Raw genomic sequence first — 461,373 nt, forward strand, 5'->3', positions numbered from 1 at the left:
ACGCCCTACGCGTCTGTACCGACTGCGCATCGCCCAAGCGTTGAGGGCGCCGAGCTGAACGCTCCCACCGAGAGGAATGCTTTTGAGAGACCCCGAGAATGCGACCGTCGAGGTCGAGCTGCCCGAGGACTTCGACGAGTTCTGGGCGGCCGGCCTGGCGGACTGTGCGTCGTACCCGCTGGACCCGGTCTTCACCGAGATGCCGACGCTCTCCACGGACAAGGTGATTGTCTACGATCTGCGCTACACGAGCTACGGCGGTCTGCGGATCGCCGGTTGGTACACCGTCCCGCGCGACCACCCCACGCCGCTGCCCGCGCTAGTCACCATCCCCGGCTACATCTCCGAGCCGACCATCCCGAAGGAGTGGTCCGAGCTCGGGTACGCCGCGCTCGCGGTCGCGCCCCGCGGAAAACTGCGGTCGAACGAGACCTTCAACCCCGGCTACCCAGGACTGCTGACGCACAACATCGTCGACCACAACACCTATGGGTACCGCGGGTTCTATCTGGATGTCGTTCGTGCGGTTGAAGTGTTGTTGGATCATCCAGATGTCGACAATCTGCGCATCGGACTGCAGGGGTCGAGTCAGGGCGGCGGTCTCGGCATCTCCACGGCCGCACTGCTCCCGGACGTGATCCGCTGCGTGGCGGCTGGTGCGCCGTACCTCTGCGGGATCATGACCGCGCCCACGTTGACCCGCTCGTACCCGTACGAGGAGATCAACGAGTACCTGCGGATCCACCCGAAGGACGTCGACCGCGTGCGCCAGACGGTCGCGTACTACGACGGGCTGAACTTCGCGCCGAAGGTCCAAGCGCCGACCCTCCTGTACGTCGGGCTCGAGGACGACGTCTGCCCGCCGGAGACCGGGTTCGCCCTGCAACGCGCGCTCACCTGCGAGACCACGCTGCGTACCTACCCACATTGCGCGCATCACGCCGGCCTGCCGGACGTGATGCGGGTCGTCGAGGACTTCCTCGCCGAGCACCTCACCCCGGGACGGTGAACGAATGAACTTCGACGACTACTGGACTGCCGTAGACGAGGAGCTCGCGGCGATCCCCGGCCGGCCGGTGCTCGATCTCGTGCCGGCCCGAAGCACCGACGAGGCAACGTTCTACACGTTGCGGATCACCAGCACCGGTCCGTACCGCGTGTACGGCAACCTCAGCATCCCGGCCGGCGCCGGACCGTTCCCCGCGCTGCTCATCACCCCGCGCTACGGCAGCGTCAACAACATCCCGCATCCGAACGACCGCAGCAGGTACGTCGTACTCAGCCTCATGCACCGCGGTCAGCGCCTCGCCGACGAGGGGTTCGCGGCGGCGTACCCAGGATTGTTGACAATGCGCATCGACGACCCCGCGACGTACATCTATCGCGGGATCGCGGCGGACTGTCTGCGGGCGGCCGAGTTCCTCCGGGGACTGGCCGAGGTGGATCCGGAGATGGTCGCTGTGACTGGGGACGATCTGGCTGTGCTGACGGCTGCGCGGCGGGCCGGATTCAGCTCTGTTCGCGTGACGGATCTCTTGTTTTACAGGGCGATGGAGGCGCGGCTGAAGTCGTCGCTCTATCCGCTGGAGGAGCTGAACGATCACCTTCGAGCGGGCTCGTCGGCCGAGACGCTGGCGACCACGTTGTCGTACTTCGATCCGGCGCGGCACGCTCGGGCGATCACCGGGCGCACATTGTTTGCAATCGACAATGCGGACTGGTGCCGATCGCTGATCTCCGCGGCTCCGGATGCCGAGGTCTACAACGTCACGCACCTCGACGGCACCGACAACGACTTTCTCGACGCGTGGTTGGCGGAGCGGTCCGGAGTACCTGCCATGTCAAAGTTCATCGCATGAGCACCTCTGATCGACCGACTACTCCGCTCGGCGTCCGCGCGGTCATCAACGCCAACGCCACCGTCACGGTCCTCGGCGGCTCGCTGATGCCGCCGCCGGTGGTCCAGGCGATGGCCGACGCCGCCACGCGTTTCGTCGACCTTCCGGAGCTGAATGTCCGCGTCGGTGAACGGCTGGCCGAGCTCACGCACAACGAGTCCGCGTACGTGACCTCGGGCGCGGCAGCCGGCATCACGCTCGCGATCGCGTCGTGCATCACCACGGAGTCGCAGGCGTTCCCGACCGACGCCGAGGTGGTGATGTTCGCGAGCCAGCGCAACGGTTACGACTACTCGGCCCGCTTCCTCGGTGTCCGGATCGTTGAAGTGGGCCCGTCCGTCGAGGAACTGCGGGAAGCACTCGTGCGACGGCCGGCCTGCGTGCTCTGGATGGCCGGCGCGCACTATGCGGCCGATGCTCTGCCGATTGAGGAGGTCGTCCGGGTCGCGCAGGAAATGGATGGCGCCGCGACGCCGGTGATCGTCGACGCCGCCGCTCAGATCCCGTCGGTCTCGTCCCTGTGGCGGTTCACGCGGGACGTCGGCGCCGACGCGGTGATCGTCAGCGGCGGCAAGGGTCTGCGCGGGCCGCAGGCGAGCGGCCTCGTGCTGGGGAAGGCGTGGCTGATCGACCGGATCCGGAACCATTCGTCGCCCAATCATGAGATCGGCCGCGGGATGAAGGTGGGCAAGGAGGAGCTGCTCGGGCTGCTCGCCGCGGTCGAGTGGACGCTGCAACAGGACGAGGCGGAAGTCCTCGCGTCCTATGAGCGGATTGTTGACAATTGGATTGCGGACCTGAGCGCAATCCCGGGCCTGATGGTCGAGCGCGGGTATCCGAGCGAGGCCGGCCAGCCCCACAGCCGCGCAGTACTCAGACTCCCTGGCACCCGCGACGAGGTGATCAAGAAACTGTGGGATGGCGACCCGCGGATCGCCGTCGGAACGTTCGGCCTGCCGGACGACGCGATCGCCCTCAACCCCCAAACCCTCCAACCTGGCGAAGCCGACCTCGTCCTCCAAGCCCTCCGCACCATCCTCACCTCCCACTAGCTCCCCACCACCCGCAAGCCCACCCAACCCCAACCCCAGCGCGCTCGATAGCGGCTTTTCGCCCCGCTGACGCATTACAACCCGCCAGCCGACAAACAACCCGCCAGCCGACGGCGGGCGGGTGGGCGACAGGCTTGAGCGGGCAATGCCTTGGCTGGTCGGCAATCCGGCTGGAGGGGCGCAAACGCGCCGGGGGTTGGTGGGCGTGTGCCAGCGGGCGGTTGGGGCCGTGGGCGGGGGCGCCGCAGTCGGCTGGCTGGCGGGTGTTGGCGGGGCGGCAGAGCGATCCCGCACGCGAGGGATGCGGCTCGTGGGGCGGCTGAAGGGGCCGCAAGCGGGGGGAGCGGTGCGTGGGGTGGTTGGTGGGGTTTCGGGGGAGGGGTGGGGCTTTTAAGCTCTGGGGATGGCGAGTAAGCCGGATGAGACGCGGGACGGGGTTGATCTGACGAACTTGGATCAGCCGTTGTTCGACGGGGCCGAGGCGACCAAGCGGGATCTGGTCGACTATCTGGATGCGGTGCACGGGCGGATGCTGCCGGAGTTGCGGGAGCGGCCGTTGTCGGTGATCCGGATCCGGCCGGGGCAGCCCAAGTTCATGCAGAAGAACGTTCCGAAGTACACGCCGGACTGGGTGAAGACCGTGCAGGTCTGGGCCGAGGCGTCCAAGCGGGAGGTGTCGTACGCCCTCTGCGACGACCGGCGGACGCTGCTGTGGTTCGCCAACCAGCGTGCGGTCGAGTACCACCCGACGCTGATGCGCGCCGACCGCTGGGACCGCGTCACGCACCTCGTCCTCGATCTCGACCCGCCCGAGGGCGAGACGTTCACGATGGCGGTCCAGGCGGCGCTGCTCGTACGTCAGGCGCTGACCGACTCGGGGCTGTCCGGCGCGGTGAAGACGAGCGGCGCGAAGGGTGTGCACGTGATCGTGCCGATTGCCGAGACGGTGTCGATCGAGGACGCCGCGGCCGCGACCCGGGCGATCGCGGCGCGGGCCGAGAAGATCGACCCGTCGATCGCGACCACGGCGTACATCAAGGAGGACCGGCACGGGAAGGTGTTCGTCGACTCGACGCGTTCCGGCGGCGCGACGGTCGTTGCGGCGTACAGCCCGCGGGTCCGGCCCGGTACGACGGTCTCGTACCCGGTCGGCTGGGACGACATCGAGAGCGTGACCCCGCGAGATTTCACCGTCCGGAACGCGATCCAGCTGCTGGGCGACGCTGACCCGTGGGCCGATCAACTGCCGGCGCCGCAAGACCTCCCCGAGGACCTCCTGGACGAAGGCCGCGCGATCCCCGTCGCCCGAGTCGTCGCCATGCACGAAGGCAAACGCCGCAAACGCGCCCGCGAAGCCGCGGACAAGGCGGACCAGGCGAACAAGGACCAGGACCAGACGGACAAGGAGAAGAAGCCGGACGAGTAGCTAGACCTCGGCCGCGGTAGTCGGCTCGAGCGCTTCCTGCCGTACGTCGGGATGCGGGTGCCTGCGCAGTTCGACCAGCAGCTCGCGCCAAACCGGCGCCCACCCCGCACGCGGCCCAGCCGCGCCGATCAACGACCGAGCAACCAGGCCTGAGAACAGGGTGTCGCTCTGAAGCATGGTGCGAGTTGCTGGCTCGAGTAGGTCCGGTGACCACTGGGCGGGGACTGTGGCAAGGCGGGTCGCGAGGCGGGACGATGCGTTGTAGGCGGCCACCGGGCGGCCCTCGACGGCGTGCGCGAGGGCAAGCAGGTCGGTCGAGAGATTGTGCAACTCGAGCGAGTCGACGAGCAGCTCCAACCGCATCCGCAACAGGTCCGGGCTGTCGAGTTCCGCCGCAACCGCCTTCAGAATCTCCCGATCAGGCTTCCCGATGAACGCGTGCGAGAGCCGACTAACCAGCACTCCGAGCCGCTGCCTGGCCGGGTGATCGCGGTCGGCCAGGGCATCAGGCAGTCGAGGGTCAGCCTCGAGCCGGACCAGCAGACGTGCGGCCCGGACGATCTCGTCCCCGGCCAGCTCAGGATCGATCGCGACCAGCGCCGTCGTCGCGTCGTTCCACACCGTCGTCGTACCAAGGTCAACGATGAAATCCACGCAGATCGGCGCGACCGCCGGATTCCAGGGCGCCCACCGCGGCAACGACCGTACCGCGCTCTGCACCACCTCCTGCTCAGGCCGGTTCGTCACCGCGACCAGCAGATCGGCGTACCGGCCGCGGTACTTCGCCGCCATCCCGTACGCCGGCCGCTGCGTGAGCACTGTCGCCGTAGCCGCGCTGTCATGAACCGCCTGCTGCAGCAAAGCCCAACTCGCCGGCTCATGCAGCAAGTACTGCGACGCCGCGCTGGCAATCGCAGCCTTCACATCACGATGCGCAGAAGCCCAAGCATCAGCGAGAACAGCGCTCGCACCAGGAGCGCGCAGCTTGCCCAACAACCGCGCCGCCTCCTTGCGCGAGGTGATCTTCACACCCTCGCCAACCAGCACCGGATGCAACAACCCCGGCAACCGGCTGGGCCGCACGAACATCGCCGCGCGGGTCGCCGCATACAGCGCTACCCGCGCGCGATCATCACCCGCGTGCGCGAGCAGGACCGGCAACGCCTCCTGCGGCGCATCCGTCCACGCCAACGCACCGAGCGCAGCCTCCTGCAGCAACACCGATTCGTGCGTGAGGAACGGCTCGAGCGCAGCGCGTCCGGCGACCGGCACGTGACCCAGCATCGAGACCGCGTTCGCGCGAGCCCAGTCCGGCATCCGCTCGTCACCGGCCGCACCGGCAACGAGTTCGGCGTACCGCGTCTGCTGGCGCGGGAGCCAGCGGCGGATCGCTCGGTCCGGGACGTTCCAGGCCGGGTGGTTCCGCTCGAAGCGGCGGATCCGCTCGGGACGTGCGAGTACGGCGTCCAGCAGATCGGTCCGTACTTCGGTCACCGCCTGCCAGACCGGATCCCAGCGCGCCATCCCGACATCACGCCGGATGATCCGCTCGACCCGCTCGCCGCGCGTCGACGACGGCCACAGCCACAACTCGGTCGCCTCGCCGACGGTGTTCTCCTGGTTCGACCAGACCGCCTGTTCGAGCGCGGCCTGCAGGTGCTCGTTCGACCAGCCGCGGTCGTCGAATGCTCGCGAGATCGCGAACGGCAGCCGGAACTCCTTCCGCGCAACCCCGCCGTCGACGTACTTCCGCAGTACGTCGTACACGGCCGCCTCCCGACCGCGCGGCAGCCCCTCGATCAGCCCGTACAGCGGGATCGAGCCCTGGTTGCCGGTCAGCCGTCCGTGTGCCTGCAGCCCCCACTCGAGCAGCGCCGGATCGTTGCGTCGGGCACCTTCCTGGACGGCGGTGGTGGCGAGCGAACTCAGCGCTCGTTGGGTGCCCCAACTGGTGTCGCGAGCCTCCAGCGTGCTGGTCAGCAAACTCTCCAGCGAGCCGGTCAACGCGCCGCTCATCACCGACGGCGGAAGCTTGCTGACAGCCCGCAAAACGCCCTGACGAACGGTGTCGCGATCGTTCCGGGCACGTGTCACCCAGGCGACCGCAGCCTCGACAGCGGACGGTTGCCGCGAGTGCCCGGCGGCCGCGACGACGGCTTGGTATACCAAAGATCGATCGTCCGCGTCCGGCTGCATGATCTCCGGCTCGAGCAACGCGAACGCCTCGTCGTACGGCAGGAACGCAGTGATCTTCCACCGCGAATGATTGCCCTCAGCAACTGCTGGCAGAGTGAGCATTCGCCGGGTCTGCTCGAAGCGCACCTCGCGGGGGAGTAAGGCGAGCAGCTCGGCGGACAGCACGATCTGCCCGAGGTCGACGGTGCTCGTACTGCCGGAGAATACAGCGGCGCGGCGGGACGGAGGCAGCTCAGAGAGCAGGCCGGGCAGGATCGGCCACGACAGCCGGCCGAGCGCGATCAGCTCGTCGTTCGAGTAGCGATACAGCCGCCGGCGTACGGCCGGGGTGAGGGCGTTGGGCAACGACCAGGCCCGCTCCGGCGCCAGCAGGATCCGCAGGACCGCTGCGGCGTCGGCGTCCATCAAGCGGCCGAGCACCGAGGTGAATGCCGAAGGCAACTGATCCGGAACCAGCCCGGTTGTCAGCAGCGCCGCAACCTCCGCCGGGTCGTGCTCGAGCGCCCCGACCACGCCGTACGCCGTGCCCTGCCACCACTCGTCCCGGTCCGGGCCGGAGGGCAGCGTGCTGTGCGCGAAGGCGAGGACGACCTTCGGATGCCGCGCTCCGAGCCTCTCCCACTCGCCCGGGCCGAGGACGTACGCGAGCTCGGGCAACAGACGCTCCACGGTCTCGCCGTCCGTACTGGAGAGCAGGCTCGCGGCGGCGCGGTCGCCCCAGCGTTCGCGATGGTTGTCGATCAGGCGCGCGGCCAAGGCGGATCGGCCGGTCTTGCGGATCACGTGCAGGAGCTTGGTCCGCAGTACGGCGGGCGCGTCGTCGTACAGGATCCGCAGATCGTCGTCCGAGACGGGCATACCTCTTCCGACGGCCGCGAGCGCGCGATGCTGCACCGCCGGCGCCGGGTCGTTCAACAGCTGCGTCACGTAGCCGGCCTCGCCCGTGACCTGCGCGATCGTCACACCCAGAGTCCGCTCGTACGGCGTGCCTCGGCCGAGCTCGCGCAGTAGCTCGGTGAGCTCGGTTGTCCCGCGCAACCGGAGACCTTCGAGCGCGACGTGCCGAAGCCGCTCGCCGTACGAAAGCTGGTCGATCGCCCGCAGCAGGTCCGAAGCTCGCATGCCCCCATCCTGCCGAACGATCGGTCAACTCAGCCGCCGGAGCTCCGCGAACGCCGCGGCCAGCTTCGGCAGCGTGTAGTGGGCGTTGAGGCCGCTCGGGTTCGGGAGGATCCAGACGCGGGTGGCGCCGATTGTGCGGTCCTGCTTGCCGATGGCGGCCGTCCGGTCGGCGAAGGCGTCGCGGTAGGCGGTGACGCCGAGGACGGCGAGCCACTCGGGTTGGACGTCGAGCACTTTCGACACCAGGCTCTCGCCGCCGGCGACCAGCTCTGCGCGGGTGAGTTCGTCGGCCCGCGCGCTCGGCTTGTCGACGACATTGGTGATGCCGAGCCCGTACTCGAGGAGCTCGCGCTGCTCGGAGGGCTTCAGCTGCCGTGGGGTGAATCCGCTCAACTGCAGCGCCGGCCAGAACCGATTGCCGGGCCGCGCGAAGTGATGCCCGGTCTCGGCCGACATCAGCCCTGGATTGATTCCGCAGAACAACACTTTCAGGCCGGGGCCGATCACGTCGGGCAGAGCTTGCATGGATGGAACCGTACCGAAGAACGGGTAGTGGTCAGCCTTCCGGCCGACCGTCCCCCGTAACGGAACCCCGGGGAGGCAACCACGACCCGTTCTTCGGTACACAGCTCACGACTTAGGCGACCGATCGTCAACCCAGGGTTGACGCTGACAGGTTGTCAACCTAGGGTTGACGCATGACTCCTGGACCTGATCTGCAGCAGCTCATCAACACGATCAAGACCGACACCGGCAGCGACGACGAGCTCGCACAGCTCGCGACCGCGGCGGCGACGATCAGCGAACTCACCAGCACGGGCGACGCGGCACTCGGGTTCTTCGTCGACCGGGCGCGCGGTGCGGGGAAGTCGTGGGTCGAGATCAGCGCGGTGCTCGGCGTCAGCAAGCAGGCCGCGCACAAGCGGTTCGCGGACTCCTGGACCGCGCGGCCGGCCTTCGAGCGGTACACCCAGCGCGCGCGTTCGGTGGTGCAGGCCGCCGAGGACATCGCCCGGGCCCGCAATCACAACTTCGTCGGCACCGAGCACCTCCTGCTCGGGATGTACAAGGAGCCGGGTGCGATCGCCGCAAAAGTGCTGGTCAACCACGGCATCACCGAGGAGTCGGTGCTCCAGGCTGTCGACGCCAAGAGCCCGGCGGCTGAGCCGGCGCCATCGACCGAAGCGAAGGATCTGGACGTCGAGGATCCGCCGTGGACCCGGCGCGCGGCGCACGTCCTGCAGGGCGCCGTCGGAGAGGCGCTGACGCTCGGTCACAACTACGTCGGCACCGAGCATCTCCTGCTCGCCTTCTACCGCGACCAGGCCGGCATCGCCACCAAGATCCTGCTGGAGCAGGGCCTGGACGAGTCGGCGGCGTGGACGGATATTCGCGCAGCGCTGGAGGCGTTGAAGAAGTAGGTTGGGCGCATGCCTGACTGGTCTGCGCGATTGAACGAGTTGGCGGTAGCGGCCGAGGTGCCCGGTGCGGTGCTCGGCATCTGGCAGGACGGCGCGTCCACGATCACGCCGTACGGCCTGCTGAACACCGCGACCGGGGTGGAGACCACGGCCGACTCGCTCTTCCAGATCGGGTCGATCAGCAAGCCGTGGACCGCGTCGATGATCGTCCAGCTCGCCGCCGAGGGCCGGCTGCAGCTGGACGACCCGGTGATCAAGCTGTTGCCTGGGGCCCCTATCGACCCGCGGCTCACGGTCCGTCACCTGCTCACCCATACCAGCGGCCTCGACGGTGACCTGTTCACCGACACTGGTCGCGGCGACGACTGCCTAGAGCGGTACGTCGCTCTGCTCGCGGACGTGGAGCAGCTGTTCGAGCCCGGTACGGCGTACTCGTACTGCAACGCCGGATTCGTCGTACTGGGCCGGCTGATCGAGGTCCTCGACGGCCGGACCTGGGACGAGTCGCTGCGGGCGAGGCTGGTCGAGCCGCTCGGCCTCACGCATGCCGTCACCCTGCCCGAGGAGGCGATCCTGTACCGGGCCGCCCGCGGTCACACGGCCGAGGACGGCTCGCCCGTCAAGACGTGGCAGCTGCCGCGCAGCATCGGCCCGGCCGGGCTCGTCGCGGCGAGCGCCGGCGACCTGCTCGAGTTCGCCCGGATGCATCTGGACGACGAGAAGTACGCCGGTATGCAGGAGCCGCAGGTGCCGTTCGCGCGCGGGATCGGCGGCTTCGTCGATCTCGGTCTGACCTGGCGGATCTACGACTGGGACGGTCGCCGGCTCTTCGGTCACGACGGCTCCACGATCTCGCAGACGGCCTTCCTCCGGGTCGACCCCGAGACCCGCTTGATCATGTGCCTGCTCACGAACTCCGGCAACGGGACCAGGCTGTTCGAGCCGCTCGCGTCCGAGGTGTTCGAGCATTACGTCGGAGTCAGCCACCCGTCCGCGCCGCAACCGGCCGACGGTCCGGTTGACGACCGCAATGTCGGGAGATACGAGCGGGCCAGCGTGCGGCTCGACGTCGTACGGCGTGGCGACGGTCTGCTGCTCACCGAGCAGGCGACAGGGGACCGGCTGGCGTTCGCCGAGGAGCCGGTGCACGAGTACGAGATGCTGCCGACGGAGCCGCTCGACGGCGACCATTTCGTCATTCGTTACTCTCCGGAGCACCCGTGGGTGCCGCTGACGTTCACACCGACTCACCTCTTCACATCGGGACGAGTCACGCCCAGGCGCTGAGATAAACAACGTGCAAGTTGGGCCGACCGAGCTAACGTCTTCTGCGTGACTAGTGCACCTGCTGAACTTCCCCGTAAGGCTGGTGACCTCCGGGCCGCCGGCTATCTGCCTCGGTCGATCAAGGCCGAGATCCGTGACAACCTGCTGGAACAACTCCGGGCCGGACGTGATCCGTGGCCCGGCATCGTCGGATTCACCCGCACGGTGATTCCGCAGCTGGAGCGCGCGCTGCTCGCCGGGCACGACGTCGTACTGCTCGGTGAGCGCGGTCAGGGCAAGACCCGGCTACTGCGCACGCTGGTCGGGCTGCTCGACGAGTGGACCCCGGTGATCGAGGGCGCCGAACTGCCCGAGCACCCGCTCGACCCGATCACGCCCGCCTCGCGCCGCCGCGCCGCCGAGCTCGGCGATGACCTGCCGGTCGCCTGGCTGCACCGCGACCTGCGGTACGCCGAGAAGCTGGCGACTCCGGACACCTCCGTCGGCGACCTGATCGGGGACGTGGATCCGGTGAAGGTTGCCGAGGGCCGCAGTCTCGGCGACCCCGAGACCATCCACTTCGGCCTGGTCCCGCGCTCGCACCGCGGCATCGTCGCGATCAACGAGCTGCCCGACCTCGCCGAGCGCATCCAGGTCGCGTTGCTGAACGTGATGGAGGAGCGCGACATCCAGGTCCGGGGGTACACGCTGCGGCTGCCGCTCGACGTGTTGCTGGTGGCAACGGCCAACCCGGAGGACTACACCAACCGCGGCCGGATCATCACGCCGCTGAAGGACCGGTTCGGCGCCGAGGTCCGGACCCACTACCCGCTCGACATCGACGCCGAGGTGGACGTGATCCGGCAGGAGGCCGAGTTCACCGCCGAGGTCGGCGAGCCGCTGCTCGAGGTGCTGGCGCGGTTCGTCCGGCACCTGCGCGAGTCGACCGCGATCGACCAGCGCTCGGGTGTGTCGGCCCGGTTCGCGGTCGCCGCGGCCGAGACGATCGCTGCTGCCGCGTTGCGCCGGAGTGCGATCACCGGCGAGACGCCGGCCGTCGCGCGACCGGTCGACCTGGAGGCGGTGCCCGCAGTACTGCGGGGCAAGCTCGAGTTCGAGCCGGGTGAGGAAGGGCGCGAGATCGAGCTGCTCGAGTACCTGCTGCGCCGGTCGGTGGCCGACACGGCCCGGGAGCGGTTCGCCGGTCTCGACCTGACTCCGCTCGCGCATGCTGTTGCTGATGGCAACCTTGTGACGACCGGTGAGCGGGTGCCCGGCCGGGACGTGCTGGCCGCGTTGCCCGAGCTGCCGGTCCTGCACGACGTCGCGGCCCGGGCCGGTGTCGAGCCGGACGACTCGTCCGGCCGGATCGCTGCCGCCATCGAGCTCGCCCTGGAGATGCTCTACCTGTCGAAACGAGTCGCCAAGGACGCCGACGACGACACCACCGTCTACGGGGCCTGATCATGTCGTCGATTCCAGAAGGCTGGTCGTACGGTCCGTGGCACGACGGGCCCGATCCGCTCAAGGCGCCCGCGGATCTGCGGGACGCGCTGGACGAGATCGGCCGCGACGTGATGAACGGTTCGTCCCCGCGGTCCGCGCTGGAGGAGTTGCTCCGGCGCGGGACGCGGAACACCCAGGGTCTGGACGACCTGAGCCGCCGGCTGTGGGAGCGCCGCCGCGAGATCGAGCGGCGGCACAACCTCGACGGCACGCTGCGCGACGTCCAGCGGTTGCTGAACGAAGCGCTGGAGGCGGAGCGGCACGAGCTGTTCCCGAACCCGTCCGACGACGCCCGGTTCCGGGAGGCTCAGCTGGACGCGCTCCCGTCCGGCACGGCGGCCGCCGTACGGGAGCTGGCCAACTACGACTGGCAGTCGTCGGAGGCGCGGGCGAAGTACGAGGAGATCCGGGAACTGCTCGGACGTGAGCTGCTCGGGTCGCGGTTCGAGGGTATGAAGGAGGCGCTGCAGCAGACCACGCCCGAGGACGTCGAGGCGATCAACGAGATGCTGACCGACCTCAACGCGCTGCTGGCGGCGCATGCGCAGGGCCGGCCCGAGGTGCCGGAGCTGTTCGAGGAGTTCATGGCCAACCACGGCGAGTTCTTCCCGGAGAACCCGCAGAACGTCGAGGAGCTCATCGACGTACTCGCGCAGCGGGCGGCCGCGGCGCAACGGATGATGAACTCGATGACCGCCGAGCAGCGGGCCGAGTTGATGGAGCTGTCGCAGCAGGCGTTCGGCAGTCCGCAGCTCGCGCAGCAGTTGGCCCAGTTGGATGCTCAGCTGCAGTCGCTGCGGCCGGGCGAGGATTGGTACGGATCCGAGCAGATGAGTGGCGAGGATCCGCTCGGTCTCGCCGAGGGCGCACGGGCGATGTCCGATCTCGCGGAGCTGGATGCGCTGGCCGAGCAGCTGGCGCAGTCGTACCCGGGGGCGCGGCTCGAGGACATCGATCTCGACGCGCTCACGCGGCAATTGGGCGACGAGGCAACGGTCGACGCGCGTCGGCTGAGCGAGCTGGAGCGGGAGCTGCGTGATCAGGGTCTGATCGAGCGGGCGCCGGACGGTTCGCTGCGGTTGTCCCCGAAGGCCTTGCGTCAGCTGGGTCAGACGGCCTTGGCCGACGTACTGCGGGCGGCCCGTGGGTCCGGTGAACGGGATGCGGCCAATGCCGGCGCGGCCGGTGAGCTGAGCGGGTCGACGCGGCAGTGGGAGTTCGGCGACACCCAGCCGTGGGACGTGCCGCGGACGGTGCGCAACGCCGTACTGCGGACCGCGCACACCGGCGGCGGTGGCGTGAAGCTCGACGTGGCGGATGTGGAGATCGCGGAGACGGAGCATCGTGCTCGGGCCGCGGTCGCCTTGCTGGTCGACACGTCGTGGTCGATGGTCCAAGAGGGCCGCTGGCTGCCGATGAAACGTACGGCGCTCGCGTTGCACCAGCTCATCTCGACGCGCTACCGCAACGACGCACTCCAGCTGATCACCTTCGGGCGGTACGCCGGGGTGGTCGAGTTGCCGCAGCTGATCGGGATGGAAGGCACCTGGGAGCAGGGCACGAACGCGCACCACGCGCTGCTCCTCGCCGGGCGTCACCTTCGTCGCCACCCGGACGCGCAGCCGGTCGTCCTGATGGTGACCGACGGCGAGCCGACCGCTCATCTCGAGCCCGACGGCACGGCCGAGTTCTCATACCCGCCCGAGCCGGCCACGCTCCGCAAGACGATCTTCGAGGTCGACCGGCTGGCCAAGCTCGGCGCCACCCTGACCGTCTTCCGTCTGGGCGACGACCCACGCCTGAACGCGTTCGTCGACCTCCTCGCCCGCCGCAGCGGCGGCCGAGTCCTCGCCCCCGACCCCGACGGCCTCGGCGCCGCCGTCGTCGGCGACTACCTCAGAACCCGCCGCAAGCTCTAACCGCCACCGCCCCACCGCTCCGTCGCACGGAGCGGTGGGACGCACCAGCCGTCGTCCGGAGCGGCGCCGATGCGCCAGCCGTTGTGCCGAGCGGCGCCGGCGTACCCACCCGCGGTGCGCAGGCGCCGCTCTGCGCATCGGAGGGGTTGACCCCTCGTGTTGCCGATTCACCGGTCCCATGCGCCGTGAGAACGGACAAGTGAAGGGGTGAACCCCTTCGGATGCGGCGTCAGCGCAGCCGGCGAGCGATGGCCGGGTCCGGGGCGTCGTGCCGGAAGACGGCAGCCAGTACGTCGATGCCGTCCACCAGCCGCGGCCCGGGGCGGGCGAAGTATCCGTTCGCATCCACGGCCCATACCGGAACGTCCGCCGGCAGCCGTGGCATCAACTCCGTGGTCAGCCTGGCGGCGCCTTGCAGATCGAACCCACACGGCGCGGACACAATCACCTCAGGCTCCGCGGCCGCCACCTGCTCCCACGTCACCGCAACGGATCGCGCCCCGGCCCGCCCAAGCACATTCGTCCCACCCGCCAACGTGACCATCTCCGGCAACCAATGCCCCGGCGCGAACGGCGGATCGGTCCACTCCAGCAAACCCACCCGCACCCCGTGACCCACCTCAGACCCACGCCGCCCCACACCCACCCGAAGACCCACCTCAGACCCACGCCGCCCCACACCCACCAGCGGCGTAGCCGCCGTTGGAGTGGAAGGTTGGGTCGGTGCCTGGGCACCAACTGTTGGGGTGCTGCTGTCCGGCCGTGGTGCGGGCCAACCCGGTTGCCGCTTCAGCCGCGCCCGTAGAGCGTCCACCAGCAGCGCCGCATCGCGGTCGATCGCCTTCGCGATCGTCTCGATCGAGTCCAGCACCTCGTCCAGAGTGTGCGGATCGGTGGTTACGACCTCCGCCTGGCAGCCCAAGTAGTTGAGCGCCTCCGACACGTCGTCGACATCGATCGCGCAGACCGCGCAGAGGTCTTGCGTGATCACCACGTCCGGCTCGAGCTCTCGCAGAGCGCCGGCGTCGAGGTGGTACAGGTCCTCCCCGGCCGCGACCTTCCGTCGTACGACGGCGTCGATCTCTCCCGGCGTCAGCCCGGCGGGCAGCGCGGTCGTCGACACGATCCGGCGGGTGCGTGCGGCCGCCGGATAGTCGCACTCGAATGTCACGCCGACGACGTCGTCGCCGGCGCCGAGTGCGAAGCAGATCTCGGTCGCGGAGGGCAGGAGAGAGACGATGCGCACCCGCCGACTCTAGCTGGCGGCAACCTCCGTACCCCGACCGAAACGGCCTGACGCGTTCCGCCTGTGATTCATTTTGAGACAGCCTGATTGTCTCGCGTTGTCAACCAGGGAAGGGTTTTCCGTCCTTCGACCTGTGGGGAGGGTCACGTCGGCATCGTGAGACCAGTGTTCAACTGGACTGGTTTTTGGGCTTACCCTGAAAGCACGCCCCCGCCGCCGGAGTCGACGGGCCAGCGGAGCCCCAAAAAATCCAACACGGCCCCGCGTCTGATATATGCACCCACCTGAAACCCAGGGAGTGACCGTGGTGAAACTCGTCTACGACTTCGCCGAAGGCAACAAGGACATGAAAAAGCTGCTCGGCGGCAAGGGGGCGAACCTGGCCGAGATGACCAATCTCGGCCTGCCGGTGCCACCGGGATTCACCATCACCGCCGACGCCTGCCGCGCCTACCTCGAGACCGGCGCGGTGCCGGCCGAGTTGGCCGACGAGATCGACAAGCACGTCGATCTGCTGCAGCAGCGGATGGGCAAGAAGCTCGGCCAGGCCGACGACCCGCTGCTCGTCTCGGTCCGCTCCGGCGCGGCCGTGTCGATGCCCGGCATGATGGAGACCGTCCTCAACGTCGGCCTCAACGACGACTCGGTGAACGGTCTGGCCCACCACTCGGGCAACCCGCGGTTCGCCTGGGACGCGTACCGCCGGCTGATCCAGATGTTCGGCAAGACCGTGCTCGGGATGGACGGCGATGTCTTCGAGGACGCGATCGAGGCGGCGAAACAGGCCAAGGGCACCCGCAACGACCTCGACCTGGACGCCGACGACCTGAAGGCGCTGGTCGAGACGTTCAAGCAGGCCGTCCACGACCACACCGGTCGCGAGTTCCCGCAGGACCCGCGGACCCAGATGGACCTGGCGACCGAGGCCGTCTTCCGCTCGTGGAACTCCGACCGCGCGATCCTCTACCGCCGCCAGGAGCGGATCCCGACCGACCTCGGCACGGCGGTCAACATCTGCTCGATGGTCTTCGGCAACCTCGGCATGGATTCCGGCACCGGCGTCGCCTTCACCCGCGATCCGTCGACCGGCCAGCCGGGTGTGTACGGCGACTACCTGCAGAACGCGCAGGGCGAGGACGTCGTCGCGGGCATCCGCAACACGGTTCCGCTCGCGGATCTCGAGCAGATCGACAAGACGTCGTACGACGACTTGATGGCGATCATGGCGAAGCTCGAGGGGCACTACCGGGACCTGTGCGACATCGAGTTCACCGTCGAGCGCGGCAAGCTGTGGATGCTGCAGACCCGGGTCGGCAAGCGGACCGCGGCGGCGGCGTTCCGGATCGCGACCAGCCTGGTCGACGAGGGCGTGATCGATACCGACGAGGCGCTCAAGCGGGTCAAGGGCGCGCAGCTCGCGCAGCTGATGTTCCCGCGATTCGACGCGGACGCGAAGACGGACCTGATCACGAAGGCGATCGGCGCGTCACCCGGCGCGGCATCGGGCAAGGTCGTGTTCACGTCGGCCGCCGCGGTCGAGGCCGCGGACCGCGGCGAGAAGGTCATCCTGGTACGCCGCGAGACGAACCCGGACGACCTGCACGGCATGATCGCGGCTCAGGGCATCCTGACCAGCCGCGGCGGCAAGACCTCGCATGCGGCCGTGGTCGCGCGCGGGATGGGCAAGACCTGCGTCTGCGGCGCCGAGGACCTGGACGTGAATGTTGCCCAAGGCACTATCAAGGTCAACGGCACCGTCATGGAGGCCGGCGAGCTGATTTCGATCGACGGCACCACCGGTGAGGTCTTCCGCGGCGAGGTCCCGGTCGTCCCGTCACCGGTCGTCCAGTACTTCGAAGGCGCGCTCGCCCCGAACGCCGGCGATGAACTCGTGGCCTCGGTGCACCGGCTGATGACCCACGCGGACGAGGTACGGCGTCTCGGCGTACGGACCAACGCGGACACGGCGGACGACGCGACGCGGGCGCGACGGTTCGGGGCCGAGGGCATCGGTCTGTGCCGGACCGAGCACATGTTCCTGGGGGAGCGGCGCGAGTCGGTCGAGCGACTGATCCTCGCCGAGACCGACACCGATCGCGAGGCGGCGCTGGCCGAGCTGGAGCCCTTGCAGCGCGGAGACTTCCTGGAGCTGCTCGGCGCGATGGACGGGCTGCCGGTGACGATCCGGCTGATCGACCCGCCGCTGCACGAGTTCCTGCCGTCGATGGAGGAGCTCGCGGTGAAGGTCGCCGTTGCCCGTGAGCGCGGCGAGGACCCGGGCCACGACGCGGCCCTGTTCGCGGCGGTCCAGCGGTTGCACGAGCAGAACCCGATGCTCGGGCTGCGCGGTGTGCGGCTCGGGCTGGTCATCCCCGGTCTGTTCGCGATGCAGGTCCGGGCGATCGCGTCGGCGGCGGTCGAACTGCGGGCCGAGGGCAAGGATCCGCGGCCGGAGATCATGATCCCGCTGGTCGGCGCCGTACAGGAACTGCACCTGGCCCGCGACGAGGTGGAACGTGTCCTGGCCGAGGTCGGTGTGGACGGTGGGCTTGGCGAGATCCCGATCGGCACGATGATCGAGCTGCCGCGGGCCGCGGTGATCGCGGACCAGATCGCGGAGGCGGCCGACTTCTTCTCGTTCGGCACCAACGACCTGACCCAGACCACGTGGGGCTTCAGCCGTGACGACGTCGAGAGCGCGTTCTTCTCGCGGTACCTGGAGAAGGGGATCTTCGCGGTGTCGCCGTTCGAGTCGATCGACCGCGAGGGCGTCGGCGCGCTGGTACGGACCGGGGCGGATCGCGGGCGTGCGACCAAGCCCGACCTCAAGCTCGGCATCTGCGGGGAGCACGGCGGCGACCCGGACAGCATCCACTTCTTCCACGACGTCGGTCTCGACTACGTCTCCTGCTCGCCGTTCCGTATTCCGGTGGCGCGGTTGGAAGCCGGCCGGGCAGCATTGGCGAGTGAGTAGACAGAGTCTCCGGCAGACCTTCGGGGAGGACGCGGATCTGTACGACCGCGTCCGCCCCACCTATCCACCCGAACTCTTCGACGCCTTGGCCGGCATCGTCGGCGACCGCCCGCGCGTCCTGGAGATCGGTCCCGGCACCGGCCAGGCAACCTCCGCGATGGTGGAGCGAGCCTGGCCGGTCACCGCTGTCGAGCTCAGCCCCGGGCTCGCAGAGGTTCTCCGGCGGAAGTACCCGACGACCGACGTGATCGTCGCGGACTTCGACACCTTGGAGCTGCCCGCGCAGTCCTTCGACCTGGTGATCTCTGCGACCGCGTTCCACTGGCTCGACCCGGAGACGCGTGTGCAGCGGTGCGTGGACCTGCTCCGGCCGGGTGGCGCGCTGGCAATCGTCTCGACGCATCACGTCGCGGGCGGGAGCGAGCAGTTCTTCGCCGACGTGCAGTCCTGCTACGACCGCTTCACCGATGACGCCGCCACGGACGGACTGCCGGCCGCGGACGACGTACCAGAAGATCCGGAAAGGCTCGAACAATCCGGGCTTTTCGGGTCCGTCGAGTTCCGCAGATATGTCTGGAATGTGGACTATTCGGCCCCGCAGTACCTCGAACTTTTGTCGTCATACTCGGGTCATCGGGCCTTGACAATCGAGCGGCGTGACGGACTGTACGGCTGTATCGGCGCTCTCATCGAGGCAACCGGGGGCTCGATCACGAAGCGTTATTTGAATCAACTGTCTGTAGGAATTTCTCTTAACCAACCCCTTGCGTAGCGGGTCGCGGACTGGTGAGAATAACCGGGCGGGAAGGGAGATCACTCGTCGACTTTCGGGTCTGACCTGAACCAGCCGCTGTGGCGGCTCGTGACTCCCTTTCCCGCACCAAATCCCCTCCTCCTGCACCACATGCCGTTGTTTTCTTGGTGGTTGTAGGGTTTCGGCATGGCCCTTTATGTCGTGCAGCTGCGCTTCGATCTCGCCGACACCGACCGTCGTCTCGAGGTCCGTCCGGCGCACCGTGACTACCTGACCGACCTGAAACAAGCCGGCAAGCTCGTCACCGCCGGCCCGTTCCCCGACCAGACCGGCGCCGTGCTCATCTACGACGTGGCCGACGAGGCCGAGCTTCGCGACATCCTCGCCAAGGACCCGTACACCCCGGCCAACGTCTACGAGATCGCGACCCTCTCGGAGTGGCAACCCCTCTTCCCGATCAACTGAGCGACCCCAGCAACGCGAGCGTCTTCGCCCAGCCCTGACGCAGCGCGGATTCGTCGGCGGCGCGGGTGCCGCCGAAGTTGTACGGACCGACGATCGGGTGGTTGATCTTCGTGCCCCGCGGGAGGTATGGCGCACCGCCGACGCCGTGGCCCGCGCCCGGGACGACCACGGCTTCGTGCGGGTATTTGCTGTGCGCGTCGTCGAGCTCCAGCATGATCAGCTCGGCGGCCTGTTGTGAGGCCCACGCCGCATCGGCGGATCCGGCGACCGCAAGGACCGGTCCGTCGATGCCGTCGACCGGGATCGGATCGAGCCCGACCGGCTGGCCTTGATAGGTCCACGCGGCAGCGCCCGGGTGCGGGAACGAGGTCATCCCTGACGCACCCGGCGCGAACAGCACTGCTCCGTGGATGAGAGACGGGAAGTGATCAGCCACCAGGAGCGCCGCCTCGGTGCCGAACGACGCACTCATGACGACGACGTGCGTCGGATCGGCCCCGGGTTGCCGGCTGAGCCATCGGGCCGCCGTCGCGAAGTACTCGACCGGGATGTTGCGCAGATCCGCCGGCACGCCCGGAGCGTGGAAGTAGGCCACCGCCAGGACCGGGTAGCCGTGTGACGCCAGCAGGTACGGGATCGACATCGGCGGTACGCCGCCTTCGGAGCCGCCGAAGTAGAGGACGGCGGGATGCTTGGAGCCGTCCGCCTTCGGGGCGACGTACGCGCCGGTGAGCTTGTCCTTCGCCATGGTGAGCGGCGTCGCCGTCACCCCGGACGCTATCCACTGCCGCTTCACCGTCGTACTCGCGAGGCGCTTGCCGTCGCGACTCGCGGAGATCTCCAGCTTCTCGACCGGCCGTCCGTTCTCGAGGGGCGTGGCGAACGACTGGTCGTCCGGATCCCCGGCGGCGGGATCCATCGTCCAGAACAGGCCCATCCCGTCGACGTCGTGGTAGCTGCCGCCTGTCGGCTTGGCCTGGTCAAGGTCGATCGATCCGTGGTCGTCGGCGGTGAAGGTCGCGTCGCCGTGCCACTTCTTGCCGTCGCGGTCGACGGCGTCGGCGCCGACGGTCACCGGCTTGTTCGGGCGTAGGCCTGTCACCTTCAAGTGAACCTGCTGGTCCGCCAAAGCCACCGGCTGGTCGACGGTGATGACGGCGTGATCGGACCCGCCCGACGAGCATCCCGCCACCAGCAGGCACGCGGCCGTCGCGGTCAGGAGGAATCGGTTCACCCGTCCAGATTGACACCCGGGGGAGTCACTTCGATCCGCCTCGAAATCAGGTGTCGGCGCCTTCCATGTCCAGGTGGTCGACGTACGCCCAGAGCCAGACGAGCGGAGCGAGGACGAGCTCGGGTTCGTCGTCCTCGTCGGCGATGAACAGCATCGACGCCTCGCCATTGGTGATGTCCTCGATCACGGCCTCGCACATCTCGAGCGCGATCTCGAACGGCAGCAACCGCGGTCCGTTCTCCCAGCGCGGCTCGGGCAGCGGCAGCACCGGCGCCTCGTCGGTCCCGTCCAGCTCGACCGACACCTTCTGCAGCTCTTCGTACAGGTCGTACGAGATCAGTCCCGCACAGGGTCGCCCGTCCAGCCCGATCAGGTACGGGTCGTCGGCGCCTTCGCGGAACGTGTCGCGGATGTCCGGCAGCGCGGCCTTGAGATCGGTCGCCTCCAGGTACGGCGCTTCGTCCAGCTCCTCGCCTTCGTCCGCGTCGACCTCGACGAGCCCGCTGCGCATCTGGTCGAACTGGTGCAGGAGCTGGTTCAACTCGTCGTACGCGCCGGCGCCCGGTGCCTGCTGCGCGCGTGCTTCCAGGTCGCGGAGGTGGTCGATCAGGTCGTCCTCGAAGTGCAGTTCGTACCGCGGCAGGCCCGGCTCGCGACCCGCGTTGATCTGCGCGACCAGTTGCGTCGACACCGGCCCGATCCGCTCGGCCAGCACCTCCAGCGGCGTGGTCGGCTTCTCCTCGTCGTCGTGCGCGCAGGAGTCGTCCTCGCCCTTGCCGTCGCCTTCCATCGCGATCAGCACCTGGAACGCCTGGAACGAGAGCAGCGCGGCGGTCGCCATCGTGCCGTCGCCGATCAGCATCAGCGGATTCCCGCCGGCCTCGGTGCGGCGTACGTGGTCGGACATCAGCGTTGCGGCCTGCTCGACGTTCACCTGGCTGGCCAGCGACGACAGCCCGTGGTCCGTGTCCACGCCGAGCAGCTCGACCAGCCGCTCCGAGCTCATGTCGAAGTTGGAGCGCAGGTAGTACCGCAGCCAGCCGGCGTCGACCGGGTTGCCGAGGAGCTCCGCGATCCGGGCGCGGAAGTCGGCCAGGTCGGCGATCGCCAGCACGACCAGCACCGGCTGGTCGCCGTCGCCGATCACCAGCGGCCGGGTGTCCCCGTTGTGGAAACCTTCGATCACCTGGTGCAGGCTGTCGGCGGCTGCCTCGAGCGGCCACGACTCCGCCTCGAACTCGTTGACCACCGCGGCGGAGGTGTCCTCTGGCATCTGCTGATCCTCTCCGGGTGGCGGCGGGAGTTGGGGGTAACTGTAGGCTGCGGGCGTTTCACCAGGTCACCAGGGTCCTTTCGGGCAGTCGAGTGACATTCGCTACGCTGGCACCGGCGGGTCGGTGCAGAGGTATCTCACATGTGAGATAAGGTCCGGCGCATGACCGATGACTACCTGAGCCGGATCGGAAACCTCATCCGGGACGCCCGCAAGCATCGCGGCTGGACGCAGACGCAGCTCGCGGAAGTACTGAACACCAGCCAGAGTGCGGTGAACAGGATCGAGAAGGGTCATCAGAACCTCACCCTCGAGATGCTCGCCCGGATCGGCGAGGCGCTCGACTCCGAAATTGTCTCTCTCGGTGGCGGTCCGGTCCACCTCCGTGTCGCCGGCGGCCGGCAGCTTTCCGGATCCATCGACGTCAAGTCGAGCAAGAACGCCGGGGTCGCGCTGCTCTGCGCCTCGCTGCTGAACAAGGGCCGGACGACGCTGCGCAAGGTCGCGCGGATCGAAGAGGTCAACCGGCTGCTCGAGGTGCTGAACTCGATCGGCGTCCGGACCACCTGGCTGAACGACGCCGGCGACCTCGAGATCGTCCCGCCGGCCCACCTCGACCTGAGCTCGATGGACGCCGAGGCGGCCCGCCGTACCCGCTCCATCATCATGTTCCTCGGCCCGCTGCTGCACCGCGAGGACGCGTTCGAGCTGCCGTACGCCGGTGGCTGCGACCTCGGCACGCGTACCGTCGAGCCGCACCTGACCGCGCTGCGCCCGTTCGGCCTCGAGGTGAAGGCGACCGGCGGGCAGTACCACGCGCTGGTCAACCGGGCGATCACGCCGGGCAAGCCGATCGTGCTGACCGAGCGCGGCGACACCGTGACCGAGAACGCGATCATGGCCGCGGCGCGGTACGACGGCGTCACCGTGATCCGCAACGCGAGCCCGAACTACATGGTCCAGGACCTGTGCTTCTACCTCGACCTGCTCGGCGTGAAGATCGACGGCATCGGTACGACGACGCTCACCGTGCACGGCCGCGCCGACATCGACGTGGACGTCGACTACGCGCCGTCCGAGGACCCGATCGAGGCGATGAGCCTGCTCACCGCGGCGATCGTGACCAAGTCCGAGATCACCATCCGGCGTGCACCGGTCGAGTTCCTCGAGATCGAGCTCGCGCTGCTCGACGAGATGGGGCTCGACTACGACCGCAGTACGGAGTACCTGGCCGAGAACGGCCGGACCCGGCTGGTCGACCTGACCACCCGGCCGTCCAAGCTGCACGCGCCGATCGACAAGATCCACCCGATGCCGTTCCCGGGGCTGAACATCGACAACCTGCCGTTCTTCGCGGTGATCGCGGCGATCGCGACCGGGCAGACGCTGATCCACGACTGGGTCTACGAGAACCGCGCGATCTACCTGACCGACCTGAACAAGCTCGGCGGCCGGGTCAAGCTGCTCGACCCGCACCGCGTCATGGTCGAGGGCCCGACGCACTTCTCCGGCACCGAGATGATGTGCCCGCCGGCCCTCCGTCCGGCCGTCGTCACGCTGATCGCGATGATGGCCGCGAAGGGTACGTCGGTCCTGCGCAGCGTCTACGTGATCAACCGCGGCTACGAGGACCTCGCCACCCGGCTCAACTCGCTAGGCGCTCAGATCGAGACCTTCAGGGACATCTGAGTCCTGCAGGAAGGCGACTGCTTCGGCGATCACGGCCGGGTCCTGGAGGATCCGGCCGTGGCCGAGGCCGGTCGTCGGATGGAAGTGCGCCTGCTCGCCGTAGTTGAGCAGCAGCACGCGCGCCTGCTCCGGGTCCACGACGTCGTCCTCGTCGTTGTGGACCACCAGCAGCGGCGCCTTGCCGGTCGAGACCGAGAACCGGTCCCAGATCGTGTGGTCGCCGTCGAAGTACGCACGCTCGATCTCGCGCCGCAGCCTCTGGTTGACCTTCGGCCCCAGCCCGAGCGCCCGGCAGAACGTGTCGGCCAGGTAGCCGAAGTCCGCGACGCCGCTGACCATCACCAGTCGCTTCGCGGCGACCCCTTCCTTCACCGAGTACAGCGCGAACGGCACGCCGAGCGAGTGGCCGATGACGCCCTCGAACGGTCCGTGCCGTTCCTCCAGCTGCCGGATGATGCGCTGGTGCCCGAGGATCGACACGATCGGCCCGGGGGAGTCGCCGTGCCCGGGAGCGTCGTACGAGACCGGGCTGTACCCGAGCTCGAGCAGGCGCGTGATGAACCCGGCGTACCGCGAAGCGCGTGAACGCCAGCCGTGGACGAGGAGCACCGGCCGCGCGCCGTCCCCCCACGCGTAGGTGAGTACGCCGTCGAGGTCCTCGACCCGCGCCGCGTCGTGGACCGGACGCTCACCGTCGCGGACCTGGCCGCGGGCGAGCGGGCGGCGCCACAGCCCGAACGCGAGCCGGCCGCCGAGCCGTGGCGATACCGCTCCGACGGCTCGCAGTCCCGTGCCGATCAGTTTCTGTATCAACATCGTCCCCTAACTATACGAACGGTCGTACTATTACTTTTGCACGAGGTCATCGTCAAGGGCAACTAGGATCAGGAGCCGTGGAGAAGGTCGACGGACGGTTGGTGCGGGGTGATCAGACCCGCCGTGCCGTGCTGCGCCGGTCGGTCGACATCGCGTCGGTCGACGGGCTGGAGGGGCTGTCGATCGGACGGCTCGCGACCGAGCTCGGGATCAGCAAGAGCGGCCTGTTCGCACACTTCGGCTCGAAGGAGGAGCTGCAACTGTCGACGATCCGCGCCGCGCGCCGGATCTACGCCGACAACGTGGTGCTCCCGGCGTTCGAGGTCGAGCCCGGTCTCGGGCGGGTGTGGGCGTTGAGCACGCACTGGCTCGACTACTCGCAGAGCCGCGTCTTTCCGGGCGGCTGCTTCTTCCAGAAGGTCTCGCACGAGTACGCCGCCCGAACCGGTGCGGTCCACGACGCGCTCCTCACCGTCCATTGGGAATGGATGGGGCTGCTGGAGGAGGCCGTTCAGGCAGCTGTCGACAACGGTGAACTGCATGCTGACGCCAAACAGCTGGCCTTCGAGCTGAACGCCTACTACGAGGCTGCGAACCTCGCTTCGATCCTGCATGACGACGGCGGCGCGGCGTACGACCTGGCCCGTCAGGCCATCCGTGCGCGGCTGGAATCCTCCGCGACCACGGGCACTGTTCTGCCCCGCTGAGTCGGGAGATCGCGCCGCCTTCTGATGGGTGACGCGAGCAGGACGAGACCCGCCAGCGGTACGCCGGCCGTCGTGATCCAGAGCGCCGGCGTGAGGCCGAGGGTCTGTCCGAGTGTGCCGCCGAGTAGTGCGCCGAGCGGGATCGTGCCGTAGTTGACGAAGGCCGTCGTCGCGGTGAGGCGGCCGAACAGGTCAGGCGGACAGTAGGACTGGAGGAAGGTCGCCTTCACGACGTTTCCGCCGACCACGCCGAGACTCACGCCGAACGCGCCGACCAGGTAGAACGCCGGACTCGCACCGCTCAACGGGATCAACAGCGCCAGCGTCGGCAGGCCCAGTTCGCACAGCAGCAGTGCCCTCGCCGTACCAAACCGTATGGTATGCCGGCCGACGAAGGCGCCCACGACTCCGCCGCTGGACGCGGCCGCGATCAAGGTGCCGACCGTGCCCGCGGTGAGGCCGGCCTCGCGGACCAGGAAGACGACGATGATCGCCTGATAACCCATCAGGGCGAGGTTCGAGACCGCGCCGAAGATCGTCAGGGTGCGCAGCCAGACGTCGTGCGCGACCAGCCTGATGCCGGCTCGGATCGCGCCGGGCTGCCGCGGGTTCGTCGTACGGCGTTCCCGGTAGCGGATCGCGGCGAGGCAACCGAGCGCGATCAGGAAGCTCCCCGCGTCGACGAGCAGAGTGTTGGCGGCGCCAACGAACTGGACCAGCAGGCCGCCGCATCCCAGCCCGGCGATCTGCGCGGCGGACGCGCTGCCGTGCAGCTTCGCGTTGCCCTCGGCGTGATCGCTCGGCTCCAGAAGCGTCGGCAGATAAGCGGTGTACCCCGTCTGGAAGACAACCGATGCAGCGCCTGCGAGCAATGCCACGACGAGCAGCAGCTGGATGCTCAGGCGGTCGCCGGCCAACGGAACTGTCGCGAAGAGGACGGCCGAGACGGCCGATGACGCCAGCATGACCGGCCGGCGACGTACCCGGTCGATCCAGGCGCCGGTCGGCAGGCCGATGACCAGCCACGGTGCCCAAGCGGCCGCGGTGAGCAGGCCGACCTCGAAAGTTGTTGCGTCGAGCATCGAAATCGCGACCAGCGGCAGCGCCACCGACGAGGCCGCGCTGCCGAACCTGTTGACGGTCTCGCCGCTCCAGAACAACCGGAAGTCGCGATGCGTCCGCAACAGACTCATAAGCGGCGTGGGAACGACTGCAGCTGGACGATCACCCGCTCCGAGCCGTCAGCCGCGTTGGGGCCGTCAGCGGTGCCGGCGCCGCTGTATCGGTCGATGACGCCGGCGATCTCCTCGTTGAGGTTGTGCAGCTGCTCCGGCGTGAGGTGCAGGTCGCGCCAGTCGGACAGACCCGCCGCGTGCTGCCACTCACCTGGCCAGTCCTCGTCGAGGTAGGTGCGGACGCGGTCGTAGTACCGCTCGACCAGATCGCGGAGGTAGACGTCGAGCGCGCGCCGGGTCTCGGAATCGTCGAGGAACTCGGACGGGTCCAGAACGGTCTGCCGATCGGGGAGCCGCCACCAGCGCTCGCGCTTCGTGCCGCGGTCGGGATCCTCCTCGAGGTACCCGTGCTCGGCGAGCAGACGCAGATGCCAGCTGATCGTGCCGGTGTTCTCGCCGAGCCGCGTCGCCAGGGTGCTGGACGTGGCGGGACCGTCGAGCTCGATCGCCTCCAGGATGCGCATCCGGAGCGGGTGGGCGAGTCCGCGCAGGCTTCGGGCATCGATCCGTCGCATAGTTGCAGAGTAATCTCTGCAGAGAAATCTCTGCAACTAGGTTTGTCGGTGGGCGTCCCTAGGTTTGGGGTATGCACGTGGTGGCTCAGTTGGCGGTTTCGCTGGACGGGGTGGCGTCGGGTTTCGATGTCGACCTCGCCCGGTTCTATGCGCTGGCGTCGCTCTGGCAGGAGGAGGTCACGCTGATCGGCGCGGACACGATCCTCGCCCAGGAGGCCGACGTACTGGCGGCTCCTCGGCGCGGCCGGCGCGCCGAAGGCCCGCTGCTTGCGGTCGTCGACAGCCGAGCCCGCGTCCACAGCTGGCACGCCTTGCGCGAGCTCGGCTACTGGTCCGACGTCCTCGCCTTGTACGCCGACCAGACTCCACCGCGCCCGCCGGACGCCACGACCCGCGAGCTCGTCACCGGCTACGACCGCGTCGACCTCGTCGAAGTGCTCGAGACGCTGGGCCGTCGGGGTGTGCATACCGTCCGGGTCGACTCGTCCGGGGCGCTGCTCAGAGCGTGTTTGGAGCTGGATCTGATCGACGAACTGGCGCTGCTCGTCCATCCGGTGCTGGTCGGGACGGGCGACCGCTGGTACGACACCCGTCGGCTCAACCTGCACCACGTCGGCACTGAGGTCTTCAAGGACGGCGTGCTCTGGATGCGTTACTGCGTGGCCATCTGATTGTCGGTTGTGGCCGCTACTGTGAGCGGTGATGAGGAAGCAGCATGAGGGGTACGACGAGCACGACGCGGAGCGCTGGGTTGCCGAGCCGGTCAAGCGACCGGGCCGGACGGCGTTCGCGCGTGATCGCGCGCGGGTGCTGCACAGCGCCGCCTTACGACGGCTCGCGGCCAAGACGCAGGTCGTCACGGCCGGCAGCGACGACTTCGTGCGCAACCGGCTGACGCACAGTCTCGAGGTCGCCCAGATCGGCCGCGAGCTCGCGGCGACGCTCGGCTGTGATCCGGACATCGTCGACGCGGCGTGCCTGTCACACGATCTCGGACACCCGCCCTTCGGTCACAACGGCGAGCGCGCGCTCGACCAGGTCGCGTCGGACATCGGCGGCTTCGAGGGCAACGCACAGACACTGCGCTTACTGACCCGGCTGGAGTCGAAGACGTTCGACGCCGACGGCCGCAGCGTCGGGCTGAATCTGAGTCGCGCCACGCTCGACGCCGCGACGAAGTACCCGTGGCCGCGCCGCCCCGGCGAGCGCAAGTTCGGGGTGTACGACGATGATCTCGCCGTCTTCACCTGGTTGCGTCCGGGCGTGGGGGAGCGGCGCTGCCTGGAGGCGCAGGTGATGGACTTCGCCGACGACGTCGCGTACTCCGTGCACGACGTCGAGGACGCGATCGTCGCCCACCATCTCGAGCTCGCCGCGGTCGATGCGGACCGGGCGCCGTACTGGCAGACCGTCCGGCAGATGTACTTGCCGGAGGCAACCGATGCGGAGCTGGACGAGGGCTGGGCCCGGCTGACCTCGCTGAACTATTGGCCCGGTGCGACCTTCGACGACAGCCGGCGTGCGCTCGGCGGTTTGAAGGATCTGACCAGTCAGCTCATCGGCCGCTTCGCCACCGCCGCCGAACAGGCCACCCACGCCGTGTTCGGACGCTCCCGGCTGATCCGCTACGAGGCCGACCTGATCGTCCCCGACGGCATTCGCATCGAGATCGGTCTTTTGAAGGGCGTGGGCATGTTCCATGTCCTCAACTCGTCCGAGCGCCAGGCCCGCCGCGCGACCCAACGCGAGCTGCTCACCGAGCTGGTCGAGGCACTATGGAAGACCGCGCCCCACCACCTGGACGCGCCATTCCGCGCGGACTTCGCCGACGCGGCCGACGACAACGCCCGCCTGCGCGTCGTCGTCGACCAGGTCGCATCCCTCACCGACCCCTCCGCCGCGGCCTGGCACACCCAACTAGCCCGCTGACCCGCCCCGCGCCCGCGCCGCCTACGAGGCAGGTTCGCGCCTCTCGTCCGCCTGCACGCGAATCGGCTGACCACTACCCGTCCGTCGGTACACCCCTAAGCGCAGCTGGCGGTCCGTGCAGCTCCAGTTGGGCAGTGCTCAGTGGATGGAGGTGAAAGGGAGGTCGAGGCCGAGGCGGTTGGTGATTGGTTTGTTGGTCTCGCGGATCTGCTGGAGTTCCGCATCCGACAGCGCACGCCGGTAGACGCGGACCTCGTCGAGCGTGCCCACGAAACGGTTGGCACCGTCAACCCGCTGCCCGACGTGAATGCCCTGTACGCCGAACTCCTTCCCGGCCGTCACCGAACCGGCGGGCGCCGTCGCCGAGCCGACCTCAACGCCGTCGACGAGCAACCGCAGCTTTCCCGTCGCCCGTTGGAGTACGACGTGATGCCACTGATCGTCGTTGTACCCCGACGTGGACTGGACGGTGACGTTGTAGCGGTCCACCGCCAGCAGCGCGCGGATGCGATTGCTCTCCGGCTCCGCCCGCAACCAGACCTGTGGCGTCGTCCCGGAACCGGTGCGATAGGCCCACAGGATCGCGTGCGACCCTGTGGTCGCGCCGTACTTGATCCACGTCATCATCGTGAAGTCGTCCGCGCCGAGATCGATCGACCGGTCGAACGGCACCTCGACGTAGTCGTCGACCCCGTCCATCGCCAGCCCGTTCCCGAACTTGCCCGCGGCAACGGTCGCGCCACCGCGGACGTATGCCGGATTGTGCGCCGGCCCCACATCGGCCGTCGTCGGCCCCGGTGCGGGCGGACCGGGGATGCCCGGCGGCGTACCGTTCGACGTCGACAGGTACGCCTCGTTGAAGCGTGCCCAGCGGATCGTCTCGTACGGACTCGCGACGCCGGCCTCGTACAGCAGCCCGGCCTGATCCCCGTCCAGTCGCACCATGTCGGAGTACGCCGACGGGCCCCAGTAAAAGACCTTGCCCTGTTGCCAGGTGCCGAACGACCGCGCCTCGTCGTACGACGCTCGCACCGTCATCACCTCGCGCGCGGCCGGATGGGCCGGTGCCGAGAACAGGATCCGGTGCTGCCGGCCACCCTCGCTGAACCGGAGCAGTGAGCCTTGGACGTCGGGCATCACCAGCTGCGGGATCGTCTTGAACGGCGCGTCGAACGTCGCGCCGCCGTCGCTGCTGATCGCGTACGCCCGGTTGCCCGGATCGGTACCGCGTTCGCGTGCCAGCGCATAGATCCGGCCGTCGGTCAGCTCGACCACGGTGATCTCGCCGACGATCACCGTGCCGTCGTCGCGGGCCGTCGTCGCGCCGATGTGCCAGGTCTCGCCGGAGTCGTCGCTGTAGATGAGATGGCCGCCGTAGACGTGCTTGCCGACACCGTCGTACGTCTCGTAGGTCGCGCCAACGATCAGCCGGCCGGCGTGCGGTCCGTGCTCGAGCTGGATCCCGTGCATCGGCCCGGTCGCGTACCAGAAGTTCCAGCTCGGCAGCTTCGCGTCGGTCAGCTCACGGGGTGCGGTCCAGGTGGCGCCGAAGTCGTCGCTGGTCTGGACGTACGGGTCGCGGTCGCAGCCGTTCGTGCACGGCTGCGGGCCGTTGTGCGTGGTGACGAGCACGATCCTGCCGGTCTTCTGGTCGACGATCGGCACCGGGTTGCCGTGTGTGCTCCCGTTGCCTTCGGAGACCACCTGCAGCGGACCCCAGGTCTTGCCGCCGTCCGAGGACCGCTTCAGCACGATGTCGATATCGCCGTCGTCGCCGCAGTCCGCGACGCGTCCTTCGGCGAACGCGAGCACTTCACCGTCGGTCGCGTGCACCACGGCGGGGATCCGGAAGCACGAATATCCCTCGGTCTTCTGCTGGAACAGCACGCTGTCGTCGACGAAAGGCGCGTCGCCGGAGGCGTGTGCGGGGGGAGGTGTGAGAGTGCCGAGCATCAGTAGGGCGATGAGTACGCGCATGACTCTCCAGGGAGGACATAGGACGTCTGATGTCCTCGACAAATTAGCCAACCGGTCCTGCTTTTACAAGAGGTCGGCGGGTACTAGGGTCTTCCTATGGCTGATGCAGAGCAGATTGTGATCGTCGGTGCGAGTCTCGCCGGCGCGACCGCGGCCGAGGCCCTCCGGACCGAAGGCTGGACCGGTGGTGTCCTCCTGATCGGCAGTGAGCAGGCCCTGCCGTACGAGCGACCGCCGTTGTCGAAGGACGTGCTGCTCGCGAAGAAGGGCACCGAGTCTGCTCAGCTGCACGACCAGCAGTGGTACGACGACAACAGCATCGACCTACGTCTCGGGACGACGGTCACCGCGATCGATCCGGCCGCGCACACGGTCACGCTCGACGACGGCTCGCAGGTCTCCTACAGCAAGCTTTTGATCGCGACCGGCAGCCGCGTCCGCAAGCTCGACGTCCCTGGTGCGGACCTGCCCGGCGTGCACTACCTGCGGACGGCCGAGGAGTCGCAGGCGCTGACCGACGCGTACGCCGCCAAGCTGCGCGTCGTCGTGGTCGGTGCGGGCTGGATCGGGCTGGAGGCGGCGTCGGCCGCGCGCGAGCGGGGCAGCGAGGTGACGGTGGTCGAGCCGCAGTCCACGGCGCTGGCGTCCGTGATGGGTGAAGAGGTCGGCGAGGTGTTCGCCGACTTCCAGCGGCAGCACGGTGTGGAGTTCCGGTTCGGGACCGGCGTCGAGGGCTTCGAGGGAACCGACAAGGTGACCGGTGTCCGCCTGTCCGGCGGTGAGGTGCTCCCGGCGGACCTGGTGGTCGTCGGCGTCGGCGTACGCCCGAACACCGAGCTCGCCGAGGAGGCCGGGATCGAGGTCGCGACGCCGGACAACGGCGCCGGCATCGTGACGGGCGCGAACCTGCAGACATCGGCCGCGGACGTGTACGCCGCCGGCGACGTGGCCCGCTGGGACCACCCGCAGTACGGCCGCCCGGTCCGCGTCGAGCACTGGCAGAACGCGAAGGACTCCGGCAAGACGGTCGCGAAGGCGATGCTCGGCGAGGACGTGGCGTACGACTCGATCCCGTACTTCTTCACCGACCAGTTCGACCTCGGCATGGAATACGCCGGCGACATCCCGCGCGGTGCGTCGTACCAGGTCGTGTTCCGCGGCGACCCGAAGTCCGGTGCCTACATGGTCTTCTGGCTCGACGACGACCACCGGGTGCTGGCCGGCATGCACGTCAACCTGTGGGACACCGGCCTCGACGCGGTACGCGAGCTGATCCACTCTGGCAAGCAGGTCGACCCGGCCCGCCTGGCCGACACCTCGGTCGAGCTGTCCGACGTTTAGATCGGGTAGGTGACGTACGCGAACTGCGTGCTGTTCGGTGACCAGCTCGGGACATTCATGGTGCCTTGGCCGCCGAACAGCTTCGTCAGCTCGCTGATGCCGTCCTTGGTCAGCAACCGGAGTCGTACGTCGTCGATGTCGGCGGGATGGCCCTCGGTGCCGGGCGGGAAGCTCACGTACGCGATCGCCGAGCCGTCCGGCGCCGGGTGCGGGAACCAGTTGACGCGCTCGTCGTCCGTCAGCTGCTCGACCTCACCACTGCCGACCGCGATCCGGAACAGCTGCGCCTGCCCTGCCCGCTCCGAGTTGAAGTAGATCCACTTGCCGTCGGGCCCGTACTCCGATCCGTCGTCGGCGAACTCGTCATTCGTTACCTGGACGTCCGCGCCGCCGGCGCTGGGAATCGTCCACACGTTCGTGATCCGTCGGCCGTCGCGGTTCTCGAGCCCGATGTACGCCAGCGTCGCACCATCCGGCGAGACCCCGTGCAGGTAGTGGTGGAAACCCGGTCCGCGATCGTTGGTCACCCGGCGCCCGGCTCCGCCTTCGATCGGTACGGCGTACAGGTGGCCGTCGTCCGCGGAGACATAGACCGTCTGCCCGTCCGGGCTGACCAGGTGGTCGTTGTTGATGTCGGGCACTCCGCCGAGCTCGATCTCCTCGAGACCGTCGTTCACCCGGAACAGCCGGCCGTTGCCGTTGACGATCAGCACGCCGTCCGGCGTCCAGTTCGGCGCCTCGAAGAGGATGTCCGACGAGCTGAACACCAGGCGGTGCTCGCCGCTCGTCACATCGACGACGTACAACTCGGACCGCTGACCGGGGCGAAGAGTTCGTGGCATACCCGCAAACCTATGTGATCGGTCCAGCTAGACTCGCGGGGTGGCAGGCCGGATCAAGGAAGAGGACATCGCGCTGGTGCGCGAGCGGGCCCGGATCGACGACGTCGTCGGTTCGTATGTGACCTTGAAGAACGCCGGCGGCGGCAACCTCAAGGGGCTGTGCCCGTTCCACGACGAGAAGTCACCGTCGTTCAACGTCACTCCGGCCCGCGGGTTCTTCTACTGCTTCGGCTGCCAAGAGGGCGGCGACGTCATCGACTTCATCCAGAAGATCGACCAGATCACCTTCAGTGAAGCGGTCGAGACGCTGGCGTCGAAGGTCGGCATCCAGCTGCGGTACGAGGACTCCGGCGCCCCGGTGCAGCGTGGTCCGGGCAACCAGCGGCCGCGGCTCGTCGAGGCGCACAAGGTTGCGGCCGAGTTCTACGTCGACCAGCTGTTCGGTGCGGCCGAGGCGGCGCCGGGCCGCCAGTTCCTCGACAAGCGCGGCTTCGACAAGGACGCCGCTGTGCACTTCGGCGTGGGGTTCTCGCCGCGCGGTGGCGACGTACTGACGAACCATCTGCGCGGTCGCGGCTTCACCAACGCCGAGCTGGTCGCGTCGGGTCTGTCGGCCGACGGGCAGCGCGGGCTGTACGACCGGTTCCGCGGCCGGCTGATGTGGCCGATCCGGGACGCGTCGTCGGATGTGATCGGCTTCGGTGCGCGACGACTCTTCGACGACGACCGGATCGAAGCGAAGTACCTGAACACGCCTGAGACGCCGATCTACAAGAAGTCCAAGGTCCTGTACGGCGTGGATCTGGCCCGGCGCGAGATCGCCAAGGGCCGTCAGGCCGTGGTGGTCGAGGGCTACACCGACGTGATGGCGTGCCACCTCGCCGGAGTACAGACCGCGGTCGCCACCTGCGGCACGGCGTTCGGCGACGACCACGCGCGGGTGCTGCGGCAGCTGCTGCTCGACCACGACCAGTTCCGCGGCGAGGTGATCTTCACCTTCGACGGTGACGAGGCGGGTCAGCGGGCGGCGCTGAAGGCGTTCGCGGGGGACCAGGCGTTCGCCGCGCAGACGTACGTCGCGGTCGAGCCGGACGGCCTCGACCCGTGTGACCTGCGGCTGGAGAAGGGGGATGCGGCGGTCCGTGAGCTGATCGGGCGACGCGTCCCGCTGTACCGGTTCGTGCTCGGGAACGTGTTGTCGAAGTACGACCTGGATCGCGCGGACACGCGGGTCGACGCGCTGCGCGATGCGGCGCGGCTGGTGATCAGCATTCGGGACCGGTCGAAGGTGGATGCCTTCACTCGAGAGCTCGCCGGGCATCTGGGGATGGACGAGGACCAGGTCCGCTCGGAGGTGTACCGCGCCGCGTCCAGGCAGAGCACGACGTCGGCTCCTGGGCAGGCCGGTCGCGCGCAGGGGCAGCCAGGTGGCGCACCGGGGCAGTCCGGCGGCAAGGGGCCAGGACAGTCTGGCGGTCAGGCCTGGGATGCCGCGCAGCAGCCCCGCCGCGCCGAGGTGCCCTCGCCGCGCGACCAGCGGTACGTGATCGAGTGGGACGCGCTGAAGGTCGCGATGCAGCACCCGGCGCTGGTCGGTGTCGCCTTCGACGAGCTCGACGACCACGACTTCACCCACCCTTGGCTGGCCGCGATCCGCACTGCGATGGCGAAGGCCGGCGGCCCCGCTGCGGCGCCTGCGGCGGAGGCGTGGGTGGTCGCCGTACGCGATGCCATCGGCAACGATCCGGCGGCCGCGGTCGTCGGCGCGCTGGCCGTGGACCCGCTCCGGCTCGGCCGCGAACCGGACGAGCAGTATGCGCAGGCCTTGCTGGCCCGGCTGCAGGAGCTGACCTGCGCACGCCGCATCCAGGACCTGAAGTCGAAGCTGCAGCGGACCAACCCGATCGAGCGCGCCGACGAATACAACCGGATGTTCGGCGAACTGATCGCCCTGGAGGCCTACAAGGCCGAGCTCCGCAACCGCGCGATCTCCGGAGCGCTCTAGTCGTCTTTGAGGTGCTCCACCAGTCGCGTCGTCTCCTCGGCGTACTTCGTGGCGAACTCCTCGCTGTCCGGGTCGAGGCCGAGTGCCCTCGCGATCTGCGGGAACACGACTGGCGCCGCAGCCAGGCCGAAGAGTGCGAGACCCGTGTACGCCGCGTCGAGGTTGGCGGCGAGCTCGCCGTCGGTCTGCCGCTGGCGGAAGTCGTCGAGCATGCGCTGGAACCGGGCCCGCTGCCCTTCCGGATCGAGCGCGCTGGTGTCGCGATCGACGGCCTCGCGGACGAGAAGGCGGAGCAGGTCGGGCTGCGCGATCGAGGTCCGGGCGTAGGCGCCGACCACCTCGCCGAGTGATTCCGCGTCCGCGGCGATAGCCGGCTCGTCCGCCCGCCAGCGATCGGCGACCGCGCGGTACAGGCCCTCCTTGCCACCGAAGTAGTACGAGATCAGTTGCTTGTTGACGCCGGCTCGGGCAGCGATCTCGCCCACCCGCGCGCCGGCGAACCCGTGCGCGCCGAACTCGATCACCGCCGCGTCCAGCAACTGCTGCCTGGTGCGCTCGGCGTCCCGTTGCCGCTCGTCGGGTCCCGGTGATCTCCGCACGAAAATCATCCTAGCGCACAGCCATCCGGCGTGCTAACTTAATCAACCACACGGATGAGAAAGTTTGATTCACGGATGATTGGAGACGGCGATGAAGGTCGCGATCATGGGTGCCGGGATCGGTGGACTCGCGCTGGCGCAGGGCCTGCTCAAGGCGGGCGTGGACGTGAAGGTGTTCGAGCGCGATCCCTCGCCGAGGCACCGCAATCAGGGCTACCGGATCCACATCAGCCAGGTAGGGGAGGAGGCGCTGGCCGCGGTGTTGCCCGATGCCGTGCGACATCGCGTGATCGCGACCGCGACTCGGCCGGGCGATCTCGTGGCGGGGTTCGATGCTCAGTTGAATGTGCAGTTCGAGCAGGAGTTCCCGGTCGCCGGTCCGGACGCGGTGACGTCGGTGGACAGGTATGCGTTCCGGCGGGCGTTGATGACCGGCCTCGACGATGTGCTCGAGTTCGGCAAGCAGTTCGAGTCGTATGTCGAGACGCCGGAGGGGGTCGAGATCTCCTGTGCAGACGGGACTTCCGCGGTCGCCGATGTGCTCGTCGGTGCTGACGGGGTCGGTTCGCGGGTGCGGGCGCAGCTGTTGCCGGAGCTCGACGTCCTGGACATCGGCGTGCGCTGCATCTACGGAAAGGTGCCTTTGACAACGGCTGTCCGCTCGGTCGCACCGCCGGCGTTCCTGCGAGGATTCTGCTTCGCGACCGACGGGGCCGGGACGGGTGCGGCGTTCGGTCCGGTCATGTTCCGTGAGCCGCCGGAGGAGTACGGCGACTATCTGATGGCAGTCCTCACCGGGACGAACGAGGTGCTAGGCGCGTCGGACGAGGAGCTGCTCACGATGAGCCCGGCCGAGCTGTGGGGGATTGTGACGCGATCCGTGGCGTCCTGGCATCCCGCGATTCGTTCGTTGATCGCCGCGGGCGAGGTTGATGCGGCGTTCCCGATCACGCTGCGGACCTGCATCGAGGTGCCGTCGTGGTCGTCGGATCGAGTGACTCTGCTCGGCGACGCCGTACATCCGATGACACCTGCCGCTGGTGCCGGCGCCAACACGGCTCTCTGGGATGCCGCCCGCCTGACGAAGGCACTGACCTCCGGCGAAGACCTGGCTTCCTATCAACGTGACCTGATCACCAACGGGCAAGCGGTCGTGACCGAGTCCCTCCACAACGCCGAACGCCTCTTCCGAGTCTCGATCCCGGTCTAGGCGAGTCGGTCGCGCAGGCTGTCATGCACGTCTTCGAGCCGCTCCAGCATCCGCAAAGCTGCTTCATGTCGCGCCCGCCCGTACACCTCGAGCGACGGCGTGACCGCGGCAGGATCGTCGAGCGGTTCGGCCAGCGGGTACGTCGACGCAAGCGTGTAGGCACAACCGGCCGCGACCGTGGACACAAGGTCGTCGACGCGCGCAGTTGGGTGCTCCTGTCTGTATGCGAGGAGCAGTTCGGCCAGGCCGTCGGTCCACTCGTCGCCGAGGACGACAGTGCGTGGGTCGCAGCCGATCCGTGCGATCTCCCAGGCGGTGAAGCGCGGCCTGGGCGGCTGGAAGTCCAGCACCGCGGCCACCTCGTCCCCGTACAACATCAGATTGGGTGACGCCAGGTCACCGTGCACAACTTGAACTGTCAGCTCGGGTAGGTCGGCCAGGATCGCCGCAGCCCGATGGAGCAACCCTCGCCGCTCCTTGGCCGCCTCCCACGCCCACTGCTCGAACCGGCTCAAGCTCTCGCGACGTCCGTACCCGTCGATAATCCGATCGAAGGAATGCCATGCCTGTCCAACATCCCGGACTCCGACGGCCGCGCGCAACGCCGGCGCAGCCGCCGGATGCTCGGCCAGACGTCGATGCAGCCTGCCCAACACGGTCCCGACCGCACGCCACCGCACGCCAGCGATCCGCCCCTCGGCTGTTTCGCCGTCGACGAACTCCCACAACGACATCGGCGCGCGCTCGTCGATCAAGTTCCCGTCGCGCGTCCGCCGTACCTCGGGCACCGGGACGCCGCCTTGCCGGGCGAACTCTGCGAGCTCGATCGCCTTGAGCTCACGGTCGAGTTCCCCGCGGTACACCTTCGCGAACCACCGACATCCTTCGTCGTCGACGACGCGGAAGTTGGTCGTCGCCGTACCCGCCAGGATCTCGCTCACCTCGACAGCGTGCACGCCGTACGAGCGCACCAGGACGTCCGCGATCCTGTCTGCGTCAGTCAGGATCGTTGCCCGTCACGCCGTCGACGGCTTCGCGCAGGACGTCTGCGTGACCCGTGTGCTTCAGGTACTCCTCGAGCAGGTCGATGAGAATCCGCCGCCGGTTCGACGACCACCTTGGGTCCGGGTCCGCGATCACCACGTCGAGGCCGCCGTTCGCGCTGAGCTCCTCCCAGGTGGCGCGAGAGCGTGCGGCAGCGCCGTACCAGAGTTCATAGAGATCGTCGGGGTCGTCCGTGACCGCGGATTCCCAACCCCACCGATCGTTCTCGACCCAGCTCCTGCTGTCCCACGGCGCGGCGAGCGGCTGCTCCGCGGCGCGAGCTGTGAACCCGTCCTCGACGAACGCCATGTGTTTCACCAGTCCGGCGAGCGTCATCGCCGACGGCGCATGCCGCTGACGCAACTGCTCCGCATCAAGCCCACCGGTCTTCCAGGCAAACTGCTTCCGCACCCGGTCCAACGCGAACTGAAGCATCTCCACTTCATCCCCACGCGGGCACTCAACCATCGGCAGCTCTCGCCAGCTCATCGCCCCTCCTCCGCAAGCAAGCCCCCAGAATGCCGCACCCACCGGTCCAGCCCACGCACTCCGCCAACGAGCACCAGCACTGCCCGGAGAGTAGTGAGCTCCGGGCAGTGCTGGTTCTACGGGGTGTTGAGAGCGTCAGCTCTCGAGCGCTGCGTCCAGCGTGATGTCGACGCCGGCCAGCGCCTTGCTGATCGGGCAGTTCGCCTTGGCGGCCTGCGCTGCCTCCGCGAAGCCGGCCTCGTCCAGACCGTCGACCTCAGCGCGAACCGTCAGCTTGATACCGGTGAGCTTGAAGCCGCCGTTCGCCTGGTCCGGGCCGAGGGTGACGTCGGCCTGAACTTCGTGCGACTGCGGCTTACCGCCCCGCTGGGCGATCTCCGCACTCAACGCCATCGCGTAGCAGGCCGTGTGTGCGGCCGCGATCAGCTCTTCCGGGCTGGTCGTGCCGTCTGCGTCGTCAGCGGCGCGCTTCGGGAACGAAACGTCGTACGTCCCGACCTTGGAGCTGCTCAGCTCCACCTGCCCAGAACCCTGCTCCAGAGTGCCGTTCCAAGCGGTCCGCGCGGTACGAGTCGGCATTGCGATCTCCTTCAGAAGTTGTCTTGTGCACAAGATACTTGTACACAAGATATCCTGCCGTCAAGTCCCGACCGGGTGAGACCCCGACCACAGGAGGAAGCCATGACCGAGACTCGGGTCCTCGACGACCTGCTCTGCTTCGACCTGTACTCGCTGTCCCGGATGGTCACCGCCCTCTACCGCCCGGTGCTGGATCCCCACGGCCTCACCTACCCGCAGTACCTAGTCCTCGTCACGCTGACCCGCCTTGGCCCCAGCCCCATCGGCGACATCGCCCGAGCCACCCGCCTGGACCACGGCACGCTGACCCCACTACTCCGCCGCTTGGCCGACCGCGGCGTACTGACCCTCGACCGCTCCGCAACAGATGCCCGCTCGGTGACCGTCGCCCTGACCCCCGAAGGCGAATCCCTCAAGCCCGTCCTCCACGAGGCCCAATGCCACCTCGGCGAGTCCCTGGGCATGACCGAGTCCCAGGTCCGCCGCCTCCAATCCACCCTCCACCACCTGGCCGACCACCTGGACAACCCCACGGCCGACTAGCCTTCCGGCGGGCTTAGTGACCCGGTGGCAGCTGCTTGAGGATGTCCTGCCAGCTTTCGAGCCCGGCCTGGACCTGCGGGCCTGCCTTGTAGGCGACCCAGATGCACGAGATCGCCGTGGTCACCTTCTTCAGGAACCCGGAGCTGCGCGCCTCAGGCTTGTCGTGCAGGGAGATGGTGATCTGACCGAGCAGACGCTCGATGGCTTGCTTGACAGCCCCCGGTCCGCCGATCCGGACATGATCCATCGCCCAGATGATGTCGTGCAGCCGCGCGTTGATCGCGGACCGCAACTCCGCAGGCAGCGAGTCCTCGCCGGCCAGCTGATCGAGAAGGTCAACGACTGCAGCCTTCAGTTCAGCCACTCGCTCGGGATCCGGGACTACGCCCTCAGGCGCGCACGTGGACAGGTACGCCGACAGTCCACCGAGGGCAGCGAGCGCTTTCGGGTCCACGGCATCCGGCCCCCGGCTCGGAGTCTGCCGAGGATGGTCCTCGCTCATCATCGGGACGGCCCACAGTCGCCCGAAGGTGTCGAACAGCTCGATCTGTTCGCACGCTCCGCACTGGACGACGAGGCGATGAATCTCCGGAATGAGCGCGGCCACCTCCGCGAGCGCGACCGGCACCTGCCCTTCGGGTACGCCGAGAACCGTTGCCCAGGTGGCGTGCATCGTCGAGTCGATGTGCGCGGCGGCGCGGTAGGCAGTCAGGACGGTGTGCAACCGGCCTGCGGGGTTGTTCGCGTTGCCCATAGCCTTCTTGGATCCTCTGCGGGTGTTCGACTTGCCGGTTCCGTCCTGCGCACCGGCTTGGTGGTGTTACCAACCTGGGCCGAAGAGCGCTCGCCGCGTCGGCCGGGCTTCGACTTCTGGGTCGGGTGCTGTGTCGCCGCGGCTGCCGTCGAGTACGCCGTCGTCGAACCACGGTTCGCCGACGCCGGCGTCATGTGGTCCACGGTGGTCCCTGGGCAGCGTGCACTGTTGTCCGGTCGAAGAGTTGTTCGCTGTGCAGGCCTCCGACTGCTCGGGCTCGGGGGGTCGCTGCAGGGGCGAGATCCGGACCAGACACCGGGCCAGCGCCATCTGTTCCGCCCGCGTCGTGTCGAGCGCGAGCGCGAGTTGCTGCAGGCGGGCGGCCGTCGGCTTCCGGCGGCCGGCGAACCAACCGTGCAACGTCGACCTCGAGACGCCGCTGAGCTCCTCGATCTGCCGGAGCGATCGGAAGCCTCGCCGGGTGCTGAGGGTGGTCAGTACTCGCCCGAGCTGCTTGAGGCTGACCACCTGCTGGATCTGTTCCAGCGTCGCATCCGGCTGCCGAATCGCCGCCCGCCGAACGTTCCACTCCCGCTCGATCTCGTCCCAGGTACGACGTACCGACTGCTGCGCGCGGCCCGGTGGCTGCGTCGCGCTGACGATCGTCCACAGTCTCAGCCACTTCTGCAGCTGATCACTGCCGACCCCACAGGAGTTGAGCACCGCCCGCACCAGCTTCCAGTTCGGGAAGCGCGCCCCCGTCAAGGAGCGGGCGATGTGCGGATGCGAGTAATTGCTGGTCCTGGCGATCTCGCGAACCGATTGCCCGGCCCGCTTGCGCTCGGATCTCAGCAGGTAGGCGAACTCGTGCCGGTAGTACTCGGCGTACCACTCGTCCGAACCGAACTCGGGAGCTGCCACCCGTCTCCTCCATGCACGTTCAAATGCACGTGCATTTGAACGTGCATCGCGGTTGACGATACCCGTCCGGGAAAGTGAGGTCCAGACCGCTTCCCCGCGAGGCACCAGCCGGTGCACGGCGCCGGTCATGCAGCCGTCTGACCTGCGAAAATGTCGCTCAGGCCGTCCCGCACCTGTCCGACGCAACTCGCCGCAGCCAGTTCTGTGCGCTGCGCAAGAAAAGTCCGGGCCAACCCGTCAAGGCTGACCCGGACTCGCCCACCTCGAGGTGGGCCGTCACAAACGCTTGGTTGTGAGCTCAGATCCGCGGATCGCGGGGATCCTCCAAGCGCTCTTCGCGGATCACGGTCTGGCTGGTTCGGGAGCGGCTGGACAGGAACATGACCAGTACCAGGCCGAGTGCGCCGGCGCCCATCAGGATGTAGCCGATCGCCGTCAGGTCCACTCCGCTGATTCGGTCGGAGACCCCGAATGCCAGGACGCCGCCTATCGCCAGCAGGAAGATTCCCGCGCCGATACCCATCACACGCCTCCTCAAGTGCGCTTCACCCGGACGCATGAGTGCGTCCGAACCACTGCTCGTGCCCCGCTGTGCCCGACCGAACCACCGGCGAAACGCCCGCAGACCAACGTGTATCGGCGGTTTGACGCTGCCCATTGGGTGGTATGAGGCCAAGTGGGGTTGTGGGGCGCTGTGATGGCGCCGGGGGTTGTTTCCGGCTGTTGGCCGGGACAAGGGGGAACGGTGAGCAGGTCTTCGATGGTCCAGTTCAACTGGCCGTACCTCGGCTCCGGGCATCTCGCGCTCGCGCAGTTCCGACGATCAGTCAGCAGGTTTCGCTCGCTGTAGTTGGAAATCCGAGGGAGGGGTCCGATGTTCAGGTACGTCACGCGCGCAGCCGTCGTGGCAGGCAGCGTCGCCGGGTTGCTGTGGGTCGCAGCCAGTCCCGGCACGGCAACCAGCGGCCAGGAGCGGCAGTTTGTCGTCCTCTACGCCCAAGGCGGTTCCGCCGAAGCCGCGCATGCCGCGATCGCCGCCGCCGGCGGCACGCTGCTCAGTGAGAACACGGCGATCGGGGTCGCCACCGTCACCACGAAGGACGCGCGTTTCCAGGCTGCCGCCGGCGCCTCGTCCGCGATCGCGGGCGTCGCGCGCAGCACAGTCATCGGCCGGGCGCCCAACGACGGCGCAGCCATTGGGAAGGTCGACACCGCGCAGACCGACCTTCTCGGTGCAAAGGCAGGCAGCGAGAAGGCGAAGGGCGGAAAGAAGGGGGAGCCGCTCGCCGGGCTGCAGTGGGACATGCAGCAGATCGGCGCCACCGCTGACGGCTCCCAGCGTTACGAGCAGGGCAAGGGTGTCCGCGTCGGCATCATCGACACCGGTGTCGACGGCAGCCATCCCGACATCGCCAAGAACTTCGACAGGGCGCTGAGCCGCAACTTCACGACCGACATCCCGGTCGACGCGAACGGCGCGACGGTCGACGGGCCGTGCGAACACCCGAGCTGCGTCGACCCTGCCGACGAGGACGACAACGGTCACGGTACGCACGTCGCGTCCGAGATCGCGTCGCCGGTCAACAAGCTGGGGATCGCGGGCATCGCGCCCAAGGCGACGATCGTCAACCTGCGGGCCGGACAGGACTCGGGCTTCTTCTTCCTGCAGCCCACGGTCGACGCGCTGACGTACGCCGGCGATCACGGCATCGACGTCGTGAACATGAGCTTCTACGTCGACCCGTGGCTCTTCAACTGCGCCGACAACCCGGCCGACTCGCCCGAGGACCAGGCCGAGCAGCGAACCGTCGTCACGGCGATGCAGCGGGCGCTCGACTACGCCTACAACCACGGCGTCACGCTGGTCGCAGCAGCGGGCAATGGCGCGACTGACTACACCAAGACCATCGTCGACAGCTCGAGCCCGGACTTCGCGGCCGTGCCCGGTGAAGCGCCGTACCAGCGGACAATCCCGCCGTCGTGTACGTCGATGCCGTCAGAGGGCAACCACGTACTCGCGGTGACCAGCACCGGCATCACCAAGCGCAAGGCCTACTACTCGGACTTCGGCAACGGGTACGCCGACCTGTCCGCACCGGGCGGCGACGTGTACGACACCGCCGACAACAAGCGCGACATCACGAAGGCCATCCTCGCCGCATACCCGAAGCACCTCGCCGAGGAGCGCGGCCAGCTCAACCCCGACGGGACACCGAACACGCCCAGCGTGGTCGAGAGCTGCAACAAGAGTGTCTGCGCCTACTACCAGTACCTGCAGGGCACGTCGATGGCGTCACCCCACGCAGCCGGCGTCGCCGCACTCGCAGTCGGCCGCCTCGGCACCCATGACCACACCAACGGCGGTCTGAAGGCTTCGCCGGCCGCCGTAGAGCAGCTACTACGCGGCACGGCAACCGACACCGCCTGCCCAACGCCGGCAACCTTCACCTACACCCGCCTGGTCCTACAACCCGACGGCACCTTCGCAACCGTCACATCCAGCCAAACCTGCGAAGGCACCCCGACAAACAACGGCTTCTTCGGCGACGGCCTGATCAACGCCACAAGAGTCGCCCGAGCCCACTAACCACCCCACCCGGCGCCGGAACCAACCTTCCGGCGCCGGCTCCCACCAGGCCACGGCCACGCAGGCCAGACCTATGGCGACGCAGGGTAGGGCGGACGGGACTCGAACCCGTGACCCAGGGATTATGAGTCCCCTGCTCTAACCAGCTGAGCTACCGCCCCGTGTGCGGGTGATCGTATCGGGTTGGGGGAAACCAGGGTGGGGTCAGGGGTTTGACTGAGGGGTGGGGGCCGGGGAGCGGGCATGATTGAGGCAAGGTCCGGACGAAGGGAATTGCCATGGGCTGGTTCATTTTTCTGGTGATCGTGGTTGGCGCGATCGCGGCGTACAAGTACCGCGTGCCGCTGCTGGCGAAGATCCTCGGTCAGCCTCAAGACCGTATCCAGCGGGCGATCGACCGGAAGAAGGGTAAGTAAGACGTCGAGAGGCCCTGACCGCCCGGAGCGGTCAGGGCCTCTGTGGTCGGACGGGTCAGCCGACGCGTACGGCGGCGACCGAGGCGGAGGCGGTGATCTCGCCGCTGCCGGCGGCGCTGCCGTCGTCGTTGTAGCCGAAGGCGAACACCTCGACCTTGGTCGCCTTGGGGACCGTCACGACCTTCACAGTCGCGCCGGTCAGCTCGCGGTCCTTCGCGGGCGAGATCTCGGCGCCGAGGATGGTGCCGTAGTCGGTGCCGAACGCCGTGTCGGAGGCGCCGACCCGGAGCGCGAGCTGCGGCCGCGTGCCCGGGGCGCCCGCGGTGGTGCGGGCGAAGAAAGCGGTCGAGTTCAGCAGCCAGGTGCCCGGCTCGAGCGTGAACTCACCCACCTTGGTCTTGTTGGTCTTGAACGACCCGCCGATCTTCGCGATCGCCACCGGATCGAAGTCCTTCGCGACACCGGACTTGCCGTACACGTCGGTGTCCTTCAGGAACGCGTTCCGGTCGGCCGGCACGATCTTGCTCGCGGGCAGGCTGTTGTCCACGACCTGCGAGGCAGCGACCGAGCGCGGGCAGAGCGGGTACGACAGGCTCTTGCAGTCCGGCTTCACCGCGCCGTTCGCGGCAACCGTGACACCGACCAGCACGCCGGCCCCGAGCAGGGCCGCGACCAGCAGCCGTCCGCTCTTGGTGTTCAGGAACTTCTTGACGTTCACAGGGTTTCCTTCCCCTCCATCCCGAGGCCCCCTCGGGATCCGGAGAGGAACGTACCGGCAAACGGTTGGTCTAGGCCAGTATCAAACCCTTGATTCAGGTGGGGAACGTCCGGCACCAGGCGGTCAGCGTGACTTTGGCGGTGGTGCCGAGGTCGGTGTCCACCGGCCAGACGACCGGGTGCTCTCCCTTGCCTCGCGCAACGGCCAGGTAGGTGCCGGATGCCTTGTCGTCGCCGGCTTCGACCGTGTTGGACCAGGAGACGGCGGCGAGAGCTGTTTCACCTTTGTGGAGGAGCAGTTTCTTCGGGCCCGGGTCGATCGCCATGTACGACGTACCGCGGGTGATCGTCAGGTTCATCGCTCGGCGGTCGGCGTCCAGCACCGCGATATCTGGGTAGCCGTCGACGGTGATCGGTGTGGAGCGGCAGTTGGTCAGCTTCACCACCACGGCGCGATGGCCGAGGGCGGCGTCGACCGGTCCGACGGTGATCGAGGCGCCGGAGGCCGGGCAGGTGGGCCGCGGCGGTGCCGGCGTCGGATCGGGGTGAACCGTGGTGAAGGGAGTCGGGCCAAGTGATCTAGGAGTTCGCTCCGTGAGTGACGGTCCGCTCGTCACTGCTGCGCTCTGCGTGCCGCATGCGGTGAGGAGTAGCAGTCCGGCGAGCAGCCCCACCCGGGCACGACGATGCATTCGTCGAACCTACCTGCGCCCCGAGGCCACGAAAAAGCCGGGCTCCTGTGAAGAGGAGACCGGCTGATTTGTTGCTCCCGCGACTGGACTCGAACCAGTAACCTGCCGGTTAACAGCCGGCTGCTCTGCCAATTGAGCTACGCGGGATCGTGGTGGTGCATGACCCCGAAACCCTGAGGACTTGAGTAGGTTAGCAGGCGCGCAGCGAACTACAAAAACGGGATTCGGCTGCCTGCGGGGTCAGATTCCGAACTCGTCGCGGACCCGGCGCAGCGCGGCCTCGGCGGCCTCGACGACACCCGGCTGGTCGGGCTCCAATCCCTTGTCCAGAACGAAGTTCCAGGTGACCGGGGCGTCGGTGACAGCCGGATTCCGGCGACCGACGATGCGTACGCCGCGTTTGCCTGCCAGTGGCACGTGGCGCTGGACGATGATGCTCGCGTCGACCCGCTCACGCAGGAGCTGACCGAAGCGCCCGGGGTCCTCGACCTTGAGCTCGGTCGCGCGCAGCGGCGTACCGAAGTCGGTCGTCTCGTAGATGTGCAGCACCGATGCTTCGGAGTCCCAGTTGGCGCGCTCGATCTGCTCCCAGCCGACCCGGCGATCGGCGTCCGCGGAGTCCGACGGCAAGTAGACGGCTGTCCGCGTGCCGGCGGCCCAGCGGCCGTTGGTCAGCTGTACGGCGGCCAGGACGTCTTCCTTGCTCCCGGTCGCTGCGCGGGCGGCTGCCGAGACGGCGTCGGCCAGCTCGCGCGGCCAGGCGGTGCGGAGAAGTCTCACATGTTCATCATCCCAGTCTGAGTAAAGTCGGCGGATCGAGGGTCAGGCGACGTAGTCGCGGAGGTGGGGGAGGGCGCGGCGGCGCAGGTGGCGGAGGGCTTCGCGTTCCAGGGCGCGGACTCTTTCGGTGGTCAGCTCGAGGCGGGTGGCCGTTTCTTCAGGAGTACAAGGGATTCGGCCCTGCAGGCCGTAGCGATGCAGCAGCACGGACTGGTGCAGGTCGTCGAGGAACTGGAGATGGTGAGCGAGGTCACGGCGAAGGGCGGCGCGCAGCACGATCGGGTCGTCGTCGATCACCGAATCGGACTCGTCGACGTCCAGGCTCTCGGGTTGCATCCGCCACGCCTGGGCACGCTCGACCCGGCCGACGGTGAGCCCGGACGCGTGGGCCAGCTCGGGATTGGTCGGCTCGCGCCCCAGCTGCTGCGTCAGGTCGTTGCGGCTCGCGGCCACGCGGGAGGCGTCGGCGTACGCCTGGGCCGGCATCCGGACCAGCCGCGAACGGTCCGAGATCGCGCGTCCGATCGACTGGCGGATCCACCAGATCGCGTACGTCGAGAAGCGGTGCCCGAGCCGGTGGTCGAACCGCTCGACCGCCCGCATCAGCCCGATGTTGCCCTCTTGGATCAGATCGAGCAGCGAGATGCCCTTGCCGGCGTACCTCCGGGCCAAGGACACGACCAGTCGCAGGTTGCCCTCGATCATCCGCTGCCACGAGTCCCGCCCGAGCGCGACCACCCGCCGCAGGTCGACCGCGTCCGGCCGCCCCGGATCGCCGCTCAGCTGGTCGGCCGCGAGCAGCCCGGCCTCGATCCAGTACGAGTGTTCGCTCACCTCTTCCAAGGTCAGTAGTTCGTGCTGCCCGATGTCGCGCAGGTACGCCACCAACGCGGTCACGTCCGCCGGATCACAGTCCAGATCTGCCATCCCGTCCCTCTCGCCGCCGAATCTCCTTACCCAAGAGAGTGCCGCGATTCGACCACCCAGGACGCGGTGACTTTAAGTATGTGGATAACTACGAGAAGTCAGCTCCAGGCCGGATAGGACGCCGCGACCGAGGCGTACCGATCGGACCAGGAGGGGATCTCGGCGTCGTCGAGCCAGGCCTCGAGCCGGTCGAAGAACGCGTGCGTGCCGGGGATGAAGCCGCGGGCGTTCTGCTCGGACAGGCCGGTATGCGTGAAGGTCAGCAACGTCCGCCATCGGCAGGGCGCAGCTCATAGCGAACGACGCTGTCCTCGACGATGCGCTGATGCCATTCGTGCTCGAGCACGTACGGCGGATCCCAGACCAGGATCCGCCCGGTCAGCCGCTTCGCGTCCGGCGCGGCCGGCGGATCGGTCGGCATCATCTCGATCGTGCCGCCGGTACGCCCGTCGATCACGGTCTCCCCGAACCAGGCCTTGCGTTCGAGCGGATCCGTGAGCGCCGCCCATACGCGCTCGATCGGGTAGGGCAGATGGCGGCGGAAGGTCATCGTGGTGCGGTCGCCGTCGACGGCGAGCTCGCCCAAGCGGTCAGGTGCGGTCATGCGGGGGCTCCTCGGGGTTGTCGGCCAGGTGCTGCTCGAGGGCGTCGAGGTGCCGAGGCCAGTACTTGCGGTACCGGCTGATCCAGTTCTCGATCTCGATCAGCCGGTCGGCGCGCAGCGCGTAGATGCGCTTCTGGCCCTCCGGCCGTACGTCGACCAGCCCGACCTCGCGCAGGATCCGCAGATGCCGGGACACGGCCGGCTGCGTCAGCCGGTGCAGGTGCTCGACCAGCTCACCGGCAGGCCGCTCGCGTTCCGCCAGCAGATCGAGCACTTCCCGTCGGCTCGGCTCCGCGATCGCCTCGAACACGTCCATGCCGAGAAGTATTACAACTGGCGTATATAGAGGTCAAGTGATATATCTCAGGCGTACGCCCGAAGCCCGCTGAGCAGGCCCTGGTGGAACGGGTTGGCGTCGACCGCGTCGAACCAGGCCGCCCCGGTGACCAGCGGTTCCGGCGGTGGGACGACGACCGCTTCGGGAGTGGCGCCGGCCGGACCGCGCCGACGGAACTGATCCTCGAGCTCAGGAGCGGGCATGTCGGGCAGGAGCACGAAGGTGTCGGCGGGCAGGGAAGTAGACGCGTTAGGGGAGAAGGCATCAGGAGCGTCAGCTGCGAGGGCGGCGAAGGTGGTCGCGGCACGAGCAGCTGCCCCGGCCGGATCCTGGCAAACCTTCTCGAGATCGGCGAGAACCGTGGCGAAGGTGACCGATGAATCCCCGTAGTCGATGAAGCGTGAGAGCTTGCCGGTCCTGATCCGGGTGGCAGCAGGAGCCAGCCGATTCATCAGCGACGGTACGCCGTACCGAGCGCGCCCGCCGACGACGACCAAGCGGATGTCTGCTTCGCGAGCAACGATCAGCGACCGGTAGAAATCGGGGTCCGTACGGCGGACGACGATCAGGTCGGCCAGCGCGCCGCGTTCCAGCCGGCCGAGCGGCCGCGGCCACACCCCGGACAGCGCGTCGCCGGGGTTCGACGTCAGCATGCGGACCAGTTCCTCGTCCGTGAAGACCGACTGGGTCTTGTTCCACAGGTCCGCGACCTTCAACTCCCACAACACATTCCGCGTCCCCGACGGCCCCCAGTCCGATCCGAGGCACAACCGGACCCCGGCGGCGTGCGCGGCCCGCACGTCCGCGGTCGCGCCGTACAACCACAGATTGGAGAACGGCGACCACACCAGCGTCGAATTCCCCGCGTGCATGACGGCGAAATCATCCGCGTTCAACGCCGCGCCGTGAATCGCCACCAGTTGCGGTTTCACCACGTCGACCGCTTCCAGCAACTGGAACTCCGACCGCAGTTTCGGATCCGTCCCCTCCGCCGAATGCGCGATGAATCCACGCCCGGCCGCCACCGCCGTGGCGTACGGCGCCAGCGCTTCCTTGCTGTCGGCAACAAGGGTGCTGACCCGGATGAAATCGTCGTGGGTGCCGAGTTTCTCCGAGTCGATGTTCCGGATCAGGTCGTTGTCCGGCGGTACGGCGCCACGCGGGTTGCCCTGGATCGACGTCGTACCACCGATGATCGCCCGCGTCTCGACGTACCTGAGCAGCGCTCGCCCGGCGGCCGCGCCGAGCAGTCGCGCCGGCTGACTGATCTGCGCGCTGTACGTGGGCGCGCCGCCCCACTGGTTGTGCGAGGTCCACGGCTTCTTCCGCGCGGGCTCGGTCCACAACGGCAGGCTGTTGTACATCAAGTGATTGTGTAGATCGATCAGCCCGGGAAAGATCAGCCCGCCGGCCGCGAGTTGTACTGCGTTCTCGAATCCGGCCGGTACGGCGTCGATGGGAGTGACCGCCGCAATCAGCCCGTCGTCGCCGACGTACACTGCGCCACCGGGAAGAACCTGCCCGTCCGGTCGCATTGTCACCACGGTTCCACGCAGTACAAACATGCCTCGTCCTCCCGTAGAATTCCCCGTGCCGCCCCGGATCTTGAGCGTAAGGTCATGGATCGCCCAGGGGGAGGTATGGCGATGCTCGATTTCGATCCCGGCCCGCCGGACACAGTGGCGCAGCACTTCGCGAATGTCCCGAGTTATGCGGATGTCCAGCAATTCTTCTGGTACGACTGGGGCCCGGTCTTCTACCGCGGCCGACTCGACGGCTCGGGCCGGTTGCTGGCCGTCGCATCGGATCCCGGACCGACCGAACGCATCGCCGGCCGCACGCTGGTGGGTGACGCGGGACAACGTGTGCAGGGCTTCCTGACGAAGCTCGGCCTGACCGTCAGCTACACGCTCGTCAACGCGTACTCGTACGCGTTGATACCGGCCCGAGCGCAGCAGGCCGCGCCGCTGCTTTCCAGACCTGATCAACTGACCTGGCGCAACACCCTGCTCGAGTTGATCACCGGCCCGCAGTTGCAGGCGATCGTCGCGTTCGGCGTCCAGGCCAAGTCCGCAGTACATCTATGGACCGACAAGCCTGACGTGCCGGTCTTCGAGGTGCCGCACCCGTCCAGCCGCAACGCGAAGGCACTCGTCGACGGCTGGCGCGCGGCGATCACCGAACTGCGCACGATCGTGACGCCCGATCCCGACGGCGACAACACCGGCGCCAACTACGGGCCGAAGTTCCTGGAGACCGACTACGCGCCGGTTCCGGCTCGCGACCTGCCGTTCGGCGTACCGCCGTGGCTCGGCAACGACGCGTGGGGACGTCATGACAAACCACGGCACAACAACAGCGTCGAACGGCCCGACACCGACGTTCTCAACACTCTTGTGTGGCGCGCACCCAAACTCGACTGAAAGTTGTCCCCGCCTGCCGCTACCTTGGTCGGATGCGAGTGGCGACGTGGAATGTGAACTCGGTCAAGCAGCGGATGCCGCGGTTGCTCGACTGGCTCGACGAGCGGCAGCCCGACGTCGTGTGCCTGCAGGAGACCAAGCTCGCGGACGACGCCTTCAACGCCCTGCTCGGTGCCGAGCTGACCGATCGCGGCTACGAGATCGGTCTGTACGGCGAGCTCCAGTGGAACGGCGTCGCCCTGCTGTCGAAGGTGGGGCTCGAGGACGTCGTCACCGGGGTCGCCGGCGCGCCCGGCTTCCCGAATCCTGAGGCGCGGGCCGTCGCCGCGACCTGCGGCGGCATCCGGATCCACTCGCTGTACGTGCCGAACGGGCGGGTCCCGGACTCCGATCACTACCACTACAAGCTCGCCTGGCTCGCAGCCCTCACCGAGGTCGTCGCGAACGGTCCGGCCGACCAGATCGTCTGCGGCGATATGAACATCGCGCCGACCGACGCCGACGTCTTCGACCCCGCGGCGTACGTCGGCCAGACGCATGTGACGCCACCCGAGCGGCAGGCGCTGGCGGAGCTGATGGCCGCGAAGGACCTGCACGACGTCGTCCGCGACCGCTGGCCGAGCGACCGCATCTTCAGCTACTGGGACTACCGCGCCGGCATGTTCCACCAGGATCTCGGCATGCGGATCGACCTGATGCTCGCGACCGATCCGGTGGCGGCGCGGGTCAAGGCCGCGTGGATCGATCGCAAGGCTCGCAAGGGCACCGGGCCGAGCGACCATGCACCGGTCATCATCGATCTCGACACCGCGCCGGACGGCGATATCGGTCCGGTCGTGCCACCGCCGTCCGCGCCGCGGACCGGCCGGAAGAAGACGACCAAGCTTCCGCAGAGCCGCTGATGCGCCGCCTCGCTGCGGTCGCGATCCTCGTACTCGCGACTCTCACCGCCTGCAGTGACAACCAGCCGCCGACGCCGAGCCCGGTCACGTGGACGAAGGTCGACACCCCGGCCGAGCCGGTCACTCTGACCGCGCACGGCGATCAGCTCCTGATCGGTCTGCGCCACCGCGGCGCCAAGGTCGTCCCGGAGCTCCTGCTCCAGGACAGCACCGGCAAGCGCACGCCGATCACCGTCAAGCCCAACGCGGCCAGCCCGTACGCCACCGAAGCCATCTGGTACTCGATCGCATACGACGGCAAGCAGCTCCTCGCGCTCGGCGGAGCAGCCGGTGGCGCGCACTCCAACACCCGCTGGACGGTCTGGACCGGCACGCCTCAGACCGGACTGATCGAGCACCCGCAGAACTTCTGGACGTTCGGTGGGGAGACGGCCGGCGACCTCTACAGCGCCGTCATCACACCGAGCGGCAGTGCCTTGCTCGGCTCATGGGGCGGTGTGGAGACGGGTAACGACGCCATGGTCTGGCTGCCGAAAGGCGACGTGTGGAGCCGACAGGATCCGACCAAGACAGCCCTCCAGAGCACGCCGAGCCTGCTGGTCGGCCCAGGCTTCGGCACGACGCTCGGCGACAGCATCGTCATCGTCGGCTCGCAGGTCCGCCTCGCGCCCAACGTGGTCGCCCAGGAAGCGGCCGTCTGGCGATCCGCGAAACTCAACTCGGGCTGGACGAGGATCGCCCTGCCCGAACCGGGCAACCGCAGCCAGGCCAACACCGCCACGTGCGACAAGGACTGCGTGATCTCCGGGTACGTCGACGGTCAGCTGGCGGTCTGGCAGCTCGACGCGTCAGGTACGGCGAAGCGCCTCCAAGGCGTGCCGTCCGTCCCGGTCGGCGACAAGGACAAACTGCCGCCGCCGGTCGTCGACGGCGGCAAGATCGTCCAGATCGTTGCCCAGGACAACAAGGTCAAGGTGCTCACGTACCAGGACGGCCACTGGACCGTCCAGGACTCACAAGGCCCGACCGGCCAGGTCACCGACGCCGTCCTGCTGCCCGATCACAAGCTCTACCTGATCGCCGGCACCACACTCTGGCAGACGACGCTCAGCTGAGCAGCCCCTTCACGTACGCCGCCTGGCCCGCGTGCTGCGCGCAGTCGTCGATGACGCTGACGAGCCGCACGCCGAGCGAGACCGGCGGGTTCCACCGCTTGTCGACGATCCGGTCCAAACCGTCGTCGGTCACCGTCTCGAGGAACTGCACAGTGCGCGCGTGCACGGCGTCGTAGTACCCGAGCAGTTGATCGGCCGACAGCTGAACCAGCGCCACCTGGTCCGACGTGTGCGCGTATCCGGTGTCGGCCGCCGGCAACGGCAGACCGAGCCGCTCGTGCCACCCGTCCGCCGTGTACACCTGGTCGTAGCCTCCCGCATCCGCGAGATGGTCGTCCTGGACCCGGGTCAGGTGCCAGACGAGCCAGGCGATCGAGTTGGCCGAGTCACCCGGCCGCGCCGCAAGAGTCTTGTCGTCGAGCCCCGTCACGACATCGTGCAGAACCTCCTGGATCCGGCTGTGTGCGTCCAGCAGCAGGTCACTTGTCTTCATACCGGCCACCGTAGTCTTCGACTCGGACAGTTCTGAGAGAGGGAGCAACCGTGGAATATCGCACGCTGGGTACGAGCGGCGCTGTGGTCTCGACCTACACGCTCGGCACCATGACGTTCGGCAGCGAGACCGACGAGGGCGGCTCGCACGAGCAGCTGGATCGATACACCGAGGCCGGCGGCAATCTCATCGACACCGCGGACGTGTACTCCGGCGGTGTGTCCGAGCAGATCGTCGGACGCTGGCTGGCGAAGAGCTCCGCCCGCGACACCGTCGTACTGGCCACGAAGGGCCGGTTCCCGATGGGCGACGGGCCGAACGACGTCGGCACGTCGCGGATCCATCTGCGGAAGGCGCTGGAGGCATCGCTCGGCCGGCTGGGTGTCGACCACATCGACCTGTACCAGTTGCACGCGTGGGACCCGGTCACGCCGCTGGAGGAGACGCTGAGCTTCCTCGAGGACGCCGTACGGGCCGGCAAGATCGCGTACGGCGGTCTGTCGAACTTCACCGGGTGGCAGCTGCAGAAGGCGTGCGACCTGATCGGCTACCGCGGCTGGTCGAAGCTGGTGACGCTGCAGCCGCAGTACAACCTGCTCGTGCGTGAGATCGAGTGGGAGATCGTCCCGGCGGCGCAGGAGAACGGGTTGGGTCTGCTGCCGTGGTCGCCGCTCGGTGGCGGCTGGCTGACCGGGAAGTACTCGTTCGACGAGGAGCCGACCGGTGCGACCCGCCTGGGCGAGAACCCGGACCGCGGCGTCGAGTCCTGGTACCGGCGCAGCCGCAACCAGCGGGTTCGTGACGTGGTCGACGCGGTTCGGGAGATCGCTGAGGCGCGCGGGATCTCGATGGCGCAGGTAGCGCTCGCCTGGCTGGTCGACCGGCCGATGGTCACGTCGGTCATCCTCGGAGCCCGCACGCTCGAGCAGCTCGACGACAACCTCGCCGCGGCGGATCTGCACCTCACCGCCGAGGAGACGGCGAAGCTGGACGAGGCGAGTGATCCGGGCGCAGCGGACTACCCGTACGGCGGTCCCGGCGTTGCACAGCGGGGCCGACCGATCACCGGCGGACGCGCCTAGTCCTCGACGGCAGCGCGGAGAGCGGAGTACGACGCAACGAGCGCACGCCGCTCTGCCGCGAGCAGCGGGTCGGCGCGATCGCATCCTGCCCGGACCCAGCGGTCCGACAGGTCCATCGCCTCGACCCGCTTGCGCGCGGCCTGGCGTACGGCGTCGCGGTCCGCGTCGTACACGTAGGAGTAAAGGTCGATCAGCGCGCTTTCGAGATGCTCCTCGGTGATGTCCTCCGAGTGCTGGCGCTCGCGGTGGACACGCCACCATTCAACCTCGAAGGCGGCGGCGCGGGCCGGTTCGAAGAGCAGTCCGCTCGAGGAGGCCACCAGCTCGTAGAAGCGGCGCATGTAGGCGCGGGCCGCGTCCGGCTGGTTGTCGGGGTACGGCGCCCACACCTGGTTGGCGCGGAGTACATACCAGGCTCCGCTGAGTGTCCGGTGCGGCGCCATGCGGAAGCCGGCGGAGACCATGCCGACCGCGGCGACCAGGAACTGGCGCCACTCGTGCCGGTAGTAGGCGGCCCAGGCATCTGTCTCGCGGTTGCCGACGACTACCGGGTCGAAGGACAGTAGATCTGTTCTGGAACGCATGATCCCTCCCCCTGAGGACATCCGATGAACGATGGTAGTCCGATCGCGGATGTGGTGGCGCGCATGCAGCAGCGCCTCGACGAGCTGCCGGACGAGCTCGCACACCGGCGCTTCTTCCTCAGCACCTACCTGCGGACGACGCAGGCAGTCGGGAAAGCAATCGACGACGCCCGCTTCGAGGACCCCGAGTGGGTGGAGATCTGGGACGTGAAGTTTGCCGAGCTGTACCTCCGGGCCCACGACCTGCAAGCTCACGACGTGAACCTGGCCCCGCGGCCTTGGCGGTTGGCGTTTGAGGCGTCGAGGGAGTTGCCGGCGTTGGGGCATGTGTTGTTGGGGATCAATGCGCATGTGAACTACGACCTGCCGCAGGCGCTGCTCGAGGTGATCAGTGATGACGACTTTCTGGATCCGCCGTTGATGGATCGGCGCCGGCGGGATCACGAGCGGATCGACGGTGTGTTGTCGGAGCGTGTCGCCGCGGAGGATGAGGAACTGGCGGCGACCGGAGTGCGCAGTTTGCTGGACCACGTGCTCACTCCGCTCAACCGGCTCGCCTCACAGCGCTTCCTGCGCGAGTCGAGGCAGAAGGTCTGGCACAACACGTTCGAGCTGCAGCGGGCACGTGTCGGAGGTACGTACGACAAGCGCCTGGCTGAGCTGGAAGTGCTGAGCGCTGCGAAGGTCGCTGACCTCTTGAGGCCCGGTCAGGTGTTGCTGCGGCTAGCGGTGACCGGATTCGGCGTCACGCTGCCACCGGTCTAGCTCGGCAGTACGCCGGACCACAGGAACCCGACAGCCAAGCAGAAGAGCGTCACCAGGCCGAACACGCCAACCCACAGCAACGCCGGCACACCGGTCAGCCGACGCAACTGGTCAGCATCCGAGCTACGCCCCTGCCCACCACGCCGTGAGCGCTGCAACTCCATGACCGCTCGCGGCGCAGCCAACAGCAGGAACCACGTGAGCAGGTGAGCGAAAGCGGTCTGGACCTCAGCCGACCCCCACCACGACACCCCGAACACCACCGCGCCGAACACCAGCACAGACCACAGTCCGAACAGGTTGCGGATCTGCAGCAGCAGAATCACCAGTGCGAGCAAGAGTCCCCACAGCAGCGCCACGGCGTACCCACGACTCAGCACGAACGCCGCAGCCAAGCCGAAGAGCGCGGGCCCCGGATAGCCGGCGAGTAGTACTGCGATCATCCCCGCGCCGGTCGGCTTGCCGCGCGACACCGTCACGCCGGACGTGTCCGAGTGCAGTCTGATCCCGGACAGCTTCCGCCCGACCAGCAACGCGATCAGCCCGTGCGCGCCTTCGTGGGCGATCGTCACCACCTGCCGCGTGTACTTCCACAACGGTCGCCAGGCGATCAGCAGCAGTGCGACCGCACCGGTCCCGATCACCAACTTGAGAGACGGCTCGGGCTGGACCGACGTGATGCTGTTCCAGAACTCACTCACCCGCACATCCTGACAGGCAGGTGGTCAACCGCCCGCCGTTGACATCGTCTGGTGCGCGAACGACCGTGGAGAGATCGCGGGGGAGGGCCGTTTTGCTTTGGGGGAAAGATGTCTCAACCACGCACCATGACACGCACGGGGAAGAAGACCGCGGCGGCTGCGAAGAAGACCGCAGCGAGGCGGCGGACCTCGGCCGCCGTCAAGGAAGCGGCGGCCGTCCCGCTGCCGGACTTCCTCGAGTCCGCGGGAACGCTGACGCTCGACCAGCGCAGACTGCTGGTGGATCAAGCTCTCTTGCTACTCGGTGAGAACTACGTGCACCTGCCGCTCAAGGTCGCGATGCACGCGGTCAACCCGCTGCAGCGCCTGCGGGTCTTGCGCGCCCGGATGGAGCGCCAGACCGACGACACGATGCAGGAGGAGTGGATCTTCCATCGTGAGATGTCGAGCATCTTCCACTCGGTCCGCGATCTGCATACCAACTACCTGCTGCCGGTCCCGTTTGCCGGGAAGATCGCATTCCTGCCGTTCATGATCGAGAAGTGCTACGACCCCGACGGGACCGAGCACTATCTGATCACCCGGACGATCACCGACTACCAGGCGCCGCAGTTCGGTGCCGGCGCCGAGGTGACGCACTGGAACGGTACGCCGATCGCCCGCGCGGTCGCCCTGAACGGAGCACTGTTCGCCGGCAGCAACGACGCCGCGAACCTCGCTCGCGGACTCGAATCGCTCACGCTCCGCCCGCTCGTGATCCAGTCCCCGCCCGACGAGGACTGGGTGACGCTGACCTACATCGGTCTCGACGGCTCGAACCAGGAGCTCCGCGAGCAATGGAAGGTCGCGACCAACCTCCCGCCGATGACGGACCTCGACGCGGTCAGCGAAGCGTCGGCGTTGATGGGCCTCGACCTCGACTCCGACGAGAAGTCGCGCGCGAAGAAGGTCCTGTACGTACGCGACGTGGTCGAACTCGAACGCGGTCAGAGCTCGGCCGAACTCGCCGCACCCGCTGCCGTCACCGGCGCGGACCTGCCGACCACGATGCCCGGCGTCTTCCGCGCCCGCGAGGTGGTCACGTCGTCCGGCAACTTCGGGCACCTGCGGATCTTCACGTTCAGCGTGCAGGACCCGGTCGCGTTCCGGGACGAGTTCGTCCGGCTGGTCGCGATCCTGCCGCAGAACGGGCTGATCGTCGACGTCCGCGACAACGGCGGCGGGCACATCTACGCGAGCGAGTTCACGCTGCAGACGATGACGCCGCGGCGGATCGCGCCGGAACCCGTGCAGTTCATCAGTACGCCGCTCAACCTGAAGATCTGCCGGCGGCACAAGGACAACCCGTCCGGGATCGACCTCGGCCCGTGGTTCGACTCGCTCGACCTGGCGATCGAGACCGGTGCGCAGTACTCCGCGGCGAAGCCGATCACGCCGGAGGACGGCGCGAACGACATCGGGCAGACGTACCACGGGCCCGTCGTGCTGATCACCGATGCCCGGGTCTACTCGGCCACCGACATCTTCACGGCCGGGTTCGCCGACCACGAGATCGGCACCATCCTCGGCGTCGACGACAACACCGGCGCGGGCGGCGCCAACGTGTGGACGCACGGCCTGCTCGCGTCGCTCCTCAACGAACCGCCTCCGCCTGACGAGACCTCGCCGTACATCGCGCTGCCGAACGGGGCGAACCTGCGGGTCGCGATCCGTCGTACCCTGCGCGTCGGCAAGCTCGCCGGTACGCCGGTCGAGGACCTCGGCGTGAAACCGCATGAGACGCACCGGATGACCAAGGCCGACCTGCTCGACGGCAATGTCGACCTGCTGAACAGGGCCGGCGCGCTGCTCGCCGCGCTCCCGGTCCGCCGGCTCGACCTCAAGACGTCGCTCAGCGGTACGACGCTGACCGTCGCGATAGATGCCCAGAGCATCGATCGGGTCGACATCTACCTCGACGACCGCCCGATCAGCTCCGAAGATCTGACCGGCCCGCTGAGCATCGACATCCTCGATGTGACGCCAGGTCAGATGCTCCGCGCCGACGGCTACCAGGCGGGAAGCCTCGTGGCGTCCCGGCGGCAGGTCGTGTAGGTCCGCTACCGTCGGAGCATGCCGACTCTGCATCTGACCGCCGAGGAAGAGGCGATGCTCGGCGGTCGGGACGGGGGCGGCGTCGCGCTGGCGATGCGGGTGATCGTCGGGCAGGCGCGGATCTCGGACGCGCCGCGCCTCGTCGAGATCACGTCGGCGCATGTCGACTCGTGCCTGTACCACGGTCAGGTCAGCCTCGACTTCGCGCACCGCCTCGTCGACCTGGGTGCCCGCGTACGCGTCCCGACCACGCTGAACGTCGGCTCGACGGACCTCGTCCACCCAGGCCTCGTCCGCGATCCGGAGTTGGCAGCCGCAGGGCGTGAGCTGATGGCAGCGTACGTCGACCTCGGTTGTACGCAGACCTTCACGTGCGCGCCGTACCAGCTCCCGAACCGGCCCGGACTCGGCGAGCACATCGCGTGGGCGGAGTCGAACGCGATCGTGTTCGCGAACTCGGTCCTGGGTGCCCGGACGGATCGGTACGGCGACTTCCTCGACGTCTGCGCGGCGATCACCGGCCGGGCGCCGTACGCCGGATTGCAGACCACCGAGGCGCGGCGGGGGACCGTGGTGTTCGACTGCCGGCCGCTGGGGGATTTCCTGCGTTCGGAGCTGGTGTATCCGTTGCTCGGGCACCACATCGGGTCCGTGGTCGGTGCCGGAATCCCTGTGCTGGTGGGGATTCCGGAGGATGTGACCGAGGACGACCTGAAGGCGCTGGGTGCGGCCGCCGCGTCGGCTGGTGGAGTCGCGTTGTTCCACGCGGTCGGCGTCACGCCGGAGGCGCCGCGCGAGTTCGCCGGCCTTCCGGTGCGCGAGGTCGAGCTCGACACGCTGCAGCGGGTCAGGCGGGACCTGTCGACGACCGGCGAGCTCGATGCGGTGAGCGTCGGTACGCCGCACGCGTCGTACGCCGAATGTGTGCGACTCGCGCAGCTGTTGAAAGACGGGCCGCCGTTGAAGGTGCCGTTCTACCTGTCGACCAACCGTCACACGCGAGAGCGGCTCCTGGGCGCCGAGCTGGAGATCCTGGAGAACGCCGGCGTGACCGTGGTCGTCGACACCTGCACGTACGTCACGGCGATCCTCTCGCCCGACTGGAAGAACGTGATGACGAACTCCGGCAAGTGGGCGCACTACGCACCCGGAAACATCAACGTCAACGCGGTCCTCGGCTCGCTGGCCGAGTGCGTCGCGTCGGCCCGCGCCGGTCAGGTCGTCTTCGAGTGATCATCCACGGCCGCACCCTCCACCCCGGTACGGCGACCGGCGAGCCGATCCGGCTCACCGCACCGCTCTCGTTCTGGGGCGGAACCGACGAGCAAGGCCGCATCGTCGACGCCCATCACCCGCAATGCGGCGCCGTCCTCACCGGTCGCATCCTGATGATGGAGTCCGGCCGCGGCTCCAGCTCAGCCAGCAGCGTTCTGGCCGAACAGATCCGCGCCCGTACGGCGCCCGCCGCGATCATCCTGGCCCGCGCCGACCCGATCATCCCGCTCGGCGCCCTCGTCGCCGCCGAGCTCTACAACCTCAACCTGCCTGTCGTCGTCGCACCGTACGACGCCATCCCGGACCACGCGCAGTTGCACGTCTCCGCCACACCGACCGAGGCAACCATCACCTGGACTACATTCACCCCGGTGTAGACGGTCGCCGGTCGCCGGTCGGCTGACGCATGAGTACTGCGGTTGCTGCGAAGAGGACTGCGCAGCCGGCGAGGGCGATCGGGAGCGTGGTGAGGCCGGCGAGTGTCGAGATGGTCACCCCGCAGACGATCTCGCCGAGGTACTCGAGTTGGGCGAGGAACGAGTGGGTGGTCGCGCGGATGTCCGCGGTCGTGCGGGTGTTGATCCAGATCGTGCTGATGACCCGCGTCAGCGGGGTGACGATGCCGTTCAGGAGTACGACGGCGATCGCGCCGACGACCGGGTCCCGGGCGAATCCGAGCAGGAGCATGCTGAGTACGCCGACGAGTGCCGCCAGCGCGTAGTCAGTCGCGGCGTGGCTGCCGTTGATGCGGTTCGTGACGAGCCGGAGTACGAGTGCGCCGACGACCAGCCCGACCACGCCGAGTGCCGTGAACCACAGGATCGACGGCGGCAGACCGAGGTCGATCAGCTGCTTCTGGGTCAGCCGGCCGGCCGCGTCCGAGGCGCCGTTGACGAGGAACGTCGCGGCGAAGATCAGCAGGATCGCGCGACTCCGGCGTACGAGTGTGACTCCGCGGACGAAGGTGGTCCACGACGTCGACCAGCGGGCCGTCCACGTCGGGACCCCCACCACGCCGCCGAGCGGAGCGAGTTCGAAGTTGTGCTCGGTGAAGCGGAAGGCGACGTACAGCGCGAGCGACATCATCGCGACGCCGGCGACCACGATCGTGACGTCGCGGCGAGTCGCCCAGGCGAGTAGACCGAGGGCGATCAGGCCGGTCGCGGCGCCGGTCAGCTGGGCGCGGGCGGCGCGGGTCAGGACGAGGTTGATCCGGTCCGGCCGATCGAGCTCGTCGGTGATCAGCGCGACGTCCGACCCGCTCGCGAACGTCCACGAGATCCCCCACAGCACCTGGGTCGCGAGTAGCGCCGGGAACGACTCGAACAGCCCGGTCGCGAGCATCGCCGTACCCATCAGCACCTGGGAGATGACGAGCGACCACTTGCGGCTGATCGTGTCCGCGATGACACCGGCCGGTACTTCGAACACGAGCGCGAACGCACTCTGCACCGACCCGATCAGCACCAGCTGGGCCGGGGAGAGGCCGGCGTCGACGACCAGGTAGACGCTCGTGACCAGCCACCATCCGTTGTGCAGGACCGCGCGCAGCCAGGTCCAGCGGATGAAGACCGTCTCCATGCCCGGTGATCCTTCCGGGGAACCACGCAGCGGCGCCAGCCAATATCCCAGCGGTGTGAGTCGAGGATCACAGTGCAAAACGAATGACCGTTCTTGATCTCGCGCAGGCCCGAGGCGCAAGGTGGAATTTCAGAGAACGAGCGTTCGGTTTGAGCTGGGGGTCGGCATGGCGCAGATGACTCTGGACCGGGTGGGGCAACCCGCACTCCCGGAGCTGGGGCAGAGTCGTGGTGGTGGGATCTGGCGGGTGGTGCGCGAGGTGGCGCTGCTGGCGATCCTGTTCGGGGTCTACAACCTCGGACGGTTCCTGTCGGCGGAGCATTCGGGGTCGGCCTTCAGGCACGCCCACGAGCTGATCCGCTGGGAGGCATGGCTCGGGCTGCCGAGCGAGGCGACGGTGCAGCATCACGCGCTGCAGATCGACGGACTCGCTAGGGTCGCGAACCTGTTCTACGCGACCGTGCACTTCCCGCTGACCGCGATGGTCCTGCTCTGGTTGATGATCCGCCGCCCGGCCGAGTACGGGAAGGCGCGCTGGGCGCTCGCGTCACTGACCGGGCTGGCGCTGATCGGGCACATGCTCTTCCCGCTCGCTCCGCCGCGGATGATGCCGGGCTGGGTGGACACGGGAGTGCTGCTCGGCCAGTCGGTCTACGGACCGAGCACGCACTCGGGGGTCGCGAACCAGTTCGCGGCGATGCCGAGCCTGCACGTCGGCTGGGCGTTGATGGTCGCGGTGTTCCTGATCCGCGCGACGCGGTCACGGTGGCGTTGGCTGTGGATCGCACATCCGCTGCTCACCTTCACGGTCGTCGTAGTCACCGCGAACCACTACTGGCTGGACGGCCTGGTCGCGATAGCGCTCGCTGTCCCGCTGCTCCTGATCTTCGACAGTTCGTCGTCGGCGCGGACGAGGAAAGGCTCGCGTTCGAGCACCAGCCTGGCCGCGGCGGCGCCGATGTCGAACCAGAGCCCGATCAGTTCGAGCCGGCCCTGAGCCTCGGCTTCCCGGACACACGCGAAACTCCGCAGGTTCTCGAGCTGTACGGCGACGTTCGCGACCGACAGCTTGTCCGCGGGCGAGAGCTTCACGCCGGTGGCCGGATCGATGATGTCGGGCAGCGCGACCGCACGCCGTACCGACGGCTCGAGGTGGCGCAGCCAGCTCTCCAGGCCGGAGCCCTCGGGTATGTCGGCGGCGAGCGCGGCCGCGGCGGCGCCGCAGGACGAATGGCCGCAGACCACGATCGACTTCACGCCGAGTACGTCGACCGCGTACTCGATCGCGGCGTCGACCGAGCTGCTGTTCGAACCCTTCGGCGGCACCAGGTTCCCGATGTTCCGCACGCAGAACTGGTCGCCGGGGCCGCTCGTGGTGATCATCGTCGGCACGATCCGCGAGTCCGCGCAGGTGATGAACAGATGCTCCGGGCGTTGTCCCTCGGCCGCCAGTTTCGCGAGCAGCGGCCGGATCTCGTCGGCCGACGCCTCGAACTCGCGGACGCCGTCCAGCATCGGCCGCCCGGATCGAGCGCGATTCAGCTCGACGACGCCGCCGCGGGCGATGTGCCCCCGCCGCCAGTCCTCGATCGCCTCGTACGCCGCGTGGTCGAGATGATCCACGGTCAGTTCGACCCGCACCGTCGCGCCGACGGGAATCGACCGCAACGTCCGCACGAGTGACGCGACCCCGAGGAACACCAGCGTGCCGCGGATCCGGACGGTCCACACGCCGTTCGACTCGGTCGCCGTGACCGTCGCGCGGGCGAGCCGGTACAGCACGCGTACGACCGCGAGCACCAGGCCGAGCAGGACGCCTTCCGCGAGTCCGAGCGCGGCGACGCCGACCGCTGTCACGACGTACACGAGCAACTCGTCGTGCCTGCGCAGCGTGCGGATGTGAGCGAGCTGCACGAGACGCAACCCGGTGACGAGCAGTACGCCGGCCAACGCGGCCATCGGGATCAGCTCGAGCATCGCTCCGGCCGCGAGCACGAACGCCGCGATCCACAAGCCGTGCATGATCGCGGACGCCCGGGTCCGCGCGCCGGCTGCGACGTTCGTGGACGAGCGGACGATCACGCCGGTGACCGGCATGCCGCCGAGGGCGCCGGACAGTGCGTTCGCCGCGCCCTGGCCGATCAGCTCGCGATCGAGGTTGCTCCGGTTGCCGCGATGAAGCTTGTCAACGGCAACAGCCGACAGCAACGACTCGACACTGGCGACCAAGGCAACGGTCAGCACTGCGGTGACGATCTCGATCGGCGTGCCTTCGGGCATCGCCGGCAGGATCAGGCTCTGCAGCGGATGGTCCGGCAGGTCGACCCGGGTCACGTCGGGCATCCAGACCGCGGCCAGCGCGGTCACCGCGACCACGGCGACCAACGGCGCCGGAATCACCTTGGCTCTGGGGATCCTGGGCCAGGCGAGCACGACCGCGACCGTCAAGATGCCGACGGCAACGGAATGCCCGTGGTGCGTGATCAGCTGCGCGGGGAGCGCGATCACGTTGTCGATCAGCGTGCTCTGCGCCTTGCCGCCGAGCACGACGTGCAGCTGCTGGACAGCGATCGTCACGCCGATCCCGGCGAGCATGCCGTGCACGACAGCGGGGGACAGTGAGAGCGCCAGCCGCCCGATGCGGGTGACGCCCAGCAGGATCTGCAGGGCACCGGCGGCGCAGGTGATCGCGGCGGTCGCGGCCCAGCCGAACTGGGTGACGAGGCCGGCGACGACCACGGTCAGACCGGCGGCCGGACCGCTGACTTGCAAAGGGGATCCGCCGAGCGCACCCGCGACGACTCCGCCGACCACAGCGGCCACCAGGCCGGCGATCAGCGGTGCGCCGGAGGCGGCAGCGATCCCTAACGAGAGGGGTATTGCGATCAGGAAGACCACGAGCGACGCAGGGAGGTCGTGGTGCAGGATGGTCTTCCAGAGCTTGGGAGATGAAGAGGTCGGCACGGGTGGTCCTCCGGCGTCGGTGCTCAGGGCAACTGCTCGGGCATCAGGCGTCGAAACAAAGAGTGTCGATCTGGTTACCCACTGTACTGACCCGATCAAGCCCGCACCAGCGCTGATATTTGCTCAGAGCATCTACTCGGCCGGGAACAGGACGCGGCGCGCGTGGTCGGTGTCGAGGTACTCGCGGACCGCGACGATCAGCCCGTCCCGAACAGTGAAGACTCCTGCACATTTGTTGCTGTAGGCACCGCCCGCCCGAGCGGTCGCGCAAGCGGTCCATTCGGCGAGCACCTGCTCGCCGTCGGCGATCACGTTGACCAGCTCGATCGTCACCGGCGTACCCGGAGCGAAGAGGTTGCCGGCGGCCGCGCCGAGGAAATCGTCGACGACCAGGTCGCGTCCCTTCCAGTCACCGGACAGCGGCAGATCGCCCGGATAGGTCCAGACCACGTCCGGTGCGAAGCTCGCCCGGATCGTCGGCAGATCCCCGGCTGCCACCGCCTCGACGTAGCGGGTGACAACGGTCCTCGGGTCGCGCATCAGCGGTTCCTCCTCGTGCAGGGTGAGTACGGCGTTGCCGCGGATGCGGCGGTTGCGCAGGTCGTCGAGTACGGCGTCGGTCCGGGACCAGTCCTCGACGCGGCCGAGCTCCGGGTGCAGGCGGCCCGCCGAGACCAGCCGGACGAGCGTCGCGAGGTCCTGGTCGTCACGGCCGTGGACGTAGTGGAAGTGCCGGATCCGCGCGGCCTCGGCAGCGGTGAAGAAGTCGAAGAAGTCGAGCGTGACCGGTTGCCGGCTGGCTTCGCCGAACCAGATCAGGTCGCCGCCGGGAGCCAGCTTCGACAACGCGATCGGAAGGCTCTCGCCGCCGACGGACTCGAGGACGAGGTCGAAAGGCCCGCTGGCCGCGGCGACGTCGTACACGAGGTCTTCGGCACCGAGTTCGAGCAGTCGGGCGCCGCGAGCCGGGGACGAGACAACTGCCGTGACGATCGCGCCGGCGCCGGCCGCGAGCTCGGTGAAGTAGTGCCCGACACCGCCGGATGCGCCGGTCAGCAGGATCCGTCGCCCGATCACGCTGCCCGCCGTACGCAGCAACCGCAGCGCCGTCAGCCCCGCGAGCGGAAGCGCGGCGGCCTGCTCGAACGAGATGTCGTCCGGCAGTACTGCGACCTGCGCGGCCGGCGCGACCACGCGCTCGGCCCAGCCGGAGTGCGGCAGATGCGCGACCACCCGGCTGCCGACCGGCGGACCGCCCGGTGCCGCCGCGAGCACCCGACCGGCGACGTCCTTGCCCGGCCGCCAACCGTCGCGCGGCTGCTCGAGCTGGAACGTCTCGCCGCGGTTGATCGAGAACGCGGCTACCTCGATCACCATCTCGCTCCCGCCCGGCCGGACCTCGTCGACCTCCGCGAGCCCGACCTTTCCGGTGTCCACCGCAACAATTGACCGCATCGAAGTTCCGCTCTTTCGACTAGACTTTGGTAGCGACGTTAGGGGCGGGTCGTGGCGGCCCGAAAGACCGCACTTACGACTGCTATAGGCACCCAATGGATACCGACCAGGTCAGAGACAAATGGGATGTCACCAAGGGCGCTTGCCCGACACGTCAGGTGCTGAGCCGGATCGGCGACACGTGGACGATGCTGGTGATCAGCACGCTCGAGAAGGACGGCACGCTGCGCTCCGGACAGCTCAAATCGATCATCGAGGGCATCACCCAGAAGATGCTCACCCAGACGGTGCGCCACCTCGAGCGCGACGGCGTCGTCCGGCGTGACGTTGTTCCTACCGTTCCGGTGACGGTGACCTATACGCTGACGCCGCTCGGCCTGAGTCTGGCTGCGGCCGTCGCGACGATGCGCACGTGGGCCTACGACCACATGGACGAGATCGCCGCGGCCCGCAAGGAGTACGACGCCAATACCTGAGGAGTCACGTGGATCTGCAACTGACCGGGAAGACCGCGGTCGTCACCGGAGCCAGCAAGGGCATCGGCCTTGCCTGCGTCGAACTGCTCGCGCGGGAGGGTGCGACGGTGACAGGCATCTCCCGTGATCCCGCGAATCTGGCCAAGGCGCAGGAGCAGTTCCCGGATCTGACGTTCGCGGTGGAAGCGCTCGACCTGACCGACCCGGACGCGACGAAGGCCGTGTTCGAGCGGATCGGCGTACCGGACATCCTGATCAACTGCGCGGGCGCGGCCCGGCGCACTCCGGTGGACGAGCTGGACAGCACGGCGCTGCATGCGGCGATGGAGGCGAAGTACTTCACCTACATGCACGCGACCGAGGCGGTCATCCGCGGGATGGCCGAGCGCGGTAGCGGCGCGGTCGTGAACGTCGTCGGCCAGGGCGGCCGGGCTGCGAACCCGCTGCACATCGGCGGCGGCGCGGCCAACGCGGCGCTGATGCTGGCGTCGGTCGGCTACGCCAAGGCGTACGCCGCCAACGGCGTGCGAGTGAACGTGATCAACCCGGGCACGACCCGGACCAACCGCGTCGACGAGGGGCTCGAGGCCGCGGTCCGCGCGACCGGCAAGCCGAAGGACGAGCTCCTCGCCGAGATGGTCCGCGACGTACCGATGGGCCGCTTCGGCGAACCCGAAGAGGTCGCGAACGTCGCCGTCTTCCTCGCCTCCCCGCTGGCGAGCTACGTCACCGCCTCGATCGTCACGATGGACGGCGCCACCACGGCAGGCATCTGATCAGCGCACGGCTCCGTCGGTCGGCCGGGCGCCCGGGTTCGAGAACGGGGTGATCGGGCGTTCCTGGAGTACGCCGTCGATCGTGATGTCGACGTTCTCGTTGAAGAAGGCGACATGGCCTGCGATCGGCAGCAGCGGCGCCGTCGGGAAGTCGTAGGACCAGGCGACGTCCGCGACCGAGGGCACGGACCAGTACTCCGAGGTCCGGCCCTTGTACGGGCAGGCGGTGACGGTCTCGGACGGGGTGAGGTGCTCCAGGTGGACCGACGTCTTCGGGAAGTAGTAGCGCGGCGGTAGCCCGGTCTCGAAGACGATGACCGCCGAGCCCGACGCGGCGAGCGTGATGCCGTCCACGGCCACCTCGAACCGGCGGCTGGAGTTGATCGCGTCGACCCGCGAGTACGGGTTGCGAGGATGGACGAAGACTTCCTCGTCTTCCTCGAACCAGCGGTCGAGCGCGTCCCATTGGAACCGGACGCGGTCCTTTGCGACTCCGTCGTCGTACACCCAGGCATGGCCCGATCCGGCGTTGTGCACGCGGGCGACGCCGTGCCCGAAGGTCTTCGTGTCGCCGGTGTCGGCCAGTACGCCGTCGGCGACGTCGCCGAGCGGGATGTAGTACTGCGGGTACGGCGGGAACTCCCACAGGTAGATCGCGTCCGTCGTGTCGAGGACGACGCGGTCGTCGAGCATCGCGCGGATCCGCCGCGGGACCGGTGCGGTACCGCCGGGCGGGATCAGGGGTTCGGGGTAGGCGCTCATGGATCCAGTAAAACGCGGGGCCGGCCCTGGTGGTGCCGGCCCCGCAGTCTTTCGGACGGATCAGCCGGCGACTAGACGGTGATCCAGTCGATGTCGGCGATGTAGCCGTTCGGGTTGCTGACCTTGATCGAGTTTGCCCCGGCGGTCAGCTTCATCGGCAGGTAGGTCACCTGCGGCGTACCCCAGTCGTTGTCGCCGAGACCGCTGTAGTTGGCCCAGTACGTGTCGGCGCCGTTGACCGTGAGCATGCTCTGCCGGCTGGTGTCGCCGTCGGTGTAGGCGATCTTCACCAGGTACGTCCCGGTCGTCGGCACGGTGATGTTGTTGAGTGTCACCGTCGACCCGTAGCCGATGTTGCCGATCTTCGAGCCACCCGAGCACAGGCTGCACCCGGAGACACTCGCATCTCCGGTCAACGTGCTGCTCGACGCCTCGGCCTCGTAGCGCACCGGTCCGCCGTTCTTCGATGTCAACATCGTCAGCGGCGCACTCGGTCCACCCTTGGAACCCTGCACGGTGAAGGTGTACCGCGTCTGCGGCGACAGCCCGCCCACCACGACGCTCGTACCCTGGCTGGTCGCAACCTGCTTGCCATTGGCAAACACCTTGTACGACGCCGCGCCCGGGACCGGCCGCCACGTCAGCGTGGTCGTGGTCGGGCTGACGTCCGTTGCGGTCAGATCGGCCGGCACCGAGCTGTTGCCGTTCGGGCTGATCTTGTACAGCTTCGACCCGTGAGCCGGCAGCTGCGCACTGACGGCGCCGGACACGTTGCGGGTGTTCTGGTCGGCCCAGATATCGCGGACGGTGGCCTTCCCGTCGATCCCGAGCTGGTCGAAATTGCCGGTCACGGTGGCGGGGGAATCGGCCAGGTTGAACAGCGCGACCGTCGTACTGCCGTCCTTGTTGTGCGCGTACCAGACCTGCTGCAGCTGGTCCTGGTTCAACGGGCGGGCCGGGTTGCCGGACTGGTCGATCGCGATGACCTCGCGGTTCGTGAGGAGCTTGAGGCCGTACGCGTCCAGCTTGGTCAGGTCGTCTCCGGCGAACAGCGGCGCCGAGTTGATCGCCCAGAACGTCATGTAGCTCTGCCGTTCGGCGTCTGTCAGCCCGTCCATCGCGCCGACCCCGACGTTCAGGGCGTCCAGGTTGTTCCAATGGCCGGGGCCCGCGTCGTCGATCCACTGCGGGAGGTCCCACCAGCGGGCCTTCACCGAGCTGTCCCACTTGACGATGGTGTCGCAGTAGCACTCGACGTCGGTGTCGATCCGCCAGCCGTTCGAGTTCTGCTTCCAGACGTCGGCGTACCGGTGGCTAAGTGACCAGGACAGCGTGTACTGCATCGGCCGGCCGGCGTTCTGCACGGCGCGCCACCAGGCCTGGATGTCTGGGATGTTGTTGTGGTTCGGATCGTCCGGCGCGCCCTTCCACGAGCCCGGGCCGACACCATCCATCTTGATGAAGTCGACGCCCCAGGACGCGAACAGCTTCGCGATCGAGTCGGCGTACTTCTGCGCGCACGGGCTGTCGTAGTTGATCTTGTACGCCGCGTCCCAGCCGTTGGTCTTGCGCAGGTCGGGGTAGACGATGTCGCGGGTGAAGCAGCCGGGCGCGTCGTAGATCGGCGTGTTGCCGTCGCGGTAGACGTCCGTGCCCAGGCCGACGGTGGTGTAGATGCCGAACTTCAGGCCGAGCTTGTGGATGTCGTCGCCGACCGCCTTCATCCCGCGCGGGAACCGCTTCGCCATCGCGACCGGGCGGCCGTACTCGTCGCCGCCGTCCTGCCAGCCGGCGTCGACATTGATGTACTCGTAGCCGTACGGCTTGAGCTTGGTGGCCAGCGCTTTCGCCTGGGTGAGGATGTTCTTCTCGCTGATGAAGCTGCCGGGGCCGTCGGGGTTGACGCCCGGGTAGTTGGTCGACTGCAGGCTCCAGCTGCTCCAGCCCATGTACGGCGTCGCGGCGACCTGCGGGTAGACGGGTTTGTGGTCCTGGGCGGCATCGGCGGGGGCGGTTGCGGCTGCTGTCGACACCAGGGCGACGGCAGCCAGCACGGTCAGAGTGGGGCGTCTCAAGGACATGCGATGTTCCTCCGGGGGAGGAGTGAGCGGACGCGGCCGAGCCTAGGTCGGGTTAATTTACCCAGTCAAGTATTCAGCGCCGGTGACTTCCTGTGACACGACTGCCATGGAACCTTGATCAACTTCGCCGCACCGCCTCGTCGTCGTACCAGCAACAGGCCGGCTTCGTGAGGACGCCGGCCGGGTGCAAGAGGGGGTTCCATCATCGTGAAGGCAAGGAAACTCGGCCGAGCGGCAGTGGCCGTGGCCGGTGCGGCCGGTCTGGTGGCACTCGCGGCCGCCGGTGCGTCGGCAGCGTCGTCGAGTCCGGCAAGACCTGCTCTGAAACTGGTTGCCGGTAGCACCGATGTGACATTGGAGAACGTCGCGGACTACGGCGTCGATCTGGACCTCGGTACGCACGTGGTGGCCGGCAACGCACCGATCGAGGTGCGGACGACGCGCGCGTCGTACAACTCGCCGGTGGTCGCGACGCAGTACGTCAACGGCAAGCCGGCCCGGCAGTTGCCGAAGGGGCTCGTCACGGACTTCTCCGGGCTGGGGAAGTTCCTGCACATCACGCTCACCGATGCCGCGGGCAAGAAGGTGCTCGACAAGGACCAGGCGCTGTGCCTGAACGGCGAAGGGTCGCGGACCCGGCCGGATGCGCCCGCGACCTCGCCGTACCCGGACGGTTGTACGGCGAACCCGTTCACGCAGGGCGCGGTGTGGGGCGTGCAGACGGGCTGGTCGTCGCGGACCTACGACGGCAGCGATCCGGTGCAGCTTGCCAACGGCAAGTACAAGGCGACCGTCACGGTCAGCAAGGGCTACCGGGACTTCTTCAAGATCCCGGCGGCAGACGCGTCGGTGAAGCTGAACGTGACGATCGAGAAGGGCGACGCGTGCGTCCGCGGCTGTTTCGGCGCGAAGAAGGCGGCAGCAAGCTCGGTGGCGCTGAAGCCTCACGCGGCCCGTCCGACCGGGAAGGCGAGCGTGCCGAAGGGGCCGAAACCTGACCTGCGGCCGGTCCCGGCCTGGGGCATCGTCGCCGCGCCGGGCGACGAGGGTACGCCGGACGCGGCCAAGGACTTCCTGCAGTTCTCGGCGACCGTGTGGAACGCAGGCCCATCGCCGCTGGTGCTGGACGGATTCCGGCGGCAGGGCAAGGACCTGATGGACGCGTACCAGTACTTCTACGACACGCACGGCAAGGAGGTCGGCTACCAGAACACCGGGACGCTCGAGTGGGACGGCCGGCCCGGACACAACCATTGGCACTTCACCGACTTCGCCCGCTACAGCCTGCTGAACTCGAAGCAGAACGAGGTGGTCCGGAGCCAGAAGGAGGCGTTCTGCCTGGCCGCGACGGACGCCATCGACTACACGGTGAAGAACGCCAACTGGCACCCGTACAACACCGATCTGCACACGGCCTGCGGCGACCACGGCTCGCTGTCGGTGCGTGAGGTCCTTGATGTCGGCAACGGTGATACCTACGAGCAGTCGTTGCCCGGGCAGTCCTTCGACATCACGAACCTTGCCAACGGCACGTACTACGTGCAGGTGAGCGCCAACCCGGAGAACCGCCTGTACGAGTCGAACACGAAGAACAACGTTGCCCTGCGCAAGGTGATCCTGGGCGGCACCAAGCATCACCGCACCGTCCAGGTCCCGCCTGTCGGTGTGATCACCGCGCCGTAGCCCGGCTTTGGGCACCCACCAACCACGACGCGCGGTCGGAGGTGGTTGGCGGGTGCTCAAGGTGGCCCGGGGCAGGGGTGAGTGGAGGCAGCATGCTCGCCCCCGCCTCGGAGTTAGTGGTGTTGCGGGCGCCGGCGGGCGCGGCTCGGACGCAGGTGGGAGTCCATCCGGGCGTGCTGACGACGGCCCAGGACGAACGGGCGCGACGTACGGGTGATGGGAGTGGCCGGCGGGGCGGCGAGCATGATCTCGGACTGCTGCAGGTTGAGCCGGAGCGGGACCTGGTGCCACGGGGACCTGGTCCGGACCAGGACCAGCCGGAACTGGCCGTCCCGCCGCAGCCGCAGACCGATCGCGACCGTCGCGACCGCCGGGATCAGCCCGGCGAGCAGCAGCGCCGAGCGCGCCCCGAAGTGCTGTGCGAGGAACCCGACCGTCGGCCCGCCGATCGCGCCGCCCCCGATGAAGACCAGGTTGTAGATCCCGGAGACCCGGCCGCGCAGGCCGTCCGGAGTGGTCAACTGGACCATCGACTGGGCCGCGGTCAGGAACATCAGGGTCGCCATACCCATCGACGCGAGGACCGGGATGAAGGTCCACAGCGACGGCTGGATCGCGGCGAGTACTTCGGTGAGCGTCAGCAGGCACGCGATCCCGATCAGGTTGCGCAGCCGGGTCGGCCGCACGCGCCGGGCCGAGAGCAGCGCACCCGCCAGTGCACCGAACGCGACGACCGAGTTCAGGATGCCGTACCCCGAGGCGCCGATCTGGAAGACCCGGTCGGCGAAGGCGGTCAGCGTGACCGCCAGGCTGATCGTGAACATGCCGTAGATTCCGACGAGCGCGATCGCCCACCGCACGGCCGGCTCGTGGAATGCGTACCGCACGCCGTCGCGCAGGCCGTCCCGGATCCGGACGCCTGCGCTCGCCTTGCGGGCAGCGTGGTACCCCGGCATCTCGCTCTCGCGCATCCGCAGCAGGGCGCTGATCGAGGCGAAGAACGTGCAGGCGTTGATCGCGAAGGCCCACGGCGTACCGAGCACGCCGAGCAGTACGCCGCCGAGCGCCGGCCCGACCATGCTGCCGAGCTGGAACGTCGACGACACCATGCTGATCGCGTTCCGGACCGTGTCGCGGGGGACGATCTCGGTGACGAACGACTGCCGGGTCGGGTTGTCGACCGCGGTCGCCAGGCCCAGGACGAACGCCATCGTGTAGACGTGCCACACCTGGACGTGGCCGGTGAACGCGACCGTCGCGAGGACGGCGGCGCAGGATCCGAAGGTGGTCTGGGTGGCGAGCAGGACCTTCCGCTTCGGGAAGCGGTCCGCGATGACGCCGCCGTACAGGCCGAGCACGAGGGTGGGAGTGAACTGCAGTGCGGTCGTGATGCCGACCGCGGTGGCGCTGCCGGTGAGCGTGAGCACCAGCCAGTCCTGCGCGATGCGCTGGATCCAGCCGCCGGTCGAGACGACCAGCAGTCCGCTGACCAGGAGACGGAAGTTGCGGACGCGCAGCGCGCTGAAGGTGTCCTTGAAACCCGGGCGGCGCTGCGGGGCCCGGAGCTCGGTGCGGTCGGTGGTGCGGTGGAGGTGGAAATCGGTGGACGGGACAGAACCGGAGGTGGCCCGGGTGGTCAAGAGCGATCCCTACGCGTGTGGACTGGTCAGGGGAGGACACCACCATCCTCACGGTTCGGTACTGGATTCCCCCAGCGAATTACTCCTATTAGTCTTATAGCGTCACGTAATGAAGGGGTGAATCGATGTACGACCCGGACCAGCTGCGCACGTTCCTGGCGGTGGCGCAGTCGCTCAGCTTCACGCAGGCGGCGGAGCGGCTGGGTATCCGGCAGCCCACGGTGAGCCAACATGTCCGCAAACTCGAGGTGGCCGTCGGGCGGCCGCTCTTCGTCCGTGACACCCGCACAGTCACCCTGACCGCGGACGGCGAGGCGATGGCCGGGTTCGCCCGGACCATCCTGGCCGCGCACGAAGAGGCCGCCGGGTACTTCACCGGCTCGGAGCTGCGCGGCCGGCTGCGGTTCGGCGTGACCGACGACCTCGCGCTCACCCCGCTGCCGAAGATCCTGCGCGACTTCCGCCAGCTGTACCCGCGGATCGACCTCGAGCTGACCGTTGCCCAGAGCCCGAACCTGCTCCGCCGGGTCGAGTCCGGCCACCTCGACCTCGCCTACGTGAAACACGGCGCCGGCGGCGGCTACGAGCCGAACGGCCGGCTGGTACGGCGTGATCCGCTCGTCTGGGCCGGTATCTCCGGGACCCGGATCGCACCCGACGGTCCGGTGCCGCTCGTCGCGTACCAGGCGCCGTCGCTGAGCCGGTCGCTCGGTGTGCAGTCGCTCGAGCAGGCCGGTCGTACCTGTCGGATCACGTGCATCGTGCGCGGCGTCAACGGCGTACTCGCGGCCGTTCGGGCCGGGCTCGGGATCGCGATCTTCGCCCGGTCGCTGATGCCGGCGGACCTGGTCGAGCCGCCGCCGAGCGCGGGCCTGCCGGAGCTGCCGCCGATCGACCTGGTGCTGATCACGAACCCGCGGGCCGCGAAGGAGCCGGCCGAGGCGCTGACGGCCGCGATCCTCGGCAGCAACGCGCCGCTGAAGCCGGACGCCGTCCTCGACCCGCAGACGCCGGTTAGATCAGCGCGTCACCGCGCAACACCAGCGTGACGACGCTGACCGCGGCGATGGAGATCGTGACCAGGAACGGCGCGTTCCGCCACAGCAGGATGACGACGAGCAGCACCGCGACGATGCCGAGCGCGATCCAGCCGACGACGCCGATCGCGCCGGCGGGCGCGATCACCAACAGGGCGGTCGCGAGCGCGAGCGGCAGCGGAGCGAGCAGGCGCGCGTAGGGCCCGAGCCGCTGCGGCCAGCCCCGTACGCCGGTCGCGAGGTCGTCGGCCAGGTCGGGCACAACGTTTGCCAGATGGGCACCGATACCGAGCAGAGCGCCGGCCGCGGTGGCCCACCACGGCGCCCAGACGTCCGCGGTGCCGAGCGTCACGAACGAGGGCAGTGCGCCGAACGCGACGGCGTACGGGAGCCAGGAGATCGCGGTCGATTTGAGGCCGAGGTTGTACGCCCAGGCGCAGCCGACGAACAGCAGGTGAACCAGGCCGGCCGCGAGTCCGTTGGCAAGGGAGACCGGGATCGTGACCACCAGCATGATGCCGGCACCGATCGTAAGCGTCCGGCGACTCACCAGTCCGCGCACCACGGGCTTGTCCCGGCGGTTCACAATGGTGTCGCGGGCGGCATCAATCGCGTCATTGCTCCAGCCGATCGAGAGGTGGCCGGTGAGGATCGTTGCTGCGACGAGGAGACACCCGGCCGGACTTCGCCCGGCCGACCATGCGAGAGCCGTGACGAGTGCGGTCACGGCCACAGTCGGCCCGGGGTGGCAGGCAAGAGCCAGACCTTTGACTGACCTCACCATCTTCACCGACGTAACGATGCCACGATGACGCGGATCGCAGCGGTCCGGCCCGCGCTCCCGCCGTACCGCTATCCGCAGTCCTCGCTGACCGAGGCGTTCGCCTCGATCTGCCTGCCGGACGGGCGTAGCTCGGCGCTGCTGCGGCGGCTGCACGCGAACGCCGGGGTGTCGTATCGGCATCTCGCGCTGCCGCTGGAGCGGTACGCCGCGTTGAAGGATTTCGGCGAGGCGAACGACGAGTGGATCGCGGCCGCCGTCGAGCTCGGCGCGGAGGCGGTCGCGGGGGCGCTGAAGGACGCGGGGCTGGCGCTGGACGACGTCGACGTACTGATGTTCACGACGGTGACCGGGGTGGCGGCGCCGTCGATCGACGCGCGGGTGGCGATGCGGGTCGGGCTGCGGGAGGACGTGAAGCGGCTGCCGTTGTTCGGACTCGGATGTGTCGGGGGAGCGGCGGGGATCGCGCGGTTGCACGATTACCTGACGGCGTGGCCGACGCATGTCGCCGTACTGCTGTCGGTGGAGTTGTGCTCGCTGACGCTGCAGCGCGACGACGCCTCGTTGCCGAACCTGGTGGGTGGGGCGTTGTTCGGGGACGGCGCGGCCGCGGTGGTGCTGACGGGGTCTGAGCATCCGCTCGCGTCCGGGCCTTCGGTGGTGGCGACACGGTCGCGGCTGTATCCGGACTCGGAGCGGGTGATGGGGTGGGACGTCGGCTCGGGCGGATTCCGGATCGTGCTCGGTGCGGATGTGCCGGAGGTGGTGCGTCAGTACCTGGGCGGCGACGTCCGAGGGTTCCTCGAGGATCACGGGCTGACCGTGCCGGACATCGGAACGTGGGTGAGTCACCCGGGTGGACCGAAGGTGCTGGACGCGGTCTCCGAGACGCTGGGGCTGCGACCGGGTGCGCTGGACCTGACCTGGACGTCGCTGGATGCGGTCGGCAACCTGTCGTCGTCCTCGGTGCTGCACGTGCTCGGTGACACGCTCAAGCTGGATCCTTCTCCTCAGGGCCCGGGCGTGCTGCTGGCGATGGGACCCGGTTTCTGTTCCGAGCTCGTGCTGATGGAGTGGTGATGTACGGCTGGTATCTGGGCCTCGTGATCCTGGTCGCGTGCGAGCGCGTGGCCGAGCTGGTGGTCTCGCTGCGGAACGCGAAGTGGAGCTTCGCGCGGGGCGGGGTCGAGTCCGGGCGCGGACATTACCCGTTCATGGTGGTGCTGCACACCGGGCTGCTGGCCGCGTGCATCGTGGAGGCGCTGTACCGGCCGTTCATCCCGTGGCTGGGGTGGACGATGCTGGTCGTGGTGCTGCTCGCGCAGGGGCTGCGGTGGTGGTGCATCTCGGTCCTCGGACACCAGTGGAACACGCGCGTGATCGTCGTGCCGGGTCTGCATTTGGTTGCCCGCGGCCCGTATCGCTGGATCCGGCATCCGAACTACGTGGCGGTGGTGGCGGAGGGCATCGCGCTGCCGCTCGTCCACACCGCGTGGATCACGGCGCTGGTGTTCACGGTGTTGAACCTCCCGCTGCTCGCCATTCGCATCCGCACCGAGGAGACCGCGCTCAACTCCGCCCTGGTCAAGTGAGCCGACCCGGAGCCGGCGGGGCGGACGTCGACCTGCTTGTGGCCGGGGCCGGGCCGGCCGGCTGCGGTACCGCGATCCGGGCCGCCTTGGCGGGGCTGTCGGTCGTCGTCGTGGAGCCGCGTAGCGGTCCCATCGACAAGGCATGCGGCGAGGGCATCGCCCACAGCGCCGTCGAGTACCTCACCCGCCTCGGCGTGGAACTTTCCGGCCGCCCGTTCCACGGAATTCGCTACGTCGACGCCACCCACCAGGTAGACGCCCGCTTCACCACCGGCCCCGGCCTCGGCGTACGCCGAACCACCCTCCAGGCCGCGCTGCTGAAACGCCTGGCCGAACTGAACGTCCCGGTGATCCACGACCGAGTCGGTGCCATAACCCAAAACTCCACGTCCGTCACCGCCGCAGGCATCACCGCCCACTACCTGGCCGCCGCCGACGGCCTCCACTCACCCATCCGCCGCCAACTAAACCTCGCACAGCCATCCCCAACCAGCTTCCACCCGCGCCCACCTGGCTTCCGTCCGGGCCTGCCCGGCTCCGGTTCTTCTTCCGCGCCGTACGGCGCCGGAGGCGGCGTGCGGCGCGGGCTCCGGCAGCATTTCGCGGTCGCGCCGTGGACCGACCTCGTCGAGGTGTACTGGTCCCGGCTCGGTGAGGTCTACGTGACTCCGGTCGCCGACGACCTGGTCGGCGTGGCGATCCTCACCTCAGCGCGCGGCACCTTCGACTCGCACCTCGACGCGTTCCCCGCGCTCAAGCGACGCCTTCGCGACGCCACGCCGGCGAATGCGGTGATGGGCGCCGGCCCGCTCCGCCAGCGCGTACGCGGGCGGGTCGCCGGTCGCGTCCTGCTGGTAGGTGACGCCGCCGGGTACGTCGACGCGCTGACCGGCGAAGGTATCGCCGTCGCCCTCCGCACCTCCGCCGAGCTCGTCGACTGCGTCCGCGCCGACCGCCCGCAGGACTACGAAGCAGCCTGGCGCCGCGTCTCCTGGGAGTGCCGCCTGCTGACCGCATCGTTGCTCTGGGCCCGCAACCGCCCGCTGCTCGCCCCGCGCATCGTCCCGGCCGCGGCCGCGCTCCCCGGCGTCTACCGCACGATCGTCAACCGGTTGTCCTAGGCAACGGCCGGAAATATCGCAGGCCCGGCGATCGCTCAGACAATCGCCGGGCCTACGTGTGGCCCGAGCTTCCTGGTGAAAAGCTCGGACCCGAGCCGTTCCGGCCTCCTGGTGAAAGGCCGGACCGGCTGACAAGGAAGACTCTGTCAGCCGGATGTTGCCCAACAGTTGCCGGAATATGAAGCCTTGTTACATGGGGCTGTGGCGTACATCTCAGTGTTCGGTTCGTACGGCGGCAATCTGCAGCTGCAACGCCAGCCGCTCCCGCGGATCCGAGAGATCCAGCTCCGCGATCTCCCCGATCCGCTTCATCCGGTGCCGCAACGTGTTCGTGTGCAGGTGCAACTCGCGCGCCGCCCGCTGCGGCTGACCCGGATAGTCGAGCCACGCCTGTAACGTTTCCACATATCCCGTGTCGTGCTCGATGTCGTGCCGCAGCAGCGTCGCGAGCGGACCATCCAGCTTGGTGGTATCAAGCGACGTCACCGCTCGGTGAACAGTCAGCACGTGCCACGCCTCTTCGACCCGCAACGCCGGCCCCGGCGCGAGACCACGCCGTACCAGACCGAGCAACTCGACCGCCTCGGCTCGTGAACTGGGCAGGTCGGCCGGACCGCGCGCCGGACCACCAGCAGCCGCGTACGTGCCCGGTGCCTGCTCCTGCACGAGCTTCTGCAGCCAGTTCCACGACCCTGGGCCGTCCGTGTCCGTCACGACTGCCAGCACGGTCCCGTCCAGATCAGCCAGCTGCGGCTCACTCCACCCGTGCCGGCGCCCGGTCGACTCCCACAGGTCCAGCTGCTGGGGTACGTCGTACCCGTCCGGCGAGCCGAGTGCCACCACCCGCCACGGCTGCCGCGGGAGCCGTACGTCGACCGGGCTGTCCGGTGAGAACTGCCGCAGGATCGTCCGGAGCCGGTCGATCGCACTCCGCCGAGCTACGTCGGCCTGAGCCCGCAGCCGCAACAGGTGCAATGCGAGCACGGATGCGGCGTTGCTGAGCTCCGCAGTGACCGCATCACTCACCGGACCGTCGACTACAGCCCAGATAGACCCCAGCCACTCACCACCAGCCCGGACTGGTACGACGAGACGCGGGCGGATGCCATTCGGCCCGTCCGGCACCAGGAACGGCTCGCTGGACCGCGCCAGCCGCCGGAAGATGCCACGGGCCCGGAAGTGCGCAATGACCTCTGCCGGCACCCGGCGACCGACAATCGTCGACACCCGGGTCGGGTCGGTGAAGTCCTGCCCAGAGGAGTACGCCAGTACCCGCGACTGGTTGTCCTCGATGGTCACAGGCGCGTCGACGATCGCTGCAGCCGCATCTGCCAGTGCGAACAGCTCCTGGTGTACTCCGGCGTCGCCAGCGGCGGGGGAGTCCGGTGCGGCAGCCCTGTCGATCACGCCGCGCATCAGCCAGACCACATGCGCCCACGTGACGCTCGGCTGCAGCGCGACGAGTGTCAGCGCGGTCTTGTCCGCTGCAGAGACCACGGTCGGCTCGTGCGCAAGCGCCGTACGCAGGACCACTCCGGACGCGGCGCTGGCCGCACAGCGCTCCACGAGCTCCACAGCGTCCTCTGCGTCGCGTAGACCGAGTCCGAGCACCAGATCGCCCGGCTGCCCCGTCGCGGCTTCCTGGGGGTCGGCCAGGAACACGTCGCGGACCTCGGTGTCGCCCTTTCCGGTCACCACCATCTCGAACAGGGCGGGGCCGACGGCGGCAATCAGGTCAGGCGCGGTGATCACCAGGTTATTGTGCTCTCAGCACAGTAATTTGTCTCGTCAATGGTGTGATCGCACCATGACAGCCGCTCGACGGGGCCGCACCATCGATACATGACCACAGCTGGTTCCGCAGTTCCGCACATCGTTCCTGACCGCGTGGCCGTCGTCGGCGCGGGCATGGTCGGCCTGGCCACCGCCTGGTTCCTCCAGGAGGCCGGTGTCGAGGTGACCGTGCTCGACCGCGAGGGTGTCGCCGCGGGCGCGTCCTGGGGCAACGCAGGCTGGCTGACGCCCGGCCTGGCCACCCCGCTGCCGGAACCGGCGGTCCTCAAGTACGGCGTCCGTGCGGTGCTGAGCCCCTCCTCACCGGTGTATGTCCCGCCGACCGCGAGCCCGCGGCTCCTCAAGTTCCTCACCCGCTTCGCTCGCAACAGCACCGCCGGACGCTGGAAGACCGCGATGGAGTCGCTGGTCCCGATCAACCGCCAGGCGCTGGACGCGTTCGACTTCCTGGCCAAGGCCGGGGTCGAGGCGCAGACGTACGAGGCGAAGTCGTTCCTGGCGGCGTACCGCACCGTCGAGGAGCGCAGCGTGCTGCTCGAGGAGATCGAGCACATCCACGCTGCCGGCCAGGGCATCGAGTTCGAGGCGATCAGCGGCGACGACGCCCGCGAGATCGAGCCCTCGCTGTCCGACGAGATCGGCGCCGCGATCCGGCTGCACGGGCAGCGGTTCATCAACCCCGGCGCCTACGTGAAGTTGCTGGCCGACTCGGTGGTCGCCCGCGGTGGGCAGATCATCGACGGCGTCGTCGTGAAGGACATCGTCGACGAGATCCGCGGCGTCCGGCTGGTCACCGGCGACGGCGAGACCGACCCGTTCGACGCGGTCGTGATGGCGACCGGCGCGTGGCTGGGCGACCTGGCGCGGCAGTTCGGCGTTCGCACCGTGGTGCAGGCGGGTCGTGGGTACAGCTTCAGCGTCCCGATGGCGCACGTGCCGGCCGGCCCGGTGTACTTCCCGGCGCAGCGGATCGCCTGCACGCCGCTGGGCGACCGGCTCCGCGTGGCCGGGATGATGGAGTTCCGCAAGCCGGAGGCGAAGCTCGACCCGCGCCGGATCAACGCGATCGTCGACGCCGCCCGGCCGCTGCTGCGCGACGCCGACCTGGACGCCCGGACGTTCGAGTGGGTCGGTCCGCGGCCGTGCACTCCGGACGGCTTGCCGCTGATCGGCGCGACCGCGTCGCCGCGGGTCTTCGCGGCCGGTGGGCACGGCATGTGGGGTATCACCCTCGGCCCGATCACCGGCCAACTGCTGGCCGAGACCATCACCACCGGCCGCGCGCCGGAGGAACTGCGGCCGTTCAACCCACTCCGCTGACGACGTTCATGACATGGCGGGACCCCGACGATGTGGTCCCGCCGTCCCGCTGACCGTCTCCTCGAGCAGCCCTCCGGTGACCCTCCTCGGGCAGCACCTCATCTGCCCGCACGACCTCGGCCACCATGTCGCCGCTCCGGTCAGCCCCGAGAGCGGGCCCTGGCGTCTTTCTCCTGCCCAGGGCCCGCTCTTTCTGTTTCGTCGATGTTTCTGTCGGTGGGCTGTGCGAGGGTTCCTGCCATGGTGCTGAGGTGGTACACGGTCGTGATCGATTGCCACGACGTCCGCAAGCAAGCGGCCTGGTGGGCCGAGGCGTTCGGCTGGAAGACGATCATCGAGACCGATGACGAATGCGTGAATGTTCCCGGCTGGGTCGAGCCGGAGACGGTGCACGGCATGGAGTGGGAGCGGATCGGTCCCGGCATGGTGTTCGTCCCGGTGCCCGAGGGCAAGACGGTGAAGAACCGGCTGCATCTGGATTTCGCGCCGCACACGAGCCAGGACCGCGACGCCGAGATCGCCCGCCTCGAAGCGCTCGGCGCCCGCCGCGTCAACGTCGGCCAACCCGAGGGCCCCAGCTGGACCGTCCTGGCAGACCCTGAAGGCAACGAGTTCTGCGTCCTCAGCTCACGCGACTTCTAGATGCCCGCTGACCTGACGATCCAGGCCGAGGTGCCGCCGTCCCGCATCCCGGAGCTGACCGCACTGATGCGTACGGCGTGGTGGATGTCCGACCGCACGCCGGCCGAGGTCGCGCGCCTTCTCGAGCACTCGGACCTCGTGATCAGCGTGACCCTCGCGGACCGCCTGGTCGGCTTCGCACGCGTGCTCACCGACTTCACGCACATCGCCCTGGTGCTGGACGTGATCGTCGACGAATCCCACCGCGGCTCCGGTCTGGGCGCCGCACTGTTGGATGCCGTCGTCAACCACCCTGAGCTGGCCCCGGTTCGCAGCGTCGAGCTCGTCTGCCAGCCGGAGCTCATCCCGTTCTACCGACGCTGGGGATTCACGGACCAGGTCGGGAGCTCCACGCTCATGCGTCGTACGGCCGATGCCCGCTTGACCTCTTGCTGATAGCTGACGACACGGGCACGATCACGGGGACTCGCCAACGACGTACGGAGGCCCTGCCCGATGTCGGACGTGAACCCATCCCCGTCGCCCAGCCAGCCCGGTCCGCCTGCCCATCTCGCGCCACCGGGTCGCCCCGACGGCTCGGGCCGCTCCGCGCCACCCGGTCGTGTTGCGCCTGCCGGACGCCCGGTGGAGCCGCCTGCTTGGACGGTAAGGGCCAGGCCGGTGGTCGATCTGTCGTCGCGGATCCTCTGCCTGCTGATCGGCGGCGCGTTGCTCGTCGCCGGGCTCGTCGGACTGTTCACCGGCGTCGGCCAAGGACCGCTGATCACGGTTCTCGCCGCGGGGCTGTTGCTGGTGATCATGCCGTCGATCGTCGACCGGATCAGGCGGCTGAAGCTGGGGGAGTTCGAAGTACACCTCGTCCGGCAGATCGCAGCGACCGCACGCAGGACCGCCGGCACCCTGCAGGCGCTGGGCATGGAGAAGCAGCTCGACGCCTACGCGACCATCTACACCGAGTTGCGCGGGCCCGAACTGAAGGCGGTCCGCGGCGAGATTCTCGACCGGATCGTCCAGCGCGTCGCGAACGCTTCGGCCGTTGAGAAGTTCGACAAGGACGAGATCAGGGACCTGTTCTTCACCGGCTCGCCGATCGTCCGCGTCCTCGCCCTCGGCCTGATGGAGGGCGACCTGTCCCTCCTCGACAGCGCAGTACTGCACGAGGCGATCAGCAGGTCGCTGACCGGCAACGAGCAGTACCACGCGCTCAAGATCGTCCGGAACGGCTGGGGCCGCCTCGGGGACGACGAACGCACCCGGCTGCTGACCGCGATCGAGACCAACCGTCAGGTCGGCGCCGGTCCGGACCGGAAGGCCGTGGCACAACAAATCCGGGAGCTCGCTGGGAGCTCCCGGATTGGCTGAACTGTTTGATGCAGCTCTGACGCAGCTTTGATGCGTTGGATCAGTGCGTGTGCGGCTCGCTGCCGTGCTCCGCCTCGTGGGCGGCGATCTGCGCCTTGACCTCTTCCATGTCCACCGCGCGCAGCTGACCGATCAGGTCCTCCAGGCTCGCCGCCGGCAGCGCACCGGCCTGCGAGTACAGGACGACGCCGTCGCGGACCGCCATCAGCGTGGGGATCGACGAGATCTGGAAGGCCTGCGCGAGCTCGCCCTGAGCCTCGGTGTCGACCTTGCCGAACGTGATGTCCGCGTGCTGCTCGGACGACTTCTCGTAGACCGGTCCGAACATCTTGCACGGGCCACACCACTCGGCCCAGAAATCCACGAGTACGAGACCGTCGCCACCGACCACCTCGTTGAAGTTGTCCTGGGTCAGCTCGACCGTTGCCACTACGACCTCCGAAAGTAGATGAGTACGACTAGCTCAACACCTGTCGGCCCCCGACTTGTTCCCGGCCCCGGACCGCGCACCCCGGCCGGCGTCGTACGCCGTACGACATGACCGGAATGCGGAGTCTCGTATGTGACCTGGGCCACGTTCTCGGTCGTTGGTCAGATGGGCGAATCCACGAAAGGTGACGCGTAGTCCTGCACCTCACCGAGGATCGACGCCGCCGCCTCGGGGGTCAGGTCGGCACGTTCCCGCTCTGCAACAATCATTTGCTGCAGGAGCCGGGTCTCACCCGCAGTAGCCAGGCCGGTGATCTCCGGGTGGCCGTTGAGCAGCCACGCGGTGGCGGCGGTGATGTAGCGCTGCTCGTCGAACGGCCGGTACCACGTGTCGTACGCCTTCTGCTCGCCGTCCTGCCAGTTGCGGCGGGCAATCATCTTGATCGTCATCAGTGCCGCGTCCGACGCCTTCACGGCCTCGACCAGAGCCGCGTAGTCAGCGGCATACTGCGGATCGGTCGAGAGCTTGTAGTTCAACGGGGTGAGCACGCTGTCGAAATCGAACCGGCGCAGACCCTCGGTGTGCACCGACGGCGCCTGCTCGGTGTGACCGGTGATGCCGATGGCCCGGACCATGCCTTCGTCCTTGGCCCGGATGGCTGCCTCCAGCGAACCGCCCTTGCCAGTGACGAGATCGAGGTTCTCCAGGTCGCAGACCGCGTGCATCTGGATCAGATCCAGGTGGTCGGTCTGCAGCCGCTCCAGCGAGCGGTTGATCTCGCTCCAGGCCTCCTCGAAGGTCCGGCGGCCGGTCTTGGTGGCGAGGAAGATGCGATCGCGGATCTCGGGCATCCGCGGTCCGAGCCGAAGCTCGGCGTCGCCGTAGTCGGCGGCCACGTCGAAGTGGTTGATGCCGGCGTCCAGAGCTTCCTGGATCGAGGCATCCGCGCGGTCCTGGTCGACTCCGCCGAGCGACGCGGCGCCGTAGATCAGTACCGAGCTCTGGTGTCCGAGTCTGCCCAGTCGGCGAGTTTCCATCCTGGTCCTCCAGGGGGTAGCAGGGTCACTCCGACCTTATGCCCGCGAGCGTCTCCGGCAAGCGGTTGTCCACAGGCGAATTTGACCCCCTCGCCACGGGAGAGTTTTCCACAGGCGGATCGTCGGATCGGTTACTATCTGTGATCAGTTGGTGCATTCTTTACCATGTTGTTCGCACGGATATTCGAAACCTGTCCACGGCGTGTGGCATGGTGTGCGCTGCCCAGTCGACCTGAACGGTCATGAGAGAGGAGCTATGACGACGGTGCCGAAGGTGTCACGCTTGGCCGGTAATAGTGACGGTGAGGGTGACACTGCCCGCGACCGGGGTAACAGTATGGCTGCGGGGAGCGATGGACCATCCGGATCCTGGGCTCAGGTCTCCCGGAGGACGGTTGCTTGCCGTATCCTCCCGGCTACTGTCCGCGTAACTGCTGTCTGAGGGGCGGGTAGGGATGAGTTGGTGGCGAACTGTACTGAATCTGCCGCCAAAGGGTGAGCATTGGTCGGACCAGCGCCGGACCAAGAAGGCGGGCAGAGGGCGCCCGCAGAGCACCGCGCCGGAGTGGTGGGACCACCCCGGTGGCCCGGTGTCACCGACCCCTCGGCAAGCGCAGGGCGTAGCAGCGCAGTATTCCGCTCCGCAGCAGCAGGGGCCGCCTCCGCCAGGTGGTGTGATGGCGCCGCCCCGACGGCCGGCACAACGTCCGTCGGGCCCTGCGGAGGTGCCGCAGCAGGACCCGGCGCACCGCACACCCGAACGTTTGAAACAGCGTTCGCCACACGGCGCGCATGGTGCGCACGCCGCACCGGGGCCGGTCCGCGAGGTGCTGGAGCCTGGACAGACGCCGTGGTCGACCGAGCCGGAGTCGTCGTTCTCCACCTGGGCAAGGCGGTTCTTCCGCGGTCTCGTGGTCGTTGTGCTGCTGCTGGCTGCCATCAGCGGCATCCGCTCCTGGATCAGCCCGAACCGGACACCGGAGACCGTTGTCAGCGGGCAGAGCAGTTTCCCGGCCGACGAGTCGCGTGCAGTCGCGACGCGGTACGCCGTTTCGTACCTGACCTGGGACGAGGACAACCCCGACGCCCGTCCGGCGCAGATCGGTCTCGACCTCGCGGCCGGACTGGACAGCCGCGCGGGATGGAACGGTCGCGGCAAACAAACGGCTGACGTTGCCTATCCGGGGCAGGTGACGGCCGACTCCAACGGCCTGACCGCCGTCGTGGACGTCCGGGTCCGCGTGCACACCTTCACCCGGCAGGGCAGGGGCTGGAAGGCCGGACCGGTCGTCTGGGAGCGCATCTCGGTCCCGGTCGTCCGGACCGCGGCCCGGGTCATCGTCAGCGGGCCGCCCACGTTCGTCCCCGACGTGCGGGCCGCGCTGCCGGACAACATGCCGCAGGCAGGCGTGCCGGACGACGACCTGACGGCGGCGACCCAGAAGGACGCCGAGGCGTTCTTCGGCGCGTATGCCGAGTCCGACAACAAGGTGTCGGCGGTGACCGCGCCCGGCTCGACCATCCGCAGCCTGAACGGTGCGGTCAAGTTCGGCGAGCTCAAGGACTGGCAGGTCTACACGGGTAACGACGACGAGCGGCGGGCGACCGCGGCCGTCACCTGGGACGGGGTCGGTGACACCACCTTGGACCAGACGTACACGCTCACGTTGAGGCGTACTGTCGCCACCGACGGAGCACAACGATGGCAAGTGGCTGCCGTCGGATGAATCCAGCGACTGGCCATCGGATGACCGAGGCAACAAGGGAGACACCGCAATGATGACGCACGAACTGGCTGCGAGCGTGGTTCAGCTTGCCGTGCCCATGGCCGACCCCAACGTCCCTACGGGCGCGGACTTCAAGGACTGGGTCCTGGTCATCGCGGGGAACATCTTCATCGCGATCCTCGTGTTGCGTGCCATCGGCCACTACTTCAAGCGCGAGTGGGGCGAGCTGTTCGGCCACATCGCGGCCGGGGTGCTGGTCGGCGGGCTGATCTACGCCAACAACCAGACGATCAACGTGCTCAAGGGCTTCTGGGGATTGCTGTCCGGAGGTAATTGATGCGCGTCGGCCGTACCCTCACCCACCACTTCGAGATCGAGACCCGGCAGTACGACCTGCTCGGTATCGACCTCGGCGAAGGCGCGCGCCGGCGGATGATCATCTTCGGTGCGGTGATCATCGTGCTGTGGATCGCGTTGCTGTTCCCGTTCATCGGCGTACCCAAGAAGCCGACCGTGTCCTTGTACGTGGTGCCGCCGTTCGTGATCACGGCGTTCGGCTGGCGGCCCGGCAAGTTCCACGAACGCCGCCGCCGGGTGACCGAGTGGGCGCTCGCGGTGCGGTACGCGTTGCGTGCGCACCGGCCGATCATCGGTCTCGGTGCGCGGGCCGCCGACAAGACGGAGTACCTGCCGTGGCGTGAGCGCATCTCGACCCGGAAGGTGGCCGACCTGGCGAAGGCCAGAGTGACGCCGGAGTGGGAACGCGAAGCCGTGGTGGAGCTGGATCCGATGGTCCGCGCGGGTGCGGACATCACCGTGAACCAGCGGGCGCGCCTGCTGGGTTCGGATCACGTACAACGGGTGAGTCGCAGGACGTCGTCAGGGAAGGGCCGCGAATGAAGATCGCTGACAAGCTCCTGAACCTGGTGGGGGTCGGCCGCGAGCGCGGCCTACCGCCACCTCGTCTTGTTGCCATCGCCGACGGCCTGCTGGTGACCGAGCGCAGCGCCGAGGCGTGGTTCCTGATCTCGGTGGCGAACACGGACCTGGCCACCGAGTCGGAGCAGGACGCGGCTCTGGACGCGGCGGTCAGCGCTGCGGCGACGATTCTCGGCGACCGGCTCAGTCACCTGAAGGTGGTGTGGGGCCGTTCGACCGGTCAGGACTACATCGACTCGATGGCCGGCCACTACCGGCTGGGCGATCACGACGCGTGGGCGCAGACCCGGGCCGACCGGATCGACGAGATGCGGATGCCTGAGCGGTACGTCGCGCTCGGCGTACATCTGAGTGACCGTGACCCGCGGGCGACCGCGCAGGTGCGGGGTTCGATCAGCGACGCTCTCGGTACGACGTCGTGGCGGGTCAGTGCGCGCGAGCTCGCGCACCTGGACGAGCGGGTGCGCAAGCTCGCTCGTCAGCTCGGCTCGACGGTCTGGCGTGCGCACACCGCGCCGGCCGAGGTGATCTCCTGGCTGATCAGCCGGGAGATGCATCGTGGTGCGGTCGCGGCGCCGCGGCGTGGTCTGATCACCGGTGCTTCGCTGGCCCGGCTGACGTCGGGGCGCGTGGTGCCGTACACCGATCACCTGCGGATCTACGACACGCGTGGGCAGATCGCGGCGTACACGACTGTTCTGGCGATGACCGACTTCCCCGAAGAGCTCGAGACACCCGGCGCGGGGGAGTGGCTGCGGACGCTGTCGGAGATCAAGGCGATCGACGACGACGGCGAGGAAATCGACGTCACGGTCGAGGCATCGGTCCGTTTCCGCGTGCTGACGAAGAAGACTGCGCGGCATCTGGTCGACGAGACCCGCAAGAGCGCGAAGGAACAGCGCCGGTCGGCCGCGAAGGGTACGGCGGAGGAGACTGCCGACGAGATCGTGGAGACCGAGCGTGTGATGCGTGAGGTCAAGCGCGACATCAACCGCAGCGGTTTGACGCTGGTCGAGGACCACCCGCGGTTGCTGGTCAGCGCCGACACGCGTGAAGACCTGGAAGCCTATGTAGACGCGGTTATCGCGCACTATGCGGACCGTGGCATCACTGTGGCCGCAGGTGCTGACGAGCAGCGCGACCTGTGGCTGGAGTCGTTGCCTGGCGATCAGTTGCGCGTGCCGGACCTCGGGCATGTGCGGGAGTCGACTGCGTTCTTCGGGTCGTGGTTCTGGGGCGGTGCGTCGATCGGTGACGCGACTGGTCCTGCCATTGGCTATCTGACTGGGTCTACGCCTGGTCTGGTGCGTTTTGACGCGGCTGCTGGTTCCGCTCTTGGTGACGCGACGACGACGCTGTTCCTGGGCCGGTCTGGTCGAGGTAAGACCACTGCGGCGATGCTGGGCGGTTTGGACTCCGCGTTCGCCGGTGCTTGGGTGCCGCTGCTGGACCTCAAGGGCGACGCTGCGGGTGTGTCGGCGGTTGCTGCGGAGTACGGCGTACCGACTGCTGTCATTGAGATCACCGCGCAGTTCTCCGGTGCTGCGGACCTGCTGCGCGTGCTGCCTGTCGACGACGCGCTGCTGCAGGCGCCTTCGCAGCTCATGCTTCTGCTGCCGCCGCATCTGCGTGGTGCGGCCGAGGCTCCCGTCATGGCAGCGACGCGCGCCGAGATCCAGTCGCCCGATCCCTCGTCGTGGGGCGTCATCCAGCGGTTGTGCGCTTCCGACTCGGAGACCGTGCGTACGGTCGGTTTCGCCCTGCGCGACCTGGTCGAGACCGGACTCGGCTCGGTCGTCGCCGGCCCGCCGTCCGGCCTGTCGTCCCTCACCACGAACCCGGGCCTCTGGGTCGTGCAGATGCCCGGCCTTACGCTCCCGTCGCCCGAGTCGGCGCCCGAGTCCTGGTCCCCGATCGAACGCGTCGGCATGGCCTGCCTCCGCGGCTGCCTCGCCTGGATGGTCCGTACGACGGGCCGCCGCGAGTTCCGCGGCCGCTCCAAGGTCGTCATCGTCCCCGAGGTCCACCTGCTGACGAAGACCCCGGACGGCGCGTCCTTCCTGGACTACATCGCCCGTGTCGGCCGTGCCCTCGGCGCCTCGCTCGTCCTGGACACCCAGGACCCGGCGTCGATCCTGAAGCTCCCCGGTCTGGTCGAGCAGATCACGACCCTGTTCGCGTTCAGCCTGCGTTCCCGCGAACAGGTCGACTCGCTGCTCGAGCTCCTCGGCCGCCCGCAGACCGCGCCGTACCAAACCCTGGTCCGCGGCATCAACACCGCCGCCAACGGCAAGTCGATCCGCCACGGCCACTGCATCATGCGCGACCGCTGGGACGAGGTAGCCACCGTCCAGATCGACATCCCCAGCCAGCGCGTAGCCGCCCTCCTCCGCACCACCCCCGAATCCGAACACGCCAACACCCCCGCCCAACCGGCCCTCCCCACCGCCCCCGAGGACCCCTTCGCCGAAGACGACCTCTTCGAACCAGCCGCCACCGCCACCGCCCAGTACGAGGCCCACCGGTACGACGACACCCCGTCGTACAACCCCACCTCGAACAGCGGCCCGGCCCCCCAGAACGGCGGCCCCGCCTCCCAGAACGGTGGCCCCGCCCTTCAGAACGGTGGCCCCGCGCCCCAGAACGGTGCACCTACGTCGTTGAACGGCGGCACCCCGGCCCGCACCCCCGGCCCCCAACCGCCGGCACCCGCGGGCCCGCAACAAGCCGCCACCCCGTCACCGCAACCGCAATACGGTCCCGCCGCACCCTCACCGGCAGAGGACACCCCCCAACTCCCGGTAGCCCAACAAAACGGCCACCCCCCAACCCCCAACGGCCAGTCCCACGCCCCGGAGAACGGCCAGTCCCACGGCTCGGAGAACGCCGGCCCCAACGCCCAACAGCCCCACCCCAACGGCCAACCCCAGCCCAACGGCCAACCCCAGGGCAACGGCCAACCTCAGGCCAACGGCCAACACCCCCAGCCCAACGGGCAACGGCCCCAGCCCAACGGCCAACAACCCACTCCCCACACCCAAGAACCCCAGCAAGACCGCCGCCCCCTCCGCCACGACTACCCGATCGGCCCCGACGAGGTCTACGACCAAGAAGCCGACGAGGCCGCCTACAACGAAGCCATGTACCCCGCCCACCCCGACGACCCCACCCCCGACCCAGACCACCACACCGACAACAAGGAACACGTCGCATGAGGTGGCCCCGCCGCCTCCGAACCGCGGCCACCGTCCTCTCCATCTCCTTCATCATCACAGCCCAGGTAGCCCTAGCCGCCGACCCCAACCAAGGCCCCACCAACCCCACAGGCTTCGCCGACCTACTCCCCACCCCTGACCTGACCCACGGCGACACTCGAACCTTGTTCGAGCAGTACACGCCGATGGCTTACGGACTCGACTTCGACACGGGCCTGACAGATTCGTTCAACATGATCTTCAACGGCTACGCGTACCTGGTGATGATGTACATCACCGCGATTACGCGAGCCGCGATCTCCGTTGGCTGGTGGCTCTTCTCATTCACCGATGTGAAACCGCTGACTGACGCGACATCCGCCACGATCGGCGCCACTGGCACCCAGTTGGTCGGTTGGCTGCTCCCGTCGGCCCTAGCGTTCGGTGCTGTGGCGGCCTACACCCAACGCCGCGCAACTGGAAGCTCGCTGGGCCAGCTTGCTTGGGTACTGGTCGCGGGAGTCCTGAGTATCAGCTTTGCGCTCGCACCAGCGACGTGGCTACGCGGTGTTGACGGCGCCCGGCAGATGGGTGCGAGTGCCGTGATGACGGCCTCTTCGGATGCGCTCGGGCCCACGATGCAAACCCCTATCCCATGGCCTGAGCCCGGTTTCACCGGAACGTCGAAGGACACCCTGCTCCGGAAGTCGGCGGATGCCAGTTGGCGAGGCTTCGCTGTCACTCCGTGGTGTATCGCAGAGTTCGGGTCGATCGCCGCCTGCGAGCGGTACGGCAAGGGCATGCTCGACGTCGGAGTGAATCCCAAGGATCGAATGGACTATGTGAACAAGGTCGTCGTTCCTGCAGAAGGTGGCGAGGATTCACCGACCGCGAAATGGGTCAAGGGAGACAACCCCTTCGGTCGAACAGCAGTGGTGATGCTCGCAGCCATCGCGGCGACATTGTTCGGATTCCTGAACATCGGCTTGGCGTTCACGGCCCTCATGGCGTTCATCGGCGCGTTGCTCCTCCTCGTTGTCGGGGTGTTCTTTGCCTGTTTGTGGATCATTCCCGGCAGACCCCGGCAGTGGGGGCTGAACTGGTTCGAGGCACTGGTCGGACTCGTGCTTCAGTCCTTCCTTGCGATGCTCGTGTTCGGTACGTCGCTAACGCTTGTCACTGCCGTCTTCACCCTGACGGGCTCCCTTGGGTGGTTGCCGGTGACGGGCCTCGCGATCGCCGTGTTGATCGTCGGATTCCGGTTGCGGCGTTTGCTGGACAGCCTTACGACGATGATGCGTCCCGGTGCCGGCAGCATCATGCTGGGTGGGCTTGCGCGTCGTGGTGCGATGAGTGCGGTCAAGCGGGTTATGGGTGCCCTGAGCAGTCGAGGTGCGGCACCGGCGCCTACTGAGCGCAGTCGCGATCGCATCCGGACTTCGGAGTCGGCTTCCCAACGGGTCTCCTCTGTCCGTGTGTATCGGCAGGCTCCCGTGGTTGGTTCTCTGGCGCGCGGTTCCGGCGGCAGTTCGCCGCACGAGCTCACCGCGGGTCTGGGCGGACGCCGTGTGGACGGTGCCGCAGGAGGCCCGAGCGGCGCTGGTCCCGCTGGTCAGCACGCGGCAGCTGCGGCTGCCGCCGGGGGAGCGGCCGGTCGACTCGCCTCCGCGGCCAGTCCCACGCGCACGACCTCGGGTCTCAACCTCGCCCGGGCGCGTTCGCAGGCGAAGGACGCGGACAAGCGTCCGACGATCACGGTCACCAGTGCCGGCGTCGCAGCACCGACCAATTCGTCGTCGGGTGGCGCCCGTCGAGCCAATGACGCGCAGAAGGCCCGTCACTCACGGCGTCCCATTCCAGTGCCTTCCAATGATGTCCGCTACGAGCCGCGAGCCCACACGCACTCAGCGAGCCTGCGCGAAGGGCCGCCGAAGGGACAACGAGTACGGCGCAAGGCAGCGCAGTCGCAGCCGCGGAGGTTCCGCGAGTACTCGGCTGTCACCAAGGACGGCGTGACGGTGCACGTGCCGACGCGTAGGTGATGCCGGATGGCCCGGAAACCACGATCGCCGCACGACCGCCGCGAAGGCGCCAGTCAGTCGCGGCATCGCGCACCTGACCCCAGCGGTTCGGAATCGGACCGCCGGGAAGGCCGGCCGCGCCCTGACGCTCCCGAGGGCTGGCGCTCGCTGATGAGCAACGACTACGAGTACCCGGAAGAGTTGGACGAGCTGCACGGTCGCGACCGACGTCGTGCGAAGAAGAACTGGCGTCGTGACGATCATGTGCAGCGCATGGCTTGGCTGCGCAATCAGCGCCAAGCCGAACCGACGAGCCCCGCGGCTATTGTCGTCCTGGTCGTCATCCTTGCCGTCATCATCCTCGGTGTCGGCGGCGGACTGCCACGCCTCCTGGGCGGCAAGAGCAAGGACGACGGAGCCCCCATCAGCCTGCTGACACCCGGTCGCTCGGTGGTACTCCCGACTGCGCCGTCGACCCAGTCGAACCAGCCCGTAGGTCCCACCAGCTCTGACCTCACAACTCCGCCTCCGCAGACTCAACGACCGGCGGTCGAGGCGACAGCCATGGCGACCGATGTCGTCGGTGCGTGGGCGCGAGCCTTCTACACCCGTGACCCGGCCACGGAGACGTACGCCGCACTGGTGGCGAAATGCGCGAAGTACATGACCTCCGACGTGGCATCGAGCTTCACCGCGGCGGGAGATCCGACGTACGAAGCGCTCAAGAGCGACGGTGGCAAATCGACGGTTCTCGCAGCTCCGGTGACCGCGCCACCGGCAAATGCGGAGGCACCGGTCAACACTCCGAGCCGCATCACGCGCTTCGTCAAGGTCACCATCGACGTCACCGGCAAACACGCCCAGCGGTTCGACGTACCTCTGCTCATCACGCTGGCAAACCAGAACGGCCAGTGGGTCATCAGCGACGTATCCGGCGGTACGGGACCGTGACGGCAGGGGACTGCGATGTTCGACGAGGGTGATCTCGGTCGGGGACTCCTGTCGGTCGTCGGCCGAGGGTGGTTCGCCAAAGGTGCGGCTGCGCTGGCGATCATCGGAGTCGCAAGTCTGCTGATGCTGGCACCCTTCGGCGGCGGTACGACGAACCAGGCTGCTTGCCCTGTTGGGCTTCCCGGCCAAGGCGGCGATCCGAAGCCCACAGGACCCCTTCGCACGACGCAGATCGCATTCGCCAAACTGATCGACAGCGTCGCGGTGCAGCGGGGCCTACCGGGCAAGGCAACACTGATCGCGTTGATGACGGCGCTGGTCGAGTCGGATCTCCAGAACCTGACGTACGGCGACGCCGACTCGGTCGGTCTGTTCCAGCAGCGACCTGCGGCCGGTTGGGGCTCTCGCCTTCAGATCATGAATCCGCGGTACGCCGCCAACGCATTCTTCGGCGGATCCCAGGCGCCAGATCCGCCTGGCCTCGTGGACATCAACGGCTGGCCCTCGATGGCGCTCGGTGATGCAGCGCAGGCGGTCCAGGTATCCGCGTTCCCCGACAGGTACGCCGTACGCGAGCAAGAGGCCCGCGAGATCGCCTCTGCCGCCGGCATCGACCTGAGCCGAGCCGGGAACCCGTACGCCGGTCGCACCGGCGCGCCAGCGGGCGGGTCAGTCGTCGATGGATTGCAGGACGACGACAACTGCGGTCAGTCGGGCGGATTGACCGCAGGCAAGCCGGTCAACGGCGTCTGGCCGCAGCAGAAGGCGACCGTTACAGACCCGACCGGCACCGGTGGGCTGGTGACGCCGCGTACGGCGGCCTGGGTCGCGCTAGCACGCAAGAATCTCGGCAACCTGAGCATGAGCTGCTGGGACGCACACGCATGGAACCCGACCAGCGACCATCCTCGCGGCCTGGCCTGTGACGTCATGGTCGGCACAGACGCGAGAAAGTCCGCCCCCGCCCGCGCCCGCGGCGACCAGATCGCGAACTGGGCCATAACCACCGCCGGACAGACCGGCGTCCACTACGTCATCTGGTACGGCAAGATCTGGTCCGCCCGCCGAGGCACCTGGATCCCCTACAACGGCGGCGGCGTCTACAACCCAACCGACGCCACCGGCGGCCACTTCGACCACGTCCACGTATCCCTGTACTGATAATGGACGGACCCAAACCGCCAACCTGAGGAGAAAGACATGACCGGCCCCGGCGAGCCGAACGAAGAGAACGGTGGCTGGCCCGGTCCATCTGATCCTGGACCTGCACTACCTCCGAACTACGGCCCTCCTCAGGGCGGCATGCCACCACGGGAATTGCCGCCGAATGCCGGACCGGGGAAGGGCCCTCGTCCGGGAGTTGGGCCTGCTTTCCTGCCAGAACCGTCTGCATGGGTTGCGTTGCTGACCGCTGTCCCGTGGTTCTTCTGGAGTTTGGTTCTCGTAGTTTGGGTGGCGGGTGCGATCGGCTTCGGGTGGGGCTGGATCGTCGTCGTCCTGTGGATTCTCTCCGGCGCAGTGAGCTTTGTGGCGCCGGCCGAGCCGCTGTTTGCGAGATATCTCTTCCGGCTTCGCGAACCGACCCTGGTCGAGCAGGAGCGCCTGGGACCGATCTGGCATCAGTTGTTGGCACGTGCGGATGTGGGTCGTGGGCGGTACACCTTGTGGATTCAGGAGTCGGACGAAGTCAATGCGACTCCGACCCCGGGACATGTCGTCGCAGTGACCCGGTGGGCGCTCTACACCCTGCCGCCAACGCACCTCGAGTCTGTCCTGGCGCATGAGTTGGCGCATCATCTCGGCGGGCGATCATGGCTGAGCATGCTCAGCTTCTGGTACTCGATTCCAGCGCGCTGTGGGCTGATCGTTGTACGAGCTATTGCTCGACTGATGAGGCGAGTCCCGGCACTGGGTTGCCTTATTGGCGGGTTCTTGGCCATGGCCTACGTTGGACTGATCATCGCTGTCTTCGCCCTTGGACACGGCTACATCTGGCCGTTCCTCTTCATCACGCCGTTTATCGCGCCGCCGTTCCTCGCATGGCTTAACCGCTGGCACGTGAGGCAGGCCGATCAGAAGGCCGCCGCCTTGGGGTACGGCAGCACTTTGGTGCAGGTGCTCTATGGCTGGCAGATGCAGCATCAGCAGTCGCTGGGACGTGACGAGAGCCGTCGCGCTCAAGTCATGGCGAACACGCCATCCTTGGTCGAGCGAGTGCGTGTGCTCGAGCGGGTCGGAGGCATTCCGCCGAAAGCCTGGGGCTGACGCGGAGTCGGTTCTGGTCGAGTCTGAGCGGATAATAAGGAGACCGCGGCGCACGGAGTTGGATCCGAAAATGTGTCGCGGTCTCGTTGGTTTCAACGGTGTTGGTGCACTTCTGACTCGATTGATTGCCAGGCTTGGCGGGTGAGGTTGGTGGTGGGGGTTATTTGTAGGGTGGTTTGGGATTTGGATTTGGATTGGGTCCAGAGGGCTTTGGTGTAGCCGTTGTGGAGGATTGTGCCTTTGGGGACGGGGAGGGAAGTGGGGGTCGGGGTGAAGCGGGAGCGGTCTGCGTGGGAGAGGAGGAGGTTGTCGTATTCGGGGAGGAAGCGGGTGGGGGGTTCGATGTCTTCGGGTGGGAGGGGGATGTCGGGGAGGTCGTAGAGGGGGCGGGTGGAGTTGGGGGTGGTGTAGGTGCGGAGGTCCAGGTGGTCGAAGATTTCTGACAGGTGGGTGAGGCCGGACCAGGTTTGCGCGTCGGCTATCGTCGCGGGGCCGTAGGCGGTTAGGTAGCGCAGTACCAGGGCTTCTGCGGAGGGCTTGGTGGTGATGGGGGAGTTGAGCCAGAGGTCGGCGGTGGTCATGGTGGGGTTGCCGCCTTTGTTCCAGATGCCTCGGGGTGGGATCTGAATGGTGGGGAGGAGGCAGCGGACGGCGTGGGCCAGGGCGGCGGGTTCGCGGTCGGGCCAGAGCTTGCCGAGGTACTCGCGGAGTTGGACGGCCGTGGCCGGGCTCTCGGTCATGCGGTCGATGCCGGCGCGGAGTACGGCGTTCACGTCGAGGCCCTTGAGGCGATGCCGGCCGTAGGTGATGTTCTGGTAGATCTCGCGGTCCAGCCGGGGCTGGACGAGGGGCCGGAAGGCGAGGAAGTCGCGGCTCGAAACCAGGTGGATGGTTGCCCTCATCAACGAGCCGCGGACAGCTTGGCGGTCTTCCAGAAGGTTCACGAGTTCCGCCGGCTGGAAGTTGTTCAGCCGGGTCCAGAGGCCGACGTACGGCGCGAGCGGGGCCTGGGCCTGCATGCCGGCCAGGTGCTCGATCGCTTCGAGCGCGGTGGCGTCGTGGCGTTCGAGCAGCCATTGGCGATCGAGCGTGGCACGGTTCAATGCCCACAGGCTCAACGTAGTCATGACAAGATCCTCTCCAGCTCCAACGCTAGGAGAGGTAGCGGTCAGAAACTGGCCGCTTCGAATCCCAGACCGGCCGTGAACGCGGTGAGCAGATCACGCCCCGCGGGCCACAGGTCGAGGTTGCTTGCGGTGTTGATGTGGCCCAGGTCGGGGAGGGCGATGTGGGGTGTTGCCCAGGATCGGGCCAGGCGAGTCGCGGCGGCGGGGCTGCAGTAGGGGTCGTCGGTGCTGGTGACGAGGACGGCGGGAACGGGGAGCCGGGGAGTGGGCAGGGACGTGAAAGTTGGTAGGCGATCCCTCGGGAAGGTAGGGGCCTCCGGATCGGGAGGGGCGACCAAGAAGGCGCCACGGATCCGGGCGGGCGGCGACTGGGTGAGCCAGTGGGCTAGGGCGTGGCAGCCAAGGCTGTGGGTTATGAAGGTGATGTCGTCGGGCACCTGAGCGACGGCTCGGGTGATGGCGTCGGACCAGTCGGTGAGGTCGGGGGAGGTCCAGGACGCGGGCTGGATGCGGATGGTGGGGGTGAGCCATTCGGACTCCCAGCGGGACTGCCAGTGGTGTTCGTCGGAGCCGTCCAGGCCGGGGATGATGATGAAGGTCATGAAGTCTCCAGAAGCGATGTAGGACTGTCATGATGGAGGAGTCATCGCCGTACGGCGTCCTGAGCTGATGAAATGAAGGTCGATGAGCGAGGCAACGACTGGTTCATTGGACCCGATCGACCGCGAGATCCTCGCGATCCTGCAGACCGACGGCAGGCTGAGCGGGGCCGACATCGGACGGAAGGTGAACCTCTCCCAGCCCGCGGTGTCGGCGCGGATCCAGCGGCTGGAGCGTTCCGGCGTGATCACCGGGTACCGCGCGGTCGTCGACCCCGCGAAGGTCGGGCTGAACATCCACGCCGTCGTACGCGTCCGCACCACGCACGCCCGGATCCCCGAGTCACTCGAGTTGTTCGCGACGTTGCGAGAGGTCGTCGCGACGTACCGGCTGACCGGTGAGGACTGCTTCCTGCTCGACGTTCACGCGCCCGACGCGGGCCGGCTCGAGCAGGTGGTCGACGCGATCGGCCGGCTGGGGCCGGTGAGCACCTCGCTGGTACTGCGGGAGTACCCGGGCAAGCCGCTCGCCCTCGGATAACAGGATTTCCCTTGCCGCCGCGAAATCCGCAGAATCCCGCGAAGTTCCGCTTCCCAGCGGACGGTACGCCGAACTAGGGTTCGACGGACCGTAGTGGTTGCGTTACGCAACAGGAACGTGGGAGGGAAGCGTATGTCGAAAAGCCGCAAGGCGCTTGTGGCCGCCACCGCAGGACTGGCGACTGTCGCGCTCGGGTTGTCGTTCACCAGCGCCGCGGGGGCCGCGCCGCAGGCGGCGACAGCCGATCCGAACGGGCTCAAGCTGATCAAGACCAAGACGTCGTTGCTCGGCAAGCACTACTGGTACCAGCAGACCTTCAAGGGCCTGCCGGTCGTCGACGGGTACTACGCCAGGCACGTCGCGAAGGACGGCACGGTCCAGATCGCCGACGGACGGGACGCCGTACCGGCGAACCTCGATGTCAGCGCCAAGGTCGCGCCCGCGTCCGCGACCCAGTCCGCGAATGCCACGGTCACCGCGCAGGCGGCCCGATCGCGCGCGGCCGGGCCGAACAAGAGCTTCGCGAAGCAGCCGGAAGCGACGAGCGGTACGGCGCAGCTCGCGGTCGTCGGCGGACCCGACGCCCGCCTGGTCTGGACCGTCACCAGCCGGTCGACCGAAGGCGTCAGCCGGTCGCTCGTCGACGCGAAGACCGGCAGTGTGGTCGCGTCGAAGGTGATCAGCGACAACGTCGACGGCCGCGGCTCGGTCTTCGACCCGAACCCGGTGGTCAGCACGAAGAACGAGAAGCTGACCGATATGAACGACAAGAACCAGGACGCCCTGTTCCTGGCGCAGAAGAACGTCGTACTGCGCAACCTGGACGGCTCCGGAAACCTGAACGGCGCCTTCGTCAACATCAAGGAGGCGAAGGGCGGTCTTGCGCAGAACAAGAACAACACGTTCGTCTACCAGCGCGCGAACAACAAGTTCGAACAGGTGATGGTGTACTACCACATCAACCAGGCGCAGGAGTACATCCAGTCGCTCGGGTTCAAGGACGCCAACAACGAGTCGCAGGACTTCTCGGTCGACACCGTCCCCGACGACAACTCGTGGTACGACCCATCGACGGACATGATCACCACCGGTGAGGGAGGCGTCGACGACGCCGAGGACGCCGAGGTCATCTGGCACGAGTACGGTCACGCGATGCAGGACGACATCGTTCCCAACTTCGGCGAGTCCGAACAGGGCGGTGCGATCGGTGAGGGCTTCGGCGACTACTGGGCCGTCACCATGTCGGTCCCGGTCAGCAAGGGCTTCAACCTGCCGTGCGTGATGGACTGGGACGCCACGTCGTACACGTCCGACGAGCCGCACTGCCTGCGGCGTACCGACACCGGCAAGACCACAGACGACATCGACGGCGAGGTCCACGACGACGGTGAGATCTGGTCGAACGCGCTGTGGGACATCCACCAGGCGCTCGGCCGGACCAAGGCGAACAAGCTGATCCTCGAGGCCACGTACTTCTACGACCCCGACACCTCGTTCGCCGCCGCGGCCCAGGACACCGTCCAGGCTGCCCGGTTGCTGTACGGCAAGGCCGCCGCGCAAACGGTGACCGACGCCTTCAAGGCCCGCAAGATCCTGTCATAGCGGCTGCAGGTCGTGCGCCCACCACTACTGTGGGCGCATGACCTGGAGTACTGCGGACATCCCTGACCTCAGCGGAAAACTGGCGCTCGTGACGGGCGCTACGAGCGGACTTGGGTACGAGACCGCGCTCGAACTGCTGCGACACGGCGCGGACGTGCTGGTCGCGGCGCGCAATCCGGAGAAGGCGGCACAGGCTGCGGAGACGCTGACGCAGAAGGCCGGGAGAGCGCCGATCGTGCTCGAGTTGGACCTCGCTGATCTCGCGAGTGTCGAGAAGGCGGCCGGCGAGGTCAGTACGTCGTACGAGCGGCTCGATCTGCTGATCAACAATGCCGGCGTGATGGCGCCGCCGTACCGGGAGACCGTCGACGGGTTCGAGCTGCAGATCGGCACCAACCACCTCGGTCACTTCGCGCTGACCGGTCGGTTGATGCCGCTGCTGGTGCAGGGCAGCCGCGTGGTGACGGTCAGCTCGTTCATGCACAAGACCGTTCGCGGTATCAGTGAGGCCGATCTTCGGCGGCCGGCGGGCAGTTACCGGAAGTGGGAGTCGTACGGGAAGTCGAAGCTCGCGAACCTGCTCTTCACGCTCGAGCTCGACCGCCGGGCGCGTGCGGCCGGGGCTGATCTGCTGAGTGTCGGCGCGCATCCCGGGTACGCCTCGACGCACCTGCAGGCTGCAGGGCCTGAGCTCGCGGGCAATCGCCGTCAGGCGCAGCTCTGGGCCGTGGCGACCCGGCTCGTCGCGCAGTCCGCCGCGGCCGGCGCGTGGCCGAGCCTGTACGCCGCGACGTACCCGGATCTGCGGCCTGGATCGTTCGTCGGACCGGGTTTCTTCGAGTACCGCGGTACGCCGAAGGTCGTGCTGCCGACGCGGACCGCGCAGGACGCCGAGCTGGCGAAGGAGCTGTGGGACTGGTCTGTCGAGGCAACGGGGGTCGATCCGACACTCACCGTGCTGAGGTAGTGACACAGCGGCAACTTTCTGGTTACCCTCCGGTAATTCCCGATGCCGGAGGTTCCCAGTGCGCAGACTTACGGTGGCAATTACCGGCGCCTTTGCAGTCGCTCTCGCCGTGGTCACGATCGGTCCGCGCGCTGATGCCAGCCAGACCGCGCCGGGCTTCAGTACGGCATACCAGCGCATCCCCGGTGCCGGCGGGACCGAGCTCGGCGCGGTCGTCCTCACGCCGACCGGGCAGGGCGACGGCCCGTTCCCGCTGGTGGTGATGCCGTCGAGTTGGGGTGTGCCGAATGTGGAGTACGTCGGCCAGGGGACGAAACTGGCCACGGCCGGGTTCCAGGTCATCTCGTACTCGAGCCGGGGCTTCTGGGATTCCGGCGGCGGCATCGACATCGCGGGGCCGCCGACGGTTGCCGACGTCAGCAAGGTGATCGACTGGGCCGGTCAGCACACGCCGGCGGATACCAGTCGGGTCGCTGCAGTTGGGATCTCGTACGGCGCGGGCACGTCGCTGCTTGCGGCCGGGCAGGACTCTCGGATCAAGGCGGTCGGTGCGCTCAGCGGGTGGGCCGATCTGATCCGGTCGCTGGATCCGAACGACACTGTTGCGCTGCAGTCCGTTGCCGGTCTGCTTGCCCTGGGCAACATCACGGGCCGGCCCGGGCCGGAGATGGCCTCGCTGCAGACGAAGTTCGTCACCGGTGACTTCGACGGTGCGATCGCGGAGGCGAGTCAGCTGTCGCCGGTGCGGTCCGCGGCGACGATGGTAGACCAGATCAATGCGAAGAAACCGGCGGTGTTCCTGGCGAACGCGTTCGAGGATTCGATCTTCCCGCCGTCGCAGTACACGGACTTCTTCACGAGCCTGACCGGGCCGAAGCGGCTGCTGCTCGCGCATGGCGATCACGCGACGCCGGAGGTGACCGGAGCGATTGGTCTACCAAATGAGACCTGGGACGAGCTCGTCGGCTGGCTGCTGCATTACCTGACGGGCGCGGACAACGGCGCGGATGCCGAGCCGGCGGTGCAGTTGAAATCGCAGCGTGGCACGTGGCGTGGGTACGCCAGTTGGGCGGCGGTCGGGCGGCCGCGTACGTCGTACCTGACCAAGGCTGGGGCGATGCAGGGTGGTGCGTCGACTGGGTGGAGTCGGTCGATCGGGGCTGGTATACCAACGGTCGCGGATAGTGGGGTGGCGCTCGTATCCGGCGCCCTGCAAGGGCTGTTGTCGATTCCGACCGGTGTGGTGACGCCGTTGGTCGACAGGTCGTTTGCCGGGGTTTGGTCCGGTCCGACGTTCGGCAGCGCGACGGTTGTGAATGGTATGCCGAAGTTGCATGTCACCGTGAAACCGTCCGCGGCGAGTACTTCGCTGTTCGCCTACCTGTACGACGTCGACGCGCTGGGGGTGGGGTCGTTGATGTCGCACAAGCCGTACACGTTGCGCGGTGCTACGCCGGGGCAGGCGGTTCCGCTTGATGTGCGGCTGGAGGCGACGAGCTGGGAGGTGCCGGCCGGGCATCACCTTGTGCTCGTTGTGGACACCGTGGATCCGCGGTATCTCGGGCGGAGTGTCGTCGGGTCGACGGTCACGTTCAGTTCGCCGGCTGGCGATCCGTCCTACGTCAGTGTTCCGGTGGCGGCGTGAGCGTCAGCCGCCGAGGATTCCTCGGCTTCACCGCGGCTGCACTCGCTCCCATCCACCAGGCCGCAACCCGCGAAGCGCCCGAGCCCGGCGCACCCGGTCCGGAGGCCGACAGACCGCAGGATGTGGGTCCGCGGGCGCACGGTCCGGATGGCGCGGACGGTCCGGATGGCGCGGACGGCGCGGACGGCGCGGATCCGGAGGCGCACAGTCGCCCGACCGCCGGTGGTCGGGCGGGGGACAGGACGCTGTATCTCGGGACGTACGGGGACAGCATCGGCATCGCGACGTACGACGACGACGGGAAGATCACCTCGACCGGCAGCATCGCTGGTATACCAAACGCGTCGTTCGTGATCCGGGCCGGCAACTTCCTGTACGCCGTGAACGAGCAGGACGCCGGCGCCGTCACAGCGATCGACATCTCGGGCACCCCGCGAGTGCTGAATCGTCAACCCACCAAGGGATCCGGGCCCTGTCATCTCGCCAAGATCGGCGACTACCTGCTCAGCGCGAACTACGGATCAGGCGACATCGCCGTCCACCCGATCGTCGCGGATGGGAGCCTCGGGCAACAAACTGACCTGGTCAAGCACGAAGGCCCGGCACCGCACGCGCACCAGATCGTGCTGGCCGGTCAGTACGTGCTGGGCGTCGACCTCGGCACCGACTCGATCTACACCTACACGCTCGCGGACGGGAAACTCGCGCTGCAGCACCAGACGAAGGTCAAAACCGGCGCCGGTCCACGTCATTTGGTATTCCATCCGTCCGGCAACTACGCGTACGTCGCCGACGAGCTCGACAGCACCGTCACGATCTGCGGGTACGACGACGGCGTGCTGACCGCGCTCGAGTCGATCCCGGTCGGCGAGGGGGAGAACTATCCCGGAGAGGTGGCGATCTCCGCCGACGGACGGTTCGTCTACGTGACCAACCGCGGGCACAACAGCGTCGCGATCTTCCGCACCGACGGCCCGCACCTCGAGCTGATTGGTATACCAAACTGCGGCGGCGACTGGCCGCGGCACTGCGCGTTCGACCCGGCCGGCCGCCTGCTCTTCGTCGCCAACCAGAAGTCGAACAACATCACCACGTTTTTGGTAGACCAAACCACGGGCGGGTTGACCAAGACGGCCGACTTCACGACCCCGACCCCGGTCTGCGTCAATGTTTGATCATGCGCGAGCTCTTGCGGTTTTGTGGTGAGAGCGTTGTCATGGGACTGCCTTTCTCCGCCCCGAAAGGAGTTCCACCGTGTTCAGACCGCTCGCGGCCGCCGTTGTTCTGTTGTCGGCAACCCTCGTCCCGGCCGCCCTCGTCCCGACCGCCCAAGCGCAACCGGCATGGCACGTCGGCACCCCACCGCTCACGACCCCCTGGACCGCCGACGTCTCGCCGGCGAACGCGCTCCCGGAGTACCCGCGTCCCCAACTGACTCGCCCCGACTGGCGCAACCTGAACGGCCTCTGGGAGTGGGCGCCGGCCGCCATCGGTGAGCAGCCGCCGATCGGCCGCACGCTCAACGAACAGGTGCTCGTCCCGTACCCGATCGAGTCCGCCCTGTCCGGTCTCCAGAAGCACGAGGACCGGATGTGGTACCGCCGTACGTTCACCGTCCCCGACAACTGGAAGGGCAAGCGGCTCCTGCTGCACTTCGGCGCCGTCGACTACGACGCCAAGGTCTGGGTCAACGGGCGCCAGGTCGCCACCCACCGCGGCGGGTACGACGGATTCGATGTCGACGTGACCGATGCGCTGCACGCCAAGGGTCCGCAGGAGCTGATCGTCTGGGCCGAGGACCTGACCGACGAGACGTACCAGCCGATCGGCAAGCAGCGCGAGGTCGGCGATCACGGCATCTTCTACCAGGGCAGCTCCGGCATCTGGCGCACCGTCTGGATGGAACCGGTGAACGTCGCGTCGATCAACCGTCTCCAACTCACGCCCGATCTGCCCGGCCAGACCCTCGAGGTCACGGCCGAGACCTCCGGTCCGACGGGCCTCGAGGTCGAGGTGACGGCGTACGACGGCCGGAAAGCTGTCGGGCAGGTGCGGGGCAAGGCCGGCGCCGAACTCCGGCTGCCGATCCGGAATCCCAGAACCTGGTCCCCGGACAACCCGTTCCTCTACGACCTGAAGGTCCGCCTGCTCGATCGCGGCAAAATGGTAGACCAGGTCGGCTCGTACGCCGGGATGCGATCCGTCGGCCTCCAGAAAGGTGCCGACGGCAAGCTTCGGATGGCGCTCAACGGCAAGATCCTGTTCAACCTGTCCACCCTGGACCAGGGCTTCTGGCCTGACGGGCTGAACACCGCACCGACCGACGCGGCGCTGCGGTTCGATCTCGAGCAGCACAAGCGGCTCGGGTTCAACACCGTTCGCAAGCACATCAAGGTCGAGCCGGATCGCTGGTACTACTGGGCCGACAAACTCGGCCTGATGGTCTGGCAGGACATGCCGGCAACGAAGACCGACGCGATGCCCGACCCGTGGCGGGCGCAGTTCGAGTCCGAGCTGCACGAGATGGTCGACGAGCACAAGAGCTTCACCTCGATCACCGTCTGGGTCCCGTTCAACGAGGGCTGGGGTGAGTGGGACCAGGCCGCGACCGGCCGGATCGCCGCCGACGTCAAGGCGCAGGACCCGTCCCACCTCGTCAACGCCCACAGCGGCGTGAACTGCTGCAATTCCCACGGCGACTCCGGTCGCGGCGACCTGATCGACAACCATGCATACCTCGGCCCGGCGACAACGGCGCCGACGGACACCCGTGCAGCCGTGGACGGCGAGCATGGCGGGTTCGGCCTGAAGGTCCCGGATCACATGTGGTTCGGCGACGGATCGGCGTACGAGATGGAGCCCGACTCGGCGACCCTGACCCGGCGGTACGTCGAGAACCAGACCGACGTACTCAGATCGGCCGAGCAGTGCGGGATCAGCGGATCGGTCTACACCCAGATCACCGATGTCGAAGGCGAGCTGAACGGGTTCTACACCTACGACCGGCGGGTCCCGAAGATGGACTTCGCCCAGGTCCGGACGATCAACCGGCAGATCATCGCCGGCGCCGACGGATCGGGAACTGGTATACCAAACCCGGGACCCGGCTCACCCGGTGCCGACGGCATCCATTTCTACCCGCTCGACGGCACCGCGGAAGATGCTGTGGGCAACAACGATGCAACCCTCCAGGGCGGCGCCACCTTCGCCGCGGGCAAGAACGGTCAAGCGGTCGCACTCAACGGCGCCGGTCAGTACGTCGACACCGGCGCAGCGCTGCTCGACACCGTGAAGAACTACACCGCCAGCGCCTGGGTGAAACTGAACAAGGCTGACGGCGCGTTCCAGACGTTCGTCAGCCAGGACGGCGATCGCGACAGCGCCTTCTTCCTGCAGTACTCCGGCCAGGACCAGCGCTTCGCGATGAGCTTCCCCGGCATCCGCGCACTCTCGCCGACGAAGCCCAACCCGGGGCAGTGGTACCACGTCACCGGCGTACGCGACGTCGTGAAGGGCGAGCTCAGGCTCTACGTGGACGGCGACCTCGTCGCCACCAAGAGCGCCTGCGCCCTGGACTCCAGCTCGACCGGCAACACCGTCATCGGCCGGGCCAAGTTCGGCGGCAACCAGGTCGACTTCCTCGACGGCACGATCGACCAGGTCCACCTCTACGACCGCGCCCTCACCGATGCGGAGGTCCGCGCTCTGTACGAATCCGGCCGCTAATACGAATCCAGCGGCTAACGAGAAGGTTCGGGATGCGAAGTCGGAGCGCAACCCCGATCCTGGTAGTTACCGATCAGGGGAGGTGAGTGCGATGGCCGCACCGAGCCAGGTGCTCGCACCCCGTTCGACGATCCGGTTCCGGCCTCCGCGGTTCGGGCTCGGCGGTTCGCATCTCGGCGAGCCGCCGGGCCCGGACGGCGACGAGACCGCGGCTGGCACGGTCGACGCGGCGTACCTGGCCGGCATCCGGTTCTTCGACACCTCCCCGGCGTACGGCGACTCCGAGCGTCGGCTCGGTACGGCGCTGCAGAAGCGTCCACGCGGTGAGTTCCTGGTGTCGACGAAGGTGGTCGGAGACGACCCGAAGACCTCGATCGACGCGAGCCGCGGGCAACTAGGGCTCGCGATCGATCTCGCATTCGCCCAGGAGGAGTCGGCGTACCCGAAGCTCGACCGGCTGCGGCGGGAAGGGATCATCAAAGCAGTAGGAGCGGCGTCCGACGACTGGCAGGAGCTGGACGGCCTGGTGCGCGACGTCGAGCTCGACTGCGTGTTGCTGACAGCGCACTACTCGCTGCTCGACCGGACCGCCGCACCGCTGCTGGATCGTTGCCTCGCGCGCGGAGTCTCCGTCATCGTGTCCGGCGTACTCACATCGCAGGTCCTGCACGCGGACACCGTCGAGTCCCGGCGCTTCTCGGCCGTCTGCGAACGGTACGGCGTTTCGCTGCCGCAGGCCGCACTCGCCTTTCCCAGCAGGCATTCCGCGGTCACGTCCGTACTGATCGCGGCGTCGTCACCGGCCGAGATCCGCGCCGACGCAGCGCTGGTCCGCCAGCCCGTACCGGACAAGCTCTGGCGGGATCCGGAGTTGCTGCGCTTGCTATCCTGACCACAGGAGTTCGAAGCAAACGGGCTCCCCGGACGAGCGGCGCCGTACCCGGTCTGTCAAGACGACGCCTCACCCTTTGACGGAGGGGGTCGTCCTCATGCACGTACTCGACGTTCTCGAGATCGTTGGCGCGGTCACCATTCTGCTGGCGTTCGCCGCCGCGCAGGCAGGTCGTCTGCGTCAGCGCACGGTCACGTACCAGCTCCTCAACCTGATCGGCTCAGGAGTGCTCGCCGCCATCGCCGCGATCCACCTGTCCTGGGGCTTCCTGCTGCTGGAGGGCAGCTGGGCCGTCATCAGCCTCATCGGCCTGCTGAGCCTCAACCGAAGGCAACAAGCCGACCAGAGCTAGAACTTGTCGCCCGGGTTCGTCGCCGTGCCCGTGCCCGACGGCAGCGTCGTCGGGATGCCGCTCGGGACCGGGCTCGGGCTGACCGAGATCGACGGTGAGGTCGAGCCGGTCCCCGGCGGCGGCGTGGTCGGCGTGATCGTGACCGTGGCGGTGTTGTTCGGCGTCGGGATGACGGGCTCCGGCTCGAGCGGCTGCGCGTGACGGAACAGCAGCCACGCCAGGAAGACCGCCAGTGCCATGATCAGCGCCATCGTCAGCAACGCGAACGCGAGCGCCCACCGCGACGCCGGGCGCAGCGCGTTCGGCCAGGGCAGCGGCCAGATCCGGAACAGACCAGGACGCCGGCGGCTCTCCCAGTAGTGCCGGAACTCGGGCCCGCGCAACTTGCCGATCTGCGGAACGCGATCCATCAGTACTGCGGACAGGATCTCCTCGCCGCGACGCTCCGCGATCAAGCGCTCGTCCGAGGCCGCGCTCGACCCGTCGTCCTCCCGGATCGGCCCGACCGCGACCCAGAGCGCGAGGTCGTCGTCATCGCCGTCGTTGTGGCCCAGTACGGCGTCCTCGGGCAGGTCGTCGACGGCGTACACGAACCGGTCACGGGCGGCCGCGTCGTCGGCGGAGCCCTCGGTCATCATCGCGACGACGACGTTCCGGCCGGCCTCGTCGCTGGCCGTGTACAGGTAGCCGGCCGCGTTCGCGCCGAGCCGGCCGCGCAGCCAGAACTCGCCGACCCGCGGCGGGTCCTCCGGCTCCAGCGGGAGCGCCTCCGGAATCTCCAGCGCAGGGCGCTCCTCCGGCGGGTCCGCCGGCTGCACCTCGGGCTGGGATTCGGTCGCAGTCATCACCCTAATCCCACCACATGCCCGGTAGCAGTGTCGTGGGGAGGCGGGATTTGGCGCGGAGGGGCAGGATGGACGGGGACGCGGTGGGCCTTGCGGCGCTGGCCCCGGTGATCTGATGGAATGACCGGTGTTGCGAAGTGGGGAATGACAGTGTTTGACACGGTCCGCTCGCGGACCCCGGAAGGACGTGCATGACCGAGACGACGGTGCCCACGGGTTCGGTGGCCCAGCAGTCCAGGCTGATCGGCGAGGCCCTCGGTGAGGTCAAGCGGGTGATCGTCGGCCAGGAGCACATGGTCGAGACGCTGATGGTGTCGCTGCTCGCGAAGGGTCACTGTCTGCTCGAGGGCGTGCCCGGTGTCGCCAAGACCCTGGCCGTCCGCACCTTCGCCAGCGTGGTCGGCGGCACGTTCGCCCGGATCCAGTTCACCCCGGACCTGGTCCCGTCCGACATTGTCGGCACCCGGATCTACCGGCAGACCCGCGAGACGTTCGACATCGAGCTCGGCCCGACGTTCGTGAACTTCGTGCTGGCCGACGAGGTCAACCGCGCACCGGCCAAGGTGCAGTCGGCGATGCTCGAGCTGATGGCCGAGCGGCAGGTGTCGATCGGCGGCCAGACCTTCCCGATGCCGAAGCCGTTCATCGTCATCGCCACCCAGAACCCGATCGAGTCCGAGGGCGTCTACCCGCTGCCCGAGGCGCAGCGCGACCGGTTCCTGGTCAAGATCGACGTACCGCACCCGCGCGGGCACGAGGAGTTCGAGATCCTCCGCCGGATGAGCGTCGATCCGCCGGAGCCGCGGCAGGTGCTGAAGCCGGAGACGATCCTCGAGCTGCAGCGGTCCGCCGAGCAGGTGTTCGTCCACAACCTGGTCGCGGAGTACGCCGTCCGCCTGGTGATGGCCACCCGTACGCCGACCGACTTCCACCTGCCCGACCTGGAGCCGATCATCGAGCTGGGCGTCAGCCCGCGCGCGACGCTGGGCCTGATCGCGGCCGGTCGGGGGCTGGCGCTGATCCACGGCCGGGACTACCTGCTGCCGAGCGACATCCAGACCGTCGCACTCGACGTCATGGGCCACCGTCTCGGCCTGACCTTCGACGCGGTCGCGGACAACATCGACCCGCGGGCCGTGATCGAGCGGATCCTGGCCACCGTCCCGCCGCCGCAGCCGGTCTGGCGCGACGGCGCCGACGGCACCGGCCGCCCGGAGTTCGTGTAGTGGCAAACCGCCGAGACCCACGGGCTGCGATGACGATCTCGCAGCTCGCTCCTGAGCGTGCGTTGCGGCGGCTGGAGCTGACCGTCGTACGGCGGCTCGAGGGCTACCTGCACGGGGAACACCTGGGCCTTCTGCCGGGGCCGGGCACCGAGCTGGCCGAGGCGCGTGAGTACCAGGTCGGTGACGACGTGCGGCGGATGGACTGGGCCGTCACCGCGCGGACCACGATCCCGCACGTCCGCGACCTGATCGCGGACCGTGAGCTGGAGACGTGGGCTCTGGTCGACCTGTCCGGCTCGATGGACTTCGGTACGTCGACGCTCGAGAAGCGCGAGCTGGCCGTGGCGGCCGTCGCGACCGTCGGGTTCCTGACCCACCGCCTCGGTGACCGCTTCGGCGGGCTGATGCTGCGCGACTCGGCGCTGCGGCGCTGGCCGGCGCGGTCCGGGCGGCTCGCGCTCTACGGTCTGCTGCGGGCGCTGCTGGCCGAGCAGTTCAGCGGCGACGAAGAGGCGCACCGCAGCGATCTGGCCGCCGCGCTCGAGTCGATGGCCCGGACGCAGCGCAAGCGCGGACTGCGTGTGATCGTGTCCGACTTCCTGACCCCGCAGGACGGCGAGGTCGCGAGCCAGATCGAGCCGTCCTGGGAGCGGGCGATGCGCAAGCTGACCGCTCAGCACCAGGTGCTCGCGGTCGAGATCGTCGACCCGCGCGAACTCGAGCTGCCGAACATCGGCGTGGTCACGATCGGTGACCCGGAGACTGGCGAGGTGCGCGAGATCGACACCCGGCGGCGCAAGGTCCGGGAGGCGTTCGCGGTAGCGGCTCTCGCGCAACGGGAACGAACCAGGGCCGCCCTGCGTAGGGTAGGTGCGGGGCACCTTGTGCTGCGGACCGACCGTGACTGGGTCGCCGACACCGTGCGGTTCGTGCTCGCCTACCGGCGAGTGGCGCCCCGCCTGCACCAACCGCCGAAGGGAGTGGCTCGCTGATGGAGTTCCTGTCTCCGGCCAGATTGTGGTTCCTGCTGCTGATCCCGCTGATCGTCGCGGGCTACATCTTCCTGCAGCACCGGCGCTCGCAGTACGCGCTGCGGTTCACGAACATCGCGCTGCTGGACCGGGTCGCGCCGCGCCGGCCGCAGTGGCGGCGGCACCTCGCCGTCGGGCTCGCGCTGCTGGCCGCGATGACCTGCATCCTGGCGTTCGCGCAGCCCAAGGACAAGGTCAAGGTGCCGCGTGAGCGGGCCACGATCGTGGTCGCGATCGACGTCTCGCTGTCGATGATGGCGACCGACATCGAGCCGAACCGGCTGGAGGCCGCGAAGGAGTCGGCGAAGGAGTTCGTCAACAACCTGCCGACGAAGTTCAACGTGGCACTGGTCAACTTCGCCGGTACGGCGTCGATCATCGTGCCGCCGACCACTGACCGGGCGACCATCGACCGGTCGATCGACGGGCTCGAGCTGGCGGAGTCGACCGCGACCGGTGAGGGCATCTTCACCTCGCTGCAGGCGCTGACCCAGGTGCCGCCGGATCCCGCGCACCCGAACGACCCGGCCCCGGCCCGCATCGTGATGCTGTCGGACGGCAAGCGGACGGTCGGCCGGACGGCGCAGGAAGGCGCGCAGGCGGCGAAGGCGAAGAACACCCCGATCTACACGATCTGCTTCGGCACCGACTCCGGCTTCATCGAGATGGACGGCATCCGGCAGCGGGTACCACCGGACCGCACCGAGCTCCGCAGCATCGCCGAGACCACCGGCGGCGAGGCCTACACCGCGGAGTCCGCGGGCGAGCTGAAGGACGTCTACAAGGACATCGGCTCCTCGGTCGGGTACGACGAGGTCGACAAGGAGATCACCGCCCGGTACGCCGGTATCGCGATGCTCTTCACACTGGCCGCCGCCGGCGCCTGCATCGCCCTCGCCTCGCGCTTCCCGTAATCCGCCGTCAATGCGTAGACAGGCTACGCTTGACGCATGACAGTTCTCGGCACCGCCATGGCCGTTGCGGCCGTTCCGTTCGACGAGGTGCAGGCGTTCCTGACCGAGGAGCGGTGCAAGCGCCTGCTCGGCTTGGACCAGGCGAATCCGGCAGGTGTGTCGGTCGACGCCGACCCGGCCGCGGGGACGGTCGGGATGCAGGGGCAGTACTGGTATCGCGGCGAGTACACCTTCGCCGCACACCCTGACGGCACCGAGATCACCTACCGGATCGTGAACGTGTCCGGGAGCCCTGACGCCGTCATCCGTCTGTGGCAGCGCAAGGTGCTCAACAATCAGCAGCGCGACCTGGACGCGTTCGCGGCGGACTTGCCTAGCAGGTTGCGTGGCTAAGTTCCGTTGATCAGCCGGGTGGCCAGGTCGGGGCTGAACTGGCCGGCCGGGATGGTCGGTGCGATTCCACACTGGCCGTCGGAGTCGCCGGGGACCTTGACCCAGAGCAGCAGTTCGGCGCCGCCGCCCACCTGGCTCGCGGCGCCGAGCTTGCGGCCGGCCGGGTTGCACCACTCGCCGTTCGAGCCGTTGCCGTTGCGGCTGGTGTCGACGACGAACGGCTTCGGCGTGGTCATGTTCGCGCGGACGTCGTTCGCGTAGGTGATCGACGCGGACGTGGTGTAGTAGTTCGACACGTTGACCACGAACCCGTGCGCCGCACTCACCCCGGCGCCGGCCAGGCGCTGCGCCATCGTTGCCGCCGGCACCCATCCGGCGTTGCCCGCGTCCAGGTACGCCCAGGTGTTGGGCGCCCGGTCGCGGAACTGCTGCAGCGCGAACGCGAGCATGTCGTTGCGTTCGGCAATCTGCGCGTCGGTCATGCAGTTGAAGTCACCCAACGCGTCCGGCTCCAGGATCACGATCGCGGGCCGGCTGCGGATCGAGTCCGCGAACGCGGAGATCCAGTCCCGGTACGCCGCCGGCGAACCCGCGCCGCCGCCCGAATGCCCGCCGCAGGCGTCGCGTCCGGGCAGGTTGTACGCGACCAGGATCGGCAGCTTGTCGGCGTTGTCGGCCGCACCGACGAAGCCGCCGACCATGGCTCCGATCGTGGTGCCCGCGGGCGGGTTGGCGAACCAGCGCGCCATCGGCTTGGCGGCGATGTTGCTCTGGATGCTGCTCGCCCTGGAGTCGCCGGGGTTGTCGCGGACCCAGGTCGCAGGGTTCGAGTTCGGATCGACGTAGAAGCCGCTGGTGAGGTCGATCGGGCCGGCTTGGGGACTGGCCTGGGCGGTTGTTGCCGAGGGCGCCTGCTGGGTGTCGGCGTACGCGGTCAGCCAGGCGAGGGCGGAGTTCCAGTTGATCGCGACCTCGTTGGTCGAGTACGAGCCGATCTCGTCGATGTAGCACTTGGCCGGAGCGCAGCCGGGCAGGTTGCGCTGGGCAACGGGGTCCTGCAGGTGCGAGTTCGGGCCGCCGGCCAGGGATCCGGGGTACGGCGAGGGCAGCGCCGGGTTCAGCGAGTGCGCCCAGAAACGGTGGTGCTGGTTGTGGCTGGAGCGCTCGCCGTACCCGGTCACGTAGGACTGGCCGATCGCGTTCCGTCCGAGCAGGTAGTCCAGCGACTCGAGGGCGGCCGAGCGGTAGGCGGCCCGTCCGGTGAGGTCGCCCGCGATGGCGAGGATCATCGCGTTGTTCGCCGTACCGGAGTTGGAGCCCCAGACGTACTGGCCGTCGGCGGGCTTGTACGGGTTTGCGTAGCCCTGCGAACGGAGGTCGGCGAGGTAGGTGTCGGCCGCGGTCGCGATCCGCTGGCGCAGCTTACGCTGGTCGATTGTTGACAATCGCCACGGTGTCCGGGCGAGGGCGAGATCGGCCAGCCCGCCGGTCTCCTGCCACGAGAACCCGTCGGCGGCCTTCAGCGTCGTGGTGATGAACCGCTTGTACGACGCTTTGCCTGTCGTCGCGAACAACTCGGCCGCGGCCCAGGAGAACTCGTCCGTCACCTTCGTGTCGTCGTAGGCACCGCCGCCCTCGCCGCCGGCCGGGGCGTAGATCGCGGGGTGCTGGCGTGCCGCGTTCCAAGCCCTCTCTGCGGCTGACAAGCATCGGGCGGCGAACTTCTTGTCCCACTTCGCATAGACGCGCGCGCAGCGGGCGCCCACGGCCGCGAGGTTGAGGGTGGCCGCGGTCGACACCGGGTAGAGGTAGCGCGGCTGCGGGTCGTCGGCTGGCGCGAGTCCGAGACCGGTCCACTTCTCGTCGTGGATCTTGTGGTGTACCAGGCCGGACGGCGCCTGCATCTCCAGGAGGAAGTCGAGCTCCCATCTCGCCTCGTCCAGCACGTCCGGCGTGCGATTGCCTGCCTCCGGGATCTTCAAGGTGGGGCCGGGGCCGGTCTCCTCGTACAGATCGAGGAGCTGCCAGGCCGCGAGCGCGCCGTTGACGACGTACTTGCCGTGGTCGCCGGCGTCGTACCAGCCGCCGCGGACGTCGAGGCTGTAGTCGCAGGTGCCGGGGTAGCAGGGGACCGACGTGTCGCCCTGATTGGGTGCGAGGCCGAGGTGGCCGGCGGCGCGCGCGTACGAGTCGCCGACGTACTTGGCCTCGATCGGGATGCCGCTGCGGTTGTTGTAGAAGTACGCGAGCGCGTCCCGCCGGAGGCCGGCGTACACGTGGTTGCCGATGTCGAACGGCTCGCTCACGTCGTCGCCGACGGCCAGCCGGAAGCCGGACCCGGTGCCGCGGTACGCGCCGAAGTCGATCAGCTGGACGTCGTCGCCCGACATCGCGTCCATACCGTACGGTTTGGTATGCCCGCTGGAAACAACCTGGTTGCCCGCAGCAAGCAATCGCCAGACCAGCGGCGTGGTCCCGGTCGAGGCGCCGGCGGTCGTCGCGCTGGCGCTCGTCGTGCTGGGTTGTACGACGTAGGTGGCTCGCTTCGGACCGGTGGCGACGTAGCCAAGTTGGTTGACGCGGACCGGTGAGCCGTAGTCGCGTACCCCGCCAGGTGGGACGATCCCGCCGATGACCGAGATGTTGTCCAGGCACAGCGTGTACGGCTCGGTCGCGCCCCCGGCCTGGAACGAGACCTGCCCGTGCGTGTCGGTGACCGGCGAGGTGCCGTTGAACGTGAACGTCTGCGTGGTCGTGCTGGCGCTGACCGCCTGGTTGAGCACGGTCGCGTGCGGCGCGGCGCCCTGCTGGAGGACCGCGCGGAACTGGGCTGGCCGGCTGGTCGACGCGTCGAAGCGCAGCGTGTACGACTGCCCTTGCTCGAGCGGGAGGTCGTCCTGGCCGATCATCGAATCCCAGACGTTGACCGTGCCGGCCGGGATCTGCGCACACAGCCGGCCGTCGGCGACCGCGGACGGTGTGTTGCCGCTCGTCCACCACGGGTCCTTCGTGGTGTCGAAGGTCCCGTTCAGCACCCGCTCGTACTGCGGGTCGGCGGCAACGGCGGCTTCAGCAGCGGGGCTGACGGCCGGGGCGACAGCCAAGGTGAGAACGGTGGCAAGGGCAAGAGTCAGGACTCGCCGTGGGGCGGTAGGCATCGGTCCTCCAGAACGCTTGGGAGCGCTTCCAGTTTCCCGGCATCGTCCCGAGCCCAGAAGGCAGTGTCAAGAGCGTGGCAGAATGCTGAGAGCGCTTCCGGTTTAACCAGGTGAAGGATCAGCCGTATGACCGACGTCCGTAAACGCCAAGTCACGCTCGACGAGGTCGCCGAGCGAGCCGGCGTGTCCAGGTCGGCCGCCTCCCGGGTGCTCAACAACGCTCCGCACGTCAGCAAGGCGAAGCGGGAGGCGGTCCAGCGGGCGGTCGCCGACCTCGGGTACGTGCCGAACGCGTCGGCCCGCGCGCTCGCGACCCAGCAGGTCGGAGCCGTCGTGCTCGCGATCTCCAGCGACAACCCGGAGGTGTTCGCGGACCCGTTCTTCGCCGAGGTCGTGGTCGGGATCAGTTCGGTGCTGGAGGAGACCGAGCTCGAGCTGATGCTGATGATGGCGACCTCGACCCGCGGTCAGACCCGGCTCGAGCGGCTGCTGCGGACTCGGCAGACCGACGGCGTGATGCTGATGTCGACGCACGGCGACGATCCGCTCGCCCGGCTCGCCGAGCAGGCCGACGTACCCGTCGTCTTCGGCGGTGCACCGATTGCGTTCGAGCCGCAGTACTACGTCGACGCGGACAACCGCGGCGGCGCCCGACTGGCGACCGAGCACCTGATCGCGACCGGCCGGCGGCGGATCGCGACGATCACCGGGCGGATGGACGAAGGCGCGGGCGTCGCCCGGTACAAGGGCTATCAGGAGGCGCTTGCCGTTGCCGGGCTGGACCCGGGTCGCGTCGTACACGGCGACTTCTCCGAGGACGGCGGGACCCGCGCGGCACACGAGCTGCTCGCGAAGCATCCGGACCTGGATGCGGTCTTCGTTGCCTCGGACCAGATGGCGATCGGGGCGCTCCGGGTGCTCACCGACGCCGGCCGCGTCGTCCCCGACGATGTCGCGATCGTCGGCTTCAACGACGTCGACGCCGCGCGCCACACCACCCCGCCGCTGACCACGATCAGCCAGCCGATCCAGTCGCTGGGCCGCGAGCTCGCCCGGATGCTGCTGGCAACCATCGCGGGGGAGACCCCGACCCCGCTCATCCTCCCGACCAAGCTGGTCCACCGAGCCTCGACCTGAATCGCGACACGACGGTGATGTAGTTGACACGGCGAGGTTACTGGTGTTGAAGGGGGTCGTGGTGCAAGATGTACCAGTGTTCCGCGGGGTGTCTCGTGATGCCTTGAGGGACTAGTACCGCCGAGATCGACGCAGCTGTTCGAGAACGCTGGGGAAGGCGCCCCTCGAGCACAGGAGGTCCCGGTGGCGACGACTCGTGGCGTTCTGTACGTCCACACGGTGCCGTCAGCGTTGTGCCCGCACGTCGAGTGGGCCGCGGGCGGCATCCTAGGCGTGCCCGTGAAACTGGATTGGACACCGCAGCCGGCGGCCCAGGGCACGTACCGGGCCGAGCTGTCCTGGCAGGCCGAGGCCGGTACCGCGGCCAAGCTGGCATCCGCCCTGCGCGGATGGCAGAAGCTGCGGTTCGAGGTCACCGAGGAGCCGAGCAACGGCGTCGAGGGCGAGCGGTACTCGTTCACGCCCGAGCTCGGGGTCTTCCACGCGACCACCGGCGTCCACGGCGACATCATGGTGCCGGAGGAGCGGCTGAAGGCCGCCATGCTGAAGGCGGCGGCCGGCGAGGCCGACCTGACCGAGGAGGTCGAGCGTTTGCTGGGCCGCCCCTGGGACGACGAACTCGAACCCTTCCGCTACGCCGGCGACGGCGCCCCGGTGCGCTGGCTCCACCAGGTTGTGTAGGTCCTGGCTGGTGATCCATCGCCTACTGCGGGGCACTCGGCACGGCACCTCGCCGCACGGGTGCAAGGGAACGATGCTCCGCATCGACCCCTTCGCCCCCGCACGCCGATGCACCGCACCGAGCACCTCCTCGCTACGGCGCTGGACCACCAGCCAGGACCTAAGGGCTTCCTGAGAACTTCAGAAGAAAGCCGTGAAGGCTGGAGCTTTCCGCGAACTTTTCGATGAGACTGAGCATCAGACGTTGTACAAGGGTGGGAGGGGCCGTGGCCGCTGGGCCACCGGGTGTCGGGACACCCCCGGTGGTTGTCTAACAACAGCGGCCGCACCACGTGAAGGGCACGGATCCTTGATCCGTGCCCTTCCAGCCGTTCAAGGGCAGTCAGCCGTTCAAGGGCTGTCAGCTGTTTACAGCGGGATGTTGCCGTGGTTGCCGCGGATGGGGCCGGCGGTTTCGGCCTTTGCGAGGGCGGTGGCCAGGGCGGTGCGGGTGCGGGTGGGCTCGACGACCTCGTCGACGACGCCGATCTCGCGGGCGCGGTCGATGCCGCCGGCAATCTTCTCGTGTTCGGCGGCCAGCTCGGCCTCGACCTGCGGCCGGAGCTCGGGGTCGACCTCGGCCAGCTTGCGGCGGTGCAACACGCGGACGGCGGCGACCGCGCCCATCACTGCCACCTCGGCCCGTGGCCACGCGAACACCCGCGTCGCCCCCAGCGACCGCGCGTTCATCGCGATGTACGCCCCGCCGTACGTCTTCCGCGTCACCAGCGTCACCCGCGGTACGACGGCCTCGGCAAACGCGTGCAGCAGCTTCGCACCCCGCCGCACGACGCCGTCCCACTCCTGCCCGACCCCCGGCAGATAACCCGGTACGTCGACCAGCACGACCAGCGGTACGCCGAACGCGTCGCACATCCGCACGAACCGCGACGCCTTCTCCGCCGACAGCGCGTCCAGGCAACCACCGAGGCGGAGCGGATTGTTGGCGATGACACCGACCGTCCGCCCACCGAGCCGGCCGAGCGTGGTGACGATGTTCGGTGCCCACCGTTGGTGGAGCTCGACTCCAGAAGACGAGTCGAGCACCCCTCCGACCAGCGGATGGACGTCGTACGCACGCTTGGCCGACTCCGGCAGGAACCCGGACAGATCCGTGTCCGGGATGTCCGTGGACACCGAGCCTTGGTTCGCGAGCAAATCGGTGAGCCGGCGGGCCTGCTCCAGAGCCGCCGCCTCGGAGTCGGTGGTGATGTGGACGACGCCCGAGCGCCGGCCGTGCGGCTCCGGGCCGCCGAGCCGGAGCATGTCGACGTCCTCACCGGTGACCGAGCGGACCACGTCCGGCCCGGTCACGAAGATCCGGCCCTCGGGGCCGAGGACGACGATGTCGGTCAGCGCCGGACCGTACGCCGCACCGCCCGCCGCCGGACCGAGCACGACCGAGATCTGCGGGATCTTCCCGGACGCCTGCGTCATCGCGTAGAAGATCTTGCCGACCGCGTGCAGGCTCAGCACGCCCTCGGCCAGCCGAGCGCCGCCGGAGTGCCACAGGCCGATGATCGGCACCTGCTCCTCGCGGGCGACCTCGTACGCCGTGACCACGACGTCGCAGCCCTCGTCGCCCATCGCGCCGCCCATCACGGTGGCGTCGGAGCAGAACGCGACGACAGGTGCGCCCTCGACGGTGCCGCGGGCCGCGACCATCCCGGACAGGTTGTCCGGGGTGATCAGCTCGAGGCTGCCCGGATCGAGCAGAGCGGTCAGCCTGGTGACGGGATTCCGCGGGTCCTGCTCCCGCGGCAGCTTGGCCGGCTTCGCCGAGGCCGAGGCCGATGCCGAGAGCGGGGAAGAGGTGGGTGGCGGGGTCGGGGCAGCGGCGGGTGCGGTCGTGCTCATGCGGTCCTCCGGGTGTGAAGGAACTTCGGGGAGCCGCCCGGCGGGTCGCGCCGGGCGGCAGACGGCCGGCTAGACCGACTTGAACGCGATGGCGGCGTTGTGGCCGCCGAAGCCGAACGAGTTGTTCAGCGCCGCGATGTCCCCGTCGGGCAGCTTGCGCTGCTCGGTCGCGACGTCAAGGTCGATCTGGTCGTCGAGCTTGTCCACGTTGATGGTCGGCGGCGAGACCCGGTGGTGCAGCGCGAGCACGGTCGCGACCGACTCCACCGCACCGGCGCCGCCGAGCAGGTGGCCGATCATCGACTTCGGCGCGGTGGCGACCGCGTGGTCGGCGTCCTTGCCGAGCGCCTGCCGGATCGCGATCGACTCGGCGATGTCGCCCTGTGGCGTCGACGTCGCGTGCGCGTTGATGTGGAAGATGTCGGCCGGGGTCAGGTCGCCCTCGGACAACGCCCGCTCCATCGCCCGCCGGGCACCGGACCCGGTCGGGTCGGGCTGCGCGATGTCGTGGCCGTCGGCCGAGATCCCCGCGCCGGCGAGTTCGGCGTAGATCTTCGCGCCGCGCGCCTTCGCGTGCTCGTACGACTCCAGGATCAGGACGCCGGCGCCCTCGCCGAGCAGGAAGCCGTCGCGATCGACGTCCCACGGACGCGAGGCGCGCTCCGGGTCGTCGTTGCGCTTGCTCAGCGCCTGCATCATCCCGAACGCGGCCAGCGGCAGCGCCATGATCGCGCCCTCGGAGCCACCGGCGATCACCACGTCCGCACGGCCGAGCCGGATCTGGTCCAGACCCAGCCAGATCGCCTCGTTGCCGGAGGCACAGGCCGAGACCGGGGTGTGGACGCCGGCCTTGGCGCCGAACTCCAGGCTGACGTACGCCGCGGACGAGTTCGGCATCAGCATCGGGATCGCCAGCGGCGACACCCGGCGCGGGTTCTGCTGGAGCGCGTCGTAGTTCGAGAGCGTGGTGTGCAGGCCGCCGATACCGGACGCGACCGCGACACCGAGTCGCTCCTTGTCCATCCCGGAGTCCTCCAGGCCGGAGTCGGCCCAGGCCTCACGGGCGGCGACGACGGCGAGCTGCGCCGTCCGGTCCAGGCGGCGGGCCTTGACCCGCTCGATCACCTCGGTCGGGTCGACCGCGGCCGGTGCGGCGATCTGCACCGCCAGGTTCTGCACCCACTCGTCGGTCAGCCGCCGCGCGCCGGAGCGTCCGGCCAGCAGCCCTTCCCAGGTGCTGGACACGTCGCCCCCGAGCGGGGTCGTGGCTCCGAGCCCAGTGATGACGACTCGGGTCTTCGACATGGTTACCTCATCCTTCACATGAGAGATCTGCGGTTGGGAGCGAGGGGTGTGGTACTGCGTGGTGCTCATCGAGCCGTGACCCGATGAGCACCCGGGCCAGCACGGGTGACGGCGTACGTCAGCCGTTCTGGGCGCGCTCGATGAACGCGACCGCGTCGCCGACGGTCTTCAGGTTCTTGACCTCGTCGTCGGGGATCTTCACGTCGAACTTCTCCTCGGCGGCCACCACGACCTCCACCATGGAGAGCGAGTCGACGTCGAGGTCGTCGGTGAAGGACTTGTCCAGCTGGACGTCCTCGACCGGGATGCCGGCGATCTCGTTCACGATCTCGGCGAGGTTGGAACGGATCTCTTCGGTGCTGGCCATGTTCTCTGGTTCCCTTTCGGATTTCTGGGCTGCAACCAGCTTCGCTGGCTACTACAGCCGGTGCGGCCACCTGAGCCGCCCCGGACAACTATGACGGAATCTATTGAAGAGCTACGGCAAGCGGATGACCTGGGCTGCGTACACGAGCCCGGCTCCGAAGCCGATGATCAGGGCGAGGTCCCCGCTCTTGGCCTCGCCGGTCTCGCGCATCGCGGTGATCGCGAGCGGGATCGACGCCGCCGAGGTGTTGCCCTGGCGCTCGATGTCGCGCGCGACCTTGACGTGCTCGGGCAGCTTCAGCGCCCGCCGCATCGCGTCGGTGATCCGCATGTTCGCCTGGTGCGGCACGAAGATGTCGAGCTGCTCGGCCTTCACGCCGGCCACGTCGAGCGCCTGCTGTGCGGTCTTGGCCATCTCGAACGACGCCCAGCGGAACACCGGGTTGCCGTCCATCGTGAGGTGCGGCCAGTTGTGATTGCCGAACACCTCCTGCCAGGACTCCTTCTGGCTGATCACCTGGTGCTGCGTGCCGTCCGAACCCCACACGACCGGGCCGATCCCCGGTTCGTCGGTCGGGCCGACGATCGCGGCGCCGGCGCCGTCGGCGAAGATGAACGCCGTACTGCGGTCGGTCCGGTCGGTGATGTCGCTGAGCCGCTCGACGCCGATCGCGAGCACGTACTTCGCGCTGCCGCCGCGGACCAGGTCGTTGGCCATCGCGATGCCGTAGCAGAAGCCCGCACACGCGGCGGAGATGTCGAAGGCCGCCGCCGTCGGAGCGCCGACCGCGACCGCGATCTGGGTCGCGATCGCCGGCGTCTGGTACAGGTGGGTGACCGTCGAGACGATCACGCAGCCGATCTCGGACGGGTCGATCCCGGAGTCGGCCAGCGCGTCCTTGGCCGCGTTCACCGACATCAGCAGCACGGTCTCGTCGTCACTGGCCCAGCGCCGCTCCTTGATCCCGGACCGGGTCTGGATCCACTCGTCGCTGGAGTCGATCTGCTCCAGGATCTCCGAGTTCGGTACGACGCGGCGCGGCCGGTACGAGCCGATCCCGAGGACTCCGGCGTACGTCGCACCCGTCGACGCGGTGATCATGCGGGGCTCCCGGCCGGGTGCAGGCGGACCAGCGGCTGCCCCGGGGCGACCGGGTCGCCTTCCTCGGCCAGCCACTCGACCACGATGCCGCCGTGCGGAGCGGTCACCTCGACCTCGTCACGCAGGCTCGCGACCTTCGCCACGACCTCGCCGGCCGCAACCGTGTCACCCGACTCGCGCCGTACGTCCACAGCGCGGGTGAAGGTGCCCTTGATCGGGGCGACCAGCAGGCGCCACGTCGGGGACGCGTCGATCTCGGACGGGCTGCCGTGCTTGTCCACGAACGCGCGGGCGTCGTCGAGCTGGTCCGGAGTCTTCAGCGCGAACGTCTCGACGCCCTTCAGTGCGCGCCGGGCGATGCCGGTCAGCGTGCCTGCCGGCGGCAGTTCGAGGATGCCGGTCACGTCGAGGTCCGACATGGTCTGCATGCACAGGTCCCAGCGGACCGGCGCGTTGACCTGGTTGACGAGCCGCTGCAGCACGTCCCGGCCGTCGTGGACGACGTGGCCGTCGCGGTTCGAGATCAGGCGGGTCCGCGGGTCGTGGGTGCTGATCGCGGTCGCGTACTTCGCCAGCGTCTGGACGGCCGGCTCCATGTGTTTGGTGTGGAACGCGCCGGCGACCGACAGCGGGATCAGCCGGGTCTTGGCCGGCGGGTCGGCGGCCAGCGCGGCCAGCTCCTCAACGGTGCCGGCGGCAACGATCTGGCCGGGGCCGTTGTCGTTGGCCGCGGTCAGGCCGTGCTCGGCGAGCTTGGCCAGGATCTCGTCGCGGTCACCGCCCAGGACGGCGGTCATCGAGGTCGCGGTCTGCGCGGCCGCGGCGGCCATCGCCTTGCCGCGCTCGCGGACCAGGACCATCGCCTGCTCGGCGGTCAGCACACCGGTGCCGGCCGCCGCGGCGAGCTCACCGACACTGTGGCCGGCGACCGCGCCGACCTTGGTGAAGGCGTCGGCCGGGTGCGGGAACACCGCCAGCGCGGCCAGCATGCCGGACGCGACCAGCAGCGGCTGCGCGATCGCCGTGTCGCGGATCGTGTCCGCGTCGGCCTGCGTGCCGTAGTGGGCGAGGTCGAGACCGGCCACCGCGGAGAGCCAGTTCAGCCGGCTCTCGAACACGGGATCCGCCAGCCACGGCTCGAGGAATCCTGGGGTCTGGGCACCCTGACCGGGTGCGACGATGACGAGCACGAGCCAACTCTCCCTCACCAGGGCCCGTCAGGAGCCGCAGGGCGAGCACGAATTCTTCCGGGCCGGTTTGTAGGGATCCTACAAAACGGCGGTTCCGGGCTCCGGATTGAGCAGGCGACCCAAGGTCAGTGCGACACGCAATGTGAAAGCGTCGCGGGGATCGAGCGGGTTGTACGCCGTGATGTCCGCCACACGCTTGAGCCGGTACCGGACGGTATTGGCGTGGATGAACATCGCGCGGGCCGTCGCCTCGATCGATCCGCCGGAGTCCAGGTACGCCGAAACCGTGTCGAGGAGCACCCCGTCCCCGACGGTGAGCGGGCCGTAGACCTCATTGGCGAGCTGACGGCGGGCATGGCCGTCTCCGGAGAGTGACCGTTCGGGGAGCAGTTCGTCGGCCTGGACCGGGCGGGGCGCACCGGGCCAGGCGGCCGCGGCGCGGAGGCCGGCGACGGCGGCGCGGGCCGAGGTGACGGCGGACATCAGGTCCTTCACGACCGGCCCGACGACGATCGGGCCGGGTCCAAACCATTGGGCCAGTTTTTGTACGATCTCGACAGGTTTGCTCGTACCGCCTAGTACTACGACCAGCCGGTCGCCCTGGATCGCGCACAGTGCGTCGGCGCCGGCCTCGCGGGCCGCGTGCCTGACCATGTCGGCGACGTTCGAGGCGGTCTGGGCGTCTTCGGCGCTCTGCGCCCGCCCGACGACGACGGCGACCTCGGCCCTCCCCGTTGAAGCAGAGTCCGTCGTACCGGCGGCTCCCGTCCAGCCGAGGGCGGAGGCGCGGGACCGGACCGATTCGTCGGCCTCGCCGCGGATCACCGAGTCGACCAGGAGGGCTTCCAGGCGGGCGTCCCAGGCGCCGCGCATCTCGGCGGCCTGCGCGTAGACGGTGGCGGCGGCGAAGGCGACCTCGCGGGCGTAGCGCTGGATGGCCTCGTGGACGATCGGTACGTCGTCGGCCGGGAGCAGCGTGCCGATGGTGGTCTCGATGACCTCGATCGTCGTCCGGACCAGGTCCACGGTCTGGTGCAGCGAGATCACCCGGGTGAACTCGCGCGGCGCGGACCCGAAGATCCGGGTCGGCATCGAGGAATGTGCCTCGGGATCGCGGAACCACTCGACGAACGCCGAGATCCCGGACTGCGCCACCAGCCCGATCCAGGACCGGTCCTGCGCCGAGAGCTCCCCGAACCAGGGCAGCTTCTCCTCCATCGCCGTCATCGCCGCGGTGGCGAGCGCCCCGGTCGCGTTCTGCAACCGCTCCGCCCGCGCCACATGCGCACCCTTCGCCACGCACCGACCATAGACCTCCGCTGCCATGATGGGAGCTATGACGGACAAGGCGGGCGTGGAGGACGCGATCGCGGCACTGCGGGCGATCGGGTATTACCTGGAGCGGGACCGGCAGCCGACGCACCGGGTGAAGGCCTACCGGCGGGCCGCCGACACGATCGCCGCGCTGCCGGCCGCCGAGGTGCGGGCCCGCCGCCGGGCCGGGACGCTGACCGAGATCGCCGGTATCGGACCGAAGACCGAGGCCGTCATCGTCGAGGCGATGGACGGCGCCACCCCGTCGTACCTGGTCAAGCTGGAGGAGGCGGCGGGGGAGCTGACCACTGCCGGCAACCAGCTGCGGGCGGACCTGAAGGCCGACCTGCATCTGCACTCCGAGTGGTCCGACGGCGGCAGCCCGATCGAGGAGATGGCGCGTACGGCGCACCACCTCGGGCACTCGTACATCGCGCTGACCGACCACTCGCCGCGCCTCACCGTCGCCAACGGGCTGTCCCGCGAACGCCGGCTCCAGCAGCTCGAGGTCGTTGCCGAGCTCAACAAGAAGCTCGCCGACGAGCTGGACGGCTTCCAGATCCTGAACGGGATCGAGGTCGACATCAACGAGGACGGCACGCTCGACTGCGACACCGAGATCCTGGCCCGGCTGGACGTCGTCGTCGCGAGCGTGCACTCCAAGCTCCGGATGGCGTCCGAGCCGATGACCGAGCGGATGGTCCGCGCGATCGCGAATCCGCACGTCGACGTGCTCGGCCACTGCACCGGCCGCCTGATCACCGGCGGCCGCGGCACGCGTCCCGAGTCGGAGTTCGACCCCGAGGTGGTCTTCGAGGCCTGCCGCCAGTTCGGTACGGCGGTCGAGATCAACTCCCGGCCCGAACGCCTCGACCCGCCCAAACGCCTGCTCGCGATGGCCGTCGAGATGGAATGCATGTTCTCGATCGACACCGACGCGCACGCCCCCGGTCAGCTCGACTGGCAGGTCTACGGCTGCGAACGCGCCGAGGACTGCGGTGTCACGCCCGACCGCGTCATCAACACCTGGGACCAGCAACAACTCCTGGAATGGACCGCATCATGAGCGATCTCGAGAAGAATCCGGCCGAAGTCATCGGTACCGGGGACTGTGAGGGTCCCGCGCTGGAGCTGCTCGAAGGCCGCGAGGTCGTGCTCGGGCGATCGACGACGGTACGGCGCCTGCTGCCCAACAAGAACCGCCGGATGGTCGGCGCGTGGTGTTTCGTGGACCACTACGGGCCTGACGATCTGACCCGGCGCGTCGACTCGTACGACGTACCGGGGGAGCGCGGCATGCAGGTGCCGCCGCATCCGCATACCAGCCTGCAGACCGTCAGCTGGCTGTTCGAAGGCGAGATCGAGCACCGCGACAGCGTCGGATCGCATGCGTTGGTGCGGCCGGGCGAGCTCAACATCATGACCGCGGGCAACGGGATCGCCCACTCCGAGATCTCGACCCCGACCGCGCCGCCGATGCTGCACGGCGCGCAGCTATGGGTCGCGCTTCCCGATTCGGTGCGTACGACGACTCCGCCGGCCTTCAACGCGTACGCCGACCTGCCGCAGCTGGATCTGGATGGCGCGCATGCCACGGTGATGATCGGCACCGTCGCCGGCGTCGCCTCACCCGCACCCGCCTACACCCCACTCGTCGGCGCCGACATCACCGTCGAGCCCGGCCGGACGCTGGCCCTCCCGCTGACGCCGTCCAACGAGTACGCCGTACTGGTCGTCGACGGTTCGCTGTCCGTCGGAGACCTGCACCCCGGCTTCGGCGAGATGGTCTACCTGGGCGCCAACCGGACATCCGTCGATCTGGTTGCCTCCGACAACGGTGTCCGCTTCCTCCTGCTGGGCGGGGAACCCTTCGAGGAACAGCTGGTGATGTGGTGGAACTTCATTGGCCGGTCCCACGAAGAGATCGTCGCCGCCCGGGAGTCCTGGCAACAAGCCATCGAGGCCGGCGGCAACGACCGCTTCCGGATCGTCCCCGGCTACGACGGCGACCCGCTGCCGGCCCCGCCGCTGCCGGCTATCGCGCTGAAACCACGACCGCGGGCGCGCTGACCCGGCGCCGGTAGTAGGCCCAGGTCAGGACCAGGAGGGCCGGGCCCCAGAGGTTCAGCGGGGTGTAGCAGGCGAGCATCAGGACCTTCCAGCCCGTGCTGGAGAACGGGATGAAGTGGTCCGTGTAGGCGTCGCGGAACGCGTACGTCCAGAGCGCGATCAGCGACAGCCCGCCCAGGGTCGCGGGGACGATCGCGGCGTACGGGTGGACGTGGCGGCCGCCGATGAGCGGGATCCAGCGCGGGGCGACCTCGCCCCAGCCACTGACCATGCCCAGGGCTGTCAACGCGACGAGTTCGGAGAAGATCGTCAGGCCGACGACGTACACCTTGCCGCCGGCGCCGGCGAGCCGGGCGGCGTTGCCGTCCGGGTCCAGCATGCCCATCGACGAGCCGAAGACCAGGCCGAGCCGCCACAACCCGGACGGCAGGACCATGAACGGGATCAGATGGGCCAGGCGGTACGCCCAGCGGGGGACGGGACGCTCAGTTGTACTCACCCCAGCAGCATCCGGCCGATCGCCTCACCGGCACCTCACCCGCCAGAGGGAACATGCTCCCTCCGGAGGACCTTTCACAGCAGGTCGTGATCACGCGCGTACGCCGCGGCCGCCGTCCGCGACGGTACGTCGAGCTTCGCGAAGATGTTGGTGAGATGCCGGGCCACCGTCTTGTCGCTCAGCACCAGCAGCCCTGCAATCTCGGCGTTACTGTTGCCTATCGCAACCAATCGCAGGACGTCCAGCTCGCGTCCCGTCAGTCCGCCCGTGGCACGACCGATCAGTTTGTCGGCCTCCTGGCGCGCCCCGGTCGCCCCTAGCTCGGCGAACGTTCGGCACGCCGCGGTCAGCTCGGCAGTCGCCGAGTCCTCATCTCCGAGCAACCGGACCGCCCGCCCGACAAGCACCTTCGCCCGCGCGACCTCGTACGGCGCCCGCAGCTCACCCCACAGTTGCGCAGCAGTCCGCGCCAGCGGCAACGCCCGGTCAGCGTCCTCACCCGCCAACGCGACCAGAGCCGAGCAGTACGCCGCCGACGCCCGCAACCCCGCACACCCGAACTCCTCGGCGATCGTCGACAACTGACCAGCCGCCGCCTCGGCCTCAGCCGGCTCGTCGCCTGCGATCAGCACCTCGACCGCTCCGGCCAGCAGCCGCGACCGATGCACGGGATCGCCGGTCTCCGCAAGCAGCCGCCGTACGGCGGCAACCGCGCCCGACACCCGCCCGCGCGCCATCATCAGCAGCGCACGCCCCGGCTGCGCCTCATGTCCGTAGCTGGCCGCCTGGTCGTACGACGACTCGGCCGCCGCGTACTCGCCGAGAATGAGCAGTACGTCGCCGCGCTCGCTCATCGCCAGCCCCGCGGCTGCGTCGTACCCCAACGCCGCATATCGCTGGCACGCATCCTCGAACTCCGCCAACGCCTCCGGGTACGCCGCATACAGCCGCAGGATCTGCCCACGATGTACGGCGCACTGTCCGGTGAACGGCACCAGGTCCGGCTGCGTGTCGCACCAGCGGGTGAGCGCCGTCGTCCAGGCCGACGCTCGCGCGAAGTCGAGGACCTCCTGACAGGCGTCGATCATCGCGCAGTAGACCGTGCCCGCGAAGACCGGCGACAGCTCGCCCGCCGCGACGCCGACCATCGCTTCGTCCAACGTGGCAAGACCTTCCGGCACGTGACCGGCGTACATCATCATCCGGCCCTTGCACACCAGGCCCTGGGCGAGCAGATCGGGATCGTTGTGCCGGCGGGCCACGCCGACGATCTCGTCGCCGACGGCCACCGCGCCGTCGAGGTCGCCGCGATCCACGCAGCGGAAGAAGTCGTGGATCAACAGGTACCCGCGCTCCACGACGTCGGCGGGATGGTCGGCCAGCAGCCGTTCGGCCCGGGCGGCCCACCCGCTGCCGACCGCCCCCTCGCCGCGGCCGTTGTGTACCCGGGCCAGCCAGAACGCGAACCGCACCGCGCCCAGCACCTCGCCGTTGTCGATCCGCAGCCGGTATCCGCGTTGCAGCGCCCGGATGCACGCGTCGATGTCGCCGATCAGGAACGAGGCCATCGCCAGCGTCATCAGATCGTCGGCGCCGAGACCGACCGTGCCCGGATCGCCGTCGGCCGCGGTCAGCCGGTCATACGCAGCGGCCCAGTCGCGTCGCTCGAACGCGATCCGGGCTCGCTGCAGATCGTCGACAATCCCCATCAGCTGTTCCCCCACAGCGAGCATGCCCTGCCGACTCAGGCGGCGGCAAGACTCCGCTCGGTGCGGACCCGGGCCGCGATCCGGCGGGCCAGGTAGCCTGCGTCCCGGCCGACTCCCGGCAGCACCATCGAACTGAACGCGTACTGGAACGACAGCCCGCAGAAGAACAGACCGGGTGCGTTCTCGGCGACCCCGCGGTACTCGCGCGGCCAGCCGTCCGCACCGACCACCGGGAGCTTGATCCAGTCGAACACCTGCCGGAAACCCGTCGCCCAGACCACGTTCGCAACGTCCAGCACGGTCCCGTCCGCCAGCATCGGCCGGCCGTCCTGCGTCCCGGTGACCCGCGCCTGCATCCGCTGGACTCCGCGCTCGACCAGATCTGCCCGCTTGACCCGGATCATCGGGCCGCCGTGGTGCCGGATGTGGTCCATCTCTTTGCGGCCCATCGGCGTACGGCGGGTCAGCACGTGCCGCCACGCGAACAGCATCAGCGGCCAGAAGAAGGCCTGGCTCGGACGGCCGGGCGTGAACGGCACCTGCCCGGGATCGCGGCCGCACAGGATCGTCCCGTGCGTCTGCGCGACCTCGTACGCGATGTCGGTACCGGAGTGCGACCCACCAACCACGAGAACAGCGCCGTCCTTGAGTTGCTCCGGTCGCTGGTACTCCGACGAGTGCAGCTGCCGGATCGCCGGGTCCAGATCGACGGCGAAGTCCGGGAGGTACGGCGTACGCCCGAAGGTGCCGGTGGCGACGACGACGTTGTCCGCGGTCAGCTGCTCGCGTCCGACGGTGACGACCCACTGGTCGTCGATCCGTTCGAGCTTGTCCACCCGGGTGTTGGGCCGGATCGGCAGGTCGAAGCGCTCGGCGTACGCCGCGAGGTAGTCGGCGACCTCGTCCTTGCCCGGGTAGTGCCACGGCTTGGCCGGGAACGGGTAGCCGGGCAGTCCGTCGTACTTGGCCGGCGAGTACAGCTTGAGGCTGTCCCAGTGCGACCGCCACTGGTCGCCCACACGCGCGTTGCCGTCGAGGATCGTGAACGGCTCACCGAGCCGCTGTAGGTGGTAACCGGTGGCGAGCCCGGCCTGTCCTGCGCCGATGATGATCGTGTTCATGCCTCCGAAACTAGATTTCGGCAGGCATCTGCCGCGTCGGACAGAATGCGCAACTTCGGCAGGCCACGACTACGAGGTTTGTCGTAGCGCGAACGAGCCGCTCACCCGGAGGTGAGCGGCCCGTTCAATCGGCGGATCAGGCGCCGGCGCCCTCTTGCTTCACACCGGCGACCGCGGTCGGGTCGTCGATCCGGTACTTGCGGGCCGCCTCGGCGGCGACCTCCGGCTTGACGTCACCGCGCTTGGCGAGGATCTCCAGCGTCGCGACGACGATCGACTCGGCGTCCACCTGGAAGTGGCGCCGCGCCGCGGCCCGGGTGTCGGCCAGACCGAAGCCGTCGGTGCCGAGCGAGGTGTAGTCGTTCGGAACCCAGCGGGAGATCTGGTCCTGCACCGCGCGCATGAAGTCGCTGACGGCAACGACCGGGCCCTTGGTGTCCTTCAGCTGCTCGGTCACGAACGGCACCTGCTCCGGCTCGTCCGGGTGCAGCAGGTTGTGGTGCTCGGCGGCGACCGCGTCGCGGCGCAGCTCGTTCCACGAGGTCACGGACCAGATGTCCGCGGCAACGGAGTACTCCTCGGCGAGGATCTGCTGGGCCTTCTGCACCCACGGCAGCGCGACACCGGACCCGAGCAGCTGCACCCGCGGTACGTCGTCGCCCTCGGCGGTCTGGTACTCGTTGAAGCGGTACATGCCCTTGAGCAGCCCGTCGACGTCGAGGTTCTCCGGCTCGACCGGCTGGGCGACCGGCTCGTTGTAGACCGTGAGGTAGTAGAAGACGTCCTCGCCGACCGGCTTGTCCGCGTCCAGACCGTAGCCGTACATCCGGCGCAGGCCGTCCTTCACGATGTACGCGATCTCGTACGCGAACGCCGGGTCGTAGTGCACGACGGCCGGGTTGGTCGACGCGAGCAGCGGCGAGTGTCCGTCCGCGTGCTGCAGTCCCTCACCGGTAAGCGTCGTCCGGCCGGCGGTCGCGCCGATCAGGAAGCCGCGGCCGAGCTGGTCGCCGAACGCCCACATGAAGTCGCCGGTCCGCTGGAACCCGAACATCGAGTAGAAGATGTAGAACGGGATCATCGGCTCGCCGTGAGTGGCGTACGCCGTACCGGCCGCGATCACCGAGCCCATCGCACCGGCCTCGCTGATGCCCTCGTGCAGCAGCTGTCCGGCCGTGGACTCCTTCCACGACAGCAGCAGGTTGCGGTCGACGGCCTCGTAGTTCTGCCCGTGCGGCGAGTAGATCTTCGCGGTCGGGAACATCGAGTCCATCCCGAACGTGCGGTACTCGTCCGGGGCGATCGGGACGATCCGGTGGCCGATCTCCGGGTCCTTCATCAGGTCCCGGAACAGCCGGACCAGCGCCATCGTGGTCGCGATCGGCGCGTGGCTGCCCTTGGCCAGCGGCTTGTACACGTCGTCGCCCGGCAGCTTCAGCGTCTTCGGCTGCACCCGGCGGGCCGGCAGCGAACCGCCGAGCTGCTTACGCCGGTCCATCATGTACTGGTACTCCGGCGAGTCCTTGCCGGGGTGGAAGTACGGCGGGTTGTACGCGTCCTCGAGGTCCTTGTCCTCGATCGGCAGGTAGAGCCGGTCGCGGAAGGCCTTCAGGTCGTCCGAGGTGAGCTTCTTCATCTGGTGGGTCGCGTTGCGGCCCTCCAGCGCCTCGATCGTCCAGCCCTTGATGGTCTGGGCCAGGATCACGGTCGGCTGGCCGACGTGCTCGGTCGCGCTCTTGAACGCGGCGTACACCTTGCGGTAGTCGTGACCGCCGCGGGGCAGCTTGCGCAGGTCCTCGTCGGACAGGTTGCTGACCATCTGCTGCAGCCGCTGGTCGCCGCCGAAGAAGTTGTTCCGGATGTACTCGCCGGACTCGACGGAGTAGGTCTGGAACTGACCGTCGGGCGTGGTGTTCATCTTGTTCACCAGCGCGCCGTCGTGGTCCTGGGCCAGCAGGTTGTCCCACTCGCGGCCCCAGATCACCTTGATCACGTTCCAGCCGGCGCCGCGGAAGAACGCCTCCAGCTCCTGGATGACCTTGCCGTTGCCGCGGACCGGTCCGTCCAGCTGCTGCAGGTTGCAGTTGATCACGAAGGTGAGGTTGTCGAGCTCCTCGCGCGCGGCCAGGCCGATCGCGCCGAGCGACTCCGGCTCACCCATCTCGCCGTCACCGAGGAACGCCCAGACGTGCTGCTGGCTGGTGTCCTTGATACCGCGGTTGTGCAGGTACCGGTTGAAGCGCGCCTGGTAGATCGAGTTCAGCGCGGCCAGACCCATCGAGACGGTCGGGAACTCCCAGAAGTCCGGCATCAGCCGCGGGTGCGGGTACGACGACAGACCCTTGTGCGGGCCGCGGGAGACCTCCTGGCGGAAGCCGTCCAGGTCGTCGGTCGACAGCCGGCCCTCGAGGAAGGCGCGCGCGTACATACCGGGGGAGGCGTGACCCTGGATGAAGATCTGGTCGCCGCCGCCGGGGTGGTCCTTGCCGCGGAAGAAGTGGTTGAAGCCGACCTCGTACAGGCTGGCCGCGGACTGGTAGGTGGCGATGTGGCCGCCGACCTCCAGGCCCTTGCGGTTGGCCTTGCTCACCATCACCGCGGCGTTCCACCGGATGAAGGCCCGGATCCGGCGCTCGATGTGCTCGTCGCCGGGGAACCAGGGCTCCCGCTCGGGTGGGATCGAGTTGATGTAGTCGGTGCTCCGCAGTGCGGGCACGCCGACCTGTCGCTCCCGGGCTCGCTCGATCAGTTTGAGCATCAGGTAGCGCGCTCGCGCCTTGCCCCGTTCGTCCAGGACGGCGTCGAGCGATTCGACCCATTCACGCGTCTCGTCGGGGTCGATGTCGGGGAGCTGGGTGGGCATCCCCTCGGTGATGATGGCTGGTGGTTCGTGTCCGGAAGCCACGGTGTCCTGCCGTTCTCTCTGGTTGCTCTTCACCGCAATCCTGTCACCTGTTCGGAATGCGTTCTACTTCGCCTTCCCTTCCGGGCCGATTCCGGCTGGCCGGGCCCGATCCCAGCGGACACGCCCGGTACCCGGCACGCGGATACCGGACACGTCACGGACACCTGGTGCATACTTGCGCGACGCGGTACGACACGATGGACTATCGCTAACTCAGCTAACTGAGTGGTACTGACACCTACCCCCGGGCAGCGGGGACCACGGAGGAGGACACGTGAGCGCGACCGCGGACCACGCGGACGGCAAGGGCGGAGTGCCGAACATGGCCTCCCGGCTCGGCCTGGAGGCCGGCTGGGTCGTCCAGGAGATCGGGTACGACGATGACTGCGACGACGAGTTCCGCGATGCGATCCGGGAGATCACCGGCGAAGCCTTCGTCGACGAGGACACCGACGAGGTCGTCGACGTCGTCCTGCTCTGGTTCCGCGAGGACGACGGTGACCTGGTCGACGCCTTCTTCGACATCCTGACCGACCTGAAGGCCGGCGGGGTCGTCTGGCTGCTGACGCCGAAGGTCGGTCGCGACGGGTACGTCGAGACCAGCGACATCACCGAGGCCGCCCCGGTGGCAGGCCTGGCCACGACCAGCACGCTGAGCGTCACCGACGACTGGTCCGCGACCAAGTTGGTGGTTCCGAAGTCCGGCCGCCGCGGGTGACGATCCCGGCTGCCGGCAGCCGGGCACCCGATTTCAGCACTCGGAACCAGTACGGCGAACAGGTCCGGCTGAGCGACTTCGCCGGCCGGCGGGACGTCGTACTGGTCTTCTATCCGTACGCCTTCAGCCAGGTCTGCACCAGCGAACTGGCCGCCCTCCGCGACCGCCCTTCGTTGCTGGAAGCAGCCGAGTTCCTGGCGATCTCGTGCGACCCGATGTTCACCCTGCGCGCCTACTCCGACGCACAGAGTCTGAACTTCGGTCTCCTCACCGACTTCTGGCCGCACGGTGACATCGCGTCGTCGTACGGCATCTTCGACGCCGAACGCGGCTGCGCCCTCCGCGGCACCTTCGTGGTGGACCGCACCGGAGTGGTCCGCTGGTCCGTCGTGAACCCGATCCCGACGGCCCGCAACCCCGACGACTACGCGAAGGCACTAGCAGCCCTGAACCTCAGGTAGACTCCTCCGGTCGTTTGATCCGGGCGGATAGCTCAGCGGTAGAGCGCTTCCCTTACAAGGAAGATGTCGGGGGTTCGATCCCCTCTTCGCCCACGTATTTGTCTTAGAAGACCGCCTTCAGCAGGCGTTCGAGGGCGGGCGGGAAGATCTGTAGTAGGTCTACGTCGGCGTCTCCCATCGTGATCGCTGCGGTCAGGGTCTTGGTGCCGTCGGCGCTGCTGAACATCAGGGCGCCGTAGCCGCCCGGTGCGCTTCCGTTGTGGTGGTAGATCGTCTCCGAGCCGGTGTCCTGCGCGAACAGGCCCAGGCCGTAGTTCAGCGGGCCGCTCATCGGCTCCGGCGTACGCATCTCGGTCAGCAGCTCGGCGGGGAGAAGCTTGCCGCTCTGCAGCGCGGACATGAAGACGTGCAGGTCCTGGGTCGTCGAGAGCATGCTTCCGGCGGCGAACAGCAGCGAGGGGTTCTGCTCGGTGACGTCGACAACCTGCGAGTCGTCTCGGTCGGCGTACCGGAAGTAGCCGTGCGAGTGGGGGCCGGGGATGTCGGTCCGGTCACCTGGCTCCAGCGTGTCGGTCAGCTCCAGCGGCTTGAGGATCCGCCGGTCCAGCTCCTCGGCGAACGAGCGTCCGGTGACGGATTCGATCAGCAGCGCGGCGATCGTGTAGTTGGTGTTGGCGTAGCTCCACTCGGTGCCCGGCTCGAACCGCGCCGGCTTGCCCAGCGCGAACTCGACCAGCTCTTCTGGCGCGTAACCCTTCAGCCGGTTGTCCGCCCACTCCTTGCCGGTCGCCGGAAGGCCCGCTACGACGGTGCCGTCGGGGAAGTACTCACCCGTGTAGTTGAACAACCCGCTGGTGTGGTTCAGCAGCATCCGCACCGTGATCCGCGGGTCCAGCTCGAACGCGGCCAAGTGCGGCGCCACCGGACCGTCCAGCTCCAGCTTGCCCTCGGCCACCAATTGCAGCACGACCGTCGAGACGAACGTCTTGGTGACGCTGCCGACCCGGACCTGCCCGTTCACCGGCGGTTTGTCCGAGCTGCCGAGCTCGCGGAGACCGGCGGTGCCGACCCATTCGCCGTGCTCGTCGTGGACCCGCAGTTCGAGACCGCCGAAGCCGGCGTCGACGAACTCCTGCGCGGCCTTCTGCAGCTCGGGGCGGTTCTGCTGAGACATAGTTTGTGCTCCTCGGTTCGCGTGGTTGATGTCGAGAACCACACTCGCCAGGCGCCCTGACACCGGACCGCCATCGCACTGACACAGCTATCGCAACGGGCCGAAGCCGTGACTCGCCCATAGCTGCCGTGAGGTCTCTTCGGGGTAGGCCGTCACGGACAGCTCGGTGGTGAACCGGGCAGTTCGGCGGTTTGTGGTTTCGTACTCGGGCCAGCCAGGGTCGCCGGTGTGGGCGAAGGCGGTCCAGGCGGCTCGGAAGAGCTGTGAGACCTGGTCGGCGTCGGGCATCTCCGACGGATCCAGTAAGAAGCCCAGCAGGGGAGTGGTGCCGAAGACGAGGGGTACGTCGAGACCGTGGCAGGCGCCGAGGCCGGTGTCGGGCCAGGCCAGCTCGTAGACGTACGCGCGGCCGCCGCCGGCGACCTGTGCCTCGGCCAGTCGATGACTCGGCATCCGGAACAGCCAGTCGGAGTGGACGAGCTCGTACAGCTGCTCCGCAGTCGCATCCGGATAGGCCTCGCCGTAGCCCTCCGGCGCGAGCATCTGCAGTGCAGTCGCGGCGTCGTCGTCGGTGAGGTTGCCGAGGCGGCCGTCGGCGGCGAGCAGCAGGCGGTACTCGTCTCGCGTGTGGCCGGTGATCAGCTCGACGTTGCGGCCGGCGCCGTCGGCCAGGGCCTCGAACGGCGTCCGCGGCAGTACGTCGCCGTCGACGACCGGCGCGAACGGGATCCCCAGGTACGCGGCGGCGCCCCACCGATCGACGTACGAGTCCATCGCCGTGGCCAAGGTGTCCGACGCGGCGACGAGGTCGGCCGTCGGGATGCTTCGCAGGTCCTCGACGGTCGGCGCGCAGTCCAGCAACGAGGCGATCTCGGTCGCGATGTCGACGGCGAACGGCTTGGAGAAGAACGTCCCGGGCGCACTCTGCGTGATCGCGCGGCGGAAGAGGCCGGCAGCGCGCGGCATCGCGAGCAGCGCCGCGATCGAGCCCGCGCCGGCCGACTCCCCGAAAACCGTCACGTTGGCCGGGTCGCCGCCGAAGCCCGTGATGTTCACGCGGACCCACTCGAGCGCCGCGACCTGGTCGAGCAGTCCGCGATTCGCCGGCGCACCTTCCACTTGGCCGAACCCGTCGACCCCGAGCCGGTGGTTGAACGTCACCACCACGACATCGCCCTCGCCGGCCAGCCGCGTTCCGTCGTACGACGGATCGCCCGACTGCCCGATCGCGTACGCGCCGCCGTACACCCACACCATCACCGGCAGCGCGGCGCCGAGATCCGGCGACCAGACGTTCACGGTCAACCAGTCGTCGCCGGTCGCCGGGTTCGAGGACGGCCCGAGGACCAGCGACTGCGGGGGCGGCGGTCCGAACTCGAATACCTCGCGTACGCCGTCCCACGCGTCGGCCGGTTGCGGCGCGGCGAAGCGCAGTACGCCGACCGGCGGACTGGCGAACGGGATGCCGCGGAACACCGCCAGTCCGTTCTCACTGCGTCCCCGAACGAGTCCGGTAGTCGTGCGGACCTCGGGGACCGTCTCACTCATCGGGCCATCTTCCCGCTGCCGCCCGCCGTTGTCGCGAGGTTTGCTGTCCGGGTTTGCTGTGGGCCGTATCGGAACGCGCTGACACTCGTTGTGATCGGTGTCGTGAGTCGCACAATTCTTAACCATCGGCTGGTGAGAACGGACTCCTCCAGGGCGGCTCGCGGCTGGTAGGGTTCACGGCTGTCGGTCGGCGCGATGACATACCGGGTGCGCCCGGTCACGGCATCGTTCCGGCAGGCGGAAATACGGGGCTGCTTTCGGTGTGAAGTGAGGCGGGTCTGCCCTGAACCCGCTCCGTCCAGTTCGGGAGGCGCGTGTCCGTGGGTCGCCAACTGGTCGGCGTCTCTACGCTCGTAGCCCGCGTGTGCACGCGTCCCGTCGTACCCCCGCTCGAGTCCCCGGTGCAGTTGGCGGTGGCATCGGCGTGAGAAGCGGTGCAGACCGGCCGGCGATCTCCACCGGGCCGGCATTGATGATTCCCGCCGGCTACCCGCGCGACCTGCCGAGCGCGCTGCTGCGCGCCGCGCGTGACTTCGGCGCCGCCGGCGTGGTCGAGATCGGACCCGACGGCCGCGAGACCAAGCTGGACTTCCCGACCCTGCTCGAGCTGGCCGCCCGGATACTGGCCGGCCTGCGCGCGAACGGCGTACGCGCCGGTGATCCCGCGGTCGTGCACTGCACCGAGCCGGTCGGGTTCTTCGCCGCGTTCTGGGCCTGCACGCTCGGCGGTATCCGTCCGCTGCTGGTCGCGCCGAACCCGGGCGGCGACCGGACCGAGGAAGGCCGCGAGCGGCTCCGCAAGATCACCGACCTGCTCGGTTGGACGGTCCTGATCGGCCGCCCGTCCGACCTGCCGAACGACCTCGGCCTCCCGGTCCTCGACCCCGACGCGATGGCCGGCCACGAGCCGACCTCGGACTTCCACCGCCCCGCCGCGGACGACGTCGCCGTACTGATGCTGTCGTCGGGATCGACCGGTACGCCGAAGATCGTGCAGCTGACGCACCGCGGCCTGGTGGAGTTCGCCGCCGGTACGCCGGCGATGCTGCCGGTGCGACCGGGGCAGACGACGCTGAACTGGTTGCCGCTCGATCGCAGCGGCGCGTTCCTGCTGTACCACCTGCTGCCGGTGTTCACCGGGTGCACGAACATCCACGTGAACACGGACTGGGTGCTCGCCAACCCGCTGCGCTGGCTCGACCTGATGGACCAGCACCGCGTCAACCACTCGTGGTCGCCGAACTTCGGCTACCGGCTCGCGACGGCGGCCGTCGCGGGGGAGCCGGACCGGCATTGGGACCTGTCCGCGCTGCGCAGTCTGGTCAGTGGCGGCGAGCAGATCACCGTGCCGGTGATGTCGGAGTTCTTGCGCGTGACGAACCGGTTCGGCGTCGTACCGGAGACGTTCGTCGCGGCGTGGGGGATGACCGAGACGGTCACCGGGATCACGTTCGCGCGGCCGGGCCTGACGCCGAACGTGCATCGCGTCCGCATCCCACCGACCGGCGTGGTCGAGTGGGTGGACCAGCGGCCCTCGTCCGGCAAGGTCGCCGTCGCCCGCCCCGGCAAGCCGCGGACCGAGATACCAGGTGTGCTGTCGCTGGTGTCGGTCGGGGCGCCGGCTCCCGGTACGACGGTGCGCATCGTGGCACCCAACGGCGCCGTACTGCCCGAAGGACGGATCGGTCAGCTGCAGGTCGCCTCGGCCCGGGTGACACCCGGATACCTCGGGAACCTCGAAGCCGACCGTACGGCGTTCCCGGTGGGCAACTGGCCGGCCCGCAAGTGGCTCGCAACCGGCGACCAGGGCTTCATCACCGGCGGCCAGGTCGTCATCACCGGCCGCGACAGCGAACGCATCATCATGTCCGGCAAGCTCCACTACGCCCACGACATCGAGTCCGTCGCGACGACGGTGGTCGGTGCCGAGCACGGTCTGGTGGCTGCATGTGGCGTCGCTGACGAGGAGTCCGGGACCGACCGGCTGGTCGTGTTCTACGCGCTCACGCCCGGCTCGGTCCCCGGCATGGACCAGGCCATCCGAAGCCTGATCCAGACCCGGTTGGGCCTGCCCGCCCAGGTAGTCGGCGTACCCCGTCGCGACTTCCCCACCACGCCCGGCGGCAAAATCCTCCGCCCCCTGCTGAAACAACGCTGGATCGACGGCACCCTCCTCCAACCCCCCGCCGCCCCCCACGTAGAACCAGCCGGCGCCACCCCCAACTCCGGCCCCACCGGCCAGGGTCCGTCAGCAACGCCCGAAACCACCCCGTACGCCGACGAAGACCCCTCAGAACGCACCACCGAACTCCCGGTAGTCCGCCTGGCCTGGAAACGCGAACTCCAAAACTCCATCCCCACACCCCCCGAACGCCCCACCTTCGGCACCCCCGAACAAGCTCAGCCGTCCGCCAACCAACGGTCTGCGGAACAGCCGCCCACGCCCCAGCCGAGCCCCGACGAACCGTCCGCTGACGAGCCGTCCGCCGAGGTCGCCGCCGCGGAGGCGCTGGACGAGCAGTCGGCTGAGTCCGCTCACGCAGTACCTGCAGCCGAGCCGTCCACCGACCAGGCGCGCGCCGACGAGGCCACTCCCGCGGAGGCGCTGCACGAGCAGTCGTCCGAGTCGGCTCACGCAGTACCTGCGACCGAGTCGTCCGCCAAGCAGCCAGCCGCCGACCAACCGTCTTCCGAGCAGCCGCCCGCCGACGAGCCGTCCGCGGACCAGCCGCGCGCCGACGAGCCGTCTGCCGAGCAGCCGCGCGCCGACGAGGTCACCCCCGTGGAGGCGCTGCACGAGCAATCGGCCGAGTCGGCTCCCGCAGTACCTACAGCCGAGCTGTCCGCGGAGCAGTCGTCCGCGGAGCAGTCGTCCGCGGAGCAGCCGGCCACCGAGCAGCCGTCCGCCGAGGTCGCCGCCGCGAAGGCGCTGGACGAGCAGTCGCCCGAGTCCGCCGACGCAGTACCTGTAGCCGGGCCGTCCCACGACGAGCCGTCCACCGGCCAATCGTCCGCCGAGCAGGTTCGCTCCGACGAGCCGTCCGCGGACGAGCCGCACTCCGACGAGCCGACTGCCGAGCGACCGCGTGCCGAGCAGCCGCCCACCGACCGACCGTCCGCTGAAGAGCCGCGGGCCGACGCCGACGAGTCGTCCACCGACGAGCCGCGCTCCGACGAGGCCACCCAGGCGGAGGCGCTGCACGAGCAGTCGCCCGAGTCGGCTCACGCAGTACCTGCGACCGAGTCGTCCGCCAAGCAGCCAGCCGCCGACCAACCGTCTTCCGAGCAGGTGCCCGCCGACGAGCCGCACTCCGGCGAGGTCACCGCTGCGGAGGCGCCGCACAAGCAGTCGGCCGAATCCGCTGACGCAGTACCTGCAGCCGAGCCGTCCGCCGAGCACCGAGTCGCCGACCAACCGTCAGTGGAGCAGTTGCCCGCCGACGAGCCGTCCGCGGACAAGCCGCGCGCCGACGAGCCGTCTGCCGAGCAGCCGCGCGCCGACGCTGACGAGCCGTCCGGCGACGAGCCGCACTCCGACGAGGTCACCCCCGCGGAGGCGCCGCACGAGCAGTCGGCCGAGTCCATTGACGCAGTACCTGCGGCCGAGCCGTCCACTGACGAGCCGTCCGCGGAGCAGCTGCGCGCCGACGCTGACGAGCCGTCCGGCGACGAGCCGCACTCCGACGAGGTCACCGCTGCGGAGGCGCCGCACAAGCAGTCGACCGAGTCCGCTCACGCAGTACCTGCGGCCGAGCCGTCCACTGACGAGCCGTCCACCGACGAGCCGTCCGCCGAGCAGCCAGCCGCTGACCAACCGTCTGAGCAAGCGCGCGCCGACGAGCAGTCCGCTGACGGGCTGCGCGCCGACGAGCCGTCCGCGGAGCAGCCGCACGCCGACCAACCGTCCGCTGACGAGCCGCGCGCCGAGGCGGACGAGGCGTCGACCGACGAGCCTCGCTCTGACGAGACCACCTCTGCGGAGGCGCTGCGCGAGCAGTCGGCGGAGTCGGCTCACGCAGTACCTGCAGCCGAGCCGTCCCACGAGTCGACAAACTTGCCCGCATCCGACGCCGACACCGTGGCCGACGCACCCGAGAACGCAGAGCTCGAGGCACCCGAGTCCACGGAGTCCGACACCAGCGAATCGGACGAAGCAGGCACCGACGAGGCCGACCCGGCTGAGCCCGACGAGGCCGACAGCTCCGACGAAACCAACACCGCGGAAGCCGACGGAACCGGCGCCGACGAGGCAGACGTGCGTGAGTCCGACGTGCGTGAGTCCGACGTGCGTGAGTCCGACGTACCTGAGGCCGACGAGGCCGAGACTGCTGAGGCCGACGAGACCAGTGCGAGCGGGGCCGACGGAGCTGGCGCCGACGGGGCCGACGTACCTGAGGCCGATGAGCTCGAAGCCGACGAGGTGGGCGAGGCAGACACTGCTGTTGAGGCTGGCACGCAGGATCCTCAGTCGGACGCTGCGGCAGCGGAGGCGGCTGAGGGTGAGCAGGAGACCGGTGCTTCTGAGGCAGAAGCCTCGGAGCAGTTGGTGCCTGACGCTGAGGTTGTCGAAGCTGCGACTGGTTCGAGTGAGGTTGCTGCGGCAGCGTCAGCTAGCCCGGAGGGTGCAGGTGCAGAGGAGGGGCCGACTGCCACCGAGGCTGAGGACTCCGACGACACCGAGGCTGAGGACTCCGAGAACGCAGGGGCTCACGAGGGCGAGGCAACTGACACCGCAGCTGAGGGCACTGCTGCGGCAGCGGACGAGGAGCCGCAGGGACCTGCGACCGAGGCGGCTGAGTCCGAGGTACCTGAGTCCGACGTACCCGAGTCCGACGTACCCGAGTCCGACGTACCTGAGTCCGACGTACCTGCCGCAGCCGCGACTGCGCCCGACGGAGCTGCGGCTCCTGCGCCGGCCGCGCCCGTCGCCTCGGGGCGGGTTGGGGTTGTTGAGCCGGTTGCGGTTGTTGGGTTGGCGGGGCGGTTCCCGGGGGCTGAGGGGGTTGAGCAGTTCTGGGAGAACCTGCTGGGGGGTGTGGAGAGCGTTCGGCGGTTCTCGCCCGAGGAGGTGGGGCAGGGGGACGGGGCGGTTGCGGTTAGTGGGGTTCTGGAGCATGTCGAGTCGTTCGACGCGAAGTTCTTCGGGTTGAGTGATCGCGAGGCGGAGCTGATGGATCCGGCTCAGCGGTTGTTCCTCGAGGTTTGTCATCAGGCGTTGGAGCACGGCGGATACGCGGGTACGTCGGGGCGCGTCGGCGTCTTCGCGGGCTCGGGGATGAACCTCTACAACCGCCAGCACCAGTCGCGCGACTCCCTCGCGACCCGGGTTGCGTACCGTCTCGGTCTCACCGGCCCCGCGATCGGCGTGCAGTCGGCGTGGTCGTCGTCGCTGGTCGCCGTTCACCTTGCTTGTCAGGCGTTGCGTTCGGGCGATGCGGATCTCGCGCTTGCCGGCGCCGCCGCCGTACAGGTGCCTCAGGCAACGAGTTATCACCCGACGCCGGAGTCGATCCTGTCGCCGAGCGGGCATGTCCGTGCGTTCGCCGCGGACGCCGACGGCACGGTCGGCGGCAACGGCGTCGCCGCAGTACTGCTGAAGCGTCTCGACCAGGCCCTCGCCGACGGCGACACGGTGTACGCCGTGATCCGCGGTACGGCGGTCAGCAACGCCGACGCCCCGTCCGGGAACCAGGTCGAGCTGATCGAGCGCGCGCTCGAACGCGCCGGGTTCGACGCCGACACGCTCAGCTACATCGAGGCGAACGGGATTGGCAGCGCGACCGCCGACGCGGCCGAGGTGCGCTCACTGACGACCGCGCTGCGCCGCCACACCGACAAGGTCGGCTTCTGCACGATCGGCTCGGTCAAGCCGAACATCGGCCATCTCGACAGCGCCGCGGGGATGGCCGGCCTGATCAAGACGATCCTGATGCTGCAGCACCGGATGCTGGTCCCGACGATCAACTACACCGCGCCGAACCCGGCCCTCGGCCTCGACGGCAGCCCGTTCGTCATCGGCACCGAGGCGCGCGAATGGACGGCCGACGGTACGACGTTGCGCGCCGGTGTCAGCGCGATCGATGCCGGCGGCACCAATGCGCAGGTGATCCTCGAGGAAGCGCCCCGGCAGATCCGCCGTGGTGACGACGGCCCCGTCGTACTCCCGCTCTCCGCGCCCGACCCTGACGCGCTCGCCGACTTGGTCGAGCTGTACCGCACGGACCTTGACCACGGCACCGGCCACCGCCTCATCGATCTCGCCGGTACGGCGGCGCTCGGTCGCCCCGCGCACCGGCATCGCATCGCGGTCGCGGGCGGCAGCGAGGCCGAGCTGGTCGAGGCGCTCGGGTCTGCACAGGCGACCGAAGTACCGCGTGGTGGGCCCGGCCCGCTGGGATACGCATTCACCGGGCAAGGTGCTGCGCGTCGCGGGATGGCCGCCGGGCTCGCCGCGCGATTCCAGGTGTTCCGGTCGGTGCTGGACGAGTGCGATCGCGTGTACCACGAGGAGACCGGCGGCAGCCTGCTGGAGCTGCTGTTGACCCCAGCGGCCGGTGCTGCGGAAGGCGTGTGGCCGACCGAGACCGCGCAGCCGGCGCTGTTCGCGTTCGAGCTCGCACTCGCGCGGCTGTGGCAGTCGTTCGGTGTGACCCCCGCGCTTGTCGTCGGCCACAGCGTGGGGGAGTACGCCGCTCTGTGTGTCGCGGGCGCGTTGTCGCTGCAGGACGGCGTACGGCTGACTGCGAAGCGTGGCCAGCTGATGCAGCGCGGAACGGTGCCGGGGGCAATGGTCTCCGTGCGTGCGGATGCGGATCGGGTTCGCGAGATCGCGCGTACTGCCGGCGTGGAGGTTGCTGCGGGCAACGGTCCGCAGTCGTTCGTGCTGACCGGGTCCGAGGTGATCGTCGGGCAGCTCGCGGCGCAGCTGGATCGGCTCGAGGTCGCGTGGCAGCGGCTGGACGTCGACCGGGCGTTCCACAGTTCGTTGGTCGACCCAATACTGGCCGACTTTGCCGAGATCGTCGGCGAGATCACGCTGAAGCCGCTGCGGACGCCGATGGTGTCGAGCTGGTCGGGCGATCTGCTCGAGTCCGGGACCGTGCTCGACGGTGACTACCTGGTCGGACAGCTGCGGCAGCCGGTGCTGTTCGGGGACGCGGTCGAGGCCGTCACGGCTGCCGGTTGCCGCCGGTTCCTGGAGCTCGGGCCGGACGCCGTACTGAGCCCCGCCGGTCGCCGGATCGCGCCGAACAGCACGTGGATCCCGGCGCAGCGTCTCGGCCAGGACCCGGTGCTAGCCACGATGAACGGGCTGGCCGAGCTGTACGAGCAGGGCACCGAGATTGCGTGGGCGAAGGTGTACCCGGACGGCGGGCGCGTGCCGCTGCCGACGTACCCGTTCCGTCGCGTGTACCACCCGGTCGACCCGTCGGTGACGGTGCTGGTCGGTCCGGGTACGGCGGTTGCCGGGGACAACAATGTGATAGCGGCGCGCGTGCAGTCGAACGCGTTCGAGCGGGCCGCGCGGGCGCAGGCGCCGGTGTTCGACCCGCCGTCGAACGCGGCCGTGAAGCGGATCCCGCTCGACCCGCCGACGCAGCCTGTGGAGCCCGAGCCGGCGGTGGTCGAGGAGAGCGAGCGGTCGCCGTTCGCACTGCCGGCCGAGACGCACGCGATCGATGCGGACTACCTGACGCAGGCCGGGGCGCTGTCCGGGAGCGAGGCGGAGCGGTACCGCGAGTCGCTGGACGTCGTGCTTGATTCGACGTGCGAGCAGCTGAACCTCGATCCGTACGACCTGACCGTCGACCACACGTTCGCCGAGCTCGGCGCGACGCCGGCGTCGATGGCACCGGTCATCGACGAGATCAACAGCCGCTTCAACGCAGACTTGGCCCCGGACGATCTGTTCCTCACCTACACAACACCCCACAAGCTCGCCACCGCAGTAGCCGTCCAAACCACCAAGCCCGAACCCGCCGAACCGGCAGCCGCCGACCGGGAGACCACCGACCCGGAAGCCGCGGAGCCGAAAGCCACCGAGCGGGGAGCTGCCGAGCCGGAAGCCACCGAGCCAGGAGCGGGCGGAGTCGGTGCTGCGGCGGATGTGGCCGGCGCCGGGACGGATGGAGCTGGTGGCGCGGCGGATGTGGCCGGCGCCGCGGCGGATGGAGTCGGTGCTGCGGCGGATGTGGCCGGCGCCGGGACGGACGAAGCTGGTGCCCCGGCGGACGTGGCTCGCACCGGGGCGGATGGAACCGGTGCAGCGGCGGACGGAGCTGGTGGCGGGGCGGACGTGGTCGGCACGCGGGCGGACGCAGCTGATGCCGCGGATGGTGCTGCGCGTGGCGTCGGTGGCGGGGTGGATGAGGAGTCTCGAGCGGCGCGGGATCCGCGGGCGGCGTTGGCTGTGCTTGGGTCGGGGCTGGCAGAGCTTGCGGCGAAGGTGGACGAGGCTGCGGCGGCGACCAGCGCGGCCGAGCTGCCGGGGAGTGGGATGGCTGCGCTGATGTCGCAGCAGCTCCGCGTCGCCGGCCAGTTGGTCGACGGCGTCACCCAACTCATGCGCGAGCAACTGGCCCTCCTCGGCGACCAACCAGACGAACCCGACCAGACCACCCAAGCCACAGACACCGAGCAGGCCGAGCAGTCGGAGCCGACAGAGCAGACGGACGACGCTGAGCTGTCGACGCAGGACGCGCCGGCAACCGACGAACAGGACGCCGTAGCCGACCGGCAGGATGCTGTCGTAGGTGACGAGCAGGGCACCTCGGCAACCGGCCGGCGGGACGTCGCCGCAGCAACTGACAAGCGGGACGCCTCGGCAGACGATCGGCAGGATGCCCGGCAGGATGCCCGGCAGGAGTCCGTGGCAGCTGACCCCCAGGATGCCCAGCGAGACGATCGGCAGGAGTCCTCTGTAGCCCACCAGCAGGACGTCGCCGCAACGGACGAGCAGGGCGCGCCGGTAACCGACCGGCAGGACGTCGCCGCAGCAACTGACAAGCAGGACGCTGCTGCAAGCGACGAGCAAGGCGCCCCGGCAACCGGCCGGCAGGACGTCGCCGCAGCAACTGACGAGCAGGGCGCTGCTGCAAGCGACGAGCAGGGCGCACCGGTAGCCGGTCGGCAGGACGGAGCGGCAGTCGACCGGCAGGAGGTCCCGGCGGGTGGCGTGAGCGAGGAGTCCTGGGTCGACGACGAGTTGGGGGTCGCGAGCGAGCGGCAGGTGGCCTCTGACGAGCGGCGTGGGGATCTGGCGTACTGGAATCAGGTGTTGGGTGGGGCCGAACCGTTGGTGTTGCCTGCGGATCATGTGCGGGCCGCGGGCGACGATGCCGTTGCCTCGGTCAAGCAGGAGCTTGAGGAAGAGGTTGGCGACGCCGTCTTCGCCTTCAGCCGGGAGCGCAAGCTCAGTCCGGTGATGACGATGCTTGCTGCTGTCGCCACCGTGCTCGGTCGGTTTGCCGCGCAGGAGGACGTGACGATCGGGTCGGCGCTCACCCGGCCCAAGGGCGACACCTCGACCGAGCCCCGCCGGGCGCTCCCGTTGCGGATCGACCTGTCCGGTGAGCCGGATCTGGGCGAGCTGGCCCAGCGGATCCGCGACATCACGGCGGGTGCGTTCGACCACGCCGGCACCGACCTCGCCGTACTGGAGCGCGACCCGCTCTTCCAGATCCTGGTCGACTTCGAGGACGGCGACGACGACCTGCCCGCGACCGTCGACCTGCGGTTCCGACTGACCCACCACGGCGCCGGCATCACCTGTACGGCGGACTACCGGCCCGGATTGTTCGAGCAGGCAACGATCGAGCGCCTGCTCGACTACCTCGCCGAAGTGTTGCGCAGGGCAACGACCCGGCCGGACCTCCGGATCCCGCAGCTCGTCATCCCGATCGAGCGGGACCTGAAGGCCCTGCGCGAACTAGAGGCCGACATCGACTCCAGCGGTCCGATCGGCCGTGCCCGGCGTGACGCCGTCGTTGCCGGCGAGCTCAGCGGACTGCACACGCTGTTCGAGCAGCAGGTCGCCCGTACGCCGGACGCGATCGCCCTCGTGCAAGGCGATCGCGAGCTCACGTACGCCGAACTCGACCGCCGCTCGAACGCCGTCGCCTGGCAGTTGGCCGACCTCGGTGTGAAGCCCGGCCAACTGGTCGCCGTACGTGTTGCCCGAGGCACCGAAATGGTCGTCGCGGTCCTCGCCGTACTGAAGTCCGGCGCCGCCTACCTCCCGCTCGACCCCGGCGTACCCGAGTCACGCTGGGCGTTCATGGTCCAGGACGCTTCGGCCGTCGCGCTGGTCGGTGACGACGCCGCACTGGCCGACCGGCTCGGCCTCAGGCTCGTCCCGGTCGCGGCAGTGGACGGCGACCCGCGGGCACGCCAGGCCCCGCCGGTGCGTGCGGCGGCCGATGATGTTGCCTACTGCATCTACACGTCCGGCTCGACCGGGAACCCGAAGGGCGTCATCGTCCCGCATCGCGGCCCGGTCAACCTGGTCCGGCACTACCTGCGGACCCGCCGGTCGCTGCGGACGCTGCAGTGGACGTCGTTCGGCTTCGACGTACACGTGCAGGAGATGTTCACGACGCTGGCCTCCGGTGCGGCGCTCGTCCTGATCGGCGAGGACGACAGGTACGACCCGGACGCGGTGGTCGCCGCGCTGCGCGATCACAACGTCGAGCGGTTGTTCATGGCGTTCAGCCCGCTGACTGCGCTGCTTGCGACCATGCGCCGCCTGCCCGAGCTGCCGGCCCTGCGTGAGATCGTCGCGGGCGGCGAGGCGATGGTGCTGACGCACAAGGTCAGAGACTTCCTCAGCGCGCACCCGGACTGCCGGCTGTTCAACGAGTACGGCCCGACCGAGGCGTCGATCGTGACCACGATCCACGAGGTCGACCCGGCCGAGGACCGGCCCTCGATCGGTCGCCCGATCGAAGGGGTCGTCGTACGCCTCCTGGACGCGGCCCTGCGGCCCGTGCCCGTCGGCGCGGTCGGCGAGATCCACCTCGGTGGCGCGGCCGTGGCGCAGGGTTACCTCGGGCGCCCGGAGGAGACCGAGCACGCGTTCGTTCCGGATCCGGGTCACCCGGGCGCGCGCCTGTACCGCAGCCGCGACCTGGGCCGCTGGCGCGCCGACGGCATGCTCGAGTACCTCGGCCGCGCCGACGACCAGGTGAAGATCCGCGGCCACCGGGTCGAGCCCGGCGAGACCGAGCACGTGCTGGCCGACCAGCCCGGTGTGGTCGACGCGGTCGTCGTCGCGCAGGCGAACCCGGGCGGCGACATCTGCCTGATCGGGTACGTCGTCCTCGAGGACAGCGACCCCGCCGTCCTCGCGCGGTTGATGCTCGACCTGGGCAAGGAACTGCCGATCTACCTCGTGCCGGCCGACCTGATCCCGATCGAGGAGCTCCCGCTCGACGACAACGGCCGCCTCGACCGCACCCGGCTCCCCGAACCCGAGTGGCTCAAGCCCTAGTCCTGAGCGTGAACCCTAGTTCTGCACCGTGGGCGGGGGGTCAGGTTCAGTGACAGCCCTCCCGCAGCCACCGACCGCCGTCCACGATGCAGAACCCGCGTTCGATCTCGTCCCTCCACCAGATCGATCACCCACCAAGTAGGTCGGACGCCTCCTGAACCTCGGTGGTTCCCGACCTGCGGGTCACACGATTGCGGCGGGTGAGTCTCCTCGCCCGCCGCTCACGTGTCCGGTTGATCCAAGGCCCCCCTCGATCAACCGCTCCGGCCGGTCCCAGGCCCCCCTGGACCGTCCGTGGATGACGGTGCCCCCACCCCATCCATCCCTTGAATCGGGTGGAGCAGGGCAGTCGTTACACAGATTGCTGAGATTCGTAAAAATTGCGCAAAGATGCGCGAGATAAGCCTTTCCGAGCCGAGAAACTTGTGTGGTTCAGGCCACCGAGGCCCAGGCCAGGTGTGCGGCGCCGAGCAGGCCGGCGTTGTCCAGCTGGGCCGGCTCCACGGTCAGATCCGCGACGAACGGCAGCTGCGCCAGCCGCTTCACCCAGGCCTGCACCGGGTCGAACAGCACCGGTCCGGCCTTCGCGACCCCGCCGCCGATCACGACCGTGGTCAGATCGACGGTCACCGCGGTCGCCACGATCCCGGCCGCCAGCGCCTGCGCGCCGTCGTCGAAGACCGCCAGCGCCAGCGCGTCACCGGCCGCGGCGTCGGCAGCGAGTACGGCGGCATCCACGTCCTCGTCCGTACGCCAACCGCGCCGCTTCGCCCGCGCGACCATCCGCGGACCGCTCGCATACGCCTCGACGCAGCCGAACGACCCGCACGCGCACGACTCGCCGTCCTGGTCGACCACCACATGGCCGATGTGCGCCGCGTTGCCGGACTGCCCGATCCAGGGCTTGCCGTCGACGACCAGACCGCCGCCGACGCCGGTCGAGACCACGATCCCGAGCAGCGTCTCGGCGTCCCGGCCGGCGCCGCCCCAGAACTCACCGAGCGCGAAGCAGTGCCCGTCCAGCCCGAGCGCCACGGGTACGTCGCCGGTCAGCGCACGCACGCGGTCGACCAGCGGAAAGTTGCGCCACCCGGTGATGTTCACGGGGGAGACCAGGCCGTGCTGCTGGTCGACCGGACCGGCGGAGCCGATGCCGACGGCCAGGGGAGTGACGTCGCCGCGAACGCGCTTGATCAGCTCAGCGAGCGCGGCGAACACCTCATCGGCGTCGCCGCGCGGGGTCAGGATCCGGTCACCGGTGAGAATCGTGCCGTCGGCGGACACCAAAGCGGCGGCCATCTTCGTGCCGCCGATGTCGATTCCCAGCACGGTCTCCCGCGCCATCGCTGCGCCGTCCGTTGTGTCGTCGCTCATCGTCCCCCCGGTCAGGGCGGTCAGGTCGAGAGACAACGTTATCCGTAGTCGGCTCGAACAGACAGAGGTGAATGCAAGTAATCACGGTAAACCCGCAGGAAGACGGCAGTTAACTGCCATGACAGGTCCTGACAACGATGCCCCTCCGGGCGTCCGAAGGCGGCTAATTATTAGCTGTCGGTGACGGGGTGGCGCGCGCCCCCCGCGGCAGGAGAGGGTTGGGGGATGAGTGATCAACTGGATCGGGACGCCGCCGGCTCACTGGTTGTCGGCTTCAGCGGGACGACCGCCACCGACGAGCTCCGGCGGGCCGTCGCCGGCGGACTCGGAGCGGTCATCCTGTTCACGCGCAACGTCGCGGACGCCGAGCAGGTCGCCGCGCTGACGGCCTCGCTCCGGGCGGAGCGCCCGGATCTGATCGTCGCGATCGATCACGAAGGCGGCGAATTCAGCCACCTCGCCCCGGCCAATCCGTGGCCGCTGGCCTCGCCGCGTCTGCTCGGCGACCTGGACGACGTCGACCTGACCCGCGCCTCGGCCCGCGACGCGGCCGCGACGCTCGCTTCCCTCGGCATCGACCTGATGCTCGCCCCGTCGGTCGACGTGAACAGCAACCCCGCCAACCCGATCATCTCGACCCGCTCCTTCGGCCGTACCGCGGACGTCGTCTCCCGGCACGGCGTCGCCTTCGTCGAGGGCGTCCACGAGGCGGGGATCGCCGCCTGCCCCAAGCACTTCCCGGGACACGGCGACGTGGCCGTCGACTCGCACTCGGACCTCCCGCGCGTCGACCGCTCGATCGAGGAGGTCAACGCCGTCGAGCTCGCCCCGTTCCGGGCGACCATCGCGGCCGGCGCCGACGTGGTGATGAGCGCGCACATCGTGTTCTCGGCGTACGACGACCAGCCGGCCACGCTCTCGCACCGGGTGCTGACCGGGCTGCTGCGCGAGGAACTCGGCTTCACCGGAGTCATCACCACCGACGCGCTCGAGATGCAGGCGATCACCAAGAACCGTTCGATCGAGGACGCCGCGGTCGCATCGATCGCCGCCGGCGCGGACCTGGCGATGATCGCGGTCGGTACGGCGGACGCGCAGGCCCTGATCGCGCGCGTGGCCGATGCTGTCCGTGACGGCACGCTCCCCGCCGAGCGTGTGGCCGACGCGGCGGCGCGGGTCCGCGCCCTGGCCGCCTCGCTTGGGCAGCGCACCCGGCAGCCGGGTCTCGACGGTGCGCCGATCCGCGAGGTCGCCGCCCGCGTGGTGGCCGGTCAGACGTTCCCCGCGCTCGGCGGAGCGCCGTACGTCATCGATCTCACGCAGGGGCTGCACCCGGCCTGGAACCCGTACTTCTCCGGCCTCCCCGAGGTCTTCACCCGGGTCGCACCCGGCGCGGACGGCGTCGTACTGCGTGGCCGGCATCGCGAGACCGACGCGGCCGAGCCCGAGGACGACGCGATCGCGAAGGCTGCCCGGGCTGCCGCCGGCCGTCCGCTGGTGATCGCGATCCAGGACGCGGGCCGGACGCCGTGGATGCGCGAAGCGCTCGACCACCTCGTCCAGGGCCACCCCGAGAACGTGTTCGTCCTCTGCACCGGCATCCCCGAGGACCAGGCCGTCGTACCCGCCGGCATCCCCTCGGCAACCACCTCCGGCCGCAACATCGTCGTCCTCGAGGCCGTCGCCCGGGAACTGACCCGCTAGGAGGGCCGGATCACTCCGGCCGCGAGCCCAGCTCCAGGTCGAGGGCGTGTTGTTCGACGTAGTTGAGGGCGTGGCGGACGGCTCCCACGGACACGATCGCGTCGCCGAGGGACGAGACGGCGACGCGGGGTGGGGTGCTGGTATAGCCGGCCAGGTGTTTCTCGAGGTCGGGCAACAGTGCGGCGGCGGCCGCGGCGACCGCGCCGCCGAGGACCACGAGCTCGGGGTTGAACAGGATGCCGACCGTGGCGATCACCCGGGCGGTCCGGGCGGCGATGTCCTGAAGGATGCCTAGGGCAACTGCATCGCCGTCGGCCGCCGCGCTGAACACCTGCTCGGCGGTCACCTCACCGCCGTCGGCCAGCTTGCGCAGCGACGTCTCCACGGACGGGTCCGCGACGGCCGCCGTACCGTTCTCGCGCGCGATCCGCGCGATGCCGTGGGTATCGCCAACCCCCTCGATCAGCTTGAGGAACACCATCTCGCCGGCGCCGCCGCGGCTACCGTGCAGCAGCCGGCCGGAGTCCATCAACCCGGACCCGAACCGCTCACCGGCCAGCAGTACGACGAGGTCGTCGACGTTGCGCGCCTCGCCGCGCCAGTGCTCGCCGAGGGTGGCGAGGTTCGCGTCGTTCTCCAGCAGGACCGGCCAGCCGTGCAGCTCGGTCAGCCGTTTCGCGAGGTCCCCGTCGAAACGCCGCCAGAACTCGTCGTCGACCAGGATCTTCCCCTCGCGGTCGACCGGCGCCGCGACACCGACACCTGCCACCAGCACCTCTTCGTTCGAGACGCCGGCGGACGCGAGCGCCTCGATCACCGTCTCGTGCACGATCTCGGTCCGCTCGGCCGGCTCCTTCACGTCCGCCGCGGACCGCCCGGCCTTGGCGACGGTCTCGCCGCGCAGGTCCGAGACCAGGACGGTGGTCTTCGAGGCGCCGATGTCGATACCGAGCACGTACCCCGCGTGGTTGTTGTACTCGAACCGCCGCGACGGGCGGCCGACCGACGTACGGCCGGGGTCGAGCTCGACCACCCAGCCCATCGAGATCAGGTCGTTGCAGACCGCGTGCACGGTCGCGCGGGTGAGGCCGGTGGCCTCGATCAGGCCGGTACCCGTCATCACCCGGGCACGGGTGAGCACGCCCAGTACCTTGCCCGCGTTCACCCGGCGCAACATCGTCGGTGTGGCCGTCGGCGGGGTAGCCGGTGGTTTTGCCATTGACTCTGCCCTCGAAATTTGGCCCTTGACCTGTCGTCGTACCGACCGCAGAATACATGCAGATTCTAAATTTAGAGCCTATATATAAACCCTGGGTTACCAACAGATTCCGAGTGAGGCGAATCGTGACGAGTCCGAGGACGACGGATCCCGACTGGTGGCGGCAGGCTGTCGTCTACCAGATCTACCCGCGCAGCTTCGCCGACGCCAACGGTGACGGCGTCGGGGACCTGCCGGGCATCATCAGTCGAGTCCCGTACCTGGTGGCGCTGGGGATCGACGCGGTCTGGCTGAGCCCCTTCTACCCGTCCGCGCTGGCCGACGGCGGGTACGACGTCGACGACTACCGCAACGTCGACCCGCGGCTCGGGACGCTGGACGACTTCGACCAGTTGATCGAAGCGCTGCACGCCGAGGGCATCAAGCTGATCGTCGACATCGTCCCGAACCACACCTCGAACCGGCACGAGTGGTTCGTCGAGGCGCTCGAGGCCGCCAAGGGCGAGCCGGCCCGCGAGCGGTACATCTTCCGCGACGGCCTGGACGGCGCCCCCGACCAGCCGCCGTCGGACTGGGAGTCGGTGTTCGGTGGTTCGGCCTGGGCGAAGACCGACGACGGCCAGTGGTACCTGCACATGTTCGCCGCCGAGCAGCCGGACCTGAACTGGCAGCACCCGGAGGTCCGCGCGGACTTCCTGGAGACGCTGAAGTTCTGGTCGGACCGTGGCGTCGACGGTTTCCGGGTCGACGTCGCGCACGCGCTGGTGAAGGACCTGTCCGAGCCGTTCCCGTCGAAGGCCTCGCTGCCGCGGCAGTCGGAGTCCAACGGCAAGCACCCGCTGTGGGACCAGGAAGGCGTCCACGAGATCTACCGCGGCTGGCGCAACCTGCTGAACACCTACGACCCGCCGAAGTCGGCCGTCGCCGAGGCGTTCGTACCGGCCGCCCGCCGGGCCCGGTACGCAAGCGCCGACGGGCTCGGGCAGGCGTTCAACTTCGACCTGCTGCAGGCCGACTTCGAGTACGAGAAGTTCCGCAAGGTGATCGAGGAGAACCTCGCGCTCGCGGAGGAGAACGGCTCGTCGTCGACCTGGGTGTTCTCGAACCACGACGTCGTCCGGCACGCCACGCGGTACGGCCTGCCGAAGAACCCGAAGGGCGGCTGGCAGGACGGTAAGGACTGGCTGCTGAGCAACGGCACCGAGCCGACGGTAGACGTCGCGCTCGGCCTGCGCCGGGCCCGAGCCGCCACCATGCTGATGCTCGCGTTGCCGGGATCGGCGTACCTGTACCAGGGTGAGGAGCTCGGTCTGCAGGAGGTCGGCGAGCTGCCGGCCGCGAACCTGCAGGACCCGGCGTACTTCCGCTCGAAGGGCGCCGAGAAGGGCCGCGACGGCTGCCGGGTGCCGATCCCGTGGACCGTCGACGGGCTGTCGTTCGGCTTCGGTCCGGGCGGGTCCCACCTGCTGCAGCCGAAGTGGTTCGGGGCGTACTCCGTCCAGGCGCAGGAAAGTGACCAGGAGTCGACGCTGAGCCTGTACCGCAAGGCCCTCGCCGTACGGCGTAGTCTGCGCACCGGCAACTCGCTGACCTGGGTCGACGCGACGGACTGGGTCCTGCACTTCACCCGCGACGGCGGCTGGCAGTGCATCACGAACTTCGGCGCGGCTCCGGTCGAGCTGCCCGATGCCGCTGTCGTGCTGTCCAGCGGCCCGCTCGAGGGTGACAAGCTCCCGAGCGACACAACCGCCTGGCTGATCTAGAAGGCAGCCGGGTCTCGAAGACTCGTTCCGGTCAAGCCGTCGGCCCCTGTCGGCGGCCCTCCCCCTGTGACTGGAACGACCCGCCGGAGCGGCGACGTGGTGGATGCGGCGGGGCGGTCGCAACGCCACGCCCACACCGGCGGAACTGGTTGTGGCGGGGGCACCGGGCGGCTGCCCCCGTCACAATCCTGTCAGGATAAGCGCGTGACGACGCTTGCTGATGTGATCTCGGTGATGGATCGGTTGTACGACCCCGCGTGGGCGGAGTCGTGGGATGCGGTCGGGTTGGTGACCGGGGACCCGGAGCAAGAGGTACGGCGGGTCCTGTTTGCCGTGGATCCGATGCGGGGCGTGATCGACGAGGCGATCGAGGGCGGGTTCGACCTGCTCGTCACGCATCATCCGCTGTTGCTGCGCGGGGTGAACAGTGTCGCGACGACCACGCCGAAGGGCCGGGTCGTCAACGACCTGATCCGCGCCGGCGTCGCGCTGCACGTCTGTCATACCAATGCCGACAACGCGAACCCGGGCGTGAGCGACGCGCTCGCCGCCGCGATCGGGTTGCGGGACACGCGGCCGTTGAAGGCGATGCCGGCCGACCCGATGGACAAGTTGGTCGTGTTCGTCCCGGTCGAGGAGACGCCGGCGATGCTCGACGCGCTGGCAAAGGCCGGCGCCGGGCAGATCGGCGACTACGAACGGGCCGCGTGGAGCGGGGTCGGCGAGGGAACGTTCCGGCCGCTCGAAGGCGCGAACCCGACGATCGGCAGCGTCGGCGACATCGAGGTCGTCGCGGAGAACCGCGTCGAGATGATCCTGCCGCGGCGCAAGCGCCGAGCGGTGGTCGAGGCGCTGATCGCGGCGCATTCGTACGAGGAACCGGCGTACGACATCTACGAGCTGGCGCAGCAGCCGAGCGAGCGCGGCGGCGGGCGGATCGGCGTACTCGCGGAGCCGTTGCCGCTGGCCGACTTCGCCCGGCTGGTCGCAGAGAGTCTGCCGCGGACCGAGCACGGCGTCCGTGTCTCCGGCGATCTGGACCGGATGATCGAGACCGTCGCGGTGGTCGGGGGAGCGGGCGATTCGGAGTTCGACCGGGTCCGGTCCGCCGGCGTCGACGCATACCTCACCGCGGACCTTCGTCACCATCCCGCCACCGAGGCGCGCGCGTACGGCGACCCCGCGCTGGTCGACGTCGCACACTGGGCCAGCGAGTGGCCGTGGCTCGCGGATGCGGAGCGACTCCTGCTCGAGGGTCTCGCCGCGCAAGGCAGTACCGTGGACTCTCACATCTCAACACTCTGCACGGACGCATGGACGCTGCGGATCTGAGTACGCCGCCCACGATCGAAGGAGCCGACTCTGAACGCCGAGCCCGCCGTCCAACGCCGGTTGCTGGACCTGCAGGATCTCGACCTGCAGCTGGATCAGGTCGCGCACAAGCGCGCGTCGTTGCCCGAGCACCAGGCGCTCAAGGACCTGACTGCCGAGAAGTCTGTGGTCGACCGTGAACTGGTCACCGCCGACACCGAGGTCAGCGACCTGCAGCGTGAGCAGAAGAAGGCCGACAGCGATGTCGAGCAGGTCCGCCAGCGTCGCGCGCGCAACCAGCAACGGCTCGACTCCGGACAGGTCACCTCGCCGCGTGACCTGGAGAACCTGCAGCACGAGATCGGTTCGCTCGACCGCCGGATCTCCGACCTGGAGGACTCCGAGCTCGAGGTGATGGAGAAGCTCGAGGCCGCCGAGGTCGTGCAGGCCGACCTGCGGAGCCGCGCCGAGGCGTTCGCCGGCCGCCAGTCCGAGCTGGAGACGACCCGCGACGGGGCGCTCAAGGAGCTCGACGAGCAGCGCGCACAGCTCGGCGACAAGCGCGCGGCCGTCGCCGCGGAACTGCCCGAGAACCTGATCGCGCAGTACCAGCGGCTGCGTGAGCACAACGGCGGCATCGGCGCCGCGCCGCTCGTCGGCAAGCGCTGCATGGGCTGCCGGATGGAGCTCGCCCCGTCCGACCTGCTCGCGATCAAGGCCGCCCCGCCGGACGCCGTACTGCGCTGTGAGGAGTGCGGCCGAATCCTCGTCCGTACTTCGGAGAGCGCGGCATGACATACAGCCACGTGATCGTCGAGGCTGACGGTGGATCGCGGGGCAATCCGGGACCGGCGGCGTACGGCGCGCTCGTGCGCGACCCGGCCACCGGTCAGGTGATCGCACAGCAGGGGAGGACGCTCGGCATCGCGACCAACAATGTCGCCGAGTACTCCGGACTCGTGGCGGGGCTGCAGCTTGCCGCGGAGTACGCGCCGAATGCCTCGATCGAGGTGCGGATGGACTCCAAGCTGGTCATCGAGCAGATGGCCGGCCGGTGGAAGATCAAGCACCCGGACCTGAAACCGCTGGCGATCAAGGCGCAGGGTCTCGCGCCGTTCGGCACCGAGTGGACCTGGGTACCGCGCGCGCAGAACTCGGCCGCCGACGCCCTCGCGAACAATGCGCTCGACGGCGTGGACATCCCGCTGACACCGGAGCCGGCTGGGTCGAAACCCTCGAAACCGGCCGTGGCGCAGGAGCCGTCGGACCTGCAGAAGGCGTTGCAGGGCTGGGGTGCGCAGGCCGAGCCGCCGACGCAGCTGATCTTCCTCCGGCACGGCGAGACCCCGCACACCGCGGAGAAGCGCTTCTCCGGTGCCGGCGGCGACGACCCGGCGCTGAGCGACACCGGTCGCGCGCAGGCGGCGGCCGCCTCGGAGTACCTGTCGCGGATCGGCGGGGTCGACGCGCTGGTGACGTCGCCGATGGTGCGCGCCCGGCAGACGGCCGACGCGGTGGCGAACAAGCTCGGGCTAGAGCCGGTCGTCGACGACGGCTGGATCGAGTGTTCGTTCGGCGACTGGGACGGGCACACGTTCGCCGAAGTACAGCAGAAATGGCCGGACGCGCTGAATGCCTGGCTGGACTCGACCTCGGTGGCCCCGCCCGGCGGTGAGTCGTTCGACGCATGTGCGCGGCGGGCGCGGTCGGCGCGGGACGGGCTGCTGGCCCGCTACCCAGGCAAGACCGTCGTCGTGGTCACGCATGTGACACCGATCAAGCTGATGGTCCGATCGGTGCTCCAGGCCCCGATGTCGTCGATGTTCCGGATGGAACTGCGCCCGGCAACCCTCACCGAGATCCACTGGTACGCCGACGGCCTCGCGTCCTTGCGCTCCTTCAACCTGCAGCCCTCGCTACTCTGACCCCATGCCGCTGCAGAGAGTTCACTTCGCCGAGGATGTTCCGGAGGTGTTCCGGGCGTCGTTGCAGGACATCCGGCGCGAGCAGGAGGTCCCGGCGGACTTTCCACCCGAAGTGACGGCAGCAGCCGTGGCAGCGGCGGCGGACGTGCGGCTGCCGAAGCTCGACCGGACCGACATCGAGTTCGTCACGATCGACCCGCCGGACTCGATGGACCTCGACCAGGCGCTTCACATCGAGCGGAACAGAGACAGCGACGGGTACACCGTGCACTACGCGATCGCCGATGTCGCCGCGTTCGTCCAGGCCGGCGACCCGATCGACGTCGAGGCGCGGAAGCGCGGCGAGACGCTGTACGCGCCGGACAAGCGCACGCCGCTGCACCCGCCGGAGTTGTCCGAGGGCGAGGCATCGCTGCTGCCCGACCAGGTCCGGCCGGCTCTGCTCTACACGATCACGGTCGACGCTCGCGGTGAAGGCACCGGTGTCGTGTGCGAGCGTGCGCTGGTGAAGTCGCGGGCCAAGCTCAACTACGCCGGCGTACAGAAAGACCTCGATGCAGGTACGGCGTCCGAGTCGTTGCAGCTGCTCCGCGAGGTCGGGAAGCTCCGCGAGGAACGCGAACTCGAGCGCGGCGGCGTCAACCTGCCGATCCCGGACCAGGAGGTCGTCACCTCCAACCACGGCTGGGGTCTGGAGTTCCGTGCCCCGCTGCCGGTCGAGGGCTGGAACGCGCAGATCTCGCTGCTGACGGGGATGGCCGCCGCGCAGCTGATGATGAAGGGCAAGATCGGCATCCTGCGCACGCTGCCCGAATCGCACGACGACCTGCGGCGCAAGCTCGGCAACACCGCGAAGGCGCTGGGACTCGTCTGGCCCGACGAGACGACGTACGCCGAGTTCATCCACGGGCTCGACCCGAAGGTGCCTGCACACGCGGCGATGCTCGCGGCCTGCACCGTGCTGTTCCGCGGCGCCGGGTACGTCGCCTTCGCGGGGAGCCTGCCGGCCTCGCCGCAGCATGCCGCGATGAAGGCGGAGTACGCCCATGTCACCGCGCCGCTGCGTCGGCTGGTGGACCGCTGGACCGGGGAGATCTGCGTCGCGCTCTCAGCGGGTGCGGAGGTACCGGCCTGGGTGCGCGAGTCGATGGACGAGATCCCGAAGATGATGGACGACGCGGACCGGCGGGCGCACGCCTACGAGCGGTCGATCGTCAGCATGGTCGAGGCAGGGCTGGTCGCGGACCGGGTCGGGTCCGAGTTCGACGGCGTGATCACCGATGTCGACGAGCGGGACCACAACCGCGGCATCGTGGCGCTGTCAGCGGTGGCGATCGAGGGCCGTGTCACCGGTACTGCGTTGCCGCTCGGCAAGCAGGTCCGGGTCAAGCTCGTCGAGGCCGACATCGCCAAGCGGACCGTCGCCTTCGAGCTAGTCGGCTAGATACCCCTCGAGCGCGGCCGTCGTCCGCTCCAGGTCGCCGGTCGCGAGCAGGTCGATCAAGGCGCCGCGGAGCATCGCCAGTACGCCGGTCCGCCGGGCCGCCGACCGGTCGGCATCCGGATCCGGCTGTGTTGCCTTGAGCAACTCGAGCCAGTCGTCGACCGTCGAGCGGGCGAAGTCGGCCCACGGACCCTCGGGTGCGACGAGCGAACGCCCGTACGCCTCGACCCAGAACGTCATCAGCGGCCGGCGCTCCGGAGCGGCCATCCAGGTCCACAACTCGCGCGCGACCACGTCGAGCCCGGGCGGTACGTCGTGCTGCGCCTGGATCCGGCGGAGCAGCTCGAGCTCGTCGGCACGGGCCCGGGCGAGGAGGGCCCGGATCAGGCCGTCCTTGCTGTCGAACAGGAACAGCAGCACGCGCGGGCTGGAACCGATCGCGGTCGCCAGCGGGCGGAGGGACAGATCGGCCAGCCCGTGGGTGAGGGAGTAGGCGTACGCGCGCTCGAGCAGTTCTTGCTGGCGCGCGGAGGGAGCTTCCTTTGTCGTCGGCACGGGGCTAGTATCTCTTACTGAAACAGTCGTGTCAGTAGATCGGGTGGACGAATGATCAGAAAGCTGGGGCAGCCGGGCGATCTCGGCTGGGTGGTGCAGTCGCACGCGGAGATTTACGCGGCCGAGTACGGCTGGAGTGCGCAGTACGAGGTGCTGATCGCGCAGATCGTGTCGGCGTACGCGTCCGACCACGACGACGAGCGCGAGGCGGCATGGATCGCCGAGGTCGACGGGGAACGGGCCGGGAGCATCTTCTGTGTCCGCGGGCCGGACGAGACGACGGCACAGCTGCGGCTGTTGCTGGTGACGCCGGCGGCGCGTGGGCTGAAACTCGGCGCGGCGCTGGTCGATACCTGCCTGGAGTTTGCTCGCGGTGCCGGGTACAAGCGGATGGTGTTGTGGACCAACGATCCATTGGTTGCCGCGCGCCACATCTACCTGTCGCGCGGGTTCCGGCTCACGGCCACCGAGCCACACGAGATGTGGGGCGACGAGTTAGTTGGCCAAACCTACGAGCTGGATCTTTAGGACCGGCAGGCGGGAGCTCCGGGTGACGCGGTCTTGTAGATCGCGTGCGAGAGGAAGGTGTTCAGGTACCCGTTCGTGACCGTGAGGGCGTGGCGCGGGCCGACGCTGCCGAGCGGCAGGAACTTCCTGAGCGGGTAGGCCAGGTAGTAGACGCCGTAGTCGGTGAAATTGAAGTGCCGGCTGCCGGGGATCGTTGCGCACCAGGAGGTGTCGTTACTTGCCTTGAGCAACGACAGCGCGCGGTTGCGGTCCGTGTCGTTCTTCGCGTCCGGGCCGCACACGCTGGTGATACACGAGTCGTCCGCGCCGAGCAGCATGATCGGCGCCTTGACCCCCTTCGTCACCACGTCGCCGAACTGGCTACCGTCCAGGTCGACCGCGGCCGCACAGCGTTGGTCCTGCCGGCAGGCCTCCAACGATGCCGCTCCGCCGAACGAGTGCCCGACGTACGACGGCCCGACCGAGGAGTCGACCGATCCCGGGAGCTGCTTCGCGACCATGCCCGCGGCGAAGCGGGCGTCGGCCGACCAGACCGTGACGAGGTGGTCGCCGACCTGTTGCGAGCTCTCGCTGCTGTCGCCGAGGTTCGACGGGTTCGCTTCCGGTTTGCTCTCGACGACCTGCCCGCCGAGGACGGTGAGGTTCGCGCTGTACGTCGGTGTGACGCCGGCGACGAGGTACCCGTGACTCGCGAGATCCTCCGCGATGGCGGCGTACATCGGGGCGGACAGGCCCATACCCGGCATCAGCACGACGACCGGGAAGCGGCCCGGTGCGACGGCGACCCGGTCGAGGGCGCGGTCCTGCAGGGTGTCGAACGGTCCCTGGAAGACCGAGATCGGTGACTTGAGGTGCAGGCCGTTCCACTGACCCGGGGCGTACTGGACGCGGCGGCCGGTGGTCTCCTTGGCGACCGGGTACCAGAGCCAGACGGCGAGCCTGCGCGGCCCGTCGGCGTACGGGTCGCGGCGCGGCGTGTCCGTCCACTCGAACGTCCGCCGGCCGACCTGGTAGTTCCCGGTCGGCTCCGGCAGCGATACCGGTTCGGACCGCTGGACGAGCACCCAACCGACGTACCCGGCGCCGCCGAGCAGGACGATCAGCAGCAGGATCACGATCCCGGTCCGCATCCGTCTCCGCATGGCTCCAGTTTCTCATCGCCTGCGGGTCGAAACAGGCTCCGACCCACGCGCGCCGCGGCACGCGTGGGTCGGAGTTCCCTACTGTGTTCCCTACTGAGTTCCCTACTGTCAGCTAACGGACTGGATGATCACGTCCCCGGAACCGATGAGGACGTTCGCGTCCGTCCGGACCTCCACGTTGCCGTAGAGAACCCGCCCGGAAGCAGGTGCCGCGGTCGGCGTCACTGTCGCCGGTGCGGTCCACACCGCGCCTGCTGCTCGCAGTGCGTTGGCATCCGACACCGCGATGCTGCCGTACGCCGGATTGGCGAGCACATCGCGATAGTTGTACGTCGTCGACCCCGACGGCACCGCGAACCCGTCGACGAGGATGATCCAGATGCCTGCCGCCGGGTTGTTCACGGTGATCGACTCCACGGCGGTGCTGCCCGCGCTCTGCGCAGCCAGCACGCAGCTTCCGCTCGAGCAGTTGTACGCGAACAGGTCGAGGTCGGCGTTGAGATCACTCGCACCGCCGATCGCGGCCTTGAGCGTGGTCGTCCCCGGCGTCACGTTCACCTGGAACTGTTGCTGCGCGCCGTCCGCGATCGTCGGGGTGGCCAGCCTCGCGCTGCCCAATGCGGTCCCGACAGCCCTACCGGTGAAGGCGCCCTGCAGGTTCGTCATCGTGTACGACCGGCTGATCGGCTGCCCCAGCGTGCCGCTGGCGATGACGTCGGGGTTCGGCGACACCGATGCCCCGAGCAGCGACGCCGTCAGCGTGTACGGCGTGTTCAGCAGGTCCGACGTACGCCGGGCCTCGACGGTGATCTCCCAGACGCCGGGCAACGGGTTGTTGACCGTACGACTGAGCGGATTCGAACACGTCCCGCCGGGAACCGGCGGGCTGTAGCAGTACAGGCTGTTGGTCTCGGCGTCCTCGCTGGGCAGACCGTACGGGCTGAAGCGCAGGAAGCGCGCCTGCCCGGTGCCGGCCGTCGCGTCCGGACCGGACAGATCCACCTTGAGAGCGGTGACGCCGGCGGGGACCCGGAAGAAGTAGCTGGTCGTCTGGTTGCGGCCGATCTTCCCGGAGACCGTCTTCGACGGAGCCGCCGTCGACAGCTCGTTCGGCACCACGACCGTGTTCAGGGTCTGGAACTCGATCCCCGGTGAACTGGTGTCGTCGAACTGCAGCAGTGCCGAGTGCGCGCCGACGGACTTGGCCTTGACCAGGACCGGCAGCGACACGTCCGTGTTGAGCGGCAGCATGACGTTGCCGGCGGTGACGAACGTGCCGTCGCCACTGAGCCACGACAGCTTGTACTTCACAGTGCCGGCCGGTCCGGAGGTACGCCGCAACGTGTAGGTGCGGGTGTACTGCGTACCGAGGACGACGCCCTCACGGTCGTTGATGCCGATACCGACACCCGGTGTCGCGAGGAAGCCGGACAGCGCCGTACTGACCGGGACCTTCGCGGTGATGGTGTCGGTCCGCGGGAGCTTCTTCAGCAAGTTCCACGCGGCGTTGACGTTGGCCAGGCCGTTGCCCTGCTCGTAGGCGCTGTAGTCGGTGAGGAACCGGGCCGACGAGAACAGCGACTTGCGGAGTTGCGCGGGCGTGACCGTCAGGCCGTTCGCCTTGGCGGCGCTGAGCAGGAGCGCGCCGGCGCCGGCCATCTGCGGCGACGCCATCGACGTACCTTGGAACATTCCGTAGCCCGGTGGCAGCGTGTACGTGCCGACGACCGGTTGCCCTGGCTGCCAGGTCGGGACGGTGGATATCGCCGAACCCGGTGCCACGATCTCCGGCTTGAGCGCGCCGTCCTCGGCCGGGCCGCGGGACGAGAACGGGTGCAGGTTCTCGGCCGGACCGGTCTTCGAGCCGTAGTTCGCCAGCCAGCTCGCGCTGGTGATGTACGAACCGACGCTGACGACCTTCGTCGCCACGGCCGGGTCGCCGATCGTGTTCATCCCCGGTCCGCTGTTGCCGGCCGAGAAGAACATCTGCACGCCGTACGTGTCGATCAGCGAGTTGTACAGCTGGGCGCGGGCGTTGTTGCCGTCGTTCAGCGCCGGCAGGCCGCCGATCGACATGTTGATCACGTTCACGTGCGCCTGGGTGACCGCGTAGATCATGCCCTCGAGCAGGGCGTGATTCGTGCAGCCCGCGATGAACAGGCAGACCCGGACCGAGACCAGCTTCGCGCCCGGTGCGGCGCCGCTCATCTTGCCGCCGAGCAGCTTGTTGCCGGCCACGATGCCCGCGACGTGCGAACCGTGCGCGCCGGAGACGATCCCGATGTTCACCACGTTGTCGGCCGGGTCGGTCTGCACGACGAACGGCATCGACTCGTTGATCGGCGTGGCCGGGTTGTCGGTACCGAACGTGCCGACGTCGTAGTTGACCTTGTAGTCGGTCATCGCCTGGTCGTCGGCGAACGTGCCGTTCTGGTTCGTGTCCACCCAGACCTTGCCGGCGGCCTTGTTCCAGGCGACGCCGAACAGGCCGGACGAACCGGCCGGGTTGCCGTCGCGGTTGACGTCGTTGCCGAGCTCGCCGCCCAGCCGCGGATCGCGTTCGTTGAAGGTGCCGGTCTGGACAGTGCCCTCGCCGGGGAGGCCGACCGTGCTGCCGTCGACCGTGGTGTTCATCTGGATCCACGTCGGGTCGTTGTCGGCGTTCGTGCTGCCGACGAACGTCGGGTCGGTGTAGGTGACCCAGTCGACGATCTTCCGCTCACCGGTCGACGTGGTGTTCAGCGCCGGGTGGCTGAGGTCGACACCGGTGTCGAGGATGCCGACGGTGACGCCGCGGCCGTCCCACGCCGGGTTCTGGTTGACGAACTGCGCCGAGCCGATGTCACCGGTCGGCATGTACGGGTTGACCCGCGGAGTCGTCGCCTTCGGCGGCGGCTGCGGCGCCGGATCCACGGTGCCTTCCGGCCGCGGGTCCTCGAGCGGGATCACCTCGTCGACGTCGGCCGCCTTGACGCCCACCACGTTCGCGACGTCCTCGGCCTTGTCGATATTGATCTTGACCCGCAGGTACCCGATCGAGTCGGTGCGCTTCTCGACGGTTCCGCCGAGCTTCGCGACCTGCTTGGCAACTTCGTTGCTCTGGCCCTTGTCGGCGGCGACCAGCAGCGTGACCGTCTTCTGGCCCTTGGTCCGTGCCTTCTGCAACAACACCTTGTCGCTGTAGCCGAGATCCTTCTTCGGTCGCGGCGGATCGGCCGCGGCCGGTGTTACTCCGATCAGCGTCCCGACGAGAACCGCCGAGAGCGCGAGAACCCCGAATCTCCTGGTTCGAGACAGCATTGTCCGAATCCCCTCCCCATGACCCCGTGTACGTGACTCGTTACAAGCTCGTGGACCCCCCGAAGCACGGTCGCACCAAAACCCGTTCATCGCCAGATCTCGACCCCACTCAAATTTCCGTGCCGCCGGATGTCGAATTCGTCCGGCCGGCTCCGACGTCGCCGGTGAATCCCCATGTCGAGGAGGCTGGAATGAACTTGCCCGAGGTCGTGTCCCGGGAGGACTGGCTGGCCGCGCGGGTGGCGCTGCTGGCGGAAGAGAAGGCGTTCACAAAGCAGCGGGACGCGCTCAACACGCGGCGTCGCGAGCTGCCGATGGTGCTCGTCGACAAGCCGTACGCGTTCATCGGCGACGGCGGTCCGGCCGGTCTGCTGGAGCTGTTCGAGGGGCGGGACCAGTTGGTCGTGTACCACATCATGTACCAGCCCGACTGGGACGCGGCGTGCCCGAACTGCACGGGCTTCGTCGACGAGATCGGCTCGCTGGAGCACCTCCACGGCGCGAACACGTCGTTCGCGCTGGTGTCGCGGGCGCCGTACGAGAAGCTGGCCGCCTACCGGGCCGCGCGGGGCTGGGTGTTCCCGTGGTACTCGTCGTACGGGAGCGACTTCAACTACGACTACCAGGTCACGCTGGACGATTCCGTCGTACCGTTCGTCTACAACTACCGCAGCAAGGCTGAGTGGGACCAGCGCCCCGGCAACGACTTCGTCCAGCAGGAGCAGCCCTTCGACCTGCACGGTCTGAGCTGCTTCCTCCGGGTGGGCGACGAGGTCTACCACACCTACTCGACCTACGGCCGCGGCCCGGACTCGATGACCTTCACCCCGACTGCCCTCGATATGACCGCCCTGGGGCGTCAGGAGCCCTGGGAGAAGCCCGCGGGCCGGAGCGTCCGGCCGGACGACGACCACTGTCACTAGCGGTTCGAGGGTGGAACGGGAACGGGTCGGTCATGTAAGCCGGATTCTGTCGAGTGCGATCATCCATCTACGGTGACCGTTGCCGGGCACCTCCAGCGGCCTACCCGCGAGCTCGGGCGGGCCGCCCTCGAACGCTCGCGCGGACGCCGGTTGCCCGGCGCCCTTCTTGGCCTTGCTCCACGTGGGGTTTACCTAGCCTCCGCAGTCACCTGTGGAGCTGGTGGTCTCTTACACCACCGTTTCACCCTCACCCGCACTCCCATGAACCACGGGGTTCATCGGAGCCGCTGGCGGTCTGTTCTCTGTGGCACTGTCCCGCGGGTTACCCCGGGTGGGCGTTACCCACCACGCTGCCCTGTGGAGTCCGGACTTTCCTCGGCGCCCTGGCGATGAAGCCTGGACGACGCGATCGCCCGACCGACCCGTTCCGTCCCCTCAGGATACGGCCTCCGCGGACACCTCCGGCCACAGGCCGTCGGCGCCCCGCTCGTACGGGCGGACGCCGACCACCGCGTCCAGGTTCAACGGGCCGTAGATGTGCGGGAAGCTCATCCCGGTCCCGTCCAGGTCCTCGTCGCACAGGGCGGACACCAGCCGCGCGGTGTCGATGACCAGCAGGCAGAGCGGCTGGTCCACGTCGTCGTACGCGAAGTTGGCCACCATCGCGACCTGCTCGGGCCGGGACGCGTGGATGAACGTGGCGCCGTCGTCGAGGCTCTTGCCGCGGGTCGACCACCGGTAGCACCCGGCCTCGCGCGCAGCCTCCCACTGGTCCACGAACGCGATATGAAGAATCGTCGCCATAAACCCAACGCTAGCGGCTGCGGCGGTGGATTAAGGTGCTCGACATGGCGAACGAGGAGCAGTCGGAGACCGAGACCGAGACCAAGCCCGCGAAGCCGGTCGACGACTTGGTGACGTCGCAGCACACGATCACCGTCGACGGGCAGGAGTTGCGGTACACGGCGACGACCGGCCGGATCGTGCTCCGCGAGGAGGTGTACACCGACGGCAAGTTCGAGGGGCTCAAGCCGAAGGCCGAGGTGTTCCTGACGGCGTACACGCTGGACGACGCCGACGCGGCGGACCGTCCGGTGACGTTCGCGTTCAACGGCGGGCCGGGCTCGTCGAGTATCTGGCTGCACCTCGGGCTGCTCGGGCCGCGCCGCGTGGTGTCCGGCGACGTGGGTGAGCTCGCGCCCCCGCCGTACTCGATCGTCGACAACGAGGAGACGCTGCTCAAGTACAGCGACGTCGTGTTCATCGACCCGGTGTCGACCGGGTTCTCGCGCGCGGTCGAGGGGGAGAAGCCGGGGGACTACCACGGGTTCACGCGCGACCTGGAGTCGGTCGGCGAGGTGATCCGGCTGTGGACGTCGCGGAACGGGCGGTGGATGTCGCCGAAGTTCCTGGCCGGCGAGTCCTACGGGACGACGCGGGCGGCCGGGCTCGCCGCGCATCTGCAGCAGCGGTACGGGATGTACCTGAACGGCGTCATGCTGATCTCGGTCGTGCTGGAGTTCGGCACGCTCGACTTCACGCCGGGCAACGACCTGCCGTACACGCTGTTCCTCCCGACGTACGCCGCGATCGCGCACTACCACGGTCTCGTGCCGGACCAGACGCTCGAGGAACTGCTCGCCGACGCGGAGCGGTTCGCGGCCGGCCGGTACCCGAATGCGCTTGCCCAGGGCAACCGAATCCCGGCGGACTACCGCGCCGAGGTCGTCACCAGGCTGGCCGCGCTGACCGGACTCAGCGAGGACTACATCGACCGGGTGAACCTGCGGATCGAGCACGGGCGGTTCTTCGCCGAACTGCTGCGGGGGCGCCGGCAGATCGTCGGTCGCATCGACGGCCGGTTCACCGGCTGGGACCCGGACGCCGCGGGCGAACGCCAGGACCGCGACCCGTCGATGAACGCGATCACCGGTCCGTACGCCGCTGCGCTCAACCACTACGTGCGGGTCGAGCTCGGCTACGAGAACGACCTCCCGTACGAGGTCCTCAACATGGACGCCGCCAAGAACTGGTCCTTCAAGGAGTTCGAGGGCCAGCAGATCATGGTCGCCGACAAGCTCGCCGAGGCGATGCGCGTCAACCCACACCTGAAGGTCTACGTCGCCTCCGGCCACTACGACGGCGCAACCCCGTACTTCGCCACCGAACACACCCTGGCCCGCCTCCAGATCCCCGCGGAGCTGACGGCGAACATCGAAACCAAGTACTACCCAGCCGGCCACATGATGTATGTCCACGAATCCTCCCGTATCCAACAGTCCAACGACCTCGGCACCTTCATTACCGGCTCCTCCAACCGATGATCCTGATCCGCCACCCGGGCCCGACGCAGCCGATCGCCGTCCCAGGCGTCGTACTGCGCCCGCCCGCGGTGGCGGATGCAGCCGCTCTGGCCCGCCTGTACTTCGATGCCTACGAGCCGGGTATCGCCGCCGACTCCGAGCAGGACGCACTCGACGACATCAACCTCACCTTCGAAGACGGCTACGGCGTACTCGCGCCGACGCTCAGCCGCCTCGCCTGGGCAGACGAAGAACTGGTAGGCGCACTCCTCGTCGTCGAACGCGCCCCATGGCCTGACACTCCTGACTGCCCTTTCATCATCGAACTCTTCACCGCACGCACCCGTCGGCGGCAGGGAATCGCGCGGTTGTTACTGACCTCCTGTGCGGCGACAACCGTTGCGTTGCGAGTCGAGGAGGACAACGCTCCAGCACTCACACTGTATCGGGATCTCGGCTTCCACGACGGATGATTCCTGGATCTGTGGATAAGCGAATCGCCTTGAAAATAAGGAGATTCCGGTTTGAGAAGTGTCGGCGGGTGTGTCTAGTGTTGTGGGCATGGAACTTCTGGGTGAGCGGCCGGTGTGGTCGATGAGCGACAGCGAGCTGCTGCCGACTCTCGACCAGGTGGATGCTGCCGTCGCCTCGTTGCTCACCTACCGCCTGCAGTTGATCGCCCGCGTCGACGAGTCCGGTCTGGCCGAGGAGCTCGGTGCTCGCGACACCGCCGAGCTGCTTGCCATGCGCCACCGCATCGACCGCCGCGAGGCGCATCGCGAGGTGAAGCTGGCTCGCAGCCTGCCGAAGTACGACGCTGTGTCGACAGCTCTGACCGACGAGACCCGGCCGCTGCGTCCGGCGCAGGCGAGTGCGATCGTCCGTGCGTTGGAGCGGGTTCGGTCCAGAGTGCCGGTAGAGGACCTCGATGTCGCCGAGGAGCAGTTGGTCAACCTCGGCGGGCACCTGGGCCCAGGTGAGCTTGCCAAAGCCGCGAAGCAGATCTGCGACCTGCTGGACTCCGACGGACCTGAGCCTGACGAGACAGCGGCGTACGCGCGTGAGTCGCTGACGCTGATCGAGGCGGAGAACGGCGTCAAGTTCCGCGGTTACCTGGCCAACGAGAATGCCGAGCTACTGCGATCGCGCATCCACGCCGGCGCCCGCCCGCACAAGACCGTCGACGGCGAGCTCGACCCGCGGTCCCGCGAGAAGCGCCAAGCAGACGCGCTCACGTCCACCCTGGCGATCGCCGCGGCAGCCGCGGAGACCGGCCTCAGGCCAGCAGCCACCAGCCGTCGCTCTGCGGAGGAGGCGTCCGGTGGCGATGCAGCCGATGACTCGTTCGCGTCGTGTCCGGGAGGCTGGGTGCCTGGATTCGGCGCGAAGGCGAACATCACCGTCACGATCGATCTCGAGGACCTGAAGTCTGCCACCGCCGACGCGACCGGCAACCTCGTGTACGGCGATGGTCTCTCGGCCGCGGCAATCCGGCGGATGGCCTGCGACGCGAAGATCATCCCGCTGGTGCTCGGCTCGAACTCCGAGCCGCTCGACGTCGGCCGGGCCGAGCGCCTGGTCACGCGAGCGATGCGCCGAGCACTGAACGTCCGCGACAAAGGCTGCGTCGTCTGTGGCGCCCCGCCGATCCATTGCGACGCCCATCATCTCCGGTCGTGGATCGACGGCGGCGAGACGGCAATCTCCAACCTGGTGCTCCTCTGCCGCGCACACCACAGAGCCCTCCACGACGGCCACTGGGTCATCACCATCACAGCCGGAGAGGTCCACGTATCCCGCCCGGCCTGGGCCGACCCACCACCCCAACCAAGACCAAACCTGTCACCCCTCTCCGCGACGCGCGCCCCCTCGCGCCCAAACAGCCACGTCACGACAAACCCCGACATGCCCTCCCCACCGGCGACACCACCGGAGGCCTCACTGACGACTCCGTCGGCGACTTCACTGGCGACTGCACTGGCGACACCACTTAGGACACCGTCGGCGACACCGTCGGCGACACCACCGGCGACACCACCGGCGACACCACCGGCGACACCACCGGCGACACCACCGGCGACACCACTGAGGACTCCGTCGGCGACTTCACTGGCGACTGCACCGGCGACACCGGGGACCGGCGGGTCGGCCGTTCCCCGTTCAAGTCAGCACACGGGTCGATGGTCCGCCGACGAAGAGACACTGAAGCAGACCGCACCCTTCGCTGATCCGCCGACAGATTTAATCCCCGCGGAATCCGACGGCCACCTGCCCGAGGACTCTCACGGACCAGAGGAGGGCACACTGGCGGAGGACCGTCTGGTTCGCGAACAACGTTTGGTGCTCGAGGATCGCTCGGACTTGAGGATCGCATGAGCTCCAAGGCCGTCCTGGCATCTGAGGATCGCAGCGCGACCCGCGACGTCGACCGCGTCAGGGTGTACAGCGGTGCGTTCGGGAGAGCGCGAGAACCCTCCGGCGCTTCCCGGCAATCGCGTGCTTCCTGACGACTACAACTAGGTGCTGGCCGGCGGCCACCTGCTGGCTGAGGACCGGCGTCGGGGGAGTTGGGGAGCGTCTGGGGCGTGAGGAGCTGCTTGGCGTGTGAGGAGCGCGGCCCGACAGGCGACTTCGACCGGGTGAGGGGTGACGGTGTAGGGGACGCGTTCGGCGCGGTGGTGTGCGAAGACCCTTTGGTGCCCGGAGGGCCTTTGTGTCTGAGGACCCTTTTGTGTGTCTGAGGACTACACGCTGCTCGACGACCCCACGCCGCTCGACTGACCATTGGTTGCTTGGCGGCGGTGTTGCTCGGCGGCGACGTACCGCTTTGAACGACTGCGTGGTGGTCGACACCCGGTGTGGTCGACGACTGGGCGGTGGCCGGCGGTCTGCCGTCTGAGGAACGGGTGGTTCGGGGGACTGCTCGTTGGTTGTGGTGGGGTCGGTGACGTGCGTAGTGCCGTCGGTTGCCGATGGCAATGGTCAGGTGTGATCGCGGCAGGGATACCCCGTGGTTTGCGGTTGCCGGGTGAGGGCCGGTCGGTCAGCTGTCGGTTTCGAAGAGGGCGAACAAGCTGTTGAGGCCTTCTGACAGGAGCGGGTGGGTGAAGATCGCGCTCGACATGGCCGTGTAGGTGAGGTTGCCGAGCATGGCGACCTGGATGATGCTCATGAGCTCGCCGCCCTCGGCGCCCAGCATCGCGCAGCCGAGGATCTGCCCGGTGTCCGCGTCGACCACGGCCTTGAGGAACCCGCGCGTCTCGCCGGTCTCGAGTGCCCGGATGACAGCGCTCATCGGGAGCTTGGCGACCCGGATCCTGCGGCCCTGGGCACGAGCCTCCCGTTCGGTGATGCCGACGCGACCGAGCTGCGGATCGATGAACACTGCGTACGGGACGAGCCGGTCCCGGATGCTCGCCTTCTCCTGCCGTACCAGGTTGGCGTGCAGGACGCGGTAGTCGTCGTACGACAAGTGGGTGAATGCCGGGCCGCCCTTCACATCACCCATCGCATAGACACCAGGGACAGAGGTTTCGAGGTACTCGTCGACCTCGACGAAGCCACGGTCGTCGAGCCGAAGGCCGGCTGCGTCGGGCGTCAGTGCCTCGGTGTTCGCGACGCGACCGATCGCCGACAGCAGGTGGGAACCTTCGAGCTGTTCCTCCCCGTCCGGTGTCTGGACGATCAGCCGGATGCCGTCGCCGGCCTGCTCGACCTGAACCGGCGAGGACGATGTGAGGACCGTGATGCCGTCGGCGCGCAAGATGCCGGCCACCTCGTCCGAGACATCGTCGTCCTCCAGCATCAGCAGGCGGGCAGCGCTTTGGACGATGGTGACCTCGCTGCCGAACCGGCGGAACATCTGGCCGAACTCGAGGCCGATGTATCCGCCGCCCAGGACGATCAGGTGCTCCGGCACCTCGTCCAGCTCCATGATCGACGTGGAGTCGAGCACAGGTACGACGTCCGTGCCGGGGATCTCGAGCGTCGCGGCCCGCGTTCCGGTGTCGATGACGATCGTCGGCGCGGTCAGCTGTCGTGTCCCGCCGCCTGACAGGGTGACCTCGACTGCTTTGGGTCCGATGAAGTGCGCTTCGCCTTCGATCAGGTCGAGGCCGTTCTGCGCCAGACGGCTCGCATAGTTCTGCCGCGCGCCGGCGACCATGGCCCGCTTGCGCTCGCGTACCGCGGCCAGGTCCACCGAGACCGGACCGACGCGTACGCCGAACTCCGCGCTGCGGCGTGCCTGGTAAGCGATGCGAGCGCTCGCCACCAGGGTCTTCGTCGGTGTGCACCCGGTGTTGACGCAGACGCCGCCGAGCAGGCCGCGCTCGATCAGCGCTACCCGCTGGCCCGCTTTGGCCAGGTCGACGGGCAGAAACCGTCCACCCTGGCTGGTCCCGATCACAATCGCGTCGTACTGCTCAGCAGTCACCGTCCCATTGAAACAGCAATACCCGCCTTTGTCGGTTACCGCTGTCCTACAGCTACGGGTAGATGCGGAACCCCGAGAACGCGCGGTGATCGAAGGACTTGTAGAAGTCGTCCGCGGTGTCCGTCACCAGGTCAACCCGCAACGCCCCGGTAAGCGGAGCCGCGTACTCGACGAGCCTGCGACCGACGCTCGGCCAGCGCTCGGCTTCGCACAGTGCGATGATGCCCGCGAGGTGGGTGGGCTCGTAGTGCGTGATTGTCACGGGAGGGTGAGGACTTCGGCGCCGGTTTCGGTTACTACCAGGGTGTGTTCGAACTGGGCGGTGCGGGACTTGTCCTTGGTGGTGGCGGTCCAGCCGTCTTCCCAGAGGTCGTACTGGTAGGTGCCGAGGGTGAGCATGGGCTCGATGGTGAACGTCATACCGGGCTCGATGACGTCGTCGAAGCGTTCGTCGTCGTAGTGGGGGATGATCAGGCCGGAGTGGAACGACGTGGAGATGCCGTGGCCGGTGAAGTCGCGGACGACGCCGTACCCGAAGCGCTTGGCGTAGGACTCGATCACGCGGCCGATGATGCTGACCTGCCGGCCGGGCTTGACTGCCTTGATACCGCGGTTCAGCGCCTCGAGCGTGCGCTCGACCAGCAGCCGGCTCTCCTCGTCGACGTCGCCGACAAGGAACGTCGCGTTGGTGTCACCGTGTACGCCGTCCAGGTACGCCGTGATGTCGACGTTGACGATGTCGCCGTTCTCCAGCGGGCGGTCGTCGGGGATGCCGTGGCAGATGACCTCGTTGACCGACGTGCACAGCGACTTCGGGTAACCGCGGTAGCCGAGCGTCGACGGGTACGCGTCGCGCTCGATCAGGTACTCGTGGCCGACCGCGTCGAGCTCGTCGGTCGTCACACCGGGCTTCGCCGCCGCGCCGACCGCCTGCAGTGCCTGCGCGGCGAGTTTGCTCGCCACCCGCATCTTCTCGATCAGCTCGGGCGACGTCACGTACGAACCGTCGAACGGCGTCGGCGCGGGCTTGTCGACGTACTCCGGGCGCGGGATGGATGCAGGTACGTCGCGGCGCGGCGAAATGACGCCAGCAGTAAGAATCGACATGGTGAGATCATTCTAGAGAGCTGCGACAAGACTCCCAGGAGGTGGTCATCCAGATGAGCGACGATCACAGCAACGAGTGGTACTACAACACCAAGACCGGCAAGGTGGAGCCGTACTCCGGTGCGAAGTCGGGCGACCGGCTGGGCCCGTACAGCTCCCCGGAAGAAGCCGCCCGCGCCCTCGAGAAGGTCCAGGAACGCAACGAGGCCTGGGAGAACGACCCGAAGTGGGACGACGACTGAGCAGGCCGCACCGGCCGCATGCCGAGGGGCACCACCGAACCGGTGGTGCCCCTCAGGTGTTCAACCGACGTCGCGCGACTGCGGACGTCTCGATCAGCGGGCTACCCGCTTGGCCGCGGTCTTACGCGCCGGGGCCTTCTTCGCCGGGGCCTTACGGACCGCGGTCTTCTTCGCCGCGACGCGCTTGGCCGGCGCCTTCTTGGCAGCGGTCTTCGCCGGTGCCTTCTTGGCGGCAACCTTCTTGGCGGCGGTAGCGCGCTTCGCCGGCGCCTTCTTCGCAGCCGTCTTCCGCGCGACGGTCTTCTTCGCCGTCGTCTTCTTGGCGGCGGTCGTGCGCTTGGCCGTCGTCGTCTTCTTCGCTGCCGTCGTCTTCTTGGCAGCAGTCGCGCGCTTGGCCGGCGCCTTCTTCGCAACGGTCTTGCGGGCCGTGACCTTCTTCGCCGGGGCCTTCTTCGCAACGGCCTTCTTGGCGGTGGTGGTCTTCTTGGCCGGCGCCTTCTTCGCCACCGTCTTCTTAGCGGCGGTCTTCTTGGCCGCACTCACCTTCTTCGTCGCTGTCTTCTTTGCTGCGCTGACCTTGCGCGCGGTTGTGGTCCGCTTCGCCGGGGCCTTCTTCGCGACAGTCTTCTTGGCGGGAGAAGCCTTTTTGGCTGTCGCCTTCCCTGCGGCTGCCTTCTTGGCTGGCACTCTGCCTCCTTGGTGCGGCTGAGGAAAACCACGGTGGATTCCTCGTCGTCATGATGATGACAACACTTGTGCGCCACGTAAAGCACCCGAAACGTCTGCAGGTTAAGGCGAACTGGCGGCAAAGAGCGGCGCAAATGCCGAAAATCCTTGTGCAGAAGGGATTCCGCCGTCCCGTGAGCATGCCGGACCAACCGAATAAATTCTTGGCGACACGCGGCAGAATCTGCCGTCAACCGCCCCGATCGGCGAGTGTTGTCCTCGGCAACGTCCTGCGAAGGTGAGGTGCAAGAGCATGTACGACGACCTCCACAACGCCGTCGAACTACCCGTCGACGTACGTCGTGTGGTCAGCATCGTGCCGTCGTTGACGGAGTCGATCGCGGTCACGCATCCGGCGCTGATCGTTGGTGCGACCGACTGGTGTACGCATCCCGCGGACCTCGACGTCGCACGTGTTCGCGGTACCAAGAATCCCGATCTCGAGCGCATCCGCGAACTCGCACCGGACGTCGTCGTCGCCAATCTCGAAGAGAACCGCGCCGTCGATCTCGACGCGTTGCGCGCGGACGGAATCGCGGTCTGGGTGACCGCGCCGACGACAGTGCCCGAATCACTCGACTCACTCGAACGCATGCTGTCCGCGATCACCGGCGACGTGCCGTCGTGGTTGCACGAAGCGCGAGCGGTCTGGACCACGTCGTACGACGGAATGCGCCGGCGTGCGGTGATACCGATCTGGCGGCGGCCGTGGATGGCGTTGGGACGGGACACGTTCGCGGGCGATCTGCTCGCCCGGATCGGCATCGACAACGTGCTCGCGGACGGCGCTGCTGATGAAGTCGCTCCGCTCGTTCATTCTGGCGAGCGTTATCCGAGGTTCGACCCGGACGCGTTACCGGAGTACGACATTGCCGTACTGCCGGACGAGCCTTATCCCTTTTCCGGCAGCGACGGTCCGGAGGCGTTCGGCAAACCCGCACGGTGTATCTCCGGCCGGCATCTCACCTGGTACGGCCCGTCGCTGGTCGAAGCGCGCGAACTGCTGACCGCGCAGCTGGCGTGACGTCCGCCACGAGCCGCTCTGTCATCTAGACGGTTAGGTATGCCTCACCTACACTCGCCGGGTGCCGTCGATGACCGCGAAGAAGAAGTGCTGCAAGGACAAGCCGAGGTGCAAGAAGTGCCCGGTGGTGCTGATGCGCCTGTCCAAGGCAGGCTGCGCCGAGCGTCTCGACAAGGTCCACTACAAGGTCGACAAGAAGGTCCCGAAGAAGGTCCTCAAGGCGGCCCGCGCCCGCTAGGACGCTCGCCGCAAGGTGATCGCGTCGGCGGCCTGCCGGAGCAGGCCGGGGATCGTCACGTGCGCGGCCTGACCGGTCGCCTCGAGGTCGTCGCCGTACCACCAGCCGTGCTTGCTGATGGTCTGCAGTTCGAGCTCCTCCTGGTTCGCGAACGTCACGTCGACGCGGTCCACCGCGACCGCGAAGAAGGTCTGGTGCTGGATGATCCGGCACCCGCCCCACTCGAACTCGATCGTGTTCGTCGCGACCGGCGTACCGAGCGCGTCGGCCGGCAGCACGATGCCGACCTCTTCGCGCAGTTCACGACTGGCTGCCTCACCGACGGACTCGCCGGCCTCGACGCCGCCGCCGATCGTGAACCAGTACGGCGTCTGCGGCTTCAGCGGGTCCCAGCCGTGCAGCAGCAGCACCTTGCCGTCCGGACGCACGGGCAGCACGCGGGCCGTCGTACGGCGGCGGACCGTTCCTGGTGGTGGCAGCTGAGATTCGCTCACACCACAAAACGGTAAGCGACCCGGGCCGTCGCATGCCCTCCGTTGCGGCGCGTCTCACATGGTTGCCGGGGACATCTACGATCGATGGTATGGCGAGTATCGGGCTTGGGCTGGCAGCGCTGGGTCGTCCGGGGTACATCAACCTCGGGCACGACGAGGATCTCCCGCCGGGGCGCGCGGTCGAGGATCTCCGGGTCCGCACGCACCAGTTGCTGGAGCAGGCCTGGCAGGCAGGTGTTCGGTACTTCGACGCCGCGCGTTCGTACGGTCTTGCCGAGAAGTTCCTCGGCGAGTGGCTCACGCCGGAGCGCCGTCCGCAACTCACGGTCGGGTCGAAGTGGGGCTACACGTACGTCGGTGAGTGGCGGCACGACGCGGAGACGCACGAGGTGAAGAGCCACGACCTCGCCACGTTCGAACGGCAATGGCCGGAGACCCTTCAAGCGCTTGGTGGGCCGCCGGACCTGTACCTCGTCCACAGCCTGACCGCCGACAGCCCGGCGCTGGACGACAAGAGTTTGCTCGACCGTCTCCGCGAACTCACCGACTCCGGCGTCCGCGTCGGCCTGTCCACGAGCGGTCCGCGCCAAGCCGAGACGCTCCGCAAGGCTGTCGACCTCGGTACGCCGTTCTCCGCCGTGCAAGCGACCTGGAACGTGCTAGAGCCCTCCGCCGGCTCAGCCCTGACAGAGGCGCACGAGGCAGGCTGGTTCGTCGTCGTGAAGGAGGCCGTCGCGAACGGGCGCCTCACCAGCCGTGCCGGTGAGACGCCCTTCAACGCGTTCGCGCACCAGCACGGCATCGCTCCCGACGCGCTGGCGATCGGTGCAGCCATGGCTCAACCGTGGACGGACATCGTCCTCAGCGGAGCCACGACTGCTTCCCAACTGGCGAGCAACCTCGCCTATCGAATCGACGGACCGTTGACCGAGTTCATCCAGCAGCCCGAGGAGTACTGGACCGAACGCTCGGCCCTACCGTGGATCTGAGTTCCTGCCGCAAAGCGGTGGCCCCGGAGCTGGCCTTCGCCGCAGCGGCCGCAGCCTCCGGCTGCGGAGCCGGCACCGGCGGGCACTTGACGTCGGACTGGTTGCCCGGCCGGCGAGGCGGAAGCGCACCGGTCTGCAGGTAGGCCACGATCAGGTCGTCGGTGCAGGCCACGCCGGACAGCGAACCGGCGTGCGTCGTACCGCCGACACCTTCGATCAGGACCGAGTGCGGGAACGTCTTGCGGGTCTGCAAGGCGCCCGAGTACGGCGTTGCCGCGTCGAGCGTCTCGTTGATCAGCAGCGCGCTTCGGACGTGACGACCGTCGACCTTCACCGGGTTGCCGGCCTTGGCGGGCCAGAACGCGCATGGCGCGTTGAACCAGGCGTTGTTCCAGGTCAGGAACGGCGCCTGGGCGTAGATGCGCCAGTTGTCGCGGCGCCACGTGTTCCAGTTCGTCGGCCACTTCGCGTCGGTGCAGGAGACGCCGAGGTAGACGGCGTACCCGTTGTCGTCGAACGGCGGCGAGCCGAACAGGTCGACCAGGGGAGCGGCGTCACGGTCGTGGACCCACCCCGCGAACGCGTTCGCGACGTCCACCCAGCCGTACACGTAGTACGCCGCCTGGGTGAAGATGTCGTTCCACTCGTCCGGCCCGATCTTGCCGTCGGCGGGATGGCCGATGAGTTTCCGCAGCTCGGCGTAGTACAGCGCCTCGACAGCGCGCTCGGTGGTGCCGAGATGCCAGACGGAGTTGTGCGCGGCGACGTACGCGAAGAACACCTTGACGCTCTTGTTGAACGCGAAGTCCTGGTCGAGGTTGGCGTCGTACCAGACGCGGGTCGCGTTCACGACGCCGTCGAAGATGACGCGGCGGAAGCGGTCCGGGTACAGCGTGCCGTACACCTGGCCGAGGTACGTGCCGTACGAGAAGCCGTAGTAGTTGATCTGCGGCGCGCCGAGCGCCTTGCGGATGCTCTCCATGTCGCGGACCGAGTCGAGCGTGGTCAGGTGACCGAGCAAGGCGTGCTGGGCGCTGTTGCAGGCCTTCGCGTAAGCCTTGGACCGGTTGATCCAGATCTGCTCGAGCTTCGGTGTCACCGGGACGTACAACGGCCGGTTGTAGCCGGCGTAGTCCGGGATGCAGCTCAGTGCGGGCTGGCTCGAGCCGACACCGCGCGGATCGAAACCGATCCAGTCGTATGCGTCGCCGGCGCCGTTCGGCACGAACTCACCGAAGATCGCGTAGATCAATCCGGACCCGCCGGGTCCGCCCGGGTTCACCAGCATCGGACCCTGTGCCTGCGAATCCGGAGTTTTGTGCATCACCCGCGACACCGCGAGCTTGATCTTCGTTCCACCCGGGTGGTCGTAGTCCAACGGCACCACGACGAACCCGCACTGCGCGCCCCGGCTGGCGAGCGTCGGATTTGTGCATGCTGCCCATTGGACCGGCGGTGGCGTGTAGCTTGCCGGCTTCTGGCCGGATGTACTGGACGGTGCGGCGCTCGCGGCTGGAATGGAGCTGATTACTCCGGCAACCAACGCGAACGAGACGCCTGCGGCAACGAATAATCGGCGAATTCTCATCGGCCCTCCCCTTTTGCCGCAAACATCGTGAACCCGCGAAACCTGGGGAACAAGGGTTCGCGGGGAGTATCCGGAGAGCTACCCGGACAGCACGATGCGTGGTCTAGAAGGTGTGTTCGTCTCCCGGGAAGGCGCCCGACGCAACCTCCGACGCGTACGTCGCGGCCGCGGTGGACAGGATGCCGCGGAGGTCGGCGTACTGCTTGACGAAGCGCGGCATGCTGCCGGCGCGAAGGCCGGCCATGTCCTGCCAGACCAGGACCTGCGCGTCGGTGTCACGGCCCGCGCCGATGCCGATGGTCGGGATCGGGACGCGTTTGGTGATCTCCGCGGCGACATCACCCGGGACCATCTCCAGCACGACCGAGAACGCACCGGCTTCGGCCAGTGCGACGGCGTCGTCGATCAGACCCGCGGCCTGATCGCCGCGACCCTGCACGCGGTACCCGCCGATGCTGTGCTCGCTCTGCGGCGTGAAGCCGATATGCGCCATCACCGGGATGCCCGACTGGGTGAGCTTCTCGACCATCGGCACCATGTTCCGGCCGCCCTCGAGCTTGACCGCGTGCACACCGGCTTCCTTCATGAACCGTACGGCGGTGTGGAACGCCTGCTCCGGCGACGCCTGGTACGAACCGAACGGAAGGTCCGCGACGACCAGCGCCCGCTCCACCGCGCTCGCGACCGCGCGCGCCAACGGGATCAGCTCATCGACGGTGACGCGCAGCGTCGTGTCGTAGCCGAAGACGTTGTTCGCGGCGGAGTCGCCGACGAGCAGCACCGGAATGCCTGCCTGGTCGAAGATCTCGGCGGTGTACTGGTCGTACGCCGTCAGCATCGCCCACTTCTCGCCGCGACTCTTGAAATCGCGCAGGTGGTGGACGCGGTACCGCCGCGGTCGCTTGCTCGCGTCGGCCGAACCGCCCGGCGCCGGCTGGTTGCCGCCGGCCGCGGACGGACCGTCGGTGCCGGCCGCCGTGCTCGCGGATACCTGCGCGCGACGCGCGGCCCGATGCGTGGAGACCGGCTCGGCCGGAATCTGGCTCGGGGCATCCTGCTGCACGTTCGCCCGCCGCCGCGCACCGATCGGCCGCTGCCCGTCAGGCTCCTCGCTCACCGGCGCGTTGCTCTCGTACTCCGCACTCGGGTCGGACAGGTAACCGTTCTGCTCCTGCTGATACCCCTCGATCATCTCCGGCATGTACGCCGTGATCGTCTGCGTCTCCGGGTTGCCCGTCGGAGCTCCAGCTCCACCCGCCCGCAACCGCGAGCCCTGCTCATCGCGCGCGTCGCGCCGTTCTGACTGCTCGTCGCGCACGTCGCGCCGTGACGGCTGCTGCGGCCGTGAGGCGTCGTCGCGCCGCGACGACTGGTCCTGGCGTGCGGCGTCGTCGCGTCGAGCGACCTGCTCCTGCCGCGCGCCGTCGTCCTGACGTGGTGCGAACTCCGGTCGCACCCGCTCGTCGCGTGTCGGCGCTTGCTCCTGGCGCGGCGCCTGCTCGTGGGCGCGCGGCTGCTCCTGCCGGGAGGCCTGTTCTTGTTCCTGCCTGGCCAGTTGGGCCTGCAGCGCAGCGAGCTCCTGGCGGGCCCGCTGCTCGTGCGACGGCACCTGCTCGGGACGCGGCTGCTCCTGTCGCGGTGGCTCAAGGCGCTGCACGGGCTCCTGCGGCTGGGCAGCCTGCTCCTGCGCGGGCGCTGCCTGACGCGGCGGCTGCTGCTGCGGGGTGAGTCCGTTGCTCAACCCGTTGCTTGCCGCGTGCCCATTACTCGACGCGTGACCGTTGCTGGCAGCGGGCGGCTGCGGCGCAGGGGAGGGCTGTGGCGCCGGACTGCTCCAGTTCGCGCTGCCGTTGGACGTGTGCGGCGGTCGTGGCGTCACACCGTTGCTCGACTGCGGCGCAACCGGCGGCCGCGGCGCCTGCTGGCCGGGCTGGCCAGACTGACCGGGCTGGCCCGGTTGGCTTTGCGGTGCCCGTGCACCGTTGCTCCCCGGCCCGAACGGACTCGGCCGCCCTTGCTGCGGAGGCTGTGGTGGCTGTGCCGGCGGCTGCTGCGGCCGGAACGGGCTCTCGCCCTGGTACCCGGGCCGCTCGTACGACTCGTCGCGCGATTCCCCGTAGTACTCCGGCCGCTCGGGACGCTGCGGTGGTTGCTGCCGCGGCTGGTGCTGCGACGGATGCTGCGATGGCTGAGGTGAAGGCGGCGGCGCACTCGGCAGGTACGGCGGCTTGGGGACGTACGGCTGCTGCGGCACCGGGCCGCGCTCGTACGTCCGTGGTGCGTTCGGCAGCGACGGCGACGGGTCGAGACCGAGTCCGGAACTACCGGATCCGCGATCCCGCCAGGGGTCGTTGTCGTAGTCCGAGCGGCGGTGTTCCTCGGTTGTCCGATTCTTCGGTCCGGTCCCGTACGGCGAGGGCAGCTCCTCGTCGTCGTCCTGGGTACCGGCCGACAGGAAGTTGTCAACCATGCTGCCATCGTCCCACCGATGCGGAGGGTGAGCGCCACCGGCTGACGGTGAGCGATCGCTCACATCGTCCGGGTAGGTGTCGCGGGGCAGGCCGGAGCGATCGTGGGTCTCGTCCGACGAGCCCCACGGGGAATCTTGGGATGGGCGGTACCGCCAGGAGTCGCTCAGTGCTCGGCTGCCTTTCGTGCGTCCTCACGCCATGCATTCGTGATCGGCAACCGGCGGTCCCGGCCGAAGGCCTTGTGGGTCAGCTTCGGGCCCGGTGGGTACTGCCGGCGCTTGTACTCCGCGCGGTCGACGAGCTGGATCACCTTCGTGACCAGCTCGGCGTCGAAACCGGCGGCGACGAGTTCCGCACTGCCGCGGTCCTGCTCGACGTAGTCGTCCAGCATGTCGTCGAGCAGGTCGTACGGCGGCAGCGAGTCGGTGTCCTGCTGCCCCGGGCGAAGCTCGGCGGACGGGGGTTTGGCGATCGAGTTCGCCGGGATCGGCGGCTGCTGGCCGCGGTCGACGGCGTCCTGGTTGCGCCACTTCGCGAGCCGCCAGACCAGTGTCTTCGGCAGGTCCTTCAACGGCGCGTACCCGCCGACCGCGTCGCCGTAGATCGTCGAGTAGCCGACGGACAGCTCCGACTTGTTGCCACAGGCAAGCACCAGGTGGCCGTCGGCGTTCGACAGGCCCATCCAGACCACCGCACGGACGCGGGCCTGCAGGTTCTCCTCGGCCAGCCCGGTCAGGCCGAGCGTGTCGAGGAACGGCTGCACCATCGGCTGGATCGGCACCACGCGGTAGTTCAGCCCGGTCCGCGCGGCGAGCTCGGCGGCGTCGTCCTTGGAATGGTCGCTGGAGTAGATGCTCGGGTTGGAGATGCCGAACACGTGCTCGGCGCCGATCGCGTCGCAGGCGATCGCGGCGACCAGCGACGAGTCGATCCCGCCGGACAGTCCGAGCAGGACCGACTTGAAGCCGTTCTTCTGGACGTAGTCGCGCAGGCCGGTCACGATCGCGCCGTACATCTCGGCCTCGTCGGACAGCTGCGGAGCGATCACCGGCTCCATCGCGTCGTACGCCTCGACCGGGTCCTCGTGCAGCACGGTATGGACGATCTCGATGCCCTCGTAGGTACCCTCCGGCGTACCGGATGCGGCCGGGAGGTCCAGGTCGACGATCATGCTGCCCTGCTCGAACTGCGGGGCGCGGGCGAACACCTTGCCGTCGGCATCGGCCACCAGCGAGTCGCCGTCGAAGACCAACTCGTCCTGCCCGCCGACGAGGTTCACGTATGCGAGTGCGCAGCCGGCCTCGCGGGCGCGGCGGCGTACCAGGTCGCCGCGGGTGTCGTCCTTGTTGGCCTCGTACGGCGAGCTGTTGATCACGAGCAGGAGACCGGCGCCGGCCTCGTGGGTGACCGCGGCCGGGCCGCCGTCCTGCCACAGGTCCTCGCAGATCACCAGCGCGACGTCGATGCCGTGGATCCGGATCACCTGCAGGGTGTTGCCGGGGACGAAGTGCCGGAACTCGTCGAAGACGCCGTAGTTCGGCAGGTGGTGCTTGACCGCGCTGGTGACGACCCGGCCCTGGTGGATCACCGCGGCGGAGTTGGTGGGGGAGCCCTTCGGCCGGCCGAGCCGGTCGACGCCCATCGCCGTACCGCCGGCCCGGTCGAGGTACCCGACGACCACGACGATGTCCCCGAGCCCCTCGTCGGCAAGCCGCTGCGCGAGGTCGTGGATCCGGCCCTGCGACGCGTCCACGAACGACGCCCGCAGCGCAAGGTCCTCCACCGGGTAGCCGGTCAGCCCGAGCTCGGGAAAGGCCACCACATGCGCACCTTGCTCGACCGCGTTCCGGGTCCACGCGACGATCTTGTCGGCGTTCCCAGCAATGTCACCCACGGTCACATTCAGCTGAGCAAGAGCAACTCGGAGTTGAGGCACGGGAGCACATTACTGGGTCCCCCCGCTCATCCCCACGCCCCTCGCCAACCTCTTACGTACGCCGAATGTATCCACCCACCCGAACAAGGTTCCCGCTCAGCGATTCCATCGCGTCCACCGTCAGCCGTTCGCGGTCCAGCCGGGGATACTCGGCCCGCATCCGCCCGACGTGATCCCACCCCACCTCATGCCATCCGGGGATCCCGCGCTGCCGCCCTTCGAGCCGCCGCCGATGTTCGTCCTGGTCGCTGCAGACGCACTCGACGAGCCGCAGGCGGGCGTCGTACTCCGCGGCCAGTTCCTCCCACCGGCCGGCGATCTCGTCGTTCACGAGACAATCCACGATCGCCGACTGCCCGAGCATCAGTTGCCGTTTGATCAATGTGCCGAGCAGGTCGTAGTACATGGCGAGGAACACCGGCCGCTCGAGTCCGCGCAGTACGCCGTGCGGCCGGAGCGCGCCGAGCAACCAGTCGCCGGCGAAAGCCGGCACTCCGGTTTCGGTCGCGAGTGCTTCGGCCAGCGTCGACTTGCCCGTGCCGGGCAGTCCGGTGAACGCGATGATCTGCTTCATGTCGGCGAGGTTCCTGGTGTGCGGGCGATCAGGACCGGAGTGATTGTGGTCCAGCCGAGGGATTCGTAGAGGGGGCGGCCTTGGGAGGAGGCTGACAGGTAGGCGGTGGGGGTAGGGACCGCTGATGCCAGGGCGGTCATGGTGGCTCGGGCGAGGCCTCGGCGGCGGTGGGCGGGGGCGGTTGTGATCAGGTCGACGACGGCACCGGTGTGCAGGACGGCCATGCGGCCGGTGGCGGCGACCTCGCCGTAGCCGCAGATCTCGACGTCGATGATCGACGGCGTGGCGGACACGTCGAGCAGGTACGGCGGAGGCACCGGGTGCCGGGCCTGGTCGGCCAGGCTGATCGTCATCAGCCATTCCGTGCGGACCGTGTCGAGTGGAGGCAGGCAGGCGGCGAAGCGGTCCGGGTCGTCGGTGGCGATCGTCAGCCAGGAGCTACCGGGCGGATGGGAGTCGGTCAGCGCGAGATGGGCGGCCGCGTTCGCGTGCTGCTCGGTGGCGACATACTGGACCTGTCGCTCCGGTTCGCCGACGCGTACGACGGTGACGTCGTCGACCTCGTGGTAGTCGGTCCACCCTCGCGACGCGGACCATCCGCGCTGCCAGCGGGTCAGGGCTTCCTCGTGCACCCGCCTATCGAACAGCGACGAAGGTTCACGCCCGAAGGAACTTTGGATGGACCCGGCACCGGTCCAGCACAGAAACACTGGTGCCATGAGCACCCAAGCCGGACCGACCGGGCTGAGCGAGCGCGCACTCGGCCCGGACCTCGCGCGTGGATTCATGCTGCTGTTCATCGCCCTGGCCAACTCGCACTACTTCATCTACAGCGACCGCGTCTTCGGCGGTTTCCCGACCGGCGGCTCGGCCCCCGATCGCGTCGTCGGCCTGCTGATCTCGACCTTCGTCGACGGCCGCGCGTTCCCGATGTTCGGCGTGCTGTTCGGGTACGGCGTCGCGCAGATCGTCCGCCGCCAACGCGAAGCCGGCAAAGCCTGGTGGCCGATCCGCACCCTGCTCTGGCGGCGCAGTCTGGTCCTGATCGTCCTCGGCTTCCTGCACGCGATGCTGCTCTACATCGGCGACATCCTCGCGGCGTACGGCGTACTGCTCTTCCTCGGCGTCTGGGCCCTGCGCTGGAAGGATCGCTGGCTGTTCATCGTCGCCGCGTTCGTCCTCGTCCTCACCGCGCTGCCGAGCAGCGACTCGCTCGCGACCTCCTCCGACGCGGCCGACCCGGCGATGCTCCCGCCGCACTTCCTCGGCCAGTTCGCCGACCGCATCGCCGTACAGCCGTTCATCGCCGGCCTCGGCTGGATCGGCTTCGTCACACCGTTCCTGATCGGCCTGTGGGCCGGCCGTCGCCGCATCCTCGAACGGCCGGCGCAGCACCTCGTCCTGCTCCGTACGACGGCACTCCTCGGCCTCACGATCGCTGTCGCCGGCGCACTCCCGGTCTCGCTCGTCGTCGCCGGCGTCCTCGACCAGCTGAGCGATCACGCGCTCAGCATCCTCGGTCCGTTGCACGACGCAACAGGTGTCTTCGGCGGTTTCGGGTACGCCGCTCTGATCGTCCTGATCGCCCGCAGATTGCGCGATCGCCAGGGCCCGGTCACCCTGGCGATCGCCGCCGTCGGACAACGGTCGCTGACGTGCTACCTGTCCCAGTCGGTCGTGTGGGCCGTCGTGTTCACGCCGTACCTGCTCGATCTCTCGCACGCGCTCACCACTGCCACGACGGCACTTCTCGCCGTCGCGACCTGGCTGGCGACCGTAGTGCTAGCCGACCGGATGCGGCGGGCGAACTACCGCGGCCCGTTCGAACTCCTGATCCGGAGGATTACCTATCAACCGAAGAGAACAGCGGCCACCCTGTCGCGGAGCTCGGGCAACCGCGCGTAGAAAACGTCACCCGGACACTGGGTCGTGTTGTAGTCCCGGTGCCCGACGATCGCGACATGCGGATCGAGACCGTACTTCGTGCACAGCCACGCGCACGTCAGCACGGACATGTCGAACAGCGGGACCGTCACGTCCTCAGTGACGTAGATGCCCTCGTGTTCGATGCCGATCGTGTGGCTGTTCTGGTTCGCGGTCTGCGCGCCGAGGACGTTCTGGCCGTTGTTGATCGCCGACAACGACTTGCTCCGGCCCTCCATCAGGAACCCGCCGCGGCTGATCGTGAGCTGGTTGCCCATGTCGATCCAGCCGTTGGTGTCCATGTGCAGGTCCTGGATCCAGTGCTGGACCGAGTACGCCGCCGCGAGCGAGTAGTCCGTGACATTCGGGCTCGCGGTGTGGTGGATGACGATGTGGTCGGGTTTGCCGATCACCTGGGTCGCCGACTTGGGCGGGCGCGCCGACCATTCGGTGCGCGTGTAACAGCGCGGCGCGGGGGCGGCGAGCGCTGTCGTGGGCATGGTCGCGGCCAGGGCCCCGCCGAGCAGTACGCCGCCGGCGGTGGCGCCGAGCAACGTACGCCGGGAGACCCGGGCGCGTTGGATATTTTCTGGGGCGGTCATGCTGTAGAAAATTCCCTACGAACAAAGCCTCCAAACCGGAATGATCTAATGACGTGGTGACACAGAGTCAGGAGGGCCGGCAGAACCCTGCCGTCGTGCGTCTGGGCCCCGTCGGCAAGGGTTTACGGGTCCTGGTCGCGGTGGTCGGCATCGGTCTGCTGATCAACGGATCGGTGCGCGCCTCCGACGACGCCTGGCCGTTCGGCCCGATGTCGCAGTACGCGATGTCGGTGCCTGCCGACGCCAAGATCGACTACACCCGGATCAGCGCGCTCACCGATGCCGGTACGACGGTCGACGTGCCGCTGAACATCGAGGGCGCCGGCGTCGCACGGGCCGAGATCGAGGCGCGGACCGGCGAGATCGTGAAGGATCCGTCGTTGCTGCAGCAGGTCGCCGACGGCTGGGCGCGCAAGCATCCCGACCAGCCGAAGTACGTGAAGCTCGAGCTGATCCGCGACACCACCCAGCTGGTCAAGGGGCGGGTCGAAGGACCGCCGACGTCGCAGGTGCTGGCGACGTGGGAGGTGCGCAAGTGAGGGCGGTCAACTGGTTCGCGCCGGCGATCGCTTTGGGGCGGATCGCCTGGTTGCGGACGATTCTGTACCTGTTCGTCATCCTCGACATGCACGCGTTCGTCCGCGACACCCGCGACAAGGGCGAGCATCCCGGGCTCTACCAGCCGCTGCTGCTCGCGCGGCTGCTCGACCTGCCGAAGCCGTCGGTCGCCAACACCACCGCGTTGTACTTCGTCCTGATCGTCGCCTGCCTGATCGGTGCGTCGAACTACTTCCCGCGGATCGCCGGCTGGATCGTCGCGCCGGCGTTCACCTGGTGGGTGCTGATCGGGATGAGCGACGGCAAGGTCGACCACGACCACCTCGCGCTGGTGATCGCGCTGTGGGTCCTCCCGACCGTCGGCGGTGCCCGGCGCGGCATCGCGTCGTACGGCGACCAGACCCGGTCCGAGGCGGCCGGGTGGGCGATCCGGTGTGTGCAGATCTGCGTGATCGCGACGTACTTCCTGTCCTCGATCGCGAAACTGCGCAGTGCCGGATGGGCGCTGACGTGGCCCGGCAGCGCCGTACTGACCTGGGCGATCGTGCGGCGGCCGCACCCGGTCGGGGAGTGGCTGCTGCACTATCCGTGGGTGCTTCACGTGATGCAGTGGGTCGGGATCATCGGGGAGTTCTGCTCGCCGGTCATCCTGTGGCTCAAGGGGCGGTGGCAGTTGCTCGGGGCCCTGTTCTTCCTCGGGTTCCACGCGGCGAACACGGCGATCCTGCTGATCCACTTCCTGCCGACGGTGGTGTGCTGGCTGGCCTTCGCCCCGCTCGAGCGGATCGTGCCCTGGTACCGGGCTCGTCAGGCGCGACGGTCAGACGACGCCGGAGAGGCCGAAGACCAGGCCGAACAGAGCCGGGAGGCCCAGCAGCAGGCCGGCGCGTAGACGGAAGCGGCGGCCACCCGGTCCCGGCGTACGGACGATGCGGGAGAGCACGGCTCCGGCGTACCCGAAGACCAGCGCGGCCAGCAGGATCTGCGTGGTGGGCAGACTCTCCGCGTCGTGACGGGTCAGGCCGAGCGTCACCAGGCCGGGGCAGCAGAACGCGCACATGCCGAACCCGAGCTCCGGGACCGGCAGCCAGCGGCGGCCGAGCACATCCCGTTCGGCGGGTCTTTTGCGGCGCAGCGACTGCACGAAGCGCGCCGTACTGACGATCAGATCGCTGACGCAGAGGACCGCGGCCACGATGAGCGCTGCGTGGAAGATCGTCTGCACGGGAACACGCTAGGCCCCTGAGCATGCCTGTGTCCGCCTGGGCACGTAACGTCTGCTTAACAGAGGCGGGGCACACTGTGAGAAGTTCCGGACTTGGGTGAGAGGTGGACTGATGGACAAGCAGCAGGAGTTCGTGCTGCGCGCGCTGGAGGAGCGCGACGTACGCTTCGTGCGGCTCTGGTTCACCGACGTGCTCGGGTTCCTGAAGTCGGTGGCCGTGGCGCCGGCGGAGCTGGAGAGCGCGTTCGCCGAGGGACTCGGGTTCGACGGGTCGGCGATCGAGGGGTTCGCCCGGGTGACCGAGGCCGACATGCTGGCCAAGCCGGACCCGTCGACGTTCCAGATCCTGCCGTGGCGCGGCGAGACGATGGGTACGGCGCGGATGTTCTGCGACATCAACATGCCGGACGGGTCGGCGTCGTTCGCCGATCCGCGGCACGTGCTGAAGCGGACGCTGTCGAAGGCCGCGGACCTGGGCTTCACGTTCTACACACACCCGGAGATCGAGTTCTACCTGTTCAAGTCGCTGACCGGCGCACCCGGTACGACGCCTGAGCCGGTCGACTCCTCGGGGTACTTCGACCACACGCCGCAGGGGATCGGGAACGACTTCCGCCGCGAGGCGATCACGATGCTGGAATCGATGGGCATCTCGGTCGAGTTCAGCCACCACGAGGGCGGGCCCGGCCAGCAGGAGATCGACCTGCGGTACGCCGACGCGCTGTCGACCGCCGACAACATCATGACGTTCCGTGTCGTGGTGAAGGAGGTGGCGCTGTCGCAGGGCATCTACGCGTCGTTCATGCCGAAGCCGCTGTCGGACCAGCCGGGATCCGGGATGCACACGCACATGTCGCTGTTCGAGGGCGACCGGAACGCGTTCTTCGAGGGCGGCGCGCAGTACCAGCTGTCGAAGACCGGTCGTGCGTTCATTGCCGGGTTGCTGCATCACGCCGGCGAGATCACCGCGGTGACCAACCAGTGGGTGAACTCGTACAAGCGGCTCGCGGTCGGGGACGAGGCGCCGTCGTTCATCTCGTGGGGTCACAACAACCGGTCGGCGCTGGTGCGCGTGCCGATGTACAAGCCGCACAAGGGGCAGTCGTCGCGGGTCGAGTTCCGGTCGTTGGACTCCGCCGCGAACCCGTATCTGGCGTTCGCTCTGATGCTTGCTGCCGGGCTGAAGGGAATCGAGGAGGGCTACGAGCTGCCCGCGGAGGTCGAGGACGACATCTGGTCCCTCACCTCCCGCGAACGCAAGGCCCTCGGCATCAAGCCCCTCCCCGGCAGCCTCGCCGAAGCCATCAGCGCAATGGAAGACAGCGAGCTGGTCGCCGAAACCCTCGGCGAACACGTCTTCGACTTCTTCCTCCGCAACAAACGCGCCGAATGGCAGGACTACCGCCGCCAGGTAACCCCCTTCGAACTCAACAAACTCCTCCCCGTCCTCTAGCTGTCGACCCTGAAGGGGTCGTGTTCGGTGAGGAGTTTGTCGAGGCGGGCCTGGTCTACGCGGGTGGTTACGTCGGAGAGTTCCTGGCGGTCGCGGACTACCTTGCAGAGGACGACGGTCGACGTGACCGTGTAGAGGAGGCCGAGGGCCAGGAACGCTCGTACCCACGGCTGGGCCGGCAGGTAGATCAGGGCGACCGTCATCGCTGTGAGTGAGATGCCGAAGGACGCTACGGCCTGGGCGTAGAACGCGGCGGTCTGCTGGGGCTGGATGCTTTTGCTCATGCCGGAATCGTCGACCAGCTGCGCCCGGACCACATGAGCAATTCCACTCAGCCGAGCAGGACTTCCTGGATGGTGGTCGGCTGGCGGTCGAGGACGGCGGCGCCGGCCGTCACCTTGCCGATGATGGTCGAGGTCGGCGGGAGAGTGGCGTCCGCCGGGAGGACGAAGAAGGCGGCGGTGTTGCCGAGACCCACGGTGTTGCTGAGGGCAACGGTGCCGTGGGGGTAGGTCTCGTGGCCGGTCAGTTCGGGCGTGAAGTGGTAGCCAGGCCGGCCCGCGCCGCATTCGAGGATCGCCCGGGTGTGGCGCGGGCACGGGGTCTGGTTGTAGAAGCGCTTCAGCGCCAGGTACGTGAAGCTGTGGACCGCGCACGGAGCCGCGCCGCGATCCAGCGTGAGGACCAGGTCCCCCCGGTTCGTCCGGACGGTCACCTTGACGAGGCCGATCGTCGGCGCGAGCGAGTACGGCGGCCGCCCGCTCTCGCCCGGCGTACGGACGTACTGGCAGCTCTTGAAGAACGTCGGAGCGGCCTGGGCGCGAACTACCCAGCCTTCGACGACGAGCGCGACGGCGGCGACCAGCAGGACGGCGACAACCCGTTTCCAGTGACGCATGGTTCCGAAGGTAACACTGAGTGCATCTAATGCAACAGAGTGTGTTCAGACTCCGGCGGTCTGCGGCGGTGCGTCGTCGGAGGCGTGCTTCGAGGTCCACCGCGATGCCGCCGTCGAGTGCCGGTACGGCGGTTCGGCCGGCGCCACCTCAGCCGGCGGCGCGTCGGCGAACACCTCGCGAACGGGCTCGACGACAGGAACGATCGGCGTGCCGTCCGGGGCCAGCGCGTGCACCTCTTCGACCGTGAGCAGCCCGACCGGGCGGACGCCTTCGGTGATGATCACGATGCAGCCGGGGATCACCTGCTGGGCCCGATTCCCCTTCGCCGGAACGAGAATCCCCTCGGCCGGCGTACGCCAGGCGCCCGGCGCGAACCGGCGCAGTGCGATCCCGGCCTGACCGTCATCCGGCGTTCGCGGCGGGAGATACGCCGTCGCGGTGTAGTCGTAGTCGTAATCCGGCTCCGGCGGACCCGACACTCGCCCGCCCTGCTGGGGTGTCAGCCAGAGCACCGTCCCGCGCACGGCGAGCGACCCCGTCATCATGACCATGAGAAGCCATCATGCCGATTACTGAGCGAATCCGCTACACGACACCGTGTATTCCCCGCGATCTTCCCGCGATCCAGCTGAGACTTTGTGAACACGCCAACCATTGTGCGCCTCGGGCCGTGGTCGGTGGGTGCCCGGAGGGGCCTGCACGATAGGTTGTGGGGGTGGCTGAGGGTCGGAGAGGGTCGTGGGAGGGACGGCTCGTCCGGCTCGGGTTCGAGAACCCGCAGCGGGCGGCCGGGATGCTCGAGGAACTGGACGCACTCGACTCGCACAGCCCGATGGCGACCGAGCAGCTGATCACGACGCTGGGGGAGTCGGCCGATCCGGATCTCGCGCTGCACGGGCTCTGCGGGATGGCCGAAGCGCTGCACCGGCACCAGTACGACGTGGCCGCGTTCGCGCGCACGCTCGAGATGGACGAAGGCTTCCGCCGCCGGCTCGTGTACGTGCTCGGCGCCAGCGAGGCGCTCGGCCGCCATCTCTCCGTCCATCCGCGCCACTGGTACGACCTCGCCGATCCCGCGCTGGCCGGTGCCCGCCCGTCGATCGAGGACGTCGCCGCCAAGCTCGCCACGGCGGTCGACGCCGAGAACCCGGTCGACGCGCTCCGGGTCGAGTACCGCCGGCTGCTGCTGAGGCTGGCCGCGCGTGACCTTGCCGAGGGCCTGCTCGTCGACGAGGTCGCCGCCGTACTCGCGGATCTGGCCGGCGGAGCGCTCGAGACCGCGCTGCACATCGCCCGCAACGAGTACTTCGCCGCGCACCCCGGCGCCGCCGACTGCCGCCTCGCGATCATTGCCATGGGCAAGTGTGGTGGCCGGGAGCTCAACTACGTCAGCGATGTCGACGTGCTGTTCGTCGCCGAGCCGCACGACGGCGAGCCCGAACTGCCCGCGCTGAAGACCGCGACCCAGCTCGCCGCCGCCGCAATGCGGATCTGCTCGGCGCACACCGGCGAGGGCACGCTGTGGCCGGTCGACGCCGCGCTTCGTCCGGAGGGCAAGTCCGGTCCGCTCGTCCGCACCCTCGACAGCCACCTCGCGTACTACCAGCGCTGGGCCAAGACCTGGGAGTTCCAGGCGCTGCTCAAGGCCCGTCCGGTCGCGGGCGATGCGGCGCTCGGCCGGGAGTACTCCGAGCGGGTCGGCGACCTCGCCTGGTCCGCGGCCGACCGCGAGGGCTTCGTCGACGACGTGCAGGCGATGCGTCGTCGCGTCATCGACCACATCCCGGCCGCGGACGTCGATCGCCAGCTGAAGCTCGGGCCCGGCGGGCTGCGCGACGTCGAGTTCGCCGTACAGCTGCTGCAGCTCGTCCACGGTCGTAGCGACGAGTCGGTCCGCAGCGGTACGACGCTCGTCGCGCTCGAGTCCCTCACCACCAGCGGGTACGTCGGACGCACCGACGGCGCCGTACTCGCCGACGCGTACCGCTTCCTCCGCTCGATGGAGCACCGCATCCAGCTGTACCGCCTACGCCGTACCCATCAGGTCCCCGACGACGAGGCGGACCTGCGCCGCCTCGGCCGCTCGCTCGGCTTCACGAAGAACCCGATCAAGGACCTGACCGCAGCCTGGAAGAAGCACGCACTCGAAGTACGGCGGCTGCACGAGAAGCTCTTCTACCGGCCGCTGCTCGCCGCGGTCGCACGCATCCCCGGCGACGAGGTACGGCTGACGCCGGAGGCGGCCAAGCAACGGCTGACCGCCCTCGGGTACGCCGATCCCGCGTCGGCGCTGCGGCACATCGAGGCGCTGTCCGAGGGAGTGTCGCGGCGTTCCTCGATCCAGAAAGCGCTGCTGCCCGCGATGCTCGGCTGGTTCGCCGAATCACCGGATCCGGACGCCGGCCTGCTCGCGTTCCGCACGATCTCCGACGCGCTCGGCTCGACACCGTGGTACCTGCGCCAGCTCCGCGACGAAGGCGCCTCGGCCGAACGCCTCGCCCACCTTCTGGCCAGCGGCAGGTACGCCGTCGACCTCCTGCAGCGCGCCCCCGAGGCAACCGCGATGCTCGCCGACGAACGCGAACTGACACCGCGGACCCAGGACGCGCTGCTGGCGGAGATGTCCGCGGCCGCCCGTCGGCAGGACACACCGGAGGCCGCGGTCCAGGCGATCCGAGCGGTACGCCGCCGGGAGCTGTTCCGCATCGCGGCGGCCGACCTGTCGGGACTGGTTGACGTGGAAACCGTGGGCGAAGCGCTGACCGTGATCTCGGTCGGAACGCTGACCACCGCGCTCGAGGTCGCGCGCCGCGCAGTCGCGAAGGGCGAGCCCGAGCCGACGCGGATGTCCATCGTCGCGATGGGCCGGTTCGGCGGGCACGAGCTCGGTTACGGCAGCGACGCCGACGTGATGTTCGTCCACGATCCGTTGCCGGGCGCCGACGAGAAAGCGGCAACGGACTTCGCGACTCAGGCCGCGACCGAGCTGCGCCGCCTGCTGGCGTTGCCGGGCATGGACCCAGCCGTCGCAGTCGACGCGGATCTGCGCCCGGAGGGTCGGCAAGGACCGCTGGTCCGGACGCTCGCGTCGTACGCCTCGTACTACGCCAGATGGTCGGCGGTCTGGGAAGCGCAAGCCTTGCTGCGGGCCGACCCGCTGTGCGGCGACGGTGACCTGTGTCAGTCGTTCCGCGAACTGATCGATCCGCTGCGCTACCCGGAGAACGGGATCAGCGAGCGCGACGTGATGGAGATCCGCCGCATCAAGGCCCGCGTCGACGCCGAACGCCTGCCGCGCGGCGCCGACCCGGCCACCCACACCAAGCTCGGCCGCGGCGGTCTCGCCGACATCGAGTGGACCGTGCAGCTCCTCCAGCTCCGCGAGGCGCATCGCGTTCCCACGCTCCGTACGACACGCACAATCGGAGCGCTGTACGCCGGTGTCGAAGCCAATCTCGTCGATGCGACCGAGGCCGACACGCTCCGCGCCGCCTGGGAGATGGCGACCCGCATCCGCAACGCGATCATGCTCGTCCGCGGCCGGCCGAGCGACTCGCTGCCGCGCGATCCCCGCGACCTCGCCGCGGTCGCCCAGATCTGCGGCTACCCGCCCGGCGAATCCAGCCGCTTCTCCGACGACTACCTCCGCACCACCCGCCGCGCCCACAACACCGTCGCGCACCTGTTCTGGGACGACTAATAGACTCACCTGGTGGTGGAAGCAGTGGATCAGGTCAGGCAGGCGGGCGTCTTCAGCACGGTCCGGCGAAGTGTTCGGATGACGGCTGGGCAGCAGCGGGTCTGGCAGACGCACTGGTCGGAGCTCGGCCGTGCGCAGGAGGATCTCCCGCCGGGGGAGCTCGATCTTGCCAAGTGGTTCGGCCGGGAAGCGCCTACCGTGCTGGAGATCGGGTCCGGCATGGGTGAGGCGACCGCGCAGCTCGCCGTCGCCGCGCCCGAGGTCAACCACCTGGCCGCCGAGGTGTACCCCGCCGGCCTGGGACAGCTGATGCTCTGGGTGGAGAAGTACGACCTCGACAACGTCCGCCTGCTGCAGGGCGACGCGCTCGATTTCCTCCGCGACCACGTCGTGCCGGGCGCGCTGGCCGGCGTACGTATCTACTTCCCGGACCCATGGCCGAAGAAGCGTCACCACAAGCGCCGCCTGGTCAGCTCCCCGTTCGTCGGACTCGTTGCATCCCGCCTGCAAACCGGAGGAACGTTGCACCTGGCAACGGACTGGGCGGACTACGCCGACCGCATGCTCGCGGTCTGCGAGGCCGAGCCGTCCCTGCGCAACCAGTACGACGGCTGGGCCCCACGACCCGAGTGGCGCCCGGTGACCAAGTTCGAGTCCCGCGCCCAGGCCGAGGGCCGCGACGTTCGCGACCTTATCTACACCAAGCTCTAGACAACAGGGTCACGCCGACCGACTTGTGAAGTGCCACTGCCCGGCCGGTACCGTGTAGATCGTGTACCCGTCGTCGTACACCGGTACCCCCGCGAACGACAGCGGAACGGCGGCGACGTCCGAAGCAGTTGCCGACGGCACATACACCTCTGCCGTCGTGCCGACCGGCACCTGCACCTCCAACGACAGCACGCGTCCCGTCTTCTGCCAGGAGACCGACACCCGCCCGCGGATCGTCTCGGTCCGGATGCTCGCCGAGTCCACCTCGTCGCGCGCATCCGGCCGGACCACGATCCGCTCGCAGCCCGCGTCGACCACGCGCAGCCCGGCGACGTTCTCGAAGATCCACTGGACGACCGTGCCCTGGAAGTAGTGGTTGCGCGACCGTGAGTCGTCCTCCCACATCTCCCACATCGTGTCCGCACCGAGGTCGAACCAGTAACCCCAGCTCGGGTAGCTCCGCTGCAGCGCGACCTTCGTTGCCACATCGCCGTACCCGTGCGCGGTCAGCACGGGCAGCAGTACGCCGACACCCAGGCATCCGGTGTTGAGATGGAATCCGCGCGCCTCGACATCGGCGGCCAACCCGGCCGCCACCCGCGCAACCATGTCGTCGGGCACGATCCCGAACGCGAGCGGCAGCGCGTTCGACGTCTGCCGATAGTCCGGATCCTGAGCCGACCGGTATCGTCCGGCCGAGCGGTCCAGGAACGCCCGGTTGAGCCCGTCCGCGAGCTCGGCGGCGGCTTTCCGATAGTCGTTGGGCTGCCCAATCAACTCGCCGATCTCCGCCGCGACGACGACGGCCCGGTGCAGGTACGCCGTACCCGTCAGGCGCCGGTCCTCCGGTGCCGGGCCGTTTCCGTAGCCCGGCGGAAGCCAGTCGCCGAGCACGCTCACCGACAACCCGTCCTCGACCCGGCCGAGTTCCCAGGACAGGTAGCGGGTCAGCGACTCCCAGTGCTCGCGGAGCAGCCGCTCGTCGCCGTACCAGCGGTACATCTCGCGGAGCAGGAACGGATACACCGTCGGCCACTCGGTCGCGGGGGACAGGTCGGTGAACCCCCATCCGCTCGACGGCACGATCACCGGCAGCTGCCCGGAGTCCGCCTGGCTGTCCCGGATATCGCTCAGCCACTTGGTGAAGAAGCGCGCCAGGTCGAGGGTGGCCTGCATCGTCGGCGAACCCACCTGCGCGTCCCCGGTCCACCCGTTCTTCTCGAAGAACGGCGTGTCCGTCGGGATCCCGTGCAGATTGCTCAGGACCGTACGTCGCATCGCGTGCTCGAACTGTTCGTACGGCGCCTGCGACGACGCGAACCGGGTCACACTGCTGACGTCGGAGTTCACCACCCGCATCTGCACCTCTGCCCGCGCGCCCTCCATCTGCACGTACCGGAATCCCTTGTACGAGAAGCGCGGCTCCCAGACCTCCACCGCACTGTTGCCAGCCGCAACATACTCGTCGCACTGGATCCGGTCGCCGTCGACGTGCTGGTTCTTCGCCACCACGTTGCCATCAGCAACTGTCTCGCCGTGGGTGAGGCTGATCGTCGTACCGGCCGGCGCAGTCACGGACAGCTTCGTCCAGCCCGCGACGGTTCGACCGAAGTCCACGATCCACACACCTGGCCGGACCTCGGTGACGTCGACCGGATCCACGGTCTCGACCACCCGGATCGGCTCGTGGGCCTGCGCGGTCAGCTTGCCCTTGGGTGCCTCGACAACGGCGGCCGCCGACCAGGACGAGTCGTCGAATCCGGGGGTGTCCCAGCCCGGCAGCGCGCGGCGGGCGTCGTACGTCTCGCCTGTGTAGAGCGAGTCGGAGAGCGTCGGTCCGCCGGTGACGCGCCACGACTCGTCGGTGACGAACTCGTCCACGCGCCCGTCGTCGTACTCGACGACGAGCCGAGCGATCAGCCGCGGGTCGGCGGTCCACGGCGCCTGGTGCCAACGCCAGACGTTGACCGAGGTCAGACCGAAGAACCCGCGCCCGAGCTCGGCGCCGACCACGTTGTCCCCGGGCACGAGCAGCTCGGTCACATCGTGCGTACCATACAGTACGGTATGGTCGTAGGCCGTGAAGCCGGGATCGAGCACGGCATCACTCACCGCCTGCCCGTTGAGCCGCAGGTCGGCGTAGCCGAGTCCGCTGGCGTACAACCGAGCCCGGCGCACCGTCCCGTCGATTGCGAACCCACGCCGGAGCAGGGGAGCGCTGTCCGTCGCCCCGCCGATCCACCGGGCCGCCCCGAAGCCTTCGTCGCGCAGACCGGTCTCGAACCATTCCGGTGCAGCCCACTCGCCGGCGCCCTCGTCCCACAGCCGGACGGTCCAGTAGTACCGCGTCCGCGCAGCCGTCGGTCCGTCGTACTCGATGCCGAAGGTCCGTGACGACTCGACCTTCCCCGAGTCCCAGACGTCCGCGCTCTCCGGAGTCAACAACTCGGGCGCGGACGCGACGAGGAGCTGGTACGCCGTCTGCGTCGCGCCGTACCCGGGAGCGGTGGCGACCCAGCTGAACCGCGGCCGGTTCACGTCGACACCGAGCGGTCGGACGGTGTACTCGGTCTTCAGGGAGAGAGGAGTCAGCACGCACAGGACCGTAGGCATCCGGGCGTCGCGGCTTCAACCATGTGACCAGATCCGGCCGATGATCGACGGTGCGCATTGATGACTCGCTGCGCTCGTCAACTGTTCGCTTGTCTCGGTTGGTGTTCACCGTCCCAGATGCTGAAACCTGAGCATCTTGCTCGACTTTGTGCGCTTTCATGGAGGAGTGCAGATCACCTCGAACGCTCCCGGCTCCGCGCTCACGCGGCGCCGGCACGTCGATCTGCTGCGCGTGAACTCCTCGGGTTGTTGACCTTCGGCGTACCACTCCGCCCGTCAGCCCGCCACCGACCCGTGGGAGTAGTTCCGTGCGTCGTCTCATCCTGATCGCCTTGCTGGGCTCGATCGCCCAACTCGTCGACGGCACGCTCGGCATGGCGTACGGCGTCACCGCCAGTACGGCCCTGCTGATCACCGGGATCTCCCCGGCCGTCGCCTCCGCCTCCGTGCACCTGTCCGAGGTCGGCACCACGCTCGCCTCGGGCCTGTCGCACTGGCGTTTCGGCAACGTCGACTGGCGCGTGGTCGCGCTGATCGGTGCGCCGGGCGCGGTCGGTGCTTTCCTCGGCGCGACGTTCCTGTCCAGCCTGTCGACCGAGTCCGCGTCGTTGTGGGTCGCCGGTCTGCTGCTCCTGCTCGGCGTCTACATCCTGGTCCGGTTCGGCACCGGGAAGGTCCGCGCCGTGATCGAGGGCCGTCCGGCCGGGAAGTTCCTCGGTCCGCTCGGTCTGGTGGCCGGCTTCATCGACGCCACCGGCGGTGGCGGCTGGGGACCGGTCGCGAACTCCGCGCTGCTGTCCAGCGGCAAGCTGGCGCCGCGGCGCGCGGTCGGGTCGGTGAACGCGGCCGAGTTCCTGGTCTCGGTCGCCGCGAGCATCGGCTTCCTGTTCGGGCTCGGTCGCGACAACCTGCCGTACGGCATCGTCGCCGCGCTGCTGATCGGCGGCGTCATCGCGGCCCCGATCGCGGCCTGGCTGGTGTCCCGGCTGGCGACCCGCTGGCTCGGCGTCGCGGTCGGCCTGGTGCTGATCCTGACCAACGCCCGCACGCTGCTGAACGGTCTCGACGTCACCACCGGCCCGCGGTACGCCGTCTACGCCGCGCTCGTCGCCGCGTGGGCCGGCCTGGTCCTCTACGGAGTCCGCATCACCGGCCGCCGGGCGGACACCGACGCCGTCACCCGGGACACCGCGGTCGAGCGCGAGCTCGAACCCGCCTCCTGAAGCCTCGCCTTCCTTCAAGACAAAGGTCTTTCTCGTGAGCATCTCCGCCATCCGTCCGTTCCGCCTGCTCGCCGCGACCGTGGCCCTGACCCTCGCCGCTGCCGGTTGCTCGCGCGCCGGTGGCAGCGACGACACGGCCGTCGCGTCGAGCGACAAGGGTCCGGCCACCGAGCTGCGGCTCGGCTACTTCCCGAACGTCACCCATGCCGCCGCGCTCGTCGGTCTCGGCAAGGGCCTGTTCGCCAAGGACCTCGGCAGCACGAAGCTGGTGCCGACCAAGTTCAACGCCGGACCCGAGGAGGTCGGCGCACTGCTCGGCGGCTCACTCGACGCGGGCTTCATCGGCTCCGGTCCCGCCATCAACGCGTACGCGAAGTCCAACGGCGAGGCGGTCCGTCTGATCGCCGGCGCGACGTCCGGCGGGGCGCAGCTCGTGGTCAAGCCGACGATCACCAAGCCGGAGGACCTGATCGGCAAGACCGTGGTCACTCCGCAGCTCGGCAACACGCAGGACGTGTCGCTGAAGAAGTGGCTCGCCCAGAAGGGGCTGACCGGCAAGGTCAAGGTCACCAACCTGGAGAACGCGCAGACGCTCGACGCGTTCAAGAAGGGTGACGTGGACGCCGCCTGGCTGCCGGAGCCGTGGTCGTCGCGGCTGGTTCTCGATGCGGGCGCGAAGGTGCTGCTCGACGAGGCGTCGCTGTGGCCGGACGGGAAGTTCCCGACGACCGTGCTGATCGTCCGGACCCAGTTCCTGCAGGAGCACCCCGAGACCGTGAAGGCGCTGCTGTCCGGGCTCCTCGCCGCGATCGACTACAGCACCACGAACCCGGCCGACGCGAAGGCGGTCGTGAACGACCAGCTGAAGGCAGCGACCGGTAAGGCGCTCAAGCCGGCCGTGATCGACCGGGCCTTCAAGAACATCCAGATCACCGCGGACCCGATCGCGAGCACGTTCCCGCAGCTGGCCAAGGACCAGGTCACCGCCGGGATCGCGAAGCAGGCACCGGTGGTGGCCGGCTTCGCGGACCTCGGCCCGCTGAACGAGGTACTCGGCAAGGCAGGAAAGCCGACGGTGGACGCCGCCGGCCTGGACGCGAAGTAGTACCCGAAGTAACAGGAGGAACAGGCCATGACCGCGACCATCGAGACCTTGCCGGACGTGCTGAGCCCGGTGCGCTTTCATCAAGTCGGCAAGACGTTCGGGACCGGCCGGAAGTCGGTGGTCGCGTTGGACGGCGTCGATCTCGAGGTCGAGCCGGGCGAGTTCGTCTGCCTGCTCGGCGCCTCCGGCTGCGGCAAGACCACTCTGCTCAATCTGGTCGCCGGTCTGGACCAGCCGACGGCGGGACGGATCGAGCTGAACTCGTCCCGCCCGGCGGTGGTCTTCCAGGAGGCGGCGCTGATGCCGTGGCTGACGGCCGCCGGGAACGTCGAGCTGCCGTTGCGGATGGCCGGCGTACCGAAGGCGCAGCGGCGCGCGAAGGCGGCCGAGCTGCTCGAGCTGGTGCGATTGGCCGGCCTGGGCGACAAGCGGCCGCACGAGCTGTCCGGCGGCATGCGGCAACGCGTCGCGCTTGCTCGGGCGCTCGCGTCCACGAGCGACAGCACCGACGGGAAGCCGTCGTTGCTGTTGATGGACGAGCCGTTCTCGGCGCTCGACGCGATCACTCGCGACGTCCTGCAGGGCGAGCTGTTGAGGATCTGGCGAGCCACCGGTACGGCGATCCTGTTCGTCACCCACGATGTCCGGGAGGCGGTGCGACTCGGCCAACGCGTCGTACTGCTCTCGTCGCGGCCGGGCCGCGTCGTACAGCAGTGGGACGCTGAGGGCGCGCCGGATGCTGCAGCTGTCACAGACGAGATCAACGCCGCACTTCGCAAGGTGATCAGCAGTCATGCCGCTTGATGTTCAAGAGGGATCCGTCGAGGCCGGGCTGGACGCGCTGGACACCCCGGTCAACACGACGGAGGGTTCCCGGGTACGGCGGATCGTGGCGCGCGTGCTGCCGCCGATCGGAGCGATCGTCGTCCTGGTCGCGATCTGGCAGGCGCTGTGGGCCGCCGCGTTCTGGCCCGAGTTCAAACTGCCGGCGCCGGCGGCCGTCTGGAGTCAGATCTGGCAGTTGGTGACCAGCGGAGACATCGTCGAGCTGTTCTGGGTGTCGGTGCATCGCGCGGTGATCGGCTTCGCGATCTCGCTGCTGATCGCCGTACCGCTCGGGCTCGCGATCGCGAACCTCACGGTCGTACGCCGGGGGATCGGGCCGCTCGTCTCGGGCCTGCAGAGCCTGCCGTCGGTCGCGTGGGTGCCGGCCGCGATCCTGTGGTTCGGGCTGAACGATCGCGCGATCTACTGGGTCGTCCTGCTCGGCGCCGTACCGTCGATCGCCAACGGGCTCGTCTCCGGTCTCGACCAGGTGCCGCCGATCCTGCCGCGCGTCGGCAAGGCCCTCGGCGCCGGCCGGCTCGGCGGCATCCGGTACATCCTGCTGCCCGCGGCGTTGCCCGGGTTCCTCGGCGGACTCAAGCAGGGCTGGGCGTTCTCGTGGCGCTCGCTGATGGCCGCCGAGCTGATCGCGACCTCGCCGGAACTCGGCGAGGGCCTCGGCCAGTACCTGCACAACGGCATGTCGCTGTCGGACATCTCGATGGTGTTCGCCGGCATCGTGCTGATCTTCGTGGTCGGCGTCGGCATCGAACTGCTCGTCTTCCGTCCGCTGGAGAACACGGTCCTGCGGGCACGCGGACTCACCTCGTCCGCCCGCTGATCGGGTCCGCGCCGTACTGTTGGAGCGTGGTTCGATTCCTGCCGTTCCTGATCAGCCTGGTGCTCAGCGTGTATGCGCTGTTCTCCTGCATCCAGACACCCGACGAGGACGTTCCGCACCTGCCCAAGCTGGTGTGGATCGTCCTGATCGTGTTCGTCCCGTTCGTCGGGCCGATCGTCTGGCTGCTCATGTCGCGCACGCAGGGCGGTGGCGGCCGCGAGGCCGTCGTACGGCCGTCTCAGCCGGTCAGCCGCCCACTGGCGCCCGATGACGATCCGGACTTCCTGAAGTCGCTGGACCGCTACCGGGACCCGCGCACGACGGTCAAGCCGCCGGAACCCGAGGACCCGAAGAACAAGACCTCGGATGACGATTCCCCGTCCGACAACGACGAGGGAACTGCCTGAGATTCAGCAGGTAGCTCCTAGGCCGATTTCCGGTGCTCGGGGAGGTCGTTGTCGCGCTCGGACTCCGTGGTGCCGCCCCAGACGCCGTACGGCTCTCCGACGGAGAGTGCGTGCTGCCGGCACTCGGGCTGGACCGGGCAGGTCCCGCACAGCGACTTGGCCACCATCTCGCGGGCGCGTTTGCGAACGCCACGCTCCGATTCGGGTGAGAAGAAGAGCTCCGGGTTGACGTCCCGGCATGCGGCTTGTGACTGCCAGTCCCACAGATCCATGAGCGGGCGGGGCAGGCGAGGCATCCCTCTCGACATGGCAACCTCCTTGACTCACCGTGAGCGCGGACGGGCGCTCGGTGAAAACTATGCTCATCTCTTACGTAGTTCAACCCTTGTTGTCTCGAAGTTCGGGCCATTCGTTATCGCCACGTGCCGTTGCGGGCCGTGATCGGCCTGTTTCAGGCGCACATCGAGCGGTGCAGGTGTTCACGTCATCACCTCGTGTGACATGAGTCACTTACTCAGCCACGCTCCGGCAACGGCCGCGACCAGTCCGGTACCCAGGTTCAGCACCACGTTGAGCAACGCTTTGCCACGATGTCCGGAACCGGCCAACGCGGTCGTCTCGGCCGCGAACGTGCTGTACGTCGTGAACGCGCCGCAGAACCCGACGCCGACAAGCAAAGCGATCGTGTGATTGCCGACTCCGGTCAACAAGCCGAGCAGAAAGCTGCCGAGAATGTTGACGGCGAAGGTTCCCCACGGCAACGGGGTCTCGATCCGGGCGCCGAGCAACAACCGGGCCACCATGTGCTTGTCCACCAGGAACCTGAGCGGCGCACCGACCGCGGCGCCGAGCGCGACCAGTAGGATGTTCATCGCGTCCGCCGGCCGGTGTGCTCGCCGATCGTTGCCGCCGCCAACGCCGCGGCGATCGTGCCGAAGAAGTAGACGAATGCAACAACCATCTGCACGTGCAACAACTTCTCCGTGTCGACCGCGAACGTCGAGAACGTCGTGAAGCCGCCGAGAATGCCGGTGCCGAGGAAGGGCCGCAGCAGCGGATGGTGTCGCGGCGTCAGACGCGCGAGCAGGACCCCGATCGCGAAGCATCCCAGCACGTTGGTGACGAACGTTGCCCAGGGGAATCCGCTCGCACCGTGCGGCACTGATTCGGCCAGTCCGTAGCGGGCCAGGGAGCCGATGACACCACCGAGAGCGACGACGCCGAGGATGCGTGCGAGTCCCGGCTCAGCCGTCATTCGCCGGATCGTACCGGTAGTACTCGTGGGCTCCGTGGGCCGTGTCCTTCGCACCGGTCAGCGCGCGGATCACCGTCGCGTGGGTGATCGCGAGGACCGGCCCGTCGGTGCTCGCGGTGTGCCGGGCCAGGACGGCGCGGGCGCGCTCGCGGACGTGGGACAGCGGCTCCCACGGTCGCTGGACGCCTTCGGGCCATTCACCGTCGTACGCCTCGAACTCGGCCTGTGCGGCGTGCAGGTCGGCGAGGCTGCGCCACTGGCCGGTCTGGTCCGGCAGCCAGTCGCGCAGGTCGTAGTCGACCCGGACGCCGAGCGCGAGCCGGTGGCCGATGATCGCGGCGCTGTGCAGGGCGCGCGTGAGCGGCGAGCTGACCAGGTACGTCGCGCGGATGCCGCCGAGCAGGTCCGCAAGCTCCTCGGCCTGCTTCATCCCGACGGCACTGAGCGGGGCGCAGTCGGCCGCGATCCCCGGCAATCCCCGGGAGTCGATCGGCTCGTAGTCCGGTTCACCGTGCCGGACCAGGTAGATCTGTGTCACGGCCACGTTCTACCTCAGATGCCTGGCCCCTGCCCATCCACGGGTGTGGCCGGGCGGCGGCGGAAGCGGATCGGTGAGCGACGAGGGCGCTCGGACCTGGTGCAGTTCGTCGAACAGGTTGTCGAGGCCGGCGCGCGGCGCTGAAGGGCTCTGGCCCTCGACCCAGCGGACCTCGGTCGCGCCTTGGTGCCCATGTACTGCGAGCACCGACTGCAGGTCGGGCCAGACGGCTGTGGCCGGGTTGTCACCGCGCCATCGCAGTGCCACCGACCCGTCGCTGAACTCACATCCCTCAGCTACTACTCCGGTCCCCGAAACCCCACTCGGATCCCGATACCGAACCAACTCAAAGGTCCGCGGCCTCACCACCTGCAGCACTCCCCGTCGTCTAGCCGGTCTTGCAGCCATCAACGAGCCCACACCGCATCCGGTTACTGACCAGCAACCTCCCGCCGCATGAACACCCGCTCCGCAGGGTCCAACCCGAACGCCGTCTCCGCGGCCCGGATCCGCACCAGCCCGGGCGTCAACGCATCACCACTCAGCTCCGAGAATCCCAGCCGCGCGTAGTACGGCCCGTTCCACGGCACGCTGCGGAACGTGCTGAGCGTCAACGCCAGAATCCCTTGTCCGGCGGCCCATTGGTCGACGTACGCGATCAGTTCGCGTCCGATCCCGCGACCCTGGCGCTCCGGATGCACGCTGAGCTGCTCGATGTGCACCGCACCGTCGACGAGCTCGACCATCACGAACCCCGTCGGCCGGTCCGCGTCGTCGACCGACACCCAGAGCCGACCGCCCCGGCGGGACTCCTCGAAGGCTTCCAGCGCGGGCGGCGGATGGTCCGCGACGTCCGTCATGCCGATGTTGCGGAACAGCACGCCGGCGGCTGTCTCCAGTGCCTGGAGGGTGGGGAGTTCGTCTCGACTGGCGGTACGGATGTTCACGGGTGCTATTGTCGGGGACGTGAAGCGCAGCTATTGGCGATTTTTTGAGTGGCCGGCTCTGGTGCCGGGCAGCTCAGCCGATCGCTGACGCCCAACCGCAGACACCGCAGCCGGCCCGAAGCCAAGGACATCCGTCCTTGGCTTTTCTCGTCCCACCAGCCGGCTGCCTGCGCTGCAACGCGAGCGGACCGGCGGAAAGGTCCCCACGATGAACACCCTCCCCAGACCGACCGAGCAGGCGACCGAGCAGGCGCGCGTCGTCGATCGGCGGATCGAGAAGACAGTCCCGCTGATCACCCCGCAGGCGCTGCACGACGAGTTCCCGCTCAACGACGAACTCGCCGGCCGCGTGGCCGACGGGCGGCAGGCGGTGGCCGACGTACTCGACGGCGTCGACGACCGGCTGCTCGTGGTCGTCGGCCCGTGTTCGGTCCACGACGCGAAGGCGGCCCTCGAGTACGCCGAACGACTGCGACCGGTCGCCGAGCGCCTCTCCGACGGGCTGCTGATCGCGATGCGCGTGTACTTCGAGAAGCCGCGCTCCACCCTCGGCTGGAAGGGCCTGATCAACGACCCGGGCCTCGACGGCTCCGGCGACGTGAACCGCGGTCTGCGGATCGCTCGTCAGCTGCTGGTCCAGGTCACCGAGCTGGGCCTGCCCGCCGGCTGCGAGTTCCTCGACCCGATCACCCCGCAGTACATCGCCGACACCGTCGGCTGGGGCGCGATCGGCGCGCGCACCGTCGAGAGCCAAGTCCACCGGCAGCTGTCGTCCGGCCTGTCGATGCCGATCGGGATGAAGAACCGCCCCGACGGATCCATCGCCACGGCCGTCGACGCGATCAAGGCCGCCGCCGTACCGCACGTCTTCACCGGTATCGACCACGACGGCGCACCTGCGATCCTGCACACCCGCGGCAACCCGGACTGCCACCTCGTACTGCGTGGCTCCGACAGCGGCCCGAACTACGACGCGGACTCCGTCGCCGGCGCCGTCGAACTCCTCCGCAAGGCAGGACTGCCGGAGCGGGTCGTGATCGACGCGAGCCACGGCAACAGCCGCAAGGACCACCGTCGCCAGCCGGTGGTGGCCGAGGAGATCGGCGCGCAGGTTGCGGATGGCAACAAGGCGATCGTCGGCGTGATGCTCGAGTCGTTCCTGCAGGAGGGTCGCCAGGACCTCGACCCGACCCGGGAGCTGACCTACGGGCAGTCGATCACCGACGCCTGCATGGGCTGGGAGACGACCGAGCAGACCCTGCAGAAGCTCCGGGACGCAGCAATCGCCCGGCGCAGCTCATAGGCCGATCACTGATGGGGTAGGAGTGGACCCATGACCTACCCCTATCCAGCGACGAACTACCAGGAAGCCAACCGTGGGCAGTTCCACTTCAGCACCCGTGCCGGCTGGATGAACGACGTGAACGCGCCGCTGTACTACCGCGGCGTGTATCACCTCTACTACCAGCACGCGCCGAACAGCCTGGTCTGGGACACGATGCACTGGGGTCACGCGACCAGCCCCGACCTCGTGCACTGGACCCAACAGCCGATCGCCCTCGACCCACAGGTCCACCCCGGTGACCTGTGGTCCGGCGGCGGGGTCGTCGACCTCGAGAACGTCAGCGGCCTGAAGGCCGGCGACGACGACCCGATCGTCGTGTACTCCGGCACCAACGGCGTCACCGTCTTCTACAGCCTCGACGGCGGCAACACGTTCCTGACGTACGCCGACGGCAAGAAGGTCGTCACACCCGGCGGCACCAGCCGCGACCCGAAGGTGTTCCGGGACCCGGCCTCGGAGACCTGGGGCATGGTCGTGTGGTCGGACGAGGGCGGCAACGGCGTCGACTTCTACACCTCGACCAACCTGCTCGACTGGACGTTCGCGTCGCGCTACCCGGCCGAGTGGCTGTTCGAGTGCCCGAACCTGATCCGGATGCCGATCGACGACGACCACCGGTGGCTCCTGCACGGCGGCAGCGGCCAGTACGTCCTCGGCGAATGGGACGGTACGACGTACCACTCGGACTGGACCGAGCCGCAGAAGCTCAACCAGACCGAGACGTTCGCCGGCGCCGGGTACTACGCGGGCCTGACCTTCGAGAACGTGCCGGACGGGCGGATCGTCTCAATGGCGTGGCAGGGCGAGAACAAGGGCTCGATCTGGACCGGCAACGCATCGTTCCCGGTGGACCTCGTCCTGCATCACACCGACGACGGCATCCGCGTGTTCAGTACGCCGATCCCGGAGCTCGCGTCGCTCCACGAAGGGACGCAGTCCTGGGAGAACCTGACGGTCGAGGACGGCGGACAGCAAATCCCGGCCGGCAGCACATATGAGCTGGAGGCAACGATCGACGTCAGCCAGGCCGCGCGCTTCACCCTGAAGGTCGGCCGCGACGTGACGTACCAAGACCAAAAGCTCGACGGCGCCGAACTCCAACCGGTCAACGGGAAGATCAAGCTCCACCTGCTGGTCGACCGCGATCAGCTGGACGTGTTCGGGAACGACGGTGCGGTCTACCAGAGCTACAACGTCCGCCCGGCCGAGCTCGAGCTGGTAGCTGAGGGGCGGGCCGTCGTGGAGCAGTTGACGATCCACCAGCTCGCGTCTATCTGGCGATAGCCGCCGTACGCGCCCTGGTCACGGCGATCAGGTCGGCAGGGGACAGGCCGATGTCGAAACCGCGCCGGCCGCCCGACACGTAGACCGTCGGGTGGTCGGTGGCGGTGCTGTCGACGACCGTGGGCAGGGCGCGCTTCTGGCCGATCGGGCTGATGCCGCCGACGACGTACCCGGTGGTGCGTTCGGCGGCGGCCGGGTCGGCCATCACCGCCTTCTTCCCGCCGGCCGCGGCCGCGATCGCCTTCAGATCAAGCTGCTTCCCGACCGGTACGACGCCGACCGCGAGCTTCCCGTCGACCTCGACGAGCAGCGTCTTGAACACCTGCTCCGGGTCCAGGCCGAGCGCTTCGGCGGCCTCCAGTCCGTACGACTTCGCCGCCGGGTCGTGCTCGTACGCGTGCGTCGTGAACTCGACCTTCGCCTTCGTCAGCGCCACTGTCGCCGGTGTGCCCTGACCCTGCCTACTCTTCGCCACCTGGCGAGCTTAGACCGGCGGGCACCAGGCGGACGCAGCAGTGACCGGGCGACGGCGCGAGGCGGGCCTCGTACGGAAGGTCGAGTGCGTCGACGATGCCGGCCAGGAGGTGCAGGTTCATGCCGCAGACCAGCTTGGGCTGCTCCTGGGCGATGCGCCGGAACGGGCAGTTGACCAGCGCGATGCCGTCCTTGTCCGCGCGCGGTTCGAAGCCGTGCGACGCCAGGATCTCGATCACCGGCTGGTCACCGGCGTCGCGACCGATCGATTCGCCGTACTCCCGGGCCCTGCGATTGACCGCCTCGCGGGGCGAGCCGCCGCTCTCCTCGGCGTCCTCGACGGCGGCGGCGAGAAGCCGGCCGGCCACGGCGTACTGACGCTCGGGGAGGGTGATCTCGATCTCGCGGTTGGAGCGCAGGTACAGCTTCGCTGGCCGGCCGGCGCCGGGGCCGGTGCGGCCGCTGCGGCGCTCGAAGCAGGTGTCGAGCAGGCCCTCCTCGGTGAGCCGGTCCAGATGGAACGCGACCGTCGTCCGGGGGATGCCGAGGTCGGTCGCGGCCTCGTCCCGGCTGACCGGCTGGGGCGAGCCGACGACGTACTCGTAGAGCCGGCGGCGGGTCGGCTCCTCCAGTGCGGCGACCGCCTGAACCTCGGTGTCCCACGACGTGTCCACGGGATGATTCTATCGACAACTTAGGTTGATGTAACAGTTATAGTGGCAGTTCGTTGACACTTCAGGGAGTGTGCAGATGGCGATCTCGGCCGACCTCGAGTCCGTCCCCCTCCACATCGTCGCGCGACGGGCGGAGATCGATCTTCCGGCCGCCCAGCGCGCGGTCGCGGATCTGCTGACCGCGCTCGGGCGGGACCCGCAGAGCGCGCACCTGGCGGACACCCCGCGCCGGGTCGCGAACGCATACGCGGAGATGCTCACCCCGCGGGAGTTCGAGCTGACCACGTTCCCGAACGACGAGGGGTACGACGAACTCGTCCTGGCCAAGGACATCCCGGTGCAGTCGTTGTGCGAGCACCACCTGCTGCCGTTCCAGGGCGTCGCCCACGTCGGGTACCTGCCCGGCGACCGGATCCTCGGCCTGTCGAAGCTGGCGCGCGTCGTGGAACTGTTCGCGCGCGACTTCCAGGTGCAGGAGCGGCTGACGAAACAGGTCGCCGACTGGCTGCAGGATCACCTCGCCCCGAAGGGCGTCGGCGTGGTGATCGAGGCCGAGCACCAGTGCATGTCGTTGCGCGGTGTCCGCGCGACCGGCTCGAAGACGGTCACGTCGTCACTGCAGGGCATCCTCCGCGACAACCCCAGTTCGCGGCAGGAGTTCTTTGCGCTGACCGGCCTCACCCCGTAGGCCGGGCGGCCAGTCGAAGCTTCGGTTCAGGCGGACGCGGCGGTCCGCGGGTGGTGGTGGGTTCGCCGGCCGGTGGCGAGGATGTGCGTCAGCTCGCCGGGCAGCAGGTCGGTGCCCGGTACCGGCTCCATCTCGGACACGTCCAGCCAGCGCACCACGGTCGCGCCGGCGTGGCCGTGAACGGCGAGGATGGAATCCAGGTCCGGCCAGACGGCCGTGGAGGGGTTCGCCCCGTGCCAGCGGAGGGCGACCGAGCCGTCGGTGAAGACACAGCCTTCGGCGACGACGCCGGTACCGGAAACCCCACTGATGTCGGCGTAGCGGACGAGTTCGAACGTCTGGGGTTTCACCGGCGACACCCCATGTGGCGACAGATTGGTGCCATGATCCTTTCCCCGTACTCACGTGCTTGGGCTCTCGCCACAAACCGGGGACATTACCGACTGTCAGCGGGGAAGGACGGTCTGTAGCGACTCATCTTCTCAACACAAGCTAGATCCAAAGGGGCGAACGCGCCAGCCCCTAATCCGCGTGTCTCAGTCCTCGACCCATGATCGAATGGCGCGGTGTTCCTGACGCTTGGTACCGACCTGACCGGAGTAGACGCTCCTGCGAGTGATTTCGGGTTCCTGTTGCACAAGAACCCGGCCCGCCCGCAGTTGATCGAGGTCACCGGCGGATCGGCCCATGTCTTCTACCCCGAGGCGACCGACGAGCGGTGTACGGCGGCGGTCCTGCTGGAGATCGACCCGATCGGGCTGGTCCGGTCCGGCCGCGGTCGGGCCGCGGAAGGCTTCACGCTCGGGCAGTACGTGAACGACCGCCCGTACGCCGCGTCGAGCCTGCTGGCGGTGGCGCTGGCGAAGCTGTTCCGGACCGCGATGAACGGCCGCTGCGACGCGCGTCCCGAACTGGCCGCCCGCGCGATCCCGCTCGAGATCCACGTCCCGGCGCTTCCGTGCCGAGGCGGCTCCGACCTGGCCGAGCGTTTGTTCGCGCCGCTCGGCTGGTCGGTCGACGCGCGCCCGGTGCCGCTCGACCCGGAGATCCCGGCCTGGGGCGATTCGCGGTACGTCGACCTGCGGCTGACCGGCGTACTGCGCTTGGCCGATGCGCTCAATCACTTGTATGTGATGCTGCCGGTGCTGGACGACGCCAAGCACTACTGGGTCGGCTCCGACGAGGTCGACAAGCTGGTGCGCGCGGGCGGGGGATGGCTCGGTGCGCATCCGGAGAAGATGCTGATCTCGCGCCGCTATCTCGCCCACCGGCGCTATCTGGCGGATGCGGCACTCGAGCGGCTCGCCGAGGTCGACGGGGTCGAGCTGGCCGACGAGTCGTCCGACGAGGGCTCGGTGTCGCTCGCGGTCGAGCGTCGCGGCGCGGTGGCCGGCGTACTGCGGGAGCTCGGTGCCCGGCGGATCGCGGACATCGGCTGCGGTGAGGGCGCGCTCGTCGGCGAGCTGCTGAAGGATCCGATGATCGGCGAGCTGATCGCGACGGACGTGTCGGCGCGAGCGTTGATCGCGGCTAAGCGACGCCTCCACTACGACGACCTGCCCGACCGGCAACGCGACCGGTTGCGATTCCTGCAGTCCTCGGTCACGTACTCCGACGAGCGCCTCACCGGGCTCGATGCCGTCGTACTGATGGAGGTCGTCGAACACGTCGACCCACCCCGGCTGCCCGCGCTGGTCCACTCCGTCTTCCGCGCCGCCCACCCGGCGGCCGTCGTCATGACAACCCCGAACAGCGAGTACAACGTCCGCTTCCCGTCCCTTGCCGCCGGCACCTACCGCCACCCCGACCACCGCTTCGAATGGACCCGCGGGGAGTTCGAGGCCTGGTCCCAAGACGTAGCCGCCCGCTACGGCTACACAGTCGAGTTCCGCCCGGTAGGCGCAGCCGACCCCGAGGTAGGCCCACCCACCCAGCTAGCACTGTTCCGACGGGAGAACGCGTGATGAAGATCGACGTACCAGCGCTCTCCCTGGTGGTGCTGGTGGGAGCCAGCGGCTCTGGTAAGAGCACGTTTGCAGGTAAGCACTTTCGGTCGACCGAGGTGATTTCGAGTGACTTCTGCCGGGGGTTGGTTTCGGACGACGAGAATGATCAGGCGGCGACGAAGGACGCCTTCGAGGTGTTGCACTTCATTGCCGGCAAGCGGCTTGCGGCCGGGCGGCTGACGGTGGTCGACGCGACCAACGTGCAGACCGAGGCGCGCAAGGAGCTGGTGAACCTCGCCCGCGAGTACGACGTACTCCCGGTCGCGATCGTGCTCGATCCGCCGGAGCGGGTGTGTATCGAGCGCACCGAGCAGCGTGCGGATCGGCAGTTCGGCGCCAAGGTGATCGTCCGCCAGCGCTCGCAGCTGAAACGCGGCCTGCGGAGCCTGAAGCGCGAAGGCTTCCGGACCGTGCACGTACTGAGCAGCGTCGACGAGATCGATGCCGTCAGCATCGAACGCACCCGGCTCTTCAACGACCTCAAGGACGTGACCGGCCCGTTCGACATCATCGGCGACGTCCACGGCTGCCGTCCCGAGCTCGAGCAGCTGCTCACCGACCTCGGCTACACGCTCACCCGCGACGCCGCCGGCCGACCGGTCGACGCCGTACATCCGGACCGCCGCGCGGTATTCGTCGGCGACCTCGTCGACCGCGGCCCCGACACCCCCGGAGTCCTGCGGCTCGTCATCGGCATGGTTGCCAACGGCAACGCTTACTGTGTGCCGGGCAACCATGAGGACAAGTTGCTGCGCGCGCTCCGCGGCAAGAACGTGAAGATCAGCCACGGCCTCGAGACCACGCTCGAGCAGCACGCGCTCGAGCCGCAGGAGTTCCGCGACGAGGTCGAGACGTTCATCGACGGGCTGATCTCGCACTACGTGTTCGACGGCGGCAAGCTGGTCGTCTCGCACGCCGGCCTGGTCGAGCGGATGCACGGTCGCGCGTCCGGCCGGGTCCGCTCCTTCTGCCTGTACGGCGAGACGACGGGGGAGACCGACGAGTTCGGACTGCCCGTGCGCTACCCGTGGGCGAACGACTACCGCGGCCGCGCGATGGTCGTCTACGGCCACACGCCGACGCCCGAGCCCGAGTGGATCAACAACACGATCTGCCTCGACACGGGCTGTGTCTTCGGCGGCTCGCTGACCGCGCTGCGCTATCCCGAGCGCGAGCTGGTGTCGGTGAAGGCCGCCGAGGAGTACTACGCGCCGGCCAAACCGTTGCACGTGGCAACGGCGCCCTCGCGCGAACCCGACGTACTCGAGCTGACCGACGTGACCGGGCGCCGAGTGATCGAGACCGCGACCCACGGCCGACTGAGCGTCCGCGCCGAGCAAGCCGGCGCCGCGCTCGAGGTGATGAGCCGGTTCGCGATCGATCCGCGATTCCTGCTGTACCTGCCGCCGACGATGAGCCCGGTCGCGACGTCGCCCGAGCCGGGTCTGCTGGAGCACCCGCGGCAAGCGTTCGAGATGTACCGCGCGCAAGGTGTCACGGAGCTGGTGTGCGAGGAGAAGCACATGGGCTCGCGCGCCGTCGTGCTGCTGACGCGGGACGACGACGTTGCGGAGAAGCGCTTCGGACTTGCCGGCCGCGGTGCGATCCACACCCGCACCGGGCGGTCGTTCTTCGACGCGGACCTGACCGACGAGCTCCTGCTTCGGCTGCGCCGGGTCGCGTCCGATGCCGGCCTCTTCGAGGAACTCGACACGTCCTGGCTCCTGCTCGATTCCGAGCTGCTCCCGTGGAGCGCCAAGGCCGAGGACCTGCTGCGCAACCAGTACGCCGCTGTCGGCGCGGCCGCTCGTACGTCGTTGCCCGCGGCAACCGCCGCGCTACGGTCCGCCGTCGATGCCGGGCTGGACGTGGGTGAGTTGCTGGCGTCGTTGGAGCGCCGTACGACGAATGCCGCGAAGTTCACCGAAGCCTATCGAAGGTACTGCTGGCCGACGGACGGGCTCGACGGCGTACGGCTGGCTCCGTTCCAGGTGCTGGCGTCCGAGGGCGCGACGTACCAGGACCGGCCGCACGCATGGCACCTGGAAGTCGCCGACCGGATGGTTGCCAAGGGCCCGGAGCTGATCACGCAGACGCGCCGGCTGTTCGTTGACGCGGGCAACTGGGACGCCGGAATCGCTTGGTGGGAAGAGCTGACCGGGGCCGGGGGAGAGGGCATGGTCGTCAAGCCGGCCGCGAACCTGACCCGCACCGGGAAGGGCCTCGCACAACCCGGCCTGAAGGTCCGCGGCCAGGAGTACCTGCGCCTCATCTACGGCCCCGACTACACCGACCCCGCCAACTTCACCCGCCTCCGCGACCGCAACCTCGGCCACAAGCGTTCTCTCGCCCTCCGCGAGTACGCCCTCGGCCTGGAATCCCTCGCCCGAGCCGCCCGCGGCGAACCCCTCTGGCGCATCCACGAATGCGCCTTCGCCGTCCTCGCCCTCGAGTCAGAACCAATCGACCCGCGCCTCTGACCACGGTGGCACGCCGGAGGCTGTCGAGGGTGATGGTTTCCGGCGTGTAAACGTCTGGCGTTATCTCTTGGCAAGGTGTGACATTGCACTTAAGGTCAGTGCAATGTCACACGGTACTGAGGTGAGGGTAGAGCTGACCGGTGGGCTGCTGGGGAGTTGGCAGCGGCGGAACCGGGAGGCGACGATTCCCCATGTCATCGGGGAGTTGCGGAAGGCCGGGAACCTGGAGAACCTCCGCCGGCTCGCCGATCCGTCGGTCGGGCCGTACCGCGGGCGGTACCCGTTCCTGGACACGGATCTGTACAAGACCCTCGAAGGGCTCGCGTACGAGGTCGGCCGCGACGACGCGCCGGCCGGAGCGCGCGAGTTCTTCGACGAGGTCGTCGTACTGCTGGAAGAGGCGCAGGCCGAGGACGGCTACCTGAACTCGTACTTCCAGGACCCGGACCAGCCCAAGCAGCCCTGGTCGGATCTCGGTTGGGGGCACGAGCTCTACAACCTCGGCCACCTCATCCAGGCCGCCGTCGCCGCCAACCGCCGGCTCGACGACGACCGCCTGCTGACCATTGCCCGCAAGTTCGCCGACCTCGTCGTCGACCGGTACGGCGAGCACGGCGAGGAGGCGATCGACGGTCACCCCGAGGTCGAGATGGCGCTCGTCGAGCTTTATCGAGAAACAGGCAACGCGGACTACCTGACCCAGGCGCGGCTGTTCGTCGACCGCCGCGGGCAGGGGAAGCTCAAGCACACGATCTTCCCGGGCGAGTACTTCCAGGATCACGTCCCGTTCCGCGAGCTGCCGTCGGTCATCGGCCACGCCGTCCGGATGGCCTATCTGGCCGCCGGCGCCACGGACGTCTACCTCGAGACCGGCGATCAGACCCTGCTGGCCGCGCTCGAGCGGCTCTGGGACGACATGGTCGCGACCAAGCTCTACCTCACCGGCGGGCTCGGCAGCCGGCACTCCGACGAGGCGATCGGCGACCGGTACGAACTGCCGTCCGAGCGTGCGTACGCCGAGACGTGCGCCGCGATCGCGACGATGCAGTGGGCCTGGCGGATGTTCGTTGCTACCGGCAAAGCGTCGTACCTCGACGTCTACGAGACTGTCCTCTACAACGCTTATGCCGTTGGGCTTTCGGCGGACGGTACGGCGTTCTTCTACGACAACCCGCTGCAGCGACGACCGGATCACGAGCAACGATCCGGTGCCGAGGACGGCGGCGAACTGCTGCGGCGCGCGTGGTTCGGTTGCCCGTGCTGCCCGCCGAACATCGTCCGCTGGATGTCCGAGCTCCAGGACCACGTAGCAGTTGCCCGCGACAACATTCTGTACGTCGGGACGTACGCCGACGCCCGCATCACTGCCGGCGACCTGGCGTTCAGCGTCTCCACCAACTACCCGTGGGACGGCGAGATCACGCTCACGGTCGACAACGCGCCGGCCGAGGAACGCACGATCGCGCTCCGGATCCCCGCCTGGGCGACCGAGGCGGCGCTCGCCCGTCCCGGGGCCGAGGACGAGGCGCCGGCTGACGCCGACGACGGATGGGTCACGGTCCGCCAGGCCTTCGCTCCCGGTGACGTCGTACGACTGACGTTGCCGATGGCACCCAGAGCGCACGGCTCGCACCCATATCTGGACGCGACCCGCAGCGCGATCGCAGTTGCTCGCGGTCCGCTCGTCTATTGCATCGAGCAACAAGACGTCGACGCTCCGGTCGACGACCTGCTGCTGACGCCGCGCGCCGTCCGTACGGCGATCGCACGGAAACACGAGGACCATCTCGTCCTCGAGCTGACGGCCGGGGTCGCACCCGAGCCGCCGGCCGAGCTCTATCCCGTCATCACCGAAGAAACCGAACCATCCGCCGTCCACGAGGTGCCGGCGACATTCGTCCCGTACTTCCGGTGGGGAAACCGTCAGGCCTTGGCCATGCGTGTGTGGCTGCGAACTGAAAGAGAAGGCTAATGAAGAGAACTTCAATGCTCGTGGGGCTGGTAGCCACCGCTGCGCTTACCCTCAGCGCGTGCGGTGGCGGCACGTCCGGATCCAGCGGCCAAGCGGCCTCCGGTCCGGGCGCCAAGGCGGAACAGGGCGGCACCTTGCAGGTGCTCGCGAACGCGGCCTTCTCGCACCTCGACCCGGCCCGCGGCTTCGACGGCGGCGTCAACAACTTCTACCGGTTGATCTACCGGACGCTCACCACCCAGGGTGCGGCGCCGGGTGCCGAGGGCACCAAGATCGTCCCGGACCTCGCCACCGACACCGGCAAGCCGAGCGACGGCGGCAAGACCTGGACCTTCACGCTGAAGGACGGCTTGTTCTTCGAGACGGGTGCGCCGATCACCAGCGCGGACGTGAAGTGGGGTGTCGAGCGCGCGTGGGATCCGGAGATCGGCATCGGCTCGCCGTACGCGAAGCAGCTGATCGCGGCGCCCGCGTCGTACCAGGGTCCGTACAAATCGGGTGACCTGGCAACGATCGCGACGCCGGACGCGAAGACGATCGTGTTCCACCTGAAGAAGCCGTTCGCGGACTTCGGCAGTGTGGTCGCGCAGAACACGTTCACCCCGGTCCCGAAGGGTCAGGGCGCGGGCAACCAGCTGGACGGCAAGCCGATCTCGTCCGGTCCGTACAAGCTGGCCGACTACAAGCCGGGCGCCTCGCTCAAGCTCGTCCGCAACGACAAGTGGGACAAGAAGACCGACGACGTCCGGACGGCGAACCCCGACGCGTTCCAGTGGACGTTCGGCCTCGACCCCGCCACGATCGACGAGCGGATGCTCGCCGGCCAGGGCACGGACGCCGACGCGATCGCCGGTACCGTGCAGGCCGCGACCGTGGCCCGGATGCAGACGCCGCAGCTCAAGCAGCGCACGATGACCGGCATCAACGGTTGTACGACGTACATGGGGCTCAACACCACGAAGAAGCCGCTGGACAACGTCAAGGTCCGGCAGGCGATCAACCTCGCGATCAACAAGCAGACCGTGCGCGACGCGGACGGCGGATCGGCGCTCGCCGAGATCGGGAACACCATCCAGCCGCCGACGATCACCGGCCGGGTGGACTACGACCCATACCCGAGCCCGGACAACAAGGGCGACATCGACGGCGCCCGCAAACTGCTGACCGAAGCGGGTCTGGCGAACGGGTTCACGATGACGCTCGACACCCGCGCGCAACCGAAGATGCAGGCGATGGCGGTCGCGATCCAGCAGGCGCTCGAGCCGCTGAAGGTGGCCGTGAAGATCAACACGATCGACACCGCGACGTACTACGAGGTGATCGGTACGACGTCGCAGCAGCACGACGCGGCGATCACCGGCTGGTGCCCGGACTGGCCGTCCGGCCAGACCTTCCTGCCGCCGCTGTTCGACGGCCGCAACATCACCCCGAAGGGCAACACGAACCTGTCGCAGCTGAACGACCCGGGCGTCAACGCGAAGATCGACGAGATCGCCAAGATGACCGACGTGAACGCGGCGAACACGGCGTACGGCGAGCTGGACAAGCAGATCATGGCGCTCGCGCCGGTCGTGCCGCTGCTGTACGAGAAGGTGCTGATGCTTGTCGGTAGCAACATCGGCGGCGCCTACCTGCACGACGGCTTCTCCGGCGGGATCGACCTGGTCTCGGTGGGTCTGAAGGACGCCGGGAAGTGACGACCGCCCCGACCCTTGCCGAACTCGAGGAGGCGGCGCCACCGGCGCCGCCCACCTCGGGCCAGCGGGTCCTGACCACGATCACCCGGGACAAGGGCGCGCTGGCGTGCCTGGTGTTCCTGGCGATCGTGGTGCTGATGGCGGTCGCCGCTCCGCTGATCACCAAGCTCAGCGGGTGGGGGCCGTACCAGTTCGACTCGGCCGCGATCAACTCCGACCTCGGCGGCCTGCCGCACGGCTCGCTCGGCGGGATCAGCGGCTCGCACTGGTTCGGCGTCGAACCGCAGAACGGCCGCGACCTGTTCGCCCGGATCGTGTACGGCGCCCGCGTGTCGATCACGATCTCGTTGGCGGCGACCCTGCTGACCGGGATCCTCGGCGTCGTGCTCGGCATGCTGGCCGGGTTCTACCGCGGCTGGGTCGACCAGGTGATCTCGCGGCTGATGGACTTCCTGATGGCGTTCCCGGCGCTGATCTTCATGATCGCGATCCTGTCGTCGCTGCCGTCGGGCAACCGGCCGGTGCTGCTGGTCGTGGTGATCAGCGTGTTCGGCTGGCCGTACCTGGCCCGGGTGATCCGCGGGCAGACGATGACGCTGGCCAACCGTGAGTTCGTCGAGGCGGCGCGGGCGTCCGGGGCCAAGGACAACCAGGTGGTCTTCCGGGAGATCCTGCCGAACCTGCGTGGCTCGATCGTGGTGATGACGACGCTGGCGATCCCCGGCTTCATCGGCACCGAGGCCGGCCTGTCGTTCCTCGGCGTCGGTGTCTCGCCGCCGACCGCGTCGTGGGGCCAGATGATCGCGAGCTCGGTCAGCTGGTACTCCGTCGACCCGATGTTCTTCGCGATCCCGGGTGCGTTCCTGTTCCTGACGGTGCTCTCGCTGACCGTGCTCGGCGACAAGATCCGTACCCTGATCGACCAAGGTGAGGCGGCATGACGCGCTATGTCCTGGGCCGGCTCGGCAGCGTCGTACTGATCCTGCTGGCCGTCTGCCTGTTCACGTACCTGATCTTCTTCAAGCTGTCGCCGGATCCCGCGGTGATGATCTGCGGCAAGACGTGTACGCCGGACCGGATCAACTCGATCCGCGACGTGCTCGGGCTGAACCAGCCGATCCTGACCCAGTTCTGGGAGTTCCTGCGCGGCATCTTCGCCGGCCGCCAGTACGGCTCGGTGCACTGCCCGGCGCCGTGTCTCGGCTACAGCTTCCAGACCAACGAGTCGGTGTGGAGCATGATCACCGCGCGGCTGCCGGTCAGCATCACCGTCGCCGTCGGCGCCGCCGTACTGTGGCTGCTCGCCGGTGTGATCGGCGGTCTCGTCAGCGCCGTGAAGCAAGGCACCTGGTGGGACCGTACGTCCATGGCGCTCGCGCTCGGCGGTGTCAGCGTGCCGAACTACGTGCTCGCGCTCCTGCTGCAGTACGTGCTCGTGGTGAAACTGCAGGTGCTGCCGTTCCCGTCGGCGGTGCCGTTCGCTGACAACCCGGTGCTGTGGTTCGAGTCCTACTTGATGCCTTGGGTGGTGCTGGCGGTCGGCTACGCCTGCCTGTACGCACGGTTGACCCGCAGCAACGTCATCGACACGTTGTCGGAGAACTACTTCCGTACTGCGCGCGCCAAGGGGCTGAGCGGTGCGCTGATCATGCGGCGGCACGCACTGCGGCCGGCGTTGACGCCGATCACCACGATCTTCGGGATGGACTTCGCCGGGCTGCTCGGCGGCGCGCTGATCACCGAGACCGTGTTCGGGCTGAACGGGATCGGCAAGATGGCCGCCGACTCGATCGCCAAGAACGACCAGCCGGTGATCATGGCCGTGACCCTGCTGGCCGCCTTCTTCGTTGTCATTGGCAACGTTGTGGTGGACCTGCTGTACACGGCGCTCGATCCGCGGGTGCGGGTGGTGTCGTCATGAGCGATCTCTTCATTGTCGACAATCTGACTGTCACCTTGCCGACAAGTCGCGGCCCGGTGGACGTAGTGAAGAACCTGTCGTTCACCGTCGGCCGGGACGACACGCTGGGGATCGTCGGTGAGTCCGGCTCGGGCAAGTCGATGACGGCCCTCGCCGTCCTCGGGCTGCTGCCGCGCGGTGCGCAGACGTCCGGGAGCGTCCGGCTGGACGGCTCCGAGTTGCTCGGCAAGTCGGAGCGGGACCTCAGAACCGTGCGTGGCAATGCGATCTCGATGGTGTTCCAGGATCCGCTGTCGTCGCTGAATCCCTACTACACCGTGGGTCTGCAGATCTCGGAGATGTACCAGACCCATCGCGGCGGGTCACGCCGAGCGGCGAAGCAGGTGGCGATCGAGGCGCTCGAGCGGGTCGGGATCCCGGATCCGGCGCGGCGGGTCGATCACTATCCGCACCAGTTCTCCGGTGGCCAACGGCAACGGGTCATGATCGCGATGGCGTTGTGCTGCTCGCCGTCGTTGCTGATCGCGGACGAGCCGACGACCGCGCTCGACGTCACCGTGCAGGCGCAGATCCTGGAGTTGCTGGCCGAGCTGCAGTCGACCACCGGGACCGGGATGATCTTCATCACCCACGACCTCGCGGTGATCAGCTCGATCGCGCAACGCGTTCTGGTGATGCGCGAGGGTGATCCGGTCGAGTACGGGACGGCGGAGCAGGTGTTCTCGGACCCGCGGCACGAGTACACGCGGATGCTGCTGGACGCCGTACCGAGGATCGACGACGAGGTGCCGGCATGACGTTGCTGCAGGTGCGCGGCGTGACGAAGCAGTTCGTCACCCGCGGCGAAGGTGCGATGGCGAAGAAGTCGACGTTCACGGCCGTGGACGACGTGAGCTTCGAGGTCGAGCTGGGCGAGACGCTGGCGATCGTGGGCGAGTCCGGCAGCGGGAAGTCGACGACGGCGCGGATCGCGGCCCGGTTGCTCGAGCCGACCGACGGATCGGTGGTGTTCGACGGGCAGGACGTGACCCGGGCCAGGGGCAAGGAGCTGGCGACGTTCCGGAACAACGTGCAGGTGGTGTTCCAGGACCCGTTCTCGTCGCTGAACCCGCGGTACACCGTCGAACGGATCATCACCGCGCCGCTCACCTACCAGGGCATCGCCCCGGCGGGCGGGCGACGGGCGTTCACGCAGGAGTTGATGGAACGCGTCGGGCTGAACCCGGACCACTACCGGCGGTACCCGGCGCAGTTCTCCGGCGGGCAGGCGCAGCGGATCGGGATCGCCCGTGCGCTCGCGGTGAACCCGAAGCTGGTGATCTGCGACGAGGCGGTGTCGGCGCTCGACGTGTCGATCCAGGCGCAGGTGCTGGAGCTGTTGATGCGGCTGCAGCGGGAGAGCGGGTTCAGCTACATCTTCATCGCGCACGATCTGGCCGTGGTGCGGCAGATCTCCCAGCGCGTGGCGGTGATGAACAAAGGCAGAATCGTGGAGGTGGGGTCGCGGGACCAGGTGTTCGGCGATCCGCAGGACGATTACACGAAGACCCTGCTGGCCGCCGTACCGCGGATCAACCCGGAGTGGGACGCCAGACGGAGGAGGCGCAATGGTTGAGTACACGATTCCTGGGATGCATGTCCGCGAGCACACGGTGGAGGTGCCGCTGGACTGGTCGGACCCAGCCGAGCGGATCACCGTGTTCGCGCGGGAACTCGTCGACCCGGTCCGCAAGGACGAGGACCTGCCGTGCCTGCTGTTCCTGCAGGGCGGTCCGGGTGGGAAGGGTCCGCGGCCGACCGGTCCGGCCGGGTGGGTCGGGCAGGCGCTGAAGAAGTACCGGGTCGTCCTGATGGATCAGCGGGGGACTGGCCGCAGTACGCCGGTCACGGGCCGGCGGATCGCGGCGATGTCGGCCGAGGAGGGCGCCGACTACCTGGCGTGCTTCCGGGCGGACTCGATCATCGCGGACGCCGAGCACCTGCGGCAGACGGTCTTCGGCGGCGAGCCGTGGTCGACGCTGGGCCAGAGCTACGGCGGCTTCCTCACGCTCACGTATCTGTCCAAGGCGCCTGAGGGTCTGACCGCCTGCTACGTCACCGGCGGGCTGGCCTCGATCGATCCGTCGGCGGCCGAGGTGTACCGGCGTACCTATCCCCGCGTCGAGGCGAAGAACCGCGAGTTCTACAAGCGCTACCCGCACAACGTGGAGCAGGTCGCCGCGATCGCGGACCGGCTGGCGGCGGAGGACGTACGGCTGCCGGACGGCGACCGGCTGACGGTACGGCGGTTCCAGTCGCTCGGGATCGACTTCGGGATGAAGCCCGGGTACGAGCGGATCCACTGGCTGATCGACGAGGCACTCGACGGCGACGAACTCTCGGACACGTTCCTCAGCCAAGCCATGGGGTCCTCCTCCTACGCGGGCAACCCGCTGTTCGCCGCGCTGCAGGAGAGCATCTACGGATCCGGCGAGGGCGCGACGGGGTGGGCTGCCGAGGCGGAGCGGGCACGGCGTCCGGAGTTCGCCGAGGACGCCCGGCCGCTGCTGTTCACCGGCGAGATGATGTATCCCTGGATGTTCGCCGAGATCCGTGGGCTGCGGCCGTTCCAGGGCGCGGTCGAGCTGATGGCGCAACGGCCGTCGTGGCCCGAGTTGTACGACCTCGACCGGCTCGCGGCGAACGACGTACCGGTCGCCGCGGCCGTGTACTTCGATGACATGTACGTCGACTCCGGGCTGCAGCTCGACACCGCCGGGCGGGTCGGCAACCTGCAGGCATGGGTGACGAACGAGTACGAGCACGACGGCCTCGGGTCGGACCGCGTGTTCGAGCGGCTCACCGAGTTGGTCGCGGCGATCGGGGGTGGCATCCCGGCGCGGTGAGGGCTGGTGTTTCACAATAGGCGGCGACCCTGGGAGGTGAACGATGGCTGCCGATTCGACCGAGCCGATGCCGAGCGTACGGCGGCTCGCACAGCGCGAGAACCTGCGTGACAGCGTTGCCAACGCGCTCCGGGCGGCGGTGATCTCCGGAGAGCTGAAGCCGGGGGAGGTGTACTCCGCGCCGACGCTCGGCGCGCGGTTCGGGGTCTCCGCGACACCGGTCCGCGAGGCGATGCTCGACCTGGTCCGCGAGGGGCTGGTGATCTCCTTGCGGAACAAGGGCTTCCGGGTCACCGAGGTGTCCGACGAGGACCTCGACAACGTGGCCGCGGTCCGGCAACTGATCGAGCCGCCGACGATCCGGGACGTCGTACCGGCGATTCCGGCCGCGGACTACCCGCGGCTGCGCCGGCTGGCCGAGGACATCGTGGTCGCGGCTCAGGCGGGCGACCTGATCGCGTACATCGAGGCGGACCGGGTCTTCCACGTCACCCTGCTCGCGTACTCCGGGAACCAGAAGCTCGTCGACGTCGTGTCGGACCTGCGCTCCCAGACCCGCCTGCTCGGTCTCACGCCGCTCGTCGAGAGCGGTCGGCTGCTCCCGTCGGCCACCGAGCACCACGAGCTGATGGACCTGGTCGAAGCCGGCGACGGCGAGGGCGCCGAACAGCTGATGCGCCGGCACATCGGCCACGTCCGCGGATTGTGGGCCCGGTCTCAGAGCAGCTGACGATGGAGTGAGTCGGCAACGAACGTCTCGAACTCGCTCGGGGTCCAGCCGGACTCGGCGACCAGCTCCTGATAGACCCCGGGCGCAGCGAGCGCGCGGTAGATGGCCTGCGCCTGCTTGAGCGGGATCCGCAGCTGATCGCCCAGTGAGGCGATCATCGCGTCCATCACTTGGTTGCGTCCGGCAAGCTTCGACCGCAGCAGCGCCTTTGTTTCGGCGCTTTCGTCGGTCGCGGCCTCGAAGATCAGCACGACGTCGAAGCCGGCGGAGTACAGGTTGGTGAGCCAGCCGGCGGCGCCGCGGAGCCGCTCGGCCGGGTCCTCGATCGCGAACACCTGTCCGGCTCGCTCGAGGGCGCCGGCCTCGCTCAGCCACTGGTCGCAGATCAGCGAGAGGATCTCGCGCTTGGTGCCGAAGGCCGAGTAGACGGTCCGGGTCGCGACGCCGGCCTCCTTGGCGATCGCGTCGATGCTCGTGGCGCCGTACCCCTGCGCGGCGAAGAGCGCACGGGCCGCACGGGCGATCCGCAGGCGGGTCTCCTCGGCCTGCACCTGGCGATAGGACTTGACAGCCTCGGGCATGTCGGCACACTATCACTGTGTTCAGTGCAGTGACACTGCATCGAGTGCACTGCTAGTGCAGTATCTTCGAGGGGGAGTCATGGAAGGACCACGTGAGGTACTGGAGCGGATCCTGCACGAGGGGTTCGCGACCGGGAACGACGCGATCGTCGACGAGCTGTGTGCACCGGATCTGATCGAGCACCAGTTCGGCCTGGCCGGGAGGGGTGACCAGGCACGCGAGCAGGTGAAGGCCGCGATCCGGCAGGTGCACGAGCTGATGCCGGACATCGAGTACTCGCTGGAGGAGTCGACGGTCGTCGGGGATGTCGTGTGGGCCCGTGGACGGGCGCGGGGGACCGCGACCGGTTCGTTCTTGGGTCCGCCGAGCAACGCGCCGATCGACATCACGCTCTTCGAGATGGCCCGCGTAGTCGACGGGCAGATCGTCGAGCACTGGGGCTGCCCGGACCGGTTCGCCCTCCTCGCCCAGACCGGAGGGCTGGCCCGGCTTCAGGCGCTTACGACGACTTGAGTGCCTGCTTCGCGGTGGTGGCGGCGTCGGCGCCGTACGCGGTGGTGAGGCGGTCCAGGAACGCGTCGTGGTCGAGCACGTACTCCTGCGTGCCGACCGTTTCCAGGACCGTGGTGGCGAGCGTGCAGCCGAGGTGGGCGGCTGCTTCGTGGTCGAGCCCGGAGGCGCGACCGGTGAGGTAGCCGGCGCGGAACGCGTCGCCGCCGCCGGTCGGGTCGACCAGGCCCGGAGCGGGCACCGCCGGGACCTTCGCCAGTACGCCGGTCGTGTCCTCGATCACCACGCCGTCGCCGCCGCGCGTGGTGACGCGGACGCCGACCCGCTCGAGGATCTCGTTGTGGCTCCAGCCGGTCTTCTGCATCATCAGGCCGGCCTCGTACTCGTTGCTGAACAGGTACGCCGCGCCGTCGATCAGCCGCCGGATATCCGTACCCTCCATCCGTGCCAGCTGCTGCGACGGGTCCGCCGCGACGGCGATCCCGTGCTGCTTGGCCAGCTCGGTGTGCTTGAGCATCGCGTCCGGGTCGTCGGCGCCGATCAGCACCAGGTCGACGCCGCCGGTGGCCTGATGGATCGCGCCCAGGTCGAGCTCCCGCGCCTCGGCCATCGCGCCGGTGTAGAACGAGGCGATCTGGTTCGCCTCCTGGTCCGTCGTACAGGTGAACCGCGCGGTGTGTACGTTCTCGCAGACGCGGACATGCGACACGTCCACGCCGGCCGCGGTCAGCGCCGCGCCGTACTCGGCGAAGTCGGCGCCGACCGACCCGACCAGCACCGACCCGAACCCGAGCTGGGCCATGCCGTAGCAGATGTTCGCGCCGACACCGCCGCGGTGCACGACCAGTTCGTCGACCAGGAACGACAAGGAGACCTTGTGCATCTGCTCCTCGAGGAACTGGTCCTTGAACTTGCCCGGGAACGTCATCAGGATGTCGGTCGCGATCGAACCGGCGACGGCGATGCGCATGGGTGATGCTCCCTCGGAGTCGGTAGAGCTGGGGTCGGTGTACGGCCAGCAGACGGCCAATAGAGACTACAGGCGACCGAACAAATACACGGAGGGCGGGAATTCATGGGCCATCAGGTACCGGTGACCGAACAACTGCACGACTACATGGTCGCCCACGGCATGCCGCTGGACGAGATCGCGACCGAGCTGCGGGCCGAGACCGAGAAGCTCGGCAACCCCGCGGGGATGCTGACCACCGCCGACCAGGCCGGCCTGCTGACCACGCTGACCCGGCTGATCGGCGCCCGCCGGGCGGTCGAGATCGGCACCTTCACCGGCTTCTCCGCGCTGGCGATCTCCCGCGGGCTGCCGGACGACGGCGAGCTGATCTGCCTGGACGTCAGCGACGAGTGGACCTCGATCGGCCGCAAGTACTGGGAGCGGGCCGGCGTCGCGGACAAGATCGACCTCCGGATCGGCGACGCGCACGACTCCGCGGCGAAGCTCGACGGCGAGTTCGACCTGGCGTTCGTCGACGCCGACAAGGACTGGTACATCAAGTACTTCGAGACCGTCCTGCCGCTGATCCGCCAGAACGGGCTGATGCTGTTCGACAACACGCTGGCCGGCGGACGGGTGATCGAGGCCGACGGCCCGGCCGACCGCAAGGAGTTCAACGCGCACGTCGCGAACGACGACCGGGTCGACGTGGTCATGCTCGGCATCGGCGACGGGCTGACTTTGGTCCGCAAGAGGTGAGCAAGTCGGGGAGCAGGTCAGGGAGCAAGCCCGTGCCTCGGCTCGCGGTCCAGGGGCTGCAGCACAAGTACGGCGACCGGCCGGTGATCGAGGGCCTGACCTTCACACTGGCCGCGGGCCAGGCGATCGCGCTGGTCGGGCCGAACGGCGCCGGCAAGACGACCGTGCTGAAGTGCATCGTCGGGTCGGCCGAGCCGGCCGCCGGGAAGATCCTGCTCGACGGTGTGCCGATCGACGAGCGGGTCGAGGTCGTTCGCCGGGATGTCGCGACGCTGCTCGACGACCTGGACTTCTTCCCGGACCTGACCGCTGCCGAGCATCTCGACCTGCTCGCCCGCGCGCACGGCAACGCGTCGCCGGAGGATCTCGTCGACACCACGCTCGACGACATCGGCCTGCTGCCGGCCGCCGACCAGCTCCCCGGCTCGCTCTCGTCGGGTCAGCGTCGCCGCCTCGCACTGGCGACGGCTCTGGTCCGGCCGCGCAAATTGATGGTGCTCGACGAGCCGGAGGCCCGGCTGGACACCGACGGCGTGCAGTGGCTGTCGAACCGGCTGATCGAGGAGAAGAAGTCCGGCACGTCGATCCTGTTCGCGAGCCACGATCCCGCGCTGGTCGAGTCGGTCGCCGATTCCGTCGTCACGCTGACTCCGCTGCCATGACCGACGGACCTGTTGTCTTCGATCCCAACGACTTCGGGGCGATCCCGACGTCGCGCTCGTTGCGGCAGTGGATGCGCACGACCCGGCGACGGCACGCGGACCGGTCGTTCTGGCAGATCTTCGAGGACGTCTACCTGGTCCTGTTCACGCTGGCAATGGTCGGCGCGACAGCCGGCAACGTCGTCCGGCACCTGAACTCGAACGCGGCCGGCTGTACGTCGTACACCTGCGGCCAGCTGGCCGAGTGGATGCCGTGGATCATGGTGCCGTTGCTGTTGGCAATCACCATCCGGATGCTGCTGGCGGTCGGACCGGTGTCGGCGTCGCGGGCCAGTGGGTTCTGGTTGCTCGCCACTCCGGTCAACCGGGCCGCGCTGCTGCGCCCGGCGTACCGCCTCGTGACGGCTACGGTTGCCATCGCCGGACTGGTCGCGGCGGCGATCATTTGGGCGTTGATCGGGTCGCACTTCGGCGTCGTGCTGGAGGCGGCGATTCTGATCAGCGCGCTGCTGGTGTGTGCAGCGATCGGCACGGTCTGGGCCCAACAGTCGAGCCGGCGCTCCCGGTGGACGCTTCGGGTGGCCGACCTGCTGCTGATCGCTGCCCTCGTACCCGCCGCGATCCTCGCGTTCCGGCACGAACCGACGCGGAATGTGCAGACGGCGAACGTCGTCCTGACGTTTGCGGATATCGAGCAGGCATCCGTCTTCGACACGGTTCGGCTGCATCTGCTGGTGGTCTGCGCGGTCGTCGTCGTGCTCTGCCTCGGCCTGACGACGATCACCTCGCGGACGCTCGACCGGCTCGGGCGGTCGAGCGTGATCGCAGGTGGTGAGTTGCTGGCCGGTCTCGCGGGCGCGGCAAGCAGTCTGGACATCAGCATGCTCGGTGACGTGATCTCCGGGCGGCACTGGCGGCTGAAGGGGCGGATGCGGTCGCGGCGCGGGATGGGTTCGCGCGGCGGGGCGATCGTGCAGCGCGAGTTCTGGCGGATCCTGCGCTGGCCGCGGCGCCTCGTCATTGCGGGCGCGTTGCTCGTCGTGCCGTACGCCGTCGCGGGTGCCGGGTTCGACGTACTCGTTCCGATCGCGGCTGCGTTCGCCGGGTTCGTCGCCGTACGGCCGATGCTCGACGGGCTGCGGACGGTCTGCCGCTCGACCGGCCTGGTCCGTGCGATGGGGATGGATCTGCGCGAGTTGCGCGTGGTGATGGCGATCGTGCCGGGGCTGTTCGCGGTGCTCTGGGCAGGGCTCGCGTTCCCGGCGATCGGCAGTCTCTCGGCGACGTTCGCGGTCGCGGGCGGCGTGATCTCCGGCGCGGTGCGGCAGGCGTCCGCGCGGCCCCCGACGTACGCCGGTCCGCTGGTCGCCTCGCCGATGGGGGCGATCCCGCCCGGACTGTTCTCCCAGCCGGCCCGCGGATTCGACCTGCTGATCCTGTGCCTGGCGCCGGTGCTGCTCAACCTGCCGCCGCTGTGGGTCGTGGCCATCCCGGCCTTCGTCCTGACCGTGATGTTCTCGGTCCGCCCGAAGACCGACTGATTCCCTGATCCGACACCGGGCGCTTTGGTGTGGACAGGTACCTGGTCTCGCATGGTAGCCTGTCTCGCATGGTAGCCGAGAAGGTCTTCACGCAGCTGCGCCGCGGGACGCTGGAGTTCTGCGTCCTGGCGCTGTTGCAGGGAGAGCCCCGATACGGTTTCGAGTTGGTCAAGGCGCTGGGTGAAGTCGACGGACTGGTCACGACCGAAGGCACGATCTACCCGCTGCTGGCCCGGCTGCGCCGTGAAGGCCTGGTCGAGACGAGCTGGCAGGAGTCCGAATCAGGTCCGCCGCGGCGGTACTACACCTCGACACCCGAGGGCAGCCAGGCGCTGGCCGCGTTCACCGCGGACTGGCAGCGGTTCTGCGCCTCGGTCGACAAGATCTTGCAGAGTGGGAGACGGGGATGAACATGGAACTGGACAGCGACCGCGTGGTCGATGCGTACCTGAGCGAGCTGGCCGCCGAGGCCGCGGAGCTGCCGACCGGCCGCCGCGACGAGTTGCTCGACGACGTGAAGGCGCACATCGCCGAAGCGCGTGCGGCCGGTGCCACGTCCGCGGACGAGATCCGCGAGGTCCTCCAGCGGCTCGGTCGGCCGAGCGAGATCGTCGGCGCCGCCACCGAGGGCCTGGTGCGGGTCGAGGTGCCGCCGCGGCTGCGTCCGTGGGACTTCATCGCGGTCGGGCTGCTGCTGGTCGCGCCGTACCTGCTGTCTTTCAGTGTGATCGTGGCCTTGATCGGCTGGGCGATGGGCCTCGGGATGCTCTGGTCGTCGAACCGCTGGACCGTGCTGTGGAAGCTGATCGGCACCCTGACCTGGCCTATCGGGTACGCCGTCGTCATCGCGCTGGACACGTTCTTCCAGGCCCCGATCGGGGTCAGCCTGGCAGCTGACGCGGTGGTCACGCTCGGGCTGACCGCCGCCCTGGTGCTGAACGCCCGCGCGCCGCGTCAGGCCTCGTAGACCAGCCACTTCCGCTCGATCTCGGCCGGCAGATCGACATCGTGCTGACGCGCGAAGAGTAGTAGCTGGCACAGCACGTCGGCGAACTCCTGGTGGAAAGCGTCGCGAATGACGTCCGGCGTCGCGCCCTTGGACCGGGCTCGACGCGTGTGTTGGAGGTAGGCCTGGGTAAGTTCGCCGACCTCCTCCTGCAGCTTGAGCAGGAACCAGTCGGGATCCCGCTCGAAGCCGAGGCGTTCGCCGTATCCGACGGAAATCTTCTCCAACCGCTCGGAGAGCGTCTCAAGATCCACTGCACTACCTAAACAGGCCCCGCCGACAACTGCCGGCGGGGCCTGGTGCGTCGCGCTAGGCCTTCTCGTCGACCTTCGGGAACGGGTCCAGATCCGGCAGGCTCGGCTCGGGGTCGGTGGTGGGGTCCGGGCTGACCGGCTCCTGCGCCGGATCGCCGTCCACCTGCAGGCTCTTGGGTGCGGTGGCCCAGACAGCGGCGGCGGCGCGGGCGGCGTCGGCGGCGTCGGTCTGGCGTTCATAGTTCTTGATGTCGAGGGCGTACGCCTTCACTACCGCGGTGAGGTCGCGGCGCAGCTGCTTGTGCACCCAGAGGGCGTAGGCCTGCGAACGGGCCTCGATGAAGTTCTTCAGTTCCTGCATCTGGGCAGGGGTCATGTCGTCGTCCTCCGAATGGCCAGGGGTGAAATCGCCGCGGGCGATCGCGGCACGGGCTGGATCGCCGGGGCAGTCTGTCGGCTCCGGACGGACCGCGGAGTGCGGCCGGATCGCCGTACCGCGGGGGTAGAGCTTGCGGAAGTCGGCGATCACCGCGCGGGTGGTCGCCTTCATCGCGGCCGACGGCTGCTCGCCGGTGACGAGCACCAGCAGGATCGCGCCGTACCGTTCGTTCACGTCGTTGTCGCCGTTCGCGCCGGACTGGGTCCGCAGACCGCGCAACGTCCACGCCCGGCCGGACTGGTCGACCGCGACCTGGTACGCGATATCGGACCAGCCGCGGGTGTCCATGTGGTAGTCCTGCCACCCGCGCAACGCGGACGCGACCGCCGCCTGGGTGTGGATGACCTTCGTCGATCCGGTGCCCGGCCAGTGGATGACCGCGCCCTCGACCCGGGACACGGTGAGGTTCCCCGGCCCGTCCTTCGGCGGCCGCGCGTTCCAGGCAGACCGGGGCAGATAATTGACCATCGATACTCCTCACGTGCCTCACAGCGCCACATACCCAACGCTGGCGCTCGGTAATCAACCGATCACACTCGGCATCCAACGTCAAGCGGTGAGAAGCATCCTGTCAGGTCATCAGCCCAGGAGGGGAAGGAGTTGGTCGCCGATGCGGACGGTTTCTTCGCGGTACGGCGTGTCGGACAGGATGAAGTGGGTGATGCCGAGATCGCGGTACCGGCGCAGGGACTTGGCGACATCGTCGGGGGAGCCGACGAGCCAGGTGGTGCCGGCGCCGCCTCCGCCGTACTTGCCGGGCGCGGTGTAGAGGTTGTCGTCGAGAACCTCGCCGCGTTCGGCCAGATCGAGGAGGCGTTGCTGGCCGACGGCCTTGAACCAGCGGCGGTCGCGGTTGCCCTGTGCCTCAGCCATCTTCGCGACCTTCGCCTCGGCGTCCGCCCAGGCCTGATCCGTCGTGTCCCGTACGAGTGTCGTGATCCGCAACCCGAACTCCAGCGGCGCATGCTCACGACCCAGCTCGCCCTCCAGTTCCCGCAGATGCGCAATCCGCTCCGCGATCCCGTCCAGCGGCTCGCCCCAGAAGAGCTGTACGTCGGCATCCGTCGCCGCCACCCGCTGCGCCGCGTCCGACGCGCCACCGAAGTACAGCCGCGGATGCAACCGGCCTTCCCGTACGACGGGCCGCGTCGCGACGGTCGACCCGGTGACCGAGAAGTACTCGCCCGTGAACGTCACATCCTCCTCGGTCCACAATCGCCGTACCAGTTGGAGGAACTCCTTCGTCCGGGCGTACCGCTGCGGCTGGTCGCCCTCGCTGTCGCCGTACGCCGCGAGGTTGTCCTGGCCGGAGACGATGTTGATCAGCAACCGTCCGCCGCTGAGCTGGTCGAGCGTGCTCGCCGCGGACGCGAAGTGCGCCGGATGCCAGTAACCGGGCCGGATCGCGGCCAGCGGCTGGAACGTCGTGGTCCGCGCGGCGAGTGCGGTCGCGACGGTGAACGTGTCCGGCCGGCCCCACCCGGTGCCGAGCAGCGCGCCGGACCAGCCGTGGTCCTCGGTCAGCCGGGCCAGCTCGGTCAGACGCTCGATGCTGTTGTGTCCCTGGACGGTGTCGTCGCCGCGGTGACCGGGGTCGACCTGGTTCGGGATGTACCAGAGGAAAGTCATGGAAATCAGTTTAAGTTCACTCGATTAGTAGACTTAGAATGTCTTGCTGGTCAAGATGGCCGTGCCGGGGCGACTCTGGAGAGATGGACGAGCCACGGGACGAGCCACTGAGTGCGAAGGAACGGGCGGCGCGGGGGAAGGCGGTCCGGAACGACGTACCGCTCGAGTCGCATGCCGACGTCCGGCTGAGTGCCACCCGTGATCCGGTCGGGTTGCTGCTCAGCCAGGCCGAGGGACGGGTCTCCGAGCTGATGCCGATCCGGCACGGCCGGATGCTCGTCTCGCCGTTCACGTTCTACCGCGGCGCCGCGCTGGTGATGGCTGCCGACCTCGCGGAGACGCCGACAACCGGGCTGGAGGCGCAGTTGTGCGGGGACGCGCACCTGTCGAACTTCGGTGCGTACGCGTCGTCCGATCGGCGTCTGGTGTTCGACGTGAACGACTTCGACGAGACGCTGCCGGGGTCGTTCGAGTGGGACGTGAAGCGGCTCGCGACGAGCTTCGTGGTGGCGGGGCAGGACAACGGGTTCGACGCGAAGAAGTGCCGCAAGGTCGTGCGTACCGTCGTCCGCACCTATCGCGAGACGATGCGCGAGTTCGCCGAGCAGCCGATTCTCGCCGTCTGGTACGCACGGCTGGACATCCAGGATGTGATCGCGCAGTACAAGGCGTCGTTGCCGTCGGGTCAGCGGAAGGGGCTGAAGGCGGCCCGCGGGCAGCTCGAGAAGGCCTACACCCGCGACAGCATGCAGGCGATCGGCAAGCTGACGACGACCGTCGACGGGCGCCGGCGGATCGTGTCGAACCCGCCGCTGGTGATGCCGGTCGACGACCTGGTCGACATCGACGGCCCGATGGTGATCGCCCGGCTGCAGGAGCTGATGACCGGCTACCGCGGCACGCTCCAGCAGGACCGCCGTCATCTGCTGGATCATTTCCGGCTCACCGACATCGCGCACAAGGTCGTCGGCGTCGGCAGCGTCGGCACCCGCGCGTGGATCATGCTGCTGGAGTCCACGATCGCCGACGAGGCCCTGGTCCTGCAGGCGAAACAGGCCGGTCCGTCCGCGCTGGCGTCGTACGCCGGATCGCCGGCACAGGTGAACGAGGGCGAGCGGGTGGTCCTCGGCCAGCGCATGATGCAGGCGACCAGCGACATCTTCCTCGGCTGGCTGCGCGCCGACACGGCCGACGGCGAGCAGGACTACTACGTCCGCCAGCTCCGCGACTGGAAGATGTCTGCCGACATCGAGACCATGACCCCGGACGCGATGACCGTGTACGCCCGCCTCTGCGGCTGGACCCTCGCCCACGCCCGCTCCGGCGACCGCTTCGCCCTCGCCGCATACCTGGGTAAGTCCGAACAGTTCGACCGGGCCGTCACCGAGTTCGCCGAGACCTACGCCGCCCAGAACACCCAGGACCACGAAACCTTCGCCAAGGCCGTAGCCGACGGCCACGTCGCAGCCCGAACCGGAGTTTGATCAACTCCCGTTGTAACGCATCGTGACGAGAACTCGATGTAGCGGCCGACGGGGTTGCGCTGTGTGACCCGATCGTAGGGGGGACACGCGTGGGACAGCACATCGTCCTGCCGAGCCGAGCGAGTACGCCGGTCGGGCATGGGTTGCAGATGAAGTTGCGGAGGCCGGTTCGGGTGTGGTTGCTGGCGGTTGTCACGGTGGGCATCTATCACCTGGTTTGGTACTACAAGATCCACCGAGAGTTGGCGCGGTTCGACCGGCGACGGGCGGTGCCGGTTGCCGGGCCGATGCTGGTGTTGCTGTTGCTCGGGTGGACCGTGGTTGCGCCGCTGGTTTCGTACTTCCGCACGGGCAAGCGCATAGGTGAGAGCCAGCGGGCGGCCGGACTTCCGGTGACCTGCAACCCGTTGCTCGGGATGCTGCTGATGCTGGTGTTCGGCCTCGGCGCGGTATATCTCCAGGTCGAGCTCAACAAGGTCGTGAACTCCTACGGCGACGCCCCGGCCGGCGTACCGGTATCGCTGTACGTCTGACTCATCGCTGCGACTTGTCGAGCTCATGAGCAACACCTGTTGGACTCTTGCGCGGGAGCGTGATCTGGTGGCTGGAAACGTTCCCGTTCTTGGTCGGAGGTTGCGATGATTCGGCGGTCGCTCGGTGTCGGTGGACCGGAGATCAGTGGGCTGGGGATGGGGTGCTGGGCGATCGGAGGACCCCATGCCCGGCAGGGGAGTCCGGTCGGTTGGGGTGTGATCGACGACGGCGAGTCGAAGCGAGCACTGCGGCGCGCGTACGAACTCGGCGTGACGTTCTTCGACACCGCCGACGTGTACGGCTGCGGGCACAGCGAGAAGCTGATCGCGGACGCGCTCGGTGGTGTCCGGGACGACATCGTGATCGCCTCCAAGGCCGGTTACACCTACGTCGAGGAGACCCGCGAGGCGCCGGGTGAGAACGGCGACCCCGACTACATCCGATGGGCCTGCGACGAGTCGCTCCGGCGGCTCGGTACGGACCGGATCGACCTGTACCAGTTCCACCTCGGCGGGTACGACCTGGCCAAGGCGGACGACGTCCTCGCGGTCTTCGAGGAGCTGGTTGCCGCGGGCAAGGTTCGGGCGATCGGGTGGAGCACGGACGACCCGGAGCGGGCCGCGCGGTTCGCGAAAAGCCCGCACTGCAAGGCGATCCAGCAACACTTCAACGTGTTCGGCGGGAACGCCGACGTCCTGGCGTTGTGCGAGGACAAGTGCCTCGCGAGCATCGTCCGCGGCCCGCTCGGGATGGGCCTGCTGACCGGGAAGTTCGACCAGGACAGCAGTCTGCCGGATGACGACGTACGGCACGGCTGGAACTTCCGCACCGGCGATCAGGCCGAGTCGCTGCGCCGTCTCGACGCGATCCGCGACATCCTCACCTCCGACGGCCGGACGCTCGCGCAGGGTGCGCTCGGCTGGCTGTGGGCGCGCAGCGAGGCGTTCGTCCCGATCCCGGGCTTCAAGACGGTCGCGCAGGTCGAGGAGAACGCCGGCGCGCTGCAGCACGGTCCGCTGACCCCGGCGCAACTGGATGAGATCGGCACGATCCTGGGCCATTGACATCGTTGTCTGGTACGACGACGATGTCTCCTCGGAAGCTCGGTGAAACGTTTCCAACCGCCCGAGGAGATGTTGATGAATCGTCCTGCCCGAATTCTGAGCGCCATGCTGGCCGGCGCGGCCCTGGTGGCCGCGGCGCTGGTGGCGCCGCCCGCCGCCACCGCGAACCCAGGGGCCGACGGCCCGACCGCCACCGCGCGGGCCCGGGTCGCGGCCGACGAGCTGATGAGCTCCTACGAGCCGAACAAGGCGTGGTTCCCCTCCAGCTGGTGGAATTCCGCGGTCGCGCTGCAGACCATCGGCGACTACATGCAACGCACCGGCGACCGCCGCTACCTGGCGCAGCTGGACAACACGTTCGAGAAGGACAAGGGAGCGTTCCCGGCCGGGTACCTGTCCGGCGACGAGCTGCTGGGCAACTTCACCAGCCGCGCGATCGACGACTCCGAGTGGTGGGGTCTGACCTGGGTCCAGGCGTACGACCTGACGAAGAACCCGAAATACCTCGACATGGCGGTCAAGATCGCGGAGTACGTCGAGGGGTACTGGGACCCGAGCTCGTGCGGCGGCGGAGTCTGGTGGAACGGCGAACGCACGTACAAGAACGCGGTCACCAACGGCCTCTGGATCCGCCTCACCGCGGAGCTGCACAACCGGATGCCGCACGACAAACGCTGGCTCGGCCGCGCGCAGGAGGGCTGGAACTGGTTCACCGCGAGCGGCATGATCAACTCCGCCGGCCTGGTCAACGACGGCCTGCGGGACGACTGCACGAGCAACGGCGACACGGTCTGGAGCTACAACCAGGGCCTCGCGATCGGTGCGGGTCTCGAGCTCTACCGGGCGACCCACGACGCCAAGATCCTCCCGACGGTACGGCGGCTCGCGGACGCGGCGATCGCTCCGGGCGGACTCGTGACCGACGGCGTCCTGACGGAGTACTGCGATGCGCCGGGCCGCACGTGTGACGACAACGGCAAGCAGTTCAAGGGCATCTTCATGCGCTACTGGATGGACCTCGCCGACACCACGCGCGACCCGCGCTACACGGCGTTCGTCGCGCAGCAGGCCGCCGGGGTCTGGGACAACGATCGCGACGCATCGGACCGGCTGGGGGAGCGGTGGTCCGGCGCCGAGCCGAACGTCTTCGACTGGCGTACTCAAGCCAGTGCGCTGAGCGCCCTGATCGCTGCCGTGCCCACCGTCCCGCCGGCGCGATCGTTGTCGGCGACAACCAACCCGGCGCTGCCCGTGGTGATGCCCGCGACCGGCAGTGCGACGCACGTGAAGGTTCAGGTCGATGTCCAGGCGACCGGCCCGACTCCGCTCCAGGTCGTCGTACGGCCGGCCGCCCCGGCCGGGTGGACGGTGACCCCCGCGAAGACCACTGTCACGCTTCGCCCGCACGGCATCGCTTCACCTGTGCAGGCGTCGGTTCCGCTCGATGTGACGATCCCGGCCGGCACCGCGGACGGCCTCCACTCGGTCACCGCGACCGCGTCGTCCGGGTCGCTGTCGTTCAGTACGCGGTCGGACATCCTGGTCGCGCACAACGTCGATTTCGACACCGGTACGGCGGCCGAGACCCCGTGGTTGTTCGACGCGGACGGTTCGCAGAGCAACGGCGTACAGAACCGGTTCGCCGACGGGCATTCGTACTTCGTCTACCGTTTCCCGTTCCCGGCCGACACCACCAGCGCGTCCGCGACGCTGACGATCGACAACGAGTTCGTCGTCCAGGTCAGCGGCGACGGGCAGACCTGGACCACGGTCGCGACCGAGACCAACCAGGAGCACGACGGGAACAACAAGGCAGCCCGCACGTTCGACCTCACGCCGTACCTCGGCGCGGACAAGGCCGGGTACGTGCGGGTGTCGGACTCCTTCCCCGACGACGGCTGGGGCGGTCGCGTCTACCACGTGACGGCCACTTACAACTAGGCAGCTGCCCGGTCGTTGATCGTCCGCCGGCGCAGCGACGCGTCGAGGACGGCCGGGGTGTCGTAGTCCATGTCGAGCCGGCCGACATCGGTGCCGGGCGGGACGATCTTGTCGATCTGGTCGAGGATGGCGTCATCGAGGGTGACGTCCATCCCGGCCAGGGCGTCGTCGAGGTGTGCCATGGTCCGCGGGCCGATGATCGCCGACGTGACGCCCGGGTGTGCGATGGCGAAGGCCATGGCCAGATGGGTCAGCTTGAGCCCGGCCGCGTCGGCGACCGGGACCAGCTGCTCCACGACCTCGAGCCGCCGCTCGTCGGTCATGTGCTTGAAGATCGCCGTACGCCGGAGATCGGCAGGCGCCCGCCCGGTCAGCTGACCCTGGGCGAGCGGGCTCCAGACCAGCGCACCCATGCCGTACTTCTGCACCATCGGCAGCACCTCGCGCTCGATCCCGCGATTGAGGATCGAGTACGGCGGCTGCTCGGTACGGAACCGCTCCAGGCCGCGGCGCTCCGCGACCCATTGCGCCTCGACGATCTCGCTGGCGGGTGTCGCCGACGAGCCGACGGCGCGGACCTTCCCGCTCCGGATCAGATCCGTTAGCGCGGACAGGGTCTCCTCGATATCGGTGTCCGGATCGGGCCGGTGCATCTGGAACACGTCGATGTAGTCGGTCTGCAGCCGGCGCAGCGAGTTCTCGACGGCGGTGATGATCCAGCGCCGCGAGTTGCCGCGCTGGTTCGGGTCGTCGCCCATCGGCAGGTGCGATTTGGTGGCGAGTACGACGTGCTCGCGGCGGCCCTTGAGCGCTGCGCCGACGATCTCCTCGGACTCGCCGTGGGAGTAGAAGTCCGCGGTGTCGACGAAGTTGATCCCGGCGTCGAGGGCCTTGTCGATCATCCGGAGCGACTCGTCGCGATCGTTGTTGCCGACGGCACCGAACATCATCGCGCCGAGGGCGTAGGGGCTGACCTTGATACCGGTCCGGCCGAGCGTGCGGTAGTGCATTCTTGATCCTCCTTGGGGTTGCTTCCACCTTGGCCGCGGCAACCGGCCCGGAGAAGGCCCACCTCATCCACGGACAGGTTGTCCCTGGATAGGCCTTGGGACGTCGCGGATGATGGAGAGCGTGATCGATCGTGACGGCCTGGCCGACTTCCTCCGCCGGCGCCGGGAGGTGCTGCACCCGGCCGACGTAGGTCTTCCCGACGGCGCCCGCCGCCGTACGCCGGGATTGCGCCGCGAGGAGGTTGCCCAGCTCGCCGGCATGTCGACGGACTACTACTCGCGGCTGGAGCAGTCCCGCGGGGCGAACCCGTCCGAGCCGATCATCGCCGGCCTGGCCCGTGCCCTCCGCTGTGACCTGATCGAGCGCGACCACCTGTACCACCTGGCCGGCTTCACGCCGCCACTGCGCCGAGCCGGCCGCCACATCCCGCCCGGCCTGCTCGCGCTGGTCAGCCGGCTGAAGGATATCCCGGTCGTGATCTGCACGGATCTCGACGAGGTCCTCTGGCAGAACGCGCTCGCGGACGTCGTCGTCAGTCCCCGAGTGGGGCAGAACCTGACCTGGCTCTGGTTCACCGATCCGGAGATCCGGCAGATCTTCCCCGCGGAGGATTGGGACGCCCACTCGGCGTTCCATGTGGCCGACCTGCGTGCGACGTACTCCCGCCGGATGGGGGACCGTGACGTCACCGACCTGGTCGACGCCCTCATCGAGCAGAGCGAGGAGTTCCGCACGCTGTGGTCCCACCACGACGTCGCCGTACACCTGCCCCGCAAACGCTTCGTGAACGCCGAGGTCGGCAACCTGGACCTGACCTGCGAAACCCTCTTCACCCCGGCCGCCGACCTCCGCGTTCGCGCCTTCCTCCCCATCGAAGGCACCGACGCCCGCGAGAAACTGGACCTCCTCCGAGTGATCGGCACCCAGAGCTTCGGGGAAGAAGCTCACCACAGCCGATAGAAGATGCCGGTGTTCGCTCCCGAGCGCTGCCGACAGGCTCGACCACCAGCTGGCCAGGTTGTTAGATGGGCTCAACATCTTGTTAACCCCCTTCACGCTTGACATGTGATGGGGGTTCACAAGATGCTTTCCCTGTGTCTCTCACCGACGACAACGAGCAGCTGGTCAGCCTGGCTGACGTCGCGCAGCTCGCGCGGGTTACCCGCCCGGCGGTCAGCAACTGGCGCAAGCGCCATCGGGACTTTCCGCCTCCGGTTAGAGAGACCGGTGCGGTCAGCCTGTTTCGTCTGGTCGACATCGAAGGTTGGTTGAGCCGACATGGGAAGGTTCGCGAGCAGCCAACGGCTCGCCAGGAGGTCTGGCGGGTTCTGAACGTGGTCCGTGGTCGCACTACGGTGACGCGCTCGGTCGAGGTCTGCCTTTGGGTGCTTGGCATGTACGTTCTCAATGGCTGGGTGGATCGCAGCAATCGACTCGTTCCCGAGATCGCCCGGCGTGATGAGCCGACCGAGATGGTGACATCGGCTGCACGGGTCGTCGGCGAACATCTCGTCGGCGCGCCACTCGTGTTCGACCCTGTCGACCTGGTCGAGGCAGGTCCTGTTGTCGCGGAGATTCCGAGACTGGTGCGGGAGTACGGCACTGTCGAGGTTTGTGAAGCCCTTGTTGCGGAGGCGTCAGAGCGCCAGGGGAAGGCTGGTGGCACGGCTGTCACGCCGATGGGTATCGCGCAACTCATGGCGGCGCTGGCTGAGCCGATCACTGGGCTGATGTACGACCCGGCATGCGGATGGGGCAATGTGCTCGTCGGTCTCGCCCAGCAGCGTCCGGATGACGGCCAGTGCTTTCTGGCGGGGGATGACATCGATCCGACCGCCTGGGTGATCACTGCTGTGCGGCTGCTGATCCACAACGCCAGAGGACGTATCAACCAAACCGACGCGGATTCCGTCGTTGAGAGCATGCACGCCGACCGAGTCTTCGCTGACCCGCCGTTCGGACGTGCGGCGGGCGAGTGGGAGTGGATTGACCGATCCATCCATCACCTGAATCCCAGCGGCCGGGCCTTCCATCTGTCGCCAATGGGACTGCTGTTCCGCGGCGGTCGAGATGCCGCCACGCGTCGACGGCTCGTTAGCGCAGGCTCTGTCGAAGCGGTGATCGCCCTTCCTCCCGGTCTGTTGTCCGGTACCGGCCTCCCGGTGGCGCTGTGGGTTCTTCGCCGTCCGACCGTGACGCCGGACAGATCGAAAGTGCTCCTCATCGATGGGCGGGCACTTGGCTCCCAGAATCGTTCGCAACGCGAGCTGGGGGCATCCGATATCCAGTCGGTCGCCGATTGCTACCGTGCTTGGACCACCGGCGCTGCGTTGCCTGAGGCAAGCAACCTGAAGGCTGTCGTCGTGCCGATGGACGAACTGAGGCGAAGCGACGCGAGGTTGGACCCCGGTTTCTGGCTGGCCAATGCAGCAACCCCAGATGAGCATGTCTCTCGGATCCGCGCCGCCACCGAACGGTTGCGTGGCACCTCCGAACGACTGCCGACCGTGACGAACATAGATCAGCTCGAGGTCGGCGCATCCGACTCCGTCCTGGTTCGCGATCTCGTGGATGTCGTGCGTGGTGTTCGGGTGCCTCCGGACATCTTGGGTCGTGGTTCGGCTCCGCTGCTGAGGGCACGGGATCTGCGACCGGACTGGAGCATCAAGGCGTCGACGTTGGTCGATCCACGAGATCTGGAGCAGGACGCGGCTCTCACGCGCCCAGGTGACGTTCTTGTCTTCGCGGACCGTGAGCAGGTTCGTGCAGGCGTCGACTTGACCGGAGGAGCGATAGTCAGCTCCCCGCTCCAGCGGTTTCGGCTCCGTGCGGGTTCCTTGGACAGCGCTCTGGTTCTGGCTGCTCTGCTGACTGGAAACCCGACGTCCGGAGCGGTCGCGCTGAGCTACGCGGACATCCGTGACATCACCGTCAGTTGGCCGGAGTATGGAAGGCACACTGGAATCGCTGAGATGCTGCGATTGCTGGCGGCGCAGCGAGAAGCCACACGACAGGCGTTGGGAGCGGCCGACGAGGTACTTGCCAGTGTCGTCGCAGCATTGGCCGCCGGTATGCAGCCTGCGAGTGGACCTACTGAGACGGACGGCAGATGACATCGCGACGCCGTGGTCTGACCAGCGATCCTCGTACCGTCGTAGGCCTGATCTTCCGGGTTGTCGACGAGCCACGCAGGGCACTCTGTGCCATCGCGATCTCAGCCCCGGTGATAGGTGCGCTGCTGCAGGTCGGTGGCCTGGAGCCGGTGAACGGGATTCCGACGACCTGGCTGGGCGGCGTGGGTGGACTGTCAATCGCGACCGTGCTGACCTTGTTTCGCTGCCGGCAGACGCGAAGGCTCCGAAAGGTCAAGGCTCATGACGGCGGGTCAGAGCGTTCTTGATCGGGGCGTCGGCACGCAGAGTTTCGCCTAGCGGGGGCGGAGGCCGTCCACGAGTAGGTCGAGTAAGCGCGCGGCCTGGTCGTGTTGCTGGTCGGGGGCTGCGGCGATGACTGCGCCGGCCATCGCCGCGACGACATCGTCGGCTGGTACGTCGGAACGCAGGGTGCCGGCGCCAACCCCCGCGTCGAGAAAGTGGGCGATGGCTGTGGCGAGGCGGGATCGAGTGTCCGACTGCGTTACCGCGCCCGACGCGACGATGGCGCGGAGGCTGACGCCCATTGCTCGCTTGGAGTCGACGAAGTCAAGGTAGCGGTGCATCCAGGCCAGCAGGGCCTCGTCGGCGGGGCCGGCGATCGCCAGCTCAGCTGCGGCGTCGCAGAGCCGGCCAAGCTCCTGGTGGTAGACCGCCGTGAGCAGTGCCTCCCGGGTGGGGAAGTGCCGGTACAGCGTGGCCACTCCGACCCTCGCCCGCGCCGCGACCCGGTCGAGCGACAGGTTGACGGGTTCGCCCGCGCGAACAGCGACGGCGAGCTCGCCCAGCTCGTCGACGGCGGCCGCGACCACCTGCTCGCGTTTCCGCGCAGCGTCAGCTCGCATAAGTGGAGAAACCTCCAGTTAGTGTTACGGTAATTGGAGAAACCTCCACTTACTCTACCTGGGGACACCGCTATGACCTCGCAACGACCAGGCGGCACCGTCACGCTCGGGCAGCACGAGATCGCCCGGATCGGGTACGGCGCGATGCAGCTCGAGAAGCTGGACACGACGGCAGCAGGCGCCGTACTGCGTCGCGCCGTCGAGCTCGGCGTCAACCACGTCGACACCGCGTCCTTCTACGGCGCCACCACCGTCAACCAGCGGATCCGCGCCGCCCTGCACCCGTACGCCGACGACCTCGTCATCGTCAGCAAGGTCGGTGCCAGGCATCTCGACGAGCCGGTGCGCGCGCGTCTCGGCGACCGCGAGGTCGAGGTGCACCTGACCCTGGCCCAACGCCCCGAGCAGTTGCGCGAGCAGGTCCACCTCGATCTCACGTCGCTCGGCCTGGACCGGGTCCCGGTCGTGAACCTCCGTCGCGCCGACCGCGGCCCCGGCCTCGTTGCCGAAGGCGACCAGGTGGTTCCACTCGACGACCAGCTCGCCGAACTGATTGCCCTACGCAACGAAGGCCTGATCGGCGCGATCGGCCTCAGCAACATCAGCACCGAGCAACTGAAACAGGCCCTCCCGGCCGGCATCGTCTGCGTCCAGAACGCCTACAGCCTCCTCGACCGCTCGTCGGAGGAGCAGCTCCAACTCTGCGCGACCAACAACATCACCTGGATCCCGTACTTCCCCCTCGGCTCAGCCTTCGACCAGATCCCATCCCCGACCGAGCACCCCGCCGTACAAGCCGTCGCCACCCGCCTCAACACCACACCGGCAGCGGTCTGCCTCGCCTGGATCCTCGCCCACGCTCCAAACACCGCCCTCATCCCCGGCACCCGCACCATCCCCCACCTCGAAGCCAACCTCCGCACCACCGACGTCGAGCTCGGCGAGGACGACCTCGCCGAGCTCGACTCCGTCGTCAGCGCCTGAGCTGGATGCTCTGGGTGTAGGCGTCCTGGTTCGGGGTGTTCACGCCGGGCCGGCCGCGGAAGTCGGTCCAGCACGGGTGGATCCGGAGGTCATTGCCGATGGCGACCGCTGAGTAGTCTCCGATGAACACGCCCTGCACCTCGGTACCGTCCGGGTTGACGGCGAGGAACTGGACCTGCGGGTTCTGCGAGGCGGTGGTGATCCGTTGGGTGCCGGCCCGGCTGAGCGACTGGGTGCCGGAAGCGGACCAGTACGCGTAGTCGAGATTGATCCCGTTGCGGTCGTAGTGCCTCGTGTACGACGCGATCGCGACCTTGCCGTCGCGTGCCGCGACCGCGCTGAAGAACTCGTCCTGCGGCGTACCGATGACCAGCGGCCGGGACCAGCTCTTGCCGTTGCCGGACGAGGACACGACGTTGTCGCCGTTGGTCTTGACGGAAGCGCCCGTGGTCGCGTCGTACAGGCCGTTGCGGTCGTCGGACCAGACCACGGTCAGCTTCCCGGTCACCCGGTCGTAGGCCAGTTGCGGATAGCTGTTCAGCCGGAAGTTCTCGCCGGTGAGCGTGTCCGGGAAGTCGTAGTTCGTGTCGACGATCGCGTGCCGGAACGAGCGCCCGTGATCGGTCGAGGTGGCAACCACCGTGGCGTCCCGGTCGTCGGCGCCGTCACACGCGGCCGTCGCGCAGACCGAGGCCTCGTACGCGACGTACAGCTGCCCGTCGTTGCCGACCTGCGGGTTGGAGCCCTGATCGTACGGCGTGATGCCGCCGCGGAAGCCGTTCAGCGACGGCGGAATCCGGACCGGTGCCCCGAAGTGCGCGCCGAAGTCGACGCTGGCCGACAGCATGATCGGCGACTCGAGGTAGTTGTCGTCGGTGTCGTAGGTGAACTTGGTCCAGCTCACGTACACCCGGCCGTTCGACGGGTCGGCGGCCAGCCACGGCTTGTCGTTGAAGATGTGCGTCACGGCCGGCGTGCCGTCGGAGTTCACCCCATCCATCGCGATGACCCGCGGACCGCTCCAGTGCAGTCCGCCGTCGTGCGACACGTTGACGACGATCGCGGTCGCGTCCTGCCCGCCGAGCGGCGCCGACCGGCTGAAGACGATGCTGGCGAAGTACACCGTGTTGTTCGGTCCGAAGGCGACCACCGGGTCGCCCGATCCGTCCATCCAGCTGAAGGCCCCGGTGCCGACCGCGGCGATGGTCAGCCCCGGAATCATCACATTGGTCCAGGTCCGGCCGCCGTTGAACGACGTGTACGCGAAACTCGAGCTGTCGTTGCGGTTCTCGCGCGCGTTGAACAGCCGGTAGTCGTTCGCGCCGGCGACGATGTTGTTCGGATTGCGCGGGTTGACCGCGATCGTGGTCTCGTTCTGCGCGGCGCTACAGCCGGCCTGCGAGCCCACCGGAACCACGGTGTCGCCGACGATCTGGTCGACGTTCGGCGCCGGATTCCCGTACGGATTCGGATGGCCGAGATACGACTGACACAGCGCAGACTGCGCCGGGTCGTCCGGGTCGGGCTCCTCTTCCTCTGCCAGCACCTCCTTGAGCAACGGGTTGTGGACGGTGACGGCGTCCGAGGCGGCGGTGGCGGGCGTAGCTACCAGTGCGAGCGACCCGATCAGGCTGACAACACCCAGGATCGCCGACCGGCGCATGGTTGACTGCCTCACTGTGTTCCCCCTTCCCTGCCCCCGAGGGATGACACAGCGCATTCTGCGCCTCACGGGGAGTCCGGTCCAGGGCAGAGAAAAACCCCGTCCGGACCGGCCGGACAGGGTTTCTCAGTTAGGTCTCAGACAACTCAGACGTCGTAGTACAGCTCGAACTCGTGCGGGTGCGGGCGGAGCTGGATCGGGGCGATTTCGGATTCGCGCTTGAGGTCGATCCAGGTTTCGATCAGGTCGGAGGTGAAGACGTCGCCTTCGAGGAGGAAGGCGTGGTCGGCCTCGAGGGAGTCGATCACGGCCGGGAGCGAGGTCGGGACCTGCGGGATGCCCGCGTGCTCCTCCGGGGGCAGCTCGTAGAGGTCCTTGTCGACCGGGTCGGCCGGCTCGATCTTGTTGCGGATGCCGTCCAGGCCGGCCAGCAGCTGGGCCGAGAAGGCCAGGTACGGGTTCGCCGACGGGTCGGGGCAGCGGAACTCGATCCGCTTCGCCTTCGGGTTCGACCCGGTGATCGGGATCCGGATGCAGGCCGAGCGGTTGCGCTGCGAGTAGACCAGGTTGACCGGCGCCTCGAAGCCCGGGACCAGGCGGTGGTAGGAGTTCACCGTCGGGTTGGTGAAGGCCAGCAGCGACGGGGCGTGCTTGAGCAGGCCGCCGATGTACCAGCGGGCGATGTCGGACAGGCCGCCGTACCCGGACTCGTCGTAGAACAGTGCGTCACCGTTGGAGAACAGCGACTGGTGGACGTGCATACCCGAGCCGTTGTCGCCGAAGATCGGCTTCGGCATGAAGGTCGCGGTCTTGCCGGCCGCCCACGCGGTGTTCTTGACGATGTACTTGAACTTCATCAGGTTGTCGGCGGTCTTCAGCAGCTCGTCGAAGCGGAAGTTGATCTCCGCCTGACCCGCGGTGCCGACCTCGTGGTGCGCCCGCTCGACGACCAGACCGGCCTTCTCCAGCGCCAGGGTGATGTCGTCGCGCAGCTCGCCGAAGTGATCGGTCGGCGCGACCGGGAAGTAGCCGCCCTTGTAGCGGACCTTGTAGCCGCGGTTGCCGCCGTCCTCGACCCGGCCGGTGTTCCAGGCGCCGGCGACCGAGTCGATCGCGTAGTACCCGGTGTTGGCCTTGGTCTCGAACCGGACGTCGTCGAAGACGTAGAACTCGGCCTCCGGCGCGAAGAACGCGGTGTCCGCGATCCCGGTCGACTTCAGGTACTCCTGCGCCTTCCGGGCGATGTTGCGCGGGTCACGCGAGTACGCCTCGCCGGTGAGCGGGTCGTGCACGAAGAAGTTGATGGCCAGCGTCTTCGTCCCGCGGAACGTGTCGAGGAAGGCCGTGGTCGGGTCGGGCAGCAGCTTCATGTCCGATTCGTGGATCTGCTGGAACCCGCGTACCGACGAACCGTCGAACATCAGGCCCTCTTCGAAGACCTCGGGCCCGAACGACGACACCGGGACGGTGAAGTGCTGCATGATGCCCGGCAGGTCGGAGAACCGGACATCGATGATCTCGATGCCCTCGTCCTTGACGTAGGCGAGCAGCTCCTCAGCGCTGGAAAACATACGTACTCCTAGGGTGGCTCAGAGATTGCATCTGAACGTAGGGCCCGCCGGTTTCTCCGTCGTGACCCTGATGTTTCGCGGATGTTACGCCCAGCGTGTCCGCGCTGACCCACTGGTGTACGGCGATTACGCCCTGAGATCTTACGATCCGCCGCAGGCGGCCCCGGGGCTGTTCCGTAGGCTAGTCATCATGGCATCGTCGGCGCAGCCGGGCACAGGACCCACCGAAGAATTCCGATTTCCGGGGAGCCGGCTGGGTCTGCCCGAGGAGGGCCCCGGCTCGGTGGCCGGCTGGGGACGGCGGCTGCTGGCCCTGCTGATCGACTGGCTGATCGCCGGCCTGATCGCGTCGGTCGTGGTCGGCAAGCCGATGTGGGCGGGCGGTAACGACTCCAGCACGTCACACCTGGCCATCTTCTTCCTGGTGACCGCGATCCTGACCGGCCTGGCCGGCGGCACCATCGGTCACCGGATCTGCGGGCTGCGGGTGCTGAACCTGAAGAACAAGGACGTCCCGCAGGTCGGGCTGCTCGGGGGAGTGATCAGGTCGTTCCTGATCTGCCTGCTGATCCCGGCGGTCATCTTCGACCGGGACCACCGCGGCCTGCACGACCTGGCCGCGAAGACGGTCGTCGTACGGCGCTAGACAGGTCAGCTCGAGGTCAGCTACGGGGTCAGCGACGGGTCAGCCGCAGCTGTACGTCGTCGAGGTACCCGGTGCGGAAGCCCGCCTCGGAGTACGCGAGGTAGAACTCCCACATCCGCCCGAACGTGTCGTCGAACCCGAGCGCGGAGATCTCCGGCCAGCGCTCGATGAAGCGGTTCCGCCAGATCCGCAGCGTGCGCGCATAATCCGCGCCGAGGTGGCGCACGACGTCGGCCCGCAGGCCGGTGTGCTGGGCGGTGACGTCCTCGATCACCTTGATCGACGGGATCAGGCCGCCCGGGAAGATGTACTTCTGCACCCAGGTGAACGTGTTCCGGGTCGCCAGCATCCGTTCGTGCGGCATCACGATCGCCTGGACGACGGCGACGCCGCCCGGCGCGAGCCGCCGCTCGATCGCCTCGAAGTACACCGGCCAGTACTTCTCGCCGACCGCCTCGATCATCTCCACGCTCAGTACGGCGTCGAACTCGCCGATCTGGTCGCGGTAGTCACGCAGCGCGACCTGCACCCGGTCGCCGACGCCCGCATCCGCGATCCGGCGCTGGGCCAGCAACGCCTGCTGCGAGGCGATCGTGATCGCCGTCACCCACGCGCCCCGCTGGGCGGCCCGGATCGCGAGACTCGCCCAGCCGCACCCGATGTCGAGGACGCGCGACCCGGAGACCACCCCGGCCGCGTCGAGGATCGAGTCGAGCTTGCGCAGCTGGGCGTCGGTCAGTTCGTCGTACGACGCCGTGGCCAGGTCGGTGTGAGCCGCGTCACCGAAGTACGCAGCCGAATAGGTCAGCGTCGGATCGAGGAACTCCGAGAACATCGCGTTGCTCAGGTCGTAGTGCCGGCTGACGTTCTCGCGCGCGCCGGCCCGGTCGTTCTCCTGCTCACCCGGCTGGGAGCGGGTCACCAGCCAGCGCAGCGACTGCGCCCACTTCGGCAGCAGGTGCCGGGTCTCGTCGTTGCTGAACCGCTCCGCGAACGGGACCAGCAGATCGGCCAGGTCGGTGCCCGGCTCCGGATCCCAGTCGCCGGCCAGGTACGCCTCGCCGAACCCGGACCCGGCGTCGTGCCCGAGCCGGTCCAGGAACGGCAACGTCCGGTGCACCCGCATCGCGGGGCCGCCGAGTCCGTACGAGCGGTTGCTGTCGAGGTGGATCGTCGCGGGCAGGTCTTTGGCGATCAGCTTGATCGCGGTCGCCGCGCCGTACCTCCGGACCGGATTCGAGCGCGGCCGCGCCAGGCTCGGCCACGTCTCGGCCACCGGTTGGTGCACACGTCGGCGCACTGGCGGCATCAGATCCGTCATGTCAGCTGTTCCCCTGTTAATCCGTCCTGGTCGCACCCTAAGGGCTCCCAGCCTCCCCACGGCGCATGTCTGAACAGATCAACTGTCGAGCATGCCGCTTGGTTACCGTCCCCGCATCGCCTGGCGGGCGCCCTTCAGGCTGCTCGGCACCGGCCCCTTCGGCATCGGCACCTGCGGACGGACCGCGTCCAGCGCCTTCAGCCGCTGCAGCAGATCGGTGATCTCGGACGGCTGCAGCACCGCCGGCAGCTTCATCACGTGCTTGGTCAGCTTGCGGATGTCGATCTCGTCCTCGCCCTGACCGGCGATGATCTGCGTCACCGGCGCGCCCCCGGCGACCCGGTTGTGCTTCTTCGCCTCCGCCGCGAGCAGGTTCTTCACCCGGCTCGGCTGGCCCTCGCCGACCAGGACGATGCCCGGCCGGCCGACGACGCGGTGCACGATGTCGGCGTTCTTGGTGACCGCGACCGCGGGCGTCACGTTCCAGCCGCGGCGCAGGGTCTGCAGCGCGGACGCGGCCGCACCGGCCTGTCCCTCGATCTGGCTGTACGCCGCCTTCTCGACCTTGCGGCCGAACACCAGCGTCGCGGCCAGGAAGCCGAGCGCCACGCCGAGCGGGATCCAGATCAGCAGCGGACCGACCAGGAAACCGCCGAGCACGGCCAGCGCGACGATGCCGAGGAAGATCCCGGCGAGCACCAGCCCGACCGTCGGGTCGGACTTCTGCGTCAGCTTGTACGCCGAAACGATCTGCTTGAGCCGGCTGGTCTTTTCTTCGGGCGCGTCGTTCTTGGCCATCTCTACCTGTCCTGGTTCTTCATACGTGACTCAACGGCCTGACGGTACAGCCGACCGGCCCGGTACGACGAACGCACCAACGGCCCGGACATGACTCCGGCGAAACCGATCTCCTGCGCCTCGGCCTCGAGCTCGACGAACTCCTCGGGCTTGACCCAGCGCTCGACCGGGTGGTGCCGCACCGAGGGACGCAGGTACTGCGTGATCGTGATGATCTCGCAGCCTGCAGCGTGCAGGTCCTTCAGCGCCTGGCTGACCTCGTCGCGGGTCTCGCCCATGCCGAGGATCAGGTTCGACTTGGTGACCAGGCCGTAGTCGCGGGCCTGGGTGATGACGTCCAGCGACCGCTCGTACCGGAAGCCGGGCCGGATCCGGCGGAAGATCCGCGGCACGGTCTCGACGTTGTGCGCGAACACCTCCGGCCGGGAGGAGAACACCTCGGCCAGCTGCTCGGGTACGGCGTTGAAGTCCGGCGCGAGCATCTCGACGCCGGTGCCCGGGTTGAGCTCGTGGATCTGGCGGATCGTCTCGGCGTACAGCCAGGCGCCGCCGTCGTCCAGGTCGTCGCGGGCGACGCCGGTCACGGTCGCGTACCGCAGGCCCATGGTCCGGACCGATTCGGCCACCCGGCGCGGCTCGTCGCGGTCCAGCGCCTCGGGCTTGCCGGTGTCGATCTGGCAGAAGTCGCAGCGCCGCGTGCACTGGTCACCGCCGATGAGGAAGGTCGCCTCGCGGTCCTCCCAGCACTCGAAGATGTTCGGGCAGCCGGCTTCCTGGCACACCGTGTGCAGTCCCTCGGATTTCACGAGTTTCTGCAGCGCCTGGTACTCCGGGCCCATCTTGGCGCGGGTCTTGATCCACTCGGGTTTGCGCTCGATCGGGGTCTCCGCGTTGCGCACCTCGAGCCTGAGCAGTTTCCGTCCTTCTGGGGCGATGGTCACGCCCCCAAGGGTACGCGTCCCCGCACATGACTGTTTCACCCGTACGCTCATGGGTTATGTCATGGACCCGGCCCGCGCCGACACCTCGCGAGCAGCGGTACGACGTGCTGCTGGGGCTCGGGATGGCCCTGGCGTCCCTGCTCGGGACCGAACTCGCCCGCGGCGGCTCGCCAACGCACGTCAACCTCGGCATCGGCGGCGTCGAGCCGTACGTGCTGAGCGCGGCGATCGCGCTGCCGATGTGCTTCCGGCGCCGCTGGCCGATCCCGGTGGTGCTGGTGGTAGCGGTGCTGTTCGTCGTGAACGGTGAGCGGGCCTTGTTCGCGTTCGGCGGCAACCTCGTCACCCAGGCGACGATGTTCATGGCGATCTACGCGGCGGTCGCGTGGTCCCGCGACCGGCGGCTGATGAAGGCAGCGGTCGCCCTCGTGTTCGTGGCGATGTTCGGCTGGCTGACGCTCAACTTCGTCAAGGCGCTGCAGAACAACTCGATCGAGGGGCCGAACCACGCCCTGTTCTCGCCGTACGTCTCGAACGTCGTGCTGGCCGTCGCGTTGAACGTCCTCTACTTCTTCGGCGCCTACTTCTGGGGCCGAACGGCGTGGGGCACCGCCCGGCAGCGCGCCGAACTGGAACAGCAGGCGACCGAGCTGGCCGCCCAGCAGGAGGCGAACTCGCGGCGTGCGGTGATCGACGAGCGGTTGCGGATCTCACGAGAGCTGCACGACGTCGTCGCGCACCACATCAGCAGCATCGGCGTCCAGGCCGGGGGAGCGCGGCGGGTGATGGACACCGATCCGGACGCGGCGAAGAACGCGCTGAACGTGATCGAGGAGTCCAGCCGAAGCGCCGTCAACGAGATGCGCCAACTGCTCGGCATGCTCCGGGCGGCGGATCCCGATATCGACGTGACCGCGCCGGATCCGAAGGCGCCGCAGGCCGGCGCCGACCGCCTGCCGGCGCTCATCTCGGAGGTGAACGGCCAGGGTCTCGAGGTCGGTTTCCACCAGATCGGAGCGCCGGCCGAGCTGCCGAAGACCGTCTCCGTCTCGGTGTACCGGATCGCCCAGGAAGCGCTCGCGAACGTCCGGAAGCACTCGACGGCCCGCAGCGCTCATCTCACACTGCGTTACCTGGGTGACACGGTCGAGCTCGAAGTACTCGACGACGGTCGTCCGAAGCACGCGCCGGTGGGCAGCCGGCTCGGCCATGTCGGGATCCGCGAGCGGGTCGGCCTGCTCGGCGGCGAGAGCGAGATCGGCCCTCGGCCCGTGGGAGGATTCCGGGTCCGGGTCCGCATCCCGCTGGACCACCCGATGCTCGATCAACCGCTGTCTGGAGGGCTCGATGAGTGACCCGATGCGGGTCCTGCTGGTGGACGACCAGGATCTGGTCCGGGCCGGGTTCCGGATGATCCTGTCGGTCGAGCCGGACATCGAGGTCGTCGGGGAGGCGTCCGACGGCGAGAAGGCGATCGAGCTGGCGCTGGCGCTGCGGCCCGACGTCGTACTGATGGATGTCCAGATGCCCGGCATGGACGGGATCAGCGCGACCCAGCGGATCGTCGCGGAGGACGCCGGCAAGGTGGTCATCCTGACGACCTTCGATCGTGACGACTACCTGTTCGAGTCGCTCGGCGCCGGTGCGAGCGGCTTCCTGCTCAAGAACACCGCGCCCGAGGACCTGGTCGAGGCGATCCAGATCGTCCACTCGGGCCACGCTCTGCTCGCGCCCGAGGTGACGCGGCGCGTCATCAAGCGATTCACCGGCGGCGGCGAGCGCGTCTACCGCCCTGACCTCCTCGCCGACCTCACCGAGCGCGAACGCGAGGTTCTCGGCCTGATCGCCCGCGGCCTCACCAACACCGAGATCGCCACCCAGCTGTTCGTCGGCGAGGCCACCGTCAAGACCCACGTCTCCCGCGTCCTACTCAAACTCGGCCTCCGCGACCGCGTCCAGGCCGTCGTCTTCGCCTACGAATGCGGCCTCGTCACCCCGGGGGACGACACCTCCGCCTAGCGGGTGACCTGCGCGATCACCCTCACGGGCGACGTGCCGGGAGGTATGTCCTCACTAGGTTTGTCAGTGTCGGGTGCACGCCCGGCGGGGGCTGACCTGGACGGGAACGGTGACACATGCTGAGGGTGGTCGGGCTCACCCGGCGGTTCGGTGATCATCTGGCGCTGGACGACGTGACCTTCGACGTCGTACCTGGACGGATGACCGGATTCGTCGGGGCCAACGGTGCCGGTAAGACGACGACGATGCGGATCATCCTCGGCGTCCTGGCCGCGAACGCGGGTGAGGCGCTGTGGAACGGTTCGGCGCTCACCCAGGAGGTGCGGCGCGACTTCGGGTACATGCCCGAGGAACGCGGGCTGTACCCGAAGATGAAGATCCGCGACCAGCTGGTGTTCTTCGGCCGGCTGCACGGGCTCTCGCCGGACCGCGCTCTGGAACGGACCGACAAGCTGCTCGAGCGGCTCGGGCTGGCCGAGCGGGCGACCGACGCGCTGGAGACGCTGTCGCTGGGCAACCAGCAGCGGGTGCAGATCGCGGCCGCGCTGGTGCACGAGCCGATCGCGCTGGTGCTCGACGAGCCGTTCAGCGGCCTCGACCCGCTCGCGGTCGACGCGATGGTGGACCTGCTCCGCGAGGAGGTCACGTCCGAGGTGCCGGTGCTGTTCTCGAGTCACCAGCTCGACCTGGTCGAGCGGCTGTGCGACGACCTCGTCGTACTGTCCCGCGGGAAGGTGGTCGCTGCCGGCTCGGTCGCGGACCTGTCCGCCGGCTCGACGACGACGTACCGGCTCGTGGTGGACGGGGACGCGGGCTGGCTGCGGGACGTACGGGGCATCGAAGTACGCGATGTGGCCGGCGGTACGGCGCTGTTCGACGTACTGGACGGTGTGGACGGTGTGATCGAGCAGAAGATTCTTCAGGAGGCGCTCAGCCGGGGACCGGTCCGTGAGTTCGGGCCGGAGCGGGTGGCGCTCAGCGACGTCTTCCGGGAGGCGACCCGATGAACGTACTGGACAGGCCGTGGGCGCTGATCGCCGAGCGCGAGATCAGCACGAAGCTCCGGGACAAGACCTTCATCGGCTCGACCCTGGTGATGCTGTTCATCGTGATGGTCGCGGTGATCCTGCCGGCGATCCTCGCGGGCCGGGGCGGCGCGGACAAGATCGCGGTCGTCGACGACGCGGCTGCCAAAGTCGTTCAGCAGGCATCGACGACCCAGGGCGGTGACGGCTACACGGTAGTGCGGGTTGCGGACAGGTCGGCCGCCGAGAAGCAGGTGACCGACGGCGACGTGAAAGCGGCGCTGGTGCCGGGCACCGACGGGTACGTCGTCATCGGCAAGGACCACGTCGACTCGGGGATCGAGAGCGCGCTGCGCGAGGCGGCCGCGGCCGTCGGCATGGAGACGAACGCGTCGAAGGCAGGCTTGACTCCGGCGCAACTGCATGCGGGTACGAAGGTCGACGTACAACTGCTGAAGCCCGGGCCGCTCCCGGATCTCGTCTCGCAGTTCGTGAACATCGGTCTGGCGTTGGTGTTCTACATGACCGCGCTCGGCTTCGGCATGATGATCGCGCAGAGCGTCGTACAGGAGAAGGAGAGCCGGGTCGTCGAGATCCTGGCCGCCGCCGTGCCGATCCGGTCGCTGCTGTGGGGCAAGGTGCTTGGCAATACCGTCCTCGCGCTCTCGCAGATCGTAGTGATCGCGGCCGCGTCGCTGGTCGGGCTGCTGGCCACTGATCAGGCCGACATCCTCGAGGTGGTCGCGCCGGTGGCCGGGTGGTTCGTGGTGTTCTTCGTACTCGGATTCGTGGCGCTGGCCGGGCTGTGGGCGGTCGCGGGTTCGCTGGCCACGCGGCAGGAGGACCTCGGGTCGACCACGCTGCCGGGGCAGATGATCCTGATGATCCCGTTCTTCTTCTCGGTGTTCGCGGGCTCGTCGGCCAAGACGGTGGCGTCGTTCGTCCCGATCGCGTCGTCGATGTCGATGCCGGGCCGGATGCTGACCGAGGACGTGCCGATCTGGCAGCCGCTGGTCGCGATCGCGCTGCTGCTCGGCGCGACCGTGCTGATCGTCCGGCTGGGTGCGCGGCTGTACGAGCGGACTTTGCTCCAGACCGGGCGGCGGCTCGGGTACCGCGAGGCCTTGGCACTCGAAACTTCGTAGCACATCGTTACAGCCGGGTCCGGTGTTACAGCTCCGGGCCTGGCTGTGACAAAACCGCAATGTAGGGTACCTGTGTGCTGTGCCTACACCTGGACTACGGTCACAACGCATGAACGTCGAGCTGCGCCACCTGCGGGTGGTGGTCCTGGTGGCAGAAGCGGGGTCCGTCGGACGGGCCGCCCGCTGGCTCAAAGTCAGCCAGCCGAGCCTGACCGCGCAGCTGAAGCGGATCGAGGCCGCGTTCGGCGGAGAGCTGTTCGAGCGCTCCCGCACCGGTGTCACCCCGACGCCGCTGGGCCGGTACGCCGTGGATCGCGCGCGGGCCATCCTGGTCGACGTCGACCACCTATCCGCGACGGTGTCCGCGATGACCGCGGTCGAGTCGTCCGCCGTCCGGCTCGGTGGATTCCCGACCGCGCCGATGTCCGGGATCGCGTCCCGGCTGCGCTCGCACGGCGAGATCGAGCAGGTCAGCATCGAGGTCGAGTGGTCGACCAGCGTGCTGCTGCAGCAACTGGAGAGCGGGCGGCTGGATTTCGCGCTGCTCCGTGAGTTCCCCGGGTTCGAGCTGCGGCTGCCGACGGGGGTCGAGTCCACCACGGTCGTCGAGTCGGAGTCGGCGTACGTCGCTCTCGCGGCCGATCACCCGGTCGCGGAGTCGACCCGGGCACGCGGCGAGGTCGAGCTGGCGTCGCTGGCCGACGAGGAGTGGATCGGGGAGCCGCCGGACGACAGCGGGTTCCATGTGTTGTTCCGGGCGGCGTGCGAGGCGGCCGGGTTCCAGCCTCGCGTGGAGCATCACTCCGTCGACACGTCTGTCCTGATGGGGTTCGTGACAAGTGGTCAGGGTGTCGCGCTGATCTCGCCCACGTCGTACCGGATGTTGTCGTCGGACGTCACGACGCGGACACTGGTGGGCGATCCGATCCACCGGAAGCTGGTGCTCGCGTGGAGCACGGAATCACCGCGCGCCCAGATGGCGACCGACGTACTCGGGATGGCCAGCGCCGCGTACGACGAGGCGATCACCGAGCACGCGCGCCGAGGTGCTCACGAACGCATGCACGTTGCCTAGCCGTTAGGCGGGCTTGACCACCGGGTTCTCGAACGCGAGGTGGAACTCCCCGGTGTCCTCGGGGTCCTCCATCCGCTCCCGATACTGCGACCCCACCTGCTCCTTGGGCGTCACAGTCCGCTCAGCCGCCTTCGGCTGCTCGACCGGCTTGGTCTCCTGGACCTGAGCCTGCGGCTTGGCCGGCTCCGCCTGTGCCTGCGGCTTGGGCTGCTCAGCCACCTCGGGCTGGGCCTGCGGCTTCGCCTGTTCGACGGGCTGGGTCCCGTCGACCTCGGCCCGCGGCTGCTCAAACGGCTTGGCCTGCTCAACCGGCTTGGCCTGCTCAACCGGCTGGGTCTGCTCAACCGGCTGGGTCTCGTCGACCTGAGCCTGCGGCTGGGGCTGCTCTGCCGGCTTGGGCTGCTCGACGGGCTTGGTCTCTTCTGCCTTCGGCTCCACCGGCTTCGGGTCGGTCGGCTCCGGCTGGGGCGCCGGCATGGCCTGGGTCTCGTCGACAGGCTCGGCGTCTTTGGCCTCCGGCGCGTCTTCCTCCACCGGCTCGGGTTGTGCCGTCGGCACCGCCTGAGTCTCCGCGACAGGCACAGCCCGCGTCTCCTCGACCGGCATCGCCTGCGTCTCCTCGGCTACCGGCTCCTGAGCCGGCGCCTCGGCAGCGGCCGACTCGTCCTCTTGCACTGGGGCGGCGGCGACCGTCTCGTCACCTACGTAGTTGCCCCCAGCATCAGCCTCCGGGAACTGCCGCGTCTGCTCGAATTCAGCCCCGACCGGGAACTGCCGCGTCTGCTCGTCCGCCTGGTTCCGCGGCTGCACCGGCTCGGGCTCGGGCTCGTCGAAGAGGTCGTCGTACCGCGTGTGGCTCTCGTACGCGACCGGCTCCGCATAGGTGCTCGCGGCAACCGGGTACACGGCCGCGACGTCCGCCTCCTGCTGCGCCTGCGCCGCCTCCTGCTCGCGCTGCAGACGCTCGTCCTCGGCCCGCTCACGCCGACGCCGCTGCACACTGCGGACGATCAGCTGGATCGCGTACACCAGCGAGATCACCCCGAGGATCGGTACGACGCCGTTCAGCGTGTACTGCTTCGACCCGTCGATCATCCCGGTGGTGACGCCGGGGACGTCGTTCAGGAAGTTCGTGGTCCGGTTCGGGATCCAGAGCCAGCAGTAGACCAGCGTGCCGAAGGCGAGGAACGCCCCGAGCGCGCCGGCGCCGGAGAAGTACGACACGACGGCCCAGAAGACCAGCGCGCCGATGCCGAAGGCAAGCGCCAGCTCCTTCGCATTCAGCTCGATACCACCCGGGGCCGCGAGTACTCCGAAAACGGCCGGTCCGGCCAGAGCAACGGCTACGCCGAGCAAGAACCCAAGAAATTTGGCCACCACCCCAAGGTAGCGACGATCGGCCGCCGCGCCGTGCAGACACTTCGGTACGCCACACCAGACACATCCGCCCCAAGCGCACCGGCAATCGTTTGCCTAGGCTGTCCCCGTGGACCGTCCTCCGAACATCCTCGTAGTCCTGTCCGATGAGCACACCGCCGCCGCAGCCGGTTGGACCGGCCATCCGCAGGTAAAGACACCACATCTGGACCGCCTGGCTGCACAGGGTGTTTCGTTCGACCGCGCCTACACGAACAGCCCTATGTGCGTCCCCTCGCGGCTCTCGCTGATGGCAGGGCAGTACGTGCACCAGATCGGGGCCTGGGACAACGGCGTGATCCCTGGTCCGACGTACCGCACCTGGGGGCACCACCTGCGGGAGGCCGGTTACACCTCGGTCATTGCCGGCCGCACGCACTTCAACGGACCAGACCGCGTGCTGGGCTTCGACAAGCGGCTCACCGACGACCTGGACTTCTGGCTGGACCACAGTGGCCGGCCACCCCGCCGTACGCCGGACTGGCGGCGCCCGTCCAACTCACACGTCACCGAGCAAGGCGCTGGCGACCACGTCCACACGCAGCACGACATAGCCGCAACCGACGCCGCAGTGGACTTCCTGCGTGCTCCCGGCGAGGACCCGTTCCTGCTGTACGTCGGCTACATGCACCCGCACTTTCCGTTGGTCGCCCCACCGGAGTTCCGCGAGCTGTACGACGCCGCCGATGTCGAACTGCCTGCTGTCGCCGACGAACAGCACCCAGTGATCTCGCTGCTGCGTCACGGCTTCCGCAACGACGAACCGCTGACGGAGGAGCAGATCCGGGAGGCAACGGTCTGCTACTGGGCTCTGATCAGTCACCTCGACCACCAGATCGGCCGACTGCTCGATGCAGTCCCGGACGACACAGTGGTCATCTACACCAGCGACCACGGCGAAATGGCCGGCCATCACGGCATCTGGCAGAAACAGTGCTTCTACGAGCCCGCAGTGCGCATCCCGCTGCTCCTGCGCCACCCAGCCATCGCGCCCGGTCGTACGGATGCCCACGTCAGCCTGATCGACGTACTGCCAACCCTCAGGGACGTTGCCGGGCTGGCATCCGACCCCGCCCTCCCAGGCCGTTCGCTGCTCGACCCAACGGATCGCCCAGTGCTGTCGGAGTACCACGCACAAGGCATGCTCGACGGCGGATTCATGCTGAAGTCCGGCCCCTGGAAGTACTGCTACTACGGCGCCGCCAACCCGCCGCAGGTCTTCAACCTCGACAACGACCCGTCGGAGCTGAACGACCTGTCCGCCGACATGCCTCTGGCGCAACGCCTGGATGCAGAGCTCAGATTGCTGCTGGACCCCGACGCGACCGATCTCCGTGCGAAGTCAGACCAGGCCGAGCGCATGACTGCCTCGACCTCGAGAGGATGAGTGTGGTGCCTGCTCCGAACATTCTGCTGATCGTTTCCGACGACCACGGGTACGCCGACCGCGGCGGCCTCGGACTGCACGCCGACGTACACACCCCGTCCCTCGACCGCCTCGCCGCCGAGGGCGTGACCTGCACCGACGCCTATGTGACAGCACCGATCTGCAGCCCGTCCCGCGCCGCGATCATCTCGGGGTTGTACCAGCAGCGGTGGGGCGGCCAATGGTTCGACTCCGCGGCCTTCCCGCCGGACGACGTACCGAGCCTGGCGGAGATCCTGCAGAACCAGGGTTACCGCACGGGGTACTTCGGCAAGGTGCACTACGGCAAAGAGGACGTGGGGGACAGGGGCTGCCCACCGCACCACGGCTTCCAGGAGACGCTCTACGGGTTGGCTGGCCAGTCCTCCGGTCGACTGAACTACCTGCACCACTCAGAGGACGCGATGACGTCGTACGGACAACCTGCGGCGCACCACATGGCTGTGCAACCGCTGCTGTCGGGCGACACCCCGGTTGAACACGAGGGCTTCCTGACGGCCGAGTTCGGCCGACGAGCAGCCGATTTCATGAGTACTGCGGACGAGCGCCCGTACTTCTGCATGGTCGCCTTCAACGCAGTACACAACTTCTGCTGGCAACTGCCGGAGTCCGAGCTGAAGGCACGCGGCCTGCCTGCCTTCCGGGACTGGTCGCCCGACACGGACGGCGCCTTCATGGAGTGGTACGACGACGTGATCGTGCCGAACCTCCCGCACGGCCGCGAGTACTACCTCGCCCAGCTCGAGCTGATGGACGCGGAGATCGGACGCCTGCTCGACGCGGCCGACGAGAACACCATCGTCGTCTACATCACCGACAACGGCGGCTCGACCTGCAACTTCGGCGACAACGCCCCGCTCCGCGGCACGAAGTACACGCTGTGGGACGGCGGCATCCGCATCCCGATGATCTGGCGCTGGCCGGGTCAGCTGCCCGCGGGCCGCAGTACCGACGCTCTGGTCAGCACCATGGACCTGGTCCCGACGCTCGCGAGTGCAGCCGGCGCGACCGTCACCGAAACGGACGGCCTGGACATCCTCCCGGCCTTGGCCGGCACGTCATCCACAGCCCACGACACTCTCCACTGGGACTGCGGCTTCCAATGGGCCGTCCGCTCAGGCTCCTGGAAACTCAGCTGGGTCGCCGACGACACCAACACCCAGCACTTGAAGAGCTACGAACACGCGCCGATGGGCAACGGCTGGTCCCTCACAGACCTGTCCACCGACATCGCCGAACAAACCAACCAGTACGACGAGCGTCCGGACGTCGTCGCCCGACTGCAGAACCTGCACACCACCTGGCGCTCTGAGGTCGGCCTGCCTTCCAGCTAACGGCCGGTCAGACAGTCAGGCCGTATGTGATCGGCGTCGGACCCTCGTCTGCGTGCTCGATGTCCGGGCTGCGCTCGTACTCTTCCCAGGCGAGGAGTTCGTCGAGGTGCTTGCGTACCGAATCGAGCACCTCGGTCACCGTCACCTCGCGGCCGAGCTCGTTCGACAGCGTCGTCACGTCGGCGTCCGAGATCCCACATGGCACGATCCGGTCGAACCAGGCCAGATCGTTGTTGCAGTTCAGCGCGAACCCGTGCATGGTCACACCCTGCGCGACCCGGATCCCGATCGCTGCGATCTTTCGCTCCCGACCACGCTCGTCGGCCGCGACCCAGACCCCGCTACGCCCCTTGACCCGGCCGGTCTTCACCCCGAAGTCCGCGCAGACCGCGATCAGCGCCTCCTCGAGCCGCCGTACGTAGTCCACGACATACACATGTGAGGCGAGCTTGACGATCGGGTAGCCGACGAGCTGCCCCGGTCCGTGCCACGTGATCTTCCCGCCACGGTCGACATCGACGACCGGCGTACCGTCGAACGGCCGCTCCTGAGGCTCGGTCCGCTTGCCGGCCGTGTATACCGGCGGGTGCTCGAGCAGGATCACCGTGTCCGACCCGGTGCCCTCGGCAACCTCCGCATGCAGCCGCCGCTGCTCCGCCCACGCAGTCTCGTACTCCACCGCGTCGGCCCCGAAGCCCGCTTCCACATACTCGATAACCCTCACCCGACCGAGTGTAAGCGCCCCTCAACATCGCCCCGCCAAAGGCCCTCTCCGCCAATTTGGCGTAATCGAACACATGTTCTAATGTTGTCGCATGGCGACCATGCAGGCAACACCTCAGCCACCCGGAGAACGCACCCTCACCGGGTCTGCCGGCATGTTCACCTCACCAGCCACGCCGTCGACCGACTGGCTTGCGTACTTCGACAACGGCGAGGTCCCGGTTACCTTCAACGTCGAACTGGCCGAACGACTCGCCAGAGAAGCGGCAGCCGACCTGGCATCGATGGAGGCCGCCGGCGCGCTCACGCCACCCGACGACGCCGACAGTTTGTACAACCCCAACGATCCGGACGCCGTGATCAACCCGAGGTTCCTGTCCGCGGAAGACCTGTACGACGAGCTACCGCCGATGTCAGCCGTCGACGCCCTCGAATGGGAGCTGTGGGCCGGCGTCGATCAGGACGAGGCAGAGCGGGCGATGCTGCGCCGTGAAGCACCCGAGTGGGTCTTCCTGCCGCCCGGCGCCGCCTTAGCCACCGCACTGGAACCCGTCCGCCCGCAGTACCAAACACCGATCGCACTGATCGAGCTGATGAAGGCCGCCAGCCGAATGGCATCGTGGGCGGAGTCCATCAAGCTCGCCGCGATGGCTTCCTTCTACCGCCAGCGCAAAGGCCAGCACGCCGCGCAACCACGCCCAGCCCAGATCGACACCTCGGGCCGGCCGATCGACCCGGAACGCTCATGGGCCGCCGAGATCGCCGCAGCCCTGCGCCTGTCCGCAGACACCGCCGCCCGCCACATCGACACCGCGCTACACCTGACCGGCCCGTTGACCGCAACCCACACAGCCCTGAAAACCGGGGCTCTTACCTGGTCCAAAGCCCTCTCGATCTCAGAGGCCACCCAATCCCTGCCGGACTCAGCCGCCCAAGCAGTCGAGTCCCACGTACTGCGCAACGCCCACTCCCAAACCCACGCCAACCTCCGCCGATCCCTCCGCAGACAGGTCGCCAAACACGCCGCCGCCACCGAGGCCGCCAATCACCGCGACGCCGTCCACAACCGCACCTGCAAGATCGTCCCCTTGTCGGACGGCATGGCCGGCCTCTGGGTCGTCCACACCGCCGACAAGATCCAGCAAATGTGGGTCGCCGTCCAAGCCCTCGCCAACCTAGCCAAACGCCCCACCCCAACCACCCCACCAACCCCGGCTGCGCACGCACCCAACCCAACCCCGTCACCCGGGCCAACCCCGTCACCCGGGCCAACCCCGTCACCCGGGCCAACCCCATCGGCTGGGCCAACCCGATCCGCTGGGACAACCACCGAGCGCCGGCCATCTGCACGCACCACCCCGGCCAAGACCACTGCGCCAACCCACACCGCGCCAACCCACGCCGCGCCACCCCCCGCCGCCGCACGAGCCCACACCACCTCAGCCAGCACGGCGGCGCCTGGAACCGCGGCAACTGGCACCACTGCAACCGCCACCACCCCGCCCACGGCGGCGTCCGACGACGCCGAGCCGGGCGACCTGTCGGGCGACTTCTCCGGCGACACCGCAACCACCGCCGACACCGCAACCACCGCCGCGAGCCGTTCGCGTGACGGGCGGACTGCTGAGCAGCGCCGGGCCGACGTCGTCGCCGACCTGTTCGAACACCTCCTGCACAACGGAATCGACTGGCTCGGCCGCCGCCTACCCGACCAACACCGACGCCGCCCACACATCGAGGTCCTGATCCCCGCCAACACCCTCCTGGGCTTGGACGACGACCCCTGCGAACTCACCGGCTACGGCCCCATCCCCGCCGAGATGGCCCGCCGCATAGCCGCCGACGGCACCTGGCGAAGACTCCTCACCGACCCCACCAACGGCACCGTCCTCGAAGCCTCCACCCACCGCCACGACCCCAGCACCCTGGTCACCGAAACCCTGCTCGCACGCCACCCGACCTGCGCGTGGCCAGGCTGCAACCGAACCGCCCGCGAATGCGACCGCGACCACGGCACCCCCTTCGCCCAGTCGCGACGTACAAGCCTCTCCGGCCTAGCGCCGTACTGCGAGTACCACCACGTCATCAAAGACACCCCCGACTGGGGCTGGACCACAACCAACCACCCCGACGGCTCGATCACCCTGACCGCTCCGACAGGCCACCGCTACACAACCGTCCCACCGCCCCAAGGCCCGATCACCGACTCACACCCCCACGGATCTCCAAGCCCGCAGAGACCCGGAACCGAGCAGGCCAGCCGAACTCACAGTGCGGACCTCCCTCCGTTCTGAGCAACACCATCCGGACGTGCGGGCCGTCGACAGCGGCACATCCCAATGCACACCGGACGCCCAGATCCCGCCTGTGGATAACTCAAACGGCACGTGTCGTGATCAGTGCATCCTCTTGGGCATGGACCTCGCCGACTTCACCGGGTACAGCCTGCGCCGGCAGCTCGGGTCCGGACCAGCCGGCACCGTCTGGCAGGTGCGTGACCGTACGACGGGCCGCAACGCCGTACTCAAACAGATCCCGCTCACAGCCATACCCGACCTGAAGAGACTCCGCGAAGACCTGAGCCTCCTGACCCGCATCCGCCACCCGCACATCGCGCGCCTGATGGCGTTCCGCGAGACCGACACGAACCTGATCATCATCAGCCAGTACGTCCCCGCCGGCAGCCTCGCCAAGCTCCTGTCCCGACGCGCCCCGCTATCCCGCGGCGAGCTGGTAACCCTCCTCACCCCACTCGCCGAGACCGTCAACTACCTCCACCGCTCCCACCTGACCCACGGCGCCATCACCCTCCACAACGTCCTCCTGGACGCCGAAGGCCGCCCCGTCCTAACCGACGCCACCCTCCACCGCGCCCCACCCACCACCGACCTAACCGCCCTACTCACCCTGTCCCACCAAGCAGGCGCAGACCCCACCGTCTTCACCCCAGCCCTCTTCACCAAAACCCCACCCACAGCCCTACCTCGCCAGCTCCTCTCCTTAGCCGCCCCAATCCCCATCGACCTAGCCGTCCCCGACTCCCCAACACCCCACGCCACCAACCCCGCAAACACACCCACCAAGCCCGCTGACCAAACCACCAAGCCCGCAGGCGCACGGAGCAAGCCCGTTGCTCCAGCCAGCAAGCCTGCTGACCGAACCACCAAGCCTGCCGGTCCAGCCACGAAGCCCGCAGACCCAGCCACCGAGCCTGCAGGCGCGTCCACCGAGCCAGCTGCCGCCTCCGCTGACCCATCTAGGACGCCTGCCGGCCATCTGGTGAAGCCCGCCGTCCCACCCGTTGCCGCGGACACCCCAGCTGCCGCCTCCGCCGACCCCACGAGGACGCGTGCCGTCCCATCCTTCACGCCCGCCGTGTCGTCTGAACCGACTGCGCCCACATCGGAGCCGCAGGCCGCCGCGGCGGGGGATGCGACCGGGTCTGCTGGTACCGCTGGCGAACTGACTGGACTGCCTGCTGGTGCTCCAGACGAGCCGGGCGTCATCCGTTCTGCCCCGCCTGCCGGGCCGGATCTGTCAGCGCTTCTCAGCGCCCCGCGTCCGAAGACCACCGACGAGACGCCCGGCGACGACGATCCGATCGCACTGTCCCGCGGCCCACTCGCCGCACCTCCGCCGAAGCCGCCCACCGCACCCCCGAGCCCACCCGCTAGCCCCGCACAGTCCTCAAGCCCGACAGGAGGTCCAGGGCGCAAGCGCCTAAACCGCCGGACGCGATCCGGCCGCGGCCGCGTGTTCAGACGCCTCCCGCACCCGCCGTCCAACGCCCTCCCCGCGGCCCTGTGGCGCGTGCTTCGACACCCGCCGTCCAACGCCCTTCCCGCGGCCCTTTGGCGTGTGTTTCGACACCCGCCGTATGGCACGGTCGCGGCTGCTGGGCTGGGTGCGGTTGTCGTGCTGGCCATCGGCACGGTCACGTTCAGAACGCTGGATGCCCCGGCGACAGCTCAAGCAGATCCCGCCCATCCCCAGGTGACGCAACCGCAGGGCGTGCAGCCAACCTGTAGCGCGCCGCAGCCGACACAACCAACCTGCGCTCATCCGCCGTCCAGCCCTTCGCAGCCACAATCCGGGGAGCCGGCCACAAAGCAATCTCAGTCGACCAGCCCGCAACCGAGCGGCACGCAGCCGACCAGCACGCAACCGACGATCGTGCAACCGACGAGCATGCAATCGAGTGATGTGCCCTCGGCGATACCCCAGCAGACGGAGGCTCATGTGCGGCCTACGGCTGGACAGCTGACTACTTCCACGCAGTCGCCTTATCCTTCGCAGGCTGCTTCTCCGTCTCTGGCGACTGCGTCTGGGCGGCCTGAGAAGACCGCAGAGGCCGGGCGACCCGCGACGACCGGGCGACCTGTGGAAACCGGGCGACCTGTCGAACCCGGGCGGCCTGTGGTGACCGGGCGGCCTGAGTCGGCTAGTGCGGCGAGCGGCGATTCGGTCGCCTGGACGAAGGCGCTACAGGCGCTGGATGCTGAGCGGGCTCGGGCGTACTGGATGCTCGACATGAGCGCTCTCGACCGGATCTATGTGCCCGGCAGCTCGCCTTGGCGGTCTGATCGCGCGCTGCTGTCCGGGTATCGCGAGCAGCAGATCCGGGTGGAAGGGCTGCAGGTTCAGATCGACAGCTTGTCCATCGCCGGTCGCACGCGAACCACAGTCACTCTCAGAACGACTGACCATCTAGCCGCCGGCCAGGTGGTCGATCAGAGCGGCGCGAAGATCCCACTTCCGCCGGGAACTCCGACGACCAAACTCATCACCCTGACGACCGACCCGACCACCAAGGTCTGGCGAATCGCGGACATCACCCAGGCCTGATCCAACGCCAAGCAAGCAACAGAACTGAAGCAGGTGCTAGGCGAGTGCAGCCGAGAGGGCGGTGGTGACGGTTGGGTGGTGGAAGGCGAAGCCGGCGGATTGGAGGCGGGTTGGCAAGGCTCGTTTGCTTCCCAGGAGTTCCCACGCGAACTCGCCCAAAGCGGCCTTCATCAAGAACGCGGGGATCGGTAGGAAGGCCGGTCGGTTGAGCGCCGTGGCGAGTGCCTCGGTGAATTCGGTGTTCGTGGCCGGGGTGGGCAGAGCGACGTTGACCGGGCCGTTGATCGTGTCGTTCTCGGCGGTGAAGCGGACGGCTCGGATCCAGTCGGTGAGGGAGATGACCGGGAAGTACTGGCTGCCAGACCCGAGGCGGCCACCGAGGCCGACGCGGAACGGAAGGGAGAGAAGCTGGAACGCAGGAGCCTTGCGATCGAGTACGACGCCGGTGCGGAGTGCGGCTACGCGGCTGCCAGCGGCACGGGCGGGTTCGAGCGCGCCTTCCCACAGGCGGACGACGTCGGAGAGGAAGCCCTCGCCGAGTTCGGAGTCCTCGGTGAGGATGCGGTCGCCGAGATCCGTCCCGTACCCGCCGACGCCGCTTTGCGTGATCAGCACCGGACGGCGGTCGAGCTGCGATGCCACCGTGGCCAGAGTCGAGGTCGTACTGACGCGGCTCTCGCGGATCGTGTTGCGGTACGTCGGGGTCCACGGGCGGCCGATGTTCGCGCCGGCCAGGTTGACCAGGACGTCGGGGTCGCGGAGGGAGGCGGCGTCGAGTTCACCGGCCGCCGGGTTCCAGCGGATCTCGTCGGGCGTGGACGGCGTACGGCGTACCAGGCGGAGGACCTGGTGGCCGTCGGCAACCAAGTCGCGGGTCAGGGCCTTGCCGAGGAAGCCGGATGCTCCGGCCAGCACGTACTTCATCCCGCTTGCTCCTTCTCGGGTTCGAACACGGTCGCGTTCGCTGAATACCAAAGCGCCGGTGCCCGTCTCCGGGGAGACAATGCACCGGCGCCTCAGTCGATCAGATCAGACGCTGATCGGATCAGACGTCGAACTGGGCCTCTTCGAGGCGCTTCTTGACCGCGGTCAGGTAGCGGGCCGCGTCGGCGCCGTCGACCAGACGGTGGTCGTAGGTCAGCGCCAGGTACACCATCTGCCGGATCGCGATCGTCTCGCCGAGCTCCGGGTGGGTGATGACGACCGGGCGCTTCACCACGGCACCGGTCCCGAGCATGCCGACCTGCGGCTGGTTCAGGATCGGGGTGTCGAACAGCGCACCCCGGCTGCCTGTGTTGGTGATCGTGAACGTGCCGCCCGCCATCTCGTCCGGCAGCACCTTGTTGTTGCGAGTGCGGTCAGCAAGGTCGGCGATCTTCTTCGCCAGGCCGGCGATGTTGAGGTCGCCGGCGTTGTGTACGACGGGGACCATCAGGCCGCGCTCGACGTCTACCGCGATGCCCAGGTGCTCGGCGGCGTGGTAGGTGATCTCGCCCTTCTCCTCGTCGATCGACGCGTTCAGCTTCGGGTACTGCTTCAGCGCGTCGACAGCGGCGAGGGCGAAGAACGGCAGGAACGACAGCTTCGTGCCCTCACGGGCCTCGAACTCGGCCTTCTTCGCGTTGCGCAGCTTGGCGATCTCGGTGACGTCGACCTCGACCACGGTGGTCAGCTGGGCCGACACCTTCAGCGAGTTGACCATGTGGGCCGCGATCGCCTTGCGGATCCGGCTCATCTTCTCGGTCGTACCGCGCAGCGGGCTGATCGTCGCAGCCGGTGCGGACACCGCGGCGGGAGCAGCAGCCGGGGCGGCCGGGGCTGCGGCGGCAGCCTTCTTGGCCTCGGCGGCGGCGATCACGTCCTGCTTGCGGATCCGGCCACCGACACCGGTTCCCTGTACGGCGTTGAGGTCGACCTGGTGCTCCGCGGCCAGCTTGCGGACCAGCGGAGTGACGTAGTTCGGACCGTCGGTCGCTGCGCCGTTCGGGGACGGAGCGGCTGCGGCCGGAGCAGCTGCAGGTGCCTGCGCCGGAGCGGCCGGAGCCTGCGCCGGGGCGGACTGCGGAGCCGGAGCAGCTTGCGGAGCCGGAGCGGCAGCCTGCGGCGCGGGGGCTGCAGCTGCCGGAGCCGGAGCAGGAGCGGGAGCAGCTGCCGGAGCCGGGGCCGGTGCAGGTGCAGCCTGTGCGGCGGGGGCTGCTGCCGGGGCCGGGGTGGAGGCAGGGGCGGACTGGGCAGGAGCCGCATCGCCCGAGCCCACGATGGCCAGCTCTGCACCTACCTCGACGGTCTCGTCCTCCGCGACCTTGATCTCCAGGAGCTTGCCGGCGATCGGGGACGGGATCTCGGTGTCGACCTTGTCGGTGGACACCTCGAGCAGCGGCTCGTCGACAGCGACATCGTCGCCGACCTGCTTGAGCCAGCGGGTGACCGTACCCTCGGTGACGCTCTCGCCGAGCGCGGGCAGCGTCACCGGCGTACCGGAACCACCACCGGAACCGCCCGACGGGGCAGCAGCGGGAGCCTCCTGCGCGGCGGCCGGCTGCTCCTGTGCGGGAGCAGGAGCCGGGGCCTCGGCCGGAGCGGACTGCTGCTCAGCGGCCGGTGCAGGCGCGGCTTCGGCCGGGGCAGCCTCAGCCGGTGCAGCTGCAGCGGGCGCAGCTTCGGCCGGGGCGGATTCGGCGGGAGCATCCGGGGCAGAGGTGGCTTCGCCTGCGTCGCCGATGACGGCCAGTTCGGCGCCGACCTCGACGGTCTCGTCCTCGGCGGCCTTGATCTCGAGCAGGGTGCCGGCCACCGGCGACGGGATCTCGGTGTCGACCTTGTCGGTCGAGACCTCGAGCAGGGGCTCGTCGACGGCAACGGTGTCGCCGACCTGCTTGAGCCAGCGGGTGACGGTTCCTTCGGTGACGCTCTCCCCGAGGGCCGGCAGGGATACAGAGGTCGGCATGACGGTCGTTGCTCCTTCGTCTGATCGGTCGAGTGTCAGCCTACGGTGCCGCCGGAGCGAGCAGGATCCGGGTCACGGGGCCCGTCACGCTCCAGCAGCTCAAACCTACTGGGACCAACCAGCAGGATCAGTCATGGAAGTGCAAAGGTTTCCCCGCGAGCGCCAGGTGCGCCTCGCCGAGGGCCTCGTTCTGGGTCGGGTGGGCGTGGACCAGCGGCGCGACGTCGGCCGGGTACGCCTCCCAGTTGTAGATCAGCTGCGCCTCGCCGATCAGCTCGCCGACACGCGAGCCGACCATGTGCAGCCCGACGACGGCGCCGTCGCGGGCGCGGACCAGCTTCACGAAGCCGGACGTCTTCAGGATCTGCGACTTGCCGTTGCCGCCGAGGTTGTAGTTGAGGATCTCGACGTCGCCGTACTGCGCCCGGGCCTGCTCCTCGGTCAGTCCGACCGACGCGACCTCGGGCTCGGAGTACGTCACCCGCGGGATGCCGGCCTCGTCGATCGGCGTCGGCGCGAGACCCGCGAGGTGCTCGACGACGAAGATGCCCTGCTGGAACCCGCGGTGCGCGAGCTGCAGTCCCGGCACGATGTCGCCGACCGCGTACACGCCCGGCACGCTCGTCTGCAGGGTCGAGTCGACAGTCACGAAGCCGCGATCGAGCGCGACCCCGACCTCTTCGTACCCGAGGCCCGTGGTGTTCGGTCCACGGCCGACGGCGACCAGCAGCACCTCGGCCTCGATCACCTCGCCACCCGCGACCGTCACCCGTACGCCGGAATCCGTCACCTCGACGGACTCGAACGGCGTACCCGTCTTGAAGGCGATCTTCCGCTTCCGGAAGGCCCGCTCGAGCGTCTTCGAGCAGTCCGCGTCCTCGGCCGGGACGAGCCGGGGCAGCGCCTCGACGATCGTCACGCGGGTGCCGAACGATGTCCACGCCGAGGCGAACTCGACCCCGATCACGCCGCCGCCCAGGACCACGGCCGACTCCGGGACGCGGTCGAGCGTCAGCGCGTGCTCGCTGGCGATCACCCGGTTCCCGTCGATCTCCAGGCCCGGCAGCGAACGCGAGTAGGAGCCGGAGGCAAGGATCACGTTGCGGCCGGTGTACGTCGTGTCGCCGACCTGCACCGTGGTGGGGGAGGTGAGCCGCCCCTCGCCCTCGACGACCGTGATCTTGCGCGCCTTCAACTGGCCCTGCAGACCCTTGAACAGCCGGTCGACCACGCTGTCCTTGTACTTGTTCACGCCGCCCATGTCGACGCCTTCGAGCGTCGTCCGGACCCCGAACTGCTCACCCTCGCGCGCCGAGTCGGCGATCTCCGCGGCGTGCAGCAGCGCCTTGGTCGGGATGCATCCGCGATGCAGACAGGTCCCGCCGACCTTGTCCTTCTCCACCAGCGCCACGGACATGCCGAGCGTCGCGGCGCGCAGTGCGGCCGCGTAGCCGCCACTGCCACCGCCAAGGATCACCAGGTCGAACGTCGTAGCGCTGTCAGTCACAGGTTCCTCCGTGAGTCAGGTCCAAGGCAGGCGGTCCCGGATCGCGGTTCCGGCCCGGCGCAATCTTGTCACCGATCCGGCCCCGATCCACGCCGGGGCCGCCCCGGCGCGGGCAGATCGCTACTACCCGCAACCGTTATCCAGGATTTCGGCCACGACTTGCACACATAGTGGACACTTGCCTCATGAAGTGGTTCGGTCGCCGGCAGAAGGCCGGAACGATGCGCCGGGCGGACACTCCGGACTCGGCGCACCTGAAGGAGTTCGTCCAGACCCGCCAGGGAGTCGAGGGATTCGTCGAGCCGCGTACGGCGGTCACGGAGTACACCCTGCTCCTGGTGGCCATCGACGGTGAGTGGACCCGCCGCCGGGTCCCGTCGGTGCAGTGGGCCCACAACTTCGCCAACAAGCTCGGCATCCCGTCGTACGACGCGGCCGTGGTCGGCTACCCGCCCCGGATGCGGGAGTACAACGCCCGGATGAAGAAGAACGGTCGGTGAAGGAAGAACACGAGTTCTTCGCGACCGGCGACCTCGCCTGGGTGGACACCGGGGGCGGGATCTCGGAGCGGGTGCTGAGCCGCGACCCGGACGGGACGCTGACCAGGCTGGCCCGCTGGGCGCCCGGCACGGTGTCAGGCGGAGTGTCGGGCGGAGTGTCAGGCGGGGAAACCATCCGCCACGAATACGTCGAAGAGGTCTACCTGCTCGAGGGCGAGCTGACCGATCTCACCCTCGAGCAGACGTTCCGTCCCGGCGACTACGCCTGCCGGCCGCCGGGCATGCCGCACGGTCCCTATCGGACCGAGACCGGCTGCACCATGCTGGAGACTCGTTACTCAGCTCGCTGACGCGGCCAGCTCGACCAGCGTGCGGACCGCGTACCCGGTGCCGCCGTTCGGGATGTAGCCCGATGCGCCGCCGTCGTTGAAGGCCGGCCCGGCCACGTCCAGGTGCACCCAGTCGATGCCCTCGGCAACGAAGTCGCCGAGGAAGGCGGCCGCGGCCAGCGCACCGCCCCAGGCCTCGCCGGTGATGTTGGCCAGGTCGGCGACCTTCGAGTGCGACTTCAGCTTGTCGAGCATCTCGGCCGGGATCGGCAGCGGCCACATCGACTCGCCGGCCGCGACCGCGGCGTCGACGACCCGGTCCCGCGCGGAGTCGGTGTTCGCGAACGCGCCGGCCACCTTGGTGCCCAGGGCAACGACACAGGCCCCGGTCAGCGTCGCCACGTCCACGATCAGGTCCGGCTGGTCCTCGGACGCCCGTACCAGCGCGTCACCGAGCACGAGCCGGCCCTCGGCGTCGGTGTTCAGCACCTCGACGGTCTTGCCGCCGTACATCGTCAGTACGTCGGACGGTCGCGCCGCCGAGCCGGACGGCATGTTCTCGGCCATCGCGGCGTACGTCGTCACCTGCACCGGCAGGCCGAGTCGGGCGATCGCGAGCGTCGCGCCGATCACCGCGGCGGCACCGGCCATGTCGGACTTCATGCTGACCATGCCGGTCGACGTCTTCAGCGACAGACCGCCGGAGTCGAACGTGATGCCCTTGCCGACGAAGGCCAGGTGGGTGACCGGCTTCTTCGGGGTGTACGAGAGCCGGACCAGCCGCGGCGGGTTGGTCGAGCCCTGGCCGACGCCGAGGATGCCGCCGTACCCGCCCTTGGCCAGCGCCTTCTCGTCGAGCACCTCGACCTTGACGCCGTACTCCTTGCCGAGTTTGACCGCGTCCGCGGCGAACTCGACCGGGTGCAGGTCCGACGGCGGGGTGTTGACCCAGTCACGCACCTGCGCGACGGCGTCCGCGGTCACCTCGGCGCGCTCGAGCGCGGCCTTGGCCTCCTTGTTGCGGGCCAGGTCGGTGAGCAGCGTCAGGTTGCCCGGCGCCTCGGAGCTGTCCGAGGACTTGTACGCCGTGAACGCGTAGCGGCCCATCAGCGCGCCCTCGGCGACGGCGCGGACGCAGTCGGCGTCCGGCGTCGGCAGCGCGAACGCGACGGACTGCGAGAACTTCGCCGCGCGCACACCGGTGCCGGCGGCAGCGCGGAGGTCCTCGGTCTTCAGTTCACCGTCGGGGGCCGCGCCGAGGCCGACCGCGATCAGCGTCGCCGACTTGCCCGGTTTCGGCCCGGGCACCTTGGTCACCTCCCCGGCCTTGCCGGTGGCGCCGAGTCCGGACAGCACCTCCACCAGCTTCCCGCCGTACGCGGCGTTCAGCGACTCGGTGCCGGCCGGCAGGGTGACGCCGCCGCCGAGTTTGACCACGCCGATGACCACGGCGTCGGTCTTGACGCCGGCGGCATCTGACTTGCTCAGGGTGATGGTGGTCACGAAATCCTCAGTCCTCCTTGACCAGGCACTCAGATGGCCGGTCGTGACGGTACGTGCAAGCTGCCTGAGCATGCTACGCGTCGGGTAAGTTCCGCTCCATGACCGAGTCGCCTGTTCTGAAGAAGTCCCCGCTGCACGAGCGCCATCTGGCCCTCGGCGCCAAGTTCGCCGAGTTCGGCGGCTGGGAGATGCCGCTGGAGTACTCCGGTGTCGTCGCCGAACACACCGCGGTCCGTACGTCGGTCGGCGTCTTCGACGTGAGCCACCTGGGCAAGGCCACCGTCAAGGGTCCGGGCGCAGCGGCGTACGTGAACGCGTGCCTGACCAACGACCTCGGCAAGATCGCGCCGGGCCAGGCGCAGTACACACTGTGCTGCAACGAGCGCGGGGGAGTCGTCGACGACCTGATCGCGTACCTGCACTCCGACGACGACGTCTTCCTGATCCCGAACGCGGCCAACACCGCCGAGGTGGTCCGGCTGCTGCAGGCCGATGCTCCCGACGGTGTCGAGGTGACCAACGTCCACGACGACTACGCGATCCTCGCCGTCCAGGGCGCGAACAGCGACGAGGTCGTGGCCGCGATCGGCCTTCCGACCGGACACGACTACATGGCGTTCGCCACAGCCGACTTCGGCGGTACGCCGGTGGTCGTGTGCCGCACCGGCTACACGGGCGAGCGCGGGTACGAACTCGTCGTACCGAACGCCGCCGCGGTCGCGGTCTTCGACGCGCTGCTGGCGGCCGGGGAGCCGCACAACATCGTGCCGGCCGGCCTCGGCGCCCGCGACACGCTGCGGACCGAGATGGGGTACCCGCTGCACGGCCAGGACATCACGCCGGACATCACGCCCGTCCAGGCCCGCTCCGGCTGGGCCGTCGGGTGGAAGAAGGAGCACTTCTGGGGCGACGCGGCCCTGCGCGCCGAGAAAGAGGCCGGACCGGCGCGGATCCTGCGCGGTCTGCGGGCCGCCGGCCGGGGTATTCCGCGGCCGCACATGAGTGTTCTCGGCGCTGACGGAACGGCGCTCGGTGAAGTGACTTCTGGCACCTTCTCGCCGACCTTGAAGAAAGGCGTCGCGCTCGCACTGCTGGACGCCGCGGTAAAGGAAGGCGATCAGGTGACGGTCGACATCCGGGGCCGTCAGGAGCTGTTCGACGTGGTCAAACCGCCGTTCGTCACCGTCCACGTCCGGTAGGGCGATTTTGGTCACGTTCTGTAATATCGTGGCACAAATTGGCCACTGTCGGTACTGTGCCGACGCGTTTTGCGCAGAATTGACTGCGAACAGTGACGAATCGGGGCAAATGTTCCGTTCCAGTACCCGTTCCGGTAACGATTTGTGCACTGGTGCCGAGCACCGCTGGTTTGGTGTCACAGTGTCAGGCAGGCTAGCCCGCGGTTGTGGGGGATCGGCTCTGTCAAGGGGATTTGACGCGAGCCCTCCACAGAGCAAAGGCTCGGCACGCTATCCACCGATAAGTGCCGGATCTGCGGACCGAAATCCGGCCGACTGACTGACGGAGTGCGAATGAGTATTGGGTCGCCCGACTCGACCGTAGGGATCGAGGACCACCCGGCGTCGGCAGAGCCGGTCCGCACCGCGGCCACCCCGCACGGGAAGTCGCCGAGCCGGATCGCGTTCGACCGGTTGCGCAAGGACCGGGTAGCGGTGATCTGCGCGTCGATCGTGCTGTTCTTCATCCTGATCGCGGTCTTCGCGCCGCTGCTGGCCAAGCTCGAGGGCCAGGACTACAGCACCTTCCACACCGACCTGATCGACGAGTACGGGTACCCGACGATCGGCGTCAACGGTTCGCACTGGTTCGGCGTCGAGCCGAAGACGGGCCGCGACAACTTCGCCCGCTGGGTGTTCGGCGCCCGCCCGTCGCTGATCATCGCGTTCCTGGCCACCGTGGTCGGTACCGTGATCGGCGTCGTGATGGGCCTGCTGGCCGGCTTCCTCGGCGGCTGGGTCGACCGGGTGATCTCCTGGCTGATCGACTTCGTGCTGAGCCTGCCGTACCTGCTCTTCGCGATCGCGCTGGTACCGATCGTCGAGTCGATGCGCGGCGGTTCGTTCAACCTGACGCCGCAGCAACAGGCGTCGATCCGGTTCTACGTACTGATCTTCGTCCTCTCGTTCTTCGGCTGGGCGGGCCTGGCCCGCATCATCCGGGGCGAGGTGCTCTCGCTGCGGGAGCGTGAGTTCGTCCTCGCCGCCAAGGCGATCGGCGTACCGACCCGGCAGGTCCTGTTCAAGGAACTGCTGCCCAACCTGGTCGCCCCGATCGTCATCTCGGCCTCGCTGGCGCTGCCCGCCTACGTGACCGCCGAGGCCGGACTTTCCTTCCTCGGTGTCGGACTCGTCGAACCGATCCCCTCGTGGGGTCAGACGATCGCCGTCGCCACGAACTGGTTCAAGGCCGACCCGATGTACCTCTGGCTGCCCGTGATCGGGATCACCGCTCTGGTGCTCGCCCTCGCGCTGCTCGGAGACGCCATCCGCGACGCCTTCGACCCCAAGACTCGCCGGTAGTTCGGCGATTGCCCCAGCGGCAGAAAAGGAGAAACCCGACCATGCAGTGGAAACGGATAACCGCGGTTGCGGCGACGGTCATGCTGGCCGCCGTGGCCTGTGGCAGCCCGTCCTCGAACAGCGGCAACAAAGGTGACACCAACAATGTGGGGGGCGCTCAGGCCAAGGCTACGGACCCCACTGCGAAGGGCCCTGCACCTGACGTTGACGGCGCGAAGAAGGGCGGCACGATCACCGTCCTGAGTGACGTGACGCCCGACACCTTCGACCCGACGAACATCTACTACGTCGACGGTAACCAGATCGGCAAGCTGTTCTACCGGGCGCTGACGCAGTACCGCCTGGACGGCCCGGACCACAAGCCGGTCCTGGTTCCGGACCTGGCCGAGGACCTCGGCACGAAGTCCGAGGACGGCTTGACCTGGACCTTCAAGCTGAAGCAGGGCATCAAGTACCAGGACGGCACGCCGGTCACGGCGAAGGACTACGCGTACGCGATCAAGCGCTCCTTCGCGCACGACCTGTACGACGCCGGACCGACGTACCAGCAGCAGTTCTTCCTGGACGGCGACAAGTACAAGGGCCCGTACGGCGCCGGCGGCGCCGACTACAAGGGTGTCGAGACGCCGGACGACCACACCCTGGTCATCAAGCTGGCGAAGAAGTTCGACGACCTGCCCTACTACGCGGCGTTCCCGATGTTCACGCCGATCCCGCAGGCCAAGGACACCCAGAAGAACTACGAGCAGCACCCGATGGTGACCGGCCCGTACCAGGTCCAGTCCTACACCCCGGGTACCGAGCTCAAGCTCACCAAGAACCCGAACTGGGACCCGAACACCGACCCGGTGCGGCACCAGTACGTCGACGGCTGGGACTTCAAGTTCAGCCAGGACCTGATCAAGGCCCAGCGCCAGGTGCTGGCCAGCTCCGGTCCGGACGCCGACGCGGTGAACTACTCCAACCTGGACGTCTCGCTGCTGCCTGAGGTCAAGGACCAGAACCAGCTCGTCAAGGGCCAGTCGCCGTGTTCGATCATGTACACGATGGACACCCGGAAGATTCCGCTGGAGGTCCGCAAGCTGATCGCCAAGGCGCACCCGTACGACGCGTGGCGCAAGGTTGCCGGTCTGAACCCGACCGACGACCCGCCGTCGTCGACGATCCTGCCGCCGGCCGTTCCGGGCTTCGAGAAGTACGAGCTCCCGGGTCTGACCGGTACCGGTAAGGGCGCCGAGGACGACGCAGTGGCCGCCGAGGTCAAGTCGGAGCTGGCGAAGATCGGCAAGTCGAACTTCGAGCTCAGCTGGTACTACTCGATCGACGACAAGATCTCGACCCAGACCACGCAGCTGCGCAAGCAGATGTTCGAGAAGGCCGGCTTCAAGGTCCGCGCCATCGGCGTGCCGAAGGCCAAGATCCGTACCTTCACCGGTGACCAGAACGCTCCGGTCAACATCGGCAAGACCCCGACCGGTTGGTGCTCCGACTGGCCGAGCGGTACGAGCTGGTTCCCGGTTCTGTTCAAGTCCGACGCGATCGCCCTGGGCAACAGCGTTGGTCAGCTGCAGGACAAGGCCCTCGACGCCGAGATCGACGCGATCACGGCCAAGACGCCGGACGAGCAGCTGAAGGAGTGGTCGAAGATCGACAAGGAGATCCTGGAGAAGTACCTCCCGGTTCTGCCGCTGTACTACTCCTCGAGCAACATGCCGATCGGTAAGAACATCGGGCACGCGATCAACGACCCGACACAGGGCATCTTCGAGTTCACCTCGATGTTCCTGAAGCAGCCCTGATCGCCCCGTTCTGAAGTAGTAGTCAGTCAATGAACGGTGATGTGGTGCCCGGACCACCGTCCGGGCACCACATCGATCGGTGAGGAGACAATCCCGTGCTCTATTTCGTGGCGCGCCGACTGGTCAGCGCGCTCAGTGTCGTGTTGGCAACGCTGATCGCGACCTTCGCGTTGTTCTTCATCGCGCCGACTGATCCGGCCGGAGCAATCTGCGGCGAGCGCCAGTGCACCCAGCAGCGCTACAACGAGATCAAGAAGAACCTGCATCTCGACCAGCCGAAAGTGCAGCAGTTCGCGGAGTACACCGCGGGAATCTTCACCGGCCGCGACTTCACCACGTCGGGCGTGACGCAGCACTGCGCGGCGCCCTGCCTGGGCTTCTCGTTCAAGAACGACCGTCCGGTCACCGATATGATCAAGACCCGGTTCCCGGTGACGGTCTCGCTGGTGCTCGGGTATGCCGTGCTGGTGCTGACCATAGGTGTGTTCGTCGGGTCGATGGCGGCGAAGAGACGCGGGACCCTGGGCGACCGGTCACTGATGACCAGCACCCTGGTGGTCAGTTCGGTGCCGTACTACATCGTGGCGCTGATGGTCGCTCTCTATCTGACCGTGCTCTATCCGATCCTTCCACGGGGTGAATGGACGCCATTCACGGAGAATCCGGCGAAATGGGCGGCCGGTCTGTTGACACCCTGGCTGGTGCTCGGCGTCTACAACTGCACCGCGTACGCGCGGTACTCACGCGGCTCCATGGTCGAAACGCTGAGCGAAGACTTCATCCGTACCGCGCGGGCCAAGGGCCTGTCCGACCGCGTGGTCACCTACAAGCACGCGCTGCGCTCCGGGTTGATCCCGGTCGTGACGATCTTCGGTCTGGATGTCGCCGGCAGCCTCGGCGGCGCGATCTTCACCGAACGGATCTTCGACCTCCCCGGTCTCGGCGTCCTGGTGCTCGACAGTTTGAACAGCTACGACCTGCCGGTGATCATGGGCACCGTGCTGGTCGCATCGGTCATCATCGTCGTGATGAATCTGCTGGTGGACATCGGCTACAGCCTGATCGACCCGCGGGTGAGGTTGTCGTGAGCACACCAGTTCCTGAGGACCGGAAGGACAGCATGAGTCAGGGCGATGCCCCTCAGGTGAAGCGTGGCCCGTCGGTCGCCACCCGTGAGCGGCGCGACGGTTCGATCAACCCCAGCGGCGAGACGCCGTACCTGGTGGTCGAGGACCTGAGCGTGAAGTTCCCGACCGCGGACGGTCTGGTCAGCGCGGTGAACGGGCTGAGCTACTCGGTCCCGCTCGGCCGCACGCTGGCGATCGTCGGCGAGTCCGGCTCCGGCAAGTCGGTGTCGAGTATGGCCGTGATGGGCCTGCACGACCGCAAGCGGACCCGGATCAGCGGGTCGATCCGGCTCGGCGGTGACGAACTCATCGGCCTGAGCGAGAACGACCTGATGAAGATCCGCGGCGACGCGGTGTCGATGGTGTTCCAGGACCCGCAGTCCTCGCTGCACCCGCTGTACACGATCGGCAACCAGCTGGTCGAGGCGTACCGCGTGCACCACAAGGTCTCCAAGGACGTCGCCAAGAAGCGGTCGCTGGAGATGCTCGAGCTGGTCGGCATCCCGAACCCGCCGCGGCGCTTCGCGCAGTACCCGCACGAGTTCTCCGGCGGTATGCGGCAGCGCGCGATGATCGCGATGAGCCTGATCAACGACCCGAAGCTGGTGATCGCCGACGAGCCGACCACCGCGCTCGACGTCACCGTGCAGGCGCAGATCCTGGACCTGCTGAACAACCTGCAGAAGGAGTTCGGCTCCGCGATCGTGCTGATCACGCACGACCTGGGCGTGGTGGCCGAGATGGCCGACGACGTCCTGGTGATGTACGCCGGACGCTGCGTCGAGTACGGCACCGCGGCCGACGTACTGGCGAACCCGCGGATGCCGTACACCTGGGGTCTGCTCGAGTCGATCCCGACCGTCTCCGCGGCGAACGAGCGGCTGCGCCCGATCAAGGGTCTGCCGCCGTCCCTGCTGAACCTGCCGGACGGTTGTTCGTTCAGCGCCCGCTGCCCGTACGTCGAGCGCGTGAAGGGTGAGCTCTGCACCACCCAGCTGCCGGACCTGTTGCCGGTGGACGGCGCCGGTGCCCATACGTCCCGTTGTCACCTGCACGACAAGGCCTCGATCTACGAGGCCGAGGTCGCGCCGAGACTGGGCTGACGAGGGACTGAGGAGATATGAGCGAAACTCTGTTGCAGGTCCGCGACCTGAAGATGCACTTCCCGATCAAGGAAGCAGCCGGTCTGGCCCGGACCAAGAAGGTCGTCCAGGCCGTCGACGGCGTCAACTTCGAACTGAAGGCGGGCGCGAGCCTCGGCCTGGTCGGTGAGTCCGGCTGCGGCAAGTCGACCACCGGCCGGATGATCACCCGGCTGCTGACCCCGACGTCGGGCCAGATCCTGTTCAAGGGCACCGACATCGCGCAGCTGAAGGAGAAGGACCTGCGTCCTTTCCGCCGGCAGCTGCAGATCGTGTTCCAGGACCCGTACAGCTCGCTGAACCCGCGCCAGACGGTCAGCAACATCATCAGTACGCCGCTGCGCGTGCACAACCTGGTCAAGAAGGGCAAGGAACTCGCCCGGGTCCAGGAGCTGCTGGAGCGGGTCGGTCTGAACCCTGAGCACCACAACCGGTACCCGAACGAGTTCTCCGGAGGTCAGCGGCAGCGCATCGGCATCGCCCGGGCGCTCGCGGTCGAGCCCGAGGTGATCATCGCCGACGAGCCGGTGTCCGCGCTGGACGTGTCGATCCAGGCCCAGGTGATGAACCTGCTCGAGGATCTGCGGCGCGATCTCGGCATCGCGTTCGTGTTCATCGCGCACGACCTCGGCGTGGTCCGGCACTTCTGTGACGAGGTCGCAGTGATGTACCTCGGCAAGATCGTCGAGCAGGGTTCGCGGGACCAGATCTACAACGCCCCGCAGCACCCGTACACGCAGGCCCTGCTGTCGGCGGCGCCGGACCTCGGCACGATCCGCGGGGTCCCGCCGAAGGAGCGGATCCGCCTGGTCGGCGACGTACCTTCGCCGATCGACCCGCCGAGCGGCTGCCGGTTCCGGACCCGCTGCTGGAAGGCGGAGGACATCTGCGCCACCCAGGAGCCGCTGCTGGAGATCAAGCCGCAGTCCACTCCGGGCCACACGGCCGCCTGCCACTTCGCGGAGCCCAAGGTCGACCTGACCGCCGCCACCGCGTAACGAGCAGAGGAAACCCCCGTCAACGGCGACGGGGGTTTTCTCCTGTCTGCCGACTTACTTGTGCGTCCAGACGTAGCCCATGAAGCCGTCCATGTGCCAGCCGGCCTTCACGTACGACGCTGCCGTGGTAGAGCGCAGTACTCGCCAGCCGAGCCCGTTCTTCGAGACCCGGTAGACCGCGATACGGTCCGACGCGGCGGCCACCGGGATGCGGCCGACGACGCCCTCGTACACCCACTGGCCGGACGCGGCCAGCTTGTTGCGCTCGGCGGTGGAGATCGACAGCAGGTACGACGATCCCGACTTCATCCGCAGCCGGTAGACCGGCACGGTCCCGCGGATCGCCGTGTTCGCGACGTATCCGGGCACCTGGCCGGTGAAGGTGAACTTCATCTTCTGGGCGCGCAGGTACTCGGCCTGGTTGGCCGTGTAGAAGTAGCCCTTGCTGCCGGCCGTCCGCATCTCGATCAGCTGGGTCCGGTACGACGTTGCCGTGGCGGACGACTGCGCCGCGCCAGCGCTGTTCGCAACGACCACTCCGCCGACTGCGAGTGCCGCCGTGGTGACCACGGCGCCGGCGCCAAGTACCCGTCCCCGGCGAGATCCGGGAAGCTTCCACTTCATCGTTGTCAAGCCTTTCGATCCTGGTCAAATTAGATGCTCAAGGCAACTAGCCCGTCCAGGACGTTAGCCCCCCGAAAGGTCGCCGGCAGACTGGAAGGACTCGAACATGACGAGGCCGGTGAGGACCGCGGCCAGGACTGCGATCTGTGCCAGCGCGGGGAGCGCGTGGACGAGAGGTACGGCGAGGAGGAGCAAGGCGGTCGCGGCGACCTTGCCGATCGCGAACAGGGCGATCGTACGGCGCAGGACCTGATCGCCCTCCGCGATCAGCCACAGCAGGACGAGGTGCATGGCCCGGAGTGCGAAGTACGCAAGGGCTATGACGACCGGCCCGGACAGTCCGCCGGGCAGGTCGTCGAAGGCCTCCGGGATCGCCAGCGCGATCACGAACATCGCAGCCATCGCGAACAGCAACACCGTGCGTACGGCGCCCTGGTCGGCCTTCGCGATGTTGCAGACCCAGGAGTACGACGCCCAGCTCCACCACAACAGCCCGAGCAGGAACGCCCCGCGGATCATGCCGTACCAACTGAGGTCGTGCATGCAACAGAATCAGGCCCTTCCGTGGGCCTGGCGGCTGCGGCGGCTGAGGGAGTCGATGGTGACGGCGATCAGGAGGACGCCGGCGGTCACCATGTAGCGGACGCTCGAGTCCAGGCTCAGCAGCGCGAGGCCGTTGGAGATCGACATGATCACCAGCGCCCCGAGGAGCGCGGAGTACGCCGAGCCGCGGCCGCCGAACAGGCTGGTGCCGCCGATGACGGCTGCCGCGATCGCGTTGAGGTTGGTGTCGGCGCCGCCGCTGCTCTGGTTCACCGCGACCAGCCGTGCCGCGGCCAGCAGACCGCCGACGGCGGCGAACGTCGAGCACGCCGCGAACACGGACAGGTAGATCATCCGCACGTTGATACCCGCTCGCCGCGCGGCCTCCACGTTGCCGCCGACCGCGACGACGGAACGGCCCCACCGGGTACGCCGTACCGTCAGATCGGTCGCGACGACGAGCGCGAGGAAGAGCAGGAACATCGAGGAGACACCGCGGTCGCCGTTCAGGATCAGCACCGGGATCAGCAGTACGAGTGCGAGCGCTGCGGCCTTGATCACGATCATCGAGGTCGGCGCTGTCGAGAGACCTGCGGTGGCCCGGGCGCCCCGGGTGCGGAGCCGGGTCAGCACGTAGAGCGCGACGACGACCGCGATCAGCGCGTAGGCGAGCGCGGGGGAGAGGAAGCTCCTGGTCGCGAAGCCGACCAGCGCGGAGTCGTAAGGGAGGTTGAGCGAACCTTCCTTGCCGAGCACCAGCAACTGCAGACCCAGGAATCCCAGCAGACCGGCAAGCGTGATCACGAAGCTGGGTACGCCGAAGCGGGTGTACAGCGCGCCGTAGAACATGCCGATCACCAGGCCGAGCGCGACACCGACGACCAGCGAGAGTACGAGCGGCCAGCCCTTGTTGACGAAAGTGACTCCGAGCACCGCGGCGGACAGGCCGCTGACGGAGCCTACCGAGAGGTCGATCTCGCCGAGGAGGAGGACCAGGACGATGCCGAGGGCAATTACTCCGACCGAGGTGGTCTGCAGGGTGAGGTTGACCAGGTTGCGGCTGGACAGGAAGGAGCCGTTGGCGATCTGGAAGACCGCCCAGATGATGATCAGACCGACGACCACCGGCACCGAACCCAGGTCGCCGGAGCGGAGCCGGGCGGTGAAGGCGGAGATGGCGCCGCTGATCCCGCTGGTGGCGATCAGCCGTTCGTCCTGGAGGTCGGCGGGGAGCTGTTCGATCCCGTTCGACTCGGGTGCGGCCGGCGTACTGGTGACGTCCTGGGGACGGGTGCCCGATCCGTGCAGGCTCATGATGCGGGACCCTCCTCCCGGCTTCGGCGCGCTGCACGCTCCGAGACCGCGTTGTCGGTGGCGCCGGTGATGGCGGCGATGATGTCCTGCGTCCTGGTCTCGCTGACCACGAAGACGCCGTTGTTGCGGCCGAGACGCAGTACGGCGACCCGGTCGGCCACCGCCATCACGTCGGCCATGTTGTGGCTGATCAGGATCACGGCCAGGCCGCGTTCGCGCAGCCGCTCGACCAGGTTGAGGACCTCGGCGGTCTGAGCGACGCCGAGGGCCGCGGTCGGTTCGTCCAGCATCACGACCTTCGGCCGGCCGAGCAGGCTGCGGGCGATCGCGACGGTCTGCCGCTGGCCGCCGGACAGGCTGGCGACCGGGATCCGGACCGACGGGATCTTCGCGGACAGCTGCCGGAGCAGCTCCCACGACTGGCGTTCCATCTCGACCTCGTCGAGCACCCGGCCCTTTCGCAGCTCGCGGCCGAGGTACAGGTTCGCGACCACGTCGAGGTTGTCGCACAGCGCCAGGTCCTGGAACACGGTGGCGATGCCGAGCTGCTGCGCCTCGGCCGGGCTGCCGACGCGTACGGCGCGGCCGTCGAACACCATGGTCCCGTCGTCGGCGGTGTAGACGCCGGCGATGGTCTTGACCAGCGTCGACTTGCCGGCGCCGTTGTCGCCGACCAGCGCCAGTACCTCGCCGGCGCGGACGTCCAGCTCGATGTTCTTCAGGGCTTGCACGGCGCCGAACCGCTTGGAGATCCCTTGCAGCGTCAGCACGCTGCCGGCACCGACGTCGGGAGGAGCCGGGGTAGCCGAGGGAAGTGTCACGAGATCAGCCTCCAGGACTTATTTCACGCCATGATCCTCGCCGGGGGCGCGGTTGGGGAGGGGGTCGGCGTAGCCCCCCGCACCTCACTGCGGGGGGCTACGCCGAGGGGCGGTCGATTCCGGCTAGTTGCTGGTCAGGCCGGCCGCGGCGCAGGCGGCCGCGAACGACGCGGTGCAGATGTCGCTGACCTTGTAGATGTTGTCCTTGATCACGGTGTCCTTGATGTTGTCCTTGGTCACCGCGACCGGGTCGAGGATCGTCGACGGCACACCGCTCTTGTCGGTGGTCGACTCGGGCTTGCCGCCGTTCGCCAGCGCCACCGCGCCCTTCGCGGCGGCCTCGGCCTGCGGCTTGACCGCCTTGTAGATCGTCATCGCCTGGTCGCCGGCGACGATCCGCTGGATCGCGGCCAGCTCCGAGTCCTGACCGGTGACCGGCGGCAGCGGCGTCACGCCACCTCCCTTGAGCGCTGCGATCGCGCCGCCGGCGGTGCCGTCGTTGGCGGCGTACACGCCGACCAGACCGTTCTTGATCGCGCTCAGCTGGCCTTCCATCCAGGCCTGGGCCTTGTCCGGGCTCCAGTCCGGGGTGTCGAACTCGGCGGCGATCTTGAACCCGCTCGAGTCGAGCACGCTGTGCGCGCCCTTCTTGAAGTCGGCCGCGTTCGGGTCGGTCGGTGAGCCGTTGATCATCGCGATGTTGCCCGACGTCTTGCCGGCCGCCTTCAGGTCGTCCACCAGGGTCTGCGCCTGAAGCTTGCCGACCGCCTCGTTCTCGAACGAGACGTAGTAGTTGGCGTTCTCGATGAACCTGTCGTACGCGACCACCGGGACGTTCTGCCCCTTCGCGGAGCTGACCACGGCGGCGGCCGCCTTGCCGTCGACCGGGTCGAGGACGAGCACGTTCGCACCCTGGGTCAGCGCGGCCTCGGCCTGCTGTTGCTGCTTCGACGCGTCCTGGTCGGCGTTGCTGTAGATCAGCTCGCAGTCGCCGCAGGCAGCCTTGAGGGCCTCGGTGAACAGCGGGCGGTCGAGCGCCTCGTAGCGGGTGGTCTTGGACTCGGGCAGCAACAGCGCGATCTTCTTCGCGCCGCCTGAGCCGCTGCCGGAGTCGTCCGAACCACAGGCCACCAGGGAGACGGCCAGGGCCGAGACGGCGATGCCGAGCCCGACGAGACGAGTTGCAGAGAAGGACATATGGCGGCTCCTTGACGAGACGGCCCGATTGGCCTGCCCCGAAGTCAAGCTCCCCCAGGTCTTGGCGTCAAGACTTGAATTCAAGAAATGGAGATATTGGTGTGACTCAGCACCGACGCACGGTGGATGGCGCCGACGATGTCGGCCTCGTCGCCGAGCTCGGCCGGGCGGAGTTCGACGGTCGCGGCGGCGCTCGGGATCGCGCAGCGGTCGAGCGCTTCACGCAGCGGGGCCAGGATGAGTTCGCCGGCCTCGGCCATCAGGCCGCCGACGACGACCACCTCGGGGTTGAGTAGGTTCACCACGCCGGCCACCGCGACGCCGACGCGGCGGCCGGCGTCCTCGATCACGCGCCGGCAGCCGACGTCGCCGCCGAGCGCGCGGTGCACGATGTCCTTCAGCCGCAGCGGTCCGTGCGAGGCGGCCAGGCTGTTGATCAGCGCCCGCGAGCCGACGAACGTGTCCAGGCAGCCGCGGTTGCCGCACCGGCAGATCGGCCCGTTCTCGTCGATCGTGACGTGGCCGATCTCGCCCGCCGTACCGGCCGAGCCGCGGAACACGTCGCCGTTGATCACGATGCCGGCGCCGACGCCGTACGAGAACTTCAGGTAGCAGCCGTTTCGTACGCCGCGGAGCGCGCCGGCCCGCAATTCGCCCAGCGCAGCAAGGTTTGCGGTGTTGTCGAGGGCAACCGGGGCGCGGAGGTGACCGGCCATCGCCTCGGTCACGTTGACGCCGCGCCAGCCCGGCAGTACGGCGTCGGAGCCGGCCTCGCCGCTGACCGAATCCACCGGCATGGGCAGTCCGAATCCGATTGCGGAGATGTTCTCGACGCCGGAGCTGACCGTCTCGGCGAGGTCGGCGAGCAGCCGGGCGGCGCGCTCCATGCCGTCGTCGGCGACGTGGTCGGCCTGCAGCGGCATCAGCTGCTGGGCGAGGATCTCGCGGGACTCGTCGGCGATCGCGACCCGGACGTCTCGCTCGCCGAACGCGACACCGGCGAGCAGGCCGCCGCCGGACGCGAGGGAGACGAGTACGGCGCGGCGGCCGTTGCGGATGCTGCGGGACAGCCCGACCATGCCGGCCTGGTCCAGTTCCTTGACCATGTTCGACACGGTGGCCGCGGACAGGCCGGACGCGGCGGCGATCTCGACCTGGGTGAGCGGGCCGTGCTGCCGGACGACCCCGAGAACGCGCGCACGGTTGGCTTCGCGGAGCGAAGCCTGCGATCCCGGCGCCGGGCGGGTTGCGTTCATTACATAAAGATAACGGATCGCGGGCCGAGCGCGGCCGCTCCGCGCTCGTGAACCAGGAACATCGTCTGCAACCTCGCTGTCACTACCCCACTAGAACGTTCAACCGCGAGAGTAGACCACTCGCGCAGGCCAGTGGTGGAGGTGGGCGTCAGGCGGTGAGGGCGAGGGTGAGGAGGGCTAGTGGGAGGGCCAGTTCGATCGTTGCGCCGAGTACGTCGCCGGTGGTGCCGCCGAGGGCGGATTTCGCGCGGCGGCTGGCGGCGAGGCTGGTCGCGACTGCCAGTAGTACGGCGGCGGTCGAGCCCGCCAGACGGGTTGGTGAGGGGGCCGGTGAGAGCCAGGTGAGGGCGAGGGCGGCGGCGAGTACGACGGTTGTGGCGAGGGCGGCTGTGGTCGGGGGGACTGTGCCGGCCACGAACGTGCCCAAGCCGTCGGGGCGCGCCGGGGGGACCGACGTACGGCAGGACCAGGGGAGGGTGAGGCGGCTCGCGGTGGTGGCGAGCAGGATGGCTTGCCAGCCGAAGCCGGACTGGAGGCAGGTGGTGAGGGCGGCGACGTCGAGGAGCAGTACGCCGACGATCGCGACGACGCCGAACGGGCCGATGTCGCTCTGCTTCATGATCCGCAACATGGTCTCGCGATCCCGCCGGGAGCCCAGCGCATCCGCGAAGTCGGCCAGTCCGTCCAGGTGCAGCCCACCGGACAGCCCGGCAACCACCAGCACGCCCACCACAGCCGCCAGCAGGTCCGCCTCCGGCTTCACCAACTGAGCCAGCGCGATCACACCCGCCGCAACCCCACCAATCACCACCCCCACAACCGGCGCCAGCACCATCGCCCGCCCACCAACCACCCGATCAACCCGCGAGGGAACCCCCGCCGGAAGCACGGTGAGCGTGCCAAAGGCGAGGCGGGCCGCATCAGACCAACACCTCCGCTCCCCGCCACCCCGCCCCGTGCCCGCGGAGCCGGCAGGCCCGGTGTGGTCCGGTCCGTTGAGGGTCATGTGAGGGGGAGGGTTCGGCCGGCGATGGTCCAGAGGACTTGGTCGGAGGTTAGGGAGATGGTGGTGTTGAGGCGGCCCATCAGGTCGCGGAAGAGTCGGGTGCCGGGGTCGGCGGGGACGATGCCGGAGCCTACATCGTTGCTGACGGCAACCACTCGGCGGGATGTTGCCGCCCAGGCTGCAGCCAGGTCGGCGATGCGCTCTTCGAGCTCGGCCATGGCGGTGCCGCGGCCGTCGGCCGGAGCTGGGTGCGGTTCGCCCGGCGGGTCTGACAGGGCGGACCAGACGTCGACCTGGTCCATCGTGCGGGACAGCCACAGCGTCAGGCAGTCGATGAGGAGTGGCGGGCCGGGTGCTTTCAGGAGCGGGACCAGGTCGATGGTCTCCGCCAGACCCCAGGACGCCGGGCGGCGGGACTGATGTTTGGCGACGCGGGCGGCCCACTCGGGACTGCCGGAGTCGTCGCCGCCGGTGGCGACGTACAGGACGTCGGACTCCGCGGACAGCAGGCGTTCGGCCGCGACGGACTTGCCGGAGCGGGCTCCGCCGAGTATCAGGGTTCGGTCAGACATCGGTCCTCCGCTCGAAAACCACCGGCGCCTCGAACGCCGCCTTCCGTGCCGTCCGGCGGAACGCGTTCAGGATGGGACGCCCCAGCAGCAGGACCAGTACGGCGGACAGGACGCCGCGCGGGATGTCCCAGCCCAGCGAGGTCGCCACCACGAACAGGAAGTAGCGGTGCAGGTTCTCGGCCAGCGCGTCACCCGGGACGAACGAGAAATCGCTGCCGAACGTCGCGTACGGCCAGAACCACAGGTTCATGATCACGCCGTACAGCACGCCGGACACCATCGAGTACGCCGCCAGCAACAGCAACTCCAGCCGCCCGCCGACGCGTGGCAAGAGCCCGGCCAGGCACCCCACCCACGCGCACGCGAACATCTGGAACGGCATCCACGGCCCGACCCCGCCGCTGATCAACGCCCCGCCCAGCAGCGACACCGCCCCGAGCACGAACCCGAACCCGGCGCCGAACGCCCGCCCCGCCAGCACCAGCACGAAGAACCCGGGCTCGAGGCCCGCCGTACCCGGACCCAACGCCCGCAAGGCCGCACCGACCGCCGCGAGCATGCCGACGAGCGAGATCACCTTCGCGTCGATCCCGGACTCGGACAGCTCCGCGAGTATGACGGCCACCAGCAACGGCAGCAGCAGCACGAACAGCCACGGCGCGTCTGTCGTGTGCCCGATCGCCGACGCGCCGGCCTGAGACGGCCGGAAGAACAGCGGCCAGGCGAACGCGAGTACGCCGACGAGCGACGCGACCAGCAACGTCGCCGTACTCCGCGGCTTGAGCCGGATGAGTCTCATGACGCCCGGTCCAGCGCGTCCGCGACTTCGCCGACCGTGAGGAACGGCAACGGGGCAAGGATCTTCGCCACCTGCGGCGCGAACGCCGGCGACCCCGCGATCACCTCAGCCGTCTCGCCGTCGCTGACCAACTCACCCTCGGCCAGCACCATCACCCGGGTGGCGACCTCGGCCACCATCTCCACGTCGTGCGTCGACAACACGACCGCGTGCCCGGCCGCGGCCAGCTCGCGCAGGATCGCCACGAGCCGCCTCTTGGCGCCGTAGTCCAGCCCGCGCGTCGGCTCGTCCAGCAACAGCAAGGGCGGAGCGCCGCACAGTACGACGGCCAGCGCCAGACAGAGCCGCTGTCCCTCGGACAGATCGCGCGGATGTAGGTCCACATCCACATCCGGTGCCAGCCGCTGCAGAAGTGCACGGCAGCTACCTGCAGGCACCTTGAAGTCGGAGTCGGCAGTAGAACACTCCTCGGCGACCGTGGCGGCGTACAGGAGGTCCGCGGGCTCTTGTGGGACCAGTCCGACTGCCTTCACGAGCTGTGCCGGCTTCACGCGTTGCGGATCAGTACCAGCCGCGACTGCAGTGCCTGACCGAGGCGGCAGGATGCCGACGAGAGTGTTGAGCAGCGTCGACTTGCCTGCGCCGTTGCGGCCCATCAGTGCGACGACCTCACCGGCCCGCACGCTGAGCGACACCCCGCGCAGCGCCGTCACGTTGCCGTAGCCGACAACCAGATCAGTGCACCTGGCCAGCTCATCACCTAGCGCAGCAGCGGCTCGCACGGGTGTAGCACTGTCGAGGTCACGACGTAGCGCCACAGCAGCCCGCCGGGCGTCCCGCACCGACAGGGGGAGCGGCGACCACCCGGCCAGCCGCCCCAGCTCCACTACGGGCGGCGCAACCGGTGCGGTGACCATGCGCTCAGCAGGCAGCCCTGTCGAGACAGCACCAGCACGACCCGGTACTTCGATCACGCGGTCGGCGTACTGGATCACACGCTCGAGCCGGTGTTCAGCCAGCACCACAGTGACGCCCAGGTCGTGCACCAACCGCTGCAGCGCGGCCAGCACCTCCTCGGCGGCCTGCGGGTCCAGTGCGGATGTCGGCTCATCCAGGACGAGTACGGCGGGATGCGACGTTAGTGCTGCTCCGATAGCGGTCCGCTGCCGCTGGCCGCCGGACAAGGAGGTCAGGGCCCGGTCCCGTACGTCGGCCAGCCCCAGCAGGTCCAGGGTCTCCTCGACCCGTCTGCGCATCACGTCCGGCGCCACGCCCAGCGACTCCATGCTGTACGCCAGCTCGTCCTCGACCGTGTCGGTGACGAACCCCGCCATCGGGTCCTGGCCGACCATCCCGACCACGTCCGCGAGGTCCCGCGGCCGGTACTTCCGGGTGTCCCGCCCGTCGACCAGCACCCGCCCGGACAGCGTGCCCCCGGTGAAGTGCGGCACCAGTCCGTTGATTGCCCGCAGCAACGTGGACTTGCCGGACCCGGTTCGCCCGATCACCAGCGCCAGCTCGCCTTCCGGCACGATGAAGCTGACGTCGCGCAGCGCCGGCTCACTCGCGCCGTCGTACGTCACAGTCACCCGGTCGAACTCGATCATGCGACCGCCTTCTTCAACGGCGGTGCGGCCACCGCAGGCACCAGTCCGATCAGTACGCCGGCAACCGGCAGCAGCGGAACCGGTGGGACAACCAACGGACCGTCCAGCAACAGGCCGTGCACACCACGTACGGCGGCAGCCACCATCGCGCCCGCAGCTACCGCACCGGCCGCAACGACCAGCCACTCGGGCAAGGCCCACGGGTCGGGCCGGTAGCGCGTCCTGGCCACCCGCTGGCGCCCGACCGCCATAGCACCGACCGCGAGCAGTACGCCGACCGCCAGCGCACCGGCGGCGAGCGGGAACGACATGGAGTCGGTCAGCAACGCGTAGACGCCGAGCAGGATGCCCAGCAGTCCGAGCAGTACGCACAGTGCCGTGAGCCGACGCTGAGCGCGCGGGGCGTGCGCCGTACGGCCGTAGCCGCGGGAGTCCATCGCTGCAGCCAGCTCCACCGACCGATCCAGGGCGCCTTCCAGCACGGGCATGGCCGTCGTGCGGAAGGAGGCGCGGGTGCGGCCGCGTAGACGGCGTGCGGCGCGGATGCGGCGACCGTCGGTCACCAGCTGGGGTGCGAACGTCAGGGCGACGACGCAGGCGACGCCCATCTCGTAGAGGGCTCCTGGCAACGACTTCAGCAGGCGCCGTGGGCTGGCCAGTGCGTTGGCGGCACCTACGCAGCAGAGCATGACGGCAAGCTGCGCACCGTCGTACAGAGCGGTCAGCAGTGCCTCTGCTGTCACCTCTCCGCCGAGCTTGACGCCCGCAGCCCAGGCAGGCAACGGGATCAGCGGCAGCGTGAACAGGACCGTGTTCCCCTGCGACCGCGTCGACAGCACTGCCTGCAGGACCACGCGGACGCCGATGACCAGCAGACCGAGCTTCAGGAACGCAGTGAAGCTGTGAGCCCACGGCGCGTCGCTGCGGCGCGCTGCGACGACGAATCCGGTCACGGCGAGGATCAGGGCCAGCAGGACCGGGTTGCGGGTCCTGCTGGCTGCCACAGCCATGCAGAGCGCCCACAACCACCAGGCCCCCGGGTGGAGTGCCCGGGGGAGCGTGAGGTGGTTGACTGCGCGCACTACTCGGCCGCCTACTTGGCCGCAGTACGGCGGCGGTTGAGGACGAAGCCGCCGCCGCCGAGGAGGACCACGACGACGGCCGCGATGATGATGCCGGTCCAGGGCGCTCCGCTGTCGTCCTTCGAGGACGCGGCAGGAGTGGGCTGAACTGCCGTCGAACCCACTGCCGGGCCGACCTGCAGCGTGACCGGGGCGTCGGTCGCGGGGACGTTGATGCTCTTCACCTGGTCGCCGCAGCCCTTGGACGGGTAGCCGGCGATACCGCAGGTGAGGCCCTTCTCGATCCGGACCGGTGCGACCGCGGCCAGGACCTGTGCGCCGTTCGACTTCGGATCCGTCACCACGCAGGTGCCGGTCGGCTGGGCGGGCGTGTCACCGGTGACCGCGTCCTCCGGCGTACCGGGGTCGACGACCAGCGCCACTCGCTTCTTGCCGGTCTCGGCCGGGGTCTTGCCGCAGATCGCGTCGAAGTCGCCCGCGGCGCGGGGCAGCCGCGGCTTCGCGCCGCCGACGGCGAACCGCCAGCCCTCGACGCCGCCGTCAGCGGGGACGTACGCGTCGGCGCCCTTCTGGGAGAAGGCCCAGGCGCCGTTGGTCCACTGGTAGTAGCCCCAGAAGCGGTAGCCGTCTTCAGCTTGCGCGGTGGTCGCGACAGTCCCAGCCAGCAGGAGACCCGCCAGCAGGCTGAAGAGCAGTCGTACGGTCCGGTGTGCAGTCATTCTCGTGTCCTCGTTCGGGCCGCAGCCCGGTGGAGGAGGTCCCGCCTGCACCGGCAGGGTAGGGGCTCCACCCGCGGACCACGGCGGGTAGGTGAGCCTGTCTGCCTGCGTCACAGTGTTCCGGCTCGCCACCCAGGTGCTGCAGGTGGCCTACGGTTGCGGGTCAGCGCCGGACTCGGACCGGCTTCCCTGTGACGCAGGCGTGTGGTTCGACCGAACTCTACTCTGCTGAGGACAGACTCATCGGCCCGTAGACCTCACGGTTGTCCTCGAGCAGGTAGACCTGGCTGACGCCGCGGTCGGCCAGATCGCGCCAGACCTCGCCCAGCCAGCTCTCCGCGTCGCCCTGGGCCGAGAACTCTGCCCCGCCGACCTCGCCCGGGTCGACCAGGGCGCCGGATGCGGTCTCGAACCGCCAGCTCCAGCTCATCACGCCACCCGCGCCTGCGGTGAGTTCTGCGCGGTCTTGGCCGGGTCCCGCTCGACGATGCCGCCGAGGACCTCGTCGATCCGCTTCAGCAGGCCGTCGTCCAGCTTCACGCCGGAGGCCTTCACGTTCTCGGTGACCTGCTCGGGCCGGGAGGCGCCGACGATCGCGGACGAGACTCCTCTGTTCTGCAGCACCCAGGCCACCGCCAGCTGCGACAGCGACAGGTCGACCTCGGCCGCGATCGGCTTCAGCTCCTGGACCCGGGTCAGCACGTCGTCGGTCAGGAAGCGCTTGATGAACGTCGCGCCGCCCTTCTCGTCGGTGGCCCGGGAGCCCTGCGGCGGCTGCTGACCGGGCAGGTACTTCCCGGTGAGCACACCCTGTGCGATCGGCGAGAACACCACCTGGCCGATGCCGAGCTCCTCCGAGGCCGGCACCACCTCGGCCTCGATCACCCGCCAGAGCATGCTGTACTGCGGCTGGTTCGAGACGAACGGGATCCGCAGCTCGCGGGCCAGCCGGTGGCCCTCCTGCAGCTGCTCGGCGGTCCACTCCGAAACGCCGATGTACAGCGCCTTGCCCTGCCGGACGACGTCGGCGAACGCCTCCATCGTCTCCTCCAGCGGCGTCTCGGTGTCGTACCGGTGCGCCTGGTAGAGGTCGACGTAGTCCGTCCCGAGCCGCTTCAGCGAGCCGTTGATCGACTCGTGGATGTGCTTGCGGGACAGGCCGGTGTCGTTCGGGCCCTTCGGGCCGGTGGGCCAGTACACCTTGGTGAAGATCTCCAGCGACTCGCGTCGCTCACCGGCCAGCGCCTCGCCGAGCACCGACTCGGCCGCCGTGTTGGCGTAGGTGTCCGCGGTGTCGAACGTCGTGATGCCGGCGTCCAGCGCCGCCCGCACGCAGGCCCTCGCCTGCTCGTTCTCCACCTGCGACCCGTGCGTGAGCCAGTTCCCGTACGAGATCTCGCTGACCTTCAAACCGCTGTTGCCGAGAAAGCGAAAGTCCATAGGCCGACCCTACAGTCAGGTCAGGACGGCTTCTCGCCGCGTTTCACCATCGGCTTCGGCAGCCGCCAGCGGCGCATCTGCATGGTCCGCCGGACCGCGTAGAACCCGAGGCCCTTGGTGGACTCCTTCGGGTACTTCACCCCGACCGCCTTCTTCAGGCCGGCCGTCAGCAGGAACCAGTCCGCGGCGATCAGCAGGATCATCGCCAGGAACAGCAGGTTGACCATCCCGGCCAGCCACGGGAACTGCGGCGAGAACACCACGCCGACCAGCGACACCACCAGCAGGATCGGCAGCGCGAACTCCATCACGGAGTACCGGGCGTCGACGTAGTCGCGGGCGAAGCGCCGCACCGGGCCCTTGTCGGCGGCCGGCAGGTACCGGTCGTCGCCGGTCTGCATGGCCGCCTGCATCTTGCCCCGCTCGGTCCGCACCTTCTCCCGGCGGATCGCCGAGGCCTCCTTGCGGTTGCGCGGCTTCTTGAACGCGGCCTTGCGCGCCGCCTCGGCGTCGCGGCGGCTCGGGGTCGGGCGACCCTTGCCTCCCACCTTGCCCTGGGGCTCGGCAGGTACGGTGGTATCTGATTCAGACTTGGTACGACGGAACACGGGGTCAGAACCTCATTCGCAGGGCAGGTCGCGACTCGGGGTGGTCCCGGACCTTAATACCAGTCTATCGGGGCCGGTCCTGATGGTGTGGTGACCCATAGGGACATAGGGTGGATGACACGCACGCCGGGTCGTCAGTCCGGCACAGAAGGGGTACGGATATCGATGAGCATCTTCAAGCGGATGTCGACGATCTTCAAGGCCAAGGCGAACTCCGCCCTGGACAAGGCCGAGGATCCTCGCGAAACCCTTGACTACTCGTATCAGAAGCAGCTCGAGCTGCTCCAGAAGGTACGGCGTGGTGTGGCAGACGTGGCCACCAGTCGCAAGCGGGTGGAGTTGCAGGCCTCCCAGCTGCAGTCCCAGTCGGCGAAGCTGCAGGAGCAGGCCCAGAAGGCGCTCTCGATGGGCCGTGAGGACCTGGCCCGGGAAGCTCTGACCCGCAAGTCCGGGCTGCAGGGCCAGATCGACGACCTGACCACCCAGCACGCCCAGCTGCAGGGCGAGGAGGAGAAGCTGACGCTCGCCTCCCAGCGGCTGCAGGCCAAGGTGGAGTCGTTCCGGACCCGCAAGGAGACCATCAAGGCCACCTACACCGCGGCCGAGGCGCAGACCCGGATCAACGAGGCCTTCTCCGGTATCTCCGAGGAGATGAGCGACGTCGGTCTCGCGGTCCAGCGGGCCGAGGACAAGACCCAGCAGATGCAGGCCCGGGCCGGCGCGATCGACGAGCTGCTCGCCTCCGGCGCGCTCGACGACGCCAGCGGCACGGTCAAGGACAACATCACCCTGGAGCTGGACCGGATGTCGTCCGGCTCCGACGTGGAGAACGAGCTGGCCGCGATGAAGGCCCAGCTCGCCGGCGGCGGCGCGCCGAAGGAGATCGCCGGTGAGGCGCCGGGCACCGCCCAGCAGTCCGCCCAGCCAGTTCAGCAGCCGGCCACCCAGCCTGTCACGGAGCCGGTGAGACCTCAGGACGGAGATGTTCGGTGATCGTTCGCATCATGGGTGAGGGTCAGTGGCGACTGGCCGACGAGAAGCTCGACGCGCTCAACACCGTCGACGGCGACCTGGAGAAGGCCGTGTCGTCGGGTGACGAGACGGCGTACCAGTCCGCGTTCGCCGCGTTGCTGGACTTCGTCCGGTCCGGCGAGAAGGTGCCGGACGACGAGCTGCACGACTCCGACGCCATCCTGCCCCCGTCGGACAGCTCGCTCGCCGAGATGCGTGAACTGATCAGCGGCGACGGCTTGATCGCCGGCTGATCACTTGAAGTAATCACTTGAGACCCCTGGGCCCCGAATTCGGGTCCCAGGGGTCTTTTGCTGTGAGTGCGGTAGCGCGCCGGTAAACACTGGCCATCAGTGCTTTTGTCCGCCGCGTTCCCGGTGTACTGTCTGGGTCACGCCGTTGTGGGGGCGGCGTTGGACGAGGTCCGTGACGGGGAGTGGGTTGGTCGCGGGTTTCGGTATCACCTGTGGGGGGTGACTGTGCGTGACTGAGTTTGTCATGTCCGAGGGGCTCGCTGAGCCGGCTGATCTACGGCCGGCGCCGTCAGGGGAGCGTCGTCGGCCGGTCTGGGTCGTTCCGGACGAGGTGCCGGCAGTGCTGCCGCGCTCGGCCCGGTTCACCGAGGCACGCTGGGTGGCGAAGTACCGTCGGGCGTCGCTGGCGGCCGATCTCGGCGCCGGGGCGATCGGCGCCGCGCTGGCGCTGGTGGCCCGGTTCGGGGCCTCGATCAACCTGGGCTACTTCGTGCTGGGAGCGCTGCTGCCGATCGCCTGGATCGCGTGTGTGGCCTTGCAACGCGGCTACGAGACCAGGTACTTCGGCACCGGGCCGGAAGAATTCCGTTCGATCATCCGGGCCGCGGTCGCACTGACCGCGCTGGTCGCGATCACGTCGTACGCGACCAAGAGCGAGGTGGCCCGCGGGTTCGTGATCCTCGCGGTGCCGACGACCTGTATCGCCGCGATGGTCGGCCGCTGGTTCCTGCACCGGCAGATCTCCTGGCGGCGGTTCGCCGGCCGGTGCATGCGCCGGGTACTCGTTGTCGGACGCAACGACCAGGTGATGACGCTGACGCGGCACCTGGAGGAGCGGCCGGCCGACGGGTACGTCGTGGTGGCGAGCTGCCTGCCGCGCGGCGACGTGTTCGAGGACGCCGAGTTCGAGCGGCTGGGCCGCACCGAGATGGACATCCTGGCCGGCGTCGACCAGTTCGACGTCGAAGTGGTCGCGGTGGCCGCCGATCCGGAGCTGGCCGGCCACTCGCTGCGCAAGCTGTCCTGGGCGCTCGAGCAGCGCGGGGTCGAGCTGATCGTCTCGCCGGGCATCGTCGAGGTCGCCGGTCCGCGGATCTCGATCCGGCCGGTTGCCGGCCTGTCGCTGCTGCACCTGGAGCGGCCGTCGGTCAGCGGCGGGCCGCACATGCTGAAGAGCATCTTCGACCGCGTGGTCGGATGCCTGCTGCTGCTCGGGGTCTCGCCGATCCTGCTGGTCACCGCGCTGCTGGTGAAGCTCACCAGCCGTGGCCCGGTGCTGTTCCGGCAGACCCGGGTGGGGCGCGGCGGCGAGCAGTTCCAGATGCTGAAGTTCCGGACGATGGTGGCCGACGCCGAGGCCCGCAAGGCCGAGCTGCACGCGCTGAACCAGGGCAACGGGATCCTGTTCAAGATGCGTGACGACCCACGGATCACCAAGGTCGGCAAGTACCTGCGGCGGTTCTCGATCGACGAGCTGCCCCAGCTGGTGAACGTGCTCCGGGGGGACATGTCACTGGTCGGACCGCGGCCGCCGCTACCGGCCGAGGTCGCGCAGTACGCGATCGACGACGCCCGCCGGATGCTCGTCAAACCGGGCCTGACCGGCCTGTGGCAGGTCAGCGGTCGCAGCGACCTGACCTGGGAGGAGTCGATGCGGCTCGACCTGCGGTACGCCGACAACTGGTCGATCGCGCTGGACCTGCTCATTTTGTGGAAGACCGCTCGTGCCGTGCTGGGGAGCGACGGCGCGTACTGAAGCGACGCATTTGATGGATGTGCATTCCCGAGGGGGGAATTCGTGACTGCTGTACTGGAAGGATCAGGCGTGGCCCGATCCGAAGCCGCGACCTTGGTGATCGAGGCCGCGGCGGGGGACCAAGGGGCCTGGAGCCGGCTGGTCGACCACTATGCGCGGCTCGTCTGGGCCGTCACCCGCAGTTTCCGGCTGAGCGACAGCGACGCCGCCGACGTATCCCAGATGGTCTGGCTGCGGTTGCTCGAACACATCAACCGGGTCGACCCCGAGCGGGTCGGCGCCTGGCTGGTCGTCACCACCCGGCGCGAATGTCTGCGGGTGCTGGCGTTCCGCAAGCGGGTGCTGCTGACCTACGAGGCGACGGCCTTCGAGGACGTCGCCGGTGACCAGCCCGAGCTGGACTACGACCTGCTGGCCGGCGAGCGCGCGGACGACGTACGGCGGGCGCTGGAAAGCCTGCCGGACCGGTGGCAGCAGCTGCTCGGCATGCTGATGGCCGACCCGCCGGCGCCGTACGCCGAGATCTCCGCGACGATCGGGATCCCGATCGGCAGCATCGGCCCGATCCGCGGCCGCTGCCTGGAGAAACTCAGACTGCTGCTTGCCTCCTGAGGCAGCAGAGCCCGGTCCGGGCCGCACAGGTCGTGTTCAAGTCAGAGCATGATCCAGGCGGTCCGGACCGGGCGTTGTGCTGTGCCCGGCCAGCGGAGCAGGAAGCTGACCAGCCGGGCGCCGTTCGGTCCCTCGGCGTCGCCGCCGCGGGACTCGACCACGAGCGGGCCGGACGGTGAGACCCGCAGTTCGATGGTCAGGCCGCTCCGGCCGCTGTCGTGGATGTCCACGTCGAGCGTGATCCCGTGCCCGGAGAACCGCAGCCGGCGTACGTCGACCGAGCCGGGCGCGTCGAGGATGCTGTCGAAGATCAGGTCCAGTACGTCGAGATCCCGCTCGTGCCGCCCGAACGCGGCGTACCCGACCGAGCGGAGCAGCGCGATCTGCTCGCCGACGGCCCGCTCCGGTGGCCCGATCATCAGCGCTCACCGCTGACTTTGATCACGCTGTCGGTGTCCTGCCCGTACGGCGCACCCTGCCAGCTGGCCCAGTTCACCCCGTTGCCCTGCTCGTGCACGATGAAGTTCCACGGGCCGGAGTAGGTGTTGTTGAAGAACCGGTTGCCCTGGTGGAACGTGATCGCGTCCTGCACTGTGGCCTTCTGGTACGGCGACCAGGTCGGGAACGTGCCCCAGTTGGAGAACAGCCCGTTGTAGCCGCAGCCGGTGCGGACCGCGCAGGTCTTGCCGATGTTGTCCGGGTTCAGCGTGAAGACGTTGTCGTGCACCCGGACGTTCTGTGTCTTCCACCGGCAGTCGCTGCGATACGGCTGGGTCTTGATGGTCTTCGCGTTGCAGGACTTCGCCGTCACGACCGACGTGTTCACCAGCGTGCCGGAGCCGGTACTGGTGTTCGCGGGCGACCCGGCGAACCGGTCGGCGTTCTCCCAGAGCACGACGCCGGCCCAGTTGTCGGTGAAGACGTTCCCGCTGATCTCGAAGGTCTGGTTGAACACGCCGGGCGCACGCGGGTCGCTGCCGGACTCGGAGATGTACAGGGCGGGCGTCGGGAACCCGGCGTTCTCCGGGCCCTTGCCGAGGCCGTTGCGGACGAAGGTGTTGCCCCGGATCCCGGCGTTGTAGCTGGTCTCGTAGATCATCCCCTCGGCCGAGTTGCCGGAGATGTAGTTGCCCTCGACCACGAAGCCGGTGTTGTTGGTGTCGGCCCACAGTCCGGCCGAGTGGTTGTCGTGCACCCAGTTCGAGCGCACGACCGCGCCGGTGACCTCCCAGAACTTGCCGCCGCCGGTGCAGCCGCAGCCGCCCTTGAGCCGCTCCCAGTCGTCGGTGTTGTTGCCGGCGATCTCGTTGTGGTCGATCGTGATACCGGCGACCTTGCCCGGGTTGTAGGCGTTGAAGCCGTACTGGCCGTTCTCGGCCAGGCAGTTGCTGCGGACGACGTTGTGGTCGCCGATCATCAGCCCGGCGCCGGCGTTGTGCTGGATCGTGTTGGCCTGCACCGTCCAGCGGGCGCCCGCGTCGTGGTTGACGACGCCTTCGTCGTTGTTGGTCCGCGGCGCCCCGAAGTTCTGGATGGTCAGGTTCTTGATCGTGACGCCGTTGGCGTACCCGGTGAACGCGTACCGGTTCTTCTTGCCGCCGTCGAGGATCGCGCCGGGCGCCCCGACGTACACGTTCCCGTCCTTCGGGATCACCTGGGCGAACTGCGCGGTACCGAGCCGGTGCGTGCCCGGTGACAGCCAGAAGGTGGTGCCGGCCGGGTTCGCCGTCGTGAGGTCGTTCAGGTTCTGGGTGGCGCTGACCACGACCGCGCCGGCGGGGGCAGTGGCCGGACCGGCGAGCACGCTCGCGTTCCCGCAGATCTTCGCGGGTGGTGCCGTCGGCGCGGGCGGGGCGGGCGACGCCGTGACGGCCGGTGCGGATGCGGTGGGGTCGGCAGCCTTGGCCTGGTCGTCCTTGAAGTAGGTGAGCCCGGCGGCCACCAGAGCGGTCGCCACGACGAGCCCTCCGGTCGCCAGGACGGGCGGACGGCGGTACCACGCGCGAACTGCGGGCGGCTCGCGGCGTTGGGTGCTGTTTCCTTCGGGGGGCATGGCGTCCTCGACCTCAGCGATGGGCGGTGACAGGGTGTTCGATCGCGTACCGGTAGATCTCGAGCAGTTGCTCGATGCTCCGCTCCGGCCGGTGTTTCGTCTCGTACGTCGTCCGCGCCTGCCGGCCGAGCTCGTCGTACCGCGCGGGGGACGCGTCGACGTCGAGCAGCAGTTTGGCGAGCGCGTCCGGACGGCCCGGCTCGAACAGCGCGCCGTCGACGCCGTCGGTGATCAGTTCCGGGAACGACCCGTGCGCCGAGGCGAGCGGCGGTACGCCGACCGCCATCGCCTCGATCACCACCAGGCCGAACGTTTCCTCCCACTCCGAGGGCAGTACCACCCCGCGCGACTGCCCGATCAGCTCGAACACCTGCTCCTTGCCCATCAGCCCGCGCAGCTCCACCGACGGCCGGGTGGCGGCCCAGGCGGTGACCTCGTCGAGCATCGGCCCGCCGCCGGCGATGACGAGCTTGAGCGCGTCGTCACCGGCGATCGCGCGGTACGCGTCCCAGCCCTTCATCAGCAGCGGAGCGCCCTTGGCCGCGTCCAGCCGGCCGACGTAGGCCACCTGCCGCTCCCGGGGCCCGCCGACGGGTCCGTCGTACGGCACCGCGTTGGGTTTCACGAACGACCGCTCCGGGTCGAAGTTCATTGCCCCCAGCAACCGCCGCTGCGACTCGGAGATGAAGATGTACGCCGACACCAGGCGCCGCCAGCTCCGGCGGTGACCGCGGGCGTTCAGCACCGTGGTCGACGTCGCGAGTGCGGATCCGCGGTAGCAGCGGTGGACGACCGCGGCGGCCGGGTTGCCGCCGGCGCAGTCGTGGCACACCTCGCCGTCGCGGAAGAAGTCGCCGCTGGCGCAAAGCAGTTTGTAGTTGTGCAGCGTGATGACGACAGGCACGCCGGCCGACTGGCACGCGTACAGCACGGACGGGCTGAGCAGCGGGAACGTGTTGTGGACGTGGACGACATCGGGCCGGTCCTCGGCCAGCGCCGTCGCGAGATCGCGCCGGCTCGCCGGGTTCCATACCACCCGGCCGGGCAGCGTGGCCTTCTGCCAGGCGGGCCAGTTCTCGATGTCGTCGCTGTGCCGTTCGAAGTGCCGGACGTCGTGCCCGAGGGCGGCCAGCGCCGCGCTCTCCTGGTCGACGACGCGGTTCTCGCCGCTCGGTGCGTTCGACCGGTATCTGTTGTGTACCAGTAGGATCTTCATCGCGGTCCCTCGCGGGTGGACGTGTTGTAGACGAGTGACGCGGCCAGCGTCAGGTCGAGCAGGTACGACGACGCCTCGCTCAGCCCGCTCTCGGTGAACGACGCGATCACGCAGTACGTGACCAGGAAGAGCGCGATCGCCCGGTGCGGGCCCTGCGGGCGGAACCATGCGGCGATCAGCACGAACAGGACGAGCATGATCGTGATCGCGACCCCGACCAGCCCGACGTCGTAGTAGGTGCCGAGCCAGTTGCTGTCGATCGGCAGGCCGTTGAACGACTTGTTCGACAGCCCGAAGCCGAACAGGGTCTCGAAGGTCGAGCGCGGCTGGGCCAGGATCGCGTCCCACACCAACTTGCGTCCGGTCAGTGCGCCGAGCTCCTGGGCGTCCTGTCCGCGGGCGAGCCAGGTCGTCACGACCGAGCTGAGGGTGAGCGCCCCGACCGAGAACACCACGATGCCGATCGTGAAAGCCTTGCGCACCCGCGAGCGTCCGGTGAACAGGCTCAGCCCGGCGATCAGTACGCCGACCACCAAGGCCAGCAATGCGGTCCGGGTGTGCGTGAGCAGCAGAACAGGAACGCACACCAGCACGCTGATGAGTGCGATCCAGCGGCGGAGGTGGCCGGACATCCAGAGCACGATCGTGAGACCGAGGGCGCCGGCGGTGTAGTGCCCGACCTGGGTCGGCGGGATCGGCCAGAGGACGCCGGCCAGGCGGTTCTCGGTCATCGCCAGGCCCGGTGCGACGAGCAGTCCGACGGCCACCGAGGCGACGATCGCCCACAGGACCATCAAGTGCGTCCGCACCAGCAGCAGGTCGCGGCGGGGCCACCACGGCGTCAGCAGCCACAGCACCAGGGCGAATCCGCACAGCCGCCCGGCCCGGAACAGCGCACCGAACAGGAACTCGGCCCGGATGCTGGCCAGCAGCGCTTCCGCGGCCAGCAGCATCACCAGGAACACGAACACGCTCGGCCGGATCCGCACCGGCCGGTTCACCGACAGCGCCATCATCAGCGCGCCGACCAGCGCTCCCTGGGCGATCAGCTTGCCGACCGACCCCGGGATCGGGAGGATGTGCGGCGCGCCGGGGAAGAACGTCATCACGTTCAGCACCAGCAGCGCCCAGGCCAGCTGCACGCGGTGTCGGCGCCGTACCTCCGGCGCGACGACCCGCCGGGTGGGGCGGAACCGCGTCGACAGCCGGCCGGCGGAGGTGGCGATCGTCGTCATCGGCGGAACATCTCGACATCCACGCTCAGCGGCCGTCCGGCCTCGGCCTCGGTGACGCCGACGCTCTCGTCGGTACGGTCCGGCCGCAGGACGACGGTGGTGTCGATCTCGAGCCCGGCGAGCCGCAGCATCTCGCCGGCGGCCTGGATTTTGGTGACTGTCGACTGCCCCGCGGTGACGACCACGGTGGCGTGCGACGCCCACGTGGCCAGGTGGTCCGCGCCCAGTTCGGGGCTCAGCGTGCTGAGGCTGAGGACGATGTCCGCGACCTCCCACGCCGAGTCGAGGGCGATGTCGCCGGATCCGGTCGGCCGGTTGCTGTCGCTCAGGTGCAGGTAGCAACCCTGTGCCGGGCCGTTGTCGTGGTCGGGTCGGTGGACGTCGATGCGCTGGCCGGGGGAGCTGAAGCGCGACTCGTGCGTACCGGGCGTCTTCACGCCGAGCATGCTCGCCAGCCGGCCGGAGTCGGTCAGATCGGCGACCAGGACGTGCTTGCCGTCCTCGGCCAGCGCCACCGCCAGCGACGCGACGACGAGCGCGCAGGTCTTGACGTCGTCGACGCTGACCACGGTCATCGCCGGCGTCGGGTGCTCACCCCAGAAGATGCGCTGATCGAGGTGCTGCATCATCAGCCGCACCTCGGGCAGCTTGCGCTGCGCAGGACGCAGGTACCGCGGCCGCGGCAGCAACTGGAGCCGTGACGGGCGCGGGCTGCTCAGCCGGACCCGGGCGCCGAGCGCCTGGGCGATGTCCTGACGCTTCCAGAGCCGGTCGGAGATCAGCGCGCGCACGATGACGAACGCGAGCCCGATGAACAGCCCGGCGATCAGGCCGGTGCCGACGTTGAGCGCGATCGTCCGCTTCGCCGAGATATGGACCGGCGCGGCCACGTCGAGCACCCGGCTGCTGTTCATCCGCAGCGCCTCGACGGTGGCGTCGGTCAGTTGCTGGCGGACGTAGACCATCTGGTCGCGGGCGGCGCCGAGCCGGACTCCCTCGGGGCTGTTCGGGTGCTTCAGCTCGTTCGCGGTCGGGTCGTCGCCGGTGGCCCGGACCGCCTGCTCGGCCACGGCCAAGTCGTTCCTGGCCTGGTTCAGGTCGCTGACCAGCGGAGCGTTCTGCAGCGCGATCTGCTCTTTGCGGTAGATCAGGAAGACCTGGGCGATGACGCCGGCCAGCTTGGTCGCCTCGTCGCTCGTCTTGCCCGCGGCGGTGATCTGGAGAACGCGGTCGGTCTCCGCGACCACCGTGTACTCCTTCAGCAGCTGGTCCTGGGTGACCGGAAGTTTGAGCAGATCGATCACGCGCTGCGCGACCGTGTGAGTGGTGGCCAGGCTGACGTCCGTGGCCATCGCCTTGGTCGGGTCTTCGCCGTCGCGGTGGGTGATCAGCAAGCGGGTCGACGACTGGCTCGCGGCCGGCAGCGCGAACGTGGATCCGAGTCCGGCGAGCAGGCCCACCAGCGCGATCGCGACCCAGATCCGCACATGCCGGCGGATCGCGTCGCGCAGGAACCGCAGCGTGACCAGCGCGTCCGGCGGGTGCGAGTTCGTCGGCTGGTCGTCGAACAGCCCGTCGTTGTCCGCCCAGGCTGGTTCACTGACCACCGGTTCGTTGTACGGCTGGTTGCTCATTTGGTCCTCCTCGCGGTGCCGGTGAGGAGGGTGGGCAGCCGCGAGCTCGACCGGCGCATCGACTGGGAGACACGTCCGATGGTGCGATCCGTCGGGTCCGGATCGGTGACGACGATGCCGTCGATGGAGCGGTCGTCGGCCGCGGCGGCGACCGCCAGCCGGGCGAGTTCCTCGGCGGTCACGGCGCCGGCCGACAGCGCGACGATGGTGTTGGTCGTCGGTTCGGAGCCGACCACGATCGGGTCATCCCGGTCGACGAGGATCAGGTGGATGCTCAGCGTCGCGTCACCCGACGGTTCCTGGTGCGAGTCGACCACGATCGAGGTGGAGATGCCGATCGAGTTGGCCAGCGTGGCCAGTTGCGGGCCGAGCGGCCGTGCCTTGTCGTCATCGGCGAACGAGAGAACCGCCAGTGACACCGGATCCTGGCCCTTCACGTCCAGGCCGAGGTGGTGCAGCGTCTTGCGCAGCCCCCACGCCTCGACCGCTGTCGGCGTGTAATGCTCGAGGAGATAGGCCCAGTCGGACACGTCGTTCGCCTGGTACGACGAGACCGACGCCAGCACCGGCAGCCCGACCGCGTCGGCGATCTCGTCCCGCAGCCGCAGCCGGCGGTCGCCGCGCTCCTTGGCCAGCACGCCGATCGATCCGACCACGGCGCCGATCAGGGCGCCGAGAAGTCCGTAGATGCCGAGATGAATCGGCACGTTTCCACCACGTGCGGTTGTCGCCTGCTCCAGCACCCGTGCCCCCGTTTTCTTCCCCAGATCGCCGGGCAGGTTCTGGTCCGTGGTGACGAAGACCAGATAAACCCCGGCGACAGCGTTCGCCAGCGCCATCGACTGGCTGGCCGTCGTGCCCTTGGCGTCGATCTTGATGACGTCCTGGGTGACGGCGGTGACCTTGACCCGGCTGCGGACGACCTCGGTCGTCAGTGCGGGATTCAGGTTCTGCCCGGCGCTCTTCAGCACCGGTTCGCTCTCGGCGATGAACACCTGCGTGTCGGTGCTCTGCGTGCCGGCGGCCTTCTGCGCGTCGGTCGTCGGCGCCGGCGGCAGCACGACCAGCGAAGTGGCGGTGTGCAGCGGTGGCACGAAGAACCCGACGGCCACCCCGCAGAGCAGGCCGGCGGCCGCCACGGCTGCCACGATCCAGCGGTGCCTGCGGATGGCCCGCCAGGACTTCTTGACGTCGAGCTGCTGTGCGCTCACAGTCCCCTCCAGTCGAACGCCACTTTCTGTCTCGTTAATAGAGGGCGGCGGACGGAGGGTGATACAGCTTTATGCAGGTCAAGACCGGAATCTGAAGGTGCTCACCGCGGGCTGCCCTTCGGGCAGGGTTCCGGTGCCGACGAGGGTCGTGATCGGGACCTTCCGGCCGAATCGCGGTGAGTACCAGCCCAGCAACGGATCGTCGCCGCCGCGGTGCGTTGTCCAGGTCAGTCCGTCCGGCAACTCGACGACCGCGGAGCCGGTGGGCCACTCCAGCCGTCCGGTCGACCGGTCCAGCTCGACCGACACCTCCGGCCCCAGATGCCAGGCGATACGTACGTCGGACGCCGCATCCAGCCGGTCCTCGACCCGCAGTACGCCGTGGTCGAGGACGGCGGTACGCCGGTGCGTGATCGGTGAATCGCCGACCCGGTAGCCGTCGTGCTCGGCTTCCCAGCTGTTGGACGTGTGCCGGAGTACCCTGCCGGTCGCGCCGCGCAGCCAGAGGAACGCTCCACCCAGGGTGGACTGTTCGGCGCCCGCGACCTCGACGGTGTTGTGGGCGATCGTGGAGCGGAAGTAGTTCCGCCACTCCTCTTCACCGTGGTAGCAGTACGTGCCGGGGTCGGCCAGGATGTCGACGCCGTCGACGCGGACCTCGAGCGAGAGGGCGTCGGAGTGCGCATGCGCGGCGATGGAGAGGAAACCGTGCGGGCCGGCGTCGGCGCGGCACCAGATCTCCGGACCGTCGTCGTCGCTGCGCAGAATCGTCAGACCCGCGTCCTCGAAGTGATCCGGCCGTACGGCGGGACGGTCCGGCTGCTGCGCCTGGACCAGCGAGCCGATGATGTACGACGTCGCAGTGGGCGGGCTGTCCGGCCACCAGGAGGCTGCACCCACTGCAGCTGCCCCTAGCGACAGGAACGCCGACCAGTGGTGGATGTCCGGCGGATCAAGGACCAGGACCATGCCCTCGTCGTCGTCGCCCTGGCGTGGCGGCCGGAGCGAGGTATCGACGATTGCCGCGGCCACATCGATCGTGCGAGTCAGCAGCGCCCACGTGTGCTGGCTGAGCGGGTGACCGGACCAGTCTGCCTCCAGAGCGGCGTACAGGCCGAGCTCGGAGACGAAGCGGTGGTAGTCGGTGGCCAGCTCGCGGTTCACGCCGGAGGGGAACGTATTGGCGTCGAGTTCCTTCTCCAGCAAGGCTGCCGCGTCCTGGCGCCAACGGGCGCTCTTGGTGAACCAGGGGAACGCACAGGCGGCTACGAGCTGACCTGCGGCCTCGGCGATCACATGGTTGTTGGCCGATGACCCGTGGCTCTGGAACGCGGCGAGGTAGCGCTGGTGCCAGTAGATCTGCTGCTGCGCCAGCTCGTTGTGCTCGAACAGCTCGGTGATCTCCGGCCAGTCGTTCAGCAGGCGGCGGATCCACGTCCAGCTGATCAGGCGGATGCCGATCTCGATACCGCTGGCCCAGTGCACTCCGGACAGGAACGGGTTCGTCCGCCACCAGTCGTTGAGGTGGTCGGCTACACGTTCGGCGTACCGATCGTCGTGGGTCAGGAACCAGGCGGCGGCCAGCTGGGTCAGGTGGTGGTGGCGGGAGAGCTCCCACACCTGCTTGATGTTGCCGACAGCTTCCTCGTTGCGGTGGTTCAGCTTGAAGACATACTGCGCCGGGTCGGAACGGCGGCCGGTGATCGGGTCGCGGAACCAGTCCGGCCCGACGAGGTCGGTCCGGTCGACGCCGAGTACTTCGAGGTTGCCGGCCATGATCGCGTCGGCGGTCCGGATCACGGCCTTGCGGGCGTCCTCGGGTACGGCGCACGCGGTGTGCACCGGAAGCGTCGTACTGAAGGTCAGCTCTTTGCGGAGCGGGAGGTGGACGGCCGTGTTCTGCCCGGGCCTGACCTGTTGGTAGGCCCAGGCAGTACGGCGTCCGGTGTCGCGAGCGCGCAGGATGAGTTCGGTGGGGGACATCCGGCGCAGGCGGCGGACGTACCAGCCCAGAGGCTGGCGGCTCACACCTTCTCCGGTCGGCCTGAGGCCAGGCTCCGGTCTACTGCGATGGTGGCGCGGGTGGTGGCGACCAGCTCGTCGAAGGAGATCGGCATCGGGCCGCCGGACTTCACCGCGGCGACGAACCGGGCCAGCTCGGTCTGCTGACCCTTGTCGGTGCCGCGGGCCTTCTTCGTCGACGGCTTGCGGCCGGCCCACACCGACGCGCTCTGGAAGTTGTCGAGCCGGCCGTTGCGGCCGCCGCCGGTGATGTCGAGCGTCTCCTTCGGGAAGCGCGAGTTGCCGCCGGCGACGTAGTTGATCGTGCCGACCGAGCCGTTTGCGAACCGGAGTGTGACGATCACGTCGCCGGTGTCGGGCCCGGGTACGGCGTACACCTCGGTCGGGAGGCTGCCCAGCCACCAGGTCAGGGTGTCGATGAAGTGCCCGCCCTCACCGGCGAACCGGGTGCCTTCCTTGCCGGCGTCGAGGTACCAGCTGGTGGAGTCGAGCTTGCCGGCGTTGACGAGGTAGCGCAGCGAGAACGCGCCGCCCGGGTCGCCGAAGCGGCCCTTGAGGTCGGTCAGCAGCGGGGCGAACCGGCGGTTGAACCCGACCATCAGCCGGTCGTTGCCGGTAGCATCGACCGTGGCGACGATCCGGTCCAGCTCCTCGTCGGTCAGCGCCAGCGGCTTCTCGACGAACACCGCCTTCCCGGTTTCGAGCGCCCGGCAGGCGAGCTCGGCGTGCGAACTGTGCCGGGTGACGACGAAGATCGCGTCGAGGCTGTCGTCGGACAGCACCTCCTGCGCATCCGTCGAGATCTGCTCGAACCCGAACCGCCGCTGGGCGTTGGCCGCCGACAACGACTTGTTGGTAGCGACTCGAGCCAGCACGGCGTTCTCATCCTTCTGCAGATGAGGCAACAGCATGCTGGACGCGTAGTTCCCTGCCCCAACAAATCCAAGCCGAACAGTTCCAGTGGTCGGGTTCGCGGGCCGGGAAACAGTTGTTGTGGGTGCTGTTTCCTGCTGAGGTACGTCGGGGTATTCGAACAGGAAGCCGACGCCTGGTAGGGCGCCTGTGCTCAGTTGCTGGTAGACGTTGGTGGCGTCGGCGATGGGGAACTGGCCGGCGATCAGGCTGCCGACGTCGATCTGTTCGCGGGCGATCAGGTCGATGAAGCATTCGAGGTTGCGGCGTTCGGTCCAGCGGACGTAGCCGGCCGGGTAGTCGATGCCCTGGAGTTCGTAGCGGTCGTCGTACCGGCCGGGGCCGTACGAGCGCGAGAACCGCACGTCGAGTTCCTTGTCGTAGTACGCGTTCCAGGGCAGGTCCAGCTTGGTCTTGCCGATGTCGACGACCCGGGCCCGGTCACGCGCCAGCCGCGCGGCCGTCTCGACCGGGCCGTTGGAGTGACCGCCGGCCGCCAGCAGGATCCGGTCGGCGCCCAGCCCGTTCGATGCCTCGAGCAACGACCGCTCGAGCGACGCGATCCCGGCCTCGTCGGGGGAGGAGCACGCCAGCGCGCCCGCCTTCTCCGCCATCCGGCAGCGGTCCGCGACCGTGTCGATGCCGAACACCCGCACGCCGGCCGCGACCAGCAGCCGCACCACGAGCTGACCGACCAGACCGAGCCCGATCACCACCGCCGTGTCGCCGAGCTGCACCTCCGCCTGCCGCACACCCTGCATCGCGATCGCACCGACCGTCGAGAACGCGGCCTGCTCGGCCGGCACGCCGTCCGGCACCGGCACGCACAGGTTCAACGGCACCCAGTTGTACTCCGCGTGCAAGGCGAACTCGTTCCCCGCCGCGGCGACCAGCTGCCCGACGCTGAACTCCTCGGCACCGGCGCCGACCTCGACGACCACACCGCACAGCGAGTACCCGAGCGGCGTGTACGAGTCGAGCTTGTTCATCACCTTCTTGTAGGTGTTCAACGCGCCCTGCTGCGCAACGGAGTCCAGCACCTTCCGCACCTGGTCCGGACGAGCCTTCGCCTTGCCGACCAGCGACAACTTCGCCTCGCCGACCTTCATCAGCTCGGTACCGGTCGAGATCAGCGAGTACAGCGAACGGATCAGCACGCCACCGGGCGCACAGGTGGGCGGAGGCACGTCCAGCACAGCCAGCTCACCGGACTTGTAGTTCTGTGCAACCTGCTTCATGTCCGTCCTTACAAAGAGGTAATGGTGACCCCGAGCGAGCGCATGTGCCGCGTCCAGGTCTCCAGGGTCAGCAACTGCCAGATCTGCTTCGAGTAGTCCTCGCGGCCGGCCCGCTCGTCGTCCACGAGCTTCTGTACGGCGGCCCGCTGCAGGAACCCGCTGCCGACCAACTCACCGCGCAGCAGCGTGTCGTCGACGAGCTCGCGCAGATCGTTCCGCACCCAGGCCCGCAGCGGCGCGCTGAACGACGCCTTCGGCCGGTAGATGATCTCCTTCGGCAGCCACGCCTCGGCCGCCTTCTTCAGCGCCAGCTTGCTGACCCGGCGGTGGATCTTCTCGCTGCCCGGGATCGAGAACGCGGCGCGCGCCACGATCGGGTCCACGAACGGCGTCCGTACCTCGGTCGAGGCCGCCATGCTGGACCGGTCCGTGTACGCGAGGTTCAGCCCCGGCAGGAACATCCGCGAGTCCGCCAGGCACATCCGGTTCACGTGATCGTCGAGCGTGGTGTCGTGGTAGATGTCGGCGTGCTCGGACAACAGCTTCCCGACGTACGGCTCCAGGTCCGGGCTGAGCAGTCCGGCCAGCTGGTCCCCGTCGTACATCGTGTAGCTGCGCCGGAACGCCGTCTCCTCCGACAGGTTCGCAAACGTCTCGAACCGCTTGGCCCACCGTGCGTACCGCAGTCCGCGCCCATTCACGGTCACCGGCAACCGCCGTACGGCGGGTCCGATCACACCGTTGCGCAGTACGCCGGGAAGCCGCTGGTACTGCGCACCCATCACACACGCGAGGTGCTTGCGATAACCGCCGAACAGCTCGTCGGCGCCCATCCCGGACAGCAGCACCTTCACGCCGGCGTCCCGCGCGGTGTCGCACATCAGCAGCGTGTTGATCGCGGCCGGGTCGCCGATCGGCTCGTCCAGAATGTCAACAATCCGCGGAAGCAGTTCGACCACATCGGGCGCGATCTCGATCTCGTGCAGGTCGATCCCGAACTGCTCCGCCACCTTGCGCGCGTAGATCGCGTCGTCGGGCATCGCCTCGAGCTTCTGGTCCTGCGCCCGGAACGTGATCGTGTACGAGTCGACGCTCGGATCCATGCGCTTGGCCAGCACGGTCACCAGGCTGGAGTCCAGCCCGCCGCTGAGGAACGTGGAGACCGGTACGTCGGCGACCATGTGCGCGGCGACCGACTCCTCGATGATCGTGCGCAGGTCGGCGCGCGGACCGGTCGCGGCCTCGGTCGCGACCTCGGTCACCCGCCAGTACGTCTCGTGCCGGCTGCTGCCGTCCGGGCGGAACTCGGCCCACGAACCCGGCGGAAGCTTCTCGACACCGTCGATCGCACACCGCTGCTCGGGCAGCCAGTAGTAGAGCATCGACGCGATCAGCGCGCCGGGCTCGGTCCGCAGCTCGGACCCGACCGCGGTCACGAGTGCCTTCAGCTCGGAGGCGAAGACGACTCCGCCCTGACGGCGGAGGAAGTACAGCGGCTTGATGCCGAGCGGGTCGCGGGCCAGGTACATGCTGCCGCTGTCCTCGTCGAGCATCGCGAACGCGAACATGCCCCGGAACCGCTTCAGCGCATCCGGACCCCAGCGCCGCCAGGCTTCCAGCACGACCTCGGTGTCGCCGTTGGTGCGGAAGCCGACGCCGGCCTTGGACAGCTCGGCCCGCAGTTCCTTGTAGTTGTAGAGCTCGCCGTTGTAGCAGATCGTCAGACCGCGCTTGCTGAACGGCTGGTCGGCCTCCGACGACAGGTCGATGATCGACAACCGGCGGTGCGCGAGGAACGCCCGTACGTCGCCCTCGTCGAACGCGTAGACCCGGTCGGCGTCCGGACCGCGGTGTGCGATCCGGTCGCTCATCGCCTCGGCGAGTGCGAAACCGTCGTGCTGCTGGTAGCAGCCGGCGATGCCGCACACGTCAGGACCCCGTCGCGTTGGTCACTCGACCGACGTCCCCGATGTGGCTGACGTGACCGGTCAACGCGTCGTACACCTGCACATACGCCTTCTGCTGGTGCTTCCACGCCAGCACCTGCTCGACCCGCTCGCGGCCGAGCTTGCCCATCCGGCGCCGGCGGACCTCGTCGTCGAGCAGGTCGACGATCGCCTCGCCGTACTTCGCCACGTCGTTCGGCTCGACGTACACCGCGGCGTCGGCGGCCGAGACCTTGGTCTCGATCAGGTCGAAGGCGACGACGGGCAGCTCGAACGCCATGTACTCCATGGTCTTGTTCATCGTCGACACGTCGTTGAGCGGGTTCTTCGGGTCGGGGGACAGGCCGATGTCCGCGGTCGACATCACCGCGCGCACCGTCTCGTCCGGCACCCGGCCGGTGAACTCGATGAAGTCCCGCAGCCCGAGGTCGTCGCGCAACGCGATCACCTCGTCGAACGAGTCGCCGCCGCCCATCAGCGTGAACGCGATGTCCTTGCGGCCGAGATTGTTGACAATGTGATCCGCGGCCCGGACGACGATGTCGACACCGTCCTGGGGACCCATCACGCCGATGTACGTGACCAGGTAGCGGTGGCCGCGACGCAGCGTCTCGTCCACGGCGGCCGGGTCGCGCTGCAGCTTGTCCGGGTCCGGCCCGGTGCGGACCACGGTCACATCGTGGTTCGCCTTGCCGCTGCGGGTGATCGCGATCCGGCGGTACGAGTCGTTCGTCGACGTCACGTGGTCGGCCGTGCGGTGCGTCGTCCGCTCGAGGAACCGCAGTCCCTTGTACGGCAGGCTCGTCGTCCCGCCGAAGCGGGACTGGAACAGCTCCGGGCACAGGTCGTGGTGGTCGAAGACGAACTTCGTCCCGTCCAGGCGGCGCAGCAGCATCGCGATCGGCCAGAAGATGTCCGGCGGGTTGCAGGCCTGCAGGACCTTGAACTTGCCGGCCTTGCGGGCCCGGAAGACCAGCCGCAGCGTCAGCAGGAACGAGTACGCGTACTCCCAGACGAAGCTGATCTTGCTGCCGCCCGGCGCGTATGCCTTGTACTTGTGCACGGTCACGCCGTCGATGACCTGGTACGCCGGGTCGCCCGGCCCCTTCGGGCAGACCACCGTCACGTCGTACCCCGAGGCCACCAGGGCCTGGCACTCCAGCCAGACGCGGCGGTCGAACGGCACCCAGAGGTTCTGGATGATGATGAGGACCCGCGGACCGCTCACCAGCCCACTCCTTCGTATCCGGGCAGCGCCTCCACGTCGTCGCCGAGGCGGCCGATCAGGTCGATCGTCCGGGCCGGCGGGGCGTCGAGCAGGGCGTTGATCGCGGCGGTGTCGGTGGCCGAGACGATGGCCAGGTCGGCGCCGGCGAGGGCCGCCGACGGGTCGTCGGTGAGGACGCGCTGCAGGTGCGGCAGCTTGGACTGCACGTGGCGCAGGTTCGCGCCGACCAGCCGGGTCGGGTTCACGATCGCGTCGTAGATGCGCAGGTTGTAGCCCTTGCCGATCAGCCGCTCGGCCAGCTCGACGTTCGGGCTCTCGCGCAGATCGTCGGTGGCGTGCTTGAAGCTCAGTCCGAGCAGCGCGATCTCCCGGCCGGGTCCCGCGATCACGCGGTCGACGACGTCGCGGACGCTGCGCTCGTTGGTGGCCAGCGTGCCGGCCAGCAGCGGGAGCTCGGTGTCGTTCATCCGCGCCAGGTGCAGGACCGAGCGCAGGTCCTTCGGCAGGCACGAGCCGCCGAACGCGAAACCGGGCTTCAGGTAGTACGGAGAGATGTTCAGGCTGGTGTCCTGGACGAAGATCTTCATCACCTCGCGCGAGTCGACGCCGAAGTGCCGGAAGATCCGGCCCATCTCGTTCGCGAACGAGACCTTGGTGGCGTGGAACGCGTTGCAGGCGTACTTGAGCGCCTCGGCGGTGCGGACGTCGACGACCTCCACGTCCCGGCCGAGGAAGCTGAACAGGTCGGTCAGAGCGGTACCGACCTTCGGGTCGCGGGTGCCGACGACAACGAACGGCGGCGCGTAGAAGTCGGCCAGGCCGGATCCTTCGCGCAGGAACTCCGGGCACATCGCCGTACCGAACCGCAGACCCTCCGGCGGCGGTACGTCGGCCAGCACCTTCTCGACCACCTCGTCGACGGTGCCCGGCGGGACCGTCGAGCGGACCACGATGCTGTGGAACCCCGAGGCCGGGCGGACCACGGTCTGCGCGGCCTCCGCGATGTCGCGGACCGCGCGCCGGATGTAGGTCAGATCGGTGCTGCCCGCCGGCGTCGACGGCGTACCGACGCAGATCAGCGAGACATCGGCGCGCTCGAGCGCGACCCGTGGATCGGTGGTCGCGTGCAGGCGACCCGAGGCCGCACCGTCCGCCACCAGCTCGTCCAGACCCGGCTCGACCACCGGGCTGTGTCCCTGAGTGATCGGATCGACCTTCGCAGTATCGACATCGACCCCCCAGACGTCGTGGCCGGCGGCCGCCAGGCACGCGGCCGTAACAGATCCGACGTACCCCAGGCCGAACACGGCAACCTTCATAACGCCCCCCACAGGCTCATGACGCGGCATCCCCACGTCCGCAGCGCCCATGAGAGCGCCGGGACTGCTGCGCTGATACATCAGCGCAGCAAATTGGCGGAAAGTATCCTGAGTCACGGAACGTGTCCGACCAACCGGCCATCGGAGTAACCATGGAAGCCTCGTACGACCTCCCGAACGGCAACCGGGTCAGGGTCATCGACACCACGACGGTGGGACAGAGCCTGGGCCGCATCCTCGAGCTCTACCGCGGCGGCGCCACCGAACCCGTCTTCTTCGGCGACCAGCCCCGCCCGGAGGGTGTGGTCATCTCTTTCGAGCAGTGGGCCGAATACGAGGCCATCAAGAACGAGGCCGAGTTCGAGCGCCGGACCGAGCAGATCGCCCGCGGCCGGATCGCGAGCTCGCGCCCCGAGGACTCGGTGTCGTTCGAGGACATGATGCGAGAGTACGGCCTGGACCCGGATGGTGACGGCGGCAAGGGGTGAAGTACCACCTGATCATCCACCCCGACCTCAAGCAGGACATGGACCGCCTGTACCAGGCGTTCAAGCAGGATCAGAACAGTCCGGAGGGCCGGGAGTTCCAGGCTGCCGTGGACGCGCTGAAGGCGTTGCGGGAAGGCCGCGAGAGCGAGTACCAGGGCAAGCAGCTCGGCTACGGCCCGGGCTCCCATGACCTGCGCGATGCCGCGGAACTAAAGGTTCCGGTAGTCCAGGAGTACAGCGACCACGGCCGGCCGCTCGGCCCGTCGCACCGGCTCGTCTACCGCGAGTTCGAGCCGCTCCCGACGGTCGAGAACGGCCAGGTCGTGCATGACCCGAACGCCCAGGCCTACCGCGAGGCGCTCAACTTCACCGCTCGATCGGACGAACCTGCCGCGGTAGCCGGGCAACGGCTGGGACGGGAGCGGGGGATGCCCCAGCCGGAGTTGCACGGCATCGCGGGCGGCGGGCGGCCCGACGTCGGCCCGCAGCGGCCGGGGGTCCAGACCACTCCGCACCGGGTACCGGTGCCGAGGGACCTCCTCCGCCAGGCCGCAATCCTCCGCGACAGCCCGCCGGCCGGAACTGCGCCGAAGCCGGCTGCCACGACTCCGGCGAGCGTCAACCGACCTCCCACTCCCGGGCCGTCCAGGTCGAAGGATCGCTGAATCCGCCTCCGCGTGGGCTCAGGCGGCGTCGGTCTTGTGCGGCGTGAACGAGACCCGGGTCTCGTCGTCGTCGAGCGCAATGTTGAGCGACGCGTCCAGTGCGTGCGCGAGCTTTGAGAGCAGCGGCAGGGTGGGGACGGTGTCCGAACCCTCGATCCGCGAGATCTTGGCCTGCGTCAACCCGGCCCGATCTGCAAGCTGGCTCTGGGTGAGACCGAGTTCGACGCGCCGTTCGTAGACAGCTCGGGCGAGGGCCATGGACAGGCGGATCTCACGACGCGCCTGAGCGACGTCCTCGGGCTCGATGGCATTCGTGCCGAGCTTCCGCTCGCGCACAGTCCTCCAGCGGCTGTGGCTCATTGCTCGATCTCTCCTCTCTCGATGATCCGGACGAATTCTTCGTGGGCCCGTTCATGCTCTGCTTCGCAGGTCTGCTTGGCCAGCAAGGCGCGCTTGACCTCGGCCTCCTCGCGCATTCGCGTCTTGCGGAAGACCGTCAACAACACAGCGGTCCGGCCGGGAGCGAGCCAATAGGTGATCCGCATCGCCGCGCCGTCGAGCGTCGGCCGCAGCTCCCGGACACCATCACCCAGATGGCGCGCATATGGCTCGCCCAACGATGCGGCTTGCTCGGCGAGCAACCCGACGTACTCCTCGACTTTCAGGAAATGCTTGGCGGGAAGGCTCTCCAGCCAGGCCCGAACCTCTGGTTCCAGTTCGATCGCATAGAGCCGTTCCTCGACTCAAGAATATATGTCGCAGACGACATATGACAAGGCGGTGGTGGGTTCCTTTGGCACGACTCGGCGGGTGACTTCGAGAACGATGTATCAGGCGCTTGTCCGGGGGTTCTGTATTGGGCGACAGGGCTGCATTGGGGTGAGGGGAAACGGATGAGGGTTCTGGTCACCGGGGATCGGGGTTATATCGGGGCCGTCATGGTGCCGTTCCTGCGGGCTGCCGGGCATCAGGTGGACGGTCTGGATACGGGCCTGTACGAAGGGTGCGACCTGCTCGGCGGGCCGGACCCGATCGGCGACAGGGCGCCGCGGGACATGCGGGACGTCACCGCGCGTGAGCTCGAGGGGTACGACGCCGTGGTCTGTCTGGCCGCGCTGTCGAACGATCCACTCGGCAACCTGGACAAGGCGGCGACGTACTCGGTCAACCTGGACGGCACGCTGAACGTCGCGCAGGCCGCCAAGGACGCCGGCGTCGAGCGCTTCCTGTTCGCGTCGTCGTGCAGTTTGTACGGCGCGGCCGGCTCCGAGGCGGTCGGCGAGGACGCCGAGATGTTCCCGGTCACGGCGTACGGCGAGACCAAGGCGCTGGCCGAGCAGGAGCTGTCGAAGCTTGCCGACGACACCTTCAGCCCGACGTACCTGCGCAACGCGACCGCGTACGGCGCGTCGACCCGGCTGCGGCTGGACATCGTGGTCAACAATCTGACCGCGATCGCGCTGACGTCCGGCCAGGTCCGGCTGGAGAGCGACGGTACGCCGTGGCGCCCGCTGGTCCACATCGAGGACATCAGCCGCGCGTTCCTGACCGTGCTGGAGTCGCCGCGGGAGACGATCCACGACGAGGCGTTCAACGTCGGCCGGTCCGAGGACGTCGTCCAGGTCCGCGACATCGCCGAGATGGTCCGCGAGGCGGTGCCCGGCTCGACGCTGTCGATCGCCGAGGGCGCCGGCCCGGACCTGCGCAACTACAAGGTCGACTTCAGCAAGCTCAACGACACGTTCCCGGAGCTGCGGCTGCAGTGGACGGTCCGCAAGGGCGTCGAGGAGATGTACGACGCCTACCAGCGGCACGGCCTCACGCTCGACGACTTCAACTCCGCCCAGTTCGTCCGCCTGCGCCGGATCCAGCAGCTGCTCAGCGCCGGGCTCGTCGACGGCCAGCTGCGGCGCCAGACCGACGCGCAGTTCCCGGGACCGAAGGAGATGCAGTCATGAACAGCTGCCGGATCTGCGGCGCGGAGCTCACGCGCACGTTCGTCGACCTGGGCATGTCGCCGCCGTGCGAGAGCTACCTGCGCGCGGACCAGCTCGACAGCGGTGAGACGTTCTACCCGCTGCACGTGCGGATCTGCGACAACTGCCTGCTCGTCCAGCTCCCGGCGTACGTCGCCGCGGACGACGTGTTCAGCGACTACCTGTACTTCTCGTCGTACTCGACCAGCTGGGTGGAGCATGCGCGCCGGTTCGTCGTCGACATGCAGGAGCGGCTGGACCTCGGCGCGGAGAGCCTGATCGTCGAGGCCGCCAGCAACGACGGCTACCTGCTGCAGCACGCCGTTGCCCTCGGCATCCCGGTGCTCGGTATCGAGCCGGCCGCGAACATCGCCAAGATCGCCAACGAGAACGGCATCCGCACCGAGAGCTACTTCCTCGGCGAGGAGACCGGCAAGGACGCGGCGGCCCGGCACGGCCAGGCGGACCTTGTCGTCGGCAACAACGTGTTCGCGCACGTGCCGGACATCGTCGACTTCGCCAAGGGCCTGCGTGCGCTGGTGAAGGACGACGGCCTGGTGTCGCTGGAGTTCCCGCACCTGCTCCGGCTGATCGAGCGTCGCCAGTACGACACGATCTACCACGAGCACTACCAGTACCTGACGCTGAAGACCGCCGCGCTGGCGCTGGAGAAGGCCGGGCTCAAGGTCGTCGACGTCCAGGAGCTCGCCAGCCACGGCGGCTCGCTGCGCCTGTTCAGTACGCCGATCGAGACCGCCGGTGAGCCGACGGAGCTGGTCGGCAAGGTGCTGCAGGACGAGAAGGACGCCGGCCTGCACACGGTCGAGGGTCACCTGGGCTTCGCCGACGAGGTGTTCGCGATCAAGTCCGACCTGCTGGAGTTCCTGATCCAGGCCCGCCGCGAAGGCAAGACGGTGGCCGGGTACGGCGCTCCCGGCAAGGGGAACACGCTGCTCAACCACTGCGGCATCCGCGAGGACCTGCTGCCGTACACGGTCGACCGCAGCCCGCACAAGCACGGGATGTACCTGCCCGGCACGCACATCCCGATCTTCGCCCCGGAGCGCCTGGCCGAGACGCGCCCCGACTACATCGTGATCCTGCCGTGGAACCTGCGCGCGGAGATCGTCCATCAGCTCGGCTACGCACGGGAGTGGGGCGCGAAGTTCGTCGTACCCATCCCGCAGCTCGAACTGCTCTGAATTATTTGGGATCTGAAACGGGTTTGGGGGGAAGGAAGTCAGATGAAGGTCGTGATCTTCTGCGGGGGACTCGGGCTGCGGATGCGCAGCGGCGTCGACTCCGCACCGAAACCGATGATGACGATCGGCGACCGGCCGGTCCTGTGGCACATCATGCGGTACTACGCGCACTTCGGCCACACCGAGTTCATCCTGTGCCTGGGCTTCGGGGGAACCGCGGTCAAGAACTACTTCCTGAACTACGAGGAGACCGTCTCCAACGACTTCGTGATGACGAAGGGCGGCGAGCACATCGAGCTGCTCGACTCCGACATCAGCGAGTGGAAGATCACCTTCGTCGACACCGGTATCGACACCTCGATCGGTGAGCGGCTGCGCCGGGTCCGGCCGTTCCTGGAGGACGACGACGCGTTCCTGGCCAACTACGGCGACGTGCTCACCGACGCGCCGATGGACAAGATCGTCGATCACGTGATGACCAGCGACATCACCGCCAGCCTGCTCGCGGTGCCGCCGCAGGCGTCGTTCCACACGGTCGAGTTCGGCACCGACTCCCGGGTCACCGGACTGCGGTCGGCGGTCGACCTGAACGTCTGGATCAACGGCGGGTTCTTCGTCATCAAGAAGGAGATCTTCGACGTCCTGAACGAGGGCGAGGACCTGGTCGGCGACGCGTTCCCGCGGCTGGCCGCGATGCGCAAGCTCGAGGCCATCCCGCACCACGGGTTCTGGGCGCCGATGGACACGCTCAAGGAGCGCAGCCAGCTCGAGGAGCTGTATCGGTCCGGCAAGAAGCCGTGGGCGCTGTGGAGCCACCAGGTCCGCCAGCAACAGGCGCAGGTGCTGGACAAGGAGCCCACGGCCTCGCCGGACGTACCGGTAGTGGTGGCGATCTGATGCTGCCGTTCCAGCTCGGCCTGATCGACGGGCCGGTCCACCTGGTTGCCCTCGGCGCCCATCCGGACGACATCGAGATCGGCTGCGGCGGCACGCTGCTCAAGCTGGCCGAGTCGGTCCCGGAGCTGTCCGCCGAGTTCGTGATCGCGACCGGTACGCCGTTGCGCCTGGAGGAGGCCCGCCGGGCGGCGGAGCTGTTCCTGCCGGACTGCGAGGTGAGCGTCACCTCGGCCGAGCTGCCGGACGGCCGGCTGCCGGCACACTGGAACCAGACCAAGGAGTTGCTCGAGGCAACGGCCCGGGGGAGCCGCCGCCCCGACCTGGTGTTTGCCCCGAGCAAGCACGACGCGCACCAGGACCACCGGCTGATCGCCGAGCTGGCGCCGACGGTGTGGCGCAACCACCTGGTGCTGCACTACGAGATCCCGAAGTGGGACGGCGACATCAGCCGGCCATGGCTGTACGTCGAGCTCACCGAGGAGCAGATGCAGGAGAAGATCGCGCTGCTGCACAAGGCGTACCCGTCGCAGGTCCCGCACGACTGGTTCGACGGAGAGGTCTTCTCCGGGCTGGCCCGGTTGCGCGGGATGGAGTGCCGGGCGACGTACGCCGAAGCCTTCACTACCGCCAAGGCAACGCTGACATGGTGAACGAGGGGGACGTGGTGAGCTTCAAGTGTCGCGGGTGCGCGTCGGAGGACGTCGTACTCGTGGTGGATGTCGGCGACCAGCCGCTCGCCGACTACTTCCCGCCGGCTGACAACCCCGGTTCCGATCCGCGCTGGCCGCTGTCGCTGTGGCTGTGCCGGGAGTGCACGCTGGTGCAGCTCGGTCCGGTGCAGGCGCAGCTGGCCGAGGAGCCGTTGGCCGTCGAATCGGCGACCAGCCGCGCGCACGCGGAGGCGTCCGTCAAGGAGATCCTCGGCGACTACCCGGATCTGAGCGGCGGATCGGTGTTCGAGTTCGGCAGTCCGCACGGCGGCTCGTGGCTCGATCACTTGTACGCAGCCGGTTGCCGGCTCGCGGGTGACGGTGAGCAGGCCGAGCTGGTCGTCGACGTCCACGGCATCGTGCACGAGCCGCAGTACGGCGACTCGCTGAAGCTGCGGGCGGACCGGCTCGCGCCGGGCGGTCTGCTGGTGATGGAGTTCCACCACCTGCTGCCGTTGTTCATCGGCAACCAGTTCGACACGATCCGGCACGGCCACTGGGCGTACGTCTCGCTGCGCGCGCTGCAGAACGTCGCCGCGCGGCACGGTCTGACCGTCGAGTCGGTGCGGCAGGCCGAGATGTACGGCGGCAGCCTGATGGTGATGCTGCGGCACACCGCGGACGCGAGGCCGGACGCATCGGTCGACGTGGTCCTGGAGGACGAGGAAGCGGCCGGGATCGCGGACGAGGTCCAGCTCGGCAGTCTGCACGAAGCTGCCCGGCATGCGGCCGGCGCGCTGCACGAAGAGCTCAGCCGCCATCGGGCCGCCGGGCGCACGGTCCTCGGGTACGGAGCTCCTTCCAAGGCGCCCGTGCTCCTGGATCTGAGCAACGTCACGACGGACCTGCTGCCGTTCACCGTGGATCTCGCGCCGGGTAAGCACGGCCGCCGGATCCCCGGTGCCTGCATGGTGCCGATCCGTCCGATCGAGGAGCTGAGGGCCGCGCGGCCGGACGTCGTCCTCGTGCTGACCTGGGATATCGCCGACGAGATCGTCACGCAACTTGAAGCCGACGGCGGCTGGGGCGCCACTTACCTCGTGCCGCTGCCGGAGCCGCACGAGCTGGGGGCCCGTCGGCACGACGCACGTTGAATCTGGGGAGAGGAACCGGCATGGCATCCGTAGTGAGCAGCCTGCGCAGTTCGGGGCTGGATATGGTCAAGCGCGTACTTCGCGGGCCGATGGCCCGCTTGACGGCGGTCCACCGCCTGCGTTGGCGGGTGACGTCTCGCGAGGCGTTGTTCACCCAGGTCTACGAGAGCTCGGGCTGGGACAGTGCCGAGTCGGGGTCCGGCACCGGGTCCGAGCTGCGGGCCACTGTCGACATCCGCGAACGGCTGCCGGAGCTGCTGACCCGGCTCGACGTGAAGACGATGCTGGACGCGCCGTGCGGCGACCTGAACTGGATGCGCCACATCCCGCTCCCGGTGGAGAAGTACCACGGTGTCGACATCGTCGCGAGCGTGATCGAGAAGAACCGGCAGGAGTACGGCGACGAGCAGCGGGACTTCGCGGTCGCCGACCTGACCAAGGACAAGCTGCCCGCGGTCGACCTGATCCTGTGCCGGGACTGCCTGGTGCACGTCTCGTTCCAGGACGCGGCGGACATCCTGGCGAACTTCCGTTCCACCGGTGCGAAATGGCTGGTGATCAACACCTACGCGAACGTCGAGCGGAACCACAACCAGTTCACCGGCCGCAACTGGCGGCAGCTGAACATGCTGCTCCCGCCCTTCAACTTCCCCGCGCCGATCGAGTCCTTCCCGGACGGCGGCGAGGTCGACCCGAACCGGCTCGGGCTGTGGCGGCTCCAGGACCTGCCGGACGTCCAGCGAAGCGCCTTCTGAGCCGACTGTGAGCGAACTATGAAAGCTGTTCTGCGCCGCCTCACCTGGGGACTTGCCGACCAGGCTGTGACCAGCCTGGTCAGCTTCCTGGTGGGCGTTGTCGTCGCCCGGCAGCTGGGCGCGCTGCAGTTCGGCGCGTTCAGCCTGGCCTGGGTGACGTACGGCGTGGTCCTGAACATCTCCCGCGGTCTTGCGACCGATCCGCTCGCGGTCCGCTTCAGCGGACTGGAGCGGCCGGTGTGGCGGACCGCGGTGGCGAAGTCGTCCGGGATGGCGATCGTCGTCGGTGTCGGCACCGGCGCGATCTGCGCGCTGGTCGGGCTGCTGCTCGGCGGGCACGCCGGCCAGGCATTCATTGCCCTGGGCATCGTGTTGCCCGGGCTGATGCTGCAGGACAGCTGGCGGTTCGCGTTCTTCGCCTCGGGACAGGGCGGTAAGGCTTTCGTCAGCGACATCACCTGGGCGCTCGGCCTGGTGCCGCTGCTGTATCTGGCGTCCCAGCACGCCAGCGTGACCCGGTTCGTGCTGGCGTGGGGCGGGGCCGGGGTGTTCGCGGCGCTCGTGAGCGGGCTGCAGGCAGGCATCCTGCCGCGGCCGGCGCTCGCCCGCCGCTGGCTGTCCGAGCACCGCGATCTCAGCCTGCGCTACCTGACCGAGAACGTCACGCTCAGCGGCGCGTACCAGCTCCGGATGTACGGACTGGGCGCGTTCGCCGGCGTCGCCGCGGTGGGTACGGTGCGCGGCGCGGAGATGCTGCTCGGTCCGTTCTTCATCGTGCTATCCGGCATCGGGCTGGTCGCCGTACCGGAAGCCGCCCGGGTACTGCGGAGGTCCGTCCGGGCCTTGCCGCTGTTCTGTCTGGGGCTTGGCGGCGCGCAGGCGCTGGCCGCGTTGGCCTGGGGTCTGCTGCTGCTGTTCGCGCTGCCGGACGAATGGGGTCACGCACTACTCGGCGAGGTCTGGGTGACCGCGTCCGTATTGGTGCTGCCGGCAACTTTGTCGGTGGCGTGCGCGGGCTTCAACACCGGGGCCGCGGCCGGTCTGCGCGCGCTCGGTATCGCCCGCCGCAGCCTCAAGGCTCAGCTGTGTGCCTCGGCGTTCTACCTCGTCGGCGGTGTGCTGGGCGGTGCGCTCGACGGTGCCCGCGGTTCGGCCTGGGGCGCTGCGTGTGCGACGTTCGCAGCCGGGTTCGTCTGGTGGTACACGCTGCGGGTCGGCGTACGGGAGCGCAAGCAACTGGAGTCGGCCGTGGATTCCGAGGAGTCGCAGCCGGTCGTTCCCGAAGTGAGAAGCACATGAGCGCCGTACCGCGGCTGACCGTCGGGCTGCCGGTGTACAACGGCGAGAAGTATCTCGCCGAGTCGCTGGACGCCCTGCTGGGACAGTCGTACGGCGAGTTCGAGCTGATCATCTCCGACAACGCGTCGACCGACGGGACCGAGGCGATCTGCCGCGAGTACGCAGGCAACGACCCGCGGATCACGTACCTGCGTCAGCCGGCCAACATCGGCGCGACGCCGAACCACAACTTCGTCTTCGAGCAGTCGCACACGGAACTGTTCAAGTGGGCCTCGTACGACGACCTGTACGGACGCGAGCTGCTCGAGCGGTGCATCGCGGCGCTCGACGACGACCGTGAACTGGTCCTCGCCCACTCCTGGGAAGCGTTCGTCGACGAGGCCGGCGAGATCCTGCTCACGGTCGACTATCCGCTCGCGACGGATTCTCCGGATCCGGCCGAGCGGTTCCGCAGCATGCTGTTCGCCGTCGGCGGCGACGACTTCTACGGTGTCATGCGCTCGGAGGTCCTGCGCCGTACGCCGTTGCACGGCAGCTACCACCACGCGGATCGCACGCTGATGGCCGAAGTCGCGCTGTCCGGGCGGTTCCACCAGGTGCCGGAGGTGCTGTTCTTCCGCCGCGACCACCCGGACCGCGCCGAGCGGGCGAAGCCGACGATCCGCAGCCGCGCCGCCAACATGGAGCCGCGCCGTGCGCACCGGCTGAGCAACCCGACCGCGCGGTTGCTCGCCGAGTACGTCGGCGGCTTCGTCGGCGCGATCCGCCGCGCACCGCTGTCGTCGGCCGAGCGCCGGCGCTGCTACACGCACCTGCTGCGCTGGTTGGCGAGCCGGGCGGCGCACAGATCGTCGGCCCGGATCGAAGACACGGTGCAACACACGCCCGCCAGGCACCCGCAGGCTCTTGCAGAGATGAGGAGAAGATGAACGCAGTACCGCGGCTGAGCATCGGTCTGCCGGTCTACAACGGCGAGAAGTACCTTGCGGAAGCGCTCGACGCGCTGCTCGGGCAGACGTACGCCGACTTCGAGCTGGTCATCTCCGACAACGCCTCCACCGACGGCACGGAGCGGATCTGCCGGGAGTACGCCGCCCGCGACCCGCGGATCCGCTACATCCGCCAGCCGGTGAACGTCGGCGCGTCCCCGAACCACAACATCGTCTTCACCGAATCCCGCGGCGAGCTGTTCAAGTGGGCGTCGTACGACGACCTCTACGCGCGGGACCTGCTGGCGCGGTGCATCGACACGCTCGACGAGCACCCGGACGCGGTCCTGTGCCACTCGTGGAGCGCGATCATCGACGAGGCCGGCGACATCGTCGCGAAGGTCGGCTACCCGTTGACCACCGACTCGCCGGACCCGGTCGAGCGGTTCCGGAGCCTGCTGTTCGACGTCGGCGGCGACGACGACTACGGCGTGGTCCGCGCCGACGTACTGCGCCGGACCGCGCTGAACGAGAGCTTCTACCACGCCGACCGGACGATCGTGGCCGAGATCGCGCTGCACGGCCGGTTCCTGCACGTGCCGGCGTCGCTGTTCTTCCGCCGCGACCACCCGGACAGCGCGCTGCGGTCGAACCGGACGGTCCGTTCCTGGTGCGGCAACCTGGACCCGCGCCGCCGGAAGCACTCGACCGTCCGGCTGCTCGCGGAGTACCCGCTGGGTTACGTCCGGATGCTGTTCCGCGCGCCGCTGACCGGCGGCCAGCGCGTCCGTTGCCTGTGGCAACTGGTGCGCTGGATGACGAGCCGGGTGGTGCCGCCGTCGATGCGCCGCCAGGACACGCCGGTCGAGCAGGTCAGCGAGGTGGTGTCGGTGTCGATGGTGGTCGCCGGCCAGAACGGACGGATCGCATGAGCGGCAAAGGGTTGCGGATCGGGTTCTTCGGTCTGCTCGGCCACGGGAATCTCGGCAACGACGGGTCGCTGGAGGCGTTCCTCGCCTACCTCGCCAAGTCGTACCCGGACGCGGAGATCGACTTCCTCTGCTCGGGTCCGGAGGTGGTCGAGCAGCGTTACGGCCTGCCGGCCACGCGGATGAACTGGAACCGCGAGGAGTACAGCACCGTCAGCGGTCTGCGGTCGGCCGCGCTGAAGGGGATCGGGAAGCTCGTCGACTTCTTCTGGACCGCCTCCTGGGTGCGGCGCCACGACGTGGTCGTCGTACCGGGCATGGGCGTGCTGGAAGGCGGCCTGCCGCTGCGCTGGTGGGGCTTCCCGTACTCGTTGCTGCTGCTGACCGCGTCCGGTCGCCTGGTCGGTACGAAGGTCGCGCTCGTCAGCGTCGGCGCCAACACGTCGGGCCGGCGGATGACGCGCCGCGTCTTCACGCTGGCGGCCCGGCTGGCGTACTACCGCTCGTTCCGCGACCAGCTGTCGAAGGACGCGATGCGCGCCACCGGTCTGGGGATCGCGGACGACCCGGTCTACCCGGACCTGGCGTTCTCGCTGCCGATTCCCGCCGTCCGGTCGGCGACTCCGCCGGGAGAACCCACGACCGTCGGCGTCGGCGTGATGACGTATCGGGGCACGGACGACGACCGCGACCGCGCCGAAGAGGTCTTCGACGAGTACGTCGCGAAGATGACCCGCTTCGTGCACTGGCTGGTCGACCACGGGCACCGGGTCCGGCTGCTGACCGGCGACCACGAGGACGAGCTGGTCTCGGCGGCGATCCTCGCCGACGTCCGCGAGAACCGGCCCGACCTCGACCCGTCCTGGGTCGTCGAGGACCCGCCGAAGTCGCTGGACGACCTGATGGAGCAGATGGCCGCGCTCGACACCGTCGTCGCCACCCGGTTCCACAACGTCGTGTGCGCGTTGATGCTGTCCAAGCCGACCGTGTCGATCGGGTACGCCGCGAAGAACGACGTACTGATGGCCGACATGGGTCTCGCGGAGTTCTGCCAGAACATCCGCTCACTCGACGTGGATCGGCTGATCGCGCAGTACACCGCGCTCGAGTCCCGCCGCGACGTGGTCGGACCGGCGATGGACGAGCGGAACGCCGTCAACCGCAGCCGGCTCGAGGACCAGTACGACGTCCTGTCGGCGAAGGTCTTCCCGGCGCCCGCGGAAACCTTGGAGGAGCACTCATGAAGGTGACACAGGTACCCGAGATCGCCGGGGTCTATCTGTTCGAGCCCACGCCGCACGTCGACGACCGGGGTTTCTTCAGCCGGACCTTCGACGCCGAGATCGCCCGGTCGGTCGGGATCGACCCGGACGGCTTCGCGCAGGACAGCCTGTCGCGGTCCCGCAAGGGCGTCCTGCGCGGGATGCATCTGCGCTCCGGACAGGGCGAGGCGAAGCTGGTCCGCTGCTCGGCGGGGGAGGTGTTCGACGTCGTCGTCGACCTCCGGCCGGACTCGCCGACGTACCTGGGGCAGGCGCACTTCACGCTGTCGGGCGACACCCAGTGCTCGGTGTACATCCCGGCCGGGTGCGGGCACGGTTTCCAGGCGCTCACCGAACCCGCGGACATCGCCTACCGGATCGACCGGCCGCACGACCCGTCCGAGGACGTCGTGATCGCGTACGACGACCCCGATCTCGCCATCCCGTGGCCGCTGCCGGTCACGCTGATGTCGGCCCGCGACCAACGGGCCGTCTCTCTCGCCGACCTCGCCGCGGGCGTCCTGACCGCTCGCTGACCACCGACTCCGGAAGGGGGCCCTCATGGCTCACACCGCATCCATATCGCAGCTCCAGACGCCGCCGTGGGCGCTCGTGAACGGCGAGCTCGTGCCGTACACCGACGTCAAGATCCACATCGGCGCCGAGGCGCTGACCCGGGCCCTGAGCGTCTTCGAAGGCGTGAAGGGCTACTGGGACACCGCCGGCCAGTTGTTCTCGATCCGGACCCCGCGGCGACACTACGACCGGCTCTGCCGTTCCGCGTCGCTGTTCCACATTCCGGTCCGGTTCAGCTACGAGGAGTTCCTCGGCGGGCTGGAGAAGCTGGCCGGAGAACTGCTCGTACCCGACAAGGACCTGTGGTTCCGGCCGACGATGTACGTGACCCACGGGCACTGGGGAGAGGCGACCGAGGCCGACCTCGTCGTCACCGCGTTCAGCCAGCGCAAGCTCGACCCGGACCCGATGCGGCTCGGTGTGACGAGTTGGCGCCGGGCCTCCGACCTCGTGCTGCCGACGCGTGTGAAGAGCAGCGCGAACTACGTCGGCGCCCGGATGGCCCGCATCGAGGTCCGCCGGCTCGGGTACGACGACGCGATCATGCTGAACGACGCCGGCCGGGTCGCCGAAGCGACCGGCGCCTGCGTCCTGATCGTCCAGCGCGGGCGGATCGTCACCCCGCCGACCAGCGAGTCGTGCCTGGACAGCATCACGGTCGACATCCTCGAAGAGGTGGCCAAGGATCTCGGCATGCCGTTCGAGCGGCGCCCGCTCGAGCGGACCGAGTTGCTGGCCGCCGACGAGTGCGGCCTGGCCGGCACCATCTCGGAGCTGACGCTGGTCTCCGAGCTCGACGGTGTCGAGTACGAACAGTCCGGCCTGCTCGCGCAGCTCCGGCAGCGTTATCTGGAACTCATGCGTGGCGACCTGGTCCTGCCGGGCGTCGAGCTGGCGCCGCTGGCCGACGTGTCACGTCAACTACTGCCGGCGGAGGCCGGAGTCTAGGTCGGCTGAGCCTGATACAGCCGGCCCGGGGGGAATCGAAGACCAGGAGGGGTCCCATGCATTCCATCTATGTCGACGCGGAGTTCAGCGACGACGAACGCAGACAGAAGCTCTACGAAGGCGACCTGTTCGTCTACTCGCCGCGTCCGTCGACGCTGGCGCTGACCGAGTTCGCCGGTGAGATGGCCAAGCAGGCCTTCCATCCGCTCGACCCGGAGACGGCTCAGTTCGACATGCCGGTGGAGGAGTACGCGGCGCTGCTCGCCGAGCTGAAGCCGGCCTTCATCCACCACCCGGAGTCGAAGCGGCTGATCCAGGAGATGCTGGTCGACTTCGGCTGCGACCCGGAGCAGGTGTACTTCGACGTACCGCGGATGCGCAGCTCGACGTCGGACGACTACCTGACCACCGGTATCGCGTTCGCGTTCCACCCGCACCGCGACACCTGGTACTCCGCGCCGTACACGCAGCTGAACTGGTGGCTGCCGATCTTCCCGATCAGCCACGACAACGGGCTGGCGTTCCACCGGCGCTACTGGCAGACGCCGGTGAAGAACAGCTCGCGGGTCTACAACTACGCCGAGTGGAACGCGACCAGCCGGAAGATCGCGGCGACCCAGATCGGCACCGACACCCGCGTCCAGCCGGTGCCGGAGGAAGAGGTCGAGCTGGTCCCGCAGATCCGGCCGATCTGCAAGCCGGGCGGCATCATCCTGTTCTCCGGGGCGCAGCTGCACTCCAGCGTGCCGAACACCTCGGGGCGGACCCGGTTCAGCATCGACCTGCGCACCGTGCACCTCGGTGACACGCTGGCCGGGCGGATGGCACCGAACATCGACTCCGAGTGCACGGGTACGACGATGGGCGACTATCTGCGGGTGAGCGACCTCGAGCACATTCCGGCCGAGGTGGTCGCCGAATTCGACACACCGAGTCGCCAGGCTGTCTGACCACTCGTCAAGTTTTTGCCCGGCCGGCGTCGTCGTGACGCCGGCCGGCTTGTCGTCTCATTGTCCTTGTTTTCTTGATCGTTTCGTGATGAAGCAACTGGTTCGCGGCTCATAATGCAAGTTCTCCACAAGGAAGGCGGCCTGGTGGTCGCCGAGGCCCGTGGTGCGTAGTAATCTTCGGTGACTCGTCGCCGACGCGCGGGTGAATTCTGGGGACGGACAGCTGCGGGAAGCCCTGGGCACGGAGCGTGTCCGAGTGGCCGCAACGTGAGACCGAAGGACTGGTGTGAGCGGAGCTGAAGCGCCCGGCCGGATGGACGGGCACGGACCGCTCTGGGTCGTGCCGCACGAGGTCCCGGCCATCGTCCCGCTGCCGTCGCGCTCGACCGAGCCCCGCTGGGTCGGGGTGTACCGCTGGGCCGCTGTCGGCGGTGACCTGCTGGCGGCGATGCTCGGCGTCTCGATCGCACTGCTGACCCGGTTCGGCTACCACGTCGGTCCCAGTTATCTCGTCGTCAGCAGTCTGCTGCCGCCGGCCTGGGTCGGTGTCGTCGCGCTGTCGAAGGGCTACGACCCTCGGTACTTCGGCGCCGGGCCGGACGAGTTCCGGTCGCTGATGCGTTCCGGCGTCGGCCTGACGGCGGCCGTCGCGATGACGTCGTACGTGACGAAGACCGAGATCGCCCGCGGCTTCGTGATCCTGGCGATCCCGGTGATGGTGGTCTCCGCCCTGCTGCTGCGGTACGCGTTGCGGAAGGACCTGCATCGCCACCGGGTCAGAGGCCGCTGCATGCACAGGGTTCTCGTGGTCGGGCGCAGTGGCCCGGCCGCGACGCTTTGTGAGCACCTGGAGAAGCGTCCGACCGACGGGTTCCGCGTCGTGGCGACCTGCCGGCCCCGCGGCGACGGGCACGGGCACCTGCAGCCCGACGAGCTGGACGAGCCGGACATCCTGGCCGCCGCCGACCGGCACGCCGTCGATGTGGTTGCCATCTCGACCGATCCGGAGTTGGTCGGCCAGTCACTGCGCCGCCTGTCCTGGGCGCTGGAGCAGCGCGGTATCGAGCTGATCGTTTCGCCCGGCATCATCGAGGTCGCCGGTCCGCGGATCTCGGTCCGCCCGGTCGCCGGCCTGTCCTTGCTGCACCTGGAGCGGCCGTCGGTCAGCGGCGGGCCGCACCTGATGAAGGCCGTCTTCGACCGGACCGTTGCCCTCGGCTTCATCGCCGTACTGTCTCCGCTGCTGATCGGCCTGGCGCTCGCGGTCAAGGTGTCCAGCCCGGGGCCGGTGCTGTTCCGGCAGCAGCGGATCGGCCGCGGCGGCGTCGAGTTCACCATGCTGAAGTTCCGGAGCATGTACTCCGACGCCGAGCAGCGGCTCGGCGATCTGTACGCGTTGAGCGACGGGAACGGCGTGATCTTCAAGATGCGCGACGACCCGCGGATGACGCCGCTCGGGCGGTGGATCCGGCGGTTCTCACTGGACGAGTTGCCGCAGCTGTTCAACGTGCTGCGCGGCGACATGTCGCTGGTCGGTCCGCGGCCGCCGCTGGCCGAGGAAGTCGCGCTGTACGCCGCCGACGACTCGCGGCGGATGCTCGTGAAGCCCGGCATGACCGGCCTGTGGCAGGTCAGCGGCCGCAGTGACCTGTCCTGGGACGAGTCGGTCCGCCTCGACCTGCGGTACGTCGACAACTGGTCGATGACGCTGGATCTGCTGATCCTCTGGAAGACCGTGCGCGCGGTCGCCTACGGCGCGGGAGCGTACTGACATGGACCTTCACGCACCCGTGTACGTCGCGGGTCACCGCGGCCTCGTCGGCTCCGCCATCTGGCGGCGTCTGGAAGCTGCCGGGTTCACCCAGCTGGTCGGCGCGTCGTCGTCGGAGCTCGACCTGCGGGACCGTACGGCGACGTTCGCGTTCCTGCGCGAGCACCGGCCGGCTGTGGTCGTCGACGCCGCGGCCCGGGTCGGCGGGATCCTGGCGAACCGCGACCACCCGACCGAGTTCCTCAGCGACAACCTGCGGATCCAGGTGAACCTGATGGACGCGGCCCTCGAGGTGCGGACGCCGCGGCTGTTGTTCCTCGGGTCGTCGTGCATCTACCCGAAGTACGCCGAGCAGCCGATCCGCGAGTCGAGCCTGCTGACCGGTGAGCTGGAGCCGACCAACGATGCGTACGCGATCGCGAAGATCGCCGGCATCATGCAGGTCCAGGCGGTCCGCCGGCAGTACGGTCTGCGCTGGATCTCGGCGATGCCGACCAACCTGTACGGCCCTCATGACAACTTCGACCCGGCTACGTCGCATGTGCTGCCGGCGTTGATCCGCCGCTTCCACGAGGCTCGCGTCGCGGATGCTCCCGAGGTTGTGTTGTGGGGGAGCGGGACGCCGCGGCGGGAGTTCCTGCACGTGGACGACCTCGCGGATGCGTGCCTGCATCTGCTCGAGCAGTACGACGCACCGGAGCCGATCAACGTCGGCGTCGGCACCGACGTGTCGATCCGGGAGCTGGCCGAGCTGGTCGCCCGGGTCGTCGGCTACACCGGTGCCTTGAGCAACGATCTGTCCAAGCCGGACGGTACCCCGCGCAAGCTGCTCGACGTGAGCAGGCTGCTGGCGCTGGGCTGGAAGCCGTCGGTCGACCTCGAAGACGGTGTGGCCGCCACCTACCGCTGGTACGTGGAGAACCACTCATGAAAAAAGCCTTCGTCACCGGGATCACCGGCCAGGACGGCTCCTACCTGGCCGAGCTGCTGCTTGCCAAGGGCTACGAAGTCCACGGGCTGATCCGGCGCGCGTCGACGTTCAACACCAAGCGGATCGACCACCTGTACGAGGATCCGCACGCGGAGGACAAGCGGCTGTTCCTGCACTACGGCGATCTGACCGACGGCTCGCGGCTCGTCACGCTGCTGGCGTCGATCCAGCCGTCCGAGGTGTACCACCTGGCCGCGCAGTCGCATGTGCGGGTGAGCTTCGACGAGCCGGAGTACACCGGTGACACCACCGGGATGGGTACGACCCGGCTGCTCGAGGCGATCCGGATGATCGGGCTGGACTGCCGGTTCTACCAGGCGTCCTCGTCGGAGATGTTCGGCGCGACGCCCCCGCCGCAGAACGAGGACACGCCGTTCTACCCGCGCTCGCCGTACGGCGCCGCGAAGCTCTACGGCTACTGGATGACCCGCAACTACCGCGAGGCGTACGACATGTTCGCGGTGAACGGGATCCTGTTCAACCACGAGTCGCCGCGCCGGGGCGAGACCTTCGTGACCCGCAAGATCACCCGCGCGGTCGCCGCGATCAAGACCGGCCGCCAGGACCGCCTGTACCTGGGCAACCTGGACGCCTGTCGCGACTGGGGCTACGCCCCGGAGTACGTCGAGGGCATGTGGCGGATGCTGCAGCACGACACCCCGGCCGACTACGTGATCGCGACCGGTACGTCGTACTCGGTCAAGGATTTCGTCTCGCGCGCCTTCGACCATGTCGGGCTCGACTGGGAGGAGTATGTCGACTACGACGCGCGGTACGTCCGCCCGACCGAGGTCGACTCGCTGATCGGTGACGCGTCCAAAGCCATGACCGAGCTGGGCTGGAAGGCCCAGGTGCACGTGCCGGAGCTGGTTCAGATCATGGTCGACGCGGATCTCGCCGCGCTGACCCCGGAGGACTGACTGATGACCGACCTGCAGACCGCGGCGACCTCTACCGCCGACCGAGTCGATGTCCTGGGCATCCATGTCAGCATCACGAATCTGGACCACACCGTCGGGAGGTTCGCGCGCTGGATCGACGACGGCTCCCGCGAGCTGGTCTGCGTCACCGACATGAACGCGCTGCTGCACGCACGCGCCGACGCGCGACTCACCGAGGTCTACAACACCGCCGGTCTGACCGTGCCGGACGGCATGCCGCTGGTCTGGGCCGGGAAGAAGGCCGGCTTCGAGCAGATGGACCGGGTCGCCGGGCCGGACCTGCTCAAGCGGGTGATGGCGGAGGCGGCGGAGCGCGGCTGGACGCAGTACTTCTACGGCGGCGCCGAGGGTGTGGCCGAGGAGTTGCGGGAGGTCTTCCAGGAGCGTCACCCGGCGTTGAAGGTCGTCGGCACCGAGTGCCCGCCGTACCGGCCGCTGACCGAGGCCGAGGACGCGGCCGTCGTCGCCCGGATGAACGAGGCGCGGCCGGACATCATCTGGGTCGGGCTCGGCGCGCCGAAGCAGGAGCGCTGGATGGCCGATCATCGCGACCGGCTGAACGCCGCGATTCTGATCGGCGTCGGCGCGGCGTTCGATTTCCACACCGGCCGGCTGGACCGCGCGCCGCTGTGGATGCAGCGCGCCGGGCTGGAGTGGAGCTACCGGCTGTACAAGGAGCCGCGGCGGCTGTGGAAGCGCTACGTGCTGGGCATCCCGCGTTTCCTGGTGGGCGTTCTCCGTCATCCGCCGCGTCCGCTCTAGAGTGAGCCGGTGAAGTTCCGGCGGCCGAAGCTGCGTCGGCTGGCCGGACCGGCCGGTCGCGCCAGTTGGGGTTTGGCCGACCAGGCGCTGTCGAGTCTCAGCAACCTGGCGGTTGGGGTCGTCGTCGCCCGCTCGAGCACGGTCGCCGACTTCGGTGTCTATGCGCTGGCATTCGGCGGGTACACGATCGCGCTGAACGTGTCACGGGCGGTCTCCACGGAGCCCCTCGCCGTACGGCATTCCGGTGATCGGACGCCTGAATGGCAGCGCGCGGTCCGGGCGAGCACGGCAACCGCGTTGCTGACCGGGCTGCTGGCGATGGTGGTCGGTCTGTTGATCGCGGCGTTCCCGGGCGTGCCGTCCAAGGGGGTGCTCATCGCCTTCGCAGTGACTATGCCTGGCCTGTTGTTGCAGGATGCGTGGCGGTGGGCGTTCTTCGTCGTGGGTGAGGGCAACAAGGCGTTCGTCAACGACCTGATCTGGTTGCTGGCGATGCTCGCCATCTTCGGCGGCCTCTACCTGACCGGTACGACGTCGGCGTTCAGCCTGACGTTCGGCTGGGGGCTCGGTGCGGTGATCGCCGCGATCGCGGGCCGGTTCCAGGCCGGTGTGTCTCCACGCAGGCAGCTGATTCGTGAATGGGTGCAGCGGAACTGGGACCTGAGCCCGAAGTACGTCGGGGAGATGCTCGCGGTCTCGGGCACGATCCAGGTCTACATGCTCGGCATCACGGCGGCCGCCGGCCTGGTAGCCACCGCGGGCATCCGCGGCGCCCAGGTCCTGCTCGGGCCGGTGAACGTACTGAACCAGGGGATCCGGATGATCTCCGTACCCGAAGCGGCCCGTGCCTTGCGGCATTCGTACCGCCGGCTGTGGCTCGTGGGCCTGGCCATTTCGTTCGGCGTGGGAGCCGGCGCGCTCGCGTGGGGCTGCGTCTTCCTTCTGCTACCGGCCGTTGTCGGCCGGGAACTGCTCGGTCCGGGCGTGTGGACGCAGGCTCACAGCGTCCTGATCCCGGTCATCCTGCTCCAGGCCCTAGGCGCCTCGAACGCCGGCGCCTTCGCAATCATGCGAGCCCTGACCGCCGCCACTCGCGGGCTGCGCGTCCGCCTGATCTCGTCGGTCATCCTGATCACGTGCGGCATCGGCGGCGCCTTCCTCTGGGGCCCGAAGGGCGCGGCCTGGGGGCTGGCCGGCGCCTCGTTCACCACATTGCTGCTGTGGTGGAACGAGGCGCACCGAGCCATCGCCGCCCATCGCCGCGCCGCGGCTGCGAGTTAAGGAATCTTCACGCTCGCGGTGGCGCCCTTCATGATGTTGCGGCCGTCGTGGACCTCGATGTGGTACGAGTACGTCGAGCCGCGCTTGAGGCCGCGATCGACTACCTGGTAGGACTTCCGGGCCTGCCAGAAGTACGACGTGTAGACGTTCGAGCCGACGTTCAGCGAGCCGCGGAACACGTTGTAGGTCAGCGACAGGTTGTCGAGGTCGTACACGTCGGAGTACGTCACGTAGACCCGGCCGGAGGTCGTCGCGCTCAGCGTCGGCGCCTTCGGGGTGGCAGGGGCCGCGCCGCCCGGGGTGTTCGTGAAGCGGGTGATGCCGACCTGGATCTGGCCGTTCACGTGCAGGAAGTCACCGCCGACCCACAGGTCGGTCGAGGTGCCGGCCATCGCCAGCGGGCCGACCTTCGTGGTGCTCTTCAGGTTCGCGTCGGTGTTCGGGAACCACGGTCCGAGGTTGCCGTTGATCGCGCTCTCGACCAGCAGGTAGTGCGTGCCGCTGCCGTTGGAGAAGCCGTTCGGCGACGACGAGCAGTCGTGCGCGTGCGAGCCCTTGTAGAGCCAGTTGCCGATCGCCTTGATCGCCTCGGTCGCGCCCAGGCACTTGTTCTGCCACAGCAGCTTGCCGGTCGAGACCTGCGCCGCGAGGACGCCGTCGTAGCAGCCGCCGCCGTCACCGCCGTTGGACACGTACACGTTGTCGCCGAGGGTGTCGATGTCCTTGACCCGCGTGGTGCAGGTCGCGGTCGGCTTCGGGATCGCGGCCGCCGCTGGGAAGTCGAAGGCCGCGCCGGTCGTGTTGTTCAGCATCGCCAGCGAGTAGTGGTCCTTGCCGTTGATCGTGCTGAACGGACCGCCGGCGAACACCCGGGTGCCGTTGTCGGACACGTCGAGCGCGTACACGTCGTTGTTGGCGTTCGGGTTCCAGGGCAGCAGGTCGCCCTGGATCAGCCGGACCGCGCCGAGCCGGTTGCGTACGGCGCCGTCGATCTTGCCGAACGCGCCGCCGATGAACACGCTGTTGCCGTAGATCGCCAGTGCCTTCACGCGGGCCGCGACCACCGGGTCCCAGGCCTGCACGAGCTTGCCGGTCGCGACGCTGAACATCGCGATCTTGCTGCGCCGCAGGCCGTTCACCATGGTGAAGTCGCCGCCGACCACCACCCACTTGCCGTCCGGGCTGGTCGCGATGGCGTAGACCGGACCGTTCAGCACCGGCGCGAACGCGGTCGGCCTCCCGGTGGTCCGATCGAACGCGGCGACATAGCTGCGCTGCGTCTCGGGTGCCTGACCCGAGGCCATGCCCGGCTGGCGGAGCCTGGTGAACAGACCGCCGGCGAACACGGTGTTCCCGGCGATGGCCAGCGCGTTCACGCTGTTGTTGGTCTGCCACGAAGGCTGCTTGATGGCGGATACCGCGGATGCGAAGCCCGGAGTCGCCGCCTCCACCGGCGGTCCCGAGGGAATCAACGCCGCGGCCAGGACAGCCGCTGCGGTGACAAGGGCCAGCACTAACTTCTTCATTTATGTCCTTACACAGGCGGGGGCGTACAGCGCGTGCCTCATCACGCACCAGCGGCGGACATTACCGCTGTGGGAGGCCCACCGGAAGCAGGCCTCCCAATCGCGTTACAGGTTTGTGCCAAACCTTGCAGTAATCGTTCTTTTCACTTTGCTGCAAAGTGGTTCTGGACCTGGACGGGAGTTAGTGCGTACGGGTACACGGCCGCCTCGTCGATACCCATTCCGGTCTGGGTCGCCCCGCCGCCGGACCACGAGTTCGTGGAGTCGTAGCCGACCCGCCACCAGCCGTAGTACAGCGACGCCTGGCCCACCAGCGAGCTGCCGCTGAGGACGCCGTCGACGTACAGCTTCATCATCCCGTTGTCGAACGTGCCGACCACGTGGTGCCACTGGCCGTCGTTCTTGCCGGACGGGCTGGTCAGCGTGCGCTGGCTGCCGTCGTTGACACCGAAGACGATCGAGCCGTTGGTCCGCATGTACAGCATCCGGTCGTTGATCGCGCTGCTCTGCGTCTTCCCGTTGCCGAAGCCGATGATCCGGCCGCCGCGGCCGACGCCGCTCTGCTTCACCCAGGCCTCGACCGTGAACTGCTGCGGGAAGCTGTACCCCTTCTCGCCGACCATCCGGCCGGTGGTGGTGCTGCTCGTCATCGCGGTGTTGCCCGCGATCGCGCCCGCGCCGCCCAGCGTCACGCCGGTGAACGTGCCGTTGTTGCTCTGACCGGAGGAGTCGACCGATGTCGTCGTACCGACTGCCTCACCGAGGCGCCAGTACGCCTGCGGCCCGTCGGCGTTGACGATCTGGTCGTACGCCGTCGACGGCGCCGAGGCGACCGTGACCGGGTCGGAGTAGTTGCCGCGGATCGTGGTGCTGCCGTCGGTGACCTCGACGCGGTAGTTCGGGGTGTCGCCCGGCGCGTTGTCGGTGTCGGTGTAGCTCAGCCACGGCCGGTCCCACGGCGTGGACTTGGCCGTCCAGGTCGCGATCGTGGTGTTGCTGAACCCCTTCAGCAGCCGGTAGGTCAGCGTGCTGTCGTCGTTGTCGACCACGGTCGGGAAGTGGATCTGTACGACGCCCGGCTGGACGCTGTACGGGAGCAGCTTGGCCGGCTTCGCCGGTGCCGCACCCGGGACGGCGTTGGTGAAGTGGGTCAGACCCTGCTGCGCGACGCCGTTGACGTGCAGGAAGTCGCCGCCGGCCCAGAGGTCGTTGCCGCTGGTCGCGAACGCCAGCGGTCCGACGTTCGTCACGCTGTTCGGGTCCGCGTCGGTGTTCGGGTACCACGGGCCGAGCGATCCGTCGGACAACTTCTCGCTGAGCAGGAACCGGTAGTCGAAGCCCTGCGGGAAGCCGCCGGCGCCCTGGTTGGCGCAGTCGTGGGCGTGCGAGCCCTTGTACAGCCAGCCGTTGACGACCTTGACCGCTTCGGTCGCGCCGAGGCACTGGTTCTTCCACTTCAGCGTGTTGGTCGCGATGTCGACGGCCCAGGTGCCGTCGAAGCAGCCGCCGCCGTCGCCGCCGTTCCCGAAGTACACGGTGTCGCCGCTGGCGTCGATCGACTTCACCCGAGTCGTGCAGGACCCGTTCGGCGGCGGTACGGCGGAGGCGCCCGGGAACGGCAGTACTGCGCCGCTGACCGGGTCGAGGCTGGTCACGGTGTTCTGGTTGGTTCCGTTGACGGTGCTGAACTGGCCGCCGGCGTACACCTTGGAGGCGTCATCGGCCGCGTCGACGGCGTACACGTCGCCGTTCACGTCCGGCGCCCACGGCAACAGCGTGCCGGTGTCGGTGGTGACCGCGGCTAGCCGGTTGCGGGTCAGGTTGTTCACCAGGCCGAACGAGCCGCCGAAGTACACCGTCGTACCCGAGACGGCGATCGTCTTGACCCGGTAGGACACCGACGGCTTCCAGTTCGAGACCAGTGCGCCGGTGGCGGTGTCGAAGGCCGCGATCCGGTTGCGGGTCTGGCCGTTGACGGTGGTGAAGTCACCGCCGACGAAGATCCGCGAGCCGTCCGCGGAGGCGGCCACGGCGTAGACCTGCCCGTTGAGCACCGGGTTGAACGCGGTGACCAGTGCGCCGGTGGTCGCGTCGAACGCGGCCAGGTACGCCTGGCCGACCTCGCCGGTCCCGGCGGCGGCGCCCGGCGGGCGCACGCTGGTGAAACGGCCTCCGGCGTACGCCTTGCCGGCGGCGACGGCGATGCCCTGGACGCTGGCGTTGGTCTGCCAGGTCGAGCTGTTGACCGCCGAGAGCGAGGCCTCGATGCTCTGCGCGGGCGGCGCGAACGCCACCACCAGTGCACCGGCGAGCAGAGTGCCCACGACCCCCAGCCGCGTGAACAGACGTCTCTTCGTCATGCTGCGATGTCCCCCCTTGGACATAAAAGTGATAACCCCAGATCCCCCGAGAAGAGAGTAGGGCACCGGAGGAGGTGCTGTGATCACATTCCGGTGCCTATATCCTGAGGCGCTGGCGTCCGAGCGTCGGCGAGGGAGCGTGAGGTAGGCAATGGAACCCGGCACCGTGGTCTGGCGGGAAACCGCTCAGTCTCTGCTGCGGCAGAAGTGGCTGATCATGGGCTGCATCGTGCTCGGACTGCTCGGCGCCTCCGTGTTCGCGCTCTCCCAGACGACCCGCTGGACGGCCTCGAGCCAGCTGGTGATCGGCCCGGCGGTGCCGCCGGCGCTGGTCGGGAAACTGTCCGACGGCGCCGACAAGACCGGCCCGCTCGGGATGGACCTGCCGGCCGAGACCCAGGCCCGGGTGATGGCCAGCCCGACGCTGCTGGCCGCGGTCGTGAAGCAGCTCGGTATGCCGACCGACGACAAGACCATCCAGGAGCTGGCGTCGGTGACCCGGGTGAAGGCGGTCACCGACAACGCCTACCTGGTCACGACCGACGGACCGACGGCGCAGAAGGCGGTCGACCGGGCGAACGCGATCGCGGCCATCTACCTGGCACAGCGCAACACCGAGGCCAAGGCTCTGCTCACCAACCTGGCCGAGCAGGCGCAGGCCCGGTCGAAGACGGCCACCCAGCAGTCCCGCAGCCTGGTCAGCCAGATCGACGAGGCGGTCGGCCGCGGCGACAACCAGACCGCGGCGGCGCTGCGCGACCAGCGGGTCGGCCTCGCGACCGAGGCCCGGCAGGCCGCGGACGACGCGGCCGCGATGCTCAAGGCGCTCACCGCGGTCGGTGCCGGGAGCCAATTGGTGACGCCGGCAACGACCGACACCGCGAGCTCGTCGCCGATGGTTGCCCGCGACATCCTCGTCGGTGGGATCCTCGGTCTGGTGCTCGGCTTCGGTCTCGCCCTGCTGAGGTCCCACCTGACGCCGTACATCCTGACCCGGGACCAGGCGGCGCGGGCGACGAGCTCGCCTGTGATCGCGGCCTCCGAGGGGCATCGGCGCCGGTTCTGGCAGCGGTCGGCCCCGGAGCTCCCGCAGTACGAGATCACCGCGCTGGGTGCCGAGGCGAGTGGTGCGCTGGCGCGTCGTGAGCTGAGCCCGCGCGCGTTCGCGGGCGGCGGCCCGGGAGCCCTGCTGGTGGTCTCGGCCTCACCCACGCCGAACTCGGCGGGCATCGCGCTCGCGATGGCCGAGGCGAACGCTCGCGACGGCCGGGAGACCCTGCTGGTCCTCGCCGACATCGAAGGTACGCCGGTGTTGCCGCACCTCACCGGTCACGAAGGACTCACCGACCTGGTGATGGAGCCGGCCGCGACCCGGGCGATCCGGGCCCGCAAACTGTTCCGTCCGGGGACGGTCGCGGACCTGTACGTCCTGCCGCCCGGCCTGAACCACGAGGAGACCGCCGAGGCGGTCGGCCCGTCGCTGGTGCCGGGCATCGTCGCGGACCTGCCGCCGGGGTACTCCGTCGTCATCCACGGCCCGGCCTCGGTCGGACGGCACGGCATCACGCCGCTGGCCGCCGCGGTCGACGCGTCTGTGCTGGTCGTCCAGGTCGGCCTCGACAAGGAGATGGACGTCGCGCGGCTGACCGGTGCGCTGCAGTTCGCGGGCGCGCCGGTGCTGGGCGTCGTACTGATCGGGGCGGCCTCACAGGACGAGACGCTCGGGATCCCGCTGAACTACAAGCCGCTGGACTCGGCTCCGCCGATGCGCTGATGTACAGCACCTACTCGCGCGGGAATCGTTTGGCCCCGGCCGTGCCGGGGACGATCGACCGCGAGATCCAACGGCCGGCCTGGTTCTGGCTCATGCTGTGGTGCCTGTTCGTGCTCGGCGTCCAGCCGTGGTCGTCGCGGGTCGCGGCGCCGCAGGGCACGACCGGGTCCACGAACAGCATCGCGAAGGGCCTGCTGCTCGGGGCGGTCTTCCTGGTCGCGCTCGCAGCGACCAAGCCGGGGTTCCGGACCCGGGTGAATCCGGCCAGCTGGCTGTACGTGATGTACGTGCTGTTCGCGTGTGCGACCGCGTTCCTGCTGGCCGAGCCGATGGGGCCGTTGACGCGATTGGCCCGCTTCCTGATCGGGCTGGTTTTCGTCTTCCTGCTCTGGCGACCGTTGGTCGAGGTGCCGGAGCGACTGGTCCGGGCGCATCTGTGGGCGCATGTGTTGCTGGCGGCAACCGTCGTACTGAGCCTCGTCTACGACCCGGGCCAGGCGTGGCGGCCGTTGAGCTCGCTGGGCACGGGGTCCCGGCTGCAGGGCGTCATCATCCCGATGCTGCCGCCGCGCGTCGGCGAGGTCGGGGCGATCCTGCTCGGGCTGGCATTGATCGGCCTGGTGTGCCGGAAGCTGTCCGTGCTGCCGGCCTTCGTGCTGATCGGGCTGGGCGGTGTGCTGATCGCGGCAAGTCGCACCCGTACGTCGGCGGCAGCGCTCGCCTTCGGGCTGGTGGTGGCGCTGATCATCACCCGCAAGACCTGGCTCGGCCGGATCGCGTGCCTCGCCGTACCGGCGCTGCTCGGGCTCGCGTTCCTGACGATCGGGTCGCTGCACACCTGGCTGCTGCGCGGTCAGGGCACCCGGCAGATCACCTCGTTGAGCGGCCGTACGACGAGCTGGCAGGCGGTCGTGGACGAGAAGGTGTCGACGCAGACCGCGATCATCGGCCACGGCCTCGGCAACAAACGGGTCCTGCTGACCCGCGGCGAGGGCGACGTCGACGTGATGGCGATCGACAACAGCTGGCTCGGGCTGTACTGGGAGACCGGTCTGCTGGCGGTCGCGATCGTCGCGGTCGCGCTGATCGTCGCGTGGGTCTCGGTCCTGCGCGCGCCGACGCCGTACATCCGGGCCTGCGGGGCTCTCCTGCTGGCCTACGTCACCGCGGCGTCGCTCAACGAAAGCGGCCTGTCCGACCTGTCCTCGATGACCGTGCACCTTCTGGTCGCCGCCGCCATTTGCGACGCCGACCGCATCCGCCATCGAAGACGACTGTCAGCTACTCACTGAGTCTTGATCGAAGCCTGACTGCTGCCACTCGGACCAGGTCATGGTCTTGCCGCGGTACGCGAAGTGGTCGGCGCCCTGGTAGCTGTTGCGGCGGAACGTGATCGCGCCGGGCTGGGCCGGCGAGCGCTTGTTCTCCACCACACCGAGGGATGACTGCTTGTCGCTCATGACGACGAGGTTGCCCTCGACGAGGACGTTGCGCAGTACGTATGTGCCGCGCGGACCGTCGCCGCGGGTGCGGGACTGGATCGACAGGGCGTTGCGGTTGTCCTTGATCAGGTTGCCGCGGACCTGTACGTCGGAGGACGTGTTGACGTTGATCCCGCCGCCGTCCCAGAGCGTGCCGCCCGAACCGCGGCCGGTGCCGAACCCGTTGTGCTCGACGACGTTCTGGTCGATGACGGCGGAGTAGCTGATCTCGTACCGGATGCCGTCGGCCGCGTTGTCGCGGATCCGGTTCCCGGTGATCCGGCGGTCGTACTCCGCGATGTCGCTCCACATCCCGATACCGCGGTTCGCGATGATGTCGTTGCCGCTGACCTCGCCGGACGAGCGGGTCGACTTGATCCCGCCGGACTCCCAGTCCGCGATCCAGAAGCCGTCGGTGTTGTTGCGGGTGACCAGGTTCGCGGTGATCTTCACACCGGCCGACTTGTACTGGCCGATGCCGAGCTGGCCGTTGTCGGCGACGGTGTTGCGGCTGACCACGGCGTTGTCGCCCTCGATCACCATGATGCCGACGGCGTGGTTCCAGCGGACCTCGTTCGCGGTCACCGTCCAGCCACGGCCGGCCTGCAGCGCGCCGGCCTGCGGGCGGCTCGCGAACTGCTGGATCGTCAGGCCGGTCACGGTGACGTCGTCCGCGGACTTGTCGATCGCGGTCTGCGTCCTGGCCATCTCGACGACATGGCCGGTCGGGTCGTCGCCAAGGTAGAGCGCGTTGGCCTTGTAGTCACCGAAGAACGTGCCCGGCTCGAGCTGGCCCAGGCTCATCACGCGGGTCAGGTGCCTGCCGTCCTGGAACACCTGCTCGCCGAGCTGGCAGGGCTTGGTCTTGTTGTCTTCGCACTGGCCCTTCAGCGGGTACGCCGCGGGCAGCACCCCCTGGACCGTCCAGCCGTTGCCGGCCTGCTTCCAGCCGGTGAGCCGCACTGAGCCGCTGAGTACTGCGCCGGTGTTGCCGGCCAGCGTGTCGTTGCTGCGTGGCTGGATCGGACGCGTGAGCCGGTGGACGCCCTTGGCGAAGCAGAAGGTCGTGCCCTGCGGTGCGGCGTCGATGATCGGCTGCGGATCGGTCCCGACCGGGATGTTCGTGCCGGTGCAGGGCTTCGCCGTACTCGGGCCGGTCGGTCCGAGTACGGCTGCCGCCGCGGTCGGGGGTGCGGTCGGGACGGTCACCGTGGTCGTCGCAGTCGGCTTCGGAGGCTCGGTGGAGCCCCCTGAACAGCCTGATACCAGCAGCAACGCGACACCGACTGCCGCGACAACCCCACGCCTCATGCAGGTCCCTTCCGGCGAACAGATCTGCGTGAGACTACCTGCTCTAGAGGTACGTGTCCTTCGCCAGGTCGTAGGCGAGCGCCTTCGCGACGGTGAAGGCGTCGTCCTCGTCGAGGCGGTGCTGTACGACGAGGTTGGCGAGGTACCCGGCGTCGATGCGCCGGGCCAGGTCGTGACGGGCCGGGATCGACAGGTACGCACGGGTGTCGTCGACGAACCCGGACATGTTGTAGAAGCCCGCCGTCTCCGTCACGAGCTCGCGGAACCGCCGCATCCCGTCGGGGCTGTCGAGGAACCACCACGGTGCACCCAACCGGACGGCCGGGTAGACGCCGGCCAGCGGCGCGAGCTCGCGGGAGTAGACGGTCTCGTCGACGGTGAACAGCACGAGCCGGAATCCCTCCGCGTGCCCGAACCGCTCGAGCAACGGCCGCAACGATCGCGTGAACTCGGTCGTCACGGGGATGTCGTGCCCCTGATCCGGGCCGTACGTCGCGAAGATCGCCGGGTCGTGGTCCCGCAGTACGCCGGGATGCAGCTGCATCACGAGGCCGTCCTCGGCCGACATCACCGCCGACTGATACAGCATGTGGCCCGCGAACGCCGCCGCGTCGTCGGGCGTCACGTCGCCCTTCAACGCACCCGCGTAGATACGGCCGGCTTCCGCATCCGACAGCGGTACGGCGGTCGCACTCAGGTGACCGTGGTCGGTGGCGCGCGCACCGGCCGCGACGAACGCCTGCCGTCGTTGGCGGATCGCTTCGAGGAAGCCGTCGTACGTCGTGGTGTCTACGTCGGCCAGTGCGCCGAGTTGGGCGATCAGTTCCGGCCAGCCGGCGCGGTCGGGGTGTACGACAGCGTCGGGGCGGAACGTCGGGACGACCCGGCCGGGCAGGTCCGCGGCGAGCTTCGCGTGCTGGGCGAGGTCGTCGGTGGCCGCGTCGGTGGTGGAGATCAGCTCGATGTTGAAGCGGTCGAGCAGGGCCCGTGGGCGGAACTCGGGCTCGGCGAGGCGTGCGGTGATCTGGTCGTACAGCTCGTCGGCGTTGTCGGCCGACGGGTGCACGGTGATGCCGAGGACCTCGGCGAACTCGTGCTCGAGCCAGTAGCGGCTAGGGGTGCCGAGGAACAGGTGCCAGTTCGCGCAGAACTCGCGCCAGATCTCCCTCGGGTGTGCCGTCTCTTGGGCGGTCTGCTTGCCGTCGCGGCGGGGGAGCCCGAGTTTGTCGGGGGAGACGCCCTGGGAGACCAGCATCCGGGTGACGTAGTGGTCCGGGACGACGAGCAGCTCGGCCGGGTCGCCGAACGGCGCGTCGGTGGCGAACAGCCGGATGTCGACGTGCCCGTGCAGGCAGAGCAGCGGCAGGTCCTTCGTCGAAGCGTGGATCCGGCGGGCGACCTCACGCGCCTCCCCGGCCGGGAAAGCACGATCCGGATGAGGCTGCAGAGCCTTCGACATGGGTCCTCCGATGCGATGGGCTGAAACGTATCCTGCAAAGGATTGCAGTCGGTTCTTGTCAGCACAAGCGAGCGTCCAATGGGTGACCGCTTGACACAAGGTGCAACCGATTGCAAACTCAACCCGACCGGAAAGGGACGGTGGCGTGGCGGCGACTATTCGGGATGTGGCGCGGTTGGCCGGGGTGTCGGCTTCGACTGTGTCGCGCACGCTGTCGTTGCCGGGGATGGTGAATGCAGCTACCCGGGCGCGGGTTGCTGCTGCGGTTGAGCAGTTGGGGTACGAGCCCAACCGCGCGGCTCGTGGGCTGATCACCGGACGGACCGGGACCATTGGTCTGGTCGTGCCGGATCTGGCCAACCCGTTCTTCGCCAGCGTCACCAAAGGCGTGCAGGCACGCGCCCGCCGCCACGATGTCGCGGTCTTCGTCGCCGATACCGACGAGGACCCGGCGGCGGAGGCCGGGCTCGTCCGGGCGCTGTCCAAGCAGGTCGACGGCGTGATCCTGTGCTCGCCCCGGGCGAGCAACGACGAGCTCGCGGCGATCGCCCAGGACACCACCGTGGTCCTGGTCAACCGGGCCGCCGAGGGGCTTCCGGGCGTCACCTACGACAACGAGGGCGGCATGCGCCAGGCCGTCGCCCATCTTGTTGCCCTCGGCCACCACCGGATCGCCTGGGTCGGCGGACCGGCCACCTCCTGGTCCACCCAGCATCGCGGCCTCGGCCTGCGCAACGCGGTCGAGGAACTGCGCGCGAAGCTGGCTCCAGTGGGCAACTTCGCCCCGACGTACGAAGGCGGCATGGCCGCTGCCGACCAGGTCGTCGCGACCGGCGCCACCGCTGTCGTCGCCTACAACGACCTCGTCGCGATCGGCCTGCTGGCCCGCCTGCACTCCCGCGGGCTCTCGGTCCCGGGTGACCTGAGCGTGGTCGGCGTCGACGACATCGCGATCTCGTCGATGGCCCGACCCGCACTGACCACGGTCCGCCTGCCCAAGCAGGAGGCCGGCCGGATCGCCGTCGAGCTGCTGCTCACGATGCTCGACGACCCGGACAGCGATGCCGGCACCCACTCCCAGCTGCATGGGCAGCTGCATGGCGAACTGATCGTCCGGGACAGCACCGGACCAGCACCCCACCAACAGAAAGGTGCGCTGGCTTGACCAGGCTGAGTCTCACCAACCTTCCCGTCACCCCCGCCGTCGATCCGCGATCCCTGTCGGTCGGCATCGTCCACCTCGGCCTCGGCGCCTTCCACCGCGCTCACCAGGCGGTGGTGACCGAGCAAGCAGCGGTGGCTACCGGCGAGACGCGCTGGGGGATCGCGGGTGTCAGCCAGCGGTCCGCGACCGTCCGCGACCAGTTGGCACCGCAGGACGGGTTGTACTCCGTTCTGGAGCGCGGCCTCGGTGATCCGACCGTCCAGGTGATCGGCAGCATCCGCGACGTACTCACGGCGCCGGAGGACCCCGATGCGGTGGTCGCACGGATCGCGGATCCGGCGGTCGCCGTGGTGACGCTGACCGTCACCGAGAAGGGCTACCGCGCAACCGGCACCGGGCTCGACCTGGACGACCCGGAGATCCGGGCCGACCTGACCGGCCGCCCGCCGCGGACGGTCGTCGGCCAGCTCGCCGCCGGGATCGCGCGGCGTGCGGAGCCGCTGACGATCGTGTCCTGCGACAACCTGGTTGCCAACGGCCCGTTCCTGCGGAAGCTGGTGACCGACTACTTCGATGCCCTGGGCAAGATCCCGGAGACGTTCGAGGCGACCAGGTTCCCGGCCAGCATGGTCGACCGGATCGTGCCCGCCACGACCGAGGACGACCGGGCCGAGGCGGCGCGGCTGCTCGGCGTACGCGACGAGGCCGTGGTGGTCGCAGAGCCCTTCCTGCAATGGGTGATCGAGAACGACTTCGCCGGCGACCGTCCGGCCTGGGAGCGCGGCGGCGCCGTCCTCACCGCGGACGTCGCGCCGTGGGAGCAGGCCAAGCTGCGGATGCTCAACGCCACCCACTCGATGCTCGCCTACCTCGGCGCGCTCCGCGGCTACGAGACGATCGCCGAAGCGGTCCGCGACGAGGAGCTGTCCAGGTTGTCGCGGGCGCTGATGACCGACGACGTCGTACCGACCCTGACGCCTCCGGACGGGCTTGACCTCACGGCGTACGGCGCGAGCGTGCTGGAGCGGTTCGCGAACCCGGCCCTCAAGCACCGGACCCGCCAGGTCGCGATGGACGGCTCGGTCAAGCTGCCCGTCCGCATGCTCGGCACCGTCCGCGACCGCCTGGCCGCCGGCGCCGAGCCGCGCACGATCTCGCTCGCCGTCGCCGCCTGGATGGTCTACGTACTGCGGACCCCGGACCTCGACGACCCACAGGCCGCCCGCCTCAAGACCGCCGTAGCAGGCACCTCCGACCCGGCCAAGCTCGTCGACGCCCTCCTCGCCGTGGACTCTGTCTTCACTCCCGACCTGCGTGACTCAGCCGTCTTCCGCGACCTGCTCGTCGAGCACGTCAGCTCACTGCTGGCAGGATCGTGAGTACGCCGGTCGCGTCGAGGATCGCTCTGCCGATGGTGAAGGCGCTCGCGGTGTCCTGACCGGTTCCGCGCCACTCCTGTGCGGTGTACCACTGGCCGGTCTTCTGGAAGCGTTCGGCGGCGAGGCTGTCGAGGATGTACACGTTGTCGTTCAGGCTGACCTCGCCGGCCGGGATCGCCGCGCCGGAGTTCTGCACCATGCCGGTCGCGGTGGTCCCGCCGCGCATCGTCACCTGGTTGCCGGAGACAACGATGTCGCGGAGCACGTTGGTACCCCACGGGCCGGAGCCCCGGGTGCGGGACTGGATCGAGATCCCGTTGACGTTGTTCGCGACCACGTTGTCCCGGACCTGGACGTTCGACGAGGTGTTGATGTTGATCCCGCCGCCGTCCCACAGCGACGTACCCGAACCGCGGCCGGTGCCGAAGCCGTTGCCGCTGATCGAGTTGCCGGCGATCACGCCGTTGCGCCCGATCTCGTAGCGGATCCCGTCCGCCGCATTGTCGACAATCTGATTGTTGCTGAACGTGCGGCTGTCGTCGTAGGCGTCGCTCCACAGTCCGATGCCGCGGTTGTCCTGGATCAGGTTGCCGGTCACCGAACCACCGCTCGACCAAGTGGTCTTCACGCCGCCGGACTCCCAGTCGGCGATCCAGAAGCCGTCGGTGTTGTTGCCGCTGATCTGGTTGGCCGAGATCGTGCCCTTGAGCGTGCTGTACTGCCCGACGCCGAGCTGGCCGTTGTCGTGGATCCAGTTCTTCTCGAGTACGGCGCTGTCCGCGTTCTGCAGCATCGCGCCGATGGCGTGGTTCCAGCGGAGCTCGTTCGCGTACACGTGCCAGCCGAGACCCAGCACGACCGCCCCGCCCTGCGGGGGAGTGGCGAAGTGCTCGACGGTCAGCCCGCGCACGGTGACGTTGTTCCCGCCGGGCTCGATCGCGGTCGGCGTACTCGACATCTCGACCGCGTGGCCGGCCGGGACGTCGCCGAGGTAGATCGCGTTCGCGGCGTAGTCGGCGTAGAAGGTGCCGTGGGCAACCTTGTCTCGGGACGCCACCCGGGTCAGGTGTTTGCCGTCGTAGAACACCTGCTCGCGGAGGTAGCAGATGTTGGTCTTGTTGTCCTCGCACTGCCCGGTCTGCGGGTACGCCGGGGGCAGCGCGCCGGTGGTCACCCAGGCGGCGTTGGACAGCGTCCATCGCGTCAGCCGCACGGATCCCGTGAGTACGGCGCCGTCGTCGCTCGCGAGCACCTGGTCGGCCTTGGGGTGGATCGTCTCGGAGATGCGGTGCAGGCCGGACGCGAAGCAGAACGTCGTACCGGCGGGCCAGTCGTCGACGACCTGGGCGGCGTTGTCGGTGGTCTTGATCGTCACGCCGCTGCACGCCGGCGCGAGCGCCGGTCCGCTGCGGAAGGTGCCGTCCGCAGGGGGTGTGGCGGGTGTCGTGGCGGCCTGCGCGGGCAGGGGGCCAGGGGCAACCAGACTGGTGCCGATTGCAACTATTGCCAGAACTGCTCTCTTCATATGCGGAGCCTCCGGTGGCACAGGTGAGCCCTGAGCGCACCCCCCATGGCGCGGCTTCGCTTTGCAGATTACCCCTACATCACGTAGTCATGGCAATACGTAGCGCACAAATATGTTGCGGTGAGCAAGCGATCGGTTCGCGAGGCTAGTTCGCGAGGAAGGTGCCCACGGCATCGAGCCCGGCGGACTGCCAGCCGGCCGCGGTGAGCTTCGTGCCGAACCGGCTGAACCGCTGCGTGCCAAGGTCGTCCAGCACGTACTTGTTGCCGCTGAAAACGACTTCACCGGCCGGTACGGCGGCGCCGGCGTTCTGGACCATGCCGGTCGCCTGGGTACCGGCGGTCATCTCGATCGTGTTCCCGGTGACCTGGACGTCGCGGAGCAGGTACGTGCCCCACGGGCCGCTGCCGCGGGTCCGGGACTGGATCGCGATGCCGTTGACGTTGCCCGAGACCTTGTTGCCCTTGATCGTGATGCCGGACGAGGTGTTGATGTTGATCCCGCCGCCGTCCCACAGCGACGTACCCGAGCCGCGGCCGGTGCCGAAGCCGTTGCCGGTGACCGTGTTGCCCTCGATCGTGCCGTTGCGGCTGATCTCGTAGCGGATGCCGTCGGCGGCGTTGCCGACGATCTGGTTGCCGCTGATCACCCGGCCGTCATCGGCGACGTCGGCCCACATCCCGATGCCCTTGTTCGACTTGATCACGTTGCCGCTGACCGTGCCGGACGACCGGGTGGACTTGATGCCGCCGGACTCCCAGTCCGCGATCCAGAAGCCGTCGGTGTTGTTCGAGGTGATGATGTTGCCGGTGACGGCGGCCGCGGCCGAGCTGTACTGGCCGAGTCCGAGCTGCCCGTTGTTGCGGATCAGGTTCTTGTCGACCTTGGTGCTGTTGGCCTTGACCAGCATCACGCCGACCGCGTGGTTCCAGCGGACGTCGTTGGCGGTGACCTTCCAGCCCGGTCCAGACACGAGCGCGCCAGCCTGCGGTGCGCTGGCGAAGTGCTCGATGGTCAGGCCGCGGATGACGACCCCGGTCGCGTTCGACTCGATCGCGGTCGCCGTCTTCGACATCTCCACGGCATGCCCGACCGGGTTGCTGCCGAGGTAGATCACGTTCGCGCCGTAGTCGGCGTAGAACGTGCCGGCCTTGACCGCGGAGACACTCGCCACGCGGGTCAGGTGGACGTCGTCGAGGAACAGCTGCTCCCGCAGGTAGCAGATGTTCGCCTTGTTGTCCTCGCACTCACCGCTCTTGCCGTACGCCGCCGGCAGCGCGCCGCGCACGACCCAGGCCGACCCGGACTTCGTCCAGCCGGTCAGCGGGACCGACCCGGTCAGGACGGCCCGCTTCGAGCTCGCGAGCACCTGGTTCGCCTTCGGGCGGATGGTCGAGCTGATCCGGTGCAGGCCGGCCGCGAAGCAAAACGTCGTACCGGCCGGCTTGGAGTTCACGACCGACTGGGCGTTGTCGCTGGGCTCGATCACTGTGCCGACACACGGACCGGCGACTGCCGGGCCGGCCTCGTCCGAGTCCACGGTGGGGGTCGTCGGCAGCTTGGGCTCGACGGGCTCGGTCGGCGTACTCGTCGGCTTCTTCGTCGGGGTCGTCGTCGCGCCGGGCTTCTTCGAGGGGGTCCCGGTCGTGTGGGTGGCCTTGGGCTGCGTCTTGCCCGGAGTCGTGGTGGTCTTGCCCGGCCGGTGCGAGGGGAGCACCCGGGACGCAGCCTGCTCCGCGGTCACGGACCTGGCTGCGGTCGTCGCCTTGTTCTCGTTGGCGATCACGGGCATTGCGACCGTAACGACTGCCAGCGCCGCAGCGATAAGCGCTGCGAACCACAACTTCCTCAATGCACTCTCCTGGGAGCGGGAAACCAGGTGTAGCCGTCTGCGTGACGAGGGCGGGACTTAAGGTAGTGCCATGCGGGTCGCCATGTTGCACAACCGTTACCGGACCGGTCAACCCAGTGGCGAGAACACCGTCGTCGCGCAAACGGTTGATTTATTGCGTAACTCAGGACATGAGATCGACCTGTACGCCCGAAACAGCGACGACATCGCGCAGTTGAGCCGGAAAGATCGCGCACTGTTACCGTTTCGCTCCGTTTGGTCATTTTCGGCGGAACGCGATTTAACACATCTATTGCAAGCGCAGCGGCCCGATCTGGTGCACGTTCACAACACTTTTCCGTTGTTCAGCGCCTCGGTGCTGCGGGCGGCGTACCGCCTGGACCTGCCGGTGGTCGCGACCTTGCACAACTTCCGGCTGCTCTGTGCGAACGCGGTGCTGCAGCGCGACGGGGCGCCGTGCGAGTCGTGCGTCGGCAAGCTACCGCTGGCCGCGGTGCGGCACAGCTGCTATCGCGAATCCCGCGTGCAGACGCTGCCGCTCGCGGCGAGCATCGGCGTCCACAACACGCTGCACACCTGGCAGCGGTACGTCGACACGTTCGTCGTACCGTCCGGGTTCGTCCGCGACCGGTACGCCGCGGCCGGCTTCGACCCGGAGCGGTTCGAGGTGAAGCCGCACGCCGTGCCGCACTCGGGCGAGGTGCGTAGCGGCGCGGGGGACGGCGTGGTGTTCCTCGGTCGGCTGAGCGAGGACAAGGGGTTCGCGGATCTGCTGCAGGCGTGGGACTCCTCGCTCGGCAAGCTGATCGTGGTCGGCGACGGTCCGCTGCGGGGCACGGCCGAGGAGCTGGCCCGGAAAGACCTGTCTGTTCAGGTGCTTGGTCAACGACCGTGGGCAGAGTGCATGGAACTGCTGCGCTCCGCGCGCGTCGCCGTCGTACCGGCACGTTCGTATGAGAGCTTCGGACTCGTGGTGGTAGAGGCTTTCGCGCACGGTGTTCCGGTGGTCGCTTCCCGGCTCGGTGCACTCGCGGAGCTTGTTGACGACGGAGAAACCGGTGCATTGACCGTCCCCGGTGATCCGGAGGGATTGCGGAAGGCGATCGGGTTGGTGACTGATCCCGTGACTTCGGTAGCCTTCGGCGAACGAGCCCGACAGGTTTACCTCGACCGCTTCACTCCGGAGCGTGACCTGGTAGCCACGGAGAGGATCTACACCGATGCGATCGCCCGGCACGCCGACAGCGGCCGGACGCGTCGGGGATCCTGGGCGCGCCGTGCCGGACAGGTATAAAGTTCCGCGGGACGCAGGGGGCAGCGTCGCGCCAGAGGGATCGCAGGAATTCGTGTTGGGGGATGGCAGGTTGGGCAACGGGGTCAGGGTGCCGCGGATCGGATGTGTGGCCGGGGTCTTCGACCTGTTCCACGTCGGGCATGTGGACGTGCTCGAACGGGCGCGCCGGCACAGCGACCGGCTGGTGGTGGCCGTGCTGTCCGACGAATGGGCGCTGGACGCCTGGGGTGCGCGGCCGTTCGTGCCGCTGCTCGAGCGGGCGCAGATCGTCGAGCACCTGCGGTGCGTCGACGAAGTGGTTGCCGTGGACGACGTGCGGTCCGAGTGGCTGACCGGCGTACTGGGGGTACAGACCGTGTTCGCTGCCACTGGCACCGACGGTGTGCTGGGCGTTGACGAGCTGGACGGGATTCCGCCCGCGCTGATCACCGTCCTGCCGGCCGGCCGGGCCTCCCGCAGCCCGATCCTGCGCGCCGCGGTCGACCAGCGGCAGTCGCGCAGCTCTGTCGCATGAGTGGGTTGCGGGAGACGGTCGCGCAGCTGTCCCGGGCGCAGAAGCCGTCCGCCGGTACGCCGGCGTACTCGCGGTTCGTGAACCGGCGGATCGGGCGCGTGTTCGCGGCGGCCGCGTTCCTCGGGCGGCGGACGCCGAACCAGGTCAGCCTGGCGTCGGGGTTCTGCTCGCTGGTGGGAATCGTGCTGGTGGCAACGGTCCGGCCGTCGTTCCTGCTGGCGCTGGTCGTGACGCTGCTGCTGGTGCTCGGCTACGGACTGGATTCCGCCGACGGGCAGCTGGCCCGGCTGCGTGGCGGCGGGTCGCCGCTGGGCGAGTGGCTCGACCACATGATCGACGCCGTCAAGATCGTGCTGCTGCACAGCGCGGTGCTGATCTCGTTCTACCGATTCGATGCCTTTGACAACGAGTTGGTGCTGCTCGTGCCGCTCGCCTACGTCTGCATGTCGTCGGTGCTGTTCTTCGGGCTGATCCTGATCGACCAGCTGCGCCGGCGCCACGGCGGCGCGGCGAAACCCAACCAGCGTGGCGATTCGGTGCTCAAGTCGTTGCTGATCGCACCGACCGACTACGGCGTGCTGTGCCTGGTGTTCCTGGCCTTCGGGACGCCGTCGCTGTTCCTGGTGCTGTACGGCGCGCTGCTCGCGCTGAACCTGCTGTTCCTCGCCGGCGCGGTCGCGAAGTGGTACCGGGAGATGGCGCTCCTGGGGGTGCAGGCCTGATGGCGCTCGTCGGGTACGCCCCCGGTGTCTACGACATGTTCCATATCGGGCACCTGAACATCCTGCGGCGCGCCCGCGAGCACTGCGACCACCTGATCGCCGGCGTGGTCGAGGACGACGTGGTGGCCCGGATCAAGGGCCGTCCGCCGGTGGTTCCGCACCAGGAGCGGATGGACGTCATTCGAGCGCTCGACCTCGTCGACGAGGTGGTCAGCGACTGGTCGAGCGACAAGTTCGAGATGTGGAAACAACTGCGGTACGACGTTCTCTTCAAGGGTGATGATTGGAAGGGCACGGAAAAGGGGACGAGACTGGAGAGGTTGCTGGGTGAGGTCGGCGCACAGGTGCACTACTTCCCGTACACCGCCTCCACCTCGAGCACCGATCTGCGCAGGCTTCTGGAGGGGATGAGCTGATGCCTGGCCGGCCGAAGGTACTGCTCAGCGCATACGCCTGCCGGCCGACGGGCGGGTCCGAGCCGGGCGCGGGATGGGCGTGGGCCAAAGCGGCCGCGCGCGACCACGACGTGTGGCTGCTGACCCGCGGCAAGTTCCGGCACGAGATCGACGCGGAGCTCGCGGTCCGGCCGGTGCCCGGGCTGACCGTCGTACCGCTGGAGCTGCCGCGCTGGATCCTGCGCCTGCGGCGACGGCCTTCGGACGTGTACTGGTACTACCCGCTGTGGCAGGGTCTGGCCCGCCGTACGGCGCGACGCCTGCATGCCGAGCAGTCGTTCGACGTGATCCATCATCTGACCTTCGCCGTGGACTGGATGGGCGCCGGCGTGGTCGAGGAGTCGTCGGCGAAGGTGATCTGGGGACCGGTCGGCGGATCGACCACCGCGCCGCTGGCGATGGCGCACTGGCTCGGTCCGCGCGGCGTCGTGGGGGAGCTGGTACGCCGGGCGTACACCGGGCTCCGGCGCCGGCTGACCGGCCGCCGGATGGCGCAGACCGCGGACCTGATGGTTGCCCAGAACAACGATGTCGCGGATGCGTTCCGGCCGTACGCGAAGGAGATCGTGGTCCAGCCGAACGTGGCGATCCGGCGCTTCACCGCCTCCGGTCCGTACGAGCCGTTCGGTGCCCCCGGCATCAAGACCGCGCTGTTCGTGGGCCGGTTGATCCCGTGGAAGGGCGTGCTGCTCGCGGTCAGCGCGCTGGCCCGCCCCGAGGCGTCCAACTGGGAGCTCCGTATCATCGGCGACGGCCCGGACTGGGGACGCGCCGAGGGGCTGGCGTGGCAGCTCGGGGTGCGGGACCGGGTCGAGTTCATGGGTGCGCTGCCGCGGGAGGACGTGCTGGCGGCGATGTTCCGCGCTGACGCACTTATCGCGCCCGCGTTCCGGGAGGCCGCCGGCTGGGCGGTCACGGAGGCGCTGGCTTCAGGCTGTCCGGTGGTCTGCGTCGATCGCGGCGGCCCGGCTGTCATCGTCGGCCCTGACGAGGGCGTGAGCGTCCCGTGGCAGGGCGACGTGGTCGGCGGTCTGGCGAAGGGCCTGGCCTCGCTCCGCGGGCGGATCACGCCTGTCGATCGCTGGGGGCCGGACCGGCTCCCGGACATCCTTGCCGAGTGGTACGCACCGGCCCGCGTTTCGCACTGATTCGCAGAGTGATGACGAACGCAGATTCGCTGGGCGTGCCGGTCGCGGGTCTGGTGCTGGCTGCCGGCGCCGGCCGTCGGATGGGCGGCCCGAAGGCCCTCGTCCGCGATCCGGCCGGTGTGCCATGGGTCGTCCGGGCGTCCCGCATCCTCGCCGCCTCCGGCTGCTCACCGGTCGTCGTCGTCATCGGAGCCGCCGCGGCCGAGGTCCGCGCCGAGCTCGCCGCTGAGCCGGTCCAGGTAGTCGAGGCAACCAACTGGCCCGAAGGCATGAGCGCCTCGCTCCGTGCGGGCCTCGAGTCCCTCCAGGGTGCAGGTGACGCGGTTGTGGTTGTGCCGGTGGATCTGCCTGGGTTGACGAGTGCTGCGGTTCGGAGGGTTCTGAAGAGCGACGGTGCGGACGCGCTGGTGCGGGCGACGTACGACGGTGCGCCGGGTCATCCGGTGCTGATCGGGCGGACGCACTGGGACGGCGTGATCGCGTCGGCCCACGGAGACGCGGGTGCTCGGGACTACCTTCGAACTCACCCGGTCGAGCTGGTCGCGTGCGACGACATCGGCGACGGTGCCGACGCGGACACGCCGGGCGATCTGCCACAAGGTCACCGCTGACTGTTGGCAGCACGCCGAAGTAGGTGAATGCTGAAGGAGTGAGTGCCGTCGGCTCGGCGGCTGAGCTGGCCGAGCGTCTGCGGGCGACCGGATACCTCGCCGGAGAGGGCTTGGCAACGGTCGGCTATCTCGCGCTCGCGTTGCACCGGCCGTTGCTGCTGGAAGGCGAGCCCGGTACCGGCAAGACCTCGCTGGCCGCCGCGATCGCCGAGGCGCTCGATCTCGACCTGATCCGGTTGCAGTGCTACGAGGGCATCGACGCCTCCCAGGCGCTCTACGACTGGGACTTCCCGCGCCAGATCCTGCACCTGCGGACCGTCGAGGCAACGAGTTCCGACGCCGTCGTCGAGGAGGTCGAGAAGAGCCTCTTCGACGAGCGTTTCCTGCTCTCCCGGCCGGTACTGCGGGCGCTGCGCGAGAGCCCCGCCGTACTGCTCGTCGACGAGATCGATCGTGCGGACGACGAGTTCGAGGCGTTCCTGCTCGAGGTGCTGTCGACGTACGAGGTGACGATTCCGGAGCTCGGCACGATCACCGCGGAGGTGCCGCCGATCGTCGTACTCAGCTCGAACCGGACCCGCGAGGTGCACGACGCGCTCAAGCGCCGCTGCCTGTACCACTGGATCGACCATCCCGGCCTGGCCCGGGAGGTCGAGATCGTCCGGACGCGGTTGCCCGGGGTCTCGGCCCGGCTGGCCGAGCAGGTGGCCCGGTCGGTGCACCGGATCCGCGAACTCGACCTGCTCAAACCGCCCGGTGTTGCGGAGACCCTCGACTGGGCCCGCGCCCTCGAAGCGCTCGGCGCCGACGTCCTCGACGTCGAGTCCGCGGCCGCGACCCTCGGCGCCGTGCTCAAGTACCGCGAGGACACCGACCGCGTCCGCGAATCACTCGACCGGCTCCTGGCGAGCTGACGATGATGACAGAGCCGACCGATCCGACGAGCGCCGAGCCGGATCTCGCGTTGGCCGGCTTCGCCTCTGCGTTGCGTCACGCGGGCCTCGCCGTCACCGCGGACCGGGTGCAGCTGTTCCTCCGCGCGGTGGCTGTGCTCGATGCGACGATGACCGCCGATGTGTACTGGGCCGGCCGCGCGGCGCTCTGCAGCGGGCCGGACGACACGGCGCGGTACGACGAGGTGTTCGCCGCCTGGTTCTCCGGACAGCGATCGCGCGGCGTCGTCCGGCGTGCTCCGCAGGCCTCGGTGCAGGCTGCGCTCGGGGACAACGGCGAGGGGCAGGACTGCAAGCGCACGCTCAACGTTGCCGCGAGTACGACGGAAGTGCTCCGGCACCGCGATGTCGCCGACCTGTCCGCGACCGATCGCGCCGAGCTGGCCCGGCTGTTCGGCACGCTCCGCCCGCGCGCCCCGGTACGCCGCGCCACCCGCCGCCGGCCTTCACATCGCGGCGACGTCGACCCGCGGCAGACGCTGCGCGCGCAGCTCCGGCAGGTCGGCGAACCGGGCCGCGTGCACTACCGCCGCCGCGGTGTCCGGGCCCGGCGGGTCGTCGTACTGATCGACGTGTCCGGATCGATGCGCCCGTACGCCGACAGTCTGTTGCGGCTTGCGCACACGATGGTCCAGCAGGCGCCGCGTTCGGTGGAGGTCTTCACGATCGGCACGCGGCTGACGCGCGTTACCACTGCTTTGCGGAGGCGCGATGCGGACTTCGCGTTGCGGTCGGCGGGTGACGTCGTACCGGACTGGTCGGGCGGGACGCGGCTGGGTGAGGTGCTGAAGGTGTTTCTGGATCGTTGGGGTCAGCGTGGTACGGCGCGGCGCGCGGTCGTGGTCGTCTGCAGCGACGGGTGGGAGCGCGGCGACGCGACGCTGCTCGGGGCGCAGATGGAGCGGTTGGCGGGTCTCGCGCACCGGGTGGTGTGGCTGAATCCGCATCGCGGCAAGCCTGGGTACGAGCCCGTGCAGGCCGGGATCGTCGCCGTACTGCCGCACCTGGACGACCTGGTCGCCGGGCACAGTCTGACCAGCTTCGCCGAGCTTCTGGAGGTGGTCGCCGATGCGTGATGTTCTCGACCGGTTGCTGAGCTGGTGGAACGCGGGCGAGTCGGTTGCCGTCGGCACCGTCGTCGCGACGTTCGAGTCGGCGCCGCGGCCGCCCGGTGCGGTGATGCTCGTCGGCCCTGGCCTGGAGGCGGTCGGGAGTGTGTCCGGCGGCTGCGTCGAGGGCGCTGTTTACCAGCTCGGCGAGGAGGTCCTCGAGTCCGGCGAGCCGGTCCTGCAGCGCTACGGCGTGAGCGACGAGTCGGCGTTCGCAGTAGGCCTGACCTGCGGCGGAATCCTCGACATCTTCGTCGAAAAGGTCGACCGCACAACGTTCCCCGAACTGGGCGCCGTAGCCGAAGACATAGCCGCCGGCCGCCCGGTCGCAGTCGCCACAACAGTTGCCCATCCCAACCCGCAGCTGATCGGCCGCCGCCTGATCATCCGCCCGGAGCAGGACACCGACACGCCGCCCCTGACCCCACCCGCCTCCAGGGCGGATGACGCGCAGGGCGCGGAGGGCGCGGTGGGCGCGGTGGGCGCGCGGAGTGCGGTGGGCTTCGGCGTGACCACCGAACCGGCTGGTTCGGGGTCCTTCTCCCCCCGCCCCGAGCGGAGCGAGGGGCAGGTTGGTCTGGGGTCGGAGCGGGCCGACGACGCTGTGTTGGATGACGCGCGCGGATTGTTGGCCAACGGGCGGACGGAGACTTTGGAGTACGGGCCGGACGGGCAGCGGCGGGGGGAGGGGATGCGGGTGTTCGTCTCGTCGTACGCGCCGGTGCCGCGGTTGCTGGTGTTCGGCGCGATCGACTTCGCGGCGGCGGTCGCGCGGCTCGGTTCGTTCCTCGGGTACCGCGTGACCGTGTGCGACGCGCGTGCCGTGTTCGCGACCGCGTCGCGGTTCCCGTCGGCCGACGAGGTGATCGTGGACTGGCCGCACCGGTATCTGGCGGGGGAGTCCGCGGCCGGCCGGATCGACGACCGGACGGTGATCTGCGTGCTCACCCACGACCCGAAGTTCGACGTACCGCTGCTGGAAGTCGCGTTGCGGTTGCCGGCGGTGGCGTATATCGGCGCGATGGGTTCGCGGCGCACGCACGACGACCGGCTGAAGCGGTTGCGGGAGGCCGGGCTGACCGAGGCGGAGGTGGCCCGGCTGGCCAGTCCGATCGGTCTCGACCTCGGCGCCCGGACGCCGGAGGAGACCGCAGTGAGCATCGCGGCCGAGATCATCGCCCAGCGCTGGGGCGGCGCCGGGCAACGGCTCTCGGGCGCGGCGGGACCGATCCACCACTGATGAACAACTGATCGGGCCTTGTGGGCGACATCACACGGGGAGCAGGATCGAACGTACGGCGGTGCTGACATCTGGAGGCGGGGCGATGACCCGGATCACAGTGAAGGTCGACGGAAGCAGTTTCACCGACGAGGTGGAACCGCGCACGCTGCTCGTGCATTACCTGCGCGAACAGCTGGGGAAGACGGGCACCGTGGTCGGTTGCGACACCGGGAACTGCGGCTCCTGCACGGTCCACCTCGACGGGCGGAGCGTGAAGTCCTGTTCGCTGCTCGCGGTCCAGACCGACGGTCACGAGGTGACCACGATCGAGGGGCTCGCGAGCAACGGTCAGCTGCACCCGATGCAGCAGGCCTTCCACGAGAACCACGCGTTGCAGTGCGGCTACTGCACACCAGGCATGATCATGCAATCCATCGATCTGATTGTCGACAATCCGAATCCCAGCGAGGAGGACGTGCGACTCGGTATCGAGGGCAACCTCTGCCGCTGCACCGGCTACCAGAACATCGTCAAGGCCGTGCAGGCCTCGGCGGCAGCCAACCGGGCCAGCGCCGCGGGAGGTGCGCAATGACGACCACCGAGGACCGCCCGGCGACCGAGATCGGCAACCCGCGCCGCCGCAAGGAGGACGCCCGGCTGATCACCGGCCGGACCCGCTGGACCGACAACATCGTGCTGCCGGGGATGCAGCACATCGCGATGGTGCGTAGCCCGTTCGCGCACGCGCGGATCACCTCGATCGACACCGAGGCCGCGCGGGCGGCGACCGGGGTCGTTGCCGTGATCACCGGTGCGGACATCGCCGACGAGCAAGGCGGCCTGCCGAACGCGTGGGCCGTCGTCTCCGACCAGCAGGCCCCGGTGCATCCGTCGATGGCGGTCGACCACGTCGCGTTCGCCGGCGAGATCGTCGCCATGGTCGTCGCCCGTACGGCGGCCGAGGCGAACGACGCCGCCGAGCTCGTCGACGTCGACTACGAGGAACTCCCGCCGGCCCTCGAGCTCCGCGCCGCGGCCCGCGACGAGGTCCTCGCGCATCCGGACCTCGGGACGAACCTGTCCGCGGTGTGGGCGTACGACTCGGCCGAGTCCGGTACCGGCGGTGACGTCGAGGCGGCGATCGCGGCCGCGCGGGACGGCGGCATCGTGATCGAGAAGGAGTTCCGGCAGCAGCGGCTGATCCCGGCGTTCATGGAGCCGCGGGCGATTGTCGTCGATCCGACAACCGAGCAGATGACGGTGTGGTCGTCGACGCAGGTGCCGCACTTCGTGAAGATCTTCATCGCACTCGTGCTCGGCATCCCGGAGAGCAAGATCCGGGTGATCGCGCCGGATGTCGGCGGCGGGTTCGGCGGCAAGCTGCAGTTCACACCGGAGGAAGTCCTCACGGTCATCGCGGCCCGCCGGACCGGAAAGCCCTGTAAGTACTGCGAGACCAGGTCCGAGTCGTTGATGGCCGCGCACCACGGGCGTGACCAGTGGCAGCAGGTCACGCTGGCGGCGAACGCCGACGGCACCGTGACCGGGCTGAAGGTCGACCTGATCGCCGACATGGGCGCGTACCTCGGACTCGTCACCTCGGCGATCCCGTTGCTCGGAGCCTTTATGTACAACGGGATCTACAAGTTCCCGTCGTACCACCTCGGCATCACGAACGTGTTCACGAACAAGACGTGGACCGACGCGTACCGCGGTGCCGGCCGGCCGGAGGCGACGTTCGCGATCGAGCGGATGATGGACGAGCTCGCCGCCCGGGTCGGCGTCGACCCGCTGGAGATCCGCGAGCAGAACTGGATCAAGCACGAGGAGTTCCCGTTCTCGACGGTGTCCGGCCTGCAGTACGACTCGGGCAACTACGAGGCAGCCACGGCGAAGGCGCGCGACCTCTTCAGGTACGACGATCTGCGCAAGGAGCAGGCGGAGCGCCGGGAGTCCGGCGACCCGGTCCAGCTCGGCATCGGCATCTCGACGTACACCGAGATGTGCGGGCTGGCGCCGTCGCGCTGGCTCGGCTCGATGGGGTACGTCGGCGGCGGCTGGGAGCACGCGGCGGTCCGGATGCTGCCGACCGGGAAGGTCGAGGTGGTCACGGGGACGAGTCCGCACGGGCAGGGCCACGAGACCGCATGGAGCCAGCTGGTTGCGGATCGTCTCGGCGTCGCGTTCGAGGATGTCGAAGTACTCCACGGTGACACGCAGGTCGCCGTCCGCGGCCTGGACACCTACGGCTCGCGGTCGCTGGCCGTCGGCGGGATGGCCGTACTGGCGGCTGCCGACAAGGTGATCGAGAAGGCGAAGCCGATCGCAGCCCAGCTGTTGGAGGCGAACGCGGACGACCTCGAGTTCTCGGCCGGCCGGTACGGCGTCCGCGGGACCGAGGCCGGGATGACGCTGGCGGAGCTGGCGTTCGCGGTCTTCCAGGGACACAAGCTCGACGGATCCGCCGAGGGTTGCCTGGACGCGGACGCGACGCTCGATCCGGACGACTTCTCGTTCCCGCACGGCACGCATCTGTGCGCGGTCGAAGTTGATACGGAAACAGGATTGTCGACAATCCGATCGTATGTGAGCGTCGACGATGTCGGGGTTGTCGTCAATCCGCTGATCGTCGAGGGGCAGGTGCACGGCGGTCTCGCGCAGGGCATCGCGCAGGCGCTCTACGAGGAGGCGGTGCACGACGACTCCGGGACGTTGATCAGCGGGTCGTTCGACCAGTATTTGTTGCCAGGGGCACCTGATCTGCCGCGGTTCGAGACGGCGCGGACCGAGACGCCCGCGACGACGAACCAGCTCGGTGTGAAGGGTGTCGGCGAGGCCGGCACGATCGCGTCGACGCCGGCGGTCGTCAATGCGATTGTCGACGCGCTCCGGCCGCTCGGCGTCACGGACGTGCCGATGCCGTGCACGCCGTACCGCGTGTGGAAGGCGATCCAGACCGCTTCTGAGCAGGAAGGGGCGCAGTCATGATCCCGGCGCCGTTCGAGTACTTCGCTCCGGTGACTGTCGACGAAGCGTTGGGGCTGCTGCGTGAGCACTCCGACGCGAAGGTGCTGGCCGGCGGGCAGAGCCTGATGCCGGCATTGCGGCTGCGGTTGGCGGCGCCGGACACGATCGTCGACCTCGGCAAGATCGACGAGCTGCGCGGCGTCCGCGACGACGGCGACGTGCTGGTGATCGGCGCGATGACGCCGCACAGCGTCGTCCAGTCCTCACCGGTGGTGAACGAGCATGCCCGGCTGATTTCGTTGGCGACGGCAACGGTCGGGGATCCGCAGATCCGGCATCGCGGCACGTTCGGCGGTTCGCTGGCGCACGCGGATCCGGCCGCGGACCTGCCGGCTGTCGCGGTGGCGCTGGACGCGTCGTTCGTGATCGCCGGCTCGGGCGGTCGTCGTACCGTCTCCGCGTCGGACTTCTTCCAGGGCGTGTTCAGTACGGCGCTCGGCGAGGACGAGCTGCTGGTCGAGGTGCGGGTGCCGAAGTACACCGGCTGGGGCGCGCACTACGAGAAGTTCAACCGGGTCGCGCAAGGATGGTCGATCGTCTCCGTCGCGGCGGCGGTCCGGCTCGACGGCGACTCGATCGCGCAGGCGCGGGTCGCGCTCGGCAACATGGGTTCGACACCGGTCCGGGCGACCGCGGTCGAGGCGGCGCTCGTCGGCCAACCCGCGACGGCCGACGCCGTCCGGGAAGCGGCGGCGCGGGCGGCGGACGGGACGTCACCGGTGACGGATCTCAACGGTGACGCGGACTATCGGCGGCATCTGGCCACCGTGCTCACCCGGCGTGCGGTGCTGGCGGCGGCGGGTACGGCGTGAAGCTCGAGCACAGGTTCGTCGTACCGGCTCCGATCGAGCAGACGTGGGCCGCGTTCAACGATCTCGAACGGGTGGTGCCGTGTTTCCCCGGCGCCACCCTGACGTCGTACGAAGGGGACGAGTTCACCGGCTCGTGCAAGGTCAAGCTCGGGCCGGTGTCCCTGCAGTACTCCGGCAACGGCACCTTCGTCGAACGTGATCCGGCCGACCACCACGCGGTGATCGAGGCCAAGGGCAAGGACCGGCGCGGCAACGGTACGGCGACCGCCCGGGTCACGGCGCGCCTGGCCGAGGCCGGCCCGGGGTCGACCGAGGTCACCGTCGACACCGACCTGACGATCACCGGCCGCCCCGCCCAGTTCGGCCGCGGCCTGGTCCAGGACGTGTCGAACAAACTCCTCGACCAGTTCACGACCTGCCTGAAAACCAAGTTGGACAGCACACCTACCGACGCCGGCTCGCCGACCGGCGACAGCAAGCCGTCCGGCGACATGCCTGCGACCGGTGACGCTCCACCGGCCAGTACGCCGCCTCCGCCTGGCGCCCCACCTCCGACCGCCGCATCGGAACCCGCAGCGGTCTCCCTCGACCTCGGCAGCACGATCCTCCCCGTGCTCGCCCGCCGCGCTGCGCCGTACCTGATCGGCGCCGTCGTCGCCCTACTGCTCCGACGCCTGATCCGCCGCTAAGCCGTCTCAGCTCTCAGGGTTCGTGCCACCGGATGCCGGGCAGCGAACCGCGCAGGCAACGCTGTCAGCGCCGCCGTCGCGAACAGCGTCGCAAGAACCGCCAAGAACATCCAGGACGCCGGTGGCATCGCGATCTGCCCGACACTGAAGATGCCGAACAGAAAGATGCCCAGATACACCCCAGCGACTGCCCCGGGAACGGCCGGCAAGAGCTGAGCGAAGGACAGACCGGCCGACACCTGACCTGGCGTCGCGCCGAGCGCGCGCGTGACGGCCATGCTCATCCGCGACTCCATCGCCGTCATCCAGGTGATCGCGATCGTGTTGACGACGGCGAGCGCGACGAGCATGACGGTCACGGCCAGCAGCAGCCGGTAGTTCTGCTGGTCCCGGATATTCGGCAACCCGGCGTACGGACGGACCGGTTGTACGCCGCCGATCAGCAATCCGGTGATGCCGGCGACGGTCGCAGCAGTGGAGAAGGCGTGCAACACGGCGCGACCAGGCCGACGCGCAGTCAACCTCAGTCCCACCAGCAACGAGGTCGGCAGCAGAGCAGACAGAGTGGTCAGCAACGGGCGGTGCCGCGGGTACTGCGCTGGGCTGGTCAGCGAGGCCACCGTTGCCGTCCGCAACGCACGCACCGTCGGCGGCAATGTCGTCAGCAATGCCACGGCCAGGACGAGAATCGACGTCGCAACCAGCGTGGTGCCGTCCGGGCCGACGATGCCACCGATGAGACTGGCGGTCGGGTTGGCGATGGTCGGCTCGACCAGGCGGGCGGCCACGATTCCCAAGACCTGAGCCACGATCGCGAGCGCGAGGAACTCGGTCAGCAGAACCGCGGCGATCAGACCGGGCGTCGCGCCGACGGCTTTGAGCAGGCCGGCTCGCCGGGTCTGCTCGGCTGCCCGGCCGGCGGCGAGCGCGGCGACCCCGGTGATGGCGAGGAAGCCGAGCAGCCAACCGCCGACGACCAGGATCGGCTGGCTGCCGTTGAGGATGACTCGGTCCTGGGTGGCGATGAACTGCCACGAGTGCATCGTCACCCTGGTCGTGGGGGAGCGGAGCGACCTGATGAAGTCGTTGGTGGCAGCAGGATCACGCAGCTTGAGATCCATGGCCGTGGTGACGGCCAGGTCGCGTCCCGCCAGGGCAGTGGCGTCCTTCGCCGTCATCCAGACCAGGCCGCTCGCGTCACTTGGACCGCCGAGTGGACCGATGCCCGAGGCCCATGGGTAGATCGACGTCGCCGCGGTCACGGCGATCCCGACGACCGGGTACGTGCGGCCGGAGATCGTGACGCGGTCGCCGACCTCGACGCCGAGCGCGGTGGCCAGACCGCGTTCCATGACTGCTGCGCCCGGCCGGATCCATTCGCCGGACATGACCAATGGTTTGTTGATCGGGCCGGGCGTGCGGCCGGCGGCGTGCACGACCACGCCGGAGTTCCTTCCGTGGACCGTGAGGTCGCCGTACACGACGGCGTACGGTCCGTTGTGCTCCACGACCTGTGGATCGGCGGCCAGCGAGTTGAGTTCCGACGTCGCGTCCGGGCCCGTGTCCGGAGCTAGGGCAACGACGTCCGGTCCGGCGGTCGCGGAACGGGTCTGCTCGTAAAGCCCTTGGCATGCGCCGTTCAGGGACAACCCAAGCGCCAGCGTGGCAACGGCTGCTGTCACTGCGAGGACGAGCATCGCGGCGTGCGCTTTGTGCCGTCGTACGTCGGCCAGCACCAGGCGTACGACGAGCAGGATCCGGCCCACTTAGCCCTCCAGCCCGATCAGCCCGGCGAGCCGGCCGGTCCCGTCGAGCAGCTGGGTGTCGTCGACGAACATGCCGTCGCGCATCGAGATCAGTCGGTCCGCGGTGGCGGCGACCCGTTCGTCGTGCGTGACGATGACGAGGGTCTGCCCGGCAGCGCGGAGCTCCGCGAAGATCCGCAGTACGTCGGTGGTCGCGGTCGTGTCGAGGTTGCCGGTCGGTTCGTCGGCGAGTACGACCTGCGGTTCGTTGGCGAGTGCACGCGCGATCGCCGCGCGTTGGCGCTGGCCGCCGGACAGCTCGGAGGGGAGGTGCCGCGCGCGGTCCGCCAGTCCGACCTGGTCGAGCAGGAAGTCGGCTCGTCTCCTGGCCGCGCGTAGCGAGCGGCCGGCGAGCAGTGCGGGGAGCTCGACGTTCTCGGCGGTACTCAACTCGTCGACCAGATGGAAGGCCTGGAAGACGAACCCGATCGACCGGCGGCGTAGACGCGCGAGGGCACGTTCGCTGAGGGTGTCGGTACGGCGTTGGCCGACCCACACCTCACCGGCCGTCGGACGCTCGAGGCCGCCGAGCAGATGCAACAGTGTGGATTTTCCGCAGCCGCTCGGACCCATCACGGCCAGCGTCTGACCTTCCGGTACGTCGAGGTCGACTTCGTCGACAGCACGTACCCGGCTCGCGCCCGCGCCGTGCTCCTTGGTCAGCCCGCGGGTCTGGAGCAGGTTCATGCGTCCTCGGATTCGTCGTGGGGTTTCGACCAGGTGCGTTCGCAGACATCCAGCCAGCGCAGGTCGGCCTGCAGCCGGAGCATCACGCCTTCGAGCAGGACAACCGCCGCCGATCCGGCCGGCTCGGCCAGCGCGGCCTGCTGCGCCTCCCGCAGGATCCGCAGCAGTTCGCGGCGTTGAGCAGCGACGAGTTCGACCGGGTCGGCGAGCCGCGCAGCCGCCGCCACGACCAGCTTCAGATGGAACTCCGCCAGATCCGGCTTTGGCCGAGCCACCTCGGTGAGCCAGGCTGCGACCCGCTGCTGCCCGGACGGCGTGAGGGCATACACCTTGCGATCCGGGCTGTCCGACGGTTCGCAAACGATCAGACCGGCCTTCTCCAGTCGCCCGAGAGTGACGTAGATCTGCCCAGGGTTCATCGACTCCCCGAGCGGTCCGAGGCTCTGCTGCAATCGAGCCCGCAGCTCGTACCCGTGCGACGGCTCCTTGGCGAGCATCGCCAGCACTGCGTCCTGCACGCCTACCCCCTAACGGTTAGCTAATAGATAGCGGTTATCCGTTGGGCATGTCAAAGTACAGCTCACCGGCGAAGACCGCCGGCAGGATCGGCCGATGCCCGGCAATCACCGTCAGCCGCCCAGCTTCCTCGGCCGTGAACCAGCCAGACTCGCTCACCTCCGCTGCATCACGGCTGCGGCGGCCCCGATCCGCAAGGCCGCCGTCGCTCCGATCCGCTCGCCGAACTCGTGGCGCGTGTACCCGGGCACTCTCGGTGCTTCATCCATCCTGCAAACCCTCCCGGCAGGCGCGGTCTGCCGCGCGTGTTGTCTCAGGCAACCGATAGCGCGGTGCCAGGTGTAGGACGTGCTCGACGGCGGTCGGCAGACTCACGCGGTGCCCGACCGACACGTAGACCGGCTTGACTGCGTGCTGAGTCCGCACCGCGGCGCCCACCACCTCACCGCCATCGATCAGCGCCGCGGTCCCGCCTCGTTCCGGCGCGAGCTGCATGTGTGAGCTGACGAAGGTGGTCTTCGCGGCGCCGATCGACGGGATGCCCGTGAGCACACCGAGATGGCAGGCGAGCCCGAACCGGCGCGGATGCGCGAGCCCCTGGCCGTCGCACACCAACAGATCCGGCCCGGTCGTCAGCTGCTCCAGTGCGGCGAGCAACGCCGGCACCTCGCGGAACGCGAACAATCCCGGCACGTACGGGAACGTCGTCTCCCCGCGCACAACCGCGCGGTCCACTTCGCGGAGCGTTTCCCGCTCGAGTACGACGACCGCGGCCGCTAGCCGATCACCGTCGTACGCCACGTCCAACCCGGCCACATACCGCGGCGCCGGACCCACATCCACGACCTCCACCAGCCCGCGCAGTTTCTCCTGCACCGCGATCGCCTCGGCGGCCGTGGTGGGCCAACTCGGCGCTGTCACTCGACCGTCGGCGGGCCGCTCGGGGGCCATTCGACCAGCTCGACGCGATAGCCGTCGGGGTCGGTGAGCCAGGAGGTCTTCGGGCCGTCGGCACCGCCGGGCAACTCCGGCTCGCCTGGTCGAAGACCTGCCGCGGTCAGCGGGTCGACGGTTTCGCGCAGCGACACGACCTCGATCGCGAAGTGCTGGAACCCGCCGATCTCCACCGGACCGTCCGCCGGGCGGTGGACGAGTTCGAGGGACACCGACGGCTCATCGGGCAGCCGCAGCCAGACCAGGCTCGACCCGTCGTCGAACGGCACCGTCCCGAGGTCGACGTACCCGACCGAGCGATAGAAGGCGAGCGAACGGTCCAGGTCACCGACGCGTAGTGCGAACAGGATCGACTTCATACCAGCCGATCTAACCCTGTCCTGTACGAAACGACAGGAGGTTCGGCGCGGATGGGACGGCCGGGCGGAGGCGGGCGCGGGTGGGAGAGGATGTGCGCATGCGGATTCTGATTGCGCCGGACAAGTTCGCGGGGACGCTGACTGCCGTGGAGGCGGCTGCGGCCATCGAGGAAGGATGGCGGCGGCGCGATCCCGGGGCAGAGGTGCTGGTGGCGCCGATGGCCGACGGCGGGCCCGGCTTCATCGACGTACTGTCCGCGGTCGTCGACGGGACGCTGCTGTCGGTCACGGTCCGTGGCCCGCTCGGCGACGAGACCCCGGCGACCGTCCTGATGGCGGGCGAAACGGCGTACGTCGAGACCGCGCAGGCGTGCGGACTGCATCTGGTCGAGCCGAAGGATCGGCGCCCCGAGGACGCGACGACGTACGGCGTCGGGCAGCTGATCGCGGCCGCCGTCGACGCCGGAGCCAAGCGGATCATCCTCGGCCTCGGCGGCTCGGGTACGAACGACGCCGGCGCCGGCATGCTCGCCGCACTCGGAGCGACGGGTGAGACAGGTCACTTGGACGGCGGAGCTGCCGGGCTCGCGGAGTTGACGGCGGTGGATCTGCAACCGGCCCGTGACCGGGTCGCGGGGGTCGAGTTCGTCGCGGCCAGTGACGTGGAGAACCCGATGCTCGGGCTGCGTGGGGCGACCAACATCTTCGGCGCCCAGAAGGGCCTTTCGGACGAGCGGAAGCCGGCGGTTGACGGCTGGCTGACGCACTTCGCCGAGCTCGCCGATCGGAAGACTGCGGACAAGAAGGGCGCGGGCGCCGCGGGTGGGCTCGGTTATGCCCTGCTGCTGCTCGGCGCTGAGCGCGTGTCCGGAATCGACCTGGTGGCAGAGCTCACAGGGCTGAAGGAGAAGGCCGCGCGGGTCGACCTGGTGCTGAGCGGCGAGGGCGCGTTCGACTTCCAGTCCCGGGACGGGAAGGTGATCGCCGGTGTCGCGAAGGTCGCGAACGACGCGATGCGGCCCTGCGTCGTACTCGCCGGGAAGGTGCTGATCGGGTCCCGGGAGATGCGCACGATGGGCGTCGAGTCGGCGTACGCGCTGGTCGACGTGGTCGGCGAGGAGCGGGCGTTCGCGGACCCGCACGGCTCGCTCGCGACGGTCGCGGAGCGTGTCGCCCGGACCTGGGCACGCTGATCAGGGACCGGTCATTCCGCGATGTGGTAGTTGATCCGTGAAATTGGTGTGCGACCATGGGAATGAGCGCGGATCGGCCGCTGTTGATCCGTGTTGACAAGAGACTTCCGTGCTGGCCGAGCCGTCTGGCCGGCACTTGAGCAGATGACTGGAGTCAGGGATGACTGAAGCGCAGACCGAGCAGGCCGTCGCCACTGGTGTTCTCCTCACCGACGGGGCCGCCGCCAAGGTGAAGGCGCTGCTCGACCAGGAAGGCCGCGACGACCTCGCGCTGCGGGTCGCCGTGCAGCCGGGCGGGTGCTCCGGGCTGCGGTACCAGCTGTTCTTCGACGAGCGCCAGCTCGACGGTGACGTGGTGGCCGACTTCGGTGGCGTGAGCGTTGTCACCGACCGGATGAGCGCGCCGTACCTCAAGGGTGCGTCGATCGACTTCGTGGACACGATCGAGAAGCAGGGCTTCACGATCGACAACCCGAACGCGACCGGCTCCTGCGCCTGCGGCGACTCGTTCAACTGATCTACCTCTGAAGCCCCTGGCACCTCACGGTGACCAGGGGCTTCGGCATGTCCGGACCCGGTATGAGCCGGTATGGCTTCGTATGAGATGGCCCACCGTGTGAAGCCAACGTTTGTTGGGCACTGGCTACCGCGTGTGGGACTACATAACTGAGCGTCATTCACAACTGCTCTACCAGAGCTACCAGCACCTGAGTCTGGTCATCCAGTGCGTACTGCTGGCCACCGTGATCGCGGTCGGCCTGGCAGTCGTCGTGCACCGCAATCCACGAGTGGCGTCGCTGGCCGGCGCGGTCAGCGCGGTCGGCCTGACCGTCCCGTCGTTCGCGCTGCTCGGCCTGATGATCCCGCTGGCCGGCATCGGCACCGCCACCTCGGTGATCGCGGTCACCTTCTACGCCTGCCTGCCGATCCTGCGGAACGCCGTTGTCGGCCTGTCCGGCGTCGACGCGACGCTGATCGAATCCGCGCGCGGGATGGGCATGGGCGCGATCCGGACCCTGCTCCGGATCGAGTTGCCGCTGGCGTGGCCGGTGATCCTGGCCGGCGTCCGGGTGTCGGCCCAGATGTCGATGGGTATCGCGGCGATCGCGGCGTACGTGCTCGGTCCCGGCCTGGGCAGCTTCATCTTCACCGGCCTGACCCAGATCGGTGGCAAGAACGCTCTGAACTCCGCGCTGGTCGGCACGATCGGCGTTGTCCTGCTCGCTCTGATCCTGGACGCCATGCTGCTGCTCGTCGGCCGCCTGACCACCTCGAGGGGTATCCGTGCCTGAAACCGAACCTGCCATCAGCGGCGTCGACATCGAGCTGACCGACGTCGTGAAGCGGTACCCGGGTCAGCGCAAACCCGCGGTCGAGGGCCTGTCCCTGCACATCCCGGCCGGCGAGATCGTGATGTTCGTCGGTCCGTCCGGCTGCGGCAAGACCACCTCGCTGAAGATGATCAACCGGCTGATCGAGCCGACGTCCGGCAGCATCCGGATCGGCGGCGAGGACATCAGCACCCAGGACGACGACGATCTGCGCCGCCGGATCGGGTACGTCATCCAGGGCGGCAGCCTGTTCCCACACATGACCGTCACGCAGAACATTGCGCTGGTCCCCGGCCTGCTTGGCTGGGACAAGGCCCGTACGGCGGAACGCGTCGGCGAGCTGCTCGAACTCGTCGGCCTCGACCCGGACCGGTACCGCAACCGCTACCCGCGCGAGCTGTCCGGCGGTCAGCAGCAACGCGTCGGGGTGGCCCGCGGGCTCGCGGCCGATCCGCCGGTGATCCTGATGGACGAGCCCTTCGGTGCGGTCGACCCGATCACCCGGCAGCGGCTGCAGGACGAACTGCTCAGCATCCAGGAGGAGCTGCGCAAGACGATCGTTTGCGTCACCCACGATTTCGACGAGGCGGTGAAGCTCGGCGACCGGATCCTGATCCTCACCGAGGGCGCGAAGATCGCGCAGTACGACACTCCCGAGGCGATCCTGGCGAACCCGGCGGACCGGTTCGTCGCGGATTTCGTCGGTGCGGGGGCTGCTTTGAAACAGCTCACGTTGAGCCGGGTCAGCGAGATCGAGCTCGGCCAGCCGACGGTCGCGGAGATCGGCGACCCGGCGTCCGACGTACTGCGCGCGGCCGAGCAGGCCGGCGACGAATCCGTGGTCGTCCTCGATCGACGTCGGCGACCCGTTGACTGGATGTGGACATCCGACTTGTCGAATGTTGACAATGTGCCGGCGCCGCACGAGGACACCGACCTGGTCACGATCGACCGGCGCGCGACGCTCAACGACGCGCTCGACACGATGCTGATGTCGAGCCACGGCAGCGCGGTCGTCACCGGCCGGCGCGACGAGTACCTGGGCGTCGTCGACTTCCAGACGGTGCTGGCCCGGATCCAGGACGGCAACGGATCCGCGGAGCCGGAGGAGGTCGCGCAGTGACGGTGACCGAAGAGCACCCGTCGAAGGAGAACCTGGCCGACGCGAAGGCTGCCGTCGCCGGACTCGCTGCTACTCGTGCGCGTCGCCCGTCATGGGGTCTGCTGATCGGGCAGCCGTTGTTCGTGGCGATCGTGGTCGGGGTGTGGGCGATCTGGCGGTCGCAGGCCGAGCTCGACTCGATCGAGCAGCGGCAGCTCGATTGGAAGCTGGTCGGCCAGTTGACGCTCGAACACCTGGAGCTCACCGCCGTCGCCACGATCATCGTGCTGTTCATCGCCGTACCGCTGGGCATTGCACTGACCCGGCCGCGGTCCCGCCGCGCCGCTCCGCTGGTGGTCGCGGTCGCGAACGCCGGTCAGGCCGCGCCGGTGATCGGGTTGATCGTGCTGCTGGCGATCTGGCTCGGCTTCGGCTTCTGGACCGCGATTCTCGCGCTCTGCCTGTACGCGATCCTGCCGGTGCTGCGCAACACGATCGTCGGCCTGCAAGGTGTCGACGCGACGCTGGTCGAGGCCGGTCGGGGGATGGGGATGTCGAGCGTGGCCGTGCTCGGCCGGATCGAGCTGCCGCTCGCCGTACCGGTGATCATGGCCGGCATCCGTACTGCGCTGGTCCTTGTCGTCGGCACCGCCACCCTCGCGACGTTCATCGACGCCGGGGGACTGGGGAGTCTGATCACGACCGGCATCCGGCTGCTCAGGTATCCGGTGCTGATCAGCGGCGCCGTACTCGTTGCCGCGTTGGCGTTGCTGATCGACTGGGCGGGCCGAGTGCTCGAAGAGATCACCCGCCCGAGGGGGCTCGCATGAAGCGGCTGATCGCGACTGCGTCCGCGTTGCTTCTGGTGTTGTCCGGCTGCGGTCTTGGCACCAGCGGGGGTTTCGTGCCGACCGGCGCATTGGAAGGTCAGTTGCGGTCGGTGAAGAGCCTGGACGGGCTGACGATCGCCATCGGGTCGAAGAACTTCCAGGAGCAGCTGATCCTCGGCAAGATCGCCGCGATCCTGATGCAGTCGGCCGGCGCGCATGTGCAGGACCTGACGAACATGCCGGGCAGCGACACGTCGCGGCAGGCGATGATCGGCGGCCAGATCCAGATGGCCTGGGAGTACACCGGTACCGCGTGGATCTCGTACCTCGGCCATGACACCGGCATCCCCGACAAGCAGAAGCAGTACGACGCTGTCCGCAAGGAGGACGCCGAGAAGTACGGGCTGGTCTGGCTGAAGCCGGCGCCGATGAACAACAGCTACGGGTTCGCGGTGACCCGCAAGGAGTCCGAGCGGCTGCACCTGACCAAGCTGTCCCAGATCGCGTCGTTGCCGGCGAAGGAGCGGACGTTCTGCGTCGAGTCCGAGTTCGCGAACCGGAACGACGGGTTCGAGCCGATGCTCAAGCACTACGGCGTTCCGTTGGGCTCCGCCGTACCGCGGAACAACGTGCGGACGCTGGACACAGGCGCTGTGTACGCCGCGACGAGTCACGGGGATTGCTTGTTCGGTGAGATCTACACGACCGACGGTCGGATCAAGTCGCTCGACCTTGTCGTGTTGCAGGACGACAAGAAGTACTTCCCGGCGTACAACGTGGCGCCGGTGATCAGCAAGAAGGTGCTGGACAAGTACCCGCAGCTGCGGGATCTGCTGCAGCCGGTGTCCGACAAGCTGACCGACCCGGTGCTGATCGACCTCAACGCACAGGTCGACGTCGACGGACGTGAGCCCGCCGACGTCGCCATGGACTGGTTGGTGAAGGAAGGTTTCGTCAGCCGTGACTGACGGCTCCTTCGCGCGCCCGCTTCGGGAGTAGGAAGGTGACGGCGAGGCTGACCACGAACAGGCCGATCGCGACCAGGACCGACGTCTTGGTGGCGCCGAGGAAGGCGTGCGCCGGGAGCAGCTGGAAGAACACGGTGCCGATCACCGCGACGCCGATCGCCCCGCCGTACTGCTGCATGGCGGTCAGTACGCCGGATGCCGAACCGGCGGCCTGGTCGTCGATCGAGGCCAGGATGATGTCGAACAACGGAGCGAACACCAGGCCGGCGCCGATCCCCGTGGCGAGCGTCGCCGGCACCAGGTTCCAGATCGTTGTCGCATCGCCGTAGGTGTGCAGCGTGAACCAGATGCCGGCCATCGCCACGGTCATCACAGCGACGCCGAGCTGCAGTGCCTTGCGGCCGAGCTTCGGGGCGAGCAGGCCGCCGGACAGCGGGGCGCCGATCGCGATGCCGAGCGAGAACGGCACCATCGCGAGGCCTGCCTTCAGCGGGCTGTAGTGCAGTCCGAGCTGGGTGAACAGGTTGAACACGAGCATGAAGCCGTTCATCGCGAGAAAGAACGTGGTGATTACGCCGAGGCCGGCGACGTACCCGCGGTTGCGGAACAGCGACGGGTCGATGACCGGGTTGCCGGATCGGCGCTCACGCCAGCCGAACAGCACAAAGACGACAATCGAACTCGCCAACATTAGGATTGTCCACAATGGCCAGCCGAGCTCGCGGCCCTGGACGAGCGGGTAGATCAGCAGACCCGAGGCCAGGCTGACCAGCAGCACGCCGGCGGCGTCGAGGCGGGAGGCGCCGGGTGTCTTCACCTCGGGCATGAACTTCAGCGCGCCGACGAGGGCCGCGATGCCGATCGGCACGTTGATGAAGAAGATCGTGCGCCAGCCGGCGTCGAACCAGTTCGCGTCGATCAGCACGCCGGCCAGGATCGGGCCGGCGACTGCCGACAATCCCATCACCGGACCGAACATCGCGAACGCCTTGCCGAGCTCGTCGGACGGGAAGATCGACTTCAGGATCGCGAAGCCCTGCGGGATCATCACCGCGCCGAGCAGACCCTGCGCGACCCGGCTGCCGATGAGGAGCTCGGGGCTGGTTGCGAAACCGCAGACCGCGGAGGCGATCGTGAACCCGAGGGCGCCGATCACGAACAGCCGCCGGCGGCCGACCAGGTCGCCGAGCCGGCCGAACGTGACCAGCCCGATCGCGAAGGCCAGCGTGTAGCCGGCCAGCATCCACTGCATCGCGGACTCGGAGCCGCCGAGGTCGGCGCGGATCGAGGGAGCGGCGATGTTGACGATCGTCGCATCGACCAGGTCCATGATCTCGGCGATCAGGATCGTCGCGAGCACGATCCAGCGCCAGCGGTACGGCGTCGGTCCGGCGCCGGACGGTGTGGTGTCAGGTGGATTGTCTACAACTGTCGTGGTGCTCATCGTGGGCCCCTCGTGGATTTCGAACGGTGTTCGTTGACGAACACTGTTCTACTCCCGAACGGTGTTCGCGTCAAGTACAGTGTTCGTATGACCCAACCTCCGTGGCAGCCGATCACCCCCGCGAAGCCCACCCGCACGCCGAAGGAGCCGCTCAACCGGGAGCGGATCGTCGACGCCGCGATGCGGGTGCTGGTGGAGTCGGGGTACGAGGCGGTCTCGATGCGGAAGGTCGCGCAGGCGCTCGGTACCGGACCCGCCTCGCTCTACGCCCATGTGGCGAACAAGCGCGAGTTGGATCAGCTCCTGGTCGAGCGGGCCGCCGCGCAGATGAGGTACGACGAGCCGGTGGACCCGACCCGCTGGCAGGAGCAGTTGAAGGCGATGATGCGCGAGATGCTGCGCGCGATGCGGGCCAATCCGGGTGTGGCGCGGGCCGCGATCGGCGCCGTACCGCTGGGGGAGCGGGCGTTGATGAGCACCGAGCGGATCCTGACACTGCTGAAGGCCGGCAACGTCCCGGACCAGGCGGCCGCCTGGGCGGTCGATCTGATTCCGCTCTACGTGACGGCGGTCGCCTTTGAGGAGACGGTGCAGAGCGCCACGGACTGGACGCCGGAGGACGTCGAGCGATTCGTCAGCGGACTCCGGTCGTACTTCGAGTCGCTGCCGGCCGGCCGCTTCCCGCTGACCGTCGCCCTGTCGGGCCCGCTGACGTCCGGCGCCGCGGGCGACGAGCGGTTCGAATTCGGCATCGCGGTCATCGTTGCCGGTCTGGCGTCACTCGCCGAGAAGAACTGATCAACTACGAGTCACTGCTTGTGGTTCACGAATGCACATGGTTAACCTTCGGATTGTCAACAAAAATACGATCTTGCCTGTGAGGCGTGTCGAAATGCGTGAGGTGGGCACACGGGTGAGGCCGTAAAGACGACAGGAGGAGACCCGTGGACGCCGAGACACAGCCCTCGAAGGGCGCCCAGCCGCCCGGAACTGTCGAGAAGGAGCAGTCACCCGCCGTACTCAGGAAAGCGATCGCCGCGTCCGCGATCGGCAACGCGACCGAATGGTTCGACTACGGCATCTACGCGTACGGCGTCACGTACATCTCGGCGGCGATCTTCCCTGGTGACACCCAGAGCGCGACGCTGCTTGCGCTGATGACGTTCGCCGTCTCGTTCCTGGTGCGCCCGCTCGGCGGCCTGGTCTGGGGCCCGCTGGGCGACCGGCTCGGTCGCAAGCACGTGCTGGCGATCACGATCCTGATGATGTCCGGCGCGACCCTGTGCGCGGGCCTCGTCCCGTCGTTCCACACGATCGGCTACTGGGCGCCGGCGCTGCTCGTCGTACTCCGGATGATCCAGGGCTTCTCGACCGGCGGCGAGTACGGCGGTGCCGCGACGTTCATGGCCGAGTACGCGCCGAGCCGCAAGCGCGGGTTCCTCGGCAGCTTCCTGGAGTTCGGCACGCTGTCCGGCTTCTCGGCCGGTGCGCTGCTGATGCTGTTCTTCTCACTGGTGCTCGGCGACGACGCGATGCACGCGTGGGGCTGGCGGCTGCCGTTCCTGGTCGCCGCGCCGCTCGGCCTGGTAGGCGTGTACCTCCGGTCGCGGCTCGAGGACACGCCCGTCTTCCGCGAACTGGAGGCGAAGGGCCAGAAGGAAGAGCAGACCGCCCACCAGTTCAAGGATCTGCTGGCCGGCTACTGGGCGCCGATCCTGCGCCTCGGCGGCATGGTCATCGCGCTGAACGTCGTCAACTACACGCTACTGACCTACATGCCGACGTACCTGGAGAAGGAGATCGGCCTGAGTTCGGACCAGTCGCTGATCGTGCCGATCATCGGCATGCTGATGATGATGGTGTTCGTGCCGTTCGCCGGCCGGATGTCGGACCGGGTCGGCCGCAAGCCGCTGTGGTGGACGTCGCTGGCCGGGCTGTTCGTGTTCGGCGTACCGATGTTCCTGCTGATGGGGACGAACCTGGTCGGCGCGATCGTCGGGTTCGCCGTACTGGGACTGCTGTATGTGCCGCAGTTGGCGACGATCTCGGCGACCTTCCCGGCGATGTTCCCGACGCACGTCCGCTATGCCGGCTTCGCGATTGCGTACAACGTGTCGACGTCGCTCTTCGGCGGTACGGCGCCCGCGGTCAACGACTGGCTCACCCAGAAGCTCGGCGACTCGCTGGTCCCGGCGTACTACATGATGGCCGCCTGCGTGGTGGGCGCGATCGCCCTGGCCCGAGTCCCTGAAACCTCCCGCTGCCCCATCAACGGCACAGAGATCCCCGGCACCGACCAAGCCCCACCCCCAGTGGCCCTGGATCCCACTCCCGCCAAGGCCTGACCAACCCGCAGCCGCCCTGGCCACAGCGGCGGCTCGGCTCCGGCAGTGCGCCGGAGCCGAGCCGTCGTCAGTTGATGACAGCGGAGACGGCGTCGGACCACAGGGCCGCGGCCTCGTCGATCTCCTCGGGGGAGACGACGAGGGCAGGGATGAAGCGGACGACCTGACCCCAGGCGCCGCAGGTGAGCAGCAGGAGACCCCTCCTCGCCGCCTCCTGCTGCACTGCGGCCGCCGTCACCGGGTCGGGCTTGCCATCCGCGTCCCGGAACTCGTTGCCGATCATCAGACCGAGCCCGCGAACGTCGGTGATTTGCTCGTGCTTGTCGGCCACCAACTGCAGCGCCTGCTTGAGCTGCGCACCCCGGTCGGCCGAGTTCTGCACGAGGCCCTCGTCCTCGATCACGTCGAGCGTCGCGAGCGCGGCGGCGCAGGCGACGGCGTTCGCGCCGTACGTACCGCCCTGCGATCCCGGCCAGGCCTTCTCCATCAGCTCTGACGATGCGGCGATTGCAGACAATGGGAATCCGGACGCCAGACCCTTCGCAGTGACGAGTACGTCGGGACGCGACCCGAAGTGATCGCCGCCCCAGAACTTGCCCGTACGCCCGAAGCCGGTCTGCACTTCGTCGACCACCAGCAGGATCCCGTGTGCGTCGGCGCGTTCACGCAGTCCGGCGAAGAACCGCTCGTTCGCTGGCACGTACCCGCCTTCGCCGAGCACCGGCTCGACGAAGAACGCCGCGGTGTCGGCCGGCGTACTCAACGTCTGCAGTACGTAGTCGAGCTGGCTGAGCGCGAAGTCGGTCGCCTGCTCGACCGGCCAGCCGAAGTGGCCGGGGTCCGGGAACGGTGACACGTGTACGCCGGCCATCAGTGGGCTGAACCCGGAACGGAACTTGGTCCCCGACGTGGTCATCGAGGCCGCAGCCACGGTCCGGCCGTGGAATCCGCCGTGGAACACGATCACGTTCGGCCGGCCGGTCGCCTGGCGGGTGAGTCGGAGCGCCGCCTCGATCGCCTCGCTTCCGGAGTTCGCGAAGAACATCCGGTCGAGCTGGCGGGGGAGTACTTCGCCGAGCCGGTCCACCAGCGTGAGCAGCGGCCGGTGCATGACCGTCGTGTACTGCGCGTGGATGATCTTGCCGACCTGCTCCTGAGCCGCTGCGACGACGCGCGGGTGGCAGTGTCCGGTCGAGGTGACACCGATGCCGGCGGTGAAATCCAGGTACCTGCGGTCGTCCTCGTCGAACAGCTGCACGCCCACACCGCGGGCGGCGACGACGCCGGTCGCCTGCTTCAGGATCTGCGAGAGCTCGGCCACGGACTTCCCCTCACCTGTCGAATCGTCGACAAACAGAATGGTAGATTGTCGACAATCAGCGTATCTCAGCGGTTGAGGCCGGTGAAGGGGTGCAGATGGACGAGTCCCAGGTGATCGAGGCGGTCGAGAAGCGGCTGTTCATCGGCGGGACGTGGATCGAGGCGACCCGCGGAGCGACGTTCGATGTCGTCGATCCGTCCACCGGCGAGGTGCTGTGTGCGGTGGCCGACGCGTCGCCGGCCGACGGACGCGCTGCGCTCGAGGCGGCGGTTGCCGCGCAGGCGGACTTCGCCCGGACGTCGCCGCGTGAGCGGGCCGACATGCTGACGGCGGCGTACGAGCTGCTGATGGAGCGCGTCGACGAGCTGGCGCTGCTGATGACGTTGGAGATGGGCAAACCGCTGCCTGAGGCACGCGGCGAGATCGCGTACGCGGCCGAGTTCTTCCGGCACTTCGCCGGCGAGGCGGTGCGGATCGACGGTGGATACCAGACCGCACCGGCCGGCAACGCGCGCTTCCTGATCACCAAGCAGCCGGTCGGTCCGTGTCTGCTGATCACCCCGTGGAACTTCCCGATGGCGATGGGCACCCGCAAGCTCGGCCCGGCGATCGCGGCGGGCTGTACGAGCGTCATCAAGCCCGCCCACCAGACCCCGCTGTCGATGCTCGCGTTGATGGGGATCCTGGCCGAGGCCGGCGTGCCGGCAGGGGCGGTCAACTGTGTCACCGCGATGGATGCGGGCGGCGTGATGGAACCGCTCATCCGCTCCGGGCTGGCGCGCAAGCTCTCGTTCACCGGCTCGACCCGGGTCGGCCGGATCCTGCTCGAACAGTGCGCCGAGAAGGTGCTGCGGACCTCGCTCGAGCTGGGCGGCAATGCGCCGTTCATCGTGTTCGAGGACGCCGCCCTGGACGAGGCGGTGACGGGGGCGATCGCGGCGAAGATGCGGAACATGGGCGAGGCGTGTACCGCGGCCAACCGTATTTTTGTCCACAATTCGGTGATCGACGAGTTCGGCCGGCGGCTCGCCGAGCGGATGGGGGCGCTGACGGTCGGGCGCGGGACCGAGCCCGACGTGAAGGTCGGGCCGCTGATCGACGAGGCCGGACTGGAGAAGGTGCGGTCGCTGGTCGCGGACGCGGTCGAGCGCGGCGCGACGGTGCTGACCGGCGGAGAGGTTGCCGTGGGCCATGGAACTGGCAGGGGGTACTTCTATCCGCCGACGGTGCTGACCGGCGTGCCGCGCGAGGCCGCGATGGCGGATCAGGAGATCTTCGGGCCGGTCGCGCCGCTGACCGCGTTCAGCACCGAGGACGAGGTGGTGCGTGCCGCCAACGACACGGAGTACGGGCTGGTCGCCTACGTGTTCACGAACGACCTGCGACGCGCGCTGCGCGTGGCGGAGTCGATCGAGACGGGGATGGTCGGCCTGAACCAGGGCGTGGTGTCGAACCCCGCGGCCCCCTTCGGCGGGGTCAAGCAGTCCGGTCTCGGCCGCGAGGGCGGTGCCGTCGGCATCGACGAGTTCCTGGAGACGAAGTACATCGGCATCGCCCTCAACACGTGAGCCATACTCGAGCCCGCTTCAAGGGTTGAGGCGGCTGACGGGTCAGCGGTTGATCAGGCGGGTTATCGCGTCGTCCATGTGGGCGATGAGCAGTTTGTCGGCGAAGTCGGCGTTGCCGATCCGGATCGCCTCGGCGAGGGCGTAGTGCTCGCGGACGCGGAAGTCGGCGGTGGCGTACGTTTCGGCGAGGGCGTGGATGCACATCCGGGTCTCGGTGATGAACGTCTGGTGCATCCGCGACAGCCGGGGGCTCTCGGCCAGTCGTACGAGTGCCTCGTGGAACTCGATGTCGATCTCGCCGACCGCGGCCGGATCGCCCTCGGCATACGACATCTTGTCGACGATCTCGAGCAGGACCGTGCCGGGACCTTCGGTGTCGCCCATGTGGATCTTGCGGGCCGCGGCGCGCTCGATCGCCTCGCGGGCGAGGTACATGTCGCGGATGTCGTCCGGCGTCATGTCGACGACGAACAGGCCGCGGTTGCGGATCGAGACCAGCAGCCCCTCCTGGGTCAGCCGCTGCATGCCCTCACGCAGCGGCCCGCGGCTGACGCCGAGCTTGCGGGCCAGGTCGGCCTCACCCAGCTGCGCGCCGGGCTTGAGCTCGCCGTGGCCGATGGCCATCCGGAGTTTGTCCGCGATGATGCTCGGCGTCGACTCCTGCGCCAGCGGCTCGATGTAGTTGCTCACTCCGACGTCCCCCTAGGTGTTCCTGCTGAACAGAGTCCCCAAATGTGGCAGATACGGTACCTGGCCGACTAATTCGAGGCCCTTCCAGACCGTCACCTGGTTCGCCGTCAGCACGGGCTTGCCGACCGCGGCCTCGAGATCGTCGACAATCCCCAGCGTGTGCATGGCGGTGTCCGGTACCAGGATCGCCTCGGCGTCCGGGTGGTCGGCGGCCTTGACCATCTCCACGATCTGCTCCGGCCGGAGCGTCCCGACCTCCGCGGCGGTGATGATGCCGTGGCTACCCATCGACACCACCTCGACGCCGCCGCCGGTCAGGAATCGGACGAAGTGCTGCGCGACATCCTCCGGGTACGACGCCGCGATCGCGACCCGCTGGATCCCGAGCCGCCGGCACGCGTCGACGAACGCGATCGAGGTCGACGACGCGGGTACGCCGAGGGCCTGTGCCACGCCGGACGCCTGGTTGCGCGCACCCTCCGGCCCGAACACGAAGCTGCCCGAGGTGCATGCCCACATCACCGCGTCGGGCCGGGCCGACGCGAGCGCGGAGGCGCCCTCGGCGAGCCGCTCGGCGCGCCCGAGGTCGAGGAGCGCGTCGACCCGGTGCGCGTCCTCGCCGACCGAGGTGATGACCACCGGCAGTTTCACCGACCCGTCGAGCCTGGCCTCGAGCGCCGGATAGTCGTCCTCAGCGCTGTGTCCGGGATAGAGCAGGCCTACCGTGACCATCCGACCTCCTGGCTGCCGCGCACCGAAATGAGTAGATTGTTGACAATGCTAAACCCTGAGTACGACGTCGCGCGGTTGCTGGACGGTCTGCGACGGGAGGTCCGCGGGGTGGTCGCGGACGACCGGCGTACGCGCGCGCTGTACGCGGCAGACGGCTCGAACTACCGCGCGGTGCCGGACCTGGTCGTCGTACCCGCGGACGCCGACCAGCTCGCGACAGCCGTCACGCTGACCGCGGCAGCAGGCGCGCCGGTGGTCGTCCGAGGCGGCGGTACGTCGATGGCCGGCAACGCGATCGGCGGCGTGGTGATCGACGCGTCCAGGTACGTGAATCGGATCCTCGACATCGACCGCGCGAGCCGGACAGCAGTCGTCGAGCCAGGCGTCGTACTCACCGACCTCCTGGCCGCCGCGAAGCCGCACGGCCTGGCCTTCGGCGCCGACCCGTCCTCCGCCAGCCGCGCCACGCTCGGCGGCATGATTGCCAACAATGCGTGCGGTGCCCACTCAGTCGCCTGGGGGACGACCGCCGACAATCTCCTGTCCCTCGATGTGATCCTTGCCGACGGCACCCACCTGACCGTCGCCTCGGCTGCGGATCGCGCGGCTGCGGCTGCCCGGCCCGGGCGCGAGGGTGAGCTGCATCGGGCGCTGCAGGCATTCGTCGATCGGCATGACCTGTTGATTCGGCGGCGGTTCGGGCAGTTCACGCGTCAGATCTCCGGGTACGCGTTGCACCGGTTGCTGCCTGAGTACGGCTACAACGTGGCCGGTCTGCTGTCGGGTAGTGAAGGTGGGCTGGCGGCGACTTTGTGCGCCTCCGTGCGATTGACCGAGTTGCCTAAGGCAAAGGTCCTTTGTGCGCTGGGGTTCCCGGACTCGATCTCCTCGGCGGACTGCGTCCCCGTCGTACTGCGCCATGGCCCGCTCACGATGGAGTCCATCAACAGCGACCTGGTCGAACGGCTTCCGGCCGAGGTCCGCGAGGCCGCGATCCACGCCGGACTGCCGGCCGGCAGCGCCTGGCTCCTCGTCGAGATCGGCGGCGAGGAGGAGACCACCGCCGCACGAGCTGCCCGCACCATGCTCGAAGACTTGCGCGACGGCGGATCGCCCGCCACGGCATCGCTCGTCACCGATCCGGCGGCGCAGGCCGTGCTCTGGCGTTGCCGTACGGACGCGGCCGGTCTCGCGACCCGGCGCGCGGACGGTGCCGAGGCGTGGGGTGGTTGGGAGGACGCCGCCGTGCCGCCGGAGCGACTGGGTGCGTACCTTCGCGGACTCGACGAGGTGCTCGGACGGCACGGGCTGTCGGGTGCGTCGTACGGGCACTTCGGCGAGGGCTGCATGCACATGCGGATCGACTTCGACCTGCTCAGCACGCGCGGCATCGCGACGTACCGCGACTTCGTCGAACAGGCGACAGACCTGGTCGTCGAGCTCGGCGGCTCGGTGTCCGGCGAGCATGGCGACGGGCGGGCGCGGGGTGAGCTGCTCGGCCGGATGTACGGCGCCGACGGTGTCGCGCTGTTCGGTGAATTGAAGACAATCTGGGATCCGCGCGGGGTGATGAACCCGGGGATGATCGTTGACCCGCCGCGCCTCGACCTCGCAATCCGGCATGACGGTCCGGCGAAGGATCGGCATGTGGCGACGCTGTTCGACTACCCGGACGACGGGCACGACTTCGCGCAGGCGCAGCGGCGGTGCGTCGGGATCGGGAAGTGCCGGCAGAGTTCGGGCGGCGTGATGTGTCCGAGTTATCAGGTCACGCGCGACGAGCTGCATTCGACGCGCGGGCGGGCGCATCTGCTGTGGGAGATGCTGCAGGGGGACGTGATCAAGGACGGTTGGCGGTCGACGGAAGTCCGTGACGGACTCGATCTGTGCCTGTCCTGCAAGGGTTGTCTGTCGGATTGTCCGGTGAATGTGGACATGGCGACGTACAAGTCGGAGTTCACGCAGCACTTCTACGAACGGCGGCCGTGGAAGCGTCCGATGTCGCATTGGTCGATGGGGTGGCTGCCGTTGTGGTCGCGGCTCGCGTCGCGGGCGCCGGGGATCGCGAACCGGTTCGCCGGGTTGCAGTTGACGAAGCGGCTTGGCGGGATTGCCGCGGAGCGGGACGTTCCGGCGTTTGCTCGCGAGACGTTTGCAGCTTGGTTTGCCCGGCGCGGCAGTTCGACCGGTGGGCAGAAGGTTGTGCTGTGGCCGGACACGTTCACCAACTACCTCGCGCCTGAGATCGGTCGAGCGGCGGTGGCCGTGTTGGAGGCCGCGGGCTTCGAGGTCGACCTGCCTGCGAAGCCGGTTTGCTGCGGCCTCACCTGGATCTCGACCGGCCAATTGCCGAAGGCCCGCCGTGTTCTTGACCGTTCCTTGCGCACGCTCGAGCCGCACCTCACGGCCGGTACGCCGATCGTCGGCCTCGAGCCCAGCTGTACTGCGGCGCTCCGCCACGATGCGCCCGATCTGATTGTTGACAATCCACTCGCCGCAATGGCTGCTGCGAACACGCGGACTCTCTCCGAGCTGCTCGTCGATGCGGGCTGGAAGCCGCCGCAGGTTGGCGGAGAGGCGCTCGTGCAGACGCATTGCCACCAACATGCCGTACTCGGGTTCGACGCCGATCGCGCGTTGATGGACGCGGCCGGCATCGACGCGACCGTCCCGGACGCAGGCTGCTGCGGCCTGGCCGGCAACTTCGGCTTCGAACGCTCGCACTACGACCTCTCGAAGGCCGTCGGCGAACGCGTCCTGCTGCCCGCGGTCCGGTCATTGCCCGAAGCAACCGCCGTACTGGCGGACGGCTTCAGTTGCCGCACCCAGATCGCCCAGGGAACGGACAGGCGAGCCCGCCACCTCGCCGAACTGCTTGCCGACGCCCTACCCGACCAGCTTGTCGGCGGCGCGGCGTAGCCGGGCGACGCCTTCGCGGATTCGGTCGGGTGGCGTCGACGCGAAGCACAGGCGGAACGCGTCGGTGAATCGACCGCTGGGGGAGAAGGCCGGACCCGGGATGAACGCGACGCCCTCCGCGAGCGCGATCTCGAACAGTTGCTCGGTGTTGACGCCGTTCTCCAGCGTCACCCAGAGGAAGAAACCGCCCTCCGGGTCGGTCCATCGCGCGATGTCGCCGAAGTGCTCGGTCAGCGCGTCGTGCATCGCTTCCTTGCGGACCTTGTACTGCGCTCGTTGCGTGACCAGGTGATCCTCGAGATGCCCGCCGTCCAAGAATCCGGCGAGCAGTCGCTGGGCGGGGAGGTTGGTGCAGGTGTCCATCGCCTGCTTGGCGTTGATCAGTAGCTGCTGCAGTTCGGGGTCGGCGTCGACCCAGCCGACCCGCAACCCTGGCGCGACGATCTTCGAGAACGTTCGGACAGCGAAGAGCAGCGGATCACCCGCGGCCAGTTCGCGCAACGTCGGCAGCGGCTCTCCCGCGAACCGAAGCAGACCGTACGGGTCGTCGTCGATGACCATCGATCCCCACGATCGCGCGTGGTCGAGCAAGCGGTGTCGTCGTGCGAGCGAGAGCGTCGCGCCCGACGGGTTCTGGAACGTCGGGATCGTGTAGATCGCCTTCGGCGTCCGCCCGTTCAGTAGGCCTGGTAGATCGTCGACAATCATGCCGTCGTCATCGACGGGCACCTCGAGCAGTTCGGCGCCGTACGAGAGCGCGGTCGCACTGCCGTTCGTGTACGTCGGTGACTCGACGACGACGAGGTCGCCCGGGTCGACGAAGATCTTGCAGAACAGGTCGAGACCCTGCATCCCGCCGGCGGTGATGGTGAGCCGGTCGGCTGTGGTCTCGTCGCTGGTCCCGCGCAGCATCTCGAGCAACGCCGCGTGGAGCGGGGGATCGCCTTCGGTGGCAGCGTAGTCGTATGCGTCTGGGCGGCTGAGCTGTTCGGCAGCGATTGTTGACAATACTTTTGCAGGCACGGCTTCGGCGGCTGGTGATCCCATCGCGAAGCGCACGATGTCGTGGGTCTGCTTGTGCAGCAGCGAAGTACTCGAGTCGATCACCGAACCCACCAGTCCGGCGGTGCGTGCGGCGTATGGGAGTGCTGTCACAGGGTTACCTCCTGATCGTCAGTTCGTGGGACAGGCCGGTCAGTCGTTCCACTCCGTCCGCGGTGACCACCACGGGCTCGGACAGTTCGTATCCCCAGCCGTCCATCCACATCCCGAGGATCACGTGGAACGCCATCCCGGCGGTCAGGACGGTGGTCTCGCCGGGGCGGAGGCTGACGGTGCGTTCACCCCAGTCCGGTGGGTATCCGATCCCGATCGAGTACCCGATCCGCGAGTCCTTGATCAGGCCCTGCGCGGCGATCACGTCGTTGAACGCGGCGTGTACGGCGCTGCCGGTGACGCCGGCGCGGATTGTCGACAACGTCGCCTGCATGCCGTCGGCAACGACCTTGGCGGTCTCGCGCAGCCGTTGCGGCGGGTCGCCGAGCATCACCGTGCGGGCGAGTGGCGCGTGATAGCGGTCGTACACGCCGGCCAGTTCGATGGTGGTCGCTTCGCCGGCCTTGAACGGGCGATCGGTCCAGGTCAGGTGCGGCGTACCTGCCGCTTCGCCGGTCGGCAGCATCGGCACGATCGCCGGATAGCCGCCGCCGTGTTCGGAGGTGCCGATTGTCTGCGCGGCGAGGATCTCGGCGACGAGATCGCACTGCCGCAGACCCGGGCGGAGTCGTTCGAGCGCGACCCGCATCGCCCGCTCGGCGATCGATCCGGCGATGCGCAGCCGGTCCAGCTCGTACGGCGACTTGACCAGCCGGACCCAGTTGACCAGCTCCGCCGAGTCGACCAGGCGGTGGGCCGGTAGGCCGTTGCTCAGGGCAAGGTAACCGCGAGCGGTGAAATAGTGCGCGTCGCCCTCGATCGCGACGTCCGCGCCGGCTGGGATCAGGTCCCGGCACAACCCGGCGATCCAGTCGTACGGGTGGACATCGGGCCGGTGCACGAGATCCTCGGGATAGCCGTGGACCTGGTCCGCGCGCAGGTTGCAGGTGTACGACGCCCCGGCCGCGTCCATCGCCCGCGCGAACAGCTGGACCTCGCCGTTGGCCGGGATCAGCAGACACTGCGGTGTGTAGAAGGACCAGGCGTCGTACCCGGTCAGGTAGAAGAGGTTTGCCGGATCGTTGACAATCAGCGCGCCGAGACCGCGGTCAGCCATGACGGCGCGGACCCGGGCCAGCCGGTCGGCGTACTCGCTCATGCGGCGTCCATCAAGCTCTGCCCGGGCCCGACGCCTTGGTGCCCGGCGAGTTCCAGCGCGGACCACATCGTGACCTGGTTCGCGGTCAGCACTGGCTTGCCGAGCGCGGCCTCAAGACCCGCGATCACGTCGTACGTCGGGAGGTTCGTGCAGCTGATGAACACGGCTTCGGCCGCGTCGCTGTCGATGCTGCGTACCAGTTCGACGGTCGTTTCGTACGGCACTGCCCAGATCTGCCCGATCAGCCCGAGTCCGGCGGTCGCGACCACCTCGATCTCGGCCTCGGCGAGGAACGTGGTCAGCCCGGCCGTGAGGTCGTTCGTGTACGGCGTGACCGTCGCGACCCGCCTGATCCCTAGGCGATTCAGCGCGAGGAGCAGCGCGCCGCTGGTGGTCGTCGCGGCGGGCGCTCCGGCCGCGACCATCGCCTCGACCAGGGCGGCCTCGCCGGTCAGCCCGCCGACGAAGCTGCCGAACGTGCAGGCGTACGCGACCGCCAGCGGTCCCACCGGAAGAACGTTCATCGTCGTGCGGGCGACCATCTCCGGGTCCGAAATGTGAACGGCCATCTCCATCGTCGCTGCCATCGGCGCGTAGGGCGTGCGGGTGAGATGCAGGGTGACGTTGTCCGGGACCCAACGCCACAGTTCGCGGTCGAGCGCGAAGTCATACGGGGCGACCACTCCGATGCCGGTCTGCAACAGTGTGGGCACCGGTGCCGGCAGCGGGTGGGTGGACGGGCGCGTGCTCATGCGAGTCAGTGTGAGGCCACAGCAGATTGTTGACAATCCTACCATTGGATTCCTAGCCTCAATGGCGTGCCAGCCTCCTCCGCGCGCCCCGTGATCGCCGTGCTGTGTGAGCGCGCGACCGACCGCCCACCCGGTCTCGACGACTTACCTGTCGACTTCCGGTACTGCGCTGCTGACGGACTCGGCGCGGCGGTGCGAGGAGCCCAGGCGCTGATGCTCTGGGACTTCTTCTCGACTGCGGTCCGCGATGTCTGGGCGGACGCGGGCAGCCTCGAATGGATCCACGTCACCGCGGCCGGCGTCGACACCCTGCTCTTCGACGAACTGCGCGACTCGCCGGTCGTCGTCACCAACGCACACGGCGTCTTCGACCGGCCGATCGCGGAGTACGTCCTCGGTGCAGTGATCGCCCACGCCAAGGACAGCCGCCGCAGTTTCGACCTGCAAGGCAGCCACGAATGGCGGCACCGCGAAACCCGCAGCATCCACGGCGCCAAGGCCCTGGTCGTCGGCACCGGCGCCATCGGCCGAGCAACAGCCCGCCTCCTCCGCGCCGCCGGCCTGGAAGTCCGCGCCACCGGCCGCGTACCCCGCGCGGAGGACGACGACTTCGGAGAGATTGTTGCTAGTAGCAACTTGGCAGCGGAGATCGGGTGGGCCGACCATGTTGTGTTGGCGGCGCCGTTGACGAATGCGACCCGAGGCTTGGTGGACGCCGATGTGCTGGCCGCGATGCGGCCGGGGTCGCATCTTGTCAACGTTGCCCGCGGTCCGATTGTCGACGAAACGGCACTCCTCGCCGCGCTCGGGAGCGGACGGATCGCGGCGACCCTGGATGTCTTCGACCGGGAGCCGCTACCGGCTGATCACCCGCTCTGGGCTGCGCCGAACGTGACGATCACCGCCCACATGTCCGGCGACGTGATCGGCTGGCGCGACACCCTGGCGGCCCAGTTCGCGGCCAACGTCCGGCGCTGGCTGGCCGGCGAACCGCTCCTGAACATTGTTGACAAAAAGCTCGGCTACATCCCGACAGGAGATCGATGACGCAGGCAACCGAACTGGTCGAGGGTTATCGGAGCAAGCAGATCTCGCCGGTCGAGGCCACGCAGGAGGCCTTGAGCGCGATCGAGCGGTACGACGGTCAGGTGAACGCCTTCGTGCTGGTGGATGCCGAGGGTGCGCTGGCTGCCGCGAAGGAGTCGGAGGCCCGGTGGCACGCAGGGGAGCCACTGGGCCCCGGCGACGGCGTACCGACCTCGATCAAAGACGCATTGTGGACAAAAGGATGGCCGACAATGCGCGGCAGCACGCTGATCGACGCGGCCGGTCCGTGGGACGAGGACGCGCCGTCCGTCGCACGCCTGCGAGAGACCGGCGCCGTGATCCTCGGCAAGACGACCACCCCGGAGTACTCGTGGAAGGGCGTCACGGACTCCTACACGTATGGCGCGACCGGCAACCCGTGGGATCCGACCAAGACATCCGGCGGGTCGAGCGGCGGTTCCGCTACCGCGGTCGGGCTCGGCATGGGCGTGTGGTCGCTGGGCACTGACGGCGGCGGGTCGGTCCGGATCCCGGCCGCGTTCACCGGGACGGTCGCGCTGAAGCCGACGTACGGGCTGATTCCGCTGTTCCCGCCGAGTGCGTTCGGGACGCTGTCGCATGCCGGGCCGATGACGCGGACGGTACGCGATGCTGCGGCGCTGCTCGACATCGTCACCGGGTACGACCCGCGGGACTGGTCGGCGATGCCGACGCCGGCGGCGTCGTTCCTTGCCGGGATCGATGACGGAGTCGCCGGGTTGCGGGTCGGGTTCTCGGCCGATCTTGGTTTTGTTGACAATGATCCCGAGGTCGAGACCCTCGTGCGGACGGCAGTCGGCGTACTCGCAGACGCCGGGGCGATCGTGACCGAGGTGGATCCCGGCTTCAGCGATCCGATCGACGCGTTCAACGTGCTGTGGTGGTCCGGCGCCGCGAAGGTGCTCTCGGCGTACGACGTGGACGACCGGGTCGACCCCGGGCTGCGTCGCGTCGGCGAGCTCGGTTCGGCGTACTCGGCGTCGGACTTCCTCGACGCCACCACGGTGCGGATGGAACTCGGGACGTTGATGGGGCGCTTCCATCGGAAGTACGACGTACTCATCACGCCGACGCTGCCTATCACCGCGTTCCCGATCGGACAGGACGTGCCCGACGGTTCGACGTCACCGGATTGGACCGACTGGACGCCGTACACCTATCCCTTCAACCTCACGCAGCAGCCGGCGCTCAGCGTGCCGTGCGGATTTACGAAGGCCGGACTGCCAGTTGGTCTGCAGGTGGTCGCGCCACGGCACGCCGATGCGCTGACGTTGCGGGTCGGGCAGGCGTACCAGGCGGCGACCGATTGGCATCTGCGTACACCCACCTTGGAGGCGAAGTGAGTAAGTACATCACCGTCAGCCTGGACAAGCGCGGCGTGAGTTGTGTGGCGAAGCTGCTCGACGACGTGGCGCCGCGGACGTGCGCGGCGGTGTGGGACGCGCTGCCGCTGTCGGCACCGGTGTTCCACGGCAAGTACGCGCGGAACGAGATCTACACGTTGCTGCCCGCGTTCGCTCCGGCGGATCCGGGCAAGGAGAACACCACCGTTACGCCGATCCCGGGTGATCTGTGCTGGTTCTCGTTCGACTCGGACGATCTTGGCAATCCGGCGTACGGGTACGAGAACACGACCGGCACCGGGACAACTGGTGCGATTGTCGACCTTGCAGTCTTCTACGGACGCAACAACCTGTTGATCAACGGCGACCAGGGGTGGGTGCCGGGCAACGTGTTCGGCGCGGTGACCGAGAACCTCGACGAGTTCGCCGCGGCCTGCCAGGACCTGTGGATGGGCGGCGCGCGCGGCGAGACCCTGTCGTTCAGCCGGCTCTAGTCGATCGGGTTCAGTTGATCGGCTCCTGCAGTTCGGTGACCCAGTCGGCTGGGTACTCGGGTGTGTCCAGGTAGAGCTCGCGCGCCGGCTCGGCCGCGCGGTGGTTGTTCTCGTCGATCCAGCGCGCCAACGCTTGCCAGGCCGGCAGCACCTGGTCGATCGGACCGCGATGCACCAACGTCGCGGCTCGCATCGCCGGCAGATCGATCACCTCGAGACCGTTGAGGTTGCCTCCGGCATCGACTGCCGCCGGAACCGTCGCCCGTACGACGACTTCGTCCTCGGACGCGTGATTGCGTTCGTACAGGCAGGTCAACCGGCCCGCTGGATGGACGTCGGCATCGGGCAACCGTCGACCGAGTTCGGCGCACAACGGACGCACTATCGGCGTGATGTCCTCAGGCGTGAAGCTCGCCGCGGTCGCCGTCAGAGCAACTAGCCGTCCCGCGGGGAGGTCTTTGACGACGATATCGGCGGCTGGCACATCAGCCTCCAGGCCGCGCAGCCGCGACTCAACCTGAGCGAGCCGCGCGTAGCTCTCGGCGACGGTTGTCTGCAATTCTGCTCGTCTCATTGTCAACAATGCGCGCATCTCGGTCGCGCCGAGATTGTCTGCAATCAGCGCACCGACCTGTTCGAGCGTGAAACCGAGGTCTTTGAGCGCGACGATCCGGTTCAGATCGGCGAGCTGCCCGGCGGTGTAACTGCGGTACCCGGTCGACGGGTCGACGTACGCCGGCCGGAGCAGGCCGAGGGCGTCGTAGTGCCGCAGCATCCGAATCGACACCCGCCCGTGCCGCGCGAACTCACCGATCGCGAACATGGGATGCAGTCAACCAGCCAGCAGTTCCGCGAAGGTCACCGCGGTGTCGTCCTCGTGCCACGGACCGATCACCTGAGCGCCGACAGGCAGGCCGCCCTTGGTGCGTCCGATCGGCATGTTGAGGGCGGGATGACCGATCAGGGAAGCGTGCGAGATCCAGAACACCTGGGTGTCGTACCGCTGTCCATCGATGCTGGTCGAGCCGTGCGGGAATGCGACCGTGAAGCTGGTCGGACATAGGAAGACGTCGACATCCTCGAAGTACCGCTGCCACTTGGCCCGCGCGACCATCCGCGCACGTTCGGTCGCGAGCAGGTCGTCGACGGTCATCCCCGTCGGTTCGCCCCCGTGCAGTGCGAAGAACAGGCCGACCTGCTGACCGAACTCCTCAGCCTGTTCGCCCGGATCGACCTCGTCCGGCCAGCCTTCGACGATCTTCGCCCCGCTCCGGGCAAGCCGGTCGATCATCTCTGCCATCGCGTCGCCGACCTCGCTCGAGACGGGCGCGGCGGGATGATCGGTCACAACGCCGACGCGGAAGTCTTCCAGTCGCCGGTGCCGCGGCGGCGTCAGCGACCACGAGTACGGCGCCTCGGGTCCGGCAGTCGCACGGAGGGCGATGCGCAGATCGGCGGCGGAGCGGGCGAGTGGTCCGATTGTCGACAAGTTCGGGAGTTCGCTCGGCAGGTACGGCGTACCGGGAACCTGGAAGCCGCGTTGCGGGACGAGGCCGTTGGTTGGCTTGAGTCCGTACACCCCGCAGTACGCCGCCGGGAGCCGGATCGAGCCGACGAGATCCGAGCCGTACTCGAGGTACGTGAGGTCGGCGGCGAGTGCGGCCGCCCCGCCACCGCTCGAGCCGCCTGGCGTTCGACTGAGGTCGGCGGGGTTGTTCGTCCGTCCGTAGATCTCGTTCACCGTCTGCCCGAAGTCGGCGAGCATCGTGTGCACATTGCTCTTCCCGACGATGATCGCTCCGGCCTGCTGCAATCGCTGCACGACGGTCGCGTCCGCATCGGCGACGTACTCCGCGAACGCCGGATTGCCCCACGTCGTGTGCATGCCGGCGACGTTCAGGCAGTCCTTCACCGTCATCGGTACGCCGTGCAGCGGGCCGACCGGCTGACTCGGGGCTACCGCATCCGCTGCATCCGCCTCGGCCAGTGCGTAATCGGGCAGGATCTCGACCACCGCGTTGATTGTCTTATCGTCGACAATCCTCGCCAGCAGTTGTTCGGTCACCTCACGCGACGTGACCTGCCCGGTGCGGATCTGCTCGGCAATCTCTCCAGCTGTCATCATGCCGCCGGTCTATGGCCTGACACGGTGTCAGAGTCAATTGGCGTACCTAACGACAGGTAGTGGTCGCGGCCGGGTAGAACACCTGAGCGTGAACTCGCCGGTGCGTACGGTGTTCGGCGGGTGTACTACCCGTCCTTAGGTACAGCACTGACCGGCCGCCAGGACGGCGTGCGGGCGACGGGTTGGTCAGCGCGCAACTTCGGCGCCGTTGTGAATGACCCGTCGGGTCCGGTCCTGGAGTGACGTGCAGTCCAGCGAGGTCCCATCCAGCAGCACGAGATCGGCCCGCTTGCCGACTGCGATCTCGCCTCGATCGTCTCCGAGATCGAGCAACCGCGCCGCATCAATCGTTGCTGCACGCAACGCACCGGCGTCGCCCAGCCCCGCTGCCGCGAGATGCCTGAGTTCCCACAGCGCTTCCGCGTGTGGGCGAACCGGGTTGTCGGTTCCCATCGCAATCCGGACCCCGGCGTCGATCGCCAGCCGCATCGACTCCCGATGCGCCTCGGCCGCACCCTCTGGTGCGTGCTCGGGATCGGACTGAGTCACGGATAACGTCGGCACGTATGTGGTCCCCGCCGCAGCCATCGCCGCGACGGCCGCTTCGTCCAGGTAGGTCCCGTGCTCGATGCTCGCCGCACCGGCACGCGCGGCCAGCTCGACCGCTCGTGCTCCGTGCGCGTGCACCATCACCTTCCGGCCGCCGCGCCGCCCGGCTTCGTCCACCAGAGCGCTCATCTCATCGGCCGTCAGCTCGACGTCGTGCACGCCCTTGCCGATCGCCATCGAGCCGGTCGCGGTCACCTTGATCCAGTCCGCCCCGGCGCGGACCATCCGCCGTACGACGGCCCGTGCCCCGTCAGCCCCGTTGAAGATCGGATCCGGCAGCGAGGGATCATCGAAGAAGTCGACTGGTCCGGTCCGGGGCGCCCACAGGTCGCCGATGCCGCCTGTCGTACCCACCTGCCGCAGGCTGATCAGCAACTCGGGTCCGTCGATCCAGCCCTTCTCGACGGCCATCCGCACGCCCGCGTCCGCACCCCACGCGTCCCGCACGGTCGTCACACCCAACTGCAGCAGCGTCCGCAGCACCGGCACAGCGGACAACGGCCGCACCGACCGTGGCAAACCGAACGGGTCGAGCCGCGTCTGTGAAATACAGACATGCGTGTGACAGTCGATGAACCCCGGGACGATCAGCCCGCCGTCACAGTCGATTGCCTCGTCGCCATCCAGCCCGATCCCAACGTCGACAATCCGATCGTCGACAAGCACCACGTCCGCGGTACGCACCTGGCCCGATGCAACGTCGAGAACCGAACCGGAACGAAGCAACAGCCGAGTCATCCCCGCATCTTCGCAACCAACAGGACCAGGCCGGCACCGGCGTCAGTTCGACGGCACGCCCGTGGCGCGACGGACGAATGCGTCGAAGGTGCGGTCGGGGAGAACACCGCGGAGGAAGATCATCGGCTTGGCTCCGTACCCGACGGCGTACCGGGTTCTTGGATTGCGGGCGGTGACGGCTTTGGTGACTGTGCGGCCGATCAGTTCGGGCGGCGAGGAGCGCCGCTGTGTGGAGTCTGCGGCGAGGGAGTCGGCGACGGCGTTGCCTTGCGGTGCGTAAGCGCTCTCCGAGGAGACGGCGCGGACTTTGTCGGCGGCGATGCCGGCCCACTCGCTTCTGATGCCGCCGGGCTCGATGACGATGACGTCGATGCCGAAGGGTCTCACTTCGAGGCGCAGGCAGTCGCTGATGGCTTCGAGGGCGAACTTGGTGGCGTGGTACCAGGCGCCGAGCGGGGTGTGGATCTTGCCACCCATGGACGTGATGTTGACGATCCTCCCAGCGCGACGGGCACGCATGTGCGGCAGGACGAGCTGGGTCAGCCGCGCGGCTCCGAAGACGTTCACCTCGAACTGGTAGCGGGCCTCGTCCATCGGTACGTCCTCGAGGGCGCCGTACGAGCCGTAGCCGGCATTGTTGACCAGGACGTCGATGCGGCCGGCCTCGGCAATGATCTTGGCGACACCTTCCTGCATCGAGGCGTCGTCGGTGACGTCCATGCGGATCGGGCGGATTCCGGCATCGGCGAGGTGCGCCATCCGCTCGACGCGGCGGGCCGCGCCGTACACGGTGTAGCCGGCGTTGGCGAGCTTGAGCGCGGTGGCTTCCCCGATGCCCGACGAGGCGCCGGTGACGAGGGCGACCTTCATCGAGAGGTTGTGGCTCATGGTATGAGTCCTTCTTCCAGTGAGGTTGATGTGGTGGTGACTCCCTCAACGCTAGGAACCGGACAGCGCAGCGCCACTAGCAGAAGACGCCGTTCGGCTCGCGATTCACGCCAAGATCTGCGCGGCGGGATCTGCAAGCCGGATGGCGCCCGATGCATGTCCTTCGAACGGCCTCGGTGGCTAGGCTCGATCCATGGCCGGCGAACGCTTCGACCTCGAACCGAGCATCAGGGCATTGCTGCGCGATCTGGGCATCTCCACGGCGAGGGTCCTTCGCCGTGCTGCGCTGCCGGCAGATCTGTTCACCCGGCGGCCCATCGAGTTGGCGGTTCCGGAGTACTACCGGTTCTGGGACGCGCTGGACGCCGAAGGCCGCGCCGCCAGCCCTGACCGGGACCTTGCGGTCACCATTGGCAACGCGATCTCGGCCGAACTCTTCTCACCGCCGATCTTCGCCGCGTTCTGCAGCCCTGACCTCAGTACGGCCGCACAACGACTGGCCGCATACAAACCCCTTATCGGCCCGGTCCGACTCGACATCGACACAGCCGACGATCTGACGATCACCTACGAGTGGCCTACCGGCCAGGCGCCGCCGGCGCTGCTGGCCACCACGGAGCTGGTCTTCTGGGTCGCGCTCGCCCGCATCGCCACCCGCGAGCACATCGGCCCTGCCCGCGTCGCGATGCCCAGCCTGCCCGCGAATCGCATCCCGCTCGAGAACTACCTGGGCAGCCGGGTCCGCAAAGGCACCGGCGACCCGGTCACCTTCACCGCGGCCGATGCCGCTCGCCCCTTCCTGACCCAGAACGACCAGATGTGGCGCGTATTCGCCCCCGGCCTTCGCCGACGGCTCACCGACCTCCAGGCCTCAGCCACCGTCGCCGAACGTGTACACGCCGCCCTCGTCGAAACCCTTCCCGCAGGCGATCCTTCGATCACCGCAGTCACCAACCAACTCGCCACCAGCGCCAGGACCCTGCAGCGCCAGCTCAGTCAGGAAGGCACCTCTTACCAGGCGATCCTCGCCAGCACCCGCGAGAACCTGGCCCGGCATTACCTTGCCAGCGGCAACCTGCGGACCTCGGAGATCGCCTTCCTCCTCGGCTACAACGACACCAACTCGTTCTACCGGGCCTTCAAATCCTGGACCGGAACAACCCCAGACGCGATCCGGGCAACCACAGCCTGAGCGTCCAGCCACCCGCGCAGCTGACCCTGTCGTCCCGTGATGCCGTTGTCAGGTGAGGAGGCGGAGGGCTGCAAGCGCGTAGGTACGGGCTGCAGTGACGAGCTCCGCGACGGGCACGGACTCGTCGGCGCGGTGGGCCTGGGTGGTGACGGAGCCGGGACCGAGGACGACGACGGGTACGCCGAGGTCGCGGGCGATGTAGCCACCGTCGCACGCCGCAGTCCAGCCGGCGAGTGGCATCGGCCGGCCGCCGCCGTCGAGGCGCGCGGCTTCGGTGGCGCGGACCAGGTCGGCGTCCGCGGCGGTCTCGAAAGCGGGCATTTCCATCGGCATCGCGAGCTCGACAGTGAGGCCGCGGTCTTCCAGGTGCAGAGCGGCTACGCGACGGCCGAGGTCGGCGAGGACTTCGGCGGGGGACTCGCCAGGGAGGAGGCGGCGGTCGGCGACGACCACGCATTCGGCGGGGACGATCGAGCCGCCGGTGCCGCCGTTGATCTGGCCGACGCTCCACGTCGCGGGGCCGAGCAGCGGGTGCGGGGCGGTGGCGAGTTCGGCGTGCAGGCGTTCGATCTCGGCGACGACGCCCGCCGCGCCGTAGATCGCGTTGGCGCCGCCATCCGGGTTGCCGGCATGCGAGGCGCGCCCGTGCACGGACACCTGAAGATAGGAGTCGCCCCGGGCGGCGATGATTGTCTGCAAATCAGTCGGTTCTGCAGTGATGCATCCGACGTACTGTCGTTGCGGCTCAGCTATGTATGCGCGGATACCCTTGCCGGTTTCTTCTTCGTCTACTACTGCGGCCAGTTCGACCGGGCCGGACAGGGGAGTGCCGCGGAGGGCGGCGAGGGCGATCAGGGCTGCGGCGAGGCCGCCCTTCATGTCGGAGGCGCCGCGGCCGTAGATGCGGCCGTCGCGGAGGAGGCCGCCGTACGGGTCGACCGTCCAGCCGTCGCCGACCGGTACGACGTCGGTGTGGCCGAGCAGCAACAGTCCGGGATTGTTGCCTCCGGCAAGCGTGATCGTGACGTTGTCGCGGCCGGGTTCGACCGGTGACAGTTGTACGTCGAGCCCGAGCTCGCGGGCCGCCGCGGCGAGGACGACCGCGGTGGCGGCCTCCTCGCCGGGCGGATTCTGCCCGTGGGCGCGAACCAGGTCCTGCGTAACCCGGACCAGCAGGTCCTCGTCGATCCGGTCCAGCACCTTCTGTTCGGCGGGTGTCAGGCTCATGCCCACCAACCTTAGGCTCAGCGACCGGCCAGGTACGTGCGCCAGCCTCCCGCCGAGGTGATGTCGCGGGCCGGGTCCGCAGCGTCCGCGGTGCACACGAAGCCGAGGACCTGCTGTCCGTCCGACAGCTCCAGCGGCCCGATCGCGAGCGGCGGATCGATGGTCGCGGCGAATCCGCCCAGCTCAGCCGCCGGCAGCCGCCACACCTCAACCTCGATCCCGGGACCGTCAGCACCCGTCACCGTCCGGGTCAGCCCGGGCCGAGGCCCGTCGACCAGATACATCCGGTACGACGACGCGGTGCGCGCATCGAACGCGAGCCGCGCACCACGCCGTACCAGCTGGTCATTGAGAGGCTGCCCGGACAGATGCGCACCCGCTACTGCCAGCAGGACATCAGTCTCCACAGGCGCCGTCGACACCGGTTCGCCGCACCACAGCGCGGCCAGATCGATCAGCGCATGGTCATGACCCGCCGGCGCCAGCAGCTGTACGCCGAACGGCAGGCCGTCGGCACGATCTGGTCCCGGGAACGCGACCGCGCACAGGTCCAGCAGATTGACCATGTTCGTGAATCGACCGAGCCGACTGTTCACACCGATCGGATCCGCGGCGACCTCAGCCAGCGTGGGATGTCCGGGCGTGACGGGCAGCAGCAGCGCGTCGAGCTGGCTCCACAGATGCTCACTCGCCCGAGCAAGCGTGGCGAGCCGGTCGAACCCTGCGAACGCTGCGGACGCTGTCAAGGCCGCACCGCCGCGCACGATCGTCCGCACGGTGGGGTCGATTGCTGGATTGTCGACAAGCTTGTCACCGAAGGCGAGCCACCGCTCGGCCAGCCACGGCCCCGAGTACAGCAGATCAGCCGCCTCGAGCAGCGGCCGCACATCCACCTTCACGACCTCGCCGAGCCGATGAGCCTCCGACAGCATCTCCTGCCAGGCGGCCTCATGCAGCGGATCCAGATCCAGCCCGATATCCGGTACGCCGATCACACGCCCACCGCGAGCGCGCGGTAGATCCTCGGCACGCCGCGACCACGGATCATCGGGGTCATAGGCAACCATCACCTCGTACGCCGCTCGCGCAGTCGCAACGTTCCGGGCCATCACCGTCACGCAGTCGAGCGAGCGGCAGGCTGGTACGACGCCGCGCGCCGACACGAGCCCGCGACTCGGCTTGATGCCGATCAGCCGGTTGAACGCGGCAGGCACCCGCCCGCTGCCGGCCGTGTCCGTCCCGAGCGCGAAATCGACCTGCCCACTCGCGACGGCGACTGCGCTGCCGGAGCTGGATCCGCCCGACACGTGCTGCTCGGAGAAGACGGAGTGACAAGCGCCGTACGGCGATCGGGTGCCGACCAGACCGGTTGCGTACTGATCGAGATTCGTCTTCCCGAGCGGTACGGCGCCGGCCGCGATCAGCTGATTGACGACAAACGCATTGTCTACAACAGGCTGTGAGTTGCGCGGGTCGCCGGCCGTCGTTGGCACCCCGGCGAGATCGATGTTGTCCTTGAGCGCCATCCTCAGCCCGCGCAGCGGCCCGTCGGCGGGCTCGACCGGGTCGACCCTGGTGATCCACTCGTTGTTCATGCGCCCCACCGGGCCCGCTCAGCCTCGAACGCGGCGCGGCGTCTGGCCCGCACGGTCGCTATGTCCACAGGTGCCTCCTGCTCGATCCGGCGTACATCGGAGATCGAGAACGTCGCCGGGGTGGTCTTCAGGTCTGCCCGGCCGGCGGCGATCTCGGCCCGCTCGTGGGCGAGCTGCTCCGCGCTGACCGGTGTGAATCTGATCAGATCGAACTGCCTCAGCAACCAAGGCTGCTCGTCGGCGGGGGAGAGCCGCCAGACCGGGACGGTGCGTCCGACCAACTGGTACCCGCCGGGACCCTCCATCCCGTACACGCACAGGTAGATCCCGCCGATCCCGACCGCATTCTGCGGCGTCCAGGTCCGGGCCGGGTTGTACTTCGTGGTGACGAGCCGGTGCCGCGGGTCGACCGGCACCGCGACCGGCGCGCCGAGATAGACGTCGCCGAGACCGACCACCAGGTACGTCGCGGCCTGCACGATCTCGAAGACCTCGTCCCGCGTGTCCAGATCGTTGACCCGCCGGATGAACTCGACGTTGTCCGGGCACCACGGCGCATCCGGCCGGACCGAGGTCGCGTATCTGCGCATCGCCTCGTGCGCCTCCGGGTGGTCGAACGCGATCGGCAGCACCACCTCGCGAGCCGGCAGCACCACAGTCTCGGGATCGTCCAGGCCGGCTGCGAGGAACGCGAGCCGCTCCGCGAGCGTGGCCAGTGACAGCCGGGACGAATCCACGGCGACGAGCACGGACCGGACGCCTTCGACGATCTCCGCCACACCCGCCGGCTGGTCTTCCCGCAGGGCCTGCGCCAGCAGGTGGATCCAGACGCGGACGGTGAGGTCGAGCTCGGCCGGTCCGGCCTCGACGAGCAGATGTCGTTCGCCGGCGCATCTGATCGTGTACGACGGCGCCGTGGCGGACCGCTCGCCGTCGTACAGGATCTCCGGACGGCTCGGCGTACCGGTGGAGACCGCGAGGGAGGTCGGCTCCTGGCGCAGATCCCTGAGCCAGCGACGGCGGTGCTCGATCGCTTCGGTCGCTGCAACTAGTGTCACCGGGACTAGTTGCACTGAGTCGCCGGCGCGCAGTTGGCCGAGCATCCAGCGGTCGGCCTCGATCACGACGGCGGGTACGACGAATCCGCCGAGCGACGGGCCGTCCTTGCCGACGATGACCGGGGTGTCGCCGGACAGCATGATGCCGCCGACCGGGTACGCCGAGTCGTGCACGTTGGACGGATGCAGACCGGCCTCGCCGCCGTCGGTTCGCGCCCATCCGGGAGTCGGCCCGATCAGCCGGACGCCGGTGCGATCGGACCGATGGTCGACAATCCAACTGTTGGCAAAGAACGCATCGACACCTTCGGTGGTCAGATGCTCCGGCGCTCCGTGCGGTCCGGGAATCACGCGTAACTGCCAAGAATCCGACATCGCCGGCAGTTCTACCGACAACGGAGACAACAGGTTCTCCTGCCGACCGAGCGGAATCTGGTCGCCGGCCTCGAGCGGCCTGCCGCCCTGACCGCCGAAACCGCCGAGGATGAACGTCGACCGACTGCCGAGCACCCGCGGTACGTCGAGGCCGCCCTGGATCGCCACGTATCCGCGCACCCCGGGACCGTCGAGCGGGCCGATGTCCAGCACCGAGCCGGCCGGCCAGCGGATGACCATGCCTGGCCTGATCCGCAGATTGTCGACAGTCGCATTGCGGACAGCGCCGCCGACACAGACCAGTCGATCCTCGTCGCAGGTGAGCACCGGGCCGGTGAGCACACACTCGAGTCCGGCCGCGGTGTCCGGATTGCCGACCGCGGCGTTGAGCAGGGCGAAGGTCAGTTCGTCGGCGGCTCCGGACGGCGGTACGCCGACATCCCACAGGCCGGGCCGGCCGGCGAGATCCTGCACCGTGGTCTGGGTGCCTGGGGCAACAACTGTGACGATGGCCAACGTCACCACCAGCCCAGCAGCTGGATCGGCGTCGGATCCCAGCCGTTACACGGATTGTTGACCTGCGGACAATTGCTGATCAGTACGAACAGGTCGCGGCTCGCGGTCACCTCGACGTACTTGCCCGGCGCCGACAGCCCGTCCTCGAACGTCAGGCCGCCGGTCGACGTCACCGGTACGTTCATGAAGAAGTTGATGTTGTGGGTGAGCTGCCGCTGGCCGATGCCGGCCTCCGCGCCGTACCGCAGGAACGTCTGCCGGCACGCGTGCTGGTGGCGGGTGAACTCGCCGTACCGGATGACGTTGCTCTCCTGCGAGCATGCGCCGCCGACGGTGTCGTGCCGGCCGCAGGTGTCGTCGGTGATCACGGCGAGCTCGTCGAGCCTGGTCGAGATCAGACGCGATCCGGTGGTCAGGAACACGGCGCGCTGCTCGCGGATCGTGTCGAAGGCCGAGTACCGGTTGTCGATGTCGTGGGCGTCGTAGAAGAGCGTGTCGACAGCTTGGTTCCCGTGCAGGTCGACAATCCGCAGCCGCCCACCAGCCGGCACGCTGACGAGTGCGCCGTCACCGGCTTCGACCACGGAGTCGAGGGCGACGGTCGTCGCGGTGATGGTCATGCGATCAGCTCCCGGGTCAGGCGAAGCGCGCGGACCGCTTCCTCACGCAGCTCGGGATCGTCCACGTGTGCGGGCGATTCGAGCTGTACCGCAACGCTTGCTGCTGCGCCGTCGGACAGCGCGTGGGGTGCGGTTGAGACGAAGATCAGGAGGTCCTGGTCGGCGCGCAGGGTGACGCTGTCGCCTGCGTGGGCGTGGTCGGGGATGTAGGCGAGTGAGGCTCGCGGGTCGTCCGAGACGGCGACCTTGCTGAAGAAGTTGATGCAGCCGTGCAGGTCCGCCTCGCCGAAGCCGTGCTTGACGAGTTCGAGCAGGAGGAGGCGGTCGGGGAGGGCTCCGGTGAGGCAGTCGTGCCAGTCCAGAGTCGAGCCGATGACGGTTGCCAGGGCGAGACCGCGGTCCGACATCAGGACCATGCCGGGTTTGATGCGCGCAGACATCTGGGACTTCAGGGTGTCGGGGATGTTCAGCCGGTCGAGGCGATCGGCGCCAATGATCAGGACGGTCGCGTTCGCGCCGTCGGCCAGTGCCGTGAGCGTGATCGTGCGTCCCGCACGTACCTGCGCCGACCACGCGGCGCCACCCGGCAGCTCGTGCACGTGGGAGGGTGCGGGGCTCATGCGCTGGCGCCTTCCGTCTCGATTGCCGGCGCGGCGGTTCGGAGCGGTACGCCGATCGACGCGTAGTACGCCGTGCGCTGGGTCCGGTACGCGAGGAGCCCACCGGCAGCGACGACGGCGAGGGTGATCAGCGGAAGGTAGTGGAGGTACCAGCCGTCTCCGGCCGGGTCGTACACCTCGGCGCGCGGCCAGCCGAGGTTGATCGCCATCGCGAGTCCGTAGGCGACCGCGACAATGTTGACAATCAGACCAAACCGTCCGAGCGAGAACAGCGGCCGGCCGTTCTCGTCCACTCCGGCCGGCAGACCGCCGCCGGTCAGACGGCGTACCAGCAAAGGTGCGGTCACCATCAGATACGCGACGTACAGCAGCATGATGCAGACGCTCGCGAGACCGAGGAACAGGCCCGCGTTCCCCACGTTCACGACCAGACAGACAGCGGCCAGCACGCCGGGTACGACGGTTGCGGCGACCGGCGTGCCCGTCCGCTTGGACACCTTGCGCAGTTCACGCGATCCCGGCAGCACGTTGTCGCGTGCCATCGAGAAGATCATCCGGGCCGCAGCGGTCTGGATCGCGAGCGTGCACACGCAGACCGCGAGGGCGACATCGAGCAGCAGGAGCTTCCCGGGCGTCGTACCGAGCCTGCTCGTCAGCACGTAGGGGAGACCTTGGGTGGCCAGATCGCCGTCGGTCAACGAAGGCGCCGCCATCAGCGCCGCGATGATCAGGAACGCACCACCGATGCCGGAGGCAACGACCGCCCGGATGATCGTGCGCGGTGTCGTCGCCCGCGGCTTGTGTGTCTCCTCCGACAGCTCGCCCGCGCTGTCGAACCCGACCAGCACGTACGCCGCCATCAACGCCGAGATCAGCAGCGGTACGACGTACCCGGTCGAGCTGTCCAGGTTCGTCGTGTGCAGTACGACGGAGGGGCCGCGCTCGGCGCGCATTGTCAACAATACGATGATCAGAACGACGCCGATCAGCTCACAGGTCACGCCGACCGAGTTCACGATCGCGGTGATCCGCACGCTGGTCGCGTTCAGCACAGTGGTCGCGGCGAGCAAGATGCAGCCGAGGAGTACGGCGTTCGCGGCGCCGTCCTTCGACGCGAGGGCCGGATCGCTGCCGACCAGCTGGAACCCGGGCCAGACCGCGGGCAGGACGACCTGCAGGGCGATCGCCGCGGTGGCCAGCGTGATGATCTGCGCGATCACCATCGTCCAGCCCGCGAACCAGCCGACCACGGCGCCACCGAGACGGCGGGCCCACTGGTAGATCGCGCCCGACAAGGGGTACCGCGCGGCGAGTTCGGCGAAGCACAACGCCACCATCAGCTGACCGGCGAGGACCGCGGGCCACGTCCAGAAGAACGCCGTACCGCCGAAGCCGAAGCCGAGGCCGAAGAGCTGGAAGACAGTGGTGAGGATCGAGACGAACGAGAAGCCGGCCGCGAACGACGCGTAGCTGCCGACCCGGCGGGAGAGTTGCTGGGCGTAGCCGAAGTGGCCGAGGTCGCGCGCGCCGACTTGATCGGGTGTCAGGGTTTCGGGGGATGCAGTGCTGGATGCTGGCATTTCCGGCCTCCGCTGGGGATATGGCCCGGAATGCGCACAGCAACCCGGGGCCTTCAAGGCCTCCCGGGCTTTTGTCCCGCCGTGGAACGGTGCTCTGCTGCGAGCACCGCCTCCCCTCTCGGACCAGTCCTGCCGGTCGGCTCGACCAGCAGCGGAACCCTAGGGGCGCCCCGCCGTCCCGGCGGGTCCTTTCCAGTTCAGGGCCCGCCGGTTTCAGCAGTCGTCCTCGCTTGTAACGCCGAAGTAAAGAAAACCTCTCACTGTTTCCGGCTCATAGCCCTTGCCGGAAACCTTCACGCCAGGATGCGTACCCGGGCTGCCACCCGAGCGTCTGCTTCGCCAGCGTGTTGTCGGCCCCGCGGATCTCGGTGAACGCCGCCACCCCGACATCGCCGACAGCGAGCCGTCCGACCCAGGCCGGCACGTGCCGCGGCGGCTTCGCCCCGAGGATGCGAGCGAACTCCGGCAGCCACACCGCCGCCTGCGCCGGGTCGTCGTCCGCGATCTGGAACACCCCGGTCACGTCGCTCCCGACCGCCTTCACGGTTGCCGAGGCCGCGTCGTCGTAGTGGATGAACGACCACACCCCGGTGCCGTCGCCGATCAGCGGCAGACGGCGCTTCTGGATCAGCTCCACCATCGAGCCGCCCTTGCCGATATCGCCGGTCGGGCCGTAGAAGCTGCCGTACCGGAGCGCGACGCCCTCGATCCCGTCGGCGTTCAGGACCGCCGACTCGAGGTGCTTGATCCCGGCCATCGTCTGCTGCTGCGCGGGCACAGGGTTCGGGTCGAGCGGGTCCGCCTCGGTCTTGGTAGCGGACCCGCCGTGCTGCAAGTTCCAGCCGGCGTACGACTGGACGACGAACCGTCGTACGCCGGCAGCCTGGGAAGCGGCGAGCAGGTTGTCGGTGCCCTCGGTCCGCAGCCGGTTCGTCATCGCGAAGCTGTCGTCGAAGTGCTTGAAGTCGATCCCGCCCTTGAGCGCCGTCATCTGATGTACGACGACCTCCGGGCGAACCTTCTCCACGGCCGCTCGGACAGCGGCGGCGTCGAGCCCGTCCGCGAGTACGACGTCCGCCCCGAACGACCGCACGCTGCTCGCGCCGGACTCGGACCGGGTCATCCCGGTCACTTCGTGCCCGGCCGCGATCAGCTGCGGTACCAGCGACCGGCCCAATCCACCGGTCGCACCTGCTACCAAGACCTTCATCTCATCCTCCGTCGTCTGTTGTTACGACCCGGAGGACACGTGGCGGCCTCAGCTTTGTGACATGACCCCGATCACACCTCCGAGGTCAGCGTGAACTCGGTCGGCCCGAACGACACGTTGAGCTCGCCGTCGACGGTCATGGCGTCACCGGCGACCCGGCAGGTGAACTTCGCAACGAACGGCGTCTCGACCCAACGGAGTGTGGCGACGAACGCATCACCGTCCCCGTACGCGCTGGACAAGATGCGGTTGCGCGCCTCGAGGCTCGCGTCGTACAGACTGCCCAGCGTCGACTGTTCCTGCCAGTCGCCGGGCGCGCAGACGATGTCATGCGACCCGCCTCCGCCGAACTCCTCGAAGGTGAAGACCCCGGTGCCGTCCGGGTCGAGCCGTACGGCGGTCAGCCCGGCGTCGTTGCGCTCGGTGAACCGGTACGTCCGCCCGTCCCCCGCCGCCGGTGCCGCACCGGTCGGCGGCAGCAGCTCCAGCTTCGACGGACGCGCGACCGACGGGACGTCCTTGCCCTCGAGCGCCGGGAGCAGATACTCCCAGACCGTGTTCAGGATCGCCTGCATGTTGGTCGTCGCGCTGGTGATGATCAGGGCAGCGTCGTACTCCGGGAAGACCAGGCAGTACTGTCCGAAGGCGCCGTCGCCGCGGAACGTGTTGTGTCGCCCGCGCCAGAACTGGAAGCCGTAGCCCTGCTTCCAGTCCGGGTTCTCCTCGCTGTCGTTGGGCACCTGCTTCGACGTGGCCGCCTCGAACCACTCCGCCGGGACGAGCTGCTTGCCCTGCCACTCGCCGTGCTGCAGCAGGAGCTGCCCGAAGGACGCCAGCGACTCGGTGTTGATGCTGAGACCCCAGCCGCCGGTGGTGATGCCTTCCCTCGACACCTGCCAGGTCGCCTCGGTCGCGCCGAGCGGCTCGAACAGGCGGGGCCGCAAGTAGTCGAGCAGCCGCTCGCCGGTCAGCCGCTGCACGATCGCGGACAGCATGTACGTCGCGCCGCTGTTGTAGACGAACACCGTGCCGGGCTCGTGCGCCACCTCGAGGCCGAGGAAGATCTTCACCATCCGGCGGTCGCGGCTGAGCGCCTCGACCGTGTCCTGCGAGTGCCCGGTCGTCATCGTCAGCAGGTGCCGGATCTTCATCGCGGCCAGGTTGTCGCTGACCGTTTCCGGCAGCTCGTCGGCCTCGAAGAACGAGATCACCTGGTCGTCCAGCGACAGCAGCCCGGCGTCGATCGCCAGCCCGACACCCGTCGACGTGAAGCTCTTCGACACCGAGAACAGCAGGTGCGGATCCTCCAGCCGGTACGGCGTCCAGGCCTCCTCGAGCACGACCTGCCCGTGCCGCAGCAGCATGATGGTCTGGATCTCCGGCTCGCCGGCGTCGAGCGCCCCGACAAAACTGTCGAGCGCCGCGGCGGACAACCCCTGGGCTTCTGGCGTACTCCGTGGAAGTCTGCTCACCCCGAGCACGCTATCTCTCCGAACGGACAAAAATAAGTGAGTCCTGCCAGGCGGGCAGCCGTCATCCTGAATCCCGTCAAGGTCGACGACGACACGTTCCGTCGTACCGTCGAATCCGCCCTGGCCGAGCGGGGGTACGCCGACCCCCTCTGGCTGGAGACGACCGAGGACGACCCCGGGGTCGGGATGGCCCGGCAGGCCCTCGACGAGCGGGTCGATCTGGTGCTGGTCGCGGGTGGTGACGGCACCGTCCGGGTGGTGTGTGCCGAGCTGGCCGGGACCGATGTCCCGGCGGCCGTACTGCCGGGCGGGACCGGGAACCTGCTGGCCCGCAACCTCGGCATCTCGCTCGAGCTCGACGTCGCGCTGCACGAGCTGCTCGACGGCTCGGAGAAGCGGATCGACAGCGTGCGGATCGAGGGTGATCAGCTGCCCGGCGATCGGTTCGTGGTGATGGCCGGGCTCGGTCTGGACGCCGCGATCATCGAGGACGCGCCCGACGACCTGAAGAAGCGGGTCGGCTGGGCGGCGTACGTCGTGTCGACGCTGAAGAACCTGAACCACCCGTTCGTCCACGTCGAGATCGTCGTCGACGACCAGCCGCCGGTACGCCGTCGCGCACGGACCGTGGTGATCGGCAACGTCGGGACGCTCCAGGCGAACATCCCGCTGTTCCCGGACGCGGCGCCCGACGACGGGCAGATCGATGTGGTCGTGCTCGCGCCGCGGCGGATCAGCCACTGGCCGCGGCTGGCGCTCGGGCTGGTGATCAAGTCGTGGCGCGAGCGGCACGTCGAGCGCTTCATCGGCAAGCGGATCCAGGTGCGCGCCGACCGGGCGGTACGGCGGCAGCTCGACGGCGACGCGATCGCCGAAGGTACGTCGCTGGTCGCGGAGGTGGACCCGTCAGCGCTCGTCGTCCGCGTGCCCTGACGGCTGGGCGCGGGTGAGTTTGTCGGGGTTGACGATGCCGTGGATCGCGTTGATCCGGGCCTCGACGACCGTGAACGACCAGATCGCGACCGTACGGTCGTTGCGGTCGTGGATCCGCAGCGCGGGTTGACCGCCGACGTGTACCGGCTCGGTGGTCAGCTCGCGGAACTTGCCGAACGCGCCGATGAGCAGCCGGGCGACATTGCCGGCGCCGTGCACCGGCCGGGGGAAGCCGCCCTTCCCACCGCCGTCGCCGGTGAACGTGACGTCCGGGGCGAGTAGCTCGACCAGGCTGTCGAGCTCGCCTTCCTGGGCGGCCGCGGTGAAGCGGCGGACCAGCTCGTCGCGTTCGTGCGGTGAGGCGTCGAAGCGCGGTCGATTGTCGGCAATCCGACGACGCGCGCGGACGGCGAGCTGGCGGCAGTTGGCCGGCGTCTTGCCGAGGATGTCCGCGAGATCGTCGTACGAGTAGCCGAAGACGTCGCCGAGCAGGAAGACCGCGCGCTGGTCGGGGGAGAGGCGCTCGAGGACGACGAGGAACGCGGTGGACAGCGAGTCCGCGAGCGCGGCGCGGTCGGCGAGGTCGACGTACTCGTCGACGGCGGGTTCGGGCAGCCACGGGCCGAAGTACTGCTCGCGCTGCCGCCGGGCCGAGCGCAGCTGGTCGATCGCGAGCCGGGTCGTCACGGTGGTCAGGAACGCCTTGGGCGACGTGACCTCGGGCTCGCGGTGCAGGCGCAGGTACGCCTCCTGGACGACGTCCTCGGCATCGCCGAACGTGCCCAGCATCCGGTACGCGATCGACAGCAGCAGCGGTCTGAGTTCCTCCATCACACCTTCACAGACGATCGGCCACGCTTCCCCGTGACACTTTGTCGATTGTCACAGGAGCGGATTGTCGATCGTCTGCAATCGACATGAACACCATCACCTGGATCTTCTCGGGCGCGCTGGCCGTCGTCTTCACGATCTCCGGCCTCCTGAAGGCCACCATGCCCCGCGCCCGCCTGATCGCCAGCGGTCAGACCGGCATCGCCCCGTTCCCGATGCCGCTGGTCCGCTTCGTCGCCGTCTGCGAACTCCTGGCGGTGGCCGGCCTCATCGCCCCATGGCTCACCGACAACGCCCGCGTCCTCACACCGCTCGCCGCCGTCGGGCTGGTGATCGTGATGATCGGCGCCGCCACCTCACACTCGTCGCTCCGCGAACCCCGCCCGACGGCCGCCAACACCATCCTCCTGGCACTGGCGGCCTTCGTAGCTGCAGCCCGGTTCGCCTCCCTGACCTGACACAGTGGGGCCATGCAGGCGTACCTCGACTCGTTGGTGGATGACGGCGCAGCCGGAGTGCTCCTGCACTACCGCTCCGGCGACCAGACCTGGGTAGGCTCCAGCGGCCGCTCCCAGCTCGATCCGGACCGCCCGGTGGATCCGGACGGATGGTTCCGGGTCGGCAGCGTGACGAAGACGTTCACGGCCGTCGTAGTCCTACAGTTGGTGGCCGAAGGCAAGTTGCGACTGGACGATCCGGTCGGCGAGTGGGTGCCCGACGTACCGGATTCGATCAGCTTGCGGCAGCTGCTCAACCACACGAGCGGCCTCTACAACTACACCGACGACCTGCCCGCCGACCGGCACCTTCTTGACCGGTATTTGCACAGGGACCCAGCGGAGGCGCTGCGGACCGGGCTGGCGAGGCCGAGGTTGTTCGAGCCGGGTGAGTCGTGGTCGTACTCGAACACCAACTACATCGTGCTCGGCCTGTGGATCGAAGCGGTGACCGGCAAGGCGTACCGCGATGAGGTACGGACGCGCGTCCTGGAGCGACTCGGACTCGAGCGGACACTCTTGCCAGGCGACGACGTGGATCTGCCCGATCCGCACGCGCGTGGGTATATCCAGATCGCCGGTGAGTGGGTCGACCTGGCCAGGTTCAACGCGTCGCAGGCATGGGCGGCGGGGGAGATCGTCTCGACGGCCGCCGACCTCAACCGCTTCTACGCCGCAGTGCTCGACGGGGAGCTGCTCGGGGAGCCCGAGCAGGAAGCGTTGCTGACCGTGGTGCCTGTCGACGACTCGTTCGGGTACGCGCTGGGGATCGAGCGCCGCCGTCTGCCGGACGGTCAGGTCCTGTGGGGGCACACTGGTGGGATCTTCGGCTACCAGACGATCAGCTATCACGCGGCTGATCTGTCCCGGCAGCTGACGTTGTCCTACACCGGCACCACCCTGGCGGTCCCAGAGACCGGCCAAGTGCTGGCCGGTCTCCTGAGCTGACTACCGCTGGAGGAGTACGGCGACCGTGCGCGCAGGGACTGTGGCTGTGCCGGTGGTGGCGGTCCAGGTGGTCTGTTTGACGACTTGATCTGAACCTGTGGCTTGGACGGGGGACAGGGACAGGTTGGCGCCGGTGAGCGCCGGGATCCGCTGTGTTACAGAGGATCCTGTCGAGTTGAAGACGACCAGGGCGCCCTTCAGCGCCGGATCGACGTTGGGTCCGACCGTGTCGTCGATTCGCATGGTGATGACGCCGGGTGTGGCGCCGCTGAGCGGGAAGCTGAGCTTCTGGTTGATCAGGTCGGCGGTGCCGAGCCGGAACAGCGGTGTCGAGAAGCGCAGCTTCAGCAGGTCGGCGGCCGCTGCGGACGCCGTCGCCACATCTGCGGACGACGGCTTCAGCGCCGGGTTGGCGAGGAGCGGCTTCATGTACGGCCACTTGGCTTCGTTGTCGGCCTTTGGCGGGAGGCCGTGCCCGAACCCGTTGTCGGCGCCGGTCCAGTCCAGAGTGTTGAACCAGTCACCGGAGTCGTACGAGTTGCGATCCAGCGACTTGCTCCGCAGCAGGTCCGCGCCCGCGTGCCAGAACGACGGCGTCTGTGCCAGCGCGGTTGTTGCCAGCGACAACGTGTTCATCCGGATCCGGTCCGGCATCGGCAGATCCGTCGGCAGCTTGTACGTCAGCGTGTCCCACAACGTTTCGTTGTCATGGGCATCGACATAGCTGATCACCTCGTCCGGCTGACCGGCGTACCCGGCGGGGGAGCCGTTGTAGTCGACACCGTCGCCGCGCACCGTCGTACCCGACTCGACCGACCGGAAGGTGAACGAGCGCAGGTTGCCGGCCAGGCCGAGTTGCACCAGGTCGGTGTCGTGCGCGAGCCGCTTCGCGCGCTCGTCCGGTGTGCCGTTGACCGGGTCGCCGTTCGGGTCGCTCGCCTCGCCGGAGCCGAACCCCTGGATCCGCGGATTGTCGTCAAAAGGACCACCGCCGCGGACAGCGTCGCGGAGGCGGTCGGAGAACGTGCCGATCCCGGTGCCGCCGAGATTGCCCTGGCGGGCCTGCACGAACAGCGCGTCGTTCGCAACCTCGCCGAAGTTCCAGCCCTCGCCGTACAGGTAGATCGACTTGCCGTCGACGCCGTCCTTGGCGAGCGTCAGTTTGTCGAGCGCGGCCCGGATCTTCAGCATGTTGGCTTTGGTGTGGTGGCCCATCAGGTCGTACCGGAATCCGTCGACGTGATAATTACGAGCCCAGCTCACGGTGCCGTCGACCATGATCTTCTCGGCCATCGCGTGTTCGGTGGCGATGTTGCTGCAGCAGGTCGAGTTCTCGACCTTGCCGGTCGCGTTCAGCCGCTGGTAGTACCCGGGCACGATCTGGTCGAGCACCGACGTCGGCGCCTGACCGGCGGCCGGCGTGTGGTTGAAGACCTGATCGAGTACGACGCGCAGCCCGGACTTGTGCAGCCCGCCGACCATCGTGCGGAACTCCGAGACCCGAGCCAGCCCGTCCTTCGCCGTCGCGTACGAACCCTCCGGCGCGAGCCAGTGGAACGGGTCGTAACCCCAGTTGAACCCGTCCTTCGCAGCGACCGCCGCCACGCACGCCTGCTGCTGGTCCGAATCCGGCGGCAACGCCTTCAGGTCACAGGCAGGCGTTTGCTGACCGGTCTCGGGGATTGACGCAATGTCGAATGTCGGCAATAGGTGCACTGTGTTGAGGCCCGCCGCGGCCAGGGACTTCAGATGCTTGGTCCCGTCGCCGTTGTCGGCGAAGGCGAGATAGGTGCCGCGGTGCGCCGCCGGCACGGTGCTGTCGTTGATCGAGAAGTCGCGGACGTGCAGCTCGTAGATCGTCGAGTCGACTCCCCGAGCGAGCTTCGGTGCCGGCGTCTTCGACCACAACGCGGGCTGACCCGCCGGATCGTTCAGGTCGGCGGCGACGGAGTACGTCGAGTCCGTCGTCAACGCCACCGAGTACGGATCCGTGACGACGTTCGTCTCGACCTTCCCGGTGCTGGGCGCGTAGACCGTGACCTCGAAGCGGTACGACGCGTTCTTCCACGAGCGCGATCCGCTGACGACCCACGACCCGTCGTCGTTGCGCTTCATCGGAACAGCCGACGAACCGACCAGCAACCGCACGTTCTGCGCGGTGGGCGCCCACAACGCGAACGTGGGCGCGCCGCTGTGCCACGTCACGCCGTACGACCGGTTGGCGGCACTCCCGTAGAGGTCGTCGAGGACGCCGGGGATCTGCACGCCGGTCGCATCGAGCAGTCGGCCGGTGTCGTCGTACTGCGCCAGGCCGAGCTGCCCGGTGAGGATCTTGCGGGCGTCGGCGTTGTCCAGCCGCAGGGTCGTGTACCCCGGTTTCACAATCCGCGCGTCATATCGTAGGGATGTCGACAATCCACCGATGTCGTCGGCGTCGACCTTCAACGAGCCCGTGTCGGACCAGTGCAGCCGCCACCGGTACCGCTCCGGGTGGGCGACGGCCGGTACGGCGAGTGTGTTGCGGTCGAGCCAGTACGCCTTCGCCTGGCTCAGGTCCGGCGTCGCACCGGGCTTGGACGTCGTCACCGTGAACTGGTGCGTCGCGAGCACGTACGAGAACGTGACCACGAGCCCGTCGCCCGGCACTGTGACCGGTACGTTCTGAGCCGGGTAGCTCTCGTCCCACGACAGGTTGTGCGCGACCTTCGCCTCATAGCTGCCCGCTCCCAACTCGCTGGTGGACCAGGTGTACGTCCCGTCCCCGTCCTCGTCGGTCAACCAGGGTCGCATGCAGGTCGGGTCCCAGTCGGCCGGACAGCCCAGCTCGGACTGGAACGACCCGGGCACGGTGATGATCGGCCCCTGCGCACTGGACGTGACGTAATGCCGTCCGTGTTCGTAGTAGAAGCTGACCGGCCCGTTCGGCGCTGTGTAGGAGATGTTCGCGCCGTTGGCGACACCGCCGGCGCCGTAGTTCTCGTCCCAGGTCTTGTTGATCGCCGCCTTGTACGCGTGCTCACCGGCCGGGATCGTGTACGTGCCCTTCCACACCTTGTCCTTCGGGTCGAGCGTCAACTGGGCCTGGTCGCAGTCCGGGGCCCAGTCCGCAGTACAGCCCATCTCGCTGTTGTGGTCACCCGGCACCGAGACGTTGGCAGGCTGGACGACCGGACCGGTCCCGCCACCGCCTCCACCGGCCGCCGGTGCGTCGCCGACAACGCCGTACGACCCGGACACCGAGTAGTTGCCTGCGGCATCCCGCAGTACGGCCCGGTACTCGAGCAGGGTGCCCTTAGCCAGCCCAGATACGTCCTGGAAGACCCGGTACGGCGCGTTGTCGTCCGCACCGAGCCGCGTCCACGCCGTCGTACCCACTGGCCGGTAGCCGAAGGTCACAGTGACCGGAGTGTTCGCAGGAACAGCGGCACCGATCTCAGCGCGCCCACCGACCGTCGCACCGAGCTCCGGCGAGCTCATGTAGACAGCAGGCGCCTTAGCCGGCTTCGGGACCTTCGTCTGGGCTTGGTACACCGTGACGGACAGCGGAGCCTGGCTGACGACCACACGGCCTTCACGGTCGGTCTTCACAGACTTGGAGCCACCGTAGACCGGCTTGAGCCAGGTGTTCGGTCCGTACGTCGGCACTGTCGCCGACGCCGCGGTCCTCGAGTTGTTGGCGACCACCAGATACTCGACGTTGTCGCTACCGAGCCGGCTGAACGCGTACAGACCGTTCAGGTTGGAGGAGTACCGGTGCACCTGCCGTCCGTCGGACAGCGCCGGGTACTGCGCCCGCAGCTTCGCCAGCGCCGCGATGTGCTTGTACATCGGCGAGGTGACGTCGTACCGGTCCTTGCTGCCGATCGTCGTCGTACCGGTACCGTCGACGACCTCGTCGTCCGCGTAGTCGGCGGTCTTGGTCGCGAACATGTCCTGGCGCGCGTCCTTGTCGCCGCCGGGACCGGTGAAGCCCTGCTCGTCGCCGTAGTAGATGACCGGCTGACCGCGTGTCAGGTACATCAGCGAGTGCGCGAGCTCGTCCCGCTGCAGCAGCTCGGCACCGCTCGCCCCGCCCTGCTTGAGGAACATGCCGACGCGGCCCATGTCGTGGTTGCCGAGGAACGTCGGCAGCTCGTACGCGTTCGAGTTCGTGTCGGTGTAGTAGTCGTCGTCGGCGTAGAAGTCCTGCAGCTTAGTACTCGGATCGCCCTTCGCATAGGCGACCGCGTTCTGCTGGAACCCGAAGTCGAGCGTCGCCTGCAGATCGCCCTTGGTGGTGTAGGTCGACATGAACTGCGGGTTCGCGTCGAAGACCTCGCCGAACATGAAGAAGTTCTTCGAGCCGGCACCGTGAGCCGCGGCCAGGATCTGCGGCGAGAACTTCTGCCAGAACTCGATGTTGACGTGCTTGACGGTGTCGATCCGGAAGCCGTCGATGCCGAACTCGGCCCAGGTCTTGTAGACGTCGATCATCCCGTCCCGGACCCGCGGCTGCTCGGTGAACAGGTCGTCCAGCCCGACGAAGTCGCCGTACTCCGCGCTCTCGCCGGCGAAGGTCGAGTCGCCGCGGTTGTGGTAGAGCGTCGGGTCGTTCAGCCAGGCCGGCACCTTCACGGTCGCGTCGGCCGGGGTCCGGAAGTACGGGACGTTGGGGAACGACGTGGCGGCGTCCAGCGGCGGGAAGGTGTCGCCACCGGCGTACTGCTTGTCGTCGAAGACGTTGCCCTGAGCATCCTTGTACGGCGACGTGGACTTCGGGATGTAGCCGTAGTTGTGGGACTCGTAGTCGATCACGTCCGCGGTGTGGTTGGTGATGATGTCGAAGAAGACCCTCATCCCCTTGCGGTGCGCGAGGTCGATCAGGCGCTTCATGTCCGCGTTGGTGCCCAGGTGCGGGTCGATCTGGGTGAAGTCGGTGATCCAGTACCCGTGGTACCCGGCGCTCACGTCCGCCCCGGCCCCCTGCACCGGACGGTTCTTGAACGACGGGGTCAGCCAGATGGACGTCGTACCCAGGGACTTGATGTAGTCGAGCTTCTGGATCACACCGGCCAGGTCGCCGCCGTGGTAGAAGCCCTTGTCGGTCGGATCGAGCCCGGTCTGCAGACGATCGCCGGTGAGCCCGCCGGCGTCGTTCGACTTGTCACCGTTGGCGAACCGGTCCGCCATCAGGAAGTAGAACCGTTCCTTGGTCAGGTCCGGCCGCAGACTCGGTGAGGCCAGCGTCTTGTCGGCGGCGGTGACTGTCGACCCGGCCAGGTCGACCGGCTTCACCGTCACAATGTGACTAGTGTCGTCGTAACTAAACTGCAGCTTGGCCGGACCCGCGATGCTCAGCGGGATGTTCGGCCCGTTCAGCACCCCGCCCGCGCCGTAGTTCTCGTCCCAAGCCTTGTTGATCGTGACCTTGTACTCGTAGGTCCCCGCCGGCACGTCGAACACCTTCGTGTACGGCGCACCCGCCCCGAGACTGGTCGCGTCACAGCCCGGATCCCAGTCGGCCGCACACCCCAGCTCGCTCTGCAGTGACCCCGCCAACGTGACGACCCGATCCACTGCGACCTGAGCCGGCGCGGGTGACGCCGTACCCAGCCCGAGCACGACCACTGCGGCCGCGGTGAAACCTGCCGTCCAACGCCTGAACCCGCGCATCACGGTCCCCTCCCGCCGATTCACCTGCCGGGGACGCTAGCCGTCGGCTTTTACCGTGAGGAGGGCTCGAATGTCACGGTAAGGTCACGAGCTCCGGCAGCGTGGTCTCGATCGGGGTCCGCAGTACAGTCGCGGCCTGTTCGTCGTACGGCGTCGGCTGGGCGTTCACGATGATCAGCGGCTTCCCGGCGTTCAGAGCGAGGTCGCAGAGACCTGCGGCCGGGTAGACCTGCAGTGAGGTGCCGACAGCCAGCAGGAGGTCCGCTGCCTCGGTGGCGGCAACCGCTCGATCGAGTACGTCGCGGTCGAGCGACTGGCCGAAGGAAACCGTCGCCGACTTCAGGATGCCGCCACAGATCTCACAAGCCGGGTCCTCGTCACCTGACTCCAGCCGGGGGAGGACGTCAGCCATCGGGAGGCGCCGCCTGCACTGCAGGCAGTCGACGTACCAGACCGTCCCGTGCAGCTCGTGGACGAGCTCTGGTGACGATCCGGCCTTCTGGTGCAGTCCGTCGACGTTCTGCGTGGCCAGACCGGTCAGACGGCCCTGCCGTTCCAGCTCGACCAGTGCGAGGTGCCCCGGGTTCGGCTCGGCTGTCCACGCGGGCACAGCGAGACGGTGCTTCCAGGTGGCCACCCGGACCTCACGGCTGCCGACGTACTCGTCGATGTCGAACATCGCCTCGGCGGCCGGGTCCTTCGTCCACACACCCTGCGGCCCCCGGAAGTCGGGGATCCCGGAGGCAGTCGAGATACCGGCTCCGGTCAGGACAGCAATTCGTTCGGCGTCGATCACACCTTTGACGGTATCCACTCCGACGCCAGGATCGACATCACGATCTCGTCGATCCACTCGCCCTCCCAGAGCAGGGCGTCGCGCAGCAGGCCCTCGACCTTGAAGCCGGCCTTCTCGTAGGCGCGCTGGGCCCGTGGGTTGAACGCGTAGACGCCGAGGCTGATCCGGTGCAGGCCGATCTGGCCGATGCCGTAGCCGACGATCAGCCGGGTCGCCTCGGTGCCGAGGCCGCGGCCCTGGCCGGCCGGGCCGATCAGGATCCGGAAGTTGCAGGACTTGTTGTCCGGGTCCCACTCGTTCAGCACGGCCTCGCCGACGACCTGTCCGGACGCGCGGTCGACGATCGCCAGGTCCAGCCGGTCGGTCTGGTCCTTCCGGGTGCGCAACCACTCCCGGGCGCGCTCCTCGCCGATCTCCCCGTGGCTCCCGGTCAGCCGAGCCACGTCCGGGTCGTCCATGGCGGCGCGCATGGCGTCGTAGTCGTTCTCGTCCAGTGGTCGCAGTACGACGAGCTCGCCGGTCAGCGTGGGTTTGTGGGCGAAGTCGGTCACCCCACCGAGTGTGTCACCTGCCGTGATGCAGACGCACCGGATCGGGCCATCCGGAATCCACTGCCGACAGCAACATTTCCCGTGCTGCCGGGTGCAGCGGCTCCGCCGATGCCGCGTCCAGATACCCACGCTCGCTCACGCGGGAAACGCTAAGCCCTACCTATGCGCAGAGACGCGAAAGGTGTCCAGTAGTGTTTGGTCGTCAGTCTCACTTGGGAAGGGAAAGGCGCCCCGTGGGTTCGAACGGCACGCCCGGAGTGGAGGAGCGACCGGCAGGTTCTGCCGGCGCCACACGACCGGCGAAGCGTCGCCTGCTGGTCGGCAGTGCAGTGGTGCTCGGCACCCTCATGCTGACCGGTTGCTCGACGGCGACCACTGAGCAGTGGAAACGACTCGGTCTCCCCGAGGGCGCATCCGACCGGACCGAAGCGGTCCGAAGCCTCTGGATCGGCGCGTGGATCGCCGCGCTGATCGTCGGCGTGATGGTCTGGGGCCTGATCCTCTGGGTCTCCGTGCGGTACCGCAAGCGCAACGACGACGCACCCCGGCAGGTGCGGTACAACCTGCCGCTCGAGGTGCTCTACACGCTGGCGCCGTTCGCGATCATCGGCGTGCTCTTCTTCTACACGGTGGAGCACGGCAACAAGATCACCGCGATGTCCAGCAGCCCGCAGCACACCGTGAACGTGGTGGCCCAGCAGTGGCAGTGGACCTTCAACTACAAGGACACGGTCGACGGGCAGCAGGGCGTCTGGGAGACCGGCACGATGGACAAGCCGTCCACCCTGTGGCTGCCGGTGAACGAGTCGGTCCGCTTCGACCTGACCTCGCCGGACGTGATCCACTCGTTCTGGGTGCCGTCGTTCTACTTCAAGCTCGACGTGATCCCGGGCCGGACCAACAAGTTCGAGCTGACCCCGACCAAGATCGGCACCTTCGAGGGCAAGTGCGCGGAGCTCTGCGGGCTCTACCACAGCCGGATGGTCTTCAGTGTCAAGGTCGTCAGTCGCGACGACTACGACGCACACCTCCGTGAGCTGGCCGCCAAGGGCCAGACCGGCGCCGCCACCGGAGGCTCCGACGCCACCACCATCCCCGGCACAGGAGAGGGCGAGAAGTGACCGACTTCGCCGAGCGCACCGGCGCCATCGGTACCAGCACCGCATATCCGCGGCGGCGCACCAAGGGTCAGATCCTGGTCAAGTGGATCACCACGACCGACCACAAGCTGATCGGGCACATGTACCTGATCACCTCGTTCGCGTTCTTCCTGATCGGCGGCGTGATGGCGCTGATCATCCGCGCCGAGCTGGCCAAGCCGGGCCTGCAGATCGTGAACGAAGAGGTCTACAACCAGCTCTTCACCATGCACGGCACGATCATGCTGCTGCTGTTCGCGACCCCGCTGTTCGTCGGGTTCGCGAACGAGATCATGCCGATCCAGATCGGCGCCCCCGACGTCGCGTTCCCGCGACTGAACATGTTCAGCTACTGGCTGTTCCTGTTCGGCGGCCTGATCACGGTCAGCGGCTTCTTCACCCCGGGCGGCGCGGCCGACTTCGGCTGGTTCGCCTACGCCCCGCTGTCCAACGCGGTCCGCTCGCCCGGTGTCGGCGGTGACCTGTGGATCATGGGTCTGTGGATGGCCGGTCTGGGCACGATCCTCGGTGCGGTCAACTTCGTGACGACGATCATCACGATGCGCGCACCCGGTATGACGATGTTCCGGATGCCGATCTTCACCTGGAACATCCTGGTCACGTCGATCCTCGTCCTGATCGCGTTCCCGATCCTGGCCGGCGCGCTGCTCGTGCTCGAGGCAGACAGATCCTTGGGAGCGCATGTCTTCGATGCCGCGAACGGTGGGCCATTACTTTGGCAGCACCTGTTCTGGTTCTTCGGCCATCCCGAGGTCTATATCATCGCCCTGCCGTTCTTCGGCATCATCACCGAGATCCTGCCGGTCTTCAGCCGCAAGCCGGTCTTCGGCTACATCGGCCTGGTCAGCGCGACCCTGGGTATCGCGGTCCTCTCGGTGGCGGTCTGGGCCCACCACATGTTCGTCACCGGCGCAGTGAACCTGCCGTTCTTCTCGTTCATGACGTTCCTGATCGCCGTACCGACCGGGGTGAAGTTCTTCAACTGGATAGGCACGATCTGGGGCGGATCGGTGTCGTTCGACACCCCGATGCTCTGGTCGGTCGGCTTCCTGACGACCTTCCTGTTCGGCGGTCTGACCGGCATCATCCTGGCCTCGCCGGCGCTGGACTACCAGCTGTCCGACTCGTACTTCGTGGTCGCGCACTTCCACTACGTCGTCTTCGGCACCGTGGTGTTCGCGATGTTCGCCGGGTTCTACTACTGGTGGCCGAAGTTCACGGGCCGGATGCTCAACGAGCGCCTCGGCAAGCTGCACTTCTGGCTGCTGTTCATCGGCTTCCACACCACGTTCCTGGTGCAGCACTGGCTGGGCGTCGAGGGCATGCCGCGTCGGTACGCCGACTACGGTGCGAACGAGGGCTTCACCACGCTGAATGAGGTCTCCAGCGTCGGCGCCTTCATCCTGGGCATGTCGATGCTGCCGTTCTTCTACAACGTGTACAAGTCGCGGAAGTCGCCGAAGGTCAACTCCGACGACCCGTGGGGCTGGGGCCGTTCGCTGGAGTGGGCGACCAGCTCGCCGCCGCCGCGGCACAACTTCGAGAAGCTGCCCCGGATCCGTTCGGAGTCCCCGGCGTTCGACCTGCACCACGCCGAGCTTGCGCTGGCGGAGTACCCGGACAACCGGGCCGGCGCCGACAACCTGCTCGACGCGGGTGAGGACCAGGGGCGCGTGGAGCATCTCGAGGAGATCGCCGATAGCGAGACCGAAGGGAAGGACAAGGCGTGAAGGTCGAAGCCTGGGTCTTCGGGATCCTGAGCGTTTTCGTCGTGGTCGTCACGCCGATCTACTGGCTGATGTCCAACGACCCCACCGGCACCACCGCCCTGGTGATGACGTTCTTCCTGTCGCTGCTGGTGGCGTTCTACCTGAGCGTCACCGCCCGCCGGATGGACGCCCGGCCGGAGGACCGCAAGGAAGCGGAGATCGCCGAAGGAGCCGGTGAGCTCGGCTTCTTCCCGCCGTACTCCTGGTGGCCGCTGTGGTGCGCGCTGACGCTGGCCGTCGTCGTACTCGGCGTCGTCTTCGGCTGGTGGCTGTTCATCGCCGGCGTCGGCATCGGCATCGTGACGCTGAGCGGGTTCATCTTCGAGTACTACCGCGGTGACCACGCTCACTGAGTGTGCTGACGCTGCTCGCTAGTTGAGCATCGTACGAAAAACGCCGTCCGGGAACGAACCGGGCGGCGTCTTCGTGCGTCTTTAGGAGTGCCACCGGTACGGACCGTTGTGGTCCGTACCAGTTCGGTGGCGGTGCGGTGCGAAGAAATGTCGCTGCGGCAGGTTACCCTTACCGCGGTTTGACTAAACAGGGGAGAGCTGGGGAATGGTGAGCGGTTCGGTGAGGAAGCACGGGCTTGCCGTGGCGGGGATCTGCGTGCTGCTGCTGGCCGGCACGGCCTGCAGTGACACGAAGGCCGACGGTGGTAACGGCAGCGGAGGTCAGTCGACCCCGTCCACGTCGCAGAGCAACTCGCCCGGTGCATCGACCACCCCGGGCGACTCGACCACGCCGTCGGATTCGCCCGCGGCCAGCATCGCCGTCGTGCCCGCCAAGGGCGCGTCCTCGGTGCAGCCGGACAAGCCGGTGACCGTGACGACGACGGCCGGCAAGCTGGCCGAGGTCACGCTGAAGGACGACGACGGTGACAAGGTCGCCGGCAGCTTCAACACGGACAAGACCCAGTGGACCTCCACGGACCACCTCAAGCCGGGCGCGTCGTACACCGTGAGCGGCTCGGCCGAGGGCACCGACGGCGGCACCATCCCGATCAGCTCGACGTTCAAGACGCTGAAGGCGACCAAGAGCCTGAAGGCCTCGGTCGTCCCGCTGAACGGCGAGACCGTCGGCGTCGCGCTGCCGATCCAGATCTACTGGAACAACCCGGTCAAGGACCGCGCCGCGGTCGAGAAGCGGCTGAAGGTCACCACCTCGGTCCCGGTCACCGGCACCTGGCACTGGGTGAACAGCAAGCAGGTCAACTACCGGCCGATGAACTACTGGCCGGCCGGCACCAAGGTCTCGGTCAACATCGACACCCAGGGTGTGAACGCCGGTAACAACACCTGGGGCACCTCGAGCCGCAAGATCGCCTTCAGCATCGGCAAGTCGGTCGTCAGCAACGTCAACGTCAAGAAGCACTCGATGACCGTGACGATCAACGGCAAGCTGGCCCGCACCATCCCGATCACCGCCGGCAAGGACGGGTTCACCACCCGCAGCGGCGTGAAGGTGATCATGGAGAAGTTCACCACCAAGCGGATGGACGCGGCGACGATCGGCATCAAGCCGGGCGATCCGAACTACTACAACATCAGCGACGTGAAGTGGGCCCAGCGCGTCACCAGCTCCGGCGAGTTCATCCACGGCGCCCCGTGGTCGGCCGGCAGCCAGGGCAGCGCCAACGTCAGCCACGGCTGCGTCGGCATGAGCCTCGCCGACGCCCAGTGGTTCTTCAACCAGACCCTCCGCGGCGACCCGGTCATCGTCACCGGCACCAACCGCCACATGGAGCCCGGCAACGGCTGGACCGACTGGAACACCACCTGGGCCGCCTACAAGAAGGGCTCCGCCCTCTCCTGAGCCGGGGAGTCAACCCCAGCAGGAAGCTCGCACTGGGCCGGACACCTCACGGAGTCCGGCCCAGCGCCACGTCTTGGCACCGACTGGAACACCACCTGGGAGCCAGGCCCGGTACAAGAATCAAGAACAGAAACCAAAGAACAAAGCTAGAGATGGGAGTTGGGTGCCTGGCGGGATCCGGCGGTCCTGCGGCAGTCGGCGCGTCGAACAGTTGATCGGACGCGAGCTCCGGTCCCGCGAGGCGGGCCCTCGGAGTGGTCACGCCTTGGGACCGAACCGCGCCAGTTGGGTCCAGTCCTCCAGCGCGGTCGTCAGCAGCTTCTCAACTGCAGTCTTCGCCTGCTCGAGGGCGAGATCGATGGAGCACTGACAGCGGCTGAGGTCGTCGCCATTCAGTACGCACAGCAGGATGCCGGTGATCTGCACCCCGCGAGCCGTCGCGACGAGTCGGCTGTCGCCGGGCAACGGAATCTTGGTCACAAGCTCCCGGACGAACTGCCGTTCGATCCGTTCGGTGCCGAACAAGGCCATGACCTTGTCGGCAAGCCCACCGACCAGATCGTGGTACTTCGCCTTGCCGGCGAGGATCGCTTTCGCGATGTCGGCCAGGAAGCGGCATCGGCGACGCCGATAGTTGCGTGTGAGACGCGCGAAGGTGCTGGAGGCGACATACTCACTGGCCCGGTCCCCGACGACCTCGCGCCAGCCGTCCGTGACAACGCTCGCGCGGATTTCAGCAGCCAGATCGACCCTGTGCTGCTGCGGGACGGTGAGAGTCCCAACTGCGTGTGTTCTCCGTCTCCGAATCTTCGCGGTACGGCCAGACCGCGGACGCTTGCGCGGAGACTTCCTTCGCTTCCGCGCCTGCCGAGGTGTCGTCCGGCGCACGCCTGCTAGCTCAAGTACCACACGAGCTGCGGTAGAACCTGGGTTGCGTGGAGGGGCGGGGAGAGTGCGCGACGGCGTAGTCGGAGCGACCTGAGCGCGGCTGAGCCACAGCTGGCCGTCCGATGGATGGCGTGCGGTTGCGCGTCAGCCTTCCGGCGGGCCGGCGGATGCGAAGACGGCTGCTTCCTCGAGTACTGCGGCGTTGGCTTTCCGCCGGGATCGGCGAGCTCCAGCCTAGCGAGGAGCACCATTCGCACGACGGGCGGGAGCGCCCTCGGCAGCACCGGCAGGAGGACCACCAGCGGGAGCACCGCCAGCGGGAGCACCGCCAGCGGGAGCTGCACTTCGCGGTACGACGGGGTTGGCGCCGGTCGCCGGTCGCCGGTCGCTGGTGGCCGGTCGCTGGTGGGTGGTCGCGGGTCGCCGGTAGCGGGTTGGGGTGGTCGGCCGACCGAGTCCCGCTACACGCCGTACGCCGTCGCCTGCGGGGCCTCGGGTGGTGATCGGAGGGTGGCGCCAGCAGCGGATGCCGTGCTGGCTGGCCGGATTCTTCCGGCGGCGGCCGTTCGGTTGATCCACCTGCACCTGGCTACATCTCAATGGATCTGGAGGCTGCGGTCTGGCGGCGCCACCGGCCGAATCCAGCACGAGGTCGGTCTGCGAGGTCGAGGAGTGCCAGGCAATCGATGCGCTTCGGGTGGGCGACGGCGTGAGGCAGTGCGTCTGGCGCCGTATGAGTGGCTTCAGATGGCCGTCCGCGTCAGTGGCGAGGCCGGTCGCGACGGTGAGCACACCGGACAGGTGCTGCTGTCAGGCTGTCGACGGGCCTGCGGATGCGAAGGCGGCTGCTTCCTCGAGTACTGCGGCGTTGGCTTTCCACCGGGATCGGCGAGCCGCAGCCGAGCCGCGAGCACCACCTCCACCAGCGGTGCGAGCACCACCGCCACCACCGGTGCGAGCACCAGCGACAGCGCCGACGGGAGTACCTGCGGGAGCACTGCCAGGAGCACCGCTGGGAGTGCCGTCAAAAGGACCGGCGGCAGGTCTGGCGAGAGCAGCACCTGCACCGGCGGCACCACCGGCGGGGGCGCTGGCGGGGGCGCTGGCGGGGGCGCTGGCGGGAGTGCTGGCGGGAGTGCTGGCGGGAGTGCAGGCGGGAGCACCGCCGGGACGACCGGCAGGGTTGGCGGTGGGGTGGCCGGGCGGCTGGTGGGTGGTGGGGGCCGGTGCCGCTGGATGATGTCGGGTGGGTGGCGGGGTGGACCAGGTGGGGCGGGATACGTGGACCTTGCCGTTGGTGAGGGTGATGGTCCAGTGGCCGTGGTGTAGGTCGACGTGGTGGCGGCGGCAGAGGAGGGCAAGGTTGGAGATCTTGGTTTCGCCGCCGTCTATCCAGGAGGTTAGGTGGTGGGCGTCGCACATGATCGGTGGGGCGCCGCAGACTACGCAGCCCGTGTCGCGGGCGTTGAGGGCGCGGCGCATGGCGCGGGTGACGAGTCGCTCGGAGCGGCCGACGTCCAGTGGCTCGGAGTCCGAACCGAGGACCAGCGGGATGATCCTCGCGTCGCAGGCTAGGCGGCGGACGGTCGCGGGCGACAGGCCATCGCCGTACACCAACTGGCCGCTCGCGTCCGCGGTTGCTGCTTTGAGGTCCTCGAAGTCGATGGTGACCGTCAGTTGGGCCTTAGGACCCACTGTGCTGCCGGTCGAATCATCTGAGTAGCGAGCCGCCGATGGCGAGCGGTTCGTGGACGGGGCGGGCTCGAGGGCTCCGGAGGCGATGGTGAGGGCGGTGCTGAGGGCGTCTGCTTGGCGTTTGTCGCGGGGGCGGGGGTCTGGGGCGCCGTCGAGGGTTTTGTGGGGGCGGGCGCCGGCGTGGATCAGGGCGCGGAGGAGTTCGGCGTTCTCGTTGGCCAGGTAGCCGCGGAACTTCACCCCGCGATCTGCGGGCATCAGGGTTAGTGACTCGCGGTCGTATGCCTTGAGCTCCTCGGGCTCGGGGCCGTCGGTGTCGAGGATGTCCCGCATTTTGTTGCCTGCCTGACGCAGCTCGGTCGGTGAGAGGTGTGCGGCCAGCTTCACCAGTTCGCGCTCGGCGGCGTCGCGGTCGTCGGTCGGCACGTCGGCCGGGACGCGTTCCAGCGCGGACACGATCGCGTCAGCCTGCGCGGGCCTCAACAGCCAAGCGTCACCGGCCTCACCGGCAGCATCGGCCTCATCGGCAGCGGCGGGTGCGGTGGGTGCGGCGGCGGTCTGCTCGAGGGCGGCGGAGACGGCCGGGTACTTCGGTAGTGCCTGCGCGAGCCGGAGCGTACGGCGGGCGGTTGCCGCGTCCAGCCGGTAGCGGAACCGGAGCAGCTCCGCGGTGTCGCGAGCGCCGAGCTCGGCGGCGTACCCGGTGCTCTCGACCGTGGCGACAACAGTCAGCCGATAGGACTCCAGACGGGCGATCGCAGCGTCCAGCGCGTCGAGAGTCGACAGCAGTTCGCCGCCGCTCATCGACCACGCCGGCCGCTCGCCCAGGAGTTCCATGCCTCGACCCTAGGCGGCTCCGCCGACGATCCACGACCCAGAATCCCCTTATTCTGTGGGCAATTCGTGGGCCCACGCAGCCAACAGTCCAGCAACCACCTCGTCCGCGTGCAGGGACGGCAGCGAGTGGTGGGTTGCCTGGGGGAGGTGTACGACGGTGGCGGATGGGGTGAGGGTGTTGACGCGGCGGGCCAGCTGGCTGGCGTCGTGGCTCTTGCTGCGGTCTGCGACGAAGACGAGGGGAGCGGAGGCTAGCGCCCGGAGCTGATCGTCGGTGGGGCGCTTGGTGCGGACGAAGGGGGTTGAGGGCTGCTCGGCGGCCAGGCCGGCCAACTCCAGGACCTGGGGGTCGACGGGGAGGCTCTGGGTTTCCCAGCGGAGGATGGACTCGCTGCGGGCGCGGGAGGGGCGCAGGAGGCTCGGCAGCGCTCGAAGAATGTATGGGAGACGCAGGCCGGTGTAGCAGTCCGTGGGGTCGACGAGCGCCAGGCGGGTGACGCGGGCCGGGTGGGCGATGGCGTAGGTCAGGGCGATCCAGGCGCCGTACGAGTGACCGCAGAAGGCGACACGGTCGATCCCGAGGCCGTCGAGGACGTTCGAGAGCCACATGTGCAGATCCGTGGGTGTCTTCGGGATGCGCCCGGTGTTCGTACTGCGGCCGGCGTCGACGATCAGGTCGACGGCGTACACCCGGTACCGCGAAGCGAGCCGGGCCGCCACGGCGTACCAGACGGGTGAGGTCGCCCCGTGCCCGGGAAGCAGTACGACGGGCGGCCCGTCCGCGGGTCCGCAGGCGTTGACGTGCGTCGTGCCGAACTCGTCGGTCAGCTCGAGCTGCTCGACCGGCACGTCCCAGCGGCTGAGGAGAGCGTCGTACGCGTCCTGGAAGGTCATGTCGCCGAGAATAGCTCACTGAGTGAGGTAATCTGGCGGGTATGCGTGACGGAGTGATGCCGGCCGACCCCGAGCGGGCGGCCGCGCTGGAGTTGGTGCACCGGCTGCGGGACATCGTGCTCCGGTGGGAGCTCGCGATCGGCGAGTTCGCCAGGACGACCCGGTTGCACGCCACCGACGTACGGGCGCTGGTGAGCCTCCTGGACGCCGAACGGGCCGAGGTGGAGGCCACGCCCAGCTGGCTGGCTCAGCAGCTCGGAATGACCTCTCAGGCGACGACAGCCGTTATCCACCGCCTGGAGGCCGCCGGGCACCTCGAACGCCTCAGAAGCCGCACAGACGGCCGCAGCGCCCGGCTTCAGGTCTCCGACAGCGCCATCGACCTCGGCTGGCAGTTCTTCGGCCCGCTCCTCGACCGCATGATCGCCACCACCCAGACCCTCGGCCACGGCGAGCAGGCGATGGTGAAGGACTACCTCACGGCCGTCTCCAAAGCACTGGCATAAACGAAAGGGCCCCGGCGAGTGCCGGAGCCCTTCACGTTCGGTGCTGCGTCAGTTGCGGTCGCTGGTGACCTCGCGGTAGGTCTCCGTGTCTTCCGTCAGCTCGTGGATCTCGTCGGCGTCGTGCGCGTGCTCGTGCGCCTCTTCGAGCTCCTGTGCGGTCGGCTTCTGCACCGCGTCGGCGAAGTAGAAGCGGGACAGTGCGGCCCGGGCCTTGTTGAGCGCCCGGCGCGGTGCCCGTACGCCGTTGTCGTCGGTCTCCGGACCGATCTCGTACGGCACGACGCGGTCGCGTGCGGTGAGCGAGTACGCCTCGTACGTCGAGATCGGCTGGTGCTTCTCCGTGTACTTGCCCTCGGGCGAGCGCACGATGACACCGGTCTCGAGGCCGTGGGTGAGCCGGTCGTGGTCGGCCCGTTGCAGCGAGATCGCCCAGCGGCGCGCCACCCAGAAGGCGAGCACCGGCCCGAGGAAGATCGCGAACCGCAGGAACCAGGTGACGTGGTTGAGCGAGACCCCGAAGTGGGTCGCGATCAGGTCGTTACCGCCGCCGATCCACAGCAGGGCGTAGAAGGTGATGAACGCGACGCCGATACCGGTCCGGGTCGGGACGTCCCGCGGCCGGTCCAGCAGGTGGTGCTCGCGTTTGTCACCGCTGATCCAGCCCTCGATGAACGGATACAGCGCGACCAGCGTGACGAACGCCGGTGGCACGATCAGCGCCGGGATGAGCAGGTTCCAACTCAGGGTGATTCCCCAGAAGTGCGACTCGAAGCCGGGGAATATTCGCACCGAGCCTTCCAGCCAGCCCATGTACCAGTCGGGCTGGGAGCCTGCCGTCACCTCGGCCGGGTTGTACGGCCCGTACAGCCAGACCGGGTTGATCTGCATCAGGGCGCCCATCAGGGCGGTGATGCCGAACACGACGAAGAAGAAGCCGCCGGCCTTGGCCGTGTACACCGGGAACAGCGGGTAGCCGACCACGTTCTTCTGCGTCCGGCCGGGACCGGCGTACTGCGTGTGCTTGTGGTACACGACCAGGAACAGGTGGGCCGTGACGAGCGCCAGGATGATGCCCGGGATCAGCAGCACGTGGACGATGAAGAATCTCGAGACGAAGTCGTCGCCCGGGAACTCACCGCCGAAGATGAAGAAGTTCATGTACGTGCCGACCACCGGTGAGGCCGCGATCATGCCGTTGGTGATCCGCAGACCGGTACCGGACAGCAGGTCGTCGGGCAGGCCGTAGCCGATGAAGCCCTCGATGATGCCGAGGAACAGCATCCCGAAGCCGATCAGCCAGTTCAGCTCACGCGGCTTGCGGAACGCGCCGGTGAAGAACATCCGGAGCAGGTGCACCATCATCGCGGCGATGAACAGCACGGCCGCCCAGTGGTGGATCTGCCGGACCAGCAGACCGCCGCGGACGTCGAACGTGATGTCCAGCGTGGAGGCGTAGGCCTCCGACATGTGCAGACCCTTGAGCAGGCTGTACGAGCCGTTGTACTGGACCTCGGCCATCGACGGCTTGAACCAGAACGTCAGGAACGTGCCGGTCAGGATCAGGATGATGAAGCTGTACAGCGCGATCTCGCCCAGCATGAACGACCAGTGGTCGGGGAAGACCTTGCGCAGGTTCTTCTTCCCGATCTTCGCGATGCCGAGGCGATCGTCGACCCACTTGACCGGCGGTGGGAATTGCTGTGTGTCAGACACTGGTGTCACCCTCGTTCCCAGAAGCTTGGGCCGACCGGCTCGTGGAAGCCGCTCTGCGCAACCAGATAACCCTCGCTGTCCAATGCCAACGGTAGCTGAGGCAGCGGCCGGGCCGCAGGTCCGAAGACGACCTTGGCGCTGTCAGCCAGGTCGAAGGTCGACTGGTGACAGGGGCAGAGCACGTGGTGGGTGGTCTGCTCGTACAGCGAGATCGGGCAGCCGACGTGGGTGCAGATCTTCGAGTAGCACAGGATGCCGTCGATGCCCCAGTTCTCCCGGCCGGGCTTGGTGCGGATCTCGCTCGGCTTGATCCGGACCACGATCACCGCGGCCTTGGCCTTGGCGTTCTGGTACTCGGTCGGGTTCTCCTCCTGCAGCGGGGCCAGGTTGGCCGGCGCCGCGTTGACCAGCTGGCCGACGATCAGGTCGGACGGCTTGATCGGGCGGTCGGTGACGTCGTTGACGACCCGGATGCCCTTCGCCCAGATCGTGTTGTAGAGCGACCGGCCGGGCAGCGGACCGAGGTCGCGCAGGAAGATGATGGCCGGCAGGCCGAGCACGCCCAGGGCGCCGATCAGCGAGTTGCGGATCATCTTGCGCCGGGTGAAGCCCGACTCGGCCGTGCCCTGCTTGAACGCTTCGGTGATCTCGGCGATCTGCTCGGGCGAGGAGTGCGCCGCGTGCCGGTCCTCGGAGATCTCCTCGTCGACCATCAGCTTCTTGGCCCACTGGATCGCGCCGGCGCCGATCAGGAACAGCGCGAGCCCGATGCACAGGCCCATGACCATGTTGTTCGCGTTGCCTGTCAGCGGCCCGAACTGGAGGATCGAGTCCCGCGGGATCGCGAAGTACGCCACGCAGGCGCCGAGCACCAGCAGCGTGGCCAGGCCGAACATGCCCGAGACCTGCCGCTCGACGCGGTTCGCGGCCTTCGGGTCGATGTCGGTGATCCGCGGCTCGTGCGGCTCCAGACCCGGGTCCGGAATCGGCTCGGCCACCTCGACGGCGCCGTGGTGCTCGCCGTCGTCCTTCACCGCCGGAAGGTTCTTGTCGTCACTCATGAGCCTTCGCTCCCTTGGCCTTGACGCCCTTGGCGCCGATCCAGACCGCTACGCACACCAGCAGACCGATGCCGACGAGCCAGCCCCACAGACCCTCGGAGACCGGGCCGAGCCGGCCGAGGCCGAAGCCGCCCGGGTCCTTCTGGGTCTGCAGTGCCTTCAGGTAGGCGATGATGTCGGCCTTGTCCTGCGGCTGCATGACCTGGTCGGAGAAGACCGGCATCTGCTGCGGGCCGGTCAGCATGGCTTCGTAGATGTGCTTCTCGCTGACGCCCATCAACGACGGCGCGTACTTGCCGTTCGGCAGCGCTCCACCGCGACCGGCGAAGTTGTGGCAGGCCGTGCAGTTGGTACGGAACAGCTCGCCGCCGCGGGTGATCTGCTCGTCGGTGGCCTTGCTCACGTCGTACGAGTCCTGCGCCGGGACCGCGGGGCCGGGGGCCAGCGAGGCGACGTACGCCGCCAGCGCCTCGATCTCCTCCTGCGAGTACGCCGGGGTCTTGCGCGGGATCTGGGCGCCCGGCTGCATCGCGGGCATCCGGCCGGTGCCGACCTGGAAGTCGACCGCGGCGGCGCCGACGCCGATCAGCGACGGGCCGGCCATCTTGCCCGCGCCGTTCCCGCCGCCCTCGGCGTTCAGGCCGTGGCAGCTGGAGCAGCCGACCGCGAAGAGCTTCTTGCCCTCTTCGATCTGCTGGGACTGGGCCGAGTTGTCCGCCACCGCGTCGTCAGGGGCGAAGGCGGCGTACGCCGAACCCACTGCCAGGAGGCCGAACAGGAGCACGACGAGGCCGGCGGACCGGTGCCGTCGTCGCGCGGAGAGAAAGCGCGCCGGTGACAAGGAAGATCTCTTCTCACTCATTTGAGCAGGTAGATGGTCGCGAACAGGGCGATCCAGACCACGTCGACGAAGTGCCAGTAGTACGACACGACGATCGCCGAGACGGCCTGTTCGTGGGTGAACTTTCGAGCCATGTACGTCCTGGCCAGGACGAACACGAAGGCGATGAGGCCGCCGGTCACGTGCAGCGCGTGGAAACCGGTGGCCAGGTAGAACACCGAGCCGTAGGCGGTCGAGGAGATCGTCAGCCCCTCGTGCACCAGCCCGGTGTACTCGGTCACCTGCCCGGCGACGAAGACGGCGCCCATGATGTAGGTGAGGATGAACCACTCACGCATGCCCCAGTTGCGCGGGTTCGTCAGCGAGCCGATCCGGCCCACCTTGCCGTGCTCGGCGGCGAACACGCCGGCCTGGCAGGTGAACGACGAGGCGACCAGGATGAACGTGTTCACCGAGGCGAACGGGACGTCCAGGAGGTGCGTCGACACCTGCCACAGCGTCTCCGTCCCCGGAGCCGCAGCGGCGGTCGTTACCGACCGGATCGTGAAGTACGCCGCGAACAGTGCGGCGAAGAACATCAGTTCGCTCGAGAGCCAGACGATCGTGCCGACACTGACCATGCTGGGACGGTCGTGGTGTCCGTGTTCACGAGACGCTGGGAGCGCGGTTGCAGTGGCCACGCGGTCATTATGTCGGTCCTCGCGTTCAGCGCTACGACCACCCCCGTGCATGTCGTGAACCAGACGTTTCTACTGTGGAAGCGTGCTTCCCCTCCACGCCACGCCCGGCGACCAGATCGAGCCGTTGACGCCGGTCCGGTTGCTGACGGCATGGACCTTCGAGCCGGTGTTACTCGGCGTGATCATCGTCCTCGGCGGGCTCTACCTGTACGGCGTTCACCGGCTGCGGAAACGGGGCGACAAGTGGTCCCGGGCGCGGACATTCTCGTTCGTCGGCCTCGGGCTGGGCAGCGCCGTGATCGCCACCCAGTCGGCGCTCGGCACCTACGACACGGTGCTGATCAGCGTGCACATGGTGCAGCACATGATCCTGTCGATGCTGACGCCGTTGATGATGGCGCTCGGCGCGCCGATCACACTGGCGCTCCGGACGCTGCCGCCGCGGCCCCGGAAATGGTTGCTCTCCGTGTTGCATTCGCGGATCGCCAAGGTGCTGTGCTTCCCGCTGATCGGCTTCACGCTGTTCGTCCTCAGCCCGTGGGCGCTGTACTTCAGCGGCTGGTACGACGCGACGCTGCACTCCGCCGTACTGCACGACTTGCTGCATCTGCACTTCATCCTGGTGGGGTCGCTGTTCTTCTGGCCGCTGCTCGGGCTCGACCCGGTGCCGGGCCGGATGATCTACCCGTTCCGGCTGATGCTGACGTTCCTGACGCTGCCGTTCCACGCGTTCCTCGGGATCACGATCATGTCGGCGAACAAGCTCATCGCTGAGGACTGGTACACCAGTTTCGGCCGGTCCTGGCCGCCGTCGCCGCTGCGTGACCAGTACATCGCGGGCGGTCTCCTGTGGGGTTCCGGTGACCTCGTCGGCGTGGTGTTCTTCGCCGTGCTGTTCGTCCAGTGGGTGCGGGAGTCGCAGCGCGAGGCGCGCCGCGAGGACCGGCGCCTGGACCGGTTGGAGGAACAGGCTCGCCGGGCCGAACAGTCGCCCCGGTAGCATTCCGGGTGTCCAGTCTTCTTTGAACAAGCTTGGGATGGATCGATGAGTTCAGAGCGTCCGCTGAAGGTGCTGCTCTACAGCGACGACCGTACGACGCGGGAGTCCGTCCGGCTGGCCCTCGGCAAGCGTCCGGCAGCCGATCTGCCCGAGCTCGAGTACGTCGAGTGCGCGACCGAGCCGGCCGTGATCAAGACCATGGACAAGGGCGGGATCGACCTCGCCATCCTTGACGGCGAAGCGGTGCCGGCCGGCGGTCTGGGTATCGCCCGGCAGCTGAAGGACGAGATCTTCCAGTGCCCGCCGATCCTGGTCCTCACCGGGCGTCCGCAGGACGCGTGGCTGGCGACCTGGTCGCGGGCCGAGGGCGCGGTCTCGCACCCGATCGACCCGGTCCGGATGGCCCAGGTCACCGCGGACCTGCTCCGCCAGCGCCTGGCCAAGCTGCCTGCCACCACCGCCTGACGGCCATGGCCGCCTACACCTGGCCCCAGGTGCTCGGGCCGCTGCTGCGGCGCGAAGACCTGGAGGCCTCCGCCACCGCGTGGGCGATGGAGCAGATCCTGTCGGGTGCGGCGACGCCCGCGCAGCTGGCCGGGTTCGTGATCGCGCTGCGCTCCAAGGGCGAGACGGTCACCGAGGTCGAGGGCCTGGTCGCGACCATGCGCGACTTCGCCACCCGGATCAGCGTGTCCGGCCGGACGCTCGACGTCGTCGGCACCGGCGGTGATCAAGCCCACACCGTGAACATCAGCACGATGTCGGCGATCGTCGCGGCCGGCGCCGGTGCGAAGGTCGTCAAGCACGGCAACCGCGCGGCCTCGTCCGCGTGCGGTGCCGCCGACGTACTCGAGGAGCTGGGGATCCCGCTCGACCTCACCGGGCCGCAGGTGGCCGAGGTGGGGGAGCAGGTCGGGATCACGTTCTGCTTCGCGTCGGCGTTCCACCCGGCCCTGCGGAACGCGGCGGTGCCGCGGCGGGAGCTCGGCGTACCGACGACGTTCAATCTGCTCGGCCCGCTGGCGAACCCGGGCGACCCGTCCGCGCAGGCGGTCGGGGTCGCGGACGGGCGGGTGGCCGGGCTGATGGCCGGCGTACTGGCGCGGCGCGGGATCGACGCGCTGGTGTTCCACGGCGACGACGGGCTCGACGAGCTGACCACGCGGACGACCTCGCAGGTGTGGGTCGTCGGCAACGGGAAGGTCGAGGGGCCGGTCACGCTCGATCCGCGCGAGTTGGGGATCGAGCCGGTGTCGGCCGACGCGTTGAAGGGCGCGGACGCGACGTACAACGCCAAGGTCGTGCGGGCGCTGGTCGACGGCGAGCCGGGAGCGGTGCGGGACGTCGTACTGCTGAACGCCGGGGCCGCGCTGGCGGCGTACACGCCGGAAGAGGGTTCTGTGACGGCGCGGATCCGGGCCGGGATGGACCGGGCGGCCGAGGCGATCGACTCCGGTGCCGCGAAGGACGTGCTGGACCGGTGGATCGCTGCTTGCGCTTCGGTGCGCTGAGTCTGCTGCGAGGGCCGGCGGGGTGACCCGCCGGCCCCTTTCGCTATTTGTTGATCTGGATCTGACTGACCTTGTAGCGGTACACGTTCTGCCAGGCGGGGGTCGATCCGGCGATGTCGGCGATCGCGACGTCCGCCGTACCGTCGCCGCGGTCGATCACCGAGATCATCACGGTGGAGAAGGTCTCCGGCAGCATCGGCACCTTGACGACGACCTTGGCGACGATCTCGTGGCCCGGGTGACCATTGACCGAGATCGCCTTGTGCGTCGTGCCCTTCATCACCTGGGCGTTCTTGTCGTACAGGCTGACGATCGCGCGCGAGCCGATCTGCACGGCGGCCTCCTTCAGGCCGGCCGCGGTGTTCTTGTACGGGATGTCCGGCGGGAGCTGCCCGAACGCGGTGTAGTTGCCCCAGGAGGCGCCCTTGCCGTTGTAGTTCTTGTGCACGGTGAGCCAGATCGCGGCGCCGCCCCACAGGCCGGTGGTCTCGCCGTAGTTGCCCCAGGCCGAGCTCATGATCGGCATCGTGTCGTTGTTCGAGGCAACCATCGAGGTGCCGAGCACCTTGCCGTACGGCGTCGGCGTCTCCGAGGGCTTCACCGATGGGCTCACGGTCTCGATCGGCGTACCACCCGAGGGCAGCGCGACCGGGCTGACAGCATCCGCCTTCGACCAGATCCAGCCCACACTCAAACCGGTAGTCGCAAGAGCGGCCACCACCAGCACGATGGCTCCCACCATCCGAGGCCGCCCGCTAATCCCAGGCAGCCCACCCCCGCCATCCCCACCAGGCAGCCGTCGAGACCTCCCCGCACCATGCGAACCACCTGCCGCATGCGAGCCACCCGCTCCCGCATGTACGCCGGAGCCCAACCCACCAGCCGCAGCCGCACCAGCCGTCCGCGAGCCCGCTGCTCCCGCGCCGTGCGAGCCCGCGGCTCCCGCAGCATGTGAGCCGACGGCTCCCGCACCGTGAGCTCCGGGCTGGCCAGCTACCTGAGCGCCTGCTGCGCCGACACCGTGTGCGCCGGCGGCTCCAGCCGCCTGCTCACCAGCAGCCGCACCAGCGTGCGCGCCCGCACCTGCTCCTGGCCCCGCCGCGCGCGAGATGGCCTGCCCGAGCGACGGTTCCCCGCCCCCGCCAGCCTGCGGCTGCCCGGCGTGCTGCCCCGGCTGAGGCCCAGTAGCCTGCGCCTGCCACCCAACCTGCAGAGGCCCCCGCGAAGGCGCCCCCTGCGGCGGCCCCCACATCTGCCCACCCTGCGGCTGCCCAGGTTGCGACAGCCCGCCTTGCGGTTGTGAGGCCTGCGGCTGACTGGTTTGCGGTCCACCGGCTTGCGGCTGCCCAGCCTGCGGCTGTCCAAGGGGGTTCAGCGGGGCGGCGTGCCCTGGCTGACCCTGCCCAGCCTGCGGCTGTCCGAGGGGGTTTGGTGGGGTGGCCTGCCCAGCCTGTGGTTGCCCCGCTCGCGGTTGACCGACCTGCGGCTGTCCGCCTTGCAACTGGCCAGCCCATGCCTGTCCAGGGGTTTGCGGCGGAGCGGCATGCCCGGGCTGAGACTGCGCAGCTTGCGGCTGACCGGCCCGCGGTTGTCCAGGGGTTTGTGGCGGGGCGGCGTGCCCAGGTTGACCCTGCCCAGCCTGTGGCTGGCCGGCCGACGGCGTACCGGGCAGTGGTTGGCCGTGGGGTTGTGGCCGGGCGGCGTTCTGGCCAGGCTGCAACCCGGCTGCAGCTCTCGTGGCCTGTGGGTGTCCGAGGGGTGGTTGCTGCGGAGCTGCTTGGCCCGGTTGGCCCGGCTGGCTTGACTGGCTTGACTGGCCGGGCTCGGGCTGGGGGTGGCCGAGAGGTGGTTGGTGCGGTTGGCCTGGTTGGCGTTGGGTTGGCTGTGGTTGCCCGGCGTGAGTTGGACGGGCGTGGCCTGGAGTCGGGTCACCTGGGCGTGGCTGCGCGCCGCTCGGCGTACCCGCCTGTGGCTTGTTCGCTTGTGGGCTGCCGGTGAACGGCTGACCTGACCACGGCTGGCCATCGTGCTCCACACCTGGCTGGCCTGGGTGCTGCGGAGCCTGGGGGCGGGCGGCGTGTTGTGGGCCGGGGTGTTGTGCTGGCGGTGGTGTGGCCCACGGATCTTCGCCCGGTGGTGTGATCCACGGTTGTTCGCTGGGCTGTTGGCCGGTTGGCCACGGTGGTTGGGGTGGTAGTTGCCAGCCTGGGTTTTGGGGAGCGGCGTGTTGGGGGCGGGTGGGAGGGGGCGGGGGTGGAGCGGGGGCGGGGGACTGGCCGAAGAGGGCGTCCGCCGAGTCCGAGGAGTCGGGGGTGTTTTGCGCAGGCTGGGTCCACGGGTTGGCGAGGGGGTCGCCGGGGGTGGGTACTGCGGGTGAGCCGCCTTCGCCGGGGCGGGGCGGGGTTTGGTCTTCGTTCTCAGCCAACGTTGATTCCCTTGTAGGCCTGGCTCTCGGCCGCCTTGAGGTCTGGGCGGTTGTTGGGGATGCCGCTGATGTAGGCGACCGCCGTACCGTCGCCGAGGTCGAAAACGGCAACCGTCAGCGTAAGCACTCGATCGGTCACTGCCGCCGACTTCGCGGTCACGGTTTGCTGGTAGAACCAGCCTGACTTGTCGGTCCGCTTCACTGCACCGTTCGCGACCGTGCGGTACGTCGCCGGGATCGACCCGTACATGCTCGTCCGCAGCTGCCCGGACAGCGTCGCCGCGGTCGCCTTCGCGTCGCCGTTGAAGCCCGATCCGGTACCGAGCCCGCCGACGAAGATGTCCGCGGTCCAGTCGTCGGCGCCGTTGACGTTCTCCTGCAGGACGATGTGCTGGCCGCTGGAGTTCAGCAGCTGCTGGACCAGGCGCTTGCGGTCCGACCACGGCGGGTTCTGGCGCGGGAACGAGATCGCGTCCGAGGAGATCCGGCCGGTGCCCTCGTGCAGCTTCGGGTTCTTCGACTGGCCCGGCTTGGTGGTGCTCTGGTTGGTCGGCGTACCGCTCGACTGTGTCGGCGTACCGGTCGGGGTCGGGTCGGCCTGCTTGTCGTCGCCTCCGCCGGTGATCAGCACGACCGCGAGGACGATCAGCAGCACCAGCGCGATCCCACCGCCGACGAACAACGGCAGCTTCGCGCCGGACCGGCCGCCGCCACCGCCGCCGGACCCCTTCGACTTCTTGGTCCCGACGCCGCTGCTCAGGTCGGTCTGCCCGCCCCAGGCCTCGTTCTCGTCCTCACCCCAGGCACGCTGCGTCTGCTGTTCCCCCCAAGCCTGCTGTACGCCGCCAGCCTGGCCACCGTGCTGCTGCTCGCCCCAAGCCTGCTGTACGCCGCCCTGCGGGGGACCGCTCTGCTGGCCACCGCTCTGCTGGCCACGGTTCTGCTGGGCAGCGTTCTGCTGGCCGGCCCAGGGCTCCCCCTGGCCGTTGCCCCACGGCTGCTGCTCGCCCTGGCCGTTGTCCCACGGTTGCTGGTCGCCCTGGTCGTTGCTCCAGGGCTGTGCGCCGTTCTGCTGGACAGGTGCCGGGTTCTGCTGGTTCTGGACCCAGCTGGGCTCAGGTGCCCAGCCGTTGCCAGCTTGCTGGTTGCCGTTCTGCTGGTCGCCAGCCTGCTGTACGGGCCAGCCCTGGCCGCCCCATTGCTGCTCGTCGGCCTGCGGACTCCACGGACCCGACTCCTGCACCGCGTGCTGGTCGCCAACACCCCAGCCGTTGTCCGCCGGCGGCGCCTCGTTTCCCGCGGCACCCTGCTGCGGACCCCAAGCCTGCTCACCGCCCCAACTCTGGTCCGGCTGAGTCTGTGCCGCGTCCCAGGGCTGGCTCTCCTCGGGCTGCTGCTGGGTCGGCTGGTCGCCCCAGAGCTGGACCGGTACTGGCTGCTCCTGTGTCGCGTCCTCTGCGTCCGGCATCGTCCACAGCGGCGCGGCGGGATGGTCCGGTGTCTGCAGGTCCTCTTCGTCGCTGGCCTCGACGCCCCACGACGGCTGATCACTGGACTGCTGTTCCTGCTGTTCGTCCGCCTGGCTACCCCAGTCCGGCTGCAGCTGCGCGGCAACCTCAGCCGCATCCGCCGCCTGAACCTCGGGGTCCTGCTCACTGACGTCACCCTCAGGCTGGACATCTTCCTTCGGCGTCGGCGCGAACCGAGGCTGCTCGGTGAAGCTGACGTCCGACCAACCCTCCGTCGCCTCAACAGGCTCACTCGGCGTCGGAGCAAGCTTCAGCGTCCAGCTGGAAGGCTCCGCGGCCTCCACAGCCTCGGCCGGTACGTCGGCAGCCCCCCGCTCCGCCTCGAGCTCCTCCTCCGTGACCTCGCGCTGCGTCCAGTGCTCCGGGGGAGCAGGCGCGATCTCCGGCGCACCCCACGTCGCCTGGGCACGCTCAGCCGCACTAGGCCCCGCGTCCTGAGCAGGCTCCTCAGGGGTCACCGCACGCAGACGCGGTCCACCGTTCGCCCGAGTGCCGTCGTCGGTCGGCTCGAGGTCCCAGAGTTGGGGAGTAGCCGTCGGCTGCCACCAGCCACCAGGCCCCGTCTCCCCGTCCCGAGACTCCTGGACAGACTCCTGCACCGACTCGTGCACCGGTTCCCGCGCCGGCTCGTGCGCCGACTGCTGCACGGAACGCAGCCCGGGACCAGCCGTCTCACCGACGACCGCCTCCTGCCGGACCGGATCAGGCTGATCCGCAGTGTCTTCCTGCTCGATCTCGGTCTGGTTGGTCCACTTCTCCCCGTTCCAGAAGCGGATGGTGTTCGGCTGGCCGGTGGGGTCGGGGTACCAGCCGGCAGGCGGATGGCTCATCCGCGTCCTCGGTCGTTGTCGGCACGGAACTGGCCCCGGACGTTCATGTGTTCACCGTAACTTCAGCTCGTGTCAGTCGGATCGATCAGACCGGTCGTCAGAGACCGTTCTCCTCGCCGAGGCTGAAGGCCGCCTCCAGGTCGTGGCTGGAGTACGCGCGGAACGCGATGTGCGTCTCGGTGCTGAGTACGCCGGGCACCCGGTTGACGTGCTCGGGGATGACCGTGGCCAGGTCGTCGTGCCGCGCGACCCGGACGAGCGCGATCAGGTCGAGCCCGCCGGTGACGGAGTACACCTCGCTGACGCCCTCGATCGCCGCCACCTGCTCGGCGACCTCCGGGATCCGTGCGACGTCGGCCTTGATGAACACGATCGCGGTGACCATGCCGTCCTCTCCTCAGAGCTCACACTTCAACCGGCTGAAGCATAGTGCGGTCGAGGCCCCGCAACGCCGTCGCCGTCGGTTCGTCGGCGGGCAGGAACGCCTCCATCCGCAGTTCCGACACCGTCACGTCGATCGCCGTGCCGAACCTGGTCAGCGTGGTGATGAGATGCAGGTCACCGTGCGGGGAGCGGAGCTGGAGCGGTACGGCGAGACCCAGGTCGTCGGGCGCCGGCCGGGGCGGGACCAGGGCCGTCAGCTCGTGGATGAGGGCGACGGCTGCGGGCGACGGGTTCTGCGCGGCCTCGCGGGACAGCGCGTCGATGACATGCCAGGACCACTGGGCGAAGTTGACGATCCGGGGAGCGAGACCGGCGGGATCCAGCAGCAACCGGGGGATGTTGACCGGCGCCGCCAACAGGCGAGCGTCCACGCCGGCGATGAGGGCCCGGAAGGCATGGTTGGCGAGGACGAGGTTGCCGTTGCGGTCGACGACCACCGCCGGGAACGGGCGGTGGCCTTCGAGGATCGCCTCCAGCGCCGTGCGGATCGCGCCGAGACCGGGCGCGCCGTACGGCGTCTCGTCGTACGCCGGGGCGTAGCCGCCGGCCACGAGCAGTTGGTTGCGCTCGCGCAGCGGCACCTGGAGCGACTCGGCGAGCCGGATGATCATCTCCCGGCCCGGCGCCGAGCGACCGCTCTCGATGAAGCTGACATGCCGCTGCGTCGTCCCCGCACGGATCGCCAGCTCGAGCTGGCTCACTCGTCGTCGGTTCCGCCACGACCGCAGGCCGACGGACAGCTCTGATCCCATACCGCAGTTCTAACGCACGCCACCGACAATCCATACCCAGCAGGGAATTGTCCGCCCCAGCCGTGCCCGGCAAGGTCGTATCCATGAACAGCAAAGACCTTGCGAACCGCTATGTAGCAGTCTGGAACGAGCCTGACGCCGACACCCGCCGAAAGGCGATCGAGGAGCTGTGGACGGCGGACGGCGTACACCTCCTCGAGCCGCCTGAGGAGATCGTGAAGCGCGCCACCGAGATCGGCGTCACCGCCAGCCTGGAAGCCCGCGGTTACGCGGAGCTGGAGCGCCGGGTCACCCGCGCGTACGACGAGTTCGTAGCGCCCGGGCAGTACGAGTTCGTGCCGCACGGCGAGGCCGCCGGGCTGCGCGACCTGGTGAAACTGCGCTGGGCGATGGTCCCGGCCGGCGGGGGAGAACCACTTGCCATCGGCATCGACCTCCTCCTGCTCGCCCCGGATGGCCGAATCCTGACCGACTACCAGTTCGTCGAGGCCTAACCCACCCGGGCAGGCCCCAAAGGCCGCAGGTGGCGGCGGCGTTCGGTGGGGTGGTGATGGGCGTCGGAGTGGGAGTTGTCGAGGCGGGTGAGGTGCCGGCCGGCGCCGCTGACCGGGCAGGTCCAGGTGCCGTCCATCTCGACCAGGCGGATGCCGGGGAGCTCGAGCCAGCGCAGGATCAGCTCGATCTCCTCCGGCGAAGCCGCCGCCACCGGGCCGATCCCCGGCAGCACGGTCTCCGCCGAGGCGCGCAGCATCTCCAGATGCGGGCGCGGGTCCGTGCCACGCGGCGTGAACCCGGCCGCCGCGAGCCGGCCACGCCGGATCACATGCAGCTCCCAGCCGCCGTCCTCGGTCCGCCGGGCCGCGCAGATCTCGGCGCAGCCGGTCACCGACGCCATCCGCTGCATCCGCGCCGAGCTCCGCACGAACGCACTCAGCCGATCCCGGTGGACGGCGGCGTCCTCGAACCGCTCGTCCGCCGACAGCACATCGATCCGCCGGTCCAGCGCGTCGACCACCGGCGTCGGATCCACGGTCAGCGCGGTCCGCAGCGCCGCCACGAACTCGCCGTACGAATCCATTGAGATCCGTCCGTCGCACGGCGCGACGCACCGGCCCATCTCGGCCAGCACACAAGGCGACAGCGACGGGTGCTTCGACATCCGCGCGGTGCACTGCCGGATCGGGAACGCCTCGTGCAGCGCGGCCATCGCCCGCTCGGCCGTCTTCCGCGAGCTGAACGGCCCGAGGTACCCGGCGTCGTCGTCACGCACCTGTTTGACCAGCGACAGGCGCGGAAACGGCTCGACCGTGACCTTCAGCCAATGCTGCCGCTCGGGGAACTTCGACCGCCGGTTGTACCGCGGCTTGTGCTCCGCGATCAGCCGCAGTTCCCGGACCTCGGCCTCCAGCGGCGTGCCGCACTCGATACCGCGGACGCCGGTCGCGATGCCGACCATCTCGCCGATCCGGTTGCGGGTCTCCGAGGCGGTGAAGTACGACCGGACGCGGGTGCGCAGGTCCTTCGACTTCCCGACGTACAGCACCTCGCCGCGGTCGTCCGTGAACAAGTACACACCCGGTGCGTGCGGCAACGTTTCGGCCAGGTGGCGCTTGGCCCGCACCGCCGGCGCGACCCGCGACGAGTACGTCTGCAGGTCCTCCAACGTTTGCACACCCAACGAGCCGACCCGCTCGAACAGCCCGTGCAGTACGTCGACCGTGGCGCGCGCGTCGGACAATGCGCGGTGGTTCGGTGACGTCGTCGTGCGGAACAGTTTGGCCAGCGTCCCGAGCTTGCAGTTCGGCGCCTCGTCCGGGGTGATCACGCGCCGCGCCAGCAGCGCGGTGTCGACGACGGCGAAGTCCGGCCAGTCGTAGCCGTGCACGAGGCTCTCGTGCTTCAGAAAGCCCATGTCGAACGGCGCGTTGTGCGCGACCATCACGCACCCGTGCGCGAACTCCAGGAACGCCGGCAGCACCGACTCGATCCGCGGTGACGTGGCAACCATCGAGTTGGTGATGCCGGTCAGCACGGCGATGAACGGCGGGATCGCCTCCGAGGGGTTGACCAACGTCTGGAACTCGCCGATCACCTCACCGGCCCGCACCTTCACCGCGCCGATCTCGGTGATGCCGCCCTCGCCGGGCGGATTGCCCGTCGTCTCGAGGTCGACGACGCAGAACGTGATCGCGTGCAGCGGCGTACCCAGGTCGTCGAAGCTGTGCTGCACACCGCGGATCGGCATCGCTGGATCCGCGGCCTGTGCATGCCCTGGGCTGGTCATGGTCACGACGCTAAGAGCCGCCACCGACAATTCCGCAGGTGACACGCCTGCGAGTCGACTAGGCTCTCTGTATGCGTACACAGGCGATCACTGCGAATCCGGGCCGCATGCCCGTCCGCCGTGGTCTGCGTCACTGGTCCAGCAGCAGCTGCCAGGTAGTCGTTCCAGCCGGACTGCGGACCGGTGACTGAGGCCGGCACCGCCGCGAGCTCCGCCGCTACGACTTTGCCTGAACCGGTCCGGCAACGCGTCCTGACCCTCGCCGCGCATGCACTCGGCCAGCTCCCCGCAACCGACATCCCGGCACCGCTGCGCCGGTTCGCCAGCTTCGCGCCGGCGAAGCGGGCCAAGCTGTCCGCCTCGGTGCTCGGTCCGATCCTCGAGACGGACGACCACTTCCGGAAACTGACCGCCTTCGAGGTACGGCGGGAGCACCCGGAGCTCGGCGATGCCGTTGCCGACGGCGTACCTGTTCCGGCCGCCGACCCGGTCGAGGTAGCGGCGCTCGCGTACCTGCTGCGCCCGGACGACTGGGAGCAGCACATCGCGGCGGCCGCCCAGCTCCCGGTGGAGAACCCGCGCGCCGACGACGAGGCTGTCCACCGGCTGGCCGACCAGCTCGATCAGGCCCGCACCGAGACCCGTCAGGTCCGCGAACGTCTTCGTGAACAGGTCAACGAGCTCAAGGCCGAGAACGTCACGCTCCGCCGCAAGCTCAACGAAGCACGGCAGAAGATCACCGGTCTGCACACGGATCTCGAACAACGCACCAAAGAGGCCGAGAGCGCCGATGAACGTGTCGACGCCGCCCGTGCCGAAGTTGAGCGGGAGCTGCGCAAGCTGCGGACCCGCATCACCGAACTCGAGGCGGTCGAACACGCGGCACGCCGTACTGCGGGGCAAGAACGCGAGCTGGCGTCGACGCGCACCCGGCTGCTGCTCGACACGTTGCTGGAGGCAGCGAGCGGGCTGCGTCGCGAGCTGGCCCTGCCGCCCGGGGGAGAGCTCCGCCCTGCCGACACGGTGGCCGGCTCCGAGCCTGACGCGGCCCCGGTCGGACGTACGGCGCCCGAGGACGACCCGGCCTTGTTCGACGAGCTGCTGGCGTTGCCGCAGGTGCATCTGATCATCGACGGCTACAACGTGACGAAGACCGCCTGGCCGAACTCGCCGCTGCATTCGCAACGTCAGCGCCTCGTCACCGCGTTGGGTGCGTTGGTCGCGCAACGTCGCGTCGAGATCACGGTGGTGTTCGACGGCGCCGAGTTGTCGGGCCCTGTGCAACTGAATCCGCCGCGCGGGGTCCGTGTGCGGTTCAGCCCGGCCGGTGTGATCGCCGATGACGTGATCCGGCAACTTGTCCGCGCCGAACCGCCGGGCCGCCCGGTCGTGGTCGTGTCCACCGACCGCGAAGTTGCCGACAGCATCATCAAACTCGGCGCCCGCGCACTCTCCGCGACCAGCCTGATAGCACGGATCGCCCGCACCTGAGAACAGAAACCCCGCCCCACCCCGGGCGAAGCCCGGTTCTGTTGTCCTTCAGAAATTGTCGGCGGGGTTCTCTAGCGTCCTTCTCAGCCGGATGCAAGTCCGGGTGCTTCCCCACTTGGAGGATGTTGTGCTGATCGACTGCGACGCCTGCGCGATGAAGGGTCCGGGCTGTCAGGACTGCGTGGTGACGGTTGTTCTCGGATTCGCTGCGGAGCGCGAGGGCAGCCTGCGCATCGACGACGACGAGATGGCCGCGCTGGACGCGCTCGCCGATTCGGGCCTGGTGCCACCGTTACGCCTAGTACACGCCGTCAGCAGTGTCGAGCTGGATGCTGCTGCCCAAACCCCTTCCGATGAAGGCGAAACGATCGTTGGGTCGGGATGACGCTTCGTTAATTTTCGATCAAACCCGAGGGGCGAATTGCACTGGTCACGAAACGGTCACTACTGTTACGTCTCGTTGCCTCAGGGTGTCGGCCGCTCCGGCCGACCGGGCAGCGGCAAGCCGAGGGAGTGATCCGGTCCGCGCAGGGCCTGGTCAACGGGGACGGCGCGAGCAGAGGAAGGGACCGACCGGGCTGTGTCCATCGGACGCATCAACCGCACCAAGGGAATCGCCCTCGCCGCCATCACCAGCACCGCTGTCGCTGCGGGAGTGATCCTGATCCAGGGGGCGGCCAGTGCCGACCCCGCGCCCACGCTGGACGAGGCGAAGAAGCAGGTCGCTGCGCTGCAGCACCAGGCTGAGGTCGCCGGTGAGTCGGCGAACGACCTCCGCGGGCAGATCACCGCCTCCGGTGCGCGGGTGGCCGCCCTGAAGGCCGCTATCGCCAAGCAGCAGGGCCAGGTCGACGGTGTGAAGCGGCAGATCGGATCCCTGGCGGTCGCCGGCTACCAGACCTCGGGCATCTCGACGACGGCGCAGCTGCTGCTGTCGACGAACCCGGACCAGTTCCTCAGCCAGGCCTCCACCGCCCAGGCCTTCGCCGGCCAGCAGAACTCCGCGCTGCGCCGCTACCAGGTCGCTCAGGGCAAGCTCACCGACCTCCAGGCCAGCGAGCAGACCGAGCTGGCCGCGCTGCAGGCCGTGCAGGCCAAGCAGGACGCATTCAAGAAGCAGATCCAGACCAACCTCGACAACGCGGAGAAGGTGCTCGACAAGCTCAGCGCCGCCGACCGCAAGCGGATCGAGGAAGAGAACGCCAAGGACGCAGAGAAGGCGCGCAACGAGCGTCCGACCCGCGACGGCGACCGGGAAGACAAGGACCTGCCGAACGTGCCGGCCAGCGGCCGCGCGGCGATCGCGGTGAACGCCGCGCTGTCCCAGCTCGGCGACCCCTACGTCTGGGGCGCCGACGGACCCAGCTCCTACGACTGCTCCGGCCTGATGATGTACGCGTGGGGCAAGGCCGGCGTCTCGCTGTCGCACTCCTCGAAGGCGCAGACCGGTGAGGGCCGCCCGGTCAGCAAGTCCGACCTGATGCCCGGCGACCTGATCTTCTACTACTCCCCGGTGAGCCACGTCGCGATGTACCTCGGCAACGGCCGGATCGTGCACGCCCCGCGCCCCGGCAAGAGCGTCGAGATCGCCCCGATGGACGAGATGCCGTACAACTCCGCGGTCCGCCCGGGCTGACCTGCGCCCTTGACATACTCTGCGGCTCCGGGGGATCTCCCCCGGAGCCGATTCATTTGCGGCGTTGGTGATGACGTACTGTCGGAGGAGGCCGGGTGTCCCGCCTGACTGGGGCAGGTGAGCAGCGAAGGGCCGAGGTGATCGACGAACAGGGCGATACGGTGCCGCTGCCAGTGATCCCGTCAGCAGGTGACCCACAGAAGCCGAGTGGCCACCGGCAGGCGCCGATCCTCAAGAAGGTCGCGCTCGGAGTCGCTGTCTGCCTCGTCGCCGGAGCCGGGTACGCCGGTCTGCGGCAGGTCGCCAACGCGCCCGCCGACCCGAACGGTTCACCGGCACACTCGCATTCGGCCACTTCGGCGACACCGGACCAGGCCGAGGCCGGAGTACGTCGGGCCGTCGCCGGCGAGGCTGTCCTGCAGAAGATGACCGACGCGGTCGAGAACGACAACCGCACCGAGTTCCTCGACACCATCGACCCGAAGGCCACGGACTTCCGCGGCGCCGCGCGGACGATCTTCTCGAACCTGACCACGCTGCCGATCAGCACGTTCCAGTTGCGCTACGTGAGCGACGACCCCGCGGCGCTGACGCCCGACCGGCAGACCCAGCTCGGCGGCACGCAGTCCTGGCTGGCCCAGGTCGAGGTCTCCTGGCAGCTCTCCGGGTACGACGTGAAGCCGGCCCGCGAGACCCTTCCGGTGACGTTCGTCACCCGCGACGGGACGACGTACGCCGCCTCGTTCTCGGAGCGGTTCGCAGCGGGACAGCGGCGACCGGTGTGGGCGCTCGGCCAGGTCGAGGTGGCCAAGGGCAAGCACAGTCTCGTGGTGAGCCTCGATTCGGAAGCGGAAGCGAAGAGCTACGTGTCGGTGGCCGACAAGGCGGTCGACTCGGTCAGCAAGGTCTGGGGCAAGAACTGGCGGCAGAAGGTGGTCGTCTACCTGCCCGCCAAACAGTCCCAGATGGAAGGCGTTCTCGGCGCCCAGCCGAACACCTACACCCAGATCGCCGCGGTCACCTTCGCCGAGCTCGACACGCCGGCCGTCGGCGCGCCGGTGCGGATCGTGGCCAACCCGAAGCTGTTCGAGGAGCTCGGTAAGCAGGGCCGCCGGATCGTGCTGACGCACGAGACCACGCATGTCGCATCGACCGCGACCGCCTCACCGGTGCCGTTGTGGCTGGCCGAGGGTTTCGCGGACTACGTCGCGTTCACCGCTGTGCCCGTGCAGGACGAGTCGGCAGCGAAGGAGCTGTTCAAGGCGGTCCGCGCAGGGAAGGTGCCGACCACCTTGCCGACGCCCGAGGCGTTCGCGGCGTCGGCGACCGACCTGCCGCAAGCTTACGAGTCGGCCTGGCTCGCGTGCCGGTTGATCGCCGAGCGTGAAGGACAGGCCAAGCTGGTGAAGTTCTACCGGACTGTGCACACGTCGAAGAGTTCGACCGGTCTCGCGGATGCGTTCAAGTCGGTGCTGGGGATGACCGAGGCCGAGTTCGTCGCCGAGTGGCAGAAGTACCTCGAAAGGCTCGCGGGTGCCTAGACCGGCCGGCCGGTCGGCTCCCTGGATCGCCGGCGGCGTGCTCGCCGTCGCACTCGTCTTCACGATCGCCGTCACGACTCCGTGGCATCTGATCGACCTGCCGAAACCCGACGCCGCGCTCGACTTCACCACCGCCGAGATCGCCCGCCAGAACGCGTTCCGGCACGAGATCCTGCCGTGGTCGACGGCGTCCTGGATCATCTCGCTCGTGGTGCCGCTCGTCATCGGCTTCACCCCGCTCGGCCGCCGGCTGTACGACGCGCTGCACGTCCGGCTCTGGTTCATCGCCGTTCCGATCACGGTCGCCGCCGTCGTCCTGATCACGAGTCTGCTCACCGTCCCGACCGACGTCTTCGCCGAGCGGGTCAGTCTCAAGTACGGCCTGTCGGTGGAGAACTGGCGGCTGTGGGTCTGGGACCGCGGCATCAACTGGGCCATCACCTCGCTCGGCCTCGCGGTGGTCGCCGTCGTCCTGATGGCGTTCGCGAAGATCTGGCGGCAGCGCTGGTGGTTGCCGGGGGCAATCGTTGCGGCGTTGCTCGTGCTCGGCGTCTCGTTCGCGTACCCGGTGCTGATCGAGCCGCGGTTCAACCACTTCACCTCGATGCCGGCCGGTGCCCAGCGCAACGAGTTCCTGGAGCTGGCCAAGCAGGACGGTGTACCGGTCAAGGACGTGCTGGTCGCGGACGCGTCCAAGCGGACAACCGCCTTGAACGCTTACGTCTCGGGCTTCGGCTCGACCCGTCGGCTGGTCGTGTACGACACGCTGCTCAAGGACACTCCGCCCGCACAGGTACGGCTCGTGGTCGCGCACGAGCTCGGTCACGCGGCGGAGGACGACGTACTGCACGGCACGCTGATCGGCGTTCTCGGTACGGCGTTCGGCGTCACGCTGCTGTATTTGTTGCTCGGGAACCGGATGGCCGATCCGCGGCGGGCCGCGCTGCTGGTCGCACTGATTGCGGCCGCGACGACGCTGGCGAGCCCGGTGCAGAATCTGGTCAGCCGGAAGATCGAGGCCCGCGCCGACTATCACTCGCTGCGGCTGACGAACGATCCGCAGGACTTCGTCGCGATGCAGCACGACCTCGCGGTGCAGAACATCTCCGGCCTCGACCCGAGCCGCTGGCGGTACTGGATGTTCGCCGACCACCCGACCCCGCCGGAGCGGATCGCGATGGGCCGGGCCTGGGGGACCGCGAACGGCGACCCGGTCCCGCCACTGGTCAAGCGATGACCGTCCTGGTCGTCACCAACGATTTCCCGCCACGCCAGGGCGGGATCGAGACGTTCGTCCGCTCCTTGTGCGACGAGCTTCCCGACGTCGTCGTCTACACCTCGCGAGAGCCGGGCGACACGGCGTACGACGCCGCGCTGCCGTTCCCGGTGATCCGCGACCGGACGTCGATGTTGTTGCCCACGGCCCGTACGACGAAACGTGCGGCCGGACTGCTCCGCGAGTACGACGCGGACCGGGTCCTCTTCGGAGCGGCGGCACCGCTCGGGCTGATGGGGCCGGCGCTGCGTCGGGCCGGGGCACGCCGGATCGTGGCGATGACGCACGGACACGAGACGTGGTGGGCCGGCGTACCGGGCGCCAGGCAAGCGTTGCGACGGATCGGGGATGCGGCGGACACGCTCACGACGGTGTCGTCGTGGTGCGAGGAGCAGATCGTCCCCGCTCTTTCCCCGGCGGCCGCCCAACGCGTGCGAAGACTCACCCCAGGCGTCGACACGCACCGTTTCACCCCGGGCTGCGGCGGGGAGCAGGTACGCAAGGGCCTCGGCTTGGAAGGCGTTCCGGTAGTCGCCTGCGTCTCGCGCCTCATCCGCCGGAAGGGACAGGACACGCTGATCCGCGCATGGCCGCGCGTCCGGGAGTCGGCGCCGGGCGCCACGCTGCTGCTGGTGGGCGGCGGGCCGGACCGGGAGTACCTCGAGGAGCTGGCTGCGTCGACCGGAGTGTCGGACGCGGTGGTGTTCACCGGCCCGGTTCCGTGGGCCGACATCCCGCCGTACATCGACGCCGCCGACGTGTTCGCGATGCCCTGCCGGACAAGGCGTTTCGGACTCGAGCCGGAGGCGCTCGGGATCGTGACTCTGGAGGCGTCGGCGACCGGGAAACCGGTGATCGTCGGGGACTCCGGGGGAGCTGCCGACACGGTGAAGCACGGGGAGACCGGATACTTGGTCGACCCGCACAACCCAGTCGGCGTCGGTGTGCGGATTGCGGAACTGCTGACGAACCCCCGGCACCGAGACGCTCTGGGCGCGGCCGGGCGGACGTGGGTCGCCGAAAACTGGACCTGGAGCAGGTCCGGGGCGGTGCTGCGGGAATTATTGGACAGCTGATGCGTTGAATCGTGTACTGTGATCGACATGCACCGGATGTTCCGACTTGCCGCAGCCGTACGAGCTTTCCGCTCCCCGGCTGCCGCTGCCTGACATCTTCGAAACTCCCACCGGCGACCGGAAACGGTTCGCCGGTGTTGTTGTTCCTGAGCCCGGTGGTCTGCTTTCCGGTCCGATCTTGACCAAGGACCCGAAATGACCATCAGCAGGACTTTCATCGACTTCTTCATCGACCGCGACCACGTCCCGACCACCGGGTCCACGCTCATCCCGCGGCAGGGTGATCCGGTGCTGTTCACGACCTCCGGGATGCATCCGCTCACGCCGTACCTGGAGGGAGAACCACATCCGCTGGGGCGCAGACTCGTGGGCGTCCAGCGATGCCTGCGAACCACCGATCTCGACGAGGTGGGGGACCCGACCCACCTGACCGTGTTCGAGATGCTGGGCTCGTGGTCGCTCGGCGACTACGGGAGCAGCGAGACGCTGAAGTGGGGCTACGAGTTGCTCACCACCCGCTTCGGCCTCGACCCGCGGCGGATGTACGTGACGGTGTTCGGCGGTGACGAGCAGGTGCCGTTGGACCAGGAATCGCTGCGGACCTGGCAGGAGCTCGGCCTGCCGATCGAGCTGACCACCGAGGACAACTGGTGGTCGAACGGCCCGACCGGTCCGTGCGGCCCGGACTCGGAGATCTTCATCTGGACCGGCGACGGCGACCCGGAGGGTACGCCGACCACGGACGACCGCTGGCTCGAGGTGTGGAACCACGTGATGATGCGGTACCGCCGCCTCGACGACGGCTCGCTCGAGCCGCTCACGCAGCAGAACATCGACACCGGTCTCGGGCTCGAGCGGCTCACGATGCTGCTCGAGGGCAAGCGGTCGGTGTACGAGACGTCGCTGTTCGAGCCGTGGATGCGGACGATCCCGAAGCTGTGGAAGCTCGACGAGCGCTCGCAGCGGATCGTGATCGACCATCTGCGGTCCAGCATCGTGATCGTCGGCGACGGCGTGTACCCGTCGAACACCGGCCGCGGGTACGTGCTGCGCCGGCTGATCCGCCGGATGCTGACCACGCTGTGGCGCGACGACGACTCGCGGTCGCTGTCCGACGTGCCGATCGAGCTGTTCGAGCACACGCTGGGCCATTTCCACCAGGGCGAAACGGTGACGCTGATCCGGCGGATCCTGATCGACGAGGAGATCCGGTTCAGCAACTTGCTCGACCGCGGCCGGAAGGTGCTCAGCCACGAGCGGTTCCACAAGTCGCTCGACGACACCGACTACGAGTACCTGCACGAGACCCACGGCCTGCCGCGGGAGTTGGTGGACTCGCTCAGATGACGGGATCCAGTACGTCGGTCCGGGGAGCGTCAGCGTCGGGAATCTCCGGCGATGCGACCTTCCCGACCGACGACTGGGCCACGAATGCGCCGACCAGGACGATCACGCCGCCGATGATCTGGTTGGTCCGCAGCGTCTCGCCGAGCAGGATCAACGCGAAGATGCAGGCCGCGACGACCTCGACGTACGCAACCGCGCCGGCGATCGCCGCGGACAGGCGCTGCACCGCGGCCGCGCCGGCCAGGTAGGCGACGACCGTACTGACCAGGATCAGCCAGGCGGCCATCAGCCAGCCGGGTGCGTGCCGGTGGCCGATCGCGATCGTGTCGACGAGCACGTGCCACGGCGTACCCCATGGTGCGGCGATGAAGGTGAGGACGACGGCGCCGACCACGCTGCCGGCCGCGGTCATCACCAGCGGGTCCGCAGCCCCGGTCAGCTTGTCGATCAGGATGAAGTACGTCGCCTGGCACGCGGCCGCACCGAGCCCGGCGAGCAGGCCGATCGGGTCGATCTGCAGCCCGGACCAGATCTCGGCCACGGTCGCGAGGCCGACGACGGCGATGCTGACGCCGATCGCGGCGGACCGCGGTACGGCGACCTTCTGCCCGAACTTCAGCCATGCGACCACCAGGATCGGGCCGGAGAACTCGAGCATCAGCGCGACGCCGACCGGCAGCCGGCTCGCCGCGAGGAAGAACAGCGTCTGGCAGCCGGCGATCCCGGTCAGGCCGTACAGCACGAGGGCCTTCCAGGACGCGCGTGCTGCCCGCAGCCCGGCGCGGCCGCGGAACGCCAGCACCAGCGGGACAAGCACGACAGCAGCGCCGAGGATGCGCAGCCAGGCCGCCTGTTCCGGCGTGAACCCGGCCCCGATCAGCGCCTTGGCGAACGGTCCCGAGCCGCCGAACGTGATCGCGGAGAAGATCGCGAACCCCAACCCCACCGACTTCGTGCTGTACATGGGCATAACGGTCTCATGCTCATTACAGGCCTGTCGAGTGAGATCTCACAGGACGTTCACGGCGCGCGCCGCGACCACCGCGATCGTGAGCAGCGAGATCAGCGACTGGGCGCCCATCAGTGTCTTGGTGCGGGCGGTCAGCGGCATGGTGTCGGTCGGGCTGAACGCGGTTGCGGCGGTGAGTGAGACGAACAGGTAGTCGGTGAATCCGGGCAGCCAGCGCTCCCAGCCAGGCAGGTCGACGGTCAGCTGCGGGAACAGCAGGTCGACCCGCTCCTCCTTGCGCTCGTGCTCGGGTGCCCGCGCGAACGGCCCGCCGCGGTCGATCTCCCAGTACCAGATCCCGAACGCGACGACGTTGGTCACCCAGATCACCACGGCGCCCTTCACCAGCACGTCGCCGTTGTTGGCGGCGCCATGGTTCAGGAAGTAGATCAGGCCGCCCAGGTAGACCGCGTTGGCGACCACCAGCACCCCGATGAGCACCAGGGCGACCCAGCGCAGCCAGGGCTCGTCCCGCAAGAGGTGGAACGGGTTCATCCACACCAGCGGCAGTAGGAGCAGCAGCCCTAGGCCAGGCAACAGCCACTGCGGCAGCACGTTGATCTGCGTCGGCACCAGCACCTGCAGGACCAGTGCCGCGCATACCGCCAGGGACGCCGGCCATCGCCGGATGTGACGCATGGTCGGTGCCGGGGCTTTCTGAACCTTGTTCACCCCCGCATTCTGTCCCCGATGCCGTGTTATCCGACGGAGGCGTCGACGACGGCCTGTCCAACCTCGGTTCGCCGGTAGTGAACCTGATGGCCGGTACGACGACGTGTGGCGAGCCCAGCGTCGTACAGCGCGGAGAGGTGCTCGGCCACCGTCGCCAGAGCCAGGCCGTACTGGCTGGCGAGGGCGCTCGTGGTCGCCGGTGGGTCGAGCGCGACGAGGAGGGTGGCGCGCGTGCGGCCGAGGAGGCGGGCCAGCGGGTCCGGGGGAGCGGGTGCGTCGGACCAGAGGCGGGCGGCGCCGCGGGCCGGGTAGACGAGGGTCGGGTGGTACGCCGGGTCCGCGACGATGACGAGGTACGGCCAGGCGAAGACTCCGGGCACGAGGAGCAGACCCTGGCCGGTGAGGTCGCGGTCCTCGGAGCGGTACCGGGTGGCGATCAGGCGGTCGTCCTCCCAGGCCAGCGTCGGGTGTAGGTCGTCGAACAGCCCGGCGAGGCCGCCGTCGGTCAACTGCTGACCGCGGTACGCGATGTCGTCTTCGAGCACCCGGCTGATCAGCGGCCAATCGGGCTTGATCAGGATCTCCCAGGCGCTCTCGATCTCGTCCGCGAGCCGTTCCCGCGTGCCGGCGAGGTCCTCGAGCATCTTGTCGATCTCGGGCGCGGCTGGGTTCTTCAGCTCGTCCCGCGAGCGGATCAGTTCGGTCCGCACGGTCTCGAGTGGGGTGCTGCGTACACGAGCGATCTCGGTCGCGAACTTCGCCCGCGAGGCCTTGGGCGGCGGCGTCAGGAAGTCCGGCGTGAACCCGACCCGCGGTTGCACGGCTTTCAGCCCGCGCAGATCGAGCCGGCTCGCCGCGTCACGGTTCGCGTCGATCCAGTCGCCGTACAGCGGCCGGTGCTTCGACCCGTTGAGCACCCGGACCGCGGACATCGTCTCCCACAGCGGCGACGCCCCGAACCGGCAGCGCAGGGCATCGGCCTGCGTGAAGCGCAGTACGGTCATGAGCGCGAACTTTCGGCCACAACCAAAACTCTACGCCGGGCGGGCCGCAGTCGTGCACCCTCTCGGCGTGAGGTCCTACGGAGCTGTCCTGAGCGTCCCCGGCATGCGGGCGGTGTACGCGGCGCACACGGTCTCGATGCTGGGGACGGTTGCGGCGCAGGTGGCGCTCTCGATCCTGGTCTTCGAGCGCACCGGCTCACCGTTGCTGTCGGCACTCGTCCTCGCGTGTTCGTTCCTTCCGTACGCCGTCGGCGGCGTACTGCTGTCCTCGGTCGCGGACCGGTTCCCGGCGCGGCGGGTGCTGGTGGTGTGCGACCTGCTCAGCGCCGCCTGCGTGGCCGCGATGCTGCTGCCGGCGATGCCGGTGGCGGGCCTGCTCGGGCTGCTGCTCGGGACCGGGATCATCGCGCCGCTGTTCGCCGGCGCGCGGGCCGCGAGCCTGGCCCACCTGCTGCCGACGGAACTGTTCCCGGTCGGGAGGTCGTTGCTGCGGGCAATCAGTCAGGTGTCCGTGCTGGCCGGCTTCGCACTGGGCGGGATCGCGGTCGCGCTCGTCGGCGCGAACTGGTTACTGGCCCTGGACGCGCTGAGTTTCGTCGCGTCGGCCGTCCTGATCGGTGCGGGTACGCCGTACACGCCGCCGGGGGAGCGGAAGAGCAACACGGTCCGGGACTCCTGGTCCGGCCTGCAGCTGCTGTTCGGGACGGCGAAGCTTCGCTATCTGATTCTGCTGACCTGGGTGGCGCCGGCGTTCTCGTCGGTGCCGGACGGACTGGCCGTCGCCTACACCGCTCAGGTCGGCAGCGCCGCTGCGGCCGCCAGCGTGTTGTTCGCCGGCTATGCGATCGGCTCCGTACTCGGCGAGCTCGTCGTCGCGCGGTTTCCCCCTTCCGCGCGGCGACGGCTCGTCGTCCCGCTCCTGCTCACCAGCCAGCTGCCCGCGATCGCCTTCCTGGCCGAGCCGTCCGTCCCGGTCGCGGCCGTCCTGCTCGCGATCGCCGGGGCCGGCTACGCGTTCAACCAGGGCATCGATCCGCTGATCCTGCAGGCCGTGGAGCCGTCGTACCGCGGCCGCCTGTTCACCGTGCAGACCAGCGGCCTGATGGCGATCCAGGGCGTCAGCATCGCCCTGGCCGGCGTCGTCGGCTCATTCCTGTCGCCGAACCTCACGATCGCCGCCGCAGGCATCCTCGGCGCGGTGACCACCCTGCTGATTGCCCGTCAGGCGCTCACCACGGAGCAACGTCGTCCAGTGAGCCAGGTCCTCTGAAGACTCCGGTCGGGCCGTCTGCGGGGAGCATCGCGAGCGCGACCGGGACGGCTGCTCCGTCGGCGACGGTGCGCTCGCCGCGCGGGACCGAGGCCTGCGTGTTGAGGTCGGTCGGGACGAGGCCGGGGGTTGCGGCGTTCACCTTGATGCCGTCGGCTCGGAGGGCGCTGGCGTAGACCAGCGTGAGCGCGTTGAGGGCGGCCTTCGAGGAGCTGTAGGCGAGCAGGCCCTGGGTGGCGAGGCGGCCGTCCAGCTCGGAGAGGAGGTTGACGGAGCCGAGACCGCTGGACATGTTCACGATCCGAGCGTTCGGCGACCGTCGGAGCAGCGGTACGAAGGCGTGGATCGCGGACACGACTCCGAACACGTTCACGTCGTACGCCGTGCGTACCTGGTCGGCCGTGATGTCCGCGACCGACGTACCCCACTCGGCGACGATGCCGGCGTTGTTCACCAGCACGTCCAGGCGGCCGGAGTCCGCCTCGACCTGCTTCGCGGCCGCGTCGACCGATTCCGCGTCGGTCACGTCGAGCTGCACGAACCGTACGTCGAGCCCTTCGTCCTGGAGCTCCGCCGTGGCGGCCGAGCCCAGCCCCGGGTTGCGTGCCGCCAGATACACCGTGAGTCCGCGCCGGCCGAGTTGCCGGACGATCTCGCGGCCGATGCCTTTGTTTCCGCCCGTCACCAGGGCGACTTCGTTCTGATTCATGTCCCCAGTTGAGCCCGGACCGACTGCTGCGGACCAACACCGATCAGGTGGTCCGCCATACCCTGGAGGTATGCCGGAACCTGAGATCCGCGAGCTGCGGTACTTCCGCGCGGTCGCCGAGGACCTGAACATCACCCGCGCGGCCGAGCGGCTGGGGATCGCACAGCCGCCGCTGTCGCGGGCGATCCGCCAGCTGGAACACCGCCTGGGCGTCGAGCTATTCGACCGCTCGGGCCAGCGTCTCGAGCTGACCGCCGCCGGGGAAACCTTGCTCAAGGAGTCGGGGCCGGTGCTCGACGCGCTGGATTCCGCAGTACGCCGGACGCAGCGGGCCGGGAAGTCGTCGCGGGGACTCGTGGTCACGGCGAAGCCTGGCGTCGCGACCGAGCTGCTGCATCGGATCGTCTCGGAACTGCGGGACGAGATGCCGGGCATCGAGGTTGTGGTGAGCGGGTTCGGGGAGCAGGCGGACATGGTGCGGGACGGGCGCGCGGATGTGGCGCTGGTCAGCCGGCCGTTCGACGACCCCGGGCTGGAGATGGAGGAGTTGTACACAGAGCCGCGGGTTGCCGCCTTGCCTGCCGGGCATGAGCTGGCTGCGCGGGAGGTGCTGTGCGCGGATGATCTGGCCGGGATCCCGGCGCCGCGGTGGAGCCGGTCCAATGTTGCCGAGCGCAACTACTGGTCGGCGCGGCCGGACGATCCGGTCGAGGGGCCGATCGTGCAGGACTCGTCGCAACTGCTCGAGGTGGTCGCGTTCGGGCAGGCGGTCGCGCTGGTGCCGCAGTCGATGGCCGAGCGCAACATCCGGCCGGATGTCGTCTACCGGCCGGTGGCCGACGTCGAGGCGTACCGGATGTTCGTGGTCTGGCCGGCCGGCAGCCGCTCGAAGGAGCTGGCACGCTTCGTCGAGGCAGCGATCAGGCACTCGAGCGGACGACCAGCGGCGCAGTAACGAGCCGTCCGGGGGCATCCGGCTCGCCGGCGATCTCCTGGAGTGCGCGGTCGAACAGGCAGGTCGCGATGTCCCGCAACGGGATCCGCGCGGTCGTCAGCGGGGTGTCGAGCATGCTCGCGAACGGGAAGTCGTTGAACCCGGTGACCGCGACGTCCTCGCCGACGGCGACGCCGCGCCGCTGCAGCGACCGCATCGCCACCACCGCGAACGCGTCGTTGTCGGCGACGAACACGTCCGGCGCCGGGGCCTCCTCGACGTACGCCGCTACCGCTTCCAGCGTGCCGAACGATCGCACCACCGTCGACGGGAACTCGCGGACGAACCCGGCCTGCCGCTGATGCACCCACGGCAGCGAACTGTCCGTCGCCAGGTACACCGCGCGCTCGCGACCGGTCGATCGCAGATGCTGCGCGATACCGGCCATCGAGGTCTCGTTGTCCACGTCGACCCAGCACTGCCGCTGCGTCGGCCCGGTCCGCCCGAACGCGACGAACGGGAACCGCCGCCGGCTCAGGAACCCGATCCGCTCGTCGTGCGGCATCGTCTCGAGTACGACGATCGCATCCACCTGGCGAGCCGCGATCAGCTTCTCGTACAGCGCGATCTCGGTCGCGTCCTCCACCGGGGTCGCGACGTGCACGCCGTACCCGGACAACGCGGCCGCCTTCACCAGACCGCCGAGCAGACCGTGCAGGAATCCACCGAGGCCCGGGTTCTCCTCGTCCTCGAAGTACAGCGGGAGGCCGATCACCTGGCTGCGTCCGGACGAGAGCGCGCGGGCCGCGTGGTTCGGGATGTACCCGAGCTCCTCGATCGCGGCGCGCACGGTCTGGACCGTCGGCGGTGCCACGCGGTGCGGTGCGTTCAGGACGTTCGACACCGTCATCGCCGAGACCCCGGCAAGCTTCGCCACATCCGCAACGGTTGTTCGCTTCAATCGATCCCCCTCAGGTCCGTACGATCCGGGCCACCCCGCCGACCGGTACGTCGATCGCCCACAGCCCCGCCGGTGTCGTCCTGCTACGAGAGAGTTCGACGCCGGCGCAGTCCGACACTACGAGCTCGACCGGTCGATCGTCGGCACCTTCGACGTAGATCCTGCCGTCCGCGCCGCCGTTCACGACCAGCGTGCACGGGTCCGATACCCGCACGACGGGGTTGGCGAACGTGGCGATCACAGTCTCCGACGATCCGACCGCGCGTACCTGCGTGTAGCGCGCGTCCGCACGAGACGGCAGCAGTACGCCGTGCAGCAGCGCGTCGGCGTGATCGCGCATGAACCCGAGCCAGTGCCGCACGACCCGCGCGTGCTCCGGCGACAGCGCATCGAGCTCCATCGACACCTGCGGCGTGCTGAACAAGGCACCGATGAACTGCTGCGCAACGTTCTCCGCGGACGCTTGCGGGTGCCACAGCAGCATGTCCGAGTGCACCGCGCGATCGCCGGCCAGCAGTCGGCAATCGACCGTGCGGACGCGGTTCTCCACCGGGTCGAGCGCGCAGTCGCCTGCTCGCAAGAACGTGCCGAACTGCCAGAGCCGTGGGTGCACGTAGTCCTGCCGGAACTCGATCAGTACGTCGGCCCGCAGCCGCCGCAGCTCGTCCGTCACGTCCTGCAGGAACCGCTCCACACCTTCGTCGACCGAAGTGCAGTCGCCACCAGGCGCCGCGGGCACGTCGTCGCGTGCCCAGGAATCGATGAAGTCCAGCTTGAGCCCGTCGACTCCCCAGTCCCGGACGGGCCGCACACAACACTCGACGAGGTGCTCCCGGACCTCCGGGTACCGCGGGTCGAGTACTGCGGTCACCTCGCCATCGGCAAAGCCCAGCGTGCGATCCTTCAACCGGGCCCAGGCCTTCGAGTGCACGCCGATCAGCGGCGGCGCGAGCCACAGCACGTACCGCTGGCCGAGGTCGTGCACCCGCCGTACGTGCTCGGCCATGTCGGGGAAGGTCTGGCTGGTCGGCTCCCAGTCGCCGCAGTACGCGTACCCGCGCCGCGTGTCGTCGGTCTGCCAGCCGTCGTCGACGATCACCGCAGTGCAGCCGTACGCCGCTCCCGCGCGGGCGTGCCGCTCCACGGACTCGGCCGACACGTGCTGGTGGTCGCTGTACCAGGTCGAGTACATCGCGGTCCGGGCAACGTCCGGGACCCGCGCGATGCGGTCCCCGAGCTCAGCCGTCCACGCGTCGGTCACGCCGCGCAACGCGTCGGCGAAGTGCTGGGGCCGGGTGTCGATCCGCAGGGTGAAGCAGTCGTCCTCGACGTCGGTCACCGTCAACTCGATCAGCTGCTCGGCGGTCTCCTCGTTCACCCCCACCGCGAAGTCGCAGACGCGCACACTCGCCGACAAGGAGATTGTCAACAATGCGCGGTCCTGTGCGTCGACGAGCGTCGCGACCGGCGCGGAGCGGACCGAGCGGATCTCGCGGTGCGCGCCCCAGTCGGTCGGCAGATTGCGCCGCGAGTCCTGCGTCGCCCGCCACAACGTGACCGCATCCTCCGCCGGCCAGGTCCACCGCAACGTCACCGCACCGCCGGCAGCCACCTCGTAGGACTGCAGACCGGCTGCCTCCGGCGGCCGCGGCGTGATGGTGCCCTCCCCGGTGAGAGTGGCGGTGCGCCGCGTGCGGCCGTCGGGGGAGCGGATCTCGAAACTCGTCACGCCGTGGACTATAGCGGTAAAACCAGACTCCCAGAAGGTATTGACGGAATTGGCCGCCATCTCTAGTTTTAGCGCTAATATCCGATTCTCCGAGGAGCCGTCGTGCTGACCCTGACGTCCAGCAGTACCTACGTCGAGGACGCCTTCGCGTGGGCTCGCAAGCGGGCTCTGGACTGGGTGCGGACCGGGCCCGGCAACCTGCCGTCGTACTGGGCCGGCTATCCGTCCCGGCCGATGTTCTACTCGCGCGACGTCTGCCACCAGGCGGCCGGCGCGCACCTGCTCGGGCTGGACGCGGAGAACTTCGCGATGTTCCGGCACTTCGCCCGCTCCGCGACGCCGGCGCGGAAGTGGTTCCCGATCTGGGCGTTCCACTTCGACGGGCGGATCGCCGCCCTCGACTACCACGACGACGAGCACTTCGTCCGGGAGATCCCCGCGGTGTTCGACCTGACCTACCGCGCCCTGGAGCAGTACGACTGGACCGGTGACCGCCGCTGGATCGACGACCCCGACCTGACGGCCTACTACCGGCACAGCGTCGGCGAGTTCGTCGAAGCACACGATGCCGACGGCGACGGCATCCCCGAAGCCGGCGGTACCGCGGACATCTTCCTCGGCACCGCCACCTACAACGAACGCGAGGCGCCGCTCCTCGTCGCCGGCGACGGCCTCGCCACGCAGTACGCCGCACTCCGCAAGCTCGGCTGCCACGCCGAGGCGGCCCGGATCCGGGCGACGTACGACGGGTGGTGGAACGGCGATCACTTCGCCCGGGGCATCACCAAGGACGGGCTCGACTTCGACTGGGGACTGGAGTCGCACACGCTGGTCCCGCTGTTCGGGCTGAGCGGGACGGGGGAGCGCAACGAGCAGTTCCTCGACTATCTCGAAGCCCAGATGGAAACCAGTCCGCCGCTCAATATCGAGTCGTTCAGTTATTGGCCCGAATTCCTCTTCAAACACGGCCGGGACGAGTCGGCGTGGCGCTGGACCAAGCACCTGATCGACAGCCGCGACGACTACCCGGAGATCTCCTTCACCGTCGTCGAGCATCTCGTCGCCGGCCTGCTCGGACTGCGTCCGGACGCACCGAACGCCGCGCTCGCAGTCACCTCCCACCTGCCCGCGGAGATCGACGATCTGATTGTCGACAATCTCCCGATCGGCGCGTGGACAATCCGCATCTGCCAAGAAGGCCGCGACACCACCGAAGTCACCATCCACAGCGGACCCGGTCCGCTCGCCGTGACCGTCGGCTCCGAGACCCACTCCCTCGAACCCGGCCGGACCGCCCGGGTCACCCAGCCCAAGGACCCCTCATGAAGAAGCTCATCCCCACCGCACTCGCGCTCCTGCTGGCCGCCGGCTGCGCGACCGGCAATGCGCCGGCCTCGAACAAGGACTCCGGCACAGCGGAGATCACCTTCTCGTTCTGGGGCACCAACTCCGAAGCCGCTTCGCTCAAGGCCATCGCGGCCGCCTTCGAGAAGGCGAACCCGGGCGCCAAGGTGACCACCAACTGGATCCAGTCCGACTACGAGCAGAAGCTGCAGACCTCGATCGCGGCCGGCACCCAGTCGACGGTGATGGAGATCAGCAACACCAGCCTGGCCGGGTTCGCCCCGAGCTTCGCCGAGCAGACCGTTGACCCCGGCAAGTACGTGCAGCCGAACATCTCGGCCGCGATGCAGTACCAGGACAAGTACTACGCGATGCCGTTCGCGGCCAAGCCCAAGGTGATGGCGATCAACACCGACGCGTTCAAGGCCGCCGGCGTACCGTTGCCCAGCGCAACCACCCCGCTGAGCCTCGACGAGTTCAAGAAGATCGCCGCCAAGCTGTCCCACGGCGACGGCAAGGCTCGCGTCTACGGCTCCAGCAACCTCTGGTACCGCGGCTGGCTGACCGCCGCGGGCGGCGGCTACTACAACGCGGACGCGTCCCAGTGCACCTTCGGGGACGGCACCGGTGTGCAGACGGCGCAGTACGTGGTCGACATGCAGAAGAACCGCTACGCGCCGACGTCGACCGACATCCAGGGGCAGGACCAGGCGCAGTGGTTCGCGGCCGGCCGGCTCGCGACGTTCAGCGACTTCGGGCCCTGGACGGTCGCCGACTTCGCGAAGATCAGCAAGCCGAGCTGGACCCTGGTCCCGGTGCCGGGCAAGGGATTCCCGATGGAGGTCGACGGGCTGGGGATCGCGAAGAACGCGAGCGGCAAGCAGCTCGAGACCGCGAAGAAGTTCGTCGAGTTCGCCAGTACGCAGCAGGTCGCCCAGGATCAACTGATCCAGGGCAACACGGCACTCGGCGTACCGATCATCGCGGCCTCGACGCCGACGCTGGAGAAGGTGCTGCCGGCCGAGCGCAACCTGGCCGCGTTCACCACCGCGCTGAAGTCCGGCATTGTCGGCGTCTCGGTCGCCAAGGAGGCGCAGCTGTCCGGTGACGCCGAGAAGGGCATGACCAGCTACACCGCGCTCGGCACCGGCAAGGACGATGTCGCGAAGATCCTGCCGCAGCTCGCGGAGAAGTGCACGCAGGCCCTCAAGAAATGAACCCGACCATCGGCTGGATCCGTGACCTGGCGGCGTCCTGGGGTGTCCCGAGCGCCCTCGTGCCGCTGGTCCCGTTCCTGCTCCTGCTGATCGTCCTGTACGCCGTCATCGGGCTGGCGGCGTACGGGGCGCGGCGGCGGTGGCCCCGGGCGGACAAGACGATCGCATTCTGGCTGTTCGTCTCGCCGTGGCTGATCGGGTTCTGCCTGTTCACGCTCGGGCCGATGGCGTCGTCGGTCTACGTCAGCCTGACCTCCTGGGACCTGATCACCCCTCCGCAGTTCGTTGGCCTGGCCAACTACACCGAGGCCTTCCAGGACCCCCAGGTCGGGCAGGCCTTGAAGGTCACCCTGCTGTACGCCGTGATCAGTGTCCCGCTGCAGACCGCGCTGGCGTTCCTCGTCGCACTGCTGCTCAACAGCGAGCTCCCGGGCATGCGGTTCTTCCGGACGGTCTGGTACCTGCCGTCGCTCGTCTCCGGGGTCGCGCAGATGGTGCTGTTCCTGTGGGTGTTCAACCCGCAGTACGGACTGGCGAACGACGTACTCGCGCACTTCGGCATCCAAGGACCGGGCTGGTTCAACGATTCGTCGTGGGCGCTGCCGACGGTGATCCTGATGAGCCTGTGGACGGTCGGCGGTGCGATGGTGATCTACCTGGCCGGGCTGAAGGACGTCCCGCCCAACCTGTACGAGGCGGCGGCGCTGGACGGTGCGGGCGCCGTACGGCAGTTCTGGCATGTGACGTTGCCGCAGTTGTCGCCGATCATCTTGTTCAACGCGCTCACCGGCATCATCGGCTCGCTGCAGATCTTCACCCAGGGCTTCATCGCGAACGGCGGCCCGAAGGACTCGCTGCTGTTCTTCGTCTACTACCTGTACGACAACGCGTTCCAGAACTTCCGGATGGGTTACGCGTCCGCGCTGGCCTGGATCCTGTTCGTCGTGATCCTCGCGCTGACCGCGGTCACGCTCCGCGGAAGCGCGTTCGCCGTTTACTACGAGACCGAGCTGGGCCGGAAGCGGAGGCGTCGATGACTGCACTCGCAGAACCTCTGGTGGTGCGTGCGGACCGGCCGTTCTGGCGCCGCAACCTCACGCTCACCGTCGTGCTGTACGTCGTGCTCGCACTCGGATCGCTGGTGTTCGTCTACCCGTTCCTGTGGATGATCGCGACCTCCCTGCGCTCGCTGGCGGGGGTCGGGAGTTCGGGGGCGAGCGTCGTACCGCACGAGTTCCTGTGGGACAACTACCGGCGGGCGGTGACGTCGTTCCCGTTCTGGCGGTACGCGTTGAACTCGGTGCTGACCACAGTGATCCCGATCGTCGGGACGGTGTTGTCCTGCTCGCTGGCCGGGTTCGCGTTCGCGCGGCTGCGGGTGCGGTTCTCCGGTGTGCTGTTCGCCGTCGTACTCGCGACGATGCTGCTGCCGGGGGAGGTGACGATGGTGCCGCAGTTCATGCTGTTCAACAACCTCGGCATGGTCGACACCCTGTACCCGCTGATCCTGCCGGCGTTCTTCGGGTCGCCGTTCTACATCTTCCTGTTCCGGCAGTTCTTCGCCCGGATGCCGTCCGAGCTGGCCGACGCGGCGGTCGTCGACGGGTGCGGCTGGTTCAAGACGTTCTGGCTGGTCTACCTGCCGCTGGCCCGGCCGGCCGTGGTCGCGGTGTCGATCCTGCTGTTCATGGGCTACTGGAACAACTTCCTCGGCCCGGCGATCTACATCAACTCCGACAAGTGGAAGACGCTGCCGCTGGCACTGGCCGGTTTCCAGTCGGTCAACGGCACCGACACGCCGTTGCTGATGGCAACGTCTGTGCTGATCACGATCCCGTGCCTGCTGATCTTCTTCGTGGCCCAGAAGCAGATCACCAACGGGATCACGTTCAGCGGGGGGAAATGATGCTCGGGCGGTACGACGGGAGCGCGTCGGCGAGGGTGGCGTAGTGGTCGAGGGGGCGGTCGGTGCGAGTGGCTCGGATCAGATCGGCGAGCCATTGGGCGGCACCGGAGGTGCGCAGCCAGCCGCCGTTCTCGACGGCGAGCTCGTGGGCGTCGGCGAAGATGTCGAGGGCCGCCGCTTCCATCCGGGTGACCCGGCGCAGATCGACCACCAGCCGCGGGAGCTTGGTGGTGATCACGTGCCGGAGCTCACCGGCGAACGTCGGCAGCGCGGCGACGTCGATCGCACCGGCGACGCGGACGATCGCGCACTCGCCGACAGCACTCCAGCTGCACACGAAAGGTCCGCTCACCTCAACCGGTCGGTGGGCGGAGCTGACCACTCGGGGTTTTGGCTTCATGCGTCACCGGTACCCGCGCGGTAATCGCGTTACTCAGGACATATCGTCGGCACGCAGTGTGCTCCAGGCCGCGCGGACGTGACTGCGCATCACCGATTCGGCCCAGTCCGGATCCCGGGCGGTGAGCGCCGAGACCAGCTCGTGGTGGTGCGCGAGACTGCGCCGCAGTGCCTCGGGGGAGTAGCGGGTGAAGGTCCGCCAGACCAGCGGGACCTGCACGACGGAGGCGATCACCGCGGTCAGCCGGCTGTTGTCCGCGGCCTCCAGGATCCCGCCGTGGAACCGGTTGTTCAGCTCGGTCAGCCGGTCCACATCGGTCGGCCGCCCGTCGGGCGCGACCCGGTCCATGGCGTCCGCGAGCTCGGCCAGCACCGTCAGGTCGGCACGCCCGGACACGGCGGCAAGCCGGCAGCCCCAGGGCTCCATCACCGACCGCAGGCTGAAGATCTCGTCCAGGTCGCGCACGCTCCAGACCTGGACCTGGACACCGCGGTTCCGCTCGTACCGGACCAGCCCTTCGGCGGTGAGCCGGCGCAGCGCCTCGCGGACCGGGGTCCGGCTGACGCCGAACGCCTCGGCGAGCTCGCCCTCGCGCAGCCACTCGCCGCCGTCCCGCCGCCCGGTCAGGATCTGTTCGCGGATCAGCCGGTACGCCTCGTCGGCGGCAGGCCCGTTGTCGGCCGCGCGGATGGTCTCGTCCATGGTGAGGGCAACCGTATCTCCCTCCCTGATCGTATGCAATCTATTGACGGGCTCAGCGTGGCGGCGTAGTTTCTCGGCCATCGAGGAAGCAGATTGCATGCAATCCGAGGATGGTGGATGAGTACACCCCTGCCGTTGGACGACGTCCGCGTGGTCGAGCTCGGGCAGCTGCTGGCCGGCCCGTTCTGCGGTCAGCTGCTCGGTGATTTCGGGGCCGAGGTGATCAAGGTCGAGGATCCGGCCCGCGGCGACCCGATGCGGCAGTGGGGTCGCGAGCGCCCGTACGGCAAGTCCCTGTGGTGGCCGGTCGTAGCCCGGAACAAGCTGTCGGTGACCGCGGATCTCCGCACCGAGGACGGCCAGGCGCTGGTCCGCCGATTGATCGCGCAGGCCGACGTACTGCTGGAGAACTTCCGGCCGGGGACCCTCGAACGCTGGGGCCTCGGGCCGGAGCAGCTCTGGGAACTCAATCCCGGCCTGATCGTCACCCGGGTCAGCGGCTACGGCCAGTCCGGTCCGTACGCCGGCCGCGCCGGGTACGGCTCGATCGGTGAGGCGATGGGCGGGATCCGGTACGTCACCGGCGACCCGGACCGGCCGCCGGCGCGGGCCGGGATCTCGCTCGGCGACTCGCTGGCCGCCACGTTCGCCTGCCTCGGCACCCTGGTCGCGCTGCACCAGCGCGGCCGGACCGGGCAGGGGCAGCTCGTCGACTCGGCGATCTACGAGGCGGTGCTGGCGATGATGGAGTCGCTGGTACCGGAGTACCAAGTGGCCGGGTACCAGCGCGAGCGCACCGGGACCACGCTGCCGAACGTTGCCCCAAGCAACGTCTACCCGACCGCGGACGGCGAGATGGTGCTGGTCGCGGCGAACCAGGACACGGTCTTCCGCCGGCTCGCGGAGGCGATGGGCCGGCCCGAGCTCGCCGACGACGAGCGGTACGCGACGCATGGCGCCCGCGGTACCTCGATGGAGGAGCTGGACGGCCTGATCGCAGCCTGGAGCAGCACGGTGAAGGCCGACGACCTGCTCGAGCGGCTGAACGAGCACGGCGTACCGGCTGGGCGGATCTACACCGCCAAGGACATGCTGACCGACCCGCACTTCAAGGCGCGGGAGGCGATCGTCCGGCTGCTGCACCCCGAGCTGGGCGAGTTCGCGATGCACAACGTGGTCCCCAAGCTGTCCGGCACGCCGGGCCGGGTCCGGCACGTCGGTCCGGCCCTCGGCGAGCACAACGACCTGATCTACCGCGACCTGCTGGGCCTCGGCGACGGCGAGCTGGACTCGCTGCGCGCGGCCGGTGTGATCTGAGGAGGAGACATGACGTATCGGCTCGGCGTGGACGTCGGCGGCACGTTCACCGACATCCTGCTGATCGTCGAGGACACCGGCCGGACCTTCCGGGCCAAGACCTCGTCGACGCCCGAGGACCAGTCGATCGGCGTACTGCGCGGGATCGAGCGTGCGTGCGCCGCGGCCGGGATCGGGACGACGGCGATCGGTGAGGTGTTCCACGGCACGACCGTCGCGACCAACGCGATCCTGGAGGGCAAGGGGGCCCGGGTCGGTCTGGTGACGACCGAGGGGTTCCGGCAGGTGCTGCAGATCGCGCGCTCGTTCGTGCCGGGCGGTCTGGCCGGCTGGATCATCTGGCCGAAGCCGGAGCCGCTCGCGGCGCTGGAGGACACGGTCGAGGTCCGGGGCCGGTTCGCGCCGGACGGCGTCGAGGTGACGCCGTTGGACGAGGACGACGTACGGGCGAAGCTCGGCCGGCTGAAGCAGCGTGGGATCGAGGCGCTGAGCATCAGCCTGATCAACTCCTACGCGAACCCGGACCACGAGCAGCGGGTCGCGGCGCTCGCGGCCGAGATCCTGCCCGGCGTGCCGGTGTCGCGCTCGTCGGCGGTGCTGCCCGAGCTGCGTGAGTACGAGCGGACGATCACGACGGTCGCGAACGCGGCGGTCCAGCCGCAGGTGACGCGGTACGTCGCCAACCTCGAGGCGCAGCTGCGCGATTCGGGGGTGCGGGGACGGCTGTGCATCCTGCGCAGCGACGGCGGGCTGGTGTCGGCGAGTGTCGCGGCGGACAGCCCGGTGAACCTGCTGATGTCCGGTCCGGCCGGTGGAGTGACCGGCGCGACCTGGGTCGCGGAGCAGGCCGGCCACCCGGACTTTCTCAGCTTCGACATGGGCGGTACGTCGACGGACGTCGCGCTCGTCCAGGCGCTGACGCCGCGGGTCGGGCGGGAGACGACAGTCGGCGACTTGAAGGTGCGGGCGACCTCGGTCGACGTCCGGACGGTCGGTGCCGGTGGCGGGTCGATCGCGCACGTGCCGCCGCTCACGCAGGCATTGCGGGTCGGTCCGCAGTCGGCGGGCGCGGCTCCCGGGCCGGCGGCGTACGCGGCCGGTGGTACGCAGCCGACCGTTACCGACGCGAACGTCGTACTCGGTTACCTGCCGACCGACCTGGCCGGTGGTGAGATCACGCTCGACCGGGAGGCCGCGCGGGCGGCGGTGAAGCCGATCGCCGACGCGACCGGGCTGTCGTCGGTCGAGGCGGCCGCGGCCGGGATCGTCGACATCGTGAACGAGAACATGTTCGGCGCGCTGCGGCTGGTGTCGATCCAGCAAGGTTTCGACCCGCGCGACTTCGCGCTGGTCGCCTTCGGCGGAGCTGGGCCGTTGCACGCGAACGCGCTGGGCAAGCTGACCGGGGCGTGGCCGGTGATCATCCCGCCGTCGCCGGGCGTCCTGTGTGCGTACGGCGATGCGACGACCAACCTGCGGGACGAGGCGGGGCGCACGCTGGTACGGCGGTTCGGCGAGCTGACCGACGACAGCCTGCGCGAGCTGCTGACCGACCTCGCCGCGAAGGCGCGGGCGACGCTGGTCGAGCAGGGCGAGGACGAGCA

Annotated in this window: 407 protein-coding genes, 3 tRNA genes, 1 other RNA gene, 1 pseudogene and 2 riboswitches (2 of these 414 cut by a window edge); of the genes and pseudogenes, 223 read left to right on the top strand and 189 right to left on the bottom strand. The window is 68.6% G+C overall.

The window, feature by feature from the left end; translation table 11 throughout:
• The 5 genes from ABT313_RS10280 to ligD form a co-directional block, all read left to right on the top strand.
• Positions 1-58: the 3' end of a hypothetical protein gene (locus tag ABT313_RS10280; RefSeq protein ID WP_350850777.1), read on the top strand. Its footprint begins 1,244 nt before the window's first position; the window shows 58 of its 1,302 coding nt (coding positions 1,245-1,302); its start codon lies off the left edge, out of view; it ends in the stop codon at positions 56-58.
• Positions 59-82: 24 nt separating this feature from the next.
• Positions 83-1,009: an acetylxylan esterase gene (locus ABT313_RS10285; protein WP_350850779.1), complete on the top strand. Its 927-nt coding sequence runs from the start codon at positions 83-85 to the stop codon at positions 1,007-1,009.
• Between the two features lie 4 nt (positions 1,010-1,013).
• Positions 1,014-1,859, top strand: coding sequence for an acetylxylan esterase (locus tag ABT313_RS10290; protein WP_350850781.1), 846 nt, complete (start codon positions 1,014-1,016; stop codon positions 1,857-1,859).
• Positions 1,856-2,950 (top strand): hypothetical protein, encoded by a 1,095-nt coding sequence (locus tag ABT313_RS10295; protein WP_350850784.1) that lies wholly within the window; start codon positions 1,856-1,858, stop codon positions 2,948-2,950. Before ABT313_RS10290 ends, ABT313_RS10295 begins: the two co-directional genes overlap by 4 nt.
• 403 nt (positions 2,951-3,353) lie before the next feature.
• Positions 3,354-4,376 (top strand): non-homologous end-joining DNA ligase, encoded by a 1,023-nt coding sequence (gene ligD, locus ABT313_RS10300; RefSeq protein ID WP_350850785.1) that lies wholly within the window; start codon positions 3,354-3,356, stop codon positions 4,374-4,376.
• On the opposite strand, the gene ABT313_RS10305 is transcribed toward ligD, so the two are convergent.
• Positions 4,377-7,694 carry a HEAT repeat domain-containing protein gene (locus ABT313_RS10305; protein WP_350850787.1) on the bottom strand — a complete coding sequence of 1,106 codons (3,318 nt, stop codon included), beginning with the start codon at positions 7,692-7,694 and terminating at the stop codon, positions 4,377-4,379.
• 24 nt (positions 7,695-7,718) lie between these two features.
• Positions 7,719-8,219: a G/U mismatch-specific DNA glycosylase gene (gene mug, locus ABT313_RS10310; protein WP_350850789.1), complete on the bottom strand. Its 501-nt coding sequence runs from the start codon at positions 8,217-8,219 to the stop codon at positions 7,719-7,721.
• Positions 8,220-8,392: 173 nt separating this feature from the next.
• Between mug and ABT313_RS10315 the strand changes: the two genes are divergently transcribed.
• From ABT313_RS10315 to ABT313_RS10330, 4 genes are read left to right on the top strand one after another with little or no spacing between them, the layout of a single operon-like run.
• A complete protein-coding gene (locus ABT313_RS10315) occupies positions 8,393-9,115 on the top strand; it encodes a Clp protease N-terminal domain-containing protein (protein ID WP_350850792.1) in 723 nt (240 codons plus the stop codon).
• 9 nt (positions 9,116-9,124) lie between these two features.
• Positions 9,125-10,402, top strand: coding sequence for a serine hydrolase domain-containing protein (locus tag ABT313_RS10320; RefSeq protein ID WP_350850795.1), 1,278 nt, complete (start codon positions 9,125-9,127; stop codon positions 10,400-10,402).
• Between the two features lie 45 nt (positions 10,403-10,447).
• On the top strand, positions 10,448-11,845 hold the full coding sequence (locus tag ABT313_RS10325) for a sigma 54-interacting transcriptional regulator (RefSeq protein WP_350850798.1): 1,398 nt from the start codon (positions 10,448-10,450) through the stop codon (positions 11,843-11,845).
• 2 nt (positions 11,846-11,847) lie between these two features.
• A complete protein-coding gene (locus tag ABT313_RS10330) occupies positions 11,848-13,806 on the top strand; it encodes a vWA domain-containing protein (RefSeq protein ID WP_350850800.1) in 1,959 nt (652 codons plus the stop codon).
• A 229-nt stretch (positions 13,807-14,035) separates the two neighbouring features.
• Here ABT313_RS10330 and ABT313_RS10335 read toward each other — a convergent pair whose 3' ends face one another.
• A complete protein-coding gene (locus ABT313_RS10335) occupies positions 14,036-15,052 on the bottom strand; it encodes a TroA family protein (protein ID WP_350850803.1) in 1,017 nt (338 codons plus the stop codon).
• Between the two features lie 274 nt (positions 15,053-15,326).
• Here ABT313_RS10335 and ppdK point away from each other — a divergent pair, with 274 nt between their 5' ends.
• From ppdK to ABT313_RS10350, 3 genes are all read left to right on the top strand, one after another.
• A complete protein-coding gene (gene ppdK / locus ABT313_RS10340) occupies positions 15,327-18,026 on the top strand; it encodes a pyruvate, phosphate dikinase (RefSeq protein ID WP_350850806.1) in 2,700 nt (899 codons plus the stop codon).
• Positions 18,019-18,798: a class I SAM-dependent methyltransferase gene (locus tag ABT313_RS10345; protein WP_350850808.1), complete on the top strand. Its 780-nt coding sequence runs from the start codon at positions 18,019-18,021 to the stop codon at positions 18,796-18,798. Before ppdK ends, ABT313_RS10345 begins: the two co-directional genes overlap by 8 nt.
• 168 nt (positions 18,799-18,966) lie before the next feature.
• Complete coding sequence (locus tag ABT313_RS10350; protein ID WP_350850811.1) at positions 18,967-19,245, top strand: YciI family protein; 279 nt, start codon at positions 18,967-18,969, stop codon at positions 19,243-19,245.
• Here the strand turns inward: ABT313_RS10350 and ABT313_RS10355 are convergent.
• Both ABT313_RS10355 and ABT313_RS10360 read right to left on the bottom strand, forming a co-directional pair.
• Positions 19,238-20,479, bottom strand: coding sequence for an acyl-CoA thioesterase/BAAT N-terminal domain-containing protein (locus ABT313_RS10355; protein WP_350850813.1), 1,242 nt, complete (start codon positions 20,477-20,479; stop codon positions 19,238-19,240). The genes ABT313_RS10350 and ABT313_RS10355 overlap by 8 nt on opposite strands.
• Before the next feature lie 46 nt (positions 20,480-20,525).
• Complete coding sequence (locus tag ABT313_RS10360; protein WP_350850814.1) at positions 20,526-21,752, bottom strand: type II toxin-antitoxin system Phd/YefM family antitoxin; 1,227 nt, start codon at positions 21,750-21,752, stop codon at positions 20,526-20,528.
• A gap of 162 nt (positions 21,753-21,914) precedes the next feature.
• On the opposite strand from ABT313_RS10360, the gene ABT313_RS10365 reads away from it, so the two are divergent.
• On the top strand, positions 21,915-23,441 hold the full coding sequence (locus ABT313_RS10365) for a helix-turn-helix domain-containing protein (RefSeq protein WP_350850816.1): 1,527 nt from the start codon (positions 21,915-21,917) through the stop codon (positions 23,439-23,441).
• On the opposite strand, the gene ABT313_RS10370 is transcribed toward ABT313_RS10365, so the two are convergent.
• Entirely contained in the window at positions 23,406-24,257 is an 852-nt protein-coding gene (locus tag ABT313_RS10370) for an alpha/beta hydrolase (protein ID WP_350850818.1), read from the bottom strand. The two genes, ABT313_RS10365 and ABT313_RS10370, sit on opposite strands and share 36 nt — an antisense overlap.
• A gap of 77 nt (positions 24,258-24,334) precedes the next feature.
• Between ABT313_RS10370 and ABT313_RS10375 the strand changes: the two genes are divergently transcribed.
• Positions 24,335-24,964: a TetR/AcrR family transcriptional regulator gene (locus ABT313_RS10375; protein ID WP_350850820.1), complete on the top strand. Its 630-nt coding sequence runs from the start codon at positions 24,335-24,337 to the stop codon at positions 24,962-24,964.
• Here ABT313_RS10375 and ABT313_RS10380 read toward each other — a convergent pair.
• A complete protein-coding gene (locus tag ABT313_RS10380; protein WP_350850821.1) occupies positions 24,904-26,157 on the bottom strand; it encodes an MFS transporter in 1,254 nt (417 codons plus the stop codon). The genes ABT313_RS10375 and ABT313_RS10380 overlap by 61 nt on opposite strands.
• Positions 26,154-26,714 carry a helix-turn-helix domain-containing protein gene (locus tag ABT313_RS10385; RefSeq protein WP_350850823.1) on the bottom strand — a complete coding sequence of 187 codons (561 nt, stop codon included), beginning with the start codon at positions 26,712-26,714 and terminating at the stop codon, positions 26,154-26,156. The genes ABT313_RS10380 and ABT313_RS10385 overlap by 4 nt, the downstream gene beginning before the upstream one ends.
• 71 nt (positions 26,715-26,785) lie before the next feature.
• Here ABT313_RS10385 and ABT313_RS10390 point away from each other — a divergent pair, with 71 nt between their 5' ends.
• Both ABT313_RS10390 and ABT313_RS10395 read left to right on the top strand, forming a co-directional pair.
• Positions 26,786-27,385, top strand: coding sequence for a dihydrofolate reductase family protein (locus ABT313_RS10390; RefSeq protein WP_350850824.1), 600 nt, complete (start codon positions 26,786-26,788; stop codon positions 27,383-27,385).
• Positions 27,386-27,416: 31 nt separating this feature from the next.
• The gene (locus tag ABT313_RS10395) at positions 27,417-28,643 is read left to right on the top strand and encodes a deoxyguanosinetriphosphate triphosphohydrolase (protein WP_350850826.1); all 1,227 of its coding nucleotides are present in this window, start codon (positions 27,417-27,419) and stop codon (positions 28,641-28,643) included.
• A 138-nt stretch (positions 28,644-28,781) separates the two neighbouring features.
• On the opposite strand, the gene ABT313_RS10400 is transcribed toward ABT313_RS10395, so the two are convergent.
• The gene (locus tag ABT313_RS10400) at positions 28,782-30,620 is read right to left on the bottom strand and encodes an exo-alpha-sialidase (RefSeq protein WP_350850828.1); all 1,839 of its coding nucleotides are present in this window, start codon (positions 30,618-30,620) and stop codon (positions 28,782-28,784) included.
• A gap of 96 nt (positions 30,621-30,716) precedes the next feature.
• Between ABT313_RS10400 and ABT313_RS10405 the strand changes: the two genes are divergently transcribed.
• On the top strand, positions 30,717-31,961 hold the full coding sequence (locus tag ABT313_RS10405; protein WP_350850830.1) for an NAD(P)/FAD-dependent oxidoreductase: 1,245 nt from the start codon (positions 30,717-30,719) through the stop codon (positions 31,959-31,961).
• Here ABT313_RS10405 and ABT313_RS10410 read toward each other — a convergent pair.
• Complete coding sequence (locus ABT313_RS10410) at positions 31,958-32,803, bottom strand: TolB family protein (RefSeq protein ID WP_350850832.1); 846 nt, start codon at positions 32,801-32,803, stop codon at positions 31,958-31,960. The two genes, ABT313_RS10405 and ABT313_RS10410, sit on opposite strands and share 4 nt — an antisense overlap.
• 40 nt (positions 32,804-32,843) lie before the next feature.
• On the opposite strand from ABT313_RS10410, the gene dnaG reads away from it, so the two are divergent.
• Positions 32,844-34,808 carry a DNA primase gene (dnaG, locus tag ABT313_RS10415; RefSeq protein WP_350850833.1) on the top strand — a complete coding sequence of 655 codons (1,965 nt, stop codon included), beginning with the start codon at positions 32,844-32,846 and terminating at the stop codon, positions 34,806-34,808.
• Here the strand turns inward: dnaG and ABT313_RS10420 are convergent.
• The gene (locus ABT313_RS10420) at positions 34,805-35,407 is read right to left on the bottom strand and encodes a TetR/AcrR family transcriptional regulator (protein WP_350850835.1); all 603 of its coding nucleotides are present in this window, start codon (positions 35,405-35,407) and stop codon (positions 34,805-34,807) included. The genes dnaG and ABT313_RS10420 overlap by 4 nt on opposite strands.
• A gap of 91 nt (positions 35,408-35,498) precedes the next feature.
• Between ABT313_RS10420 and ABT313_RS10425 the strand changes: the two genes are divergently transcribed.
• Positions 35,499-36,617, top strand: a complete 1,119-nt coding sequence (locus tag ABT313_RS10425; protein WP_350850837.1) for an FAD-dependent oxidoreductase — start codon at positions 35,499-35,501, stop codon at positions 36,615-36,617.
• Here the strand turns inward: ABT313_RS10425 and ABT313_RS10430 are convergent.
• From ABT313_RS10430 to ABT313_RS10440, 3 genes are all read right to left on the bottom strand, one after another.
• Positions 36,614-37,558: a phosphotransferase enzyme family protein gene (locus ABT313_RS10430; RefSeq protein WP_350850839.1), complete on the bottom strand. Its 945-nt coding sequence runs from the start codon at positions 37,556-37,558 to the stop codon at positions 36,614-36,616. The two genes, ABT313_RS10425 and ABT313_RS10430, sit on opposite strands and share 4 nt — an antisense overlap.
• Positions 37,559-37,613: 55 nt before the next feature.
• Positions 37,614-38,150, bottom strand: coding sequence for a mycothiol transferase (locus ABT313_RS10435; RefSeq protein WP_350850840.1), 537 nt, complete (start codon positions 38,148-38,150; stop codon positions 37,614-37,616).
• Between the two features lie 135 nt (positions 38,151-38,285).
• Positions 38,286-38,729 carry an OsmC family peroxiredoxin gene (locus ABT313_RS10440; RefSeq protein ID WP_350850842.1) on the bottom strand — a complete coding sequence of 148 codons (444 nt, stop codon included), beginning with the start codon at positions 38,727-38,729 and terminating at the stop codon, positions 38,286-38,288.
• 102 nt (positions 38,730-38,831) lie between these two features.
• Here ABT313_RS10440 and ABT313_RS10445 point away from each other — a divergent pair, with 102 nt between their 5' ends.
• On the top strand, positions 38,832-39,272 hold the full coding sequence (locus tag ABT313_RS10445; RefSeq protein ID WP_350850844.1) for a MarR family winged helix-turn-helix transcriptional regulator: 441 nt from the start codon (positions 38,832-38,834) through the stop codon (positions 39,270-39,272).
• Positions 39,273-39,285: 13 nt separating this feature from the next.
• Here the strand turns inward: ABT313_RS10445 and ABT313_RS10450 are convergent, their stop codons facing one another.
• The 3 genes from ABT313_RS10450 to ABT313_RS10460 all read right to left on the bottom strand — a co-directional run bounded on the left by ABT313_RS10450 (position 39,286) and on the right by ABT313_RS10460 (position 41,470).
• Positions 39,286-40,026, bottom strand: coding sequence for a hypothetical protein (locus tag ABT313_RS10450; protein ID WP_350850846.1), 741 nt, complete (start codon positions 40,024-40,026; stop codon positions 39,286-39,288).
• Between the two features lie 66 nt (positions 40,027-40,092).
• Positions 40,093-40,947 (bottom strand): helix-turn-helix domain-containing protein, encoded by an 855-nt coding sequence (locus ABT313_RS10455; protein WP_350850847.1) that lies wholly within the window; start codon positions 40,945-40,947, stop codon positions 40,093-40,095.
• A 298-nt stretch (positions 40,948-41,245) separates the two neighbouring features.
• Positions 41,246-41,470, bottom strand: coding sequence for a DUF6458 family protein (locus ABT313_RS10460; RefSeq protein WP_350850849.1), 225 nt, complete (start codon positions 41,468-41,470; stop codon positions 41,246-41,248).
• A 351-nt stretch (positions 41,471-41,821) separates the two neighbouring features.
• On the opposite strand from ABT313_RS10460, the gene ABT313_RS10465 reads away from it, so the two are divergent.
• On the top strand, positions 41,822-43,534 hold the full coding sequence (locus ABT313_RS10465) for a S8 family serine peptidase (protein WP_350850851.1): 1,713 nt from the start codon (positions 41,822-41,824) through the stop codon (positions 43,532-43,534).
• An 87-nt stretch (positions 43,535-43,621) separates the two neighbouring features.
• Here the strand turns inward: ABT313_RS10465 and ABT313_RS10470 are convergent.
• A tRNA-Ile gene (locus ABT313_RS10470) sits at positions 43,622-43,695 on the bottom strand.
• Positions 43,696-43,812: 117 nt separating this feature from the next.
• On the opposite strand from ABT313_RS10470, the gene ABT313_RS10475 reads away from it, so the two are divergent.
• On the top strand, positions 43,813-43,950 hold the full coding sequence (locus ABT313_RS10475; protein WP_198681893.1) for a hypothetical protein: 138 nt from the start codon (positions 43,813-43,815) through the stop codon (positions 43,948-43,950).
• 55 nt (positions 43,951-44,005) lie between these two features.
• Here the strand turns inward: ABT313_RS10475 and ABT313_RS10480 are convergent, their stop codons facing one another.
• From ABT313_RS10480 to ABT313_RS10520, 9 genes are all read right to left on the bottom strand, one after another.
• On the bottom strand, positions 44,006-44,668 hold the full coding sequence (locus tag ABT313_RS10480) for a hypothetical protein (protein ID WP_350850853.1): 663 nt from the start codon (positions 44,666-44,668) through the stop codon (positions 44,006-44,008).
• Between the two features lie 94 nt (positions 44,669-44,762).
• A complete protein-coding gene (locus ABT313_RS10485; protein WP_350850855.1) occupies positions 44,763-45,359 on the bottom strand; it encodes a DUF4232 domain-containing protein in 597 nt (198 codons plus the stop codon).
• A 74-nt stretch (positions 45,360-45,433) separates the two neighbouring features.
• Positions 45,434-45,506: transfer RNA gene (locus tag ABT313_RS10490), tRNA-Asn, on the bottom strand.
• A gap of 93 nt (positions 45,507-45,599) precedes the next feature.
• Positions 45,600-46,139, bottom strand: a complete 540-nt coding sequence (locus ABT313_RS10495) for a hypothetical protein (protein ID WP_350850857.1) — start codon at positions 46,137-46,139, stop codon at positions 45,600-45,602.
• A gap of 42 nt (positions 46,140-46,181) precedes the next feature.
• Complete coding sequence (locus ABT313_RS10500) at positions 46,182-47,066, bottom strand: sigma-70 family RNA polymerase sigma factor (protein ID WP_350850859.1); 885 nt, start codon at positions 47,064-47,066, stop codon at positions 46,182-46,184.
• A 98-nt stretch (positions 47,067-47,164) separates the two neighbouring features.
• Positions 47,165-47,332, bottom strand: a complete 168-nt coding sequence (locus tag ABT313_RS10505; RefSeq protein WP_350850861.1) for an SRPBCC family protein — start codon at positions 47,330-47,332, stop codon at positions 47,165-47,167.
• Positions 47,326-47,670 carry an SRPBCC domain-containing protein gene (locus tag ABT313_RS10510; RefSeq protein WP_350850862.1) on the bottom strand — a complete coding sequence of 115 codons (345 nt, stop codon included), beginning with the start codon at positions 47,668-47,670 and terminating at the stop codon, positions 47,326-47,328. The genes ABT313_RS10505 and ABT313_RS10510 overlap by 7 nt, the downstream gene beginning before the upstream one ends.
• Positions 47,657-47,986 (bottom strand): ArsR/SmtB family transcription factor, encoded by a 330-nt coding sequence (locus ABT313_RS10515; RefSeq protein WP_350850863.1) that lies wholly within the window; start codon positions 47,984-47,986, stop codon positions 47,657-47,659. The genes ABT313_RS10510 and ABT313_RS10515 overlap by 14 nt, the downstream gene beginning before the upstream one ends.
• A gap of 47 nt (positions 47,987-48,033) precedes the next feature.
• Positions 48,034-49,572: an amidohydrolase family protein gene (locus tag ABT313_RS10520; protein WP_350850865.1), complete on the bottom strand. Its 1,539-nt coding sequence runs from the start codon at positions 49,570-49,572 to the stop codon at positions 48,034-48,036.
• A 75-nt stretch (positions 49,573-49,647) separates the two neighbouring features.
• Between ABT313_RS10520 and ABT313_RS10525 the strand changes: the two genes are divergently transcribed.
• From ABT313_RS10525 to ABT313_RS10535, 3 genes are read left to right on the top strand one after another with little or no spacing between them, the layout of a single operon-like run.
• Positions 49,648-50,430 carry a uracil-DNA glycosylase family protein gene (locus tag ABT313_RS10525; protein WP_350850867.1) on the top strand — a complete coding sequence of 261 codons (783 nt, stop codon included), beginning with the start codon at positions 49,648-49,650 and terminating at the stop codon, positions 50,428-50,430.
• Positions 50,431-50,462: 32 nt separating this feature from the next.
• Entirely contained in the window at positions 50,463-51,332 is an 870-nt protein-coding gene (locus tag ABT313_RS10530) for an exodeoxyribonuclease III (RefSeq protein ID WP_350850869.1), read from the top strand.
• The gene (locus tag ABT313_RS10535) at positions 51,332-52,447 is read left to right on the top strand and encodes a hypothetical protein (protein WP_350850871.1); all 1,116 of its coding nucleotides are present in this window, start codon (positions 51,332-51,334) and stop codon (positions 52,445-52,447) included. Before ABT313_RS10530 ends, ABT313_RS10535 begins: the two co-directional genes overlap by 1 nt.
• On the opposite strand, the gene ABT313_RS10540 is transcribed toward ABT313_RS10535, so the two are convergent.
• A complete protein-coding gene (locus ABT313_RS10540; RefSeq protein WP_350850873.1) occupies positions 52,440-52,940 on the bottom strand; it encodes a mycothiol transferase in 501 nt (166 codons plus the stop codon). The genes ABT313_RS10535 and ABT313_RS10540 overlap by 8 nt on opposite strands.
• A 50-nt stretch (positions 52,941-52,990) precedes the next feature.
• On the opposite strand from ABT313_RS10540, the gene ABT313_RS10545 reads away from it, so the two are divergent.
• Positions 52,991-54,022, top strand: a complete 1,032-nt coding sequence (locus ABT313_RS10545) for an aldo/keto reductase (protein WP_350850875.1) — start codon at positions 52,991-52,993, stop codon at positions 54,020-54,022.
• Here the strand turns inward: ABT313_RS10545 and ABT313_RS10550 are convergent.
• Complete coding sequence (locus tag ABT313_RS10550; RefSeq protein ID WP_350850877.1) at positions 54,019-54,606, bottom strand: hypothetical protein; 588 nt, start codon at positions 54,604-54,606, stop codon at positions 54,019-54,021. The two genes, ABT313_RS10545 and ABT313_RS10550, sit on opposite strands and share 4 nt — an antisense overlap.
• Before the next feature lie 24 nt (positions 54,607-54,630).
• On the opposite strand from ABT313_RS10550, the gene ABT313_RS10555 reads away from it, so the two are divergent.
• Positions 54,631-55,371, top strand: a complete 741-nt coding sequence (locus ABT313_RS10555; protein WP_350850879.1) for a DUF5995 family protein — start codon at positions 54,631-54,633, stop codon at positions 55,369-55,371.
• On the opposite strand, the gene ABT313_RS10560 is transcribed toward ABT313_RS10555, so the two are convergent.
• Positions 55,368-56,072: a M50 family metallopeptidase gene (locus tag ABT313_RS10560; RefSeq protein WP_350850880.1), complete on the bottom strand. Its 705-nt coding sequence runs from the start codon at positions 56,070-56,072 to the stop codon at positions 55,368-55,370. The two genes, ABT313_RS10555 and ABT313_RS10560, sit on opposite strands and share 4 nt — an antisense overlap.
• A 126-nt stretch (positions 56,073-56,198) precedes the next feature.
• On the opposite strand from ABT313_RS10560, the gene ABT313_RS10565 reads away from it, so the two are divergent.
• From ABT313_RS10565 to ABT313_RS10575, 3 genes are read left to right on the top strand one after another with little or no spacing between them, the layout of a single operon-like run.
• Positions 56,199-58,166 (top strand): S41 family peptidase, encoded by a 1,968-nt coding sequence (locus ABT313_RS10565; RefSeq protein WP_350850882.1) that lies wholly within the window; start codon positions 56,199-56,201, stop codon positions 58,164-58,166.
• Positions 58,167-58,184: 18 nt separating this feature from the next.
• Positions 58,185-59,399: an aconitase X gene (locus tag ABT313_RS10570; protein WP_350850883.1), complete on the top strand. Its 1,215-nt coding sequence runs from the start codon at positions 58,185-58,187 to the stop codon at positions 59,397-59,399.
• A complete protein-coding gene (locus ABT313_RS10575; protein ID WP_350850885.1) occupies positions 59,396-59,818 on the top strand; it encodes an aconitase X swivel domain-containing protein in 423 nt (140 codons plus the stop codon). Before ABT313_RS10570 ends, ABT313_RS10575 begins: the two co-directional genes overlap by 4 nt.
• Here ABT313_RS10575 and ABT313_RS10580 read toward each other — a convergent pair.
• Positions 59,805-61,022, bottom strand: a complete 1,218-nt coding sequence (locus tag ABT313_RS10580) for an MFS transporter (RefSeq protein WP_350850887.1) — start codon at positions 61,020-61,022, stop codon at positions 59,805-59,807. The genes ABT313_RS10575 and ABT313_RS10580 overlap by 14 nt on opposite strands.
• 166 nt (positions 61,023-61,188) lie before the next feature.
• Between ABT313_RS10580 and ABT313_RS10585 the strand changes: the two genes are divergently transcribed.
• On the top strand, positions 61,189-62,019 hold the full coding sequence (locus ABT313_RS10585) for a phosphatase PAP2 family protein (protein ID WP_350850889.1): 831 nt from the start codon (positions 61,189-61,191) through the stop codon (positions 62,017-62,019).
• A 14-nt stretch (positions 62,020-62,033) separates the two neighbouring features.
• Here ABT313_RS10585 and ABT313_RS10590 read toward each other — a convergent pair.
• A pseudogene (locus ABT313_RS10590) lies at positions 62,034-63,986 on the bottom strand (SulP family inorganic anion transporter); the annotation flags it as partial.
• Between the two features lie 132 nt (positions 63,987-64,118).
• On the bottom strand, positions 64,119-65,441 hold the full coding sequence (locus ABT313_RS10595) for a nuclear transport factor 2 family protein (RefSeq protein ID WP_350850891.1): 1,323 nt from the start codon (positions 65,439-65,441) through the stop codon (positions 64,119-64,121).
• A 95-nt stretch (positions 65,442-65,536) separates the two neighbouring features.
• Here ABT313_RS10595 and ABT313_RS10600 point away from each other — a divergent pair, with 95 nt between their 5' ends.
• Together ABT313_RS10600 and ABT313_RS10605 are read left to right on the top strand one after the other, a co-directional pair.
• A complete protein-coding gene (locus ABT313_RS10600) occupies positions 65,537-65,917 on the top strand; it encodes a winged helix-turn-helix transcriptional regulator (protein ID WP_350850893.1) in 381 nt (126 codons plus the stop codon).
• A gap of 8 nt (positions 65,918-65,925) precedes the next feature.
• Positions 65,926-66,693 carry an SDR family NAD(P)-dependent oxidoreductase gene (locus tag ABT313_RS10605; RefSeq protein ID WP_350850894.1) on the top strand — a complete coding sequence of 256 codons (768 nt, stop codon included), beginning with the start codon at positions 65,926-65,928 and terminating at the stop codon, positions 66,691-66,693.
• Here the strand turns inward: ABT313_RS10605 and ABT313_RS10610 are convergent, their stop codons facing one another.
• A complete protein-coding gene (locus ABT313_RS10610) occupies positions 66,694-67,455 on the bottom strand; it encodes a DUF427 domain-containing protein (RefSeq protein WP_350850896.1) in 762 nt (253 codons plus the stop codon).
• A 71-nt stretch (positions 67,456-67,526) separates the two neighbouring features.
• Positions 67,527-69,536, bottom strand: coding sequence for a fibronectin type III domain-containing protein (locus ABT313_RS10615; RefSeq protein WP_350850898.1), 2,010 nt, complete (start codon positions 69,534-69,536; stop codon positions 67,527-67,529).
• A gap of 207 nt (positions 69,537-69,743) precedes the next feature.
• Between ABT313_RS10615 and ABT313_RS10620 the strand changes: the two genes are divergently transcribed.
• Positions 69,744-71,219, top strand: a complete 1,476-nt coding sequence (locus ABT313_RS10620; RefSeq protein WP_350850900.1) for a lysyl oxidase family protein — start codon at positions 69,744-69,746, stop codon at positions 71,217-71,219.
• Positions 71,220-71,332: 113 nt separating this feature from the next.
• Here the strand turns inward: ABT313_RS10620 and ABT313_RS10625 are convergent, their stop codons facing one another.
• Positions 71,333-72,859, bottom strand: coding sequence for an MFS transporter (locus tag ABT313_RS10625; protein ID WP_350850902.1), 1,527 nt, complete (start codon positions 72,857-72,859; stop codon positions 71,333-71,335).
• 125 nt (positions 72,860-72,984) lie between these two features.
• Here ABT313_RS10625 and ABT313_RS10630 point away from each other — a divergent pair, with 125 nt between their 5' ends.
• Positions 72,985-73,908 (top strand): LysR substrate-binding domain-containing protein, encoded by a 924-nt coding sequence (locus ABT313_RS10630; protein WP_350850903.1) that lies wholly within the window; start codon positions 72,985-72,987, stop codon positions 73,906-73,908.
• Here ABT313_RS10630 and ABT313_RS10635 read toward each other — a convergent pair.
• Positions 73,874-74,623, bottom strand: a complete 750-nt coding sequence (locus ABT313_RS10635; protein WP_350850905.1) for a UbiA family prenyltransferase — start codon at positions 74,621-74,623, stop codon at positions 73,874-73,876. The genes ABT313_RS10630 and ABT313_RS10635 overlap by 35 nt on opposite strands.
• An 81-nt stretch (positions 74,624-74,704) precedes the next feature.
• Between ABT313_RS10635 and ABT313_RS10640 the strand changes: the two genes are divergently transcribed.
• Genes ABT313_RS10640 through ABT313_RS10650 form a run of 3 tightly spaced genes read left to right on the top strand, consistent with a single transcriptional unit; the run spans position 74,705 to position 77,390 of the window.
• The gene (locus ABT313_RS10640; protein ID WP_350850907.1) at positions 74,705-75,757 is read left to right on the top strand and encodes a type III polyketide synthase; all 1,053 of its coding nucleotides are present in this window, start codon (positions 74,705-74,707) and stop codon (positions 75,755-75,757) included.
• Positions 75,757-76,269 (top strand): isoprenylcysteine carboxyl methyltransferase family protein, encoded by a 513-nt coding sequence (locus tag ABT313_RS10645; protein ID WP_350850909.1) that lies wholly within the window; start codon positions 75,757-75,759, stop codon positions 76,267-76,269. The genes ABT313_RS10640 and ABT313_RS10645 overlap by 1 nt, the downstream gene beginning before the upstream one ends.
• Positions 76,266-77,390, top strand: a complete 1,125-nt coding sequence (locus tag ABT313_RS10650) for an NAD(P)/FAD-dependent oxidoreductase (protein ID WP_350850911.1) — start codon at positions 76,266-76,268, stop codon at positions 77,388-77,390. The genes ABT313_RS10645 and ABT313_RS10650 overlap by 4 nt, the downstream gene beginning before the upstream one ends.
• Positions 77,391-77,603: 213 nt before the next feature.
• Here the strand turns inward: ABT313_RS10650 and ABT313_RS10655 are convergent, their stop codons facing one another.
• A complete protein-coding gene (locus ABT313_RS10655) occupies positions 77,604-79,142 on the bottom strand; it encodes a helix-turn-helix domain-containing protein (protein ID WP_350850913.1) in 1,539 nt (512 codons plus the stop codon).
• 90 nt (positions 79,143-79,232) lie between these two features.
• Between ABT313_RS10655 and ABT313_RS10660 the strand changes: the two genes are divergently transcribed.
• The 4 genes from ABT313_RS10660 (at position 79,233) to ABT313_RS10675 (ending at position 82,508) form a co-directional block, all read left to right on the top strand.
• Positions 79,233-80,504, top strand: coding sequence for an NAD(P)/FAD-dependent oxidoreductase (locus tag ABT313_RS10660; protein WP_350850915.1), 1,272 nt, complete (start codon positions 79,233-79,235; stop codon positions 80,502-80,504).
• 240 nt (positions 80,505-80,744) lie between these two features.
• Entirely contained in the window at positions 80,745-81,146 is a 402-nt protein-coding gene (locus tag ABT313_RS10665; RefSeq protein WP_350850916.1) for a VOC family protein, read from the top strand.
• Positions 81,147-81,581, top strand: coding sequence for a GNAT family N-acetyltransferase (locus ABT313_RS10670; protein ID WP_350850918.1), 435 nt, complete (start codon positions 81,147-81,149; stop codon positions 81,579-81,581).
• A gap of 225 nt (positions 81,582-81,806) precedes the next feature.
• Positions 81,807-82,508: a hypothetical protein gene (locus ABT313_RS10675; RefSeq protein ID WP_350850920.1), complete on the top strand. Its 702-nt coding sequence runs from the start codon at positions 81,807-81,809 to the stop codon at positions 82,506-82,508.
• Between the two features lie 40 nt (positions 82,509-82,548).
• On the opposite strand, the gene trxA is transcribed toward ABT313_RS10675, so the two are convergent.
• The gene (gene trxA, locus ABT313_RS10680) at positions 82,549-82,938 is read right to left on the bottom strand and encodes a thioredoxin (protein ID WP_350850922.1); all 390 of its coding nucleotides are present in this window, start codon (positions 82,936-82,938) and stop codon (positions 82,549-82,551) included.
• Between the two features lie 161 nt (positions 82,939-83,099).
• Entirely contained in the window at positions 83,100-83,975 is an 876-nt protein-coding gene (locus tag ABT313_RS10685) for an aldo/keto reductase (protein ID WP_350850924.1), read from the bottom strand.
• Between the two features lie 764 nt (positions 83,976-84,739).
• Here ABT313_RS10685 and ABT313_RS10690 point away from each other — a divergent pair.
• The 8 genes from ABT313_RS10690 to ABT313_RS10725 all read left to right on the top strand — a co-directional run bounded on the left by ABT313_RS10690 (position 84,740) and on the right by ABT313_RS10725 (position 95,072).
• Complete coding sequence (locus ABT313_RS10690) at positions 84,740-85,702, top strand: conjugal transfer protein (RefSeq protein ID WP_350850926.1); 963 nt, start codon at positions 84,740-84,742, stop codon at positions 85,700-85,702.
• Between the two features lie 52 nt (positions 85,703-85,754).
• Positions 85,755-86,039: a hypothetical protein gene (locus ABT313_RS10695; RefSeq protein ID WP_233714649.1), complete on the top strand. Its 285-nt coding sequence runs from the start codon at positions 85,755-85,757 to the stop codon at positions 86,037-86,039.
• Positions 86,039-86,602 (top strand): hypothetical protein, encoded by a 564-nt coding sequence (locus tag ABT313_RS10700; protein ID WP_350850928.1) that lies wholly within the window; start codon positions 86,039-86,041, stop codon positions 86,600-86,602. The genes ABT313_RS10695 and ABT313_RS10700 overlap by 1 nt, the downstream gene beginning before the upstream one ends.
• Complete coding sequence (locus ABT313_RS10705; protein WP_350850930.1) at positions 86,599-89,856, top strand: ATP-binding protein; 3,258 nt, start codon at positions 86,599-86,601, stop codon at positions 89,854-89,856. Before ABT313_RS10700 ends, ABT313_RS10705 begins: the two co-directional genes overlap by 4 nt.
• Before the next feature lie 164 nt (positions 89,857-90,020).
• On the top strand, positions 90,021-91,877 hold the full coding sequence (locus ABT313_RS10710; RefSeq protein WP_350850932.1) for a hypothetical protein: 1,857 nt from the start codon (positions 90,021-90,023) through the stop codon (positions 91,875-91,877).
• A 150-nt stretch (positions 91,878-92,027) separates the two neighbouring features.
• Entirely contained in the window at positions 92,028-92,807 is a 780-nt protein-coding gene (locus ABT313_RS10715) for a hypothetical protein (RefSeq protein ID WP_350850934.1), read from the top strand.
• Positions 92,808-92,822: 15 nt separating this feature from the next.
• The gene (locus tag ABT313_RS10720) at positions 92,823-93,968 is read left to right on the top strand and encodes a VldE C-terminal domain-containing protein (protein ID WP_350850936.1); all 1,146 of its coding nucleotides are present in this window, start codon (positions 92,823-92,825) and stop codon (positions 93,966-93,968) included.
• A 291-nt stretch (positions 93,969-94,259) separates the two neighbouring features.
• Entirely contained in the window at positions 94,260-95,072 is an 813-nt protein-coding gene (locus tag ABT313_RS10725; protein ID WP_350850937.1) for a M48 family metalloprotease, read from the top strand.
• Positions 95,073-95,164: 92 nt separating this feature from the next.
• On the opposite strand, the gene ABT313_RS10730 is transcribed toward ABT313_RS10725, so the two are convergent.
• Positions 95,165-96,199 carry a winged helix DNA-binding domain-containing protein gene (locus ABT313_RS10730; protein WP_350850939.1) on the bottom strand — a complete coding sequence of 345 codons (1,035 nt, stop codon included), beginning with the start codon at positions 96,197-96,199 and terminating at the stop codon, positions 95,165-95,167.
• A 41-nt stretch (positions 96,200-96,240) separates the two neighbouring features.
• Positions 96,241-96,801 carry an RBBP9/YdeN family alpha/beta hydrolase gene (locus ABT313_RS10735; RefSeq protein WP_350850941.1) on the bottom strand — a complete coding sequence of 187 codons (561 nt, stop codon included), beginning with the start codon at positions 96,799-96,801 and terminating at the stop codon, positions 96,241-96,243.
• 82 nt (positions 96,802-96,883) lie between these two features.
• Between ABT313_RS10735 and ABT313_RS10740 the strand changes: the two genes are divergently transcribed.
• The 8 genes from ABT313_RS10740 (at position 96,884) to ABT313_RS10775 (ending at position 106,523) form a co-directional block, all read left to right on the top strand.
• Positions 96,884-97,339: an Lrp/AsnC family transcriptional regulator gene (locus ABT313_RS10740; RefSeq protein WP_350850943.1), complete on the top strand. Its 456-nt coding sequence runs from the start codon at positions 96,884-96,886 to the stop codon at positions 97,337-97,339.
• Positions 97,340-97,471: 132 nt separating this feature from the next.
• Complete coding sequence (locus tag ABT313_RS10745) at positions 97,472-98,941, top strand: M4 family metallopeptidase (RefSeq protein ID WP_350850945.1); 1,470 nt, start codon at positions 97,472-97,474, stop codon at positions 98,939-98,941.
• Positions 98,942-98,978: 37 nt separating this feature from the next.
• Positions 98,979-99,908 (top strand): oxidoreductase, encoded by a 930-nt coding sequence (locus ABT313_RS10750; protein ID WP_350850947.1) that lies wholly within the window; start codon positions 98,979-98,981, stop codon positions 99,906-99,908.
• A 58-nt stretch (positions 99,909-99,966) separates the two neighbouring features.
• On the top strand, positions 99,967-101,553 hold the full coding sequence (locus ABT313_RS10755; protein ID WP_350850948.1) for a CocE/NonD family hydrolase: 1,587 nt from the start codon (positions 99,967-99,969) through the stop codon (positions 101,551-101,553).
• Positions 101,550-102,728 carry a lactonase family protein gene (locus ABT313_RS10760; protein ID WP_350850950.1) on the top strand — a complete coding sequence of 393 codons (1,179 nt, stop codon included), beginning with the start codon at positions 101,550-101,552 and terminating at the stop codon, positions 102,726-102,728. The genes ABT313_RS10755 and ABT313_RS10760 overlap by 4 nt, the downstream gene beginning before the upstream one ends.
• 79 nt (positions 102,729-102,807) lie before the next feature.
• Complete coding sequence (locus ABT313_RS10765; protein ID WP_350850952.1) at positions 102,808-105,279, top strand: LamG-like jellyroll fold domain-containing protein; 2,472 nt, start codon at positions 102,808-102,810, stop codon at positions 105,277-105,279.
• A 91-nt stretch (positions 105,280-105,370) separates the two neighbouring features.
• Complete coding sequence (locus tag ABT313_RS10770) at positions 105,371-106,171, top strand: aldo/keto reductase (protein WP_350850953.1); 801 nt, start codon at positions 105,371-105,373, stop codon at positions 106,169-106,171.
• Positions 106,172-106,174: 3 nt separating this feature from the next.
• Positions 106,175-106,242: riboswitch (guanidine-III (ykkC-III) riboswitch) on the top strand.
• 26 nt (positions 106,243-106,268) lie between these two features.
• A complete protein-coding gene (locus tag ABT313_RS10775; protein ID WP_350850955.1) occupies positions 106,269-106,523 on the top strand; it encodes a CBU_0592 family membrane protein in 255 nt (84 codons plus the stop codon).
• On the opposite strand, the gene ABT313_RS10780 is transcribed toward ABT313_RS10775, so the two are convergent.
• Complete coding sequence (locus ABT313_RS10780; RefSeq protein WP_350850956.1) at positions 106,520-107,368, bottom strand: hypothetical protein; 849 nt, start codon at positions 107,366-107,368, stop codon at positions 106,520-106,522. The two genes, ABT313_RS10775 and ABT313_RS10780, sit on opposite strands and share 4 nt — an antisense overlap.
• Before the next feature lie 191 nt (positions 107,369-107,559).
• Between ABT313_RS10780 and ABT313_RS10785 the strand changes: the two genes are divergently transcribed.
• Genes ABT313_RS10785 through ABT313_RS10800 form a run of 4 tightly spaced genes read left to right on the top strand, consistent with a single transcriptional unit; the run spans position 107,560 to position 110,932 of the window.
• Entirely contained in the window at positions 107,560-108,594 is a 1,035-nt protein-coding gene (locus ABT313_RS10785; protein WP_137254010.1) for an AAA family ATPase, read from the top strand.
• 29 nt (positions 108,595-108,623) lie between these two features.
• Complete coding sequence (locus tag ABT313_RS10790) at positions 108,624-109,586, top strand: DUF58 domain-containing protein (RefSeq protein WP_130447314.1); 963 nt, start codon at positions 108,624-108,626, stop codon at positions 109,584-109,586.
• Positions 109,586-110,539 carry a VWA domain-containing protein gene (locus ABT313_RS10795; protein WP_350850959.1) on the top strand — a complete coding sequence of 318 codons (954 nt, stop codon included), beginning with the start codon at positions 109,586-109,588 and terminating at the stop codon, positions 110,537-110,539. Before ABT313_RS10790 ends, ABT313_RS10795 begins: the two co-directional genes overlap by 1 nt.
• A 36-nt stretch (positions 110,540-110,575) precedes the next feature.
• Complete coding sequence (locus ABT313_RS10800; RefSeq protein WP_350850961.1) at positions 110,576-110,932, top strand: hypothetical protein; 357 nt, start codon at positions 110,576-110,578, stop codon at positions 110,930-110,932.
• On the opposite strand, the gene ABT313_RS10805 is transcribed toward ABT313_RS10800, so the two are convergent.
• Positions 110,929-114,090: a glycoside hydrolase family 9 protein gene (locus tag ABT313_RS10805; RefSeq protein ID WP_350850963.1), complete on the bottom strand. Its 3,162-nt coding sequence runs from the start codon at positions 114,088-114,090 to the stop codon at positions 110,929-110,931. The genes ABT313_RS10800 and ABT313_RS10805 overlap by 4 nt on opposite strands.
• A 126-nt stretch (positions 114,091-114,216) precedes the next feature.
• Here ABT313_RS10805 and ABT313_RS10810 point away from each other — a divergent pair, with 126 nt between their 5' ends.
• Both ABT313_RS10810 and ABT313_RS10815 read left to right on the top strand, forming a co-directional pair.
• Positions 114,217-115,227 (top strand): LacI family DNA-binding transcriptional regulator, encoded by a 1,011-nt coding sequence (locus ABT313_RS10810; RefSeq protein WP_350850965.1) that lies wholly within the window; start codon positions 114,217-114,219, stop codon positions 115,225-115,227.
• A gap of 183 nt (positions 115,228-115,410) precedes the next feature.
• Entirely contained in the window at positions 115,411-115,908 is a 498-nt protein-coding gene (locus tag ABT313_RS10815) for a DUF3145 domain-containing protein (RefSeq protein ID WP_350850966.1), read from the top strand.
• 408 nt (positions 115,909-116,316) lie between these two features.
• On the opposite strand, the gene ABT313_RS10820 is transcribed toward ABT313_RS10815, so the two are convergent.
• From ABT313_RS10820 to ABT313_RS10845, 6 genes are all read right to left on the bottom strand, one after another.
• Complete coding sequence (locus ABT313_RS10820) at positions 116,317-117,804, bottom strand: carboxyl transferase domain-containing protein (protein WP_350850968.1); 1,488 nt, start codon at positions 117,802-117,804, stop codon at positions 116,317-116,319.
• A gap of 69 nt (positions 117,805-117,873) precedes the next feature.
• On the bottom strand, positions 117,874-119,109 hold the full coding sequence (gene fabF, locus ABT313_RS10825) for a beta-ketoacyl-ACP synthase II (RefSeq protein ID WP_350850970.1): 1,236 nt from the start codon (positions 119,107-119,109) through the stop codon (positions 117,874-117,876).
• Positions 119,110-119,227: 118 nt separating this feature from the next.
• Positions 119,228-119,476, bottom strand: a complete 249-nt coding sequence (locus tag ABT313_RS10830) for an acyl carrier protein (protein WP_130446978.1) — start codon at positions 119,474-119,476, stop codon at positions 119,228-119,230.
• A 111-nt stretch (positions 119,477-119,587) separates the two neighbouring features.
• Positions 119,588-120,577 (bottom strand): beta-ketoacyl-ACP synthase III, encoded by a 990-nt coding sequence (locus ABT313_RS10835; protein WP_350850972.1) that lies wholly within the window; start codon positions 120,575-120,577, stop codon positions 119,588-119,590.
• A complete protein-coding gene (locus ABT313_RS10840; protein ID WP_350850974.1) occupies positions 120,574-121,767 on the bottom strand; it encodes an acyltransferase domain-containing protein in 1,194 nt (397 codons plus the stop codon). Before ABT313_RS10840 ends, ABT313_RS10835 begins: the two co-directional genes overlap by 4 nt.
• Before the next feature lie 78 nt (positions 121,768-121,845).
• The gene (locus tag ABT313_RS10845; RefSeq protein ID WP_350850976.1) at positions 121,846-123,066 is read right to left on the bottom strand and encodes a PucR family transcriptional regulator; all 1,221 of its coding nucleotides are present in this window, start codon (positions 123,064-123,066) and stop codon (positions 121,846-121,848) included.
• A gap of 37 nt (positions 123,067-123,103) precedes the next feature.
• Between ABT313_RS10845 and ABT313_RS10850 the strand changes: the two genes are divergently transcribed.
• Positions 123,104-124,147, top strand: a complete 1,044-nt coding sequence (locus ABT313_RS10850; RefSeq protein ID WP_350850978.1) for a PHP domain-containing protein — start codon at positions 123,104-123,106, stop codon at positions 124,145-124,147.
• Positions 124,144-125,151 carry a pirin family protein gene (locus tag ABT313_RS10855; RefSeq protein WP_350850979.1) on the top strand — a complete coding sequence of 336 codons (1,008 nt, stop codon included), beginning with the start codon at positions 124,144-124,146 and terminating at the stop codon, positions 125,149-125,151. Before ABT313_RS10850 ends, ABT313_RS10855 begins: the two co-directional genes overlap by 4 nt.
• Here the strand turns inward: ABT313_RS10855 and ABT313_RS10860 are convergent.
• The 4 genes from ABT313_RS10860 to aceE all read right to left on the bottom strand — a co-directional run bounded on the left by ABT313_RS10860 (position 125,117) and on the right by aceE (position 131,343).
• Complete coding sequence (locus ABT313_RS10860) at positions 125,117-125,650, bottom strand: hypothetical protein (protein WP_350850981.1); 534 nt, start codon at positions 125,648-125,650, stop codon at positions 125,117-125,119. The two genes, ABT313_RS10855 and ABT313_RS10860, sit on opposite strands and share 35 nt — an antisense overlap.
• A 74-nt stretch (positions 125,651-125,724) precedes the next feature.
• The gene (locus ABT313_RS10865) at positions 125,725-127,359 is read right to left on the bottom strand and encodes a helix-turn-helix transcriptional regulator (RefSeq protein ID WP_350850983.1); all 1,635 of its coding nucleotides are present in this window, start codon (positions 127,357-127,359) and stop codon (positions 125,725-125,727) included.
• Between the two features lie 35 nt (positions 127,360-127,394).
• Positions 127,395-128,480, bottom strand: coding sequence for a flavin-containing monooxygenase (locus ABT313_RS10870; RefSeq protein ID WP_350850985.1), 1,086 nt, complete (start codon positions 128,478-128,480; stop codon positions 127,395-127,397).
• Between the two features lie 136 nt (positions 128,481-128,616).
• Positions 128,617-131,343 (bottom strand): pyruvate dehydrogenase (acetyl-transferring), homodimeric type, encoded by a 2,727-nt coding sequence (gene aceE, locus ABT313_RS10875; RefSeq protein ID WP_350852115.1) that lies wholly within the window; start codon positions 131,341-131,343, stop codon positions 128,617-128,619.
• A 316-nt stretch (positions 131,344-131,659) separates the two neighbouring features.
• On the opposite strand from aceE, the gene ABT313_RS10880 reads away from it, so the two are divergent.
• The 3 genes from ABT313_RS10880 (at position 131,660) to ABT313_RS10890 (ending at position 132,657) form a co-directional block, all read left to right on the top strand.
• Positions 131,660-132,103 carry a DUF3052 domain-containing protein gene (locus ABT313_RS10880; protein WP_137254024.1) on the top strand — a complete coding sequence of 148 codons (444 nt, stop codon included), beginning with the start codon at positions 131,660-131,662 and terminating at the stop codon, positions 132,101-132,103.
• Complete coding sequence (locus tag ABT313_RS10885) at positions 132,100-132,564, top strand: peroxiredoxin (protein ID WP_350850987.1); 465 nt, start codon at positions 132,100-132,102, stop codon at positions 132,562-132,564. The genes ABT313_RS10880 and ABT313_RS10885 overlap by 4 nt, the downstream gene beginning before the upstream one ends.
• Before the next feature lie 21 nt (positions 132,565-132,585).
• A tRNA-Val gene (locus ABT313_RS10890) sits at positions 132,586-132,657 on the top strand.
• 10 nt (positions 132,658-132,667) lie between these two features.
• Here the strand turns inward: ABT313_RS10890 and ABT313_RS10895 are convergent.
• Both ABT313_RS10895 and ABT313_RS10900 read right to left on the bottom strand, forming a co-directional pair.
• Positions 132,668-133,738 (bottom strand): serine hydrolase domain-containing protein, encoded by a 1,071-nt coding sequence (locus ABT313_RS10895; protein ID WP_350850989.1) that lies wholly within the window; start codon positions 133,736-133,738, stop codon positions 132,668-132,670.
• An 87-nt stretch (positions 133,739-133,825) separates the two neighbouring features.
• Positions 133,826-135,286, bottom strand: a complete 1,461-nt coding sequence (locus ABT313_RS10900; RefSeq protein WP_350850991.1) for a carboxylesterase/lipase family protein — start codon at positions 135,284-135,286, stop codon at positions 133,826-133,828.
• Positions 135,287-135,710: 424 nt separating this feature from the next.
• Between ABT313_RS10900 and ABT313_RS10905 the strand changes: the two genes are divergently transcribed.
• Positions 135,711-146,774, top strand: coding sequence for a non-ribosomal peptide synthetase/type I polyketide synthase (locus ABT313_RS10905; RefSeq protein WP_350850993.1), 11,064 nt, complete (start codon positions 135,711-135,713; stop codon positions 146,772-146,774).
• Between the two features lie 432 nt (positions 146,775-147,206).
• Here the strand turns inward: ABT313_RS10905 and ABT313_RS10910 are convergent, their stop codons facing one another.
• Positions 147,207-148,148 carry an ROK family protein gene (locus ABT313_RS10910; protein ID WP_350850995.1) on the bottom strand — a complete coding sequence of 314 codons (942 nt, stop codon included), beginning with the start codon at positions 148,146-148,148 and terminating at the stop codon, positions 147,207-147,209.
• 225 nt (positions 148,149-148,373) lie between these two features.
• Between ABT313_RS10910 and nagZ the strand changes: the two genes are divergently transcribed.
• Complete coding sequence (gene nagZ, locus ABT313_RS10915) at positions 148,374-149,852, top strand: beta-N-acetylhexosaminidase (RefSeq protein WP_350850997.1); 1,479 nt, start codon at positions 148,374-148,376, stop codon at positions 149,850-149,852.
• A gap of 10 nt (positions 149,853-149,862) precedes the next feature.
• Here the strand turns inward: nagZ and ABT313_RS10920 are convergent, their stop codons facing one another.
• Positions 149,863-151,017 carry an ROK family transcriptional regulator gene (locus tag ABT313_RS10920; protein ID WP_350850999.1) on the bottom strand — a complete coding sequence of 385 codons (1,155 nt, stop codon included), beginning with the start codon at positions 151,015-151,017 and terminating at the stop codon, positions 149,863-149,865.
• Positions 151,018-151,196: 179 nt separating this feature from the next.
• Here ABT313_RS10920 and ABT313_RS10925 point away from each other — a divergent pair, with 179 nt between their 5' ends.
• From ABT313_RS10925 to ABT313_RS10945, 5 genes are all read left to right on the top strand, one after another.
• A complete protein-coding gene (locus tag ABT313_RS10925; protein ID WP_350851001.1) occupies positions 151,197-152,834 on the top strand; it encodes a glycoside hydrolase family 13 protein in 1,638 nt (545 codons plus the stop codon).
• A 204-nt stretch (positions 152,835-153,038) separates the two neighbouring features.
• Positions 153,039-154,166 (top strand): Nif3-like dinuclear metal center hexameric protein, encoded by a 1,128-nt coding sequence (locus tag ABT313_RS10930; protein ID WP_350851003.1) that lies wholly within the window; start codon positions 153,039-153,041, stop codon positions 154,164-154,166.
• Positions 154,167-154,226: 60 nt separating this feature from the next.
• Positions 154,227-154,940 carry a zinc ribbon domain-containing protein gene (locus ABT313_RS10935; RefSeq protein WP_350851005.1) on the top strand — a complete coding sequence of 238 codons (714 nt, stop codon included), beginning with the start codon at positions 154,227-154,229 and terminating at the stop codon, positions 154,938-154,940.
• Positions 154,937-156,070, top strand: coding sequence for a bifunctional RNase H/acid phosphatase (locus ABT313_RS10940; protein ID WP_350851007.1), 1,134 nt, complete (start codon positions 154,937-154,939; stop codon positions 156,068-156,070). The genes ABT313_RS10935 and ABT313_RS10940 overlap by 4 nt, the downstream gene beginning before the upstream one ends.
• 4 nt (positions 156,071-156,074) lie before the next feature.
• Positions 156,075-157,514 carry an RNB domain-containing ribonuclease gene (locus ABT313_RS10945; RefSeq protein WP_350851009.1) on the top strand — a complete coding sequence of 480 codons (1,440 nt, stop codon included), beginning with the start codon at positions 156,075-156,077 and terminating at the stop codon, positions 157,512-157,514.
• Here ABT313_RS10945 and ABT313_RS10950 read toward each other — a convergent pair.
• The gene (locus ABT313_RS10950; protein WP_350851011.1) at positions 157,503-158,069 is read right to left on the bottom strand and encodes a TetR/AcrR family transcriptional regulator; all 567 of its coding nucleotides are present in this window, start codon (positions 158,067-158,069) and stop codon (positions 157,503-157,505) included. The genes ABT313_RS10945 and ABT313_RS10950 overlap by 12 nt on opposite strands.
• A 51-nt stretch (positions 158,070-158,120) precedes the next feature.
• Between ABT313_RS10950 and ABT313_RS10955 the strand changes: the two genes are divergently transcribed.
• The gene (locus ABT313_RS10955; protein ID WP_350851013.1) at positions 158,121-158,597 is read left to right on the top strand and encodes a GNAT family N-acetyltransferase; all 477 of its coding nucleotides are present in this window, start codon (positions 158,121-158,123) and stop codon (positions 158,595-158,597) included.
• Here the strand turns inward: ABT313_RS10955 and ABT313_RS10960 are convergent.
• Both ABT313_RS10960 and ABT313_RS10965 read right to left on the bottom strand, forming a co-directional pair.
• Positions 158,594-159,739, bottom strand: coding sequence for an alpha/beta hydrolase (locus ABT313_RS10960; protein ID WP_350851015.1), 1,146 nt, complete (start codon positions 159,737-159,739; stop codon positions 158,594-158,596). The two genes, ABT313_RS10955 and ABT313_RS10960, sit on opposite strands and share 4 nt — an antisense overlap.
• Positions 159,740-159,847: 108 nt before the next feature.
• Positions 159,848-163,039 (bottom strand): S8 family serine peptidase, encoded by a 3,192-nt coding sequence (locus ABT313_RS10965; RefSeq protein ID WP_350851016.1) that lies wholly within the window; start codon positions 163,037-163,039, stop codon positions 159,848-159,850.
• 191 nt (positions 163,040-163,230) lie between these two features.
• On the opposite strand from ABT313_RS10965, the gene ABT313_RS10970 reads away from it, so the two are divergent.
• Positions 163,231-163,962, top strand: a complete 732-nt coding sequence (locus ABT313_RS10970; RefSeq protein WP_350851018.1) for a DUF899 domain-containing protein — start codon at positions 163,231-163,233, stop codon at positions 163,960-163,962.
• Between the two features lie 18 nt (positions 163,963-163,980).
• On the opposite strand, the gene rnpB is transcribed toward ABT313_RS10970, so the two are convergent.
• Both rnpB and ABT313_RS10980 read right to left on the bottom strand, forming a co-directional pair.
• Positions 163,981-164,387, bottom strand: an RNA gene (rnpB, locus tag ABT313_RS10975) — RNase P RNA component class A.
• A gap of 10 nt (positions 164,388-164,397) precedes the next feature.
• Entirely contained in the window at positions 164,398-164,766 is a 369-nt protein-coding gene (locus ABT313_RS10980; RefSeq protein WP_350851020.1) for a DUF952 domain-containing protein, read from the bottom strand.
• 44 nt (positions 164,767-164,810) lie between these two features.
• Here ABT313_RS10980 and ABT313_RS10985 point away from each other — a divergent pair, with 44 nt between their 5' ends.
• From ABT313_RS10985 to ABT313_RS10995, 3 genes are all read left to right on the top strand, one after another.
• A complete protein-coding gene (locus tag ABT313_RS10985) occupies positions 164,811-166,286 on the top strand; it encodes a S10 family peptidase (protein WP_350851022.1) in 1,476 nt (491 codons plus the stop codon).
• A complete protein-coding gene (locus ABT313_RS10990; RefSeq protein WP_350851023.1) occupies positions 166,283-166,738 on the top strand; it encodes a GNAT family N-acetyltransferase in 456 nt (151 codons plus the stop codon). Before ABT313_RS10985 ends, ABT313_RS10990 begins: the two co-directional genes overlap by 4 nt.
• Positions 166,739-166,826: 88 nt before the next feature.
• Positions 166,827-168,641 (top strand): DUF222 domain-containing protein, encoded by a 1,815-nt coding sequence (locus ABT313_RS10995; RefSeq protein ID WP_350851025.1) that lies wholly within the window; start codon positions 166,827-166,829, stop codon positions 168,639-168,641.
• Between the two features lie 667 nt (positions 168,642-169,308).
• On the opposite strand, the gene ABT313_RS11000 is transcribed toward ABT313_RS10995, so the two are convergent.
• Genes ABT313_RS11000 through map form a run of 3 tightly spaced genes read right to left on the bottom strand, consistent with a single transcriptional unit; the run spans position 169,309 to position 171,807 of the window.
• Positions 169,309-170,700, bottom strand: coding sequence for a mercuric reductase (locus ABT313_RS11000; protein WP_350851027.1), 1,392 nt, complete (start codon positions 170,698-170,700; stop codon positions 169,309-169,311).
• Between the two features lie 52 nt (positions 170,701-170,752).
• Positions 170,753-170,962, bottom strand: coding sequence for a hypothetical protein (locus ABT313_RS11005; RefSeq protein WP_350851029.1), 210 nt, complete (start codon positions 170,960-170,962; stop codon positions 170,753-170,755).
• A complete protein-coding gene (map, locus tag ABT313_RS11010) occupies positions 170,959-171,807 on the bottom strand; it encodes a type I methionyl aminopeptidase (protein WP_350851031.1) in 849 nt (282 codons plus the stop codon). Before map ends, ABT313_RS11005 begins: the two co-directional genes overlap by 4 nt.
• 53 nt (positions 171,808-171,860) lie before the next feature.
• On the opposite strand from map, the gene ABT313_RS11015 reads away from it, so the two are divergent.
• A complete protein-coding gene (locus ABT313_RS11015) occupies positions 171,861-172,049 on the top strand; it encodes a hypothetical protein (RefSeq protein WP_350851033.1) in 189 nt (62 codons plus the stop codon).
• Between the two features lie 93 nt (positions 172,050-172,142).
• Here ABT313_RS11015 and ABT313_RS11020 read toward each other — a convergent pair whose 3' ends face one another.
• Entirely contained in the window at positions 172,143-172,736 is a 594-nt protein-coding gene (locus ABT313_RS11020) for a histone H1 (protein WP_350851035.1), read from the bottom strand.
• A gap of 292 nt (positions 172,737-173,028) precedes the next feature.
• On the opposite strand from ABT313_RS11020, the gene ABT313_RS11025 reads away from it, so the two are divergent.
• Together ABT313_RS11025 and ABT313_RS11030 are read left to right on the top strand one after the other, a co-directional pair.
• Complete coding sequence (locus ABT313_RS11025; RefSeq protein ID WP_350851037.1) at positions 173,029-173,799, top strand: helical backbone metal receptor; 771 nt, start codon at positions 173,029-173,031, stop codon at positions 173,797-173,799.
• Between the two features lie 61 nt (positions 173,800-173,860).
• Positions 173,861-174,037 carry a hypothetical protein gene (locus ABT313_RS11030; protein WP_350852146.1) on the top strand — a complete coding sequence of 59 codons (177 nt, stop codon included), beginning with the start codon at positions 173,861-173,863 and terminating at the stop codon, positions 174,035-174,037.
• Here the strand turns inward: ABT313_RS11030 and ABT313_RS11035 are convergent.
• A complete protein-coding gene (locus ABT313_RS11035) occupies positions 174,034-174,531 on the bottom strand; it encodes an NUDIX hydrolase (RefSeq protein WP_350851039.1) in 498 nt (165 codons plus the stop codon). The two genes, ABT313_RS11030 and ABT313_RS11035, sit on opposite strands and share 4 nt — an antisense overlap.
• Before the next feature lie 89 nt (positions 174,532-174,620).
• Between ABT313_RS11035 and ABT313_RS11040 the strand changes: the two genes are divergently transcribed.
• Positions 174,621-175,520, top strand: a complete 900-nt coding sequence (locus ABT313_RS11040) for an aldo/keto reductase (protein WP_350851041.1) — start codon at positions 174,621-174,623, stop codon at positions 175,518-175,520.
• Here ABT313_RS11040 and ABT313_RS11045 read toward each other — a convergent pair.
• The 5 genes from ABT313_RS11045 to ABT313_RS11065 form a co-directional block, all read right to left on the bottom strand.
• Entirely contained in the window at positions 175,465-177,108 is a 1,644-nt protein-coding gene (locus ABT313_RS11045; RefSeq protein WP_350851043.1) for an alpha/beta fold hydrolase, read from the bottom strand. The two genes, ABT313_RS11040 and ABT313_RS11045, sit on opposite strands and share 56 nt — an antisense overlap.
• Positions 177,109-177,211: 103 nt before the next feature.
• Positions 177,212-179,578 (bottom strand): 3-methyl-2-oxobutanoate hydroxymethyltransferase, encoded by a 2,367-nt coding sequence (panB, locus tag ABT313_RS11050; RefSeq protein ID WP_350851045.1) that lies wholly within the window; start codon positions 179,576-179,578, stop codon positions 177,212-177,214.
• Positions 179,579-179,742: 164 nt separating this feature from the next.
• The gene (locus tag ABT313_RS11055) at positions 179,743-181,515 is read right to left on the bottom strand and encodes an NAD+ synthase (protein WP_350851047.1); all 1,773 of its coding nucleotides are present in this window, start codon (positions 181,513-181,515) and stop codon (positions 179,743-179,745) included.
• Positions 181,516-181,567: 52 nt separating this feature from the next.
• The gene (locus ABT313_RS11060; protein WP_350851049.1) at positions 181,568-182,089 is read right to left on the bottom strand and encodes a P-loop nucleotide/nucleoside kinase family protein; all 522 of its coding nucleotides are present in this window, start codon (positions 182,087-182,089) and stop codon (positions 181,568-181,570) included.
• Positions 182,086-182,721 carry a GNAT family N-acetyltransferase gene (locus tag ABT313_RS11065; RefSeq protein WP_350851051.1) on the bottom strand — a complete coding sequence of 212 codons (636 nt, stop codon included), beginning with the start codon at positions 182,719-182,721 and terminating at the stop codon, positions 182,086-182,088. Before ABT313_RS11065 ends, ABT313_RS11060 begins: the two co-directional genes overlap by 4 nt.
• An 85-nt stretch (positions 182,722-182,806) precedes the next feature.
• Here ABT313_RS11065 and ABT313_RS11070 point away from each other — a divergent pair, with 85 nt between their 5' ends.
• Complete coding sequence (locus ABT313_RS11070) at positions 182,807-183,994, top strand: DUF418 domain-containing protein (protein WP_350851054.1); 1,188 nt, start codon at positions 182,807-182,809, stop codon at positions 183,992-183,994.
• Here ABT313_RS11070 and ABT313_RS11075 read toward each other — a convergent pair.
• Positions 183,940-184,614, bottom strand: coding sequence for a peptidoglycan recognition protein family protein (locus ABT313_RS11075; protein WP_350851056.1), 675 nt, complete (start codon positions 184,612-184,614; stop codon positions 183,940-183,942). The genes ABT313_RS11070 and ABT313_RS11075 overlap by 55 nt on opposite strands.
• A 95-nt stretch (positions 184,615-184,709) precedes the next feature.
• On the opposite strand from ABT313_RS11075, the gene ABT313_RS11080 reads away from it, so the two are divergent.
• The gene (locus ABT313_RS11080) at positions 184,710-185,153 is read left to right on the top strand and encodes a hypothetical protein (RefSeq protein WP_350851057.1); all 444 of its coding nucleotides are present in this window, start codon (positions 184,710-184,712) and stop codon (positions 185,151-185,153) included.
• On the top strand, positions 185,150-186,064 hold the full coding sequence (locus ABT313_RS11085; RefSeq protein ID WP_350851059.1) for an HTTM domain-containing protein: 915 nt from the start codon (positions 185,150-185,152) through the stop codon (positions 186,062-186,064). Before ABT313_RS11080 ends, ABT313_RS11085 begins: the two co-directional genes overlap by 4 nt.
• Here the strand turns inward: ABT313_RS11085 and ABT313_RS11090 are convergent.
• A complete protein-coding gene (locus ABT313_RS11090; protein WP_350851061.1) occupies positions 185,993-186,397 on the bottom strand; it encodes a hypothetical protein in 405 nt (134 codons plus the stop codon). The two genes, ABT313_RS11085 and ABT313_RS11090, sit on opposite strands and share 72 nt — an antisense overlap.
• 112 nt (positions 186,398-186,509) lie before the next feature.
• Here ABT313_RS11090 and glnA (ABT313_RS11095) point away from each other — a divergent pair, with 112 nt between their 5' ends.
• Complete coding sequence (glnA, locus tag ABT313_RS11095; RefSeq protein ID WP_130446933.1) at positions 186,510-187,850, top strand: type I glutamate--ammonia ligase; 1,341 nt, start codon at positions 186,510-186,512, stop codon at positions 187,848-187,850.
• Here glnA (ABT313_RS11095) and ABT313_RS11100 read toward each other — a convergent pair.
• From ABT313_RS11100 to ABT313_RS11110, 3 genes are read right to left on the bottom strand one after another with little or no spacing between them, the layout of a single operon-like run.
• Positions 187,847-188,134, bottom strand: coding sequence for a YiaA/YiaB family inner membrane protein (locus tag ABT313_RS11100; protein WP_350851065.1), 288 nt, complete (start codon positions 188,132-188,134; stop codon positions 187,847-187,849). The two genes, glnA (ABT313_RS11095) and ABT313_RS11100, sit on opposite strands and share 4 nt — an antisense overlap.
• A gap of 47 nt (positions 188,135-188,181) precedes the next feature.
• Complete coding sequence (locus ABT313_RS11105) at positions 188,182-188,748, bottom strand: peptidylprolyl isomerase (protein WP_350851067.1); 567 nt, start codon at positions 188,746-188,748, stop codon at positions 188,182-188,184.
• Between the two features lie 45 nt (positions 188,749-188,793).
• A complete protein-coding gene (locus ABT313_RS11110) occupies positions 188,794-189,300 on the bottom strand; it encodes a hypothetical protein (protein ID WP_350851069.1) in 507 nt (168 codons plus the stop codon).
• 164 nt (positions 189,301-189,464) lie between these two features.
• Here ABT313_RS11110 and ABT313_RS11115 point away from each other — a divergent pair, with 164 nt between their 5' ends.
• Together ABT313_RS11115 and trmB are read left to right on the top strand one after the other, a co-directional pair.
• Positions 189,465-192,449 (top strand): bifunctional [glutamine synthetase] adenylyltransferase/[glutamine synthetase]-adenylyl-L-tyrosine phosphorylase, encoded by a 2,985-nt coding sequence (locus ABT313_RS11115; RefSeq protein ID WP_502883957.1) that lies wholly within the window; start codon positions 189,465-189,467, stop codon positions 192,447-192,449.
• 12 nt (positions 192,450-192,461) lie between these two features.
• Positions 192,462-193,160: a tRNA (guanosine(46)-N7)-methyltransferase TrmB gene (gene trmB, locus ABT313_RS11120; protein WP_350851071.1), complete on the top strand. Its 699-nt coding sequence runs from the start codon at positions 192,462-192,464 to the stop codon at positions 193,158-193,160.
• 9 nt (positions 193,161-193,169) lie between these two features.
• Here trmB and ABT313_RS11125 read toward each other — a convergent pair whose 3' ends face one another.
• On the bottom strand, positions 193,170-195,755 hold the full coding sequence (locus tag ABT313_RS11125; protein WP_350851073.1) for a family 78 glycoside hydrolase catalytic domain: 2,586 nt from the start codon (positions 195,753-195,755) through the stop codon (positions 193,170-193,172).
• A gap of 184 nt (positions 195,756-195,939) precedes the next feature.
• On the opposite strand from ABT313_RS11125, the gene ABT313_RS11130 reads away from it, so the two are divergent.
• Genes ABT313_RS11130 through ABT313_RS11155 form a run of 6 tightly spaced genes read left to right on the top strand, consistent with a single transcriptional unit; the run spans position 195,940 to position 200,174 of the window.
• Complete coding sequence (locus ABT313_RS11130) at positions 195,940-196,026, top strand: putative leader peptide (RefSeq protein WP_350852121.1); 87 nt, start codon at positions 195,940-195,942, stop codon at positions 196,024-196,026.
• A 55-nt stretch (positions 196,027-196,081) separates the two neighbouring features.
• Complete coding sequence (locus ABT313_RS11135; protein ID WP_350851075.1) at positions 196,082-196,996, top strand: sulfite exporter TauE/SafE family protein; 915 nt, start codon at positions 196,082-196,084, stop codon at positions 196,994-196,996.
• Positions 196,997-197,030: 34 nt separating this feature from the next.
• The gene (locus ABT313_RS11140; protein WP_350851077.1) at positions 197,031-198,101 is read left to right on the top strand and encodes an ABC transporter substrate-binding protein; all 1,071 of its coding nucleotides are present in this window, start codon (positions 197,031-197,033) and stop codon (positions 198,099-198,101) included.
• 27 nt (positions 198,102-198,128) lie between these two features.
• On the top strand, positions 198,129-198,905 hold the full coding sequence (locus ABT313_RS11145; protein WP_350851079.1) for an ABC transporter ATP-binding protein: 777 nt from the start codon (positions 198,129-198,131) through the stop codon (positions 198,903-198,905).
• Positions 198,895-199,767, top strand: coding sequence for an ABC transporter permease (locus ABT313_RS11150; protein WP_350851081.1), 873 nt, complete (start codon positions 198,895-198,897; stop codon positions 199,765-199,767). The genes ABT313_RS11145 and ABT313_RS11150 overlap by 11 nt, the downstream gene beginning before the upstream one ends.
• Positions 199,768-199,793: 26 nt before the next feature.
• Positions 199,794-200,174: a PLD nuclease N-terminal domain-containing protein gene (locus ABT313_RS11155; protein ID WP_350851083.1), complete on the top strand. Its 381-nt coding sequence runs from the start codon at positions 199,794-199,796 to the stop codon at positions 200,172-200,174.
• Positions 200,175-200,191: 17 nt separating this feature from the next.
• Here ABT313_RS11155 and ABT313_RS11160 read toward each other — a convergent pair whose 3' ends face one another.
• From ABT313_RS11160 to ABT313_RS11185, 6 genes are all read right to left on the bottom strand, one after another.
• Positions 200,192-200,482: a WhiB family transcriptional regulator gene (locus ABT313_RS11160; protein WP_350851085.1), complete on the bottom strand. Its 291-nt coding sequence runs from the start codon at positions 200,480-200,482 to the stop codon at positions 200,192-200,194.
• 198 nt (positions 200,483-200,680) lie between these two features.
• Complete coding sequence (gene crcB / locus ABT313_RS11165) at positions 200,681-201,046, bottom strand: fluoride efflux transporter CrcB (protein WP_350851087.1); 366 nt, start codon at positions 201,044-201,046, stop codon at positions 200,681-200,683.
• Positions 201,043-201,429, bottom strand: a complete 387-nt coding sequence (locus ABT313_RS11170; protein WP_350851089.1) for a fluoride efflux transporter FluC — start codon at positions 201,427-201,429, stop codon at positions 201,043-201,045. The genes crcB and ABT313_RS11170 overlap by 4 nt, the downstream gene beginning before the upstream one ends.
• A complete protein-coding gene (locus ABT313_RS11175) occupies positions 201,419-201,967 on the bottom strand; it encodes a histidine phosphatase family protein (RefSeq protein WP_350851091.1) in 549 nt (182 codons plus the stop codon). Before ABT313_RS11175 ends, ABT313_RS11170 begins: the two co-directional genes overlap by 11 nt.
• A gap of 9 nt (positions 201,968-201,976) precedes the next feature.
• Positions 201,977-202,375: a hypothetical protein gene (locus tag ABT313_RS44705; protein ID WP_502883958.1), complete on the bottom strand. Its 399-nt coding sequence runs from the start codon at positions 202,373-202,375 to the stop codon at positions 201,977-201,979.
• Between the two features lie 23 nt (positions 202,376-202,398).
• Positions 202,399-202,914, bottom strand: a complete 516-nt coding sequence (locus ABT313_RS11185) for a GNAT family N-acetyltransferase (RefSeq protein ID WP_350851095.1) — start codon at positions 202,912-202,914, stop codon at positions 202,399-202,401.
• A gap of 208 nt (positions 202,915-203,122) precedes the next feature.
• Between ABT313_RS11185 and ABT313_RS11190 the strand changes: the two genes are divergently transcribed.
• Both ABT313_RS11190 and ABT313_RS11195 read left to right on the top strand, forming a co-directional pair.
• Positions 203,123-204,217 carry a 3-deoxy-7-phosphoheptulonate synthase gene (locus ABT313_RS11190; RefSeq protein WP_350851097.1) on the top strand — a complete coding sequence of 365 codons (1,095 nt, stop codon included), beginning with the start codon at positions 203,123-203,125 and terminating at the stop codon, positions 204,215-204,217.
• A gap of 30 nt (positions 204,218-204,247) precedes the next feature.
• Positions 204,248-205,543 carry a glycoside hydrolase family 32 protein gene (locus tag ABT313_RS11195; RefSeq protein ID WP_350851099.1) on the top strand — a complete coding sequence of 432 codons (1,296 nt, stop codon included), beginning with the start codon at positions 204,248-204,250 and terminating at the stop codon, positions 205,541-205,543.
• On the opposite strand, the gene ybaK is transcribed toward ABT313_RS11195, so the two are convergent.
• Together ybaK and ABT313_RS11205 are read right to left on the bottom strand one after the other, a co-directional pair.
• The gene (ybaK, locus tag ABT313_RS11200; protein WP_350851101.1) at positions 205,530-206,018 is read right to left on the bottom strand and encodes a Cys-tRNA(Pro) deacylase; all 489 of its coding nucleotides are present in this window, start codon (positions 206,016-206,018) and stop codon (positions 205,530-205,532) included. The two genes, ABT313_RS11195 and ybaK, sit on opposite strands and share 14 nt — an antisense overlap.
• Positions 206,005-206,691, bottom strand: coding sequence for a helix-turn-helix transcriptional regulator (locus ABT313_RS11205; protein ID WP_350851103.1), 687 nt, complete (start codon positions 206,689-206,691; stop codon positions 206,005-206,007). The genes ybaK and ABT313_RS11205 overlap by 14 nt, the downstream gene beginning before the upstream one ends.
• A gap of 76 nt (positions 206,692-206,767) precedes the next feature.
• On the opposite strand from ABT313_RS11205, the gene folE reads away from it, so the two are divergent.
• The gene (gene folE / locus ABT313_RS11210; RefSeq protein WP_350851105.1) at positions 206,768-207,379 is read left to right on the top strand and encodes a GTP cyclohydrolase I FolE; all 612 of its coding nucleotides are present in this window, start codon (positions 206,768-206,770) and stop codon (positions 207,377-207,379) included.
• A 26-nt stretch (positions 207,380-207,405) separates the two neighbouring features.
• On the opposite strand, the gene ABT313_RS11215 is transcribed toward folE, so the two are convergent.
• On the bottom strand, positions 207,406-207,729 hold the full coding sequence (locus ABT313_RS11215; protein WP_350851107.1) for a hypothetical protein: 324 nt from the start codon (positions 207,727-207,729) through the stop codon (positions 207,406-207,408).
• A 216-nt stretch (positions 207,730-207,945) separates the two neighbouring features.
• Here ABT313_RS11215 and ABT313_RS11220 point away from each other — a divergent pair, with 216 nt between their 5' ends.
• From ABT313_RS11220 to ABT313_RS11265, 10 genes are all read left to right on the top strand, one after another.
• Complete coding sequence (locus ABT313_RS11220; protein WP_350851109.1) at positions 207,946-209,343, top strand: 3' terminal RNA ribose 2'-O-methyltransferase Hen1; 1,398 nt, start codon at positions 207,946-207,948, stop codon at positions 209,341-209,343.
• The gene (locus tag ABT313_RS11225) at positions 209,343-211,865 is read left to right on the top strand and encodes a polynucleotide kinase-phosphatase (protein ID WP_350851110.1); all 2,523 of its coding nucleotides are present in this window, start codon (positions 209,343-209,345) and stop codon (positions 211,863-211,865) included. Before ABT313_RS11220 ends, ABT313_RS11225 begins: the two co-directional genes overlap by 1 nt.
• A 121-nt stretch (positions 211,866-211,986) precedes the next feature.
• Positions 211,987-213,837, top strand: coding sequence for a glycoside hydrolase family 127 protein (locus ABT313_RS11230; protein ID WP_350851111.1), 1,851 nt, complete (start codon positions 211,987-211,989; stop codon positions 213,835-213,837).
• Positions 213,837-215,534: an ABC transporter substrate-binding protein gene (locus ABT313_RS11235; protein WP_350851113.1), complete on the top strand. Its 1,698-nt coding sequence runs from the start codon at positions 213,837-213,839 to the stop codon at positions 215,532-215,534. The genes ABT313_RS11230 and ABT313_RS11235 overlap by 1 nt, the downstream gene beginning before the upstream one ends.
• Positions 215,531-216,475 carry an ABC transporter permease gene (locus tag ABT313_RS11240; RefSeq protein ID WP_350851115.1) on the top strand — a complete coding sequence of 315 codons (945 nt, stop codon included), beginning with the start codon at positions 215,531-215,533 and terminating at the stop codon, positions 216,473-216,475. Before ABT313_RS11235 ends, ABT313_RS11240 begins: the two co-directional genes overlap by 4 nt.
• Positions 216,472-217,455: an ABC transporter permease gene (locus ABT313_RS11245; RefSeq protein WP_350851117.1), complete on the top strand. Its 984-nt coding sequence runs from the start codon at positions 216,472-216,474 to the stop codon at positions 217,453-217,455. Before ABT313_RS11240 ends, ABT313_RS11245 begins: the two co-directional genes overlap by 4 nt.
• Positions 217,452-218,252 (top strand): ABC transporter ATP-binding protein, encoded by an 801-nt coding sequence (locus ABT313_RS11250; protein ID WP_350851119.1) that lies wholly within the window; start codon positions 217,452-217,454, stop codon positions 218,250-218,252. The genes ABT313_RS11245 and ABT313_RS11250 overlap by 4 nt, the downstream gene beginning before the upstream one ends.
• A complete protein-coding gene (locus tag ABT313_RS11255) occupies positions 218,249-219,070 on the top strand; it encodes an ABC transporter ATP-binding protein (protein WP_350851121.1) in 822 nt (273 codons plus the stop codon). Before ABT313_RS11250 ends, ABT313_RS11255 begins: the two co-directional genes overlap by 4 nt.
• A complete protein-coding gene (locus ABT313_RS11260) occupies positions 219,063-220,340 on the top strand; it encodes an alpha/beta fold hydrolase (RefSeq protein ID WP_350851123.1) in 1,278 nt (425 codons plus the stop codon). The genes ABT313_RS11255 and ABT313_RS11260 overlap by 8 nt, the downstream gene beginning before the upstream one ends.
• A 43-nt stretch (positions 220,341-220,383) precedes the next feature.
• Complete coding sequence (locus ABT313_RS11265) at positions 220,384-221,070, top strand: GntR family transcriptional regulator (RefSeq protein ID WP_350851125.1); 687 nt, start codon at positions 220,384-220,386, stop codon at positions 221,068-221,070.
• Here the strand turns inward: ABT313_RS11265 and ABT313_RS11270 are convergent.
• Positions 221,058-221,651 carry a TetR/AcrR family transcriptional regulator gene (locus ABT313_RS11270; RefSeq protein ID WP_350851126.1) on the bottom strand — a complete coding sequence of 198 codons (594 nt, stop codon included), beginning with the start codon at positions 221,649-221,651 and terminating at the stop codon, positions 221,058-221,060. The genes ABT313_RS11265 and ABT313_RS11270 overlap by 13 nt on opposite strands.
• Before the next feature lie 79 nt (positions 221,652-221,730).
• Between ABT313_RS11270 and ABT313_RS11275 the strand changes: the two genes are divergently transcribed.
• On the top strand, positions 221,731-222,165 hold the full coding sequence (locus ABT313_RS11275) for an ester cyclase (RefSeq protein ID WP_350851128.1): 435 nt from the start codon (positions 221,731-221,733) through the stop codon (positions 222,163-222,165).
• On the opposite strand, the gene ABT313_RS11280 is transcribed toward ABT313_RS11275, so the two are convergent.
• A complete protein-coding gene (locus tag ABT313_RS11280; protein ID WP_350851131.1) occupies positions 222,152-223,132 on the bottom strand; it encodes a carbohydrate kinase family protein in 981 nt (326 codons plus the stop codon). The two genes, ABT313_RS11275 and ABT313_RS11280, sit on opposite strands and share 14 nt — an antisense overlap.
• Positions 223,133-223,237: 105 nt before the next feature.
• Here ABT313_RS11280 and ABT313_RS11285 point away from each other — a divergent pair, with 105 nt between their 5' ends.
• From ABT313_RS11285 to ABT313_RS11305, 5 genes are all read left to right on the top strand, one after another.
• On the top strand, positions 223,238-223,873 hold the full coding sequence (locus ABT313_RS11285; RefSeq protein WP_350851133.1) for an O-methyltransferase: 636 nt from the start codon (positions 223,238-223,240) through the stop codon (positions 223,871-223,873).
• A 32-nt stretch (positions 223,874-223,905) separates the two neighbouring features.
• Entirely contained in the window at positions 223,906-224,535 is a 630-nt protein-coding gene (locus ABT313_RS11290; protein ID WP_350851135.1) for an ABC transporter ATP-binding protein, read from the top strand.
• Positions 224,532-226,076: a DUF6297 family protein gene (locus ABT313_RS11295; RefSeq protein ID WP_350851137.1), complete on the top strand. Its 1,545-nt coding sequence runs from the start codon at positions 224,532-224,534 to the stop codon at positions 226,074-226,076. Before ABT313_RS11290 ends, ABT313_RS11295 begins: the two co-directional genes overlap by 4 nt.
• Positions 226,077-226,144: 68 nt before the next feature.
• Entirely contained in the window at positions 226,145-226,486 is a 342-nt protein-coding gene (locus ABT313_RS11300; RefSeq protein ID WP_350851139.1) for a PadR family transcriptional regulator, read from the top strand.
• Entirely contained in the window at positions 226,483-227,043 is a 561-nt protein-coding gene (locus ABT313_RS11305; protein ID WP_350851141.1) for an HAAS signaling domain-containing protein, read from the top strand. Before ABT313_RS11300 ends, ABT313_RS11305 begins: the two co-directional genes overlap by 4 nt.
• On the opposite strand, the gene ABT313_RS11310 is transcribed toward ABT313_RS11305, so the two are convergent.
• The 3 genes from ABT313_RS11310 to ABT313_RS11320 all read right to left on the bottom strand — a co-directional run bounded on the left by ABT313_RS11310 (position 227,031) and on the right by ABT313_RS11320 (position 229,404).
• Positions 227,031-227,336 carry a nucleoside triphosphate pyrophosphohydrolase family protein gene (locus ABT313_RS11310; RefSeq protein ID WP_350851142.1) on the bottom strand — a complete coding sequence of 102 codons (306 nt, stop codon included), beginning with the start codon at positions 227,334-227,336 and terminating at the stop codon, positions 227,031-227,033. The two genes, ABT313_RS11305 and ABT313_RS11310, sit on opposite strands and share 13 nt — an antisense overlap.
• Before the next feature lie 55 nt (positions 227,337-227,391).
• Complete coding sequence (locus ABT313_RS11315; RefSeq protein WP_350851144.1) at positions 227,392-228,243, bottom strand: peptidoglycan recognition protein family protein; 852 nt, start codon at positions 228,241-228,243, stop codon at positions 227,392-227,394.
• Between the two features lie 111 nt (positions 228,244-228,354).
• On the bottom strand, positions 228,355-229,404 hold the full coding sequence (locus ABT313_RS11320) for an LLM class flavin-dependent oxidoreductase (RefSeq protein ID WP_350851146.1): 1,050 nt from the start codon (positions 229,402-229,404) through the stop codon (positions 228,355-228,357).
• 83 nt (positions 229,405-229,487) lie between these two features.
• Between ABT313_RS11320 and ABT313_RS11325 the strand changes: the two genes are divergently transcribed.
• The 4 genes from ABT313_RS11325 (at position 229,488) to ABT313_RS11340 (ending at position 234,427) form a co-directional block, all read left to right on the top strand.
• Positions 229,488-230,888, top strand: a complete 1,401-nt coding sequence (locus ABT313_RS11325) for a DUF2252 domain-containing protein (RefSeq protein WP_350851148.1) — start codon at positions 229,488-229,490, stop codon at positions 230,886-230,888.
• A gap of 89 nt (positions 230,889-230,977) precedes the next feature.
• Positions 230,978-231,421: a DUF4234 domain-containing protein gene (locus ABT313_RS11330; protein WP_350851150.1), complete on the top strand. Its 444-nt coding sequence runs from the start codon at positions 230,978-230,980 to the stop codon at positions 231,419-231,421.
• Positions 231,422-231,526: 105 nt separating this feature from the next.
• Entirely contained in the window at positions 231,527-232,486 is a 960-nt protein-coding gene (locus ABT313_RS11335; protein ID WP_350851152.1) for an aldo/keto reductase, read from the top strand.
• A gap of 75 nt (positions 232,487-232,561) precedes the next feature.
• A complete protein-coding gene (locus ABT313_RS11340; protein ID WP_350851154.1) occupies positions 232,562-234,427 on the top strand; it encodes a glycoside hydrolase family 76 protein in 1,866 nt (621 codons plus the stop codon).
• On the opposite strand, the gene ABT313_RS11345 is transcribed toward ABT313_RS11340, so the two are convergent.
• Positions 234,424-235,437 carry an aldo/keto reductase gene (locus ABT313_RS11345; RefSeq protein WP_350851156.1) on the bottom strand — a complete coding sequence of 338 codons (1,014 nt, stop codon included), beginning with the start codon at positions 235,435-235,437 and terminating at the stop codon, positions 234,424-234,426. The genes ABT313_RS11340 and ABT313_RS11345 overlap by 4 nt on opposite strands.
• A gap of 121 nt (positions 235,438-235,558) precedes the next feature.
• Here ABT313_RS11345 and ABT313_RS11350 point away from each other — a divergent pair, with 121 nt between their 5' ends.
• Together ABT313_RS11350 and ABT313_RS11355 are read left to right on the top strand one after the other, a co-directional pair.
• Positions 235,559-236,398, top strand: coding sequence for a helix-turn-helix transcriptional regulator (locus ABT313_RS11350; RefSeq protein ID WP_350851158.1), 840 nt, complete (start codon positions 235,559-235,561; stop codon positions 236,396-236,398).
• Between the two features lie 134 nt (positions 236,399-236,532).
• Entirely contained in the window at positions 236,533-238,551 is a 2,019-nt protein-coding gene (locus ABT313_RS11355; protein ID WP_350851160.1) for an N-6 DNA methylase, read from the top strand.
• Positions 238,552-238,865: 314 nt separating this feature from the next.
• Here the strand turns inward: ABT313_RS11355 and ABT313_RS11360 are convergent, their stop codons facing one another.
• Positions 238,866-239,435, bottom strand: coding sequence for a TetR/AcrR family transcriptional regulator (locus ABT313_RS11360; RefSeq protein WP_350851162.1), 570 nt, complete (start codon positions 239,433-239,435; stop codon positions 238,866-238,868).
• Between the two features lie 72 nt (positions 239,436-239,507).
• Here ABT313_RS11360 and ABT313_RS11365 point away from each other — a divergent pair, with 72 nt between their 5' ends.
• Positions 239,508-240,419, top strand: coding sequence for an aldo/keto reductase (locus ABT313_RS11365; RefSeq protein ID WP_350851164.1), 912 nt, complete (start codon positions 239,508-239,510; stop codon positions 240,417-240,419).
• On the opposite strand, the gene ABT313_RS11370 is transcribed toward ABT313_RS11365, so the two are convergent.
• Together ABT313_RS11370 and glnA (ABT313_RS11375) are read right to left on the bottom strand one after the other, a co-directional pair.
• Positions 240,409-242,097: a sialidase family protein gene (locus ABT313_RS11370; RefSeq protein WP_350851166.1), complete on the bottom strand. Its 1,689-nt coding sequence runs from the start codon at positions 242,095-242,097 to the stop codon at positions 240,409-240,411. The two genes, ABT313_RS11365 and ABT313_RS11370, sit on opposite strands and share 11 nt — an antisense overlap.
• Before the next feature lie 131 nt (positions 242,098-242,228).
• Positions 242,229-243,653, bottom strand: a complete 1,425-nt coding sequence (gene glnA / locus ABT313_RS11375; protein ID WP_350851168.1) for a type I glutamate--ammonia ligase — start codon at positions 243,651-243,653, stop codon at positions 242,229-242,231.
• Between the two features lie 190 nt (positions 243,654-243,843).
• On the opposite strand from glnA (ABT313_RS11375), the gene ABT313_RS11380 reads away from it, so the two are divergent.
• Positions 243,844-244,299, top strand: a complete 456-nt coding sequence (locus tag ABT313_RS11380) for an RDD family protein (RefSeq protein WP_350851169.1) — start codon at positions 243,844-243,846, stop codon at positions 244,297-244,299.
• Between the two features lie 28 nt (positions 244,300-244,327).
• Here the strand turns inward: ABT313_RS11380 and ABT313_RS11385 are convergent, their stop codons facing one another.
• The 3 genes from ABT313_RS11385 to lipA all read right to left on the bottom strand — a co-directional run bounded on the left by ABT313_RS11385 (position 244,328) and on the right by lipA (position 247,359).
• On the bottom strand, positions 244,328-245,620 hold the full coding sequence (locus tag ABT313_RS11385; RefSeq protein WP_350851171.1) for a class I SAM-dependent methyltransferase: 1,293 nt from the start codon (positions 245,618-245,620) through the stop codon (positions 244,328-244,330).
• Positions 245,621-245,722: 102 nt separating this feature from the next.
• Positions 245,723-246,418 carry a DUF4191 domain-containing protein gene (locus tag ABT313_RS11390; RefSeq protein ID WP_350851173.1) on the bottom strand — a complete coding sequence of 232 codons (696 nt, stop codon included), beginning with the start codon at positions 246,416-246,418 and terminating at the stop codon, positions 245,723-245,725.
• A gap of 2 nt (positions 246,419-246,420) precedes the next feature.
• Complete coding sequence (lipA, locus tag ABT313_RS11395; protein WP_350851175.1) at positions 246,421-247,359, bottom strand: lipoyl synthase; 939 nt, start codon at positions 247,357-247,359, stop codon at positions 246,421-246,423.
• 56 nt (positions 247,360-247,415) lie between these two features.
• Here lipA and ABT313_RS11400 point away from each other — a divergent pair, with 56 nt between their 5' ends.
• The 5 genes from ABT313_RS11400 (at position 247,416) to ABT313_RS11420 (ending at position 252,623) form a co-directional block, all read left to right on the top strand.
• Complete coding sequence (locus tag ABT313_RS11400) at positions 247,416-248,714, top strand: sensor histidine kinase (RefSeq protein ID WP_350851177.1); 1,299 nt, start codon at positions 247,416-247,418, stop codon at positions 248,712-248,714.
• A complete protein-coding gene (locus ABT313_RS11405; RefSeq protein ID WP_350851179.1) occupies positions 248,707-249,378 on the top strand; it encodes a response regulator in 672 nt (223 codons plus the stop codon). The genes ABT313_RS11400 and ABT313_RS11405 overlap by 8 nt, the downstream gene beginning before the upstream one ends.
• Before the next feature lie 116 nt (positions 249,379-249,494).
• Positions 249,495-250,385 (top strand): ABC transporter ATP-binding protein, encoded by an 891-nt coding sequence (locus ABT313_RS11410; protein WP_350851181.1) that lies wholly within the window; start codon positions 249,495-249,497, stop codon positions 250,383-250,385.
• A complete protein-coding gene (locus ABT313_RS11415) occupies positions 250,382-251,548 on the top strand; it encodes an ABC transporter permease (RefSeq protein WP_350851183.1) in 1,167 nt (388 codons plus the stop codon). The genes ABT313_RS11410 and ABT313_RS11415 overlap by 4 nt, the downstream gene beginning before the upstream one ends.
• Positions 251,549-251,657: 109 nt before the next feature.
• Positions 251,658-252,623, top strand: a complete 966-nt coding sequence (locus ABT313_RS11420) for a LysR family transcriptional regulator (RefSeq protein ID WP_350851185.1) — start codon at positions 251,658-251,660, stop codon at positions 252,621-252,623.
• Between the two features lie 3 nt (positions 252,624-252,626).
• Here ABT313_RS11420 and ABT313_RS11425 read toward each other — a convergent pair whose 3' ends face one another.
• The gene (locus ABT313_RS11425) at positions 252,627-254,000 is read right to left on the bottom strand and encodes a hypothetical protein (protein WP_350851187.1); all 1,374 of its coding nucleotides are present in this window, start codon (positions 253,998-254,000) and stop codon (positions 252,627-252,629) included.
• Between the two features lie 109 nt (positions 254,001-254,109).
• Here ABT313_RS11425 and ABT313_RS11430 point away from each other — a divergent pair, with 109 nt between their 5' ends.
• Together ABT313_RS11430 and ABT313_RS11435 are read left to right on the top strand one after the other, a co-directional pair.
• Positions 254,110-255,426, top strand: a complete 1,317-nt coding sequence (locus tag ABT313_RS11430) for a sulfatase family protein (protein ID WP_350851189.1) — start codon at positions 254,110-254,112, stop codon at positions 255,424-255,426.
• 5 nt (positions 255,427-255,431) lie between these two features.
• Positions 255,432-256,799: a sulfatase family protein gene (locus ABT313_RS11435; RefSeq protein WP_350851191.1), complete on the top strand. Its 1,368-nt coding sequence runs from the start codon at positions 255,432-255,434 to the stop codon at positions 256,797-256,799.
• A 7-nt stretch (positions 256,800-256,806) separates the two neighbouring features.
• Here ABT313_RS11435 and lipB read toward each other — a convergent pair whose 3' ends face one another.
• Positions 256,807-257,523, bottom strand: a complete 717-nt coding sequence (lipB, locus tag ABT313_RS11440) for a lipoyl(octanoyl) transferase LipB (protein ID WP_350851193.1) — start codon at positions 257,521-257,523, stop codon at positions 256,807-256,809.
• A 91-nt stretch (positions 257,524-257,614) separates the two neighbouring features.
• Between lipB and ABT313_RS11445 the strand changes: the two genes are divergently transcribed.
• Positions 257,615-259,816, top strand: coding sequence for an HNH endonuclease signature motif containing protein (locus ABT313_RS11445; RefSeq protein WP_350851195.1), 2,202 nt, complete (start codon positions 257,615-257,617; stop codon positions 259,814-259,816).
• Between the two features lie 121 nt (positions 259,817-259,937).
• A complete protein-coding gene (locus ABT313_RS44710) occupies positions 259,938-262,367 on the top strand; it encodes a protein kinase domain-containing protein (protein WP_502883959.1) in 2,430 nt (809 codons plus the stop codon).
• Positions 262,368-262,403: 36 nt separating this feature from the next.
• Here ABT313_RS44710 and ABT313_RS11460 read toward each other — a convergent pair whose 3' ends face one another.
• From ABT313_RS11460 to lpdA, 3 genes are all read right to left on the bottom strand, one after another.
• Positions 262,404-263,291 (bottom strand): TIGR01777 family oxidoreductase, encoded by an 888-nt coding sequence (locus ABT313_RS11460; protein ID WP_350851197.1) that lies wholly within the window; start codon positions 263,289-263,291, stop codon positions 262,404-262,406.
• 121 nt (positions 263,292-263,412) lie between these two features.
• Positions 263,413-265,314, bottom strand: coding sequence for a 2-oxoglutarate dehydrogenase, E2 component, dihydrolipoamide succinyltransferase (sucB, locus tag ABT313_RS11465; RefSeq protein ID WP_350851199.1), 1,902 nt, complete (start codon positions 265,312-265,314; stop codon positions 263,413-263,415).
• Between the two features lie 127 nt (positions 265,315-265,441).
• The gene (gene lpdA / locus ABT313_RS11470; protein WP_350851201.1) at positions 265,442-266,821 is read right to left on the bottom strand and encodes a dihydrolipoyl dehydrogenase; all 1,380 of its coding nucleotides are present in this window, start codon (positions 266,819-266,821) and stop codon (positions 265,442-265,444) included.
• 185 nt (positions 266,822-267,006) lie between these two features.
• Here lpdA and ABT313_RS11475 point away from each other — a divergent pair, with 185 nt between their 5' ends.
• Both ABT313_RS11475 and ABT313_RS11480 read left to right on the top strand, forming a co-directional pair.
• Entirely contained in the window at positions 267,007-267,321 is a 315-nt protein-coding gene (locus tag ABT313_RS11475) for a hypothetical protein (RefSeq protein ID WP_350851202.1), read from the top strand.
• Positions 267,318-267,671, top strand: coding sequence for a cupin domain-containing protein (locus ABT313_RS11480; protein WP_350851204.1), 354 nt, complete (start codon positions 267,318-267,320; stop codon positions 267,669-267,671). The genes ABT313_RS11475 and ABT313_RS11480 overlap by 4 nt, the downstream gene beginning before the upstream one ends.
• On the opposite strand, the gene ABT313_RS11485 is transcribed toward ABT313_RS11480, so the two are convergent.
• Positions 267,660-269,153, bottom strand: a complete 1,494-nt coding sequence (locus ABT313_RS11485; RefSeq protein ID WP_350851206.1) for a leucyl aminopeptidase — start codon at positions 269,151-269,153, stop codon at positions 267,660-267,662. The genes ABT313_RS11480 and ABT313_RS11485 overlap by 12 nt on opposite strands.
• Positions 269,154-269,251: 98 nt before the next feature.
• On the opposite strand from ABT313_RS11485, the gene gcvT reads away from it, so the two are divergent.
• The 6 genes from gcvT (at position 269,252) to ABT313_RS11515 (ending at position 276,759) form a co-directional block, all read left to right on the top strand.
• Positions 269,252-270,352 carry a glycine cleavage system aminomethyltransferase GcvT gene (gene gcvT / locus ABT313_RS11490; RefSeq protein WP_350851208.1) on the top strand — a complete coding sequence of 367 codons (1,101 nt, stop codon included), beginning with the start codon at positions 269,252-269,254 and terminating at the stop codon, positions 270,350-270,352.
• A 333-nt stretch (positions 270,353-270,685) separates the two neighbouring features.
• Positions 270,686-271,693 (top strand): ABC transporter permease, encoded by a 1,008-nt coding sequence (locus tag ABT313_RS11495; protein WP_350851210.1) that lies wholly within the window; start codon positions 270,686-270,688, stop codon positions 271,691-271,693.
• A 41-nt stretch (positions 271,694-271,734) separates the two neighbouring features.
• The gene (locus ABT313_RS11500; RefSeq protein ID WP_350851212.1) at positions 271,735-273,492 is read left to right on the top strand and encodes an ABC transporter substrate-binding protein; all 1,758 of its coding nucleotides are present in this window, start codon (positions 271,735-271,737) and stop codon (positions 273,490-273,492) included.
• A 95-nt stretch (positions 273,493-273,587) separates the two neighbouring features.
• The gene (locus ABT313_RS11505) at positions 273,588-274,580 is read left to right on the top strand and encodes an ABC transporter permease (protein WP_350851214.1); all 993 of its coding nucleotides are present in this window, start codon (positions 273,588-273,590) and stop codon (positions 274,578-274,580) included.
• Positions 274,577-275,722 carry an ABC transporter ATP-binding protein gene (locus ABT313_RS11510; RefSeq protein ID WP_350851216.1) on the top strand — a complete coding sequence of 382 codons (1,146 nt, stop codon included), beginning with the start codon at positions 274,577-274,579 and terminating at the stop codon, positions 275,720-275,722. Before ABT313_RS11505 ends, ABT313_RS11510 begins: the two co-directional genes overlap by 4 nt.
• Positions 275,723-275,739: 17 nt before the next feature.
• A complete protein-coding gene (locus tag ABT313_RS11515; protein ID WP_350851217.1) occupies positions 275,740-276,759 on the top strand; it encodes an ABC transporter ATP-binding protein in 1,020 nt (339 codons plus the stop codon).
• Positions 276,760-276,813: 54 nt separating this feature from the next.
• Here ABT313_RS11515 and ABT313_RS11520 read toward each other — a convergent pair whose 3' ends face one another.
• The 15 genes from ABT313_RS11520 to ABT313_RS11590 all read right to left on the bottom strand — a co-directional run bounded on the left by ABT313_RS11520 (position 276,814) and on the right by ABT313_RS11590 (position 290,347).
• Entirely contained in the window at positions 276,814-277,383 is a 570-nt protein-coding gene (locus ABT313_RS11520) for a hypothetical protein (RefSeq protein WP_350851219.1), read from the bottom strand.
• 63 nt (positions 277,384-277,446) lie between these two features.
• Entirely contained in the window at positions 277,447-277,926 is a 480-nt protein-coding gene (locus tag ABT313_RS11525) for a low temperature requirement protein A (RefSeq protein ID WP_350851221.1), read from the bottom strand.
• Between the two features lie 9 nt (positions 277,927-277,935).
• Positions 277,936-279,240: a sugar ABC transporter permease gene (locus ABT313_RS11530; RefSeq protein ID WP_350851223.1), complete on the bottom strand. Its 1,305-nt coding sequence runs from the start codon at positions 279,238-279,240 to the stop codon at positions 277,936-277,938.
• On the bottom strand, positions 279,237-280,061 hold the full coding sequence (locus ABT313_RS11535) for an ATP-binding cassette domain-containing protein (protein ID WP_350851225.1): 825 nt from the start codon (positions 280,059-280,061) through the stop codon (positions 279,237-279,239). The genes ABT313_RS11530 and ABT313_RS11535 overlap by 4 nt, the downstream gene beginning before the upstream one ends.
• Positions 280,062-280,184: 123 nt before the next feature.
• Positions 280,185-281,258: an ABC transporter substrate-binding protein gene (locus ABT313_RS11540; RefSeq protein WP_350851227.1), complete on the bottom strand. Its 1,074-nt coding sequence runs from the start codon at positions 281,256-281,258 to the stop codon at positions 280,185-280,187.
• 80 nt (positions 281,259-281,338) lie between these two features.
• A complete protein-coding gene (locus tag ABT313_RS11545) occupies positions 281,339-282,514 on the bottom strand; it encodes an ROK family transcriptional regulator (protein ID WP_350851229.1) in 1,176 nt (391 codons plus the stop codon).
• A gap of 148 nt (positions 282,515-282,662) precedes the next feature.
• Positions 282,663-283,520 carry an adenosylcobinamide-GDP ribazoletransferase gene (gene cobS / locus ABT313_RS11550; protein ID WP_350851231.1) on the bottom strand — a complete coding sequence of 286 codons (858 nt, stop codon included), beginning with the start codon at positions 283,518-283,520 and terminating at the stop codon, positions 282,663-282,665.
• Complete coding sequence (locus ABT313_RS11555; protein ID WP_350851232.1) at positions 283,517-284,092, bottom strand: bifunctional adenosylcobinamide kinase/adenosylcobinamide-phosphate guanylyltransferase; 576 nt, start codon at positions 284,090-284,092, stop codon at positions 283,517-283,519. Before ABT313_RS11555 ends, cobS begins: the two co-directional genes overlap by 4 nt.
• Positions 284,085-284,891, bottom strand: coding sequence for an ECF transporter S component (locus tag ABT313_RS11560; protein ID WP_350851234.1), 807 nt, complete (start codon positions 284,889-284,891; stop codon positions 284,085-284,087). Before ABT313_RS11560 ends, ABT313_RS11555 begins: the two co-directional genes overlap by 8 nt.
• Complete coding sequence (locus tag ABT313_RS11565; RefSeq protein ID WP_350851236.1) at positions 284,888-286,498, bottom strand: ABC transporter ATP-binding protein; 1,611 nt, start codon at positions 286,496-286,498, stop codon at positions 284,888-284,890. Before ABT313_RS11565 ends, ABT313_RS11560 begins: the two co-directional genes overlap by 4 nt.
• Positions 286,495-287,580, bottom strand: coding sequence for an energy-coupling factor transporter transmembrane component T (locus tag ABT313_RS11570; RefSeq protein WP_350851238.1), 1,086 nt, complete (start codon positions 287,578-287,580; stop codon positions 286,495-286,497). Before ABT313_RS11570 ends, ABT313_RS11565 begins: the two co-directional genes overlap by 4 nt.
• 11 nt (positions 287,581-287,591) lie before the next feature.
• Positions 287,592-288,299, bottom strand: coding sequence for an SCO2322 family protein (locus ABT313_RS11575; protein ID WP_350851240.1), 708 nt, complete (start codon positions 288,297-288,299; stop codon positions 287,592-287,594).
• 220 nt (positions 288,300-288,519) lie between these two features.
• A complete protein-coding gene (locus ABT313_RS11580; protein WP_137254347.1) occupies positions 288,520-288,729 on the bottom strand; it encodes a hypothetical protein in 210 nt (69 codons plus the stop codon).
• Complete coding sequence (locus ABT313_RS11585; protein WP_350851242.1) at positions 288,729-289,739, bottom strand: aldo/keto reductase family protein; 1,011 nt, start codon at positions 289,737-289,739, stop codon at positions 288,729-288,731. Before ABT313_RS11585 ends, ABT313_RS11580 begins: the two co-directional genes overlap by 1 nt.
• A gap of 20 nt (positions 289,740-289,759) precedes the next feature.
• Positions 289,760-290,347 (bottom strand): DUF3043 domain-containing protein, encoded by a 588-nt coding sequence (locus ABT313_RS11590; RefSeq protein WP_350851244.1) that lies wholly within the window; start codon positions 290,345-290,347, stop codon positions 289,760-289,762.
• Between the two features lie 165 nt (positions 290,348-290,512).
• On the opposite strand from ABT313_RS11590, the gene ABT313_RS11595 reads away from it, so the two are divergent.
• The 4 genes from ABT313_RS11595 to ABT313_RS11610 all read left to right on the top strand — a co-directional run bounded on the left by ABT313_RS11595 (position 290,513) and on the right by ABT313_RS11610 (position 293,980).
• Positions 290,513-291,340 carry a PspA/IM30 family protein gene (locus tag ABT313_RS11595; RefSeq protein ID WP_350851246.1) on the top strand — a complete coding sequence of 276 codons (828 nt, stop codon included), beginning with the start codon at positions 290,513-290,515 and terminating at the stop codon, positions 291,338-291,340.
• Positions 291,337-291,612, top strand: a complete 276-nt coding sequence (gene pspAA / locus ABT313_RS11600; RefSeq protein WP_134097933.1) for a PspA-associated protein PspAA — start codon at positions 291,337-291,339, stop codon at positions 291,610-291,612. The genes ABT313_RS11595 and pspAA overlap by 4 nt, the downstream gene beginning before the upstream one ends.
• 229 nt (positions 291,613-291,841) lie before the next feature.
• Positions 291,842-293,368, top strand: coding sequence for a sugar transferase (locus ABT313_RS11605; protein WP_350851248.1), 1,527 nt, complete (start codon positions 291,842-291,844; stop codon positions 293,366-293,368).
• A 69-nt stretch (positions 293,369-293,437) separates the two neighbouring features.
• Positions 293,438-293,980, top strand: a complete 543-nt coding sequence (locus tag ABT313_RS11610; protein ID WP_350851250.1) for an RNA polymerase sigma factor — start codon at positions 293,438-293,440, stop codon at positions 293,978-293,980.
• Between the two features lie 41 nt (positions 293,981-294,021).
• Here ABT313_RS11610 and ABT313_RS11615 read toward each other — a convergent pair whose 3' ends face one another.
• The 11 genes from ABT313_RS11615 to ABT313_RS11665 form a co-directional block, all read right to left on the bottom strand.
• Positions 294,022-294,399, bottom strand: coding sequence for a hypothetical protein (locus ABT313_RS11615; RefSeq protein WP_350851252.1), 378 nt, complete (start codon positions 294,397-294,399; stop codon positions 294,022-294,024).
• Positions 294,399-296,033 carry a right-handed parallel beta-helix repeat-containing protein gene (locus tag ABT313_RS11620; protein ID WP_350851254.1) on the bottom strand — a complete coding sequence of 545 codons (1,635 nt, stop codon included), beginning with the start codon at positions 296,031-296,033 and terminating at the stop codon, positions 294,399-294,401. Before ABT313_RS11620 ends, ABT313_RS11615 begins: the two co-directional genes overlap by 1 nt.
• 13 nt (positions 296,034-296,046) lie before the next feature.
• Positions 296,047-297,249: a glycosyltransferase gene (locus ABT313_RS11625; RefSeq protein ID WP_350851256.1), complete on the bottom strand. Its 1,203-nt coding sequence runs from the start codon at positions 297,247-297,249 to the stop codon at positions 296,047-296,049.
• The gene (locus ABT313_RS11630; protein WP_350851258.1) at positions 297,246-298,484 is read right to left on the bottom strand and encodes an O-antigen ligase family protein; all 1,239 of its coding nucleotides are present in this window, start codon (positions 298,482-298,484) and stop codon (positions 297,246-297,248) included. The genes ABT313_RS11625 and ABT313_RS11630 overlap by 4 nt, the downstream gene beginning before the upstream one ends.
• The gene (locus ABT313_RS11635; protein ID WP_350851260.1) at positions 298,481-300,118 is read right to left on the bottom strand and encodes a YveK family protein; all 1,638 of its coding nucleotides are present in this window, start codon (positions 300,116-300,118) and stop codon (positions 298,481-298,483) included. The genes ABT313_RS11630 and ABT313_RS11635 overlap by 4 nt, the downstream gene beginning before the upstream one ends.
• Positions 300,115-301,329, bottom strand: coding sequence for a Wzz/FepE/Etk N-terminal domain-containing protein (locus tag ABT313_RS11640; RefSeq protein WP_350851262.1), 1,215 nt, complete (start codon positions 301,327-301,329; stop codon positions 300,115-300,117). The genes ABT313_RS11635 and ABT313_RS11640 overlap by 4 nt, the downstream gene beginning before the upstream one ends.
• 78 nt (positions 301,330-301,407) lie before the next feature.
• A complete protein-coding gene (locus tag ABT313_RS11645) occupies positions 301,408-303,357 on the bottom strand; it encodes a heparinase II/III family protein (RefSeq protein WP_350851264.1) in 1,950 nt (649 codons plus the stop codon).
• Positions 303,354-305,501, bottom strand: coding sequence for a bi-domain-containing oxidoreductase (locus tag ABT313_RS11650; protein WP_350851266.1), 2,148 nt, complete (start codon positions 305,499-305,501; stop codon positions 303,354-303,356). The genes ABT313_RS11645 and ABT313_RS11650 overlap by 4 nt, the downstream gene beginning before the upstream one ends.
• Before the next feature lie 8 nt (positions 305,502-305,509).
• Positions 305,510-307,429, bottom strand: coding sequence for an asparagine synthase (glutamine-hydrolyzing) (asnB, locus tag ABT313_RS11655; protein ID WP_350851268.1), 1,920 nt, complete (start codon positions 307,427-307,429; stop codon positions 305,510-305,512).
• Position 307,430: 1 nt separating this feature from the next.
• Positions 307,431-308,675: a glycosyltransferase family 4 protein gene (locus tag ABT313_RS11660; protein ID WP_350851270.1), complete on the bottom strand. Its 1,245-nt coding sequence runs from the start codon at positions 308,673-308,675 to the stop codon at positions 307,431-307,433.
• Entirely contained in the window at positions 308,672-309,994 is a 1,323-nt protein-coding gene (locus ABT313_RS11665) for a UDP-glucose dehydrogenase family protein (RefSeq protein ID WP_350851271.1), read from the bottom strand. The genes ABT313_RS11660 and ABT313_RS11665 overlap by 4 nt, the downstream gene beginning before the upstream one ends.
• Before the next feature lie 152 nt (positions 309,995-310,146).
• Here ABT313_RS11665 and ABT313_RS11670 point away from each other — a divergent pair, with 152 nt between their 5' ends.
• Together ABT313_RS11670 and ABT313_RS11675 are read left to right on the top strand one after the other, a co-directional pair.
• Positions 310,147-310,482: a hypothetical protein gene (locus ABT313_RS11670; RefSeq protein WP_350851273.1), complete on the top strand. Its 336-nt coding sequence runs from the start codon at positions 310,147-310,149 to the stop codon at positions 310,480-310,482.
• A complete protein-coding gene (locus ABT313_RS11675; protein WP_350851275.1) occupies positions 310,479-311,147 on the top strand; it encodes a hypothetical protein in 669 nt (222 codons plus the stop codon). Before ABT313_RS11670 ends, ABT313_RS11675 begins: the two co-directional genes overlap by 4 nt.
• A gap of 18 nt (positions 311,148-311,165) precedes the next feature.
• Here ABT313_RS11675 and ABT313_RS11680 read toward each other — a convergent pair whose 3' ends face one another.
• The gene (locus ABT313_RS11680) at positions 311,166-311,507 is read right to left on the bottom strand and encodes a helix-turn-helix domain-containing protein (protein WP_350851277.1); all 342 of its coding nucleotides are present in this window, start codon (positions 311,505-311,507) and stop codon (positions 311,166-311,168) included.
• The gene (locus ABT313_RS11685; protein WP_350852124.1) at positions 311,504-311,869 is read right to left on the bottom strand and encodes a type II toxin-antitoxin system RelE/ParE family toxin; all 366 of its coding nucleotides are present in this window, start codon (positions 311,867-311,869) and stop codon (positions 311,504-311,506) included. The genes ABT313_RS11680 and ABT313_RS11685 overlap by 4 nt, the downstream gene beginning before the upstream one ends.
• 171 nt (positions 311,870-312,040) lie before the next feature.
• Between ABT313_RS11685 and ABT313_RS11690 the strand changes: the two genes are divergently transcribed.
• From ABT313_RS11690 to ABT313_RS11775, 18 genes are all read left to right on the top strand, one after another.
• Positions 312,041-313,105, top strand: coding sequence for an NAD-dependent epimerase/dehydratase family protein (locus ABT313_RS11690; protein ID WP_350851279.1), 1,065 nt, complete (start codon positions 312,041-312,043; stop codon positions 313,103-313,105).
• Positions 313,102-314,325, top strand: coding sequence for a class I SAM-dependent methyltransferase (locus tag ABT313_RS11695; RefSeq protein WP_350851281.1), 1,224 nt, complete (start codon positions 313,102-313,104; stop codon positions 314,323-314,325). Before ABT313_RS11690 ends, ABT313_RS11695 begins: the two co-directional genes overlap by 4 nt.
• Positions 314,326-314,367: 42 nt before the next feature.
• A complete protein-coding gene (locus ABT313_RS11700) occupies positions 314,368-315,222 on the top strand; it encodes a glycosyltransferase family protein (protein ID WP_350851283.1) in 855 nt (284 codons plus the stop codon).
• Entirely contained in the window at positions 315,222-315,872 is a 651-nt protein-coding gene (locus ABT313_RS11705; protein WP_350851285.1) for a PIG-L deacetylase family protein, read from the top strand. Before ABT313_RS11700 ends, ABT313_RS11705 begins: the two co-directional genes overlap by 1 nt.
• A 14-nt stretch (positions 315,873-315,886) precedes the next feature.
• On the top strand, positions 315,887-317,026 hold the full coding sequence (locus ABT313_RS11710; RefSeq protein WP_350851287.1) for a class I SAM-dependent methyltransferase: 1,140 nt from the start codon (positions 315,887-315,889) through the stop codon (positions 317,024-317,026).
• A 20-nt stretch (positions 317,027-317,046) separates the two neighbouring features.
• Positions 317,047-317,781 (top strand): class I SAM-dependent methyltransferase, encoded by a 735-nt coding sequence (locus ABT313_RS11715; RefSeq protein WP_350851289.1) that lies wholly within the window; start codon positions 317,047-317,049, stop codon positions 317,779-317,781.
• An 18-nt stretch (positions 317,782-317,799) separates the two neighbouring features.
• The gene (locus tag ABT313_RS11720) at positions 317,800-319,080 is read left to right on the top strand and encodes an MATE family efflux transporter (protein ID WP_350851291.1); all 1,281 of its coding nucleotides are present in this window, start codon (positions 317,800-317,802) and stop codon (positions 319,078-319,080) included.
• The gene (locus tag ABT313_RS11725) at positions 319,077-320,009 is read left to right on the top strand and encodes a glycosyltransferase family 2 protein (protein WP_350851293.1); all 933 of its coding nucleotides are present in this window, start codon (positions 319,077-319,079) and stop codon (positions 320,007-320,009) included. The genes ABT313_RS11720 and ABT313_RS11725 overlap by 4 nt, the downstream gene beginning before the upstream one ends.
• Complete coding sequence (locus ABT313_RS11730) at positions 320,006-320,941, top strand: glycosyltransferase family 2 protein (RefSeq protein ID WP_350851295.1); 936 nt, start codon at positions 320,006-320,008, stop codon at positions 320,939-320,941. The genes ABT313_RS11725 and ABT313_RS11730 overlap by 4 nt, the downstream gene beginning before the upstream one ends.
• Positions 320,938-322,182, top strand: coding sequence for a polysaccharide pyruvyl transferase family protein (locus tag ABT313_RS11735; RefSeq protein ID WP_350851297.1), 1,245 nt, complete (start codon positions 320,938-320,940; stop codon positions 322,180-322,182). Before ABT313_RS11730 ends, ABT313_RS11735 begins: the two co-directional genes overlap by 4 nt.
• Positions 322,179-322,736: a dTDP-4-dehydrorhamnose 3,5-epimerase family protein gene (locus tag ABT313_RS11740; protein ID WP_350851299.1), complete on the top strand. Its 558-nt coding sequence runs from the start codon at positions 322,179-322,181 to the stop codon at positions 322,734-322,736. The genes ABT313_RS11735 and ABT313_RS11740 overlap by 4 nt, the downstream gene beginning before the upstream one ends.
• A 25-nt stretch (positions 322,737-322,761) precedes the next feature.
• Positions 322,762-323,724, top strand: a complete 963-nt coding sequence (locus ABT313_RS11745) for an aminotransferase class IV (protein ID WP_350851301.1) — start codon at positions 322,762-322,764, stop codon at positions 323,722-323,724.
• A gap of 56 nt (positions 323,725-323,780) precedes the next feature.
• Positions 323,781-324,674, top strand: a complete 894-nt coding sequence (locus ABT313_RS11750; protein ID WP_350851303.1) for a phytanoyl-CoA dioxygenase family protein — start codon at positions 323,781-323,783, stop codon at positions 324,672-324,674.
• 286 nt (positions 324,675-324,960) lie between these two features.
• Positions 324,961-326,445, top strand: coding sequence for a sugar transferase (locus ABT313_RS11755; RefSeq protein WP_350851304.1), 1,485 nt, complete (start codon positions 324,961-324,963; stop codon positions 326,443-326,445).
• A 1-nt stretch (position 326,446) separates the two neighbouring features.
• Positions 326,447-327,376, top strand: coding sequence for a GDP-L-fucose synthase family protein (locus ABT313_RS11760; RefSeq protein WP_350851305.1), 930 nt, complete (start codon positions 326,447-326,449; stop codon positions 327,374-327,376).
• Positions 327,373-328,356, top strand: coding sequence for a GDP-mannose 4,6-dehydratase (gene gmd, locus ABT313_RS11765; protein ID WP_350851307.1), 984 nt, complete (start codon positions 327,373-327,375; stop codon positions 328,354-328,356). The genes ABT313_RS11760 and gmd overlap by 4 nt, the downstream gene beginning before the upstream one ends.
• Before the next feature lie 3 nt (positions 328,357-328,359).
• Positions 328,360-329,139, top strand: a complete 780-nt coding sequence (locus ABT313_RS11770; protein ID WP_350851308.1) for a WecB/TagA/CpsF family glycosyltransferase — start codon at positions 328,360-328,362, stop codon at positions 329,137-329,139.
• A 9-nt stretch (positions 329,140-329,148) separates the two neighbouring features.
• Positions 329,149-330,420, top strand: a complete 1,272-nt coding sequence (locus ABT313_RS11775) for an MATE family efflux transporter (RefSeq protein ID WP_350851310.1) — start codon at positions 329,149-329,151, stop codon at positions 330,418-330,420.
• Here ABT313_RS11775 and ABT313_RS11780 read toward each other — a convergent pair.
• On the bottom strand, positions 330,417-331,946 hold the full coding sequence (locus ABT313_RS11780; RefSeq protein WP_350851312.1) for a WD40 repeat domain-containing protein: 1,530 nt from the start codon (positions 331,944-331,946) through the stop codon (positions 330,417-330,419). The genes ABT313_RS11775 and ABT313_RS11780 overlap by 4 nt on opposite strands.
• Before the next feature lie 143 nt (positions 331,947-332,089).
• Positions 332,090-334,306, bottom strand: coding sequence for a LamG-like jellyroll fold domain-containing protein (locus ABT313_RS11785; RefSeq protein WP_350851314.1), 2,217 nt, complete (start codon positions 334,304-334,306; stop codon positions 332,090-332,092).
• 151 nt (positions 334,307-334,457) lie between these two features.
• On the opposite strand from ABT313_RS11785, the gene ABT313_RS11790 reads away from it, so the two are divergent.
• Together ABT313_RS11790 and ABT313_RS11795 are read left to right on the top strand one after the other, a co-directional pair.
• Entirely contained in the window at positions 334,458-336,080 is a 1,623-nt protein-coding gene (locus ABT313_RS11790) for a Wzz/FepE/Etk N-terminal domain-containing protein (protein WP_350851315.1), read from the top strand.
• A complete protein-coding gene (locus ABT313_RS11795) occupies positions 336,080-337,372 on the top strand; it encodes an O-antigen ligase family protein (RefSeq protein ID WP_350851317.1) in 1,293 nt (430 codons plus the stop codon). The genes ABT313_RS11790 and ABT313_RS11795 overlap by 1 nt, the downstream gene beginning before the upstream one ends.
• Here the strand turns inward: ABT313_RS11795 and ABT313_RS11800 are convergent.
• The gene (locus ABT313_RS11800; RefSeq protein WP_350851319.1) at positions 337,358-338,872 is read right to left on the bottom strand and encodes a right-handed parallel beta-helix repeat-containing protein; all 1,515 of its coding nucleotides are present in this window, start codon (positions 338,870-338,872) and stop codon (positions 337,358-337,360) included. The genes ABT313_RS11795 and ABT313_RS11800 overlap by 15 nt on opposite strands.
• A 43-nt stretch (positions 338,873-338,915) precedes the next feature.
• Positions 338,916-340,331, bottom strand: a complete 1,416-nt coding sequence (gene uxaC, locus ABT313_RS11805; RefSeq protein WP_350851321.1) for a glucuronate isomerase — start codon at positions 340,329-340,331, stop codon at positions 338,916-338,918.
• A gap of 145 nt (positions 340,332-340,476) precedes the next feature.
• Here uxaC and ABT313_RS11810 point away from each other — a divergent pair, with 145 nt between their 5' ends.
• Both ABT313_RS11810 and ABT313_RS11815 read left to right on the top strand, forming a co-directional pair.
• Positions 340,477-341,496 (top strand): LacI family DNA-binding transcriptional regulator, encoded by a 1,020-nt coding sequence (locus tag ABT313_RS11810; protein WP_350851323.1) that lies wholly within the window; start codon positions 340,477-340,479, stop codon positions 341,494-341,496.
• Positions 341,493-342,875 carry a mannitol dehydrogenase family protein gene (locus ABT313_RS11815; protein ID WP_350851325.1) on the top strand — a complete coding sequence of 461 codons (1,383 nt, stop codon included), beginning with the start codon at positions 341,493-341,495 and terminating at the stop codon, positions 342,873-342,875. Before ABT313_RS11810 ends, ABT313_RS11815 begins: the two co-directional genes overlap by 4 nt.
• Here the strand turns inward: ABT313_RS11815 and ABT313_RS11820 are convergent.
• Positions 342,850-344,400 carry a right-handed parallel beta-helix repeat-containing protein gene (locus ABT313_RS11820; RefSeq protein WP_350851326.1) on the bottom strand — a complete coding sequence of 517 codons (1,551 nt, stop codon included), beginning with the start codon at positions 344,398-344,400 and terminating at the stop codon, positions 342,850-342,852. The two genes, ABT313_RS11815 and ABT313_RS11820, sit on opposite strands and share 26 nt — an antisense overlap.
• A 145-nt stretch (positions 344,401-344,545) precedes the next feature.
• Positions 344,546-346,192, bottom strand: a complete 1,647-nt coding sequence (locus ABT313_RS11825) for a right-handed parallel beta-helix repeat-containing protein (RefSeq protein WP_502883961.1) — start codon at positions 346,190-346,192, stop codon at positions 344,546-344,548.
• 130 nt (positions 346,193-346,322) lie between these two features.
• On the opposite strand from ABT313_RS11825, the gene ABT313_RS11830 reads away from it, so the two are divergent.
• The 13 genes from ABT313_RS11830 to ABT313_RS11890 all read left to right on the top strand — a co-directional run bounded on the left by ABT313_RS11830 (position 346,323) and on the right by ABT313_RS11890 (position 358,808).
• Complete coding sequence (locus ABT313_RS11830) at positions 346,323-347,546, top strand: glycosyltransferase family 4 protein (RefSeq protein WP_350851329.1); 1,224 nt, start codon at positions 346,323-346,325, stop codon at positions 347,544-347,546.
• A 106-nt stretch (positions 347,547-347,652) separates the two neighbouring features.
• Positions 347,653-348,060 (top strand): adenylyltransferase/cytidyltransferase family protein, encoded by a 408-nt coding sequence (locus ABT313_RS11835; RefSeq protein WP_350851331.1) that lies wholly within the window; start codon positions 347,653-347,655, stop codon positions 348,058-348,060.
• A complete protein-coding gene (locus tag ABT313_RS11840) occupies positions 348,057-348,782 on the top strand; it encodes a CDP-alcohol phosphatidyltransferase family protein (protein WP_350851333.1) in 726 nt (241 codons plus the stop codon). The genes ABT313_RS11835 and ABT313_RS11840 overlap by 4 nt, the downstream gene beginning before the upstream one ends.
• Positions 348,782-349,198 carry an FAD synthase family protein gene (locus tag ABT313_RS11845; protein WP_130446807.1) on the top strand — a complete coding sequence of 139 codons (417 nt, stop codon included), beginning with the start codon at positions 348,782-348,784 and terminating at the stop codon, positions 349,196-349,198. Before ABT313_RS11840 ends, ABT313_RS11845 begins: the two co-directional genes overlap by 1 nt.
• The gene (locus ABT313_RS11850) at positions 349,198-350,385 is read left to right on the top strand and encodes a glycosyltransferase (protein WP_350851335.1); all 1,188 of its coding nucleotides are present in this window, start codon (positions 349,198-349,200) and stop codon (positions 350,383-350,385) included. The genes ABT313_RS11845 and ABT313_RS11850 overlap by 1 nt, the downstream gene beginning before the upstream one ends.
• 11 nt (positions 350,386-350,396) lie before the next feature.
• A complete protein-coding gene (locus ABT313_RS11855; RefSeq protein WP_350851337.1) occupies positions 350,397-350,996 on the top strand; it encodes a nucleotidyltransferase family protein in 600 nt (199 codons plus the stop codon).
• 38 nt (positions 350,997-351,034) lie between these two features.
• A complete protein-coding gene (locus ABT313_RS11860) occupies positions 351,035-351,910 on the top strand; it encodes an AAA family ATPase (RefSeq protein ID WP_350851339.1) in 876 nt (291 codons plus the stop codon).
• Positions 351,911-351,915: 5 nt separating this feature from the next.
• Entirely contained in the window at positions 351,916-353,025 is a 1,110-nt protein-coding gene (locus tag ABT313_RS11865; RefSeq protein WP_350851341.1) for a vWA domain-containing protein, read from the top strand.
• Complete coding sequence (locus tag ABT313_RS11870) at positions 353,018-354,298, top strand: XdhC family protein (protein WP_350851343.1); 1,281 nt, start codon at positions 353,018-353,020, stop codon at positions 354,296-354,298. The genes ABT313_RS11865 and ABT313_RS11870 overlap by 8 nt, the downstream gene beginning before the upstream one ends.
• A gap of 85 nt (positions 354,299-354,383) precedes the next feature.
• Entirely contained in the window at positions 354,384-354,872 is a 489-nt protein-coding gene (locus ABT313_RS11875) for a (2Fe-2S)-binding protein (protein ID WP_350851344.1), read from the top strand.
• Positions 354,869-357,268: a xanthine dehydrogenase family protein molybdopterin-binding subunit gene (locus ABT313_RS11880; protein ID WP_350851346.1), complete on the top strand. Its 2,400-nt coding sequence runs from the start codon at positions 354,869-354,871 to the stop codon at positions 357,266-357,268. Before ABT313_RS11875 ends, ABT313_RS11880 begins: the two co-directional genes overlap by 4 nt.
• A complete protein-coding gene (locus ABT313_RS11885; protein ID WP_350851348.1) occupies positions 357,265-358,119 on the top strand; it encodes an FAD binding domain-containing protein in 855 nt (284 codons plus the stop codon). The genes ABT313_RS11880 and ABT313_RS11885 overlap by 4 nt, the downstream gene beginning before the upstream one ends.
• Complete coding sequence (locus ABT313_RS11890) at positions 358,116-358,808, top strand: SRPBCC family protein (RefSeq protein ID WP_350851349.1); 693 nt, start codon at positions 358,116-358,118, stop codon at positions 358,806-358,808. The genes ABT313_RS11885 and ABT313_RS11890 overlap by 4 nt, the downstream gene beginning before the upstream one ends.
• Here the strand turns inward: ABT313_RS11890 and ABT313_RS11895 are convergent.
• The 6 genes from ABT313_RS11895 to ABT313_RS11920 form a co-directional block, all read right to left on the bottom strand.
• Complete coding sequence (locus ABT313_RS11895) at positions 358,805-360,574, bottom strand: ABC transporter permease (RefSeq protein WP_350851351.1); 1,770 nt, start codon at positions 360,572-360,574, stop codon at positions 358,805-358,807. The genes ABT313_RS11890 and ABT313_RS11895 overlap by 4 nt on opposite strands.
• The gene (locus tag ABT313_RS11900) at positions 360,575-361,300 is read right to left on the bottom strand and encodes an ABC transporter ATP-binding protein (protein ID WP_350851352.1); all 726 of its coding nucleotides are present in this window, start codon (positions 361,298-361,300) and stop codon (positions 360,575-360,577) included.
• Positions 361,297-361,818 carry a PadR family transcriptional regulator gene (locus ABT313_RS11905; protein ID WP_350851354.1) on the bottom strand — a complete coding sequence of 174 codons (522 nt, stop codon included), beginning with the start codon at positions 361,816-361,818 and terminating at the stop codon, positions 361,297-361,299. Before ABT313_RS11905 ends, ABT313_RS11900 begins: the two co-directional genes overlap by 4 nt.
• Positions 361,819-361,852: 34 nt before the next feature.
• Complete coding sequence (locus ABT313_RS11910) at positions 361,853-361,975, bottom strand: hypothetical protein (RefSeq protein ID WP_350851356.1); 123 nt, start codon at positions 361,973-361,975, stop codon at positions 361,853-361,855.
• A 102-nt stretch (positions 361,976-362,077) separates the two neighbouring features.
• Entirely contained in the window at positions 362,078-362,767 is a 690-nt protein-coding gene (gene nfi / locus ABT313_RS11915) for a deoxyribonuclease V (RefSeq protein WP_350851358.1), read from the bottom strand.
• On the bottom strand, positions 362,734-363,129 hold the full coding sequence (locus tag ABT313_RS11920) for a VOC family protein (RefSeq protein WP_350851360.1): 396 nt from the start codon (positions 363,127-363,129) through the stop codon (positions 362,734-362,736). Before ABT313_RS11920 ends, nfi begins: the two co-directional genes overlap by 34 nt.
• A gap of 98 nt (positions 363,130-363,227) precedes the next feature.
• Between ABT313_RS11920 and ABT313_RS11925 the strand changes: the two genes are divergently transcribed.
• The 6 genes from ABT313_RS11925 (at position 363,228) to ABT313_RS11950 (ending at position 368,553) form a co-directional block, all read left to right on the top strand.
• Positions 363,228-364,322, top strand: coding sequence for a glycerate kinase family protein (locus ABT313_RS11925; protein ID WP_350851362.1), 1,095 nt, complete (start codon positions 363,228-363,230; stop codon positions 364,320-364,322).
• A gap of 160 nt (positions 364,323-364,482) precedes the next feature.
• A complete protein-coding gene (locus tag ABT313_RS11930; protein ID WP_130446795.1) occupies positions 364,483-364,839 on the top strand; it encodes a HesB/IscA family protein in 357 nt (118 codons plus the stop codon).
• Between the two features lie 112 nt (positions 364,840-364,951).
• Complete coding sequence (locus ABT313_RS11935) at positions 364,952-365,614, top strand: ABC transporter permease (RefSeq protein WP_350851365.1); 663 nt, start codon at positions 364,952-364,954, stop codon at positions 365,612-365,614.
• Complete coding sequence (locus ABT313_RS11940; protein ID WP_350851367.1) at positions 365,607-366,776, top strand: ATP-binding cassette domain-containing protein; 1,170 nt, start codon at positions 365,607-365,609, stop codon at positions 366,774-366,776. The genes ABT313_RS11935 and ABT313_RS11940 overlap by 8 nt, the downstream gene beginning before the upstream one ends.
• Complete coding sequence (locus ABT313_RS11945) at positions 366,773-367,585, top strand: ABC transporter permease (protein WP_350851369.1); 813 nt, start codon at positions 366,773-366,775, stop codon at positions 367,583-367,585. The genes ABT313_RS11940 and ABT313_RS11945 overlap by 4 nt, the downstream gene beginning before the upstream one ends.
• Positions 367,582-368,553: a glycine betaine ABC transporter substrate-binding protein gene (locus tag ABT313_RS11950; RefSeq protein ID WP_350851371.1), complete on the top strand. Its 972-nt coding sequence runs from the start codon at positions 367,582-367,584 to the stop codon at positions 368,551-368,553. Before ABT313_RS11945 ends, ABT313_RS11950 begins: the two co-directional genes overlap by 4 nt.
• On the opposite strand, the gene ABT313_RS11955 is transcribed toward ABT313_RS11950, so the two are convergent.
• Positions 368,540-369,997 carry a DHA2 family efflux MFS transporter permease subunit gene (locus ABT313_RS11955; RefSeq protein WP_350851373.1) on the bottom strand — a complete coding sequence of 486 codons (1,458 nt, stop codon included), beginning with the start codon at positions 369,995-369,997 and terminating at the stop codon, positions 368,540-368,542. The genes ABT313_RS11950 and ABT313_RS11955 overlap by 14 nt on opposite strands.
• Positions 369,998-370,084: 87 nt before the next feature.
• On the opposite strand from ABT313_RS11955, the gene ABT313_RS11960 reads away from it, so the two are divergent.
• Together ABT313_RS11960 and ABT313_RS11965 are read left to right on the top strand one after the other, a co-directional pair.
• Positions 370,085-370,795, top strand: a complete 711-nt coding sequence (locus ABT313_RS11960; protein ID WP_350851375.1) for a TetR/AcrR family transcriptional regulator — start codon at positions 370,085-370,087, stop codon at positions 370,793-370,795.
• A gap of 146 nt (positions 370,796-370,941) precedes the next feature.
• Positions 370,942-372,342: an MFS transporter gene (locus ABT313_RS11965; RefSeq protein WP_350851376.1), complete on the top strand. Its 1,401-nt coding sequence runs from the start codon at positions 370,942-370,944 to the stop codon at positions 372,340-372,342.
• A gap of 67 nt (positions 372,343-372,409) precedes the next feature.
• Here ABT313_RS11965 and ABT313_RS11970 read toward each other — a convergent pair whose 3' ends face one another.
• Positions 372,410-373,663 carry an aspartate aminotransferase family protein gene (locus ABT313_RS11970; RefSeq protein ID WP_350851378.1) on the bottom strand — a complete coding sequence of 418 codons (1,254 nt, stop codon included), beginning with the start codon at positions 373,661-373,663 and terminating at the stop codon, positions 372,410-372,412.
• Positions 373,664-373,758: 95 nt separating this feature from the next.
• Between ABT313_RS11970 and ABT313_RS11975 the strand changes: the two genes are divergently transcribed.
• Complete coding sequence (locus ABT313_RS11975; RefSeq protein ID WP_350851380.1) at positions 373,759-375,231, top strand: NAD-dependent succinate-semialdehyde dehydrogenase; 1,473 nt, start codon at positions 373,759-373,761, stop codon at positions 375,229-375,231.
• A 42-nt stretch (positions 375,232-375,273) separates the two neighbouring features.
• On the opposite strand, the gene ABT313_RS11980 is transcribed toward ABT313_RS11975, so the two are convergent.
• Both ABT313_RS11980 and ABT313_RS11985 read right to left on the bottom strand, forming a co-directional pair.
• On the bottom strand, positions 375,274-375,921 hold the full coding sequence (locus ABT313_RS11980) for a GntR family transcriptional regulator (protein WP_350851382.1): 648 nt from the start codon (positions 375,919-375,921) through the stop codon (positions 375,274-375,276).
• 12 nt (positions 375,922-375,933) lie between these two features.
• On the bottom strand, positions 375,934-376,653 hold the full coding sequence (locus ABT313_RS11985; protein ID WP_350851384.1) for a maleate cis-trans isomerase family protein: 720 nt from the start codon (positions 376,651-376,653) through the stop codon (positions 375,934-375,936).
• A 45-nt stretch (positions 376,654-376,698) separates the two neighbouring features.
• Here ABT313_RS11985 and ABT313_RS11990 point away from each other — a divergent pair, with 45 nt between their 5' ends.
• The gene (locus tag ABT313_RS11990; protein ID WP_350851386.1) at positions 376,699-379,572 is read left to right on the top strand and encodes an FAD-binding and (Fe-S)-binding domain-containing protein; all 2,874 of its coding nucleotides are present in this window, start codon (positions 376,699-376,701) and stop codon (positions 379,570-379,572) included.
• Here ABT313_RS11990 and ABT313_RS11995 read toward each other — a convergent pair.
• Genes ABT313_RS11995 through ABT313_RS12005 form a run of 3 tightly spaced genes read right to left on the bottom strand, consistent with a single transcriptional unit; the run spans position 379,540 to position 382,638 of the window.
• Positions 379,540-380,727 (bottom strand): aminotransferase-like domain-containing protein, encoded by a 1,188-nt coding sequence (locus tag ABT313_RS11995; RefSeq protein ID WP_350851388.1) that lies wholly within the window; start codon positions 380,725-380,727, stop codon positions 379,540-379,542. The genes ABT313_RS11990 and ABT313_RS11995 overlap by 33 nt on opposite strands.
• A 4-nt stretch (positions 380,728-380,731) precedes the next feature.
• Complete coding sequence (locus tag ABT313_RS12000) at positions 380,732-381,886, bottom strand: M24 family metallopeptidase (protein ID WP_350851390.1); 1,155 nt, start codon at positions 381,884-381,886, stop codon at positions 380,732-380,734.
• Positions 381,883-382,638, bottom strand: a complete 756-nt coding sequence (locus ABT313_RS12005; protein WP_350851392.1) for a maleate cis-trans isomerase family protein — start codon at positions 382,636-382,638, stop codon at positions 381,883-381,885. Before ABT313_RS12005 ends, ABT313_RS12000 begins: the two co-directional genes overlap by 4 nt.
• A gap of 66 nt (positions 382,639-382,704) precedes the next feature.
• Here ABT313_RS12005 and ABT313_RS12010 point away from each other — a divergent pair, with 66 nt between their 5' ends.
• From ABT313_RS12010 to ABT313_RS12020, 3 genes are read left to right on the top strand one after another with little or no spacing between them, the layout of a single operon-like run.
• Positions 382,705-383,685 carry a D-2-hydroxyacid dehydrogenase gene (locus tag ABT313_RS12010; RefSeq protein ID WP_350851394.1) on the top strand — a complete coding sequence of 327 codons (981 nt, stop codon included), beginning with the start codon at positions 382,705-382,707 and terminating at the stop codon, positions 383,683-383,685.
• A complete protein-coding gene (locus ABT313_RS12015; protein WP_350851396.1) occupies positions 383,682-385,067 on the top strand; it encodes an amidase in 1,386 nt (461 codons plus the stop codon). The genes ABT313_RS12010 and ABT313_RS12015 overlap by 4 nt, the downstream gene beginning before the upstream one ends.
• Complete coding sequence (locus ABT313_RS12020) at positions 385,064-385,561, top strand: DUF3830 family protein (RefSeq protein ID WP_350851398.1); 498 nt, start codon at positions 385,064-385,066, stop codon at positions 385,559-385,561. Before ABT313_RS12015 ends, ABT313_RS12020 begins: the two co-directional genes overlap by 4 nt.
• Before the next feature lie 10 nt (positions 385,562-385,571).
• On the opposite strand, the gene ABT313_RS12025 is transcribed toward ABT313_RS12020, so the two are convergent.
• The 4 genes from ABT313_RS12025 to ABT313_RS12040 form a co-directional block, all read right to left on the bottom strand.
• The gene (locus ABT313_RS12025; protein WP_350851400.1) at positions 385,572-386,384 is read right to left on the bottom strand and encodes a MerR family transcriptional regulator; all 813 of its coding nucleotides are present in this window, start codon (positions 386,382-386,384) and stop codon (positions 385,572-385,574) included.
• 9 nt (positions 386,385-386,393) lie between these two features.
• Positions 386,394-387,686, bottom strand: a complete 1,293-nt coding sequence (locus tag ABT313_RS12030) for an amidase family protein (protein ID WP_350851402.1) — start codon at positions 387,684-387,686, stop codon at positions 386,394-386,396.
• A 186-nt stretch (positions 387,687-387,872) separates the two neighbouring features.
• Positions 387,873-389,033, bottom strand: a complete 1,161-nt coding sequence (locus ABT313_RS12035) for an amidohydrolase family protein (protein ID WP_350851404.1) — start codon at positions 389,031-389,033, stop codon at positions 387,873-387,875.
• 42 nt (positions 389,034-389,075) lie between these two features.
• Complete coding sequence (locus ABT313_RS12040; RefSeq protein WP_350851406.1) at positions 389,076-389,921, bottom strand: oxidoreductase; 846 nt, start codon at positions 389,919-389,921, stop codon at positions 389,076-389,078.
• A gap of 193 nt (positions 389,922-390,114) precedes the next feature.
• On the opposite strand from ABT313_RS12040, the gene ABT313_RS12045 reads away from it, so the two are divergent.
• Positions 390,115-391,113 carry an AraC family transcriptional regulator gene (locus tag ABT313_RS12045; RefSeq protein WP_350851408.1) on the top strand — a complete coding sequence of 333 codons (999 nt, stop codon included), beginning with the start codon at positions 390,115-390,117 and terminating at the stop codon, positions 391,111-391,113.
• Between the two features lie 48 nt (positions 391,114-391,161).
• On the opposite strand, the gene ABT313_RS12050 is transcribed toward ABT313_RS12045, so the two are convergent.
• From ABT313_RS12050 to ABT313_RS12085, 8 genes are all read right to left on the bottom strand, one after another.
• Complete coding sequence (locus ABT313_RS12050; RefSeq protein WP_350851410.1) at positions 391,162-392,340, bottom strand: M20 family metallopeptidase; 1,179 nt, start codon at positions 392,338-392,340, stop codon at positions 391,162-391,164.
• Positions 392,341-392,357: 17 nt separating this feature from the next.
• A complete protein-coding gene (atzF, locus tag ABT313_RS12055; RefSeq protein WP_350851412.1) occupies positions 392,358-393,935 on the bottom strand; it encodes an allophanate hydrolase in 1,578 nt (525 codons plus the stop codon).
• Entirely contained in the window at positions 393,932-395,884 is a 1,953-nt protein-coding gene (locus ABT313_RS12060; RefSeq protein WP_350851414.1) for a 5-oxoprolinase/urea amidolyase family protein, read from the bottom strand. The genes atzF and ABT313_RS12060 overlap by 4 nt, the downstream gene beginning before the upstream one ends.
• Positions 395,885-395,886: 2 nt before the next feature.
• Positions 395,887-396,504, bottom strand: a complete 618-nt coding sequence (locus ABT313_RS12065; RefSeq protein WP_350851416.1) for an urea amidolyase associated protein UAAP2 — start codon at positions 396,502-396,504, stop codon at positions 395,887-395,889.
• Positions 396,501-397,124: a DUF1989 domain-containing protein gene (locus ABT313_RS12070; protein WP_350851417.1), complete on the bottom strand. Its 624-nt coding sequence runs from the start codon at positions 397,122-397,124 to the stop codon at positions 396,501-396,503. The genes ABT313_RS12065 and ABT313_RS12070 overlap by 4 nt, the downstream gene beginning before the upstream one ends.
• Positions 397,121-398,704 carry an amino acid permease gene (locus ABT313_RS12075; RefSeq protein WP_350851419.1) on the bottom strand — a complete coding sequence of 528 codons (1,584 nt, stop codon included), beginning with the start codon at positions 398,702-398,704 and terminating at the stop codon, positions 397,121-397,123. The genes ABT313_RS12070 and ABT313_RS12075 overlap by 4 nt, the downstream gene beginning before the upstream one ends.
• Before the next feature lie 58 nt (positions 398,705-398,762).
• Positions 398,763-398,878, bottom strand: a riboswitch (guanidine-I (ykkC/yxkD leader).
• A gap of 97 nt (positions 398,879-398,975) precedes the next feature.
• Positions 398,976-399,914: an NAD-dependent epimerase/dehydratase family protein gene (locus tag ABT313_RS12080; RefSeq protein ID WP_350851420.1), complete on the bottom strand. Its 939-nt coding sequence runs from the start codon at positions 399,912-399,914 to the stop codon at positions 398,976-398,978.
• A 71-nt stretch (positions 399,915-399,985) separates the two neighbouring features.
• Positions 399,986-401,386 (bottom strand): serine hydrolase domain-containing protein, encoded by a 1,401-nt coding sequence (locus tag ABT313_RS12085; protein ID WP_350851422.1) that lies wholly within the window; start codon positions 401,384-401,386, stop codon positions 399,986-399,988.
• Positions 401,387-401,422: 36 nt separating this feature from the next.
• Between ABT313_RS12085 and ABT313_RS12090 the strand changes: the two genes are divergently transcribed.
• Complete coding sequence (locus ABT313_RS12090) at positions 401,423-402,319, top strand: diacylglycerol/lipid kinase family protein (protein ID WP_350851424.1); 897 nt, start codon at positions 401,423-401,425, stop codon at positions 402,317-402,319.
• Here the strand turns inward: ABT313_RS12090 and sigJ are convergent.
• Entirely contained in the window at positions 402,293-403,150 is an 858-nt protein-coding gene (gene sigJ / locus ABT313_RS12095) for an RNA polymerase sigma factor SigJ (RefSeq protein ID WP_350851426.1), read from the bottom strand. The genes ABT313_RS12090 and sigJ overlap by 27 nt on opposite strands.
• Positions 403,151-403,236: 86 nt before the next feature.
• Here sigJ and ABT313_RS12100 point away from each other — a divergent pair, with 86 nt between their 5' ends.
• Both ABT313_RS12100 and ABT313_RS12105 read left to right on the top strand, forming a co-directional pair.
• Entirely contained in the window at positions 403,237-403,608 is a 372-nt protein-coding gene (locus ABT313_RS12100; protein ID WP_350851428.1) for a DoxX family protein, read from the top strand.
• 12 nt (positions 403,609-403,620) lie between these two features.
• The gene (locus ABT313_RS12105; RefSeq protein WP_350851429.1) at positions 403,621-404,595 is read left to right on the top strand and encodes a serine hydrolase domain-containing protein; all 975 of its coding nucleotides are present in this window, start codon (positions 403,621-403,623) and stop codon (positions 404,593-404,595) included.
• Here ABT313_RS12105 and pulA read toward each other — a convergent pair whose 3' ends face one another.
• The 3 genes from pulA to ABT313_RS12120 form a co-directional block, all read right to left on the bottom strand.
• Positions 404,596-410,247, bottom strand: a complete 5,652-nt coding sequence (pulA, locus tag ABT313_RS12110) for a pullulanase-type alpha-1,6-glucosidase (protein ID WP_350851431.1) — start codon at positions 410,245-410,247, stop codon at positions 404,596-404,598.
• A 73-nt stretch (positions 410,248-410,320) separates the two neighbouring features.
• Entirely contained in the window at positions 410,321-411,043 is a 723-nt protein-coding gene (locus tag ABT313_RS12115; RefSeq protein ID WP_350851433.1) for an SIR2 family NAD-dependent protein deacylase, read from the bottom strand.
• Positions 411,040-411,594: a GNAT family N-acetyltransferase gene (locus tag ABT313_RS12120; RefSeq protein ID WP_350851435.1), complete on the bottom strand. Its 555-nt coding sequence runs from the start codon at positions 411,592-411,594 to the stop codon at positions 411,040-411,042. Before ABT313_RS12120 ends, ABT313_RS12115 begins: the two co-directional genes overlap by 4 nt.
• Positions 411,595-411,827: 233 nt before the next feature.
• Here ABT313_RS12120 and ctaC point away from each other — a divergent pair, with 233 nt between their 5' ends.
• The 4 genes from ctaC to ABT313_RS12140 all read left to right on the top strand — a co-directional run bounded on the left by ctaC (position 411,828) and on the right by ABT313_RS12140 (position 416,338).
• Positions 411,828-412,715 carry an aa3-type cytochrome oxidase subunit II gene (gene ctaC, locus ABT313_RS12125; protein WP_350851437.1) on the top strand — a complete coding sequence of 296 codons (888 nt, stop codon included), beginning with the start codon at positions 411,828-411,830 and terminating at the stop codon, positions 412,713-412,715.
• Positions 412,716-412,741: 26 nt separating this feature from the next.
• Positions 412,742-414,484 (top strand): aa3-type cytochrome oxidase subunit I, encoded by a 1,743-nt coding sequence (ctaD, locus tag ABT313_RS12130; RefSeq protein ID WP_502883974.1) that lies wholly within the window; start codon positions 412,742-412,744, stop codon positions 414,482-414,484.
• A complete protein-coding gene (locus ABT313_RS12135) occupies positions 414,481-414,876 on the top strand; it encodes a cytochrome c oxidase subunit 4 (RefSeq protein ID WP_350851440.1) in 396 nt (131 codons plus the stop codon). The genes ctaD and ABT313_RS12135 overlap by 4 nt, the downstream gene beginning before the upstream one ends.
• A gap of 220 nt (positions 414,877-415,096) precedes the next feature.
• Positions 415,097-416,338, top strand: a complete 1,242-nt coding sequence (locus ABT313_RS12140; protein ID WP_350851442.1) for a L,D-transpeptidase — start codon at positions 415,097-415,099, stop codon at positions 416,336-416,338.
• 258 nt (positions 416,339-416,596) lie between these two features.
• On the opposite strand, the gene ABT313_RS12145 is transcribed toward ABT313_RS12140, so the two are convergent.
• The 3 genes from ABT313_RS12145 to ABT313_RS12155 all read right to left on the bottom strand — a co-directional run bounded on the left by ABT313_RS12145 (position 416,597) and on the right by ABT313_RS12155 (position 420,652).
• Entirely contained in the window at positions 416,597-417,226 is a 630-nt protein-coding gene (locus ABT313_RS12145; RefSeq protein ID WP_350851444.1) for a hypothetical protein, read from the bottom strand.
• A gap of 810 nt (positions 417,227-418,036) precedes the next feature.
• Positions 418,037-419,758, bottom strand: coding sequence for an HNH endonuclease signature motif containing protein (locus tag ABT313_RS12150; protein WP_350851446.1), 1,722 nt, complete (start codon positions 419,756-419,758; stop codon positions 418,037-418,039).
• A 48-nt stretch (positions 419,759-419,806) separates the two neighbouring features.
• Positions 419,807-420,652: an alpha/beta fold hydrolase gene (locus ABT313_RS12155; protein WP_350851447.1), complete on the bottom strand. Its 846-nt coding sequence runs from the start codon at positions 420,650-420,652 to the stop codon at positions 419,807-419,809.
• Between the two features lie 41 nt (positions 420,653-420,693).
• Between ABT313_RS12155 and ABT313_RS12160 the strand changes: the two genes are divergently transcribed.
• Positions 420,694-421,158, top strand: a complete 465-nt coding sequence (locus ABT313_RS12160) for a MarR family winged helix-turn-helix transcriptional regulator (RefSeq protein ID WP_350851449.1) — start codon at positions 420,694-420,696, stop codon at positions 421,156-421,158.
• Between the two features lie 48 nt (positions 421,159-421,206).
• Here the strand turns inward: ABT313_RS12160 and qcrB are convergent, their stop codons facing one another.
• The 4 genes from qcrB to ctaE are packed head-to-tail and all read right to left on the bottom strand — an operon-like array spanning position 421,207 to position 425,504.
• Positions 421,207-422,871 (bottom strand): cytochrome bc1 complex cytochrome b subunit, encoded by a 1,665-nt coding sequence (qcrB, locus tag ABT313_RS12165; protein WP_502883965.1) that lies wholly within the window; start codon positions 422,869-422,871, stop codon positions 421,207-421,209.
• 5 nt (positions 422,872-422,876) lie between these two features.
• Positions 422,877-423,932, bottom strand: coding sequence for a cytochrome bc1 complex Rieske iron-sulfur subunit (gene qcrA, locus ABT313_RS12170; RefSeq protein ID WP_350851453.1), 1,056 nt, complete (start codon positions 423,930-423,932; stop codon positions 422,877-422,879).
• Positions 423,925-424,794: a cytochrome bc1 complex diheme cytochrome c subunit gene (qcrC, locus tag ABT313_RS12175; RefSeq protein WP_350851455.1), complete on the bottom strand. Its 870-nt coding sequence runs from the start codon at positions 424,792-424,794 to the stop codon at positions 423,925-423,927. The genes qcrA and qcrC overlap by 8 nt, the downstream gene beginning before the upstream one ends.
• Positions 424,791-425,504, bottom strand: coding sequence for an aa3-type cytochrome oxidase subunit III (ctaE, locus tag ABT313_RS12180; protein ID WP_502883966.1), 714 nt, complete (start codon positions 425,502-425,504; stop codon positions 424,791-424,793). Before ctaE ends, qcrC begins: the two co-directional genes overlap by 4 nt.
• A gap of 31 nt (positions 425,505-425,535) precedes the next feature.
• On the opposite strand from ctaE, the gene ABT313_RS12185 reads away from it, so the two are divergent.
• From ABT313_RS12185 to trpD, 3 genes are read left to right on the top strand one after another with little or no spacing between them, the layout of a single operon-like run.
• Positions 425,536-426,453, top strand: coding sequence for a cytochrome c oxidase assembly protein (locus ABT313_RS12185; RefSeq protein WP_350851459.1), 918 nt, complete (start codon positions 425,536-425,538; stop codon positions 426,451-426,453).
• Between the two features lie 45 nt (positions 426,454-426,498).
• Complete coding sequence (locus ABT313_RS12190) at positions 426,499-426,918, top strand: Rv3143 family two-component system response regulator (RefSeq protein ID WP_350851460.1); 420 nt, start codon at positions 426,499-426,501, stop codon at positions 426,916-426,918.
• Positions 426,919-426,923: 5 nt separating this feature from the next.
• The gene (gene trpD, locus ABT313_RS12195; RefSeq protein ID WP_350851462.1) at positions 426,924-427,964 is read left to right on the top strand and encodes an anthranilate phosphoribosyltransferase; all 1,041 of its coding nucleotides are present in this window, start codon (positions 426,924-426,926) and stop codon (positions 427,962-427,964) included.
• Positions 427,965-428,007: 43 nt separating this feature from the next.
• On the opposite strand, the gene ABT313_RS12200 is transcribed toward trpD, so the two are convergent.
• From ABT313_RS12200 to ABT313_RS12215, 4 genes are all read right to left on the bottom strand, one after another.
• Positions 428,008-428,706, bottom strand: coding sequence for a hypothetical protein (locus tag ABT313_RS12200; protein WP_350851464.1), 699 nt, complete (start codon positions 428,704-428,706; stop codon positions 428,008-428,010).
• Between the two features lie 1,675 nt (positions 428,707-430,381).
• Positions 430,382-432,748 (bottom strand): DUF2510 domain-containing protein, encoded by a 2,367-nt coding sequence (locus tag ABT313_RS12205; RefSeq protein ID WP_350851465.1) that lies wholly within the window; start codon positions 432,746-432,748, stop codon positions 430,382-430,384.
• A 97-nt stretch (positions 432,749-432,845) separates the two neighbouring features.
• Entirely contained in the window at positions 432,846-433,133 is a 288-nt protein-coding gene (locus ABT313_RS12210) for an Lrp/AsnC family transcriptional regulator (RefSeq protein ID WP_350851467.1), read from the bottom strand.
• Positions 433,134-433,152: 19 nt separating this feature from the next.
• Positions 433,153-433,944, bottom strand: coding sequence for a helix-turn-helix domain-containing protein (locus ABT313_RS12215; RefSeq protein ID WP_350851469.1), 792 nt, complete (start codon positions 433,942-433,944; stop codon positions 433,153-433,155).
• Positions 433,945-434,027: 83 nt separating this feature from the next.
• Between ABT313_RS12215 and ABT313_RS12220 the strand changes: the two genes are divergently transcribed.
• Positions 434,028-434,438: a hypothetical protein gene (locus tag ABT313_RS12220; protein ID WP_350851471.1), complete on the top strand. Its 411-nt coding sequence runs from the start codon at positions 434,028-434,030 to the stop codon at positions 434,436-434,438.
• Here ABT313_RS12220 and ABT313_RS12225 read toward each other — a convergent pair.
• Positions 434,435-436,228: a DEDD exonuclease domain-containing protein gene (locus tag ABT313_RS12225; RefSeq protein WP_350851473.1), complete on the bottom strand. Its 1,794-nt coding sequence runs from the start codon at positions 436,226-436,228 to the stop codon at positions 434,435-434,437. The genes ABT313_RS12220 and ABT313_RS12225 overlap by 4 nt on opposite strands.
• A 183-nt stretch (positions 436,229-436,411) precedes the next feature.
• Here ABT313_RS12225 and ABT313_RS12230 point away from each other — a divergent pair, with 183 nt between their 5' ends.
• From ABT313_RS12230 to ABT313_RS12260, 7 genes are all read left to right on the top strand, one after another.
• Positions 436,412-437,719 (top strand): NYN domain-containing protein, encoded by a 1,308-nt coding sequence (locus ABT313_RS12230; protein ID WP_350851475.1) that lies wholly within the window; start codon positions 436,412-436,414, stop codon positions 437,717-437,719.
• A 127-nt stretch (positions 437,720-437,846) separates the two neighbouring features.
• Complete coding sequence (locus tag ABT313_RS12235) at positions 437,847-438,104, top strand: hypothetical protein (RefSeq protein ID WP_350851476.1); 258 nt, start codon at positions 437,847-437,849, stop codon at positions 438,102-438,104.
• 195 nt (positions 438,105-438,299) lie between these two features.
• Positions 438,300-439,355, top strand: coding sequence for a C40 family peptidase (locus ABT313_RS12240; RefSeq protein WP_350851477.1), 1,056 nt, complete (start codon positions 438,300-438,302; stop codon positions 439,353-439,355).
• A 95-nt stretch (positions 439,356-439,450) separates the two neighbouring features.
• Positions 439,451-440,896 carry a gluzincin family metallopeptidase gene (locus ABT313_RS12245; protein ID WP_350851478.1) on the top strand — a complete coding sequence of 482 codons (1,446 nt, stop codon included), beginning with the start codon at positions 439,451-439,453 and terminating at the stop codon, positions 440,894-440,896.
• Positions 440,889-442,133, top strand: a complete 1,245-nt coding sequence (locus ABT313_RS12250) for a M48 family metallopeptidase (RefSeq protein WP_350851480.1) — start codon at positions 440,889-440,891, stop codon at positions 442,131-442,133. Before ABT313_RS12245 ends, ABT313_RS12250 begins: the two co-directional genes overlap by 8 nt.
• On the top strand, positions 442,130-443,248 hold the full coding sequence (locus tag ABT313_RS12255; protein WP_350851482.1) for a glycosyltransferase family 4 protein: 1,119 nt from the start codon (positions 442,130-442,132) through the stop codon (positions 443,246-443,248). The genes ABT313_RS12250 and ABT313_RS12255 overlap by 4 nt, the downstream gene beginning before the upstream one ends.
• 195 nt (positions 443,249-443,443) lie before the next feature.
• Entirely contained in the window at positions 443,444-444,595 is a 1,152-nt protein-coding gene (locus tag ABT313_RS12260) for an alanine--tRNA ligase-related protein (RefSeq protein ID WP_350851484.1), read from the top strand.
• Here the strand turns inward: ABT313_RS12260 and ABT313_RS12265 are convergent.
• From ABT313_RS12265 to ABT313_RS12275, 3 genes are read right to left on the bottom strand one after another with little or no spacing between them, the layout of a single operon-like run.
• Positions 444,588-445,559, bottom strand: coding sequence for an EamA family transporter (locus tag ABT313_RS12265; RefSeq protein WP_350851486.1), 972 nt, complete (start codon positions 445,557-445,559; stop codon positions 444,588-444,590). The genes ABT313_RS12260 and ABT313_RS12265 overlap by 8 nt on opposite strands.
• 45 nt (positions 445,560-445,604) lie before the next feature.
• Positions 445,605-446,276 (bottom strand): hypothetical protein, encoded by a 672-nt coding sequence (locus ABT313_RS12270; protein WP_350851488.1) that lies wholly within the window; start codon positions 446,274-446,276, stop codon positions 445,605-445,607.
• Between the two features lie 26 nt (positions 446,277-446,302).
• Positions 446,303-447,280 carry a DUF5937 family protein gene (locus tag ABT313_RS12275; RefSeq protein WP_350851490.1) on the bottom strand — a complete coding sequence of 326 codons (978 nt, stop codon included), beginning with the start codon at positions 447,278-447,280 and terminating at the stop codon, positions 446,303-446,305.
• A 67-nt stretch (positions 447,281-447,347) separates the two neighbouring features.
• Here ABT313_RS12275 and ABT313_RS12280 point away from each other — a divergent pair, with 67 nt between their 5' ends.
• Positions 447,348-448,550 (top strand): MFS transporter, encoded by a 1,203-nt coding sequence (locus ABT313_RS12280; RefSeq protein WP_350851492.1) that lies wholly within the window; start codon positions 447,348-447,350, stop codon positions 448,548-448,550.
• Here ABT313_RS12280 and ABT313_RS12285 read toward each other — a convergent pair.
• On the bottom strand, positions 448,510-449,259 hold the full coding sequence (locus ABT313_RS12285) for an SDR family oxidoreductase (protein WP_350851494.1): 750 nt from the start codon (positions 449,257-449,259) through the stop codon (positions 448,510-448,512). The two genes, ABT313_RS12280 and ABT313_RS12285, sit on opposite strands and share 41 nt — an antisense overlap.
• 70 nt (positions 449,260-449,329) lie before the next feature.
• Here ABT313_RS12285 and ABT313_RS12290 point away from each other — a divergent pair, with 70 nt between their 5' ends.
• Positions 449,330-450,214 carry a LysR family transcriptional regulator gene (locus tag ABT313_RS12290; RefSeq protein ID WP_350851496.1) on the top strand — a complete coding sequence of 295 codons (885 nt, stop codon included), beginning with the start codon at positions 449,330-449,332 and terminating at the stop codon, positions 450,212-450,214.
• Here the strand turns inward: ABT313_RS12290 and ABT313_RS12295 are convergent.
• Both ABT313_RS12295 and ABT313_RS12300 read right to left on the bottom strand, forming a co-directional pair.
• Complete coding sequence (locus ABT313_RS12295) at positions 450,180-451,154, bottom strand: LacI family DNA-binding transcriptional regulator (RefSeq protein ID WP_350851498.1); 975 nt, start codon at positions 451,152-451,154, stop codon at positions 450,180-450,182. The two genes, ABT313_RS12290 and ABT313_RS12295, sit on opposite strands and share 35 nt — an antisense overlap.
• A 10-nt stretch (positions 451,155-451,164) precedes the next feature.
• Positions 451,165-452,883 (bottom strand): glycoside hydrolase family 36 protein, encoded by a 1,719-nt coding sequence (locus ABT313_RS12300; RefSeq protein ID WP_350851500.1) that lies wholly within the window; start codon positions 452,881-452,883, stop codon positions 451,165-451,167.
• 102 nt (positions 452,884-452,985) lie between these two features.
• On the opposite strand from ABT313_RS12300, the gene ABT313_RS12305 reads away from it, so the two are divergent.
• From ABT313_RS12305 to ABT313_RS12320, 4 genes are read left to right on the top strand one after another with little or no spacing between them, the layout of a single operon-like run.
• The gene (locus tag ABT313_RS12305; protein WP_350851502.1) at positions 452,986-454,209 is read left to right on the top strand and encodes a hypothetical protein; all 1,224 of its coding nucleotides are present in this window, start codon (positions 452,986-452,988) and stop codon (positions 454,207-454,209) included.
• Positions 454,206-455,444 (top strand): extracellular solute-binding protein, encoded by a 1,239-nt coding sequence (locus ABT313_RS12310; RefSeq protein WP_350851504.1) that lies wholly within the window; start codon positions 454,206-454,208, stop codon positions 455,442-455,444. Before ABT313_RS12305 ends, ABT313_RS12310 begins: the two co-directional genes overlap by 4 nt.
• Positions 455,441-456,481 carry a carbohydrate ABC transporter permease gene (locus ABT313_RS12315; RefSeq protein ID WP_350851506.1) on the top strand — a complete coding sequence of 347 codons (1,041 nt, stop codon included), beginning with the start codon at positions 455,441-455,443 and terminating at the stop codon, positions 456,479-456,481. Before ABT313_RS12310 ends, ABT313_RS12315 begins: the two co-directional genes overlap by 4 nt.
• Complete coding sequence (locus tag ABT313_RS12320) at positions 456,478-457,350, top strand: carbohydrate ABC transporter permease (RefSeq protein ID WP_350851508.1); 873 nt, start codon at positions 456,478-456,480, stop codon at positions 457,348-457,350. Before ABT313_RS12315 ends, ABT313_RS12320 begins: the two co-directional genes overlap by 4 nt.
• Here ABT313_RS12320 and ABT313_RS12325 read toward each other — a convergent pair.
• Positions 457,334-457,687, bottom strand: coding sequence for an STAS domain-containing protein (locus tag ABT313_RS12325; RefSeq protein WP_350851510.1), 354 nt, complete (start codon positions 457,685-457,687; stop codon positions 457,334-457,336). The two genes, ABT313_RS12320 and ABT313_RS12325, sit on opposite strands and share 17 nt — an antisense overlap.
• A gap of 96 nt (positions 457,688-457,783) precedes the next feature.
• Positions 457,784-458,452 carry a GntR family transcriptional regulator gene (locus ABT313_RS12330; protein ID WP_350851511.1) on the bottom strand — a complete coding sequence of 223 codons (669 nt, stop codon included), beginning with the start codon at positions 458,450-458,452 and terminating at the stop codon, positions 457,784-457,786.
• A gap of 117 nt (positions 458,453-458,569) precedes the next feature.
• On the opposite strand from ABT313_RS12330, the gene ABT313_RS12335 reads away from it, so the two are divergent.
• Positions 458,570-459,769 carry a CaiB/BaiF CoA transferase family protein gene (locus ABT313_RS12335; protein ID WP_350851513.1) on the top strand — a complete coding sequence of 400 codons (1,200 nt, stop codon included), beginning with the start codon at positions 458,570-458,572 and terminating at the stop codon, positions 459,767-459,769.
• A gap of 9 nt (positions 459,770-459,778) precedes the next feature.
• Positions 459,779-461,373, top strand: the 5' portion of a protein-coding gene (locus ABT313_RS12340; protein ID WP_350851515.1) for a hydantoinase/oxoprolinase family protein. 469 nt of this gene lie beyond the right edge of the window; only the first 1,595 of its 2,064 coding nucleotides appear in the window; the start codon lies at positions 459,779-459,781; its stop codon lies beyond the right edge, outside the window.

Source organism: Kribbella sp. NPDC000426, from assembly GCF_040300265.1.
Lineage (GTDB): Bacteria > Actinomycetota > Actinomycetes > Propionibacteriales > Kribbellaceae > Kribbella.

What these genes read in the sequence shown, in the direction of transcription:
- ABT313_RS10290 (WP_350850781.1), top strand. Translation starts at nt 1,014, where the DNA reads ATGAACTTCGACGACTACTGGACTGCCGTAGACGAGGAGCTCGCGGCG.
- ABT313_RS10295 (WP_350850784.1), top strand. Translation starts at nt 1,856, where the DNA reads ATGAGCACCTCTGATCGACCGACTACTCCGCTCGGCGTCCGCGCGGTC.
- ligD (WP_350850785.1), top strand. Translation starts at nt 3,354, where the DNA reads ATGGCGAGTAAGCCGGATGAGACGCGGGACGGGGTTGATCTGACGAAC.
- ABT313_RS10305 (WP_350850787.1), bottom strand. Translation starts at nt 7,694, where the DNA reads ATGCGAGCTTCGGACCTGCTGCGGGCGATCGACCAGCTTTCGTACGGC.
- mug (WP_350850789.1), bottom strand. Translation starts at nt 8,219, where the DNA reads ATGCAAGCTCTGCCCGACGTGATCGGCCCCGGCCTGAAAGTGTTGTTC.
- ABT313_RS10315 (WP_350850792.1), top strand. Translation starts at nt 8,393, where the DNA reads ATGACTCCTGGACCTGATCTGCAGCAGCTCATCAACACGATCAAGACC.
- ABT313_RS10320 (WP_350850795.1), top strand. Translation starts at nt 9,125, where the DNA reads ATGCCTGACTGGTCTGCGCGATTGAACGAGTTGGCGGTAGCGGCCGAG.
- ABT313_RS10330 (WP_350850800.1), top strand. Translation starts at nt 11,848, where the DNA reads ATGTCGTCGATTCCAGAAGGCTGGTCGTACGGTCCGTGGCACGACGGG.
- ppdK (WP_350850806.1), top strand. Translation starts at nt 15,327, where the DNA reads ATGCACCCACCTGAAACCCAGGGAGTGACCGTGGTGAAACTCGTCTAC.
- ABT313_RS10350 (WP_350850811.1), top strand. Translation starts at nt 18,967, where the DNA reads ATGGCCCTTTATGTCGTGCAGCTGCGCTTCGATCTCGCCGACACCGAC.
- ABT313_RS10360 (WP_350850814.1), bottom strand. Translation starts at nt 21,752, where the DNA reads ATGCCAGAGGACACCTCCGCCGCGGTGGTCAACGAGTTCGAGGCGGAG.
- ABT313_RS10365 (WP_350850816.1), top strand. Translation starts at nt 21,915, where the DNA reads ATGACCGATGACTACCTGAGCCGGATCGGAAACCTCATCCGGGACGCC.
- ABT313_RS10370 (WP_350850818.1), bottom strand. Translation starts at nt 24,257, where the DNA reads ATGTTGATACAGAAACTGATCGGCACGGGACTGCGAGCCGTCGGAGCG.
- ABT313_RS10380 (WP_350850821.1), bottom strand. Translation starts at nt 26,157, where the DNA reads ATGAGTCTGTTGCGGACGCATCGCGACTTCCGGTTGTTCTGGAGCGGC.
- ABT313_RS10385 (WP_350850823.1), bottom strand. Translation starts at nt 26,714, where the DNA reads ATGCGACGGATCGATGCCCGAAGCCTGCGCGGACTCGCCCACCCGCTC.
- ABT313_RS10390 (WP_350850824.1), top strand. Translation starts at nt 26,786, where the DNA reads ATGCACGTGGTGGCTCAGTTGGCGGTTTCGCTGGACGGGGTGGCGTCG.
- ABT313_RS10395 (WP_350850826.1), top strand. Translation starts at nt 27,417, where the DNA reads ATGAGGAAGCAGCATGAGGGGTACGACGAGCACGACGCGGAGCGCTGG.
- ABT313_RS10400 (WP_350850828.1), bottom strand. Translation starts at nt 30,620, where the DNA reads ATGCGCGTACTCATCGCCCTACTGATGCTCGGCACTCTCACACCTCCC.
- ABT313_RS10405 (WP_350850830.1), top strand. Translation starts at nt 30,717, where the DNA reads ATGGCTGATGCAGAGCAGATTGTGATCGTCGGTGCGAGTCTCGCCGGC.
- ABT313_RS10410 (WP_350850832.1), bottom strand. Translation starts at nt 32,803, where the DNA reads ATGCCACGAACTCTTCGCCCCGGTCAGCGGTCCGAGTTGTACGTCGTC.
- ABT313_RS10425 (WP_350850837.1), top strand. Translation starts at nt 35,499, where the DNA reads ATGAAGGTCGCGATCATGGGTGCCGGGATCGGTGGACTCGCGCTGGCG.
- ABT313_RS10435 (WP_350850840.1), bottom strand. Translation starts at nt 38,150, where the DNA reads ATGAGCTGGCGAGAGCTGCCGATGGTTGAGTGCCCGCGTGGGGATGAA.
- ABT313_RS10440 (WP_350850842.1), bottom strand. Translation starts at nt 38,729, where the DNA reads ATGCCGACTCGTACCGCGCGGACCGCTTGGAACGGCACTCTGGAGCAG.
- ABT313_RS10445 (WP_350850844.1), top strand. Translation starts at nt 38,832, where the DNA reads ATGACCGAGACTCGGGTCCTCGACGACCTGCTCTGCTTCGACCTGTAC.
- ABT313_RS10450 (WP_350850846.1), bottom strand. Translation starts at nt 40,026, where the DNA reads ATGGGCAACGCGAACAACCCCGCAGGCCGGTTGCACACCGTCCTGACT.
- ABT313_RS10460 (WP_350850849.1), bottom strand. Translation starts at nt 41,470, where the DNA reads ATGGGTATCGGCGCGGGAATCTTCCTGCTGGCGATAGGCGGCGTCCTG.
- ABT313_RS10465 (WP_350850851.1), top strand. Translation starts at nt 41,822, where the DNA reads ATGTTCAGGTACGTCACGCGCGCAGCCGTCGTGGCAGGCAGCGTCGCC.
- ABT313_RS10475 (WP_198681893.1), top strand. Translation starts at nt 43,813, where the DNA reads ATGGGCTGGTTCATTTTTCTGGTGATCGTGGTTGGCGCGATCGCGGCG.
- ABT313_RS10485 (WP_350850855.1), bottom strand. Translation starts at nt 45,359, where the DNA reads ATGCATCGTCGTGCCCGGGTGGGGCTGCTCGCCGGACTGCTACTCCTC.
- ABT313_RS10500 (WP_350850859.1), bottom strand. Translation starts at nt 47,066, where the DNA reads ATGGCAGATCTGGACTGTGATCCGGCGGACGTGACCGCGTTGGTGGCG.
- ABT313_RS10510 (WP_350850862.1), bottom strand. Translation starts at nt 47,670, where the DNA reads ATGACCGCACCTGACCGCTTGGGCGAGCTCGCCGTCGACGGCGACCGC.
- ABT313_RS10515 (WP_350850863.1), bottom strand. Translation starts at nt 47,986, where the DNA reads ATGGACGTGTTCGAGGCGATCGCGGAGCCGAGCCGACGGGAAGTGCTC.
- ABT313_RS10520 (WP_350850865.1), bottom strand. Translation starts at nt 49,572, where the DNA reads ATGTTTGTACTGCGTGGAACCGTGGTGACAATGCGACCGGACGGGCAG.
- ABT313_RS10525 (WP_350850867.1), top strand. Translation starts at nt 49,648, where the DNA reads ATGGCGATGCTCGATTTCGATCCCGGCCCGCCGGACACAGTGGCGCAG.
- ABT313_RS10530 (WP_350850869.1), top strand. Translation starts at nt 50,463, where the DNA reads ATGCGAGTGGCGACGTGGAATGTGAACTCGGTCAAGCAGCGGATGCCG.
- ABT313_RS10535 (WP_350850871.1), top strand. Translation starts at nt 51,332, where the DNA reads ATGCGCCGCCTCGCTGCGGTCGCGATCCTCGTACTCGCGACTCTCACC.
- ABT313_RS10540 (WP_350850873.1), bottom strand. Translation starts at nt 52,940, where the DNA reads ATGAAGACAAGTGACCTGCTGCTGGACGCACACAGCCGGATCCAGGAG.
- ABT313_RS10550 (WP_350850877.1), bottom strand. Translation starts at nt 54,606, where the DNA reads ATGCGTTCCAGAACAGATCTACTGTCCTTCGACCCGGTAGTCGTCGGC.
- ABT313_RS10555 (WP_350850879.1), top strand. Translation starts at nt 54,631, where the DNA reads ATGAACGATGGTAGTCCGATCGCGGATGTGGTGGCGCGCATGCAGCAG.
- ABT313_RS10565 (WP_350850882.1), top strand. Translation starts at nt 56,199, where the DNA reads ATGACACGCACGGGGAAGAAGACCGCGGCGGCTGCGAAGAAGACCGCA.
- ABT313_RS10570 (WP_350850883.1), top strand. Translation starts at nt 58,185, where the DNA reads ATGCCGACTCTGCATCTGACCGCCGAGGAAGAGGCGATGCTCGGCGGT.
- ABT313_RS10580 (WP_350850887.1), bottom strand. Translation starts at nt 61,022, where the DNA reads ATGGAGACGGTCTTCATCCGCTGGACCTGGCTGCGCGCGGTCCTGCAC.
- ABT313_RS10585 (WP_350850889.1), top strand. Translation starts at nt 61,189, where the DNA reads ATGGCGCAGATGACTCTGGACCGGGTGGGGCAACCCGCACTCCCGGAG.
- ABT313_RS10595 (WP_350850891.1), bottom strand. Translation starts at nt 65,441, where the DNA reads ATGCGGTCAATTGTTGCGGTGGACACCGGAAAGGTCGGGCTCGCGGAG.
- ABT313_RS10600 (WP_350850893.1), top strand. Translation starts at nt 65,537, where the DNA reads ATGGATACCGACCAGGTCAGAGACAAATGGGATGTCACCAAGGGCGCT.
- ABT313_RS10610 (WP_350850896.1), bottom strand. Translation starts at nt 67,455, where the DNA reads ATGAGCGCCTACCCCGAACCCCTGATCCCGCCCGGCGGTACCGCACCG.
- ABT313_RS10615 (WP_350850898.1), bottom strand. Translation starts at nt 69,536, where the DNA reads ATGTCCTTGAGACGCCCCACTCTGACCGTGCTGGCTGCCGTCGCCCTG.
- ABT313_RS10630 (WP_350850903.1), top strand. Translation starts at nt 72,985, where the DNA reads ATGTACGACCCGGACCAGCTGCGCACGTTCCTGGCGGTGGCGCAGTCG.
- ABT313_RS10640 (WP_350850907.1), top strand. Translation starts at nt 74,705, where the DNA reads ATGACGCGGATCGCAGCGGTCCGGCCCGCGCTCCCGCCGTACCGCTAT.
- ABT313_RS10645 (WP_350850909.1), top strand. Translation starts at nt 75,757, where the DNA reads ATGTACGGCTGGTATCTGGGCCTCGTGATCCTGGTCGCGTGCGAGCGC.
- ABT313_RS10660 (WP_350850915.1), top strand. Translation starts at nt 79,233, where the DNA reads ATGACCACAGCTGGTTCCGCAGTTCCGCACATCGTTCCTGACCGCGTG.
- ABT313_RS10665 (WP_350850916.1), top strand. Translation starts at nt 80,745, where the DNA reads ATGGTGCTGAGGTGGTACACGGTCGTGATCGATTGCCACGACGTCCGC.
- ABT313_RS10670 (WP_350850918.1), top strand. Translation starts at nt 81,147, where the DNA reads ATGCCCGCTGACCTGACGATCCAGGCCGAGGTGCCGCCGTCCCGCATC.
- ABT313_RS10685 (WP_350850924.1), bottom strand. Translation starts at nt 83,975, where the DNA reads ATGGAAACTCGCCGACTGGGCAGACTCGGACACCAGAGCTCGGTACTG.
- ABT313_RS10695 (WP_233714649.1), top strand. Translation starts at nt 85,755, where the DNA reads ATGACGCACGAACTGGCTGCGAGCGTGGTTCAGCTTGCCGTGCCCATG.
- ABT313_RS10700 (WP_350850928.1), top strand. Translation starts at nt 86,039, where the DNA reads ATGCGCGTCGGCCGTACCCTCACCCACCACTTCGAGATCGAGACCCGG.
- ABT313_RS10705 (WP_350850930.1), top strand. Translation starts at nt 86,599, where the DNA reads ATGAAGATCGCTGACAAGCTCCTGAACCTGGTGGGGGTCGGCCGCGAG.
- ABT313_RS10715 (WP_350850934.1), top strand. Translation starts at nt 92,028, where the DNA reads ATGAGCAACGACTACGAGTACCCGGAAGAGTTGGACGAGCTGCACGGT.
- ABT313_RS10720 (WP_350850936.1), top strand. Translation starts at nt 92,823, where the DNA reads ATGTTCGACGAGGGTGATCTCGGTCGGGGACTCCTGTCGGTCGTCGGC.
- ABT313_RS10730 (WP_350850939.1), bottom strand. Translation starts at nt 96,199, where the DNA reads ATGACTACGTTGAGCCTGTGGGCATTGAACCGTGCCACGCTCGATCGC.
- ABT313_RS10735 (WP_350850941.1), bottom strand. Translation starts at nt 96,801, where the DNA reads ATGACCTTCATCATCATCCCCGGCCTGGACGGCTCCGACGAACACCAC.
- ABT313_RS10740 (WP_350850943.1), top strand. Translation starts at nt 96,884, where the DNA reads ATGAGCGAGGCAACGACTGGTTCATTGGACCCGATCGACCGCGAGATC.
- ABT313_RS10745 (WP_350850945.1), top strand. Translation starts at nt 97,472, where the DNA reads ATGTCGAAAAGCCGCAAGGCGCTTGTGGCCGCCACCGCAGGACTGGCG.
- ABT313_RS10750 (WP_350850947.1), top strand. Translation starts at nt 98,979, where the DNA reads ATGACCTGGAGTACTGCGGACATCCCTGACCTCAGCGGAAAACTGGCG.
- ABT313_RS10770 (WP_350850953.1), top strand. Translation starts at nt 105,371, where the DNA reads ATGGCCGCACCGAGCCAGGTGCTCGCACCCCGTTCGACGATCCGGTTC.
- ABT313_RS10775 (WP_350850955.1), top strand. Translation starts at nt 106,269, where the DNA reads ATGCACGTACTCGACGTTCTCGAGATCGTTGGCGCGGTCACCATTCTG.
- ABT313_RS10780 (WP_350850956.1), bottom strand. Translation starts at nt 107,368, where the DNA reads ATGACTGCGACCGAATCCCAGCCCGAGGTGCAGCCGGCGGACCCGCCG.
- ABT313_RS10785 (WP_137254010.1), top strand. Translation starts at nt 107,560, where the DNA reads ATGACCGAGACGACGGTGCCCACGGGTTCGGTGGCCCAGCAGTCCAGG.
- ABT313_RS10790 (WP_130447314.1), top strand. Translation starts at nt 108,624, where the DNA reads ATGACGATCTCGCAGCTCGCTCCTGAGCGTGCGTTGCGGCGGCTGGAG.
- ABT313_RS10795 (WP_350850959.1), top strand. Translation starts at nt 109,586, where the DNA reads ATGGAGTTCCTGTCTCCGGCCAGATTGTGGTTCCTGCTGCTGATCCCG.
- ABT313_RS10800 (WP_350850961.1), top strand. Translation starts at nt 110,576, where the DNA reads ATGACAGTTCTCGGCACCGCCATGGCCGTTGCGGCCGTTCCGTTCGAC.
- ABT313_RS10805 (WP_350850963.1), bottom strand. Translation starts at nt 114,090, where the DNA reads ATGCCTACCGCCCCACGGCGAGTCCTGACTCTTGCCCTTGCCACCGTT.
- ABT313_RS10810 (WP_350850965.1), top strand. Translation starts at nt 114,217, where the DNA reads ATGACCGACGTCCGTAAACGCCAAGTCACGCTCGACGAGGTCGCCGAG.
- ABT313_RS10820 (WP_350850968.1), bottom strand. Translation starts at nt 117,804, where the DNA reads ATGAGCACGACCGCACCCGCCGCTGCCCCGACCCCGCCACCCACCTCT.
- fabF (WP_350850970.1), bottom strand. Translation starts at nt 119,109, where the DNA reads ATGTCGAAGACCCGAGTCGTCATCACTGGGCTCGGAGCCACGACCCCG.
- ABT313_RS10830 (WP_130446978.1), bottom strand. Translation starts at nt 119,476, where the DNA reads ATGGCCAGCACCGAAGAGATCCGTTCCAACCTCGCCGAGATCGTGAAC.
- ABT313_RS10835 (WP_350850972.1), bottom strand. Translation starts at nt 120,577, where the DNA reads ATGATCACCGCGTCGACGGGTGCGACGTACGCCGGAGTCCTCGGGATC.
- ABT313_RS10850 (WP_350850978.1), top strand. Translation starts at nt 123,104, where the DNA reads ATGACGGACAAGGCGGGCGTGGAGGACGCGATCGCGGCACTGCGGGCG.
- ABT313_RS10855 (WP_350850979.1), top strand. Translation starts at nt 124,144, where the DNA reads ATGAGCGATCTCGAGAAGAATCCGGCCGAAGTCATCGGTACCGGGGAC.
- ABT313_RS10865 (WP_350850983.1), bottom strand. Translation starts at nt 127,359, where the DNA reads ATGGGGATTGTCGACGATCTGCAGCGAGCCCGGATCGCGTTCGAGCGA.
- ABT313_RS10870 (WP_350850985.1), bottom strand. Translation starts at nt 128,480, where the DNA reads ATGAACACGATCATCATCGGCGCAGGACAGGCCGGGCTCGCCACCGGT.
- aceE (WP_350852115.1), bottom strand. Translation starts at nt 131,343, where the DNA reads ATGCCCACCCAGCTCCCCGACATCGACCCCGACGAGACGCGTGAATGG.
- ABT313_RS10895 (WP_350850989.1), bottom strand. Translation starts at nt 133,738, where the DNA reads ATGTCTCAGCAGAACCGCCCCGAGCTGCAGAAGGCCGCGCAGGAGTTC.
- ABT313_RS10900 (WP_350850991.1), bottom strand. Translation starts at nt 135,286, where the DNA reads ATGAGTGAGACGGTCCCCGAGGTCCGCACGACTACCGGACTCGTTCGG.
- ABT313_RS10910 (WP_350850995.1), bottom strand. Translation starts at nt 148,148, where the DNA reads ATGAGCGACGACACAACGGACGGCGCAGCGATGGCGCGGGAGACCGTG.
- nagZ (WP_350850997.1), top strand. Translation starts at nt 148,374, where the DNA reads ATGAGTGATCAACTGGATCGGGACGCCGCCGGCTCACTGGTTGTCGGC.
- ABT313_RS10940 (WP_350851007.1), top strand. Translation starts at nt 154,937, where the DNA reads ATGACATACAGCCACGTGATCGTCGAGGCTGACGGTGGATCGCGGGGC.
- ABT313_RS10945 (WP_350851009.1), top strand. Translation starts at nt 156,075, where the DNA reads ATGCCGCTGCAGAGAGTTCACTTCGCCGAGGATGTTCCGGAGGTGTTC.
- ABT313_RS10955 (WP_350851013.1), top strand. Translation starts at nt 158,121, where the DNA reads ATGATCAGAAAGCTGGGGCAGCCGGGCGATCTCGGCTGGGTGGTGCAG.
- ABT313_RS10960 (WP_350851015.1), bottom strand. Translation starts at nt 159,739, where the DNA reads ATGCGGAGACGGATGCGGACCGGGATCGTGATCCTGCTGCTGATCGTC.
- ABT313_RS10965 (WP_350851016.1), bottom strand. Translation starts at nt 163,039, where the DNA reads ATGCTGTCTCGAACCAGGAGATTCGGGGTTCTCGCGCTCTCGGCGGTT.
- ABT313_RS10970 (WP_350851018.1), top strand. Translation starts at nt 163,231, where the DNA reads ATGAACTTGCCCGAGGTCGTGTCCCGGGAGGACTGGCTGGCCGCGCGG.
- ABT313_RS10980 (WP_350851020.1), bottom strand. Translation starts at nt 164,766, where the DNA reads ATGGCGACGATTCTTCATATCGCGTTCGTGGACCAGTGGGAGGCTGCG.
- ABT313_RS10985 (WP_350851022.1), top strand. Translation starts at nt 164,811, where the DNA reads ATGGCGAACGAGGAGCAGTCGGAGACCGAGACCGAGACCAAGCCCGCG.
- ABT313_RS10990 (WP_350851023.1), top strand. Translation starts at nt 166,283, where the DNA reads ATGATCCTGATCCGCCACCCGGGCCCGACGCAGCCGATCGCCGTCCCA.
- ABT313_RS10995 (WP_350851025.1), top strand. Translation starts at nt 166,827, where the DNA reads ATGGAACTTCTGGGTGAGCGGCCGGTGTGGTCGATGAGCGACAGCGAG.
- map (WP_350851031.1), bottom strand. Translation starts at nt 171,807, where the DNA reads ATGTCGATTCTTACTGCTGGCGTCATTTCGCCGCGCCGCGACGTACCT.
- ABT313_RS11015 (WP_350851033.1), top strand. Translation starts at nt 171,861, where the DNA reads ATGAGCGACGATCACAGCAACGAGTGGTACTACAACACCAAGACCGGC.
- ABT313_RS11025 (WP_350851037.1), top strand. Translation starts at nt 173,029, where the DNA reads ATGTACGACGACCTCCACAACGCCGTCGAACTACCCGTCGACGTACGT.
- ABT313_RS11040 (WP_350851041.1), top strand. Translation starts at nt 174,621, where the DNA reads ATGGCGAGTATCGGGCTTGGGCTGGCAGCGCTGGGTCGTCCGGGGTAC.
- ABT313_RS11045 (WP_350851043.1), bottom strand. Translation starts at nt 177,108, where the DNA reads ATGAGAATTCGCCGATTATTCGTTGCCGCAGGCGTCTCGTTCGCGTTG.
- panB (WP_350851045.1), bottom strand. Translation starts at nt 179,578, where the DNA reads ATGGTTGACAACTTCCTGTCGGCCGGTACCCAGGACGACGACGAGGAG.
- ABT313_RS11060 (WP_350851049.1), bottom strand. Translation starts at nt 182,089, where the DNA reads ATGAAGCAGATCATCGCGTTCACCGGACTGCCCGGCACGGGCAAGTCG.
- ABT313_RS11070 (WP_350851054.1), top strand. Translation starts at nt 182,807, where the DNA reads ATGAGCACCCAAGCCGGACCGACCGGGCTGAGCGAGCGCGCACTCGGC.
- ABT313_RS11075 (WP_350851056.1), bottom strand. Translation starts at nt 184,614, where the DNA reads ATGACCGCCCCAGAAAATATCCAACGCGCCCGGGTCTCCCGGCGTACG.
- glnA (WP_130446933.1), top strand. Translation starts at nt 186,510, where the DNA reads ATGGACAAGCAGCAGGAGTTCGTGCTGCGCGCGCTGGAGGAGCGCGAC.
- ABT313_RS11100 (WP_350851065.1), bottom strand. Translation starts at nt 188,134, where the DNA reads ATGAGCAAAAGCATCCAGCCCCAGCAGACCGCCGCGTTCTACGCCCAG.
- ABT313_RS11105 (WP_350851067.1), bottom strand. Translation starts at nt 188,748, where the DNA reads ATGCGTCACTGGAAACGGGTTGTCGCCGTCCTGCTGGTCGCCGCCGTC.
- ABT313_RS11110 (WP_350851069.1), bottom strand. Translation starts at nt 189,300, where the DNA reads ATGGTCATGATGACGGGGTCGCTCGCCGTGCGCGGGACGGTGCTCTGG.
- ABT313_RS11145 (WP_350851079.1), top strand. Translation starts at nt 198,129, where the DNA reads ATGACCGCGACCATCGAGACCTTGCCGGACGTGCTGAGCCCGGTGCGC.
- ABT313_RS11150 (WP_350851081.1), top strand. Translation starts at nt 198,895, where the DNA reads ATGCCGCTTGATGTTCAAGAGGGATCCGTCGAGGCCGGGCTGGACGCG.
- ABT313_RS11160 (WP_350851085.1), bottom strand. Translation starts at nt 200,482, where the DNA reads ATGTCGAGAGGGATGCCTCGCCTGCCCCGCCCGCTCATGGATCTGTGG.
- crcB (WP_350851087.1), bottom strand. Translation starts at nt 201,046, where the DNA reads ATGAACATCCTACTGGTCGCGCTCGGCGCCGCGGTCGGTGCGCCGCTC.
- ABT313_RS11170 (WP_350851089.1), bottom strand. Translation starts at nt 201,429, where the DNA reads ATGACGGCTGAGCCGGGACTCGCACGCATCCTCGGCGTCGTCGCTCTC.
- ABT313_RS44705 (WP_502883958.1), bottom strand. Translation starts at nt 202,375, where the DNA reads ATGGCTGCAAGACCGGCTAGACGACGGGGAGTGCTGCAGGTGGTGAGG.
- ABT313_RS11190 (WP_350851097.1), top strand. Translation starts at nt 203,123, where the DNA reads ATGAACACCCTCCCCAGACCGACCGAGCAGGCGACCGAGCAGGCGCGC.
- ABT313_RS11195 (WP_350851099.1), top strand. Translation starts at nt 204,248, where the DNA reads ATGACCTACCCCTATCCAGCGACGAACTACCAGGAAGCCAACCGTGGG.
- folE (WP_350851105.1), top strand. Translation starts at nt 206,768, where the DNA reads ATGGCGATCTCGGCCGACCTCGAGTCCGTCCCCCTCCACATCGTCGCG.
- ABT313_RS11225 (WP_350851110.1), top strand. Translation starts at nt 209,343, where the DNA reads ATGAAGATCGACGTACCAGCGCTCTCCCTGGTGGTGCTGGTGGGAGCC.
- ABT313_RS11235 (WP_350851113.1), top strand. Translation starts at nt 213,837, where the DNA reads ATGAAGAGAACTTCAATGCTCGTGGGGCTGGTAGCCACCGCTGCGCTT.
- ABT313_RS11245 (WP_350851117.1), top strand. Translation starts at nt 216,472, where the DNA reads ATGACGCGCTATGTCCTGGGCCGGCTCGGCAGCGTCGTACTGATCCTG.
- ABT313_RS11250 (WP_350851119.1), top strand. Translation starts at nt 217,452, where the DNA reads ATGAGCGATCTCTTCATTGTCGACAATCTGACTGTCACCTTGCCGACA.
- ABT313_RS11255 (WP_350851121.1), top strand. Translation starts at nt 218,249, where the DNA reads ATGACGTTGCTGCAGGTGCGCGGCGTGACGAAGCAGTTCGTCACCCGC.
- ABT313_RS11260 (WP_350851123.1), top strand. Translation starts at nt 219,063, where the DNA reads ATGGTTGAGTACACGATTCCTGGGATGCATGTCCGCGAGCACACGGTG.
- ABT313_RS11265 (WP_350851125.1), top strand. Translation starts at nt 220,384, where the DNA reads ATGGCTGCCGATTCGACCGAGCCGATGCCGAGCGTACGGCGGCTCGCA.
- ABT313_RS11270 (WP_350851126.1), bottom strand. Translation starts at nt 221,651, where the DNA reads ATGCCCGAGGCTGTCAAGTCCTATCGCCAGGTGCAGGCCGAGGAGACC.
- ABT313_RS11275 (WP_350851128.1), top strand. Translation starts at nt 221,731, where the DNA reads ATGGAAGGACCACGTGAGGTACTGGAGCGGATCCTGCACGAGGGGTTC.
- ABT313_RS11280 (WP_350851131.1), bottom strand. Translation starts at nt 223,132, where the DNA reads ATGCGCATCGCCGTCGCCGGTTCGATCGCGACCGACATCCTGATGACG.
- ABT313_RS11285 (WP_350851133.1), top strand. Translation starts at nt 223,238, where the DNA reads ATGGGCCATCAGGTACCGGTGACCGAACAACTGCACGACTACATGGTC.
- ABT313_RS11295 (WP_350851137.1), top strand. Translation starts at nt 224,532, where the DNA reads ATGACCGACGGACCTGTTGTCTTCGATCCCAACGACTTCGGGGCGATC.
- ABT313_RS11300 (WP_350851139.1), top strand. Translation starts at nt 226,145, where the DNA reads ATGGTAGCCGAGAAGGTCTTCACGCAGCTGCGCCGCGGGACGCTGGAG.
- ABT313_RS11305 (WP_350851141.1), top strand. Translation starts at nt 226,483, where the DNA reads ATGAACATGGAACTGGACAGCGACCGCGTGGTCGATGCGTACCTGAGC.
- ABT313_RS11315 (WP_350851144.1), bottom strand. Translation starts at nt 228,243, where the DNA reads ATGGTCAATTATCTGCCCCGGTCTGCCTGGAACGCGCGGCCGCCGAAG.
- ABT313_RS11320 (WP_350851146.1), bottom strand. Translation starts at nt 229,404, where the DNA reads ATGACTTTCCTCTGGTACATCCCGAACCAGGTCGACCCCGGTCACCGC.
- ABT313_RS11325 (WP_350851148.1), top strand. Translation starts at nt 229,488, where the DNA reads ATGGACGAGCCACGGGACGAGCCACTGAGTGCGAAGGAACGGGCGGCG.
- ABT313_RS11335 (WP_350851152.1), top strand. Translation starts at nt 231,527, where the DNA reads ATGATTCGGCGGTCGCTCGGTGTCGGTGGACCGGAGATCAGTGGGCTG.
- ABT313_RS11340 (WP_350851154.1), top strand. Translation starts at nt 232,562, where the DNA reads ATGAATCGTCCTGCCCGAATTCTGAGCGCCATGCTGGCCGGCGCGGCC.
- ABT313_RS11345 (WP_350851156.1), bottom strand. Translation starts at nt 235,437, where the DNA reads ATGCACTACCGCACGCTCGGCCGGACCGGTATCAAGGTCAGCCCCTAC.
- ABT313_RS11360 (WP_350851162.1), bottom strand. Translation starts at nt 239,435, where the DNA reads ATGCGAGCTGACGCTGCGCGGAAACGCGAGCAGGTGGTCGCGGCCGCC.
- ABT313_RS11365 (WP_350851164.1), top strand. Translation starts at nt 239,508, where the DNA reads ATGACCTCGCAACGACCAGGCGGCACCGTCACGCTCGGGCAGCACGAG.
- glnA (WP_350851168.1), bottom strand. Translation starts at nt 243,653, where the DNA reads ATGTTTTCCAGCGCTGAGGAGCTGCTCGCCTACGTCAAGGACGAGGGC.
- ABT313_RS11380 (WP_350851169.1), top strand. Translation starts at nt 243,844, where the DNA reads ATGGCATCGTCGGCGCAGCCGGGCACAGGACCCACCGAAGAATTCCGA.
- ABT313_RS11385 (WP_350851171.1), bottom strand. Translation starts at nt 245,620, where the DNA reads ATGACGGATCTGATGCCGCCAGTGCGCCGACGTGTGCACCAACCGGTG.
- ABT313_RS11390 (WP_350851173.1), bottom strand. Translation starts at nt 246,418, where the DNA reads ATGGCCAAGAACGACGCGCCCGAAGAAAAGACCAGCCGGCTCAAGCAG.
- ABT313_RS11400 (WP_350851177.1), top strand. Translation starts at nt 247,416, where the DNA reads ATGTCATGGACCCGGCCCGCGCCGACACCTCGCGAGCAGCGGTACGAC.
- ABT313_RS11405 (WP_350851179.1), top strand. Translation starts at nt 248,707, where the DNA reads ATGAGTGACCCGATGCGGGTCCTGCTGGTGGACGACCAGGATCTGGTC.
- ABT313_RS11410 (WP_350851181.1), top strand. Translation starts at nt 249,495, where the DNA reads ATGCTGAGGGTGGTCGGGCTCACCCGGCGGTTCGGTGATCATCTGGCG.
- ABT313_RS11415 (WP_350851183.1), top strand. Translation starts at nt 250,382, where the DNA reads ATGAACGTACTGGACAGGCCGTGGGCGCTGATCGCCGAGCGCGAGATC.
- ABT313_RS11420 (WP_350851185.1), top strand. Translation starts at nt 251,658, where the DNA reads ATGAACGTCGAGCTGCGCCACCTGCGGGTGGTGGTCCTGGTGGCAGAA.
- ABT313_RS11445 (WP_350851195.1), top strand. Translation starts at nt 257,615, where the DNA reads ATGGCGACCATGCAGGCAACACCTCAGCCACCCGGAGAACGCACCCTC.
- ABT313_RS44710 (WP_502883959.1), top strand. Translation starts at nt 259,938, where the DNA reads ATGGACCTCGCCGACTTCACCGGGTACAGCCTGCGCCGGCAGCTCGGG.
- ABT313_RS11460 (WP_350851197.1), bottom strand. Translation starts at nt 263,291, where the DNA reads ATGAAGTACGTGCTGGCCGGAGCATCCGGCTTCCTCGGCAAGGCCCTG.
- sucB (WP_350851199.1), bottom strand. Translation starts at nt 265,314, where the DNA reads ATGCCGACCTCTGTATCCCTGCCGGCCCTCGGGGAGAGCGTCACCGAA.
- ABT313_RS11475 (WP_350851202.1), top strand. Translation starts at nt 267,007, where the DNA reads ATGAAGTGGTTCGGTCGCCGGCAGAAGGCCGGAACGATGCGCCGGGCG.
- gcvT (WP_350851208.1), top strand. Translation starts at nt 269,252, where the DNA reads ATGACCGAGTCGCCTGTTCTGAAGAAGTCCCCGCTGCACGAGCGCCAT.
- ABT313_RS11495 (WP_350851210.1), top strand. Translation starts at nt 270,686, where the DNA reads ATGAGTATTGGGTCGCCCGACTCGACCGTAGGGATCGAGGACCACCCG.
- ABT313_RS11500 (WP_350851212.1), top strand. Translation starts at nt 271,735, where the DNA reads ATGCAGTGGAAACGGATAACCGCGGTTGCGGCGACGGTCATGCTGGCC.
- ABT313_RS11515 (WP_350851217.1), top strand. Translation starts at nt 275,740, where the DNA reads ATGAGCGAAACTCTGTTGCAGGTCCGCGACCTGAAGATGCACTTCCCG.
- ABT313_RS11520 (WP_350851219.1), bottom strand. Translation starts at nt 277,383, where the DNA reads ATGAAGTGGAAGCTTCCCGGATCTCGCCGGGGACGGGTACTTGGCGCC.
- ABT313_RS11525 (WP_350851221.1), bottom strand. Translation starts at nt 277,926, where the DNA reads ATGCACGACCTCAGTTGGTACGGCATGATCCGCGGGGCGTTCCTGCTC.
- ABT313_RS11530 (WP_350851223.1), bottom strand. Translation starts at nt 279,240, where the DNA reads ATGAGCCTGCACGGATCGGGCACCCGTCCCCAGGACGTCACCAGTACG.
- ABT313_RS11540 (WP_350851227.1), bottom strand. Translation starts at nt 281,258, where the DNA reads ATGTCCTTCTCTGCAACTCGTCTCGTCGGGCTCGGCATCGCCGTCTCG.
- ABT313_RS11545 (WP_350851229.1), bottom strand. Translation starts at nt 282,514, where the DNA reads ATGAACGCAACCCGCCCGGCGCCGGGATCGCAGGCTTCGCTCCGCGAA.
- cobS (WP_350851231.1), bottom strand. Translation starts at nt 283,520, where the DNA reads ATGACCCTCAACGGACCGGACCACACCGGGCCTGCCGGCTCCGCGGGC.
- ABT313_RS11555 (WP_350851232.1), bottom strand. Translation starts at nt 284,092, where the DNA reads ATGTCTGACCGAACCCTGATACTCGGCGGAGCCCGCTCCGGCAAGTCC.
- ABT313_RS11560 (WP_350851234.1), bottom strand. Translation starts at nt 284,891, where the DNA reads ATGAGACTCATCCGGCTCAAGCCGCGGAGTACGGCGACGTTGCTGGTC.
- ABT313_RS11565 (WP_350851236.1), bottom strand. Translation starts at nt 286,498, where the DNA reads ATGATCGAGTTCGACCGGGTGACTGTGACGTACGACGGCGCGAGTGAG.
- ABT313_RS11575 (WP_350851240.1), bottom strand. Translation starts at nt 288,299, where the DNA reads ATGACTGCACACCGGACCGTACGACTGCTCTTCAGCCTGCTGGCGGGT.
- ABT313_RS11580 (WP_137254347.1), bottom strand. Translation starts at nt 288,729, where the DNA reads ATGAGCTGGAGCTGGCGGTTCGAGACCGCATCCGGCGCCCTGGTCGAC.
- ABT313_RS11585 (WP_350851242.1), bottom strand. Translation starts at nt 289,739, where the DNA reads ATGGACTTTCGCTTTCTCGGCAACAGCGGTTTGAAGGTCAGCGAGATC.
- ABT313_RS11595 (WP_350851246.1), top strand. Translation starts at nt 290,513, where the DNA reads ATGAGCATCTTCAAGCGGATGTCGACGATCTTCAAGGCCAAGGCGAAC.
- ABT313_RS11615 (WP_350851252.1), bottom strand. Translation starts at nt 294,399, where the DNA reads ATGATCGGGCCACCGGAGCGGGCCGTCGGCGAGCAGATCGCGCTGCTC.
- ABT313_RS11620 (WP_350851254.1), bottom strand. Translation starts at nt 296,033, where the DNA reads ATGCCCCCCGAAGGAAACAGCACCCAACGCCGCGAGCCGCCCGCAGTT.
- ABT313_RS11625 (WP_350851256.1), bottom strand. Translation starts at nt 297,249, where the DNA reads ATGAAGATCCTACTGGTACACAACAGATACCGGTCGAACGCACCGAGC.
- ABT313_RS11630 (WP_350851258.1), bottom strand. Translation starts at nt 298,484, where the DNA reads ATGACGACGATCGCCACCTCCGCCGGCCGGCTGTCGACGCGGTTCCGC.
- ABT313_RS11635 (WP_350851260.1), bottom strand. Translation starts at nt 300,118, where the DNA reads ATGAGCAACCAGCCGTACAACGAACCGGTGGTCAGTGAACCAGCCTGG.
- ABT313_RS11650 (WP_350851266.1), bottom strand. Translation starts at nt 305,501, where the DNA reads ATGAAGCAGGTTGCACAGAACTACAAGTCCGGTGAGCTGGCTGTGCTG.
- ABT313_RS11665 (WP_350851271.1), bottom strand. Translation starts at nt 309,994, where the DNA reads ATGAAGGTTGCCGTGTTCGGCCTGGGGTACGTCGGATCTGTTACGGCC.
- ABT313_RS11670 (WP_350851273.1), top strand. Translation starts at nt 310,147, where the DNA reads ATGGAAGCCTCGTACGACCTCCCGAACGGCAACCGGGTCAGGGTCATC.
- ABT313_RS11680 (WP_350851277.1), bottom strand. Translation starts at nt 311,507, where the DNA reads ATGAGCCACAGCCGCTGGAGGACTGTGCGCGAGCGGAAGCTCGGCACG.
- ABT313_RS11690 (WP_350851279.1), top strand. Translation starts at nt 312,041, where the DNA reads ATGAGGGTTCTGGTCACCGGGGATCGGGGTTATATCGGGGCCGTCATG.
- ABT313_RS11695 (WP_350851281.1), top strand. Translation starts at nt 313,102, where the DNA reads ATGAACAGCTGCCGGATCTGCGGCGCGGAGCTCACGCGCACGTTCGTC.
- ABT313_RS11700 (WP_350851283.1), top strand. Translation starts at nt 314,368, where the DNA reads ATGAAGGTCGTGATCTTCTGCGGGGGACTCGGGCTGCGGATGCGCAGC.
- ABT313_RS11705 (WP_350851285.1), top strand. Translation starts at nt 315,222, where the DNA reads ATGCTGCCGTTCCAGCTCGGCCTGATCGACGGGCCGGTCCACCTGGTT.
- ABT313_RS11715 (WP_350851289.1), top strand. Translation starts at nt 317,047, where the DNA reads ATGGCATCCGTAGTGAGCAGCCTGCGCAGTTCGGGGCTGGATATGGTC.
- ABT313_RS11720 (WP_350851291.1), top strand. Translation starts at nt 317,800, where the DNA reads ATGAAAGCTGTTCTGCGCCGCCTCACCTGGGGACTTGCCGACCAGGCT.
- ABT313_RS11725 (WP_350851293.1), top strand. Translation starts at nt 319,077, where the DNA reads ATGAGCGCCGTACCGCGGCTGACCGTCGGGCTGCCGGTGTACAACGGC.
- ABT313_RS11730 (WP_350851295.1), top strand. Translation starts at nt 320,006, where the DNA reads ATGAACGCAGTACCGCGGCTGAGCATCGGTCTGCCGGTCTACAACGGC.
- ABT313_RS11735 (WP_350851297.1), top strand. Translation starts at nt 320,938, where the DNA reads ATGAGCGGCAAAGGGTTGCGGATCGGGTTCTTCGGTCTGCTCGGCCAC.
- ABT313_RS11740 (WP_350851299.1), top strand. Translation starts at nt 322,179, where the DNA reads ATGAAGGTGACACAGGTACCCGAGATCGCCGGGGTCTATCTGTTCGAG.
- ABT313_RS11745 (WP_350851301.1), top strand. Translation starts at nt 322,762, where the DNA reads ATGGCTCACACCGCATCCATATCGCAGCTCCAGACGCCGCCGTGGGCG.
- ABT313_RS11750 (WP_350851303.1), top strand. Translation starts at nt 323,781, where the DNA reads ATGCATTCCATCTATGTCGACGCGGAGTTCAGCGACGACGAACGCAGA.
- ABT313_RS11760 (WP_350851305.1), top strand. Translation starts at nt 326,447, where the DNA reads ATGGACCTTCACGCACCCGTGTACGTCGCGGGTCACCGCGGCCTCGTC.
- gmd (WP_350851307.1), top strand. Translation starts at nt 327,373, where the DNA reads ATGAAAAAAGCCTTCGTCACCGGGATCACCGGCCAGGACGGCTCCTAC.
- ABT313_RS11770 (WP_350851308.1), top strand. Translation starts at nt 328,360, where the DNA reads ATGACCGACCTGCAGACCGCGGCGACCTCTACCGCCGACCGAGTCGAT.
- ABT313_RS11780 (WP_350851312.1), bottom strand. Translation starts at nt 331,946, where the DNA reads ATGAAGAAGTTAGTGCTGGCCCTTGTCACCGCAGCGGCTGTCCTGGCC.
- ABT313_RS11785 (WP_350851314.1), bottom strand. Translation starts at nt 334,306, where the DNA reads ATGACGAAGAGACGTCTGTTCACGCGGCTGGGGGTCGTGGGCACTCTG.
- ABT313_RS11790 (WP_350851315.1), top strand. Translation starts at nt 334,458, where the DNA reads ATGGAACCCGGCACCGTGGTCTGGCGGGAAACCGCTCAGTCTCTGCTG.
- ABT313_RS11795 (WP_350851317.1), top strand. Translation starts at nt 336,080, where the DNA reads ATGTACAGCACCTACTCGCGCGGGAATCGTTTGGCCCCGGCCGTGCCG.
- ABT313_RS11800 (WP_350851319.1), bottom strand. Translation starts at nt 338,872, where the DNA reads ATGAGGCGTGGGGTTGTCGCGGCAGTCGGTGTCGCGTTGCTGCTGGTA.
- uxaC (WP_350851321.1), bottom strand. Translation starts at nt 340,331, where the DNA reads ATGTCGAAGGCTCTGCAGCCTCATCCGGATCGTGCTTTCCCGGCCGGG.
- ABT313_RS11820 (WP_350851326.1), bottom strand. Translation starts at nt 344,400, where the DNA reads ATGAAGAGAGCAGTTCTGGCAATAGTTGCAATCGGCACCAGTCTGGTT.
- ABT313_RS11825 (WP_502883961.1), bottom strand. Translation starts at nt 346,192, where the DNA reads ATGCCCGTGATCGCCAACGAGAACAAGGCGACGACCGCAGCCAGGTCC.
- ABT313_RS11830 (WP_350851329.1), top strand. Translation starts at nt 346,323, where the DNA reads ATGCGGGTCGCCATGTTGCACAACCGTTACCGGACCGGTCAACCCAGT.
- ABT313_RS11840 (WP_350851333.1), top strand. Translation starts at nt 348,057, where the DNA reads ATGAGTGGGTTGCGGGAGACGGTCGCGCAGCTGTCCCGGGCGCAGAAG.
- ABT313_RS11845 (WP_130446807.1), top strand. Translation starts at nt 348,782, where the DNA reads ATGGCGCTCGTCGGGTACGCCCCCGGTGTCTACGACATGTTCCATATC.
- ABT313_RS11850 (WP_350851335.1), top strand. Translation starts at nt 349,198, where the DNA reads ATGCCTGGCCGGCCGAAGGTACTGCTCAGCGCATACGCCTGCCGGCCG.
- ABT313_RS11855 (WP_350851337.1), top strand. Translation starts at nt 350,397, where the DNA reads ATGACGAACGCAGATTCGCTGGGCGTGCCGGTCGCGGGTCTGGTGCTG.
- ABT313_RS11865 (WP_350851341.1), top strand. Translation starts at nt 351,916, where the DNA reads ATGACAGAGCCGACCGATCCGACGAGCGCCGAGCCGGATCTCGCGTTG.
- ABT313_RS11870 (WP_350851343.1), top strand. Translation starts at nt 353,018, where the DNA reads ATGCGTGATGTTCTCGACCGGTTGCTGAGCTGGTGGAACGCGGGCGAG.
- ABT313_RS11875 (WP_350851344.1), top strand. Translation starts at nt 354,384, where the DNA reads ATGACCCGGATCACAGTGAAGGTCGACGGAAGCAGTTTCACCGACGAG.
- ABT313_RS11880 (WP_350851346.1), top strand. Translation starts at nt 354,869, where the DNA reads ATGACGACCACCGAGGACCGCCCGGCGACCGAGATCGGCAACCCGCGC.
- ABT313_RS11885 (WP_350851348.1), top strand. Translation starts at nt 357,265, where the DNA reads ATGATCCCGGCGCCGTTCGAGTACTTCGCTCCGGTGACTGTCGACGAA.
- ABT313_RS11900 (WP_350851352.1), bottom strand. Translation starts at nt 361,300, where the DNA reads ATGAACCTGCTCCAGACCCGCGGGCTGACCAAGGAGCACGGCGCGGGC.
- nfi (WP_350851358.1), bottom strand. Translation starts at nt 362,767, where the DNA reads ATGGCCCCCGAGCGGCCCGCCGACGGTCGAGTGACAGCGCCGAGTTGG.
- ABT313_RS11920 (WP_350851360.1), bottom strand. Translation starts at nt 363,129, where the DNA reads ATGAAGTCGATCCTGTTCGCACTACGCGTCGGTGACCTGGACCGTTCG.
- ABT313_RS11925 (WP_350851362.1), top strand. Translation starts at nt 363,228, where the DNA reads ATGCGGATTCTGATTGCGCCGGACAAGTTCGCGGGGACGCTGACTGCC.
- ABT313_RS11930 (WP_130446795.1), top strand. Translation starts at nt 364,483, where the DNA reads ATGACTGAAGCGCAGACCGAGCAGGCCGTCGCCACTGGTGTTCTCCTC.
- ABT313_RS11950 (WP_350851371.1), top strand. Translation starts at nt 367,582, where the DNA reads ATGAAGCGGCTGATCGCGACTGCGTCCGCGTTGCTTCTGGTGTTGTCC.
- ABT313_RS11955 (WP_350851373.1), bottom strand. Translation starts at nt 369,997, where the DNA reads ATGAGCACCACGACAGTTGTAGACAATCCACCTGACACCACACCGTCC.
- ABT313_RS11960 (WP_350851375.1), top strand. Translation starts at nt 370,085, where the DNA reads ATGACCCAACCTCCGTGGCAGCCGATCACCCCCGCGAAGCCCACCCGC.
- ABT313_RS11975 (WP_350851380.1), top strand. Translation starts at nt 373,759, where the DNA reads ATGGACGAGTCCCAGGTGATCGAGGCGGTCGAGAAGCGGCTGTTCATC.
- ABT313_RS11985 (WP_350851384.1), bottom strand. Translation starts at nt 376,653, where the DNA reads ATGGTCACGGTAGGCCTGCTCTATCCCGGACACAGCGCTGAGGACGAC.
- ABT313_RS11990 (WP_350851386.1), top strand. Translation starts at nt 376,699, where the DNA reads ATGCTAAACCCTGAGTACGACGTCGCGCGGTTGCTGGACGGTCTGCGA.
- ABT313_RS12000 (WP_350851390.1), bottom strand. Translation starts at nt 381,886, where the DNA reads ATGAGCGAGTACGCCGACCGGCTGGCCCGGGTCCGCGCCGTCATGGCT.
- ABT313_RS12005 (WP_350851392.1), bottom strand. Translation starts at nt 382,638, where the DNA reads ATGAGCACGCGCCCGTCCACCCACCCGCTGCCGGCACCGGTGCCCACA.
- ABT313_RS12015 (WP_350851396.1), top strand. Translation starts at nt 383,682, where the DNA reads ATGACGCAGGCAACCGAACTGGTCGAGGGTTATCGGAGCAAGCAGATC.
- ABT313_RS12025 (WP_350851400.1), bottom strand. Translation starts at nt 386,384, where the DNA reads ATGTTCGCGATCGGTGAGTTCGCGCGGCACGGGCGGGTGTCGATTCGG.
- ABT313_RS12030 (WP_350851402.1), bottom strand. Translation starts at nt 387,686, where the DNA reads ATGATGACAGCTGGAGAGATTGCCGAGCAGATCCGCACCGGGCAGGTC.
- ABT313_RS12035 (WP_350851404.1), bottom strand. Translation starts at nt 389,033, where the DNA reads ATGACTCGGCTGTTGCTTCGTTCCGGTTCGGTTCTCGACGTTGCATCG.
- ABT313_RS12040 (WP_350851406.1), bottom strand. Translation starts at nt 389,921, where the DNA reads ATGAGCCACAACCTCTCGATGAAGGTCGCCCTCGTCACCGGCGCCTCG.
- ABT313_RS12045 (WP_350851408.1), top strand. Translation starts at nt 390,115, where the DNA reads ATGGCCGGCGAACGCTTCGACCTCGAACCGAGCATCAGGGCATTGCTG.
- ABT313_RS12050 (WP_350851410.1), bottom strand. Translation starts at nt 392,340, where the DNA reads ATGAGCCTGACACCCGCCGAACAGAAGGTGCTGGACCGGATCGACGAG.
- atzF (WP_350851412.1), bottom strand. Translation starts at nt 393,935, where the DNA reads ATGAACAACGAGTGGATCACCAGGGTCGACCCGGTCGAGCCCGCCGAC.
- ABT313_RS12065 (WP_350851416.1), bottom strand. Translation starts at nt 396,504, where the DNA reads ATGACCATCACCGCGACGACCGTCGCCCTCGACTCCGTGGTCGAAGCC.
- ABT313_RS12070 (WP_350851417.1), bottom strand. Translation starts at nt 397,124, where the DNA reads ATGAGCCCCGCACCCTCCCACGTGCACGAGCTGCCGGGTGGCGCCGCG.
- ABT313_RS12075 (WP_350851419.1), bottom strand. Translation starts at nt 398,704, where the DNA reads ATGCCAGCATCCAGCACTGCATCCCCCGAAACCCTGACACCCGATCAA.
- ABT313_RS12080 (WP_350851420.1), bottom strand. Translation starts at nt 399,914, where the DNA reads ATGAAGGTCTTGGTAGCAGGTGCGACCGGTGGATTGGGCCGGTCGCTG.
- sigJ (WP_350851426.1), bottom strand. Translation starts at nt 403,150, where the DNA reads ATGGAGGAACTCAGACCGCTGCTGCTGTCGATCGCGTACCGGATGCTG.
- ABT313_RS12100 (WP_350851428.1), top strand. Translation starts at nt 403,237, where the DNA reads ATGAACACCATCACCTGGATCTTCTCGGGCGCGCTGGCCGTCGTCTTC.
- ABT313_RS12105 (WP_350851429.1), top strand. Translation starts at nt 403,621, where the DNA reads ATGCAGGCGTACCTCGACTCGTTGGTGGATGACGGCGCAGCCGGAGTG.
- pulA (WP_350851431.1), bottom strand. Translation starts at nt 410,247, where the DNA reads ATGCGCGGGTTCAGGCGTTGGACGGCAGGTTTCACCGCGGCCGCAGTG.
- ABT313_RS12150 (WP_350851446.1), bottom strand. Translation starts at nt 419,758, where the DNA reads ATGGAACTCCTGGGCGAGCGGCCGGCGTGGTCGATGAGCGGCGGCGAA.
- ABT313_RS12155 (WP_350851447.1), bottom strand. Translation starts at nt 420,652, where the DNA reads ATGACCTTCCAGGACGCGTACGACGCTCTCCTCAGCCGCTGGGACGTG.
- ABT313_RS12160 (WP_350851449.1), top strand. Translation starts at nt 420,694, where the DNA reads ATGCGTGACGGAGTGATGCCGGCCGACCCCGAGCGGGCGGCCGCGCTG.
- qcrA (WP_350851453.1), bottom strand. Translation starts at nt 423,932, where the DNA reads ATGAGTGACGACAAGAACCTTCCGGCGGTGAAGGACGACGGCGAGCAC.
- qcrC (WP_350851455.1), bottom strand. Translation starts at nt 424,794, where the DNA reads ATGAGTGAGAAGAGATCTTCCTTGTCACCGGCGCGCTTTCTCTCCGCG.
- ctaE (WP_502883966.1), bottom strand. Translation starts at nt 425,504, where the DNA reads ATGCACGGGGGTGGTCGTAGCGCTGAACGCGAGGACCGACATAATGAC.
- ABT313_RS12190 (WP_350851460.1), top strand. Translation starts at nt 426,499, where the DNA reads ATGAGTTCAGAGCGTCCGCTGAAGGTGCTGCTCTACAGCGACGACCGT.
- trpD (WP_350851462.1), top strand. Translation starts at nt 426,924, where the DNA reads ATGGCCGCCTACACCTGGCCCCAGGTGCTCGGGCCGCTGCTGCGGCGC.
- ABT313_RS12200 (WP_350851464.1), bottom strand. Translation starts at nt 428,706, where the DNA reads ATGGTGGGAGCCATCGTGCTGGTGGTGGCCGCTCTTGCGACTACCGGT.
- ABT313_RS12205 (WP_350851465.1), bottom strand. Translation starts at nt 432,748, where the DNA reads ATGAGCCATCCGCCTGCCGGCTGGTACCCCGACCCCACCGGCCAGCCG.
- ABT313_RS12210 (WP_350851467.1), bottom strand. Translation starts at nt 433,133, where the DNA reads ATGGTCACCGCGATCGTGTTCATCAAGGCCGACGTCGCACGGATCCCG.
- ABT313_RS12215 (WP_350851469.1), bottom strand. Translation starts at nt 433,944, where the DNA reads ATGGGATCAGAGCTGTCCGTCGGCCTGCGGTCGTGGCGGAACCGACGA.
- ABT313_RS12220 (WP_350851471.1), top strand. Translation starts at nt 434,028, where the DNA reads ATGAACAGCAAAGACCTTGCGAACCGCTATGTAGCAGTCTGGAACGAG.
- ABT313_RS12225 (WP_350851473.1), bottom strand. Translation starts at nt 436,228, where the DNA reads ATGACCAGCCCAGGGCATGCACAGGCCGCGGATCCAGCGATGCCGATC.
- ABT313_RS12255 (WP_350851482.1), top strand. Translation starts at nt 442,130, where the DNA reads ATGACCGTCCTGGTCGTCACCAACGATTTCCCGCCACGCCAGGGCGGG.
- ABT313_RS12260 (WP_350851484.1), top strand. Translation starts at nt 443,444, where the DNA reads ATGACCATCAGCAGGACTTTCATCGACTTCTTCATCGACCGCGACCAC.
- ABT313_RS12265 (WP_350851486.1), bottom strand. Translation starts at nt 445,559, where the DNA reads ATGTACAGCACGAAGTCGGTGGGGTTGGGGTTCGCGATCTTCTCCGCG.
- ABT313_RS12275 (WP_350851490.1), bottom strand. Translation starts at nt 447,280, where the DNA reads ATGACCGTACTGCGCTTCACGCAGGCCGATGCCCTGCGCTGCCGGTTC.
- ABT313_RS12285 (WP_350851494.1), bottom strand. Translation starts at nt 449,259, where the DNA reads ATGAATCAGAACGAAGTCGCCCTGGTGACGGGCGGAAACAAAGGCATC.
- ABT313_RS12290 (WP_350851496.1), top strand. Translation starts at nt 449,330, where the DNA reads ATGCCGGAACCTGAGATCCGCGAGCTGCGGTACTTCCGCGCGGTCGCC.
- ABT313_RS12310 (WP_350851504.1), top strand. Translation starts at nt 454,206, where the DNA reads ATGAAGAAGCTCATCCCCACCGCACTCGCGCTCCTGCTGGCCGCCGGC.
- ABT313_RS12315 (WP_350851506.1), top strand. Translation starts at nt 455,441, where the DNA reads ATGAACCCGACCATCGGCTGGATCCGTGACCTGGCGGCGTCCTGGGGT.
- ABT313_RS12320 (WP_350851508.1), top strand. Translation starts at nt 456,478, where the DNA reads ATGACTGCACTCGCAGAACCTCTGGTGGTGCGTGCGGACCGGCCGTTC.
- ABT313_RS12330 (WP_350851511.1), bottom strand. Translation starts at nt 458,452, where the DNA reads ATGGACGAGACCATCCGCGCGGCCGACAACGGGCCTGCCGCCGACGAG.
- ABT313_RS12335 (WP_350851513.1), top strand. Translation starts at nt 458,570, where the DNA reads ATGAGTACACCCCTGCCGTTGGACGACGTCCGCGTGGTCGAGCTCGGG.